Source organism: Bacteroides helcogenes P 36-108 (genome assembly GCF_000186225.1).
Classification (GTDB): Bacteria; Bacteroidota; Bacteroidia; order Bacteroidales; family Bacteroidaceae; genus Bacteroides; species Bacteroides helcogenes.
In genome coordinates this window covers 3,171,927-3,633,299 of sequence record NC_014933.1, presented here as the reverse complement: position 1 = coordinate 3,633,299, position 461,373 = coordinate 3,171,927, and the positions used below count along the sequence as shown (strand labels likewise).

403 protein-coding genes, 7 tRNA genes, 16 pseudogenes and 1 riboswitch (2 of these 427 running past the window's edge) are annotated in these 461,373 nt (G+C 42.7%); of the genes and pseudogenes, 257 read left to right on the top strand and 169 right to left on the bottom strand.

Annotated features, from left to right (window positions below; genetic code table 11):
• Positions 1-1,618, top strand: the 3' portion of a protein-coding gene (locus tag BACHE_RS15110) for an alpha-amylase family glycosyl hydrolase (RefSeq protein ID WP_013548582.1). 962 nt of this gene lie to the left of the window's left edge; the window shows 1,618 of its 2,580 coding nt (coding positions 963-2,580); the start codon falls outside the window, past its left edge; the stop codon is at positions 1,616-1,618.
• Here BACHE_RS15110 and BACHE_RS15105 read toward each other — a convergent pair.
• Positions 1,615-2,604, bottom strand: coding sequence for a GNAT family N-acetyltransferase (locus BACHE_RS15105; protein WP_013548581.1), 990 nt, complete (start codon positions 2,602-2,604; stop codon positions 1,615-1,617). The two genes, BACHE_RS15110 and BACHE_RS15105, sit on opposite strands and share 4 nt — an antisense overlap.
• Before the next feature lie 144 nt (positions 2,605-2,748).
• On the opposite strand from BACHE_RS15105, the gene BACHE_RS15100 reads away from it, so the two are divergent.
• Genes BACHE_RS15100 through BACHE_RS15080 form a run of 5 tightly spaced genes read left to right on the top strand, consistent with a single transcriptional unit; the run spans position 2,749 to position 5,585 of the window.
• Positions 2,749-3,285, top strand: coding sequence for a nitroreductase family protein (locus BACHE_RS15100; RefSeq protein WP_013548580.1), 537 nt, complete (start codon positions 2,749-2,751; stop codon positions 3,283-3,285).
• Between the two features lie 2 nt (positions 3,286-3,287).
• Positions 3,288-3,623: a hypothetical protein gene (locus tag BACHE_RS15095; RefSeq protein ID WP_013548579.1), complete on the top strand. Its 336-nt coding sequence runs from the start codon at positions 3,288-3,290 to the stop codon at positions 3,621-3,623.
• Position 3,624: 1 nt separating this feature from the next.
• Positions 3,625-4,425 carry a Rossmann-like and DUF2520 domain-containing protein gene (locus tag BACHE_RS15090; protein WP_013548578.1) on the top strand — a complete coding sequence of 267 codons (801 nt, stop codon included), beginning with the start codon at positions 3,625-3,627 and terminating at the stop codon, positions 4,423-4,425.
• 29 nt (positions 4,426-4,454) lie between these two features.
• Positions 4,455-4,985 (top strand): KdsC family phosphatase, encoded by a 531-nt coding sequence (locus BACHE_RS15085; RefSeq protein ID WP_013548577.1) that lies wholly within the window; start codon positions 4,455-4,457, stop codon positions 4,983-4,985.
• A gap of 12 nt (positions 4,986-4,997) precedes the next feature.
• On the top strand, positions 4,998-5,585 hold the full coding sequence (locus BACHE_RS15080; RefSeq protein ID WP_013548576.1) for a Maf-like protein: 588 nt from the start codon (positions 4,998-5,000) through the stop codon (positions 5,583-5,585).
• A gap of 43 nt (positions 5,586-5,628) precedes the next feature.
• Here BACHE_RS15080 and BACHE_RS15075 read toward each other — a convergent pair whose 3' ends face one another.
• Positions 5,629-7,827, bottom strand: coding sequence for a tetratricopeptide repeat protein (locus BACHE_RS15075; RefSeq protein ID WP_013548575.1), 2,199 nt, complete (start codon positions 7,825-7,827; stop codon positions 5,629-5,631).
• A gap of 109 nt (positions 7,828-7,936) precedes the next feature.
• Between BACHE_RS15075 and BACHE_RS17940 the strand changes: the two genes are divergently transcribed.
• Positions 7,937-8,068: a hypothetical protein gene (locus BACHE_RS17940; protein WP_280956404.1), complete on the top strand. Its 132-nt coding sequence runs from the start codon at positions 7,937-7,939 to the stop codon at positions 8,066-8,068.
• A 216-nt stretch (positions 8,069-8,284) separates the two neighbouring features.
• Here the strand turns inward: BACHE_RS17940 and BACHE_RS15070 are convergent, their stop codons facing one another.
• The 7 genes from BACHE_RS15070 to pheS all read right to left on the bottom strand — a co-directional run bounded on the left by BACHE_RS15070 (position 8,285) and on the right by pheS (position 16,929).
• Positions 8,285-9,799, bottom strand: a complete 1,515-nt coding sequence (locus tag BACHE_RS15070; RefSeq protein WP_013548574.1) for an SLC13 family permease — start codon at positions 9,797-9,799, stop codon at positions 8,285-8,287.
• Positions 9,800-9,868: 69 nt separating this feature from the next.
• Positions 9,869-11,317 (bottom strand): anaerobic C4-dicarboxylate transporter, encoded by a 1,449-nt coding sequence (locus tag BACHE_RS15065; protein ID WP_013548573.1) that lies wholly within the window; start codon positions 11,315-11,317, stop codon positions 9,869-9,871.
• Positions 11,318-11,370: 53 nt separating this feature from the next.
• A complete protein-coding gene (locus tag BACHE_RS15060; protein ID WP_013548572.1) occupies positions 11,371-12,471 on the bottom strand; it encodes a porin in 1,101 nt (366 codons plus the stop codon).
• Between the two features lie 100 nt (positions 12,472-12,571).
• Complete coding sequence (locus BACHE_RS15055) at positions 12,572-13,831, bottom strand: phosphoglycerate kinase (RefSeq protein ID WP_148229865.1); 1,260 nt, start codon at positions 13,829-13,831, stop codon at positions 12,572-12,574.
• 87 nt (positions 13,832-13,918) lie between these two features.
• Positions 13,919-14,593, bottom strand: coding sequence for an endonuclease III (gene nth / locus BACHE_RS15050; protein WP_013548570.1), 675 nt, complete (start codon positions 14,591-14,593; stop codon positions 13,919-13,921).
• A complete protein-coding gene (locus BACHE_RS15045; RefSeq protein WP_013548569.1) occupies positions 14,590-15,786 on the bottom strand; it encodes an MFS transporter in 1,197 nt (398 codons plus the stop codon). Before BACHE_RS15045 ends, nth begins: the two co-directional genes overlap by 4 nt.
• 108 nt (positions 15,787-15,894) lie before the next feature.
• Positions 15,895-16,929 carry a phenylalanine--tRNA ligase subunit alpha gene (gene pheS, locus BACHE_RS15040; RefSeq protein WP_013548568.1) on the bottom strand — a complete coding sequence of 345 codons (1,035 nt, stop codon included), beginning with the start codon at positions 16,927-16,929 and terminating at the stop codon, positions 15,895-15,897.
• Between the two features lie 297 nt (positions 16,930-17,226).
• Here pheS and BACHE_RS15035 point away from each other — a divergent pair, with 297 nt between their 5' ends.
• The 3 genes from BACHE_RS15035 (at position 17,227) to BACHE_RS15025 (ending at position 24,596) form a co-directional block, all read left to right on the top strand.
• A complete protein-coding gene (locus tag BACHE_RS15035) occupies positions 17,227-19,866 on the top strand; it encodes a zinc-dependent metalloprotease (RefSeq protein ID WP_013548566.1) in 2,640 nt (879 codons plus the stop codon).
• 81 nt (positions 19,867-19,947) lie between these two features.
• Positions 19,948-23,241 (top strand): SusC/RagA family TonB-linked outer membrane protein, encoded by a 3,294-nt coding sequence (locus BACHE_RS15030; RefSeq protein WP_041579480.1) that lies wholly within the window; start codon positions 19,948-19,950, stop codon positions 23,239-23,241.
• Between the two features lie 20 nt (positions 23,242-23,261).
• Entirely contained in the window at positions 23,262-24,596 is a 1,335-nt protein-coding gene (locus BACHE_RS15025; protein WP_013548564.1) for a RagB/SusD family nutrient uptake outer membrane protein, read from the top strand.
• Positions 24,597-24,764: 168 nt separating this feature from the next.
• On the opposite strand, the gene BACHE_RS15020 is transcribed toward BACHE_RS15025, so the two are convergent.
• Positions 24,765-24,838, bottom strand: a tRNA-Ala gene (locus BACHE_RS15020).
• 101 nt (positions 24,839-24,939) lie between these two features.
• Between BACHE_RS15020 and BACHE_RS15015 the strand changes: the two genes are divergently transcribed.
• Genes BACHE_RS15015 through pulA form a run of 3 tightly spaced genes read left to right on the top strand, consistent with a single transcriptional unit; the run spans position 24,940 to position 27,868 of the window.
• Positions 24,940-25,245, top strand: a complete 306-nt coding sequence (locus BACHE_RS15015) for a DUF4286 family protein (protein WP_013548563.1) — start codon at positions 24,940-24,942, stop codon at positions 25,243-25,245.
• Entirely contained in the window at positions 25,242-25,811 is a 570-nt protein-coding gene (gene ruvC, locus BACHE_RS15010; RefSeq protein WP_013548562.1) for a crossover junction endodeoxyribonuclease RuvC, read from the top strand. Before BACHE_RS15015 ends, ruvC begins: the two co-directional genes overlap by 4 nt.
• 59 nt (positions 25,812-25,870) lie before the next feature.
• A complete protein-coding gene (gene pulA, locus BACHE_RS15005) occupies positions 25,871-27,868 on the top strand; it encodes a type I pullulanase (protein ID WP_013548561.1) in 1,998 nt (665 codons plus the stop codon).
• 267 nt (positions 27,869-28,135) lie between these two features.
• Here the strand turns inward: pulA and BACHE_RS15000 are convergent, their stop codons facing one another.
• The gene (locus BACHE_RS15000; protein WP_013548560.1) at positions 28,136-28,588 is read right to left on the bottom strand and encodes a hypothetical protein; all 453 of its coding nucleotides are present in this window, start codon (positions 28,586-28,588) and stop codon (positions 28,136-28,138) included.
• Positions 28,589-28,751: 163 nt separating this feature from the next.
• Here BACHE_RS15000 and BACHE_RS14995 point away from each other — a divergent pair, with 163 nt between their 5' ends.
• The 8 genes and pseudogenes from BACHE_RS14995 to BACHE_RS17890 all read left to right on the top strand — a co-directional run.
• Positions 28,752-30,260: an ATP-binding cassette domain-containing protein gene (locus BACHE_RS14995; RefSeq protein WP_013548559.1), complete on the top strand. Its 1,509-nt coding sequence runs from the start codon at positions 28,752-28,754 to the stop codon at positions 30,258-30,260.
• Between the two features lie 12 nt (positions 30,261-30,272).
• Positions 30,273-31,577, top strand: a complete 1,305-nt coding sequence (locus BACHE_RS14990) for a RodZ family helix-turn-helix domain-containing protein (RefSeq protein WP_013548558.1) — start codon at positions 30,273-30,275, stop codon at positions 31,575-31,577.
• A gap of 165 nt (positions 31,578-31,742) precedes the next feature.
• The gene (locus BACHE_RS14985) at positions 31,743-32,714 is read left to right on the top strand and encodes a 6-bladed beta-propeller (protein WP_245530902.1); all 972 of its coding nucleotides are present in this window, start codon (positions 31,743-31,745) and stop codon (positions 32,712-32,714) included.
• Between the two features lie 70 nt (positions 32,715-32,784).
• Positions 32,785-32,943: a hypothetical protein gene (locus BACHE_RS17895; protein WP_245530901.1), complete on the top strand. Its 159-nt coding sequence runs from the start codon at positions 32,785-32,787 to the stop codon at positions 32,941-32,943.
• 74 nt (positions 32,944-33,017) lie between these two features.
• A complete protein-coding gene (gene fsa / locus BACHE_RS14980; protein WP_013548557.1) occupies positions 33,018-33,674 on the top strand; it encodes a fructose-6-phosphate aldolase in 657 nt (218 codons plus the stop codon).
• Between the two features lie 111 nt (positions 33,675-33,785).
• Positions 33,786-35,678: an LTA synthase family protein gene (locus BACHE_RS14975; protein WP_013548556.1), complete on the top strand. Its 1,893-nt coding sequence runs from the start codon at positions 33,786-33,788 to the stop codon at positions 35,676-35,678.
• Positions 35,679-35,680: 2 nt separating this feature from the next.
• Positions 35,681-36,349, top strand: a complete 669-nt coding sequence (locus tag BACHE_RS14970) for a phosphatase PAP2 family protein (protein WP_013548555.1) — start codon at positions 35,681-35,683, stop codon at positions 36,347-36,349.
• Between the two features lie 61 nt (positions 36,350-36,410).
• Positions 36,411-36,648, top strand: a pseudogene (locus BACHE_RS17890) (mechanosensitive ion channel family protein); the annotation flags it as partial.
• Here BACHE_RS17890 and BACHE_RS14965 read toward each other — a convergent pair.
• Positions 36,637-37,695 (bottom strand): endonuclease/exonuclease/phosphatase family protein, encoded by a 1,059-nt coding sequence (locus BACHE_RS14965; RefSeq protein WP_041579478.1) that lies wholly within the window; start codon positions 37,693-37,695, stop codon positions 36,637-36,639. The pseudogene BACHE_RS17890 and the gene BACHE_RS14965 overlap by 12 nt on opposite strands.
• On the bottom strand, positions 37,679-39,136 hold the full coding sequence (locus tag BACHE_RS14960) for an aminoacyl-histidine dipeptidase (protein WP_013548553.1): 1,458 nt from the start codon (positions 39,134-39,136) through the stop codon (positions 37,679-37,681). The genes BACHE_RS14965 and BACHE_RS14960 overlap by 17 nt, the downstream gene beginning before the upstream one ends.
• 266 nt (positions 39,137-39,402) lie before the next feature.
• On the opposite strand from BACHE_RS14960, the gene BACHE_RS14955 reads away from it, so the two are divergent.
• Positions 39,403-39,636 carry a hypothetical protein gene (locus tag BACHE_RS14955; RefSeq protein WP_013548552.1) on the top strand — a complete coding sequence of 78 codons (234 nt, stop codon included), beginning with the start codon at positions 39,403-39,405 and terminating at the stop codon, positions 39,634-39,636.
• A gap of 30 nt (positions 39,637-39,666) precedes the next feature.
• Complete coding sequence (locus BACHE_RS14950) at positions 39,667-40,269, top strand: OmpH/Skp family outer membrane protein (protein WP_013548551.1); 603 nt, start codon at positions 39,667-39,669, stop codon at positions 40,267-40,269.
• Between the two features lie 57 nt (positions 40,270-40,326).
• Here BACHE_RS14950 and BACHE_RS14945 read toward each other — a convergent pair whose 3' ends face one another.
• Positions 40,327-40,809: a copper resistance protein NlpE N-terminal domain-containing protein gene (locus BACHE_RS14945; protein WP_013548550.1), complete on the bottom strand. Its 483-nt coding sequence runs from the start codon at positions 40,807-40,809 to the stop codon at positions 40,327-40,329.
• A 46-nt stretch (positions 40,810-40,855) separates the two neighbouring features.
• On the bottom strand, positions 40,856-42,151 hold the full coding sequence (locus BACHE_RS14940) for a hemolysin family protein (protein ID WP_013548549.1): 1,296 nt from the start codon (positions 42,149-42,151) through the stop codon (positions 40,856-40,858).
• Positions 42,152-42,248: 97 nt separating this feature from the next.
• Here BACHE_RS14940 and BACHE_RS14935 point away from each other — a divergent pair, with 97 nt between their 5' ends.
• A complete protein-coding gene (locus BACHE_RS14935) occupies positions 42,249-43,061 on the top strand; it encodes an alpha/beta hydrolase (protein ID WP_041579475.1) in 813 nt (270 codons plus the stop codon).
• 12 nt (positions 43,062-43,073) lie between these two features.
• Here BACHE_RS14935 and BACHE_RS14930 read toward each other — a convergent pair whose 3' ends face one another.
• Together BACHE_RS14930 and BACHE_RS14925 are read right to left on the bottom strand one after the other, a co-directional pair.
• A complete protein-coding gene (locus BACHE_RS14930; protein WP_013548547.1) occupies positions 43,074-43,940 on the bottom strand; it encodes a DUF4595 domain-containing protein in 867 nt (288 codons plus the stop codon).
• A complete protein-coding gene (locus tag BACHE_RS14925) occupies positions 43,937-45,313 on the bottom strand; it encodes a S41 family peptidase (protein WP_013548546.1) in 1,377 nt (458 codons plus the stop codon). Before BACHE_RS14925 ends, BACHE_RS14930 begins: the two co-directional genes overlap by 4 nt.
• Positions 45,314-45,459: 146 nt before the next feature.
• On the opposite strand from BACHE_RS14925, the gene BACHE_RS14915 reads away from it, so the two are divergent.
• Positions 45,460-46,749, top strand: a complete 1,290-nt coding sequence (locus tag BACHE_RS14915; protein ID WP_013548545.1) for an O-acetylhomoserine aminocarboxypropyltransferase/cysteine synthase family protein — start codon at positions 45,460-45,462, stop codon at positions 46,747-46,749.
• A 10-nt stretch (positions 46,750-46,759) separates the two neighbouring features.
• Positions 46,760-47,824, top strand: coding sequence for a tRNA 2-thiouridine(34) synthase MnmA (gene mnmA, locus BACHE_RS14910; RefSeq protein ID WP_013548544.1), 1,065 nt, complete (start codon positions 46,760-46,762; stop codon positions 47,822-47,824).
• A gap of 20 nt (positions 47,825-47,844) precedes the next feature.
• On the opposite strand, the gene BACHE_RS14905 is transcribed toward mnmA, so the two are convergent.
• From BACHE_RS14905 to BACHE_RS14850, 12 genes are all read right to left on the bottom strand, one after another.
• The gene (locus tag BACHE_RS14905; protein WP_013548543.1) at positions 47,845-48,507 is read right to left on the bottom strand and encodes a response regulator transcription factor; all 663 of its coding nucleotides are present in this window, start codon (positions 48,505-48,507) and stop codon (positions 47,845-47,847) included.
• 320 nt (positions 48,508-48,827) lie between these two features.
• Positions 48,828-49,439 (bottom strand): CotH kinase family protein, encoded by a 612-nt coding sequence (locus tag BACHE_RS14900; protein WP_187289276.1) that lies wholly within the window; start codon positions 49,437-49,439, stop codon positions 48,828-48,830.
• A gap of 45 nt (positions 49,440-49,484) precedes the next feature.
• Positions 49,485-51,368, bottom strand: coding sequence for a TonB-dependent receptor (locus BACHE_RS14895; RefSeq protein ID WP_013548542.1), 1,884 nt, complete (start codon positions 51,366-51,368; stop codon positions 49,485-49,487).
• Between the two features lie 61 nt (positions 51,369-51,429).
• The gene (locus tag BACHE_RS14890; RefSeq protein WP_013548541.1) at positions 51,430-52,407 is read right to left on the bottom strand and encodes a DUF362 domain-containing protein; all 978 of its coding nucleotides are present in this window, start codon (positions 52,405-52,407) and stop codon (positions 51,430-51,432) included.
• A gap of 18 nt (positions 52,408-52,425) precedes the next feature.
• On the bottom strand, positions 52,426-52,992 hold the full coding sequence (locus BACHE_RS14885; protein ID WP_041579903.1) for a DapH/DapD/GlmU-related protein: 567 nt from the start codon (positions 52,990-52,992) through the stop codon (positions 52,426-52,428).
• A complete protein-coding gene (locus BACHE_RS14880) occupies positions 52,992-53,543 on the bottom strand; it encodes a cyclophilin-like fold protein (RefSeq protein WP_013548539.1) in 552 nt (183 codons plus the stop codon). The genes BACHE_RS14885 and BACHE_RS14880 overlap by 1 nt, the downstream gene beginning before the upstream one ends.
• Complete coding sequence (locus BACHE_RS14875) at positions 53,518-54,057, bottom strand: flavodoxin family protein (RefSeq protein WP_013548538.1); 540 nt, start codon at positions 54,055-54,057, stop codon at positions 53,518-53,520. The genes BACHE_RS14880 and BACHE_RS14875 overlap by 26 nt, the downstream gene beginning before the upstream one ends.
• Before the next feature lie 13 nt (positions 54,058-54,070).
• Positions 54,071-54,904 carry a helix-turn-helix domain-containing protein gene (locus BACHE_RS14870; protein ID WP_013548537.1) on the bottom strand — a complete coding sequence of 278 codons (834 nt, stop codon included), beginning with the start codon at positions 54,902-54,904 and terminating at the stop codon, positions 54,071-54,073.
• A 154-nt stretch (positions 54,905-55,058) separates the two neighbouring features.
• Positions 55,059-56,222, bottom strand: coding sequence for an iron-containing alcohol dehydrogenase (locus BACHE_RS14865; RefSeq protein WP_013548536.1), 1,164 nt, complete (start codon positions 56,220-56,222; stop codon positions 55,059-55,061).
• A 159-nt stretch (positions 56,223-56,381) separates the two neighbouring features.
• On the bottom strand, positions 56,382-57,209 hold the full coding sequence (locus BACHE_RS14860; RefSeq protein WP_013548535.1) for a helix-turn-helix domain-containing protein: 828 nt from the start codon (positions 57,207-57,209) through the stop codon (positions 56,382-56,384).
• Positions 57,210-57,524: 315 nt separating this feature from the next.
• Positions 57,525-58,535 carry a GGGtGRT protein gene (locus tag BACHE_RS14855; protein ID WP_013548534.1) on the bottom strand — a complete coding sequence of 337 codons (1,011 nt, stop codon included), beginning with the start codon at positions 58,533-58,535 and terminating at the stop codon, positions 57,525-57,527.
• 16 nt (positions 58,536-58,551) lie between these two features.
• Positions 58,552-59,253, bottom strand: a complete 702-nt coding sequence (locus BACHE_RS14850; protein WP_013548533.1) for an iron-sulfur cluster assembly scaffold protein — start codon at positions 59,251-59,253, stop codon at positions 58,552-58,554.
• A 503-nt stretch (positions 59,254-59,756) separates the two neighbouring features.
• Here BACHE_RS14850 and BACHE_RS14840 point away from each other — a divergent pair.
• The 5 genes from BACHE_RS14840 to metH all read left to right on the top strand — a co-directional run bounded on the left by BACHE_RS14840 (position 59,757) and on the right by metH (position 65,206).
• On the top strand, positions 59,757-60,254 hold the full coding sequence (locus BACHE_RS14840; protein WP_013548532.1) for a DMP19 family protein: 498 nt from the start codon (positions 59,757-59,759) through the stop codon (positions 60,252-60,254).
• 326 nt (positions 60,255-60,580) lie between these two features.
• Entirely contained in the window at positions 60,581-61,396 is an 816-nt protein-coding gene (locus tag BACHE_RS14835; protein WP_013548531.1) for a hypothetical protein, read from the top strand.
• 2 nt (positions 61,397-61,398) lie between these two features.
• Entirely contained in the window at positions 61,399-61,971 is a 573-nt protein-coding gene (locus tag BACHE_RS14830) for a Yip1 family protein (protein ID WP_041579901.1), read from the top strand.
• Between the two features lie 11 nt (positions 61,972-61,982).
• A complete protein-coding gene (gene smpB / locus BACHE_RS14825; protein ID WP_013548529.1) occupies positions 61,983-62,435 on the top strand; it encodes an SsrA-binding protein in 453 nt (150 codons plus the stop codon).
• Positions 62,436-62,440: 5 nt separating this feature from the next.
• Positions 62,441-65,206, top strand: coding sequence for a methionine synthase (gene metH, locus BACHE_RS14820; protein WP_013548528.1), 2,766 nt, complete (start codon positions 62,441-62,443; stop codon positions 65,204-65,206).
• Here the strand turns inward: metH and BACHE_RS17885 are convergent.
• The 5 genes and pseudogenes from BACHE_RS17885 to udk form a co-directional block, all read right to left on the bottom strand.
• Positions 65,157-65,900, bottom strand: coding sequence for a hypothetical protein (locus BACHE_RS17885; RefSeq protein WP_245530900.1), 744 nt, complete (start codon positions 65,898-65,900; stop codon positions 65,157-65,159). The genes metH and BACHE_RS17885 overlap by 50 nt on opposite strands.
• 57 nt (positions 65,901-65,957) lie before the next feature.
• Positions 65,958-66,707: pseudogene (locus BACHE_RS18100) on the bottom strand (M56 family metallopeptidase); the annotation flags it as partial.
• Positions 66,708-66,739: 32 nt separating this feature from the next.
• Positions 66,740-67,111 carry a BlaI/MecI/CopY family transcriptional regulator gene (locus BACHE_RS14810; RefSeq protein ID WP_013548526.1) on the bottom strand — a complete coding sequence of 124 codons (372 nt, stop codon included), beginning with the start codon at positions 67,109-67,111 and terminating at the stop codon, positions 66,740-66,742.
• A gap of 164 nt (positions 67,112-67,275) precedes the next feature.
• A complete protein-coding gene (locus BACHE_RS14805; RefSeq protein ID WP_013548525.1) occupies positions 67,276-68,667 on the bottom strand; it encodes an MltF family protein in 1,392 nt (463 codons plus the stop codon).
• A 16-nt stretch (positions 68,668-68,683) separates the two neighbouring features.
• The gene (udk, locus tag BACHE_RS14800; protein ID WP_013548524.1) at positions 68,684-69,292 is read right to left on the bottom strand and encodes a uridine kinase; all 609 of its coding nucleotides are present in this window, start codon (positions 69,290-69,292) and stop codon (positions 68,684-68,686) included.
• 101 nt (positions 69,293-69,393) lie between these two features.
• On the opposite strand from udk, the gene BACHE_RS14795 reads away from it, so the two are divergent.
• The 4 genes and pseudogenes from BACHE_RS14795 to BACHE_RS18020 form a co-directional block, all read left to right on the top strand.
• Entirely contained in the window at positions 69,394-69,693 is a 300-nt protein-coding gene (locus BACHE_RS14795; RefSeq protein WP_013548523.1) for a Dabb family protein, read from the top strand.
• 40 nt (positions 69,694-69,733) lie between these two features.
• Entirely contained in the window at positions 69,734-71,752 is a 2,019-nt protein-coding gene (locus tag BACHE_RS14790; RefSeq protein ID WP_013548522.1) for a protein-disulfide reductase DsbD family protein, read from the top strand.
• A gap of 74 nt (positions 71,753-71,826) precedes the next feature.
• Positions 71,827-72,486 carry a CatA-like O-acetyltransferase gene (locus BACHE_RS14785; RefSeq protein ID WP_013548521.1) on the top strand — a complete coding sequence of 220 codons (660 nt, stop codon included), beginning with the start codon at positions 71,827-71,829 and terminating at the stop codon, positions 72,484-72,486.
• A gap of 59 nt (positions 72,487-72,545) precedes the next feature.
• Positions 72,546-72,897 (top strand): annotated as a pseudogene (locus BACHE_RS18020) (sigma factor-like helix-turn-helix DNA-binding protein); the annotation flags it as partial.
• 34 nt (positions 72,898-72,931) lie between these two features.
• On the opposite strand, the gene BACHE_RS16715 reads toward BACHE_RS18020, so the two are convergent.
• Positions 72,932-73,990, bottom strand: a complete 1,059-nt coding sequence (locus BACHE_RS16715) for a TlpA disulfide reductase family protein (RefSeq protein ID WP_013548519.1) — start codon at positions 73,988-73,990, stop codon at positions 72,932-72,934.
• 273 nt (positions 73,991-74,263) lie between these two features.
• Between BACHE_RS16715 and BACHE_RS14775 the strand changes: the two are divergent.
• From BACHE_RS14775 to BACHE_RS14555, 47 genes and pseudogenes are all read left to right on the top strand, one after another.
• Positions 74,264-74,761, top strand: a pseudogene (locus tag BACHE_RS14775) (RNA polymerase sigma-70 factor); the annotation flags it as partial.
• Positions 74,762-74,921: 160 nt separating this feature from the next.
• Positions 74,922-75,470: a sensor histidine kinase gene (locus BACHE_RS14770; protein WP_187289275.1), complete on the top strand. Its 549-nt coding sequence runs from the start codon at positions 74,922-74,924 to the stop codon at positions 75,468-75,470.
• A gap of 35 nt (positions 75,471-75,505) precedes the next feature.
• On the top strand, positions 75,506-75,679 hold the full coding sequence (locus BACHE_RS17645) for a HAMP domain-containing histidine kinase (RefSeq protein WP_187289274.1): 174 nt from the start codon (positions 75,506-75,508) through the stop codon (positions 75,677-75,679).
• Between the two features lie 150 nt (positions 75,680-75,829).
• Positions 75,830-76,810 carry a GntR family transcriptional regulator gene (locus BACHE_RS14765; protein WP_013548517.1) on the top strand — a complete coding sequence of 327 codons (981 nt, stop codon included), beginning with the start codon at positions 75,830-75,832 and terminating at the stop codon, positions 76,808-76,810.
• A gap of 67 nt (positions 76,811-76,877) precedes the next feature.
• Complete coding sequence (gene fucI, locus BACHE_RS14760; protein ID WP_013548516.1) at positions 76,878-78,653, top strand: L-fucose isomerase; 1,776 nt, start codon at positions 76,878-76,880, stop codon at positions 78,651-78,653.
• Positions 78,654-78,678: 25 nt separating this feature from the next.
• Positions 78,679-79,833: a lactaldehyde reductase gene (gene fucO, locus BACHE_RS14755; RefSeq protein WP_013548515.1), complete on the top strand. Its 1,155-nt coding sequence runs from the start codon at positions 78,679-78,681 to the stop codon at positions 79,831-79,833.
• Positions 79,830-80,468: a class II aldolase/adducin family protein gene (locus tag BACHE_RS14750; protein ID WP_041579470.1), complete on the top strand. Its 639-nt coding sequence runs from the start codon at positions 79,830-79,832 to the stop codon at positions 80,466-80,468. The genes fucO and BACHE_RS14750 overlap by 4 nt, the downstream gene beginning before the upstream one ends.
• Entirely contained in the window at positions 80,468-81,859 is a 1,392-nt protein-coding gene (locus BACHE_RS14745) for a rhamnulokinase (RefSeq protein ID WP_013548513.1), read from the top strand. Before BACHE_RS14750 ends, BACHE_RS14745 begins: the two co-directional genes overlap by 1 nt.
• Before the next feature lie 6 nt (positions 81,860-81,865).
• The gene (locus BACHE_RS14740; RefSeq protein ID WP_013548512.1) at positions 81,866-82,258 is read left to right on the top strand and encodes an L-rhamnose mutarotase; all 393 of its coding nucleotides are present in this window, start codon (positions 81,866-81,868) and stop codon (positions 82,256-82,258) included.
• Positions 82,259-82,278: 20 nt separating this feature from the next.
• Positions 82,279-83,601: an L-fucose:H+ symporter permease gene (fucP, locus tag BACHE_RS14735; RefSeq protein ID WP_013548511.1), complete on the top strand. Its 1,323-nt coding sequence runs from the start codon at positions 82,279-82,281 to the stop codon at positions 83,599-83,601.
• 8 nt (positions 83,602-83,609) lie between these two features.
• Positions 83,610-84,101: a PaaI family thioesterase gene (locus BACHE_RS14730; protein ID WP_013548510.1), complete on the top strand. Its 492-nt coding sequence runs from the start codon at positions 83,610-83,612 to the stop codon at positions 84,099-84,101.
• A gap of 321 nt (positions 84,102-84,422) precedes the next feature.
• Positions 84,423-85,274, top strand: coding sequence for an ATP phosphoribosyltransferase (gene hisG, locus BACHE_RS14725; RefSeq protein ID WP_041579891.1), 852 nt, complete (start codon positions 84,423-84,425; stop codon positions 85,272-85,274).
• A 13-nt stretch (positions 85,275-85,287) separates the two neighbouring features.
• Positions 85,288-86,568 carry a histidinol dehydrogenase gene (gene hisD, locus BACHE_RS14720; RefSeq protein ID WP_013548508.1) on the top strand — a complete coding sequence of 427 codons (1,281 nt, stop codon included), beginning with the start codon at positions 85,288-85,290 and terminating at the stop codon, positions 86,566-86,568.
• Positions 86,569-86,590: 22 nt separating this feature from the next.
• Positions 86,591-87,628 carry a histidinol-phosphate transaminase gene (gene hisC / locus BACHE_RS14715; protein WP_013548507.1) on the top strand — a complete coding sequence of 346 codons (1,038 nt, stop codon included), beginning with the start codon at positions 86,591-86,593 and terminating at the stop codon, positions 87,626-87,628.
• Complete coding sequence (hisB, locus tag BACHE_RS14710; protein ID WP_013548506.1) at positions 87,625-88,725, top strand: bifunctional histidinol-phosphatase/imidazoleglycerol-phosphate dehydratase HisB; 1,101 nt, start codon at positions 87,625-87,627, stop codon at positions 88,723-88,725. The genes hisC and hisB overlap by 4 nt, the downstream gene beginning before the upstream one ends.
• Positions 88,726-88,853: 128 nt before the next feature.
• Positions 88,854-90,341: a TolC family protein gene (locus BACHE_RS14705; protein ID WP_013548505.1), complete on the top strand. Its 1,488-nt coding sequence runs from the start codon at positions 88,854-88,856 to the stop codon at positions 90,339-90,341.
• 46 nt (positions 90,342-90,387) lie between these two features.
• Positions 90,388-91,743: a sigma-54-dependent transcriptional regulator gene (locus BACHE_RS14700; RefSeq protein WP_013548504.1), complete on the top strand. Its 1,356-nt coding sequence runs from the start codon at positions 90,388-90,390 to the stop codon at positions 91,741-91,743.
• Between the two features lie 5 nt (positions 91,744-91,748).
• Positions 91,749-93,065, top strand: a complete 1,317-nt coding sequence (locus BACHE_RS14695) for a sensor histidine kinase (RefSeq protein WP_013548503.1) — start codon at positions 91,749-91,751, stop codon at positions 93,063-93,065.
• A 126-nt stretch (positions 93,066-93,191) separates the two neighbouring features.
• Positions 93,192-95,753, top strand: a complete 2,562-nt coding sequence (locus tag BACHE_RS14690) for a DUF5686 and carboxypeptidase-like regulatory domain-containing protein (protein ID WP_013548502.1) — start codon at positions 93,192-93,194, stop codon at positions 95,751-95,753.
• A 107-nt stretch (positions 95,754-95,860) separates the two neighbouring features.
• Positions 95,861-97,150: an inositol-3-phosphate synthase gene (locus tag BACHE_RS14685; protein WP_013548501.1), complete on the top strand. Its 1,290-nt coding sequence runs from the start codon at positions 95,861-95,863 to the stop codon at positions 97,148-97,150.
• A gap of 112 nt (positions 97,151-97,262) precedes the next feature.
• Positions 97,263-97,736 (top strand): phosphatidylglycerophosphatase A family protein, encoded by a 474-nt coding sequence (locus BACHE_RS14680; RefSeq protein WP_013548500.1) that lies wholly within the window; start codon positions 97,263-97,265, stop codon positions 97,734-97,736.
• On the top strand, positions 97,721-98,248 hold the full coding sequence (locus tag BACHE_RS14675) for a GtrA family protein (RefSeq protein ID WP_041579469.1): 528 nt from the start codon (positions 97,721-97,723) through the stop codon (positions 98,246-98,248). Before BACHE_RS14680 ends, BACHE_RS14675 begins: the two co-directional genes overlap by 16 nt.
• On the top strand, positions 98,238-98,888 hold the full coding sequence (locus BACHE_RS14670; protein ID WP_013548498.1) for a CDP-alcohol phosphatidyltransferase family protein: 651 nt from the start codon (positions 98,238-98,240) through the stop codon (positions 98,886-98,888). Before BACHE_RS14675 ends, BACHE_RS14670 begins: the two co-directional genes overlap by 11 nt.
• Positions 98,888-99,820 (top strand): phosphoinositol dihydroceramide synthase, encoded by a 933-nt coding sequence (locus tag BACHE_RS14665; protein ID WP_013548497.1) that lies wholly within the window; start codon positions 98,888-98,890, stop codon positions 99,818-99,820. Before BACHE_RS14670 ends, BACHE_RS14665 begins: the two co-directional genes overlap by 1 nt.
• Before the next feature lie 31 nt (positions 99,821-99,851).
• Complete coding sequence (locus BACHE_RS14660) at positions 99,852-101,024, top strand: iron-containing alcohol dehydrogenase (protein WP_013548496.1); 1,173 nt, start codon at positions 99,852-99,854, stop codon at positions 101,022-101,024.
• A 257-nt stretch (positions 101,025-101,281) separates the two neighbouring features.
• Positions 101,282-102,484: a tyrosine-type recombinase/integrase gene (locus tag BACHE_RS14655; RefSeq protein WP_013548495.1), complete on the top strand. Its 1,203-nt coding sequence runs from the start codon at positions 101,282-101,284 to the stop codon at positions 102,482-102,484.
• 273 nt (positions 102,485-102,757) lie between these two features.
• A complete protein-coding gene (locus tag BACHE_RS14650; RefSeq protein WP_013548494.1) occupies positions 102,758-103,411 on the top strand; it encodes a transcription termination/antitermination NusG family protein in 654 nt (217 codons plus the stop codon).
• Positions 103,412-103,426: 15 nt separating this feature from the next.
• The gene (locus BACHE_RS14645; protein ID WP_013548493.1) at positions 103,427-103,645 is read left to right on the top strand and encodes a hypothetical protein; all 219 of its coding nucleotides are present in this window, start codon (positions 103,427-103,429) and stop codon (positions 103,643-103,645) included.
• 187 nt (positions 103,646-103,832) lie between these two features.
• A complete protein-coding gene (locus BACHE_RS14640; RefSeq protein ID WP_013548492.1) occupies positions 103,833-104,237 on the top strand; it encodes a sugar 3,4-ketoisomerase in 405 nt (134 codons plus the stop codon).
• Positions 104,234-104,653: a sugar 3,4-ketoisomerase gene (locus tag BACHE_RS14635; RefSeq protein WP_013548491.1), complete on the top strand. Its 420-nt coding sequence runs from the start codon at positions 104,234-104,236 to the stop codon at positions 104,651-104,653. Before BACHE_RS14640 ends, BACHE_RS14635 begins: the two co-directional genes overlap by 4 nt.
• Entirely contained in the window at positions 104,646-105,203 is a 558-nt protein-coding gene (locus tag BACHE_RS14630) for a GNAT family N-acetyltransferase (RefSeq protein WP_041579465.1), read from the top strand. The genes BACHE_RS14635 and BACHE_RS14630 overlap by 8 nt, the downstream gene beginning before the upstream one ends.
• Before the next feature lie 7 nt (positions 105,204-105,210).
• Positions 105,211-106,206: a 3-oxoacyl-ACP synthase III family protein gene (locus tag BACHE_RS14625; protein ID WP_013548489.1), complete on the top strand. Its 996-nt coding sequence runs from the start codon at positions 105,211-105,213 to the stop codon at positions 106,204-106,206.
• Positions 106,203-106,934 carry a 3-oxoacyl-ACP reductase FabG gene (gene fabG / locus BACHE_RS14620; protein WP_013548488.1) on the top strand — a complete coding sequence of 244 codons (732 nt, stop codon included), beginning with the start codon at positions 106,203-106,205 and terminating at the stop codon, positions 106,932-106,934. The genes BACHE_RS14625 and fabG overlap by 4 nt, the downstream gene beginning before the upstream one ends.
• Positions 106,931-107,611, top strand: a complete 681-nt coding sequence (locus BACHE_RS14615) for an enoyl-CoA hydratase/isomerase family protein (RefSeq protein WP_013548487.1) — start codon at positions 106,931-106,933, stop codon at positions 107,609-107,611. Before fabG ends, BACHE_RS14615 begins: the two co-directional genes overlap by 4 nt.
• A 51-nt stretch (positions 107,612-107,662) precedes the next feature.
• Positions 107,663-108,769 (top strand): DegT/DnrJ/EryC1/StrS family aminotransferase, encoded by a 1,107-nt coding sequence (locus BACHE_RS14610; protein WP_013548486.1) that lies wholly within the window; start codon positions 107,663-107,665, stop codon positions 108,767-108,769.
• Between the two features lie 83 nt (positions 108,770-108,852).
• Positions 108,853-109,017, top strand: coding sequence for a hypothetical protein (locus BACHE_RS17640; RefSeq protein WP_013548485.1), 165 nt, complete (start codon positions 108,853-108,855; stop codon positions 109,015-109,017).
• Between the two features lie 7 nt (positions 109,018-109,024).
• Positions 109,025-109,621, top strand: coding sequence for a GNAT family N-acetyltransferase (locus BACHE_RS14605; RefSeq protein WP_041579463.1), 597 nt, complete (start codon positions 109,025-109,027; stop codon positions 109,619-109,621).
• 39 nt (positions 109,622-109,660) lie between these two features.
• A complete protein-coding gene (locus BACHE_RS14600; protein WP_013548483.1) occupies positions 109,661-110,959 on the top strand; it encodes an O-antigen translocase in 1,299 nt (432 codons plus the stop codon).
• An 11-nt stretch (positions 110,960-110,970) separates the two neighbouring features.
• Complete coding sequence (locus BACHE_RS14595; protein WP_013548482.1) at positions 110,971-111,960, top strand: glycosyltransferase family 2 protein; 990 nt, start codon at positions 110,971-110,973, stop codon at positions 111,958-111,960.
• Positions 111,961-112,006: 46 nt separating this feature from the next.
• Positions 112,007-112,765 carry a glycosyltransferase family 32 protein gene (locus tag BACHE_RS14590; protein WP_013548481.1) on the top strand — a complete coding sequence of 253 codons (759 nt, stop codon included), beginning with the start codon at positions 112,007-112,009 and terminating at the stop codon, positions 112,763-112,765.
• Positions 112,746-113,936: a hypothetical protein gene (locus BACHE_RS14585; protein WP_013548480.1), complete on the top strand. Its 1,191-nt coding sequence runs from the start codon at positions 112,746-112,748 to the stop codon at positions 113,934-113,936. Before BACHE_RS14590 ends, BACHE_RS14585 begins: the two co-directional genes overlap by 20 nt.
• 28 nt (positions 113,937-113,964) lie before the next feature.
• Entirely contained in the window at positions 113,965-114,999 is a 1,035-nt protein-coding gene (locus BACHE_RS14580) for a glycosyltransferase family 4 protein (RefSeq protein ID WP_013548479.1), read from the top strand.
• A 90-nt stretch (positions 115,000-115,089) separates the two neighbouring features.
• Entirely contained in the window at positions 115,090-116,040 is a 951-nt protein-coding gene (locus BACHE_RS14575; protein WP_013548478.1) for an NAD-dependent epimerase/dehydratase family protein, read from the top strand.
• Between the two features lie 15 nt (positions 116,041-116,055).
• The gene (locus BACHE_RS14570; protein WP_041579886.1) at positions 116,056-116,811 is read left to right on the top strand and encodes a glycosyltransferase family 2 protein; all 756 of its coding nucleotides are present in this window, start codon (positions 116,056-116,058) and stop codon (positions 116,809-116,811) included.
• Positions 116,812-116,816: 5 nt separating this feature from the next.
• Entirely contained in the window at positions 116,817-117,899 is a 1,083-nt protein-coding gene (gmd, locus tag BACHE_RS14565) for a GDP-mannose 4,6-dehydratase (protein WP_013548476.1), read from the top strand.
• A 1,071-nt stretch (positions 117,900-118,970) separates the two neighbouring features.
• Complete coding sequence (locus BACHE_RS14560; RefSeq protein WP_013548474.1) at positions 118,971-120,062, top strand: MraY family glycosyltransferase; 1,092 nt, start codon at positions 118,971-118,973, stop codon at positions 120,060-120,062.
• A 26-nt stretch (positions 120,063-120,088) separates the two neighbouring features.
• Complete coding sequence (locus BACHE_RS14555) at positions 120,089-122,371, top strand: DEAD/DEAH box helicase (protein ID WP_013548473.1); 2,283 nt, start codon at positions 120,089-120,091, stop codon at positions 122,369-122,371.
• Positions 122,372-122,452: 81 nt separating this feature from the next.
• Here BACHE_RS14555 and BACHE_RS14550 read toward each other — a convergent pair whose 3' ends face one another.
• Complete coding sequence (locus BACHE_RS14550; protein ID WP_013548472.1) at positions 122,453-124,027, bottom strand: Rne/Rng family ribonuclease; 1,575 nt, start codon at positions 124,025-124,027, stop codon at positions 122,453-122,455.
• A gap of 234 nt (positions 124,028-124,261) precedes the next feature.
• A complete protein-coding gene (locus BACHE_RS14545; protein ID WP_013548471.1) occupies positions 124,262-124,537 on the bottom strand; it encodes an HU family DNA-binding protein in 276 nt (91 codons plus the stop codon).
• 241 nt (positions 124,538-124,778) lie between these two features.
• On the opposite strand from BACHE_RS14545, the gene mutY reads away from it, so the two are divergent.
• From mutY to BACHE_RS14525, 4 genes are all read left to right on the top strand, one after another.
• The gene (gene mutY / locus BACHE_RS14540; RefSeq protein ID WP_013548470.1) at positions 124,779-125,819 is read left to right on the top strand and encodes an A/G-specific adenine glycosylase; all 1,041 of its coding nucleotides are present in this window, start codon (positions 124,779-124,781) and stop codon (positions 125,817-125,819) included.
• A 71-nt stretch (positions 125,820-125,890) separates the two neighbouring features.
• Entirely contained in the window at positions 125,891-126,340 is a 450-nt protein-coding gene (locus BACHE_RS14535) for a single-stranded DNA-binding protein (RefSeq protein ID WP_013548469.1), read from the top strand.
• 23 nt (positions 126,341-126,363) lie between these two features.
• Positions 126,364-127,701 carry a gliding motility-associated protein GldE gene (gene gldE / locus BACHE_RS14530; protein WP_013548468.1) on the top strand — a complete coding sequence of 446 codons (1,338 nt, stop codon included), beginning with the start codon at positions 126,364-126,366 and terminating at the stop codon, positions 127,699-127,701.
• Positions 127,679-128,305 (top strand): 4'-phosphopantetheinyl transferase family protein, encoded by a 627-nt coding sequence (locus tag BACHE_RS14525; protein WP_041579460.1) that lies wholly within the window; start codon positions 127,679-127,681, stop codon positions 128,303-128,305. Before gldE ends, BACHE_RS14525 begins: the two co-directional genes overlap by 23 nt.
• Before the next feature lie 243 nt (positions 128,306-128,548).
• Positions 128,549-128,750: riboswitch (cobalamin riboswitch) on the bottom strand.
• Between the two features lie 42 nt (positions 128,751-128,792).
• Here BACHE_RS14525 and phoR read toward each other — a convergent pair.
• Positions 128,793-130,586 (bottom strand): two-component system sensor histidine kinase PhoR, encoded by a 1,794-nt coding sequence (gene phoR / locus BACHE_RS14520; RefSeq protein ID WP_013548466.1) that lies wholly within the window; start codon positions 130,584-130,586, stop codon positions 128,793-128,795.
• Positions 130,561-131,250: a two-component system response regulator PhoB gene (gene phoB, locus BACHE_RS14515; protein ID WP_013548465.1), complete on the bottom strand. Its 690-nt coding sequence runs from the start codon at positions 131,248-131,250 to the stop codon at positions 130,561-130,563. The genes phoR and phoB overlap by 26 nt, the downstream gene beginning before the upstream one ends.
• A 276-nt stretch (positions 131,251-131,526) precedes the next feature.
• On the opposite strand from phoB, the gene BACHE_RS14510 reads away from it, so the two are divergent.
• The 4 genes from BACHE_RS14510 to BACHE_RS14495 all read left to right on the top strand — a co-directional run bounded on the left by BACHE_RS14510 (position 131,527) and on the right by BACHE_RS14495 (position 136,576).
• Positions 131,527-132,678: a hypothetical protein gene (locus BACHE_RS14510; protein WP_245530947.1), complete on the top strand. Its 1,152-nt coding sequence runs from the start codon at positions 131,527-131,529 to the stop codon at positions 132,676-132,678.
• Positions 132,679-132,980: 302 nt separating this feature from the next.
• Positions 132,981-133,787: a DUF3805 domain-containing protein gene (locus BACHE_RS14505; RefSeq protein ID WP_013548463.1), complete on the top strand. Its 807-nt coding sequence runs from the start codon at positions 132,981-132,983 to the stop codon at positions 133,785-133,787.
• Between the two features lie 27 nt (positions 133,788-133,814).
• Complete coding sequence (locus BACHE_RS14500) at positions 133,815-135,692, top strand: ABC-F family ATP-binding cassette domain-containing protein (RefSeq protein ID WP_013548462.1); 1,878 nt, start codon at positions 133,815-133,817, stop codon at positions 135,690-135,692.
• Positions 135,693-135,724: 32 nt separating this feature from the next.
• Positions 135,725-136,576: a histidinol-phosphatase gene (locus BACHE_RS14495; RefSeq protein WP_013548461.1), complete on the top strand. Its 852-nt coding sequence runs from the start codon at positions 135,725-135,727 to the stop codon at positions 136,574-136,576.
• Between the two features lie 79 nt (positions 136,577-136,655).
• Here BACHE_RS14495 and BACHE_RS14490 read toward each other — a convergent pair whose 3' ends face one another.
• The 5 genes from BACHE_RS14490 to BACHE_RS14470 all read right to left on the bottom strand — a co-directional run bounded on the left by BACHE_RS14490 (position 136,656) and on the right by BACHE_RS14470 (position 143,303).
• Positions 136,656-137,132, bottom strand: a complete 477-nt coding sequence (locus BACHE_RS14490; RefSeq protein WP_013548460.1) for a thioredoxin family protein — start codon at positions 137,130-137,132, stop codon at positions 136,656-136,658.
• A gap of 9 nt (positions 137,133-137,141) precedes the next feature.
• Positions 137,142-137,438 carry a thioredoxin gene (trxA, locus tag BACHE_RS14485; RefSeq protein ID WP_013548459.1) on the bottom strand — a complete coding sequence of 99 codons (297 nt, stop codon included), beginning with the start codon at positions 137,436-137,438 and terminating at the stop codon, positions 137,142-137,144.
• A gap of 117 nt (positions 137,439-137,555) precedes the next feature.
• Entirely contained in the window at positions 137,556-139,715 is a 2,160-nt protein-coding gene (locus BACHE_RS14480) for a S46 family peptidase (protein ID WP_013548458.1), read from the bottom strand.
• Positions 139,716-139,854: 139 nt separating this feature from the next.
• The gene (locus tag BACHE_RS14475; RefSeq protein WP_013548457.1) at positions 139,855-142,020 is read right to left on the bottom strand and encodes a S46 family peptidase; all 2,166 of its coding nucleotides are present in this window, start codon (positions 142,018-142,020) and stop codon (positions 139,855-139,857) included.
• A gap of 38 nt (positions 142,021-142,058) precedes the next feature.
• Positions 142,059-143,303 (bottom strand): anaerobic sulfatase-maturation protein, encoded by a 1,245-nt coding sequence (locus tag BACHE_RS14470; protein ID WP_013548456.1) that lies wholly within the window; start codon positions 143,301-143,303, stop codon positions 142,059-142,061.
• Between the two features lie 133 nt (positions 143,304-143,436).
• On the opposite strand from BACHE_RS14470, the gene BACHE_RS14465 reads away from it, so the two are divergent.
• The gene (locus BACHE_RS14465) at positions 143,437-144,168 is read left to right on the top strand and encodes a DUF4369 domain-containing protein (protein ID WP_013548455.1); all 732 of its coding nucleotides are present in this window, start codon (positions 143,437-143,439) and stop codon (positions 144,166-144,168) included.
• Here BACHE_RS14465 and BACHE_RS14460 read toward each other — a convergent pair.
• Positions 144,165-144,923: a lysophospholipid acyltransferase family protein gene (locus BACHE_RS14460; RefSeq protein WP_013548454.1), complete on the bottom strand. Its 759-nt coding sequence runs from the start codon at positions 144,921-144,923 to the stop codon at positions 144,165-144,167. The genes BACHE_RS14465 and BACHE_RS14460 overlap by 4 nt on opposite strands.
• A gap of 271 nt (positions 144,924-145,194) precedes the next feature.
• On the opposite strand from BACHE_RS14460, the gene BACHE_RS14455 reads away from it, so the two are divergent.
• From BACHE_RS14455 to BACHE_RS14410, 10 genes are all read left to right on the top strand, one after another.
• Positions 145,195-145,758, top strand: a complete 564-nt coding sequence (locus tag BACHE_RS14455; RefSeq protein ID WP_041579885.1) for an RNA polymerase sigma-70 factor — start codon at positions 145,195-145,197, stop codon at positions 145,756-145,758.
• Between the two features lie 102 nt (positions 145,759-145,860).
• Positions 145,861-146,790, top strand: a complete 930-nt coding sequence (locus BACHE_RS14450) for a FecR family protein (RefSeq protein ID WP_013548452.1) — start codon at positions 145,861-145,863, stop codon at positions 146,788-146,790.
• A 396-nt stretch (positions 146,791-147,186) separates the two neighbouring features.
• Positions 147,187-150,378, top strand: a complete 3,192-nt coding sequence (locus BACHE_RS14445; RefSeq protein WP_245530898.1) for a SusC/RagA family TonB-linked outer membrane protein — start codon at positions 147,187-147,189, stop codon at positions 150,376-150,378.
• 13 nt (positions 150,379-150,391) lie between these two features.
• Positions 150,392-152,365, top strand: a complete 1,974-nt coding sequence (locus BACHE_RS14440; RefSeq protein ID WP_013548450.1) for a RagB/SusD family nutrient uptake outer membrane protein — start codon at positions 150,392-150,394, stop codon at positions 152,363-152,365.
• Positions 152,366-152,410: 45 nt separating this feature from the next.
• Positions 152,411-152,872: a DUF5018-related domain-containing protein gene (locus BACHE_RS14435; RefSeq protein WP_013548449.1), complete on the top strand. Its 462-nt coding sequence runs from the start codon at positions 152,411-152,413 to the stop codon at positions 152,870-152,872.
• Between the two features lie 221 nt (positions 152,873-153,093).
• Positions 153,094-154,203 carry a 6-bladed beta-propeller gene (locus tag BACHE_RS14430; RefSeq protein WP_013548448.1) on the top strand — a complete coding sequence of 370 codons (1,110 nt, stop codon included), beginning with the start codon at positions 153,094-153,096 and terminating at the stop codon, positions 154,201-154,203.
• Between the two features lie 182 nt (positions 154,204-154,385).
• Positions 154,386-155,528, top strand: coding sequence for an acyltransferase family protein (locus BACHE_RS14425; protein WP_013548447.1), 1,143 nt, complete (start codon positions 154,386-154,388; stop codon positions 155,526-155,528).
• 35 nt (positions 155,529-155,563) lie between these two features.
• Positions 155,564-158,617 (top strand): glycoside hydrolase domain-containing protein, encoded by a 3,054-nt coding sequence (locus BACHE_RS14420; protein WP_013548446.1) that lies wholly within the window; start codon positions 155,564-155,566, stop codon positions 158,615-158,617.
• Positions 158,618-158,624: 7 nt separating this feature from the next.
• Complete coding sequence (locus BACHE_RS14415) at positions 158,625-161,123, top strand: glycoside hydrolase family 95 protein (RefSeq protein ID WP_013548445.1); 2,499 nt, start codon at positions 158,625-158,627, stop codon at positions 161,121-161,123.
• Between the two features lie 88 nt (positions 161,124-161,211).
• On the top strand, positions 161,212-162,996 hold the full coding sequence (locus tag BACHE_RS14410) for an alpha-1,3-galactosidase-related protein (protein WP_013548444.1): 1,785 nt from the start codon (positions 161,212-161,214) through the stop codon (positions 162,994-162,996).
• A gap of 63 nt (positions 162,997-163,059) precedes the next feature.
• Here the strand turns inward: BACHE_RS14410 and BACHE_RS14405 are convergent, their stop codons facing one another.
• The 6 genes from BACHE_RS14405 to BACHE_RS14380 form a co-directional block, all read right to left on the bottom strand.
• Positions 163,060-164,226 carry a metallophosphoesterase gene (locus BACHE_RS14405; RefSeq protein WP_013548443.1) on the bottom strand — a complete coding sequence of 389 codons (1,167 nt, stop codon included), beginning with the start codon at positions 164,224-164,226 and terminating at the stop codon, positions 163,060-163,062.
• Entirely contained in the window at positions 164,214-164,840 is a 627-nt protein-coding gene (locus BACHE_RS14400; protein ID WP_013548442.1) for a hypothetical protein, read from the bottom strand. The genes BACHE_RS14405 and BACHE_RS14400 overlap by 13 nt, the downstream gene beginning before the upstream one ends.
• Before the next feature lie 3 nt (positions 164,841-164,843).
• Positions 164,844-165,329: an RNA polymerase sigma factor gene (locus BACHE_RS14395; protein WP_013548441.1), complete on the bottom strand. Its 486-nt coding sequence runs from the start codon at positions 165,327-165,329 to the stop codon at positions 164,844-164,846.
• A 77-nt stretch (positions 165,330-165,406) separates the two neighbouring features.
• Entirely contained in the window at positions 165,407-166,318 is a 912-nt protein-coding gene (locus BACHE_RS14390) for a vitamin B12 dependent-methionine synthase activation domain-containing protein (protein WP_013548440.1), read from the bottom strand.
• Entirely contained in the window at positions 166,311-167,663 is a 1,353-nt protein-coding gene (locus BACHE_RS14385; protein WP_013548439.1) for a dihydroorotase, read from the bottom strand. Before BACHE_RS14385 ends, BACHE_RS14390 begins: the two co-directional genes overlap by 8 nt.
• Before the next feature lie 2 nt (positions 167,664-167,665).
• On the bottom strand, positions 167,666-168,406 hold the full coding sequence (locus tag BACHE_RS14380) for a polyprenol monophosphomannose synthase (RefSeq protein WP_013548438.1): 741 nt from the start codon (positions 168,404-168,406) through the stop codon (positions 167,666-167,668).
• Positions 168,407-168,523: 117 nt separating this feature from the next.
• Here BACHE_RS14380 and mfd point away from each other — a divergent pair, with 117 nt between their 5' ends.
• Positions 168,524-171,913, top strand: a complete 3,390-nt coding sequence (gene mfd, locus BACHE_RS14375; RefSeq protein WP_013548437.1) for a transcription-repair coupling factor — start codon at positions 168,524-168,526, stop codon at positions 171,911-171,913.
• A gap of 81 nt (positions 171,914-171,994) precedes the next feature.
• Here mfd and BACHE_RS14370 read toward each other — a convergent pair whose 3' ends face one another.
• A complete protein-coding gene (locus tag BACHE_RS14370; RefSeq protein WP_013548436.1) occupies positions 171,995-172,639 on the bottom strand; it encodes an HU family DNA-binding protein in 645 nt (214 codons plus the stop codon).
• A 462-nt stretch (positions 172,640-173,101) separates the two neighbouring features.
• Here BACHE_RS14370 and BACHE_RS14360 point away from each other — a divergent pair, with 462 nt between their 5' ends.
• Positions 173,102-173,638 carry a porin family protein gene (locus BACHE_RS14360; protein WP_013548435.1) on the top strand — a complete coding sequence of 179 codons (537 nt, stop codon included), beginning with the start codon at positions 173,102-173,104 and terminating at the stop codon, positions 173,636-173,638.
• 31 nt (positions 173,639-173,669) lie between these two features.
• Here the strand turns inward: BACHE_RS14360 and BACHE_RS14355 are convergent, their stop codons facing one another.
• Positions 173,670-174,323 (bottom strand): hypothetical protein, encoded by a 654-nt coding sequence (locus tag BACHE_RS14355; protein ID WP_013548434.1) that lies wholly within the window; start codon positions 174,321-174,323, stop codon positions 173,670-173,672.
• A 139-nt stretch (positions 174,324-174,462) separates the two neighbouring features.
• Positions 174,463-175,476, bottom strand: a complete 1,014-nt coding sequence (locus tag BACHE_RS14350; protein ID WP_013548433.1) for an aldo/keto reductase — start codon at positions 175,474-175,476, stop codon at positions 174,463-174,465.
• A gap of 124 nt (positions 175,477-175,600) precedes the next feature.
• Between BACHE_RS14350 and BACHE_RS14345 the strand changes: the two genes are divergently transcribed.
• From BACHE_RS14345 to BACHE_RS14335, 3 genes are all read left to right on the top strand, one after another.
• Positions 175,601-176,431, top strand: coding sequence for a helix-turn-helix domain-containing protein (locus tag BACHE_RS14345; protein WP_013548432.1), 831 nt, complete (start codon positions 175,601-175,603; stop codon positions 176,429-176,431).
• 261 nt (positions 176,432-176,692) lie between these two features.
• The gene (locus tag BACHE_RS14340; protein ID WP_187289273.1) at positions 176,693-176,896 is read left to right on the top strand and encodes an SHOCT domain-containing protein; all 204 of its coding nucleotides are present in this window, start codon (positions 176,693-176,695) and stop codon (positions 176,894-176,896) included.
• A 108-nt stretch (positions 176,897-177,004) separates the two neighbouring features.
• On the top strand, positions 177,005-177,334 hold the full coding sequence (locus tag BACHE_RS14335) for a hypothetical protein (RefSeq protein WP_013548430.1): 330 nt from the start codon (positions 177,005-177,007) through the stop codon (positions 177,332-177,334).
• A 454-nt stretch (positions 177,335-177,788) separates the two neighbouring features.
• Here the strand turns inward: BACHE_RS14335 and BACHE_RS14330 are convergent, their stop codons facing one another.
• The 7 genes from BACHE_RS14330 to nagA (BACHE_RS14300) form a co-directional block, all read right to left on the bottom strand.
• The gene (locus tag BACHE_RS14330) at positions 177,789-179,990 is read right to left on the bottom strand and encodes a beta-N-acetylglucosaminidase (RefSeq protein WP_013548428.1); all 2,202 of its coding nucleotides are present in this window, start codon (positions 179,988-179,990) and stop codon (positions 177,789-177,791) included.
• Positions 179,991-180,006: 16 nt separating this feature from the next.
• Positions 180,007-181,860 carry a YgiQ family radical SAM protein gene (locus BACHE_RS14325; RefSeq protein WP_013548427.1) on the bottom strand — a complete coding sequence of 618 codons (1,854 nt, stop codon included), beginning with the start codon at positions 181,858-181,860 and terminating at the stop codon, positions 180,007-180,009.
• 253 nt (positions 181,861-182,113) lie between these two features.
• Positions 182,114-182,326 carry a sulfurtransferase TusA family protein gene (locus BACHE_RS14320; protein ID WP_013548426.1) on the bottom strand — a complete coding sequence of 71 codons (213 nt, stop codon included), beginning with the start codon at positions 182,324-182,326 and terminating at the stop codon, positions 182,114-182,116.
• A complete protein-coding gene (locus tag BACHE_RS14315; protein ID WP_013548425.1) occupies positions 182,313-182,639 on the bottom strand; it encodes a hypothetical protein in 327 nt (108 codons plus the stop codon). The genes BACHE_RS14320 and BACHE_RS14315 overlap by 14 nt, the downstream gene beginning before the upstream one ends.
• A gap of 74 nt (positions 182,640-182,713) precedes the next feature.
• Positions 182,714-185,647 (bottom strand): golvesin C-terminal-like domain-containing protein, encoded by a 2,934-nt coding sequence (locus BACHE_RS14310; RefSeq protein ID WP_013548424.1) that lies wholly within the window; start codon positions 185,645-185,647, stop codon positions 182,714-182,716.
• Positions 185,648-185,716: 69 nt separating this feature from the next.
• The gene (locus BACHE_RS14305) at positions 185,717-187,708 is read right to left on the bottom strand and encodes a glucosamine-6-phosphate deaminase (protein WP_013548423.1); all 1,992 of its coding nucleotides are present in this window, start codon (positions 187,706-187,708) and stop codon (positions 185,717-185,719) included.
• A 99-nt stretch (positions 187,709-187,807) separates the two neighbouring features.
• Positions 187,808-188,974 (bottom strand): N-acetylglucosamine-6-phosphate deacetylase, encoded by a 1,167-nt coding sequence (gene nagA, locus BACHE_RS14300; RefSeq protein WP_013548422.1) that lies wholly within the window; start codon positions 188,972-188,974, stop codon positions 187,808-187,810.
• A 275-nt stretch (positions 188,975-189,249) separates the two neighbouring features.
• Between nagA (BACHE_RS14300) and BACHE_RS17430 the strand changes: the two genes are divergently transcribed.
• The 4 genes from BACHE_RS17430 (at position 189,250) to BACHE_RS14285 (ending at position 192,810) form a co-directional block, all read left to right on the top strand.
• Positions 189,250-189,453, top strand: coding sequence for a hypothetical protein (locus BACHE_RS17430; RefSeq protein ID WP_013548421.1), 204 nt, complete (start codon positions 189,250-189,252; stop codon positions 189,451-189,453).
• A 476-nt stretch (positions 189,454-189,929) separates the two neighbouring features.
• Positions 189,930-191,102 (top strand): OmpA family protein, encoded by a 1,173-nt coding sequence (locus tag BACHE_RS14295; protein ID WP_013548420.1) that lies wholly within the window; start codon positions 189,930-189,932, stop codon positions 191,100-191,102.
• A gap of 5 nt (positions 191,103-191,107) precedes the next feature.
• Positions 191,108-192,034, top strand: a complete 927-nt coding sequence (locus BACHE_RS14290) for a WYL domain-containing protein (protein WP_013548419.1) — start codon at positions 191,108-191,110, stop codon at positions 192,032-192,034.
• 74 nt (positions 192,035-192,108) lie between these two features.
• On the top strand, positions 192,109-192,810 hold the full coding sequence (locus tag BACHE_RS14285) for an SIMPL domain-containing protein (protein WP_013548418.1): 702 nt from the start codon (positions 192,109-192,111) through the stop codon (positions 192,808-192,810).
• On the opposite strand, the gene BACHE_RS14280 is transcribed toward BACHE_RS14285, so the two are convergent.
• The 4 genes from BACHE_RS14280 to BACHE_RS14265 all read right to left on the bottom strand — a co-directional run bounded on the left by BACHE_RS14280 (position 192,782) and on the right by BACHE_RS14265 (position 194,972).
• A complete protein-coding gene (locus tag BACHE_RS14280) occupies positions 192,782-193,600 on the bottom strand; it encodes an amidohydrolase (RefSeq protein WP_013548417.1) in 819 nt (272 codons plus the stop codon). The two genes, BACHE_RS14285 and BACHE_RS14280, sit on opposite strands and share 29 nt — an antisense overlap.
• Before the next feature lie 45 nt (positions 193,601-193,645).
• A complete protein-coding gene (locus tag BACHE_RS14275; protein WP_013548416.1) occupies positions 193,646-194,200 on the bottom strand; it encodes a 1-acyl-sn-glycerol-3-phosphate acyltransferase in 555 nt (184 codons plus the stop codon).
• Between the two features lie 3 nt (positions 194,201-194,203).
• Positions 194,204-194,473 (bottom strand): hypothetical protein, encoded by a 270-nt coding sequence (locus BACHE_RS14270; RefSeq protein WP_013548415.1) that lies wholly within the window; start codon positions 194,471-194,473, stop codon positions 194,204-194,206.
• A gap of 190 nt (positions 194,474-194,663) precedes the next feature.
• A complete protein-coding gene (locus tag BACHE_RS14265) occupies positions 194,664-194,972 on the bottom strand; it encodes an RNA recognition motif domain-containing protein (RefSeq protein ID WP_013548414.1) in 309 nt (102 codons plus the stop codon).
• 333 nt (positions 194,973-195,305) lie between these two features.
• On the opposite strand from BACHE_RS14265, the gene BACHE_RS14260 reads away from it, so the two are divergent.
• The 4 genes from BACHE_RS14260 to BACHE_RS14245 all read left to right on the top strand — a co-directional run bounded on the left by BACHE_RS14260 (position 195,306) and on the right by BACHE_RS14245 (position 200,796).
• Entirely contained in the window at positions 195,306-196,952 is a 1,647-nt protein-coding gene (locus BACHE_RS14260) for a diphosphate--fructose-6-phosphate 1-phosphotransferase (protein ID WP_013548412.1), read from the top strand.
• A 103-nt stretch (positions 196,953-197,055) separates the two neighbouring features.
• On the top strand, positions 197,056-197,943 hold the full coding sequence (locus BACHE_RS14255; RefSeq protein WP_013548411.1) for a glycoside hydrolase family 25 protein: 888 nt from the start codon (positions 197,056-197,058) through the stop codon (positions 197,941-197,943).
• A gap of 270 nt (positions 197,944-198,213) precedes the next feature.
• Entirely contained in the window at positions 198,214-199,518 is a 1,305-nt protein-coding gene (locus BACHE_RS14250) for an ABC transporter permease (protein WP_013548410.1), read from the top strand.
• 6 nt (positions 199,519-199,524) lie between these two features.
• Positions 199,525-200,796 carry an ABC transporter permease gene (locus BACHE_RS14245; RefSeq protein WP_013548409.1) on the top strand — a complete coding sequence of 424 codons (1,272 nt, stop codon included), beginning with the start codon at positions 199,525-199,527 and terminating at the stop codon, positions 200,794-200,796.
• A 4-nt stretch (positions 200,797-200,800) separates the two neighbouring features.
• On the opposite strand, the gene prmA is transcribed toward BACHE_RS14245, so the two are convergent.
• Positions 200,801-201,643, bottom strand: coding sequence for a 50S ribosomal protein L11 methyltransferase (prmA, locus tag BACHE_RS14240; protein ID WP_013548408.1), 843 nt, complete (start codon positions 201,641-201,643; stop codon positions 200,801-200,803).
• Between the two features lie 203 nt (positions 201,644-201,846).
• On the opposite strand from prmA, the gene BACHE_RS14235 reads away from it, so the two are divergent.
• Together BACHE_RS14235 and BACHE_RS14230 are read left to right on the top strand one after the other, a co-directional pair.
• Entirely contained in the window at positions 201,847-203,154 is a 1,308-nt protein-coding gene (locus tag BACHE_RS14235; RefSeq protein ID WP_041579877.1) for a hypothetical protein, read from the top strand.
• Between the two features lie 32 nt (positions 203,155-203,186).
• Positions 203,187-204,839 (top strand): OmpP1/FadL family transporter, encoded by a 1,653-nt coding sequence (locus BACHE_RS14230; RefSeq protein WP_013548406.1) that lies wholly within the window; start codon positions 203,187-203,189, stop codon positions 204,837-204,839.
• A 97-nt stretch (positions 204,840-204,936) separates the two neighbouring features.
• Here BACHE_RS14230 and BACHE_RS14225 read toward each other — a convergent pair whose 3' ends face one another.
• The 6 genes from BACHE_RS14225 to BACHE_RS14200 all read right to left on the bottom strand — a co-directional run bounded on the left by BACHE_RS14225 (position 204,937) and on the right by BACHE_RS14200 (position 208,437).
• Positions 204,937-205,845, bottom strand: coding sequence for an outer membrane beta-barrel protein (locus BACHE_RS14225; RefSeq protein ID WP_013548405.1), 909 nt, complete (start codon positions 205,843-205,845; stop codon positions 204,937-204,939).
• A gap of 19 nt (positions 205,846-205,864) precedes the next feature.
• The gene (locus BACHE_RS14220; RefSeq protein ID WP_013548404.1) at positions 205,865-206,335 is read right to left on the bottom strand and encodes a DUF6108 family protein; all 471 of its coding nucleotides are present in this window, start codon (positions 206,333-206,335) and stop codon (positions 205,865-205,867) included.
• 16 nt (positions 206,336-206,351) lie between these two features.
• Positions 206,352-206,771, bottom strand: coding sequence for a hypothetical protein (locus BACHE_RS14215; protein WP_013548403.1), 420 nt, complete (start codon positions 206,769-206,771; stop codon positions 206,352-206,354).
• Complete coding sequence (locus tag BACHE_RS14210) at positions 206,768-207,286, bottom strand: RNA polymerase sigma factor (protein WP_013548402.1); 519 nt, start codon at positions 207,284-207,286, stop codon at positions 206,768-206,770. The genes BACHE_RS14215 and BACHE_RS14210 overlap by 4 nt, the downstream gene beginning before the upstream one ends.
• 134 nt (positions 207,287-207,420) lie before the next feature.
• A complete protein-coding gene (locus BACHE_RS14205; protein ID WP_013548401.1) occupies positions 207,421-207,975 on the bottom strand; it encodes an NADH peroxidase in 555 nt (184 codons plus the stop codon).
• A gap of 27 nt (positions 207,976-208,002) precedes the next feature.
• Positions 208,003-208,437 carry a Fur family transcriptional regulator gene (locus tag BACHE_RS14200; RefSeq protein WP_013548400.1) on the bottom strand — a complete coding sequence of 145 codons (435 nt, stop codon included), beginning with the start codon at positions 208,435-208,437 and terminating at the stop codon, positions 208,003-208,005.
• 289 nt (positions 208,438-208,726) lie between these two features.
• Between BACHE_RS14200 and BACHE_RS14195 the strand changes: the two genes are divergently transcribed.
• Positions 208,727-210,652, top strand: a complete 1,926-nt coding sequence (locus BACHE_RS14195) for an NAD(+) synthase (RefSeq protein WP_013548399.1) — start codon at positions 208,727-208,729, stop codon at positions 210,650-210,652.
• A gap of 10 nt (positions 210,653-210,662) precedes the next feature.
• On the opposite strand, the gene BACHE_RS14190 is transcribed toward BACHE_RS14195, so the two are convergent.
• The 14 genes and pseudogenes from BACHE_RS14190 to BACHE_RS14130 form a co-directional block, all read right to left on the bottom strand.
• Positions 210,663-211,502, bottom strand: coding sequence for a transporter substrate-binding domain-containing protein (locus tag BACHE_RS14190; protein ID WP_013548398.1), 840 nt, complete (start codon positions 211,500-211,502; stop codon positions 210,663-210,665).
• A 14-nt stretch (positions 211,503-211,516) separates the two neighbouring features.
• Positions 211,517-213,598: a putative porin gene (locus tag BACHE_RS14185; protein ID WP_013548397.1), complete on the bottom strand. Its 2,082-nt coding sequence runs from the start codon at positions 213,596-213,598 to the stop codon at positions 211,517-211,519.
• 227 nt (positions 213,599-213,825) lie between these two features.
• Positions 213,826-214,371, bottom strand: a complete 546-nt coding sequence (locus BACHE_RS14180; protein WP_013548396.1) for a 2-oxoacid:ferredoxin oxidoreductase subunit gamma family protein — start codon at positions 214,369-214,371, stop codon at positions 213,826-213,828.
• Positions 214,372-214,393: 22 nt separating this feature from the next.
• On the bottom strand, positions 214,394-215,155 hold the full coding sequence (locus BACHE_RS14175) for a thiamine pyrophosphate-dependent enzyme (RefSeq protein ID WP_013548395.1): 762 nt from the start codon (positions 215,153-215,155) through the stop codon (positions 214,394-214,396).
• A 12-nt stretch (positions 215,156-215,167) separates the two neighbouring features.
• Entirely contained in the window at positions 215,168-215,341 is a 174-nt protein-coding gene (locus tag BACHE_RS14170) for a hypothetical protein (RefSeq protein ID WP_013548394.1), read from the bottom strand.
• A gap of 34 nt (positions 215,342-215,375) precedes the next feature.
• Positions 215,376-216,455: a 3-methyl-2-oxobutanoate dehydrogenase subunit VorB gene (locus tag BACHE_RS14165; protein WP_013548393.1), complete on the bottom strand. Its 1,080-nt coding sequence runs from the start codon at positions 216,453-216,455 to the stop codon at positions 215,376-215,378.
• 12 nt (positions 216,456-216,467) lie between these two features.
• Entirely contained in the window at positions 216,468-216,695 is a 228-nt protein-coding gene (locus BACHE_RS14160; protein WP_013548392.1) for a 4Fe-4S dicluster domain-containing protein, read from the bottom strand.
• A gap of 16 nt (positions 216,696-216,711) precedes the next feature.
• The gene (locus BACHE_RS14155; protein ID WP_013548391.1) at positions 216,712-216,987 is read right to left on the bottom strand and encodes a tetratricopeptide repeat protein; all 276 of its coding nucleotides are present in this window, start codon (positions 216,985-216,987) and stop codon (positions 216,712-216,714) included.
• A 531-nt stretch (positions 216,988-217,518) separates the two neighbouring features.
• Positions 217,519-217,683: pseudogene (locus BACHE_RS17870) on the bottom strand (GNAT family N-acetyltransferase); the annotation flags it as partial.
• 119 nt (positions 217,684-217,802) lie between these two features.
• On the bottom strand, positions 217,803-218,234 hold the full coding sequence (gene rpiB / locus BACHE_RS14150) for a ribose 5-phosphate isomerase B (protein ID WP_013548390.1): 432 nt from the start codon (positions 218,232-218,234) through the stop codon (positions 217,803-217,805).
• A complete protein-coding gene (locus BACHE_RS14145; RefSeq protein WP_013548389.1) occupies positions 218,231-220,243 on the bottom strand; it encodes a transketolase family protein in 2,013 nt (670 codons plus the stop codon). The genes rpiB and BACHE_RS14145 overlap by 4 nt, the downstream gene beginning before the upstream one ends.
• Positions 220,244-220,421: 178 nt before the next feature.
• Positions 220,422-221,576 carry a galactokinase gene (gene galK / locus BACHE_RS14140; RefSeq protein WP_013548388.1) on the bottom strand — a complete coding sequence of 385 codons (1,155 nt, stop codon included), beginning with the start codon at positions 221,574-221,576 and terminating at the stop codon, positions 220,422-220,424.
• 46 nt (positions 221,577-221,622) lie between these two features.
• Positions 221,623-222,903 (bottom strand): MFS transporter, encoded by a 1,281-nt coding sequence (locus tag BACHE_RS14135; RefSeq protein ID WP_013548387.1) that lies wholly within the window; start codon positions 222,901-222,903, stop codon positions 221,623-221,625.
• A 41-nt stretch (positions 222,904-222,944) separates the two neighbouring features.
• Entirely contained in the window at positions 222,945-224,042 is a 1,098-nt protein-coding gene (locus BACHE_RS14130) for an aldose epimerase family protein (RefSeq protein ID WP_013548386.1), read from the bottom strand.
• 201 nt (positions 224,043-224,243) lie between these two features.
• On the opposite strand from BACHE_RS14130, the gene BACHE_RS14125 reads away from it, so the two are divergent.
• Positions 224,244-225,215, top strand: coding sequence for a type I phosphomannose isomerase catalytic subunit (locus tag BACHE_RS14125; RefSeq protein ID WP_013548385.1), 972 nt, complete (start codon positions 224,244-224,246; stop codon positions 225,213-225,215).
• An 83-nt stretch (positions 225,216-225,298) separates the two neighbouring features.
• On the opposite strand, the gene BACHE_RS14120 is transcribed toward BACHE_RS14125, so the two are convergent.
• From BACHE_RS14120 to BACHE_RS14105, 4 genes are all read right to left on the bottom strand, one after another.
• On the bottom strand, positions 225,299-225,562 hold the full coding sequence (locus BACHE_RS14120; protein ID WP_013548384.1) for a hypothetical protein: 264 nt from the start codon (positions 225,560-225,562) through the stop codon (positions 225,299-225,301).
• An 11-nt stretch (positions 225,563-225,573) separates the two neighbouring features.
• Positions 225,574-225,936, bottom strand: a complete 363-nt coding sequence (locus BACHE_RS14115) for a phage holin family protein (protein WP_013548383.1) — start codon at positions 225,934-225,936, stop codon at positions 225,574-225,576.
• Positions 225,937-225,958: 22 nt separating this feature from the next.
• Positions 225,959-226,168, bottom strand: a complete 210-nt coding sequence (locus BACHE_RS14110) for a YtxH domain-containing protein (protein WP_013548382.1) — start codon at positions 226,166-226,168, stop codon at positions 225,959-225,961.
• A 109-nt stretch (positions 226,169-226,277) separates the two neighbouring features.
• Positions 226,278-227,546 (bottom strand): DEAD/DEAH box helicase, encoded by a 1,269-nt coding sequence (locus BACHE_RS14105; protein WP_013548380.1) that lies wholly within the window; start codon positions 227,544-227,546, stop codon positions 226,278-226,280.
• Between the two features lie 356 nt (positions 227,547-227,902).
• Here BACHE_RS14105 and BACHE_RS14100 point away from each other — a divergent pair, with 356 nt between their 5' ends.
• From BACHE_RS14100 to BACHE_RS14065, 8 genes are all read left to right on the top strand, one after another.
• Entirely contained in the window at positions 227,903-228,403 is a 501-nt protein-coding gene (locus BACHE_RS14100; RefSeq protein WP_013548379.1) for an SPOR domain-containing protein, read from the top strand.
• A gap of 240 nt (positions 228,404-228,643) precedes the next feature.
• Positions 228,644-229,456: a 3'(2'),5'-bisphosphate nucleotidase CysQ gene (cysQ, locus tag BACHE_RS14095; protein WP_013548378.1), complete on the top strand. Its 813-nt coding sequence runs from the start codon at positions 228,644-228,646 to the stop codon at positions 229,454-229,456.
• Positions 229,457-229,468: 12 nt separating this feature from the next.
• On the top strand, positions 229,469-231,022 hold the full coding sequence (locus BACHE_RS14090; protein ID WP_013548377.1) for an SLC13 family permease: 1,554 nt from the start codon (positions 229,469-229,471) through the stop codon (positions 231,020-231,022).
• Between the two features lie 7 nt (positions 231,023-231,029).
• A complete protein-coding gene (cysC, locus tag BACHE_RS14085; protein ID WP_013548376.1) occupies positions 231,030-231,629 on the top strand; it encodes an adenylyl-sulfate kinase in 600 nt (199 codons plus the stop codon).
• 6 nt (positions 231,630-231,635) lie between these two features.
• A complete protein-coding gene (gene cysD, locus BACHE_RS14080) occupies positions 231,636-232,547 on the top strand; it encodes a sulfate adenylyltransferase subunit CysD (protein ID WP_013548375.1) in 912 nt (303 codons plus the stop codon).
• A gap of 30 nt (positions 232,548-232,577) precedes the next feature.
• Positions 232,578-234,035 (top strand): sulfate adenylyltransferase subunit CysN, encoded by a 1,458-nt coding sequence (gene cysN / locus BACHE_RS14075; protein ID WP_013548374.1) that lies wholly within the window; start codon positions 232,578-232,580, stop codon positions 234,033-234,035.
• A 9-nt stretch (positions 234,036-234,044) separates the two neighbouring features.
• Positions 234,045-235,151, top strand: coding sequence for a cholesterol-responsive sulfotransferase (locus BACHE_RS14070; RefSeq protein ID WP_013548373.1), 1,107 nt, complete (start codon positions 234,045-234,047; stop codon positions 235,149-235,151).
• Between the two features lie 26 nt (positions 235,152-235,177).
• On the top strand, positions 235,178-236,140 hold the full coding sequence (locus tag BACHE_RS14065; RefSeq protein ID WP_013548372.1) for a PCMD domain-containing protein: 963 nt from the start codon (positions 235,178-235,180) through the stop codon (positions 236,138-236,140).
• Positions 236,141-236,184: 44 nt separating this feature from the next.
• Here the strand turns inward: BACHE_RS14065 and BACHE_RS14060 are convergent, their stop codons facing one another.
• From BACHE_RS14060 to BACHE_RS14040, 5 genes are all read right to left on the bottom strand, one after another.
• A complete protein-coding gene (locus BACHE_RS14060; protein WP_041579451.1) occupies positions 236,185-236,934 on the bottom strand; it encodes a YjbH domain-containing protein in 750 nt (249 codons plus the stop codon).
• A 113-nt stretch (positions 236,935-237,047) separates the two neighbouring features.
• Complete coding sequence (locus tag BACHE_RS14055; RefSeq protein WP_013548370.1) at positions 237,048-238,208, bottom strand: OmpA family protein; 1,161 nt, start codon at positions 238,206-238,208, stop codon at positions 237,048-237,050.
• A 49-nt stretch (positions 238,209-238,257) separates the two neighbouring features.
• Positions 238,258-239,100 carry a DUF3869 domain-containing protein gene (locus BACHE_RS14050; RefSeq protein ID WP_013548369.1) on the bottom strand — a complete coding sequence of 281 codons (843 nt, stop codon included), beginning with the start codon at positions 239,098-239,100 and terminating at the stop codon, positions 238,258-238,260.
• 12 nt (positions 239,101-239,112) lie between these two features.
• The gene (locus tag BACHE_RS14045) at positions 239,113-240,360 is read right to left on the bottom strand and encodes a hypothetical protein (RefSeq protein ID WP_013548368.1); all 1,248 of its coding nucleotides are present in this window, start codon (positions 240,358-240,360) and stop codon (positions 239,113-239,115) included.
• A gap of 258 nt (positions 240,361-240,618) precedes the next feature.
• Positions 240,619-241,758, bottom strand: a complete 1,140-nt coding sequence (locus tag BACHE_RS14040) for a site-specific integrase (RefSeq protein ID WP_013548367.1) — start codon at positions 241,756-241,758, stop codon at positions 240,619-240,621.
• A gap of 328 nt (positions 241,759-242,086) precedes the next feature.
• On the opposite strand from BACHE_RS14040, the gene BACHE_RS14035 reads away from it, so the two are divergent.
• From BACHE_RS14035 to rplT, 11 genes are all read left to right on the top strand, one after another.
• Entirely contained in the window at positions 242,087-243,100 is a 1,014-nt protein-coding gene (locus BACHE_RS14035) for a hypothetical protein (protein ID WP_013548366.1), read from the top strand.
• 24 nt (positions 243,101-243,124) lie between these two features.
• Positions 243,125-244,078 (top strand): DUF3869 domain-containing protein, encoded by a 954-nt coding sequence (locus BACHE_RS14030; RefSeq protein ID WP_013548365.1) that lies wholly within the window; start codon positions 243,125-243,127, stop codon positions 244,076-244,078.
• Between the two features lie 71 nt (positions 244,079-244,149).
• A complete protein-coding gene (locus BACHE_RS14025) occupies positions 244,150-245,310 on the top strand; it encodes an OmpA family protein (RefSeq protein WP_013548364.1) in 1,161 nt (386 codons plus the stop codon).
• A 113-nt stretch (positions 245,311-245,423) separates the two neighbouring features.
• Positions 245,424-246,173 (top strand): YjbH domain-containing protein, encoded by a 750-nt coding sequence (locus BACHE_RS14020; protein ID WP_041579449.1) that lies wholly within the window; start codon positions 245,424-245,426, stop codon positions 246,171-246,173.
• A gap of 126 nt (positions 246,174-246,299) precedes the next feature.
• Positions 246,300-246,725 (top strand): Holliday junction resolvase RuvX, encoded by a 426-nt coding sequence (gene ruvX / locus BACHE_RS14015; RefSeq protein WP_013548362.1) that lies wholly within the window; start codon positions 246,300-246,302, stop codon positions 246,723-246,725.
• A gap of 11 nt (positions 246,726-246,736) precedes the next feature.
• Entirely contained in the window at positions 246,737-247,294 is a 558-nt protein-coding gene (gene def / locus BACHE_RS14010) for a peptide deformylase (RefSeq protein ID WP_013548361.1), read from the top strand.
• Between the two features lie 115 nt (positions 247,295-247,409).
• Positions 247,410-249,461: a tetratricopeptide repeat protein gene (locus BACHE_RS14005; RefSeq protein WP_041579448.1), complete on the top strand. Its 2,052-nt coding sequence runs from the start codon at positions 247,410-247,412 to the stop codon at positions 249,459-249,461.
• Between the two features lie 79 nt (positions 249,462-249,540).
• Positions 249,541-251,481, top strand: a complete 1,941-nt coding sequence (gene thrS, locus BACHE_RS14000; protein WP_013548359.1) for a threonine--tRNA ligase — start codon at positions 249,541-249,543, stop codon at positions 251,479-251,481.
• A 118-nt stretch (positions 251,482-251,599) separates the two neighbouring features.
• Positions 251,600-252,214 carry a translation initiation factor IF-3 gene (gene infC, locus BACHE_RS13995; RefSeq protein WP_013548358.1) on the top strand — a complete coding sequence of 205 codons (615 nt, stop codon included), beginning with the start codon at positions 251,600-251,602 and terminating at the stop codon, positions 252,212-252,214.
• Between the two features lie 55 nt (positions 252,215-252,269).
• Complete coding sequence (rpmI, locus tag BACHE_RS13990; RefSeq protein WP_013548357.1) at positions 252,270-252,467, top strand: 50S ribosomal protein L35; 198 nt, start codon at positions 252,270-252,272, stop codon at positions 252,465-252,467.
• A 99-nt stretch (positions 252,468-252,566) separates the two neighbouring features.
• Positions 252,567-252,917 carry a 50S ribosomal protein L20 gene (gene rplT / locus BACHE_RS13985; RefSeq protein WP_013548356.1) on the top strand — a complete coding sequence of 117 codons (351 nt, stop codon included), beginning with the start codon at positions 252,567-252,569 and terminating at the stop codon, positions 252,915-252,917.
• 451 nt (positions 252,918-253,368) lie between these two features.
• On the opposite strand, the gene BACHE_RS13980 is transcribed toward rplT, so the two are convergent.
• The 5 genes from BACHE_RS13980 to BACHE_RS13960 form a co-directional block, all read right to left on the bottom strand.
• Positions 253,369-254,676, bottom strand: a complete 1,308-nt coding sequence (locus BACHE_RS13980) for a phenylacetate--CoA ligase family protein (protein ID WP_013548355.1) — start codon at positions 254,674-254,676, stop codon at positions 253,369-253,371.
• Between the two features lie 22 nt (positions 254,677-254,698).
• On the bottom strand, positions 254,699-255,280 hold the full coding sequence (locus BACHE_RS13975) for an indolepyruvate oxidoreductase subunit beta (RefSeq protein WP_013548354.1): 582 nt from the start codon (positions 255,278-255,280) through the stop codon (positions 254,699-254,701).
• Between the two features lie 4 nt (positions 255,281-255,284).
• Entirely contained in the window at positions 255,285-256,877 is a 1,593-nt protein-coding gene (locus BACHE_RS13970) for a thiamine pyrophosphate-dependent enzyme (protein ID WP_013548353.1), read from the bottom strand.
• A gap of 78 nt (positions 256,878-256,955) precedes the next feature.
• Positions 256,956-257,987 carry an endolytic transglycosylase MltG gene (gene mltG, locus BACHE_RS13965; protein WP_013548352.1) on the bottom strand — a complete coding sequence of 344 codons (1,032 nt, stop codon included), beginning with the start codon at positions 257,985-257,987 and terminating at the stop codon, positions 256,956-256,958.
• A 293-nt stretch (positions 257,988-258,280) separates the two neighbouring features.
• Positions 258,281-258,478, bottom strand: a complete 198-nt coding sequence (locus BACHE_RS13960) for a hypothetical protein (RefSeq protein WP_041579447.1) — start codon at positions 258,476-258,478, stop codon at positions 258,281-258,283.
• A 510-nt stretch (positions 258,479-258,988) separates the two neighbouring features.
• On the opposite strand from BACHE_RS13960, the pseudogene BACHE_RS18015 reads away from it, so the two are divergent.
• The 3 genes and pseudogenes from BACHE_RS18015 to BACHE_RS13940 form a co-directional block, all read left to right on the top strand.
• Positions 258,989-260,285, top strand: a pseudogene (locus BACHE_RS18015) (DNA methyltransferase); the annotation flags it as partial.
• A gap of 175 nt (positions 260,286-260,460) precedes the next feature.
• Positions 260,461-260,667 (top strand): hypothetical protein, encoded by a 207-nt coding sequence (locus BACHE_RS13945; RefSeq protein ID WP_013548351.1) that lies wholly within the window; start codon positions 260,461-260,463, stop codon positions 260,665-260,667.
• A gap of 108 nt (positions 260,668-260,775) precedes the next feature.
• Entirely contained in the window at positions 260,776-261,192 is a 417-nt protein-coding gene (locus tag BACHE_RS13940; RefSeq protein ID WP_013548350.1) for a hypothetical protein, read from the top strand.
• 10 nt (positions 261,193-261,202) lie between these two features.
• On the opposite strand, the gene BACHE_RS13935 is transcribed toward BACHE_RS13940, so the two are convergent.
• From BACHE_RS13935 to BACHE_RS17170, 4 genes are read right to left on the bottom strand one after another with little or no spacing between them, the layout of a single operon-like run.
• A complete protein-coding gene (locus tag BACHE_RS13935) occupies positions 261,203-261,472 on the bottom strand; it encodes a hypothetical protein (protein ID WP_013548349.1) in 270 nt (89 codons plus the stop codon).
• 9 nt (positions 261,473-261,481) lie between these two features.
• A complete protein-coding gene (locus tag BACHE_RS13930) occupies positions 261,482-261,799 on the bottom strand; it encodes a helix-turn-helix domain-containing protein (protein ID WP_013548348.1) in 318 nt (105 codons plus the stop codon).
• A 2-nt stretch (positions 261,800-261,801) separates the two neighbouring features.
• Complete coding sequence (locus BACHE_RS13925; protein ID WP_013548347.1) at positions 261,802-262,146, bottom strand: type II toxin-antitoxin system RelE/ParE family toxin; 345 nt, start codon at positions 262,144-262,146, stop codon at positions 261,802-261,804.
• Positions 262,147-262,199: 53 nt separating this feature from the next.
• On the bottom strand, positions 262,200-262,583 hold the full coding sequence (locus tag BACHE_RS17170) for a helix-turn-helix domain-containing protein (RefSeq protein WP_013548346.1): 384 nt from the start codon (positions 262,581-262,583) through the stop codon (positions 262,200-262,202).
• A 160-nt stretch (positions 262,584-262,743) separates the two neighbouring features.
• On the opposite strand from BACHE_RS17170, the gene BACHE_RS13915 reads away from it, so the two are divergent.
• From BACHE_RS13915 to BACHE_RS13835, 19 genes and pseudogenes are all read left to right on the top strand, one after another.
• Positions 262,744-262,932, top strand: a complete 189-nt coding sequence (locus tag BACHE_RS13915) for a hypothetical protein (RefSeq protein WP_013548345.1) — start codon at positions 262,744-262,746, stop codon at positions 262,930-262,932.
• A 364-nt stretch (positions 262,933-263,296) separates the two neighbouring features.
• Positions 263,297-263,494 carry a hypothetical protein gene (locus tag BACHE_RS13910; RefSeq protein ID WP_041579446.1) on the top strand — a complete coding sequence of 66 codons (198 nt, stop codon included), beginning with the start codon at positions 263,297-263,299 and terminating at the stop codon, positions 263,492-263,494.
• 11 nt (positions 263,495-263,505) lie between these two features.
• Positions 263,506-263,687: pseudogene (locus tag BACHE_RS17165) on the top strand (DUF3873 family protein).
• A gap of 77 nt (positions 263,688-263,764) precedes the next feature.
• Positions 263,765-263,837: transfer RNA gene (locus BACHE_RS13905), tRNA-Val, on the top strand.
• Between the two features lie 32 nt (positions 263,838-263,869).
• Positions 263,870-263,956, top strand: a pseudogene (locus tag BACHE_RS18010) (ASCH domain-containing protein); the annotation flags it as partial.
• Positions 263,932-264,216: pseudogene (locus BACHE_RS13900) on the top strand (terminase large subunit); the annotation flags it as partial. The pseudogenes BACHE_RS18010 and BACHE_RS13900, both read left to right, overlap by 25 nt.
• An 11-nt stretch (positions 264,217-264,227) precedes the next feature.
• Positions 264,228-265,715, top strand: coding sequence for a phage portal protein (locus BACHE_RS13895; protein ID WP_013548343.1), 1,488 nt, complete (start codon positions 264,228-264,230; stop codon positions 265,713-265,715).
• A 148-nt stretch (positions 265,716-265,863) separates the two neighbouring features.
• A pseudogene (locus tag BACHE_RS13890) lies at positions 265,864-266,163 on the top strand (type II toxin-antitoxin system HigB family toxin).
• A gap of 10 nt (positions 266,164-266,173) precedes the next feature.
• Entirely contained in the window at positions 266,174-266,536 is a 363-nt protein-coding gene (locus tag BACHE_RS13885; protein ID WP_013548342.1) for a helix-turn-helix domain-containing protein, read from the top strand.
• Between the two features lie 161 nt (positions 266,537-266,697).
• On the top strand, positions 266,698-267,393 hold the full coding sequence (locus BACHE_RS13880) for a hypothetical protein (RefSeq protein ID WP_013548341.1): 696 nt from the start codon (positions 266,698-266,700) through the stop codon (positions 267,391-267,393).
• On the top strand, positions 267,390-267,689 hold the full coding sequence (locus BACHE_RS17415) for a hypothetical protein (protein ID WP_148229860.1): 300 nt from the start codon (positions 267,390-267,392) through the stop codon (positions 267,687-267,689). The genes BACHE_RS13880 and BACHE_RS17415 overlap by 4 nt, the downstream gene beginning before the upstream one ends.
• Before the next feature lie 26 nt (positions 267,690-267,715).
• On the top strand, positions 267,716-267,997 hold the full coding sequence (locus tag BACHE_RS13875; protein WP_013548340.1) for a hypothetical protein: 282 nt from the start codon (positions 267,716-267,718) through the stop codon (positions 267,995-267,997).
• Between the two features lie 7 nt (positions 267,998-268,004).
• The gene (locus tag BACHE_RS13870) at positions 268,005-268,223 is read left to right on the top strand and encodes a hypothetical protein (protein ID WP_013548339.1); all 219 of its coding nucleotides are present in this window, start codon (positions 268,005-268,007) and stop codon (positions 268,221-268,223) included.
• A gap of 27 nt (positions 268,224-268,250) precedes the next feature.
• Positions 268,251-268,682 carry a hypothetical protein gene (locus BACHE_RS13865; RefSeq protein WP_148229859.1) on the top strand — a complete coding sequence of 144 codons (432 nt, stop codon included), beginning with the start codon at positions 268,251-268,253 and terminating at the stop codon, positions 268,680-268,682.
• Complete coding sequence (locus BACHE_RS13860; RefSeq protein ID WP_013548337.1) at positions 268,679-269,080, top strand: hypothetical protein; 402 nt, start codon at positions 268,679-268,681, stop codon at positions 269,078-269,080. Before BACHE_RS13865 ends, BACHE_RS13860 begins: the two co-directional genes overlap by 4 nt.
• A 117-nt stretch (positions 269,081-269,197) precedes the next feature.
• Entirely contained in the window at positions 269,198-269,749 is a 552-nt protein-coding gene (locus tag BACHE_RS13855; protein WP_013548336.1) for a DUF6549 family protein, read from the top strand.
• Between the two features lie 220 nt (positions 269,750-269,969).
• Entirely contained in the window at positions 269,970-270,293 is a 324-nt protein-coding gene (locus tag BACHE_RS13850) for a hypothetical protein (protein WP_013548335.1), read from the top strand.
• Between the two features lie 807 nt (positions 270,294-271,100).
• On the top strand, positions 271,101-272,318 hold the full coding sequence (locus BACHE_RS17410) for a hypothetical protein (protein ID WP_013548333.1): 1,218 nt from the start codon (positions 271,101-271,103) through the stop codon (positions 272,316-272,318).
• A 4-nt stretch (positions 272,319-272,322) separates the two neighbouring features.
• Positions 272,323-272,739 (top strand): hypothetical protein, encoded by a 417-nt coding sequence (locus BACHE_RS13835; protein ID WP_013548332.1) that lies wholly within the window; start codon positions 272,323-272,325, stop codon positions 272,737-272,739.
• A 302-nt stretch (positions 272,740-273,041) separates the two neighbouring features.
• Here the strand turns inward: BACHE_RS13835 and BACHE_RS13830 are convergent, their stop codons facing one another.
• Entirely contained in the window at positions 273,042-274,100 is a 1,059-nt protein-coding gene (locus BACHE_RS13830) for a tyrosine-type recombinase/integrase (RefSeq protein WP_245530894.1), read from the bottom strand.
• 138 nt (positions 274,101-274,238) lie between these two features.
• Positions 274,239-274,311, bottom strand: a tRNA-Thr gene (locus tag BACHE_RS13825).
• A 203-nt stretch (positions 274,312-274,514) separates the two neighbouring features.
• On the opposite strand from BACHE_RS13825, the gene BACHE_RS13820 reads away from it, so the two are divergent.
• From BACHE_RS13820 to BACHE_RS13800, 6 genes and pseudogenes are all read left to right on the top strand, one after another.
• On the top strand, positions 274,515-276,209 hold the full coding sequence (locus BACHE_RS13820; RefSeq protein ID WP_013548331.1) for a polysaccharide biosynthesis protein: 1,695 nt from the start codon (positions 274,515-274,517) through the stop codon (positions 276,207-276,209).
• Between the two features lie 129 nt (positions 276,210-276,338).
• Positions 276,339-276,618: pseudogene (locus BACHE_RS18095) on the top strand (capsule biosynthesis protein); the annotation flags it as partial.
• Between the two features lie 101 nt (positions 276,619-276,719).
• A pseudogene (locus tag BACHE_RS13815) lies at positions 276,720-278,795 on the top strand (polysaccharide biosynthesis/export family protein); the annotation flags it as partial.
• 10 nt (positions 278,796-278,805) lie between these two features.
• Entirely contained in the window at positions 278,806-279,915 is a 1,110-nt protein-coding gene (locus tag BACHE_RS13810; RefSeq protein ID WP_013548329.1) for a Wzz/FepE/Etk N-terminal domain-containing protein, read from the top strand.
• On the top strand, positions 279,894-280,238 hold the full coding sequence (locus tag BACHE_RS13805; protein WP_041579442.1) for a UpxY family transcription antiterminator: 345 nt from the start codon (positions 279,894-279,896) through the stop codon (positions 280,236-280,238). Before BACHE_RS13810 ends, BACHE_RS13805 begins: the two co-directional genes overlap by 22 nt.
• A 2-nt stretch (positions 280,239-280,240) precedes the next feature.
• Complete coding sequence (locus BACHE_RS13800) at positions 280,241-280,699, top strand: WbuC family cupin fold metalloprotein (protein WP_187289306.1); 459 nt, start codon at positions 280,241-280,243, stop codon at positions 280,697-280,699.
• Here BACHE_RS13800 and BACHE_RS13795 read toward each other — a convergent pair.
• The 5 genes from BACHE_RS13795 to BACHE_RS13775 all read right to left on the bottom strand — a co-directional run bounded on the left by BACHE_RS13795 (position 280,696) and on the right by BACHE_RS13775 (position 291,704).
• Positions 280,696-281,904 carry an ROK family transcriptional regulator gene (locus BACHE_RS13795; RefSeq protein WP_013548326.1) on the bottom strand — a complete coding sequence of 403 codons (1,209 nt, stop codon included), beginning with the start codon at positions 281,902-281,904 and terminating at the stop codon, positions 280,696-280,698. The two genes, BACHE_RS13800 and BACHE_RS13795, sit on opposite strands and share 4 nt — an antisense overlap.
• A gap of 96 nt (positions 281,905-282,000) precedes the next feature.
• Positions 282,001-284,502: a glycoside hydrolase family 2 TIM barrel-domain containing protein gene (locus BACHE_RS13790; RefSeq protein ID WP_013548325.1), complete on the bottom strand. Its 2,502-nt coding sequence runs from the start codon at positions 284,500-284,502 to the stop codon at positions 282,001-282,003.
• 36 nt (positions 284,503-284,538) lie between these two features.
• Positions 284,539-286,575 (bottom strand): beta-N-acetylhexosaminidase, encoded by a 2,037-nt coding sequence (locus BACHE_RS13785; protein WP_245530893.1) that lies wholly within the window; start codon positions 286,573-286,575, stop codon positions 284,539-284,541.
• A 208-nt stretch (positions 286,576-286,783) separates the two neighbouring features.
• Positions 286,784-289,108 (bottom strand): glycoside hydrolase family 20 protein, encoded by a 2,325-nt coding sequence (locus BACHE_RS13780; RefSeq protein WP_013548323.1) that lies wholly within the window; start codon positions 289,106-289,108, stop codon positions 286,784-286,786.
• A gap of 31 nt (positions 289,109-289,139) precedes the next feature.
• The gene (locus tag BACHE_RS13775; RefSeq protein ID WP_013548322.1) at positions 289,140-291,704 is read right to left on the bottom strand and encodes a beta-mannosidase; all 2,565 of its coding nucleotides are present in this window, start codon (positions 291,702-291,704) and stop codon (positions 289,140-289,142) included.
• Between the two features lie 425 nt (positions 291,705-292,129).
• On the opposite strand from BACHE_RS13775, the gene BACHE_RS13770 reads away from it, so the two are divergent.
• The 14 genes from BACHE_RS13770 (at position 292,130) to BACHE_RS13705 (ending at position 312,431) form a co-directional block, all read left to right on the top strand.
• On the top strand, positions 292,130-292,576 hold the full coding sequence (locus BACHE_RS13770; RefSeq protein ID WP_013548321.1) for a NanQ anomerase/TabA/YiaL family protein: 447 nt from the start codon (positions 292,130-292,132) through the stop codon (positions 292,574-292,576).
• A gap of 195 nt (positions 292,577-292,771) precedes the next feature.
• Positions 292,772-294,013: an MFS transporter gene (locus BACHE_RS13765; protein ID WP_013548320.1), complete on the top strand. Its 1,242-nt coding sequence runs from the start codon at positions 292,772-292,774 to the stop codon at positions 294,011-294,013.
• A gap of 33 nt (positions 294,014-294,046) precedes the next feature.
• Complete coding sequence (locus BACHE_RS13760) at positions 294,047-294,964, top strand: dihydrodipicolinate synthase family protein (protein ID WP_013548319.1); 918 nt, start codon at positions 294,047-294,049, stop codon at positions 294,962-294,964.
• Between the two features lie 10 nt (positions 294,965-294,974).
• The gene (locus BACHE_RS13755; RefSeq protein ID WP_013548318.1) at positions 294,975-296,162 is read left to right on the top strand and encodes an AGE family epimerase/isomerase; all 1,188 of its coding nucleotides are present in this window, start codon (positions 294,975-294,977) and stop codon (positions 296,160-296,162) included.
• A gap of 247 nt (positions 296,163-296,409) precedes the next feature.
• Positions 296,410-299,724: a SusC/RagA family TonB-linked outer membrane protein gene (locus tag BACHE_RS13750; protein WP_013548317.1), complete on the top strand. Its 3,315-nt coding sequence runs from the start codon at positions 296,410-296,412 to the stop codon at positions 299,722-299,724.
• A 19-nt stretch (positions 299,725-299,743) separates the two neighbouring features.
• Positions 299,744-301,321, top strand: coding sequence for a RagB/SusD family nutrient uptake outer membrane protein (locus BACHE_RS13745; RefSeq protein WP_013548316.1), 1,578 nt, complete (start codon positions 299,744-299,746; stop codon positions 301,319-301,321).
• A 118-nt stretch (positions 301,322-301,439) separates the two neighbouring features.
• Entirely contained in the window at positions 301,440-302,657 is a 1,218-nt protein-coding gene (locus BACHE_RS13740) for an alpha/beta hydrolase family protein (protein WP_013548315.1), read from the top strand.
• 135 nt (positions 302,658-302,792) lie between these two features.
• Positions 302,793-304,364: a sialidase family protein gene (locus BACHE_RS13735; protein ID WP_245530946.1), complete on the top strand. Its 1,572-nt coding sequence runs from the start codon at positions 302,793-302,795 to the stop codon at positions 304,362-304,364.
• A 97-nt stretch (positions 304,365-304,461) separates the two neighbouring features.
• A complete protein-coding gene (locus BACHE_RS13730; RefSeq protein WP_041579440.1) occupies positions 304,462-304,926 on the top strand; it encodes a hypothetical protein in 465 nt (154 codons plus the stop codon).
• A 92-nt stretch (positions 304,927-305,018) separates the two neighbouring features.
• A complete protein-coding gene (locus BACHE_RS13725; RefSeq protein WP_407707866.1) occupies positions 305,019-306,998 on the top strand; it encodes a family 20 glycosylhydrolase in 1,980 nt (659 codons plus the stop codon).
• 35 nt (positions 306,999-307,033) lie between these two features.
• A complete protein-coding gene (locus tag BACHE_RS13720; protein ID WP_013548311.1) occupies positions 307,034-308,137 on the top strand; it encodes an SGNH/GDSL hydrolase family protein in 1,104 nt (367 codons plus the stop codon).
• Between the two features lie 45 nt (positions 308,138-308,182).
• Positions 308,183-311,314, top strand: a complete 3,132-nt coding sequence (locus BACHE_RS13715) for a cyclically-permuted mutarotase family protein (protein ID WP_013548310.1) — start codon at positions 308,183-308,185, stop codon at positions 311,312-311,314.
• Between the two features lie 97 nt (positions 311,315-311,411).
• A complete protein-coding gene (locus tag BACHE_RS13710; RefSeq protein WP_013548309.1) occupies positions 311,412-311,816 on the top strand; it encodes a DUF4377 domain-containing protein in 405 nt (134 codons plus the stop codon).
• Between the two features lie 12 nt (positions 311,817-311,828).
• Positions 311,829-312,431 (top strand): outer membrane beta-barrel protein, encoded by a 603-nt coding sequence (locus BACHE_RS13705; protein WP_013548308.1) that lies wholly within the window; start codon positions 311,829-311,831, stop codon positions 312,429-312,431.
• A 217-nt stretch (positions 312,432-312,648) separates the two neighbouring features.
• On the opposite strand, the gene BACHE_RS13700 is transcribed toward BACHE_RS13705, so the two are convergent.
• From BACHE_RS13700 to BACHE_RS13655, 10 genes are all read right to left on the bottom strand, one after another.
• Entirely contained in the window at positions 312,649-313,680 is a 1,032-nt protein-coding gene (locus BACHE_RS13700) for a hypothetical protein (RefSeq protein WP_013548307.1), read from the bottom strand.
• A gap of 12 nt (positions 313,681-313,692) precedes the next feature.
• The gene (locus BACHE_RS13695; protein WP_013548306.1) at positions 313,693-314,019 is read right to left on the bottom strand and encodes an NVEALA domain-containing protein; all 327 of its coding nucleotides are present in this window, start codon (positions 314,017-314,019) and stop codon (positions 313,693-313,695) included.
• A gap of 31 nt (positions 314,020-314,050) precedes the next feature.
• A complete protein-coding gene (locus BACHE_RS13690; RefSeq protein ID WP_148229858.1) occupies positions 314,051-315,502 on the bottom strand; it encodes a hypothetical protein in 1,452 nt (483 codons plus the stop codon).
• A 167-nt stretch (positions 315,503-315,669) separates the two neighbouring features.
• The gene (dnaJ, locus tag BACHE_RS13685) at positions 315,670-316,851 is read right to left on the bottom strand and encodes a molecular chaperone DnaJ (protein ID WP_013548304.1); all 1,182 of its coding nucleotides are present in this window, start codon (positions 316,849-316,851) and stop codon (positions 315,670-315,672) included.
• Positions 316,852-316,862: 11 nt separating this feature from the next.
• Positions 316,863-317,492 carry a nucleotide exchange factor GrpE gene (locus BACHE_RS13680; RefSeq protein ID WP_041579435.1) on the bottom strand — a complete coding sequence of 210 codons (630 nt, stop codon included), beginning with the start codon at positions 317,490-317,492 and terminating at the stop codon, positions 316,863-316,865.
• A gap of 123 nt (positions 317,493-317,615) precedes the next feature.
• Positions 317,616-318,434, bottom strand: coding sequence for a uroporphyrinogen-III synthase (locus tag BACHE_RS13675; RefSeq protein ID WP_013548302.1), 819 nt, complete (start codon positions 318,432-318,434; stop codon positions 317,616-317,618).
• Between the two features lie 10 nt (positions 318,435-318,444).
• The gene (gene hemG, locus BACHE_RS13670) at positions 318,445-319,842 is read right to left on the bottom strand and encodes a protoporphyrinogen oxidase (protein WP_013548301.1); all 1,398 of its coding nucleotides are present in this window, start codon (positions 319,840-319,842) and stop codon (positions 318,445-318,447) included.
• Between the two features lie 13 nt (positions 319,843-319,855).
• On the bottom strand, positions 319,856-321,223 hold the full coding sequence (gene hemN, locus BACHE_RS13665; protein WP_013548300.1) for an oxygen-independent coproporphyrinogen III oxidase: 1,368 nt from the start codon (positions 321,221-321,223) through the stop codon (positions 319,856-319,858).
• Entirely contained in the window at positions 321,213-322,463 is a 1,251-nt protein-coding gene (locus tag BACHE_RS13660) for an MFS transporter (protein WP_013548299.1), read from the bottom strand. The genes hemN and BACHE_RS13660 overlap by 11 nt, the downstream gene beginning before the upstream one ends.
• A gap of 6 nt (positions 322,464-322,469) precedes the next feature.
• On the bottom strand, positions 322,470-324,521 hold the full coding sequence (locus BACHE_RS13655) for a TonB-dependent receptor (protein WP_041579864.1): 2,052 nt from the start codon (positions 324,519-324,521) through the stop codon (positions 322,470-322,472).
• A gap of 181 nt (positions 324,522-324,702) precedes the next feature.
• Here BACHE_RS13655 and BACHE_RS13650 point away from each other — a divergent pair, with 181 nt between their 5' ends.
• Positions 324,703-326,313, top strand: coding sequence for an ABC-F family ATP-binding cassette domain-containing protein (locus tag BACHE_RS13650; protein ID WP_013548297.1), 1,611 nt, complete (start codon positions 324,703-324,705; stop codon positions 326,311-326,313).
• A 209-nt stretch (positions 326,314-326,522) separates the two neighbouring features.
• Here BACHE_RS13650 and BACHE_RS13645 read toward each other — a convergent pair whose 3' ends face one another.
• Complete coding sequence (locus BACHE_RS13645; protein WP_041579434.1) at positions 326,523-327,569, bottom strand: leucine-rich repeat domain-containing protein; 1,047 nt, start codon at positions 327,567-327,569, stop codon at positions 326,523-326,525.
• A gap of 115 nt (positions 327,570-327,684) precedes the next feature.
• Here BACHE_RS13645 and BACHE_RS13640 point away from each other — a divergent pair, with 115 nt between their 5' ends.
• Complete coding sequence (locus BACHE_RS13640) at positions 327,685-328,575, top strand: CPBP family intramembrane glutamic endopeptidase (protein ID WP_013548295.1); 891 nt, start codon at positions 327,685-327,687, stop codon at positions 328,573-328,575.
• Here BACHE_RS13640 and BACHE_RS13635 read toward each other — a convergent pair.
• The gene (locus BACHE_RS13635) at positions 328,572-330,713 is read right to left on the bottom strand and encodes a Tex family protein (RefSeq protein ID WP_013548294.1); all 2,142 of its coding nucleotides are present in this window, start codon (positions 330,711-330,713) and stop codon (positions 328,572-328,574) included. The two genes, BACHE_RS13640 and BACHE_RS13635, sit on opposite strands and share 4 nt — an antisense overlap.
• 185 nt (positions 330,714-330,898) lie before the next feature.
• On the opposite strand from BACHE_RS13635, the gene BACHE_RS13630 reads away from it, so the two are divergent.
• The 5 genes from BACHE_RS13630 (at position 330,899) to BACHE_RS13610 (ending at position 338,449) form a co-directional block, all read left to right on the top strand.
• A complete protein-coding gene (locus BACHE_RS13630; protein ID WP_083808287.1) occupies positions 330,899-332,737 on the top strand; it encodes a sensor histidine kinase in 1,839 nt (612 codons plus the stop codon).
• Positions 332,738-332,787: 50 nt separating this feature from the next.
• Positions 332,788-334,533 carry a bifunctional metallophosphatase/5'-nucleotidase gene (locus BACHE_RS13625; RefSeq protein ID WP_013548292.1) on the top strand — a complete coding sequence of 582 codons (1,746 nt, stop codon included), beginning with the start codon at positions 332,788-332,790 and terminating at the stop codon, positions 334,531-334,533.
• 30 nt (positions 334,534-334,563) lie between these two features.
• Positions 334,564-334,920, top strand: a complete 357-nt coding sequence (locus BACHE_RS17150; RefSeq protein ID WP_013548291.1) for a hypothetical protein — start codon at positions 334,564-334,566, stop codon at positions 334,918-334,920.
• Between the two features lie 253 nt (positions 334,921-335,173).
• The gene (locus tag BACHE_RS13615; RefSeq protein WP_013548290.1) at positions 335,174-337,498 is read left to right on the top strand and encodes a TonB-dependent receptor; all 2,325 of its coding nucleotides are present in this window, start codon (positions 335,174-335,176) and stop codon (positions 337,496-337,498) included.
• Positions 337,499-337,570: 72 nt separating this feature from the next.
• Complete coding sequence (locus BACHE_RS13610) at positions 337,571-338,449, top strand: helix-turn-helix domain-containing protein (protein WP_013548289.1); 879 nt, start codon at positions 337,571-337,573, stop codon at positions 338,447-338,449.
• Between the two features lie 185 nt (positions 338,450-338,634).
• On the opposite strand, the gene BACHE_RS13605 is transcribed toward BACHE_RS13610, so the two are convergent.
• Entirely contained in the window at positions 338,635-339,219 is a 585-nt protein-coding gene (locus BACHE_RS13605; protein WP_013548288.1) for a Crp/Fnr family transcriptional regulator, read from the bottom strand.
• Positions 339,220-339,368: 149 nt separating this feature from the next.
• On the opposite strand from BACHE_RS13605, the pseudogene BACHE_RS17855 reads away from it, so the two are divergent.
• From BACHE_RS17855 to BACHE_RS13565, 9 genes and pseudogenes are all read left to right on the top strand, one after another.
• Positions 339,369-339,485 (top strand): annotated as a pseudogene (locus BACHE_RS17855) (Arm DNA-binding domain-containing protein); the annotation flags it as partial.
• Between the two features lie 308 nt (positions 339,486-339,793).
• Positions 339,794-340,534, top strand: a complete 741-nt coding sequence (locus BACHE_RS13600; protein ID WP_013548287.1) for a TetR/AcrR family transcriptional regulator — start codon at positions 339,794-339,796, stop codon at positions 340,532-340,534.
• 373 nt (positions 340,535-340,907) lie between these two features.
• Entirely contained in the window at positions 340,908-341,972 is a 1,065-nt protein-coding gene (locus BACHE_RS13595; RefSeq protein ID WP_041579429.1) for a toxin-antitoxin system YwqK family antitoxin, read from the top strand.
• Positions 341,973-342,080: 108 nt separating this feature from the next.
• Positions 342,081-343,001, top strand: coding sequence for a hypothetical protein (locus BACHE_RS13590; RefSeq protein ID WP_245530892.1), 921 nt, complete (start codon positions 342,081-342,083; stop codon positions 342,999-343,001).
• 19 nt (positions 343,002-343,020) lie between these two features.
• Complete coding sequence (locus BACHE_RS13585; protein WP_013548284.1) at positions 343,021-343,989, top strand: toxin-antitoxin system YwqK family antitoxin; 969 nt, start codon at positions 343,021-343,023, stop codon at positions 343,987-343,989.
• A 36-nt stretch (positions 343,990-344,025) separates the two neighbouring features.
• Complete coding sequence (locus BACHE_RS13580) at positions 344,026-344,373, top strand: hypothetical protein (protein WP_013548283.1); 348 nt, start codon at positions 344,026-344,028, stop codon at positions 344,371-344,373.
• A gap of 106 nt (positions 344,374-344,479) precedes the next feature.
• Positions 344,480-345,337, top strand: coding sequence for a hypothetical protein (locus BACHE_RS13575; RefSeq protein WP_148229857.1), 858 nt, complete (start codon positions 344,480-344,482; stop codon positions 345,335-345,337).
• 119 nt (positions 345,338-345,456) lie between these two features.
• Complete coding sequence (gene bfi1, locus BACHE_RS13570) at positions 345,457-345,858, top strand: Bfi1 family immunity protein (protein ID WP_013548280.1); 402 nt, start codon at positions 345,457-345,459, stop codon at positions 345,856-345,858.
• 327 nt (positions 345,859-346,185) lie between these two features.
• Positions 346,186-347,238: a hypothetical protein gene (locus tag BACHE_RS13565; protein ID WP_013548279.1), complete on the top strand. Its 1,053-nt coding sequence runs from the start codon at positions 346,186-346,188 to the stop codon at positions 347,236-347,238.
• Between the two features lie 335 nt (positions 347,239-347,573).
• Here BACHE_RS13565 and BACHE_RS17405 read toward each other — a convergent pair whose 3' ends face one another.
• A complete protein-coding gene (locus BACHE_RS17405; protein WP_013548277.1) occupies positions 347,574-348,122 on the bottom strand; it encodes a BRO family protein in 549 nt (182 codons plus the stop codon).
• Between the two features lie 131 nt (positions 348,123-348,253).
• Here BACHE_RS17405 and BACHE_RS13555 point away from each other — a divergent pair, with 131 nt between their 5' ends.
• From BACHE_RS13555 to BACHE_RS13535, 5 genes are read left to right on the top strand one after another with little or no spacing between them, the layout of a single operon-like run.
• Positions 348,254-349,381 (top strand): isochorismate synthase, encoded by a 1,128-nt coding sequence (locus BACHE_RS13555; RefSeq protein ID WP_013548276.1) that lies wholly within the window; start codon positions 348,254-348,256, stop codon positions 349,379-349,381.
• A 16-nt stretch (positions 349,382-349,397) separates the two neighbouring features.
• On the top strand, positions 349,398-351,068 hold the full coding sequence (gene menD / locus BACHE_RS13550) for a 2-succinyl-5-enolpyruvyl-6-hydroxy-3-cyclohexene-1-carboxylic-acid synthase (protein WP_013548275.1): 1,671 nt from the start codon (positions 349,398-349,400) through the stop codon (positions 351,066-351,068).
• Positions 351,069-351,070: 2 nt separating this feature from the next.
• Complete coding sequence (gene menB / locus BACHE_RS13545) at positions 351,071-351,892, top strand: 1,4-dihydroxy-2-naphthoyl-CoA synthase (RefSeq protein WP_013548274.1); 822 nt, start codon at positions 351,071-351,073, stop codon at positions 351,890-351,892.
• A gap of 21 nt (positions 351,893-351,913) precedes the next feature.
• Complete coding sequence (locus BACHE_RS13540; RefSeq protein ID WP_013548273.1) at positions 351,914-352,966, top strand: o-succinylbenzoate synthase; 1,053 nt, start codon at positions 351,914-351,916, stop codon at positions 352,964-352,966.
• Positions 352,963-354,090, top strand: a complete 1,128-nt coding sequence (locus BACHE_RS13535) for an AMP-binding protein (protein ID WP_013548272.1) — start codon at positions 352,963-352,965, stop codon at positions 354,088-354,090. The genes BACHE_RS13540 and BACHE_RS13535 overlap by 4 nt, the downstream gene beginning before the upstream one ends.
• Here the strand turns inward: BACHE_RS13535 and BACHE_RS13530 are convergent.
• A complete protein-coding gene (locus BACHE_RS13530) occupies positions 354,026-355,372 on the bottom strand; it encodes an MATE family efflux transporter (protein WP_013548271.1) in 1,347 nt (448 codons plus the stop codon). The genes BACHE_RS13535 and BACHE_RS13530 overlap by 65 nt on opposite strands.
• Positions 355,373-355,610: 238 nt before the next feature.
• Here BACHE_RS13530 and BACHE_RS13525 point away from each other — a divergent pair.
• The 3 genes from BACHE_RS13525 to BACHE_RS13515 all read left to right on the top strand — a co-directional run bounded on the left by BACHE_RS13525 (position 355,611) and on the right by BACHE_RS13515 (position 355,864).
• Positions 355,611-355,697, top strand: a tRNA-Ser gene (locus BACHE_RS13525).
• 6 nt (positions 355,698-355,703) lie between these two features.
• A tRNA-Lys gene (locus tag BACHE_RS13520) sits at positions 355,704-355,776 on the top strand.
• Between the two features lie 13 nt (positions 355,777-355,789).
• A tRNA-Glu gene (locus BACHE_RS13515) sits at positions 355,790-355,864 on the top strand.
• Between the two features lie 302 nt (positions 355,865-356,166).
• Here the strand turns inward: BACHE_RS13515 and BACHE_RS13510 are convergent.
• On the bottom strand, positions 356,167-357,894 hold the full coding sequence (locus BACHE_RS13510) for a DUF4906 domain-containing protein (RefSeq protein WP_013548270.1): 1,728 nt from the start codon (positions 357,892-357,894) through the stop codon (positions 356,167-356,169).
• Positions 357,895-357,950: 56 nt separating this feature from the next.
• Positions 357,951-358,898 (bottom strand): FimB/Mfa2 family fimbrial subunit, encoded by a 948-nt coding sequence (locus tag BACHE_RS13505; RefSeq protein ID WP_013548269.1) that lies wholly within the window; start codon positions 358,896-358,898, stop codon positions 357,951-357,953.
• Positions 358,899-358,911: 13 nt separating this feature from the next.
• On the opposite strand from BACHE_RS13505, the pseudogene BACHE_RS17145 reads away from it, so the two are divergent.
• From BACHE_RS17145 to BACHE_RS13475, 7 genes and pseudogenes are all read left to right on the top strand, one after another.
• A pseudogene (locus tag BACHE_RS17145) lies at positions 358,912-359,324 on the top strand (N-acetylmuramoyl-L-alanine amidase).
• 76 nt (positions 359,325-359,400) lie between these two features.
• Positions 359,401-359,808: a hypothetical protein gene (locus tag BACHE_RS13500; protein WP_013548268.1), complete on the top strand. Its 408-nt coding sequence runs from the start codon at positions 359,401-359,403 to the stop codon at positions 359,806-359,808.
• Positions 359,809-359,895: 87 nt separating this feature from the next.
• Positions 359,896-360,540 (top strand): DedA family protein, encoded by a 645-nt coding sequence (locus BACHE_RS13495; RefSeq protein ID WP_013548267.1) that lies wholly within the window; start codon positions 359,896-359,898, stop codon positions 360,538-360,540.
• Positions 360,541-360,583: 43 nt separating this feature from the next.
• Entirely contained in the window at positions 360,584-361,231 is a 648-nt protein-coding gene (locus tag BACHE_RS13490) for a DUF47 domain-containing protein (RefSeq protein ID WP_013548266.1), read from the top strand.
• 14 nt (positions 361,232-361,245) lie between these two features.
• Positions 361,246-362,262 (top strand): inorganic phosphate transporter, encoded by a 1,017-nt coding sequence (locus BACHE_RS13485; protein WP_013548265.1) that lies wholly within the window; start codon positions 361,246-361,248, stop codon positions 362,260-362,262.
• Between the two features lie 53 nt (positions 362,263-362,315).
• Positions 362,316-363,980, top strand: a complete 1,665-nt coding sequence (locus BACHE_RS13480; protein ID WP_013548264.1) for a putative transporter — start codon at positions 362,316-362,318, stop codon at positions 363,978-363,980.
• Positions 363,981-364,034: 54 nt separating this feature from the next.
• Complete coding sequence (locus BACHE_RS13475) at positions 364,035-366,023, top strand: fructose-1,6-bisphosphatase (RefSeq protein ID WP_013548263.1); 1,989 nt, start codon at positions 364,035-364,037, stop codon at positions 366,021-366,023.
• Positions 366,024-366,092: 69 nt separating this feature from the next.
• On the opposite strand, the gene BACHE_RS13470 is transcribed toward BACHE_RS13475, so the two are convergent.
• The 8 genes from BACHE_RS13470 to BACHE_RS13435 form a co-directional block, all read right to left on the bottom strand.
• A complete protein-coding gene (locus tag BACHE_RS13470) occupies positions 366,093-367,331 on the bottom strand; it encodes an LA_2272 family surface repeat-containing protein (protein WP_013548262.1) in 1,239 nt (412 codons plus the stop codon).
• 16 nt (positions 367,332-367,347) lie between these two features.
• The gene (locus tag BACHE_RS13465; protein ID WP_013548261.1) at positions 367,348-369,006 is read right to left on the bottom strand and encodes a long-chain fatty acid--CoA ligase; all 1,659 of its coding nucleotides are present in this window, start codon (positions 369,004-369,006) and stop codon (positions 367,348-367,350) included.
• Positions 369,007-369,075: 69 nt separating this feature from the next.
• Positions 369,076-370,146, bottom strand: a complete 1,071-nt coding sequence (locus BACHE_RS13460; protein WP_013548260.1) for a GDP-L-fucose synthase family protein — start codon at positions 370,144-370,146, stop codon at positions 369,076-369,078.
• A 376-nt stretch (positions 370,147-370,522) separates the two neighbouring features.
• Complete coding sequence (gene gmd / locus BACHE_RS13455; protein ID WP_013548259.1) at positions 370,523-371,620, bottom strand: GDP-mannose 4,6-dehydratase; 1,098 nt, start codon at positions 371,618-371,620, stop codon at positions 370,523-370,525.
• Positions 371,621-372,265: 645 nt separating this feature from the next.
• Positions 372,266-372,784 carry an HU family DNA-binding protein gene (locus BACHE_RS13450; RefSeq protein ID WP_013548258.1) on the bottom strand — a complete coding sequence of 173 codons (519 nt, stop codon included), beginning with the start codon at positions 372,782-372,784 and terminating at the stop codon, positions 372,266-372,268.
• A gap of 480 nt (positions 372,785-373,264) precedes the next feature.
• Positions 373,265-375,259, bottom strand: coding sequence for a hypothetical protein (locus BACHE_RS13445; protein ID WP_041579427.1), 1,995 nt, complete (start codon positions 375,257-375,259; stop codon positions 373,265-373,267).
• Positions 375,256-375,453: a hypothetical protein gene (locus tag BACHE_RS13440; protein ID WP_013548255.1), complete on the bottom strand. Its 198-nt coding sequence runs from the start codon at positions 375,451-375,453 to the stop codon at positions 375,256-375,258. Before BACHE_RS13440 ends, BACHE_RS13445 begins: the two co-directional genes overlap by 4 nt.
• A gap of 498 nt (positions 375,454-375,951) precedes the next feature.
• Positions 375,952-377,136 carry a dicarboxylate/amino acid:cation symporter gene (locus BACHE_RS13435; protein ID WP_013548253.1) on the bottom strand — a complete coding sequence of 395 codons (1,185 nt, stop codon included), beginning with the start codon at positions 377,134-377,136 and terminating at the stop codon, positions 375,952-375,954.
• Between the two features lie 148 nt (positions 377,137-377,284).
• Between BACHE_RS13435 and gnd the strand changes: the two genes are divergently transcribed.
• The 5 genes from gnd to BACHE_RS13410 all read left to right on the top strand — a co-directional run bounded on the left by gnd (position 377,285) and on the right by BACHE_RS13410 (position 384,107).
• On the top strand, positions 377,285-378,769 hold the full coding sequence (gene gnd / locus BACHE_RS13430; RefSeq protein ID WP_013548252.1) for a decarboxylating NADP(+)-dependent phosphogluconate dehydrogenase: 1,485 nt from the start codon (positions 377,285-377,287) through the stop codon (positions 378,767-378,769).
• Between the two features lie 103 nt (positions 378,770-378,872).
• Positions 378,873-380,366 (top strand): glucose-6-phosphate dehydrogenase, encoded by a 1,494-nt coding sequence (gene zwf / locus BACHE_RS13425; RefSeq protein WP_013548251.1) that lies wholly within the window; start codon positions 378,873-378,875, stop codon positions 380,364-380,366.
• A complete protein-coding gene (pgl, locus tag BACHE_RS13420; protein WP_013548250.1) occupies positions 380,363-381,079 on the top strand; it encodes a 6-phosphogluconolactonase in 717 nt (238 codons plus the stop codon). Before zwf ends, pgl begins: the two co-directional genes overlap by 4 nt.
• Before the next feature lie 217 nt (positions 381,080-381,296).
• A complete protein-coding gene (locus BACHE_RS13415) occupies positions 381,297-382,247 on the top strand; it encodes a protein-glutamine glutaminase (protein ID WP_013548249.1) in 951 nt (316 codons plus the stop codon).
• Between the two features lie 285 nt (positions 382,248-382,532).
• Positions 382,533-384,107: a thiol-activated cytolysin family protein gene (locus tag BACHE_RS13410; RefSeq protein WP_013548248.1), complete on the top strand. Its 1,575-nt coding sequence runs from the start codon at positions 382,533-382,535 to the stop codon at positions 384,105-384,107.
• A gap of 310 nt (positions 384,108-384,417) precedes the next feature.
• Here BACHE_RS13410 and BACHE_RS13405 read toward each other — a convergent pair whose 3' ends face one another.
• From BACHE_RS13405 to BACHE_RS13380, 6 genes are read right to left on the bottom strand one after another with little or no spacing between them, the layout of a single operon-like run.
• A complete protein-coding gene (locus BACHE_RS13405) occupies positions 384,418-385,119 on the bottom strand; it encodes a LytR/AlgR family response regulator transcription factor (RefSeq protein ID WP_013548247.1) in 702 nt (233 codons plus the stop codon).
• Positions 385,116-386,177, bottom strand: a complete 1,062-nt coding sequence (locus tag BACHE_RS13400; RefSeq protein ID WP_013548246.1) for a sensor histidine kinase — start codon at positions 386,175-386,177, stop codon at positions 385,116-385,118. Before BACHE_RS13400 ends, BACHE_RS13405 begins: the two co-directional genes overlap by 4 nt.
• Before the next feature lie 30 nt (positions 386,178-386,207).
• Positions 386,208-387,428 carry an ABC transporter permease gene (locus BACHE_RS13395; RefSeq protein WP_013548245.1) on the bottom strand — a complete coding sequence of 407 codons (1,221 nt, stop codon included), beginning with the start codon at positions 387,426-387,428 and terminating at the stop codon, positions 386,208-386,210.
• Positions 387,429-387,457: 29 nt separating this feature from the next.
• Positions 387,458-388,204, bottom strand: a complete 747-nt coding sequence (locus BACHE_RS13390; RefSeq protein WP_013548244.1) for an ABC transporter ATP-binding protein — start codon at positions 388,202-388,204, stop codon at positions 387,458-387,460.
• Between the two features lie 19 nt (positions 388,205-388,223).
• Positions 388,224-389,456, bottom strand: coding sequence for an efflux RND transporter periplasmic adaptor subunit (locus BACHE_RS13385; RefSeq protein ID WP_013548243.1), 1,233 nt, complete (start codon positions 389,454-389,456; stop codon positions 388,224-388,226).
• Between the two features lie 18 nt (positions 389,457-389,474).
• Positions 389,475-390,878: a TolC family protein gene (locus BACHE_RS13380; RefSeq protein ID WP_013548242.1), complete on the bottom strand. Its 1,404-nt coding sequence runs from the start codon at positions 390,876-390,878 to the stop codon at positions 389,475-389,477.
• 190 nt (positions 390,879-391,068) lie between these two features.
• Between BACHE_RS13380 and BACHE_RS13375 the strand changes: the two genes are divergently transcribed.
• Genes BACHE_RS13375 through BACHE_RS13365 form a run of 3 tightly spaced genes read left to right on the top strand, consistent with a single transcriptional unit; the run spans position 391,069 to position 394,066 of the window.
• The gene (locus BACHE_RS13375; RefSeq protein WP_013548240.1) at positions 391,069-391,299 is read left to right on the top strand and encodes a DUF4492 domain-containing protein; all 231 of its coding nucleotides are present in this window, start codon (positions 391,069-391,071) and stop codon (positions 391,297-391,299) included.
• Positions 391,300-391,346: 47 nt separating this feature from the next.
• A complete protein-coding gene (locus BACHE_RS13370) occupies positions 391,347-392,894 on the top strand; it encodes a cytochrome ubiquinol oxidase subunit I (RefSeq protein WP_013548239.1) in 1,548 nt (515 codons plus the stop codon).
• Between the two features lie 23 nt (positions 392,895-392,917).
• Entirely contained in the window at positions 392,918-394,066 is a 1,149-nt protein-coding gene (locus BACHE_RS13365; protein WP_013548238.1) for a cytochrome d ubiquinol oxidase subunit II, read from the top strand.
• A 129-nt stretch (positions 394,067-394,195) separates the two neighbouring features.
• Here the strand turns inward: BACHE_RS13365 and mtgA are convergent, their stop codons facing one another.
• The 7 genes from mtgA to BACHE_RS13330 form a co-directional block, all read right to left on the bottom strand.
• Positions 394,196-394,921 (bottom strand): monofunctional biosynthetic peptidoglycan transglycosylase, encoded by a 726-nt coding sequence (mtgA, locus tag BACHE_RS13360; RefSeq protein ID WP_013548237.1) that lies wholly within the window; start codon positions 394,919-394,921, stop codon positions 394,196-394,198.
• Between the two features lie 126 nt (positions 394,922-395,047).
• Positions 395,048-395,719, bottom strand: coding sequence for an OmpA family protein (locus BACHE_RS13355; protein ID WP_013548236.1), 672 nt, complete (start codon positions 395,717-395,719; stop codon positions 395,048-395,050).
• An 81-nt stretch (positions 395,720-395,800) separates the two neighbouring features.
• Positions 395,801-396,967 carry an N-acetylglucosamine-6-phosphate deacetylase gene (gene nagA, locus BACHE_RS13350; RefSeq protein WP_013548235.1) on the bottom strand — a complete coding sequence of 389 codons (1,167 nt, stop codon included), beginning with the start codon at positions 396,965-396,967 and terminating at the stop codon, positions 395,801-395,803.
• A gap of 42 nt (positions 396,968-397,009) precedes the next feature.
• Positions 397,010-398,344, bottom strand: coding sequence for an ABC transporter substrate-binding protein (locus BACHE_RS13345; RefSeq protein WP_041579858.1), 1,335 nt, complete (start codon positions 398,342-398,344; stop codon positions 397,010-397,012).
• 9 nt (positions 398,345-398,353) lie between these two features.
• Entirely contained in the window at positions 398,354-399,148 is a 795-nt protein-coding gene (locus BACHE_RS13340; RefSeq protein WP_013548233.1) for an ABC transporter permease, read from the bottom strand.
• Positions 399,145-399,918 (bottom strand): ABC transporter permease, encoded by a 774-nt coding sequence (locus tag BACHE_RS13335; RefSeq protein ID WP_013548232.1) that lies wholly within the window; start codon positions 399,916-399,918, stop codon positions 399,145-399,147. The genes BACHE_RS13340 and BACHE_RS13335 overlap by 4 nt, the downstream gene beginning before the upstream one ends.
• Before the next feature lie 8 nt (positions 399,919-399,926).
• A complete protein-coding gene (locus tag BACHE_RS13330; protein WP_013548231.1) occupies positions 399,927-401,309 on the bottom strand; it encodes an ABC transporter ATP-binding protein in 1,383 nt (460 codons plus the stop codon).
• A 443-nt stretch (positions 401,310-401,752) separates the two neighbouring features.
• Here BACHE_RS13330 and BACHE_RS13325 point away from each other — a divergent pair, with 443 nt between their 5' ends.
• Complete coding sequence (locus BACHE_RS13325) at positions 401,753-403,978, top strand: alpha-galactosidase (RefSeq protein ID WP_013548230.1); 2,226 nt, start codon at positions 401,753-401,755, stop codon at positions 403,976-403,978.
• A 250-nt stretch (positions 403,979-404,228) separates the two neighbouring features.
• Here BACHE_RS13325 and BACHE_RS13320 read toward each other — a convergent pair whose 3' ends face one another.
• Genes BACHE_RS13320 through BACHE_RS13305 form a run of 4 tightly spaced genes read right to left on the bottom strand, consistent with a single transcriptional unit; the run spans position 404,229 to position 411,997 of the window.
• Positions 404,229-407,483: a DEAD/DEAH box helicase family protein gene (locus BACHE_RS13320; RefSeq protein ID WP_013548228.1), complete on the bottom strand. Its 3,255-nt coding sequence runs from the start codon at positions 407,481-407,483 to the stop codon at positions 404,229-404,231.
• Positions 407,484-407,489: 6 nt separating this feature from the next.
• Positions 407,490-410,606 (bottom strand): DNA methyltransferase, encoded by a 3,117-nt coding sequence (locus BACHE_RS13315; RefSeq protein ID WP_013548227.1) that lies wholly within the window; start codon positions 410,604-410,606, stop codon positions 407,490-407,492.
• A 15-nt stretch (positions 410,607-410,621) separates the two neighbouring features.
• The gene (locus tag BACHE_RS13310; RefSeq protein WP_041579424.1) at positions 410,622-410,966 is read right to left on the bottom strand and encodes a hypothetical protein; all 345 of its coding nucleotides are present in this window, start codon (positions 410,964-410,966) and stop codon (positions 410,622-410,624) included.
• A 14-nt stretch (positions 410,967-410,980) separates the two neighbouring features.
• Positions 410,981-411,997: an SNF2-related protein gene (locus tag BACHE_RS13305; RefSeq protein ID WP_049778937.1), complete on the bottom strand. Its 1,017-nt coding sequence runs from the start codon at positions 411,995-411,997 to the stop codon at positions 410,981-410,983.
• 636 nt (positions 411,998-412,633) lie between these two features.
• Between BACHE_RS13305 and BACHE_RS13300 the strand changes: the two genes are divergently transcribed.
• Positions 412,634-413,254, top strand: coding sequence for a TetR/AcrR family transcriptional regulator (locus BACHE_RS13300; protein WP_013548226.1), 621 nt, complete (start codon positions 412,634-412,636; stop codon positions 413,252-413,254).
• A 279-nt stretch (positions 413,255-413,533) separates the two neighbouring features.
• Here the strand turns inward: BACHE_RS13300 and BACHE_RS13295 are convergent, their stop codons facing one another.
• Both BACHE_RS13295 and BACHE_RS13290 read right to left on the bottom strand, forming a co-directional pair.
• The gene (locus BACHE_RS13295) at positions 413,534-414,331 is read right to left on the bottom strand and encodes a nucleotidyl transferase AbiEii/AbiGii toxin family protein (protein ID WP_013548225.1); all 798 of its coding nucleotides are present in this window, start codon (positions 414,329-414,331) and stop codon (positions 413,534-413,536) included.
• Entirely contained in the window at positions 414,328-415,131 is an 804-nt protein-coding gene (locus tag BACHE_RS13290) for a type IV toxin-antitoxin system AbiEi family antitoxin domain-containing protein (protein ID WP_013548224.1), read from the bottom strand. Before BACHE_RS13290 ends, BACHE_RS13295 begins: the two co-directional genes overlap by 4 nt.
• A 479-nt stretch (positions 415,132-415,610) precedes the next feature.
• On the opposite strand from BACHE_RS13290, the pseudogene BACHE_RS13285 reads away from it, so the two are divergent.
• The 8 genes and pseudogenes from BACHE_RS13285 to BACHE_RS13255 form a co-directional block, all read left to right on the top strand.
• Positions 415,611-415,799, top strand: a pseudogene (locus tag BACHE_RS13285) (tyrosine-type recombinase/integrase); the annotation flags it as partial.
• A 76-nt stretch (positions 415,800-415,875) separates the two neighbouring features.
• The gene (locus BACHE_RS17850; RefSeq protein ID WP_245530889.1) at positions 415,876-416,037 is read left to right on the top strand and encodes a hypothetical protein; all 162 of its coding nucleotides are present in this window, start codon (positions 415,876-415,878) and stop codon (positions 416,035-416,037) included.
• Positions 416,038-416,177: 140 nt separating this feature from the next.
• Positions 416,178-416,480: a hypothetical protein gene (locus BACHE_RS17845; protein ID WP_245530888.1), complete on the top strand. Its 303-nt coding sequence runs from the start codon at positions 416,178-416,180 to the stop codon at positions 416,478-416,480.
• Positions 416,481-416,549: 69 nt separating this feature from the next.
• Positions 416,550-417,029: a hypothetical protein gene (locus BACHE_RS13275; protein WP_013548223.1), complete on the top strand. Its 480-nt coding sequence runs from the start codon at positions 416,550-416,552 to the stop codon at positions 417,027-417,029.
• 44 nt (positions 417,030-417,073) lie between these two features.
• Positions 417,074-417,595 (top strand): hypothetical protein, encoded by a 522-nt coding sequence (locus BACHE_RS13270; RefSeq protein ID WP_013548222.1) that lies wholly within the window; start codon positions 417,074-417,076, stop codon positions 417,593-417,595.
• A gap of 55 nt (positions 417,596-417,650) precedes the next feature.
• Entirely contained in the window at positions 417,651-418,046 is a 396-nt protein-coding gene (locus tag BACHE_RS13265) for a DUF5071 domain-containing protein (RefSeq protein WP_013548221.1), read from the top strand.
• Positions 418,047-418,118: 72 nt separating this feature from the next.
• The gene (locus BACHE_RS17840) at positions 418,119-418,394 is read left to right on the top strand and encodes a hypothetical protein (RefSeq protein WP_245530887.1); all 276 of its coding nucleotides are present in this window, start codon (positions 418,119-418,121) and stop codon (positions 418,392-418,394) included.
• A gap of 255 nt (positions 418,395-418,649) precedes the next feature.
• A complete protein-coding gene (locus BACHE_RS13255) occupies positions 418,650-419,177 on the top strand; it encodes a DUF4948 family protein (protein ID WP_187289305.1) in 528 nt (175 codons plus the stop codon).
• A 29-nt stretch (positions 419,178-419,206) separates the two neighbouring features.
• On the opposite strand, the gene BACHE_RS13250 is transcribed toward BACHE_RS13255, so the two are convergent.
• The 3 genes from BACHE_RS13250 to BACHE_RS13240 are packed head-to-tail and all read right to left on the bottom strand — an operon-like array spanning position 419,207 to position 420,274.
• A complete protein-coding gene (locus BACHE_RS13250) occupies positions 419,207-419,593 on the bottom strand; it encodes a hypothetical protein (protein WP_013548219.1) in 387 nt (128 codons plus the stop codon).
• Positions 419,590-419,985 carry a hypothetical protein gene (locus BACHE_RS13245; protein WP_013548218.1) on the bottom strand — a complete coding sequence of 132 codons (396 nt, stop codon included), beginning with the start codon at positions 419,983-419,985 and terminating at the stop codon, positions 419,590-419,592. Before BACHE_RS13245 ends, BACHE_RS13250 begins: the two co-directional genes overlap by 4 nt.
• A gap of 4 nt (positions 419,986-419,989) precedes the next feature.
• A complete protein-coding gene (locus BACHE_RS13240) occupies positions 419,990-420,274 on the bottom strand; it encodes an immunity 17 family protein (RefSeq protein WP_013548217.1) in 285 nt (94 codons plus the stop codon).
• A 140-nt stretch (positions 420,275-420,414) separates the two neighbouring features.
• Here BACHE_RS13240 and BACHE_RS13235 point away from each other — a divergent pair, with 140 nt between their 5' ends.
• The 9 genes from BACHE_RS13235 to BACHE_RS13195 all read left to right on the top strand — a co-directional run bounded on the left by BACHE_RS13235 (position 420,415) and on the right by BACHE_RS13195 (position 425,566).
• Positions 420,415-420,807 carry a hypothetical protein gene (locus BACHE_RS13235; RefSeq protein WP_013548216.1) on the top strand — a complete coding sequence of 131 codons (393 nt, stop codon included), beginning with the start codon at positions 420,415-420,417 and terminating at the stop codon, positions 420,805-420,807.
• A gap of 49 nt (positions 420,808-420,856) precedes the next feature.
• Entirely contained in the window at positions 420,857-421,231 is a 375-nt protein-coding gene (locus BACHE_RS13230; RefSeq protein ID WP_245530885.1) for a WG repeat-containing protein, read from the top strand.
• Between the two features lie 107 nt (positions 421,232-421,338).
• The gene (locus BACHE_RS13225) at positions 421,339-421,806 is read left to right on the top strand and encodes a hypothetical protein (protein ID WP_013548214.1); all 468 of its coding nucleotides are present in this window, start codon (positions 421,339-421,341) and stop codon (positions 421,804-421,806) included.
• Between the two features lie 32 nt (positions 421,807-421,838).
• Entirely contained in the window at positions 421,839-422,258 is a 420-nt protein-coding gene (locus BACHE_RS13220) for a DUF3997 domain-containing protein (protein ID WP_041579417.1), read from the top strand.
• A gap of 163 nt (positions 422,259-422,421) precedes the next feature.
• Positions 422,422-422,880, top strand: coding sequence for a hypothetical protein (locus tag BACHE_RS13215; RefSeq protein ID WP_013548212.1), 459 nt, complete (start codon positions 422,422-422,424; stop codon positions 422,878-422,880).
• A gap of 84 nt (positions 422,881-422,964) precedes the next feature.
• The gene (locus BACHE_RS13210) at positions 422,965-423,753 is read left to right on the top strand and encodes a DUF1266 domain-containing protein (protein WP_013548211.1); all 789 of its coding nucleotides are present in this window, start codon (positions 422,965-422,967) and stop codon (positions 423,751-423,753) included.
• Positions 423,754-423,816: 63 nt separating this feature from the next.
• On the top strand, positions 423,817-424,305 hold the full coding sequence (locus BACHE_RS17630; protein WP_013548210.1) for a hypothetical protein: 489 nt from the start codon (positions 423,817-423,819) through the stop codon (positions 424,303-424,305).
• A 16-nt stretch (positions 424,306-424,321) separates the two neighbouring features.
• The gene (locus BACHE_RS13200; RefSeq protein WP_013548209.1) at positions 424,322-424,882 is read left to right on the top strand and encodes a hypothetical protein; all 561 of its coding nucleotides are present in this window, start codon (positions 424,322-424,324) and stop codon (positions 424,880-424,882) included.
• A gap of 240 nt (positions 424,883-425,122) precedes the next feature.
• Complete coding sequence (locus BACHE_RS13195) at positions 425,123-425,566, top strand: PH domain-containing protein (RefSeq protein WP_013548208.1); 444 nt, start codon at positions 425,123-425,125, stop codon at positions 425,564-425,566.
• Positions 425,567-425,598: 32 nt separating this feature from the next.
• Here BACHE_RS13195 and BACHE_RS13190 read toward each other — a convergent pair.
• Positions 425,599-425,966: pseudogene (locus BACHE_RS13190) on the bottom strand (JAB domain-containing protein).
• A gap of 813 nt (positions 425,967-426,779) precedes the next feature.
• On the opposite strand from BACHE_RS13190, the gene BACHE_RS13185 reads away from it, so the two are divergent.
• The 5 genes from BACHE_RS13185 to BACHE_RS17935 all read left to right on the top strand — a co-directional run bounded on the left by BACHE_RS13185 (position 426,780) and on the right by BACHE_RS17935 (position 430,108).
• A complete protein-coding gene (locus BACHE_RS13185; protein ID WP_013548206.1) occupies positions 426,780-427,016 on the top strand; it encodes a helix-turn-helix domain-containing protein in 237 nt (78 codons plus the stop codon).
• Positions 427,017-427,019: 3 nt separating this feature from the next.
• Positions 427,020-427,700, top strand: coding sequence for a DUF7833 domain-containing protein (locus BACHE_RS13180; protein WP_013548205.1), 681 nt, complete (start codon positions 427,020-427,022; stop codon positions 427,698-427,700).
• A gap of 74 nt (positions 427,701-427,774) precedes the next feature.
• On the top strand, positions 427,775-427,921 hold the full coding sequence (locus BACHE_RS17625) for a hypothetical protein (RefSeq protein ID WP_187289272.1): 147 nt from the start codon (positions 427,775-427,777) through the stop codon (positions 427,919-427,921).
• A 315-nt stretch (positions 427,922-428,236) separates the two neighbouring features.
• Positions 428,237-429,277, top strand: coding sequence for a virulence RhuM family protein (locus BACHE_RS13170; protein WP_013548203.1), 1,041 nt, complete (start codon positions 428,237-428,239; stop codon positions 429,275-429,277).
• A gap of 54 nt (positions 429,278-429,331) precedes the next feature.
• Entirely contained in the window at positions 429,332-430,108 is a 777-nt protein-coding gene (locus BACHE_RS17935) for a response regulator transcription factor (protein ID WP_013548202.1), read from the top strand.
• Between the two features lie 115 nt (positions 430,109-430,223).
• Here the strand turns inward: BACHE_RS17935 and BACHE_RS13160 are convergent, their stop codons facing one another.
• From BACHE_RS13160 to BACHE_RS17830, 4 genes are all read right to left on the bottom strand, one after another.
• Positions 430,224-430,586, bottom strand: a complete 363-nt coding sequence (locus BACHE_RS13160) for a hypothetical protein (RefSeq protein ID WP_041579851.1) — start codon at positions 430,584-430,586, stop codon at positions 430,224-430,226.
• A gap of 10 nt (positions 430,587-430,596) precedes the next feature.
• The gene (locus tag BACHE_RS13155; protein ID WP_013548200.1) at positions 430,597-432,909 is read right to left on the bottom strand and encodes an outer membrane beta-barrel family protein; all 2,313 of its coding nucleotides are present in this window, start codon (positions 432,907-432,909) and stop codon (positions 430,597-430,599) included.
• A 307-nt stretch (positions 432,910-433,216) separates the two neighbouring features.
• The gene (locus BACHE_RS13150) at positions 433,217-435,565 is read right to left on the bottom strand and encodes a TonB-dependent receptor domain-containing protein (protein WP_013548198.1); all 2,349 of its coding nucleotides are present in this window, start codon (positions 435,563-435,565) and stop codon (positions 433,217-433,219) included.
• Between the two features lie 178 nt (positions 435,566-435,743).
• Positions 435,744-435,944 carry a tyrosine-type recombinase/integrase gene (locus BACHE_RS17830; protein WP_245530945.1) on the bottom strand — a complete coding sequence of 67 codons (201 nt, stop codon included), beginning with the start codon at positions 435,942-435,944 and terminating at the stop codon, positions 435,744-435,746.
• A gap of 263 nt (positions 435,945-436,207) precedes the next feature.
• Here BACHE_RS17830 and BACHE_RS13145 point away from each other — a divergent pair, with 263 nt between their 5' ends.
• From BACHE_RS13145 to BACHE_RS17395, 4 genes are read left to right on the top strand one after another with little or no spacing between them, the layout of a single operon-like run.
• Positions 436,208-437,440 carry a site-specific integrase gene (locus BACHE_RS13145; protein ID WP_013548197.1) on the top strand — a complete coding sequence of 411 codons (1,233 nt, stop codon included), beginning with the start codon at positions 436,208-436,210 and terminating at the stop codon, positions 437,438-437,440.
• Positions 437,441-437,453: 13 nt separating this feature from the next.
• On the top strand, positions 437,454-438,710 hold the full coding sequence (locus BACHE_RS13140) for a site-specific integrase (protein ID WP_013548196.1): 1,257 nt from the start codon (positions 437,454-437,456) through the stop codon (positions 438,708-438,710).
• A gap of 7 nt (positions 438,711-438,717) precedes the next feature.
• The gene (locus tag BACHE_RS13135; RefSeq protein ID WP_013548195.1) at positions 438,718-439,092 is read left to right on the top strand and encodes a virulence RhuM family protein; all 375 of its coding nucleotides are present in this window, start codon (positions 438,718-438,720) and stop codon (positions 439,090-439,092) included.
• On the top strand, positions 439,080-439,295 hold the full coding sequence (locus BACHE_RS17395; RefSeq protein WP_148229853.1) for a hypothetical protein: 216 nt from the start codon (positions 439,080-439,082) through the stop codon (positions 439,293-439,295). The genes BACHE_RS13135 and BACHE_RS17395 overlap by 13 nt, the downstream gene beginning before the upstream one ends.
• A 139-nt stretch (positions 439,296-439,434) precedes the next feature.
• Here BACHE_RS17395 and BACHE_RS13130 read toward each other — a convergent pair whose 3' ends face one another.
• Positions 439,435-439,740 (bottom strand): helix-turn-helix domain-containing protein, encoded by a 306-nt coding sequence (locus BACHE_RS13130; RefSeq protein WP_013548194.1) that lies wholly within the window; start codon positions 439,738-439,740, stop codon positions 439,435-439,437.
• Positions 439,741-439,767: 27 nt separating this feature from the next.
• Positions 439,768-440,079 carry a helix-turn-helix domain-containing protein gene (locus BACHE_RS13125; protein ID WP_013548193.1) on the bottom strand — a complete coding sequence of 104 codons (312 nt, stop codon included), beginning with the start codon at positions 440,077-440,079 and terminating at the stop codon, positions 439,768-439,770.
• A gap of 1,186 nt (positions 440,080-441,265) precedes the next feature.
• Between BACHE_RS13125 and BACHE_RS13120 the strand changes: the two genes are divergently transcribed.
• The 6 genes from BACHE_RS13120 (at position 441,266) to BACHE_RS13095 (ending at position 449,874) form a co-directional block, all read left to right on the top strand.
• Entirely contained in the window at positions 441,266-441,583 is a 318-nt protein-coding gene (locus BACHE_RS13120; protein WP_013548192.1) for a helix-turn-helix domain-containing protein, read from the top strand.
• 290 nt (positions 441,584-441,873) lie between these two features.
• Complete coding sequence (locus BACHE_RS13115) at positions 441,874-444,588, top strand: Eco57I restriction-modification methylase domain-containing protein (protein WP_245530884.1); 2,715 nt, start codon at positions 441,874-441,876, stop codon at positions 444,586-444,588.
• Positions 444,581-446,413 (top strand): Eco57I restriction-modification methylase domain-containing protein, encoded by a 1,833-nt coding sequence (locus BACHE_RS13110; RefSeq protein WP_013548190.1) that lies wholly within the window; start codon positions 444,581-444,583, stop codon positions 446,411-446,413. Before BACHE_RS13115 ends, BACHE_RS13110 begins: the two co-directional genes overlap by 8 nt.
• Before the next feature lie 137 nt (positions 446,414-446,550).
• On the top strand, positions 446,551-446,748 hold the full coding sequence (locus BACHE_RS13105; protein WP_013548189.1) for a PHP domain-containing protein: 198 nt from the start codon (positions 446,551-446,553) through the stop codon (positions 446,746-446,748).
• An 18-nt stretch (positions 446,749-446,766) separates the two neighbouring features.
• Positions 446,767-447,948, top strand: coding sequence for an SIR2 family protein (locus BACHE_RS13100; protein WP_013548188.1), 1,182 nt, complete (start codon positions 446,767-446,769; stop codon positions 447,946-447,948).
• A 12-nt stretch (positions 447,949-447,960) separates the two neighbouring features.
• Positions 447,961-449,874, top strand: a complete 1,914-nt coding sequence (locus tag BACHE_RS13095; RefSeq protein ID WP_013548187.1) for an ATP-binding protein — start codon at positions 447,961-447,963, stop codon at positions 449,872-449,874.
• Positions 449,875-449,889: 15 nt separating this feature from the next.
• Here BACHE_RS13095 and BACHE_RS13090 read toward each other — a convergent pair whose 3' ends face one another.
• The 4 genes from BACHE_RS13090 to BACHE_RS13075 all read right to left on the bottom strand — a co-directional run bounded on the left by BACHE_RS13090 (position 449,890) and on the right by BACHE_RS13075 (position 452,554).
• A complete protein-coding gene (locus BACHE_RS13090; RefSeq protein ID WP_148229852.1) occupies positions 449,890-450,627 on the bottom strand; it encodes a hypothetical protein in 738 nt (245 codons plus the stop codon).
• Positions 450,578-451,021: a hypothetical protein gene (locus tag BACHE_RS16695; protein WP_013548185.1), complete on the bottom strand. Its 444-nt coding sequence runs from the start codon at positions 451,019-451,021 to the stop codon at positions 450,578-450,580. The genes BACHE_RS13090 and BACHE_RS16695 overlap by 50 nt, the downstream gene beginning before the upstream one ends.
• Before the next feature lie 293 nt (positions 451,022-451,314).
• Positions 451,315-452,121, bottom strand: a complete 807-nt coding sequence (locus BACHE_RS13080) for a site-specific integrase (protein WP_245530883.1) — start codon at positions 452,119-452,121, stop codon at positions 451,315-451,317.
• 360 nt (positions 452,122-452,481) lie between these two features.
• Positions 452,482-452,554: transfer RNA gene (locus tag BACHE_RS13075), tRNA-Lys, on the bottom strand.
• A gap of 127 nt (positions 452,555-452,681) precedes the next feature.
• On the opposite strand from BACHE_RS13075, the gene ettA reads away from it, so the two are divergent.
• The 5 genes from ettA to BACHE_RS13050 all read left to right on the top strand — a co-directional run.
• Positions 452,682-454,379: an energy-dependent translational throttle protein EttA gene (ettA, locus tag BACHE_RS13070; protein ID WP_013548184.1), complete on the top strand. Its 1,698-nt coding sequence runs from the start codon at positions 452,682-452,684 to the stop codon at positions 454,377-454,379.
• 247 nt (positions 454,380-454,626) lie between these two features.
• Positions 454,627-457,338: a TonB-dependent receptor gene (locus BACHE_RS13065; protein ID WP_013548183.1), complete on the top strand. Its 2,712-nt coding sequence runs from the start codon at positions 454,627-454,629 to the stop codon at positions 457,336-457,338.
• A 22-nt stretch (positions 457,339-457,360) separates the two neighbouring features.
• Positions 457,361-458,686 carry a hypothetical protein gene (locus BACHE_RS13060; protein WP_013548182.1) on the top strand — a complete coding sequence of 442 codons (1,326 nt, stop codon included), beginning with the start codon at positions 457,361-457,363 and terminating at the stop codon, positions 458,684-458,686.
• Between the two features lie 76 nt (positions 458,687-458,762).
• Entirely contained in the window at positions 458,763-459,758 is a 996-nt protein-coding gene (locus BACHE_RS13055) for a DNA/RNA non-specific endonuclease (protein ID WP_013548181.1), read from the top strand.
• A 126-nt stretch (positions 459,759-459,884) separates the two neighbouring features.
• On the top strand, positions 459,885-461,373 hold the start of the coding sequence (locus tag BACHE_RS13050) for a TonB-dependent receptor (RefSeq protein ID WP_013548180.1). It continues 1,718 nt past the right edge of the window; the window shows 1,489 of its 3,207 coding nt (coding positions 1-1,489); the start codon lies at positions 459,885-459,887; its stop codon lies beyond the right edge, outside the window.

Below are 461,373 nucleotides of genomic sequence, written 5' to 3'. Positions count from 1 at the left end.
TCGTGATAATATTTCCGGCTGTTGGTGGATTACGCTGAATGGACTGGATGCAAGCAGAGAATATGCTTTTCAATACTATGTGGGTACGAGGGGAGGGAAAACGATCCGTCTGGCTGATGCCTATACGGAGAAAATTCTGGATCCGGACAATGACTCCTATATTCCGGTTTCTACTTACAGCGAAAGCAAAACTTATCCCGAAGGTGGAAAGGGCATTGTCTCTACCTTTAAGATTCAGAAAGACAACTATAATTGGAAGGTGAGTAATTTCAAGATAGATCGGCCGGAACAGTTGGTAATATACGAGTTGCATTTGCGCGACTTTACCTCTTCCGGTGACTTGAACGGTGCGAGGGCCAAACTCTCTTATCTGAAAGAAATGGGGGTGAATGCCATTGAGTTGATGCCTGTGCAGGAGTTTGACGGAAATGATAGTTGGGGCTATAATCCCTGTTTCTTTTTCGCAATGGACAAGGCCTATGGCACAAAGATTATGTATAAGCAGTTTATTGACGCTTGTCACGAAGCAGGTATGGCAGTTATTCTTGATGTAGTTTATAACCATGCTACGGGAAATCATCCTTTTGCCAAGCTTTATTGGGATAGTGAAAAGAACCTGACAGCAAGTAATAATCCTTATTTCAATGCTACTGCTCCTCATCCTTACAGCGTTTTCCATGACTTCAATCATGAGAGTGAGCTGGTACGTAGGTTTGTAAAACGCAATCTTCGGTTTCTGCTCAGTGAATACAGGTTGGATGGTTTTCGTTTTGACTTGACGAAAGGCTTCACTCAGAAGAATTCTACGGAAAGTACGGCATCTAATTATGATGAGAGCCGTGTGGCTATTCTGAAAGATTATTATGCCGCCATCAAGCAGGCAAAAAGTGATGCTTACGTTATTCTGGAGCACTTCTGCGATTCAAAGGAAGAAAAAGAGCTGGCGACCGAAGGAATGCACTTGTGGCGTAACTTGAACAATGCCTATTGTCAGGCTGCTATGGGGTATAGTTCTGAAAGTTCGTTTGGTGGACTTTATGAGAAAACTCCTGCATGGGTAGGTTTCATGGAGAGTCACGATGAAGAAAGAATGGGATATAAGCAGACACAGTGGGGAGATGGCGTGTTGAAGACAAGCCTTGCCTCCCGTATAGATCAGTTGGAACTGAATACGACTTTCTTCCTTACAGTACCGGGGCCGAAGATGATTTGGCAGTTTGGTGAAATGGGTTATGATGTCTCCATTGAGTATAATGGTCGTACCGGAAAGAAACCTCTCCATTGGGAATATCTTGACAATGCCGACCGCAAGGGATTGCACGCTGTTTATGTGAGTCTGATGAAATTGCGTAATGCACATCCTGAACTCTTTGATGGCAGTGCTATCTTTGAATGGAAAGTAAGTGTCTCTGATTGGGCTGACGGACGTTCACTTTCGGTGGAGAGCATTACGGGGAAGAAGCTGGTGGTAGTAGGGAATTTTACTCAGACAACTACCGATGTCACTTTTCCTGCAACTGTCGGAAATTGGACCAATTACTTTAGTGGAAAGAATGAGACTGTGGGTGTAAAGGTAAATGTGCCTGCCCACGGATATAAGGTATATACAAACTTTTAATACACTTTTATCAGCATCCGATTCAGCCAGTCCCAGCGAAAGCGGAACCAGCGTCGGGTGCTGATTTGCTTACCACCGAAGCGCAGAACAAATTCCCGGTAACCATGCTGGCGAAAGGGTAAGCCGACATCCATGAATTCCAGATGACGGTAGCCGCGCTCTTTGGCATCGCACAATGCTTTCCATACGGCAAGAATGCCGGGGTATTGCAATGCATAAGTCTTTCGCATGCCACCGGAGAACCATAAATAAGCAGTATCATCGGAATAGATACAGGCACTACCTCCTATAATCTTGCTTTTGTAGGTGACAATGAAGATTTTGCTTTGCTGCCCATTCATCAAATGTGATTCAAGTTGTTGAAAGAAGTCAATGCTGGGAAAATGCCGGCGAATTTTGAAAGAATACACATGATGTAGCATATGGGCAAAATTCCTGATTTCTTTTGACGTATGCCCTTCTTGTATTTGGGCTCCGTTTTTCAAGCCTTTTTTTATTTGTCGGATTCGGGAAGGGCTGAAGCGCTCCTCAACATAGTTAAGGCTATGAAGTGAATTACGCACCCGTAACCAATTAATTGCAAAATATTGATTTTCACGGAAAGCCTTATATCCGAACATGGCATTTTCCAGATTACGGAATTCGATAAGGAAGCAGTTTCTGAGAGCTTCATCAGTAAGACGTTGTAGCATATCATTGAATATGGATTCCTTATCTGCATTATCTTTATGGCTGTCAAAATATTCACCTGTACCATATACTTCACATCGCTTGATGATGCCGGGCGGAAATAGGCGAACACTTTTGCGTATGGCTGCAAGCAGTTTGGCTACAGGTTTGTCGGCTATGGAAGCGACGATGAGTACGGGAGAATAACCCGGAGTTGCTTCATAAATATGGAACAATTCCGTAGAGTGGAACGTGTTGGTTCCCGGTAATTGGGGAACCTTGCTACCTTTGTAATATGTAGTCAGTTTTAGGGGCATTGCCTGCAAAATTAGAAAATAATCCCGTATTTTTGCACAAACTTTGAATAAGATAGGATGCCGCTTTAATAAAACTTTTCAAGCAGGCTTGAAGTTTTATATTCAGTTTGCACTATCTTTGCTTTCATTAAACGTGAATACACAATGGAAAGTTTCAATGAATTAATAAAAATTCGCCGTAGTATACGAAAATTTACGGAAGAAGAATTGACGCAGGAACAGGTTGTCAGCCTGATGAGAGCCGCTTTGATGGCTCCTGCCTTCAAACGCAGCAATGCCTGGCAATTTATTGTGATCGATGACAAAGAAACACTGAAAAAGCTTTCTTTTTGCAAAGAGCAAGCTTCGCAGTTCATTGCTGATGCAGCATTGGCAGTAGTGGTAGTGGCCGATCCTTTGGCAAGCGATGTCTGGATAGAGGATGCTTCCATCGCTTCCATCTATCTGCAGCTTCAGGCAGAAGACATGGGCTTGGGCAGTTGTTGGGTACAGATACGCGAACGCTTTACAGCTTCCGGTATGTCTTCGAACGAGTACGTGCATGATATACTCGACATTCCTTTGCAATTGCAGGTGCTCAGTATTGTTGCTGTCGGGCATAAGGGAATGGAACGGAAACCTTTCAATGAAGATAACCTGCAGTGGGAGAAGATTCATATCAATAAATACGGGGGGAAATAACAGTGAGTGCGGCAAAAGCAAACAATAACAAAGATACCTATAAGGCCACTGCCATTACGCTGATTGTGTTCGGCGTGCTCTATCTGCTCGATAAGTTGGTGGGCTTTGCCTCCAAAGGGCTTCCGTGGGTTATGAGCAAAGATAATTTTCTACTATATACGGCGGTCATTTTTTTGATGTTCAAATATGATAAGTCGGTGGGATTGGTCTTGATTGGCTTGTGGCTTGTGTTGAACTTTGGCTTGATAACTGCATTGCTTGGTACGATGTCTGCTTATTTGTTGCCGGTGGCATTATTAGTCATCGGAGCTATCTTGTATTTGGTTTCAACGAGATGAGATGAAAAGGAGTATTGAAGATACATCTGTCGTTTTTATCGGCGCCGGAAATTTGGCTACTAATCTGGCGAAGGCTCTCTATCATAGGGGATTCCGTATCGTACAGATTTATAGCCGTACGAAAGAATCGGCTCAGAATTTGGCACAAATGGTGGAGGCTGAATATACCGATGAATTACCTGCTATAACAGAAGATGCGCAGCTTTATATCGTTTCATTGAAAGATACGGCCCTTGTACAGTTGTTGCCTGAGTTTACATCCGGAAAGAGTGACGCTTTATGGGTACACACTTCGGGCAGTATTCCGATGAATGTCTGGAAAGGGCGGGTAGAGAGGTATGGTGTATTTTATCCCATGCAGACATTCAGCAAACTGCGTGAAGTGGATTTTAAAGAGATACCGATTTTTATTGAAAGTCATTCGGAGGAAGATACACTGTTTTTGAGAGATATTGCTTTGGTTCTCTCGGAGCGTGTGTATGAGGTGAATTCAGAACAACGGAAGAATTTGCATCTGGCCGCTGTCTTTGTCTGTAACTTTACGAATCACATGTATGTACTGGCTGCTGAATTGCTTAGGAAGTATCGGCTTCCCTTCGAAGTGATGTTGCCTTTGATAGATGAAACTGCACGTAAAGTGCATAAACTGGAACCGTGTGATGCGCAAACCGGACCTGCAGTTAGATATGACGAAAATATCATTGACAGTCATTTACAGATGCTTGCAGATGAACCTGAGATGCAAGAATTGTATCGTTTGATAAGCAAAAGCATCCATCGGCAGGTAGAGGCCGGCATATAATTATAGATAATTTATTAAATAAAATAGTAATGAGTACCATAAACCATGATTTACAAAAAATAAAAGCTCTCGTTTTTGATGTGGATGGTGTGTTGAGTGCAAATGTTGTTCCCATGAGTCCTGAAGGTGAACCATTGCGTACAGTGAACATTAAAGACGGCTATTCTTTGCATATAGCTGCCAAACAAGGTCTTTTATTGGGTATTATAACAGGTGGAAAGACTGAAGCTGTTCGCAGACGTTTCATGGCTTTGGGATTTGCTGAAGAAAACATTTATATGGCTTCTTCTGTGAAAATTCATGATTATCGTGATTTTCGTGATCGTCATGGATTGAAAGATGAAGAAATCCTTTATGTTGGCGACGATATTCCTGATATAGAGGTGATGCTTGCTTGCGGTCTGCCGTGTTGTCCGAAAGATGCGGCGCCGGAAGTAAAAGCCATAGCGCATTATATTTCACATGCGGACGGCGGCTATGGCTGTGGGCGTGATATAGTGGAGCAGGTATTGAAAGTGAAAGGATTATGGATGACCGATGAAAAAGCATTTGGATGGTAATATATAAACGCTATGTTTGATAATCTGAAAAAATACAGGGTGATTCTTGCTTCCAATTCTCCCCGCAGAAAGGAATTGCTGACAGGATTGGGGATAGAGTATGAGGTCAGGGCTTTGCCTGATGTGGACGAATCTTATCCTGAAACTTTGCAAGGGGCGGATATCCCTTTGTATATAGCCAAGGAAAAGGCAGATGCTTATCGCTCGGTCATGGAGTCGGGAGAGCTGATGATTACTGCCGACACAATTGTTTGGTTGGATAAAAAGGTTTTGGGAAAACCGGAAAACAGAGAAGACGCTTTGCGGATGTTGCGGGATATGTCCGGCCGTACGCATGAGGTTTTTACCGGTGTCTGCATTACTACGACAGAATGGCAGCGTAGTTTTACTGCTCAAACGGAAGTCCGCTTCTCTGAATTGAGCGAGGAAGAGATCGTTTACTACGTAGATAAGTTCCGGCCGATGGATAAAGCCGGGGCGTATGGTGTACAAGAGTGGATAGGCTTTATCGGTGTGGAGAATATATCTGGCAGCTATTACAATATAATGGGGCTTCCTGTGCAGAGACTCTATAAAGAACTCATAAAAATAGATAACTGAGTATTTTAAAATGGCTGCGTCATAATGTATGCGCAGCCATCCCTTAATTTGTAAGATCCAGCATTAGCGGAATGTCTTTCTCATCAATTCCCTGCTTGATCAATATCTCTTTGTCCTTATTAAACATTTCCAGAAATGCTTCCCTGCTATCGCTTTCCGAGGCAGCTTTCCCATAAAATTCCGCAGCTTTTTCAATATTCCCCAGACACCAGGCTACGTGTCCTGCATTGAGATGGTCTGTGGCAAGCGGCCCGGATGCAAGGAGCTTTTCATAATACTTCATTGCTTGCTTTTCTTTTCCGCAGAGGAATGAACACCATCCTATGGCTCTCCATGCCTTGGTGCAATTATCTTCCATGAAGTCCAGTTTGAAAAAATACTGTAAGGCCTCATCATATTTTTCTTGTTCTGCAAGACAGCTTCCTGCATAAAACAAAACATTATGGTTTTCCGGTTGAATGGATTCTGCTTTCCGGTAATATTCCAGGGCAGATGTGAAATCTTTCATTTGCCGGTAGCAGGTGGCAAGGTGACGGATGGTCCATACATGATCCGGCTTCAGGATGTCGGCCTTACGGTATGTTTCAACTGCTTCTTTGTAACGTTTCTCTTTTTGCAGGCAATATCCGGCTTTTTGGAATATGTCTGCATCCGCATGATTTTGGTTTATCAGGTCTTGATATATATCCAACGCTTCGGCATAGTGTTGTTTGCGGAAATGGAAATCGGCGACGGAAATAAGTATTTCGGGCTTGCATAAGATTTCTTTTAAAGCCGGAATCCTGTGCAGTGCTATTTCATCTTTGAAGATATCATGAAATTCGAATCTGCGCTGGCTTAACTTGAAGAAGCGATAAATATCATGGATATACTGGTTGCTGTTGACTTCCGGACGTTGGGCATACTGACGTAAGCCGGAAGATTTACTCTCATCCATCAATTCGTTTAAATCTTGTGAGGTCATCTGGCTGAGCATCATATCACGTTGGGCTTGCGGAATGTGCGCCATAGTGAAGCAAAGCGAATATTTGTCGCTGTTGCAGAAGAAACCCGATTGCAGAACCAGTGAAAGGACGGCATTGTCTCCTGTCGGATCGAAACCGAAGTCTTTGATAAGGCTGGAATGCTGCATGTCAAAGGGGTAGAACCAATTATGCGGCTCTTTAAAAAACGGATAACTTTTGAGTTGGGCAAATGTACTCATATAAACATCTGCACCTTCTAACTGCAGTTCATTCATTTCTCGTATTTTGTCGCCCAATCCGGATTGCTCGAAAGCTTTTCCCCAATCGGGATTCAGATCGTTTTCATCAGCCGTATTATCTTCAAAGCCGAATTTCATGTTGCGCATGATATTTACATTCTTCATCATCTCCGGGATGATTTCCTCGCGCATCTTTTTATCTATCTTTTCTGTTTCCTGACTGCGGAGTATTTGGATATATATGCGGCCCAACTGTTTGCCTAAATTGCCGTCCTCATTGGATAGAGACAGGCGGGCTGTCAGCTCGGGGTAATATGTCAGACGGGCAGAATGGACGTGCAATACAATGGCAATCTCTACCAAAGCGCGTTGGCTGACGCGGTTATCGGCATGTGTGGATGCATCCAACAGCCATGCGAACTTGCGTGCGTCAAAACACTCCATTAAACTCAGCATGATGGCACTCGTGAACAGGCATAAATCGTTGATGGGCAGTAAATCAGACTCCAGCATAACTTTAGCTTGTTGTTCGTCTTCAGCAGTCCAACTGCTATTGCTCCATGTAGTGAGAAAGAGGATCTGGACGGTTTCTTCGTGGCGTTTCAGTACAGCATCCAATCCTTGATTGTTCGGCATTAATTGGCAGACTGCCATATCATCCGGAAAAGATTCCAGTACTTTTCTGAGAGTGGAGATATCATATTTTTGGGGGAGTTTTTCTCGGTTGGCACGCAATGAATGATAGTAATGGCCGGATATTCCATCGAGTAAACTGAGACGAGCCTGATCGGCAATCTCCCAGGTTGCTGCAAGCATCCGGTCGTATAACTTCTGGCGTTCCGGGTCATTTACTCCTTGCCGCATGTATTGCAACATATATTGATAAGAAGTCTGGATTTGCTCCAATCGGTTGCGCAAAGACCAGTCGTTGCTATTCCACAAAAAGGCTTCCAACTGGGATTGGGCTTCTTTCAGCCGTTTTTGTTCCAATAAGGCGATGATATGTCGATGCTGTTCTTGTATGGCTTGTTCATTCATATAGTTGTATATTTAAAAATATGCGCATACAAAGCTACAAAAAGAATACCAAAATATAGATTTCCATCTTGATAATCCTTAATTTTGCAGCATAATTCCTTTAAATAGAATGGCAAAACTACAAATTCTTCGTTTTATCAAAGATTGGACTTTTCTTACTCAGGAGGCTGCCATCGCTCCGGGAACATACTTGATGTGGCAAAATATCATTAACAGTTGGCAAATCTGGAGGCATAAATAGGGAAGGATGTATTAATTCAATCAGCTTGTAATCAGTGTTATACTGCTTTATTTTTCTTTATTGATAATAAAGTGCTGCTTTATCGGTGCTAAAGCATTGTTTTATTAATAGCATGAATTCGTTTTATTGGTAGCATGGTGCTGTTTCATCCAAAGAAGAAGGGCATGCCAAAATAATGGCATGCCCTTCTTCTTTATATTCTTTGCTGATACTGTTTTACAGCAATCCGCTTGATCCCAGGAATATCAGCATGACATATCCTAACACCAGTCCTATGGCTCCCATGATGATGCCCACTTTTTCCATGTCCTTTTGTTGAATCATGCCGGTGGCATGAGCCAGCGCATTGGGCGGGGTGCTGATGGGCAATATCATCGCCAAAGACGAACCGAGGGCTACACCTACCAGCAAGGTCAGTACACCACCCATCGGAAGCAATGTATCGCGCATGCTGATGCCTGCAATGGCCAGTATCGGAACCAGCAGGGCGGCTGTGGCTGTGTGAGAGATAAAGTTTGCCATGGCGTAGCAGATAAGTCCGGAACCTACAATCATTACTATCGGTGACCAGGTGCTGAAGGGGATGGCTTCGATCATGTGCTGTGCCAGTCCGGTTTCGCTCAGCGCTACTCCCAATGCAAAGCCTCCCGCTACCATCCAAAGCACACTCCAACTGATTTCTTCAAGGTCGCGCTTGGTGATTACTCCTGTCACGCAGAACACGGCTACTGGAATCATGGCTACCACATTGGAATTGACACCTGTAAATTTGTCGGTCATCCACAGCAATACGGTGACGGCGAAGGTGATATATACCACGATGGAACGCCAGTCTTTTTTTGCTTCGCCTTCTATTTCCAGATTGATGGTCTTTTGTTTGAAAGGGAAAAGCCTCAGAAGGATGAACCAGGCAATGAACAGAATGACGATGGTATAAGGTGTCATGAAACTCATCCATTCACCGAAACCGATGTTCATGTTCAGCCCTTCGGGATCGTTCAGATATTTCAGTGCGATGGCATTTGGGGGAGTGCCGATGGGTGTTCCCATACCGCCAACGTTTGCTGCGACGGGGATGGCCATTGCTAAGCCTATTTTTCCCTTTCCGTCAGCCGGGAGTGCTTTCAATACCGGAGTAAGGAAGGTAAGCATCATGGCGGCGGTGGCTGTATTACTGAGGAACATGGAGAAGAATGCGGTCACCAGGATGAAGCCCAGCAATACATAGCGCGACTGTGTGCCGAAGGGTTTCAGCATGACGCGTGCCAGCAGTACGTCCAGCCCGCTTTTTGTGGCTGCAATAGCCAGGATGAATCCGCCGATGAACAGCATGATGATGGGGTCGGCAAAGCAGTGCATGATGGACTTGTACTTCACGGTTTGTCCCAATGTTTCGGGCGAATAGCCTTCTGTGAAGAACCATAGGCTGCTGTCCGAAATGGTAAGCATCAGCAATACGGTTATCAATACGGAGGTGGTCCATGCCGGGATGGCTTCGAGCACCCACATCAGTGTGGCGAAGATGAATATGGAAATCAAACGTTGCTCTACAACAGTCAGCCCTTCTACGCCGAAGGAATCAATGGGGAGAAACCACAGCACAATAGAAACAGCGATGGCACAGGTTAGTTTGATGACTCTGCTTACTGTCCGGTCTTCCGCCAGGCGATTGTTTTTTTTAAGCTCTTGGTATGCTTCCACCAAGGGGAAGCCTTTAAATATTTTATACATAGTATCAGATAAAAAATGTTGTGTTAATAAATGTCGGCAAAGGTAGCCTTTCTTTTTGAAACCTCTATATTAAAAGAAGATGGAAGTGATGGCGTATGCCACAATTGTAGATACGGTGACACATACCAGACCCGGCATCATGAAACTGTGGTTTAGCAAATACTTGCCAATTATGGTAGTACCCGAACGGTCGAAGTTCACAGTAGCGATGTCCGATGGATAGTTGGGGATGAAGAAGTAGCCGTACACACTGGGGAATACTCCCAACAATACCGAACCGGGAATACCCAGCGAGTAGGCAAGCGGAAGCATGGCTACCACAACTGCTCCTTGTGAGTTGATGAGCACGGAGACCAGAAAGAATACAAAAGCGATGGACCACTTGTATTGTGAGACAATGTCCCCCAGGCCAATCTTCATCTCGTCTATATAGTTGGAGAAATAAGTATCTGCCAGCCAAGCGATGCCATAAATGGCCACTACTGCTACCATGCCGCTTTGCCATACAGCCCCGCTTACTGCCTTTTTGGGTGATGCCTTGCAAAAAATAATCATCAGTGCGGCGGCAGAAATCATCACAATCTGAATGACGAGGTTCATGGCGAGAGGTTTCTGTATAATTTCCGTCATACCGGGTACTACCGCCTTGGCTTTTACCAACATATCTGCCGTCACTTGCAGGGCTACGCCAGTACCTATCTCCAGACTTTCGGCGTCTTTTACGGCTTTAATCTGGTCGTGGGTCGGCAGCAGGTTCTGAAAGGCAGCAAAGGTCACAATCACGGCCAATGCGCCGAGAAAAATATAGACGGCCCGTTTCGCAGTGGCCGGAATCTCTTTGTCAAGTGTCGTGGCATCGTTGCCGTAAACGTATTTATAGGTTTCCGGATCGGATATCCTTTTTTGGAAGGCAGGGTCTTTGTCGAGGTCCAGCCCACGTTTGTAAGAGCAGGCGGCAGCACAAATCAGGCCGATCAGACAGGCGGGAATGGATACACATAATACTTGAGGGATAGTGATTTCAAATCCGTTGGCACTGGATATGGACACAAAGGCCACCACGGCGGCTGCAATGGGTGAGCAAGTGATGCCTACTTGAGAGGCAATGGATGCCACACCACAAGGGCGTTCGGGGCGTATGCCTTTCTTCAGAGCGATGTCGCAGATGATAGGCATCAGAGTATAGACCACATGCCCTGTACCTACCAGCACGGTGAGGAAGAAGGTGCATAGTGGAGCAAAGAAGGTGATGTTGTCCGGATGTTTGCGCAGCAGTTTTTCCGCTAACTGTATCAACCAGTCCATGCCACCGGAGGCCTGCATGATGCCGGCGCAGGTGACGGCGGCAACGATGATGTAAATCACATCGGTGGGGGGAGTACCGGGTTTCAGTCCGAATCCGAAGACGAGGATGGCCAATCCGATGCCGGAAATGGCTCCTAATGCAAGGCTTCCGTAGCGTGATCCTACGTAGAGTGCCAGTAGTACAACCAGCAGCTCAATAATCATGGTAATCATAGATTTCTGTTTAAATAGTTATAAAAAGACTTTTAAATGCGGATAGCGAAGCATTAGAAACGCCAATAAAGCTGTAGGTCAAAGGTATTGTAATGTCCGTCACCTGTGGTACTTTTGTCGCGTGTGTAGGTATAGTTGGCTTGCAGTTTCAGATTCTTGTAAAAGTAATAGTTGGCTGCGAGGCAATAGAGTGCCTTTTGAGAGCTCCATTCCTTTTTGTCCCGATAGACATCCCATTTGGCATAGACCTTGCATTTGGGCGAAAGTGGAGCGCCTACCATCATATACCAAGCATCGGCCTTGTCCGAAGTACCCGCTTTCAGTGAGCCGTCGCTGTTGTAGTCGGTTATTTTGTGTCCTTCACTGGTGGCGTATTCTGCGCGTACAGTCCATGCCGATTCATACTTCAGGCCGAATGCTATGCGGTTGCGATCCACGGTGATTCCGTTCTTGGTGTAGTCTCCTGCCCATCCGAAGACGCCTACGGCAAGTTCTTTGACGGGATAGACATACACGCCGCCGATGATATCCTTGGAACGATTCTCATCGCTGTGGTTGATGCCCTGGCCATTGTAAACTCCCACTTGGTAATGTACGAAATTGTGTTTGTCACTTCCTGCGGGCAGGAAATCGCCTTGTACCTGAAGTCCCAGGTCACGTCCGTTGCTGGAGTGCTCACCTACACGGTCGTTCATGCCGGCCAGTCTGGTGATGAGTTGCGAATAGGCCCCGAAACCTATGTCCCACGGATTCATGGGATTTTCAAAGGTAAAAGCACGTTTGAATTGTCCGAAGCGTACATAGCAAAATTTGTATTTCTGCCATTCAGCCCATGCGTCCACCACGCGTACGCCTTTTTCGTTGGTGTAGTCACTGGGCTTGCCGTTCAGTTCCAGTTGCAGTTTATATTTGAAGTCCAGCACTTTTCCGTCCACATAAGCACGGATCAGCCGTAAATCGAAATTGGTATGGCTTTTGATGGAGGTATTGAGGTTCTGGTCGGTGGCTGATACCTTTCCTATGGCATATCCGCCGAAGGTAGTCTTCTGTAAAAGGTCTGCTTTCGCTTTTTCTCCGATGGAGGTTTGGGCATGAGTGAATGTGGTAGCCAGCATCAGGACTGATAGCAGTGTGATGTTTCGAGTGTTTCTCATATTTTTGTGATATAATGTATGAAATAAAGAAGCTGCACTCAAATTTCCAAAAACAAGATGGATATTTGAGTGCAGCCTTTATATGGCTGTTCCTGTGGGCTTATTCGTTGATGGCAGCAATACCCGGAAGAACTTTTCCTTCGATGGCTTCGAGCAGTGCTCCGCCGCCGGTAGAAACATAAGATACGCCGCTTGCCAATCCGAACTTGTTGACGCAAGCTACAGAGTCACCACCACCTACAAGTGAGAATGCACCGTTCTTGGTAGCTTCCACAATAGCCTCACCTACAGAGCGTGAACCGTGGGTGAAGTTTTCAAACTCGAATACACCCGTAGGACCGTTCCATAGGATAGTCTTGGAATTTTTGATGACTTCGGCAAAGATTTTTTCAGTGTCAGGACCGATGTCCAGACCTTCCCAACCGTCGGGTATTTCGTTTACTTTGCAGAACTTGGTGTTGGCATCGTTAGAGAAAGAATCGGCAATCTTGGCATCTACAGCCAATACAAGGTTGACATTTTTTTCTTTAGCCTTTTTTATTAAATCAAGAGCAAGTTCCAATTTGTCGTCTTCGCAAATGGAGATACCTATACTGCCACCTTGTGCCTTTGTGAAGGTATAAGTCATGCCGCCTGTGATTATCAGGTTATCAACCTTGTTCAGCAGGTTTTCGATGATCTCGATTTTAGAAGATACTTTGGAGCCGCCCATGATGGCAGTGAAAGGGCGGTGTATATCGTTCAATACTTTGTCAACTGCTTTGACTTCTTTTTCCATCAGGTAGCCGAACATCTTGCTGTTTTTGTCGAAATATTTGGCGATCAGTGCTGTGGAAGCGTGTGCGCGATGAGCTGTACCGAAAGCATCGTTTACGTAGCAATCTGCATAAGAAGCCAGTTTTTTGGTAAATTCTTTCTGGCTTTCTTTTACGGTTGCTTTGGCTGCTTTCTTTTCATCGTCCGTGGCATCTTCGGCCAGGCCACGAGGCTTGCCTTCTTCTTCGGCATAGAAACGGAGATTTTCGAGCAACAGCACTTCACCCGGTTGCAGAGCGGCGGCTTTGACAGCGGCTTCTTCACCCATGCAGTCGTTTGCAAATTGTACTTCAACGCCCAATAACTCTTCAAGATGCTTCAGGATGTGTTTCAAAGAGAACTTATCAGCCGGGCCTTTCGGACGACCGAGGTGAGAACCGATAATTACACTACCACCGTCGGCCAAAATCTTCTTCAATGTAGGAAGAGCGGCACGCATACGGGTATCGTCTGTAATGTTGAAGTTTTCGTCCAAGGGCACATTGAAGTCCACACGAACGAATGCCTTTTTTCCGGCAAAGTTAAATTGATCAATTGTCATAATACTCTATATATTTTAAAAGTGTTACTAATTCTTTTTTATGAGCGCAAAGTTAGCATTTATTTCTTTTTTCAGCTATTAAACCGTCATTTATTCTTCATTCTGGCCACTCTCTTTGCTTACTTTATATTTCTGGCAATAATATTTGCACAACAATTGTAAACCGCACTCGTCGCATTGCGGAGTGCGTGCCTGACATGTGTAGCGGCCGTGCAAGATAAGCCAATGGTGGGCAATGGAAATGTCGGCTTCCGGAATATATTTTACAAGTTCCTTTTCTACACTGAACGGAGTGGTACATTTATCCGATACCAAGCCCAAACGATGGCTTACGCGGAATACGTGGGTGTCCACAGCCATGGCAGCTTTATTGAAGGCGACGGATTGGATGACATTGGCTGTTTTGCGTCCTACGCCGGGTAGTTTGATAAGTTCTTCCAAAGTGTCGGGTACTTGACTGTTGAAATCTTTCACTAACATTCTCGCCATTCCCACAAGGTGCTTGGCTTTGTTGTTGGGATAAGAAACGCTGCGGATGTACTCATAGATTACCTCAGACTCTGTAGCGGCGAGCGCTTCGGGAGTAGGAAAATCACGGTAGATGGCAGGAGTAATCATATTTACCCGTTTGTCCGTACATTGTGCAGAGAGAATTACCGCTATTAGCAGTTCGAACGGATTGTCATAATGCAATTCAGTTTCGGCTACGGGACGGTTTTCTCTGAACCAGGCAATTATTCTTTCATAACGTTCTTTCTTTCTCATCTTAATTTGTTTTTATGATAATGAGGGGATACTTTCAGGTTGAAATAAAGAGTGGAAACAATCGTGAGACAGGCTCCGAACAGATAGGCTTTGTCAAAGGTGCTGATTTCTGCAATGTAACCTCCTGCCAGCATGCCGATTCCTATACCTACATCCCAAGATGTGAGGTAGGTGGAAGTGGCTGTACCACGTTGTTTGTTGGGAGCAAGGTTAACAAACAACGTGTTGTACGCCGGAAACATGATACCGAATCCTACGCCCAGCATCAAAGCTATAAAGAAGAACAGATATGTGCAGACATTGCTGTTCCACTGGATTACATAAACGCAGGCCGCAAGGAGAAAAAAACTGCCGATAACAATGTATAGTCCGGCGGAGATGACTTGTGTAATTTTTCCTCTATCCACCAACCGTCCCGAAAAAAGGCGTGACACTGCCATACCCAATGCCATGAAAGTGAAAAAAAAACCTGTGGATGCCTGAATGTCTATTTGGCGGGCATACATAGCCACATAATTGGTGGTCATGCCATAGGGAATGGAAAGTAACAGCAGGCTGATACCGGCAGGCAATCCTTTGAGTAAGATGAAGCGGTCGAGTGAAATCGGCTCTCTCTTTACGGAAGGCTTATAAGGTGTTCTCACTAATGCTGCACACACAAATCCTGCCAGACAAGAGCATAATGAACAACAAAATATAAGTGTATAAGAAACTTCCGCATCATGCAGGAATAATCCTGTCATCGGGCCTATGGACATGGCTATGTTATTGGCGAGTCCGTAATATCCAAGCCCTTCTCCACGACGTGAAGAGGGCATGATGTCGATTACAATGGTATTTCCGCCTACTGTAACCATGCCGAACGATATGCCGTGGATGATACGGAAGAGAATGAATAGTGTTAGCGTACCGGCTATGAGGTATCCGCCAAAGATGGCGGTGAATATAAAGTAGGCTGTAAGGTAGAGTGGCTTGCGGGCAAATGTATCAAGCAGATATCCCGAAAAAGGACGGATGCACAGTGCTGCGATGGTATAGCAGGAAAGTACGATGCCGATAGTTGCCTTGTTTGCTCCAAATACTTCTGATAAGTAGAAAGGCAATACAGGCATTAGCAGCCAGAAACCGAAAAACAACAGAAAATTGGCCGCAAGGATGAAACAATACCCTGATGTGACAAGTCTATCTTTCATTTTGTTTGAAACTTTTTAGGCACGGATTGCGCGGATTTTCACGATCAAATTTTGAAATCCGTGCCTCCCGTATGATCCGTGCCTAATTATGCTATAGCCGGGATTGCTTTAGTATGCTGCCCCGAATTCTTTCAAGAAGCGCGTGTCATTCTCTGAAAAGAGACGTAGGTCGTTGACACGATATTTTAGATTGGCAATACGTTCTATACCCATTCCTAAGGCATACCCACTGTATATCTTGCTGTCTATGCCGTTTAATTCCAATACATTGGGGTCTATCATTCCACATCCTAATATTTCTACCCACCCCGTTCCTTTACAGAAGGGACACCCTTTTCCACCGCAGATATTGCAACTGATATCCATTTCTGCACTGGGTTCGGTGAAAGGAAAATAGGATGGACGTAAGCGGATTTTAGTATCATTGCCAAACATTTCTTGCGCAAAGAGTAGTAAGGCTTGTTTCAGATCGGTGAAAGATACATCCTTGTCCACATACAATGCTTCGACTTGATGAAAGAAAGCGTGTGCACGGTAGCTTATGGCTTCATTGCGGTAAACACGTCCCGGACAAAGAACACGGATAGGTGGCTGCGAAATTTCCATTACACGGCTTTGTACACTTGAAGTATGAGTACGCAGGATTATGTTGTGGGATACGTTTTCGCTACTGGTTTCGATGAAGAATGTATCTTGCATATCACGTGCCGGATGGTCTTCTGCAAAGTTCATGGAAGAGAAGACGTGCCAGTCATCTTCAATTTCCGGCCCCTCGGCAATGCTGAAACCAAGCCGGGCGAATATGTCGATAATTTCATTCTTTACGATTGTAAGTGGATGACGTGTACCAAGTTCTATCGGGTAAGCGGAGCGCGTCAAATCAATGTCGTCACATTTGTTATCCTGATTCTCGAACTGTTCTTTTAATGCGGTGATTTTTTCTTGTGCTTTATTTTTTAGTTCATTCAGCCGCATTCCCACCTCTTTCTTCTGTTCGGCGGCTACGTTGCGGAAGTCAGCCATGAGATCGTTGATGGCGCCCTTTTTACTGAGGTACTTGATGCGGAGTGCTTCTAACTCTTCGGTATTGGCGGCTTTCAGCGCTTCCACTTCTTGCAGGAGTTGATTGATTTTAGCTATCATATCATTTTATCTTAATTTATTTTCTAAGTTAAAAACGGTGCAAAGATACAATTTTCTTAAGATATTCGCTTCTTTGAAGGGAGTATAAATTTTTATCCTTACATTTTATGATCTGTTTTGGATTTTTTTCATATCTTATTAAGAACATGTTGTCGTTTTTAATGCATGGTTTTATTATCTTTGTCCCCCACTATTTAGAGATAGTATGGGGCTCTGTTTAAACCTTGTTGATGGAGCCAATATAAAGAAAGACTTAACATGCAGGAATTTTAGTATTTAAAAAGATAGTTTTTGTTAATGAGATTGAAAGCGTTTCTGCCTATTATGGTAATTACGGGTGTCCTGATGTGTGGACCCACCGTACTGTTGTATGCCGGACAATCCGATTTTGTTTCACCCGAGACGATGGGATGGTTCCGAAAGAAAAAGAAAAGTGAAGTTAGGGATAGTGTTCGGTCTAAGGACAGCTATGAGAAGTTGACAGGTGATGGGGCTATTGTTTGTAATGGCATGTTTAATGTTTACCGAAAAAAAAGCGACTTTTATTTTGAGGTTCCTACTCAATTGCTGGGGCGCGATATGCTTGTGGTAAATAAGTTGCAGCGCGTCCCTTCCGAATTGAATGAAGCAGGCGTAAACCGAGGCACGAATTATGAAAACCAAATGATTCGCTTTGAGCTGGATAAAGGGACTGGTAAATTGCTGGTACGTCAAAGTCGTCCCTTACCGTTGACACCGGATAAAGATGCTATACGTCAATCGGTACTTGATAATTATATTTCTCCATTGATTGCCGGTTTCAAGATAGAAGCATTTAATAAAGATTCCACTGCGGTGGTAGTTAAAGTTAATGATATTTATGATGGTACGGAGACAAGTATAAACAATGTATTTACGAATATCAATCTGGGGACTTCTGCTATTAAGAATCTGTCCCGTATTCTTTCCATAAAATCTTTCGAGAATAATGTTGTGGCAACCTCTGAGTTGACCACTAAAGTGACAGAAGGAACAACGACTGTATATGTAACGGTTGAAGTTACTTCTTCGTTGCTGTTGCTTCCTGAAAAACCCATGATGGGACGCTTGGATAGTCCGCGTGTAGGCTATTTTACCAATCCGTTGCTGAGTTTCAGTGACGGGCAGCAACGTGTGGATAAGAAGTCGTTTATCACCCGTTGGCGTCTTGAACCGAAAATAGAAGACAGAGAACGTTACCTTCGTGGAGAGTTGGTGGAGCCTGCCAAGCCGATTGTGTTTTATATTGAGAACTCCACTCCTCGCCGTTGGCGGAAATATATAATGCAGGGTATTGAAGACTGGCAAGTCGCTTTTGAGCGTGCGGGATTTAAGAATGCCATTATTGCAAAGGAATTGACGGATAGCATGAATGTGGATAAAGACGATGTGAATTATTCTGTATTGACTTATGCTGCTTCTACCAAAGCAAATGCGATGGGGCCTTCCATTCTTGACCCGCGTTCTGGTGAAATTCTGGAAGCAGACATTATGTGGTGGCATAATGTGCTGGGTATGCTTCAGGAGTGGATAACAGTGCAGACGGGGGTTGTACGTCCTGAGGCACGCAGTATAAAACTTTCGGATGAACTGATGGGTGATGCCATGCGTTTTGTGGCTTGTCATGAGGTGGGACATTCATTGGGATTACGTCATAACATGATTGCATCTTGGGCTTTTCCGACAGATTCTTTACGTTCCAGGACTTTTACGGACCGTATGAACAGTACTTCTTCTTCCATCATGGACTACGCCCGTTTCAACTATGTGGCACAACCGGGTGATGGGGTTACGGCTCTTTCTCCACATATCGGGCCATATGATTTGTTCGCCATAGAGTATGGTTACCGTTGGTATGGTAAAGAAACACCGGAAGCGGAGAAAGACTTGCTTGCCGATTTTCTGAATTGTCATACCGATCGTTTATATAAATACAGTGAAGCGCAGGATGTTCGTGATGCTGTTGACCCCCGTGCACAAATTGAAGATTTGGGTGATGACGCTATCCATTCTTCTTTATTGGGTATTGAGAACCTGAAACGTGTTGTTCCTCAAATTATCCGGTGGACGACAACCGGAGAAAAAGGGCAGACTTACGAGGAAGCTTCTCGCTTATATTATGCAGTGATCAATCAGTGGAATAATTACCTTTATCATGTACTCGCTAATATCGGTGGCATTTATTTAGAAAATACTACGGTAGGTGATGGACAAAAGACCTATATATTTGTAGAGAAAGAAAAGCAGCAGGCTGCGATGAAGTTTTTGCTCGATCAGGTGTTGACTTATCCAAAGTGGCTGTTTGATGCGGAAGTAGGGGAATATACTTATTTACTGCGCAACACTCCATTGGGTGTAGTAGAGAATGCACCGACACAAGTATTGAAGAATGCTCAGTCATATATTCTTTGGGATCTGTTATCCAATAATCGTCTGATGCGTATGTTGGAGAACGAATCGGTGAATGGCAAAAAAGCTTTTACGGTGGTTGAATTGATGGATGGTTTGCATCGCAGCATTTTTGCCACTACAGAGCATGGAATATTGCCCGATGTTATGACACGTGCTTTGCAAAAGAACTTTGTAGATGCACTTATTACTGCTGCTGCCGAGAGCGAAGGGGTGAAGATAAACAGGAAACTGATGAATTGTCATTTTTTATTGGATAATCAGATGCCTCTTTGCAGTTGTGATGAGCAGCATATGCACCGAATTTCTGACCGGATGGGAGCTCCCCGTGAGTTAAACTTCTATGGTTCGCAAATTAATCGTGTTTCTGATGCCATTTCTGTGAAGCGTGGCGAATTACTGCGTATCAAAGATTTGCTGCAGAGTCGTTTGGGAATATCGGATATAGCAACAAAGTATCATTATAAAGATTTGATTTTACGTATAAATACAGCTTTGGGGATTAAATGATAATTTAGTATAAAATCATCAAATTATCATTTGTCAGTATTCATTTCTATAAAGTATTAATTTAATTTTTTACTGTAACGCATGGAAAAACGTTTATTAATTATGTTTCTATGCCTTGTAGGCACTGTGTCTTCAGCCTTTGCTGTAAACAGGCAGATACAGGGTGTGGTAATATCTTCAGAGGATAATCTTCCGCTTATCGGTGCTTCCGTTTATATAAAGGCAGAGGACTTGACAAAAGCCGGAAGCACTCAGACAGCGATTGGAGTTATCACTAATGTAGATGGTCAGTTTTCTATCAACATTCCTCCGGGCGTGACTCGCTTTTTTTGTAGTTACGTAGGTTATGATGAACAAGAAATCAAGCTTGTTCCGGGAAAGGACCGATATGAGATAATCCTTCACACTTCTTCCCAAATGCTTGATGCAGTAGTTGTAACAGGTTATCAGACTGTGGAGCGTCGAAAATTGACGGCAGCCGTATCAAAGCTGAATATATCGGATGAAACCATTGGTGCGGTAAAAAGCATCGATCAGGCACTCGCCGGACAGATTGCCGGACTTTCTGTTACTTCGACCTCCGGTGCACCCGGCGCTCCGGCAAAGATACGTATCCGTGGCACGGCTTCATTGAATGGTACGCAAGATCCTTTGTGGGTATTGGACGGTATTCCATTGGATGGTACAGATATTCCTAAATTGGATGAGTTGAATGATGTGACTAATATGAAGCAGTCTTCGATAGCTGGATTGAATCCTGCCGACATCGAGAATATCACAATATTGAAAGATGCTGCCGCTACTGCTATCTATGGTGCTCGTGCTGCGAATGGTGTGATTGTGATCACTACAAAGAGAGGGAAGGTTGGTAAACCGGTTGTGAACTTTTCATCGAAATTTACTTATACCCCTACATTGAGCCTTGATAAATTGAATTTGCTGAATGCCACCGAAAAGGTTGGATTGGAGCTTGACATGATTCGTAATGACTATTCACCGAACAATCAAAAAGGGGGAGTTTGTAATATTCTTGCCAAGTATAATGAACTTTCTGCTTTCCAAGCGGGTGGTTGGGACGCTTTGAGCGTTGAAGCGCAGGCGGGTATCAACCGTTTGAAGGAAATCAATACAAATTGGGGTGATCTGCTGTTTCGTGATGCCTTCAGTCAGGAATATAACCTGAGCCTTTCCGGCGGTACGGAGAGGGTTACTTATTATACCTCTTTCGGTTATTTTAAAGAAGATGGAAATATAGACGGAGTCGGTATGAACCGTTTTAATGTTGTTGGCAAAACTTCTTATAAAGTGAACGGAATGCTGAAACTGGGTGCTTCTTTGTTTGCCAATCGGCGCAAAAATACCAATTATCTGACGGATAAGTATGGTATGTCTAATCCTGTATTCTATTCGCGTAAGGCTAATCCGTATTTTGAACTCTATGACAAGAATGGTAATTATAACTACGACTATGATATTCAGAATAATACAAGTACAGATCTGGGATTCAATATTTTTGAAGAACGTCAAAATACATCCAATGAAGGGCTTGTGAATTCTTTTTCATCTATATTTGATGCGGAACTGCGTTTCAACGACAAACTGAAACTCACTTCTCAATTTGGGTATCAGTTGGAGAAGACTTCCAGAAAGGAAATTGCTGATTGGGAAAGTTATGCAATGCGTTATTATTATAAAATGAGTGAATATGGCACAGGAGGTGAAACAAAACACTTTTTGCCTGAAGGAGGAATGCAGAAATCTTATGAAAACTCTAATTCGCAAATTACATGGAAGGCTATGGGGGAATATCGTGACAGTTTTAATGATATTCATGAATTGGAAGTAATGGTAGGTACAGAACTACGTAAGACTTGGTATGAAACATTGTTTTCTGCAGGATATGGGTTTGACCGTAAGACATTGACTACTAAGCCTGTTATTTTTCCGAATGAAAGTTATGCTGCTACTTTCCCACTTCATACTACGACTTATAAAGAAAATGCATACGTGTCTTTTTATTCTACGGCCTCTTATTCGCTGCTGAATCGATATACGATAGGAGGAAGTATCCGTTTTGATGGTTCTGATCTTTTCGGTGTGGATAAGAAGTATCGCTATCTTCCTTTATATTCTGTCAGTGGGTTATGGCGTTTGTCACAAGAGCCCTTTATGAAAGGGGTAAGATGGATAGATAATCTGGTATTTCGCGCTTCTTACGGTTTGCAAGGTAATATTGACAAGAATACCTCTCCATTCCTGTTGGGCACGTATAGAGTTGAAAGTATTTTGCCCGGTGTATCGGAAGATATGATTATAATCAATTCTGCGCCTAATAAAAAATTGCGTTGGGAAAAAACACAGTCTGTGAATACCGGTTTTGATTTTTCTGTATTGAATCAGGCTATCAATCTGAGTATGGATTATTATTACCGTAAAGGTAGTGATCTGATAGCTTTGCGTATGCTTCCGCTTGAAACAGGTTTTACATCTATGAATATAAATTGGGCAAGTATGGAAAATAAGGGCGTTGAGATTAGTTTGTCCACACGTAATGTGACGACAAAGAATTTCTCTTGGTACACTAATTTTAATTTTGCATATAATAATAATAAAGTATTGCAGGAGAATATTCCGGAGCAGCAGACTATTCCGGGACGCGAAGGCTACCCGGTAGGAGCTATTTTTGCCTTGAAAACTGCGGGGGTGGATGAGAAGACTGGAAATATGATGTTTTACAATCCGAAAGGAGAGAGAGTTACATTGAAGGAGCTATATCGCTTGAAGGATGAATGGGGGATAGGTATTGCTTCTTCTGACGTTACACCAGCCGAAGAAAGGACATTTTATTCTTATATCGGTAGTACAGATGCCCCTTATACAGGTGGTTTTATCAATACTTTTGGCTATAAGAATTGGGAATTGAGTGCTAATTTCTCTTTGACATTTGGTGGATATGTGCGTACTCAGCCTTCCTACGATATAATTAATCCAGATTATGGCAAGAACTATAACCGTGATGTCTTGCATCGTTGGACGCCGGAAAATCCGAAGGCCGAATTCCCAGCATTTATGACAAGTTCCGCTAATCCGGAAGAATACTCTTGGTATGATGCTAAGCCTATTTGGAAAATGCTGGATATTTGGGTAAAGAAGCTCAACTATGTTCGTTTACAGAATTTACGTATCGGTTACCGTATTCCGGAATTGCTGACCAAGCGTTTAGGCATGAATTCGGCTACGGTATCTGTTGAGGGGCGCAATCTGTTGGTGTTCGGTTCGGGATATAATAACTATATGGATCCGGAGTCAATGTATAATCCTTATGCAACTCCTGTGCCCAAGTCTGTTACATTTAGTTTGAGTTTGAATTTCTAATTTAAAAGGATAGAAATATAATGAAGAAGATAATAACTCTGATGATAGGCTGTGTGTGTTTGTTTGCGGCCTGTGACAATTACCTGGATATACAGCCTATTGGTAGTGTCATTCCGAATTCATTGGCTGAGTATAGGGCATTGCTTGTTCGCTCTTATAAGGATGTAAGTAATTTTGGTGACCGAGGTCTGGCTTGTTTTCGCTCTGACGAAATGCAGATCAGGGATGATGAATATGATCAGAACTATTATATGGATATAGAGTGTTGGAATGATCTTTCACCTAATTCATATACTGTGTCATTTGAGTGGGCAAAGTATTACAATGTTCTTTTTATAGCTAACCATGTTATAGAGAACAGGAATGATATTGGTGAGGGGACTGAAAAAGAAATCAGTCAGTTAGTGGGAGAAGCATATATGCTTCGTGCATATATGCATTTTTTGCTGGTGAATCTTTATGGGCAGCCTTATACAAAGCCGGGTGCTTTGAATACTAAATCCGTACCCTTGAAGTTGGATACAGACTTGGAAAAAGTGTTGAAATGTAATACGGTGAAAGAGGTTTATACTTCCATTCAGTCTGATATTGACGAAGCCCGTAAACTTATTACAGAGACTGAATGGGAACAAAAGTTCGTTTATCGTTTTAATATGGCCTCAGTAGAAGCGCTTCAATCTCGAGTGTCCCTTTATAAGGGAGAGTGGGAAGCTGCATGGGAGGCGGCAGAGATTGTGCTTGCCAAGAAAGCGGCTTTGGAAGATTTGAATGATGCCTCTGCCAATTTGCCCAACAGCTATAAATCCATTGAGAATATTACTGCACTGGAAATGCCTTTGAATAATTCGGTGAGTAAAGCTTCTTTGGCTGCTCCTTCTTTTCTTGCGCTTTACTCTGAAAGCGATCTTCGTATAGATAAATATTTTACATCTGCAGATGAAAATGGTTTCCGGAAGAATAGGAAGGCGGGTAATAACAATTATCTGTGTTCTTTCCGAGTTGGTGAAATGTATCTGACATCCGCTGAGGCTGCTGCCCGGATAGATAAATTGCCTCAGGCACGTGCCCGTTTGTTGGAATTAATGCAGAAACGCTATACTCCGGGAGCTTATTCGGTTAAAGTTGCCATTGTCAGTGGAATGAGTAAGGATGCTTTGTTGCAGGAAATATTGAATGAACGTGCTCGTGAACTGGCATTTGAGGGACATCGCTGGTTTGATTTAAGACGTACTACTCGTCCTCGGTTGGAGAAGGTACTTAGAGGCAAGACTTATATACTCGAAGCAAATGATGCTCGCTATACTCTTCCCATTCCGAAAGAGGCAATTGAGGCCAATCCTGGATTGCTGAATTAGCAATGACTATTAATCCTTTTTCCTTCTGAACCTCTGGATTTCTATAAAAAGATGGAGGGAGGAAGGATATTTATTATTTAAAACAAGAGAAGCTCTTTTAGTCTAATTTGAATTTTATATATAGCACAAGTTCCTGATTGGAATACCAATCAGGAACTTGTATTTCAGTGGAGCGTATCGGACTCGAACCGATCACCTTAACACTGCCAGTGTTACGCTCTAGCCAGATGAGCTAACGCCCCTTTTACAACGTTTGCGGGCCACTTTGTTTTTGATGGCGCAAATATAATGCATTATTCTGAAATAATTGCTATGTTTGCGAAACAAATTGAAAAAATGCGTTATGCTGATATATAATACAACTTATCATGTAGAAGAAGGACAGGAAAAATACTTCCTGGTGTGGATGCAGGAATATTATCTTCCTGAAGTAGCGAAGAACGGAACATTGACTGCTCCGCGTATCACCCGTATCTTGAGCCACATAGAAGAAGGTAGTATCTGTTTTTCCGTGCAGTTTGAAGTAGAAGACTCTGCCAAACTGCATCGCTGGCATCAGGAACAAGGTGTGAAACTGAACGAGGAACTGCTGAAAACTTTTAAAGACAAAGCTATTGGCTTTCCTACATTGATGGAGGTAATAGAGTGATACATCCGGTAAAGGAAAAAATCATTTTGGGCATTGATCCCGGTACTACCATTATGGGCTATGGAATTCTCCGCATAGTGGGAACAAAGCCTGAAATGATAGCAATGGGCATTATTGACCTCCGTAAGTTTGGCAACCATTATCTGAAGTTACGCCATATTCACGAACGGGTGTTGAGCATTATTGAAAGCTACTTGCCGGACGAACTTGCTATTGAAGCTCCATTTTTCGGGAAGAACGTACAATCCATGCTGAAGTTGGGGCGTGCACAAGGAGTAGCTATGGCAGTTGCTTTAAGCAGAGACATTCCTATTACCGAATATGCTCCCCTGAAAATAAAGATGGCGATTACCGGAAATGGTCAGGCGTCCAAAGAACAGGTGGCCGACATGCTACAGCGCATGCTTCGCTTTCCTAAAGAAGATATGCCGACCTTTATGGATGCCACCGATGGGCTTGCCGCCGCTTATTGCCATTATCTGCAAATGGGACGCCCTGCTGTAGAAAAAGGCTATCACGGCTGGAAGGACTTCATTGCTAAAAATCCGGATAAGGTGAAGAAATGATAAGATAAGAAGATAATAACATTAAATCTGAATTATATTTAATACTTAAAAATAGTATCATGAAATTGAATGAACTTGCCATTATTGGAGTTGCTGCGACAACAGTCGTAAGTTGTGCTCCTGCGAAGAAAGAATACACTTCGTATGAACTTTATCCCGTTCGTTCGGGCAGCTTGACGGAAATGGAATATACTCCTGCTGTTACACAATTTTCCTTGTGGTCACCTACAGCCGATGAAGTTCGTTTGATGTTGTTCGACGCAGGAGACGGCGGGCATGCATACGAAACTGTAAGTATGGAGCCGTCGGAAGATGGAACCTGGAAAGCTAAAGTCGAGAAAGACTTGAAAGGTAAATTCTACACATTCAATGTGAAGATCAATGATAAGTGGTTGGGAGATACTCCGGGTATCAATGCTAAAGCCGTAGGCGTGAATGGTAAGCGGGCAGCAATTCTTGATATGAAGTCCACCGATCCTGAAGGTTGGGCAAATGACAAGCGCCCCGCATTGGCTTCTCCGGCAGATGTTATCATCTACGAGATGCATCATCGTGATTTCTCTATCGACCCCTCATCGGGTATTAAGAATAAAGGTAAATTCCTGGCACTTACCGAGCAAGGTACAGTGAGCCTTGATAATTTATCTACGGGCATCGATCACCTGAAAGAGCTGGGCGTAACTCATGTTCATATTCTTCCTTCGTACGATTACGCTTCGGTGGATGAAACGAAACTCGATGAGAATAAATATAACTGGGGATATGATCCGCAGAATTATAATGTGCCCGATGGCTCGTACTCTACCGATCCTTATAAACCGGAAGTTCGTATCCGTGAGTTCAAGCAGATGGTGCAGGCTTTGCATAAGGCAGGTATCCGTGTCGTATTGGATGTAGTGTACAATCATACTTTCAACACAGCAGATAGCAACTTCGAACGTACCGTTCCCGGTTACTTCTATCGTCAGAAACCGGATGGCACTTATGCCGATGGTTCGGCTTGCGGTAATGAAACAGCCAGCAACCGTGCTATGATGCGCAAATACATGGTAGAGTCCGTACAGCATTGGATTAACGAATATCATATCGACGGCTTTCGTTTCGACTTGATGGGTATTCATGATATAGAAACGATGAACGAAATTCGCAAGGCTGCAACGGCTATCGATCCTACTATCTTTATATATGGTGAAGGTTGGGCGGCTCAGGCTCCGCAGATGTCACAAGACTCTTTGGCAATGAAAGCCAATACATATAAAATGCCGGGTATCGCTGCTTTCTCCGATGAAATGCGTGATGCTTTGCGTGGTCCGTTTAATGACAATCATCAGGGTGCTTTCCTTGCAGGACTTCCCGGTGGAGAGGCAAGCATCAAGTTTGGTATTGTAGGAGCTATCAAGCATCCGCAAGTAGACAATGATTCGGTAAATTATAGCAAGGCTCCATGGGCTGAACAACCCACGCAGATGATCAGTTACGTATCTTGCCATGACGATATGTGCTTGGTAGACAGATTGAAATCAAGTATTCCGGGCATTACTCCTGAAGAATTGTCTAAACTGGACAAACTGGCACAAACGGCTGTCTTTACTTCACAAGGTATACCGTTTATCTATGCCGGCGAAGAAGTGATGCGTGATAAGAAGGGCGTACACAACAGCTTCGAGAGCCCCGATTCTATCAATGCCATAAACTGGAAAGGCAAGATGGAACATGCCGATGTCTTTGCCTATTATAAAGGTTTGATACAGCTTCGTAAGAATCATCCCGCTTTCCGTATGGGGAATGCCGACTTAGTACGTAAACATCTTGAATTCCTGCCCGTTGATGGTAGCAATGTGGTGGCCTACCGACTGAAAAACCATGCAGGTGGCGATGTGTGGGAAGACATTGTAGTGATTCTCAACGCCCGCAAGGAGTATGCCAAGGTATCTCTGCCTGAAGGCAAATATACGGTGGTGTGCAAGGATGGTTTCATTAACCAGCAAGGTTTGGGCACACTTTATGGTGGCGAGGTAGGTGTTCCGGCACAGTCGGCGCTGATTGTGGTGAGGTGAAGCAATGCTTTGTCCCCTGTCTTCCGAAAACTCTGAGACACTCAGTGTGATAGGGAGATTACAATATAGCGGGAGGGAATATAGTGAGACCCTTTAAAAGCCTATTAATACACTGTTAAAAGCCTTTTAATGGTGTATTAATAGGCTTTTAATGTGACCCCACTTGCAGACCCATCCCTACTACGTTTATAGGTATCCCGTTTCGCTGTCATATCCAACGTCCCTTCCCTTGCTTTTTGTAGATTCCTCCTAAATGCAAGAACCCTGTCAAGGTTTGCCGACCATTATCCGGAATGTGCATTTGTCGGCTCCGCCCAAAACCGTACCGACCATTTCGACGGAAATGTTCCTCATCGGAAACAATTCGTGTAGGATGTACAAGATGCTCTGCCTTGAACATTCACAATGTGCTTGGGAGGTTGCGAAGCCCATGTCGTGCATAAAGCACAAGCATCTTGGATAGCCCATTTCGTAAATGTGTCCCTTTTCTACAACCTTCTGAAAGGAGTATTCCGAATTCTCCTTCTCGGAGAAGAACAAGTCCATGTCTCCCCCGCAGTTTTCGTATCTGTTTCTGAGAAAGGGTAATACGGTATTGCTGACGCAATGGATGGCGCATTTCCTGAACACATGACCCTGTTGCTCTGCGGGCAACGTGGCAATCTGTTGCTCAAGGTTGCTATAAAAGCTTCTTGCCTGATTAAGATTTTCTTCGTTCATGGTGGTATGATTTGAATGATTGTTGATTGTATCATATTTCTTGCTTAGGAGACACAAAGATAGTCATTTGTACAACCGATGAACAGAAAAGGAGTGAAAATGTATCTGCCCTATGGAATAATTCCGTAGCTTTGTCTCGCAATTCAAACTGTATTATTACAAGATGTACGAACAACAATATACAATTTGCCTTTGTGGAGGCATAGCACGCAATTCCCAAATACAACTGGCAACTCCTGCCAACCTTGATATTCTGAATGGCGAACACCTCGCCATCGTAGGTCCTAACGGATCTGGAAAAAGTCTTTTCATCGACTTGCTGACCGGTAAATACCCTCTGCGTGAAGGAACGATTAGTTATGATTTCACTCCTTCACTCACCACTACCGCCTACGACAATATCAAGTATATTGCTTTCCGTGATACCTACGGCTCTGCCGATGGCAGCTATTATTACCAACAACGCTGGAACCAGACGGAGCAGGATGATGTGCCCTTGGTGCGTGACCTGTTGGGTAAATCCGAAAATAGGACCGGAGGCGGAACCGATGCCGGGTGTGAAGCCTTGAAGCGTCGGCTATTCGACCTTTTTCGCATAGAGCCGATGCTTGACAAGAAAATCATTTTGCTTTCCAGTGGTGAACTCCGCAAGTTTCAACTGGTCAAGACGCTGCTCACCTCTCCCCGCATCCTGATTATGGACAACCCTTTCATCGGACTGGATGCCGTCACACGTAAACTGCTGTTCGGTCTGCTTGATGAACTTTCACGCATGGAGTCCCTGCAAATCATTCTTGTTCTCTCCATGATGGATGATATTCCCTCGTTCATTACCCATGTAGTGCCTGTTGCAGACATGAGGGTAGGAGAGAAGATGGAGCGTGAAACCTATTTGACTGCCTTTCGCATCCGCAACGAATCTCTTATCCGTGAAGAATTTGCCTCAATGGAGGCATTGCGGCAACGTATCCTTGACCTGCCGTATGATAACATCAATTATACCTCCGCTGAGGTGGTGAAACTGAACAAAGTCAGCATCTGCTATGACGACCGCATCATCCTGAAAGAATTGGACTGGACCGTGATGCGTGGCGAGAAGTGGGCATTGAGTGGCGAGAACGGTGCGGGAAAGTCCACCCTTCTTAGTCTGGTCTGTGCCGACAACCCTCAGGCTTATGCCTGCGACATCAGCCTCTTCGGGCGTAAGAGGGGGTCGGGTGAGAGCATCTGGGAGATAAAAAAACACATCGGCTACGTCAGCCCTGAGATGCACCGTGCCTATCTGAAGAACCTGCCTGCCATAGAAATAGTAGCTTCAGGCCTGCACGATAGCGTTGGGCTGTATAAGCGTCCTCGTGAGGAACAGATGGCTGTTTGCGAGTGGTGGATGGACATCTTCGGCATTGCAGAGTTGAGGGACAAGCCTTTCCTCCAACTCTCCAGCGGAGAACAGCGATTGGCGTTGCTGGCACGCGCTTTTGTCAAAGACCCCGAACTGCTAATTCTCGATGAGCCGCTTCATGGACTGGATACTTACAACCGCCGCCGGGTGAAGAAGATTATAGAAGCCTTCTGTCATAGGAAGGACAAGACGATGATTATGGTGACCCACTACGAGAACGAACTGCCTGATACCATCAGCAACCGCCTGCACCTGATACGTAACCGATAATCCGTAGAAACCATGAAGCCAGGAGTATGTCATATCTTGTTTATCTTTCTCTTGCTGACTTCTTGCAATGATCGGCATGAGCAAGCTGTAATGCCTGTGGCTGATTCTGCCCGTGTCTTCAGATTTTTTTACCAAAAAGCATGGGTGGCACATTCATCGGACAGCATATTGCGTTATGCTGATTTGGCAGGCTGTTACCTCTCGTCAGAGGAGCAGCGTGCACACCTATATTATAATGTGGCTTCCCGTTGCATGGAAGTTGGTGATACGGTACAGGCTTTGTCCTGTTACAGAAAAGCAGGATTCGGGGCTGATACTTGGATACAAGAACGGATTTGCTTGAGTGTGGCAGCGATATATGCCCGTGCGGGAAATTATCTTCGGGCGGTTCGTTGCCTGGATTCTATCCGTAGCAGTCGAATATCCCGTTCGGTTGTTCCTTACTATTGTCTGGCGAAGGGAAACGTGTTTGTGGCAATGGGTGCTTCTGACTCGGCGCTGCATTATTACGAAATAGCGGCCCGTTCTCTTAACCGTTTTGTGGCGGGAGAAGCTTTGCATCGTTTGGGTCTCTTGTACGCTTTGCGTGGTGAAGATAGTTTGGCTTACGGTGTGGCACTGGATGCAGATAAACTGTTACAGGCTGAGATACAGAAAGTGGAATCTGATGAGAGTCGCGAAAACTATGAAAAAGAAAAGATGAAGAATGAACTGAACTCCTTGAAGATAGCCAAGCAACAGCAGGAAATCATGCTTCTGTCGTTGGGGATGTCTTTCATTGTCATTGGCTTTATCTTTTATTTTTGGTGGCAGAGACGCAAAAGGCGGACGAACAATTTGCTACTGTGTGAACAGGCACTCCGGCTGGAACAGGCGCAGCAGTTACTGGAGCAGGCAGAGGAGTTGACCTCCCTGCGCGAAAAAGAATCGCAATTGCGTGAGTCTTTATTTCGTCGCATGAAATCATTTCATAAGATACCCTCTTTGGAGGAGCAGGCAGAGGAAGACTCTGACGAGGCGGTGAAGGATGGTAAACGCATTGCTCTGTCATCCGAAGAATGGGCAGATATACGCCAGACAGTGGACAAGAGTTATGATGATTTTACCGGGCGTTTGCGCAAGGAATTCCCTTTGTTGACGGACAAGGATATCAACTTCTGCTGCTTGGTGAAAATTGGCGTCAGCATTAAAGATCTTTCGGATATATATTGTATCAGCCGTCCGTCTGTAAGTCGCAAGAAGCAACGGGTAAAGCGGGAGAAGTTTGGATTGACCGCTGAGGATGAGACACTGGATGCTTTTCTGCGGAGATTTTAGAATTGTCTATTGCACTTGTCTATATGTATGCTCTTGTTTATATACTTTTATAATTGATTAATAGGTGGATAACTATTTTATGATACTTTCGTATTGTCTATGGAAAAGTTTGTGATAATGCCTGTATCGCATTACTTTTGCCATATATTTTTAAACTAAAAGAGTATGAAAAACAAGAAATTGACGGCAGTTTATTCCTTATTATTAGTAGGAATGGCTTTATGTGGTTGTAATAATGCAAGCAAGCGGGCGAGTGACGGTCTGGCGGAACAACCGGTGGTAGGTTCGGTAAAAGTGGTGGATGGCGATTCCCTATGGGTATGCGATTTTTCCGCTTTGAAAGATACGGTAATGCTACCGTTGAGTATGTTTACCGAAGATTTGCAGATTGTGAAACTGGATGGCAGAGATGAGGCTTTAACCCCAACGGGAAATGCAGTGGTTTCGGAACATCATATTTTGGTCTATGGTAAGCAGCAAACTCCTTTTAAACTCTTTGACAAGACAGGCAAATTTCTTTGCAACGTCGGTTCTTTCGGGCAGGGACCGGGAGAATATCAGTTGATATATGATGCACAAATAGATGAGGAGTCAGATCGCATCTATCTGTTACCTTGGAATGCCAGGGCATTGCTTGCCTATGATATGCGGGGGCAATTCGTGCAGGGTATTCCCTTGCCTACTTTAGTGCCGAAAGGAGTGTTTAAGGCTGATACAAAAGATTCACTTTTATCCGTATTTCTTCTGCCCTTCAATACATTGCCTTATGTGGCATGGACACAGAACTTCATTGGCGAAGTGAAAGACACGATTTCTGCACGTCATCTTGCACTCCAGCCAGATTTCAGCAACGAAGTGGTGAGCAATAAGAACAGTAATGCTTTTGACGTCTCTCTGTTCGTTTTCTTTGAAAGGCGTCCTGATACGCTCTATCATTTCAGTAATGGGCGACTTGCTGCACATTTCACAATGGATTTTGCGGGTAAGGAGATTCCTATTCATGATTTCCAGGAGTTGCCAAATCACTTTTTGGGTAACATGAGCATAGCAAAAACAGCTTTCGGAGAACTCGTATGGAACGGAAGAACCAGCGGACTATGTAATGGACAAACATACGCTGAAGGGGGCTTTTTATAAGATTCATAATGACTTTTTGGGAAACATGCCGATTTCTTGGTTCCCTTCCTACTGTAAAAACGGGTATTATGTGAATAACCTTGATCCCTCTGCTTTAAAAGAAAACTTGGGAAAATATCTGTCGGAAAACAAGGAAATGCCGGTCAAAGAGCGTGAACGGTTGCAGAAATTGGCAGATGGCATTCAAGAGAATGACAACAACTATATATTATACGCCAAACTGAAATAAAAGGGATTATAAGAGACCATGGTGTAGTATAAATCGTTATATTTGTGCGTTAACCCATTAAAAATATTTATACCATGAAGTTTTTTATTGATACAGCCAATTTGGATCAGATTCGGGAAGCCTATGACATGGGCGTGCTTGATGGAGTGACTACCAATCCTTCATTGATGGCAAAGGAGGGAATTAAAGGCGTAGGAAACCAGTACAGACATTATGTGGATATCTGCAACATCGTGCAGGGAGATGTTAGCGCCGAGGTCATTGCTACCGACTACGAGGGTATGATTGAGGAAGGTGAAAAACTGGCAGCCTTGAATCCGCATATCGTGGTGAAAATACCTTGTATTGCCGATGGCATTAAGTCTATCAGATACTTTTCGGAAAAGGGTATCCGTACCAACTGTACGTTGGTGTTCTCGGTAGGGCAGGCATTGCTTGCCGCCAAGGCCGGTGCAACGTATGTTTCCCCATTTGTAGGTCGGCTTGATGACATCAGTGAAGACGGCATTGCGTTGTTGGGTAAAATCGTAGAAATGTACCGTTATTATGAGTATGCCACTCAGGTGCTTGCCGCTTCTATCCGCCATACGGCGCACATCATCCAGTGCATAGAGGTGGGTGCGGATGTGGCTACTTGTCCGCTTTCAGCCATTAAAGGTTTACTCAATCATCCGTTGACAGAAAGTGGGCTGAAGAAGTTCCTTGAAGACTATAAGCGTGTGAACGGCTGATCCTGAATATCCTATAAGTCTATCTTTCACTGTATTTCTTACCTGATAATGGTGGAAATTAGAATAAAAAGATTTATTTTTGTACCTCATATTATTAAGACTAAGATACTGATGAGAGAGAGGCTTATAGGATTTATCAAAACATACTGTTTGTTCATCTGCATTTTTATATTGCAGAAACCTTTGTTCATGTTGTATTATTATTCGTTTTATGGGAATTGTTCGTATGCAGACTGGTTCAGTGTAATATGGCATGGATTGCCGTTGGATTTGTCTTTGGCCGGTTATCTGACCGTCATTCCCGGTTTTCTTTTCGTAACTTCGGTATGGACACTTTCCACAGTCCTTCATCGCATCTGGTGCGGCTACTATCTTGTCATTTCTATTTTGCTTTCCATAGTCTTTATTGTTGATTTAGGACTGTATGCATATTGGGGTTTCCGGTTGGATACCACACCGCTGTTCTATTTCTTTTCTTCTCCTAAAGATGCGGTTGCCAGTGTTAGTTTTTGGACGGTTTTGGGAGGTATTGCTGCGATGGCTGTTTATGCAGTGCTTCTTTACAGTATCTTTTATAATGTTCTGTTGCGGAAGAAATGCTTGTTACGGATGAAACTTCCCTATCGGCGTCTTACAGTGTCCGGGCTACTGTTGTTATTTACAGGCTTGCTGTTTATCCCTATCCGTGGTGGTTTTACGGTATCTACCATGAATGTAGGCAAAGTATATTTCAGTCCTGACCAACGGTTGAACCATGCTGCCATCAATCCGGTATTCAGTCTGATGGAGTCTCTTTCCAAGCAGAAGGATTTCAGCAAGCAATACCGTTTTATGGAGGCGGCTGAGGCCGATCGTATCTTTAAGACGTTGCTTGATCCGGAAGTCTTAGGAGCACAGACTGGAACTCCGGATTCCTTGCGGCAGGCAGCAGACTCACTGCATTCTTTGTTCACTACCCGGCGTCCGGATATACTTTTTATCATTATGGAGAGCTTTTCTTCCAAGTTGATGGCTACCTTAGGTGGAGAGCCGAATGTTGCTGTTCATCTGGACAGTCTGAGCTGTGAAGGCGTGCTATTTACGAACTTCTATGCCAACAGTTTCCGTACAGACCGTGGATTGGTGGCTATTTTGAGTGGCTATCCTGCACAGCCCACTACCAGTATCATGAAATATCCGCGAAAGACACAGTCCATTCCTGCCATTGCCTCCAGTTTGAGAAAAGTTGGTTATGAGACCAAATACTATTATGGCGGTGACGCCGACTTTACCAATATGCGTTCTTATCTGATGTCATCGGGATTTGAAGACATAGTGGCTGACCGGGATTTTCCTGCTGCCGAACGTTTGAGTAAATGGGGAGTGCATGACCATCTTGTTTTTAAGCGTCTGTTGGGGGATTTGAAGAATGAGGCTGCCGGAAAGGATGTACATCATCCCTCTTTTCGTGTATTGCAGACCAGTAGCAGCCATGAACCTTTTGAAGTTCCATTCCATCGTTTGGAGAATAAAAGTTTGAATGCCTTTGCTTATACGGACAGTTGCATCGGTGATTTTGTGAAGCAGTTCCGTAAGTTGCCACAGTGGAAAAATACCGTTGTCGTTCTTGTGCCCGACCATTTGGGAGCTTATCCTGAAGATATCAGTAATTTGACGGTAGAACGCTATCAGATACCTTTACTCTTGTTGGGTGGGGCTATCTGTAAGCCCGGCCGTGTGAAAGTGTATGGATCTCAACATGATATGGCCGCTACATTGTTGGCACAATTGGAGTTGCCTCATGGAGAGTTCACTTTTAGTAAGGATATGCTTAATCCCAATTCACCTCATTTCGCTTTCTTTACCGTGCCTGACGCTTTCGGTATGGTGACGAAAGATAACCGTGTGATATTCGATTGCCAGGCAGGTAGTGTTGTAATGGATGAAGGAATGGTGAAAGGAAAGAATCTTCCGTCAGGAAAAGCCTATCTGCAAAAATTATATGATGATATAGATAAACGATAAATATGATACTATTAACGGATGCCCTCCAAGGGCTTGTCAATGCGGACACTGATGTATTCTTTTTCTTCAACGGGGTGCACAATGAGTTTTTTGATTACTTTATGAGCGCATTTAGTGGTAAGTGGGAATGGATTCCATTGTATGTGGCTCTTGCCTATGTGATGTTCGCTAATTTCTCATGGAAGAAGGCTTTGTTGTGTCTTGTCGGTGTGGCACTCACCATTACTTTTGCCGACCAAGTTTGCGCCACACTGATACGTCCGTACGTTGCGCGTCTTCGTCCGGCCAATTTGGACAATCCCATTTCGGATATGGTGCATATAGTGAACAATTATCGGGGAGGGCGTTATAGTTTCCCTTCATGTCATTCGGCCAATACGTTCGGTCTGGCGTTTTATATCTTTTTCGTATTCCGCAATCGGTGGCTTACATCTTTTATGATGATATGGGCATTGATTACTTGTTACTCGCGTATATATCTTGGTGTTCATTATCCGGGAGATCTTTTGGCGGGAGCTATCATTGGCTTGGCAGGTGCATATCTGATGTATCGTCTGTTTGTTAAGGCAAGTGGTTATAAGCGTCCTGAACATACCATCCGTGCCGATATACCCATTTGGATGGGAGTGCTGACAATAGTGGGAATGCTGGTCTATGCAACTGTGCAATAAAAGATTGCCATTTGGGAGCCGTGAAATCATAGAATAGAAAAGCTTGAAAACATCTGCATAGCTTTACTGTATTTATATCGAACGTTATTTGTGAACTCTCCCGGCAGTGAATCAGAGCATGGATTTGATTGTTAACCAGCTTGAGCCTACTGCCTATACCCGTTCAGATTTATTTCTTTTCCTGCAATAATGAATGGAAAGAGTATGAACGCATCCAATCCGATATTCTTGACCATTTATTGGTAATGGTGCAGAAGTTTGATTTGAAATTATATCAATATCCCGGTTTAATAGATTAGCCGAAACTCTGTCCATACGGGCAGATGATCGCTATATCCTGCTTGGTATTTCATTCCATAATAAGTGCGGAAAGGTTGCTTGCCTCCATATTTCTTGTCTTCTGTCAACAGAAAAGGACGTTGGAATACATCTGCTTTTGCTTCACTGGTATAAAGAGGGTAATTGGGGTCCAGTAGATTACCCGAAACGATGATATGGTCCAGCAATCCCCATTCTCCCCGGTATTTGTAACTTCCGAAATCTTTTTGGCAAATGGCCTTGTTTGCCAATAAATGATAGAGCTTTCGGGGATGTAAAGTGCCGGAGGCGGGTGGCGGAACTTCCGCTTGCAGTATTTGCCGTATAGACTTGTCGGTGGGATAATCATTGAAGTCTCCTAAAATTAGGATTTGTGCATGTTGTCGTATCCGGTAAAGGCTGTCTGCTGCAGCTTTTAATCTTTTTGCAGCAGTTATCCGATAAATTTCGGATTCTTTTGCTCCACCTGATCTGGATGGAAAATGGACTGCAAATACATCTAAAGTATCTTTATTCAATAATAATCCGCAGACATGAAGAATATCTCTTGTAGGGCGACTATCGTTTTGAGGTTTGGCTACCAAAAGGCTTTGAGAAGAAAGTAATTTGAAACAATTGCGTTGATACAGTAACGCTACATCTATTCCTCGCTCATCGGAAGATTGTGTCATCACATAGCGATAGCCGGATTCTCTTAAAACGGAGTATTGTGTCAGGTCACGCATCACACTGTCATTTTCTATTTCGCACATAGCAACGAGTGCCGGTGGAGTCCATTCTCCTGCAGCAACAATAACACGGGCTATGTTATCCAGTTTCTTCCTGTATTTTGCGTAATTCCAGTGTCGTACGGCATCAGGTAGAAATTCATAATCGTTTTTCAAGCTGTCGTGTTTACAGTCAAAAAGATTTTCCACGTTATAGGACATAACACGGAAAGTAAGTGTATCCTTTTTCTCTTGCCCGTACAGATAGATGTACGGGCAGAAGAAAAGGAATGTGAGCAATATCCTATTTAGTCGGGACATGTTTCAGTATATCCAGCAAGTGATTCCAGAATTTCTCAACGGTGGGAATCAGCATCCGTTCATCGGGAGAGTGCACACCGTGCAGGGTGGGACCGAAGGAAATCATATCCAATGAGGGATATTTGTCGAGAAATAAACCACATTCCAAACCTGCATGAATGGCTTTTACTTTGGCTTCTACTCCAAAAAGCCGTTTGTAAGATTCGGTGGCAATTTCCAGAATTTCCGAATGCGGGTTGGGTTTCCAGCCGGGATATCCGTCACCGAATGAAACTTCGGCTCCAGCCATTTCAAATACTGTACGCACCATATTGGCAATGTCTTGTTTGGAAGAGGTCGTAGAACTGCGTTGACTGGTTTCAATTCGGATTACATGGTTTGGCTTCATTTTGATGGAAGCCAGGTTTGTAGAAGTTTCCACCAGTCCCGGAATGTCCTGGCTCATGGCAAACACCCCATGAGGAACTGCGTAGATAGCTTGTAGTAAACGTTTGGTAGTATCTTTATCGATTGCTTTCTGATGGGATGTTTCTGATTCCAGAATAAATTTTAAATCAGGCTCAACCACTGCATTCTCGGCTTCTGCTTCTGCGGCAAAGACATTGAGGTCGGTACGCAAAGCATGCTTGTCAGCTTCCGGAACAGCGATGATTGCATGTGCTTCACGGGCTATGGCATTGCGCAGATTGCCACCATCTATTTCACAAAGATACATGTCATATTTTTTGAGAGTCTGACTCAGGAAGCGGTTCAATAGTTTATTGGCATTGCCGCGTCCCAAATGGATGTCTCCACCGGAATGACCACCCTTCAGCCCTTTTACCTGTACTTTGCAGAAGAAGTAACCTGCAGGTATTTCTACCTCTTTATAAGTAAATTCTGCCACAGAGTCTATGCCACCTGCACAGCCGATGAACAGTTCTCCTTCGTCTTCTGAGTCGAGGTTCAGTAAGATGTCTCCATTCATGAAACCTTCTTTCAGTGCAAAAGCTCCGGTCAGTCCGGTTTCTTCGTCTATGGTAAACAGACATTCTATCGGTCCGTGCTCAATGCTGTCATCGGCAAGAATAGCCAGTTCAGTTGCTACACCGATACCATTATCAGCACCGAGGGTAGTACCTTTTGCTTTCAACCATTCACCGTCTATTTCCGTTTCTATGGGATCGGTGAGGAAGTCATGTTTCACATCATTGTTTTTTTCGCATACCATATCCACATGCGATTGAAGTATAACGGTTTTACGGTTCTCCATGCCTGGAGTAGCAGGTTTCTTTATTAAGACATTACCTACTTCATCAGTCAAGGTTTTCAACTTATGCTTTTCTCCGAACGCTTTTAGATAAGCGATAATCTTTTCTTCCTTTTTGGAAGGACGTGGCACTTGGCAAATTTCTTCAAAGAAATGAAATACGCCGGCTGGTTTTAAATTTTTCTTTTCCATAATTTATAATTTCTGATACTGTACCCAATTTGTACAAGTTTATTTTGTTTTCAAATCACAGTTTATTAACCTCTTATCATTAAAGATAGTTAAATGAGTTGACTATTTTATTCCCCTTTCTTTTTTTTAGAGTAAAAAAGATGAGTTAGTCCGATCAAAGCCCTATATTTGCACCCACAAAAATAGTGTAAGCTAAGAGTAAAAGCAAAATTAATCATTACTTTTGCGGGGATGCAATCTATTTTCGTGTAACAAAATTAATGGAAATGCTCGATACTGTATTGATAACTTTGTTAATAGTTGCTATTTGCATAGTTTTATTAGGTGTGAAAGTCTTTTTTGTGAAAGGCGGCAAGTTTCCCAATGGTCATGTCAGTGGTAATAAGGCAATGCGTGATAGGGGTATCGGGTGCGTGCAGTCACAAGATCGGGAAGCTCAACGTAAGTCTCGTTTTTCTATTGATGAACAGGACAGAACCTTAAACGATAGTATGAACTAATTATATTAAAAAACAATATTTTATCAAATTATGAAGAGATTAAACTACCTCATGAACGGTTTGGCAGTTCTTGCTATTATCGTTTTATTTTCTCAATGTGCCGGTAATGCAGATAAACAGGCAACGAATGCTCCCGTACAGGCTGGCGGATTATCTGAGATGAAGATTGCTTATGTTGAGATAGATACACTTTTGGCAAAATACAATTTCTGTGTTGATTTGAATGAAGCTATGGTGAAAAAAAGCGAAAATGTTCGTTTGACATTGAACCAGAAAGCTCAAGAATTAGATAAGCAGAAACAGGAATTCCAGACGAAGTATCAGAACAATGCTTATCTTTCTCCGGAAAGGGCACAACAAGAGTATAACCGCATTGCAAAGTTGGAACAAGACCTGCAAACCTTGAGCAATAAGTTGCAGTCCGAATTGATGAGCGAGAATGAAAAAAACAGTTTGCAACTGCGCGACTCCATTAACGCTTTTCTTAAAGAATATAATAAAACGAAAGGTTATAGTATGATCATCAGTAATACCGGTTTTGATAATCTGTTGTATGCCGATAGTATTTATAACATTACCCGTGAAATTCTGTCGGGGCTGAATGCCAGATATTCTTCTCCGACAAAGAAATAAAGTGAAACAAAAAACTCTCCGGATATCCGGAGAGTTTTTTGTTTCACACGGAGATTCTTATTTTACTTGAATAATATCATAATTCAGGTCGCTTTCTGCTTCCTGCAAGCTGTCATTTACTAATCTTAAAGTCGTATCGTTGACCATAACAAAGTAAACAGGTTCTTCGCCATTATCCGGAATCAGTTTGATAGCTGTCTTTTTCTTACTGTTGGCATCTTTGCTGATAACTTGTTTCTTTCCTTTGGTGGTAAAAGTCTTATTCTTTCCTTTACCTTCTGCATCCAAGTAAGTAGTTACTAATGTATAACTGCTTTCTCCATCAGGATTTTCATTCTCCATACTTAACACATACCTGATACCTGGACCATCGGCAGCAGGAAGGATTCCTTCATATACAGTTACGGTAGAAGAATCATTGCCTGCAACAGTCATTACCCCTTTATCCATAGCGGTGCTGGTGCTGTTGTTTTGATTTCCTTTTGAATGGCATGACACCAATGCGGCAGCGATAGCCACAATCATCATTACTTTTTTCATTTCTTTAATTGTTTAAGTTTATTAAAAAGACACCGATAACGGTGCGTCAGTAATCTTCATGTTCTCTTTTGATCACAAGTAGTTTGTCCACTCTGCCACGGTCCATGTCCATTATCTCAAAATTCAGATTTTTATAAGTGAATAAATCACCGGCTTTGGGTATCCTCCCTATAAGAAACATGGCAAGACCGCTGAGGGTAGTGAAGTCTCCTTCTTTCAGGTCATCGTAATTCAGAATACCCATCGCATCCATAAAGTCATCTAAATTCATGGAGGCTTCTACTAACATGGAACCATCCTGCCTTATGATGATTTCTTCTTCTTCCGTTTCGTTCTCTTCGAGGATGTCCCCGAATATGCTTTCTGTCAAATCATGCAGAGTGATGATACCTTTCGTATTTCCATACTCATCTACAACAATTCCGAACTTATTTTTGTTCTTCTTGAATAGCTCTAAAACTTTTTTTGCGTATAGATTTTCTGGTATAAAGAGTGCTGGACATGCTATTTTGCGTAAATTAAAAGGCTGTTCGTTTCCCATCATGAGTATAATGTCCTTTACGGAAACCACTCCGATAATTTCATCATTACCTTTTTCTGTCAGCAGATATTTGCTGAAATGCTGTTCGCGGATGATGCGCAATACTTCTTCAAAAGTGTCGGTTGGGTGTAGCATGACGATATCGCGCCGATAGGTCATCAAGTCATTGGCTCTTTTACCGGAAAAACGGAATACATCGCGCAACATTTCCGTTTCATCTTTGTCGATGATACCTTGTGCAGAACTTTGACGTAGGATCATTTTTAGTTCCTCCTGTGTCATTTGCCGTTCTTTGTCTTTGTTCAATCCGATAATCTTATTCATTAACTTTGTGGATGCGCTGAGAAGCCATACGAAAGGATAAGAAATTCTGGTCAGCACAATCATGAAAGGACTGAGCATGATTGCCCATTTTTCCGGGTTGGCCAATGCAATGGATTTAGGTACTAACTCTCCGATTATAAGTGACAGATAAGTGATGACAGCTACTACGGTAATTATAGAAAGAGTGTCGGCGTATGCGGTTGTTTCCGGAATTATAAGAAATAAAGGTCGTATATCATCGGCAATGGTAGCACCTCCGTAGGCGCCGGATATGATGCCGATCAACGTAATGCCTATCTGGATGGTAGAAAGGAATTTTTCTGGTTCTTCCAGTTGTTTTAATACTCCTTTGGCCCTTTTGTTCCCTTTGCCAACAAAGGTTTCAAGGCGCGCTTTGCCAGATGACACTAATGCAATTTCATACATGGCAAAGATGCCGTTTAAAATAAGTAAAGACAGGATGATAATAAATTCCATAATAGGATTTCGGATAGTTAATGGAGCAAAGATAATGTTTTTTGAGTATTTATTATTAATATTGCCTCCTGTTAGAATAATAAAAACAATGTAGAGCATGGAAAGAAAGGTTATATTTTGTATGTTGCTATGTCTGTATATGGTCACAATACAGGCTGCACGTGTGGATACGGTAATGGTGAAAAGTCCTTCGATGAATAAGGAAGTGAAAGTAGTGTATATATTGCCGGATAAGGCAGTTGATAAAGAAGCATGTCCGGTAGTTTATTTATTGCATGGTTATGGTGGAAATGCACGTAGTTGGATTTTGCTTAAACCTGAGCTGTCGCAGATTGCTGATGAAAAAGGTATCATTTTTGTCTGTCCCGACGGGAAGAACAGTTGGTATTGGGACAGTCCTAAAAATCATTCATATCGGTATGAGACTTTTATTTCTTCAGAACTTGTGAAATATACGGATAGTCATTATTCTACTATTTCGGACAGGCAAGCACGTGCCATCAGTGGTTTGAGTATGGGGGGGCATGGAGCTTTGTGGAATGCCATCCGTCATAAAGAAGTATTTGGTGCGGTTGGAAGCATGAGTGGCGGTGTAGATATCCGTCCATTTCCAAAGAATTGGGAAATGAGCAAACAATTAGGTGAATATGACACCGAAAGATCTGTTTGGAACGCACACACGGTAGTCAATCAGTTGGACAAGATTGAGAACGGGGATTTGGCGATTATCGTGGATTGTGGTGAAGTTGATTTTTTTCTTGAAGTGAACAGGGATTTGCACAAGCGCTTACTTGAAAGGAAGATAGATCATGACTTTATTACTCGTCCCGGTGGACATACGGGAGAGTATTGGAACAATTCAATAGATTATCATATCCTCTTTTTTGATAAGTTTTTCGATAAAAAGTAGGTTTCGTGAGTCTTATTCTATTGTATAATTTATAGTACGGACATAGTTTTTACCGTAGCTGTTTGTAACTTCTTTGCATGAAGTCACAATACCACGTTCATCGGTGGTATATGAATAACTGACGATTTCTTTGCTCTCAGCATTCCCGTCTGGAATGATTTGGGCAGTTAATGCCGGAAGCGGTTCTCCCAATATTTTGCCGTATAGGGCTGCCGGGTGCAATGATAGAGGATAAAGCTCAGACAAGAACAGGATGGGAATTTCAGATAAATTTGCAGTTTCATTGCCTGATGAAATTGTAGTTGCCGTGTAAGCCTGTTCGTAAGAGGCATCCACTTTCCAAGTGATGCGCAGGGAGTGAAGATCATTACAGTCTATGTCAATGGAAGCATAGGTTGTTCCATCTTCTTGTATTTCGGTAATATTTGTCAGGTAAGATTTATTGTTTTTGGTGTCTGTAAGATAAGAGAAGGTATATGTGCGAGTTCTTCCACCGGCTTCCTGTCTTGTACAGACTGTGGCATACCCTTTATCATTCAGAATATAGGTAGATATGTTGCCGAAATCATCGGTTATCGTTGCTCGATGGTCAGTATAGACGATGTCGGTGATATTTTCCTGCTTTATATCTTCTTCAATTGCCATATAGCTTTGTATGGTGCTGTGGCTTTGCAGCCAGCCTGAGGGAAAGAAAACGTAGGATTGTGTAATGGTGACGGCTTGGGCGTCATCGTGTCTGGTTTCAGACAATTGTATTTTGGACAGTGAGGTCTTTGCAATGCCTTCTATGCCTGTTGTCCGCATTGTGTCTTCTTTGTCATTGCAGGCTGCTATAAGGAGACAGAATATAATGCCTGTCAGATAGTGTTTTATTCTCATTTTTTCTTGTTTAATTTCACGGAATGGTTGGCACGGCGCTCAATGGAGTTGTTGATGACAGCCGTTTTCGGAGAAGTATTAGTTGTGGATTTTGTGACAGTACCTTTGGAAATCAGTTCCAGTGCAGTAGCTAACATTATCTCATTGGTATTTCCGAAAGGCAGAAAACGGGCCATGTCATTGTTCTCGCTGACTGAATACTGCGGAGTGAATCCTGACTCATAATCAGACTTTCCTTCAGAATTATAAATTTTGCAGACAATCGGACTCATGGTTATTTTAAGGTCCGGATTGGAGAAGGTGAGAGAACCCACATTCTTTCCCACCGTAGTGGAGCCTATAATAATTACGTTATTCATCAAAGGTTTGAGACAATTGATTACCATTTCCGAAGCAGAGGCTGTCTGGTTACTGGTGAGTACATATAAGGTACTCAGGTTGAGGTTTGCACCATTTTGTATCAGTTCTTTATTCAAAGTGAAAGGTACGTTGCGCGGATTGGTGCGGTTATTGAATTCTAAATATCCGAGTTCTTGTCCAAATGCCGATGCAGGGGCAAGCATGGCACACAGCAGTTCGGCACAGCTCAGCAGGCCTCCGTTGTTGTAACGTAAGTCCAGGATGAATTCGCTGACTCCATGAGATGAAAATTCACGGAATGCTTTGCGCAAGTTGTTGTTGTATTCCTGGCTGCTTTCCGTGACGCCCGAACTGAAATGATTGTAAACCAGATAGCCGATTTTCTTGCTGCCACTGGTATATACATTTGTATAATGCACGGGATTATCATTGATGCTGCGTGCTGATACAATCTGCCTCGGTTCGTTATAGGCCACAATCGTGTCATTGTCTGCGTCGTAATAACCCACTGTAAGTTGCATGGCAGCGCTGCCATAGAGTTTGGCATAATTCTTTGAGGTGATGGGTTCACCGTTCATGTCCATAATCCAATCACCGCGTTTCAGATTGATGGCAGATGCGGGACTTTCATCGGCAACATAGAGCACATGGGCATATAGGGCGGTGTCATTGCCTTCCACCCGGTTTGTTGTGAACTGAAATCCGTAGCTGTAGTCTGTATAGGGGATGCTGCGGGTGGAAACAGCACTTGTCAAGCTATCTATGCTGGAGAACTTGTCGCTTGAAGACAACAGCGAAGTGAAAAAAGTAGATGGGGCGGAGAAATAGTTCAGATACTTGCTGGCAGGCATATTTTCATTCCAATAGTACCACACCCGCATTGTGTCGTCAATCCATAGGTCTGTTTTGGTTTGTTCGGCATAGGCTGCCCATCGGTCTTCTCCGCAGGAAGCCAGATAAGCGGGAAAAATCAAGGCTCCCAATATGAATATCAGTATATTTCTTGCTTTCATAGCCGCAAAATTAGAAAATAGTTTGTTTATCTACCACAAATATGGTATAAAATTCCCTATCATGTGCCATAGGTTGCATCAATACTTCCCATTATCTTTGCAACATCAGAATGGAAAGAAATTATTCACCTATAATACAAAAGACAATGGAAGCAAAGAAATTGCACTTTGAGACTTTACAAATTCATGTAGGACAAGAGCAGCCAGATCCGGCAACAGATGCTCGTGCCGTACCCATTTATCAGACTACCTCGTATGTGTTCCGTAATTCGCAACACGCCGCTGACCGTTTCGGACTTCGTGATGCAGGAAATATCTACGGGCGTCTGACAAACTCCACACAAGAAGTTTTCGAACAGCGCGTGGCCATTCTTGAAGGTGGAGTGGCCGGACTTGCTGTGGCTTCGGGAGCAGCGGCTGTGGCATACGCTTTACAGAATATTCTTGGTGTAGGTGACCATATTGTGGCTGCCGACAACCTGTATGGCGGTTCTTTCAATTTGATCACACATACATTGGTTTCGCAAGGTATTGAAAATAGCATAGTCAATGTCAACGACCTTCAGGCGCTCGAAACTGCCATCCGCCCCAATACAAAAGTGGTTTATGTGGAGACTTTTGGAAATCCCAACTCTGATGTAACCAACCTTGATGCAGTGGCTGCTGTAGCTCATCGTCACAATATACCTTTGATTGTGGATAATACTTTCGGTACTCCTTATTTGATCCGTCCCATTGAGCATGGCGCGGATATTGTAATCCACTCGGCTACGAAATTCATCGGCGGACACGGAACCAGCTTGGGGGGTGTCATTGTGGATGGGGGAACGTTTGACTGGAAGGCAAATGCAGACAAGTTTCCTACGCTTGCCAAGCCCGATCCCAGTTATCATGGCGCTGTTTTTGCCGATGTTGCAGGAGTTGCTGCGTTCGTCACCCGCATACGTGCTGTCGTGCTACGTGATACCGGCGCCACTATTTCGCCTTTCAATGCTTTCATTTTATTGCAAGGTTTGGAAACATTGTCATTGAGGGTGGAACGTCATGTGGCGAATGCGTTGAAGGTGGTAGATTTCCTGAGAAAGCATCCGAAGGTGGCAAAGGTGAATCATCCTTCATTGCCCGACCATCCTGATCATGTACTCTACCAAAAATACTTTCCAAATGGAGCCGGCAGTATCTTTACCTTTGAGATAAGAGGAGGAGAGCAGGAGGCATGGAAATTCATAGACTCTCTGCAAATCTTTTCGTTACTGGCCAATGTGGCAGATGTGAAGAGCCTTGTAATTCATCCCTACACCACTACTCATTCACAAATGACACCGGAAGAATTGGCGCAGCAGCACATTACACCTTCCACCGTGCGCTTGTCGGTAGGAACTGAGCACATTGATGATATTTTGGAGGATCTGTCCCAGGCATTTGATAGAATTTAGAGATTATAGAATGAATATTGCAGTATTATTATCAGGAGGTGTCGATAGTTCAGTGGTCGTGCATCTTCTTTGTGAACAAGGTTACCGTCCTTCCCTATTTTATATAAAAATAGGGAAGGACGATGCTGATTATATGGATTGCGCTGCGGAGGAAGATTTGGAAATAGCTTCTGCAATCGCCCGTCGTTACGGATTGCCATTGGAAGTGGTAGATTTGCATCGGGAGTATTGGGATAATGTGGCTGCTTATGCTATTGATAAAATCAGCCGGGGGCTGACTCCGAATCCGGATGTAATGTGCAATAAACTCATAAAGTTCGGTTGTTTTGAACGTCGGGCGGGGAAAGATTTTGATTTTACCGCTACCGGCCATTATGCCACTACGGTTCTTCAGACCGGCAAGATATGGCTGGGAACTGCTGTGGATCCGGTAAAGGATCAGACCGATTTTCTTGCGCAGATAGATTATCTGCAAGTTTCCAAACTGATGTTTCCTTTGGGTGGACTGATGAAACATGAGGTTCGTGACATAGCACTGCGTGCCAAGCTGCCCAGTGCCAGACGCCGTGACAGCCAAGGAATCTGTTTCTTGGGAAAGATTAATTATAATGACTTCGTACGCCGTTTTCTCGGAGAGCGTGAAGGTGATATTGTGGAACTGGAGACAGGCAAAAAAATAGGCAAACACCGTGGATATTGGTTTCATACCATTGGCCAGCGAAAAGGATTGGGATTGAGTGGTGGTCCTTGGTTTGTCGTTCGCAAAGATGTGGACGGTAATGTGGTTTACGTCTCTCGTGGATACAATACGGAGCAGCAATTTGGTAATGAATTCTGCATACGCGATTTTCATTTTATCACGGATAATCCGTGGGGGGATGTGGAAAATGACATAAAGGTCACTTTCAAAATACGTCATACTCCGGAATTCATAAAAGGACGGTTGTTGCGGGAGGAAGGAGGCTATCACATTGTTTCGGATGAAAAATTGCAGGGTATTGCTCCCGGACAGTTTGGAGTGGTCTATGATGTTGCTTCACGGCTCTGTATCGGTAGCGGTGAAATTTGTTTGTGAGAATATCCGTAGGGATAGTGCTATATGTAATATTCTACCAGATCCACTATGCCTGCTTTCATCGCATATTTGGTGGCTTCATGTGCGTTGTTGACGCTCAGCTTCCGGAAAATGTTTTTCCTGTGACTGTTTACTGTATGGAAGCTCAAATTCTTTTCGGCTGCTATTTCTTTGGTAGTTTTTCCTAAGGCAATTTCTTTCAATATACTTCGTTCGGCGGCTGTCAGCAAGTCATTCTTAACGGGTGGATGGATAGGGGAGGAATTGCCGTTGCCCGAAAGCAGCAAGTTACTGACATGATTGCAGATGAAGCGTTCTTTTCTTGACGCGCATTGCAGTGCCGTCAGGATTTCCTCTTTGGAGCTGTCTTTCAATACAATTCCGAATGCCATACTGCTGAATAATATTTGTCGCAGGAAAGATATGCTCAATTCATCGGAAAACAGCAGCCAATCCGATTCTTTGAAGCGTTCATGCAAAACTATCAACTCCTCTGCTCCGGAAAAATCAAACAAAGTATAATCCAAAACAACGACTGCGGCAGGATGTATACGCAATTGTTGTATTAACTCCGCCTTGTTGTCTGCTTCCAGCAACAGAGATGTGTCTTTCTGATTGCCCAGCAGAAACAGCATACCTGCTTTGGTGATATCTTGATTGTCTGCTATTATGAATTCTCTCATGAAAGTTGGTGCTTAATAAAAAAACGTTGCAAATGTACACTTTTTAAGCGATTTGCAACGGAATGAGGCTATATAATTTGTAAGGGACCTACCAGAAACGTCCTTTGAATATGTTGGATCGGCCTAACGGAATCAGTCTGCCGCTTAATGTCATGTTATTGTGCTTATGCATCTATGCGAAGCGTAGATCATCCCCTGAAATGGCGCACATTTGCGTCATTTATTCTCTTATCATTCGCCCCCGATTCTCACGTGCTTCAAATTGGCGGTTTTCAGATTGAGAGAATAAGAGCTAAAAGTTCAATTGGGGATTCTACTTATTAATTCTTCTCCAAACATTGCTTCTGGTGCAATAACTTGTTCAAACTCTCTATCCTATATAAATAGACTTGTTTCAAATTGGATACAGATGAATGAAAGGAGGTGAAAGTATCAAAGCGTGCAGGGTCTTGTCCTTTCCATAGTTGTTCATCGGCAATGGCTGACTTTTCAATCAGTGCCTGCCAACGGTCTATGTCGTTTGTCAAGGCTCTGAATCGAGGCTCCAATTTGTGCCATCTTTCCTTTACCCGTGTCAAGAACTGTTTGTCTTGCAGAAGACAGTCATACCAGAGGGCACGACGGTTATAAATGCTGTCACCCGTCAGCAGTACAACATCTGTTCTATTCAATCGTGAGGGACGAATGTCTCCGCCTTTATCCAAGCCAACAGAGATGAAAGCCAAGTCGAAGTCCCATACCGGACCGGCTTTCAGTAATCCCTCCTTATCCTTGTACATATAGCAACTTCTCGGTCCATTAGGTTCTGCATTCTGTGCCAGTTCGTGCACCAGCCACCAATCGGCAAAAGTATCCATGTCAATGTAATCTCTGTAAAGCAATGTCAAGTCTGAAGTAGTGTCACTATATAGTATATGCTCAATTTCATTCATATACTTCTCTATAGATGCCATTTGCCTTTAATAATCTCATATTCCTTAAAAATCAATTTTCAAACCCGCCATTACGGTTGCACGTGGCATCGGGTATCCTGCATTAATTTCATATCGCTGTGCAAGCAGGTTCTCTCCACGTAACCATAAGGCAACTCCTTTGGCTGCCTGATAGGAGCCTCTGACATTCCACAATGTAAAGTCTTCTTTTGTTTCGGGTGAGGTGGATGTATAAAGCCCTGCCACATATTGTACCCCGGAAGAGACAGACCAACGCCCTTGTGTATAGTTTGCTCCTGCATATAATTTATGCTCGGGTGCAGCCACTACCGGATTTTCCATGTGCAGGAAACTGTAATTGGCATCTACCGACCAGGCCTTGCTGATGCGATAGCCCGTCTGCAACTCAAATCCCGAATGATAAATCTTGCCTGAGTTCTGATTCAATCGTCCGCTACCATTGGGATTGGGCAATGTCAGAATCAGATTCTCGCCATCTATATAGAAGATATTGACACCATAGGAAAGTCTTCCGTCGAGCAATCGCTGAGAGAAAGCCAACTCGTAGTTCCACATACGTTCGGGCTGCAAGTCCGGGTTCTGTGGCGGGAACATATACATCTCACGGATAGTGGGATAGCGGAATCCCTTGCTTGCAGAAACCTTTACCTCAATGGAACTTGGCAGGTGGAATGAAACACCTGCTTGCGGAATCCACTCTGTGCCGATGCGTGAATGGTGGTCGATACGCACTCCGGCATCCAGTGTCAGCCAAGTCTTTATGTCCTGACGGAAATCCAGATACCCCGCGACTTCATTTTCGGCTTTATCCACAATATTCGTGCGCTTTCCATCCAGAAATTTGTTCCACGCTTCACCTCCGAAACGGAAGTAATCTGCACCTGCTGTCACCCGATTGCCTTTAAAGAAAGCGGCACTTTGATAAAGAGATACACCCATCATGTTGTCAAGTGAGTTGAAACGGTAGTCCAACGGTTCTTCTCCCTTGTCGGAATTGTAACCGTCGTTTATCCAATGTTTGCCCCAGTTATAGAAGAAGCTCAACGCACCCGATGTGCGGTCTGACTTGTTCTCAAGTGCAAAAGAAGTCATGCCACGTGTCACACGCTGGTCGGCATCAGTCAATGGAGCAGTAGTTGCACCCGGCTGCGAAGCGTTGAAATGAGTAATGTTCACATCGGCGCGCATATTCCAGACATTTGAAAGTTCATAGCCCAATTTGGCATAGCCACCAACTTGTTCAAAGTTCATGTCGGTACGGTGTCCGTCAGTACGGTTGTATGAACCGCTGACCACACTCGAAAAGCGTCCCTTGCGAATACGGTTTGTTACCTCTGTCTCCAACGTATTGTAAGAGCCATAGCCGATATTGACACCCGTCTTGATGCCGTCTTCCAGCATCCGGCGTGTAACAATATTGATAACGCCACCCATGGCATTTGAACCATAGAGCATGGAAGCAGGGCCACGCAGCACCTCCACCCGTTCAGCCATAAGCGACTGATAAGCATCCGAGATAGGATGCCCGAACATTCCCATATATTGCGGATGTCCGTCAATGAGAGCCATGAGCCGTCCTTGTCCACCACCAAGACCACGAAGTGAGATTCCTCCTGCCGCACCTCCTGAGACTCCGTACCCCAATACACCACGTGCAGTGGTAAAAAGGCCGGGTATCTGTTCGGTAAGGATAGGCAACAGGGCAGATTGGTGCGCCTGTTCAATACTTTTCCTATTTATGACCGAAACGGTTTGCGAGAGGTGACGCACATCCGTTTCAGTGCGTGTGCCCGTCACTACCACCTCGTCCAATGAATAACTCTTCTGTGACAGAAGCGCATCTTGTGCTTGGGTTATTGTCGGGATAAGAATAGCCGCTATTGCCGTAGTAATAATTTGCTTTTTCATCCTTATTTTATTTGTTTATTCTATTCTTCATTATCGATATATCTGATTACTCGTCTGATTTCTATTTTACATGAATCAGTTCATAGTCTCGTGAACCCACATTGAGTTTCTGTGCCCAATAAAGGATACGTGTGCCATGTCGAGATACAATGCGTTCCACCAAGTCACGATTTCCTTCATCGTTGCTGTTGAACACCATATCCACACATGCTTGGTCGATGGCAACAGGGTCGAGACTTGCAACAATACCCACGTTTTTCATCTTTGGTTCGGCAGGATGAGAATCGCAATCGCAATCCACACTCAGGTTGTTGATGATATTGATGTACAAAATCTTATCACCGAAATGATTGATAATGGCACCTGCCGATTCAGCCATGGCGTCTTTGAACTCATCCACCCCACAAAGGTTTTTGCTCCAAGTGGCACTGTTCAGCACTTCATCTTTGCCACCGGTATGGATGTAAGCCTTGCCGTTGGTGCTGGCACAACCGATAGAAATATTTTTCAATGCACCGCCAAAACCGCCCATGGCATGACCTTTGAAATGGGACAGCACCACCATGAAATCATAATTCAGCATTCCCTTGCCCACGATGTCTTTTTTCAACAGATGAGAACCTGCCGGCACGTCAATGACCACTTCGCCAAACTCGTCCATAATATCCACTTTGGCAATCTTGTCAAAACCATGATTGGCGATGGTCTGTCGATGCTTGGCAGTCTCTTGACGTGACCCCCCATAGGCCGTGTTGCACTCCACAATCGTACCGTTCATTTTCTTCACCAGGTCTTTGATGAGTTCGGGCTTCAGATAGTTGTTGCCCCCTTGCTCGCCGGTGGAAATCTTCACCGCCACACGTCCGTTTGCCTCTCGCCCCAAGGCTTCGTACACTTTGATAAGGCTTTCGGGCGTGATGTCTTCTACAAAATAAACCTTGCTTTTATCCACACGCTTGGCGGTGGCATTTTGTGCCATGCAATCAACCATTGAAAGTTGAAGGATGACGATACTCACAAAAAATAAAATTCTTCTCATTGTCGTATGTTTTTTAAGTTACTCTTTTATGCTTTTAATAACCTTTGCCGGCACACCGCCAACAATCATATTATCAGGTACGTCCTTATTGACAACTGATCCGGCTGCAACGATGGCATTTTCACCAATGGTTACACCGCCAAGGATAGTACAGTTGGCTCCAATCCATACTCCTTTTTTAATCACGATGGGTTTATGTGTGAGATTCTGGCGTTGTTCGGGAAGGAAACCATGGTTCAAAGTGGCCATCACGCAATTGTGCCCTATTAAGCATCCATCGCCAATCCATATACCGCCTTGGTCTTGGAAATGGCAGCCGGCATTGACAAACACATTCTTGCCAAAGTGAATGTTCTTGCCAAAGTCGGTATAGATGGGTGGAAACAAGCCAAAGTTATCATCTATTTCTCTACCCGTGACTTCACTCATTAATACTCTGATTTCTTCAGGCGTATGATACTTGCTGTTTATCTCGAAAATAATTCTTCGAGACAGGTCGCTCTGTTTGCGCATGAAGGCAATCATCTCTGATCCTTCAAGCGGAGCTCCATCGGCTATCTTTTGCTGAAATTCTTCTATGGTCATCATTTCAAGTTACTTTTGAAGAACTGTTCTATCTTATCAAATGTAATAGTAACATCTCCCGAACCTACAGCAGTTGCTAATCTTTGCGGATTATCTATCTTTCCTATTCGGGTATAGCTATATGAGGAAACGAAAGTCTGGTAGAACAGCACAATACAAGATGTGCCATAGAGCATGAGATCACCTTCTTGGATGGTTCCCGGAGAATAGGTTGCCGTAGGAAGGCTGTTTGAAAGATAATGATACTTTTCATTTCCTCCCAATTCTTTCATTTGTATCGTCAACGGAAGAAGAGCCAAAAATGCTTTTCCTGTTGCATTATCGTCTATTGTAGCTGTAAAAGCATCCGTTCCTATCGATATAGATATTTGCCTATTTTTCATATTATCTTCTTCAGAAGGATTATCCGTTGGATTGTCTTCTGTTGTTTCTTCTGGAGGTACTATTTCTTCAAAAGAATCTTCTTTGTTACAGGAAGAAATAGCAAAAGAAAGAATGCAAGTCAGAGATAATGCCAAAAACTGCTTATTGAATTCTCTTGCCCAGTTCATAAGCCTCTTTCAATGACGGATGCCCTTCAATATCACCTTTATCGTTTACGCCTCCTGCAAAGACAACCTTTTGCAAAGTTGCTTTGGCAAAACAATCCACCCATCCCTGAGTAGCTTTCACACTACCTTCCACTGTGGTGGGCTCATCTTCGGCAGCGGTAGCCAGCAGGTAGATGTCTCGGAATTTGTAGTCCATGCCGTAAAGCGGATTGGCACGGTCAATCATTGTTTTCATCTGACCACTGATGCAATAGTAATAAACGGGTGTTGCCCATACGATTACATCGGCATTCAACATCTTCTCGCAGATTGCCACGGCATCATCTTTGATTACGCAACGCTGTGTTTTCTGACAAGTGAGGCAGCCACGGCAGAACTGAATGTTCTTTCCCACAAGGCTTACTTCTTCTACATGATTTCCTGCCTCCGTTGCACCTTTGATAAACTCATCTGCCAAGCGGTCGGAATTGCCACCTTTACGTGGACTGGTTTTGATAACAAGTACGTTCTTCATCTTTATTTCGTATTTATTTGAATTGTAGTTGATAAGCAGCCGGCGATATGCCGTAGCGTTGTTTGAATAGTCCGCTGAAATGGGTGCGATTTTTGAATCCCACCTCATAATAGACGGCAGATGGTTTTACTTTTGTATCCCGAAGCAGACGACAGGATAGTTCCAGTCGTTGCTCGTTGAGCCATTTTTGTGGTGATCGGTCGCTGAATTTGGCAAAGTCGCGCTTGAAAGTGGCTAAACTTCTGCCTGCATAAGAGGCAAATTCCTCCATGGTCAAATCTTCCATGTAATGCTTTTCCATGAACTCAGGTAAGTCAATTTTCCAGTCTTCGTAGAAATCGAACAGCGTAGGGTACATCCTTTCATCAATATCAAGAAGACAATTGATGGCTTCCGTCTGTTTCTGACGGATTGTTTCTTCATCAGGATCTACACCCTGGTCGGCATAAGGTTGCAACGACATAAACAGACTATCTACCTTTATATGATGTGGAAGTAGAACCGCTGGAGAATAAACTGGATTTAAATTCATAGGCATTCTTTTCCCAGATAACTTCTCACTGAAATAGTCGTGTAACGTCTTATTGTCAAGTGATATGGCAATAGAACGAAATGGAATGTCTCCATCCGACATCTTCTTCATCCCTGCCAAACAGTTGCGATGCCAGAAAATATAGTCTCCGGCTCTGGCTTCGACATGTTCATTCTTGGTTTCAATGGTTAAGACACCCGAACACACCATCATCAAACCATGTTTTGGCAACCTATTATCACAAAACATATCATGCGTTATTTTACTAAAGAATATCGCATTTCCACAGTTGCGTATGTTGATAGAATCAGTCATATACCTACTATAATAGAATTATTTATGCTGCAAAAATACAGCTTTTCTTTTCTGTAAATGTCGCTCATGGGCTCAAATACTGTCTCTGCGTAGAAAACCTCCATTCTTGTTGTAAGAACAGAGGTCTTCAATTTATGTGTAACGATATCAAGGTTTATTTGAATGAACGCTCGTAAATGCCGAAATAATCTTCATCGCTCAATGGCAACGGGTCGGCTGTGGTGTCACCACCCAGCACTTCATGAATATGTTTAGGCCAGGTTGCGATTTCCTCTTTCGTGATACCATAATCGCTCATCTTCAAATCCTTGCAACCTATCGCTTCAATCAGCGCATCGAGAGCTGTGATAAAGTCTTTGCCACTTGTGGGATTTTCCACCCCCATTGCACGAGCCATCTTTATCATCGGTTCTTCGCTTGCCTGACGTTCCGCAAAGAAGTTGAAGTATTCATGACTGATCATAATCAGACCTGCACCGTGAGGAAGGCTGTCGTGATAAGACCCCATGACGTGTTCCATTGTATGCTGAGAAGTACAAAGCATGTAGTAACCTGCCAACGAGTTTGCCAATGCCATATTCGCACGCGCTTCTGCATTTGAGCCTTCCTTGTAGGCAACAGGCAGATTCTTCGCTATCAACTCGATTGCTTTCAAGGCAAACATTTCGCCCATTGGATGTTCTTTCGTATTGATAACACTCTCTGCTGCATGGAAGAACGCATCCATACCTTGATAGGCCGTGAACGTTGGCGGCACGCTCATCATCAAATCCGAATCCACTACCGAGATGGTCGGGAACATGGAGATGTCGAATACTCCTGTCTTCTCTTCCAATTCATCATTTGAGATAACCGAGAACATATCCACTTCCGAACCCGTTCCCGCACTGGTCGTAATGGCTATCAATGGAACGCTTGGTGTCTGGAATGGCTTGTGCCCGCCTTTCTGCGAGAAAGCGTAATCCCAAAGGTCGCCCTCATTCACCATCATCAAGGCAATGCACTTGCTGGCATCCATTACAGAGCCGCCACCCAAGGCTACCACAAAATCGCAACCGTTGTCCTTGGCTCTTTTGGCCCCATCCATCACGTTGTCCTTGGTAGGATTGGGACGGATCTCATCGAATACGACATACGCCACATGAGCCTGTTCCAACTCTTGCTGAACGGCATCCAGATAGCCATATTTCTTGGTACTCTGTCCGTTGGATGTTACTATCAAGGCTTTCTTGCCCGGCATTGTCTCCAAATGTAAGTTCTTTAATTGTCCTGCGCCGAAGAGAACTTTAGTCGGCATGAAAAATTGAAAATTGTACATAATTCTACTTGTTTATAGTTTTTCCACCTCTGTCATACGCTTACCTTCTTTGAGGTTTGCGCTGCAAAGATACGGTGATTATAAACAAGGCGTTTTTCTAAAACGTCAAAAGAGATTTTTCTAAAACGTCAATTTCGGCAATGGAAAAACAGGCGGGAGTTATGACGCGTAGTAAAAAGAAGGAGCGGCTCCATACTCTTTCTTAAACGCCGTAGAGAAATGGCTGAAATTCTTGAAGCCCACTTTAGGATAAACATCAGAAGGCTTTGCCTTTTTGGATTCTATCAGGTATTTAGCTTCCTCCAGACGCTTTTTGTTTATCCAACGGCTTGGAGTCATCCGGAACAATTTAAAGAAATCGGTCTTGAATGTAGAGAGACTTCTCCCTGTGAAATGAGCGAACTCTTCAAGAGATAAGTCGCATTTATAATTCTTCATCATGAATCCTTCCAAATCAATTTTCCAGGGGTCGGTAAAGTCAAACAATACACACGCTATTTCAGGCTTGACTTGCAGCAAAGCAAATACGGCTTCCTTCAATTTTATATTCATCAGTTCCTCAGATGGATACTGCTGTATGCTGAAATATTGTTCAAGAGAGGCAAAAAGTCCTTGAAGAAATGGATGCTTAGGCAAAATGGTATAAGACGCAGATGCTTGAGCCTGTCCGTTCATGGGGATAGCTATCTGAACTTCGGACATCAATGATTTCAGGAAAGGCCGTTTCAGTTGGAGAAACAAGCCCTTGAAAGGCTCTCCATCTTTTGACGGATGCTTAATCTTTCTCATCATGTGGTCTTTCTTTATAAAGAGATAATCGCCTTTCTTGAGCTTATAGGTTTTCTCCGGAGCAATCAGATCCATCTCACCGGAACATATATAGACAAGCATGTGGTCAGTAACCATCTCTTCGCAAAGACGGTCTTTATCTACATGGCAACAATAGAAAGTATCCATGCAATTATAGATGATTATATCCGAATTCATAGTTTTTCTTCTGAATTTTTCTGCAAAGATAGATGCTTTTCTTAAAAGTCAATATGACTTTTGTTTTTTCTACTTTCGTTTTTTGTTATAAATACACTCTTTGCCCCAAAATCCACAAGCATAATGCACTCGTTTAAATCCCCTTGAAAAATGGGAAGTACATTGTTGGATTTGAGAGGTAATTGGCTACTTTTTACATGGGTTGTACTGACTTAAATAAGGCAGAATTTAGCTTGTCAAGCCAAGTTGCCATAAATAAAAAAACTCCTGTAACCAAAAGCATTACAGGAGTTTATCTATATAGAGTAACTTAAATTACTTGCTCAAAGCCTGAGCCACGTCAACTGCACAAGCTACTGTACATCCTACCATCGGGTTGTTACCGATACCGAGGAATCCCATCATTTCCACGTGAGCAGGAACTGATGAAGAACCAGCGAACTGAGCGTCAGAGTGCATACGGCCCATAGTGTCAGTCATGCCGTAAGAAGCAGGGCCGGCGGCCATGTTGTCCGGGTGAAGCGTGCGACCTGTACCACCACCTGATGCTACTGAAAAATAAGGTTTACCGGCCAATGTGCGCTCTTTCTTGTAAGTACCTGCAACCGGGTGCTGGAAACGAGTCGGATTGGTAGAGTTACCTGTGATAGAAACATCTACGCCTTCTTTCCACATGATAGCTACACCTTCGCGAACGTCATCGGCTCCATAGCATTTTACTTTGGCGCGAGGACCGTCACTGTAAGCGATTTCCTGAACAACTTTCAATTCGCCTGTGTAATAGTCGAATTGAGTCTGAACATATGTGAAACCGTTGATACGGGAGATAATCTGTGCAGCGTCTTTGCCCAAACCGTTCAAGATACAACGCAAAGGTTCTTTACGTACCTTGTCTGCTTTGGCAGCAATCTTGATTGCACCTTCGGCAGCAGCGAATGACTCGTGACCGGCAAGGAAGGCGAAACATTTGGTCTCTTCGCGCAACAGACGTGCAGCCAGATTGCCATGGCCTAAACCTACTTTGCGGTCATCGGCTACTGAACCCGGAATGCAGAATGCTTGCAAACCCAGACCGATAGCTTCGGCGGCATCGGCAGCAACCTTGCAGCCTTTCTTCAAAGCGATGGCACAGCCTACTACGTAAGCCCATTTGGCATTCTCAAAACAGATCATCTGCGTTTCTTCGCAGGTCTTGTAGGGATCCAAACCTGCCTTTTCGCAGATTTCGTTGGCTTCTTCGATAGAAGCGATGCCGTTCTCATTCAAAGCAGCGATAATCTGCTTCATGCGGCGGTCTTGACTTTCAAATTTTACTTCTCTAATCATATTCTGGATCCTCCTTTTATTCTTTACGTGGGTCAATAGATTTAACAATTCCCTGTTCCGGCTTCGTACGTCCGTAAGTACCGGTAACACTCTTCAGAGCTTCGTCGGCAGGAACACCTTTCTTGATGGCATCCATGAATTTGCCCATGTGGACGAATTCGTATCCGCAAACTTCGTCATTCTTGTCGAGGAACATCTTGGTGATGTAACCTTCGGTCAGTTGCAGGTAGCGAGTACCTTTCACTTTTGTTCCATACAGAGTACCTGTCTGGCTGATAAGCCCTTTACCTAAGTCTTCCAGACCTGCGCCGATAATCAGACCGCCTTCTGAGAAAGCCGACTGAGTACGTCCGTAAACGATTTGCAGGAAAAGCTCGCGCATTGCTGTATTGATAGCGTCGCAAACAAGGTCGGTGTTCAGTGCTTCGAGAATGGTCTTTCCCGGAAGGATTTCTGATGCCATGGCAGCAGAGTGAGTCATGCCGGAGCAACCGATAGTCTCAACCAGACATTCTTCGATAACGCCGTTCTTCACGTTGAGGGTTAATTTACATGCACCTTGCTGGGGGGCACACCAGCCGATGCCGTGTGTCAAACCAGAGATGTCAACAATTTCTTTAGCTTTTACCCATTTACCTTCTTCGGGAATAGGAGCCGGTCCGTGGTTAGGACCTTTCTTCACAACACACATGTGTTCCACTTCGTGTGAATAAGTCATAATTAGCTCTTTTTTTAAGTGATATAATTTAAAAAACGTAATTCCACTTTTATTAGTCGGTTGCAAAGTTAGTGGTTTTATTGCTTTCTGCCAACCGTCTGATTTGACTTTTTTATTAAAAATGAGTAATAGCTTGTGCCATTTTGGTGGAATGTAAAGTAGAGTTTGCAGTTATTCGGATTCCTTTGTGTTCTATGTCGCGGTGGTGGGGGAGATCACAGTGCTTCTCTCTTCTTCAGAGCATCGGTCGGTTCGGAGGCGGTGCAGACTGTGATGGACTTGCAGTTTTCACTGTTTTGTAGTGCTTTCGTATTATCGGAAGAACAACTGCATAACAGTAAAAGCAATATCCGGATGAAGAATTTGTTTTATGGTTCTGATGTTTTGGTTGGTACAGCAAAAATACTTGCTTTTCGATATATTTTTGTAGATATTCTGTCTTTCTATGTATAATTATTAACCCAAAGCTTTAACTTTGTGGCATAATCAATAGAAGTAAGTTTATGATAGAAGTAACAGATACAGACTTGCGCCGATCGGCAAGCGAGGGGATGGATGCATTTATTAAAGTCTTTACCGACAGATATCAAGAGGTGACAGGCGGAAAATTGACAGCCGATACCATGCCTCTGCTTACAGGTGAGCAGCATTCGCTGCTCGCTTATCAGATATTCCGGGATGAGGTCATGGAAGGTGGCTTTTGTCAATTGATACAGAATGGCTATGGAAGCTATATTTTTGCCAATCCTTTCGCCAAAGTGATGCGTCTTTGGGGAGTTGGAGATTTGAGCAAACTGGTATATGCGGCAAAAAAGATTTATGACGAGCATTGCGAGGACTTGGAACGTGAGCGCACTGACGAAGAATTCATGGCTATGTACGAACAGTATGAGGTATTTGACGGATTGGAGGAGGAATTTTTAGAAAAAGAAGAAGAATATACGGCATTGGTAGCCGGATATGTAGATGAGCATTTGGACCTGTTTGCGCGAATTGTGTAATGCAGAATCCGAAAAACAGAACATTTGCATCTGCTTCATGATTTCTCCCTACCTTCTCCCTACCTTCTCCGTATCTGCTCCTTGTATCTTTGCTCTCTATAGACACGGAGCAGATAGGGAGCAGATGCGGAAGAAAAGAGAATCAGAACAAAAGAAAGATGAAGTATCTAAACTGTTTTCTATTAAATAGATGTTAAAATAGTGTTGGCTGTGCAGTATTTAGCTTAATCTTTCATTTAGTCTTAAAAACAATGAAAAAACGAAGCGGGTGCTTTATTACTCAATTCTTTTATCTAAATTTGCGAACTCTAATATTTATAAGGAAAATGAAACAATTAAAATTCTTGATGGTTGCCTTGACTTTGCTGATGGGCGTTACTCTAACTTCTTGTCTGAATTCATCAGATAACACACCTTCTTATAATGCGGTTATAGGAAGATGTATTTCCTCATATCCTCCTACGTTCATGACTGTTGATGGAAAACAGTTGAAATTATCCGGTTCCTCGACTACTTTTACAGAAGGTGGAATTTATAGCTTTTATTATACTGTTCCCGAGGGACAATCTACCGAAGGCACATCTTATACAGTAGCTTTATATAACGGTAATGAGCCAACACAACTCAACGCCAAAGCTACTGAGGGGCCGTTTAATGCTGCTTATATGCCGACTACTGCCAATGCTCCATTGTATGTATTGTCTGGAAATATATCTCTTAATGGTTATTCTTCGTCTGTCGATCCGGCTGTCTATACATTTGGATCTTATAGTTATCTGTTTGTTACACCATTTTTCTGGTATAAATCAGAAAGCACACAAGATGCAATGACCAAAGAAATTGCTAAGCATGCTATTGTGGTTACATATAACTTAGCTGATTTGAAGTCGGGAGATACGGAATTGGTATTGACGGTCAATCATGTTGTAAGTGACAGTGATACGGAAACTGTAACGCGTAATGTTTGGGGATATATTACAGGCAAGGCATATAGCTTGAGTGAAGCAATGTCTGCTTTTGAAAGTAAAACAGGCAATAAGCCGACCAAGATAAGAGTTGAAGCACAGACGAACTCTCAATCAAACTCTTTGATAGCGACTGAGGGCGCTACAACTCAAAGTTGGACATATACATTTAAATGATATTGAATTACAAAGACTTATTTCATATAGCCCTTTTACTGATTTCCTCTCCGGCTCACGCTTGGGAGGAAATTAGTTTAGAGGATAGGCGAAAGGTGTTTACGGCTTTTGTCTATCCAATGATTGGTTTATGCGGCTTGTCCGTCTTCATTGGCTCTTTGGTGGCTATGGGGTGGGGAGAACCACAAAGTTTTCAGTATGCCATGACGCGATGCTGCGCAGTGGCGGTATCTTTGTTTGGAGGATATTTCTTGGCTGCCTATTTTATCAACGGGTTGCGTGTCCGTATGTTCAGAATGGGTAGTGACATACCGTTGACACAACAATTTGCGGGTTATTCATTGGTAGTGGTGTTTTTGCTGAAGATTATTATCGGCATATTGCCTGATTTCAGCATTATAGCATTATTACTTCAATTTTATGTTGTCTATGTGGTGTGGGAAGGAAGCGTGAAAATGATGCAAATGTCAGAAAAAGATCGCTTGCGATTTACTGTTCTTTCTTCTATTTTGTTAATAGTATGTCCGTTGGTCATTGAGTGGATATTCAATAAACTGACGATTGTGCTGAACTGATGAATTAATTTATGAAACAAGCTCCTGTAAATATTAAAAACAAGCGTGCCACGTTTGATTACGAACTGATAGATACCTATACGGCGGGTATCGTACTCACAGGCACGGAGATTAAATCGATCCGTTTGGGAAAAGCAAGTCTTGTCGATACGTTCTGTTATTTTGCCAACGGTGAACTGTGGGTGAAAAATATGCATATTGCCGAATACTTCTATGGCTCGTACAATAACCACAATGCACGCAGGGAGCGTAAATTACTGTTGAATAAAAAAGAACTGGATAAATTGGCACGTGAAACGAAGAGCCCAGGTTTTACAATAGTTCCTGTACGTATGTTTATCAATGAAAAAGGATTGGCAAAGGTTGTGGTAGCCCTTGCCAAAGGTAAAAAGGAATATGACAAGCGGCAGTCTTTAAAGGAAAAAGAGGACAAACGTGACATGGCACGGATGTTCAAAAAATGATAAGTATGGCTTCTATAGAAAAAATAGTGCATGAGCGCATCCTCATTCTGGACGGTGCTATGGGTACTATGATACAACAGTATAACTTAGAGGAAAAAGACTTCCGGGGTGAGCGCTTTTCGGATATTCAGGGACAGTTGAAGGGTAATAATGACTTACTTTGTCTGACTCGTCCGGATGTGATACAGGATATTCACCGTAAGTATCTGGCAGCAGGTGCGGATATTATTGAGACTAACACCTTTAACTCCACTCGTGTCAGTATGGCCGATTATCATGTACAGGAGTATGTACGTGAAATAAATTTTGCTGCTGTAAGACTGGCACGTGAAATTGCCGATGAGTTTACTTCTCTTACTCCCGATAAACCTCGTTTTGTAGCAGGCTCTGTAGGGCCTACGAACAAAACCTGTTCCATGAGCCCTGATGTGAATAATCCGGCGTTTCGTGCTTTGACCTATGATGAGCTTGCAGCCGATTATTGCGAGCAAATGGAAGCATTATTACAAGGTGGAGTGGATGCGCTGTTGATAGAAACCATCTTTGATACATTGAATGCGAAAGCAGCTATTTGGGCTGCGGAACAAGCGATGAAAGCAACGGGAAAGCATGTGCCTTTAATGCTCTCTGTTACCGTATCCGATACTGCCGGACGTACTCTTTCCGGGCAAACTTTGGAAGCATTTCTTGCCTCTGTACAGCATGCCGATATTTTCTCCGTCGGATTGAACTGTTCATTTGGGGCTCGTCAGCTAAAACCTTTCTTGGAACAATTTGCATGTCGTGCTCCTTATTATATCAGCGCTTATCCTAATGCGGGATTGCCGAATAGCTTGGGAAAGTATGATCAGACTCCTGCTGATATGGCGCATGAAATAAGAGAATACATTCGTGAGGGGCTGGTAAATATCATTGGAGGCTGCTGCGGAACTACTGATGCTTATATTGCTGAATATTCTGCCTTGGTTGCAGGTGTGGTTCCCCATGTGCCGGCTTCGGCCCCAGATAATCTTTGGCTTTCCGGACTTGAACTTCTGGAGGTGAAACCGGAAAACAATTTTGTGAATGTTGGTGAACGCTGTAACGTTGCCGGTTCGCGCAAATTTCTGCGTCTGATCAATGAAAAGAAGTATGATGAGGCTCTTAGTATAGCCCGTCAGCAGGTGGAAGATGGTGCGCAAGTCATAGATATCAATATGGACGACGGTTTGTTGGATGCACGGGCTGAGATGACCACTTTTCTTAATCTTGTAGCGTCAGAACCTGAGATAGCCAGGGTTCCGGTCATGATTGACTCTTCTAAATGGGAGGTTATTGTTGCCGGCCTGAAATGCTTGCAGGGCAAGTCGATTGTCAACTCTATTTCTTTGAAAGAAGGTGAGGAGAATTTTCTGGAACATGCCCGTACTGTCAGAGAGTATGGCGCTGCTGCCGTGGTGATGGCTTTCGATGAGAAAGGTCAGGCGGATACATACGAACGTAAGATTGAAGTCTGTGAACGGGCTTATCGCCTTTTGGTGGATAAGGTCAAATTCAATCCTCACGATATAATCTTTGACCCGAATATACTTGCCGTAGCTACCGGTATGGATGAGCACAATAACTATGCGGTCGATTTTATCAATGCTGTCGGTTGGATAAGGAAAAACTTGCCCGGTGCGCATGTAAGTGGTGGTGTCAGCAATCTTTCATTTTCATTCCGTGGCAACAATTACATCCGTGAAGCCATGCATGCCGTATTCCTATATTACGCCATTCGCGAAGGAATGGATATGGGAATAGTCAATCCTGCTACTTCCGTACTTTATACGGATATTCCGGCCGATATATTGGAACGTCTTGAGGATGTGGTATTGAATCGTCGTCCGGATGCCGCCGAACGTCTGATAGAAACCGCCGAGCGTTTAAAAGCGGAGGCGGATGCTGCCAAGGCATCGGGTACGGGCAATGTACAGCCTGTAAATTCCCAACTTTCATGGCGTGAGAACTCAACGGTAGAAGATCGGTTGAAGTATGCTTTGACCAAAGGCATTATTGATTATCTGGATGAGGATCTTGCACAGGCTTTGGAGCAATATCCTAAGGCTGTGGACATTATTGAAGGACCGTTAATGGCTGGTATGAATCATGTCGGCGATCTTTTCGGCGCCGGGAAGATGTTTTTGCCGCAGGTGGTGAAAACAGCCCGGACTATGAAAAAGGCGGTTGCTATTCTTCAGCCTGTTATTGAATCCGAGAGAAAGGAAGACTCGACTTCCGCCGGAAGGGTGCTGCTTGCTACGGTGAAAGGAGATGTTCATGATATCGGCAAGAATATTGTTTCTGTTGTAATGGCATGTAATGGTTATGAGATAATAGATCTTGGTGTGATGGTTCCGGCAGAAACCATCGTGCAACATGCGATTGAAGAAAAAGTGGATATGATCGGACTTAGTGGTTTGATAACTCCTTCATTGGATGAAATGGTACATGTGGCCATCGAATTGGAAAAAGCCGGTTTGGATATACCTTTATTGATAGGTGGAGCTACCACCTCGCAACTTCACACGGCGTTAAAGATTGCTTCGGTCTATCATGCTCCGGTAATTCATCTGAAGGATGCCTCTCAGAATGCGACTGTGGCGGCACGCTTGATGAACCCGAAGCAGAAAGAAGAGTTGGTGGAAGATTTATCCACAAAATATCGGCAACTACGTGAGAAGAATGGAGAGAGACAAGTCTCTACGGTTTCTTTGGAAGAAGCAAAGAAAAATAAGTTGAATCTGTTTTAGCTTCTTTTCTTGTCGTCATGCGAAACCAGGTCTGCGGATGAACACTGAATAGTTGGGAAAGTGATATCTGTTTGCCATATTTTCGGATATATTCATCATATCCTTCTTTGGTCCACAGATAAGATGTCCTTTCGCTCTCATCATTGATGAGAGACTCCTTTGCTACGAAAAAGCATACAATACTTCTGCGACTGTAGTTTTTAATCTTTTCCCTGTCTATTTCTTTACCGTCGAGGAATATCCGTTTGTTTTTGTCGTTCGTACAGCCTTTCCATTCGTCCACATTCGGGCTTCGTAATTTCCACGGATTTAGAGGGGATATGATGTGAATATAATGCAGTTTCCGTTGTTCTTTAGTCATACGGATATAAAGAGGAAATAGTGTTTTGAGATCATCCTTAGATATTTCCTTTGATTTCCATATAAATTTTCCGTCTTCTGCAATTTTATCAAAGTATTTGGATACAATGTTTGAGTATTGCTCCATCTCTGCTTGGGAAACTCCGCTTTCGGGTATAATGATGGTATCCATGTTTGGAGAAGGTTGCTCGTTCGTGACGAAAGCAGATATAGGTTCAATGGCATCCTCGGTAACAGTTTCTGTAGAGAATACGTTACCGGCAATCAGAAAAGTTGGGATTAAAGCTGCTATCTTGATAAGATAACGACTTCTGGAAGTTGTCTTTGTCATCATAATTAATCGTTTTTTAGTAATTGAGTAAGTTAAACTACTTGTTAATGAGAAGTTGCAACGATTGGATGCTTTGCCTATCAATATCATTTGATAGGCAGAGATGTCCTTCGTATTATCAATTACTCCTTTGTCAGCCAGAAACTCATGATTGAGTTTTATTGTCCTTCTGTACAGATAAAGAACGGGGTTGAACCAGAAGAAAGTAATTAATAATTCCGTAAACAACACATCGGCCGAATGTTTTTGCTTAACGTGAATCAACTCATGAATCAATATTTTGCTTTTAAGACTATTGTCTTGGTAATCGCTCTTTGAAATGAATATATAATTGAAAAAACTGAAGGAACTCTTTAGCGTCTCTATGATAATAAGATTGCTTTGCTCGTATTTTATGGCAATGCCTTTTTGTGTTAACTTTAGCAGGCAAGACAGATTGTAGATGAAACGTATTAGTAGCAGGGATGTCACAAGGATATATATTCCGATAATTATTCTTCCCCACATGTTTCCCGGTTCTGATGAGGTATCATTGATACTTTGCAGACGGTTTTCTTTCAGATTTATTTCATTTGAGAAATCTTCTGCTTCAGAAATAGGTGCGTTGGGGAGCGATTGCCGCATTGATGGTTTGCTGATATACCTCTCTGCTATTCCGTCTATTGAAGGAGTAAACTTTAAAGTATGGGGAGTGCTGATAAAAGGTATAAGTATGGAGAATACTAAGACTGCCAAGAGAAAATATCTTTTGAACTTGAGCATACTTTCTTTTTCTATCAGGAAATGATAGATTATCCAAAAGAACAGCATACAGCATATTGATTTTACAATGAAGGAAATTATCATTTCTTTTTCTTGTTTAATTCTTGTTCTACAATATTCTTTAAATCTTCAAGTTCGTCGGCTGTCATATTACTGTTTTGAGTAAAGAATGATGCAAATTGCAATGACGAATTATTGAAATAGTTTTGAATGATTTCTTTCAATCCTTTTGAGAAATACTCCTCTTTCTTTATCAGCGGATAGTATTGGCGGGAATTGCCGAATAACTTATAGCCAATGACATTTTTGTCTTGCATTCTCTTCAAGAGAGTGGCTACAGTGGTTGATGCGGGTTTGGGTTCAGGATAATTATCGATAATCTCTTTGAAAAAAATCTTTTTATTTTTCCAGATAATATCCATTAGCTGCTCTTCTGCTTTTGATAGTTTCATATAGTTTATATAATATGTTCTACATTTAAGTTTCTTTGCTCTACGTATTGTTTTTATTATTCTACAAATATAGAACACGAATACGTAGATATATATTCTAACGGTGTTTTTTTAGATAAGTTTAACAAAAAATACGGATAGTATTCTCTTGAGGATTTGTGACTTTATCCCTTAATTTTCTTTTTATATTGTTCAAATCGTGATGTTATATCCCTCACGAAATTATAAGTTTCTATTCCACGGAAATAACCGTTTTTACAGACTGGATCGGTAAAATACTCTTCATTGCTTTTCAGCAGGATGAAATTTTCTACATTATCGCGCCATACGTATTTGTTCTTTCCATATTTTTCAGCCAAAGCCATGGCATCCAGAATGTGTCCGATTCCTGAATTATAAGATGCCAGTATAAAATTGATACGTTCTTCTGTGGGCACTTGTGCGAAACTTTTGGCAGTAGCAGCTATATATTTTATGGCGGCTTTGATGCTTTCTTCCGGATCTTGCTCTTTTCCTGCTGGTACTCCCATGGCTTTTGCCGTGGCAGGCATCAGTTGCATCAATCCTTTGGCTCCTGCCCACGATATGGCATTGGTATCAAAGTTTGATTCCGTATAGGCAAGAGAGGCAAGCAAACGCCAGTCCCAGCCAATCTCCGGAGCATATTTCTTGAATAGTTTGTCATAGTGAGAAATTTTCCCTTCACGCAAAGAAAGGATAGGTGAGTGGGGAATAGCTTTGCTGATTTCGAAATATCGCTTCATGCTGGCCGTGTAGGCCGGTGAAGTCATATTTTCTTTATGCCACTTGTCGGCAGCGGCAGCCAGTAGCGGGCAGTCTTTACGGACAGCCCATGATGCGCGTTGGTCAAAGCTGATGGACAAACCGGTATTCAGGTTGGAATAATAAGTGGTATTGAGTTGTGCTACATCATTGTCTGCTACGGTATAGGGAATTTTGCCTTGCGATACCTGCATTATCAAATCTTCTACGCTGATGCTGTCGTCCGTGACTTTATGGATGTGGATGCCACCTCCTAATTCTTCATCCAGATTTGTCAGCCGGTCATAATATTTTCCGGGCTTTACATATATGTCTTTTCCTATAAGTTCAGTCACATCTTTCAAGGGTTTGGAGCGTCCGTCAATGCGCTGAACGATTACTTGGTGGGTGATGACCTCTTCTCCGCAATAAATCAGGCTGTCTTTCCATTCTTTCGTAATGGGCAGGTTATAAGCAATCAGATCTCCTTTACCAGCCGATAGCTTTTCTATCAGTTCATGTACCGTTTTTGCAACTTCCACGCGCAATTTCACGCCCATGTTTTTGGCAAACTGTTCGCTCAGTTCGTACTGAAATCCCATGTCTTGTCCTCGGTAAATGAAATAAGAAGTGGAACTGTATAATGTTAATACAACCAATTCTCCACTATCTTTTATCTGTTGCAAGTCATCATTGGTTTTTTCATCTTCCGCACGATGACCTCCACGGCATCCCCAAATGCAGCAAAGCAGCAAAATTATTGCGATAAAAAAATGACGCTTGACAATTGGCATATATCTTGATAATCGGTTATCGTAAATGTTTCTTGATATACATGGTTAATATATCAATTGCCACTTGGTTGTTTCCACCTTCTGGAATTATAAGGTCGGCATAACGCTTGCAAGGTTCTATGAATTGCTGATGCATGGGTTTCAAAACGCGGGTGTAACGCTCCATCACTGCTTCGGCAGTGCGTCCGCGTTCTATTATGTCACGTTGTATTACGCGGATCAGCCGTTCGTCCGGGTCTGCATCGACGAATATTTTGAGATCCATCATGCTGCGCAGTTTTTTGTCGCATAAGGCAAGAATCCCTTCAATGATGATAACTTCTCTTGGTTCGATATGAATGGTTTCGGGCTGGCGGGTGCAAGTCAGATAAGAATAGGTGGGTTGTTCGATGCTTTTCCCTTCACGCAATATGGCGACATGCTTGGAGAGGAGGCTCCACTCAAATGCATCCGGGTGGTCGAAATTAATGTTCTGTCGCTCTTCTACGGGAACGTGGCTACTATCTTTATAATAAGAGTCTTGCGGCAACAATACCACTTCGCCGTTCGGGAGGCTTTCAATGATTTTACGTACAACGGTGGTCTTTCCCGATCCAGTTCCACCTGCAATTCCTATTATTAACATCCGTTTATGTGTATATTTAAAACAAAACAAGTATTTTTGCAACTGTTAGACAGCCTGTTCGGCTGACAAATATAGACATAAATCATTTAAATAACAAAGTTATGATAAAGCACATTGTATTATTTAAGCTTAAAGACAATGCTTCTGCTGACGAAAAGTTAGTGGCAATGAATAATTTTAAGGAGGCTATTGAAGCACTTCCTTCTAAAATCTCCGTTATTCGCAAGATTGAAGTAGGACTCAACATCAATCCGGGTGAAACTTGGAGCATTGCACTTTATAGCGAGTTCGATACTTTGGATGATATAAAATTCTATGCTACTCATCCGGATCATGTAGCGGCAGGCAGGTTGATTGCCAATGTGAAGGAAAATCGTGCTTGTGTGGATTATGAAGTGTAATAGCCAGCTTTTATTTTATTAATTAATATATTAAAACGACATGAAGAAAAGCATTTTTTCTGTTTTACTGTTGCTTCTTACCATGGTGGCACAGGCACAAATACATGAGCCGGTTAAATTTAAGTCTGAACTGAAGACTTTATCGGCTGGTGAAGCGGAAGTGGTTTTTTCCGCAACCATTGAAAAAGGTTGGCATGTCTATTCCACGGATTTGGGTGATGGCGGTCCTATTTCAGCAACTTTTAATGTCGATAAACTTTCTGGAGCTGAACTGCTTGGTAAATTGAAACCGATGGGAAAGGAAATCGCTTCTTTTGATAAATTGTTCGAGATGAAAGTGCGCTATTTTGAGAATACTGCTAAATTTGTACAAAAAATAAAGCTGATAGGTGGTACGTATCAGATAGAGGGTTATCTGGAATATGGTGCTTGTAATGATGAAAATTGCCTACCGCCTACTCAGGTTCCGTTTAAATTATCCGGCAAGGGTGAAGGTACGGCAAGAGCAGGCGGGGCGGAAATTGAGACAGACTATCAGCCTGCCCAACAGGAAGTTGTTGTTGATACGGCATCTGTTGGCAGTGGTACAGATGTTTCCGGCAAGATTGATTCAGGAAAAGAGACGGATCTTTGGAAGCCGGTCATTAATGAGCTGAAAACTTTGGGGGAGACAACTTCTCAGGAAGATATGTCGTGGGTTTACATCTTTATTACCGGATTTGTCGGAGGATTGTTGGCGTTGTTCACTCCTTGCGTATGGCCTATCATTCCGATGACTGTCAGTTTCTTCTTGAAACGCAGTAAGGATAAGAAGAAGGGAATTCGTGACGCATGGACATACGGTGCATCCATTGTGGTAATCTATGTGACATTAGGCTTGGCAATTACTCTTATTTTCGGGGCCAGTGCATTGAATGCACTTTCCACGAACGCTGTATTCAATATCTTGTTTTGCCTGATGCTGATTGTATTTGCGGCTTCTTTCTTCGGGGCATTTGAGATTACATTGCCTTCCAAATGGAGTACGGCAGTAGATAGCAAAGCTGAAGCCACGGGGGGATTACTGAGTATATTCTTGATGGCATTTACTTTGTCGTTGGTTTCATTCTCGTGTACAGGTCCCATTATCGGTTTCCTTTTGGTGCAAGTTTCTACAACAGGAAGTGTAGTGGCTCCGGCCATCGGTATGTTGGGCTTTGCCATTGCTTTGGCATTGCCGTTCACTTTATTTGCATTGTTCCCTTCTTGGTTGAAGTCAATGCCCAAATCGGGGGGCTGGATGAATGTTATCAAGGTCACACTTGGTTTTCTGGAATTGGCGTTTGCTTTGAAGTTCCTTTCTGTTGCTGATTTGGCTTATGGCTGGCGCATACTCGATCGTGAAACATTCCTTGCTCTGTGGATTGTACTGTTTGCATTGCTCGGTTTCTATTTGTTGGGTAAAATCAAATTTCCTCACGATGATGATAATACAAAGGTCAGTGTGCCCCGTTTCTTCATGGCAATGGCTTCACTGGCATTTGCCGTTTATATGGTTCCCGGTCTGTGGGGAGCACCATTGAAGGCTGTCAGTGCTTTTGCTCCTCCTATGCAGACTCAAGATTTCAATCTATATAACAATGAGGTACACGCCAAATTCGATGATTATGATCTCGGAATGGAATATGCCCGTCAGCATGGTAAGCCCGTAATGCTGGACTTCACTGGTTACGGTTGCGTAAATTGCCGTAAAATGGAGCTTGCTGTATGGACGGACTCGAAAGTAAGTGACATTATTAATAATGATTATGTACTTATCACTCTCTATGTTGATAATAAGACTCCACTTCCCTCTCCGGTGAAAATCATGGAAAATGGTACGGAACGCACCTTGCGTACGGTAGGTGATAAGTGGAGCTATTTGCAGCGTGTTAAATTCGGGGCCAACGCACAACCTTTCTATGTGCTGATAGATAATGAAGGAAAGCCGCTTAACAAGTCTTACTCTTACGATGAAGATATTCCGAAGTATATAGACTTCCTGCAAACAGGATTGAAAAATTATAAAAAAGAGAAATAATAGATAACAGGCTCTTTTCTGTTCTTCCTAATGAGAAAGGGAACGAAAAGAGCCTGTTGAATTTTTATTTATATATGAAACACATCATTGATATTGAAAATTGGGAGCGCCGTGACAATTATGAATTTTTCCGCGGTTTTGCAAATTCGTGGTACTCTGTCACTACGGAGATTGATTGTACAGAAGCAAGTGCCGCTGCCAGAGCTGTGGGATGTTCTTTTTTCCTTTATTACCTTTATGCTGTGGTGCGTTCGGCCAATGAGGTAGATGAACTGCGTTATCGCATGGATAAGAACGGGCAAATAATCTTTCATGATCAGGTAGATATAATTTCTCCGATTGCTGTCCCTGGAAAAACTTTCTATACAGTACGTATTCCTTATCATGAAGACTTCAGGCATTTTTATGCTGAAGCCCATGCTTTGATAACCAATATTCCGGTGGATGGTGATCCTTATGGTGCTGAGAAAGAACTGATAGCCCAAGGGGACTATGATGTGGTACATTTGAGTGCTGTCCCCAAGATGTATTTCACGGCTACTACATATACATTGGCTGAAGTTGGTAATGCTTGCAGTTGGCCTTTAATGACATCAGGAAAAGTAGTCAACCGTGAAGGACGGTTGGTCTTTCCTCTCTCCATCTATGTGAATCACGCCTTTGTGGACGGTTCGCATCTGGCCTCTTTTTTTCAGAGGATAGAAGAACATTTAAGGGTAATTGCACAAAAGTGAAATCTGAAATCACTATATGTATGCAACAGAAGTTCTTAGAGATGAGCATGTACTTGTTCTTGAAAGAACAAATTCTGCCACATGCTGCGGATTATAGCAATGATACGAGGAAAAAATATTGGCGAACGATTTGAGGTCGCTTATCTCCGGAGCTATGCAACGGCTGACATCTCGTCAGCGTGAAATATTTGCTATGAGCCGTGAGCAACAAATATCTCATAAAGAGAAATAGTCGAAACGTTGGGCATCTCAGTCAATACGGTGCAAGAGTCTATATCCGCTTCGTTGAGGTCACTTCGCTCTTATTTGGAGAAGCATTCACTTGGTTATTGTTTGTTTAAACTTGTAATTTTATATCCCTTTCGTACTCCTTTCATTCTCTTTGCCACTTGTTGTCCCATATCTCTGTAAGTTACACAGTATTGCATACCATTGCTTTCTGCTTTTATTTTTTTGGTTGTTTTTCAAGAATGTCCATTAATGTCTGTGAAATTTCTTCGCCCCGAATATCACGGGCAGCAACTGTACCGTCAGGAGCGAAAAGTATAATTGTCGGAATTCCCTCTATTCCATATATTTCAGTCGGTATATCTCCACCGTCGATTATCTGGTTCCATTGCAGCTTTTCTTCTTTGATTGCTTTTAATGTGGCATTGCGTTCGTCCCAAACGGCTACACTTAACACATCGAAATTCTTGCCTTTGTACTTTTCGTAAGCCTTCTTGATGTTAGGTATCTCTGCGCGGCAGGGACCGCACCATGAAGCCCAAAAGTCAACAAGTATATACTTGCCTTTGCCTACATAATTACTAAGTGAAACCTTCTTACCATCTAATGTACCGTTCTCAATTGTAAAATCAGCAAACATCTTACCGATAGCTGTATTCTGCTGCTCTATCTTTCTTTTACGGCTTTCTTTTATTGTTGTTGGGTAGTCAACGGAGTTCTCCTTTCCATATATAGCTTTTATCATATCTTCTATGATAGAATTTTTATTTTCGTTGATGGCTTTTTCAAATGCCGCATTATATTCATCTGTGAGTGGTTGCATAATTGCCAATATTGTTTTTTCATCGACATTGGATTTGTTTTCTATCAGTTTTTGTGATGCTTCACGAATTTTCATCTTCAGTGGGTTCAGCTTGTCGGTAATGGCATAAAGTTTATCATTATTTTCCGTACCGGATACTCGGCTGCCTTTTTGCCTCATCTGTACTGTAATATTGCCTTTTTCCACTAATACTATTGCACTCATTTCCAACTCATCTTCGGAAGATCCGAGCATCAGATAACCGTAAGTGATGGAATCGACAACACCTTTAAATTTAAATTTTCCATCAGTAATAGTTGTCGTATCAATACGCGTTCTTGTCGGGATGGCTAAATAAATTGTATCTCCGTCATTACTACCTTCTGCTGTTCCTGCAATCACATAATTATTCTGTACTGTCTTATTGCATGCAGCGAATGCCACTACCATTGTTAATAATAAAATTTTCTTCATGAGCACATTCCTTTATCTTTAGTTTGTTTCCTTCGTTATTTCTATTAAAGACAGTGCATTCTTAATTTCTCTTTACTGCTTACTGGCTAAAAAAAGTTAATAATATCTTCGCTTTTCTTTTTATAGGATTCTGCACATACCGATACTCTTGACGAACTTGATTTTGGCGTAAGTTGTACGGCAAACTTACTCGTATCTTGAGCATGAACAATATAATAAGGGAGGTACGTTGGTTGTTGAAGTGTATAGGGCATAGAAAATGCACTTGGTTTCATCGTGTTGCCGAACGATATTTCTCTTTTAGAAGCGATAAGGAAAGGTGATGAGCAGGCCTTTGAGCGCCCTTTTAAAAGTTATTATCCCCGGTTGACAGGCTATGCGACACGTTTTGTCGAAGATAGGGAAACTGCGCATGACATTGTTCAGGAATGCTTCCTGAAATTTTGGGAGAAGCGTAATTTACTTTCTTCGCTTTCTATTACTTCTCTACTTTTTGCAATGGTTCGTAATGCTTGTTTGAATCATCTGAAGCATTTTTGTATCGTAGAAAAGCATAAACTTGAATATTTGGCAAAATTTGATGGAGAAGAACGCCTTTATCATGCGGATTTCAAATATCAGACTGATGAAAGGCTGCTTTATGACGAACTTCAAGAACAAATAAAAGTTGTCATGGAAAAATTGCTAAAACGTTGCCGTGAGGTATTCTTAATGAGCCGTTTTGAAGGCCTGAAGAATATGGAAATTGCTGAAAAACTGAGAATCTCTACTTGACATGGTTGATAGGTTATTGTTACATCTAAATGAGAAGTTCAATTTTTTGCTTCTGTTTTTTTGTAAAAGGAAATATCAGTATAATGATTCTATCCGTACAATTTTTGGGCTGGATGTGTTTGCTGATATGGTAGCGTGTTATAACAATGCGTATCTGATGGCTGAAAACACGAAATTGGAAACACATGCTAAAGAATTCAGGATGATTTTTGCACTTATTCTGTTGGCAATCCTGTCTTTATTTTCGGTGATTTATGCCATTGTGCGTCGCCGGACTATCAGGCGGTTACGTGTCGAACAAGATGCTGCGGAGGAAGCGCGAAAGAAGGCTGAACAGGCCGATCGTCTAAAATCAGCGTTTCTTCAAAATATGAGTCATGAAATTCGGACACCTCTTAATGCAATAGTGAGATTCACGGATATATTCAGCAGTGATAGTGTGAATATGTTTTCAGAGGTAGAGAGAAGTAATTTTCAGAGAATTACCCGTGAAAATGCTTCTTATTTGCTTGCTTTAATCAATGATGTCTTGGATTTGGCTAAGTTGGAAAGTGGAAACTATACACTGAAGAATGAATATGTAGAGATAAATGGATTATGTCATACGGTTGTTTCTTCTGTACAGTCTTGCGTTGCATTTGGTGTGTCGCTGACTTTTGAACCTTCACCTGTTTATGGACAGTTGGTAATTCGTACCGATGAGTAAAGAGTGGGGCAGGTCTTAACACATTTCAACCGGAGATGCGTGAGGCGATTTTTCAACGTTTTGAGAAATTAGACAGTTTTAAGTCGGGAATGGGATTGGGATTGAATATCTATAAGCAAATAGCTCTCTTGATGTACGGAAGCGTATCGCTTGATACAGAGTATGTGGGCGAGGTTCGTTTTTTGTTTAAATTTCCGGTGAAGATATAATGGTAATATGCTGATACTATGATAATATGTTGTAAAACATGATATGATTTCTTCTTGATAATAAATAAATTATCTTTCTTTGCACCGGGATGGCTCAGCATAGTTAGAGAGCCTTTTATACTTATAGTAATCAGTTGAACTATTTTTAGCATGAAAGTGATTTTTGGACAACAGATGACAAAGGTTAAGCAATTGGCCGACCTGATAAGCAGTGATATCTCAATGGGTAAATATAAGATGGAAAGCGCTTTGCCTTCCATAAATCAGTTAAGTCATGAGTACAAAGTGTCCAGAGATACAGTATTTAAAGCTTTTATTGATTTGAAAGAACGTGGAATAATTGATTCTACTCCCGGCAAAGGTTATTTTGTGGCTAATAGGCAGAAAAATATTTTATTACTACTTGATGAATATTCTCCTTTCAAAGATAGGCTTTATAATAGTTTTGTAAAGCGTCTTTCAACTAAGTATAAAGTTGATCTTTGGTTTCATCAGTACAATGAGGCATTATTTAACACTATACTTCGTGAATCTATAGGTAAATATAACAAGTATGTGGTGATGAACTTTGATAATGAAAAGTTTTCTCCTTATTTGTATAAAATAGATTCATCTCGTCTGTTGCTGCTTGATTTTGGAAGATTTGACAAGAAGGAATTTTCTTATATCTGTCAAGATTTTGGCGAATCTTTTTATCAGGCAATGGTCCAATTGTCTGAGAGATTGCAGCGTTATCATAAGATTGTACTGTATTTTACAAAAGAGAGTAAGCATCCCAAAGATACTTGCAGGTATTTTGAACAATATTGCACAGACTATCATCTGAATTATGACATTGTAGAAAATATGGATGAATTGGATGTACATTACAGTGTAGTTTACATTGCCATTCGCCAAGTGGATGTAGTAGAAATCATTAAGAAAAGCCGTAATGCCGGACTTGTTTGTGGTATGGATTTTGGATTGATAGCCTACAATGATACACCGGCTTATGAGGTGATTGACAAGGGTATAACAGTTATGAGCATTGATTGGAATAAAATGGGTACAATGACTGCCGATTTTATTCTTACGGGTAAATCTGTACAAATTTACTTGCCGACAGAAGTTCATTTAAGAGGTTCTCTATAACTTTTTATGAGCAGAATTCAGCATAGTTCAGCATGATATATTACTTTTATTAACTAAATAGGAAAATATGAAAAAGTATCCGAAAATTGGGATTCGTCCTACTATTGATGGTCGTCAGGGCGGTGTCCGCGAAAGTCTTGAAGAAAAAACAATGGGATTGGCTAAAGCTGTAGCCGATTTAATATCTTCTAATTTAAAGAATGGTGATGGCTCGCCAGTGGAGTGTGTTATTGCTGATTCTACTATTGGACGTGTGGCGGAAAGTGCTGCTTGTGCTGAGAAGTTTGAACGTGAAGGTGTGGGAGCTACCATTTCTGTAACTTCTTGTTGGTGTTACGGTTCAGAAACAATGGATATGAATCCGTATTGGCCGAAAGCTGTATGGGGATTTAATGGGACAGAACGTCCAGGAGCTGTTTATTTGGCCGCAGTGTTGGCTGCCCATGCTCAGAAAGGCCTTCCTGCTTATGGTATTTATGGACATGATGTCCAAGATCTTTCAGACAATACCATTCCGGTGGATGTGGCCGAAAAAATTCTGCGTTTTGCGCGTGCTGCCATGGCAATGGCTACGATGAGAGGGAAAAGCTATCTAAGCTTCGGTAGTGTGGCTATGGGCATAGCCGGTTCAATCGTTAACCCGGATTTCTTTCAGGAATATCTCGGCATGAGGAATGAAAGTGTAGATGAAACTGAAATCTTGCGCCGTATGGATGAAGGTATTTATGATCATGAAGAATTTGAAAAGGCCATGGCTTGGACTGAAAAATATTGTAAGTCCAACGAAGGAGAAGATTTTAATTCGGTTGCCAAAGTAAAGGACAGAGCCGGCAAAGATAAAGATTGGGAGTTTGTAGTGAAGATGACTATCATTATGCGTGACTTGATGATTGGAAATCCGAAACTACGCGAGATGGGATTTAAGGAAGAAGCTTTGGGACATAATGCCATTGCTGCCGGATTCCAGGGACAGCGCCAATGGACGGATTGGAAGCCGAACGGAGATTTCTCTGAAGCTTTACTTAATACATCATTTGACTGGAATGGCATTCGTGAGGCTTTTGTCGTAGCTACGGAGAATGATGCTTTGAACGGAGTTTCCATGTTGTTTGCTCATTTGCTGACCCATCGTGCTCAAATATTCAGTGATGTTCGTACATATTGGAGTCCGGAGGCAGTGAAGCGTGTCACCGGTATGGAGTTGACCGGCGATGCTAAAAATGGTATCATTCATCTTATCAATTCAGGAGCTACTACTCTCGATGGTTCCGGACAAAGTCTTGACGCAGAAGGAAAACCTGTGATGAAGCAAGCTTGGGAGATGACTGAAAAAGATGTGGAAGCTTGTCTGAAAGCTACTACATGGTATCCTGCCAATCGTGATTATTTCCGTGGAGGAGGATACTCCAGTAATTTCCTGTCTAAAGGTGGAATGCCTGTTACGATGATTCGTACTAATTTAGTGAAAGGACTTGGCCCGGTGCTTCAGATAGCTGAAGGATGGACGGTTGATATTGATCCGACAATTCATAAAGTGTTGAATGAACGTACAGACCGTACTTGGCCCACTACATGGTTTACTCCACGCCTGGATCCGAAAAAAGATGCTTTCAAAGATGTATATAGCGTGATGAATAACTGGGGAGCCAATCATGGAGCTATCAGTTATGGACACATTGGCGCTGATTTGATAACATTGGCTTCCATGCTTCGTATTCCTGTTTGCATGCATAATGTAGAGGATAAGGATATTTTCCGTCCGGCTGCTTGGAATGCGTTTGGTATGAATAAAGAAGGTGCTGATTATAGGGCTTGTGCCACTTATGGACCTGTTTATAAATGATTTGAATACTCTAAAATCAATATTCATGGTCAATAGATTTATTTTAAACGAAGTATCCTATTTCGGGCCAGGAGCGCGTGAAGTTCTTCCAAAGGAAATTGCTCGTTTGGGGTTACATAAGGCTTTTGTTGCCACTGATAAAGACCTCATTAAGTTTGGAGTGGCTGACAAAGTGCTGACTGTGTTGAGGGACGCCGATATTCCCTATGAGGTATTCAGTGAAATAAAACCTAATCCTACGGTAGGAAATGTTAATGCGGGAGTTAAAGCTTTTGCTGCATCTGGGGCGGACTTCATCATTGCTATTGGTGGAGGTTCTTCAATGGATACGGCAAAAGCTGTCGGAATCATCACTAATAATCCGGAATTCAGCGATGTAGTTTCATTGGAGGGTGTGGCCGATACAAAGAGGAAATCAGTGCCTATCATTGCTCTTCCTACGACGGCAGGAACAGCGGCTGAGGTTACGATCAATTATGTGATTACCGATGAAGCGAACGAGAAGAAAATGGTTTGTGTTGATCCTAATGATATTCCGGTAGTAGCTATTGTTGATGCTGAATTGATGTACACTTTGCCCAAAAGCTTGACGGCATCTACCGGTCTTGATGCTTTGACTCATGCTATCGAAGGTTTGATAACCAAAGGTGCTTGGGAAATGAGTGATATGTTTGAGATTAAGGCTATTGAAATGATCAGCCGCTATTTGGAAACTGCCGTCAACGAACCGTCAAATGCAGAAGCTCGAAATGGTATGGCTGTGGCTCAATATATTGCAGGAATGGCTTTTTCTAATGTTGGTTTAGGGTTGGTGCATGGTATGGCTCATCCTTTAGGGGCCATTTTCGATGTTCCTCATGGTGTGGCTAATGCTTTGTTACTGCCTATTGTGATGGAATTCAATGCGCCTATGGTACTTGACAAATATGTGGATATTGCAAAAGCGATGAATGTTTATAGACCAGGCATGAGTAAGGAAGAAGCGGCAAAGGCTGCTGTTGATACCGTTAAAGCATTGGCTGTCCGTGTGGGCATACCACAACACTTATCAGAACTTGGTATTAAGCCTGAAGACCTTGAACGCTTGACCACCGCCGCTTTTGCCGATGTGTGTACACCTGGTAATCCGCGCGAAGTGAATAAAGAATTGATTCTTGAACTTTATAAGAAAGCATTATGATAATGGATTTACATATTGAAGAGTTTTTGAGGCAGGCTCACAGAGTGGGGGATGCTGACCTTACTGTCTGTAGTAGCGGTAATATTTCTTGGCGTGTTGGCGAGGATGTATTGCTATCAGGTACAGGATCATGGGTCCCTTCCTTGCCGAAAGAGAAAGTCGCTGTTTGTAAGTTGGCTACTGGAGAGGTGTTGAATGGTGTGAAGCCTTCCATGGAGAGTGGTTTTCATATGGGTGTGATGAGAGAGCGTCCTGACGTGAATGTAGTGCTACACTTTCAGTCTCGCTACGCTACAGCCGTGGCTTGTATGAAAGAAACACCCATAAACTTCAATGTTACCGCTGAAATTCCATGCCATGTGGGGCGTGAAATTCCGGTGATTCCTTACTATCGTCCTGGATCACCCGAATTGGCTGCTGCCGTAATCGAAGCCATGAAAGGGCATAACTCGGTTTTACTGTTGAAACATGGACAAGTGGTATGTGGAAAAGATTTTGACCAAGCCTTTGAGCGCGCTATGTTTTTTGAGATGGCTTGTCGTATCATTGTGCTTTCCGGAGGTGACTATACTGTACTTACTTCGGAAGAAATCGATGACTTGGATACATATATATTAGGTAAAAAAACACATTGATGGGTACTTATTTAGCTATAGACCTTGGTGGTGGAAGCGGTCGGGTGATGGCCGGTTCCATCTATCAAGGAGTTCTGACACTGGAAGAAGTCTATCGTTTCCCTAACAGGCAGGTGCACATGGGAAATCATGTCTATTGGGATTTTTTATTTCTGTTTGAGGAAATGAAGAATGGACTTCGGCAAGCGGTCCTGAAAGGGTATTCTATTAAAAGTATCGGCATTGATACCTGGGGAGTAGATTTTGGCTTGATTGACAAGGATGGAAATTTGTTGGGAAACCCTGTTTGTTATCGTGATGTACGTACCGATGGGTTACCTGAGGAGCTTTTTGACGCTTCTGCTTTGTCCGAGCATTATGCCGAAGCAGGTATTCAAGTTATGGCCATTAATACACTTTTTCAACTTTACAGTATGAAGAAAAGTGGTGATGTGCAATTGAAGGTTGCTGACAGACTGTTATTTATACCTGATCTTTTGAGTTATTATCTTACTGGAGTTGCCAATAATGAGTATAGCATTGCTTCTACCTCAGAGTTGCTGAATGCTCGTACATGTGACTGGAACTATAATTTGATTGATAAATTGGATTTGCCTCGGCATCTTTTTGGTGAGATCGTGATGCCGGGAACTATACGTGGAGAATTGAAGCCGGGAATTCGGGAAGAATTGGGATTGTCGGAGGAAGTGGATGTGATTGCAGTAGGGTCGCATGATACAGCAAGCGCTATCTTTGCAGTTCCTGCAACGGACAGTAAACATAAAGCCTTTTTAAGTTCAGGTACATGGTCGTTGTTGGGCGTTGAAGTGCAGCAACCCATTCTTTCTGAAAAAGCACGAAGAGCAGGTTTTACAAATGAAGGTGGCGTAGGAGGTAAAATTTGTTTCTTACAGAATATTACTGGATTATGGATGTTACAGAGACTTATTGCTCAATGGAAGGAACGGGGAGAGGAAACCGATTATGAGTTTTTGGTTACTGCTGCCGAGCAAACGGACATAACTTCAGTGATAGATGTTGATGATAAAGTCTTCCAGAATCCGGCGGATATGGAAAACGCTATTGCAACTTATTGTTGTAAGCATGGTTGTCAGATACCTGTTTCGCAAGGAGAGTATGTGCGGTGTGTGTTGCAGTCGTTGGCACAGCGATATAAACGTAGTATTGAACAAATGAACAATTTACTTCCTACCCCGGTAGAGCAATTGCATATTGTAGGAGGAGGATGTCGTAATCGGTTGCTTAACCGCCTTACCTCTGAAACACTGGGTATTCCGGTATATGCCGGACCGGCAGAAGCTACCGCAATAGGTAACATTCTTGTGCAGGCATTGGCCAAAGGTGAGATAAAAGACAGGAGTGAAATAAAAGAAATCATTCAAAAAGAATAGAAAATAATGGAATCAACTTTCAAAAGTTATCGTGTTAAGGAATATAATCAACCGGTAGAACGTTATTGCCGGACATTGGACTTGCGAGATAATCCTGCGCTGATAGCGGAATATCGTCGTCGCCATGACCAAACGAACATTTGGCCTGAGATATTGGCTGGTATCCGTGAAGTTGGAATTCTTGAAATGGAGATTTATATTTCGGGCTCCCGGCTATTTATGATAGTTGAGACTCCTTTGGATTTCAATTGGAATGAAGCAATGGAGCGCCTTGCTGCTTTGCCCCGTCAGCAGGAATGGGAAGATTATATGGCTGTTTTTCAATCAACAGAGCCTGGCAGCACGTCGGCAGAAAAATGGCAGCCTATGGAGCGTATGTTCCATTTGTATGATAAATAACTAAAAGAGTCTTTTGATCCATGAATAACACAAAAAAAACTTCTATTTTAAGTAAGGATGGCATAAGCTATCTGATACCTTTTATATTGATAACAAGCTGTTTTTCCCTTTGGGGATTTGCTAATGACATAACTAATCCGATGGTGAAAGCTTTTTCTAAAATTTTTCGTATGAGTGTCACAGACGGCGCTCTGGTGCAAGTTGCTTTCTATGGCGGTTATTTTGCAATGGCTTTTCCGGCAGCTATGTTTATTCGTAAGTTTTCATATAAAGCAGGGGTACTCTTGGGATTAGGCATGTATGCGCTTGGTGCTTTTCTGTTTTTTCCTGCTATGCTGATAGGTAGTTATTATCCATTTTTGATTGCTTATTTCATCTTGACGTGTGGATTGTCTTTTCTCGAAACGAGTTGTAATCCTTATATCCTGTCAATGGGGACAGAGGAAACTGCTACTCGTCGGTTGAATTTGGCTCAGTCTTTCAATCCGATGGGATCTCTACTTGGAATGTACGTGGCAATGAATTTTATTCAGAATAGATTGGATCCGATGGATACGGCTGAACGTAGTGGATTGTCAACTGCTGAGTTTGAATTGGTACGTGATTCTGATTTGGGTGTATTGATTGCACCGTATCTCATCATTGGCATTGTTGTTTTGGTAATGCTCCTACTGATCAGAATGATGAAGATGCCTAAAAATGCAGATCAGTCTCATAACATAAACTTTATTCCTACCTTGAAACGAATTTTTTGTATCAAGCATTATCGGGAAGGAGTCATAGCCCAATTCTTTTATGTCGGAGCCCAGATCATGTGCTGGACTTTTATCATACAATACGGTACACGTTTGTTTATGGATGGAGGAATGGAAGAAAAAGCTGCGGAGGTATTGTCACAGGAATACAACATTATTGCAATGATAATTTTCTGTATCAGTCGTTTTGTCTGTACTTTTATTCTACGCTATCTCAGTCCGGGATTATTGTTGAAAATATTGGCCGTTGCAGCACTGATGTTTACAATCGGGGTTATTTGCCTGCAAAATATATGGGGCATGTATTGTCTCGTTGGGATTTCTGCTTGTATGTCGCTGATGTTTCCTACTATTTACGGAATTGCTCTGCAAGGATTGGGGGACGATGCTAAATTTGGAGCTGCAGGATTGATTATGGCTATTTTAGGCGGATCGATTTTGCCACCACTTCAAGCGAGTATTATTGACCGGCATATATTATTGGGAATGCCTGCTGTAAATCTTTCGTTTATATTGCCTTTAATTTGTTTTATTGTGATTATCATATACGGACATCGTTCATATATGCGTGAAAAAAGAACTAATTAAAAACTGTCATGAAGAAGATTATCAATCCATGGAAAAATATGGAAGGTTACAATTGCTTCGGTTGTTCTCCTGACAATGAAGCTGGTGTGAGAATGGAATTTTATGAGGATGGTAATGAGATAGTAAGCATCTGGAAACCACGCCCGGAATACCAAGGGTGGTTGAATACTTTGCATGGTGGTATTCAGTCTGTGTTACTGGATGAAATCTGTGGTTGGGTAGTGTTTCGCAAATTACAGACTGGTGGGGTGACTTCCAGGATGGAGACTCGCTTTCGCAAATCTATATCCATAAACGACACTCACGTTGTATTGCGTGCTTTCCTTAGCGAGCAAAAGCGCAATATTGCTGTTATAGAAGCGCGTTTATACAATAGTCAGGGGGAACTCTGTACAGAAGCTACCTGCATTTATTTTACTTTTCCGAAAGAGAAGGCTGAAAAAGAGATGTATTTCCACCATTGTGATGTAGAACCGGAAGAAATATTACCGTTACTATAGAAGGAGCGATATGGAAGTTGCTGAAATGAGAGCTTGTATTTCAATAAAATGAGAAAATGAAAGAAAAAATAAACTTTTCATGATAAATATTTGGATGCTTTAAATGAATAGTTTACTTTTGTCGCATCAAAACGGAAAATATGAAGAATATCGTAGCACATCATCACCATCATTATCCTGACGAATAATCCGGTGGGCGTATGAGTGTATATGTGGATGTAGAACATAGAATAACGAGGCTTGCCGATATTGGTAAGCCTCGTTTTTGTTTTCTGGAAATTTGGAGATATAAAGAATAAATCATAAATTGAGAATCTTATGTTGCTAAGAATTGCAGTGCAAGCCAAAGGTCGTCTATATGATGAGACAATGGCATTTTTGGGAGAATCAGATATTAAATTGAGCGCCATGAAACGTTCGTTGCTGGTGCAATCCTCGAACTTTCCTTTGGAAGTGTTATTTTTGAGAGACGATGATATTCCACAATCTGTGGCTACCGGGGTTGCAGATATTGGTATCGTAGGTGAGAATGAGTTCATTGAGAAAAAAGAGGATGCGGAAATAGTTAAACGATTGGGATTTAGTAAATGTCGTTTGTCATTAGCCATGCCAAAGGATATTGATTATCCGGGAGTACAGTGGTTTCACGGAAAGAAAATTGCGACATCCTATCCGGGTATTCTTTCTCGATTCTTAAAAGAAAACGAGGTTAATGCCGAGATACACGTCATTACGGGCTCAGTAGAAGTGGCGCCAGGCATAGGATTGGCAGATGCTATTTTTGATATCGTCAGTTCAGGTTCTACTTTGGTGAGCAATCGTCTGAAAGAAGTGGAAGTGGTAATGAAATCGGAAGCCTTGCTGATCGGAAATAAGAATCTGGGAGAAGAAAAACAGGAAATATTGCGAGAGCTTCTGTTTCGCATGGATGCTGTGAAAACAGCGGAGGATAAGAAATATGTACTGATGAATGCCCCGAAGGATAAGCTGGATGAGATTGTAGCTGTACTTCCGGGAATGAAAAGTCCGACGGTGATGCCATTGGCGCAGGAAGATTGGTGTTCAGTACATACGGTATTGGACGAAAAGTGCTTTTGGGAGATTATCGGTAAGCTGAAAGTATTGGGAGCAGAAGGAATATTGGTGCTTCCGATTGAGAAAATGATAATTTAAAAAAAGTCTAATTATGATACAGATAACCAATCCTGACAGATCACAATGGGAGGAAATACTGAAACGCCCGGTAATGAATACAGAAAATTTGTTCGATACAGTACGGAGCATTATTGAACATGTGCAAGCCGAAGGTGACCATGCCATTTTGGAATATGAAGAAAAGTTTGATAGGGTGACTCTTGCTTCACTTGCCGTATCGGATGAAGAATTGGCAGAAGCGGAAATTTTGGTGAGCGAAGACTTGAAAGCTGCCATTCGTTTGGCAAAACGGAATATTGAAGCCTTTCATGTTTCACAACGTTTTGAAGGTAAAAAGGTAGAAACACAATCGGGTATTTTCTGTTGGCAGAAAGCTGTTGCCATAGAGAAAGTGGGGCTATACATTCCGGGAGGGACAGCCCCTCTGTTCTCCACCGTATTGATGCTTGCCGTTCCTGCCGGAATTGCGGGATGCCGGGAAATAGTGCTTTGCACGCCTCCGGGTAAAGATGGGAAAGTGCATCCTGCCATACTGTTTGCAGCTAAGGTTGCTGGTATAAACCATATTGTCAAGGCAGGTGGTGTGCAGGCCATTGCTGCTATGGCTTACGGTACTGAAAGTGTGCCCAAAGTATATAAAATATTCGGTCCTGGCAACCAGTATGTTATGGCGGCCAAACAATTGGTAAGCCTGCGCGATGTTGCTATCGACATGCCTGCAGGACCTTCCGAAGTTGAAGTTCTGGCGGATGAAACAGCCAATCCTGTATTTGTTGCAGCCGATTTGCTAAGTCAGGCCGAACACGGAGTGGATAGCCAGGCCTTGTTGATCACTACCTCGGCCCGCTTGCGGCAGATGGTAAAAGAAGAAGTGGAGCGTCAGTTAGCCGTGTTGCCGCGTAAGGAAATCGCTGAAAAATCATTGGCAGGAAGCAAGTTGATTGTAGTGCGGGATATGGCTGAAGCCATTGAACTGACAAATACCTATGCCCCCGAACATCTTATCATCGAAGCTGCGGATTATATGTCTGTTGCAGAGAAAATAGTGAATGCTGGTTCTGTCTTTTTAGGCTCCCTGTCACCAGAAAGTGCCGGTGATTATGCTTCGGGGACTAATCATACCTTGCCGACAAATGGTTATGCCAAAGCATATAGCGGTGTTAGTCTGGATAGTTTCGTCCGCAAGATTACCTTTCAGGAAATCTGTCCGGAAGGAATGCGGAATATCGGACCTTCCATTGAGGTGATGGCTGCCAGCGAGCATCTGGATGCGCATAAAAATGCCGTTACCGTTCGGTTGAAATCATTATAAAATATAATCTTGAATATTGAGTATGAAAACATTGCAAGAATTGACCCGGCCGAATATATGGCGTTTGAAGCCTTATTCTTCGGCACGCGACGAGTATAATGGTGTGGCTGCATCTGTGTTTCTCGATGCTAATGAGAATCCGTATAACATGCCCCATAACCGATATCCGGATCCCATGCAGAGGGAACTGAAAAAGGAATTGTCCAAGATAAAGAAAATCAGTCCCGAACATATCTTTTTGGGAAATGGCAGCGATGAGGCCATCGACTTGGTATATCGTGCCTTTTGTGAGCCGCAGATAGATAATGTGGTGGCCATCGATCCTACCTATGGTATGTACCAGATTTGTGCAGAAGTGAATGATGTGGAATACCGTAAGGTACTACTTGATGAGAATTTTTGTTTTTCGGCAGATAAATTGCTTGAAACGGCAGATGAGCATACAAAGCTTATCTTCCTTTGCTCTCCGAATAATCCAACGGGAAATGATCTCCTCCGCAGTGAAATAGAGAAGCTGATTTGCGGTTTCAATGGTCTGGTTGTGTTAGACGAGGCTTATAACGACTTTTCAGAAGCTCCTTCATTTTTGGAGAATTTGGGAAAGTATCCTAACCTCATCCTTCTTCAAACCTTTTCCAAAGCGTGGGGATGTGCCGCTATTCGTTTGGGTATGGCTTTTGCTTCGCCACAAGTCATCGGTATTCTCAGCAAGATAAAGTATCCTTATAACGTGAACGAACTGACACAGAAACAAGCAATGGAGATGCTTCACCGCTATTATGAAATAGAACGCTGGGTAAAGACCTTGAAGGAAGCACGTGAGGATTTGGAAACAGAATTTGCAGCCTTGCCCTGTACCGTAAAATTATTCCCTTCGGATGCAAACTTCTTCTTGGTGCGTGTGACAGATGCCGTGAACATCTATAATTATTTGGTAGGAGAGGGTATTATTGTTCGTAACCGCAATTCTGTTTCACTTTGCGGAAACTGCTTGCGTGTGACGGTGGGGACAAGGATGGAAAATGAAATACTGATAGAAGCATTAAAGAAATACCGATGAAGAAAAAAGTATTATTTATAGATCGTGACGGTACTTTGGTTATTGAGCCGCCCATAAGCTATCAATTGGACTCATTGGAGAAGTTGGAGTTTTATCCGAAAGTAATGCGTAATCTTGGTTTTATCCGTAGCAGATTGGATTTTGAATTTGTGATGGTGACAAACCAAGATGGACTGGGCACTGCTTCATTTCCGGAAGAAACATTTTGGCCGGCACATAATCTCATGCTGAAGACGCTGGAGGGTGAGGGCGTTATATTTGATGACATTTGTATTGACCGAAGTATGCCTGAAGAGTTTGCTCCAACTCGGAAACCCCGTACGGGTATGCTTACAAAATATCTGAATAATCCAGAGTATGATCTGGAGAACAGTTATGTGATAGGTGACCGTCCTACGGATGTGGAACTGGCATTAAACTTAGGATGTCGTGCTATATTGCTGCAAGACGATACGGATCTTCCATGTGCACTTGTTACGAAGGATTGGGATAAAGTTGCTGAATTCCTTTTTGCAGGTGAACGGAAGGCGGAAATACATCGTATAACGAAAGAAACGGATATTTATGTATCCTTGAACTTGGATGGTGATGGAAATTGTGACATTCATTCTGGAATCGGCTTTTTTGACCACATGCTGGAGCAGATAGGAAAACATGGAAGTATGGATCTGATCGTTTATGTTAAAGGTGATTTGGAAGTGGATGAACACCATACGATAGAAGATGTTGCACTTACCTTGGGTGAATGTCTCTATCAGGCATTAGGTAGCAAGCGTGGGATTGAACGATATGGCTATGCTTTGCCTATGGATGATTGCTTGTGCCAAGTATGCCTTGATTTCGGTGGCCGTCCCTGGCTTGTATGGGATGCTGAGTTCAAACGTGAGAAGATTGGGGAAATGCCTACTGAAATGTTTCTGCATTTTTTCAAATCATTGAGTGATGCAGCTAAAATGAATCTTAATGTCAAGGCGGAAGGCCAGAATGAACATCATAAGATAGAAGGTATCTTCAAGGCACTGGCACGTGCATTGAAAATGGCAGTAAAACGGGATATTTATCACTTTGGGCTGCCAAGTTCGAAGGGAGTGCTGTAAAGCACTCCCTATCGTTCGCAATCGAACATTCTCACTGTCCGAAAATGAACACAACTCCCCTTTGAACTCTTTCTTGCCACTTGGCACGGTCTTTGTCTTTCTGTTGGTGATAATTTTAAAGACTGAACATGAAAAATTTTTTTTTACTCACAGCTTGTTTTTTACTGTCCTTGGCTGTTTCGGCAAAAAACGACACGGCGGAACGTGAACGCAGTATCACCTTGTCAGAGGCCATCGCTCTGGCACGTAGTCAGTCCGTGGATGCAGCCGTTGCTTTGAATGAGTTGAGAACCGTTTATTGGGAATATCGTACTTTTCGTGCAGATTTGTTACCGGAAGTGAATTTTACCGGAACATTGCCAAATTATAATAAGTCGTACAGCACTTATCAAAATTCAGATGGTTCTTATAGCTTCGTCCGTAATAATACATTAGGCTTGTCTGGTCAGCTTTCTATTGATCAGAATATTTGGTTTACAGGTGGTAAGTTATCTTTGGCTTCTTCTCTGAATTATCTCAAACAGTTGGGGACGGGAGGAGACAGGCAGTTTATGTCTGTTCCTATAAGTCTCGAATTGACACAGCCCATTTTCGGTGTGAATAGTTTAAGGTGGAATCGTCGTATCGAACCTGTACGTTATGCCGAGGTAAAAGCAGCTTTTATTTCGGCTACGGAAGAAGTAACTATGAAAACTATCACATACTTTTTTCAGTTATTGTTGGCTAAAGAAGCACTTGCTACGGCACAGCAGAATAAAAAGAATGCTGATCGGCTTTATGAGGTGGCCATCGCAAAACGCAAAATGGGACAAATTTCGGAGAATGATTTATTGCAACTTAAACTGAATTCCCTGCAAGGTAAGGCTGACGTTACGGAAGCGGAAAGTAATTTGAATGCTAAGATGTTTCAGCTTCGTTCTTTTTTGAGTGTATCCGAACAAGAAAGCCTGAATCCGGTATTGCCTGCTTCTGTTCCTAATATCAAAATGGAGTATGACTATGTCTTAAATAAGGCGCTGGAACGTAACTCTTTTGCACAAAATATTCGGCGGCGTCAATTGGAAGCGGATTATGAAGTAGCTACGGCACGAGGGAACTTAAGAAGCATTGATCTTTTTGCCAGTGTGGGTTATACTGGACAAAATCGCGAATTTTCCTCTGCTTATCAGGATTTGCTTGATAACCAAATTGTAAAGGTGGGAGTTAAGATACCTATCCTCGATTGGGGTAAAAGGCGTGGAAAGGTACGGGTTGCAAGGAGCAATCGTGAAGTGGTCTTGTCAAAACTTCGTCAAGAGCAGATGAATTTTAATCAGGATATATTTTTGTTAGTGGCGAATTTCAATAATCAGGCACAACAGTTGGGTATTGCTGAAGAAGCGGATATTATTGCTGAAAAACGTTATCAGACCAGTGTCGAAACGTTTATGATCGGTAAGATAAGCACATTGGATCTGAATGATGCACAGAATTCTAAGGATAAAGCGCGTCAGAAACATATTTCTGAACTCTATTATTTTTGGTATTATTTTTACCAGCTTCGCAGTCTCACTCTTTGGGACTTTCAACATAATACGGAATTGGAAGCGGATTTTGATGATATCATAAGAGGATGAATTTATTTTTCTTTATTTTTGCAGGAAACAAACGGTAAAACTAATTATGATATTGATAATAGACGATGATAGTGCTGTACGCTCTTCACTTAGTTTTATGTTGAAACGTGCCGGTTATGAAGTAAAAACTGCTCCGGGACCACGTGAGGCCATAGATATTGTTCGTGCTGAGATACCCTCTTTGATATTGATGGACATGAACTTCACCCTTTCAACGACCGGTGAGGAAGGTCTTACTTTACTAAAGCAAGTCAAAATTTTCCGTCCTGATGTACCTGTCATTTTGATGACAGCATGGGGAAGTATTCAGCTTGCTGTGCAAGGTATGCAGACGGGAGCTTTCGACTTTATTACCAAGCCGTGGAATAATGCCGCTTTGTTACAGCGCATAGAGACGGCTTTAGAACTGACTACTGCTCCGGAGAAGGTTGAAGGAAAAGAAAGCAACAACTTGAACCGCGGTCATATTATCGGTAAGTCAAAAGGTTTGATGGATGTATTAAATACGGTTGCCCGTATTGCCCGTACTAATGCTTCTGTACTTATTACGGGTGAGAGTGGAACAGGTAAGGAACTGATTGCCGAAGCTATTCATGACAATAGTCAGCGTTTGAAACAACCTTTTGTAAAAGTTAATCTCGGAGGTATCTCGCAGAGTCTGTTTGAGAGTGAAATGTTCGGTCATAAGAAAGGAGCGTTTACAGATGCGATTGCCGATCGTACAGGGCGTTTTGAAATGGCTGATAAGGGAACTATTTTTTTAGATGAAATCGGTGATCTTGATCCATCTTGTCAAGTGAAGCTGTTGCGGGTATTGCAGGATCAGACATTTGAAGTGTTAGGCGATAGTCGCCCCCGTAAAGTAGATGTACGGGTGGTATCTGCTACCAACGCTGATTTGCGCAAAATGGTTTCTGAACATACCTTCCGTGAGGATCTTTTCTACCGGATCAACCTGATAACCGTCAAACTTCCTGCTTTGCGCGAACGTCGTGAAGATATTCCTTTGCTGGTTCGTCATTTTGCCGACTGCCAAGCCGAAGTGAATGGTTTGCCACATACGGATTTTTCGGCGGATGCTCTGAACTTCCTTTCACGCCTGCCTTATCCGGGCAATATCCGTGAATTGAAGAATCTGGTGGAACGTACTATTTTGGTCAGTGGAAAGACGGTGTTGGATGCTGTTGATTTTGATGTCCAGTATTTACGTCACGACGAATCGTCCAAGGTTGCCGATGGTAGTTCTTTCTCTGGTATGACGTTAGATGAAATAGAACGGCAGACTATTTTGCAAGCTTTGGAGCAGCATAAGGGAAATCTTAGTCAGGTAGCTGTGACATTGGGCATAAGTCGTGCGGCACTTTATCGCCGTTTGGAAAAATACAACATTAATTATGAATAACTTCTGTGCGCATTAAATTCTTCTTTTTCATACTTGTCCTCTTTCTGCTTGGTTTGGGCGGATTGCTGTTTCATTTTGTCGATAAAATACATTTCATGCATTTGTATATTATCGAGGGGCTTATTGCATTTATTCTGCTTTATTTGATAGTATTCTACCGTAAGATCGTAAAACCGATGAATACGATTGGTTGCGGTATGGAGTTGTTGCGTGAGCAGGATTTCAGCAGTCGCCTGAGCCAAGTGGGGCAATATGAGGCAGATCGTATTGTGAATATATTCAACCGTATGATGGAGCAACTCAAGAATGAACGATTGAGGTTGCGTGAGCAAAATCACTTTCTGGATCTGCTGATTCAGGCATCTCCGATGGGAGTTGTCATTACGACTTTAGACGGCGAGGTATCTCAGGTGAATCCGATGGCTGTAAAGATGTTGGGTGTCCGTTTGGAAGAAGTGATAGACAAGCCTTTGGATCAGGTGGATTCTCCGCTGGCAACTGAATTGGCCGTAATTCCAAAAGACGAGACGGCTGTGGTCCGCCTGAATGATGCAAATATCTATAAGTGCACTCATTCGACTTTCATTGATCGTGGATTTAAACATCCTTTCTTTCTGATAGAACGTATGACCGAGGAAGTGATGCGTGCAGAAAAGCGTGCGTATGAGAAGGTAATCCGTATGATTGCCCATGAAGTAAACAATACTACTGCGGGTATCACTTCTACATTAGATACTGTGGAGCAAGCTCTTTCCGCCGAAGAAGGTATGGATGATATTTGTGACGTAATGCGTGTTTGCACGGAACGTTGTTTTTCCATGAGCCGTTTTATTACCCGTTTTGCTGATGTGGTGAAGATTCCTGAACCGACATTGGCATCTGTGCGGTTGAATGATTTGGTAGCTATGTGCAAACGCTTTATGGAAGGCATGTGTAATGACCGCAAAATTAGTTTGAGGCTTGAATGTGATCCGGAAATTGGTTCAGTTCGTTTGGATGCTTCCCTTTTTGAACAGGTATTGGTGAATATCATTAAAAATGCTGCCGAGAGTATAGACTCTTTTGTCGGAGAATCGGGCAGACGGGGGGAGATTATAATCAGAACAGTAGCTCCCGCTTATATAGAAGTGATTGATAATGGTTCCGGAATCAGCAAGGAGGTAGAGGCTAAGCTTTTCAGTCCTTTTTTTTCTACTAAACCGAATGGGCAGGGTATTGGTCTGGTGTTTATCCGAGAAGTCTTGATTCGCCATAACTGTACATTTTCTCTTCGTACCTATAATGATGGCCTGACCCGTTTCCGCATCATGTTTAATGCTTAGTTTTATGCTTTGCAGAGTTTTTTGCCGGATGTTTAAGCACTTTAGGACATTTATTCTGCAAAACCGATCTTTCTGAAAAAGTTTTCTTCCGTACCTTTGCATCCTGAATTTAGGAGAAAAATAGGTATGAGATTGTTTTTTGGGGTAGCTTTGTTCATACAATTGGTTGCCCTGCCGTTGAAGGCACAATATATGGTGCAAGGCGTTGTTACTGACTCGTTGACGAAAGAACCGTTGCCTTATACATCTGTTTATTTGAAAGGGACTACGGAAGGAGGAATGACTGATGATAATGGTTGTTTTTCCTTCAAGACCTACAGACTGGAAGCTACACTGGTTATCTCAACTGTGGGGTATAATGAATATATTCAGTTGGTGCATCCCGCCCAAAGCGTACGTCTGCATATAGCGCTTTCATCGGCCACGTATGCGTTGGCTGAAATTGTGGTAACCCCCAAACATGAACGTTACAGAAAAAAAAATAATCCGGCAGTAGAGTTTGTGCGGAATATGATAGAGCATCGGGATGATTATTCACCGGATGAGCATGATTTCTGGCAGCGTGACCGCTATGAGAAGATGACATTTGCCATCAATAACTTTGATAGCATAAAACAGCAGAAGTGGATATATCGTAAATTCAAATTTTTGATAGATTATGTAGATACGTCGGCTGTGACAGGTAGGCCGGTACTGGCTATTTCTAATCGTGAGTTGCTCGCAACGGACTATTATCGTAAGTCACCATATAGTGAGAAACAGTGGGTACAGGCTCGCAGGCGGGCAGGAGTAGATGAGATTCTGTCTCAGCAGGGCATGGAGCAAGCTATCAGTGTCACGATGACTGATGTGAATATTTATGAGAACAACATTTCTTTATTTACGAATAAGTTTGTCAGTCCGCTTTCTTCTCTGGGACCTTCTTTCTACAAATATTATTTAATGGATACCCTTTCCGTTGCCGGGAAGCCTTGCGTGGATTTGACGTTTGTACCGTTTAATTCTGAGTCATTTGGTTTTACGGGGCATTTATATGTCGTGCTTGACAGTACATATTTCGTTTGTCGTGCAGTCTTGAACTTTCCTCAGAAAATAAATCTGAATTTTGTAGATTATATGAAGATAGAACAAAACTTTGACCGTGCAAAGGATGGAACAAGGCAACTAACCGATGAGAGCATAACTACTGAATTCAAGTTGGTGGATAGCAGTGATGGTATTTATGCTAAAAGAGATGTGTATTACCGAAATTATAAATACGAAGCTGATGATAAAGCTCTGCAAGCATTCCGTAAACCGGAAAGAGTCATTGAAGCTCTGGAAGCTTCTATGCGACCGGAAGCGTATTGGGATGCAAATCGTCATGTGAAAGTCAGCAAGAAGGAAACTTCTGTGGATAAGATGATGGTGCAGTTACGGGCTTATCCTGTATATTATTGGACAGAGAGAGTGCTAAAAGTGCTGTTTACGGGATATATTCCTGTCCCCCAAGAGAAAGCACCTCTATTATACATTGGCATGATGAATACTACTATCAGTGGGAATACGCTGGAAGGTGTACGGCTGAGGGCGGGTGGCATGACTACAGCCTGGCTTAATCCGCATTTGTTTGGTAAAGGGTACATTGCATATGGTTTTCGCGACCAACGGGTGAAAGGGCTTGCAGAACTGGAATACTCTTTCAATAAGAAAAAGGAGTATGCCAATGAGTTCCCCATTCATTCGTTGAAAGTTGGTTACTTGTCAGATGTGAACCAGTATGGACAACACTATTTATATACCAGTCAGGATAATGTTTTTCTTGCCTTGAAGCGTCAGAAAGATGATCGTATCGGCTATCAGCAAAAGATAGAGTTGACTTATACCAGTGAGTTTCATTCCGGCTTCTCCTATCAGTTGGTTACCCGTTCGAGACGTGACGAGTCTTCTCCTCTTATTCCTTTTATTAAACAGGAAGTCACAGTTGATCCTGGCCTTGCTACTATGGACAATCATATCGGGAGTATTCATACCAATGAGTTGGAGTTAAAATTACGTTATGCTCCGAATGAAAAATTTTTCCAGACTCAATGGAATCGCTTTCCGGTTTCATTGGACGCTCCTGTTTTTTCACTTTCACATATAATGGCTGCAAAGGGCGTTTTAGGAAGTGATTATACCTATCATTATACGGAAGTCGGATTTCAGAAACGCTTTTGGTTTTCGGCCTTCGGTTATACTGATATTATCCTGAAAGCCGGAAAGGTTTGGAACAAAGTTCCTTTTCCGTTATTGATTATTCCGAATGCAAACTTGTCTTACACCATTCAGCCGGAATCGTATTCATTAATGAATGCAATGGAGTTTATGAATGATGAATATGCTTCTTGGGATGTGACTTATTATTTGAATGGTTTTATATTCAACAGGATTCCATTATTTAAAAAGTTGAAATGGCGTGAAGTGCTTTCCTGCCGCGGTCTGTATGGTAATCTGAGTGATAAGAATAATCCCGATTTGAGTGACGGACTGTTCCGTTTCCCGCTTTCAAGCACCGTAATGAGGCATATGCCATACGTGGAGGCGGGTGTAGGAATCGAAAACATTTTTAAGATATTACGTGTTGATTATGTGTGGCGTTTGACTTATCGTGATTTGCCGGATATTGATAAATCCGGATTAAGGATAAGCTTGCACATGACTTTTTAACCTAATTCTGACTAATAGGACATTAAATCTGATAAAAAGACTAATTCCAATTGAGTAAAATACTCTAAATTTGAGCAATTTTTTAAACTCTAAATATTACAATGGCAATGAAAGAAAACATTAAACCGGCAACCGGACGTCTTGGCGTGTTGGTAGTTGGAGTAGGTGGTGCGGTTGCAACCACTATGATTACCGGCACACTGGCTGCCCGCAAAGGGTTGGCAAAAGCTATAGGCTCAATCACACAAATGGCTACCATGCGGATGCAGGATGGTAAGGAGAAGCTCATCAAGGATGTAGTGCCTTTGGTAGATTTAAATGATATCGTTTTCGGTGGCTGGGATATTTTTCCGGACAATGCATATGAAGCGGCTATGTATGCCGAGGTCTTGAAAGAAAAAGACTTGAATCTTGTAAAAGACGAGTTGCAAACCATCAAGCCTATGCCTGCCGCTTTCGATCACAACTTTGCAAAACGCCTGAATGGTACGCATATCAAGAATGCCGCTACCCGTTGGGACATGGTGGAACAGTTGCGTGAAGATATTCGTAATTTTAAGGTTGCCAACAACTGCGAGCGTATCGTTGTATTGTGGGCTGCAAGTACGGAAATTTACGTTCCTCTGTCAAAAGAACATGAGTCTCTTGCTGCTTTGGAAAAAGCTATGAAAGAAAACAATACCGAAGTTATTTCTCCGAGTATGTGTTATGCTTACGCTGCCATTGCAGAAGGTGCTCCGTTCATTATGGGGGCTCCTAATTTGTGTGTAGATACCCCGGCTATGTGGGAATTCTCCAAGAAAATGAATGTACCCATTTCCGGTAAGGACTTTAAGAGTGGCCAGACTTTGATGAAGACCGTTCTTGCTCCCATGTTCAAAACTCGTATGCTGGGTGTAAGCGGTTGGTTCTCTACCAATATTCTGGGTAACCGCGACGGAGAAGTGCTCGATCAACCGGAAAACTTTAAGACGAAAGAAGTAAGCAAGTTATCTGTTATCGACAATATCTTCGAACCTGAAAAATTCCCTGATCTGTATGGTGATGTTTATCACAAAGTGCGTATCAACTATTATCCTCCTCGTAAGGACAATAAGGAAGCATGGGATAACATCGACATCTTTGGTTGGATGGGCTATCCGATGGAAATCAAGGTTAATTTCTTATGTCGCGATTCTATTCTTGCCGCCCCTATTGCACTTGACTTGGTTATTTTCAGTGATTTGGCAATGCGTGCGGGTATGTGTGGCATTCAGACATGGCTGTCATTCTTCTGTAAGAGTCCGATGCATGATTTTGAACATCAGCCGGTACACGACTTGTTCCAGCAATGGCGTATGGTGAAGCAAACTATCCGTAATATGGTGGGTGAAACTGCACCGAGTTATTTGGATTGATAATTAATGATTAATATGATAGGATGGTAAGATGATAAGGCAGTAAAGACTGTCTTACCATTCTGCCATCTTGTTGTTTTTGTTTATCTTACCTATTTTTCTCCCGGATTGTATGAAGAAACCTTCCCTTCTATCCGTTATTATCGGCACGGGCTTTGGCTCAGGCTTTTCTCCTTTTGCTCCGGGCACGGCGGGAGCTTTATTGGCTACGCTTGTTTGGCTTGGTTTGTCTTGTCTTGTTTCGAGTGTCATTTTGTTGTGGCTGACGGTGGCAATGATTTTGGCTTTCACGGTTGCAGGTATATGGGCGTCCGATTGTCTGGAGGCATTTTGGGGTGAAGACCCTTCTCGTGTGGTTGTTGATGAAATGGTCGGAGTCTGGATTGTTTTGCTTGCAGTGCCTGCCGGACATATATGGTATGCATCGGGGGCGTTTGCTCTATTCCGATTGTTCGATATTTTTAAACCGTTGGGCATTCGCAAGATGGAAAACCTGCCTGGTGGAGTAGGGGTAATGATGGATGATATCTTATCCGGTGTTTATGGCTTTATTGTTTTGATTGCGGCAAGATGGATAATAGGATGAAAGAAAAAAACAGAGAAACCAAATGCCGTCATTCTGTATGGGTCTTTCTAAAGGCCCAACTGTCTGCGCAATTTGCGAGTTTTGTTGATTTCCTGATAACCATCCTTTTGGTAAAAGCTTTCGGTATTTTTTATCTTTATGCTACGTTTACGGGTTCTGTGGTGGGAGGCATAGTGAATTGTGCCATTAATTACAGATGGGTTTTTCATGCTGCAAATGTGAAGAAAACACATGTTGCCGTGAAATACCTTTTTGTTTGGGGAGCCAGTATTGTGCTCAATACTTGGGGAACATTTGCCTTGACAGAATGGCTCACCGGCATGATATGGGTAAACGGATTGTTGGGCTATTATGTTGATAATGTGTTTATCCTGTCAAAGATAATAGTTGCAGTATTGGTTGCTTTCTTCTGGAACTATCATCTGCAGCGGGTTTTTGTTTACCGGAATTATAACTTCAGGAGGTTTCTGAAACACGATTTGGAGAATAAAAAAGACGAGTATGAATTATAGAGATTATTTACAACAGGTGATTTACAGAATTATCAATCCTGTGGTGCGTGGCATGATTAAGATTGGTATTACACCTAATTTCATTACTACCACCGGATTGGTGCTGAATATCATGGCTGCTGCTTTGTTTGTTTATGCAGGCATGTATAAGAGTGGGGAACTGACTTATGTGGGCTGGGGAGGCGGTATAGTGCTTTTTGCCGGACTGTTTGACATGATGGACGGGCGTGTGGCACGTGTAGGCAATATGAGTTCAACGTTTGGTGCTTTGTTTGATTCGGTGCTCGACCGTTATAGTGAACTCGTGACGTTGTTCGGTATATTTTATTATTTGATGTTGCAAGGATATCTGTGGGGCTCCATGATTACGTTCATTGCTTTAATAGGTTCACTGATGGTGAGTTACGTGCGTGCCCGTGCCGAAGGATTGGGACTGGAATGCAAAGTTGGTTTTATGCAACGTCCCGAGCGTGTTGTGTTGACTGCTATCGGTGCTATTTTTTGTGGAGTTTTTAGTGACTGTACGGCATTCGATCCGATGCTGATATTGATTGTGCCTTTGGCGCTTATTGCCGTTCTGGCAAATTTGACAGCGTTCGCCCGTTTGTCGCATTGCTATAAACTTCTGAAAAATAAGTGATGAGAAATTATTTGTTTCCCTCTGTGAAAGAGGCGGTCTGGGTTATTATCATTACGGCGCTTTTTTTGATTCTGACAACGGTCTGCATCGGACTCCGTCCGGAACATATCTTGATGGCAGGGATATTTTTGGTATTGTTCTTTGCGGGAAAGACAACCCGTAAGTTGGCTCTGGCATTATTGCCTTTTTTCGTATTCGGCATTTCGTATGACTGGATGCGCGTGTATCCCAATTATCAAGTAAATCCTATCGACATAAAGGGGCTGTATGAGGCTGAAAAATCTCTTTTTGGCTTATCTGTCAATGGTACTACTCTTATTCCTTGCGAATATTTTGCACTATATCATTGTTCGTTGGCAGATTTCTTTGCCGGGATATTCTATCTTTGTTGGGTTCCGGTTCCCATTATATTCGGACTATGGCTCTATTTGAAGGGCGACCGCAAGATTTACCTGCGTTTTGCAATGGTATTTTTGCTGGTCAATCTTATAGGTTTTGCCGGGTATTACATTCATCCTGCCGCCCCACCTTGGTATGCCATGAATTATGGTTTCGAGCCTATACTCGATACTCCGGGCAATGTGGCAGGTTTGGGACGTTTTGATGAATTGCTGGGCTGTTCTGTCTTTAATTCTATCTATGGGCGCAATGCCAATGTTTTTGCGGCAGTGCCTTCACTCCATGCTGCCTACATGGTAGTGGCTTTGGCCTATGCCGTCATGGGATATTGCAGGAAATGGTTGGTAGCTCTTTTTGCTGTTATAATGGTCGGTATCTGGTGGACAGCCGTTTATTCGGGACATCACTACCTGATAGATGTGCTGTTGGGCGTTTCGTGTGCCCTGTTGGGAATTCTGGTCTTTGAAAAAGGGTTGATGAAATGGGGAGCGTTTAAACGTTTCTTTGGAAGATATGGTGAATACATTGAATGATATTTGATTCGATAGTAAAATAAATACGAATATGAACAATTTCGTCTTTTATAGCCCTACGGAGTTTGTCTTCGGAAGGGATACAGAAATGCAGGTGGGCGCATTGGCGCGCAAGCAGGATGCCCGCAAGGTGATGATAGTATATGGCGGTGGTTCCGTTGTCCGTAGCGGTCTGTTGCAGCGGGTGAAGACCTCCTTGCAGGAAGCCGGTGTTCTGTATTGCGAAATGGGAGGCGTGCAGCCTAATCCCATAGACACGAAGGTTTATGAAGGTATCGAATTTTGCCGTCGCGAGCAGGCAGACCTGATGCTTGCCATAGGCGGCGGTTCTGTCATTGATACGGCAAAGGCCATTGCCGCCGGTGTACCTTATGAGGGTGACTTCTGGGATTTCTATGTCGGCAAGGCCAAGGTAAAGAAAGCTTTGAATGTGGCAGTGATACTTACAATTCCCGCTGCGGGCAGTGAAGGTTCGGGCAACTCCGTGATTACTAAAGTGGACACTCTCCAGAAATTGAGTCTCCGTGTGCCTGAATTGCTGCGTCCGGTTTTCTCTATCATGAATCCGGAACTGACCTATACACTGCCGCCTTTTCAGACGGCTTGCGGCATTGCCGACATGATGGTACATATCATGGAACGCTATTTCACCAATACGCAGCAGGTGGAAATAAGCGACCGCCTTTGCGAAGCTACATTGATGGCTGTTATCAAGGAGGCATACCGCGTCAAGCAGAACCCGGATGACTACGATGCGCGCGCTAATATCATGTGGTGTGGTACTATCGCCCACAATGGAACTTGCGGAGTTGGTTGTGAGGAAGATTGGGCTTCGCACTTTCTTGAACATGAGGTAAGTGCCCTCTACAATGTGACGCATGGTGCAGGATTGGCAGTGATTGTTCCTGCTTGGATGACTTTTATGGCTGAACATCATCCCAAGAAGATAGCCCAGTTTGCCATCCGAGTCTTTAATGTGCCCCAATCGGAGGATTTGGAAGAAACGGCTTTGGCCGGTGTTTCCCGCTTGAAGCACTTCTTCCGTTATATGGGACTTCCGGTAAACTTCAAGGAACTGGGTATTGTAAATCCCGATATAGACCGCTTGACAGATAGTCTGCATCGCAATAAGGGAGAATTTGTGGGCAATTATATGAAGCTGACAAAGAAAGACAGTAAGGAGATATACCGTCTGGCACTATAAAGAAACTCCGTCATTGTTTTAACCGCTTAATTCTGCTGCCCTCTTCTCATTATCTATCGAAAAAAGAACACTGTATACTAACAAAACTCCGTCATTGCTTAGGCATTGGCGGAGTTTTTTATTATTTCAAGGGAAGTTCTTCTTGTATAAAAAAGCAAGGCTGGCATTGTATGCAAAAATGATATAAAACAAAAGCCTGTAAGATTCCGTCATTATATTGAACCAATAGAAATAGTATTTAATAAAAGATGGCATCAATGAAAATGAAATTTAGAGTGTCTTCTGTTCCGGGAAGAATGGGTACTTTGTATTTTCAGATTATCCACAAGAGGGTTGTGAAGCAAATTAAGACAGAATATAAAATTTATACAAACGAATGGAGAGAAAGAACAGGCGACATAGTCAAAAGATCCCCCGTTTCTGATAAGCGCACTGTGGAACTGAAAATTATCCGGGATAAGATACAGTGGGAAATGCACTGTCTGGAAAGTGTCATTCATGAATATGAAAACAGCGGGGCCTCCTATCAGGTAGAAGACGTAATCAAACGTTACAAAGAAAACTCTCTTGCCAAAACATCCGTCTTCGAATTTATGCGGAGCCAGATAGAGCGTCTTAAAAGGTTGGGCAAAGTCCGAACCGGCGAAAACTACCAGGTGGCATTGAATAACCTGATGAAATTCAGAGGAGGTGTCGACCTTTATTTTGAGACATTGGATGCGGATATGATAGAGCAATATGAAGGATGGATGAAAGCCAAGCCTTTGAGCCGCAATACCAGTTCTTTCAACATGCGTATTCTGCACAGTGTTTTTAACAAGGCGGTGACGGCCAGGCTCGTTCCGGAATCCAATCCTTTCAAAAATGTATATACAGGCATCGACAGAACCTCCAAGCGTGCCATCACGCTTTCTGACATCAAACGTATCAAAGGACTGGATTTGTCTGATGCCCCCACCCTGGATTTTGCCCGTGACATTTTCTTGTTTTCTTTCTATATGCGTGGAATGTCCTTTATCGATATCGCCTATCTTCGTAAGAAAGACTTGTGCAATGGTTACGTTGTTTACAACAGGAAGAAAACCGGACAGCAGCTTGTGGTGTGCTGGGAGAAGCAGATGCAGAATATTGTAGATAAATATGGGGAAACAGGCACGCAATATCTGTTGCCCATCATTCAGAGGGAGGATGGCACGGAGAACAGACAATATAAAAACAAGATGCTTCTGCTGAACCGGAAACTGAAAAAAGTGGCGGTCAGGGCTAAACTACAGACACCGCTCACACTGTATGTGGCACGCCATTCGTGGGCAAGCATCGCTAAGGCTAAGAATATATCCATTGGCATTATCAGTGAAGCAATGGGACATGATTCGGAAACTACCACACAGATTTACCTCGCGTCTATACAAACGAACCGGATAGATGATGCAAACCGTAATATTTTAAAAGGTTTGTAATGTCTGAAGAATAAAAAAATGTTTGGTAAATTGGAGATACTCTTATATAGAGTACGTCTATCGCTGCAAATATAGGGACTTATTTTGAAATACAACAACTTAATTGTTGAAAAAGCAGGAAATGACTGTGATTAATTTCTGCATTTAATAATCAATGTTTTACAAAAATCATTCAGGCTATATTTAATTAGTTGAAAGTCAGCTATTCTATAAATCAGACGTACTCTATATAAGAGTGCGTCTGATTTTGGGGTAAAATTTTGCACCAAAAGAATGAATGATAATATGCAGAAAAATGCTACAAGGTTGGATATGGCTAAGACGGTTCAAAAGACCGACGACGCCGTAGGCATACACAAAAGTGGCCGCCAACCTAAACATTGGTATGTTGCTATTGTAAACAATCATTCAGAAAAGTTGATAGCCGATGAACTGGTCAAGCGTATCAAGAACCAGAAAGAAGACGAAAAAGACTATGAGGTTTATGTTGCTGTCCAAAAGGAGATGCGGGTTTTGTGCAACGGCAAACGCAAGCAAGTGGAACGCATCATTTTCCCGGCTCTTATTTTTATCTATTGCACCGATTTGGTGAGAAGAAAGGAGATTGCCTATCTTCCTTACATAAAACGCTTCATGGTAAACATCGCAGGGGCGCAGCAGAATGGACATCGTCCCGTTGCCGTTATCCCGGAGCGTCAAATGATTCAATTAAAACGGATGGTTAATGATGCCGAAAACCCGGTCGTGTTTGATTCACGTCCTTTGCATCTGGGCAAAAGAGTCCGCGTCAACGGTGGAAAGTTGATGGGGCTGGAAGGGCATATTCTGCAATGTTCAGATGGAAGCATCAATTTGGTGATAATGATTGATATCTTGGGTTGTGCAAAAGTGAACATCACACGGGATATGTTGGACTTGATAGAGTAGATTTTTACATAAGATATGGATATAAATTATAAAATGATTGATACTCAGCGTATCATGGATTACATTTCTTCTTTTCCGGAAGCCGTTTCTGTAGAAAGCATTATCCTACATTCCGGGGCAGATAAGTTGCGTGTGTATCCTGCCCTGTTTGAACTGGAACAAAACGGATGGTTAGCGGTGGTTGAAAGGGAAGACTTGGGGGCGCCAACAACCGTTCGTAAAAGAGAAAGTTGAAAAACGCCTTATATCGTAGCAATTCATGTCACTATGATGAAACAGAACTAACCATTCTTTCTATAAATACTAAAAATCAGTTCAACTTTTGACTTGATTGATAGGAAAACTGCCTTTAGGCGGCTTTCCCTAAGTAGTATGTCATTTTTGGACGCAAATAAACTCTCACTTTATTCTTTCTTTTACAATGAACTTAACAAATGTAGAAGTAATTGACTTGCCTAAATTCTTAGACAAGCGTGGCAATCTGTCTTTTGCTGAAGAATTCAAGCAGATACCTTTTAAGATAGCAAGAAGTTATTGGATTTATGATGTACCGGGTGGTGAACCCCGTGGTGGTCATGCTTATAAGGAAAACCAAGAGTTTATCATCGCTCTTTCCGGAAGTTTTGACGTAGTACTGGACGATGGTAAAGAAAAGAAAACATTTACTTTGAACCGTTCTTACTATGGTCTCTACGTTCCCAAAGGAATATGGCGGGAAATGATAAATTTTTCTACCAATTCATTAGCATTGGTGTTGGCTTCTACCTCATACAATGAAGCCGACTATATTTATAATTACGAACTATTTAAAAGTCATAAGCAATGAAAGGAAGTAAAGTTTATGATTGTACAATGATTGAGCTCGACAAGCACCATAGCGAGCGGAAAGGAAATATTTCAGTCGTTGAGAATGCAGATACAGTTCCATTTGATGTAAAACGTACTTATTATCTGTATGACGTTCCCGGTGGTGAAAGTCGTGGCGGACATGCGCACAAAGAATTAAGCCAACTGATTGTCGCAGCCAGTGGCAGTTTCACGGTCACGCTTGACGATGGCAACGTGAAGCGTACTTTTCTGCTGAACCGCCCCTATCAGGGTCTTTACGTAGTGCCCGGCATTTGGAGAACGTTGGATGATTTTTCTTCGGGGGCTGTGTGTTTGGTATTGGCTTCACATGGGTATGATGAGAGTGATTATATAAGAGATTATGATGAATTTATAGAATATAAAAATGAATAAATTGAACTGTATTCCTGTTCGAGAGGCATGGCAAGTGGAGCTGATGCGGTGTATATATAATGAGAATCTTGAGATGCTTAGTACACACCCTTTGCCTCATAGAACTTATGAAGCACAACAATCTTGGTGGCATGAAAATTCAAATCATGTCCACGCCTATCTTTATGAGCCTTATGCCAAGCCCGGCAAATTTGTAGCTTTTCTATTGCTTCGCATTAGAGACGGTTTCTGTACACCGACAATTGCCATTCAGAGAGAAGAGTGGGGCAGTGGATATGGACAAGAAATAGTACATGATTATATAGAAAAAGCGAATGGCCCAATAGCAGGAACCCAATTACAATGTAATAAGGCAATTTGTCATATCAATCAGAAAGTTGGGTGGCAAATTCTTGGTGAGTCTGATGAGGGTGATGGGAAAATAGATTTATTGTTTCATCCCGGCATTAATCCGGATAATCGCTGTACCAAAGAGGTCGTGTTGAATATCCTTCAGTATTTGGGCATAGACCCTACATCTTTCGACTTTTCTATTATTAACCAGTTATAATTCTATTATGAGACAAGTAATACGCAATGTGAAAATTCTTGGGACGGGTTCATATGTTCCTCCTAAAGTATATACAAATAAATATTTGGAGACAATCGTGCCGACAAACGATGAATGGATTCAGGCTAATTTAGGAATAAAGGAACGGCACATTGCGGCAGATAATGAGACGACGAGCGATTTGGCGGCTCAAGCAGGTCTTAATGCGATTAGTAATGCCGGTTTAAACGTTGGTGACATTGACCTGATTATAGTGGCTACGGCGACTCCTGACCGAAAGGCGCCTTCTACGGCAGCTATTGTCCAATACAAGATGAAAGCGTTTAATGCGGCTGCTTTTGATATAGCGGCAGTGTGCAGTGGTTTCCTGTTCGCTATGTCTATTGGAACTCAGTATATTGCCAGTGGTGTATATAATAATGTCCTTGTGATAGGGGCGGATACCTTTAGTAGAATTGTTGATTGGACAAGACGTGATGCCGTATTTTTTGGAGACGGATCTGGTGCGGCTGTTTTAACCTCAGCCAATGTGGTTGAAGGTTTTCTGGCATATCGCCTCTATACGGATAGCAGCCATGAGCATTTGGGATTTACAGTTCCGGCTGGTGGCTCAGAAATGCCCATCACTCCGGAAATATTGGAGAAGGGACTTCAATATTTTCAAATGGATGGTAAGGCTGTCTTTAATTCAGCTACACAAGCTCTGCCCCGTGCCATTTATCAGGTGCTTGAAGATACCGGACTTTCCATTAGTGATATAGACTTGATGATACCTCACCAACCCAGTATAAAAATTCTTAGAAAAACATCTGAGATAATAGGACTTCCTTTTGAGAAAGTCATGACAAATATGGATAAGTATGCCAATACATCAAGTGGTACTATCCCGATTCTTCTTGATGAGGTGAATAGGACTGGTCGCATTCATAAAGGTGACAATGTCTTGTTTGCAGCAGTAGGTAGCGGGTGGACTTATGGAGCTTCGATAATAAAATGGGGATGATGACAGAGAAAACCGTTTTTATAACAGGAGGAGATAAAGGCATCGGAAAAGGTATAGCAGCATGTTTGGCGGCTATTTACAAAAATGTAATCATCACTTACAATCGCAACGAAGCTGGTGCAAAAGAATTGGCAGACTTATATCCCAATGTTAGTTACTATCAATGCGACTTGGAGGATTATAGTTCAATAGAGACTGTCGCTCATCAGGTGTTACAAGTCTTTGGAGGGGTTGATGTGCTAATAAATAATGCGGGTGTTGAGAATGATGCCACTTTCCTAAAAATGGAACCTTATCAATGGAATCAGGTTTTGAATATAAATCTCGGTTCAATTTATTTTTTTTCCCATGCCTTTATTCCTTCCATGATACAAAGAGGTTGGGGGAGAATTGTAAATTTTACAAGTATTGCCGGTTATACAGGGGCTTTTGGCAAGTCCAATTATGCTGCATCAAAAGCCGGTATAGTAGGATTTACAAAATCTCTTTCTTTGGAGTTTGCTGCTAAAGGGATTTGTGTGAATGCGGTAGCACCTGGGGCTATTGAAACGGATATGCTGATGCGTATACCAGAAAAATACAGATTTAAGATATTGGAAAATATACCGTCCCACAAATTTGGTAAGGTGGAAGATGTGGCGAATCTGGTAGAATTTTTGATATCAGAAAAGGCGTCTTATATCAATGGTCAGACTATTCATATTAACGGAGGCTCTTTTAGTATATGATTCACTGGAAAATAGATGATGGCATTGGAGTGGTGACATTTGATAGTCCGAATGGAAATATGCTGACATTGAATGATCTGCAATCATTTAACAAAATATTGTCAGAGTTGCCACTGAATGTGGAAGCGCTTCTTATTGAAGGAAGTGATCATGCATTTTGCACGGGAGTTAAGGTTGACTCTTCTGAAGTGGTAAAGACTTTTGAACAACTGGATTGTCTTCTGTTGCAATTATATGCTATGAAAATTCCTGTATCCATTGCTTTGCAAGGTCATGCTATTGGAGCAGGTTTCTTGTTGTTGTGCTGTGCAGATTATGTTTATTCCGTTGGGAGTGAACGGATGAAGTTCGGATTGCCGGAAGTGAAATTGGCATTAGGTGTTGATGAATTGATGATTAATTTGCTTCATTCCACTCTTCCACTATCAGTAATGGAGCCTCTTATATCTATGGGAGAGTATGTGAATTATAGGAAAATGATAGAATGGAAATTGATAGATGAGATTACAGTGGACTCTCCTCAAGAAAAATGCATCATTTGGATGAAAGAAAGAACTGGATGCAAGCAAAGTTTTTGTTTCTGTAAACAGATTATGAGGAAAGATGTATGTATGAAAATGGCTGAAGCATACCGCCAATCTTGTTATTTAGAGTTGGCCGGTTTATTTCATAGATGATTTTGTGACTAATGTAGTATGATTAAGTAATAGCGGAACTTATATAATGATATGATAAAGTTTTTAGACTTACAGAAAATCACGGGCAAATATGCCAGGGAGATTCATGAAGTAGTAAACCGTGTGGTAGACTCCGGTTGGTATCTTCAGGGAAAAGAGAATGAACGGTTTGAAGCGGATTATGCCCGGTATATAGGAACAAAACAGGCCATTGGCTGCGCCAACGGTTTGGACGCCTTGATATGGATATTCCGTGCGTATGTGGAAATGGGTGTGATGCAGCCGGGTGACGAGGTGATTGTACCTGCCAATACCTACATTGCTTCCATCTTTGCCATATCAGAAAATGGGCTGAAGCCTGTATTGGTGGAGCCAAGCATTGAAACCTACCAGATAGATGATGCTAAGATAGAAGCTGCCATTACGGAGCGCACCAAAGCCATCTTGATAGTCCATCTGTACGGGCAGTGCGCCTATACGGATAAGATTGGTGAGCTTTGCCGGAAGTATAATCTGAAGCTTGTGGAAGACAATGCGCAGGCTCATGGATGTAAGTTCAACGGACGGAAGACGGGCTCTTTGGGAGATGCGGCGGGTCACAGTTTCTATCCGGGCAAGAACCTGGGCGCCTTCGGCGATGCGGGTGCGGTGACTACCGATGATGAAGCGCTGGCTAAGGTGGTGCGTGCGGTAGCCAACTACGGTTCCACTCAAAAATATGTCTTCAAATACATCGGTCGCAACAGCCGTTTGGACGAAATACAGGCGGCGGTGCTTGCTGTGAAGCTGAAACATCTGGATGAAGATGTGGCGCTCCGCAAAGAGGTGGCTAAATATTACATCGACCACATAACCAACCCTCACATTGTCACTCCGATTATCAAGGATTGGGATGCACATGTATTCCATATTTTCACCATTCGTACCAAGAAGCGTGACGAATTGCAGAAGTATCTGGCGGAAAACGGTGTGCAGACTATTATCCACTATCCTATCCCCCCGCATAAACAGGAATGTTATAAGGAATGGAACAATCTTTCATTTCCGGTCACGGAACAGATTCATGCGGAAGAATTGAGCCTACCGATGAGTCCGGTAATGACCGAGGAAGAAGTGAAAGAAGTGGTGAGGTTGCTGAACGTCTGGGAAAGCTGCTGATATGAAAACTTCCGTAGTTATTTGCTTGTTACCGAAAAATATCGTTTCTTTGTATCAGGATATAAAGTAGAGGAAATAGAATTATGGCAGTAGATTATCCATCCATTCCTGTATTGACGGGAAAAGCAGCAACGGATTTTGTAATTCGTGCAGAGAAGAACGCGCGTCGTCGTACTCCCAAGTTGACGAAGCGTGAAAAGGAGATTTTGAGAATTGTCCGTGAGAAATCAGAGAAATTCTCTTTTTGATAGTTGAATGGAATATCCTCTTTACCAACAATGCACGATGCTTTCTTATGATGAGGAAGTCCGGAACTTGTGCTATCCTTTCTCTTGTGGAAATGTGGAACTTGATGATTTCTTTGAGAATGGGGCAGACAACTATGCAGAAGAATTGTTGGGAAAAACTTATTGTTGGGTGACAGACAGTTCTCCCAAGCAGATAGTGGCAATATTCACAATCTCCAATGATAGTATAAAGACAAAAGACTTATTGTCAACGGCAAAAAATAAATTGCAGCGGCATATCAACAATATGAAAAGGGGACGCAGCTATCCCGCAACATTGATTGGTCGTTTTGCTGTAAATCAGCAATTTCAAGGTTGTGGTTATAAGATAGGTTCTCAAATGATGGAATTTATTAAAAGCTGGTATCGTGAAGAAGATAATAAAGCCGGTTGCCGCTTTCTTGTGGTAGATGCCTATAATAAAGAGGAAATATTGAAGTTTTATTATTCCAATGGCTTTTTGCCGTTGCACAAAACGGAAGAAGATGAAAGAGATTTTTATGGCATTACTTCAGCCGAAATTCTTCGTACCCGTTTGCTTTATTTCGATTTGAAGACTAAATAATTTCAACTATATTTATTCACATTCATTTTAGTTTAGCTCATGCGAGAGTTAATCCAGCGTTCTATTTCCTTATTCCGCCGTGCCGCTAAGGCAGATATTGTGAAAGTTTTTTCTTTCACTGCCGTGTCTACTTTGGTGAAAATGTTGACAGGATTGATCAGCGTAAAGGTCGTTGCATCTATAATTGGGCCTGCTGGAGTTGCTTTGGTAGGGCAACTGAATAACTTTGCCTCCATTGCAATGACTGTGAGCAGTGGAGGTATCAATAGTGGTATAACCAAATATATTGCTGAGTATAAAGAAAATAAAGACATTGTGTGTAGTTATCTTTCTACCGCATTACGTATTACTGTTATCTGCTCTATTAATGCTGGCATATTGATGATATTATTTCACAGCTATCTAAGTGAATATATCATGTTATCACCAGAATACGGCTATGTATTTATTGTTTTTGGTTTCACAGTGCTACTTTATGCAGTCAATATGATGCTTATTTCTATTGTCAATGGTTTCAAAGAATTTAAACGATACGTATATATTAATATTGCCAATAGTATTTTAGGCTTATTTTTTACACTTGCTTTTGTTTTAACTTTAGGATTGAAGGGTGCATTAATAAGCGCAGTAACCTATCAGAGTGTAATGTTGATTGTAACAATATGGATGCTCCGTAAGTTAGCGTGGTTTAAATGGAGGTATTTCAAAGAAAAGTTGAATTGTACAATTTCAAAGAAGTATTTACAATATACCATAATGGCAATAGCAACCACCTCCACTTTGCCGATAGCCCAAATGTTACTTCGTGGATATGTAATATCAGAGATATCTCCCATTGAAGCCGGTTGGTGGGAAGGAATGAATCGCATATCTAATATGTATCTGATGATTATTACCTCCTCGTTTAGTGTATATTATCTTCCTAAGCTTAGTGAATTAACTGATTTAAGAGAGTTACGCCATGAGATATTCAATAGTTATAAAATAATTATCCCTATGCTTCTGGTTGGTTTTATATGTGTTTATCTACTTAGGCATTTTGTTATTAGATTATTGTTTACTCCAGAATTTCTTCCGATGGAAAGTCTCTTTGTTTGGCAGTTGATAGGGGACTTCTTTAAAATATGTAGTTGGGTATTGTCCTTCTTGATGGTTGCCAAATCAATGACGAAAGCTTTTGTTGCTACTGAAATATTCTTTTGTTTATCTTTTGTTGGCTTAGGATTTCTTTTTATGAATTGGAATGGAGTGATTGGAATTACGCAAGGATATCTAATAAATTATGTATTCTATATGCTTGCGATGTTGTTTATCTTTCGTAAACTAATATTTATTTAATATGTACATACATGAATACTATGAATAAAAAGCAAATGAGAATTACGTGTATTGTAATTTCTTATAATCAAGAAAACTATATATTGGAAACACTTAATGGAATATTAAGTCAAACAGTATTGCCAGATGAGGTTATTATTGCAGATGATGGTTCTACAGATAAAACTCCTCTTTTGATTAAAAGTTTCGTGAATGAAAATCTACTTCAAGAAAAATGGAAACTTATTCTCAGTCATAAAAATGAAGGTATTACATGTAATTTAAAGAAAGCCATAAAAGCCTCTACTGGAGATATTTTGTTATTAAATGCAGGAGATGATATTTCCCTACCCAATCGTTGTCAACATGCTATTAAGTTATTCGAACAACATCCCAATTTGTATATTATAACGGGTGGTATAACTAAAATAAATGCTCAAGGCAAAATCATTGGAAATATTACCTATGATGATATACTGTATAATGATGTTGTTACAACAATAAAGAATGGTATGCCAAAAGTCTTTCCTGTTGGGCAGGCTATACGCAAAACTCTTTTTGACAGATTCGGTGATTTACCTACTTCTGTACCGAATGAGGATGATCAAATAACTTTTTGGGGATTAATTAGTGGAGGAATTTTCTGTAGTAGCGAAATGATAATGAAATATCGTGTGCATTCTAAATCTGCGAGTTCTTGGTTAAGGAATAAACAATCTGGAAAAGAATTTTTGCAGCGCTTTATTGAAGATATACCAGTACGAAAGAAACATATGGAACTTTGGTTAGACGCTATGGACAGGGGAGATTGTAAATATATTAATTTAAAAAGTTTGATTCAGTCAAAGATAGAGCTCTATGATTTTTTCTCTAAAATTGAAAGTAGATTTATAGAGGATAGATTGAGTTGTTTTATACGTCAATTTTCCACAACGTACCTGCGAGAAAAAGTTTATATATTAGGAGGAACGTCTGGTATTTTGTTTTGGCGTCAATTAAGAATCATATTAGGAAAACAATGAAACTGTTCAAAGTTACAATTATATTGATAATATAAACGTTATTTATATGATACAAAAAGTTATTCATTTTTGCTGGTTGAGCGACGAACCATTTCCACCGCTTATAAAAAAATGCATTGATACATGGGAAAAAATTTTGCCTGATTACGAAATTATACATTGGGATACAAAGCGATTTGATATAGATAAAGTGACATGGGTTAAAGAGGCCTTTAGTGCCAAAAAATATGCTTTTGCTGCTGACTATATTCGTTTTTATGCCTTGTATCATTATGGCGGTATATACCTTGATTCAGACGTTGAAATGCTAAAATCATTTAATTCGCTTCTAAATAATAAAACTTTTATTGGATATGAAAATGTTTCAGGTTTACTAGAACCTGCTATTATAGGAGCTGAAAAAGGGGCATCTTGGTGTAAAAAGATGATGAATTATTATGAATCTCGGCATTTTAATGCAATGGGCATGAAAGTTGCACCATTGATAATAAGTGAGCTATTTGCGGAAGAGATTACAGATTACCCATCTACACCTGTTAGAAAACCTACATTGATAGCTGGTGGTGATATACTTTTATGTCCACCTGAATATTTTTCACCGATAAAAATAGATGCCGACAAAAACTATAAAAAGACGAGTAAAGATACTATAAGCAATTTGCGTTTAAATCCAAATACTTATTGTATTCATAGGTTCAATGGATCTTGGGTCACTCCGTGGAGAAAGTGGGTATATGATTTAGTAGATAAAACGATTGGAGCTCAAACCATTCGAAAAATGATTGATGTACTACATATCAGATGATGTGATTTATATTTATTTAATAGCAAATATTGTCTTCTTCTTCACTTTACGGAAGCAACAAATCTCTATAAAAAACATTTTTGTTTATGTGTATTGGGGACTAATGCTCTTATATCCTATGGCTGTGTATTCTGTATATGCGCTGGATATAACAGATTATGTTTCTTCCCAAATGTTTAATCATTTGAGTGATGAGCATATTGTAAATGAGGTACTCAAGACGGCATCTATTGCTTTGTTTACGTTTGCAATTTGCATGATATTGAAGCCTATATCAAAAGAAGATAACAATAGGCTTGTGGCTTATTCTATAAAAGGGTATAAATTATTATATTTTTTAATGTTGCCTTTTGCTTTGTATCTTAGTACAACAACGAATTGGACAAGTGATAGGGAAGGGGTATTGCCTTCTTTAGCGGCTTATTCAAGAAATATAATGACGGTACTTACCATTGTTATGATTGTGCCGAATAATGTAAAAACAAGAGAAAAGTTTATCTATCTTTTCTTATTTATGTTGCTTACATTTTTTAGTACGCAACGAACTAACGCACTTATAGTTATTGTTGCACTAATTTACACTTTAAAGTCGGGAAAGACGGCACTAAAATTTGCAGTGGGTGGGGTATTGGCAATAGTGGTTTTGGGGTCTGTCAGAAATGGAGTCAGTGCATCAAATATTCTTTATCCGATAATGGGTGAAGGGCTGTTCGGCTCATGGGGCTTTTTGCAGGCAATAGATGTTACCCAATATGAGGGCTATTCTTGGGGGCAATTCTTCATGCTCTTCAATGCAACTTTAAATTGGATTTTTTCATTTCTTCATCTCCCTTTAGAACTGTCTACTTATGGAACAATTATTGAAGAAGCAGGAGAAGTGTATTATCCGATGGGCGGTTTTTTCTACTTATCTGATGCATATTTAATGCATCCTATTCTTGGGCCTATTCTGTACACTATTCTAATATACTGGATATACAAAAAGTCAATCGACGCTTATTATAAGTACCATACACCATTATCTTTAATATGTGTCTCTCTCCTATTTGATGCAGTAAAGGGTAGTTTGTATGTATTCTTTGTTATACTTTTATTTCACGCGTTGTTCTATTTTATAGCTAAAACAATTGCCGGAAGATGTAACAAGAAAATAGCAAAAGTGGAATTCTGAATATTAATTAAAAGTCCAAATATTATAAATGAAAATAGGAATTGATGGTCGTTTAATAAATCGACATCAAAATACGGGTATTTCTCGATATACAGATTTTCTAATCGAATATTATGCGAAAAAATATGGAGAAGAAAATTTGTCTATTATAACTAACGATTACTCTTTGCAGGTAGGACGTTGTAAGATGATATATACTAAGTTACGACCATTTAATATAGTTCATTTCTTACTATACCGAAAGACGTTATCAAAATTAAGTTTTGATTTATTGCATATACCTTTTTATTCCGGCATTGCAACTCAACTACCGAAAACAAAAGTTATTGTAACGGTACATGATTTAATGTACAAACTGGTAAGTGATTTCTTTGGAAAGAATGAATTATTGAATTTTGCAAAAAGAAAATATTTCGACTTTATAGTAGGAAGAACAGTCAAGACTGCTGATGCCGTAGTGACTATTTCTGAAACGACAAAAAGAGATTTATACAAACAATTTCAAATCAATTCTATTCATATCCCTGAGTTTTCTGATATAGACACAAACTCTAATGATTCAATATTGGAAAGATTTGAATTGAGTGACAAAAAGTATTTTTTTTATTGTGGAAATAATCGACCGCATAAAAACCTACAATTTGTTATTGATACTTTCAATGCTCTACCGAATTTGCCACCGCTTGTATTAGCTGGAAAAGGGCATGAAACCGATATAAATGTGAAAGCTGTAGGAGTAGTGTCTGAAGAAGAATTGAAAGCCTTGTACAAATCTTCAATAGCTTTTATCTTTCCTTCTAAATATGAGGGATTTGGGCTTCCTGTATTGGAGGCTTTACATTCAAATACATTAGTCATTGCATCAAAAATTCCTGCTTTCTTGGAATTTGAAAGTAAGAATATCTTATTCTTTGATTTAACTAATCGGAAACAATTAGTTGAAGCAATTCAAATAGCGCAGAAGAAAGCTTTTATTGAGGAAAACGATTTTTTCCAAAAATATAGTATTAGTAATATATACGGATTATTAGATAATTTGTTGGCATCCAATTTTTGTATATAGGTTAGTCAGTTAGCGTCCCCAAAAGATGTATCGTAAAATCGTTTTTAAATTCCAATGAATGTTAATATTAATGTAAAATAATATAGGATAATGAAAGTCTTGATAACCGGTAGTTCCGGTTTTATAGGTACAAATGTTGTATTAGCATTTAAAGACCGATTTGACATTTTGTGTATTGATATGCAGCCTCCTAAGATTAAATCATTGGAGGATGTTTGGATAAAAGTTGATATAACAGATTTGAAAGCATTCAGACAAGCTGTAGTTGAATTTAATCCTGATTATATATTGCATCTGGCAGCCCGAACGGATTTGGACGGGAGAGGATTAGGGGATTATGCGGCTAATAGTGTGGGAGTGTGTAACCTAATGAAAATAGCAAGTGAACTGTTTTCACTAAAGAAAATAGTGATAACTTCTTCTATGCTTGTGTGCCATGCCGGTTACTATCCCCAAAACCAATTTGATTATGCTCCTACAACTATATATGGAGAGAGTAAGGTTGAGACTGAAAAGGCAGTATGGGCTAATAAACCAATGTGCGATTGGGCTATTATTAGACCTACTTCGATTTGGGGACCTTGGTTTGGTGTACCCTATAGAAACTTCTTTGATATGGTACTTAAGCATCGTTATATTCATATCGGACATAGAAGTTGTACCAAAACTTATGGTTACGTAGGCAACTCAGTATATCAGATAGAACAAATCTTATTTAATGATACGCGAGATGAAAACAGGAAAGTTTATTATATAGGTGACAATCCTGCTACAAACATTGAAGAATGGGGAAATGAAATCGCAACAGAATTAGGATTTAAGATAAAACGGATACCTTATTGCCTGTTGAAGATTGTTGCATATGTAGGTGATTGTTTGAAATTATTGAGTATCAGGTTACCTATGACTTCTTTCCGACTGAAAAATATGACAACGGACAATATTATAGATTTGTCTGATACTTATGAATTGGCTCCGAATCCGCCATACTCTCGTATAGAAGGAGTTCGTAAAACATTGGATTGGTTGCGTTTTGCTTAAGTTATTTAAGTGATGATGAAAATATCTCTTATTACCGCTACTTTTAATAGTAGTTCTACCCTTTGTGATACTATCAAATCTGTTCTGGCGCAGTCTTATCAGGAGATTGAATATATTGTAGTGGATGGATTATCAAAAGATAGTACAGTGGATATCATAAAAGGATATGAACCCTACTTTAAAGGGAGAATGAAATGGATAAGTGAAGAGGATAATGGACTATATGATGCTATCAATAAGGGAATCAGAATTGCGACCGGTGATGTTGTGGGAATATTGAATTCTGATGATTTCTTTACTTCTACTACAATCGTTGAAAAGGTAGCCAATAGTTTTACTACGGAAGTGGATGCGGTTTATGGAGATGTTCATTTTGTCAGGACGAATAATTTGAATCGTTCCATTCGATATTATTCATCTAAAATTTTTAGACCTGCATTGATGAAGCTGGGATTTATGCCGGCACATCCTACTTTTTATTGCAGGAAAAGTTGTTTTGATGAGTATGGACTATATAAAGTAGATTTTAAGATTGCGGCAGATTTTGATTTGTTGCTACGTTTTATCTATGTGTATCGTATCTCTTTGAAGTATTTACCTTTGGATATGGTGACAATGAGAATAGGAGGCATTAGCACAAATGGTTTGCAAAGTCATTGCTGTATAATGAGAGAGCATCTTCGTGCTTTTAGAGAAAATGGTGTGAGGAGTAATATATTACTTTTGTCTTTGAGGTATTTTTATAAGTTGATAGAATTTGTTAGAAAATAGAATATATGAAAAAGGTAGCATTACTAACAGGTATTACGGGTCAGGATGGCTCGTTCTTGGCTGAGTTTTTAATTGAAAAAGGATATGAAGTTCATGGTGTTCTTCGCCGTTCTTCCTCTTTTAATACAGGACGTATCGAGCATCTTTATTTAGATGAGTGGGTACGGGATATGAAGAAAGACCGTTTAATAAATCTCCATTATGGAGATATGACGGATAGTAGTTCGCTAATCCGAATTATTCAATTGGTGCAACCGGATGAAATTTATAATCTCGCTGCTCAGAGTCATGTGAAGGTAAGTTTTGATGTACCTGAATATACCGCGGAATCAGATGCAATAGGTACTCTTCGTATGCTTGAAGCGGTACGTATTCTTGGTTTGGAGAGAAAAACAAAGATATATCAGGCTTCCACTTCGGAACTGTTTGGGAAGGTGCAGGAAGTTCCTCAAAAAGAAACGACGCCTTTTTATCCTCGTAGTCCTTATGGAGTGGCAAAACAATATGGCTTCTGGATTACTAAAAATTATCGGGAGAGTTATGGAATGTTTGCTGTAAATGGAATCTTGTTTAATCATGAGAGTGAACGTAGAGGTGAAACATTCGTGACGAGAAAGATAACGCTTGCTGCTGCCCGTATAGCTCAGGGCTTTCAAGATAAGTTATATTTGGGTAACCTGAATTCGCTCCGTGACTGGGGGTATGCAAAGGATTATGTGGAATGTATGTGGTTGATTCTACAGCATGACATTCCAGAGGATTTTGTGATAGCTACTGGTGAGATGCATACGGTTCGTGAGTTCGCAACTTTGGCTTTTAAAGAGGTTGGCATTGAACTACGTTGGGAAGGTGAAGGTGTGAATGAAAAAGGAATTGATGTAAAGACTGGCAAATCATTGGTTGAGGTTGATCCTAAGTATTTCCGTCCTTGTGAAGTTGAACAATTGTTGGGTAATCCGACAAAAGCGAAAACGTTACTTGGTTGGAATCCGATAAAAACGAGTTTTTCCGAATTAGTAAAGATTATGGTGACACATGATATGCGGTTTGTAAAAAAGCTATATATCAAGAGCCAAATGGCAGAATAATAATGGGCTAAATTGTTAGCATCCAAAAAAGAATAGTTGCATCACGGTAGCCACTGCCACAATGGTTTTGAGGACAAAGCCCCCCTTTGATTTTGATTTCTGTTCCATGATAATTTAGTTGATAAATGATAGTTGATAGATGACCGCGTGGTATCTATCAACTATCAGCTATTTTGTGACCACGTTGCGCAGGTAAGGTTCATCTTCGAGGCTTTGGGCGAACCCTAATTTCAGTTGAAAGTTGAAAATGCAGAGTTGACCTTTACGCTGCCAGAGTTGACCTTTGGCAGCGTAGTGTTGACCTTTAGCGACGCGGTGTTGACCTCTCGGAAAAATGCACTAAATGCACAAAATGCAGTACCCCCACCGCTTCACACACGCGGGCGCGTACCTTATTATATAAGCGAAGCTCCCTCAGGTACACCCGCACAGGTCAAGCCTCTCATCCCTTCGGCGGAGAACGGGCTCTTCTCCCGCCAAATCCGCCATCCACCAATGGCAAGACCAGTTTCGCAACCGCGACACGGACATGGAGCAGATTTTCAGCGCAATGGGCATGGAATACGGCAGCGAGATGAGCAGTTCAAATCAATATTTTCATATATAAGGTACGCGCCCGCGTGTGTGAAGCGGTGGGGGTACTGCATTTTGTGCATTTAGTGCATTTTTTGCCTTTCCGTTCCTGTTTTCCTCTCGGTGTACCTTTGCGGGGCAATGGGGTTTGGAACAGTGACATTTTACATTCGTTCATGATTTCTACTTTTAAAAACAGAGTTTATCTATCCCCTTCATTGGGGAAGACAAATCGAAGCTGCGCGTAGTTATCTGGGCATCAAGCAGAATGGCTTCTGCGAGGAGGCGGGGGTGAGTCCCTGCACCTACCAAAAAATAAAAAGGGACGAGGAGCGAGGCACGACAGCCTGCTGCGCCTCTTGGAGTGCCTGCGCCGATTGATGACGGAAGAAGAGTTCCACGAGTTTTGGATGAAACTGGTGGGAGGATTTGACAGAAACTTATACTAAACTGAAAATCAGTCCAACTTTCGACTTAACGTATACTAATTTTTTTACCATGAACATTTTCTTTATCATTCTGACCTTTCTGATGTCAGCTTTTATTGCCCGCGTCCTAATCCCGCGCATCCTGCTAATCTCCATGCGCAAGAAGCTGTTCGACATTCCCGATGAACGCAAGGTTCACACGAAGGCCATTCCCCGCCTGGGCGGTGTATCTTTCTTCCCAACAACCTTGTTCTCATTCTGCCTGGTCTATGCTTTCCGTTTGTTAGACGGAGACAATATTTCTTCCGTTTATGCGGGTTATCTGCTTCCCGAGTTGTTGCTTTTTGCCTGTGGCATGACGCTGCTCTACCTGACGGGCATAGCGGACGACCTTGTGGGCGTGCGCTACCGTCAGAAGTTTGTCATTCAGATATTCTGCGCCTGCCTGTTCCCCCTTTCGGGACTTTGGCTCAACGATTTATACGGGCTGTTCGGCATCCACGAACTTCCCGCTTGTGTGGGTATGCCTTTCACGGTGCTTACGGTGGTTTTCATCACCAACGCCATCAACCTGATAGACGGCATCGACGGTCTTGCGTCCGGCCTTAGCAGCGTGGCTCTGCTCATTTTCACTTTCCTCTTCATGGAGAAAGGGCTTTGGAGCTATGCGATGCTTGCTGCGGGCACTTTCGGGGTGCTTGTCCCGTTCTTCTATTACAATGTTTTTGGCAGCGTGGAACGTGCCCGCAAGATTTTCATGGGCGATACCGGCAGCCTGACGTTGGGTTATACGCTCAGTTTCCTTGCCATCAAGTACAGCCAGGTCAATCCCGATGTGATGGATTATACGGAGGGGGCTTTCGTCATTGCTTTCAGTACGCTGATAATCCCCACGTTCGACGTGGTTCGCGTGGTCATGCTGCGCATCCGCAAGGGCAAAAGTCCCTTTGAACCGGACAAGAACCATATTCACCACAAGCTTCTTGCTATTGGGTTGACTCCCCGTAAGGCGATGCTCAGCCTGCTGTTGATGTCTTGCGCTTTCAGTGCCGCCAACATCCTGCTGATGCCGTATGTCAATAACACGGTGATGCTGATAGCGGATATTGCCATTTGGACGGGGCTGAACCTGTATTGGGATTATCTGCGGGATAAGAAATAAAACAGTTGCTTTTTCAGCAAAAGACAATGGATTCTAAAAATTACGTTCTCCGGGATTATCAGGTGGAAATGAAGTCCAGGCTTTTTGAAGAGTGGACCCGTCACCGGAGCGTAATGGTTCAGATGCCCACCGGCACGGGAAAGACACATCTGCTGACGGCGGTGGTTCGCGAAGCCTTGCACCGCCCCGATAGCCGGATATGGATTGTGGCCCACCGCAGGGAATTGGTGGAACAGATAGAGGCAACCATAGCCCGGTATGGCATCGACAGGGAGAACGGCGCGGTAAAGGTGATGTCCATCCAGTGGCTTTCGCGGCACTGGAAGGAGATGGAGGGGAAGCCGGACTTGATTGTCATAGACGAGGCGCACCACTCTTTGGCGGACACATACATGGAGCTTTGGCGGAAATGCCCGGATGCCCGGATGTTAGGCATGACCGCCACTCCTTGCCGGTTGAACCGCAAGGGGTTCACCGGATTGTTTGACACACTGATTACATCGTGGAGCATAGCGGAGTTCATAGGCAAGGGATGGCTGTCCGTATTCGATTATGTGTCTATCCGTGCAAACAGTAGGGAGCAACGGCTGATTGACACGTTGAAGAAACGTGGCGCGGACGGAGACTATCAGGTGAAGGAAATGAATGAGCTGCTGAACCGGCAGCCAAGCATCGAGCGGCTGTATGCGAGCATTGAACGATATGCCCGTGGAAAGAAGGGGATTGTATATGCCATCAGCATAGCCCATGCCCGCAGGATTGCCGCCTATTACAGCACACGCGGGGTGGAAGCGGTGGCCATTGACAGCAAGACTCCCGCCATTGAGCGCAAGAGGCTTGTGGACGACTTCCGGCAGGGGAGAATAAAGGTATTGGTGAATGTGGACATATTCTCCGAGGGATTCGATTGTCCCGATGTGGAGTTCATACAGTTGGCACGCCCAACCCTGTCGCTTGCCAAGTATCTGCAACAAGTGGGAAGGGGGCTGCGCAAATCGGGAGACAAGGAGTCGTGCATATTGATAGATAACGTGGGACTGTACCGGATATTCGGATTGCCAACCAGGGAATGGGATTGGGAGGCGATGTTTGAGGGGCGGATGATTGGCAATGCTCTGTCCCAGGCGCGGATAAACAGTTGCCGGGTGTCAGCGGATTTGCCGGAGCGGGTGGAGGCTACGGACAATGAAATGGAGATTGTGATGACACACAACCGGCTGATGGATGATATTGAAAACCGGAAAACAGCCTCCGGTGAAGAAGCGCAATCTGCCTTGAAAGCCTACTATGACCGGCAAAACGGGCTTTGGGGATTGAAGCGCGGAGAAAAGAGGGTGGCAGAGTCTCGCTACTTGGAAGTGTTTGACACCAAAGGAAACCGGGCGGCTGTCCGATTTGAAGACGGGCGGACCGGAGTGGTGGACGAGGCGGGCAAGCAACTGATAAAAATCGATTGTTACCGTAAGATTAAGTTTGCCAAAGACGATATTATGGTGGTGACGGATAAGGCCGGCAAGGTGTTCTACATAGATTTGAAGGTAAACCGGATTTACAGAGAAAGGCCTGCCGTATTGCGGTTCGGAAGCGTGGAGATGCTGAAGGTAGGAGATGTCTTCTTCAGCCGCACCAAGAAGGCCTATGTGACTTCGCCCCTGCTGGACAAAAGGGAGCTGATTTTTATAGGTTTCTATCTCAGGATACCGGATTATAACATCCCGAAGAATTGCAAACTGGTCAACCCCGCAGAGGGCGGCTTTTTCCGCGCCTTTGTCTGCCTGCTGGAAGGTGACAATGAGGAGGCTTACTGGTGTTGCGGGCATCTGGAAGACAAAAGCATTGTGGTGATGGACCGGAAAGGGAACTATTATCATGCAGAACGAGGGAAGAAGAAACAATACATTGCTTGTAATGCCCCTAAATCGCCTCAAGAGGATTTTGACTACGTCATAGGCAAGCTAAAGGAAAAGACCGGCCTGCGCGCCGAGAAAAATCAGGAAAGAGAGATGCTTGAAGAGGAACAGAAAAGGCAGCAAAGGTTGATAAAAATAAAAGATGCCCTGCCCTTCCAAATGGGAATGAAATGGGGATTGAAGTCCGGGGAACGCATAGTGGTTCCTCCGCAGTACAGGAAGATTATGCCTCCGGTGGGCAACTTCTGTGCTTATGAGGAAAATGCTTACCAATGGGGGGTGATGGCACTGGACGGGAAGGTGATGGTGGAAGCCAAATATCAGGAGGTGGATATTGAACGTAACGGTACGGTGCATCTGACTGTGTTTCCCGGTAAGGTGAAGACAATAAAACTATGAAATCTGCGCATCCTTTGGCGGTACGGCATCGGGCGTAAGAAAAAAAACGGCGGAGAACTTAACCTCTCCGCCGTTTTTCTTTTATTTGATTTCGATTTCTTCCTTCATGTCTATCTCCTCCCCATGCGGGTCGTAGAATACATACTCCAGAAACGCGAGCTTCTGGCTTGGAATAATCTTGATTCCGAATCCGTACTTCATTTGCCATTTTCGTTTCAGGGATACAATTCCCTGATTGATATAGGCCGCAATGTACGGGTGGATGTGTAACGAGAATTTCTTAATCTTCAATTTGTTGACCAGATAGTCAATTTTACTCTCTAAAGTGTCCGTAAAGAGGATGGACGATTTGATAGTACCTTTACCGAAGCAGGTAGGGCAGGTTTCCGTGGTGTTGACATCCATAGCCGGTCGCACACGCTGACGTGTGATCTGCATCAGCCCGAATTTGCTGAGTGGAAGGATGTTGTGGCGTGCCCTGTCCTTTTGCATGTTTTGGCACATACGTTCGTAAAGTTTCTGACGATTTTCGGCTTCGTTCATGTCTATGAAGTCCACCACAATGATACCACCCATATCTCTCAGTCGTAGCTGGCGTGCCAGTTCATCGGCTGCTCCTAAGTTCACTTCCAGTGCGTTGCCTTCCTGTCCGTTGGCATTCTTGGTGCGGTTACCGCTGTTCACGTCAACTACGTGAAGCGCTTCAGTATGCTCAATAATCAGGTAAGCGCCACTTTTGTATGAAATGGTTTTGCCAAATGATGATTTAATCTGTTTGGTGATACCGAAATTGTCGTAAATGGGAAGTTGGCCCTTGTACAGCTTCACGATATCTGCCCGTTCGGGAGCGATAAGCGTTACGTAGTCCTTGATTTCGTGATACACCGCTTCGTCGTTGACGTGGATGCTTTCAAACGAAGGATTGAACAGGTCGCGTAGCAATCCTACGGCGCGGCTGGTCTCTTCGTAAATCAGTGTCGGAAACTTAGTGGCTTTCTGTACTTTGGTAATGGCATCTTCCCAATGCTTCAGTAATACTTTAAGCTCTCCATCAAGTTCGGCTACGCGTTTGCCTTCGGCCACTGTGCGTACAATCACTCCGAAATTTTTCGGCTTGATGCTCATCAGCAGTTGCTTGAGGCGGGCACGTTCTTCGCTTGACTTAATTTTTTGTGATACGGAAACCTTGTCGTTAAAGGGGATAAGCACAAGATATCTTCCGGCAAAAGAGAGTTCGGAAGTCAGTCGTGGCCCTTTGGTAGAGATAGGTTCCTTAACAATTTGCACCACTACTTCTTGTCCTACCTTGAGAGTGTTGGAAACAGTTCCGTCTTTTTCAAGATCGGGAAGTATGGTTGCTTTTGTAATAGGATTTAGCTTTTTTTTATCGCTTAAAGTTTGCTTTACGTACTTCTCTAAAGAGTTGAATTGAGGACCTAAGTCCAGATAATGAAGAAAAGCATCTTTCTCGTAACCCACGTCCACGAAGCAGGCATTCAGGCCCGGCATCAACTTCTTGATGCGTCCCAAATACATGTTGCCCACAGAAAAGTACAGGCTTCTGCCTTCACTTTGCAGTTCCACAAGCTGCTTGTCCTCAAGCAGTGCGATGGAAACCTCTTTGGGCTGTACGTCAACAACGAGTTCGCTTGTCACAATAATTTGCTTTTTAATTATTCAATTGGGTACTTAAACAAAGAACAAACCCGCGAGACATTTGGCTTCACAAGTTTGTTCTTTGTTTTGTCCTTCAGACTAAAAATTACTTTTTGCTTTTATGTCTGTTCTTTCTTAGTCTTTTTTTACGCTTGTGCGTTGACATTTTATGTCTTTTTTTCTTCTTTCCGCTTGGCATAGCTTCAAAATTTTATGGGTTAATACTAATGTTTATTATTTTTTCACTGAAAGAGTGAATGTTTTAGCAGGCTTAAATGCCGGAATGTTATGCTCCGGAATGATGATTGTAGTGTTTTTGGAGATGTTACGAGCTGTTTTCTGAGCTCTTTTTTTCACTACAAAACTTCCAAACCCGCGAAGGTAAACATTTTCATCTTTTGATAAAGATGCCTTCACTGCTTCCATGAATGCTTCAACGGTTGTAAGTACTGTGACTTTGTCAATTCCGGTGTTTTTTGTAATTTCGTTTACAATATCAGCTTTAGTCATTTTTCTTTAAAAAAAATATTATTACTATAGTTTTCCTAATTTTTTGGACTGCAAATATATAGCTTTTTGGCGGCTCTAAAAAATATATTCCAGACAATTTTCTAAAAAAGTCTCGGAGTTAAGCTTTGTTAGACCGAAAATCTGTATTTTTGTTCTTCGGGAAAAGAACAGCAGCTTTTATATTGAATGGTATAGCCATACCACATAAGCGGTACGCTTATTTTAAAATGCTTTAAATGAAATGAATATATTGTCTGAGAGATTGTTGGAATGGTACAAGGAGAATAAGCGTGAGTTGCCATGGCGAGATACTACAGATCCTTATTTGATATGGATTTCTGAGATTATCTTACAGCAGACCAGGGTAGCGCAAGGATATGAATACTTCCTTCGATTCGTGCGTCGTTTTCCTGATGTGGCTTCCTTGGCTGCGGCTTCGGAAGATGAAGTGATGAAGTATTGGCAAGGGCTGGGATATTATTCCCGTGCCCGCAATCTGCATGCTGCTGCGAAAAGTATGAATGGGAAGTTTCCGGTGACCTATGAAGATGTACGTGGATTGAAAGGAGTCGGTGACTATACGGCTGCCGCCATTTGTGCTTTTGCCTATAACATGCCTTATGCGGTGGTGGACGGTAATGTATATAGGGTATTATCCCGTTATTTAGGCATTGATACTCCTATTGATTCGACGGAAGGGAAGAAGGTTTTTGCAGTTTTGGCTCAAGAAATGCTGGATGAAAGACGGCCAACGGACTATAATCAGGCGATTATGGATTTTGGGGCAATCCAGTGTACTCCGCAGTCTCCTAATTGCATGTTCTGCCCTTTGGCTGATAGGTGTTTTGCCTTGTCGAAAGGTTTAATTGCGCATTTGCCGGTCAAGCAACATAAGACGAAAACTGTAAATCGTTATTTTAATTATATATATGTACGCATGGGCGCGGAAACTTTGATACATAAGAGGACAGAAAATGATATCTGGAAAAATCTGTTTGAATTACCGTTGGTTGAAGCGGAACGGGATTTATCAGAAGAAGAGTTTTTAGTATATCCGCCATTTCGCATGCTTTTTGCGGAAGGGGAAGTGCCGGTAATACGTTCGGTATGCAGGAATGTGAAACATATTTTGTCTCATAGAGTGATATATACTAACTTTTATGAAGTGATTTTGCCTGAGAACTCCGGGTCATTTTCAGGCTTTCAGAAGGTTTTGGCAAAAGATCTGGGACTATATGCAGTACCTCGACTGATACATGCTTTTCTGGAGAAATATGTATAAAAGTTGTTTGTATTCTTGCATTGTGTGAATATTCTCGTTAATTTTGGCAGCAAATTAAAAGATTGCAGTTTATGTCAGTAAATAAAGTGATATTGTTAGGAAATGTAGGCAGAGATCCGGAAGTGAGATATCTTGATAGCGGTGTTGCCGTAGCGACTTTTCCTTTGGCTACTTCGGATCGTGCCTATACATTGGCAAACGGAACTCAAGTTCCTGAACGTACGGAATGGCATAACCTCGTCCTTTGGCGTGGATTGGCGGAAACTGCTGAAAAATACGTACATAAAGGAGATAAACTTTATGTGGAAGGCAAGATTCGTACTCGTTCGTATGATGACCAGACGGGAGCCAAACGTTACGTGACGGAAATATTTGTGGATGTAATGGAAATGCTATCCCCTAAAGTTGCCTCCACGCCGGGAAGTGCTCCATTTGCTCAACAAGCTGCTTCCACAGCGACTGTACAGCAACCGCAGAGTAATCCTGTGCAAGATAATCCGGCAGACGACTTGCCGTTCTAATTGTTTAACTAAAACCAAAATCTTTGGACCCAGACGCTTATTTATGCCAGTTGGCAGATATTTTTAACGGTATATCCGTACATGCTCCTTCAATTTCAGCTCTCGTTGCCATTGTATTGGCGGGTTTGCTCTTGCTGGTTTCCGGCTTCGCATCAGCTTCCGAAATAGCTTTCTTTTCGCTTTCTCCATCTGACTTGAATACAATTTCGGAGAGAAGACATCCATCGGATGAGAAGATCAGTAATCTGTTGGAAGATACAGAACGCTTGCTGGCTACAATTTTGATTACGAATAATTTCGTAAATGTCACCATTATCATGCTTTGCAACTTTTTTTTCATGAATGTTTTCCAGTTTCATTCTCAAATTGCGGAGTTTGTTATATTGACTGTCGTTTTGACCTTTTTGTTATTGCTTTTTGGTGAAATAATGCCGAAGATTTACTCAGCTCAGAAGACTTTGGTGTTTTGTCGTTTTGCTGCACCGGGCATCACGATGTTTCGTTCCGTTTTCTACCCATTGGCATCTATGCTGGTTCATTCCACTTCTTTTCTAAATAAGCATGTAGTCCGCAAGAATCATAATATTTCGGTAGATGAGCTTTCACACGCTTTGGAGTTGACTGATAAAGCCGAACTTTCTGAGGAAAATAATATATTGGAAGGAATCATACGTTTTGGAGGAGAAACCGCTAAAGAGGTTATGACTTCTCGTTTGGATGTGGTTGATCTGGACATCCGTACTTCATATAAAGAGGTATTGAAGTGTATTGTGGAAAATGCATATTCACGTATTCCGGTTTATGCAGATACACGTGACAATATTAAGGGGGTGCTTTATATCAAAGACTTGTTGCCGCATTTGAATAAGGGTGATAATTTCCGCTGGCAATCTCTGATCCGTCCGGCATATTTTGTACCCGAAACAAAGATGATTGATGACCTGCTTCGTGATTTTCAGGCAAATAAAATCCATATAGCTATTGTGGTGGATGAATTTGGAGGTACATCGGGCATTGTGACTATGGAAGATATTATTGAAGAAATAGTAGGTGAGATTCATGATGAATATGATGACGAAGAGCGCACTTATGCTACACTCAATGATCATACGTGGGTATTCGAGGCTAAGACTCAGTTGACTGACTTTTATAAGATTACTAAGATAAATGAAGAAACTTTCGATGAAGTGGCCGGGGATGCCGATACGTTGGCGGGACTTCTGCTGGAACTGAAGGGTGAATTCCCTGTTCTCCACGAAAAGGTATCATATGATTGTTACGAATTTGAAGTTCTTGAAATGGATAACCGCCGTATTCTGAAGGTGAAATTTACTATAAATGGCTCTTTTTCTATGTCATAAGGATGACTCCTGTTTGTTAGGAGTATGGAAGATGGAAGAGGCGCTTCCGGATTTATGCGAGCTGTTATCCGACTCATCTCTTGGAGAACAGGCAGTGAAGCGCTTTACCTCTCCACACCGGCAATTGGAATGGTTGTCGGTACGCGTACTGTTGTATCATTTGCTAAAAGAGAAAAAAGAAATCTGTTATTACTCCTCCGGAAAACCTTATCTGAATGATGGGGCTTATTATATCAGCATTTCGCATACAAAAGGATATGTAGCAGTTATTCTCGGTAAACGTCCTGTTGGAGTAGATATTGAACAGTATGGACAGCGCGTGCATAAGGTTGCGCATAAATATATGCGTGAAGATGAAGCCCCAGTCCCTTATCATGGAGATGACACTTGGAGCTTGCTGTTGCATTGGTCTGCGAAAGAAGTGATGTTTAAATGTATGGATACGGCCGAGGTAGATTTTCGGAGGCATCTGTATATTGAGCCATTTACTGTGCAACGGCAAGGAATGTTTCGGGCTCAAGAATACAAGACGGAGCAGCAACGCCATTTTATCATTCATTATCTGATCCGTCCTGATTTTGTTTTGACTTGGCAGGTTGATTGAGCATTAGACCAATAGGAAGTGTTTCCTCATAGATTTTTCAATCACGCCCATTCTGCCTCATAGGTGAGATGGTCTTCAGACTGTACACAGAATGTCCGGACGAAATCACTTCGGCCGGACATCATTCAAATAAACTTGGCAGAGTTTATTTACCTTTTACTTTCTCTGAATCAGTTTTGATGAATGAAATGACGTGGACGGTTTGTCCGGCTTCATTAGACTCAACGCTTTTTCCTCGAAAGCAATGATAGTGTGTGCATGGCAGGTCTTCTGACTCGTTTCCGTTGCAGACGCCTTCCCGGAAGAAATTATCCAGTGGCATTGAGATAATGCCTGCAACGATGAATGAAACTTACAGCAGCGGGACTGTTCAGGATTTACACCTGATTCCCTTTTAATTGCCGATTTTGAACAAGAACGGCAAACCAATGCATCGCAAAGGTAAGAAAGTTTTTTGAGAAAACAATTTTGTAGATGGGAATTTTGGCTATCTCTCTTTTGCCAATGTAAACACAAACTCCAGTCCTCCGCCTTGATTGTTTTTTGCCGATATGGTTCCACCATGTATAATGACGGAATTCTTTACGATGGCCAGTCCCAGTCCGGTTCCTCCCAATTTGCGTGATCTTCCTTTATCTACCCGGTAGAAACGTTCGAATAAACGGTTAAGATGTTCAGGTGAAACTCCTACTCCTGTATCTGCAAAGCTGAAATAGTAGAAGTTCTCATCCTCGCGGAAGCAACTGATATTGATATGTATATCTGTTCCTGCATATGCAATGGCATTGTCCATCAGGTTGCGGAAAATGGAGTAGAGAAGGGAATAGTTGCCCCGTAACTGTATCTTAGGTTGCAGAGAATTGATCACGGTTATCTGCTTTTCTTCCAGTTCCAAAGAAACTTCATTTATAATGTTGGCTACCAGCATACTGATATCTACTTTTTCCATATCAATCATATTGGCCGCTTCATCCATGCGGGTCAATACGGAAATGTCACGCAACAGTCGGCTCAGGCGATTGCTTTGAGCATAGCAGCGTTCAAGAAAAACCATCATTTTATCATGCGGGATATTCTCATTGCTGACGATAGTTTCCAAATAGCCTTGAATACTGCTCACGGGAGTTTTCAGTTCATGGGCGATGTTCTGTGTCAGTTGTCGTTTCAGGCGTATCTGCTCTTCCTCTTGTGTGATGTCGTTGATGGAGATTTCAAAACTCAGGTCTTGGAAAATGATGCATTCCACGATGAAGATGCGTCCATTTTTGTTGATACTGATAGACATCCTTTTTTCTTCTTTGCCGGCAGGGCGCTGCTGGGCTTTGCTGATGAAATCTGTAATTTTCTGGAATTCGCAGATTGAGAATATCTCTTCGGTGGTTTGCAGATTGGAGTCTGAGATCAGATTGCTGTATTGAGTGAACAGATTGTTCACTAATATCTCCTTTTTGTCTTTGGTGAAGACTCCTAATCCCTCGTGGGAGGTCTGTAAGTGAGTGATCAGTTTCTCACGCTCTATGTACAGCGCCTCTTTGGTTTCACGCAGACGTTTGTATATTTGTATGATATGCTGGGAAATCTCTCCCAGTTCATTGTGAGGAAAAGCGGATTGCATGTCCATTTCTATCGGCTCATTTCTGTCCGCCCGTTTAGCAAACTCGCGCAATTGGTTAATGGCAGTGCCAAGCTTGGATGTGAACTTATAGAAGATGAATATCAACAATAAGGAGACAATGGCTGTGAACCAGATATAGTGTGGGTCGGCAGCCAGATTCTTCATTAAATTTACATCATATGGCAAAGCGGAACGGATGATGTAACCGTCGTAAACAGTGGCAGAATAGAAATAGGGAATACCTGTGGTTTCTGAAGTGCGGCGTACGTCATATCCTTTGCCTTCTTTCAGTGCTGCCTGTACTTCCGGCCGTTTGAGGTGGTTGTCCAATTCCTGATTGTCTTTCCGGTAACTGTCGAACAATACATTTCCCTGTAAATCTACTACGGTGATGCGGAGGTCTTTATTTACATACTTGGCAATGTACTTGTCAAGTATGGTATTCCACAGGCTGTCCGGCATCTCTTGTAGTTTCTGATTCAAACGGTTATTGTAGTCTTGAAGCTGTATGTCCAGCAGTTCCACCTTGTATTCCTTTTCACGCTGATATTGATAAGCTATGAAGCACGCGGCGAATACAAGGAACAGGGAGATGACTGAAAGAAACAACTTCCGGCTGAATGATAAAAAATGCCTTTCTCTATTCGGCTTCAAAGCAGTATCCATATCCTAAGCGAGTTACAATGCATTTTCCGTAAATTCCAATTTTCTTGCGCAACCGGGTGATGTTTACATCTATGGTCCTATCCAATACATATACTTCGTCACTCCAAATGCGGCTTAGTATATCCTCGCGGGAAAAAACCCGTCCTTTATTCTGCAAAAGCAGTAGCAGGATTTCAAATTCCTTTTTAGTTAGCGGGGCTTCCTCGCCGTCAATGCTTACTTTTTTCTTTATGATATCCAGTACCAGTGACTGATATATGATTTGTTCCGGTATTTGTTCCGCCTCTGCTTGTTGAGTGCGGCGTAGCACGGCTTTGACACGTGCAGCTACTTCCCTTAGGGAAAAAGGTTTGGATATATAGTCGTCTGCTCCCAAATTGAAACCTGTTACGGTATCGTTTTCTGTGTCTTTGGCAGTGATGAAGATAATGGGTACTTTAGCTGTTTTTTTGTCTTTTTTCAGCATGCTTGCCATCTTGAATCCTGATATTTCTCCCATCATGATATCCAGCAACAATAAATCATAGTTACCGATATCCATTTTCAAGGCTTCTTCTGCAGAATTGGCCGTTTCCACTTCATAGCCTTCATTCTCAAGGTTAAACTTTAGAATCTCGCATAAGTCCTCTTCATCGTCCACTACTAAAATCCGGTAATCGTTCATTGCATTATTATATTATATGTGACAGGGATAATTGGATCTTTCGTCACAAAGTTAAACTTTATTTCTTTTCCGCGACAAAGATGCGCCGAATTTGTTACGACACAATGAAACAAGTGTTACATTTAGGTTACAAATCATGTCGGTGAACAATAAATTAATGTTTTGTAGTTTTGACAGCGTCTGTATAAAGTATTATCTTTGCAATGCTAAAAATGAAATGAGATGAAAGAACTTGTGCATATAAATAAAAGCTCTCTTAGGAAATGGCGTTTACCGATGGTGGTAGCTGCGTTACTTTTGGTCGTGGCGGGTTCCTTATGGCTGAACACGGCTTCTTTTCGTTCCAGCTTTGAGATCACGGACGAGTTGGGAGGAAATATATTCCCATCCAGCATTCTTTCGGTGGCTACTACAGATGCACAGGTCATTATTCCTGCGGATTCTATGTATGTGGGCAATCCTAAATCATGTATCTCCATCCGTATCCGTTCGGGAAAAGCTTACAGCCGTATTCGGATAGAAGTGGCGGGAACTCCGTTTTTTTCCCGTTCTGTATCAGAGTTTGTACTGGCTAAACCAAGAACGGAATATACCATCTATCCTGATATAATCTGGAATTACGAGGCTTTGAAAAATAATAATCAGGCTGAACCTGTCAGTGTGGCGATAGCGGTTGATATGAATGGAAAGAACCTGGGACAAGCCGTCCGTACTTTCTCGGTCCGCAGTCTGAATGAATGTTTATTGGGATATGTAACGAACGGAACAAAGTTTCACGATACCGGTATTTTCTTTGCCGCTTATGTCAATGAAGAGAATCCCATGATAGATCAGTTGCTGCGTGAGGCGCTGAATACCCGTATCGTCAACCGTTTTTTAGGTTATCAGGCCGGCAAGCCCGAAGCTGTGGACAAGCAGGTCTATGCGTTATGGAATGTGTTGCAGAAGCGTAATTTCCGTTATAGTTCAGTGTCCAATACCAGCCTTTCCAGCAACGTAGTCTTTTCGCAGCGTGTCCGTACGTTTGATGACGCGCTCGAGTCTTCGCAAATCAATTGTGTGGATGGCAGCGTGCTGTTCGCCTCTCTGCTTCGTGCCATCAATATCGAGCCCATTTTAGTGCGTATTCCCGGGCATATGTTTGTGGGATATTATACGGATTCGAACCATAAAAGTAAAAATTTCCTTGAGACTACCATGATAGGGGATGTGGATCTGGATGATTTTTTTCCCGACGAGCAGTTGGATTCTACCATAGTGGGAAAATCACAAAACCAAATCTCGCGTATAGCCTTTGATAAATCCAAGGAATATGCCAATAAGAAATATAATCAGCATGAAGAAGGCATTCATTCCGGAAAGTTGAATTATATGTTTCTTGAAATATCCAAGGAAGTGAGGCGGAAAATACAGCCGATAGGGAAATAATTGCAGCAGTGGGTGATCATTGCTTTTTGTTTGTACAGTCTTTTTGTTTATGGAATGTTGATTTAAATATCTTAAAAACTTAGGATTGTGTTTATTTCATTGACTATCTTTGCATACGGAATGAGGAATTTAATATATTTCATTCTTATTTTAAGGATAAAACAAGAAATTGAAGACTTTAACGGTCTTCATTCATAGATGATGATTGGAACAGCCGGTTCGTGAGAATCGGCTGTTTTTGTTTCGTTTGTTTGCATATCAGCAACGGTAATGTTACTTTTGCGAGGAATAGTTTATTGAATATGAAACAAGGCAAGAAATTTATTTCTCCGGGAGCATGGTTTTCCATGATTTATCCGGCAGATTGGAGCGAATTTGAAGATGGAGAGGGATCTTTCCTCTTTTATAATCCTGCGAAGTGGACGGGTAATTTCCGTATTTCGGCTTACAAAGGAAGCCCTGCATACGGCAGGGACTCCATACAACAGGAGTTGAAAGAGAATCCCTCGGCCGTGCGTGTCAAAATAGGGGAGCTGGAGTGTGCGTACAGTAAAGAGATGTTCGAGGAGGAAGGTACATATTATACTTCTCATCTTTGGATAACGGGTCTTGATGAGATCGCTTTTGAATGCTCGTTTACTGTCAGCCGGGGAGAACCGGTTACAGAAGCGGAGGAAATAATAGCCTCATTGGAGATACGCAGGGAGGGAGTGAAATATCCGGCGGAAATCATTCCGGTTCGCTTGTCCGAAATCTGTCAGATAAACGAGGCGTATGAATGGGTGGATTCCATTGTGAAAGAATCTTTGAAGAAAGACTTTCAAGGCTCCGAAGAAGATGTGGTCAAGATGCAGCAGATTGTGGATAAGGGAGAAATAGGACCTAAAAAAAAGGATGCATGGCTGGCTTTAGGCATTACGCTTTGCGTGATTCTGACCAATGAGGTGGATGGCATGGAGTGGAGAACTCTGGTTGATGGAAATCGGGAAGTTCCAATATTGCTGAATACATCTACGGGTGAAAGGATAGATCCTATGAAATTGGTTTGGAGCAAAGTGAAGGCAGGCGGGAAAGTGAATCTGGTAGAGACCTATAATGCCTTATTCTAAATTATCAACCATCAATTATCAATTACATTGGCAGCAGTAAATTCGATTCTTCAGGTAGAAAACCTGACCAAGTCATTCGGTGATCTGGTTTTGTTTGCGAACATATCTTTTGGCTTGTCTGAGGGGCAGCGTATAGGTCTGATAGCAAAGAACGGTAGTGGCAAGACCACTTTGCTTAATATTCTTTCTGGTAAGGAGAGCTATGAGAGTGGCACTATCTCATTCCGCCGTGATCTACGTGTGGGGTATCTGGAGCAAGATCCCCGTTATCCCGAAGATTTGACAGTGCTTGAGGCTTGTTTCCATCATGGTAATAGCACCGTGGAACTAATCAAGGAATATGAGCGTTGTATGGAAACCGAAGGGCATCCGGGATTGGATGAAATTCTGGTTCGCATGGATCATGAAAGAGCTTGGGAATATGAGCAGAAAGCCAAGCAGATTCTCTCTCAGCTTAAAATCCGAGATTTTGATCAGCAGGTGAAACTACTTTCGGGCGGGCAATTGAAACGTGTGGCTCTGGCCAACACACTTATTACGGAGCCTGATCTGCTGATATTGGACGAACCTACCAATCATCTCGATCTTGACATGACTGAATGGCTGGAGGAATACCTGCGCCGGAACAATCTGAGTCTTCTCATGGTGACGCATGACCGTTATTTTCTGGATCGTGTCTGCTCTGAAATAATAGAAATTGATAACCGGCAGATTTATCAGTATAAAGGTAACTATAGCTATTATCTGGAGAAACGTCAGGAACGTGTCGAGGCTAAGACTGTGGAAATAGAGCGTGCCAACAACCTCTATCGTACAGAACTGGAGTGGATGCGTCGTATGCCGCAGGCCCGTGGACATAAAGCGCGGTATAGGGAAGATGCTTTCTATGAATTGGAAAAGGTTGCCAAGCAGTATTTCAATAATGATAATGTAAAACTGGATGTCAAAGCGTCCTATATCGGCAGTAAGATATTCGAGGCAGACCACTTGTACAAATCTTTTGGTGATTTGAAGATATTGGATGACTTTTCCTATATCTTTGCCCGATATGAAAAGATGGGTATCGTAGGGAATAATGGTACTGGCAAATCCACCTTCATTAAAATTCTGATGGGGCAGGAGCAGGCAGACAGTGGCACACTGGAGATTGGTGAAACGGTTCGTTTCGGTTACTATTCGCAAGACGGCTTGCTGTTTGATGAGCAGATGAAAGTGATTGATGTCGTGCAGGACATCGCCGAGGTCATTGAGCTTGGCAATGGCAAAAGGCTGACTGCCTCTCAATTCCTTCAGCATTTCCTTTTTACTCCTGAGACGCAGCATAGCTATGTATATAAGTTGAGTGGCGGTGAGCGTCGCCGTCTGTACTTGTGCACTGTTTTGATGCGTAATCCTAATTTTCTTGTTCTGGATGAGCCTACCAATGATTTGGATATTGTAACTTTGAATGTTCTGGAGGAGTATTTGCAGAATTTCAAGGGCTGTGTGATTGTAGTAAGCCACGACCGATATTTTATGGACAAGGTGGTAGATCATTTGCTGGTATTCAACGGACAGGGCGATATTCGCGATTTCCCCGGCAACTATACACAGTACCGTGGCTGGAAAGAGATGAAAGCACATCAGGAGAAGGAGAAGGAAGCGGCCAAGCTTCAGGAGGACAAGACGGTTAAAGTACGACTGAATGAAAAACGCCGGATGTCTTTTAAGGAGAAAAGAGAATTCGAGCTATTGGAGCAGGAGATTGCCGATTTGGAAACAGAAAAGAAAGCTATTGAAGATGCTTTGTGCAGTGCTGCTCTGTCTGTGGACGAGTTGACTGAAAAATCGAAAAGATTGCCGGAACTGACAGACTTGATAGACGAAAAAACAATGCGCTGGCTTGAACTGAGTGAGATAGAGTAGGACTGATGTTTGAAGTAAACAACTATATAGAGATGCCGAGAACGGGAAATTTAACGAATTACCATAGCCATAGCCTCTTTTGTGACGGCCGTGCATGTATGGAAGACTTCATTCGTTTTGCATTGAGTGAAGGATTTACTTCCTATGGCTTTTCATCGCATGCCCCTTTGCCTTTTTCTACGGCATGGACCATGGAATGGGATTGCATGGATGACTATTTATCAGAGTTTCAACGGTTGAAAGCGAAGTATGCCGGCCGTATAGAATTGTACATCGGTCTGGAAATAGACTATCTGGGTGAGGATAGCAATCCTTCCATAAACCGGTTCAGAGAATTACCATTGGACTATCGTATCGGGTCCGTCCACTTGTTGTATGATGATTGCGGGCAAGTTGTGGATGTGGATGTCGCTGCTGATGTTTTCAGGAAGATCGTGGATGAGCATTTTGGAGGAGACTTAGAGCGTGTCGTACGTCTTTATTACGGCAGATTGATGCGGATGTTGGAGTTGGGAGGTTTTGACGTGGTCGGCCATGCGGATAAGATACATTATAATGCTGCATGTTATCGCCCCGGATTGCTTGATGAACGTTGGTATGATGAACTGGTGTGCGAGTATTTTGCGGATATAGCCCGCCGTGGTTATCAGGTAGAGATTAATACTAAGGCTTATCATGATTTGGGAACTTTCTATCCCAATGAGCGATATTTCTCCTTCCTGCACGATTTGGGTATCCGTGTGCAGGTGAACAGTGATTCACACTATCCGGAACGGATAAGTAACGGGCGTTCCGAAGCCTTGCGTGCCTTGAGGAAGGCTGGATATGAATCGGTGATGGAATTGTACGGAGGAGAATGGAAAGAGATGCCTATTGTGCTTTGAGTGAATAGGACACAAAAAAAAACTCCTGACTCACCTTTCAATGGGGTAGTCAGGAGTTTTTTCTTTCTATTATGAACAACTATTCTGATTTCAGTAAAAACTCGTCAATCATTTTCTTGTAAGTTGCCTTGTCGGCAGCTCCACGAAAAAGCTGAGGCTCTCCTTTCATCGGCACGAATACAAAAAGAGGGATGCTCGTTGCATTGAACAAGGCGGCCAACTCTTTTTCTTTATCGACATTGACTTTGTATATAGTGATTTTATCGGCATATTCCTTAGCCAAGTCTTTCATTATGGGAGCAGTCATACGGCAGGGACCACACCAATCGGCGTATAAATCAATGATGGCGGGTTTGTCTCCTTTGTATTTCCACTCCTGGGATTTCTCATAATCGAATATATCTTTGATGAATATGTCTTTATTCATAACGATTACTTTCCCTTCATTTTGAGTTTTTTCTCCTTTCATCTGCTCCTTTTGCTGTGCTCCGTCTGTGCAGGCATAGGTCAGTACACTTGCAAAAATAAGGATGAATGTGGTTATTATTTTCTTCATTTCTTTCAATTAAGAGTTTTGCTCAATAACGGATTTTAATTCTTTTCTGCTGATTACACCCGAATGTCTCCATATGGCTTCACCTTTTTTAAACAGGATGAAAGTGGGTACGGTTTGTATGCGATAGCTTGCGGCCAGTTCTTCATGCTGGTCAACATCTATTTTTGCAATACGTGCGCTATCGCCTATTTCGCTTTTAAGTTCTTCCAATACAGGGTGCATGGCTTTACAGGGACCACACCAAGTAGCAAAGAAATCGACTAATACGGGCTTTTCTGATTGTATCAATTCTTCAAACTTTTCCATAATTTTCTTCTTTATAGTTTATACGATATAACAACACGGGGAAGCTTTTTGTTCGGTAAATGAGAATTTAGCGATGTGCCTGAAAGGGATCATAGTGCGGCCTCATATACAAATTCTTCATTTAATCGTAAGCTCTTTAATGATATGTGAAGCCCCTGCATACTTGTCGATGATAAACAAAGTATAGCGAATGTCCACGCAGGCGGCACGTTGCGAAGACGGGCGGAAGGCGATGTCACCTGTCAGACCTTCGTAGTTGCGGTCAAAGCCGGTTCCTATCAGCTCTCCTTTGGCATTGAATACGGGGCTTCCGGAATTACCGCCGGTGTTGTCTGTATTAACGATAAAGCAGACCGGCATTTCTCCGTCAGGCATGGCATAAGGTCCGAAGTCTTTGGCTTTATATAGTTCTTTCAGTTTGGCAGGGACAACGAATTCCCAGTTATCCGGGGCTTCTTTCTCCATTACACCTTTCAAAGTGGTGTAATAACCGTATTCCACGCCATCGGCAGGCGAGTAGGGGAGTACCTTTCCATAGGTCAGGCGCAGAGTGGAGTTGGCATCCGGGTAAATGGGCTGTCCGTCGGATAGCTTCATGTCCATCATTCCTTTCACCCATACTTTATGGGCAGTGTCATACTCTTTGTTGGCATCCATCATGGAGATGGCTGTCTGCAGCAGTCCGTCGGTAATGGAATATTTGAACAGCACCATCCAGTCACTGCTGATTTTGTATAGATTGGGTTTGCGTATGAATTTGGAGAAGTTTTCCTTGCTTCCGAATATGGAATACTTGAAACAGGCATCGATAAAGGCATCGCTGTCTCCTTTGAATCGCTGGTCGATGATCCGGAAGATGCCGATGCGCTGTTCTGCGGGAATATACTGCATGTATGTTTGCAGCATTTTTTTGCCCACCATGCATTCTACTTCAGGAAAAGGAACAGAGGAGAAATAATTGTCGGCGGCACTTCGGAGGCTGTCTGTTGCCGCCTTGATGCGTGCCTTGTCTTTGCTCTTCAAGGCTGAAACCAGTTCGGTGGTATTGGGGATTCGCATGAAGTCGAGCCCTGTTACCAAGGCCTCCTGAATGGCTTGCTGATGGTAGAGTGCCGGACGACGATGTTGTACGATATTTCGTATCCGGTCGAATGCCTTCTGGTAACAGTCATCACCGGTTGCGCGTCCGCGGGCAAGAAGTTGTTCTTGCTGTGTGCGCTTGGTGTCTAATACTTTCAGGCGTACCAATCCCTCGTTCATGCCGATGGCATTTTTCCAGTAGTTGGCCGAAGATGCATATTTGCTTGCATAGTGGATGCGTATGGCATCGTTTTTCAGCATTTGTTCCATCAAGGCCTTCTGACGGACATCACGCACATGGTGGCGCATGAAGTTGGTAGTCTGCATCCGTTCTTCCACCTCGTCAGAGGTCATATACCGCCAATTACGTCCGGGAAAGCCCATGATAAATGTGAAGTCGCCTTCCTTGTATCCGCTGAGGCTGATGGTGAGATGTTTCTTTACTTTCAGGGGAACGTTGTCCTCGCTGTATTCTGCAGGGTTCCCATTTTTATCCGCATAGATGCGGAACAGAGAGAAGTCACCCGTGTGGCGGGGCCACATCCAGTTGTCCGTGTCTGCTCCGAATTTGCCGATGGAGGAAGGAGGAGCGCCTACCATACGGATATCACTGTAAGTGGTTTTTATAAACAGATAATACCGGTTTCCCCCATAGAAGGCCTTCAGTTCCAGCTTGCGGCCCGGTGTCAGGGTAATTCCTTCGGCTTCGGCAAAACGATTGGCTACTGTGCCGAGATATTTGGGAGACAGATAATTGGTTCCGTTCGGGTCTTTATCCGTTTTGAGCTGCTCGTTCACATAGTCTGTTACGTCCAGTATCTTATCTATATAAGTGACGGTCAATCCCCGGCAGGGCAATTCTTCTTTGCGTGCCATTGCCCAAAATCCATTTGTCAGATAGTCGTGGTCCACACTGCTGTGTTGCTGAATGGCGCCATAGCCGCAGTGATGGTTGGTCAAAACCAGACCTTCTGCCGAGATGACTTCGCCGGTGCAGCCGCCACCGAAGTGTACAACGGCGTCTTTCAGGGCGATGCCGTCGGGACTATAAATCTGGTTGATGGGAATGAGCAGCCCCAATTCTGTCATGGCCACTTCATTTTGCTTTTGCAGGTCGGTGAGCATCCACATACCTTCATCGGCATGGGCCGTTACGATAGCAGATGTAAAAAATAGTGATAGTATAATCTTCTTCATGATAATATGCGTTAGAAGGTGTTCTGAAGGGGGTAGGAATGAGTCAGTGACTGAAAGGCATTCAGTTCCTGACTCAATGCCTTTCAGTCACTGACTCAATGTCGTTCACTCTTGGTCTCATTCCCGGGAAGTTGCGGAACTACTCAATTATGTTCATTTCTTTTATCAGGTGCTCGCAGCCGCCCAATTTTTCGAGGATAAAGAGTACGTAGCGGATATCAAGGTTGATGCAACGCTGAAGGTTGTTGTCGAAGTTGATGTCTCCACTCAGAGATTCCCAGTTGCCGTCGAATGCGCAGCCGATGAGTTGACCCTCACCATTGATGACGGGACTTCCGGAATTTCCCCCCGTAATGTCGTTGGTAGTCAGGAAGCATACCGGCATTGTGCCGTCTTTCATGGCATAGCGTCCGAAGTCCTTCTTCTGAATCAGTTCTTTCAGTTTGGCGGGAACCGTGAATTCTCGGTCTTCGGGGTTCTCTTTCTCAAGAATTCCGTCGGTAGTGGTATAGTATTTATAATGTACGGCATCGCGGGGATTGTAGGCTTTCACGTTGCCATAAGTCAGGCGGATGGTGAAGTTGGCGTCCGGATAAGAAGGTATAGGTTGCTTCATTTCACCCAAACCACGGATATATGCTTTGTGAAGCAGTTCGAGTCCGTTTCCCAATTCCTGATACTGCTTGCCGAGTTCCTGCATCTTCTCGTTCTTGGAGCGCGAGTAGGCCGTGGCGGGGTCTTTCTCGATGGCTTTCACGGTGGGCTTTGCCAGGAATTTGTCCAGGTTTTCGCGGCTGGAGAGTATGGAGTTGTCATACAGATTGTCCACGTATGCGTCGAAGTTCCCTTTGAAGTCGTTCTGGATGGTCTGGTAGAAGCTGGGCAGTTCGTCTGCCTTCAGGACTTTGGCCAGGGCTGGCAGGATGGCTTTGGCCACGGCGCGGTCCACTTCATGGTCGTAGTCCTTGTTGTGCATTCCGCTGTAGGCTTTATCCAATCGTCCTTTCCACACCTGCAGCAGCGAGTCGTTCTTCTCTTGCAGCGCCTGCTTTATGTTGTCCATTATGAGGTAGAAACTGCCGAATTCGATGGCTCCGCGCAGGGCTTCGTTGATATAATAGAGCTGGCGCAGGGTGGGAGTGCTCTTCTCGATAATGGCATCAATCTTTTCTACCACGCCTTCGTATTCGGGCTTTCCCTTGGCAAACTCGGCATATCTTTTCTCTATTTCGGCCTTGGCGCCCAGCACGTCGTTGTCCACGATAGCCTTGTTCATTCCGATGGAATTTTTCCAATAGTTGCTGCTTCCGGCAAACTTGTTGGCATATTGGATGCGCGTCTTGTCACTGGCATCCATGTACTTGCGCAGTACTTCGAGGCGCACGCCGCGCATGTCAATCACCGGCTGGTTCATGGCATTCATGCGCTGCTTCACTTCACTCTGTGTCAAGCAGCGTTCGGTGCTGCCGGGAAATCCCATAATCATGGCATAGTCGCCTTCGTTCAATCCTTTGATGGAGATGGGCAGGAACTTCGGGGTTTTCAGGGGCACGTTGCTTGCGCTGTATTCTGCCGGTTCTCCATTGGCATCGGCATAGATGCGGAACATGGAGAAGTCGCCCGTGTGGCGGGGCCACATCCAGTTGTCCGTCTCGCCGCCAAACTTGCCTACCGAGGAGGGGGGAGCGGCTACCATGCGCACGTCGCTGTACACCTTATAATATACCAGATAATACTTGTTTCCGGCATAGTAAGGCAAAATCTCTTCTTCGATGCCCGGCTTGCCTTTCAGGTCGCTCTTTTCCAACTGTTCTTTGGCGAGCTTGCGGAGGAAGGGGCGCGTCATGGCATGTATTTCGTCCACTTCGCCTGCCTTGATTTTCTGGTTCACCAGGTCGGTGGCATCCTCTATGCGGTGTACGAAACGGAATTTCAGTCCCGGTGTAGGCAGTTCTTCGTTGCGGTTCATGGCCCAGAATCCATCGGTCAGATAGTCGTGTTCCACGCTGCTGTGTTGCTGTATGGAGGCATATCCACAGTGGTGGTTGGTCAGTATCAGACCTTCCGGTGAGATGATTTCACCGGTGCAGCCGCCACCGAATATACCTACGGCATCTTTCAAGGAGACTCCACCGGGGTTATAGAGGTCGTCGGCCTCCAACTTCAATCCTTGTTTCTTCATCATGTCGATGGAGTTCTGCTGCTTCATCAGTTGCAGCAACCACATTCCCTCGTCTGCACGGACAGAGCAGACGGTTAACGCGGCGGTTGCCGCAAGTAAACACTTCTTGAATGTAATTTTCATATTGTTTTTGTTTAATGATTTATTGTTGAATACTGTTCTTATTTTATTGATTCATACTCTCCACCCTGTTTCATGGCTTCCATGACATTGGCAGGCGGACGTTGGTTCATCAGTTCATTTTTCATGAAGTCCATGTAAGGGGCTGCGTGTCTGAAGAACTTGCGGTATCCGGCACACAGGTAGTTTAGTCCCGGTTCGCCATTGGCGGTGTGTGCAAAGCGATTCTTGGGACACTCTCCGTTGCAGGCAAACAGCCATTCGCATTCCCGGCATTGAGTGGGGAGCGACTGTTGTTTCATTTGTCCGAAAGCCTGTTGTCTTTCACTGTACATCATTTCCACCAGTGTCTTCTGATAGATATTACCTAATTTATATTCAGGAAAAACAAAATGGTCACAAGAATATACGTCTCCGTTGAACTCCATGACTCCCGCATGCCCGCAGGTCTTTGCCATGGAACATACACCCGGTTGCTCGCCTACCCAGTTGGCAAGGGTGGAGTCGAACAACTGTATGTAATAATTGCCCACATCCTGCTTTACCCATTCATCGAACAGGGTGCAGAGGAAATTCCCCCACTGTTCGGGGCTGACAGAAAAATCGGCTAATCCGGTACTGTTTTCCTTGTCTTGCAGAGAGGCGAGATGCCGCCCGTCTTGATGTGGGGCGATGCGTTCCACAATAGGGGCAAACTGAATGTAATGACATCCTATTTCTTTAAAGAAATTATAAAAATCCAGCGGATAGTCCGCATTGTAATCATTCACGACGGCCATGCCGTTCCACTCTACATTATGCTTCTTTAGGAGATTGATGCCTTGCATTACTTTGATGAATGATGGCTTCCCTTGCTTGTTTTTCCGGTATTCATCATGAAACTCCTGAGGACCGTCTATGGAGACACCCACCAGCCAGTTGTTCTCTTTGAAAAATCGACACCATTCGTCGGTCAGCAGTGTGCCGTTGGTTTGTATGCAGTTGTCTATGGTTCGCCCGTTGGCGTATTTCTTTTGAAGTTCCATGGCCCGCTTGTAGAAAGACAACGGGCGCATCAGTGTCTCCCCGCCATGCCATGTAAACAAAACCTGCGGCATGGTTTGTGAATTTATATATTCTTCGATGAACTTTTCTAAAAGTTCTTCACTCATTACATGCTTGGGATTCTCTCTGTACAGTTTGGCTTTTTCCAGATAATAGCAGTAGTCGCATGCCAGATTGCATATCGCCCCTACGGGTTTCAGCATTACATAGAGAGGTTTGGCAAAAGGAGCATAGGTTGACATGTATATTTTTCCTATTTTTATGATTTACAATTGTGCAAAAATACGTAAACCAAATGAAAAATCCTTTCTTTATACGCGGTTTATAAGGAATATTAATACCTTTGCCAAATATAATTCAAAAATCGTTTCCTGCATGATTAGAATGAGTGTAAGCCGTGTTTTGCCGTTTTTGTTCTTAGCTGTGCTTATAACATCTTGTAGCCGCAAGTATAAAATTGAAGGCAGTTCTTCGGTAACCAGCCTTGACGGAAAGATGTTGTTCCTTAAAACATTTCAGAACGGAGAGTGGGTATCCATTGATTCGGCAGAGGTCATTCATGGGCTTTTCAAGATGAATGGGCCGGTTGATTCTGTGATGATGGTGACACTCTACATGGATAATGAAGGCATCATGCCGTTAGTCCTTGAGAGTGGGACGGTGGAAGTTTCCATAGCTGATGCCCAATTGATAGCCAAGGGTACTTCCTTGAATAATAAGCTCTATGAATTCATAGAGAAGCGCAATGACATGGAAGTGAAGATTGAAGAACTGGAACGGAAGGAAGCCCGTATGGTGCTGGATGGCGCAAATCTGGAAGACGTGCATGCACAATTGGCAAAAGAAGGCGAAGCTTTGACAAAAGAGATGAATGACTACGTCAAACAATTCATCACCGAAAATTTTGAGAATGTGCTGGGACCGAGTGTCTTTATGATGATGTGCAGCACGCTACCCTATCCTGTTATGACTCCTCTGATAGAAGATATCATGAAGACTGCCCCTAAAGCATTCAAGGAAAATCCGTTGGTGGAGGATTTTCTCTCCAAGGCTAAAGAAAACATGAAGCTGATTGAAGAACACCGCCGTTTGGGAGGAAACCGTTAGTCCTGGTCTTCATTCCTTACCATCCCCTTATATTGTTCGGGCAGCGAACTTTCAACTGCTGTGTAAGCCTCTCTCATGGTTGCTTTGATATTTTCAGCACCTTGCCCTTTGGGTGGAATGGGGTGATGGATGGTCAATATCATGCGATGGCGGTGTATCCACTTCCCTGTGCGTGGAAGAATCTCGAATGAGCCGTCAATGGTTACGGGAACCACTTCCAGCCGCAATTCGTCGGCCAATTGAAAGGCTCCTCTTTTAAAATACCCCATATGCCCGGTAAAAGTCCTTGCCCCTTCGGGAAATACTACAAGAGATACCCCATTTTTCAGTGAAGATTCTGCCTGTCTCATGGTTGCCATTACTTTTTTGGGGCTGGAACGGTCAACAAAGATATGCCCGGCACTTTCACAGGCTTTTCCCACGAAAGGCAACTTTCGCAAGCTCTTTTTCATCATCCATTTGAAGTTGCGTCCAAGAAAGCCATAAATCAGGAAAATATCAAAAGAGCCTTGATGGTTGGGGACGAAGACATAAGAGGTTTGTTGATGCAGTCTTTCCTTTCCGTGCACTTCTATCGGGATGAGTAATATATAACAAATCAACTGCGACCAGATTTTGCCGGGATAGTATCCCCATATATGCGCGCCGCCGATCAGTGAGCCGATAATAGTGATCAATGCTGTAAGGATAGTCAATATTAATAAAATGGGCAGTGCAAAGCAGACTTGATAAATGTTATAGAGTATCTTCTTCATGTATATTGTATTTTTATTTTGTTACTTCCCACAATTTTATTGAATTAATGCAAATGTAGTTTTTTTTGTATATAAGGCAAAGTAAACGAAGAAAAAAATCTCCTTTGTTCTTTAATTGAGGTATTTAAGTAAACTTGAATATTTATAATTGAAAATATTTTAAAGAAATTATTTTTTAATATTTGGGATATTTAAATGTTTGTTCTATCTTTGCTCGTGGTGAAATATAATAATGTATGATAAATGAATGGCGGCTACTGATTTGAATAATATGGATTCAGACCTGCATATATTCAATAATTTGTTTACTGAGTATCAAGGGCGGTTTGTACGTTTTGCCTCTACTTACGTTGCCGACCGCATGGCTGCCGAAGATATAGTAATGGAGGCAATGGTGTACTATTGGGAGAACCGAAAAAGGTTGGCTGCCGATATTGTCCCTTCTGTTTATATTCTGACATCGGTTAAAAATAAATGTTTGAATTATTTGCGTGATGCCCAATGTCGGAAAGATTTGTCCCGTCAAATGCAGGAGCATGAGGAATGGAAACTCAATTTGAAAATATCTACACTGGAGGCATGCTCTCCGGAAGAACTTCTATCCAAGGAAATGCAAGAGCTTGTGGCTAAAGCATTGAATAAATTGCCGGAAAAAACAAGGCAGGTTTTTATTATGCGACGCTTCAAGGAAATGAGTTTCAAAGAGATTGCTGTACAGACGGGTATGTCTGTAAGAGGAGTCGAATATCATTTGGATATAGCGACAGCTTCTTTGAAGAAATCATTAAAAGACTACCTGCCACTTCTTGTCTATTTACTTTCCTTTAATAATTAACATTCTTTAGCTGTGGATTTTCTACTCTCACGTGCTTTTATATAATGAGGGCTTTATTAAGCATATATAATATTAAGGCTCTTTTATTTTAAATTAGCACAAATGGGTATAGATAGAGACTTATTGTTCCGTTTTTTCCGTCAAGAAACCACGCTTAACGAGGAAGTTAAGTTACGGGCTTGGCTGGACGAATCAGGCGAGCATCACCGGGAGTTTCTGCGAGAACGTAAGCTGTTTGATGCTTTTCTGCTTTCGGGAGAATTGCCGGTCAGAAGAAAAGGCTTTCATTTTTCTTTAAAAAGACTTGCTGTACAGGTGGCGTCTGTTGCGGCTGTTCTTTTGCTTACCGTCATGCTGACCATCCATCAAGTGGAGCAGGCTATATGTGCAGATTCCGTGAATAAGGTTATAGTGCCTCAAGGTCAGAGGGTCAATATGGTTTTGGCTGATGGAACCAATGTGTGGCTCAATGCCAAGACAAAGATGGAATATCCTCAAACTTTCCGAGCTTCAGACAAGAGAGTGGTAAAAATAGATGGTGAGGCTTATTTTGAAGTGAGCCGTGATGAGAAGAAACCGTTTGTGGTGCAAACAGCTCAAGGAGAAGTGGAAGTGTTGGGGACTAAGTTCTATATCAGTGCTTATGAAAGTACAGACAAGTTTGAGACTTTTCTAAAGGAGGGAAAGGTGAAAGTCACTACTTCTAATGATGCTATGATACTTCGACCTAACGACAAGGCAGTGCTTCGCAATGGAAGATTACTTAGAGAGCACATTGATGATATGGAGGCTTATCGCTGGCTTGAAGGGCTCTATTGTTTCAAAGAATTGCCGTTGGAGGAAGTGCTGAAGCAGTTTGAGGTTTATTATGATATCCGTTTCGTAAAAGAAAATCCCGATATGCCCAATCCTAAGCTGACAGGTAAGTTCAGACTGGTAGATGGAGTGGACTATGCATTAAGGATATTGCAAGAAGATGTTGATTTCTCCTATCGTCGAGATGAAGAAGAGAACATTATATATTTGAGATAATAACTATGTGTAAATTTGAAAAACAGGATTGCCTATGTAGAAAGTGCTTATGAAAAACAAAAAACGGCAAGTATTAGCGGTACTTGCCGTAAGTGGAAAAAAGATTTTCACAATTCTGAAAAAAAACCTTTAATCAAACTAATTTGTAAATGTATGAAAAAAGACTTGAATGATGATGGAACTCGAGAGAAGATCCATCAAATTAACTTATTTTATAGAACTATGCGAATAACGACCTTTATCTTATTCTTCTGTACGTTCTGTTCTTTTGCAGGGAATGTAAATTCCCAAACGGCAAAAGTTACTATAAACAAGAACAATGCAGTTCTGTCGGACGTATTGAATGAAATTGAAAAACAAACGAATTATTTGTTTATCTATCAAAACAATATTGATATGAAGCGTCCGGTTTCTATCAATGTGAACAAGAAAACCGTAGAAAGTATATTACCTAAACTTTTTCCGGGCGGCGATGTAGCCTATAAGCTGGAAGGTTCGCATATCATTCTGACTAAGAATGAGGTGAAGAATGTGCAGATTGTGCAGCAGTCTGTACAAGGACGTAAGGTGACCGGTGTTGTGGTTGATGAAATGGGCGAACCTGTTATTGGTGCTGCTGTCAGAGTGAAAAATGGTAGTACCGGTGCTGTGACAGATCTTGATGGCAAGTTTACTTTGGATGTTCCGGTAAAAGGACAGATTGAAATATCTTTTATCGGTTACAAAACTCAGGTTTTGACTCCTCAGGATGGTAAACTCATTAATGTTCAGTTGGAAGCGGACTCTCAGGCATTGGACGAAGTGGTAGTTGTAGGTTATGGAACCAGCACTAAACGTTCATTGATAGCTTCAGTATCTAAGGTTGAAACCAAAGGCATGGAAGCTGCTCCTACGACAAACATAACAGAGGCTTTGGCCGGTCGTGCCCCTGGATTGGTTATTCAAGGTAATGGTGGTGGTATCAATAAGTCATCTACTATTACGATTCGTGGTGGTGACACTCCGTTGGTGGTTATTGATGGTATCATCCGTGAATATCAGGACTTCAAGACTTTGGCTCCGGGCGATGTGGAATCAGTATCTATCTTGAAAGATGCTTCTTCTACCGCTGTTTATGGTTCTCGTGCAGCTAATGGTATTATTCAGGTTGTTACCAAAAAGGGTAAGGAAGGCAAGATGAGCATTGATTACAATTATAACTTGTCTTTGGCCCAGCCCAGTGTTTGGCGTGACCGTTTAAGTTCTGCTGAGATAGCAGAGCAGACCAATATTGCTTATGCAAATGATGGTCGTGACGGTGGTGTACGTTATACGGCAGAAGAAATTCAGAAATATCGTGACGGTTCTGATCCATTCAACTATCCGAATACAGATTGGCGCTCGCTTGTTTTGCGCGATTGGGCGCCGACACAGAAGCATAATATCACTATGGCCGGTGGTACAGAAACCAATAATTATGTTGCTTCTTTGGGATATATAGACCAACAATCTTTGTATCGCAAGAATACGCACAATATGCAGCGTTACAATGTTCGTCTCACTCAGTCTGCCTATATCAAGGCTATCGGTTTGAGAGAGACTGCTTCCGTAGATGGATATGCACAAGAGACGACACATCCTTACAGCTCAACTGCAAGTGGCTACTATCAAGTGTTCTCACATATTCAGAATAAGTCTCCAATGTCCATAGCTGTCAATAAATTTGGCAATCCTTATGTGGGTAGCGATAATCCGGTAGCTGAAACTTCTGACGAAGCAGGTTATTTGCGTGATAATCGCAAGATGCTGAATGCCAAATTGCAGTTGGAGTGGGATGTTCCATACGTGCAAGGTTTGAATTTGCGTGGTGCTGTCAACTATAACTATTATATCCGCAGAGAGAAAGACTGGCGTAAAGATGCGGCACAATATGAATGGGAATCTACGGATCCTCAATATGCCGGTTCTTCTCGTTTGAGTCGTTATACAGCATCCAATTATTACTATACATGGCAATGGTTTGCTAACTATAATCGCAAGTTCGGTAAGCATGATATCAGTGCATTAGCCGGTTATGAAGCTACATACGGATTGAATGAAAGTGAGTCAATGGGACGTACGGGCTATGTCTTCAATATTGACCAGTTTAGTGCCGGTCCTGAATCTACTACATCCATTGGTGCGGGTGAGGAGGAATATGGACGCGCTGGCTGGGTAGGGCAGGCTAAGTATAACTATGACCAGAAGTATTTTGCGGAATTCTCTCTTCGTTATGATGGCTCTGATATGTTCCCGAAGAACAAGCGTTGGGGTACATTCTGGGCAGGTTCATTGGGCTGGTCCGTAGATCAGGAGAAGTTCATGGAATCTTTGAGAGACAATCATGTTCTTGATATGTTGAAGCTTCGTGCTTCTTATGGTGAGGTAGGAGCCGACAACTGGGGAAAAGACGGAGATACTTATCATATCAGCCGTTACTCGTATTTGTCTGATTACGGCTACAGTGCGAAAGGTTATGTCATAAACGGTCAATACTACGGCACATTCTATGAAAAAGATCCGGCATCCACAGCCATCACTTGGTTTACTTCTTCACAGGCCAACGTCGGTTTTGACTTCGCATCTCTGAACAATCGCCTTTACGGTTCTTTTGATTACTTCTATTATAAGACCAAGGGCTTTATTTATGCTCCGGCTGCTACGGATGCTGGTTATTATGCTCCGTTGGGTACTTCTCTCCCAAAAATTTCTACCGATGCCGAGTATCGTCGTGGCGGTTATGAGTTCCAATTGGGCTGGAGAAGCAATATCGGAGATTTTAAGTATGACGTGTCTGCCAACTGGACTTACTATAACACATTGTGGGCTAATGATCCCAGTGAATCAATCACTTCACAGATGAATCCCCGTACACGCCGTGTACAGAATACAGATTATTATACTACAGCTTTACATTGCTTAGGTTTCTTCACTTCGGATGAAGAAATACGTAACAGTGCTTTGCCTTCAGATTCATATAATCTTCAACCGGGTGACCTGAAGTATGAAGATGTCAATGGTGATGGTGTGATTACCGGTGCTGATGCGGTTCGTATCGGTAGTGGTAATTTCCCTCACAGTAACTTCGGTATATCTTTGGGAGGCTCATATAAGGGATGGAGCTTGAATGTTCTGTTCCAAGGCGCCAGCAGCTTCAATATGTATTTAGGAGGCGCTTTGCAGGGTAACAACGCGCAGAGCAATTATATTCCGGTATATTCATTCCAGACTGACTATTGGACTCCGGAAAATACAAACGCCAAATATCCGCGTCTTACTTCTTATGGAGGCGGCAAGAATGGAAACAATAACTACTTGGGCAGTGACTTCTGGTTGATTAACGGTAGCTATATCCGTCTGAAAGATTTCTCTTTGGCTTATGACTTCAAGTATAAATTATTGAAGAACTGCAAATGGATTACGAAGTTGCAGGCAAGTATCAGCGGACAAAACATCTTTACCATTTCAGAAGCTACTAAGTATGGTATGGATCCGGAAAATGCCAGCAATGAAAACTATGGTTATCCTAACGAACGTGTGATAGCTTTTGGTATTAATGTCGGTTTTTAACTAAAGAAAGAATATGAAAAAGAACAAACTAATAAAATATGCCTGCCTTGGAATATTGGGTACTTTCATGGCAAGTTCGTGTAGTGACATCATGGACACTGAACCGTTCACATCTTATAGCGAAGATTTGGTATGGAGTTCTAAATCTACGGCTGATGCCTTTGTAGTGGGAACGTATAGCAGTGTATTGGGGCTGGCAGATTATACAAGTGCTGCCGGTAGATCTATTTGGACTCCTTATGGCAATTATGATGATTTGGGCAATGCTGACGGTAGTCCGCGTGAAAGCTATGATGTGAGCACGAATATGGGTATCAACCAGTTCAGTACACTGCGAAACTGTAACCTTATTATTGAAAAAGCGGCTGCATCTACCGGTATGTCCGAAAATGAAAAGGCGCAGTTGGTAGCCGAAGGCCATTGTTTGCGTGGTATGGTTTTCTTGTCTCAGGCACAATGGATGGGACGTTTTATTCCGGCAACAGAAGTATATTCTTATCCGGAAGATACGGTGAAATTCTATAAGATGGATTTGACGGCCAATCCTACTGAATCCTACAAGTATGTGATGGCTGATTTTGATGCCGCTATCCAAGGATTACCCGAAACATCAAGTTCAGGCCGTATAAATTTATATGCTGCCCATATCTTGCGTTCACGTGCTGCTTTGCAAGCTTATGCTTATACGAAAGATGAAAGTTATCTGACCAAGGCTTTGGAGTCGTGCAATGCTGTAATTAATAGCGGTAAGTATTCTTTAGTAAATTCGGAAGCGGCCTATAAGAATATGTTTTTGGCCGGTGGAGCTTATAGCTCTCCCGAAATAATTTTAGCCTATTACCGTTTGGCGAATAATACGACTTGTGGAAGTATTACTGAAATTCAGAATACAGTTCCCAATATCAGTAACGATGACTTGGCTCAGACGGGAGCAACAGATAGATTGGCCAATCCTGGTGGTGTACGTGTTTTGGAAAGTTGGGCACGATACTTCCCTACACAGGATCTGGTGGATCAGTTCCTTGTGAATGATGAAACGACAGGCGCTGCAGTGGCTTGGTGGGAAAGCTCACAATACAAGAACAATGTTACGGAAATGGATCCAAGTACCTGTAAGCAAGGATCGGTTGGTAGCAATACAGACACTAAACGATACATGCCTACGGAAACGGAGGCTGCTGAGTCACTCAGTTGGAGTAACGGACAGAAATCAAGATGTATTGTCCGTTATGGTGAATTGAAAGCTGGTGCTGAGAAAAATATTTCTCAGTTGATGTATGAGAATCGTGATGCACGTTTCTATGGCACAGTGGTTTACGACCAAAGCACTTGGCAGGGTGAAACTATCACTACTAATTTCGGTGGTAACGCGTGGAGTGGTTGTCGTGAAGGATCCCCTTCTTCTTGGTACACCACCAACTCCAATTATTATTGGCGTAAAGGCGTTTATGAAGTTTCCCCGCGTCCTTATGTAAGTAACCAGACTGATTATCACTATGTAATATGTCGTTTGGCAGAAGCTTATCTGAATGCGGCTGAGGTCTATTTGTATAAGAAAGAAGTAGCCAATGCGGTAAAGATGTTGAATGTAACCCGTACCACTCATGGACAGATTCATGAATCTACAGCCACAACTTTGGCTGAGGCATGGAGTGACTATAAGCGCGAACGTATTTGTGAATTTGTATTTGAAGGTGGAAGCAATCTTTATCATAGCATGTTGAGATGGGGACTTGCCAATAGTGCAAAAGCTACTTTCAGTGATGGATATGCAGATGCGGATGTTATTCCTGAATTGGATATGCCGGTCAGCAAGATTTATATCTCCAATGACCGTAAGAAGATGGCTGTCGGCTATATCACTTTCGCGGATCAGTATAAGCGTAAGTTCACGCCTGAACGCCGCTATCTGATGCCGATTCCACAAGGCTTCATCGATGATCGTAATGCGTATGGTATCACTACAACGCAAAATCCGGGTTGGTAACGATTGACGATTGTCTTAAATTTAAATCCTTAATATGACTACAATATGAAAAGAATATATTTAACGATATTATTGATGCTTCCGCTTATGTTAACCTCTTGCATCAAAAGCGGTTTAGAAGACATCGAGGTATTCCATGATGCGGATATCACCAGTATCCGTGGATTGTATTATTATTACGATACGGAGGTTTCTCCTACGGGCAGCCAACTTTTTGATTGGGGTAATATTTCTCGTGCAGATGTAACCATCGACAAAGATGCTGCTACAATCGTTGTAGGGAAGGCAACACCTGCCGCTGCTAACGTCAACCAGTTTGATGCCAAGAAAGTGGTAATGATGCTTAATATTTCGACTGCTGCGACCATCGAACCGGTTGAAGGTTCTTCCGCTTTAGGTGTTGAGTCTGACTGGACCGCCGGAAAGGCCAATAAATACAAGGTGACTGCAGCCGATGGCACTGTAAAGATATGGACTGTAACGATACAGAGCTACGTATTGAATTAACTTAGCACAAAGATAGAAAGAGGAGGATAATAAATTCTTCTCTTTCTAACCGGAATTTCGGTTTTTTAAAGCCGTTAGTTCAGCTTTGTTGCTGTAACTAACGGCTTTTGATTCTTTTTTCAAAGAAAAAACTTTCATTATGTACTCAGTATAAGTTTACTACCCTTCAAGGTGGCAGCGCTTATGGATGTTCTTGTATTTAACTTAAGAAGTATTGTGCAATGAAAAACATTAAGATTCTAAGTATATTATTGTCTCTTTTTATTTTGTCTTGCTCAGAACAAGGTAAGGTAGATTATGATGTCATCCATGTGGACTTTTCAAAATCTCAGCCGTTGAATTTAGCTGAGATGGTGAAATCGATTTCTGTCATCCCTTTGGAAACGAACGATTCTTGCCTGATAAAGCGAATTGCATCAATGCAAGTGCAAGATGGGATGATGTATATAAACAATGACCGGAATGAAGTGATGCTATTTGATAAACACGGAAAGTTCGTTCGTAGCACTCATAGCCTTTTGGGACAGGGGCCGGAGGATTATACGGGTGCTCCCAGCATGTATATTGATGAAAAAGGGACAATCGGTATTTATGAGAACTTTATTCCGCGGATAAGAGAATATGACAAGAATTTACATTTAACCCGTTCATACAATGTAAATGTGCCGGACTCTACACGTTCTGCAATGGAATGGCGGTGTCATGCCAAGCTGACAGATGATGTGTATATCATCAATGACCCCAAAGATTTCTATTTCTACTCGGTGAAACAGGAAAAAGTTCTTGAGACAATACACTTCGACTATCCTGATTTGATAGGGATAACTTCGCTTTTCAGGTTGGCAAGATATAACGGTTCGTTATACTATTCGCATTCTTATCCCTGTGACACGCTCTACCGCGTCGATTCGAGCAGTTTGTCCTTACAGCCGGCCGTGGTTTATGATTTTGGTGGTGAAAGCGTGGATGTAAGCAAGATAGACCGCGGAATGTCGGCTGATTACTATATGAATTATCTGATGCAAACTAAAAACATAGTTGTCATGGATAAATTCCGTTTACAAGACATTGACATCTGCTATTTCTTGAAGGACGGTTTCTACATTGCTTGTCAGAAGAAAGGTGGAAAAGTGAATGTCTATAAGCAAGGGGAGAATTGTACGCTTCCTGTCCCGACTGCAGTAGAAGGCAACAAATTCTATTATGCCGCAACACCGGGGAAAATAGATAAGTATATTGATACCAAGTTGATGGATATGCAGGACATACAACGGCTGAAGCTGGTGAACGAAGATGATAACCAAGTTATTATTTGCTATGAACTGAGATGATTAGAAAAATCTGAATAACATATTAGCTACACCTTTTTGAAAACAATTAACTTTTTATACCTTTTGTATGATGAAATAATAGGTTGCTGGAATTAATGAATATTAATCTTCTTCCATAGTGTCTTCTTAAATGGATATTATTTTGTATCATTGTACTCCATTAATCTAAATTAATCTGTATTATGAAGAATGCCTTACAACAAGACTCTTTGAAAATATCTTCCTCCCGTTTAGCATCTTTGGATGTTTTGCGTGGTTTTGACCTCTTTTTGCTCGTATTCTTTCAACCGGTTTTAATGTCTCTGGGGCAACAATTGAATTTGCCTTTTATGGATGTTGTTCTCTATCAATTTGACCATGAAGTATGGGAAGGGTTCCGCTTTTGGGACTTGATAATGCCGCTTTTTCTTTTTATGACGGGTGTTTCCATGCCTTTCTCTTTTGCAAAATACCAGTCTTCTCCTGACAAATGCATTATTTATAGGAAAATATTCCGTAGAGTATTGTTGCTGTTTCTTTTAGGAATGGTGGTGCAAGGCAACCTGTTGGGGCTGAATCCTAAGCATATCTATTTCTATACAAATACATTGCAGGCTATTGCTGTGGGATATCTGATAGCTGGTATGATACTGCTGCATTGTCGCATTAAAGTACAACTGATTGTGACGGTTTTGTTGTTAGTGGTATATTGGATACCGATGACTTTCATGGGAGATTTTACTCCTGAAGGAAACTTCGCCGAACAAGTGGATCGTTGGATATTGGGACGTTTCCGTGACGGGGTCTATTGGAACGATGATGGTACATGGAGCTTTGCTCCGTGGTACAATTACACATGGGTATGGAGCAGTTTGACATTTGGCGTTACAGTGATGTCGGGCTCTTTTGCCGGGCAAATGATGAAAAGGGCAGGGAAGGATCGCGGGAAGGTAGCTCTGCACTTGCTGCTGATAGGTATTGCTTTGGTTATTGTGGCTTGGCTGTGGAGTTTGCAAATGCCGATTATCAAAAGGATATGGACAGGAAGTATGGTGTTGCTTTCCAGTGGTTATTGTTTCTTGCTGATGGCCTTGTTCTATTATTGGATTGATGTTCGTGGACATTCCAAAGGATTGGAATGGCTGAAGATTTATGGCATGAATTCCATAACGGCCTATGTATTGGGTGAGGTGGTGAATTTCCGCTGTGTAGCGGCTTCGGTGAGCTATGGGCTGGAACAGTACTTAGGGGGATATTATGCCGTATGGCTTTCGTTTGCCAACTATCTGATTCTATTCTTTATATTGCGCATTATGTATAAACATTGTGTGTTCTTGAAAATTTGAAACTTATATGAAAACTTAAATTTATAAACTCATAAATGAAAAAACAATTTTTATTATTGGCAATTTTATTGCTTTCAGCAGGGGCGGCAAGTATTGCACAGAACAAGCAGGAATATGCTTACGGTGTGCCTCAAACTTCTTGGCAGGAGTCTTTGGGCAATCATAGAGCAGTGTTGCAAGTGCAGGAAGCTGCCGATGTGGTGTTACTGGAATATGCGTGGAGAAGGGCGGACAAGGATGTGGACAAACGCAGATTCCTCATTGTGAATGCCGCTACCGGCGATACAGTGGCTAATATTCGGCGGATGGTGGTGAACGGTGAAGTGTGTAAATTGCAGTTTGGCCCGGTAAGACAGGCAGGTACTTACTATTTTTACTATTTGCCATATCAGGTACAATTGGGTGGCGGTTTTTATAGCGGTGGCTATCTGAAACCGGAACCTCCTGCTGATGCGCAATGGGTGGCAAAGGCGGAGAAGACAAAGAAAGTACCTGTTGCCAAAGTGTTGAAAATGGAAGCACGCACTCAGTTTGACAGCTTCTATCCGATGGAGATGGCAGCTACCAAGAAGGAGGCGGATATTTATCTGAAGAATAATGGGCGGACTGCATTCTATATTTTCCCGGAAGACCGTAAGAATCCGATACGTATGCGCCGTAATATTCCTGCAAAGTGGCTGAATGTGAAACAGGGGACTGCGTTTATAGGAACGGTTGCACCAAATGAATATTATGCTTTTCAGGTAGGTGTGTGGGCTGCTATGCAAGAGGTTAAGCAGATTGCATACGAAGTGACTGATTTGAGGTGCGGAACAGAAGTGATTCCTGCATCTGCCATTACTTGCTTCAATGTGGAAGGGGTGAATCCTTATGGAAAAGCTTTCAAAAAGGAGGTGAATATAGCAGCAGGGATGGTACAATCCCTTTGGTTTGGCATTGATATTCCTATTCAGGCAAAAGTGGGTGATTATATCGGTAGTCTGACCATCAAGGATGGCAATGGCAACAAGCGGACAGTATCATTGCAGATAACTGTCCATGGCAGTGCAATAGCCGACCGTGGTGACAGTGAACCCTGGAAGCACAGCCGTTTGAGATGGCTTAACTCCACTTTGGGTATTTCGGATATTCCAACGGAACCGTATCTTTCTGCAGGTGGCATCGGCTTGGACGGCAATGTGATAGAATGTTTGGGGCGTAGAGTGACCGTGAGCGAGACGACCGGTCTTCCTGCACAGATTACAGCCGGAGAAAATGATTTGCTGAATTCACCGATTCGTTTTGTGATAGAGACGGCGCAAGGTGAAAAGCAACTTTCGGCCATGCCTTTGGTGGATGAAAGTACAAAGGGACATGTCCGTGGCCGATGGAAGGCTGAAGATTCAGACTTGCAGGTAGAGGCCGCTGCGGTGATGGAATTTGACGGATGGTTGAATTACGTTTATAAGATTACACCGAAGAAGGATGTTGAGGTGAAGGATATACGCCTGGTAATACCGATGAGAAATGAAATGGGCAGATATTTCTTGGGAGCCGGACTGCTGGGACAAGATACACCGCAAACTTATGAAGGAAAATGGGATGCACCGGAGAAGACTGTCAATAACTTCGGTGTATCCATCGCCACAAATAAAAAGTCGAATTGGCTGTGGCCGTTCGATAGCTTCTGGATTGGTGATGCTCATGGAGGCATTCATTGTGAGCTACGGGGAAGCAATTACACCGGTCCGTTGTTGAATTCCTATCGCCCGGCTTATCCGGAGAGCTGGAACAATGGTGGAAAGGGGGGATTTTCTATCAGGAAAGGTGGAGAAGCGACTGAAGTGGTGACTTATAGCGGCGAACGCACTTTGAAAGCCGGGCAGCCGATTACATTTGATTTTGCCTTGCTTGTAACTCCTGTGAAGCCTCTTGATCTGAAAGCGCAATTTACGGACAGATATTATCATAACGGCAGCAAGCCTGTGCCCACGGAGGCAGATGTGAAAGCAGGTGTACGGATTATTAACGTGCATCATGCCAATGAATACAATCCGTTCATCAACTATCCTTTCCTGACTGTGGATAAAGTGAAAGATTTCACGAAAGAGTGGCATCAGAGAGGATGCAAAGTGAAACTCTATTATACATTGCGAGAGTTGACAAGTGCGACTACCGAACTGTGGGCTATCCGCAGTCTTGGAACAGAAATCCTGAGAGATGGAAACGGAGGCGGCTTTCCATGGTGCAGAGAGCACATGGTGGACGGATATGTGCCGCAGTGGTATCAGCACTTTGAGCATAGTGACGACACCGGAATTGTGGCGGATGCAGCCTTACTGACTTCCGAGTCTGATTCCCGTTGGTATAATTATTATGTAGAAGGTCTGCGCTGGATGGTGCAGAACATGGATATTGATGGAATTTACTTGGACGATGTTTCCTTCGGCCGTGACATTCTGAAAAGAATGCGCCGTGCCATGAATAGTGTAAAGCCGGGGTGCATCATTGATTTGCATTCCAACACAGGCTTCTCCAAGGGACCGGCCAATCAGTACGCTGAATTTTTCCCGTATGTGGACAAGCTTTGGTTTGGTGAAAGCTTTCTATACGATAAAATGACGCCTGCCAACTATTTGGTAGAGGCTTCGGGCATTCCTTTCGGGTTGACTGCCGACATGCTGCATCGTGGCGGAAACAGATGGTTGGGCATGCAATACGGAATGACAGTGCGCCATCCTTGGTTGACGGAAGGAATTATCTGCGATCCGCGCGTTGTATGGAAAATATGGGATGAATTCGGTATTCAGGATTCAGAAATGATTGGCTTTTGGGAACAGGACGTGCCGGTGACTGCCTCCGATGAAAAAGTGAAAATCACTGTGTATAAGAAGAAAGGATGTACGTTGCTGTCTGTCGGAAACTATTCTGATGAGACAAAGAGTGTGCTTTTGAATATCGATTGGGAGAAGTTGGGCATTCATGTGGAAAAGGCCTCATTGTCAGCTCCCGAAATACCTACTTTCCAGAAAGCGAAGACATGGGGAGCAAAAGACGAAATTACGATAGAACCTCGCAAAGGATGGTTGATTTATATTAATGAGAACTAATACATCAATGAAGAAAATTAATTTATTATTTGTAACATCCCTGTTCATCCTGCCGATGGTGCATGCAGCGGATGTGGATTATACCAAGGGACTTTCGATTTGGTTTGACACACCGTGCTCTCTGAATGGGCATGCCGTGTGGTACGGTGGAAAGCCGGATATGTGGAAAGGTGAAAACAAGCCTGAGACTGCCGGAGACACAGCCCGCAATCCGGATGTAGAATGGGAGTCGCAGTCGTTGCCTATAGGAAACGGAAGCATTGGCGCCAGTATCATGGGGTCTGTGGAGGCAGAACGCATCACTTTCAACGAGAAGACCCTCTGGCGGGGAGGTCCCAATACAAGTAAGGGGGCTGATTATTATTGGAACGTGAATAAGCAGTCGGCTCATGTGCTGGAGCAGATTCGCAAAGCTTTTGTGGAAGGAGATCAGGCCAAAGCGGAAAAACTGACTCGCGAAAACTTTAACAGTGATGTGCCGTATGAGGCAGCGAGGGAAAATCCGTTTCGTTTCGGTAATTTCACCACAATGGGAGAGTTCTATGTAGAAACGGGACTGAACATCATCGGGATGAGTGGTTATAAGCGTGCTTTGTCTTTGGACTCTGCAATGGCTGTTGTGCAGTTCACCAAAGATAAGGTGGACTATCAGCGCACCTATTTTATCTCTTATCCGGCCAACGTGATGGTGATGCGTTATACGGCCAGCCGGGCAGGAATGCAGAATCTGGTGTTCAGTTATGCTCCCAATCCTGTATCTACGGGTAGTATTTCTGCCGACGGCATGGACGGGTTGGTTTATTCTGCCGTTCTGGATAATAACGGAATGAAATATGTAGTGCGCATACATGCTGTGGTCAATGGGGGGAAACTGAGCAATGCCGATGGAAAACTTACAGTAAAAGGGGCAGATGAAGTTGTGTTCTACGTTACGGCAGATACGGATTATCAGATAAACTTTGACCCTGACTTTGCCAATCCCGCGACATACGTAGGAGTGAACCCGGCTGAAACTACCAGGAAGTGGATGGACAGTGCAGTTGCGAAGGGATATGATCTTTTGCGGAAAGAGCATTATGAGGATTATGCCACGTTGTTCAATCGGGTGAAACTGGTTCTGAATCCTGATGCGAAAGCCACGGATCTGCCCACTTCGCAACGTCTGAAAAATTATAGAAGTGGAAAGCCGGACTATTACTTGGAAGAGTTGTATTATCAGTTCGGGCGCTATCTGCTGATAGCCAGCTCGCGTCCCGGCAATATGCCTGCCAACCTGCAAGGTATCTGGCACAATAATGTGGACGGACCTTGGCGGGTGGATTACCACAATAACATCAATGTTCAGATGAATTATTGGCCGGCCTGCTCCACGAATTTGGATGAATGCATGGAGCCGTTGATTGATTTTATCCGCACGTTGGTGAAGCCCGGAAAGAGGACTGCACAGGCATACTTCGGTGCAAGAGGCTGGACTGCATCCATCTCCGGAAATATCTTCGGTTTTACTGCTCCTTTGGAAAGTCAGGACATGTCGTGGAACTTTAACCCGATGGCGGGTCCTTGGCTGGCTACTCATATATGGGAGTATTATGACTATACTCGCGACAAGAAGTTCCTGAAAGAAACCGGATATGACTTGATTAAGAGTAGCGCGGATTTTGCCGTAGATTATCTGTGGCATAAACCGGACGGTACTTTTACCGCTGCCCCTTCTACTTCACCCGAACACGGACCGGTGGATCAAGGAACTACATTTGTGCATGCTGTAATTCGTGAAATATTGCTTGATGCCATTGAGGCAAGCCGGGTACTGGGTGTGGATAAGGCCGAACGCAGACAATGGGAGCAAGTGCTTGCCCGCCTTCTGCCTTACCGGATAGGGCGCTATGGGCAGTTGATGGAATGGTCGGTGGATATTGACGATCCGAAGGATGAGCATCGGCATGTGAATCATTTGTTTGGTTTACATCCGGGACATACGCTTTCTCCTGTCACTACTCCCGAACTGGCACAAGCTGCAAGAGTGGTGTTGGAACATAGAGGTGACGGTGCTACCGGTTGGAGCATGGGATGGAAACTGAACCAATGGGCGCGTTTGCAGGACGGGAATCATGCCTATAAGTTGTTTGGCAATCTGCTGAAGAACGGAACTATGGATAACTTGTGGGATACTCATCCGCCTTTCCAGATAGATGGAAACTTCGGTGGTACGGCAGGTGTCACGGAAATGTTGCTACAGAGCCATATGGGATTTATCCAGTTGCTGCCGGCATTGCCCGATGCCTGGCATACGGGATCTGTTAGCGGTATTTGTGCAAAGGGAAATTTTGAGGTGGAGCTTGTATGGAAGACCGGTGTGTTGCAAAAAGCTGTTATCTTGTCCAAGTCAGGAGGAGAGTGCATTGTGAAATATGCCGGAAAAACACTTTCTTTCAACACTGTAAAAGGACGTAGCTATCAACTGAAATATTCAGTGGAGAAAGGTCTTTCAGTCAATAGAGAATAAGTGTCAGTTTCAGACATCTTTTAAACGACCTTCAAACATTGTTTAAATATCGGATATGAATTTCTTAAAACGAATAAAGAAAATTACTATGAGAATGTACCTGTTTGCGCTTCTCTTTCTGTTGGCTCTGACTACATTCCGTGCAGAGGCGAAAGTTCGAGTTTATGACATGGCTCAGTATGGGCTGAAAGCGGATAGCAAAAAGAATGCAAGTCCGGTGGTACGCAAGGTTATTGATCGTATCAAAGCTGAATGTGCACCGGAAGACAGTATTGTGCTGCGCTTTTCTGCCGGACGTTATCTGTTTCATGAGGCGGGCAGTACTCTTCGTGAGTATTATATTTCTAATCATGATCAGATTAATCCGAAAAAGGTGGGATTGGCATTGGAGGGATTGGCTCATTTTACTTTGGACGGGCAAGGGGCAGAATTCATCTTTTATGGCCGGATGCTTCCCTTGTCCCTGTTGAATTCAGAGAATTGTACTTTGCAAAACTTCAGCATTGATTTTGCACAGCCTCATATTGCCCAGATAAAGGTTGTGGAGAACAGCCCTGAGAATGGTCTGACTTTTGAAGTGGCTCCCTGGGTTAATTATCGGATAACCAAGGATTCTCTTTTTGAAACTTATGGTGAAGGATGGGCAGCCCGCCAAAATATAGGTATTGCTTTTGAAGAAGATACAAAGCGATTGGTGTACAACACAAGTGATTTGTATTATTCTACCAAAGGAGTGACACAAAAGGAGGGAAGGTTGCTGAATGCTCCTTTGTGGAAGGACAAACGTCTCATTCCAGGTACAGTGATTGCCATGCGTACTTGGCTTCGTCCGGCGCCGGGCATCTTCCTTTCACAGAACGTAAATTCCTCTTTGAAGAATGTGAAAGTGCACTATGCTGAAGGAATGGGGCTGTTGGCCCAACTATGCGAGAACATTACTTTGGACGGCTTCGGCGTATGCCTGAAAGGAGAGAATGATCCTCGTTACTTCACCACTCAAGCGGATGCCACTCACTTTTCCGGATGTAAAGGGAAGATTATCTCTAAGAACGGGCTTTATGAAGGTATGATGGATGATGCCATCAATGTTCATGGAACCTATCTGAAAGTGGTCAGAAGGGTAGATGATCACACCTTGATAGGGCGCTATATGCATGACCAGTCATGGGGCTTTGCTTGGGGCAATGTCGGTGATCGGGTGCAGTTTGTCCGTTCGGCAACTATGGACTTGGTAGGTGCGGAAAACAGCATTGCTTCTATTTCTCCGCATGGCACTGCGGACAATCATGGCGCCAGAGAGTTCCTTATTACATTCAGGGATGCGGTAGATGAGGCTGTCGGCGAACAAATGGGCTTCGGCATTGAGAATCTGACTTGGACACCGGAAGTGGAATTCTCGCATAATATTGTTCGCAACAATCGTGCACGGGGTTCTTTGTTCAGTACGCCACAGGATGTATTGGTGGAAGATAATGTTTTCGACCACACATCGGGTACGGCTATTCTATTGTGCGGTGACTGCAACGGTTGGTATGAAACGGGGGCTTGCAGGAATGTTGTTATACGCAAGAATCACTTCATCAATGCGTTGACAAACATGTTCCAGTTTACTAATGCCGTGATTTCCATCTATCCAGAGATTCCTGATTTGAAAGGGCAACAAAAGTATTTTCATGGTGGAGCCGAAGCGGGCATCGTGATAGAAGACAATGTTTTTGATACTTTTGACGCACCCATTCTGTATGCCAAATCAGTTGACGGCTTAGTGTTCCGCCGGAATGTCATCCGTAAGAATACCGACTATAAACCTTTTCATTGGAACCAAAATCGTTTCCTGTTTGAACGGGTGAATAATGTGAAGATAGAAGAATAGCTGTTTCTATATTGTTAGATAATATCCCTTGAGACTGTATTCTCGACAGGCTCAAGGGATATTTTATTGCCTCAAAGTCAGCACTGTAATTTCCGGCCATGCCCCGAAACGAAATGGCAGACCGACATAGCCGATACCGATATTTACATATAATGCACGTTTTCCTTCGTAGTACATTCCTCGCCATTCGGGATAGATAAGTTCGGCAAGCGAATGTCCGAACAGAATACCCTGCATGGCATGGGTATGGCCTGCAAGCATCAGTTGGATGCTCGATTGCGGCAACACTTCGCGTCGCCAGTGGGTAGGGTTGTGGCTGAGAAGAATTTGAAACATACCGGTTGTCCCCTGTATGGCTTGTGACAGATTGGCGTGTTGGGAAAATGGAGGTTCACCGTCGTTCTCCACTCCGATAAGAGCTATACTGTCTCCTTCATGATGAAGGATGTCATGCTCATTGTTCAATAGTCTCCATCCCATTGCTTTCTGTTGTTCCTTTAGGTAAGTCAGGTCTTGGGCTTTTGCTTCGGGCGAAGGCCAGTGGTAATAGTCACCGTAATCATGATTGCCGAGAATGGAGTAGATCCCGTCGGGAGCATGTAGCTGTGACAATATTTTCTGGAAGCCGTCTATCTCATGACTTTGTTGGTTTACAAGGTCACCGGTGAAGACGATAAGGTCGGCCTTCTGTGCATTGACAGAATCTACTAACTCTCTGATGGCTTCGGGATTACTTTGCCAACTGCCAAGGTGTATATCCGAAATCTGTACGATGCGATAGCCGTCAAATCCTTTGGGTAATACGGCAGAGTGGAATTCTACTTCTTTTGTTTCGAATCTGGTGATTCCGATCATTGTACCATAAAGGATGTTGAAGAAACTGATAACGGCAAATATCAGGCCGATTGCCGTAAACGGGCTACGGGGACAACGGCGCAGAACAAGGTGTGTCACTACTCCGGTCGAAGAGCAAAGCATGAATACTGTTTTGGGGAGGACAAGCAGCATGATTGCAATAGCCAGCCTGCCGATGCTTGTCGTATGGTCTGCCAGAGCATTATCACCTGTCAGAAGCATATAATAAACATATCCCGATGCTAATAGCAGGGTAGGGAGCCAATATAGGCTGCGTAGAAATATATTCTTGGTTTTCCGTACAATATGTACAAGATATATGTATATGTCGGGGATAACAAGGAATAGGATAAAGATGAGAGTTATTCGGTGCATATATCTTTCAATTCTTCAATGTTCTTTTTAATGTTATCAAGATGTTTGTACATTATCTTTTTGTATAATATGTATATTATCAGTGCGTCGAACAATGCAAAGAAGGTGATAAAGGCAGCCTGAACTCCGACAGAGGCCAGGTAATATTCCATTACCCAATAGTTCAGGGCATTGAAAAGTATTATCCACACACAGGCCGCTATCACTTCGTTTTTGGCCCATTGGCGGAGAACAATCATGCGGCGGCTGACTTCGGCCACGTTCATTTCATCGATATGGGTATTCTTGCTCCAACGGTACGTCTTCCAGTCCCACCATATACCTGTTATGACACTTACTGCAATGAAACCCAAGAATGCGGCCGTCTTATTTTGTACATGCCCATTGAATCCTAAAGTGGGTAGCAAGAGCCAGATAATAAGAAGAACAGTCAGCGCCACTGCACCGATTCCTATGGAAAAACGTTGCAGTACAACGAGGTTGCCAAGACTTTTTCGCATATTCGTCTTATATCCGGCAATTAACTCTGTTATTTGCTTTTCGTTGGCGATCGGTTCTTTTTGTAGCTGTTCATTCAGTGCATTCCATGATTTCTTCAGTTCATCCAGTTCCATATATTATTCCTCCTTATTCATTTTTTTTAGTTTGTCCTTGATGCGGCTGAGTTTTGTGGCTACATTAGTTATTGTCAGTCCCGTAATCTCAGAAATTTCTTCGTAGCTTTTTTCTTCTAAATAGAGCAGGATGATGGATTTTTCCAATTGCCCCAGCCGGTTAATCATCTTATAGAGTTGCCGTAGCATGGCTTGTGTCTCATCTGCTTCTTCTGTCCGGTCTGCCTCTTGGGTAAGAGTGACTATTTCGGGAATGTTCTTTTCCTTTCGGATAAAGCTGATACACGTATTCAGTGCGATGCGGTAAATCCACGTTGATATTTTGCACTCTCGCCGGAACTTGGGGAATGCTTTCCATAGGTTGAGTACAACTTCCTGATATAGATCGCTGAGGGTGGCATTAGGCGTAGTGTACAGATAGCACACTTTGTATATCACGCGCTCATACTCTCGTATCACGGACACGAACTCTTGTTCTGCATTCTCCATTTCTGTTTGGTTCTGATTGCTTTTGTTCTGTTAGTCGTTATCAGAGGTGATAAGTCACATTACCGAAAGAATAAAATTTATTTGGGAAGGTTTGCGGCCAGGAATTTTCTCATTTTGTTGACGCTCATTCCACGGCGGCGGGCATAGTCTTCCACTTGGTCTTCTCCAATCCTTCCCACTGCAAAGTAGCGGGATGCGGGGTGTGCTAACATCAACCCGCATACAGAAGCATGAGGATGCATGGCTCCGTTTTCTGTCAAAGTGATTCCGATTTGCCGCATATCCAGCAGTTCGTCCAGTAGGAAATTGACGGATTGGTCGGGCAGAGACGGATAACCGACGGCCGGGCGGATGCCCTGATATTTTTCTACCAATAAATCAGGTATGGATAATGATTCTTCAGGAGCATATCCCCAGGCTTCCTTGCGGACATATTCATGCATTTTCTCCGTTGCGGCTTCGGCAAGACGGTCATTCAGTGTTTGCACAAGCAGGTGTTTGTAAGGATCGTCGCGGTAATATTCTTCGGCTTCTGCACCGATAGAGGAAGCAAACAGTCCTACAACATCAGAGATTCCCGAAGACAGTGGCCGTACAAAGTCACTCAGGCAGAGGAAAGGGCTTCCATCGGGATTAGGGGTCTGCTGGCGAAGCAATGGAAAAGTGGTTCCCTCTATGATGAGGTTGTCTCCATCTCCATTTGCATTGCAGAGCTTGAATACGCAGCGGATATTGGTGTCCTTGTCCAGTTGGTCGAGCATTCTGTTCGCTTCTTTGAACAGTTGCATGGCTTCTGCCGCTTTGGCACGTTCTTCTTCAGGAAAGGAATACAGCCACATGGCACGGCAGGCGTCGCAACCATGAATATCGGCTATTGCCGCGAAACGTGGCTGGAATCCCCATGCGTGGAAAAAATAAATCCAGTTGATATATGAGGCTACTTCATGAACGGAATAGCGGAGAACCGATGATTGGGAATGATTAATCATTGACATTGAATCTTAATTCTGCGCCGCGATAGGTCTCATCCACGGTATTGTCACTATAAATAAGATGTCCGTTGGCAAATGTTTTTTCTACTTTCCAGTTGAAAGTGCGTCCTTCCAAGGGACTCCATCCGCATTTGCTCAGTATCTTGTCTGCTGTCACTTTCCACGGAGAGCCGGGACGTACCAGAACGAGGTCTGCATGATAGCCTTCACGGATATATCCGCGTTGGTGAATACCGTAGATCTGTGCGGGTGCATGACACATCTTTTCTACAATTGTTTTTAAATTGAATATGCCTTGATCTACCAAATCCAGCATACTTACTAATGAAAATTGTATCATAGGCATGCCGGACATAGCTTTCAGGGAACCTCCTTCTTTTTCACTGAGCAAGTGTGGGGCATGGTCGGTGGCTATGACATCTATCACACCCGCATTGACGGCTTTTCTCAGAGCGTCGCGGTTGCTGATGCTTTTTATGGCAGGGTTACATTTGATGCGGGCTCCTAATGTCTTATAGTCTGCGGACGTATAGAGCAGATGACTCACGCACGCTTCTGCGGTTATTCTCTTTGCGTTGAGGGGGTTGTCGCTGAACAGTTGCAGTTCCCTTGCCGTAGAAATATGCAATACATGCAATCTGGCTCCGGCCACCTTAGCCATCCGGACAGCGAGTTCGGAAGAAGTATAGCAGGCCTCCGTAGAACGGATGAAGGGATGTTTGATGATAGGTACATCATCGTCACCCGCAAACATCGCTTTGTATTTGGCCGTATTTCTTTTGATAGTCTCCTGATCCTCGCAGTGGGTGGCAATCAATATTTCCGCTTCATTGAAAATATTCAGAAGACTGTTCATTTTGTCCACTAACATGTTTCCTGTGCTTGACCCCATAAAAAGCTTGATTCCGCAAACACGTTGTTTATCCAGTTTGCCGAACTCTTTATAGTTATTGTTGGTCGCACCGAAATAGCAGGAATGGTTGACAATACATTTTTCGTTCAACAAGTCGAATTTGGCGTTCAGTGCGTCTAAGGTTGTTGTCAGAGGATTGGTATTGGGCATGTCCATGATAGATGTGACACCTCCTGCGGCGGCTGCACGGCTTTCGGTAAAGATATCCGCTTTATGAGTCAGTCCCGGATCACGAAAATGTACATGGTCATCTATGATGCCGGGCAGCAGATGGCATCCGGTGGCGTCTATTATCTCATCGCAAGGGGCAGAGAGAGGTTTACCCTTTGTCAGCACTTCAGTGATACGTCCGTTCTCTATAACAACAGAACCTGTGAGGGATTGCCCTTCGTTGACAATCGTGGCATTATGTATCAGTGTTCTTTTCATAATTATGTTTTTGGATATTTATGGAACAGGCTATCCCACTTCAATCGGATTACTCCGAATACGGCTTCACCGAAAATGCTGCTGTTCATCTTGGAAGTTCCCAGTTCCCGGTTGATGAAGATGACGGGTACTTCCTTGACATTGAATCCGCATTTATAGGCGGTAAACTTCATTTCTATCTGGAAAGCATATCCTTTGAAGCGGATGCTGTCGAGGCTGATGGTATTCAATACCCGGCGGCGGTAGCATACGAATCCGGCTGTGGTGTCGTGAATGGGAAGACCGGTGATGAAGCGTACATATTTGGAAGCAAAATAGGACATCAGCACACGTCCCATCGGCCAGTTCACGACATTGACGCCACTGACATACCTTGAGCCGATCGCCACATCGGCTTTTTCTTCGGCACAAGCTTGATAGAGGCGGGGCAGGTCATTAGGATTATGACTGAAGTCGGCGTCCATCTCGAAGATATACTCGTAATCATGTTGCAATGCCCACTTGAACCCGGCAATATAGGCTGTTCCCAATCCAAGCTTTCCTTTGCGTTCCACCATGAACAGGCGTTCGGGGAATTCCTGCTGCAAGGTCTTGACGATACCGGCTGTCCCGTCCGGCGAGCCGTCTTCGATGACGAGGATATGGAAACCATGTTCCAAGGTGAAAACGGCACGAATAATGTTTTCTATATTTTCCCGTTCATTGTAGGTGGGAATGATGACAATGCTATCTGATGTTTGCATACTTATTATACACGTGGGGGTTGTAATTGGGAACAAATGTAGCCATTTTCTGCCATTTACAGATAAAACTAAGGATTATTTAGTACTTTTGCGGCGGATTTATTACCACAGATTACAATGACTATCACTGAACTGCAACAACTCTATGCCGCCCACCCCAATGTGGAGGGGATAAGCCGGGTGCTTAAAGATACTTCAATCCATCACTTGTATTGCGGGGGCTTATGCGCTTCCGCCGCTTCGTTGTTTTCGTCCGTATTGGTGCAAAGAGGAGAGTACCCGTTTGTCTTTATTCTTGGCGACTTGGAGGAGGCGGGATATTTCTACCACGACTTGACGCAGATATTGGGAGTAGAAAAAGTGCTGTTTTTTCCGTCTTCTTTCCGTCGTGCCATCAAGTATGGGCAGAAGGATGCCGCAAACGAGATACTTCGCACCGAAGTGTTGAGCCGATTGCAGAAAGGAGAAGAAGGGCTTTGCGTAGTCACTTATCCGGATGCGCTGGCCGAGAAGGTGGTTTCGCGAAAGGAATTAGGAGACAAGACACTGAAGCTGCATGCCGGTGAGAAGGTGGATATGACGTTCATCACCGAGGTATTGCGCAGTTACGGCTTTGAGTATGTGGATTATGTCTATGAGCCCGGACAATATGCGGTGCGTGGCAGTATTATCGATGTATTCTCTTTTTCGTCCGAATTTCCTTTCCGTATAGACTTCTTTGGGGATGAAGTGGATAGCATACGCACGTTCGAGGTGGAAACGCAGCTTTCCAAAGAGAAGAAAGACAGCGTTGTGATTGTGCCTGACTTGAGCCGTAGCTTGGAGCAGGGGGGCAATGGCGGAATGGTATCTTTTCTGGATTTTCTGCATCCGGAAACAGTGCTGTCCATGCGCGACTTCCTATGGCTGCGCGAGCGCATTCAGACCGTACATGATGAGGCCCTCACCCCGCAGGCCATCGCCGCGCGCGAGGCGGAGGAGAACGGGGCGATAACGCTGGACGGCAAGCTGATAGACGGCGGCGAGTTTACGCTGCGTGCGCTCCACTTCCGGCGGATGGAGTTTGGAAACAGGCCTACCGGAACGCCGGATGCAACCGTCTCGTTCGATACCTCCGCCCAGCCCATCTTTCATAAGAATTTCGACTTGGTGGCCGATTCCTTTAAAGAGTATTTAAATGACGGTTATACCATATATATATGCAGCGACAGTGTGAAGCAGACCGACCGTATCCGCGCCATTTTTGAGGACAGGCGGGATAATGTATCGTTTACGGCGGTGGAGCGCACGCTTCACGAGGGATTTGCCGACAATGCATTGCGTCTGTGCGTCTTTACCGACCACCAATTGTTTGACCGCTTTCACAAATACAGTCTGAAAAGCGAAAAGGCCCGCAGCGGTAAAGTGGCTCTTTCACTGAAAGAACTGAACCAGTTTACTCCGGGCGATTATGTGGTGCATACCGATCACGGTGTGGGACGCTTTGCCGGACTGGTGCGTATTCCCAACGGGAATACTACCCAAGAAGTGATAAAACTGGTCTTTCAGAATGAAGACGTTGTCTTTGTTTCCATCCATTCCCTGCATAAAGTATCCAAATATAAAGGAAAAGAGGGAGAGGCCCCCCGACTGAACAAATTGGGGACGGGAGCTTGGGAAAAGCTGAAGGACCGCACCAAATCCAAAATCAAGGATATCGCCCGTGATTTGATCAAGCTGTATTCGCAGCGCCGTGAAGAAAAGGGCTTTCAGTATAGCCCCGACAGCTTCTTGCAACGGGAGTTGGAAGCTTCTTTCATCTACGAAGACACTCCCGACCAAAGTAAGGCTACCGCCGATGTGAAAGCAGATATGGAGAGTACCCGGCCTATGGACCGTCTGGTATGTGGTGATGTGGGTTTCGGCAAGACGGAAGTTGCCGTGCGTGCCGCCTTCAAGGCGGTGGCGGACAATAAGCAGGTGGCCGTCCTCGTGCCCACTACGGTACTTGCCTATCAGCATTTCCAGACTTTCAAGGAACGTCTCAAGGGGCTGCCTTGCCGGGTGGACTATCTGAGCCGCGCCCGTACCGCCGCCCAGGCCAAAGGTGTTATCAAAGCGCTGGCCGATGGCGACGTGAACATACTTATCGGAACTCATCGCATCTTGGGCAAGGATGTGAAGTTCAAAGACCTCGGCTTGCTGATTATCGATGAAGAACAGAAATTCGGCGTTTCCGTCAAGGAAAAGCTGCGCCAGCTCAAGGTGAATGTAGATACCCTTACAATGACCGCCACTCCCATTCCCCGCACTTTGCAGTTCTCGCTGCTTGGTGCTCGCGATTTGAGCGTCATCTCCACACCGCCTCCCAACCGCTATCCCATACAGACGGAAGTGCACACCTTCAATGAGGAAGTCATTGCCGATGCCATCAATTTTGAGATGAGCCGCAACGGACAAGTATTCTTCGTGAACAACCGCATATCCAACCTGTATGAACTGAAGGCGATGATAGAGCGCCGCATTCCCGATTGCCGCGTCTGCATCGGCCACGGGCAGATGGAGCCTGCCGAACTGGAAAAGATTATTCTGGATTTTGTCAACTACGATTATGACGTGTTGCTTGCCACTACTATCATTGAGAGTGGCATCGACATACCCAACGCCAACACTATCATCATCAACGCCGCACAGAACTTCGGCCTCAGCGACCTGCACCAGATGCGCGGGCGCGTGGGGCGGAGCAACAAAAAGGCTTTCTGCTACCTGTTGGCTCCGCCTTTGTCCTCTCTTACCCCTGAGGCCAAACGCCGTTTGCAGGCCATCGAGAACTTCTCTGACTTGGGAAGCGGCATCCACATCGCCATGCAAGACCTTGACATCCGTGGCGCGGGCAATATGCTTGGGGCGGAACAAAGCGGTTTCATAGCCGATCTGGGCTACGAGACCTATCAAAAGATACTTTCCGAAGCCGTGCAGGAGTTGAAGACCGATGAGTTTGCCGACCTCTATGCCGATGAGCTGAAAGCCGAAGGAGGGGTCATCAGTGGTGAGCAGTTTGTGGACGAATGCCAGGTGGAGAGCGACCTGGAACTCTTATTGCCTGCCACCTATGTCACCGGCAGCAGTGAACGGATGCTGCTCTATCGCGAGTTGGACGGCCTGACCCTTGATAAAGACGTAGCAGCCTTCCGTCTCCGCCTCGAAGACCGCTTCGGCCCTATCCCGCCCGAAACGGAGGAACTGCTGCGCATTGTTCCTTTGCGTCGCATTGCCGCCCGTCTCGGTGTAGAAAAGGTGTTCTTGAAGGGCGGGCGTATGTCCTTGTTCTTCGTTTCCAATCCGGACAGCCCTTATTACCAGAGCCAGGCATTCGGCAAGATCATTGCCTACATGATGAAATATACCCGCCGTTGCGACCTGCGCGAGCAGAATAACAAGCGGAGCATGCTGATAAAAGATGTGACGACGGTGGAAGAGGCCATCAGCGTGTTGCAAGAGGTTGTGGTGATGCCGACGGAGGAATGATTCTCTGCAAGATGCTATGTGTCTGCGTGAGACTCTGATGTCGTATGGGGGTAAAAGAGCCGCTTTCTTTGAAAGCACTTTTTAACCTTCCTGTGTTTTGGCCACTCTCTTGATATACACTCGGTGTGAACCTTGTCCTGTATGGTCGATCCCGCTTTCGGGCGTTTCGCTCCACAGCTTCAGTTCGCGGGCGGCGGCATTGCGCAGCAGCCCCGTCAGTTGGCAATAGTCACGTACCCTCAGAAGCGGATGCCGTTCCAAATACTCCTGCGCTAACTTCAGCCGCTGTTCGGCGGTGTATCGGCCGGAGGAACGCTGGAACTTCCATTTGGAACGGTCCAGACGGCAGTGCGCGCCCGTCTCCTGTATGAATTCCTTGTCCGCACGGAAGTTGATGTTCTGCACGCAGATGCTCATGGCATTGCGCTTCTGTCCGCCCGGTTCGCCGCTTTCGCGTTCCACTCCCTCGCGCAGCCCCAATGAAGGAGTGAACACGCCCAGTCCGTCCACCTTCACCGAGTGCCCTTCGCCCATCTCGCGGGCTATGGCTTGGGTGAGCGCTTTCACCAGCCCTATGATGTCCCCCCGTGTGAAGGTGCTTGCATAGTTGATGTGCGCCGCCAAGTAATCCAAATCCACTTGTCCCCAAATCTTCATTCGGGGGTAGAGCACTTTTTTGCCGTCCTCGTTGGGGAGGGTCAGCTCTTGCATTTGATATTCTGCCATAATGTCTGCTGTATATTAGTCGTTAGTGATATTATCTATTGCCGTTAGTGAGACTGACGTACCTGCAAGGGCGGCATAAGGTAGCTTGCAAGGCAGTCTCTGTTTCTTGTCAAAGATGCTTGAAGTACGGAAAGAACTTCATCTCACGCTTCAAGATATATATCTTAGCCTTTAAGATATGTATCTTGAGTACCGGGATTTGCATCTTGGCTGCTAAGATACGTCTTTTTCCATACTTTGGCAAATCTTTCTCGTAAGATGTACGTGTCTTTCTTTCTGTTGCTAATGTGCTTTGTATAAGAGGGAATATGGCATGTGCTTTGGATCGTGTGCTTTTTGGCAAGATTGGGAAAGGAAAGCTTTGCTTATTGAATAATCTTGATTATCTTTGTACGACAGAGAGACAATCAACTTAGCTAAGAAGCTGTTTTAATTTTATCTTTAACTACAAAAACTTATGCCATGAAACTAAAATTATTTTTATTGCTTTGGGTAACAACATTCTCTCTTGCAGTTCAAGCGCAATGCAAAAACGATAAAGGATTCCTATTGGAATTAACCGCAGGTTATGCCCATGCCTCCACTTATATTCCATCGGAAACGTATATCAATATCTCACCGAGCTTAGGATACCAATTTAACATTCACTGGATGGCAGGTTTTAGAATGACCTTTGAAACGCGTAAATACGACTTCAAGATTTATAGTCCCTATGTACGTTTCAATTACTTGAGCCGTCCTAAATGGGGACTTTTTGCCGAAGCGCAGTGGAACATTGCCCGTCGTTCAGTAGATGGTGGACAATGTAATTATGATGAGGTAGGCATCAGCTTTGGTGGTAACTATGCATTAACTCCACACATCAAACTAATAGGGCGTTACCTATTTATCGGATACAGCACCCGTAGGGAACGTGAAAAAGCGTATGCAGGAAAACATGATTTCTTGTTAGATGGCAATATTGCACGCTTACAGGCTGGATTACAATTGATATTCTAAAGTTTGGTAAAGAGGAGGATATATATTCTTCTTATCGCCCGAATTGCAGCGCGAATCCTATGTTGATGAACGTGATGTGGCTCTTGAACCAACTGTGGTTCACTCCGTCATCATAATTATCTCCATAGGGATTGTACAGTCGTGCATCGGGATTGGCAAACCAGTCTGCCGTAAGCATGTCGGCACGTAGCATGCCCGACACTTTCCGGCTGATATGGAATTCCCATCCTGCGGCGAATGAGATGCCACAATATCCTTTTTGGAAAGAGTTTCCACGACGGTCTCTACGGGTGTAGGTGCGTTCCTGATAGTTCATGTAGCCGATGCCGAGCGAGAAGAAAGCCCCTTGGTTTCCGTCGCTCCACAAACCACGCAGCAGCACTTCGGGACGGATGAAGTGTACGTGCATCTTGTCCGGCCGGCTGGCAGAGCGCAGGTAGTCATATTGCCCTCCCACGGCAAAGTTGGGTGTGAGGTAGTAGCGTCCTTCCGTCATCAGGTCGTAGCCCACACGGTTCCCGTTCTTGTTGAAAAAGTCGTTGTCGTTTCCGTCCACGGCGGGCAGCATCAGCCCACCGCCCACAATGAAACTGTACTGTTGAGGCAGGCATTCAGACTGTGCTCTCAATTGGTTCGTCCCGCCTGTTGCAAGGAAGAGGAGGAATAGGGTAATCCACTTTTTCATCGTAGTTTGTTTATTCTGGGTGCAAAGATATTCTTTTATCTGTATCTTTCAATCTTATCCTTAGTGTATGTTTTGTGATAAAGTACGAATGACTATCTTTGTCTTTTGAAGCGTGTCCGCAGTGGCGGAGCAATTCATTTTATTTTTTCTTCCAATTATTGCCAAAAGAATTTTGCAATGATTCAACGTGCCCACGATGTCCATGAACGGTGCATTTACCCAATGCTTCTTCAAGAGCTTCAAATTCATCATCTGTTAGTTCTACATTCGCAGCCCCAAGATTTTCAAGAATGCGTTCTTGGTTTTTTGAACCGGGGATAGGCACTACATTGGGATACTTATGTAGCATCCATGCCAACGATATTTGTGCATTGGTTGCATTCTTCTTAGCGGCATATTCACGAAGAATATCCAATATCGGTTGATTGGCTTGAATATTATCTTTGCTTAATTGTGGGACATACTTGCGTGCGTCATCGACATCGGCAAACTTTGTTTCTGTTGTCACTTTGCCTGATAGGAAGCCACTGGCTATGGGTGAAAATGGAACAACGCCAATATTATGCGCCAAGCAATATGGAAATATGTCTTTTTCCATATCCCGTTCTACCATCGAATATATATTTTGAACGGCTGATACAGGTGTAACGTCATTTGCCCGTTGCAAAGTATCAACAGCCACTTGTGACAGTCCCCAGTCTCGAATCAGCCCATCGTTAATCAATCGTCCCATTGCATCTGCCATATCTTCAATGGCTATCCCATCGTGTGTACGATGCATATAGTATAAATCAACATAATCTGTACGCAGGTTGCGCATGGATTCCTCCAAATGTTTCCTTGTCGCATCGTAAAGAGTAAGACATTTACCCACATATTCTTCGGGAGTGATAAGAAGTTTTGTAGCCAAAACCACATCCTTCCTAAATGCTTCTACTGCCTTTCCCAAAATTCGCTCGTTGTGTCCGGGTGAAAACAAGTCCGAGCCATAAGTTTCGGCAGTATCAAAGAAAGTACAGCCTGCATCGTGCGCTTTTCGTATAGCCTCTATGCTATAAGCCTCTTCGGGTACTTGACCATATCCATGCGAAAACCCCATGCAGCCCATACCAATCTCTGATACTTCCAATTTGCCTAATTTTCTTTTGTTCATAAATCAATTTAATTAATCAGTTATTATTATTCTGCTGCAAAGGTAATGCCATTTTAGCTATTGATTATTGTATCAATTCCGCTAATATTTGCATTAATTCCGCAAAATCATCTATCTTTGCGGCATGAAACGGTCAACAGGTACACATGTGGTTTATTCAGAGGACTTTTATAGCATAAATTCTCCTGAATTAGAAGGTTGGTGCATCCACCTTGTCTGCTTGCATGGAAACGGGCAATTCCTATATAATGGAAATTCTTTCTCTTTTAAGGAAAATGATATAGCAATTATTCTGCAACCTGATAAAGTTGGTGAAATTAAAGCAAGCGATGATTGTCTGGTAGAATTTGTTGCAGTTTCAAATAAATTCTTGCATAGTTTACTTCCCAATGGGCACTACGGCATAGCCGCAAGTGTAATGATAGGAAAGAACCCCATTATGCACACAGACCATGAGGAAGCACTGCAACTGAGCAAAGATTTTCATCTGATTAATGAAAGGTTGAATGATATTCAATATGCTTTCCATAAAGAGTTGGTTGGCTGCCTTATATTGGTTATGGTTTATGACCTTTATGAATTTCACTCCAAACTTTTCAATAGTGAGCCATCAAGTCAACGTAAAATAGATTTAGTTGGTATGCTATTGGATATGTTGGGCAAAGGTTATATAAAACGACATAGAAATGTAGCGTTCTATGCTTCTAAGCTAAATGTATCTCCTAAATATTTGTCAGATACCGTCAGACGAAATACAGGGCAGAGTGTTGTATCTCTTATAGACAGACATACTTTACCGATGGTTATAGACTACCTTAATAATACTTCCCTTTCTGTTTCTCAAATTGCAGATGAAATGGGATTTACATCCGTGTCTTATTTTTCTCATTATGTACAGAAGCATCTCGGAGTGTCACCAACGGTTTTCCGCGCGACAAAAATGCCGAAACCTTAAAGATAAATTCTTAATTCAAATGAAATCGTATTTTTGCAGCCAATAAGAGTTATTTGATTACTCAATTTTCAAGGCAGATTTATAAGTCGCATATTCCTAAATAATTTATTCTAAAGGTAGAATTTTCATTCAAAAGTGAACCCTTGATACAACAAGAGATTATAGCCCGTGCACCCTTTGACAAGATTGAGAAAGAAAAGCTTTGATCGTTGAACTATCTTTTTTATATTTGTACGATTATTGATGATGAAACAGATAGCAGTGAAAAAGTATATACAACAACAAGAAAATGAACCTTTGCAAGCATGCGAGCCTGTCGCTGCTTATCAAAAGCAAGAAGCTCATGTTTACCAAATTCCGGAAAATGAGTTAGCATCCGTCATGCGGGCAAAGGAGCAATATGCCCGTGGAGAATATATCACGCATGAAGAACTGGAAAAGCGGGTAGAGGAATGGCTAAGCTAAAGGTTATTTGGTCTGAGGAGGCAACACATAAAGGATTTATATCAATTATAAAACAGCAACGAAGATGAAAGCTAAGGAACCTGCTCCGTATATTACAGCCAGCCGTTGATGAACGCCATGCGACGCAACACCCGTACTCGGATTGAAGAAGAAACCAATCTCGAAATGCTTTCAAAGGTGTGCGCCTTGCTTGACAAAGAGGAGGATAAAGCCTCTTTTGAGGAACGGTTTGAGCAAGCCAAGGCTTTTGCCTATGCACACTTTGATAAGGATTTGGTTTGTGAAATGGAGAAACATAACTTTTATGTCAATCAGCTATTTCCTGCAGAACGTTATGACTCTGAAGAAGATTTTGACCGGATGGTTCGTGAGGCAGAAGACAGCGGCGTATGTACCGATGAGGAAGTCGATAAAATGTTTGCTGTATGGAAGGCTTAAAAATCGTGTGGCATCAGAAAGCAAGAGGGGCATTACATAAGGCAATGTGGTATTTGTTTAATTGTAGCCAATCGTATGCAGATACATTTATAGATAATGTGAAGAGCACGGTACTGACAGCTTCAAGAATGCCCACAATAGGACACTACAAAAAAGCAGCGGAAATAAAACATACCGTGAGTTGCTGACACATCCCAAAAGCAAGATTGTTTATTGGTATGACCATGCTGAAATCCATATTCTTAATATTGTATTTTCTAATATCAACCAGTAATTCTTCTTTCTCTTCCGAGTCAACCTGCGCCACATATATATACCTTTGCCGGCTTTGAATTGCTGGTAGGCCTGGGCGTATTCAACGAGAAGTTCTGGTATTTGTAAACGGGTGAGGCTTTCTTTTTTATAATCGGAGGAATGAAGAATAAAAAAGATTCTTCATTCCTCTGTGTAAGACTTACTTCTGCAATCCCTCTAACGTCAGCACAAACTGCCGCAGATAGATCTGCTGTTCATCATTGCTCACGTTCACGGCTCTTATCCATCGCAGCGGTTGCTGTTGCAGGTCGGCTGTCAGTCGGTCGTTTTGCCAATTCAGCTTTACGGTCTGCCAATCGTTGCCATCGGACGACACCTCTATGCACACCCAGTCGCAAGGTTCTTTCTTTCCGAAGTTCAATTGCAGTGATTTGCCCGGATAGCTCTTGTCAAGCTCTATCGTGACGCTTTTTCCTGCGGGCCATTTCACCACTTCGTTGGAGGGAGACACGAGTACGCGGTTGTTTTTTACTTGCAACGGCAGGTTCTTAATCTGCTCTACGTCACTGGTCAGCTTGTGGGGCATGTAGCCGGCTTCCGCCTCTAATAGTGTGCCGTGGGCATGGTTGTAGCGGTTTACAGCGCTCACAAACAGTTGGTCTATCAACGGCTTTATCACCTTGGAGGCCGTCTTTACACCCGGTTGATAGGGATTCTGGTTGCTGGTCTGGTCTATGGCGAACATCTGTCTTTGCAGTGCCCTCACGTGGGCATATTTCCGCATGAAGTAGGCCTGTGCCTCCGGTTTCTGTTCACTTTCAAGCAGTCGCAGCACTTCCTCGCCATAGTTGGCTACTCGTTCAAACTGGCATATCCATGGCTTGATCTCTGCTATCAGTGGCTTGTTGGAGGTACTGGTCAGTAGGCGGTCTGCCGATTCTTCCATTTCCTCAAAGGTGTCTTTCAGAATATTCAGGTCATTCTTTTCTATTGTTCCGTTTTGCAGATAGCTTTGCAAGAAGCGTGCGGCGACGGGTTGCAATTCTGTTGATTCTTCGCGACGATACCCGTGTCCGTTGGGACCTAAATCGGAGTTGTGTGTGGCAAAGCATTCCAATGCTTCGGAGGCATCTGGAAGAATGGTGCGGATAGCATTTTTCCATACCGTTGGGGCATCATATCCGGTGGGATTCCACGCATAGTTTGCGACACAGTAAATGGCTATCTTGGAAGCTTCGGCGTGTTCCATCGGGTTCGTCACGAAGCCGGACATGCTGGAAGCGATCGTAGTGTCGTTGCCATACACTTGTCCTAAAAGCAGGTGGTCGCGCACGTAGTCAGATACCGGGAAGTTCCACCAGATGTAGGCCGGGCGCTTGATGCGCTGGTTTATCCAGTCGATTCCGTCACGGGTGATGTCGGAGATTACGCGGTCGCCCGTCCACATGATTTGAATGGAAGGGTTCAGTTTCTCGCCCAGAGTGGTCAGATAGTTGCCTTTGGGATTGGACCAGCTTTTGTTGTATTCCGTGGGGCACATGATGAGTGGGGTGACGTCCGGCTTGGCGCTGACGAACTTCTCGTCGATATAGTTCAGCAGTTCCGCCTGCTTTTGCGGATTGGTTCCCTCACCGGAGATGTCGTCAAAGAACACAGCGAAAGAGCGTATGCCGAGTTGGTACATCTTTTCGAACTTGGCAAGCAGGGCGTTGCGGTCTTCCTGATTCCATTTGATGTCTTGTCCGGGGTGGATGGCCCACACGAAGTCAACCTCATTCTCCTTAGCGGTTTCTACCAGTTCGTGCAATTGTCCCGCCTCTTTCTCCGGATAGGGCAGCCGCCAGTTGGGCGAACTGTGGTACGGATCGTTTTTGGGACCGTAGATGTAGGTGTTCATCTTGTTTTCGCCGTAAAACTTCAGTTGGCGCAAGCGTGCCTCATGGCTCCAAGGAGTTCCGTAGAAGCCTTCCACCACGCCTCGGTAGCGTATGGCGGGATAGTCCTTGATTTCAGTGGCGATTGTTTTGCCGTCTTTCAGCAACTGTGCCAAAGTCTGTACGGCGTAATAAGTTCCGCGTTCGTCATTTCCGGCCAGAACTATTTTATTGTCGTCCACAGCCAGATAGTAGCCTTCGGGCCGGTCGGGAATCAGGCGTTTGTACTTGTTTATGCTTTTGTCTCCTTTTTCACCGATATAAATGCGGAGTTCCCTTGCGGCACTTTGCCTGTCAGTGAAAATTCCCGGCCTTTCGATGAGGAGGTTGCGCAATGCTTTCAGGGCATGCGGGTTTGCTTCTTGCTCGCCTACGATGGGCAGCGCTTGCGGATGAACGTTCTGTGCGGTGGCGGTGAGGCTGCATGCCAGCAGAGCGCCAATCAGATAATGTCTTTTGTCTTTCATGGATAAAAAGGGTATTTTAGTGATATAGTTTGTCTATAAGGTCTTGCCTCCCTATACGCCGCAACTCATTGATGATGTTCCGGCGTTCTTCGGGCTTATACCAGAAGAAGAATTGGCGTTGTGCCAGCTTCTCCCGTTGTGTCTTGGCGCTGAACACCGGCTCCAGCGTATAGGGGTGGAAACCAGTGTACCACGCTTCGGTGGCAACGGTCATCGGAGTGGGGGTGAAGTCTTGTACTTGCTCTAAATGGAAATCCAGTTGTTTGGTGAGGACTGCCAGTTCTGCCATGTCTTCTTCCTTGCATCCGGGATGGCTGCTGATGAAATAGGGTATGAGCTGTTGCCGCATTCCTTCTTCGCGGTTGATGCGGTCGAATATCTTTTTGAATTCTCCGAATTGACTGAAAGGAGGCTTGCGCATGATGTCGAGCACCTTGTCCGAAGTATGTTCCGGAGCAACTTTCAGACGTCCGCTTACGTGACGTACAATCAGTTCGCGGGTATATTGGGCAGTGCTTCTGTTTACTTCGGGATCTTTGCTCTGATGAAGCAGCAGGTCATATCTCACTCCGCTGCCGATGAATGATTTCTTGATGCCGGGCAAAGCATCCACGGCGTGGTAGATATCAAGCAGTGGTCCGTGGTTCGTGTTCAGGTTGGGGCATACTTTGGGATAGATGCACGATGGCCGTTTGCATTTTTTGCAAAGTGATTCGTCCCTTCCCTTCATCCGGTACATATTGGCTGACGGGCCACCCAAGTCACTCAGGTAACCTTTAAAGTCGGGCAGTGCCATTACGGCTTTTACTTCTTTCAGAATGCTCTCTTTGCTGCGGCTGACGATGAATTTGCCCTGATGTGCCGAGATGGTGCAGAATGCACATCCTCCGAAACATCCACGGTGCAGGTTAACGGAGAATTTGATCATGTCGTATGCCGGAATGCGCTTCCCTTTATACTTGGGATGGGGAAGGCGGGTATAAGGCAAGTCGAAAGAACGGTCAAGCTCCGCTTCCGTCAAAGGCGGATAGGGCGGATTCACTACTACGGTCTGCTTGCCCACTGCCTGAAGAATGCGGGAGGCTGCGTACTTGTTACTCTCTTCCTCGATATGTCGGAAGTTGGCGGCTTCTTTTTTCCTGTCTTTCAGGCATTCTTCGTGAGAAAAGAGGGTGATGTCTCCTTCTTGCGGCATCACTCCTTTTTCGAGATAAACCATTTGTGGAATATCGGCGATGAGCTGTCTGAATTCTTCTTTTGTCAGGGTGGCTTGTCCTTCCTTCTCCGGTGACAACCGGCTTTTCAACCTTCCGGCCAGTTCTGCGATGGGCTTTTCTCCCATGCCGTATATGATACAGTCTCCACCGCTATCTACCAGGATGCTGGGGCGTACGCGGTCTTGCCAGTAGTCATAATGCGTGAGCCGGCGCATGCTTGCTTCGATGCCTCCCAATACAACGGGGACGTCGGGATATATCTTTTTGAGGATTTGGGTATATACGATGGAAGGATATTCGGGACGCATGTCCGGGCGTGCGTCCGGGGTATAAGCGTCATCACTGCGCAGGCGTTTGTTGGCGGTGTATTTGTTGACCATGCTGTCCATGCAGCCGGGACTGATTCCGAAGAATAGGCGGGGGCGTCCCAGCTTCTTGAAGTCGCGCAGGTCATCGCGCCAATTGGGCTGGGGGACGATTGCCACGCGCAGTCCCTCGGCTTCGAGGATGCGTCCGATGACGGCCGCCCCGAAAGACGGGTGATCTACATAAGCGTCACCGCTAAACAATATAACATCCAGTTCATCCCAGCCGCGAAGCTCCACTTCTTTCTTGGTGGTGGGTAGCCAATCAGTCAGTCGATATTCTTTCATGTCGCAAAGATAGTGCAAACTGAGGGCAGAATAAAATGAACTTGTTCATTTTTTATGTCGAAGTGCAGCCTGTATTTGCTTTTGTGGAAGCTGAAGCCATAAAAAGTGGAGGAAATGGTCTTTGCTCTCACAAAGCATAGGCGAAGCCGGTACAACCACCCTTAAAGTCGATGTTGACAATAGCAGAAAATAGTGCAATAATAAACCCCTCAGGCGCGTCTTTCAGACAGCATACTTGAGGGGCGTTCTTTTTTTATTTGGTAAATTGCAGTCTCATCTGCTCTCCATCGTATATTTCCCGAAAACCAACCTGCTGTTCGGACAGATATTCTTTCAAGTCATTGAAAGCGGCGGTATCGTCCATAATAATTTCCAGAGTCTCATCTTTGCCGACTTCACAAATGGCTTTTATGGCGGGAATGAGAGGACTATAACGCTTTTGTGTGCGCGTATCAATGGTTCTCATTTTCCTCTTCTGTGTTTTCTTGGTCGGAAAGCCATCCGAGATAGAGCTTGATAAGCTGCTGCAATCCAAAGGCCTTCATGTTGTTGTGGTATATCACATCAATGCAAAGGTCGAGCAGATCTTTACTGTCTTCCTCTTGCGAGGCGATGAGGGAACGGATATTCAGTTTCAGTTTTTCGAGGACGGATTCCTCTACTATGCCGTTACTGTCGATGAGGTGGCGAAAAAGTCCGTATTTCTCAATGGTTGCGAGGTTTTCTTCTGAAACTTCTAAACTACGGGTTCCGCTGGGATTGGCTTGTATGGTGTACATGGAATTGATGTTTTAATGATTAATGTTTAATGTTTATATTCTCTTTTGGAACAAAGATAAGATTAATTTTATGATTACTTCTTTCTTTTACCCAGAAATTGCAGGACAGATGCCATAATAGCATTTCTGTCTGTCTCATTTCCGATACTTTCAAATGGGAATCCCATTATAAAAGTGCGATAGTCATCACCTCGGTAGGCTACGGCAGCGGATGCTTTTCCTGTTGTATATGTCATAACAGGAAAAGCCGGAGCTGTCGGTAATATGCAATCCGGAGAAGTTACTGCATATATTCGCTCATTAGGCAGGCGGGCAATATTGAAGATGCGCCCCAGACCTTGAACGGTGATGCTGCTTCCGGTTGTTTGCAAAGAGTTCCCATAGCTGTATTTCAAAATTTGGCGGGTAAATTCTCGGTTGCCTTGTGAAGTGTCCATGTCACTGCCTATATATGCGCCGCTGACCAAAAGGCTTCCGCCGGACTGGCAATAAGCGGTAAGTGCACGTTGCATAGGCGATGAGAATGTCTTATAATGAATATTGCCCGAAGGATTGCCGGAATTGCCTTCTTTTTCCATGCCAAGGATGTAGTCCACTATCGGATAATCATTTAAGGATATCTTTCCGCTTTCTATTGCTTCGTCGCTGCATGACACGAAACTGTATCTTCCGGTTGCCTGTATGGCTTTGCCATGCACAAAAGGATAGTCGAAAATGTTTCCTGCAATTTTCATTCCTTCGTATTCACTTCCACTGTCTCCTAAATTTTTTCCGGCTTCTTTCCGGTTAAAGTTTTGCTGGACGCCGCAGAGGGAAATATCATATAAGTAGGGTACACCGGGATCTTTGGAAAGATCGAAACCGGCGGTTTCGGGCGTGTTGATGATGGCAGGTCCGCTGATACGGTCGAAACCGTTAACGATAAGTATGCGTTCTTGCTCCCGTCTGGCTTTATAGGCGGCAAGAATTTCTGACGGGAAACTTTCTCCACCACGGTTTACGGCGGTCACTTTGAAGGAATATACGATGCCGGGTTCTATTTTCAGGGTGTAGGAAGAGGTGTTGGTGCGTATTCCATTGTCAAAACCACCACGTCCTACGCGGGTATAGACGATGTATTCGCGTGGTGATGCTGTCGGCTCCAACGGGTCTTCTTCACCTTTCCAGGAGAGTTCCAGCGTATTTTTCTTCTTGCCGAAGCGAATGGCGAAGTGGCTGACAGGAAGTGGCTGTACCGCATAATCTTTGCCGTGTTGGTTGCAAAGGTATTGTAAAATAGCTTTATAAAGTGCCCGGCCTACGGTGAACTTGAAGTTTGGGTCATGTCCCAGGCACATGTCTGCGAAATTCTGGTGGGCAAGCAATTCAATGATCGTGGAGGGAACTGCCGGCAGGCGCGTCTCGCTATAATTGCGATTCCACATGCTGCGCCGGGTCCAGTCTGCTCCGAACTTGGAACGGATATCCCGTTGTAACTGTGTGAGCAGGATATCGGTGAGGTCACGTGATGCATAGCGGTCTGTACCTGCATTCAGCCTGCCGCCATTGAAGTCTGTGGTGTATATGCCGAGCGTACCTATTATTTCATCCTCTTTACTGAAGCCGGCATCACTGTGAAGCGCCATGCTCATTTCAATAGGGATTCCCAAACCTTCTTCTGTAGGATTGAAAATGGACTTTCCTGCCAGATAGTTTATTGTGCGTGAACGGGCGTTGATATCATCAGCCATATCGTTGCTGCCTTCGCGGCCTCCATATACGGGATAGGGCATGCCCGCCCACTGTGCGGAATAGCGTGCGCCTTCCAGATACCGGGGAAGGCCGCTTGTCTTTCCGCCACGAGCGATGTTGCCCATTCCTCCGCCAAAACGGACGGCATCGGCGCAGACGACACCTTTTTCCCGGCTTTCATTGCTTAATACTACCATGCCGTAATCATTCTTGCCCTTGTCGAAAGTGAACGTGCCGAGATATACCCATGTGCCGCCTCCGATTTGTTGGTTTACTTTGAATTCTGTAACGCCGCCATTATGAAAAACGAGATATCGGGCATCGCTTACACTGCTTGGTAAAGTTTGGTAAGAGACATATACAGCATATTCTCCAGTTTCAGGGATGTCGGGTATCCATTCGGCAAAAGCTTTTCCTTTTTTCTTTTCGGTTCTGGCAAAACGTGCTGTACCAGTAAGGAAAGGATTTTCATTATCTTGGTAAATTCGTTTTCTTTGGGCAAATCCGGGTCGGTTTGTCTGCTCCCAGTGTGCTTTCCGGCTTTTTACGTCCAGATAGATGGAAGCCGTACTTCCTTGTCCGCTTAATGTTCCGTCATTATCGACAATTACTTCTTGTTTCTGTGTATCCCTTTCACGTGGGGTGAATACATTGGCTCCTGCATTTTCGAGCATGGGTATCAGGTAAGGCAGTATGAATGATTGCGTAAACAGGTCCTCACTGGTGCAAAATAGACGTGGACGCTGCCATCCCCATTTGTCCTGGTTGTTGATGTAATACTTTCCATGACTTTGCCACAGAGCGATGTGCTTTCCTTCCAATCCTTTGCTGATTTCGTAGGGGCGTGAAGCCCGTGTTACCCAAGGAGCCCCTTTATAGTCCAGATCACTGAACAGCCGTGCCTTGTCTTTTCTCCCTTTCCGGTAGAGGTTGGGGATAAGGTCATCTATACTGCGTTCACCGGAGAAAAGGATTATGTCGAAGTAGTTTACCGGACCGGGCAGGATTTGCCCGATATACCGATATATACCATCTACGGTTTCCGGTCGCAGAGGCTGGTAGGCAAACCGTTCGTCGGCATAAATAAACAGCTTCTTTTTTCGGAAATCAAGATGGAAGCTGTCCATCTTGCAAGTTCCTATATTGATGGAGTTGGTAGTATATTCTTTGAAGAAGGTTTTCAAACGTTCTTCTACGGTTCGTTCTACTTCTTGAGATGCTGTGTGACCGCAAAATGCGGTCAGTAAAGTTACGATAAGGAATAAGTTTCTTTTCATGCCGCAAAAATACACAAAAAAAGAGTGGAAGGCTTGGCCTTCTCACTCTTCTTTTTATTTAGTAAATATTTATAGAGGAATATATTCTACAAATGCTTCCATAGCCTCGTAAGAAGCCAGACCAAGACTGTCATACAATGCAGCAGTACCTCGGTTGCGGTCTTCACTACGTTGCCAGAACAAGCGTTCGTCGTTACCCAGGAACGGTGCGCTCTCCATTTGCGATTGGTGCTTCAGTATGGAGTTTCGTTTGGCACGCAATTCTTCCGGGCTGATAGGTACTGCCATTTCGATATTTTCGATTTCCCATTCTGCCCATGCGCCACGATACATCCAGATGCGGCAATCCTTCAGCCATTTTGCGCCTTCTTCTTTTTCGAGGTCAATGGCTGCAAACACTGCATCTGTGCATACACGGTGTGTACCGTGCGGATCGGCCAGATCACCGGCTACGAAAATTTGGTGAGGTTTCACTTCGCGCAGCAGGTTACGCACGATTTCTACATCGGCTTCGCTGATCGGATTTTTCTGTATCTTGCCGGTTTCGTAGAATGGCAGGTCAAGGAAATGACAATGATCCAATGGGATATTGTTGTAGGTGCAGGCCGTGCGGGCTTCACCGCGACGAATCAGTCCTTTTATGGTCAGAATGTCGCGTGTATCCATGTCGCCATCTTTCTTTTCTTTCAGATATTTACGTATTTCGGCGTATTTGTCGCTGATGACCGTATCCTCGTTATTGTTGAAAATCTGGTTGAATCCGTTGATGAAATGAAGGAAACGGATTACCTCTTCATCACCTACTGCAATATTGCCGGAAGTTTCATAAGCTACATGTACATCATGCTTTTGTTCTACCAAACGGCGGATTGTGCCACCCATGGAAATAACGTCGTCATCCGGATGTGGAGAGAATACAACAACACGCTTCGGATATGGTTTTGCACGTTCGGGACGATAGGTGTCATCCGCATTGGGCTTACCTCCGGGCCATCCGGTGATGGTATGCTGAAGATCATTGAATATCTTGATATTTACATTGTAGGCAGAGCCGAATAATGCGAGGAGTTCACTCAAGCCGTTTTCGTTATAATCCTTATTGGTCAACTTCAGAATCGGCTTTCCGGTGAGTTGGCACAGCCATACAATGGCGCTGCGGATGAGTTTGTCATTCCATTCACAAGAAGTCACCAGCCACGGACGTTGGATGCGCGTAAGATTGGCGGCGGCAGACAAATCGATGACGATATGTGCATTGTTGTGAGTTTGCAGATAAGATGCAGGGATGGTATCGGTTACAGTACCTTCTACACATTCTTTTACCATTTTGGCTTTTTCTTCACCCCATGCCATCAAATAGACTTTCTTGGCGGCAAGTATGGTTGCCACACCCATTGTAATGGAACTGATCGGAGTGCTTTCTATACTTCCGAACATTTTGGAGGCTTCGTTGCGTGAATCATTATCCAACAGAATCAGTCGGGTGGTAGAGTTCAGTCGTGAGCCCGGTTCATTGAAACCGATGTTGCCCACACGACCTATACCTATGATGGCGGCATCCAGTCCGCCGAAACTTTCAATGTGCTGTTCGTACAGGCGGCAATATTCAAAGATGGTGTCTTTGGCAATTGTACTGTCGGGGCTGAAGATATTTTGTTTGTCAATATCAACGTGGTCCAGCAACATTTCCTTTAAGGCATTGAGGTTGCTGTTGATGGCATCCGATGCCAAAGGATAATATTCGTAAAGGTTGAACACGATTACATTGCGAAAACTCAGCCCTTCTTCCTGGTGCATTCGTACCAAGTCTGAATAAACATTGCGTGGAGAGTTGCCTCCCGCCAGTGCCAGCACACAGAAGCGTCCCGCTTTCTGTTTGTCACGGATTAGCTGTGCAATGTCACGGGCTATTTGGTTGGCGCCTTCTTCGGCGGATTCATAGATGTCTGTCGGAATTTTCTCAAGGCGGGTCAGGACTGACCGTTCAAATGCATTCTCAGGTCTGTAATACCTGGGGGAGACTCTGTTGAGAGTGATTTGAGAACTTAGATTGGTTTTCATAAGTTTTTATTGTTAATAAAATGATTAAAACATTCTTATAGTTCTTATATTCAACAAATATACGAAAACAATGTTCATTCGCATAATATTGAAGATAAATTATGATAATGTATTTGTTCCGGATACAATGTTGCCCATAGCCCATACTGCCCGCACATTCAAATCTTCATCCATGACAATGATGTCGGCGTCCTTTCCTTTTTGTAGAGAGCCTTTACGGTCATAGACACCCATGATTTTTGCCGGAGTTTCTGAAGCCATACGTACGGCATCGGCTAACGGGATTTCTGCTTTTTGCACCATTGTGCGTATCAGGCGGTCCATGGTTGCTATACTGCCGGCAAGGGCAGAGTGGTCAGCGAGTTTGCAAACACCGTCTTCGATGATGACACGCGGGTCGAAGGCTTCCTGACTGTCACTTGCCGCACATGCCAGAGCATCTGTGATAAGACAAGTGCGTTCTACACCTTTTATTTTATAGACTAAACGTAAGATGGTGGGTGGTACGTGAATACCATCGGCAACTACTTCAACCGTCATGTCGTCCAGCAGATAAATACTTTCTACCGTACCTTCGTATTTGTATTCGCGGCGTTTGTGGAAACCGGGCATGGCATTGTAAAAATGAGTGGCATGGGTATATCCGGCTTCATAAGCCGTACGGATATCTTCAAACTCTGCTTGTGTGTGGGCAACAGATGCCAGAATGCCTTTTGCGGTGATGTATTTACCGAATTGCATGGCTCCCGGTAGTTCGGGAGCTGCATCCCAGCGCTTGATGCAAGGCCAGTTTTCCACAATGGGAATATATTCGTTAGGGTCGGGATTCTTAATGTTTTCGGGAAGCTGGCCTCCTGCCATCGCCATATTTAGGTAATGGCCTTCCAAGTGCAGTCCAAGTATGGGGCTGTCTTTTTCGGCCATCAGTTTCGTGCAGGTTTCAGCCGCTTGTTCAATCATGGGAACAGTGGAAGACGAAAGGGTAGGAAAGATACTGGTGGTTCCGTGCTTCATGTGAGTGTGTGCGGCTGCCCTGAAAGCATCTTCAGTGCATTCCATAAAATCGCGACCGCCACCGCCATGTGCATGAATTTCCACACCTCCGGGCAGTACATACATACCTTTTACATCTATTAATTGTGCACCGATAACGGCAAGATCACAATTGGTTACTTCTAAAATTTTTCCGTCTCTGATAAGTACGGAACCGTCTTTAAGCCATCCTTGAGGGGTCAGGATGCGGGCGTTGATAAGTTGAGTCAACATAGGATTTAGGGGTTAGAGTTATTAAATTATTAATTGTTGTCGCTTCGACATCGTTTCTTGACTACAAAAGTAGATACTTTTTGGGTAATATGTACTCCTCTTTTTTAGGTATTTTATTAAATACTCTAAAAAAACAATGTCTTGAGGCATGCAATGCAGAAAAGTACATCGTCTGTCGGCATCACGCCATCTGTTTTCCAAAAAAGTTGTATTTTATCTGATAATAAATGAGTTACAAAGAAATGAAATTAAAATGTTACATGTAACTTGATGTCATGTTACAAAGTTACACACTCATTCGTGATGTAAAGACGGTGGGCAAGCATATCAACAATACGCTGAAAGAGTATCCTTCGTGCGCACCTTGCTGCCACTGCTTGAGGGTATCTTGGGATTTATACTTTGTATTGCGACATTTTATCAGTGCTTTATTGGTAGTACAGCGATACTTTATTGGTAATACAGTATGGAACCGTTGATAGTCAGCTTATTGTGCGGGATACCATATCCCTGTTGTATTTTTCTTTGTGCTATTTAGTTTTATCCACACACGGACCGTTTTTGGCGGTATCTCTCCTTATTTTTGCCTCCGGTTAGGATATCTCGAAAAGATAAAAAGCAAGCAGTATTCCGATATTTTGTTCGTTCCAGCACGCTTTTTAAGGAAAGTTTCTTAGTTTTGCATCAAGAACCAAAGAAACGGAGAAAAGCGGATCGAAGGTTCGAAAAATATTGTTGAACGTCATGGACGTATTGCTCTGAAAGTCGAAGTCTGGTAAACATCGTTTTCTTGTCAGGAGTAAATAAGTCCAAGCACTGTTCATACCCGCACGGGCGTGAATTTCTGCTTGCTTATTTCTTTGACAAAAGGTTTACCAGAGCCTGACTTACGAGAAATAAGAGGAAGTGGAGGTTCGCGCCTTTTTTATTTCGAAACTACTAAAAAAAGAAGATTATGAAAGAAGAAAAAATTGTGAAGTGTTTACGGAAACTATTTGTTTGCTTATCATTACTGATGTTCTGTGGCATGTCAGTATCTGCGGATGATATGTCTCATTTTAAACTCTATTTTAGATTTGGAGAGTCGGAGATAAAACCTTGGTTTAGAGAAAATGATGCTATCCTGTCTCAAATAGATTCTTTGTGTTCCTTAATTGATTTAAAACAAAAATTATACGTCAAAGTGGTGGGTGCTGCGTCTCCGGAAGGGGAAGTGTCTTTTAATAAGCGATTAAGTAGGGAGCGTGCAAATACATTAAAAAATTACATTACGCATAAATATAGCTTTCCGGATAGTGCTTTTATTATTGAGGTTGCAAATGTAAGTGAACCAATAGTGGTAAGTTTTCGTGACTTGCGCTACGCTTTGGTTAATATAGAAAAAGGCGGACAATATGCTGTGTGTGACACAATACAAACTTCTAATATGCAAAAGGTTGTGAATCCGGATATTCGGAATGGTGATGAAAGCGCATCATCTGATTGGTTGTATGTTTTGCTTGCAGGGGTTTGCTTACTAATATTGTGTGGACTAAACAGGATTTTGCAGATAATAAAGAGAGGGAAAGAAATTCCATTTGGAAATGATAGCATTAATCAAGAAAGACGTTTGTTGCGGAGTATATGCAGACGTCCTTTTCTTCCTTATATGTATAAGGCAATAGATACTTTAAAAATCTCTCCTGAATCAAAGATTAAAATTAAAGAATCGATGAGGAAAACCGGTACATATAAAATTCCTGAATGGGCTAAAAATGGTAGTGTGAATTTGAGCAGTGTAGCATGGAATGGAATAAGGATTAAACTTCCGAACGAGAAAGAATTAATAAAACTGATTCAAGAAAAGTATTCGGATATTAATACGAATGAGATAACCAAGAAGCATATACGGGAAATAACTTATGGTATAGGTCGGCAGGCCGTCGCTGAACGATTCAATATTTCAGTACCTGATGCGACATTTTTGATCGGGCTGTTAGATTTGGCACCTCATGAGGCCGAAGATGGGTATATGGAATTTGTTCCTAATAATATTCATCGGTATAAACAACGCTATGCGCATAAGGGATATGCTTCGGCTATGTTGAAACATATAAATGGAAGCGAGTCGGACGATGATGAAGATTAGTCACAATGATTCATGAGTATAAATTCTGTTTGTGGCTGATTGATACGCTTGGCAAGCAATCGCTGCTTTTGTCTGAGATTCAAGAACGTTGGATGAGATCGTCGGCCAATGATGAGGGCATACCGCTGACAGCGCGGAGTTTTCTTCGTTATTACAAGAAAGCCTGTTCTCTGATGTATGTGGATATAGAATGCAATAAGAGTACCAATCGTTACGAGCTGATTTGGCCTGAAGATTTCAAAGGCCGTGAGTTGCATAATTGGTTGCTCAGTGCTTTTCGTGTGTCTTGTCTGGCTCAGCGCGTTAATCAGCATGCAGATGTGATGATAGAACCTGCTCCGCCTGCTGCTTGCCTGCTACAAGATGTAATGGATGCCATAGACAGAAAACGCACGTTGCGCTTTACTTATAAGTCACATTATCAGATTCCGCACGACATTGTGTTCTATCCGGCTTTTGTCCGTCTTTTCAAGCAGCGTTGGTATGTGATAGGTGAGGTCAAAGGGCGGAATTATACCCGTACATTTGCGTTGGAAAGAATGACCGGTGTAGAAGTACTTGAAGGAGAGAAGGCTAAGTTCTCTTCCGGGTTGAAAAAGATTTTGAAGCCGGAAATCTATTTTGAACATTGTTTCGGCATTATTCGCCAGTTTGAGCCGATAACCATTCGTTACCGTGCTTTTTGGCCGCAAAATGCTTATCTGAAGGATGCACCGCTTCATTCGTCGCAGGTAGAAGTGGAGCATACGGACGACTATACGGATTTTGAGATATTTGTACGACCCACATACGATTTGAAGCAGGAATTGCTTTGGCATCGGGATAAGTTGGCTGTGCTTTCTCCCGAATCTTTCCGGCAAGACATGTTATCGATACTTCGTGCTACCTTCGATGGATATGAAACAGGAGTGAAACATGCTATAGATGAATAATCATTGTTAAATAGAATGTGTTTGCTGTCTTTTTTCGCTATATTTGGCAAATTAATAACTAAAACTATTCGTGTATGAAAAATTGGAGAGTAGAGGCCATAATCATTACCATAGGCATCATCATGCTGGGTGTAATGATAAAAAACGGCATTAATGATTTTAAAGATAAGGATCGTGTGGTCAGTATAAAGGGATTGGCCGAAATGGAAGTTCCTGCCAATAAAGTGGTATGGCCTTTGATGTATAGGGATATTGGCGATGATCCTGCCGTTCTTTACGCAAATATGGAAAAAAAGAATGGGGCTATCGTGAGATTTCTGGAAAGCAATGGTATTGCAAAGGATGAAATCAGCATTGCTCCTCCGGAAGTAATTGATATGCAGGCAGAACGTTATGGAGATCGTAATGTGCCTTATCGCTATAATGCCACTTCTGTCATTACAGTGACTTCCAAGGATGTAGATAAAGTGCGAAAGCTGATGTCCGGGCAAGCCGAACTGCTTAAACAAGGTATCGCTATCACCGGAGGAGATTATCGTTACAATGTGACTTATGAGTTTACAGGATTGAATAGTGTCAAGCCGCAGATGATAGAAGAAGCTACAAAAAATGCCCGTGCAGCAGCGGAGAAGTTCGCAAAAGATTCGGACAGCAGTCTGGGTAAAATACGGGATGCTTCACAAGGACAGTTTTCCATTGCCGACCGTGATGCAAATACTCCTTATATAAAAAGTATTCGTGTAGTGACTACTGTGAATTACTATTTGAGAAAATAGTGAAGCTATCCGCATCTTTCCATGTGGGAAATTTTTTTCTGAATTCTTTCAGTACAGATAGGTCAAGGGTTGCGGTAGCAGCCCTTGCTTCGTTATCGGGCACACTTGCCAGAATTTCTCCTTTGGGAGAATAGACAATGCTGCCCCCACTATATGGCAGTTGGTTATGATCTGTGCCTATACGATTGACTCCGCAGACATAGCTCATGTTCTCCAGAGCACGCGCTTGTAGCAGGATGTCCCATACCTTGCGGCGAGAGTGAGGCCAGTTGGCAACATAAATCAGAAGATCGTATTCATTATTTACATTGCGGCTCCACACCGGAAAGCGGAGGTCATAACAGATAAGCAAAAGAATGTTCCAACCTCTATATGGGATAATAATGCGATGGTTGCCGGCGGAGAAATGTTCTGTCTCATTTCCCATGCGGAATAAGTGTCGTTTATCATAGAAATGTTTTTCTCCTTCGGGTGAGAGGAAAAAGGCACGGTTGTAATAACTTGGATGGGCATTGGTTGCGGCAGGACGGTCACAGGCAATGTAGCTTCCGGCAATTGCCAGTTGATATTCAACAGCCCATTGGCATAAAGTGGTGATTGTGTTTCCTGTGACGGGCTCGGCCAAATGACCGGTGCTCATGCTAAAGCCGGTAGAAAACGTTTCGGGTAAAACAACAATCTCCGTCTCGCCACAAAGCTTTTTTAACTTTTCGTGGAGATGATGGAGATTGTCTTGCTTATTTTCCCAAATAATGTCCGTCTGCAGGATGGTGACACGTAATTGGTCCATAAATAAATTCCTGATGAAGTATATCAATCACTAATTGTCAACTGTTTAAATGTTCCCGATAGAGAAGTTTTCCGGATTTTTCCCTTTGAAGTTTTTAAAATATAACTTTATCTCATGCAAGTCTTTGTCTAAATCTCCGGTAGGCATGATAGCCTTGGTAGATGTGATAGTTTTTGAGGGATAGTCGATCCCGATAAGCATGATGGGAACTTGGGCTTTGAGTGCAATGTAATAAAATCCTTTTTTCCAATTAGGATTGGCTTTACGGGTTCCTTCCGGAGTAATGGCAAGATGAAAATGCTTGCTTGAAGCGAATTTTGCAGCCATTTGATCTACCAAAGATGTTTTGCGCCCCCGATCTACGGGAATACCGCCTACAGCTTTGAATATCAGTCCCAGCGGAAAGAAGAACCATTCTTTTTTCATCATGAAACTGGTCTTGCGGCCGATAGCTCCATAAAACAGTTTGCCTATAAATAAATCCCAGTTGGAGGTATGAGGCGCTGCGCAAATTATACATTTGTCATAATCGGGAACCGTTACATTAGTTTTCCAACCCAATAGACGATAGTAGATAAAACCATAGAAAGTTTTCTTCATCCCTTACTTTAATTTGCCCATTGCATCAATAATTTCGTCAATCCGGGTGTTGAAATCCGATCGGAATTTCTTGTAGTAACCTTTTACATTTCCCGGTTCGGTATGGCTGATACGGCTTATAAATTCATTTTGCATTTTCAGGATTTCTCCCATCAGCACATCTGCTTTCTGCTTATCGACTCCAGGTACATATAGACTGTTTACGAGACATTCCATGAACAGTTCGCCTGCAATATAATTGACGTTTTTCTTCAAAATCTTTCTACTTGCCATAATCTTTACGTTTTAAGTGAATACTCAAAGTTATTTTCGGTAAAGATAATGTTTTTATTTGTGACTGTAAATGAAAATTGGGATTTTATGTGTTTTTAATGAGTAATGAAGAAGATGGCAGCCGGTGGAATACAAAAAGAGGGTGTACTCTCGAAAAAAAGTACACCCTCTCTTGCTTATCGCAAAAATCTTAATATCTTCTTGAGTTGTAACCGCCTCTTCTATCACGATTACCGCCACCGTTACGCGGTCTTTCTTCTCTGGGACGTGCTACGTTTACGGAAATAGTCTTGTTGTCATATTCAGCACCGTTCAACTCATCAATGGCTTTTTGGGCTGCTTCATCATCAGGCATTTCTACGAAAGCGAATCCTCTGGATCTTCCTGTTTCTCTGTCTGTGATAACTCTTGCCGAAGAAACTTCTCCATACTCTGAAAATAAATCGTTCAAATCAGCGTCAGTAGTGCTGAAATTCAAACCTGCAATGTAAATGTTCATTAGAATTTTATTTAATTAAATAATAAATTTGGGAGTGAGGAGGAAGATTAAAGAAGAGGACTGCTTACTAATACTATCTATTATGAAGAAGAACTATGCGATAATGATTCATCAAAACTCAAACCTTGGGCGCAAAGGTAGTATAATAAATCTGTATAACAATGATTTGTTTTTCTTTTTTCAGTAAAAAAGCAATAAATTAGCATACAAATACAGCATATTGTCATTTTAAATATAATTTCTTCCTCTCGTTTGCATATCTTCTGAAAAAAAGCGAAATTTGCGTCGCTTTTAAACGAGATTTTATTAACACCTTTAATATAATTAAGAGAAATGACTAAAAGTGCATTGCAAATTGCAAGGGCTGTTTACCAGCCCAAACTTCCGAAAGCGCTGAAGGGTATTGTTAAGGCTGCCGAAGGTACAGCTACTCAGTCCGTTGCCAATCAGGAAGATATCAAAAAACTGTTTCCTAATACGTACGGAATGCCTTTGATCAAATTTGAGCCTACGGATGAGGCAACTAATTTTCCTGCTATGAATGTAGGCGTTATCCTTTCCGGTGGGCAGGCTCCCGGTGGGCACAATGTGATTTCCGGTATTTTTGACGGCATCAAGAAGCTGAATAAAGACAGTAAGTTGTATGGTTTCATTCTTGGCCCCGGCGGACTGGTTGATCATAATTACATGGAGTTGACTGCTGAAATCATTGATGAATACCGTAATACCGGAGGTTTTGATATTATAGGTTCAGGACGTACTAAACTGGAAAAGGAAGAACAGTTTGAGAAAGGTTATGAAATTCTGAAAGAACTTGGTATTAAAGCATTGGTAATCATTGGTGGTGATGACTCTAATACAAATGCTTGTGTATTGGCTGAATACTATGCGGCAAAGAATTATGGTGTACAGGTAATCGGTTGCCCGAAAACTATTGACGGTGACTTGAAGAATGACATGATTGAAACTTCTTTTGGCTTTGATACAGCTTGTAAAACCTATTCTGAAGTTATCGGTAATATTCAACGTGACTGTAACTCCGCCCGCAAATACTGGCATTTTATCAAATTGATGGGACGTTCTGCTTCTCATATTGCTTTGGAATGTGCTTTGCAGGTACAACCTAATGTATGTATTATCTCTGAAGAAGTGGAAACAAAGGATATGTCGTTGGATGATATCGTTACCAGCATAGCCAAAGTGGTAGCTGACCGTGCTGCTCAGGGTAATAATTTTGGTACGGTTTTGATTCCTGAAGGTTTGGTTGAGTTCATTCCTGCCATGAAGCGCCTGATTGCCGAGTTGAATGATTTCCTTGCTTCCAATGCAGAAGAATTTTCTCAAATCAAGAAGTCTCATCAACGCGACTATATTATTCGTAAACTTTCTCCGGAAAACGCCGCTATCTATGCGAGCCTTCCCGAAGGTGTGGCTCGCCAATTGTCATTGGATCGTGATCCTCATGGAAATGTACAGGTATCTTTGATTGAAACGGAGAAACTGTTATCGGAGATGGTTGGCACTAAGTTGGCTCAATGGAAAGAAGAAGGTAAATATGTGGGCAAGTTTGCTGCCCAACATCACTTCTTCGGTTACGAAGGACGTTGTGCTGCTCCCTCTAATTTTGATGCCGATTATTGCTATTCTTTGGGCTATGCGGCCTCTGCCTTGATAGCCAATGGAAAGACTGGGTATATGTCTTCTGTTCGTAATACTACTGCTCCTGCCGATGAATGGATTGCAGGTGGTGTACCTATTACAATGATGATGAATATGGAACGCCGGCACGGTGAAATGAAACCGGTTATCCAGAAGGCTTTGGTTAAGTTGGATGGCGCTCCTTTCAAGGCATTTGCTGCTCAGCGTGAACGTTGGGCTATGGAGACAGACTATGTATATCCGGGCCCTATTCAATATTTCGGTCCTACAGAAGTTTGCGATCAGCCTACCAAGACTTTGCAACTGGAACAAGCTAAATAAATCTTGTAACAGAGCATAAATATAGAACACAAATTGCACGAATTACGCAAATCAGACTTTGTGTAATTTGCGTGGTTTGTGTTCTTCTTTTTAATCAGCCACTATGCCATCCGGAACCCATACCGCTTCACACCGCAAATCGCCTGCCCGCCGCCCTTCTGCCCGCCGTTCGTCTGTCCGTGGCAAGAAGAAGCCGCAAGCCCGTACCATGCCTGTATGGTTACGCAACCTTTTGGCGGCATGCATCATCCTTGTCTTCGCTGCCGGATTTTATTGGTTCTTTGTCCGCCCATACGCTTACCGTTGGAAGCCCTGCTACGGACAGAAAGGATATGGTGTCTGCATGCCTTGCAATTATGAAGTGCATGGCATTGACATTTCTCATTATCAGGGAAATATTGATTGGGAAAGGCTGGTGCATAACAAGGAGACCCGGTTCCCCATTCATTTTATATTCTTGAAGGCCACCGAGGGCGGTGACCATGGTGACGATACGTTTACGCAGAACTTCGGGCAAGCACGTAAGCACGGCTTTATCCGGGGGGCCTATCATTATTTCCTTCCGCAAACGGATGCGAATAAGCAGGCCGATTTCTTTATCCGTACCGTGCAGCTTACCGAGGGAGACTTGCCTCCCGTACTCGATGTGGAGACTACCGGAAGGAAATCTCCACAAGAACTGAAAGTCTTTGTCAAGACATGGTTGGATAGGGTAGAGGCGCATTATGGCGTGAAGCCCATTCTTTATACTTCCTATAAATTCAAGGAACGTTACCTCAACGATTCCATATTCAATACATATCCCTATTGGATAGCGCACTACTATGTGGACTCCGTGCGCTATGAGGGCCAATGGCACTTCTGGCAGCATACCGATGTGGGTACTGTACCCGGCATTGAAAAAGAGGTGGATTTGAATGTGTTCAACGGTACGATGGAGGAACTTCTGGGACTTACGCTGAAGACTCCTCGCATTGCTGAAGGGGAATAACATCCGATTCTTTATTCATATCAAGTTCTGTTGTACATAGTATAGACCTTTAGCTTCCTAAAGGTCAACTTTAGCTTGCTAATATAGACCTTTATTGTCGTACACATGCACCTCTTTATTTTAGAAGAATGTGCGTGTATCTTTTTGTTGTCCGATATTGGACAAGTGTTCATTATCGGACATGTTTATACTATATTTATATTTGATTATCTGTTAGTTACGGTTTTGGTATGTCTTTTGCATCTTATAGGGAAACGAATAAATATCTATATGATAGGAAGATACTTGCAACAATCCTTTATGATGCTTCGACAACAACCTTTGTTCAGTAGCTTCTATATTGTCGCTACCGGGCTTGCCATCTCTATGGTGATGGTTTTGGCGGTTTTGTACTATATAAAGGTAGGGGATATCTATCCCGAGACCAATCGTAGTCGTATGCTCGTAGCGTCGTCGGCACACATGCAGTACACCAAAGATACGAGTGGGAACAGCACGTGGAAGTTTTCTGCCCCTTTTGTGAAGGATTGTTTCTACTCGTTGAAGGGAGTAGAGGCTGTGACCGCTGTAAGTGAAGCTGATAGTTGGTTTGTAAAGGTGCAGAATGTGAAGCGGCCTCTTTCGGCCCTTGTCAAACTTACCGATACCGGATTTTGGGAGGTTTTTGACTTCTCCTTTCTGTATGGACAACCCTTTACTGATGCTGATTTTCAGAGTGGCATGCGTACAGCGGTTATTTCGGAAGATATAGCCCGTCGTGTTTTTGGAAAAGGGGATGCTGTGGGAGAGTATATCAAACTGAACTATACGGATTACCGCGTATGTGGTGTAGTGAAGTCGCCGAGCTATGCCATGAAGCTGAGTTACTCGCAAGTCTGGCTGCCTTATACCTGCCAACCTGCCTATGTGCGAGATAATAACCAGTGGGGTGTCCTTGGCCCTTTCCAAGTGGCGGTTCTTCTGCCCTCGGCAACAGATGCCGACCGGGTGAAATCGCAGGTAGATGAATATGTACGCAAATTCAATACTCTGCCGCACGATGATCATCATCTGGTAATGCACGGCCAGCCCTATCTTTATTGGAAGACATTGTTCTATGTCACTGACATGGATGATCTGGATTTCTTGGTGGTAGTCCGGCAAATGGGATTGTGGCTGTTGATGTTATTGTTGGTACCTGCACTCAACTTGTCAGGAATGATTTCCTCGCGCATGGAGCGTAGGCTTCCTGAGATGGGAATACGAAAGGCATTCGGTGCTACCGGAAAACGTCTTTTCTCTCAGATTATATGGGAGAATCTTTTGCTGACGTGCTTGGGCGGCATCATGGGACTGATGCTTTCCTTCAGCATGGTGTACTTTGCTAAAAGCTGGCTGCTGACTATGCTTGACGGAGGAACGAAGCCGTTGCCGGACAGTGTGCAGATGAGCATTACGACAGATATGCTATTCAATCCTACCTTATTTACAGTTACGTTTGTGGTTTGTGTGGTACTGAATTTGTTTTCGGCATTGATACCTACTTGCGTGGCTTTAAAGAAAGATATTGTTTATTCGCTCAACCGACAAAAATAACGAATTATGTTACGACAAATTATAAACTTGCTGTGGAACAGCCGTCGGCACAATCTGTGGGTTATGCTGGAACTGGTGGTGATAGCGATAGTCAGTTGGGCTGTTCTCGACCCTCTGTTTGTCTTGAAGTACAACCAGTCTATCCCGAACGGATACGATTCAGACGGACTCTACCGTCTGGAAGTGACGCGTAATAAGGCGGATACGCATTCTGCTCCTGCCCGGGACTTTGAGCGGATTATGCAGGGATTGCGCCATCATAAGGACATCGAATCAGCCACATGCGTACTGTCCGGAGCCTATCCCAGTTCGCCGGGCAATAATATGAATGAAGTCTTTAAAGATTCGGTACGGGCGCGCATGACGTATATTCCTTTTTTTACGAACTCCGGCTTTTTCCAGACCTGGCGTTTCCGTTCGGCTAAGGATGGTACTTGGGAAACACTCGAGAAGTTGGAAGTTCCCAAGGGTAGTGTGATTATGTCGGAAGATGCCGCTGTGTTACTTTCCGGAGGTAAGGACTTGACCGGGCAAACAGTGTACAGCACGTACGATTCTACGGAAATTAATGTTGTAGGAGTCATGAAGCCGATTAAGATGCGGAACAGTATGCAGCCCTATCTGGTACGCTTGATTTCTTATGGTGATGAAGGGCAGATTCCCTCGTGGGCTTTTGACTGGGGATTGCGTATTTTTTTCCGGACAAAGGCGAGTGTTTCCGAAGGGCGTTTTATAGAGGAGTTCATGTCTTGGACAGATGATAATCTCTCGTCCGGTTCGCTGATATTCATGAAGTTGACTCCCTTTCATGAAGTGCAGCGAGAAAGCGATTTGCGGGAAGGTGCTACGAACGAGATACGGATGAAGTATGCGTTGGCCTATTTCTTCATGATAAATTTGTTGTTGGCTGTAAGCGGTACTTTCTGGCTGCATACGCGGACCCGCCGCGAGGAAATAGGTATCCGCCTATCCTATGGGGCCTCTCCCGAAGGTATCTGCCGGATGTTGGTGGGAGAGGCTTTTATCATGACAACCGTAGCTGTCCTTGCAGGTTGTTTCTTGTATTTCCAGTGGGCCTATTATGAAGGATTTTATACCTTGGATGACGGTGTGCCGGGATACGGCGACCTTTACCTGACCAACCATTTCTTTGCACATTTCTGCATAGTATCACTGTTGGTGTATGTGGTGATGATGGCAGTGACATGGATTGGGGTATATATCCCTGCATACAGCATCAGCCGTATATCGCCGGTAGAAGCGTTACGGGATGAATAAATGCTCATTTTCTGAACTTCACTGCCGCCCACCGATTCTTTTCACGATGATGGATAAAGTGCAGCCCGTTACGTTCGGCTTCTTTACGGATTACGGGAATGTCATCTATGTAGAAACCACTCATCAGCAGTTCTGAACCGGGATTCATGCGGGACACGTAGTACTTCATGTCCGCTAAAAGGATATTCCGGTTGATATTGGCAATGACTACGTCAAATGGCCCCTTGTCTGCCAACGAAGAAGCATCTCCCTGAAAGACGGTAATGTCATCGACATGGTTTAACTCTATATTTTCGAGGGAATTGCGTACGCACCATTCATCTATATCAATGGCTGTACAGAGAGATGCTCCGCGCATGCGTGCCAATATAGCGAGAATGGATGTTCCGCACCCCATGTCAAGAAGAACTTTTCCTTGCAGGTTGCTGTCCAGCAGTTCACAAATAATGAGACTGGTGGTTTCGTGATGTCCTGTGCCGAATGCCATTTGCGGATTGATGACAATATCGTATTCTGCTTGGGGGACATCGTAGTGGAAAGTGCTGTGGATAACGCATCGGTCGCCTATGATGATGGGTTGGAAGAAGTTCTTCTCCCATTCTTCATTCCAGTCTTTATCTTCTGCTTCCTGATAGCTGTATTCGACTTGTGTGTCGGGCATGGGAAATTCTGCAAGGACTGTTTTGAGGCTGTCTTCACTGAAAAGCTGTTTTTGGATATAAGCGGAAATGCCGTCGATTTGTTCTACAAAGCTTTCAAAGCCCACTTCTCCTAATACTGCGGAAAGTATGTCATTGACAGTCTCTGTGCAGGGAATGGTGCGGAATGTAAATTCTAAATATTTCATCGGAATATAATTGTTTGTTAAATGCAGGGGGGGATATAGGCAACAGACCCGATTCTGCGTATATTTGTTTATTGATTGCAAAGGTAATGTAAATAGGGGATTCCCTACCAATCTTTCGGGAAAATCTGCTGAATAAGGTAAATTCCGGCATTATCTTTGTTATATGATAAATATATAGTTGTAAATCTATAAACCAAATGAATATGAAAAAGATTGTTTTTTTATCACTTTTTGCCATGTGTCTTCCGTGGACGCTCTCGGCACAGAGCGTGGATGACGACCTCTACTATATTCCTTCCAAAAAGAAGGAAGAAGTGAAGAAAGAGAAAAAGACTCCTGCCACTAAAACAGTGGTGGTGAAGAGTAATGCTCCGACTACTGTATATTCTACCACCGGAAATACAACGGTTGTAGTAAAAGACCGTAAAGGAAATACGCGTGATATAGATGAGTATAACCGTCGTTATGATTCTAAAGGTTATGATTTCTCACAGACGAATGATACTCTTTATATTGACGAGAAAGAAGATGACGGTTTGGACGGAGAATGGGTGAATGGAGAGTTTGAAGGTTCACGAGATGATTATGAATATGCTACCCGCATCATCCGATTCCGTAATCCCCGTTATGCCATTAGCATCAGTAGCCCGATGTATTGGGATGTAGTCTATGGTCTGAACTCTTGGGAGTGGAACGTATATACCGATGGTCTGTATGCTTATGCTTTTCCTACTTTCAGTAATCGCTTGTGGTGGAATTGGCGTTATAACTCCTATGGTTGGGGAGGTTATCCCTATTATGGTTATAATTACGGCTGGTATGGTTCGAACTGGGGATTCAGTTGGGGTGGCTGGTACGGTGGAGGCTGGTATGGGCCTCACCATCATTACTATCCTGGTGGAGGTTACTGGGGAGGTAATTGGGGAGGAGGACGCCGTGATGTATATACTAATCGGCGTTATTCCGGCATTAGAAACAATACGACAGTACGCAGAGGTTATGACGACCGGGTGACAAGATCGGACAATTGGCAGACCAGACGTGGTGAATCAAACACTACACGGCGGGTGGTAGGAACACGTTCTTATGATCGTCCGGGTGTGTCAAACAGGATGGATGCATCTTCTTCAAGACGTTCTACTTATACGCGTCCCAGCAGTACTCGTACCAATGTGGGAACATCATCGGCTGTTGAAAACACGCGTACTACTACCAGTCGTGGATATTCAGTGGAATCTTCCGGATTTAACAGTTCAGTACGTGGTACTTCTACGCGCAGTAATAGCAATTCGAGCTACAATCGTGGCAGCTCTACTGAAAGGACGCGCAGTTATTCCAATGACAATAATACTCGTTCCTACAATAGTAGCCGGACTTACAATAACAGCAGCAGTACTCGTTCTTCTTTTTCTTCTGGAAGCAGCACGCGCTCTGGTAGCGGAGGTTACTCTACGGGAGGCGGTTCCACGCGTTCCAGCAGTGGAGGGGGCAGTTCCAGTAGAAGGAGATAATGTGAATGTATTATGTAATTTATAGATTGATTATGAAAAAAAGAATGATATTGGCTACGTTTGCTACATGTATGTGTGTAGGAGCAATGGCACAAACGGTATATGATGGGATGAATATCTCTTCCAAAGATTTGAATGGTACTGCTCGCTTTGTTGGTATGGGTGGGGCATTAGGTGCTTTGGGAGGTGATATTTCTACTATCGGTACTAATCCTGCCGGTATCGGTATCTATCGAAGCAATGACTTGATGCTGTCTGCCAGCTATTCTTTGACAGGAACGGAAAGTACTCTGGGAAGTAATAAATACAGTATGAGCAAAGCCCGTTGGAACTTTGATAATATGGGCTTTGTATATTCCACCAAAATTGGGGACCGCACTTCTTTGCGGTATGTGAACTTTGCTTTTAATTATCAGAAGGTGAAATCTTTTGACCGTAATATGGGTACAGAGGGCAATTTGGGACGTTACTCACAGACATTTTTGATGGCGAGTATGTCCGATGGAATAGGTGAAGATATGTGGAAGGATAATCCTTTTAATCACAATGAAATAGGATGGCTTTCAGCTTTGGGACACGAAGGTGGACTGATAGCTCCGGACATAACTACGAAGAAGACAGATTACCCATATAAGGAGAACGGTGTGCAATTGACTGATAAGGATGGAAACCCACTCTATCTGGATTATGGCCATTATGTCAGTGTACTTGGCAGCGAAAATACTGCTTATATGCGTGAATTCAAATCCAGAGAAACCGGTGGCATTAACGATTATAATTTTAATGTGGCTTTCAATTTTAATGATCGTTTTTATCTGGGTTTTACTCTTGGAATAAGTGATGTAGATTATAACAAATACACTTTGTATGATGAAGATTTCCGTACAAACTCCGGTGAAAGCACAGGTTCGGGATATATTCTTGAAAGTTTCAATAAGTTGACCGGAGTAGGTTTTGACTTTAAAGTAGGTGCTATTCTTCGTCCGTTTGAGGATTCTCCTTTCAGGCTTGGACTTGCATTGCATACGCCTACATTTTATCAGATGACGTGGGCTACTTCTGCACGTCTGGTTTCTGATTTATTTAGATATGACAAACCTATTACAACTACAGTAGATAGCTATGACTATCTGAACAATGGAGACTTGAAATTTGAATATCAGATGAATACTCCGTGGACATACAACGTTAGTCTGGGTTATACCGTGGGTAGCCAATTGGCTTTGGGTGCAGAATACGAATACAAGGATTATGCTACCACAAAATTCAAATATTCTGACGGGAGTAATATGAAATGGCAGACTAACGAGTCTAAGATGTGTTTAAAAGGTGTTCATGCACTCCGTTTGGGAGCTGAATATAAAGTTATACCGCAATTTGCCTTGCGTGCCGGATATAATTACATATCATCTGCATTCAAAAGTGATGCGGTCAAGGTTTTTCCGGTAGAATCTGTCAACAGCGATACGGATTTTACAAATCTACAATCCATGAACAACTATACATTGGGTATCGGTTATAGGGGAAAACTGCTTTATGCTGATTTAGCCTACAAGTATTCTGTTCAGAAAGGAGATTTCTATCCTTTTACCTATAAGGATGGAAATACTTATGTCATTCCTGAGGTTACTAAGGTTACCAATACGCGCAGCCAAGTGCTGTTTACGTTGGGTATGCGCTTTTGATGAGATTGTATTAGTTGTAGAGAATATAATAAAGTATAAAGAAATCCTCGGAATGGTATCAATCTCATTCCGAGGATTTCTTTATTTAAGGGGTGAGTTACAAATACCATGCAATGCCAAAAGAGTAGGGAGACACTTCGATTCCCTTGTCTTTCTGGAATAGTCCGTAGGTTGAATAGCGTAAATATAAACCAAGGTTATCATAACCTACTTGTGTCAGAAGGTTGATTCCTACCGGATTTACATACATACCTTTGCCTATTGTCTGTTTCTTTCCACCGTTGATCTGTGAAAAAGATTTCACCCCGTGGCGTATTTCGAATTCAGGACCAGCATTGAAGAATATGCGTTTGCAGTTGCCTAACTTTTGCTGCCACTCCAGAGTTACTGGCAAACGGAAAAAGAAGTGGCGCAGGCGGCTTTTACTGTAATTTGTTTCCTCGTCACCTTTCACCAAGATACTTGCTCCGTCTGTCTTCAGAAGTGCACGATTGCCGTCTATGCTGAATGAACGGTATCCCCAATTCACACCCAAGTTCAATCCCCAATGTGGGTTCTTTTTAAAATTGTGATATACGGAGAGGAAATTAAATCCAAATTCCCAAGATTTGGACAAGTCCAGATTAGCTTGTTGGTTGGCATCAAACGAAAGAAAATCGTTAGCCATTCTACTGAATCCTATATATAGACCGGAATTGTGCGGTTCGTAGGAATTGTATCTTTTCTTTTTGGGAATGAAAGGTAGGGCATCAAGGAAAGTACGTTTATCGGCATCCACTTTTTCAAGATAGATTCCCTCATAAATTTGTACTTCCTTCATGTCATCTTCTTCCAGTTGGCTTTCATAGACCTTGATATGCATATCTCCCTTTCCTTTCAAGATAATGATAGAGTCTCCCTGAGTTGTTACAGTGGCTTTTTGCTTAGGCTCAATTGGCTGTTGGGCTGCAAGATAACTTACTGGCATTGCCAGTAGGCAAATTAAGATTGATGTTTTGGTTTTCATTTCATATATATTTTTAATGTTATTGCGGTCTATAAAGCATATCCATCATTTCCTTTTCGCTGAGGAAACCTTCAATGTAAATCAGAGTTGCCATTAGCCCTTTACCTGTTTTGAAAAGAATGTATCGGTTCAGTCTTTTTCCGTTACGGTCTATCTCTTTCAACTGGTAATAGGCACTGCGTAAAATACCACTTTCCATAACTTCCTGAGCTTTCTTGATATCGGTTTTCTTATCATGTGCTATACATTGCTGTATCTCTTGCTGACACGGGGTGACATCTTTGAATACAAGGCTTTTGTATGTGGTCATACGGTATGATTTCAAGATACTGCCGTTCAACTCTACTCTGGTTACATTTTTTTGCTCTCCATACTTATTGAACAGGTCCGCAATTCGTAATCCTTCTTGTGCTCCGACGGAGGTGGACAGGCATAGTAAAAAGGACAAAAGGCAGAAATTACGCAGGTAAGTAAATATAGCTATTTTCATAACTCAGTTTTATTTATTAATGTTGAAATAGTAGGTTACTTAGGTCCTCATCTGTAAAACCGGCATTTTGCAAAGCTTCCAGTGCTTTAGCTTCCACCAGCTTTTCGTCAGTATAGCGTTTTCCATCGATGATGACATAGTTGTCAGGCAAAGGAAACAACGCCTTGGCTATGCCGACTAATAGGAGGATTCCGGCAGCTATGCCGCTAAGGGTACAGAGAATGTGGTGTCGGCGGATAATATTCCTTTGGAGGATAATTTTGGAGGATGTCCCCTCTGCGATTTTTATTTCCTGGTTCAGATAAGTGAATAAAGGACGATACATCTCCAGATATACCGGTACTTCTTCTTGAGAAAAGAAATTGCGCAATTTGCGTTCTTCATCACAGGATGTTTCTCCCTCGAAATATTTGTTTAATAATTCATCTATTTTCATGGTTCGTTTCTCCTTTTTCTTTCTTGTACGGTTCGAAGGTAAATTTCCCTCACTTTTTTTCTTGCTCTTGACAAGTTGCTGCGAATGGCTTCAGCACCACATCCGGTTATCTGCGCTATTTCTTCCGTTTCATATTGTTCGATATCCTTCATCCGCATGATGGAACGTTGAAGCGGAGGTAGTGAATCTATGATCTTCTGCATCAGACGGATTTCATCTTTTATCTCTAATAATCGTTCCGGAGTTCCAGGAGTTGTTGCTTGCACTGTATCCAGAGGTAGGATATCGGCACGTTTGCTTCGCCACATGTCTATGCAGATGTTATGTGTCAAAGTCATGGCAAATGCTTCGATACTGTGAAACTGCTCCAGTTCGAGCCTTCGACTCCACAATTTGAGCAATACCTCTTGTACGGCATCTTCTGCATCTTCCGTTTCGTAGGTAAGTCTTCGTGCGTAGTTCAGAAGTTTGGCACGGAGTGGAAGAACGGTTATTTTAAATTCTTTAAGTTCCATTTCTGCAAGTAAGACGGATGGGATTGATAAACGTGACATCAAAAGTAAGGAAAAAAATATCTTTCTTCAGGAGGAGGTATAAAAAAAGCGTTTTCCCTTTCAGGGAAAACGCTTTTGTATAAATATGGTAAGGATTATTTCTTAAAGTAGCGGTTGTACAGACCTTCGAAGCCTTTGCCGTGACGAGCCTCATCTTTTGCCATTTCATGAACGGTGTCGTGGATAGCGTCCAAATTCAATGCTTTGGCGCGCGTAGCAATGCGCTTTTTGTCTTCGCATGCTCCAGATTCGGCATTCATCCTTTTTTCAAGATTTGTCTTTGTATCCCACACACAGTCACCCAGCAATTCCGCAAATTTGGAAGCGTGTTCTGCTTCTTCCCAAGCATAACGTTTGAAAGCTTCTGCAACTTCAGGATAACCTTCACGGTCAGCTTGGCGGCTCATTGCCAAATACATACCTACTTCTGTGCATTCACCCATGAAGTGATTATTCAGGTCTTTGATCATTTCATCATCGCAGCCTTTGGCTACGCCAATAACATGTTCGTCGGCGAAAGAAAGGGAACCGCCTTCTTCCTCTACAACTTCTACGAACTTGCTGGCAGGAGCTTTGCATAAAGGACATTTTTCGGGAGCTGCGTCTCCTTCATATACGTAACCGCAGACAGTACATCTAAATTTCTTCATCTTAATCAAATTTTTAAATCAGTTGAATTAGTTATTCTTTATTGTAATCAAATGTTCTTCTTCAAGGCAGTGTTTACAGATACCTTTATAGTAATAATGAATTTCTTGTACCTCATAACCGTCTATATCAATGTCTTCTACTTGCTTGGAAAGGGATGTACCTGGCAGGTCATATACCTTTCCGCAATGTTTGCACAAAAAATGTGCATGAGGTGTGGTGTCTGCATCGTAGCATGTATTCCGTTCATCGATAGTCAAAGTTTGTGCAGCTCCCTGTTCGCTCATCAGCTTTAAGGTGTTGTACACTGTGGTTTTCGATAGAGTTGGAATACTTGGAGCCAATGCTGTGTATATTTCATCCACCGTAGGATGCGTACGATGTTCTATTAGATAGCTCATGATAGCTATCCTTTGTAATGAAGGCTTTATACTGTGGCTCTGTAATCGTTTGATGGCGTCCATCTTACCGGTTAGACTAAGATCTGTAATCATTCCATTTTTATTTCTTTTGCAAAGATACTTGCTTCTTTTTGTTCTCCAAAGAATTTACGTTCTTTTTTTATTTAATGTCTTAAAAATCGTTACTAAACTTGTAATGGGCTACTTCTTTTCTTTGATTTCAAAATGCCTTGTGGTGAGGTTATGATACTTTGTGGCTCGATGCATAATGAGGGAAATGCCTGTTTGTTTTGGCTTTGTAGATAAATTGGAGTATTTTTGCAGCAGAATATATAAATTTAGAAACATCCTTATGAATTACGGATATGTGAAAGTGGCGGCGGCTGTACCCCGTGTTAAGGTGGCAGATTGCAAATATAATGTTTCGGAGATAGAAAAAGAGATTATTATCGCCGATGGAAAAGGTGTGCAAATTATGGTTTTTCCAGAATTGTGTATTACCGGATATACATGTGGTGATCTTTTTGCCCAACAACTTCTGTTGGAAGAAGCGGAGATGGGGTTGATACAAGTTTTGAATAATACACGGCAGATGGATATAATCTCCATACTTGGTATGCCTGTTGCCCTGAACGGTGTGTTGCTCAATGCGGCGGTCGTTATTCAAAGAGGAAAGGTGCTGGGAGTTGTTCCCAAAACCTATTTGCCTAATTATAAGGAATTCTACGAGAAGCGCTGGTTCACTTCCGCTTGCGAAGTACCGGATAATAGTGTGCGTCTCTGCGGACAAATTGTTCCGATGGGAAGAAACCTGCTGTTTGAAACAGCAGACACAACTTTCGGTATTGAGATATGCGAAGATCTGTGGGCCACCATTCCACCAAGTTCGTCTTTGGCATTGCAGGGTGCTGAGATTTTGTTCAATATGTCAGCAGATAACGAAGGTATCGGAAAACATAATTATCTGCGGTCGCTCATCAGTCAGCAATCGGCTCGTTGCATTGCGGGGTATGTTTTCAGTTCATGTGGTTTCGGCGAATCTACAACGGATGTGGTGTTTGCCGGAAATGGACTGATTTACGAAAATGGCATGTTGATAGCAGCAAGTGAACGATTCTCCTTCGAGGAACAAGTTGTGATAAGTGAGATAGATGTAGAGCATTTGCGTATGGAGCGCCGAGTAAATACTACGTTTGCCGCCTGTCGCGCCAATTGTGCTTCCGAGTTTCCGGTACGTATCTCTACGGAATACGTTAATAGTAAGGATTTGAATCTGACACGTACTTTGGATCCCCATCCATTCGTTCCCTCTGGGGCAGCTTTGAACGAACGCTGTGAGGAAATATTCTCTATCCAGGTATCAGGCTTGGCGCAGCGTCTGGTGCATACCAAGGCTAAAAGTGCAGTGGTGGGTATTTCCGGTGGGCTGGATTCTACGTTGGCGTTGTTAGTATGTGCGAGAACCTTTGACAAACTTGGGTGGTTCCGTAAGGATATTATAGGTGTGACCATGCCGGGCTTTGGTACAACGGGGCGTACCCACGCCAATGCCGTGAATCTGATGAATTCTCTTGGAGTGACGGTGCGTGAAATCAGTATCAAAGAGGCCTGCGTTCAGCATTTCAAGGATATAAATCATGACATCAATGTACACGATGTGGTTTATGAGAATTCTCAGGCACGGGAGCGCACGCAGGTTTTGATGGATATTGCCAATCAGACATGGGGGATGGTTGTCGGCACAGGCGATCTTTCTGAGTTGGCGTTGGGGTGGGCCACTTACAATGGTGACCACATGTCCATGTACGGTGTGAATGGAAGCATTCCTAAGACTTTGGTTAAACATTTGGTGAAGTGGGTGGCAGAAAATGGTGTGGATGAATCTTCACGCATCACGTTACTTGATATTGTAGATACTCCCATCAGTCCGGAATTGATTCCGGCAGATGATAACGGAAATATTCAGCAGATTACAGAAGATTTGGTGGGCCCTTATGAACTTCATGATTTCTTTCTCTATTACTTTTTGCGTTGTGGCTTCCGTCCTTCCAAAATCTTTTTCCTGGCAGCACGCACCTTTAAGGGCGTCTATGAGGAAGATGTGATTAAAAAGTGGTTGCGGATCTTCTTCCATCGTTTCTTCAATCAGCAGTTCAAGCGCTCTTGTCTCCCGGATGGCCCTAAAGTGGGAAGCATCTCCATCAGTCCGCGGGGTGATTGGCGTATGCCGAGCGATGCTTCTGCGGAGATGTGGCTGAAAGAGATTGAGGCACTCTGATTGTGCTGTGCTACCTGCTGCTGTCGTGCTTTGCACGATAGTAGCGTTTGTAGATTTCTTTATACTCTTTCCCTTTTTTGAATGATTTTAGCCAGGTGTTGAGGCTATCCAGTAGGGCGGGGGATTTTTTGCTTACTGCCCATGAGTAGAATTGCGTGAAACTGATGGCAGTGCTGATATCTATCTGTGGTATACTGTCTGCCGCCGCACGTGCGATACTTTCATCACATACGGTATAATCAATGTCACCGTGGGCCACTAATGAAATTAATTGTTCAGGACCATATTGATCAATTTCTTTTATAAATATGGTGTCACCGATTTCATTTCCAAGATTGTGGATGCGGAGTATGGCAGGCGAACCTTTGATTACATGCAATGTTTTACCGGCCAAATCCAATTGATTTCTGATAAATAGCGAATCTGAAGCAGAGCGTGCTTTGCGTTGCACTAAGACTTGTTTGTTCAATATGATGGGAATGGTAAGTGACAAGGAGTCTTTCAACTCACTTGTGGCGAGAATTCCGTGTGCTATTACATCATATTTCCCTTCACTCAGCCCTTCCAGGCGTTTGCCGAAACTCATTTCCGGTGATAGGGCCGCTTTCAGGCCGTGATCACGGGCGAAAGCTTCAATGAGTTCATAGTGAAAGCCGGAAACAGTATCGCCATCTACATAAAAACTGATGGAATTATATTCTGTTGCAGCGTGAATAATGCCTTCGGTGGCTATTCCTTCATAATCTCTGGGATGCCCCTGTCGTTTTTCTTCCTTTTTCAATAAGAAAGTTGCTATGAGTGTGGTGATAATCCCTAATATGACATATTTCAGTAGCTTGGCTCTTTTCATAGTCAGGAGAGAATTTAATCATAAAAATTCCACGAAATACCAATCTTGAATAAGCGTGGGTTGATAGGATAGTGGGGGGTCAGAAAATATTTGTTGTTACCCATACCTGCATTTACATGATACATCATGGCGAAGATGCGTGTCCGTTTCAGGTGCAGGTTGGCATAAACGTTTACGATAGGGTAACCGCCTATTTCTACCTGATCGTCTGTGGATTGCAAGTGAAACTGCTGGATGCCGGGTGCATAGGCCGGAGCATAGTATTTTGTGAAATATCTGACATCAGCTCCCAATTGTACCGTCAATACCTTCTTTGCCAGTTTGGCTAATATATAGAAGTTGTGGTATAGTGAGATTTCTGGTAATGGAAGTATTGTTGTGTTACTTGCCTTCTGCCAAGTCACTTCATTATCCAAATGGAAAGCACCTAAGTGGAAATTTTGTTTCAGTGTGGCCGACAGCACTTGTATATTGCCACCACTTTGTTCAGGCGTGGCATTTTGGTTAAAGTAGGTATAGTTCTTTATATTCTCAAGTCCGGCACGCAGGTTTGTTCCCCAACGGGCAATGTTCAGTTCGCCTTCTATGCGCGTGCGGAATTCCTTATCTATATTGTCATTATCCCAAGTGTAATGATTGGAATGATAATGGCGCATATAGAATGAGGGAAGTGTGTTGCTGACCGAGCCTCGTGCGAAAAAATTTACTGTGTCTTTTCCAAGGCGAAAATTTAGGTCTAAATCAGCATTCACCCGGAATTGTCCGATCGCCTTATCGAGCAGTCCTATTTCCCCGTTTACATTATAATGCAGCAGTTTGCCTTGTCGCTTGGCAAGTTCTCCACCGAGGAATACTTCTTGTTCCGTATAGCGGATACGCCGCATGTCTGAGAGTGTATCCACATTCATCAGGTCATATCTGCTGAATTTATGGGAAAGGTAAGCTGTCAGTCCAGCCTTTGCATATTTATTGAAACCCTCCAGAAGGGCTACGCCCAAAACATTCTTAACACTGAAAGCTGTGGTAGAGTCATTGCTCTGGTTCTTGTGTAGATAGTACTTTTCCGGAAAAAAATCCTGAGAGGTTTCATTGGAACTGAATTGATGGCGTGACCGTTCTATTTTGATTGTATGGATAAAGCTGGTGACAGGTACAAATTCTTCTGTTGTGACAGTATCTTTGCTGTTGATAGGAATACTGTCGTTTAACGGTTTTCTGCCGGGGGCTTTTTTATTTTCAATCTTATTGCTTTCCCGCTTGAAGCCTAATCGGTAACGTTGTGTCAAATAGATATAGAAATTCTTATTGCGATTAGCGCTCCGTTCCAAATGAACAGGGATATACTGACTACCATTTGTACTTTCCATTTCTTCAGGTCGGGTTATATATCGATCGTCCGTGATGCCACCGTTTTCATTCATTTTTAAGAAAAAATGATTGTAAACAGCCTGCATCTGGTATTTTTCACCTATATAACTGGTAAACAATCCTGCATTGAAATGGGAAGTTGATTGATTTGCATAGTAACCGCGTCCATACAAATAGTCAAAGTTGAAACCGAATGCCAACCTTTTATTAGCATTGACTGAAAAATAAGACTTGAATCTTTCTTCGCCATTTACTTTATTTCCGGCTTTGTAGTAGGTCAGATTGGTATAGGGAATATTGCTGTTTGTAAATTTTACCTGATCAGGGCGGAAATAAAAACAAGAGAACGGTTCCATAAAAATGGTCGGTTCTTGCATTTTTCGTTCAAAGAATAGGCGTGAAAGGCGTGGTGAACCTAAGTTTCCTAAATAGTTGTAATGTCCGAATTCCCCTTCTACTAAATTACTGTTCTGAAAATTTAGATTGGCTGTATCGGCGGGCATGATGGTACGGTTTCCCAAGGTTTCACTTAGTTGCCACATATAGAGTTTAGGTGGAAGACTTTGAACTTCTGTGCTGTCTTGTAGATTGTCCGGTTGTGTATTGGGGTCAACCTGATTGCCAAACTGATCCCGGTTATTCGCAGTTGAATTAAGGGTGCGTTGTGCTCTTGCACCCAGTATCCCTATAACAGATAAGAGTATATATGTCAGTACGATTCGTCTCATAATTAGGCGCAAAGATACAATAAAATATTATTTGTGAACTCAAATCAGCCTTTTTTGCTTCTTTTAAAAGAAGTCTTGCGCTTTTTTCTACGATGCATTCACTACAATTATAATAATTGGTATATAGGGTAGTAAAATAAAGAGCTGTCTGAAAAAAGTTTGTATTTAATTTTTCAGACAGCTTCTTGAATAATCAAGAATGTGTGGGTACTCTTGATGTCAAAGGTTTATTTCATTTCCCGGATCAGTTCCATACCTTTTTTAATTGCTTCCTCGTTCATAGGTATCAGGTGATGGTGGCGTTCGGGAAGTGTTTTCTTTAGGCCTCTGAGTACACTGTCCAATGTGACCATTGGTTTGAGTTTCAGTAAGCCTCCCAACACAATCATATTGAATGCCTTGGCATTGTTCATTTCATTGGCGGCATCCATGGCGTCAATGCGATATACATGTATGTCCTTGCGGGTAGGCGGATTTATGATGCCATAACCGTCATAAATCAGCACACCGCCTGATTTGACTTTGCTTTCAAACTTTTCCAATGAGGGTTGGTTCAGGATGATGGCAGCGTCATATTTGCTGAGGATGGGCGAGGAAATTTTATCATCGCTCACAATAACGGTTACATTGGCTGTGCCACCGCGTTGTTCCGGTCCGTAGGCCGGCATCCAAGTAACTTCCTTACCTTCCATTAGCCCGGAGTATGCCAAAATCTTTCCCATGGACAATACACCTTGTCCACCAAAGCCTGCTATTATGATCTCTTCTTTCATTGTTTTTCTGTCTTTAGCATAATTATTTATCTTTCAGGTCACCCAATGGATAAAATGGGAACATGTGTTCTTCCATCCATGTGTTTGACTTTTCGGGAGACATCTTCCAACCGGAATTACATGTAGAAACTATTTCTACAAGGTTGGAGCCTTTTCCTGCCATAGAATTCTCGAATGCTTTGCGGATCGCCTTTTTGGCTTTTCGGATGGCCGGGACGGTCTGTACACTTTGGCGGGTAACGTAAGCTGTTCCTTCCAGTTGGGCTGCAATGTCAGCCATTTTTAACGGGTATCCATGCAGATGTACATCGCGTCCATAAGGGCTTGTGGAGGTTTTCATGCCGACAAGGGTAGTGGGGGCCATCTGTCCGCCGGTCATGCCGTAAATGGCATTGTTGATGAAAATAATGGTGATGTTCTCTCCACGGTTCAATGCATGAATGGTTTCGGCAGTGCCGATGCAGGCCAAGTCACCATCCCCCTGATAGGTAAATACCAATCGGTCAGGCCAAAGGCGTTTTATGGCGGTGGCCAGTGCGGGCGCACGCCCATGCGCAGCCTCTTGCCAGTCAATATCTATATAATTGTAGATAAACACGGCGCATCCCACGGGGGAGATACCTATTGCTTTGTCTTCCAGTCCCATTTCTTCAATTACCTCGGCAATCAGTTTATGAACTACGCCGTGGCTACATCCCGGACAATAATGCATGGGATTATCGTTCATAAGAGTCGGTTTTTTTGCAACCAGATTCTCAGGTTTGATAATATCTTCTTTTGTCATAATCACTTCTCCTTATCTATTAGTGAATCGTATGAAGAACTCCATCAGTTTGATGAATATCGCCGCACCGCAGACGTAGATGAATAGTTTGAAGTCATCTTTCGCCACAAAGTATATAATGATGGCAGCAAGGGCAAGTATCATAAATAGGATGTTCAGTACGCTTCTTATTTTATCAGGATTCATAATAATAAATTTAATAAGCACATTGGCACATTAATTATGCCAACATATTTTTTAATGCAGCTACTATTTCGTCAGGGTCAGGCACGATACCACCGAGGCGGCCGAAATGCTCTACTTTCACTTTGCCGTTTACGGCAAGACGGACATCTTCAATCATTTGCCCCGCATTCAACTCGGTTACAAGCATGCCTTTCACTTTGTTGGCATAGGCGGAAATGGCTTTGGTAGGGAATGGCCACAATGTGATGGGGCGGAGTATGCCTACTTTGATTCCTTCTTCGCGTGCCATCTCCATCGCTTTCTGGCCGATACGTGCCATAGAGCCGAAGGCTACAATCAGATATTCGGCATCATCACAATTGATTTCTTCAAAACGTACTTCATTTTCTTCAATCTCTTTATATTTGGCTTGGAAGCGGATATTATTCTTTTCCATTTCTTCGGGCTTCAACTCAAGAGAAGTAATGATATTGGGCTTGCGGTCATTGGTTTTTCCGGTTGTGGCCCACGGGCATTGTGCGATAACTTCCGCATCGGTGCGTCGTGGCTTTTGTGTGGGAAGAACTACTTTTTCCATCATTTGACCGATAACGCCATCGGCAAGTATGATTGCAGGATTACGATACTTGAAGGCGAGGTCGAATGCCAATCCTACGAAGTCTGCCATCTCTTGTACCGAAGCAGGAGCAAGTGCAATCAGGCGATAGTCACCATGACCTCCACCTTTTACCGTTTGAAAATAATCTGCCTGACTTGGCTGGATAGTTCCTAAACCCGGTCCCCCGCGCATTACATTTACAATCAAACAAGGTAACTCGGCGCCTGCCAAGTAAGAAATGCCTTCTTGTTTCAAACTAACTCCGGGGCTGGAGGAGGAGGTCATTACCATTTTTCCACTTCCGGCGCCGCCATATACCATATTAATAGCTGCCACTTCACTTTCTGCCTGTAATACCACCATACCGGTTGTTTCCCACGGCTTCAGTTCAGCGAGAGTTTCCAATACCTCTGATTGGGGTGTAATAGGATAACCGAAGTAACCGTCCACTCCATAACGGATAGCTGCCTGGGCAATGGCTTCGTTTCCTTTCATTAATACAACTTCTTCTGCCATATTCTTTTGATTTTATTCAACTTTTACCTTATATACGGAGATACATCCGTCAGGACATACGGTTGCACAGGATGAACATCCGTTGCATGTATCTTCTATTATTTGCTGGGCATAATTATACCCTTTCATATTTACCTCTTTGGCGAGGGCTATTACCTTAAGCGGACAAGCTACCACGCACAGGTTGCAGCCCTTGCAACGCTCAGTGTCCACAACGATTGCTCCTTTGACTTTTGCCATAATTCACGTATTTATTTTATTGATTGTACATATCCTTATTGAAGAAGTTCAGAATGTTCATTGCCATTTTATGGGCGTGTCGGGCAGGGCTTTCCGGATTAAGGTCGATAGCATATTGGTAATTGTTCAATGCTTGTTGCCAATTGCCCTGCTTGCGGTATGCATTCCCTCGCAGATAATAGGCTTTATCCTTCTCAGGAAGATCTGTTTGTAATATTTGGTCAAGCTGTTGGATGGCTTGCTCTACATTTCCCTGATTGATAAGCTCTTTTATGGTATTAAGTTGCTCCATATCATTCTGAGTTCTGGATTATTGAACTACAAAGATAGTTTTTATTTAAAGACGATATGCATCTTCTGTGTGAAAAATAAGAAAAGGGACGCGATAAAAAGGCAAAAGAAAAGGGATATTCATTGTGAACTAAAATTTTCTTCCCAGGCATTACTTCTTGTATTACTATAATTTATATCTCTGTCCGTTGAAAACTCTACGTCCCATATCTGTTGCATTATCGTCCGACAATTGTCGGACGATAATGCAACAGATATGGGACGATATTCGACAATTGTCGGACGATTATTTCTTAGTGAAGAAAATATTAGTTCGCTTAGCGGCAAGAATTGTTCTTCGGGGCAATGGAAACTGTTTATGGCAGTAAAAGATAATCTGACTTGGCATGAATTAGGCCATTGCAAATATTCATGGTAGTGAAGAAGCCGTAGATGTCGTCGGTAATTGAGAATGCGATAAGTTTAAAATGGTAGCAGGGGTAGGTGCATCCATTGTTTCTAACTTTATTACTCTTAATGGAATGTTATTTTCTTGTCCTGATACACAAAAACAGTTTATCATCAGATAATTTGGAGCATCAACCGGAATCCATGCTTTCTCGGCAGTAACATATTCTATAAAAACCTTTGCTCGTGCATCCAATCGCCTAAAAATATATCTATTGTCAAGCCATGTCTTTTTTAGCTTGTAGCCTTCGATTTTACATGTATCTCAGTTATATTTGGAGAAGTATTGTTGAAACATAAGAGGCTTATTAGGGAGAATAGAGCCTCTTATGTTTTTATGAACAGCTTTTTGTTCGCTTTGCTTGTTCTTTATACAGGAATTTTCTCGATTCTCCGTTGATGGCGTCCGCCTTCAAACGGGGTAGAGAAGAATCTTTCCATGATGCTGTCCGCCTCTTGGTTGGTGATGAAGCGTCCTGGCATTACGAGCACATTGGCATCATTGTGCTGACGTGCCAGACCTGAAATTTCAGGTGTCCAGCATAAAGCGGCACGAATACCCTGATGCTTGTTCAGCGTCATGCTGATGCCATTTCCACTGCCACAGATTGCGATTCCCGAATAGCATTCTCCCGCCTCAACGGCCAAAGCTAACGGATGGGCAAAGTCTGGATAGTCCACACTTTCCGGCGAATAAGTGCCGAAATCCTTGTATTCCCAGTCTTTGGCTTCCAGCCATGTCTTTACGTATTGTTTCAGTTCATATCCAGCGTGGTCAGAACAAATTCCTATTGTTTTCATTGCAACATCTCCTTTACTTGTTTATACACGTTTTCGGCCGTGAAGCCAAGCTTTTCGTCCAGCACTTTATAAGGTGCGGAGAAACCGAAAGATTCTAATCCCCATACTTTGCCATTGTTGCCTACCAGTCCTGACATATTTACAGGCAGGCCGGCTGTCAAGCCGAATACCTTAATGTTGCCGGGGATAATGCTCTCCTGATAGCCTAAAACCTGACTGCGGAACAAGCCTTCGGACGGAACGGAAACAATGCGTAGCTTGATGCCGTCTTTGCGCAACAGCTCGGCGCCGGCTACCAATGTCGCTACCTCCGAGCCGGAAGCTACAAGGATAATATCCGGATTTGCGTCTGAACCCGCTACGATATAAGCTCCTTTGGCAGTTTGTGTATAATCATTTCCGGCCGGCAGATTTGCAATATTCTGACGGGAGAAAATCAATCCTGTCGGAGTAGCCATGTTTTCCATAGCAAGTTTCCATGCCATAGTGGTTTCTTCCGCATCGGCGGGGCGGAGTACAAGCATGGAATTATGCCCTTTGTGGTTTTTCATTTTTTCCATCAGGCGTATTTGTGCCTCCTGTTCTACCGGCTCATGAGTAGGTCCGTCTTCACCTACACGGAAGGCATCATGTGTCCAGATAAACTTCACAGGCACTTCCATAAGGGCTGCCATGCGTATGGCCGGTTTCATATAGTCAGAGAATACAAAGAAGGTTCCACATGCGGGAATGACACCGCCGTGCAACGCCATACCGATACAGCAGCATGCCATAGTCAGCTCGGCAACGCCTGCCTGAAAGAAGGCTCCACTGAAATCGCCTTTTTTAAAAGCATGGGTTTTCTTCAGGAAACCATCAGTCTTGTCTGAGTTGGACAAGTCGGCGGATGCAACAATCATATTTTCTACCTGAGTGGCAAGAGCTCCCAATACAGTAGCGGAAGCAGCGCGTGTTGCGACGTTAGCTTTTTGTTCGATAGCCGCCCAATTTACTTCAGGGGCTTTGCCGGAAAAGAAGAGCTCCAACTTAGCGGCCTTTTCCGGATTGGCTTTTGCCCATGCGGCTTTGGCCGCATATTTCCCTGCCATGATTTTCTTTAGTTCGGCAGTGCGCTTTGCATATAGTTCAGCCACTTCGGGGAAGAAAATAAATGGGTTGGTGGGATCTCCGCCAAGGTTTTTGATTGTATTGACATAGGCATCTCCGCCGAGGGGAGCACCATGAGTGGCACAGTTGGCTTCATAGCTGCTTCCGTCTGCTTTGCGTGCGCCTTTTCCCATGACAGTATGGCCGATAATTAAAGTCGGCCGTTCTTTTTCTGCTTTAGCTTCATTTAAAGCGTTGCGGATTGCATCAGGATCATTACCGTTGATTGTGATGATTTTCCATCCCCATGCTTCATATTTCTTGCCGGTATCTTCAATAGTCACATCTTTGGTTTCAGTAGAAAGCTGGATGTCATTGGCATCGTAGAACATGATGAGATTGTTCAATCCAAGTGCTCCGGCGATACGTCCGGCTCCCTGGGAAATTTCTTCCTGAACGCCGCCATCAGAGATATATGCATAGATGGTTTCATCCATCACTTCTTCAAAACGGGCTTTCATGAATTTGGCGGCTATGGCTGCACCTACTGCATAGGCATGTCCCTGTCCTAATGGCCCGGAAGTATTTTCGATGCCGCGCATGATGTCACGTTCAGGATGTCCCGGAGTGGGACTTCCCCATTGACGGAACTCTTTCAACTCATCTATCGTGAATTTGCCCGCCAGTGCCAAAGTGGAATAAAGCATCGGTGACATGTGTCCCGGATCGAGGAAGAAACGGTCGCGGCCTTCCCATGCCGGATTTTCAGGGTCATATACAAGGAACTCGGAAAAGAGCACGTTTATAAAATCAGCTCCCCCCATGGCGCCACCGGGGTGTCCGGAATTGGCCTTTTCAACCATGGATGCAGCGAGAATACGGATATTATCCGCTGCACGGTTCATAAGTCTGTTGTCATTCATATTATTGTTTATTATTAGTTTTGATACTACTATATAAGCGGATTTGCTTTGAGTTTGTTGATTTTAACAGTACAAAGATAACTCTTTATGTGCAATTAGCAATACAATCATATAAAAACACATAGGACATTTTCCCATAAGGGAAAATGTCCTATATTAATTATTGCGGGAAATAAATTTATTCCAATCTGCGTGCGCCGTCACTAATGACTACATCATAGATTTTAGGACTTCTGCCAAATTTATTTTTGAATTCATCTTTGGCTTTTTCTATGAATGTGCTATACAGTTCATCTTTTACCAGATTGATAGTACATCCGCCAAAGCCGCCACCCATCACACGAGAGCCGGTAACTCCGCAGTCAAAAGCAAGGTCGTTCAAGAAATCGAGTTCTTCACAACTTACTTCATACAGTTTACTCATGCCATGGTGAGTCTCATACATCTTTTGACCTACGGTTTCGTAGTCACCTTTCTCCAACGCATCGCAAACATCAAGTACACGTTGAATCTCTTCGATGACATATTCGGCACGCATGTAATCTTCTGCGCTGATGTCCGCTTTGGCTTCTTCCAACATTTCCATTGTACAGTCGCGTAAGAATTCTACATGCTGATGCTTTTTCTGAATGGCTGCAACTGCTGCTTCGCAACTTTGTCGGCGTTTATTATATGCTGAAGATGCCAGTTCATGTTTAACAACTGAGTCAACAAGAACCAAACGATAACCTTTAGGATTGAATGGGAAATATTGATATTCCAGTGAACGGCAATCCAGCCGGATGAGGCTGCCTTGTTTGCCGAATACAGAAGCAAATTGATCCATAATACCGCAATTCACGCCACAATAGTTGTGCTCTGTAGCCTGTCCCACTTTTGCCAATTCAAACTTATCTATTTTGTTGTCACCGAATAAGTCGTTTAAAGCATAAGCATAGGTGCTTTCCAATGCAGCCGAGGATGACATTCCCGCGCCAAGAGGCACATCACCGGCAAAAGCTGTATTGAAACCTTTTACGTTTACTCCACGTTTCATCATTTCCCGACATACTCCGAAAATATATCTTGCCCAACTGGCTTTAGGAGCATCTTCTTCTTTCAAGCCGAATTCCACGTAATCTTTCAAGTCAATGGAATAAGCTTTTACGGTATCTGTTCCGTTTGGCTTTATCTCTGCGATCATCCCTTTGTCAATAGCCCCCGGAAACACGAAGCCACCATTATAATCTGTATGCTCACCAATAAGGTTGATACGTCCCGGAGAAGCATAAACTGCTCCTGTTGTTCCGTCAAAATGTTTGATGAAACGGCTTCTTACGTTCTCTATATCCATGATATTTATATTTTATAAGGTAAATAATTAGAATCCTTTTGTCGGGTTATTTTTCCGAGTTGACGTTCTTTGAACCTATTAAAGCGTAGAACAGAATATAAGCGGCGCAGAAGAGCACTACCCAATAACTGGTCATGTAGTCGGTAAGATCAGCCAACCAACCTTGGATGGCTACCATAACCGCACAGCCGAATACCATTGTCATAAAGATTCCACTGGCGATTGCAGTGTATTTGCCAAGCCCTTCGACTGCCATATTGAATATACCGCCCCACATTACACTGGTGCACAGTCCAACAAGAAGAAATGCGAATATTCCCACTGGCACTTCCGCCCAAATAAGCTCTAACTTAGCCCAATCTATGCCCGGAACATTTACTGTGACATCTACAGGAGCAAACATTCCGAAAGCTACGAGTACGAGGCTGGTGATGGAAACCACCGTAATCATCTTTCTGCTTGAAATCTTTCCTCCAATAGTGCCACCGACAAAACGGCCTACAAGCATCATCAGCCAATAAACGGCAACTATAAGTCCAACGATGCCGGCATCCATGCCTAAACCCGGAGTGCTTGCATCAGGTGCTGAAGACAGATATTGAAGTATGTAAGTCGGAGTTCCTACTTCAATTCCCATATACAGGAAAATGGCGAGAATACCGAGAACGAAGTGGCGGTATTTCATAGCACCTTTGATAAGGCTGGTATCTACCGGAGCTTGTTCAGGTTCTTCGATTTTGGTAAATAGGATGACGATGAAACCGATAATGAAAATTGCCAGTGCAATCATCAATGCTGGTGTAGCGTCGGCAATATGAGCTTTAGAAGCATCTCCGATTAAAGCCCCCATGATAATATATACAGCTACGGCAGCACTACTGTTAAAGACGCCACCGATTTGGATAAGCTGGTTTCCTTTATTTCCACCACCACCAAGGAGGTTCAGCATTGGGTTAACTACGCAGTTAAGGATACACATGGTGAAACCGCTGATGAAAGCACCGATAAGATAAACCACGAAAGCGCTTTCTTTGCCTACGTGGCCGCTGAACCATTGGACAAGAATGCCGATAATTCCTACGAGTAAGCCGATAAGAGCCGTTTTCTTATAACCGAACTTGGCAATGAGCATACCGGCTGGAATACCCATAACAAGGTAAGCGATAAAGTTTCCGTAGTTGCCGATTTGAGAAAGCACATTACTGGCGCCGAAATCGTTCTTTACGATGACTGCCATCGGCGAGCAGAGGTTGGTAACGAAAGCAATCATTGCGAAGAGCGCAATCATAATAATGATAGCTCCCCATTGTTTTTTTTGTTGACTCATGATAAATTTAGATATTTGAATTTGGATTAATAATCTTGTCTTTATTCTTGTACACCGAATTTATAAATGGTTATCTGTTGATATTCATCACCCGGTAATAATACTGCTGACGGGAAATGGGGATTGTTTGGAGTATCAGGGAAGCATTGGGCTTCAAAACATATTGCGCTCCTTGCAGGAAAAGTCGCTCCATGGGCGCCAGCGAAACCTCCTAACCAATTTCCCGTATAAAGCTGTACACCATTTTCCGTAGTATATACTTCCATAGTACGTCCGCTGACAGGCTCAATGCAAGTTGCGGCAAGACTCAACTCTCCGGTTTCGGTCTTGTTCAATGCGTAACAATGGTCATATCCCGTTCCGTTTATTAATTGCTGAAATTTATCATCAATCCTTTCACCGACAGTATGGGGGGTACGAAAATCCATAGGAGTGCCTTCTACTTTTAAAATTTCTCCAGTAGGAATGGAAACTTCATTTATGGGAATATAATGATCTGCGTTAATGGTAACTATATTATTTAAAATAGTGGGGGAGGGGGTGGCAATACCTGCCAGATTGAAGAATCCGTGATTGGTCAGGTTAACTATCGTTGATTTATCTGTGGTGGCCCGGTACTCTATTACTAAGGCATTTGTTTCATTCTCCAGACGATAAGTCATTTCTATTTCCAAATTTCCGGGAAATCCTTCTTCTCCATCGGCTGACGTATAATTGAAAATGATAGTGCTGGAGTCAGGCTGAACGGCATCCCAGACCTTGGTGTGAAAGCCAGTAGGACCACCATGCAAAGAGTTGGGGCCATTATTTATTGTTAGCTGATGTTCCTCACCGTAAAGGGTGAATTTTCCTTTGGCTATGCGATTGCCATATCGGCCGATGGTTGTATTGAGAAAAGGCTCAGGGCTGTTGATCACATGGTCTATACTGTCATGCCCTAATATGACATTTGCATATTTTCCATTCTTATCGGGAACCATTATGGAGAGGATGGCGCATCCGTAGTTGGTGACTGCCACTTCCATTCCCTGAGAATTTTTAAGGATAAATAAATCTGTCTTTTTATCGTTTATATCCTTTTGAAAATCTTTTTTATCCAGACCGGATAAATTACTTTCTGTTGGAGTAGTGTTTATCATATTTCAATGGTATTAATTAAATTTCTTGCAAATAAAAAGAAATTCTTTTGTTCCCCCAAGCAATTGGATAGAAATGTGGAGAACATTTTAGGAAAGTTTAGCGTTTAACAATTAGAATACAAATTGATATTTTTCGTATGTTTGTCCCCATAATCAAATAAATCACATCATTAATTGAAAGTTTTAATTAAAAAACAACGAATGTATCCTCTAAAATTTGAGCCTATCCTGAAGCAGATTCTTTGGGGAGGCGACAAGATTATTCCATTCAAACATTTGAATGAAACCCTCTCCAATGTGGGGGAGAGCTGGGAAGTCTCGGCTGTGGAAGGTAGCGAATCCGTAGTTGCCAATGGGGCCGATAAAGGACTGACACTACCAGACATGGTCAGAAAGTATAAAGAAGACTTGGTGGGCGAAGCTAACTATGCACGTTTTGGAAATAAGTTCCCTCTGTTGATAAAGTTTATTGATGCTAAATTGGACTTGTCTATTCAGGTACATCCTGATGATGAGTTGGCGAAAAAACGTCATAATAGTTTTGGTAAAAATGAAATGTGGTATGTTATAGCTGCTGATAAGGACGCCAAACTTATTTCCGGTTTTTCCGAACAAATTACACCGAAAGAATATAAGGAAAGAATTTATAACGGAACATTTGCCGAAGTATTGCAAACCTGTGCAATAAAACCGGGAGATGTTTTTTATGTACCTGCGGGGCGTGTTCATGGCATTGGTGCGGGAGCATTTGTGGCAGAAATTCAGCAAACGTCAGATATAACTTATCGTATTTTCGATTATAACCGGAAAGATAAGGATGGCAAATCACGTGAACTGCATACCAGCCAGGCTATTGATGCTATAAACTTTTCGGATGTACAGGATGATTTCCGTACGGAATATGATCAAGTACAGAATGAACCGGTAGAAATAGTAGCAAGTCCCTATTTCACAACTTCTATTTATGATATGACAGAAGAGATAACCTGCGATTATTCGGAATTGGATTCTTTTGTTATTTTTATTTGTGTAGAAGGCTCTTGCAACATCATTGATAATGAGAAAAATGAGATTTCGATGGAAGCTGGAGAAACAATTTTACTTCCTGCCGCCATTCAGGAAGTGACTATCATTCCGCAAGGGAGTGTAAAGTTGCTTGAAACCTATGTCTGATTTATGATGTTTAAGTAATAAATAAAGGGTGCAAATTTAAAGATAAACTTTATTTGCACCCTTTTTGTAGTTTCTTCTGATAATTATCTGTGGCCTTTTTCAAAGAATCTTCTGATTCTCTTCATAAGCTTTAATCCTAACATCATACCGTCAAAGACTGCCATACCCGTATTGAATGCTCTTATCATTGCACCGGCTTTATTGGTCGCAGGAGCAACGGGCGCAAATATATCCCTTGTAATGTCAGTCATAATTTCCTTCTGTACACGTATTTGCTGCAATAAAACAGCTTTCTGTTGCGCTATGCTCTCCAAGGTAACAGGAATGGTATCTGACGTATTATTCATGAGATATTTTATCAATTGGATTTATTATCTAAAAAGAGTCCTGCAAGAAATTTTACAGTCGGATTGATGATAATCGTTTTTCGGAATAAGACAAGCAGGATGATGAGCAATAAATGAAAACATGCAATGAGGGCATAACTTGCTATCAACCCGCCTACCAATGGGGCTAAAACGTAAACCAGAGTGAACGACAAATGAAACAGAACCACTACGCCGAGTATGCCGACCAACAGCACTAAAATAAGCGTTGACAATAAAACTGAAAGCTTTTCGGTTACTTCCAGCTTTGTATATTCCTTTTGGAGCTCCAGATATTTTTTGAACTCAATGAATAATTGCTGGATATTTTCAATGCTTTTGTCGTCTGCGAACATGGTGGTCCTGTTTTGAATGGTTCTACTCCGTTACCTCACCCTTCATTTCCGATGCAATTTCATCTACCAGGTTTTCCATCTCATTTCGACTCAGACGGATACCTTTTTTACGAAGAATTTCTGCTATTTTGTGACGGGTATCCTCTCCTTTTTCGGGAGCGAATAAGATACCTACGGCCGCACCTACGGCTGCACCACCCAAGAAAGCTGCTAAAACGTTCAATCCTTTCATAATGTGTTCCTTTCTTTTTAAAAGTTCATGATGACAAAAATAACAATATTTTTTGAAAGATTGTTCGGAATGAGTGTTTTTTTTTGCAGATTTTCTTTGCTTACAGCCATTATTTCTTGTTAGTATTATTCTGTGCAGTGCGTTTTTGTCTTCTCCAGAAATCTCCGTTCGAGCGTTTTCCCCGGTATGTTTTGTTTTCTTTAGCTTTAGCTTTTATTTCTTCTGTTTTTACCTCTTGGGCATTTATTCCTTCAGTAGTGATAAACGGATGGTGCTCAATCACCGGAATGGTTTTTCCTATCAGCTTTTGAATGTCTTTCAGGTATGGCAGTTCTTCTGATTCGCAGAACGAAAGCGCAGTGCCTTCATGTCCGGCACGCCCGGTACGTCCGATTCTGTGTACATAGGTTTCCGGCACGTTGGGTAACTCATAGTTGATGACATGAGACAGTTGCTCCACGTCAATGCCTCTTGCAGCAATGTCGGTTGCGATGAGCACACGTATGGTGTGACTTTTAAAACCGGTAAGTGCGCGTTGGCGTGCATTTTGTGACTTGTTGCCATGTATGGCTTCTGCCGATATTCCTGATTTACTGAGAATTCGGGCAAGCTTGTCTGCGCCGTATTTTGTTCTGGTGAAAACAAGCACTGATTCAATAGCCGTATTTTTCAGCAGATGAATTAACAAGTCTTTCTTCTCTTTCTTTTCTACGAAATAAACCGATTGAGAAATCGTGTCAACGGTAGAAGAAACCGGTGTTACTTCAACTTTCGCCGGATTGGATAGCATTGAGTTTGCCAGAGTTTCTATTTCGGAGGGCATTGTTGCGGAAAAGAACAGAGTCTGTCTTTGTGTGGGCAACATTTTCAATATACGGCGTATGTCATGTATGAAGCCCATGTCGAGCATGCGATCTGCTTCATCCAAGACAAAGAAATCAAGTGTCTTGAGATTGATAAATCCTTGATTTACCAAATCTTGTAAACGTCCGGGTGTGGCAATCAGTATTTGTGTCCCCCGCTTCAAATCATCTGTTTGCGGCTTTTGTCCTACACCTCCGAAGATAACTGTATGCTTTAGTCCGGTATATTTGCCATATGCCTCAAAGCTTTCGCCTATCTGTATCGCCAATTCGCGGGTAGGGGTTAAGATAAGTGCTTTTATGCCTTTGCGGTTGTCCGTCTTGTATAACTTTTGTAGGATAGGGATAGAAAACGCTGCTGTCTTACCGGTTCCGGTTTGGGCACATCCTAATAAATCTTTTCCTTGAAGCAATATGGGGATAGATTTTTCCTGTATTGGAGTGGGGGTGGAATATCCCTCTTCTTGAAGAGCTTTTAATATTGGCTCTATCAGTTTTAAATTTTCAAATGTCATGTAGTTAATTAAATGGGCCTCATGCCCTGTTTTTTCGTGACAAAGATACGGTAACTCTTTCGGTAGAATTCTGTTTTCTGATAGGGTTTAATTTTATTTAACTAAGAAGGTGGGGGAATAATAGCAGGTTATGGTGTACTTTTGTTCCATATCCGAAATTGTGTGTAGATGGAAAAAGGCTTTAAAGTTCGGGTGAATATCTGTGGATAGTGTATTTTATGGTAGCTATGAGATGTTTTTGGGGATTATTCTTTGAAAGATGGCGAAATTTCTATTAATTTGCTGTCTGAAAATATCGATGAGGAAATGAAAGACTAAGAATAGACATAGAATTTATTAACAAAAAAATAAGAAAAATGAGAAAATTAGCAGTGCTGGGAATGGGAGTGTGCATCGCTCTGGCATTCTCTTCATGTAAATCAAGTGAAAGTGCTTATAAAAAAGCGTATGAAAAAGCTAAGCAACAGGAATTGGCTGAACCACAAAATACTGTTCCTGCAGAAGAAGTGACTTCAGTTACAAGCGCTCCTGTGGTTGCCAAAGTTGTAGAAAGTTCTCCTTCCGGCATACGTCAAGAGAAGGTAACGGTTGTATCCGGTACTAACGGCTTACAAGATTATAGCGTTGTATGTGGTAGTTTTGGAGTGAAGGCAAATGCAGAAAACTTAAAAGACTTTTTAGATAAGGAAGGTTATAATGCACTTGTTGTTTTCAATGCAGATGCTGCTATGTACCGTGTGATAGCAAATACTTTTGCAGACAGAGCTTCAGCTACTGCTGCTCGTGATGCGTTTAAAGCAAAATATCCTAATCGTAAAGATTTTCAGGGTGCTTGGCTGTTATATCGCATTAATTGATTGAATTCTTTTTGGTAATTTATAGAAAAGGAGAATCTCTCTCCTTTCAGGATAAGGCGGTAACTGGGAAGTTACCGCCTTTTTTGTACTATGTTTGGAAATGGAGGAGGGGATTTCAAGATTGTAAAAAGTACCTATGAATTTCTTTTTTCGTTTAAAAGAAGTTATAAAATGAGATGCGAAAACTTTTTCCACCAAAAAAGTTTTTAGCTTTGCACTTCATATTCGGAAAAATATCGTATGGAACGACAATATATATTAAATGCAATTGACGCAGCTCTGCGGGCAGGTGAGGAAATACTTTCTGTTTATAACGATTCGGAGTCTGATTTCCAGATAGAGCGAAAAGCGGATAATTCACCACTGACAATTGCAGATCGTAAAGCTCATGAAGTAATAACTGAATTTTTAAGTAGTACCCCGTTTCCTTTGCTGAGTGAGGAAGGAGAACATTTGCCTTATTCGGAACGAAAGAATTGGGAAACGTTGTGGATTATAGATCCACTGGATGGGACGAAAGAATTTATCAAGAGGAATGGAGAGTTTACTGTAAATATAGCTTTGGTTTGCAATACTATTCCTGTGATGGGAGTCATTTATCTGCCGGTAAAGAAAGAGCTTTATTTTGCAGAAGAAAACTTAGGGGCATATAAGCTTTCCAATATAGTTGATCGGGAGGCTCTCTCTCTGGAAGATCTGGTGGCATCCGCTACCCGTTTGCCGGAGAAAAATGCACATGACCGTTTTGTGATTGTGGCTTCTCGTTCACATCTGACACCTGAGACGGAAGCTTATGTTGAGGAGATGAAATGTCATCATTCGGAAGTGGAATTAATTTCAAGTGGCAGTTCCATTAAAATTTGCCTGGTTGCAGAAGGAAAAGCAGATGTATATCCTCGTTTTGCTCCTACGATGGAATGGGATACGGCTGCGGGACATACCATAGCCCGTGCTGCGGGAATGGAGATATATCAGGTAGGGAAAAAAGAGAAACCCTTGTCATATAATAAGCAAGAACTTTTGAATCCCTGGTTTATAGTAAAAACTAAATAAAAGACAACTGATATGACTTTTGAAATCCTGTTTATGCTTTTAACGCTCTCAGGCATGGTGCTTGCTTTGGTATTGGATAAAATGCGTCCGGGAATGGTGCTCTTTTCAGTTGTTGTATTACTTCTTTGTGCAGGCATTCTAAGTCCGAAAGAGATGTTGGAGGGATTTAGCAATAAAGGAATGATAACCGTTGCAATGTTGTTTTTGGTCAGTGAAGGAATCCGCCAGTCGGGAGCTTTGGGACAGATTATAAAGAAGCTGTTGCCACGGAAGAAAACTACTGTATTTAAGGCACAGCTTCGTATGTTGCCTATGATTTCTTTTATTTCTGCTTTTTTGAATAACACTCCGGTGGTCGTTATTTTTGCTCCGATCATTAAGAGATGGGCGGAATCGGTGCAACTACCTGCTACTAAATTTCTTATTCCTCTTTCGTATGTAACCATTCTTGGTGGAATATGCACTCTGATAGGCACTTCAACCAATCTGGTGGTACATGGAATGATATTGGAAGCTGGTTATGAGGGCTTCACTATGTTCGAATTGGGTAAAGTAGGAATTTTCATCGCTGTTGCGGGCATTATTTATCTGTTTGCATTTTCTTCCAAACTCTTGCCGGATGCGCGTGCCGATAGTGCCGGTTTGGGGGAAGAACAGGAAGAATATGGAAATTTGCATCGTGTAGAGGCAGTTTTGGGCGCCCGGTTTCCCGGCATCAACAAGAAACTTGAAACCTTCAATTTTCGGCGACATTATGGGGCAGAGGTGAAAGAAATAAAACGTGGTGGACAGAGTATTGTCCGGAACCTGGAAAATGAATATTTTCGGGAGGGCGATACATTGGTTCTGATGGCAGATGATTCTTTTGTGCAGACGTGGGGGGAATCTTCTGTATTTGTGTTATTGGCAAATGGTCATGATACAGAACCTGTTCCCGGTAAAGGCAAACGTTGGTTTGCTCTTCTTTTATTGATTCTGATGATAACAGGAGCCACAGTAGGAGAGCTTCCGGTGATGAAAGAGGTTTTCTCCGGCATTAAGCTGGACATGTTCTTTTTTGTCTCCGTTACTACTGTCGTAATGGCATGGGCAAAGATTTTTCCTGCCCGTAAATATACAAAATACATATCTTGGGACATTTTGATAACGATTGCCTGTGCTTTTGCTATCAGCAAGGCGATGGTCAATTCTGGTGTGGCAGATGTAGTCGCACATTATATAATTGAAATGAGTGAGCATTATGGGCCTCATGTATTATTGGCTGTTGTATTTATTATAACAAATCTGTTTACGGAGCTTATAACAAACAATGCGGCGGCGGCTCTTGCTTTTCCGTTGGCACTATCTATATCAGCACAGATGGGAGTTAGTCCGATACCTTTTTTTGTGGTAATCTGCATGGCTGCATCCGCCAGTTTTTCAACGCCTATCGGTTATCAGACGAATTTGATTGTGCAAGGTATCGGTAATTACAAATTTACTGACTTTGTTCGCATTGGTTTGCCGTTGAATATAATTACATTTTTGATATCCATTATTTTAATCCCATTAATATGGCCGTTTTAATTGAATTATGACAGATAATATATATCCTATCTTTGATAAAATGTTGGCGCGGCAAGATAAAGAGAAACTTCTTGGTCAACATAGTGCGATGATTTGGTTCACCGGTTTAAGTGGCTCGGGTAAGAGTACAATTGCTATAGCCTTGGAGCGCGAGTTGCATAAGCGTGGATTACTTTGCCGAATTTTGGACGGTGATAATATCCGTAGTGGTATCAATAATAATTTGGGCTTTACAGAAGCCGACCGTGTTGAGAATATACGTCGAATTGCGGAAGTTTCCAAGCTTTTTATTGATGCTGGAGTTATCACAATCGCAGCCTTTATCAGTCCCAATAATGATATTCGTGAGATGGCTGCCAATATTATCGGACAGGATGATTTTCTGGAAGTCTATGTTAGTACACCCATTGAGGAGTGCGAACGGCGTGATGTTAAAGGACTTTATGCCAAAGCACGCAGAGGTGAAATCAAAAACTTTACGGGGATTTCAGCTCCATTTGAAGCACCTGCTCATCCGGCACTGACGCTTGATACCTCTGTGCTTAGTTTGGAAGAATCTGTAAATAAGCTTTTAGAACTCATTTTACCAAGAATTCAGAAGAAATAATTTATAATGAAAGAAGAATATAAGTTAAGCCATTTGAAAGAACTCGAAGCTGAGTCTATTCATATTATCCGTGAAGTGGCGGCGGAGTTTGAGAATCCGGTAATGTTATATAGCATAGGTAAGGATTCTTCGGTGATGGTACGTTTGGCAGAAAAGGCATTCTATCCGGGTAAAGTGCCGTTTCCTTTGATGCATATCGATTCTAAGTGGAAGTTCAAAGAGATGATACAATTCCGTGATGAATATGCTAAGAAATACGGTTGGAACTTGATAGTAGAGAGCAATATGGAAGCTTTCCATGCAGGTGTAGGTCCCTTTACTCATGGTAGCAAGGTGCATACGGACTTGATGAAAACGCAGGCTTTGCTTCGCGGACTGGATAAATATAAATTTGATGCTGCTTTTGGCGGTGCGCGTCGTGATGAAGAGAAATCGCGTGCGAAGGAGCGTATCTTCTCATTCCGTGATAAATTTCATCAATGGGACCCTAAAAACCAACGTCCTGAGTTGTGGGATAATTATAATGCTCGTGTTCACAAAGGAGAAAGCATTCGGGTATTTCCTATAAGCAACTGGACGGAACTTGACATTTGGCAATATATCCGTTTGGAGAATATACCTATTGTACCGTTGTATTATGCCAAAGAGCGTCCTTGTGTCGAGATTGATGGTAATTTGATTATGGCCGATGATGATCGTCTGCCGGAACAATATAGGGATAAAATAGAAATGCGCATGGTGCGTTTTCGTACATTAGGTTGCTGGCCGCTGACCGGTGCAGTAGAGAGCAATGCCGATACAATTGAAAAAATAGTGGAGGAGATGATGACTACAACTAAGAGCGAACGTACTACTCGTGTGATTGACTTCGACCAAGATGCAAGCATGGAGCAGAAGAAACGTGAAGGCTACTTCTAAGTAATTAAAAATTAAGAATTAAATTTGAGGATGGATAATAAGTTAGATATAAAGGCTTTCTTGGATAAAGACGAGCAAAAAGATTTGCTGAGATTGCTTACTGCCGGTTCGGTAGATGACGGAAAGTCAACTTTGATAGGACGTCTGTTATTTGATAGCAAGAAGTTGTATGAAGACCAGTTGGATGCATTGGAACGTGATAGTAAGCGTATAGGGAATGCAGGCGACCATATTGACTATGCATTGTTGCTGGACGGATTGAAAGCCGAACGTGAGCAAGGCATCACTATTGACGTGGCTTACCGTTATTTTTCAACGAACAATCGTAAATTTATTATAGCAGATACTCCGGGACATGAACAGTACACACGTAATATGATTACCGGAGGTTCTACTGCTAATCTGGCAATCATTTTAGTTGATGCTCGCATGGGTGTTATCACACAGACTCGCCGGCATACTTTCTTGGTTTCATTATTGGGAATCAAACATGTAGTGCTTGCCGTTAACAAAATGGACTTGGTAGATTTCTCAGAAGAACGTTTTAACGAGATTGTAGACGAATATAAGAAATTTATAGCTCCTTTGGGACTTCCTGATGTCAATTGCATTCCTTTATCGGCATTAGATGGCGATAATGTTGTAGAGAAGTCTGACCGTACACCTTGGTATAACGGTATGTCTCTTCTTGATTTCCTGGAAACAGTACAAATAGGCAACGATCATAATTTCTCTGATTTTCGTTTTCCGGTGCAATATGTATTGCGTCCTAATCTTGACTTTCGCGGCTTCTGTGGCAAAGTGGCTTCAGGAATTGTGCGTAAAGGAGACGAAGTTATGGCATTGCCGTCGGGTAAGAAGTCGCGCGTCAAAAGTATTGTCACCTACGATGGAGAACTGGATTATGCTTTCCCTCCCCAATCTGTTACGTTGACTTTGGAAGATGAGATCGACGTTTCACGAGGTGAAATGTTGGTACATCCCGATAATCTTCCAATTATGGACCGTAATTTTGAAGCCATGTTAGTATGGATGGATGAGGAGGTTATGGATATCAATAAATCCTTCTTTATTAAGCAGACTACTAATTTGAGCCGTACACGCATTGACCATATCAAATATAAGGTAGATGTTAACACAATGGAACATCTTTCCATTGAAAATGGAAAGATGACTAAAGAAACGCTTCCGATGCAACTAAATCAGATAGCGTGTGTTATTCTGACTACTGCCAAAGAATTATTCTTTGACCCGTATAAGAAAAACAAGCCTTGCGGTTCGTTTATCTTGATTGATCCGATTACCAATAATACCAGTGCGGTGGGAATGATTATCAATAGGGTAGAAGATAAAGAAATGCATTTGTCAGAAGAGATTCCTGTGTTGAATTTGCCGAAGTTAGGTATTGCTTCTGAACATTATGCTGCCATAGAGCAGGCTGTGAAAGACTTGAGTCGTCAGGGCTTTGAAGTAAAAATTGAAAAATAATAGAAAAGGATGGGCTTATTAGAATTCAGCAAGCTGCCGATAAATACATTGGTCGGTGCTGATTGGAAAACATTTAAGGATATAACAGGAGGGCGTGAGATTGATGTTGCTTATAAAAGCAAATACCGTTTAACCAAGGCTGTTTGCCGCATGCTCTCTGCTTTGACTCCTTTGCAAGACAGACGTTATAAAAGGCTGTTGGCTGATAGACCATTGGAGCACGATCCTGTATTTATTTTAGGACACTGGCGCAGTGGAACGACGTTTGTGCACAATGTTTTTTCTTGCGACAAACATTTTGGCTATAACACCACTTATCAGACTGTATTCCCGCATCTGATGATGTGGGGGCAACCGTTTTTTAAGAAAAGCATGAGTTGGCTGATGCCTGACAAGCGTCCTACGGATAATATGGAGTTGGCTGTTGATCTTCCGCAGGAAGAAGAATTTGCTTTGGCCAATATGATGCCTTACACTTATTACAACTTTTGGTTTTTACCTAAGTATCAGCAAGAATATGCGGATAAGTATTTGCTGTTTGATGGCATTGCAGAGGCAGAGTTGAAAGTGTTTGAAGAAACTTTTATGAAATTGATAAAGATTTCGCTTTGGAATACGCATGGAACCCAGTTCTTGAGTAAAAATCCTCCTCATACGGGACGAGTGAAGGAACTGGTGAAAATGTTTCCGAATGCCAAGTTTATTTATTTGATGCGTAATCCTTATACGGTGTTTGAAAGTACCCGCAGTTTCTTTACTAATACAATTCAACCATTGAAGTTGCAAGATATCGGTAACGAGGAATTGGAAAAGAATATTTTGTCTGTATATACCAAGCTTTATCATAAATATGAAGCAGATAAGGCGAGTGTTCCTGCCGGTAATCTTATTGAAGTGAAATTTGAAGATTTTGAAGCCGATGTAATGGGAATGACCGAATATATTTATAATACTTTGTCAATTCCGGGATATGCCGAGGCACATGCCGATATCGAAAAGTATGTGGGTGGCAAGAAAGGCTATAAGAAGAATAAGTATAAATACGACGATCGCACGGTACAATTGGTTCAAGACAATTGGAGTTTTGCATTGAATCAGTGGAGGTATGAACTGTAATAATTAATATCTTTTAATATAGTAAGATGATTCAAAAGAAAGTTTGTATGTTGGGCGTGTTGTCTGCTATGTTCTGTTGTGGAACAGCGTTGGCACAGCACAAAGTAGAAATGATTCCTTTTGGAAATATGGATCAATGGATTGATCGTCAAATAAAGGAATCGGGTATTATTGGCGGGGCCACTAAAAATGTATATGCCATTGGTCCGGCTGCCACAATTCGTGAAAACAAGGCATATAAGAATATGGGTGGCTCTCCATGGGCTACATCCAATGTCATGGCCAAAGTGGCAGGTATTACAAAGACGAATACTTCTGTTTTTCCGGAGCAGAGAGGCGATGGTTTTTGTGCGAGGATGGATACCCGAATGGAAAGTGTAAAGGTATTGGGTATCGTAGATATTACAGTATTGGCCGCCGGTTCCATGTTTTTGGGTGAAGTACACGAACCTATAAAGGGAACTAAGAATCCCCAGAAAATATTGAATTCCGGCATTCCTTTCACAAAGAAACCGGTTGCCGTTCAGTTTGATTATAAGGTGAAGATGTCTGATCGTGAGAAGCGTATTCGGGCAACAGGGTTCAGCCGTATTACAGATGTGGAAGGGAAAGATTTTCCTGAAGTGAACCTTTTCTTACAGAAGCGTTGGGAAGATGAAAAAGGTAATATTTATGCCAAGCGCGTTGGGACGATGGTCATACGCTATTATGCTACCTCCGATTGGCATAATAACGCCACCTATTCCATCATGTATGGAGATATCACGGGTGATCCTGCGTATAAAGCTCACATGATGCGTCTTCAGGTAGAAGAACGGTATGCCGTTAATAGTAGGGGAGAAAGTGTTCCCGTAAGAGAGGTGGCTTGGGGCACGGACGACGATGAACCCACGCATCTACTGCTACAGTTTACCTCAAGTCATGGTGGAGCATATATCGGTTCTCCGGGAAATTCACTGTGGATTGATAATGTGAAGTTAGTATATTGATTTTGTATAAAATGAAGGAGATACCTTAAAGAAAGGTATCTCCTTCATTTTAAGTAAATCTTATAAGTGAGTCCTCCTGTGAAATACCGCATCTTCTGCATCTCCATCTGTATGTGCAGATGGTTGAACAATAAATAGGTAGCTCCCAAAGCAAAATCCTTGGAGTCATATTCGGCTATCAGCCTCAATTGCGGATGAAAGGTGGGATTATAGGTGACGCCCAGCGCAAGCCCGTTCAGCTTGTATTCATTCCGTTTGTTATAAAGATAAGAAAGGTGCACGCCTATTTCTTCCCTGCCCAGAGGGATATGCTTGGTGGCGGCCACATAAAAACGGCAGAAATAGCCGTTCCCGTCTGTCGATGAAATTTGCCCGTCTCCCGATTCCGTGTAAGGATCGGAAGTTCCGAATACCACAGCCGGCATGTGCTTCCAGAATTGTCCCTCCTTCAAGGCTCTCAGGCGGAGGGAGAAATACCTGTCCTGATTCGTGAATCCCGTGTATCCGTAGGGCGCCAGTCCCAGTGCCTCGGCTTTGAACAGGGTGCAAGTGTATGCCACTTCCATCCAGGGGAATATGGTGACATTCAGGAAGTAATTGTAAGTATGGTAATACCAGGTGGGAGGAGTCAGTTCCTTGTTCATGAAATTACCGCCAATCATGACGGTCTTGTCACGTTGCATCTCGGCGGAGGGAGCATGCAGGAGTCCTGTGGTTCCATACGTCAACTGGGCGGATGCCTCCAACGACAAGCAGGAAAACAGTATGAAAAAAAGTCGTTTAAACTTCATCATTACATAATAGTTTGAATCAGAAAATGCCTTGCAGCATCAAGTCTCTCATTGAAAAAAGGCGTCTGAAAAATCCAGACGCCTTCTTTTTAGAGTCTATTGCATCTTGACATGCATTATTCCAGGATAACCACGCGGTTCAGGAAGTTCTTTCCGAACATGTTCTCAGTACCGCCGAATCCTACGAGTTCGAGTTGGTCTTTGTCAACGCCCTGAGCAATCAGAGCATCGTAAACGGCCTGGGCACGTTTTTCAGACAACTTCTGGTTCCAAGAAGCACTACCCGTAGCTTTGTCAGCATAACCGGCAATCTTGTATTTCTTATCAGAGTTAGCTTTCAGCACCTTAGCGGCCAATTCAATGTTAACCTTGCCATAGTCATCAATCTTGGCACTACCGATCTTGAAGAAGATGGCGCGAGGACCGGCAACCTGAACTTCCTTAACGACTTCCTTAGTTTCAGGCTTCACATTAGCCAATGCATTCTTAGCGTTAGCCAAGTCAGCCTGTGCCTGTGCAAGTTCGCTTCTGTATTTATTGATCTCTGCATTGAGCGCATCTTCATCAACATTGGAAACACGGGCAAATTTCTTGCCGCCGAAAGTATAGGCAACACCTAAGTTTAGGCGGGCAGTAGCTTCAGCCTTACGGCAGTCACTTGCATCACCGAAAATAGAAGGAGTGACTCCTACGCGTCCTTCAAGGTTGATGGCCCATTTGGCATTGATGTCGTATGATAATCCTAAACCGGCTGTTGCACCGAAACGGATTTTCTTGTCACCGTTGGTTTCAAGAAGATATTCGTCTGTTGCTGTCGTAGCGTTAGTAAAGGAAGTACCCTTGGAAGAGTAGTTTGCAGTAGGACCGCCGAACAAATATAAATTGAATGCACGGTCAGGATTGTAGCCGCCGAACAAATTGATCAAGTTCAACATTGCATCCAAATTTACTTCACCAAACTTTTTGCAGTATTTGTGATATTGAGAAGCACCACTGACAAAGTAGCTGTTATTTTGGTTGTCAAGGCTCTGTGAGATGCCGCTAACGACACCGCGCACGCCCCATACCGGAGTAATATACTTACCGAACTGAATGTTAAAATTCAATGTCGGAGTGTTAAAACCATCGTTGAGTACGGACATACCGCCAACGCCAAAGCCAACGAACAAGTTGTCGCTTGCTTTCTTCGTATAATAATTCTTCTTAGCTTCCTGTGCATTACCAGCTACAGTCAAGCTTGCCAATAAAATTGACGCGAGCAAGAATTTTGCTTTCATTTTCTTATATCGTTTTTAAGTTATCGTTATTAATTATCAAACACACACATTATTCAGCTTCAATGAGACCGCCACCTGCGTTTTGAGTTCCATGACCGTGTCCGTGAGAGTAGTGTGCATTGAATGCTGCTTCTTCAGGCTCTATGCTATAGTTGTTCTTGGAAACAACAGTGAATGTACCAACTGTATCAGTTCCACCCTTACGTACTATGTTGTAAGTGGTCGTAGTAACAGTGCCTTTGTAGATTACTCTGTAATAAGACCATGCAGAGAAAGTATATGTTACCTCCTTCTTTTGGCTCTTGTCATAGGTCATGCTGGTGGCTAAACTGCTCAATGTCGCATAGTCTGTCGTTGCTTTTTGCTCATTGTAAGCATAATATTCAAAAGTGCGCGTCAGCATATACTCTTTGTCGTTCAAACACCAGTCACTGCCATTATGAGAGTGAGTCTGATCACTTAACGGTTTTGTAACCATAGCAGCTTCCTCTTGAGATTTCATAACAAAGTTATACTCTGAAGAAAGAATGATGTTAGCGCTATAAGTAATCTTGCCACCAACCTTCTTTGCATCTGTATTTACGGTAGCCGTTCCTGTCATGCCATCGTAAGTGGCAGTGATGTTAACAGCACCGCCTGCAAAGCCATTGGCGAAAGTTGTTGTACCGGTAGCGGTCAAAGCGCCGGTAACTGTAATCGTAGCCTTGGCAGTGACGTCATTACCGGTCAATGCATCCATTACAGATACGTTTAATGTAACTTCTGCAGGACTGGTCTGGAAAGTTGCATTCAAATCCTCTTTCTCACAAGATGTAAGTAGAGAACCTGTCATAAATACTACGGCAAATGCGAATATCGCACCCATGCCATTTAAGAATTTACTTTTCTTCATCTCAATTTAAAATTAAAAATTTAACAATTCTGATTTAATAAAATATGGGTTAAAACTGTTTTCTTCCATTATATTGTCACTCGTTTCTGCTCTATATTGTTTGTAATAATATCGCTCATTACCGGCGTTATAAGCTATTCCGAAATTGGGAGAAGTGTTTATTCTCGGCCAATTTTTGTGCCTTTTATACTTGTAAGGTGGCAGAGCGACTTGGAAACGGAATCCGCCATTTGTTTTTGCACCTTCAGCTTTCATCATATAAAAGCCTATTGAGCAATATCGGAAATGGCGTATCATCTCTGCTTTTATACCTTTTTCTTTCATCAGATACTTCTCTGCTTTCAGATTGAACCGAACATTGTATTGGGGCCAATAAAAACTTCCCCCCAATGTCCATGTAAAAAACTTCTCACTGTTGTCATAGTGATATTTAAAGCCATCCCAATATCCTATACCAGTGTATCCTATCCGTGCCAACAGGCTGAAACGTTCATCTTTAAAGGGACGGGTGAAACTCAGGTCTATGCCATATCTGCTTGAATTAAAAGTTCCGATAGTCAATCTGCCGAATATATTATATGGCAATCGTACACTTTGTGAGATAGTGACATGTCCCGGATGAACTTTGTCTTCAATGTTTCCATATCCATCGTTATAAACGGGTATTTTAACTTGGGCTGTCAGTTTCATCCCTTTCCAAAAAGATACTTCCACTGCTGGGCTCAAATCAAACAATACTTGATAGATTTGTGTTATTATCAAGTTTTTGAGCGAAAGCTGAGGATATACCAATACATCAACCTTAAACAAAGAGCGATTTTTCGTCTTTACCTTTTGCGCCAACTTCCATGAATCGCCCAAATCGTAACTGACGTTCCAATCCCGGCGTTCGGCTTTCGACACTGTATCACCTTTCACGGGGTGATAGTAAAGAGAGATTTGAGGCACATTGTTGTTCAAAACAATTATCCGGCATGGCTTTTCCTCCGGTAAACCCAACTTTTGAATGACATCAACCGCTTTTCCAATGCCAACACCTTGCAGACGATATGCCGAATTTTGCAATACATATACACGCTCGTTGTCATCTTCAGTCCACCCCACATTCTCAAATCCCATATCCACTAAAGCACTAACCGCACTTTCTCCCGTTTGGCTAAATCCCCTTAAAGGAAGCAAACAGTATAAAAAGAACGCTACGAACCAGGCTATTGTTTTAGTAGTTAGGCACTTTTTTATGTTAGAGTTTTTATACCTCATCTTTTTTTTCTTTTTTGTATCTGCTACGACACAAAATACGGTGCAAAAATAGACACATTTTTAATAATACCAAAGCTTTTTATCTGAAATAATGAAATAATGTGGTTTTTTCTTTAAACTGCCCTCTGAATGTACAGAATGTTCACAAGTAACCGATTATGGCTTTCGCAACGAAAGTATGGGAAATAGTTCCGAACATGCATAATGTTGTTTTTTGTGCAAAAAAATGACGTGCATCACCTTTTCCTTATACAGACATTAACTGATGTCAGGTATTAATGCTATGGCTTTTACTTTGCTTTCATCGACAATTTTTGCATAAATCTGGGTTGTCTGTATATTTGTGTGTCCCAACAGCTTGGATACAGTGTATAAATCGGCTCCCAATGTCAGTAGCATAGTGGCATGTGTATGGCGGGCCACGTGGAAGGTGATATGCTTCTGTATATCAGCTTGCTTGGCCCATTTATCCAATATTATATTGCTGCGGCTCAAGGATATCAAACCGGCAAACACCGTATCATCATCTTGTGCCATGTCCCTTTCCGGTAAATACTTTACTGCCTCATGGCTTAAAGGCAGTGATATGGCTTCTTGTGTCTTCTGCTGAACAATGCTTAGGGAAGCATTGTGGGCATCATCATAGTGAATATTTTTCCATTTGAGTGCCGCAATGTCACAGTGTCTCAATCCACAGAAGCAACTGAACAAGAATGCCTGTTTCAATAGCTTGTTATAAAAGGGGGTACGGACCAAACGTTTTAGTTCGCTGATGGTGAGGTATTCCCTTTCCCTTTTGTGATTCTTGGGCTTTTCTTCATTTTTTATTTTGTTTATGGGATTCTCAGATATATATTCTTCGGAAACAGCGTGGTTTAGGCAGTAGCGGAGCATTTTGAAATAGTAGAGTTGGGTGTTGGTGTGTAATCCCTTTTCTGCTTTATGGTGCTGTTGTTTGGCTTTTTTCAGATATTCTATAAACCCTAAAATATAGCTTTTGTCTATCTTTTCGAGCAATATCCCTTGTGGGTCGTAGCGCTTCAAATGATGAATAATAGCTTGTAAAATGTCTTTCTTGGCTCTGTTTGTGCTGCCGGATTGTACTATCTTCTCTATATAATTGATTAGTTTTATATGAGGGAATCCGGTGCGATTAAAGTTGTATGTTTCATTCTGGAGTTCTACGATTTTCTGCGATTTGATGGCATTGGCCAGTTTTAAAGTTTCATCATTTCTGAGTTTGTCTTCTTTTTCCGTTTCGGGTATCAGGTATAGTTTTAAGAATTCATATTTCCGTTTTCCATTTGTATATATATCAAGATATATAGATTGATAACCGTTAGATAATTTTTTCATTCGTACTTTAATGGGGTCTTTCGTTTTTAATTGTCTTTTCATCTTTTCTAAATAAATTTATAGTTGATTGTTAAAAATAACAAGATAGCAACAATATGCCGACTGCACATGTGAAGCAAACCTTGCATTAATTGTGCCATCCATTTGCTCTCGTCTTAGAAACATGAAGATTGTGAAGGATAACAAATGGGTAACAATTGCGACTTTATCATACAAATATGCATGAACTGCAATACATCAGAGGCATGATTTCTCCATAGTTCCTCCGTAGTTTCTCCATGTAAAGTACCATAAACACGGGGAAACTACGGAGAAACTACGGAGGTATCATGGGTTTGGTATGATGCAGAGCTGCTCAAAACACCTTTTCGTGGACAAGATTCTACATTCGTATGCCAAGTTGGGTTTACCGGAGGAAAAGCCATGCCGGATCATTGTCCTGGATAACAATGTGCCTCAAATCTCTCTTTACTATCACCCCGTGAAAGGTGATACCGTGTCGAACGCCGAACGCCGGGATTGGAACGTCAGTTACGATTTGGGCGGTACGTGGAAGCAGGCTCGGAAAATAAAGACGGGAAATCGCTCTTTGTTTAAGGTTGACGTTTTGATATATCCGCAACTCTATTTTAAAAATCTGATAATCACCCAGATTTATCAGATATGCTTGGAATTCAGCCCTACTGTCGAGGTCTCTTTGTGGAAAGGTTCCAAACTGACAGCGCAAGTTGTGCTTCCGGTATATAATGACGGATATAATGGTGCGATGGAGAACGTGCGTTGGGGGTATCTGACTTTGGAACAAAATGTACGCTTGCCGCACAATATATGGATGAAGGCTGTTGCCGGGGTATTTGATGTCAATAGCTATGGGGTTGAGCTGAGTGCGTTCCATCCGCTAAAAGATGAACGCTTTTCTCTGGCAGGAAAGTTTGGTCTGGTAGGGATTGGCTATTTTGAGAACTTTGCCTCTTTCCATTATAATGGAGAAACAAGATGGTATTGGTCTGTGGGAGGCAATTTTTATTGGCCTAAATACAATACGGAATTCAGACTTCGGGCAGAACAATATCTGCTGAAAGACGTAGGCGTGCGGGCGGAAATGATGAGATATTTTAAATACGCTGCAATAGGTTTCTATTTGGCGGAGTCGAATAAGGCAAGATATAACGGGGGATTTAAAATATCCATTGCACTTCCTCCTTATAGACAAAAGAGGAACGGGCATTTGCCAAGGGTATCTACCGGTTTTGGTACGGGGATTACTTACAATGCCGGGAATGAATCGGAGTATTATTTGATGCCGCATTCTACTGCTGATGACAATGAATTGAAAAAGAACCAATACAATCCATATTTTATAGAATCAGAATTAGTAAACTAAGTTTAATTTTTAATTAATTAAAAAATGAGAAAAGTTAATTTTTTGAGCAGTCTGAATACTAAATTGGTATTAGCTGTGTCTGTGGTAGCCGGTTTTGCATTAACTGGCTGTACAAAGGAAGATTTCAATGTAAATGTTCCTAATATTAATGTTACTGTACCCGAAGTGACAATTCCGGAGGCTGAGGCCGGTGTAGCTTATGTGAACCTGTCCGCAACTTCTGCTAATGGCAATACGTTGGATGGTGTAGTATTTACAGATGAAACCGGTGCTGCGTTGGAAGCTTCTGTTGCATACAAAGCTGCTGCAACTTTTAAGGTATATGCTTCTAAAGACGGATATACTACGGTTGTCAAGACTGTAAATGTACCTGCACTTCAGAAGGGTGCATACGTTGTTATTCCTGTAAACTTTGTACTGGAAGCAGTAGCGGAAGATGTTGCTGTTGAAAACGGAGAAAAACTGAGTGAAGAACCTATCATTAGCGACCCTGTTGAACAAGTATTTACAGGAGAATTTGCCGCTGGTACAGTTATTGTAAAGGAAGTACCCGTTCCCGTAGGTGGATATGTAACACCCGAACAAAAAGCAGCTCTTTTGAGTGAGGTTGACGCTTTGACAGGTCCTGACACCCGTGCCACTTTGTCTGATGAAGAAAAAGCTAACTTGATGACAGCTCAAGGACTTCTTCGTGACAAAATCAATGCTCTTCCTACAACTGCCAAGACAGGACTGCAATCCATTGCTTTCACTTTGACTGAAGCTGCGAGCAGTGTAACCTTTAATGTTACCACTCAACTGGAAATTTATGCTGCAAAATTGACTGCAATTGTTGCTGACAAGAGTTATAGTGTAACTGGTGAACAGACAATCCCCGCAGCCAGCTCTATCGAAGCTACTGCTGAAGGTGTGGCAATCGATCATAGTCATGGTCACGGCGATAGCACAAATGCCGGTGGAGGTATTGGCGGTAAATAAATTAAATGAATAGACATTGTTATATTGTCTGTCTTTAAGAACGAATTATTTACCCTAAAAAAGAAGAAAAAATGAAATATAAATTTTTAGTATTGTCTCTTCTCTTAGCTGGTGTAGGTGTCTCTGCCGATGCTCAGGAGAAAAAAGAAGCCGGCGATAATATATTCGTCGGTGCTGGAGTAGGTGCTATGACCGTCTTGAATGATGGAATAAATTCACCGACTCTCAACATCAATGTGCAGATAGGTAAGTATCTGACTCCAACATGGGGCGTGCGTGGCGTTGTCAGCGGCGCATGGCAGAGTCTGGAAACACAGTCCACCGGTTACAGTGCATACTGCAAGAAATTTGGTGAGATCAATCTGGACGCTATGTTGAATCTGAACAGCTTGTTTGGTAACAAAAATGTGAACCGTGCTGTGGATGTGTATTTGTTCGGTGGTCCTACAATGAACATTGGCCGTGCTGTCAGTGGTTCTATCAACTACACCGGTTCTGACGTTACTTTGACTCCGGGTACTACCACCACCATTCCTATGGATAAGAATATCTCTTTTGCAGCCGGTGATGCTAAAGTACGCATTGGCGCAACTGTAGGTTTGGGATTGGCTTATAACCTCAACGAGAAATGGGCTATCAACCTCGAAGGCCGTTTGGGTGTAACCCCTTCTCTCTTCGGTACTGGAAGCGATTGCCGTAAGGCTGAAGCTACCGCCCGTCTGAATTTGGGCTTTGCCTATACTTTCGGTGGCAAGAACTTTGCAAAACCATGTGATGTTGATGTTGATGCTCTTAATGATGAAATCAACAGATACAGAAGCGAACTTGCACAGTCACAGGCTGACTTGGCTAACGCTAAGAATGCATTGGCTAACGCAAAACCTGCTGAAACTAAGGAAGTTGTTAAGGAAGTTCAGGTTGCCGGTCCTCGCGCCATCTTCTTCAAGATCGGTAGTGCCAAGATTGATGACTATGGCAAGGTTAACATCCAGTTGGCTGCTAAAACTCTGAAAGGCAATTCTGATAGAAAGTACAAGATTGCAGGTTACTGTGACAAGGCTACCGGTAGTTCTTCTTGGAATCAGAAGTTGTCTGAAAAACGTGCCCAGGCCGTTTACGATGCTCTGATTGCAGAAGGTGTTGACAAAGACCAACTCGAACTCGTAGGATTCGGCGGTACTGAGAACATGTTCGGAAAGAACTTCCTGAACCGCGTGGTTATCCTGGAATAATGCATGTCAAGATGCAATAGACTCTAAAAAGAAGGCGTCTGGATTTTTCAGACGCCTTTTTTCAATGAGAGACTTGATGCTGCAAGGCATTTTCTGATTCAAACTATTATGTAATGATGAAGTTTAAACGACTTTTTTTCATACTGTTTTCCTGCTTGTCGTTGGAGGCATCCGCCCAGTTGACGTATGGAACCACAGGACTCCTGCATGCTCCCTCCGCCGAGATGCAACGTGACAAGACCGTCATGATTGGCGGTAATTTCATGAACAGGGAACTGACTCCTCCCACCTGGTATTACCATACTTACAATTACTTCCTGAATGTCACCATATTCCCCTGGATGGAAGTGGCATACACTTGCACCCTGTTCAAAGCCGAGGCACTGGGACTGGCGCCCTACGGATACACGGGATTCACGAATCAGGACAGGTATTTCTCCCTCCGCCTGAGAGCCTTGAAGGAGGGGCAATTCTGGAAGCACATGCCGGCTGTGGTATTCGGAACTTCCGATCCTTACACGGAATCGGGAGACGGGCAAATTTCATCGACAGACGGGAACGGCTATTTCTGCCGTTTTTATGTGGCCGCCACCAAGCATATCCCTCTGGGCAGGGAAGAAATAGGCGTGCACCTTTCTTATCTTTATAACAAACGGAATGAATACAAGCTGAACGGGCTTGCGCTGGGCGTCACCTATAATCCCACCTTTCATCCGCAATTGAGGCTGATAGCCGAATATGACTCCAAGGATTTTGCTTTGGGAGCTACCTATTTATTGTTCAACCATCTGCACATACAGATGGAGATGCAGAAGATGCGGTATTTCACAGGAGGACTCACTTATAAGATTTACTTAAAATAGAGGAGTAACTGGATATAGAGAATGATGGGAAAATGTGGGTGTCTGATTTATCAGGCATCCTTTTTCTGTATTATAGTTAGGGATTGACGGAGAATTCAAATATTAATCGTAATTTTGCAGTCCATTATGAGTAGAATAATAGCTATCGACTACGGACGGAAACGTACGGGAATAGCCGTCAGTGATACATTACAGATGATTGCTAACGGTTTGACAACTGTGCCTACGCATCAGTTGCTGGCTTTCATTATTGATTATGTGGCTAAAGAGCCGGTGGAACGTATCTTGGTGGGACTTCCCAAACAGATGAATAATGAAGTTTCGGAAAATATGAGGAATATTGAACCATTTGTTCGTTCATTGAGGAATAAATTACCTGATATGCCGATAGAATATGTGGATGAGCGCTTTACGTCCGTCTTGGCACATCGTACAATGTTGGAGGCCGGGCTGAAGAAGAAAGACCGGCAAAACAAAGCATTGGTCGATGAGATTAGCGCTACTATTATCCTACAAACTTATTTGGAGAATAAACGTTTTAGTAATCTGTAATAAACTTAAAAATGATTTTACCCATTTATGTGTACGGCCAGCCCGTATTGAGAAAAGTGGCGGAGGATATCACTCCGGATTATCCGAATTTGAAAGAGTTGATTGACAATATGTTCGAAACCATGGATAATGCCGAAGGCGTAGGACTTGCCGCACCACAAATCGGTTTGCCTATCCGTGTTGTGGTCGTCAACCTTGATGTCTTATCGGATGATATGCCGGAATACAAGGACTTCCGTAAGGTGTATATCAATGCCCACATTTTGGATGTAGCGGGAGAGGAGGTGTCTATGGAAGAAGGATGCTTGAGCTTGCCGGGAATTCATGAGTCGGTGAGACGTGGCGATAAAATTCGTGTAAAGTATTTGGACGAGAATATGGTAGCCCATGATGAAGTTGTTGAAGGTTATTTGGCACGGGTGATGCAGCATGAATTTGATCATTTGGATGGGAAGATGTTTATCGATCATATATCTCCGCTTCGCAAGCAGATGATTAAGGGGAAGTTGGGTAGTTTGTTGAAGGGAAAGGCGCATTGTTCCTATAAAGTGAAAGTAGTAAAGAAATAGTAACCGTATAAGTAAGGTATAAAAGGCTCAAAAAATATAAAAAGTATTCTGTTAATCCTGTGAAGTAAATGAAAAACGTTATTTTTGCTTCGTTTACAAGCATTTATAAGACAAGATGATGAAAAAAATACTGACAGCTCTTTTGCTGTTGCCTACACTGCTGTATGCACAAATAAATACGGAACGGGTAATGACTATCGCCCGAAATGCATTGTATTTTGAAGATTACGTACTTTCCATTCAATATTTCAATCAGGTAATTAATGCGAAGCCTTATTTATATGAACCTTATTTCTTTCGTGGTTTGGCGAAGGTTAATCTGGATGACTATCAAGGAGCAGAAGCCGATTGCAGTGCGGCTATCCAAAGAAATCCATTTGTGGTTGGAGCCTATCAGATCAGAGGTTTGGCGCGTGTCAGGCAAAATAAGTTTGACGGTGCGATAGAAGATTATAAGACTGCTATCAAATATGATCCTGAAAACGTGGTGCTTTGGCATAATCTTACTCTGTGCCATATACAGAAAAAGGATTATGGCGAGGCAAAAGAGGATTTAGGCAAACTCCTGACAATTGCTCCTAAATATACACGTGCATACTTGATGCGTGGAGAAGTGTCTCTGCAGCAGAAGGATACGCTACGGGCCTTGCAGGATTTTGAGAAGGCCATCGAAATGGATCGTTATGATCCGGATGGATGGGGAGCAAGAGCCATTGTGTATCTTCAGCAGGGGAAATATAAAGAAGCAGAGGCGGATTTAGACCAGTCCATTCATCTGAGTGCTAAGAATGCCGGTAATTATATTAACCGTGCGTTGGCTCGTTTTCATCAAAATAATTTGAAGGGAGCTATGAATGATTACGATTTGGCATTGGATATAGACCCTGATAACTTTCTTGGACATTATAACCGTGGTTTGTTACGTGCACAGGTAGGGGATGACAATCGGGCAATTGAAGATTTTGACTTTGTTTTGAAAACTGAACCGGATAATATGATGGCCACTTTCAATCGTGGTATATTACGATCGCAGACCGGTGACTATCGTGGTGCTATCAATGACTATTCCAAGGTAATCAATGAATATCCTAATTTCTTGGCGGGGTATTATCACCGTGCTGAAGCCCGGAAAAAGATAGGTGACCGAAAAGGAGCAGAACAGGATGAGTTCAAGATCATGAAAATGCAAATTGATAAACGCAATGGAGCTTCGGTTGTCCGGAATAAAAACATGGCAGATAATGATAATACTTCTGATAATTCGGGGGAGGAAAGGGGGAAAACTCGTAAAAAGTCAGATAAAAATATGGACAACTACCGGAAGATCGTGATTGCAGATGATTCGGGGGCAGAACAACGCTACAAGAGTGACTATCGCGGACGCGTGCAAGACCGGAATGTAGCCATTAAATTTGAACCGATGTATGCTTTGACTTATTATGAGAAGCCAAGTGACGTGAAGCGCATAGTGCATTATTACAAATTTATTGATGAACTGAACTATATGAAGCTTTTCCCGAAGCCATTGCGTATTACCAACATGGAGGCTCCGTTGACCGAAGAGCAGGTACGTTTTCATTTTGCTTTGATTGACGCCCATACTTCGGATATCGTGGCTGATGACAGAAATGCCCAAAAACGTTTTATGCGCGGGTTGGATTTCTATTTAGTTCAGGATTTTGCCAGTTCCATTGATGATTTTACACAAAGCATCCTTTTGGACGATACTTTCTTCCCGGCTTATTTTATGCGTGCTTTGGTGCGTTATAAGCAGCTTGAATATCAAAAAGCCGAAGCTGCGATGAATGATGGCGCAACATCCGGTACGGTTGCTGAACCTAAAAGGGCGGAAGTAAAGGCGATAGATTACGAAATTGTGAAAAAAGATTTGGATCATGTAGTCCGATTGGCTCCCGATTTTGTTTATGGCTATTATAATCGCGGTAATGTACTTTCCTTACTGAAAGATTATCGTGCCGCTTTATCGGATTATGACAAGGCGATAGAATTGAATCCTGATTTGGCGGAAGCTTATTTCAATCGGGGATTGACGCATGTCTTTTTAGGGAATAATAAGCAGGGGATTGCAGATTTGAGTAAAGCCGGTGAACTTGGTATTGTATCGGCATACAATATTATAAAGAGATTTACAGCAGTGCAGGAATAACATTTTTTTGCTAAAAAATAGAATATCAATAAAGAATTAGTTATTTTTGCGTTCTGAAATTTGAAATATACATAACATTATGATAAAGATAACTTTTCCAGACAGCTCTGTTCGTGAATATAACGAAGGAGTGACAGGACTGCAAATTGCAGAAAGCATCAGTTCACGGTTGGCACAAGATGTGTTGGCTTGTGGTGTGAACGGAGAGATTTATGATTTGGGGCGTCCTATCATGCAAGACGCTGAAGTTGTTCTCTATAAATGGGAAGACGAGCAGGGTAAACATGCCTTTTGGCATACCAGTGCCCATTTGTTGGCCGAAGCCTTGCAGGAACTCTATCCGGGTATTCAGTTCGGTATCGGTCCTGCCATTGAGAACGGATTCTATTATGATGTAGATCCGGGAGAAGCAACCATTAAGGAAGCGGATCTGCCTGTCATTGAGAAAAAAATGGCTGAATTGGTTGCAAGGAAAGAAGCTGTTGTCAGAAAAGATATTGCAAAGGCAGACGCATTGAAGATGTTCGGTGGTCGTGGAGAAACCTACAAATGTGAGTTGATTTCTGAACTGGAAGACGGCCATATCACTACTTATACTCAAGGTGCATTCACCGATTTGTGTCGCGGCCCTCATCTGATGACAACCGCACCTATCAAGGCTATTAAACTGACTTCCGTTGCCGGTGCTTATTGGCGTGGGCAGGAGGATCGTAAAATGATGACGCGTATTTACGGCATTACGTTCCCGAAGAAGAAAATGCTGGATGAATATCTTGTGTTGCTGGAAGAAGCCAAAAAACGTGACCACCGCAAGATTGGTAAAGAAATGGATTTGTTCATGTTCTCTGATACTGTGGGCAAAGGACTTCCGATGTGGTTGCCGAAGGGTACTGCCTTGCGTATCCGTTTGCAGGACTTTCTGCGTCGTATTCAGGCCCGTTATGATTATCAGGAAGTAATGTGTCCGCCTATCGGAAATAAATTGCTTTATATCACTTCCGGACATTATGCCAAATACGGTAAAGATTCATTTCAACCCATTCATACACCGGAGGAAGGAGAGGAATACTTTTTGAAGCCGATGAATTGTCCTCATCACTGCATGATTTACAAAAACTCTCCTCGCTCTTACAAGGATTTGCCTTTGCGTTTGGCTGAGTTCGGTACGGTTTGTCGTTACGAACAAAGTGGTGAATTGCACGGATTAACCCGTGTGCGTAGCTTTACTCAGGATGATGCACATATTTTCTGTCGTCCTGATCAAGTGAAGGATGAATTCCTCCGTGTAATGGATATTATCTCTATTGTGTTTCAGTCGATGGATTTTGAAAACTTTGAGGCGCAGATTTCTTTGCGTGACAAAGTAAACCGTGACAAGTACATCGGCAGTGATGAAAATTGGGAGAAAGCGGAGCAGGCAATTATTGAAGCGTGTGAAGAAAAAGGATTAAAAGCCAGAATAGAGTATGGCGAGGCTGCTTTCTATGGCCCTAAACTTGACTTTATGGTGAAAGATGCTATTGGCCGTCGTTGGCAGTTGGGAACTATTCAGGTGGACTATAATTTGCCGGAACGCTTCCAGTTGGAATATACAGGTGCTGATAACCAGAAGCACCGACCGGTAATGGTTCATCGGGCGCCATTCGGTTCTATGGAGCGTTTTGTAGCCGTTCTTATTGAACATACCGCCGGCAAGTTCCCCTTATGGCTGACGCCGGATCAGGTAGCTATCTTGCCAATCAGTGAGAAATTTAATGATTACGCTCAGGAAGTGAAGCTATTCTTAAAAAAATATGATATTCGTGCAATTGTGGACGAACGCAATGAGAAGATTGGACGTAAAATTCGCGACAATGAGATGAAGCGTATTCCTTACATGTTGGTTGTAGGCGAAAAAGAAGCTGAAAATAAAGAAATAGCAGTTCGTAAGCAGGGAGAAGGTGACAAGGGAACGATGAAAATAGAAGAATTTGCTAAAAAAATAAGCGAAGAAGTTCAGAATATGATAAATAAATGGTAACTTTGCGCCCAATTGTAAAAGCATAGCATACAATAGATGTTCTAAAGACCGCTTTTACTGAATAAAAAATAATTTGGGAGTAATAAAAAAGAAACAAACCGGAAGTAAACGTTATTTAATGAAAAATGACAGCTTAAAAGGGCAACATCGGATTAATGAACAGATCCGTGCCAAAGAAGTCCGTATAGTGGGCGATGAAGTGGAAGCAAAAGTGTATCCGATAGCACAGGCATTAAGACTTGCCGAGGAGCATGAAGCAGACCTCGTAGAGATTTCTCCAAATGCAGACCCCCCTGTTTGTCGTATTATTGATTACTCTAAATTTCTTTATCAGTTAAAGAAACGCCAGAAGGAGCAGAAGGCAAAGCAGGTGAAGGTGAATGTGAAGGAAATTCGTTTTGGCCCTCAAACTGACGATCATGACTATAACTTCAAACTGAAACATGCCAAAGGCTTTTTGGAGGATGGTGACAAGGTAAAGGCTTATGTGTTCTTTAAAGGTCGTTCCATTTTGTTTAAAGAACAAGGCGAGGTATTGCTGCTTCGTTTTGCCAATGATTTGGAAGACTATGCGAAAGTAGATCAGATGCCGATTTTGGAAGGTAAGAGAATGACTATTCAACTTTCTCCTAAGAAGGGTGCTGCTCCTAAGAAGCCCGTTGCTATAAAACCTGCAGAGAATGCATCTAAGGTGGTTTCTACGGAGAATGAAGATGAAAAAGAAAATGAGTAACGCCATAGGTATAGTGCGTTGCCATATAATTTAAATAATTTAAAAATAAAAAAAGATGCCAAAGATGAAAACTAACTCCGGTTCTAAAAAGAGATTTACTCTTACCGGAACAGGTAAAATCAAAAGAAAGCACGCTTTTCATAGTCATATTTTGACTAAGAAAACTAAGAAGCAAAAAAGAAACTTGTGTTACTCTACACTTGTTAGTGCAACAGATGTAAACCAAGTGAAAGAACTCTTAGCAATGAAGTAAACAAAAAGCGTACAAAGTATTAAAGTTATTAACCGAATGCATTAGCTTTAAGTCCGCTACATGAAGTAATGGCGCTAACATTCAAAAACAAGTAAAACTATGCCAAGATCAGTAAATCATGTTGCTTCTAGAGCAAGAAGAAAGAAAATTTTGAAATTGACCAGAGGTTACTTTGGTGCAAGAAAAAACGTTTGGACCGTAGCCAAGAATACTTGGGAAAAAGGTTTGACCTATGCGTTCCGTGATCGTAAAAATAAGAAGAGAAATTTCCGTGCTTTATGGATTCAGCGTATTAATGCTGCCGCACGTTTGGAAGGACTTTCTTATTCTAAACTGATGGGTGCTTTGCACAAAGCAGGTATTGAAATCAATCGCAAAGTGTTGGCTGATTTAGCGATGAATCATCCGGAAGCTTTTAAGGCTATCGTTGCTAAAGCAAAGGCTGCATAAGCAGTCATTGATAAAGTAATAAGATGCTGACTATTTTCAAATAGTCGGCATCTTTTCTTTATAAAGAGTGGGAAAAAGTATTGAGCTTGGAATAAGATAAAAATATAATATTGTTTTTTCTTGCTTCTTTCATATAAACTTCTTACCTTTGTTATAGAAAAGTATAGCCGCATTGATTGGATTGGGAAACTCATCAATTTTTATGAAATACCGAGACAAGTTTCGCTTCTCAATGGCGGGCCACGCCCTTCGGGGTAACTCTTGAGTCAGTGGATTACAAAGAGGACGAGCTCTCAAATCATGTCATACGGAGTTTCATCACATCATCGGTGCGGCTTTTCATAAGAAAGGGACGGTAATCTTGGTTGGTTACCGTCCCTTTTTCTTTTTACGTATGTCCTCTATCTGTTTTAAGAGTTTAACAAGCTTATTTTGAGAGTAACTTGAGAATTTATTTGTTAGCCCTTAAATCTTTTACTCTGATAGCTTTTCCTTCACTCTGAGGTAATGAACCTTTCTTTACTAAGCGTAATTGGGGAGTTACCAGAATTTCATCTCTTAACTGCCGGGTTATTTCCTTACGTATCTTTTCCAGCTCGATGTAGTTGTCGGTAGAAAGATCACTAAGCTCGGCTTCCACAATCATCTCATCTTGATTATTGGCTGTCTCAAGTGTAATTAGATAATTACTCCCCAAGATGGGAAATTGTACCAATACTTTTTCGATCTGCATAGGAAAGATGTTAACCCCTTTGATGATAAACATGTCATCACTGCGTCCTTTGATGCGATCAATGCGAAGATGAGTACGTCCACATGGACATTTTCCAGGCAAAATGCGGGTCAGATCCCGTGTGCGATAGCGTAATAGGGGCATCATTTCACGATCAAGAGTTGTGAGTACCAATTCTCCAATTTCACCTTCAGCGACAGGTTCTCCGGTTTCCGGATTAATGATTTCAACAAGGTAACAATCTTCCCAAAAATGCATACCGTTTTGTTCTGTACATTCAAAGGCTACACCGGGACCATTCATTTCGGTCATGCCAAAGCTGTTATACGCTTTTACACCAAGCATGTGTTCAATTTTTCTGCGTTGTTCATCTGTATGCGGTTCTGCTCCGATTAAGAGTGTTTTCAGGCTTGTTGAGGTAGGATTTATACCTTCTTCCTGAAATACTTCTGCCAATCGGATGGCATAGCTTGGTATTGCGTGCAAGGCAGTTGTCTTGAAATCCATGATAAACTTTATTTGTCGTTTGCTGTTTCCGGCTGCCGCAGGGACTGTCAATGCTCCCAAACGTTCAGCACCATATTGAAAGCCCAGGCCTCCGGTAAACATGCCGTATCCGGAGCTGTTTTGGAAAACATCTGTTTTGCGTACGCCTGCCATATAGAGACAGCGGGCGACTAAATTAGCCCAGGAGTCTAAGTCGTGCTGTGAATGAACGATGACGGTTGGAGTGCCTGTCGTACCGCTGGAGGAATGAATGCGTACTCCATCTTCACTCATATTGCCCGATACCATTCCGAACGGGTAATTGGCACGCATGTCTGCTTTTGTGGTGAAAGGAATTTTGCGTATATCTTCTACGGTCTGGATATCATCAACTGTAATGTTATGTTCTTGAAATACTTTATTATAGTAGGGGGAATGAGCAGCGATGCCGATAGTCTTTTTTAATCTCTGGAGTTGCAGTTCGCGTAATTTCTCCCTCGGCATGGTTTCGATATCTTCTTCCCAGTATTTGTCGTTCATGGTATTTGATTGGGTTTTGAATTTATATCAGTTTTTCTGCTATTTCTTTACCGGCAGCCAATGCTTTGAGATTCATTTCTACAATAGCTTCTCCTTTGCGTAGGAAAATTTCGTGGATACTGTTTTGTATTTTTATATAATCGATTCCAAGGAAAGGGATTGTGGCCCCTAATAGCACTATATTGGCTACACGTGTGGAGCCAACTTCTTTGGCTACTTCATTCACATTCAGCACAATTTTGTGCGGCAGTTTATTGATTTCTCTCTTTATATCTTCTTCATTCGGGTAATTGGGAATGTTGATAAAAGGAACTTCATTGGTTACCAACCAGCCTTCATGGTTCAGATATGGAAGGTAGCGCAGGGCTTCCATGGGCTCCAGGGAAATAATCAGATCGCATTTTCCTGTTGGAATAAGATCGGATGCTATGGGTTGGTCGCTGATACGTAGATTGGATTGTACATCGCCACCACGTTGGCTCATGCCGTGTACTTCCGCTTGCTTCATGTATAATCCGTCTTTCAAGGCTGCTTTACCGATTACTGTGGCAATAGAAAGAATCCCTTGTCCTCCTACACCCGAAAGTATAATATCTTTTTTCATGGCTTTACTTGTTTCTTTTTTTACGTGCTAAGGTTTGAATACATTCTCTACGTGGAATAATGACAGATACTCCACGATATTCAATTTCTTCGCGGATTACTTGTTTCATTTCATTGTAGTTCTTTTTTAGAGGAATTAATGTGCGGATGTGTTCTGGCGTTACGCCAATACCTGCACAAATGGCTTCGATGCGTCCTGTGCCGGCTGAATCTTGCCCTCCTGTCATAGCAGTCGTTTCATTATCGGAAATGACAATGGTTACATTGGCATTTTCATTGACACAGTCCAGCAAACCGGTCATTCCAGAATGAGTGAATGTAGAGTCTCCGATAACGGCGACTGCCGGATGCACTCCTGCATCTGAAGCTCCTTTTGCCATTGTAATGGAAGCACCCATATCCACACAGGAATCGATCGCATTGAACGGGGCGTTGGCTCCCAATGTATAACATCCTATGTCGCTGAAAACTTTATGGGTAGGATATTCTTCTCTTAAAACTTGGGTAAGTACGGTGTACATATCGCGGTGGCCGCAACCTTCGCATAATGCGGGTGGGCGCATTTCTACTAAAGAAGGAACGCTGAATGCTGCTTTGTTTTCTTTACCGACTGCACGTGCTACATTGTCCGGATTCAATTCTCCATCTTGTGATAATGTGCCGTCCAAACGTCCTTTTACCGTTATACCGATACCTAAGTAGCCTTTCAATTGTTTTTCAACAAATGGTTGGCCATCTTCCAATACCAATATTTCATCACAGTCATCTGTCAATTGCATTAGTTGCTTTTTGGGGAGAGGGTATTGGCCGATTTTCAGTACTGGATATTCGCAGCCGTCAGGATAGTTTTCCATCAGATAGTTGTAACCGATGCCGCATGCTATGATCCCCAGCTTTTTATTGGGGCCATCAATGTATTTATTATATGGAGAATTTTCGGATGCTTTAATGAATTCATTCTGACGTTGTAAAAGGGCTTTGTAGCGTTTGCGTGCATTTCCTGGCAGCAGGATGAATTGGCGTGGGTCCTCGCTGAATGAAAGGGTGTTTTGCGGTTGCTGTGGCTTGCGCTCCACGCCGGAACGTGAATGTGCAAGACGCGTAACCATACGGATTAACAATGGTTCGCCTGTTTGTTCTGAAAATGCGAATCCGTTATATGTCATATCGTATGCCTCTTGCTGGTTGCTGGGTTCATACATGGGAATTAGCGAAAAATCCCCATAGAAGCGGCTATCCTGCTCGTTTTGAGAAGAATGCATACTTGGATCATCGGCTGCAATTACAATCATACCGCCTTTTACACCTGTTATGGCAGAGTTAATAAAACAATCGGCGGCTACATTCATGCCCACATGCTTCATGCATACTAATGTGCGTTTACCCGCAAATGCCATACCTAAGGCAGCCTCCATAGCTGTTTTTTCATTGGAGCACCAACGGTTATGGATGTTCTGTCTATCTGTAATAGACGCCATCTGGATATATTCTGTGATCTCTGTTGAAGGAGTGCCGGGATAGGCATATACACCTGAGAGTCCGGCGTCTAATGCAGCTTGTGCAATGGCTTCATCGCCAAGTAAGAGTTGCTTGCTCATTTTGGAATATTTAAGTGTTAGTCATGGATTAAATTAATAAACGCAAATATAGGATTTTGCTTTTGTTTTATACAAAAGTTACTTGAAAATCTTTCTTTCGTTTAATGCATTCCAATATTTTCTTGCATTTTTCATGTGATCGGTGTAATTGGAAGCGAAATTGTGCGTGCCGGAGAAGTCTTCTTTTGCACACATGTAGATGTAGTTGTGTTTAGTGTAGTTTAATACTGCATCCAATCCTATGGGGGAAGGAATTCGTATAGGGCCAGGAGGAAGACCGGTATTTTGATAGGTATTGTAGGGGGAATCAATGGTCAATTGGGCATTGGTGATTCTCCGTAGTCCAAAATCTTGTAATGCGAATTTGATAGTGGGGTCTGCTTGCAAAGGCATATCTGCATGCAGACGATTAATATAGAGTCCTGCAACCATTGGCTTTTCCTGATTATTATTGGTTTCTTCTTCGACGATGGAAGCAAGAGTACAAACCTCTGCTGGTGTCATGCCTATGGTGGTAGCTTTTTGTAGCCGTTCTTGGTTCCAGAATTTCCGGTGCTCTTTTTGCATACGATTGAAAAAATCCTCAACACTCATGTCCCAATAGACTTGATATGTTTCCGGAATAAAAAGACAGGCCATAGTTTCCTTGTTGTAGCCTAATTGCTTCTGGTAAACAGAATCGTTCATAACTTTGGCAATTTCTGCTGAGTCAATCATTAGTTGCCTGCCCACATTGCGAGCTAATTTATCCAATGTACGTACACTGCCGATAGTTAGATTCATAGCCTCTTGATATCCTCTGTATAAACGGTTGAATACATGATATACATTCTCTCCTGGATGAATAGCGTAACGTCCTGTATGTATATTTTGGGAATATTTTTTATGTTTTACTATCCAGAGAAATCCTGTGAAATTTTGGGGATTTCCTTGAATTTTCACCTTTTTACAGATGGAGTCGGCTGTATCGTTATGATCAATATAGATAAATACTGTTTTTTGAGGATGAAATTGGGGAGCAAATAGGTAGTAATATATTATTCCTGCAGAAATTAATCCTATTAATAGGAATATAGCCAGTCCTCCGAGAAATATTTTTTTCTTTTTCATGTATGTTATGATTATTAGATTGTGGCAAAGGTAGAAAGAATAAGTGAAATTTGTTGCGTTCGAGTGAAAAATCAGTTTTAAGAAGTAAATAAAAAAAGAGATGTTTTAAACATCTCTTTTTGAGCCGCTAACCAGACTTGAACTGGCGACCTACGCGTTATGAAGTCTGTAATGAGCAACCTCCTATTGTGCTGATAATCTTTTTAATGCGCTCTTTATTCCAGGTGTAGGAAAACACAATCTACTATACATTTGCCACTTTGTCAGTGGAATTGAAATGTTAATAATACGGTTTATATTGTCGGTTTAGACCCATTGCTGATTTTAGGAGTTGGGTCATATTCCGCTTCTTTTATTCTTTTTGCATCCTCATCTTTGAGGTACTTGTTTCTTATCTCTTTGATGTCATTTGTCATTCCCCATACTTTGAAGAAGAGGATGATTTGCAGGACTCCGAATACGAGGAGTACGATGGTTAGAAAGTCAATCATAATCTTAAATATTTAGTTTGTTATTTAATTCGTTGAATACATCAGGATTCTCAAATTCTCCCCAATGGAATTTTCTATATACGTCCCGGTCGAAGCTGTCTTTCTTCTCATACACAATCAAACCTTCCTTATCGCATAAGACGGAAACACTCGATGCCCTCTTCCTGCTTGAATTGTTAGCTGCCGAATGAAGTCTTTATTTTCATACCATCTCATAGAGTTTAATAACGGTTCTAATAATTGGAGTTCCACATCATGCTCGCACTCTATAACTATTCCTTTAGGCAATGTCGGGGCGTATAGCTTTGACAAGGTTTCTGTATTGAATCCTTTTGCTCGTATCATACGCAGAAGTTCTGAATAATCCTCGTTGCTCATAGACCATCCGTTTACCCCTTGAAAGTTCTTTCTAATAAGTGGATGGCTGGAGAAGTATTTATCTTCTCGGAGGTCTTTCAGTGTGATGTGAGGGATTTCTATCCTATTACTTATATATGTATTGCTGTAATAGTGAAAGAATGTGTGTCTCGTCCTGAAAACAAGGACGACTATTTCCTTTTGTGGCACGACTTGGAAAATGAACGGAAGGCTCTATGCGATGCAATAGCCGGCTGTAAGGCTGTATATGGCTCACAGGATGATGATGAAGCCGACAAGGTGATAGCGGACTTCAAGGACGGCCGTCTGAAATATCTGGCCGCCAAACCTGAGATGTTGGGTGAAGGCCTTAACTTCCAGTACCACTGCCATAAGGCAATCAGGTTTATTGATTATCGCTTTAATGACAAGTTTCAGGCAATAGCCCGTATTTACCGCTTCATGCAGCAGCATCCGGTTGACCTCTATCTCGTCTATGCTGAAAGTGAAGGTGAGATATACAAGAGCTTTATGCATAAATGGGCGCAACACCGTGAGATGGTAGCCAAGATGACCGGTATAGTCCGTGAAAACGGTCTGTTCGGTTTACAGGCCGAGGAAAAGATGATGCGGTGGATGTTCGCCAGCCGTGAAGAGAAGCCCGGTAAACTTTGGAGAGCTATCAACAATGACAATGTATTAGAATGTCAGAAAATGGATAATAATTCCGTTGACTTGATAGTAACAAGTATTGTTTGGGCTATACAGAAATGTGCAAGGACGGCTCGAAGATGGGTATCGGTTGTCCGGAATATGTGCTTCTTTTCCGTAAGTTGCCTTCCGATACCTCACGAGCTTATGCAGATTTGCCTGTGACTAAGGATAAGAGCGAATACTCGCTTGCCCGTTGGCAGATAGATGCCCATGCAAGCTGGAAGTCGTCCGGTAACTCACTGTTGAGCTATGAGGACATGAAAGGTGCGGGTATCGACAAGATACGCCACCTGTTCAGAAACTACGAGCATGAACATATCTACAACTATGAAGAACATGTTGCCTTTGCGGAAGAATTGGAAGCTTATGGGAAGTTACCTAAGACATTCATGGCCGTTGACCCGGTAAGCAAAAAACCGTGGATATGGGACGATGTTACCCGGATGCGAACGCTTAATACTAAGCAGTCGCAGAAGAAACGCCAGAATCACATCTGCCCGCTTCAACTCGATATTGTGGAAAGATTGATTGAACGGTATTCCAATAAAGGAGATTGGTATTTGACCCGTTCGGAGGTATCGGCACTGTACCTTATTGTGCCATTAGACTGGGACGTAAAGGGCTTTCTACCGAACTCAATTACGATTATTGGAAGGACAGCCTTTCATACCTCTATGAAGCTGAAATGGAAGTGAGTGCCCCGACATTGTTTGATTTGTTGGATGATGCCGTATGAAATACTTGATTTTAAAGCAAGAGATAATCACGGGTGATTCAAAGCTTGTTATCTGTGAGGAACTTGAGACTTCCGATTTAGAGAAGTTCAGGGACGAGATAAGGAATGCGATGCATTGTGACAGGGTGCTGTTGACGTATTGCGAAGTTTAATAATGTCATCATAAAAAAATAATATGGAAATAAAGAAAGTCATTGATTTGGCAATGGAGCAATTTGAAGCCGAATTCGGTCAGGATGCAAAGTTGGAAGATGGAGAAGAGTTTGCTACAGTATTTAGTGATGCAGTTGTGATTATCGGCTTGAATAATCGCAAATTAAGTGTAAGAATATTAGCTGGTAAGCCTTATTTCGTAAATCAAAGTTTGAATTTAACGGAATAACCAATCATAATATGAGAAAAGGTGTAATTGTTAAATACGTTGACAGAAGAGGAGTAACGGTAAAAGCTGTTGCTCTCGATGACGAGCAACATTCTAAATTCAGGGATTATGGAAAAGTATTCCTCCGGGTATTGGACGATGATTGTAATTTCAGGGGAAGAAAGCGCTTTGACATCACCGCTATTGAAAGACAAAAGCCTTATCCGTGAAATCTATGGAATATTCATTGAGTTACTGAATGAGAAGGGATGCCCGCCAAATGTTGACAGTGTGACACAGCGGAAGAAGTTTATATTCATCATCTTGTATCTGTTTTCTCCAAGCTCTCTTGCCGGCGGGAAAATGACTGCCGGACTACGACCTGAAATCGCAAAGGTTCTTGGCATCCAGTCTGAATGTACAATTTCCGACAACTGTGCTGATGTCGTGTTTCTCTATCAGAATTATGGGGATTTTAGTAGAGATATAGAGTATCTTTACACCGAAATCGTAAATCGGTTAAGATTCAAAGGGCTAATCAATTGAAAGCCGGGGTTTAGTGCTCCGGCTTTTCTATTCTCAAATGGTCAACTACGCTTTGCAGCCTTTCCACATCTTCAGGATTGAATATAAATTCGTCAAAATCTCCGTATATGCTCCGATGTCCGAATAAGTACTTTACTGCATGGATAATGCGTTTGAATACATTTCTTTCAGGCTTTAGGTGCACGCTACAATATACTTCTTTCTCATCATCGAAATAAGACATAATCATCTGATGTTCGATGCTGTTGCATTCGCAAATAAATAGTTCTTTTTTATCCATAGTTGGTTATTACCATAATGCTACTTTTCCCAAAGAACCTAATTCAAGGTTAGCGGATTTTACTCCCATAGCTTTAAAAGCTCTTACTATTGTAGAGAAAGTAACGCTTTTTCCGCTTTCTATCTTGGAAATTTGAGCCTTTTGAACTCCCATGAGTTCTCCGAGTTGCTCTTGTGTAAGATTCTTCGATTCTCTTGCCTGTTTGATAGCTTCTCCAATGAGGAAGTTATTTATATCTGTTTCGTATTTGTTCCGTCTTGGAGTACCTTTAGCACCTACTACGGCATCTAACATTTCTTCGTGGGTATATAACTTCATTTTAGCCATGACTATTTATTTTTAGAGTTAAAGTATTTTTTTCTTATTTCTTGTGCTTTCGCTATTTCTTTCGGTGGTGTCTTTTGGCTTTTCTTTGTAAATCCGTGAGTAGCCACTACCAAAGTATCGGTATCTGTGTCCCAAAATGCAAGCAACCTGTATGCCATCCCGTTATATATGGTTCTGAACTCCCATATATCCGTATTGTCTAATTTCTTAAAAAGTTCCTTATCTAAAACAAGCATACTCTTTCCGATATTATAGGCTATTTTGTCTCTAACTTTCTCGTTCAGAGATTGAAGAAACTCTATTGCTTCTTGCATATAGACTACTTGAAATTTCGGTTTTTGTTCCATTCTATTGCTGTTTAATGTTGCAAATATAATTAAAGTTTCCGTTATTGGAAACTTTAATAGGCTTTTTCTTCTATCTCAGCCACAATTTTCTTTAACTCCTCTATTGTATTGGCTTTGTAGAAGTCTCCTTTGTGTTGGATTAGGGCGGTGAGTTCATCTTTATCTATATTTATTTCATCAGCAAAAAAATCTCCAACCTTACATCCTATAACATCTGCTATTTTCTGTAATGTTCCTACTGTTGGATTTCTACTAAGGTTCTGGGCGAGCGTAACTCTTGTTATTCCCATTTTTTTTGCAACGGCTTCCATTGTGAAACCCCTTTGCTTGATTATTGTCTTTACTTCCATGTGCGTATGATTTAAATCAGTTGCAAATATAGCTGTAAAAATTGAATAAGCAAATGAAAATTGGCTGTTTTGATTGAATATAGTCATTCTTATTAAAATATATTTAGATTATAATCATACTTATATGTTTTCTGTTAATATATGATAATAATCATGCGATTATAACATATATTTGTTTATTGTATGATTTTAATCATTGCATTTGCATCATCAGAAACGAAGTAATAACAATTAAAACATATAAGATATGAAGGCAACAAGTTACATGAAGCAGCATAAAGCTAATGAGTTTTACGTAAAGAAGTCAAGAGATTATTATATGGTAATAGATGGTTATGATAAGAACATGGCATCTTTAGAAGTGAAAGAAGAAGCAGCTAATAAGGTGGCAGCAGAACTCAACGAAATGAGAGTTAAGAGATTAAATATAGCATAAGTTTAATCCAGCAGGGCGAAAGCCCTGCGCAATAAGAAGATTATGATTAAGTCAATTAAAGTAAACGGTGAAAGTACAAGAGTAGAATACAATGTTTTGCACAGTTCGTTATTAGAAGACAACTCAATGCCTTCACAAAAATATAAAGGCATAATGGCTATTTGCAAGATATTTTAAAATTATGATTAGCATTGATGGTAAAGAATACAACTCGATGAAGAGATTTATCCAAGACGGTGGCGGTTACTCTGAGAAATGGCTTGGTAAAGGTGGTATTTGGGTAAGTAGCGAAAAGAAACTGATAGAATCATTTTTGAATTAAGTTTAATCCGGTAGCCTTCGGGCTACCACAATACACACGATTATGAAAGCGGATTTAGTTTTAGTTATCAGCCCTGAAGCCCCATTGATGAAGCAACTGGGCAAAGTATTGGGTAAGTTATGTTCTATGTACGACTTTACCACTATAGAGAGGGGTGAAAAATATGTCACGATACAGCATGATGAAACTGGGCTTATAGTGGCTTATACGAGTGAAGAAAGATTGAATGCGAAACTTTAAATATAGTGATTATGAACTCTATTAACGACGAAAGAGGTTGCAGCGTATGCCAACCCGGTAAAGAGAATTACACTACCTACACTACCAAGTTGACCAGTACGACTATCGCACTGAAAGTGGTGAACTTTTTGCCTGTTGTGCGCCTACCTTAGAGGCGTGCAGAGAAAGGCGTGATAAATGGCTTAGTTCATGACAATAAACCGATTGTCGTGTATAACGATTGAAGACATTTCGTTATCTTTGGCTGTGGTTGTACCTTTGAGGTACAATCGCGGGGTAGAGCCGTGGTCAGCTCGCTACTTTGACTTGGTAGAGGTCGGTGATTCGAATTCATCCCCCGCAACTATGAATATTAATTTAAAAAACGACACGATTATGAACATTCTCACATTAAGTATCAAACAGAAGTATTTTGATGAAATCTTGGCAGGTACTAAAACTCACGAATACGAATTTATCCGGTAGAAAAAGGTGCAGGCTCTATCGTGGCAGGGATAGAGAAAGCCAAAGAGTTCAATATTTTCGTTACTGAACGTTCTTACAATCTCCAAAACGAATTGAGAAAGTATGTTTGGGATAAGGACAAAGACGGAAGATATATAAATCAACCTGCGGACGGTCAAGCTGACCACCTATGCGATGCCTTTAGGTATTATGTATATGGGGTTATTCTTGGCAAAATTCAGAAGCCGAAAGATTTAACAGGAATATTCACACACTAAAAATATAAACTATGCCATTGAGTTTAGAAGAAATATTAGCATTGCCTGATATTGGGCAGAAAATAAGCTATTTGAAGAAAGGTAGGAAAACTGAACTTCCCGACAGTTGTAAGCTTTGGGATGATTGGAATCCGGAACGCCATGAAATCATGGTTGACAAAGAGAAGTACCCGGACAGAAAGGTTCTTGAAAAGGAAGCAGAGAAGCACTTCGATGAAAAAACTGGTAAGACTTATGAAATCGAAGCAAAGTATAAGACCGAACCGGTGAACCGTATCTCTATTCCTTTGGAGCAGGACATCGTGAACATCCAAACAGCTTTCACGGTCGGCACAGAACCGTCTATGGATTGCACTCCGACTGATGATGATGAAAAGAAACTGCTGGATGCGGTCAAAACTGTATTCAAGTCCAATAAAATCAAGTATCAGAACAAGAAGATAGTCCGTTCCTGGCTATCCGAGCAGGAAGTAGCGGAATATTGGTATGTGACCGATGATGATTCGTTCTGGGCAAAGTTTTGGAAGAAAGTAAAGACCACCTTTGGAGGCAAGGTAAAGCCTATCAAGAAACTGAAAAGCGTGTTGTGGTCTCCATTCAGAGGTGATAAGCTATATCCGTTCTTCAACGATGAAGGGGATTTTATAGCTTTCTCACGTGAGTACAAAAAGAAGCTCATGGATGATTCGGAAGTCACCTGCTTTATGACTATCACAGACAAGTCAGTTTATCAATGGGATTTGTCTAAGGGGTATGAGGAAAGAACTTCTTTTGCTCATGGGTTCCCAAAGCTACCGGTTATCTATGCTTACCGTCCTGAGCAATATTGCAAGAAGATTAAGACCTTCCGCGTACGGTTAGAGAAGCTTCTTTTCAATTATGTCGACTGCATAGATTATCATTTCTTCCCTCTTTTGAAGTTGATTGGCGATGTAGAGGGATTCATGGGCAAAGTTAAGGATAGAATGGTCAAACTCACAGGAGAAGGTGCGGATGCCCAATATCTGACGTGGAACCAAGTTCCGGATACGGTAAAATTTGAAGCGGAAACTCTGACTAATATGGCATACGATATGTCGAACACTCCACGTATTTCTTTTGAAACCTTGAAAGGTGTTGGTAAGGCATCTGGCACGGCTTTCCGCTTTATGTTCATGGGCGCACATATGAGTGTTGAGAATCACGGTGAAGTTATCGGAGAGTTTCTGCAAAGGCGTGTGAATTTCATTGTCTCCGCTTTAGGGGCTATTAATCCAACCAAGTTCAGCAAGGCTGCACAGACGATTGATATAGAAACAGAAGTCGTTCCGTATATGATTGACGACTTGAATGACAAGGTTACTAATGCTGTCTCCGCTGTGCGTGGTGGTATTTGGTCTACACGTGAAGGTATCATGTTTGCCGGGAACGCGGACAGAGTAGAGGACGAGCTTGCAGAGATAAAAGAGGAACAGGCTACCAAGAATGATAATGCGACTTCTCCTAATCTAAAGGGATAATTCATTACTTCATGTTTTTATCGTACTATTGAGCGGAGCTTATTTTGTTCCGCTTTTTTATTGACAAATCCTATTTTATAATATATATATGCTGGAAAAGTTTTACAATTCAAAATTAATTCGTATTTTTGCATCAAATAAATGAGATATGAGAATTGTATCACATAAGAAATTGAAAGAGTTTTACCAAACGAAAGGTTATGAAGATTCACGCATAGCTTTAGAACGTTGGTATGATATAGCAGAAAAAGCAGAATGGAAAAACCTATCTGATATTAAAGTAGATTTTCCTGCCGCTGATTATGTAGGCAATCAGCACTATGTATTCAACATTAGAGGTAACAATTATTGACTGATAGTAGTTGTAAAGTTTACAATGGGCTATATTTTTATTCGGAAAGTGTGCACTCATAAAGAATATGATAAAATAGATTGTTTAACCATTTAAGATACAGGATATGAATAAAGTTAGTAAAGAACAATATGAATTTGCTTTGGCAAGAGTAGAAGAACTTCTGCCATTGGTTGATGATAATACTCCTGCAAATGATAAGAATGCAGTGGAACTCTCCGTTATGTCTGATATTGTGATAGCTTACGAAAAAGAACATTATCCGATAGAAAAACCAACTGTTGCAGAATTGATAGAGTTATCTCTTGAAGAAAAAGGAATGAGTCAGAAGCAACTTGCTGGTGAGATTGGAATAAGTCCCTCACGGGTGAATGATTATATTTCTGGTCGTTCAGAGCCTACTCTCAAAATTGCGAGGTTGCTGTGTAGAGTGCTGAATATTCCTCCATCTGCGATACTGGGTTTCTGATAAGATAATAATATTTGTTTGGGCGTGGCTTCGGTCACGCTTTTTTTATGCCATTTTACGACAATCGTTTCATTGTTGTGTATCGCCTATCCAATTATTTTTCACTCACTTCATTAATGGCGAAATTTACCGTATGAAATTATAATTCAAATTCATACGGTATGACAATCTTAGAACAAATCTTAGCAGGACTACAAACGAAGTTTCCGGGTATAGATACTGCTTTTCTCACCCGAATTGCCACTAAAAAGGCAGAGGGCGTAACGGACGAGACAAAGGTAAACTCCATTGTTGAGGGTATCAGCTTTTCGGACGTGCTTAATTCCTATGGTGATTTCCGTGCCGGGGATGCTTCCAAAACCGCAGTGGCTAACTACGAGAAGAAGCATAACTTTAAAGACGGTAAGCCAGCCGAGACTACCATTACTACCACAACGGAAGAAAAGAAAGACGATGTGCCTGCATGGGCGCAATCCTTGATTGATTCCAACAAGAGCCTTTTGACGGAAGTTTCCACGTTGAAGCAGGAAAAGGCGCAAGTCACCCGTCAGGAGCAGATTTTGGCAAAGGCTAAGGAGTATGGTATTCCCGAAAACTACGCCAAGAGGTGTGCCATCAAGGACGATGAGGACTTGGACGCTTATTTCAAGGACTTGAAACAGGAGTTCGCAAATGACGGCTTCAAAGGCGTGCCCCCTCCCGAATCAGCGGAGCAAAAGATTGAGAAGGAAAATGAATCAATCGCCGGCATGATTTCGGAAGTGGAAAAGCCATCGAAAGCTACGGTAACTGCACATTTACCGCCCGTACCGGTGAGCTTATTGATTTCATCGGCTCTACCCGTATCGGCGGCTTGAGCGTAAAGGCAGTACGGACAAGCAGTTTTTATACGTGTACCAATGATGACACCTGGATTACGTGTACCAATAGCTCGCATATCAACATTACCCTGCCTGCCTCGCCCACACCCGGAAAAATTGTGTACATAAAGAAAGACAGCGGTGGGGGTGTGGGCATCAGAGGTAATGGCAAGTCGATCCGTTGTAACCAGGATTACCGCACAGAGATTTATATTCCCGGCTTCAACATTGCAAGACTTGTCTATGACGGTGCATATTGGCAGGCCATGTGCTCCTGGTGGACGGATTCTTAAAATAATAACTGATAAATAATGTAATAATGAAGAAAATTGATTTTAGAACAGTGACGGTCAAGAAGATTGACGGTAGTATGGAAAAGGTTGACATGGACTATCAAGGTCTTGCCAACTATATCTATAATAAGACAAAAGATCTTGGTGAGCTGGAAATGGCCCGGAGGCTGTACAAAACCGGGAGCCTGGAGCTGGATTCAAAAAGTGCTTCCGCCTTGAGAGTTTATGTCGAACAAGCCTTCGGTGCAGTTGTGCATGAGGTTCTGTTTCCTGTCTTGGATGATATTATTAATAACTTAAAAAAATAAGAATATTATGGAATTAGTAAAAGTAAACGAAACAGTCACCCGCAATTATGAAGGTGGCAAGAAAACGGAAGAAGTGACAAGTATCAGCTATAACATTGTTGACAATGACAATGTAGTCGGCAGTGCGAGTATCAGGGACGGACATTTCAGCATGAGTGTTCAAATGCCTGGAAACATGGCTGAAATCAAAGAGAAAGTGGAGACTTTGCTTGTCATGGAAAGTTAATTAATATATGTAGATAAAATGGATGAAATGATGAAACAATTCGGAACCTGGCTTCTTGCTTTGCTTCTTGCGGCTTTCCAGCCTCTATCTGTAGCGATTCTCGTTCTTATGTCTGTCTGGACCTTTAACATCATTATGGGTATAGCCGCTGACAAGAATGCCGGGAATGACTTCAGGTTTAAAAAGGCGTTTACCGCCGCCAAACAATTAGGATTTATCTTTGCTGTCCTTTTTGTAATCTCTTTGGCTACAACCGGCTATGATGAGCGTGAATTGGTGTTCACCATAGCCAAATGGGGTACATGGGTCGTCAGCCTTTTCTATGTGACGAACATATTTCGCAATGCGCATTCCCTTTGGCCTCGCAACAAGGCGATAGCTTTCATTTATTCTTTCCTGACTACCGAGGCCTTCGGTTATCTGAAGGATCTGTTTAAAATGAGAGGAGGTTTGAAATGACAGTTTTACCCCGTGGTCTTAGAAACAATAATCCTGGCAACATCCGCCTATCGCGCACTTTGTGGCAGGGGGAGGTCCGTCCCTCGAAGGACAAGGCTTTCTGCCAGTTCCGCAGTATGTCCTACGGCTACCGAGCCCTGATGAAGCTGCTGCAGAACTACCACCGCCTGAATGGCTGTCGCACGGTGGCCGACTTCATCCGCCGCTGGGCGCCACCTTCGGAGAACGACACCGCCGCCTACATCCGGCGGGTGTGCCTGGAGATGCAAGTGCCCGAAAGCTACGTGCCCTGTGTGGACGACCGCGCCACTATGTGCGCTTTCGCGGCTGCAATCTCACAAGTTGAGAATGGAGTTCCCGCCGTAATGCCGGATGTGGAGGCGGGATGGGGGCTGTAGAAGGAAGGACGGCTATGTGCTTCACAGCGGAAAGCCGTCCTGGTATGAATATTTACAGATTAGTTCTTCATAGTAACGTCTTATTTCGGAGAAAGTTCATAATAGAAAAATAGAAGAATGAAAACATTACCTTGGATATTAGTTGTATTGCTAACCGTGATTTTTGTTCTCTTTCAGCAGAATCATATACTCCGGGCAGAACGTGACCGGCAGACAGGCAATATTGAAGCTCTCATGGGCGAAGTGAAGCGTTATAAGATGAAAGACAGTTTGAATGTTGCCTCGATGTCTTCCTTAAACCTCACCGTTAAAGAATTAAAGAAGTATCGGGCAGAGGATGCCAAACTCATCAAGGAATTAAAATTACGACCTAAAGATGTGGAATATATTACTAAGGTAGAAATTAAGACTAAAGATAGTCTTGTCTATAAGATTGATACGGTCGGGTGTTTTCATTATCATGATAAATGGTTGCGAGTGGATGCTTGTATGGCTGACAGTTCAATGACTATTGAATCAAGGGACAGTATTGCACAGATTGTACATGCTATTTATAAGCATCGGTTTCTTTGGTGGAGGTGGGGAGTAAAGGGCTTCCGACAGGAGGTTGTGAACTTCAATCCGAAGTCTGAAATTGAGTATAGCGAGATCGTAAAGATCAGTAAATAGTGATTGTCCCAGATATATGGACAGGACTATTACCATTTGTGTAATTATTCCCCATTTATGGTGCTCAATTCCACACTTTTCCACGAATTATGATTTTTCCTGTAATGGATAAATTGTTTTCCCACAGCAAATTATGCTATTCCCCTTACTTTGGCATTCATTTTGTTTTATAATTAATACGAGAAACAATTAAATTAAATATCCATTAAAAATTATGATTATGAAAAAGGTATTGGTAGCATTGGCAATGATTATGGGATTAGGTAGTTCAGTAGTGTTTGCACAGGAAGTCAACAACGCAACAGGTGTAGAAACGGCACAGTCTCCCCAGGACGAGTTTACGAAGATCGATGTGAAGGATTTGCCTCAAGCTGTTTTGGAATCTTTGGGTAAAAATTATGAAGGAGCTGTAATAAAGGAGGCTTTCGTCTCTGAGAAAGAGACTGGCAAGGTTTATAAGGTTGTGCTCACAATCACTAAGGAAGACCAGTCCACTGAAGATGTGACAGTTCTTCTGAACGAAAAGGGTGAATCTGTTGAATGATAGTTCTGCTTTGTCTCTCTATTTAGTTTGTTATCCCGGTTCGTAGCAATGAGCCGGGATATTTTTTTGTTGCAGCGGTTGTCATTGGAGGTATATTTGCTCTACTCCCTTTTTGAGTTAAGCTCTCTGATATAAAAACATCCCCCTCCTTACACTTAGGGAGAGGGATGTCATAGCAAACAAAAAACTCTGCTTAGATCTTCCCAGACTGCACAGAGTTCAGTATTCATAAAGTACTTAGCATTAGCAAAAATATCATATATATGTTTTTCTTCCATGCCATGAGTGTGAACATATCCTAAATATATTCTCATTGTATGTTTTATGCATGTTTTTTTATTCAATTTGGATAATTTGTACAAATTGTAATTTGGGTATTTCATATTTTTATGGCCTCTGGAAGCATCTATAGGCCGTGACGAATGATATTTATCATACCGTTGTGCCTAAGAAGAAGCATTGGGGGCTTGACTTGCAGGCTGGATATTTTAGGGAAAGATAATTTCTATTTGTACGTTTTCTGGTACTTGGCCGGCTAATAATATTTATCCGGACCTTTTCTCCGTTTAAGAGAGTATGCTATCATTTACTGTTTAGATAATATTGCTTTCGTCCAATAAGGAACTGATGTAATATGTCTGTCTTTATAATAAATCTATGTTAACGCTATTTTCTGCCTATTGAAAGAATCATAAGGTTTTAACTTCTTTTTGCGCTTTGCTTTGAGTATGGTTTTAACATGAATTGTATTATTAATATCAAGCGCTTGTATTAAGATTTGTAGTATTAATTAATAATTTGTTTTATATGAGAATAAAAAGGTTATTGTATGCTATTGCTACAATACTTCCCTTTCTGTTTCTCTGTTCATGTTATGAAGAACAGGAACCTCAACAGGATAAGGAAAAATGGACAATGCAGGTTGCCGGTAATCAATTAAATGAATTTTTAAATATTAATCCGGATTTACGGAACCTTTACGCTTATCCGGACTGGGATGTCGCGCGGATTATAAGGGAGCGGAGCGATACAGTTTCATATTACGTTCCTGTAGTAGATATAACGGCTGATACATGCTCTTATTTAATAATAGCCCGCGCTTCGAACGATGTCTACTTGTATATGGTAAGGCTTCCAGAGGAATATTCTGGGTTTGACTCTTTTCTGAAAGAACGCTTAAAAATATTACGTATTATTGATGGCGCTCGGAGGGACCTCGTTGGGTATTTACATAATTTCCCAGAAGATGTATTGGCCAATACTCGTTCAGGCTTTCTATTCAATTGTGACAGTGAAATAGATATGTCAACTCTTGAAACTAAAAACATTTTTAAGAACAGTCCATTAGGTTCTAGTTATTTATTACCTGAGGTAACCATTATCGGTAAGCGGCCGACGCCTTCTGAGGATCCTTTTAAACATCCCCAGAAAAATATTCCCTTTGCACTTCCGAAGGAACTGCCTGGACTTGATGACATTTTTTCTCCTCAAAGGAGTGGTTCATCTTCTGTGTCTTCTCCACAGCAATCAGCTTCTTTACCGAACCTTGAAGAAGTAATAAGAGATGCAACTGTAAAAAAGGCTTTGGAGGAAGCTTGGAGTGACATGCTGAAGCATTCTACTAAAACTCAAAGGCAAGAAGTTGGCTTTTGGATTTATTATGATCCTGTGAAGAAGCAATATTATATAGGTAAAAAAAGATATGGTGCGGCAGTGAAGAATAACGGAAAAGCAAGAGGTAATATGAACCTTGGAGACAAATCTCCTTCTGTGAACGGAGTGCCTATTACAGCAAAGCCGGTCGCCTCTTTCCATACACATACCCCAATGTCTGAAATGAAAGGCATGAAAAGAAAAGCTGGCCCTTCTAAAGAAGATATAGCAAATGCCGATAGGAATAAGATACTTATTATTGTTTATGATTATGTCGGAGAAAAGAGTAATCAAAATGGTGTTTTTTATGTAACAGGAGGACATGCTTCTGATGCAGATAGAAAGATATATACATACATCCCTAAAAAATAAAAATATGAAAACAGTAATTATTAAGAGCTTATTGTCAGTAATAGCAGTGCTATTATTAACACCTCTTTGTGGACAGTCATTGAGACCTCTTTCTAAAGATAAAAGAGATAGTCTATTAATTAGTATTTCTAAGAAAGTATTAGAAAAAAAAGCTCCTGAATATCTATTAGAGTATGGAAAACCTATGATTTCAAAACAGGTGATTCATTTTAAATCGAAAAAAGAAGAATTGGAAGAACCTAAAGATAGTCCTTTTTATGGCACTAAGAATGGTCAAGTTTATTATATTGTTGAATTTCCTCAAGATGAATCTATAGAGTCTTTTGAGGAAGGTTTTGTAGCTCAAGTTTATATTTGGGAAGATAATTCTAAACCTTGGCTTCTGTATTTGGGAAATGGTATGATTGAGAATCTGCAATAGGAAACTGAATGATTTTACTATTATATGGGTTTATCTTTCGATTCCGTTTTACACCCCAACAATTGTCCGGTTGTATTGGCTGGAAGAATTGATAGGAGGGGCAGCCGGGTAAGCTGCCCTTTCTTCTTATCCTTTCATCATCATAATGTCCGCCCTCATTTCTATGAAGTCCTGATATTTCTCCGGATTGTTCACGTAGTCTATCACCCTATTGATTGCTATTTCCGCCTGTTTCTACTTGACCTTGGTGTAGTACCTTATGATTCCCTTACTTTTGTCTGAGTGCCCAAGACAGTAGTCTATCACACCGTCTGGTATACACCAAGTTCGGAAGCAAACTGGGCGAAGGTCTTACGGGCGGAGTAGAAACACAGTGTTTGTCTGATGCCCAAGTGTTTTTTGAGTTCCTTCATGCAGAGATTGATGTACTTTTGTAGATTAGAGTAAGTATAGGAATAGCCTAAATCTAATACGCCTTTCTTGTTTATATATTTATCTATAATATATTTTGCACAATCATGTATCGGTATGGTGATGTTTCCTTTTCCTGTTTTTGAGTGCATCGTTTTAGTTCTTTCGTAAGTAATGGCATCGCCACTGAGGTTTATAGAAAGCAAGTCTTTTAGGTTGATTCCGCAGAGATAAAAAGATAGCAGAATCATGTCCTTTGCCAAGTTCATTCGTTTTCCCTCAACTTCTGTATTCTGTATCTTTCTAAATTCGTCTATCGTCAAATCACATTCTTTTGGTTCTGCCGTTGGGATTTTGGTATAGGCGAACGGGTGTATTTCTGTTTTTATCGCTCCATTTTTTATTAGCTCGTTAATCCTGGCTTTTAGATGGGTTAGCCTAAGTCCAATGTTCCCATTGGCATATCCTTTTCTGCCCATCCACTTCTTAAAGTGCTCGATAAGCAATGTATTGATGGCTGATATGGGCACGTCGCCCTCAGCTTTAACGAAGATGCGTATCGTTTCCTCATTCATCTTTGCATAACTATCCCTGCCTTCTTCCCTGAACTCTGAAATTCTGCCTTTCCAAAACTCTATAAAAGATGTGTGTGTCGGTCTTTGCCTTGAGGTTACGACTTGTTTGATTTGCAGGGCGGTGAGCCATTCCTTGTCTTCAATACCGTCATATTTTTCCTTGAATTGAGAAAATACAAACTCTATTCGTTTGTTCATCATATTGGCGTCTTTCCGATAGACAACTTTCCCATTATCAAACTCCGCAATATCGTCAATGAGAAATTCGGTCTTGATGTAGGCTCTTTTGCCTTTTTGTGATATGCAGACCAATATAGGGAGTCTGCCATCGTTTTCCTTAATGGAATTTAAAACTGTTAATCTGATTGTTGCCATAGCTGAATAATCAAAACACAATTCCACTATACACTTTTGGATAAATATATTCGTAGAAATGCAGTTTTTTTATTCGTATGACCGAATTGGGAAGAAAAAACGCTGATTAATCTATTGATAATCAGCGTTCTAATGGAGAGCCGCTAGCCAGACTTGAACTGGCGACCTACGCGTTACGAATGCGTTGCTCTACCAACTGAGCTATAGCGGCGAAAAAACTTTTTCTTTCGGGGTGCAAAGGTATATTTTAATTTGAAAATACAAAAATAATCTATTGAATTTTTAAAAATAATTTTGGATATCTGTTTTTCATATATGGTAATGTATTATTTCCTTTTTAAAAAATTGGATAATCAAATGAAATGAAGCATCTTTGCAAACTAACTTTGTGAATAAACAAGTCTGATACTGTTTATGAATCTAAGAGTATATTATGAATACTTTTCATCTCATATTGCGTCTAAATGGATAGTTTTGCTGATAGATGTGATAGTCGTAGCGACAGCTATGTTGTCTGCATATGTACTTCAATTTCAGATATCCTACATTCTTTATAAGACTTCTTTATATGTCTGGATGCTTGTTTTCTCCTTATTGAGTAATATTTTTTTCTTTCATATTCTTCAAACTTATGTGGGGGTAATTCGTTTTTCATCTTTTGTCGATATTTATCGTGTGTTCCTGTCTTTGACTTTGAGTTATGGGATATTGGGGATTGGTAATTTTTGCTGGTCTATTTTGAGTAGTGTGGAAACTTTGCCAAGCAGTATTCTTTTTATTGCTTATGTTTTTACGTTTTTTTTCATGGTATGTCTGCGAATAGGAGCAAAAATGCTATATGAAATTATTGCTTTTGATGTGCGGCATTCTGTGAATGTGTTTATTTATGGATCTCATGGAGCCGGGGTGAATGTGGCGAAGTCTTTGCGGGTCAGTCAGAATAATCGTTTTCGTTTGCGAGGATTTATTTCAGATGAACCGGATATGATAGGAAAGCATACTATGGGATGTAGAGTATATGCAAATGATAATGAATTGCTTGATTGTATAAAAGAGAAAAATGTACATGCTGTCATTGTATCTCCTGAGAAAATTGTTGATTTAGAGACTTCCGGTATCTTAAATAGATTGTTTTCTAATGGTATTAAAGTTATGATGGTTCCTCCGTTGAGCGATTGTATGGATGGTGAATTGATTAAAGATATTCAGATAGAAGATTGGCTTCGGAAAGAACCGATACAAATTAATAATCGGGAAATTGCATCTCATGTAGAAGGGGGTAGAATTATGATTATAGGTGCTGCTGGTGTTATAGGGCGAGGAATCGTACGTCAACTGGCTTCGCTAAATCCATATTTGCTGATTTTGGTTGATCAAGCGGAGTCTCCTTTATATGATGTGCAATTGGAACTTTCCGATTATTGGAAAAATTTGAATGTACGTGTATTAGTGGCTGATATCACAAACCGGACACGTATGGAGGCTATATTTAAAGAAACTCAACCACAATTGGTGTTTCATGTAGCTGCCTATAAACAACCGCAATTAATGGAAGATTATGTGTCAGAGTCTCTGCAAGTTAATGTGCTGGGAACTATGAATATTGCTGATTTGGTAGTACAATACAACGTTTGTCGTATGGTACTAATTTCTACAGATAAAGCGATTCATCCTGTTTGGGCTGTGGAATACACCAAACGCCTCTCGGAAATATATGTGCAGGCATTGGGGCAGAAATTACAATATACAGATGAGTTGATGGGAAGTCAGTTGGTGATTGTACGTTTTGGAGATATTGATCCAAATGGACTGCATGGCTTAATAACTTTATCTGAGGTCTCTATGCTTGTTTTAGAGGCAGGAGTGATGGGAGGTAATGGGGAAATATATGTTCTTGAAGAAAAAGATAAGGCACTTTCGATGTCAGCTCATTATAAAAAAATAAAACAAGAAATATCTTCTCTTTGTGATTATGGGCGAATTCGTGAATCGCTTTCTGTATTGATTAAGTATAGTTATACTGAAAAGACGGCAATCTTATTAAATGAAATGAAAAAGATAATATCAGATTTGGACATTTCTTCCATAACATTGAAAGATATGACATAGAAAACCTTTTAATGCTTTTTCGGAAACTTAGAGGAAGAATAAATGCATATTATGAAAATATTATGTTACCTTTGTGCCCGATTTATATTTATTGATTGCAAAAATTCAAAAGATTAATCAGAATATCTTATGCATAGATTAATAACACTATTCTTCTTGATATGTACTTTGTCAGGAGTGGCTGTCGCTCAGCAAATGTCGGATGATCAAGTCATTCAATATGTAAAAAGTGCCCAGCAAATGGGTAAAAATCAAAAGCAGATTACTACAGAATTGATGCGGAGAGGTGTAACCAAAGAACAGGTTGGGAGAATACAGCAAAAGTACGAAAACTCTAAGACTGGAAACTTGCAGGATTCTAATTCAGATGGTAATCGTTCCCGTCAACGCGGACAACAATCATCAGGCAGAACTTCAAACTTACGTGCTTCTTTCAAACAGAAGGTTGGTTCCCAGATGGAAATGCGCGAAGATTCACTGGACGTAGATAGGGTAGGCTTGGTGAAAAAGGATCGCACACAGCAAATATATGGTCATGATATTTTTACAAATGAGAACCTGACTTTTGAACCAAATGTAAACGTTGCTACTCCGGTGAACTATCGTTTAGGCCCCGGAGATGAGGTGATAATAGATGTCTGGGGCGCTTCTGAAGCAACTATCCGTCAAATGATATCTCCTGAAGGAAGTATATTGGTTAATAATTTAGGACCAGTTTATTTGAGTGGTAAAACTGTTAAAGAGGCAAATAGTTATCTGAAACAGGAGTTTGCCAGAATTTATTCAGGTGTAACAGGTAATGTGCCTTCTACGCAGGTAAAACTTACATTGGGTGAGATACGGTCTATTCAGGTTAATGTAATGGGAGAAGTTGCGATTCCCGGAACTTATACTCTTTCTTCTTTTGCTTCGGTATTCCATGCATTATATAGTGCCGGTGGTGTGAATAAAATAGGTAGTTTGCGTAGTATAAAAGTTGTACGTAACGGTAATGTAATTGCAGATCTGGATATTTATGACTTGCTGATGAAAGGGAAGATGAAAGATGATGTTCGTTTGCAGGATGGTGATGTTATTCTTGTAAATCCCTATCAGTCATTGGTACAAATATTGGGAAAAATAAAGCGCCCTATGTACTATGAAATGAAACCAACAGAAACCGTTGCTACATTATTGAAGTACGCTGGTAATTTTACAGGTGATGCTTATAAGAAAGCGGTGCGCATTGTGCGTAAGAGTGGTCGCGAACATCAAATTTATAATGTGGATGAAATGGATTATTCTGTATTCCGCATAGAAGATGGTGATATCGTTACAGTAGATTCAGTATTACAGCGTTTTGAAAACCGTGTTGAGATTCGTGGAGCTGTGTATCGCGAAGGATTATATCAGTTGAATGGAACTGTCAATACAGTGAAACAGCTTATAAAGAAGGCTGAAGGTGTACGTGGGGATGCTTTTTTGAATCGTGCTATTATTGATCGTGAGCTTGAAGATTTGACCCATGAAATTATTCCGGTTGACATGAAAGGATTGTTGAATGGAACTGTAGCAGACATTCCTTTGCAGAAAAATGATATTTTGTATATACCAAGTATTCATGATTTAAAAGAAGAGGCAACATTAACTATTCATGGTGAAGTTGCTAATCCGGGTACATATCTCTATTCGGATAAAATGACAGTGGAAGATTTGATTATACAAGCCGGTGGTTTATTGGAAGCTGCCGCTACTACCAAGATTGAAGTAGCCCGTCGTGTAAAAGAGCCTAAAAGTACTATTTTTAGTACAACAGTAGGTGAGAATTTTTCTTTTGATTTAAGAGAGGGCTTATTGGTAGGCGAGGGAAGTGAGGACTTTCATCTTGAACCGTTTGATGAAGTGTATATTCGTAAAAGTCCGGCTTATCACCAGCAACAGAATGTGATGGTAGGTGGAGAGGTTCTTTTCAGCGGGAGCTATGCTTTATCTAAAAAGAATGAGCGTTTGAGTGACTTAATCACTAAAGCTGGTGGTATAACTCCCGATGCTTATGTAAAGGGAGCTCGTTTGATACGCAAGATGACTGAAGAAGAACTTCGTCGCAAGGAAGATGCATTGCGTATGGCTCAAATGGGAGGAGGTGATTCCATTTCAATAAAGAAAATGGATTTATCTGATACTTATTCTGTCGGTATTAGTTTGGAGAAAGCATTGCAGAATCCCGGTTCAGATTATGATATGGTATTACGTGAAGGTGATATGCTGTTTGTTCCGGAATATGTGAGTACGGTTAAAATTAATGGTGCGGTAATGTATCCCAATACAGTGCTATATAGAAAAGGTGAGAATTTGCGTTATTATATCAATCAAGCCGGTGGTTTCGGCAATGATGCGAAGAAGCGGAAAGCTTATGTTGTTTACATGAATGGTACAGTATCTCGTTTAAAGTCAGGGAATGCAAAAGCTATTGAGCCGGGATGTGAAATTATTGTTCCAAGTAAAGATCCGAAGAAGAAAATGAGCGTTGCCGAAATTATGGGAATGGGTACTACTACAGCATCCTTGGCGACAATGATTGCAACAATGGTAAATCTTTTTAAGTAAATTAGGTGTTATGAGTGAAGAAAAGATACAAAATACGTCTCCTCAACAACCGGAGGAACAAGAAATTGATTTGATTGAGCTTGCTCGGAAAGTTTGGGTTGATCGCAAGTTGGTTTTTAAGACATGTGGTATCGCTGCCTTTATCGGATTAATTGTTTCATTCAGTATTCCTAAAGAATATTCTACCAGCGTGACTTTAGCTCCTGAAAGCGGAGGAAAGTCCGGTGGTGGAAGCATGGGGGCGCTTGCTGCTATGGCAGGTATTAATTTAGGCAGTTCTTCCGGTGAAGATGCTTTATCTCCCGACCTGTATCCTGACATCGTTAGTTCTACTCCGTTTCTCATCGAATTATTTGATGTGAGAGTTAAAGATCAGAAAGGCAAGGTAGATACGACTTTATATGCTTATCTTAAAGATTATCAACGAGGACCTTGGTGGGGAGCTATAATGTCTGCCCCTTTTAAAGCTTTAGGCTGGACAATATCCTTATTTAGAGATAAACCGGAGGAAGGTGATGGCACGGAATTTAATCCTTTTCATCTGACACTGGATGAAGCAAAGATTGCAGATGCTTTGAGCAAGCGTATTTCTATTTCTGCAGATAAGAAGACCGGTGTGACTACATTGGCTGTAACAATGCAGGATCCGATGATTTCTGCTTCACTGACTGACACTGTTATGCATTGTTTGCAAAATTATATCACTGATTATAGGACCAATAAGGCTCGGCATGATTTAGCTTTTACAGCGAAATTATATGAAGAAGCTAAGGTGAGTTATACTGAGGCTCAGAAAAAATATGCCAATTTCGTAGATGCGAACCAAAATATAATTTTGTTGAGTTACCGTGCGGAACAGGAACGTTTACAAAATGAAATGAATTTAGCATATCAAGTATATACACAAGTATCCCAACAATTACAGATGGCTAAAGCCAAAGTTCAGGAAATAACTCCGGTATATACGGTAGTACAACCCGCTACAGTGCCTTTGCGCCCTGCAAAGCCTAATAAAGTAATGATTTTGATAGGTTTTGTGTTTTTGGCAGGCGTAGGTAGTGTAGGCTGGATTTTATTTGTGAAAGATTTATTAAAAGGATGGAAAAAGCAAACGGTATGATAATGGATAATAATATGATGTGTTGGCATGCATTATATACGCCGCCAAAGTCAGAACATAAATTGATGCAGTATCTGAATGCTGCCGGATATGCAACATACTGCCCGATGCAGGTCGTATTTGTGAAATGGAACGGAAAAAAGAAAGAGATAGTTACACCTCTCTTTTCCGGCTGCTTGTTTGTGGCCGGTGATACTGAAAAAGTAATGCCTTTGGTAGCTTCTCAAAAAGCAACATTTATAGTAGATAAAAAAGGTAATAGTTTGTCTATTGAAGCTGACAAAGCTGAACTTCCTGCAATATTTATTCGATTATTGAAGTAATGATGAAGTTGATAACAGAAGAATTGTTGGATTCTGTTACAAGACAGGCTAAGGAGAGTCCCCGTTTACGTATGAATTATAATTTTCATACAACAATGGATGCACCTATACATCGTTTGTTGAATGCCTTGGAACCAGGTACATATCTACCTCCGCACCGCCATACCGATAAAGAGGAAACTTATCTGGTTTTGCGTGGAAGTTTATTGGTTTTCTTTTATGACGAAGAGGGTAATGCGATAGAGAAAGCACATCTCAATCCGGTAGAAGGTAAATATGGTTTAGAAATTCCTCCTTATACATGGCATAGTATCATAGCCTTAGAGTCGGGGACTGCTATCTTTGAGATAAAGAAAGGTCCCTACCAGCCCCTTTCTCCCCAAGATCTTGCTTCGTGGGCTCCTGTAGCCTCTGATAAAGAAGGTGTGGAAGCTTTTATGAAGCGGATGTTGGAACTTTAGCTCTCGAACATCCTGCTTCGTGCAAGCATACAAGCTCCTATAATACCTGCTTTATCTTTCAGTTTGGATGTGGAAATAACAGAGTCTTTATTTACTAAATTTAAAGAGTATTTTCTGACTGCTGTCTTTATAGGTTGAGTGATATAGTCACCGGTCAGAGATAATGTTCCACCTATGATTACCAGTTCCGGATTAAATATATTGATGAGTCCGGCTATTTGTTTTCCTAATTTTTGACCAATTTCTTCCACTATTTCAATGCAGAGCAAATCTTCTTTGTTTACGGCCGCTATAATCTCATCTAATGTTAGCGGATCTTCTTTCATGGTTGCACGACCGGATAGGATAGAACTTTCTCCATTATTAATCCGTTCTAATAGTATGCGGTGTAGTGCCGAACCTGACGCTTCTGTTTCTAAACAGCCTTTCTTTCCGCAATGACAAAGAATTTCATTGTCGAAAGCATTGACATGTCCGAATTCTCCTGAAAATCCAGACTTTCCAATATAAATTTCTCCATTTATGATAATACCGATAGCAAGTCCCCAGCTTACATTGACAAAGATGATGTTTTTTTCTCCTTTAACTCTTCCTTGCAAGTATTCTCCATAGGTCATGGCACGGGTATCATTGTCTATGCAGACTGGATATCCTATTTTGTCTGTCAGTATCTCTGCCAATGGTTGTTCTGAAAAGTTAAACAGGCTAAAGCTATATCCTGATTCTGGATTGACACGGCCGGATATGTTGATGTTTATATTGAGTATTTTTTCTGTATTGACATTGGCTTTCTTTATAAAAGTTCGGATGAGCCTGCATAATTCTTCCAGTGCTTCCGGAGTATTTTCAAACTTGTATGGAATATTCATTTTTAGTTCCATCATATCACCTTTGAAATTAATCAGGCCTATATTGACAGCAAATCTTTTGATATCCACCCCGATGAAATACCCGGATTCTGGATTCAGCCCATACAAATTGGGGTGTCTTCCTCCACTGGTTTCTAATTTTCCATAGTCATTGATGTATCCTTCCTCATACATTTCACTAATGAATTTAGTAACAGTAGGTACACTTAAATCTAATTCCTTAGACAAATCTGTGATAGTAGAACTGCCGTTATATATATAATGTGTAATGATTCGTTTTTTTAGAAGTGCATTTTTACTTCCATGTTCTATTTCTTTTAAAAGATGTTGTTTCATGTTCGTTTTCTTTTGTTATATAACTTATACTAACATGCTGTCACACATGTTAGTATAAGTATGTGAATATCAATAAGATTTTTGCTTATCCTCTATTTACTTACTTTCAAGGTTTACTACACCTTTAACCAAGCCTTTGCCGGTGGCTTCCAGTGTAATCTTTCCTGCTTTATCCATAGAAGAAACGATTGCAGTCATCATGCCGTTGAATACTTTCATCCTGGGCATTTGGAATGATTCAAGCGAGGCCGGATTCCCATTGGCTCCGGCACGGTATGTGCCAGCACCTTTTACTTTGAAAGCGATTTCATTTTCAGCAAGCGGGCATAGATTGCCATCTTTGTCCACCACTCTGACAGTGATGAATGATAAATCTTTTCCATCTGCCTTGATTTGTGTACGGTCTGGAATTAATTCAATATGATGAGGTTTACCTGCGGTATGCATTTCTTTCTCGGCAATAGCCTTTCCATTTTTATCATAAGCTATTATTTTTACTGTGCCTGGCTCATATTTGGTATCCATCCACATGAGGCGATAGCGCTGCTGGCGCTTGAAGTTTGCGGTCGAAACAGAATCGGCACTGTTTTCAATCGTTACGGAGAGATCTTTTGTACGCATTCCTTGACTTTTTCCGTTGATGAACAGTTCGGCCGAAGGATAATTGGTATAAACGAATATGGGAGTTACTTCCCCTTCACGCCCTTGCCAGTTCCAGTGTGGCAAAATATGCAGAGTCTCTTCATTCTTGTTCCAATGGCTGCGGTAAAGATAGTAGCGATCTTTAGGCAATCCGGCAAGATCAATAATACCAAATAGAGAAGAATGGCTGGGCCAGTCGGTATAGTAAGGAGTGGGTTCACCTAAATAGTCGAAGCCGGTCCAGACAAATTCTCCGATACAGTATGGCTTGTCTTCGTGCCATATAAAATCATCTTCGGGTAGATTAGACCAACCACAATGCTCAACATCGTATGAAGAGGATTGATGATCAGGATATTTCTGCATTGAACGGCGCACTACGGGGAACTTATACACACCGCGTGAGCTGACTGTTGAGGCAGTTTCACTACCCAAGATAATCTGTTGTGGAAGTTTCTGATAGTTGGTTTGATACTTATGCGGACGGTAGTTGAATCCTGCCACATCCATGACGGCAGCCATATTGTTGTTTACTACGGCGTCTGGAGCATCCATGCCTTGAGTAACAGGACGTGTAGGATCTTCACGGTGGCAGATATCTTGCAGGAAGCGTGATAGCTTGGGACCACGATCTCCATTCCACTGATCGGGTACTTCGTTGCCTATGCACCACATCACTATACTGGGGTTATTGCGGAATTGGTGTAGTAGGTTTACTAAGTCTTTTTCAGCCCATTCATCAAATACCTTATGATAGCCATTCTGTACTTTGGCACTTTTCCATTCGTCGAATGATTCTGCCATCACCATCATTCCCATTTCATCGCAAGCACGAATCAGCTCTGGAGCAGGCATGTTGTGAGAGGTACGGATAGCATTGCAGCCCATGTCCTTCAAGATACGGATTTGCCGACGGATGCCCGCTTCATTTGCAATGCCACCCAAAGGACCGAGATCATGATGATTGCATACTCCTTTGAATACAGTAGGTTTTCCGTTAAGGTAGAATCCTTTGTCGGGAATGATTTTAATAGAACGGATGCCGAAAGAGGTGGTGTATTCATCTTTCAAAGTTTCACCGTCATACACTTTAGATACGGCAGTATATAAAGTTGGGCTTTCGGGTGACCACAAAGCCGGATGGTAAATTATGAAGTCTTGACTGAAAAAATTGTCTTCCAGCTTGTTTCCGGGTCTGTCATCCGAGGATATCATTTTGTTATCCGGCCCCAGAATTTCTGTTTTAATACGATAGTCGGTTATTCTTTTCCCTTCAGGCATGATGAATTGGGTTTTCACATGAACTTTGGCAAAATCATCTTTTATTATCGGAGTCGTAATTTGAGTTCCCCATGTTGGGATGTAGGCATCTTGATTGATTACTAAATGGACGTTACGATAAAGTCCGGCTCCGGGATACCAACGTGAAGACTCTGTCTCGTTTTCAAGACGAACAGCTAATGTGTTTTTTTCACCTGCCTTCAGATAAGGAGTGGCATCCACACAAAAGGAATTGTAGCCATAAGGCCAAAATCCGGCTTCTTTCCCGTTGATATAAACACGTGCGTGGCTCATGGCTCCGTCAAAAATGAAAGTAGCCTTTTTTCCTATGGTGAAAGTGGGAGCGTCAAAATTCAGCCGATACCATCCTGTGCCCACAAAAGGAAGCCCTCCTGTACGTCCGGCATGTTCCATTGCCTCTTTTTGTCCATCTTGGCTGATAGCAACATTTTGTTTATCATTGTTAATGCTGAAAGGACCGGAAATAGCCCAGTCGTGAGGTATGGTGACAGGCTGCCATTTGCTGTCATCAAATACTTTTTGGCTGAAATCGCTGCTGTCTTCACGAGTAAACTTCCAGCCTTTCTCAAGAGTCTGTGTTGTACGCACTTGTGCATAGGCAAACAAGGGTAGGACAGACATGACAGCTAAGATCATTTTATACTTCTTGTTCATAAATTATAAGGGTATTAAGTTTATCAGGTTTTAATATTATTTTACCACAATCTCGTCTGTGAAAATCCAACCGCCGAATTCTTGGCCTGCCAATGCTTGATAGCGTATGTATCGGGCGCGGGCTTCTCCTTGCCATCCGTATCTTTTAATGGCCACAATATCTGATTTTACAACCGGATATGTGGTTCGTGATAGTTCTGTGAACTCGGTTCCGTTCGAAGATACAGATATGATTATCTGACCGGGAAGGAACACTTCGGGACCCACTACTTGCAGAAAGTCGGCACTGATGGAGTGAAGCTCTGTCTCTGTTTCCATGTCAATGACTACATCCAACCGGTTGCTTGAGATAAATCCTTGCCATATGCCATCGGAATAAGTCCAACCGCCACATACACCATCTGTGAGGCTCTTGTCTCCATGGGCTGCATACGAAGCATTGTAAGGAGCGTTGTATTTTACTGATTTTCCTAATGCCAAGTGCTTGACGGGCTGTGACGCTTCAGGGCGGTTACCTATCTCGTTCTTTAAGTCGAACGGGTGGTATCCTTGTGCTTTCAGCCATTCCACGGCTTTTAAGGCCCGGGGGTGAAAATCTGTATATGATTTACGTGCAGGAGCACTCCAGGCTACTTCGGCTAATGCAAGAATTCGGGGATAGATCATGTATTCACAATGCTCGGCGGTGGGTATGTATTCACACCATAGGTTAGCTTGCACGCCATAAATGAGTTTGCTCTCTTCTGTAGTCAGTGCTGCCGGGATGGGATTATAATCGTAAACTTTGGATAAGGGCAGATATCCTCCGATGGCTTCGGGTTGTGAATAAGGAGCATCCTGATAGCCATCTATATAACAGTGCGATCCGGGGGACATAATGGCCCGATGTCCTGCCTTGACCGCATTGATTCCACCTTCTTCACCACGCCATGACATTACTGTGGCATTTGGCGCCAGTCCGCCTTCCATGATCTCATCCCAGCCCAGAAGTTTGCGGCCATGAGCATTCAGAAATGTCTCTATGCGATGAATCAAGTAACTTTGCAATTCATTCACATCTTTAAGATCTTCGTTTTGCATGCGTTGCTTACATTTCGGACAAGTTTTCCATGCAGCTTTGCCGGCTTCGTCACCACCGATATGTATATATTCGGATGGGAAAAGCTTCATGACTTCGGTCAATACATTTTCGAGAAAAGTGAATGTTTTTTCGTTGCCCACACAGAAGTCGGCACTTTTGTAAGGTTCTTCCGGACACGAAAGTTCAGGATAGGCTGCCAATACTTCTTCAGAGTGTGCTGGCATTTCTATTTCCGGGATAATTGTGATGTGACGTTCAGCAGCGTAGTTCACTAATTCCCGGATATCATCTTGTGTATAGAATCCTCCCTGTGCACGAGGGTCACTTTGTTCGCAATATTTGCGGGCATTTTCACCGAACCACCATTTCTTCCAATTCGCTTCAGGTCTCCAAGCGGCAAATTCTGTGAGGCGGGGATATTTTTTGATTTCTATTCGCCAGCCGGCTCCATCTGTGAGATGCAGATGCAGGCGATTTAACTTGAAATATGCCAATGCGTCAATCTGCTTCTTTACAAACTCTTTGGAACGGAAGTGGCGGGAAACATCTAACATAAAGCCCCGGTAGGAGAAACGAGGACTGTCTTCCACTCGTATGTTTTTCACCGCCCACGTGCCGTTTCCGTCTTCTTCGGCCAATTGTAGCAGTGTTTGCAAGCCATAAAAAAGACCGGCATCCGAATAGGCACAGATAGTAGCCTTTCGGTCGGTTATTTCCAGCACATAGTCTTCGGGGCCGCTGATAGCCCGTTCTGTTCCTTGTTTAGCTTTGTGCAAGATGATGGTATTCTCGTTCTTGCCATTCTTGGTGCTGATGCCGACGTTGAAAGGTGCAGGCAAGGTGGTGAGATAGTCATTGAAGTTTTTCTTTTCTTTCCCTTTGAGGTTAGCGTATATTTTTGTTTCTTTTGATATTCGGAATATACCGTTTCCTTGTTCCATCTTTAATGGAACCGGAATGACGGATTGTGCGTTTACTTCATTTCTGCTCATCCCAAAGAAGGCAGTTATGAGTAGGACATGGATGATAAAGTGGTGTTTGGGCATTTGTCTATTTATTGTGTTTCTTAATATAGAAACGGGTTTCTATGGTGTTCATACCATTCTGGGAATGTACTTATGCCGCAGCCTGCAATCCGGTGGGGAAGGCCATCTTTTTGCAGGCTTTGGCATTAGTTCAATTGGGCCGTATGCGAGTTTGTTAATCTATCATTATTTCGTCCACGAACAAGAATGAAGGCAGGCCCTTGCCACCGTGCCATGCCGGGATTTCCTTCTCGGAAGAGGCTACTATATGGACGAAGCGTGTTTTTATTGGAGTGAACGTCAGTTTGTGTTCGTACAGTCCGTTGCGGTCATCCTGTTTCATGGCCGGATAGTCTTCGGAAGCTACTTTTGTGAACTTTTCTCCATTTTCGGACACTTCTACGGTGCAGCCGCGTGCGTCAAACACCCAGTCACCTTTCTCCACGCAAGTGGTGAAAGCTACACTTGAAATTTCTGTGGATTGTTGTAGGTCTATAGTCACATCCATGTCGTTGCGATAGAAGGCAATCCATCTTCCGGTCTTGTAGTTACCGTTTCCTTTCAATCCGTCGGTCAGTGTGGTGATGCCGTTGAATTCATATTGCTTGTTTACGGGTTGGTTGGCATTGGTAGGTTTTGCGGTAGATTTGCTAAAGGATATTTTCTCCGTCAGGATGCGGCTGTTCTGTGTGGGGCGTATGGCTATGGCTTTGAACGTACAGTTTTCCTTGATGGAAAGAACGCTGTCGGCCACGGGCGATGCAGCAGTCGGTTCGGTTCCGTCCAGAGTGTAGTGGATGGGGGCATGGTCGATGGTCTTCATCCGCACGTCCACACTTCCGCTGGCTGCGTTGGTGGAGAAGTCGGCTGTCACGTCAAACACATGTGTTGCGTAGTTATAGCCTTCGGCTGTATAGATGTTGATAAGCTGCGGCAGGCGAGTAAGGAAGTTCTCGTAGTTTTTCTTCGTAGGATTGCTCCACTGAATCTCAGCGAGAGCTGCCCAACGAGGCAGAGCCATGTATTGCAGTTGAGCCAGAGTAGGGATGTATTCCGACCAGTGGTTGGCTTGCACGCCTACAATGTATTTTTGTTCTTCGGGCGTCAGAGATGTCGGCATAGGTTCGTAGCTGTACACACGCTCGATAGGCAGGTAGCCGCCGATAGCCAGAGGTTCGTTTTCGGTATCTTTGGTCTGGTAGTAGTCAAAGTACAGATAGGTGTTTGGGGTCATGATGACATTGTGCTTTTGCTTGGCAGCTTCAATGCCACCGCTTTCACCACGCCATGACATAACTGTGGCGTTTGGCGCCAGTCCGCCTTCGAGGATCTCATCCCAACCGATGATTTGGCGACCGTGCTCATTTAGGAATTTCTCGGCATGGTTGATGATGAAACTTTGCAGGTATTCTTCCTTGCTGTGTTTAGCATCGTTTTTGATACCCAGTGCCTTGATGCGTGCTTGGCATTTGGGACAGGTTTCCCATTTGGTCTTTGGGCATTCGTCACCGCCAATGTGTATGTATTCGGAGGGAAAGATTTCCATCACTTCGCTCAGCACGTCATCGATGAAAGTCAGCACACTGTCGTTTCCGGCACAGAGTACGTTGTCCGATACGCCCCATTGAGTCCACACTTCGTACGGGCCTCCGGTGCACCCTAAGTGCGGATAGGCTGCAAGTGCGGCCTGCATGTGTCCGGGCAGGTCTATTTCAGGGATGACGGTGATATAGCGCTCGGCTGCGTACTTCACAATTTCCTTGGCTTGTTCTTGGGTGTAGAAGCCTTCGTATGGTTTGCCGTCGTATTCGCCGGAATTGCGCCCGATGACGGTTTCCTTACGCTTGGAACCGATTTCGGTGAGCAGGGGATATTTCTTTATTTCCAGTCTCCATCCTTGGTCTTCGGTCAGATGCCAATGCAGGCGGTTCATGTTGTGCAGTGCCATCATGTCGATGAAGCTTTTGGCTTCCTCCACATTGAAAAAGTGACGTCCGATGTCAAAATGCGCACCTCGGTAGTCGAAACGCGGAAAATCATTGATTTCTACGGAAGCCAGTGTAGGCGTGCTGTTTGCCATTACAGGAATGGATTTGCGCAATGTCTGGATACCATAGAACACACCTGCTTCGCTGGCTCCGGTGATAGTTACTCCGTCAGCAGTAACTTTCAGTTGGTAAGCTTCGGATTTTTCGGCTGTCAGTCCTAACTGCAGGCTGATATTTCCCTTGCCTGTGATGTTCGCTTCGATGGCATAATCGACTCCGGTTGCCCTTTTCAAATAGTCTGCGAGATATTGAGCATTGCGCTGCATCTTTTCATTCTCGCCCGCATAGGTGATTTTCACTTTGCTGTTTATCACAAATTCTCCTCCGGTAGAAGAAGTTATTTCTTGTGGCAGGGGAATAACCTGATAGTTAGCCACTGTCTTTTCATTGCCGCAGGATGTCATGATGCCTGTCATAGCTAACAGTCCCGCCAATTTAGAAAGTTTTCTCATAAGAAATGACGTTTTAAATGTTAAGTTAATATTAATAGGTTTCTCGAATATGTTTCATTGTAATTTCAGGTTTTTCTCCTTTATGAATTTCAGGTGAAGTAATGATAATTTTTCGGCTTTCATTTGGCAACAAGTCAAAGAAGTTGTCGCTGAAATGTGCTCCTTGAATGGGAATTTGAATGAAAACGTCTTTTGCCAATCGCGAGGAAGTCAGTATCACTTCACATCTCCCTTCCAGAGTTTTCACCTTGCAGTCTATATCGGTTTGGGGGAGGGTGAGATCTTTGGTAGGGACAAAGAAATGGATGTTCTGCGCAAGTTGATGCTCCGACTTATCTTTTAAAATAAATTGTAGAAAACACTCTTTACGTAGAGTTTCGTTTGCCCATTCGGACAAGGAACGGCTGAATACTTTTAATGAAGTATTGGCAGGTATTTCTACCGGTATAGATTTCCGGGCAAGTTTTTTCCCTTTGAAATCAATGAGCTGCATTTCAAGAGTCAGTCCGGTGAGTTTTTCCAGCCTGTCTGAAAGCAGGTAAACATTCAGATTGCCATTTTCGTGTATAGGATTAATAAGCAGTGGGGCAAATGCACGTTTTGCCTGATAATGCAGTGCTTTCCAATTGCCGTAATAGTCTATTCCCGACCATGACACTACCGGCCAACTGTCGTTTAGCTGCCAATAGAGAGTTCCCATGCAATAAGGACGGTTACGTCGATGGGCTTCAAAACAGTGACGCATGCCTTGTCCTTGCAATACAAGGCCTACATATACAAAGTCCTCAAATTTTTTGGGAACAATGAAGTTACGTTCCATGTAAGTGCGTATCAGTGCATTTCCGATGCTGCTCTTTTGATGGGCATTCATTACATCGGATTCGATCTGGTAGTCTTCGGGGGCGGCAAATGTGGCGATGGTCTTCATTTCAGGGAAAGATTGAAATCCGAATTCGCTGATAAACCGTCCCAATTCGGTATCTGATGTCTCAAACGATTTTTTACCGTACCAGATTCCCCAATTATGAATGTCTCCCGTATTCCATGAGTCAGGGCGTCCCCAGTGGGCAAAATATGGAGAAGTGTGAATGTAGAAGCGATCGTCATCCAGTTCTTTTATTTTGGCAGGTAGCAGTTCGCGGAACAATTTGTCATAATTACGGTAGAACTGTTCGTAAACTTCAGGGGCAAAACGCGGTTTCCACCCCCAGAACTTCAGCCCTTCCAGGATCTCATTGTTACCGCACCACATAGCAAGGCACGCATGGTTGCGTAGGCGCTTGATGTTGTAATCGGCTTCTTGTTCTACACGTTTTAGGAAAGTTGGATCGGCAGGATAAACGGTACAGGCGAACATGAAGTCCTGCCATATCAAAATGCCGTTCTCGTCGGCCAAGTCATAAAAACGATTGTCTTCGTATGTGCCGCCCCCCCAAACGCGCACCATATTCATGTTAGCTTCTTTTATGTTACGAAATAGAGCTTGGTAACGTTCGGTAGTCATGTTGGGCAACAACGCATCATTGGGGATGTAATTGGCTCCTTTGGCAAACATTGGAATGCCGTTTACCTCAAAATAGTAAGATTCGCCGTCCTTGTCTTTTTCGTTTATCAGCCGTACGGTTCGCAGGCCGATTCGGTGATGCTTTTCGGCAAAGACTTTGTTTTGTAAAAGCATTTGGATAGAAAAATCATATAAGGTAGGGTCACCCCATCCATTGGGCATCCAACGTGTCGGTTTTTGTATTTCTACAGGAATTTGAATCTTATTTTTTCCAGGGGTGAGAGTGATGCCCTGCCGGACGGTTGCGACCGTATTTCCTTTCAGGGAGCAGCTAACAATGATTTCAACGGCTTCCTCTTTGGTGGATATACAGTTTATCTCTATGTCGTTAGAAAGTTTTGCCGCCTGGTCAGTGAGTGAGAGTTGTTTTACATGATAGTCATTAATGGTAGCGATATTATAAAAGTTCAGGGTGATAGGACGCCATATACCGCAGGTCACCATACGTATTCCCCAATCCCAGCCATAATTGTAGGGAGCTTTCCGGGTAAAGATGCTTAAGTGTTTGTTGTGATGGTCATTGTCTGCCGGATAGTTGAAACCATTCGACTCCCATTGTGGAAGTGTCTGCTTGATAGGAGAATGGAAAACTATATGTAGCTTGTTTTCTCCCTGTCGTAAAACCTCTTTTACCGGGACAGAGTAGCCTACGAACATATTGTCTGTTTTGATCAATAAAGAACCATTCAGAAAGATATCGGCATAAGTGTCTATTCCTTCGAATGTCATCAAGGCTCCATCGCATGCCAATTGTTCGGCTGTGACGACGAAGGTGCTCTTATATTCCCAATCTTCATTCTCTACCCATTGGATTTTTTTTTCATTTGTGCCATAAAAAGGATTCGGCAGCAGTTGGTGGCGCAGTAGGTCTTGATGTACTGTTCCGGGTACTGTGGCCGCAAGCCATTTGTCGGTATTGGCTTGGGCAAATGTCCAGCCGTCATTTAAGGTTATCATTTTTGAAGAATCAGTTCCTTGTCCATATATTAAACTTGAACAACAAATTAGCCAGCACAAAATTTCCCTTCTCATGAATTAAATATAAAGGTTTTGTACAAAAATAGAGGAAAAAATCTTTCCTGCCAAATATTCATGGGAATAGGTGCTAATATAGTTTCGTTTTTCAATTAATTAAGCAAATGGAGGAATTTATGCGGAAATCAAGGTGTAGCTGCGCGACACACCTTCTCCGGATTTTTACTAAATCTTCTTAGGATTTTTACTATAACTTCCTCGGATTTTTACTAAAAATCCGGGAAAGTTTTACTGAAAATCTTTCACCCGGCCAGAAAGTGTCTGCATTGGAATATGCATTACTGCGGACGTGAGTTGTATGCTCTTCACCTCTTAGTTATTGTTTTTTTTGCAGGTAATCATAAAATAATTTATTATATATATGGGATAAATGAAAGATTGGCTATATTTGTAGGATAATAACAAATAAAAAAGATAATACTATGATTGTATCTGATTTGCAAAACAGTTCTCGTATAGAGGGTCTTCATCCGTTGTTTAAGGCATTGTTCGAGTATGTGAAGGCGAATGATTTGCTTCATGCGGAATTAGGACGTATTGAATTAAAGGGTGATGATCTTTATATTAATAATGTGAATCCGGAGTGCGTTGCTTCTGACAAGCAGGTGTTGGAAGTGCATCGTGACTATATTGACGTCCATATACTTCTTGAGGGTACGGAAACTATCGGCTGGACAGCTATCGGAGATGTATCATGTGAAATAAAGCCTTATGAGAAAGAAGGTGATTGCGCGCTATATTCCGATACGCCTGCTGTTTTTGTCACTTTGCGGCCGGAGCAGTTTATGATTGTCTATCCTGAAGACCCTCATGCGCCGGTTATAGGTGAAGGGAAGATACGCAAACTGATTGCTAAGGTGAGGATTTAGCCTTGTTGGTCATTGTTGAATGGATGAGCCGTGCATGTCTTTACATGGTTCATCCATTTTTTTTGTTTGGTTGTATAATAATTAATATTTCATTCTTTTTTCATTGATATAATAAAATAATTAATTAAATGTTTCTTTTATAACAAAAATGAATTTATATTTGCAGCCGTTAATCATTGATAATATATATGAAGTATGAAGAATAAGAATGTATATCCTTGGGTAGTTGTAGCTTTGCTATGGGTAGTTGCTTTGCTCAATTACATGGATCGTCAGATGCTTTCTACTATGCAGGAAGCGATGAAAGTCGATATAGCAGAATTGAATAAAGCTGAAGCTTTTGGAGCTTTAATGGCTATTTTTCTGTGGATTTATGGCTTTATGAGCCCGATAGCAGGTATGGTGGCCGATCGTGTCAGTCGCAAGTGGCTGGTGGTGGGCAGTCTTTTCGTGTGGTCAGGTGTCACTTATCTGATGGGGTATGCAGATGATTTTCAGGAATTATATTGGCTACGGGCGATAATGGGAGTCAGTGAGGCGCTTTATATACCTTCTGCTTTGTCTCTTATAGCTGATTGGCATCAGGGTAAATCACGCTCTCTGGCCATTGGCATACACATGACAGGACTCTATGTCGGGCAGGCTATCGGAGGATTTGGGGCTACGGTTGCTGCCATGTTCTCTTGGCACACCACTTTTCACTGGTCCGGTATAATAGGTGTTGCCTATTCATTGGTTTTAATGTTTCTTCTTCGCGAAAATCCATCTCATGCAACTTCTGCCGAAAAGACGACAGAGAAGGCAGTAGGGGCAAAGCAAACGTCCTTGTTTGGCGGCCTTGGCATTCTTTTTTCTACATGGGCCTTCTGGATCATTCTTTTCTATTTCGCGGCTCCCAGTCTTCCGGGATGGGCCACAAAGAATTGGTTGCCGACTTTGTTCGCAGATAGTCTCGGCATACCGATGTCCGAGGCGGGACCCCTTTCTACTATAACCATTGCTTTTTCTTCCTTTATCGGTGTCATAGCGGGCGGAATCTTGTCCGACCGTTGGGTACAGAAGAATATCCGCGGACGGGTTTATACCGGGGCTATCGGCTTGGGAATGACCATCCCTGCCTTAATGCTGTTGGGCTTCGGACATAGTGTTGTGGCGCTTGTCGGTGCAGGAATGCTTTTCGGTATAGGCTTTGGAATTTTTGATGCCAACAATATGCCTATTCTTTGTCAGTTTGTATCGGCCAAACACCGTGGAACTGCTTATGGCATTATGAATATGACCGGTGTTTTTGCCGGTGCTGCAGTGACAAAACTGCTTGGCAAGTGGACTGACGGAGGCAGCTTGGGTGAAGGATTTGCGATGCTGAGTGTAATTGTAGCCATTGCATTGGCACTTCAAATTTACTTTTTGCGTCCAAAGACGGACAATATGGAATAACTTATATAAAAACAAATTAGAAACACTAACAGTATGGAAAAGATTATTGGACTTATTGATGCTCCCTTTACTCCTTTTTATGAGAACGGAGAAGTGAATTATGAACCTATTGAGGCTTATGCCCGGATGCTTCAAAAGAATGGTTTACAAGGGGTATTCATTAACGGTTCGTCCGGTGAAGGGTATATGCTGACGGAAGAAGAACGCATGAAGCTGGCCGAGCGTTGGGTTGCAGTTGCGCCTGAAGGCTTTAAGGTGATAGTACATGTAGGCAGTTGTTGTGTCAAGTCCAGCCGTATGCTGGCCGAGCATGCGCAGAAGATAGGCGCGTGGGGCATTGGTGCAATGGCTCCTCCTTTCCCGAAAATTGGCCGTATAGAAGAACTTGTGAAGTATATTGAAGAAATAGCTTGCGGCGCACCTCAGTTGCCGTTCTATTATTATCATATTCCGGCTTTCAACGGCGCCTTTTTGCCTATGGTGAAACTGTTAGAAGCGGTAGATGGGCGTGTACCTAATTTTGCCGGCATCAAATATACCTTTGAGAGCATGTATGAATACAATCAATGTCGTCTTTATAAAAACGGTAAGTTTGACATGCTTCACGGACAAGATGAGACAATTCTTCCATGCCTTGCCATGGGTGGTGCTCAGGGAGGAATTGGCGGTACTACCAATTATAACGGTAAAGAACTTGTCGGTATCATTGATGCATGGAAATCAGGTGATATTGAACTGGCTCGCGAACGCCAGAACTTCTCACAAGAAGTCATCAACGTTATCTGCCATTACCGTGGAAACATTGTAGGTGGTAAGCGTATCATGAAGCTGATAGGACTTGATTTGGGCAGAAACCGTACTCCTTTCCAGAATATGACAGATGAAGAAGAGGCTGCTATGAAGGCCGAACTTGAAGCTATTAATTTTTTCAGCCGTTGCAATGAATTTTAAATCCGTGACTATGGATAATGTAACAGATTATTTAAGAACATGGGCCGAATCTTATCAACAGGATCTCACGGACAATATTATGCCTTTTTGGTTACGTCATGGACTTGACGGAAAGCATGGGGGTGTATATACCTGTGTCAATCGCAATGGCAGTTTGATGGATACCACCAAATCGGTGTGGTTTCAAGGTCGCTTTGGATTTATTGCTGCATTCGCCTACAATCAGGTGGCAAAAAATCCGGAATGGCTGGCTGCTTCCAAGAGTTGTATAGATTTTATTGAAGCGCATTGCTTTGATGAAGACGGTCACATGTTTTTTGAAGTAACGGAAGATGGCCGCCCGTTACGTAAGCGCCGTTATGTATTCTCAGAGTGTTTTGCCGCTATTGCGATGTCCGAATACTCTATTGCCTCCGGTGACAAAACCTATGCTTTCAAGGCATTGGAGCTATTTAAGCAGACACAGAAGTTCCTTTCTACCCCCGGTTTTCTGGAGCCTAAATATTTGCCTGTCTTGCAGGCTCGTGGTCATTCCATAACTATGATTCTCATCAACACAGCTTCCCGTATCCGGGCAGCCATTTCCGACCCTGTACTTAACACACAGATTGATGAATCTCTTGATGCGATCCGCCGTTATTTCATTCATCCGGAATTTAAGGCCTTGCTCGAAATGGTGGGACCGGAAGGCGAGTTTATAGATACTTGCAACGGCCGTCTTATTAATCCCGGTCACTGCATTGAAACTTCCTGGTTTATCTTGGAAGAAGCCAAGTGTAGAAATTGGGATAAAGAGCTTGTCCGGATGGCACTTCAAATTCTCGACTGGTCTTGGGAGTGGGGTTGGGACAAAGAATATGGCGGCATCATAAATTTTCGTGATTGTCGAAATCTGCCGGTGCAGGACTATTCGCAAGATATGAAATTCTGGTGGCCGCAGACAGAAACAATTATTGCTGCCTTGTATGCTTATCAGGCAACCGGTGATGAAAAATATCTGAAAATGCATAAGCAGATCAGTGATTGGACCTATGCCCACTTCCCCGACAAGGAATGTGGTGAATGGTATGGCTATCTGCATCGTGACGGTACGGTGGCACAACCGGCTAAGGGAAATATCTTTAAGGGGCCGTTTCATGTGCCTCGAATGATGATATGTGGTTATATGCTTTGTAAAGAACTAAAAGAAAATAAGTAAAGAATTCAAGAGCTTCACAAGTTCATTTTTCCCTTTCCCGTGTGTGGCGATGTTGGGCTTGTGGAGCTATTGTTTCTTTTTTTTAGCTCAAAATATATAATAATATTCTTTAGTGAATGACATTATTATACTTAAAAATTTAAAAACGACAGAAACTCTATTTTCCTTTGATAAGCATCAATGCATATGGAAGGATGTACTGTATAAATCCAAATCAAATTTTTATTAAACTCTAATTAACAATGGTATGAAAAGACTATTTTTCATGTTGTGTTTGTTGACTTCAGTAAGTCTATGGGCGCAAAAAACGGTGAAGGGTATCGTTGTTGACAATGCAAAGGAACCGATTATCGGTGCGAGTGTTGTTGAAAATGGTACTACGAATGGCGTAGTTACTGATATCGATGGTAAATTTACCTTGAAAATCGGTGAAAATGCGCAGGTAAAGATATCCTTTGTTGGCTATAAGACCAAAATGATATCTGCAAAGCAGTTTAACGGTGGAGAGATGGTAATCAGAATGGATGATGATTCCGAACTTCTGCAAGAAGTTGTTGTTACCGGATATGGTGGCAAGCAGTTGCGCACTAAGGTGACAAACTCTATCTCCAAAGTTGAGGAAAAAACTTTGTCACAGGGATTGTTCAGCAATCCGGCGCAGGCATTGTCAGGTGCAGTGGCCGGTTTGCAAGTACAGCAGACTTCCGGTAATCCGGGAGCTACCCCGACTATCACTCTTCGTGGTGGTACGAATTTCGATGGTTCCGGTTCTCCATTGGTTATCATTGACGGACAGGTGCGTGATGCTCTTAGCGACATCAATCCTGAGGACATTGAATCTATGGAGGTGCTGAAAGACGCAGGTGCAACTGCCATTTATGGTGCACGTGCCAACAATGGTGTTATCTTGGTTACGACCAAGCGTGGTAAAGAAGGAAAAACAGAGGTGAATTTGAAAGCAAAGTTTGGTTGGAATCACTTCAACAACTCTTATGACTTTATGAATGCCGGTGACTATCTTTATTGGATGCGTACTTCTTATAAGAATGCTTATATGGGAGACACCACTCATCCTGACGGATCGGCTGTAAAGGCATGGTCTTCTTTGGGCTCACTTACTGCGGCCACTCCTTACGGAACCGGTAACAAATACTTCGATACGGATGGAGTTACTCCGCTTGACGGCAACAAGACAAGTTCTGCCATTTGGAGTCCTATGGTGTATAGCGACAACTTGTCATTTTTGCTGAATCAAGGATGGGAAACGATGACCGATCCCGTTTATGGTGGAAAAATCATCTATAAGAACTTTGATATAGCAGATTTTAATATTCAGACTCCGTCTTTCTCTCAGGACTATAACTTGAACGTAAGCGGTGGTAACGACAAAGGTCACTATTATGCCGGTATGGGGTACAACAAGAGCGAAGGTACTGCCATCAATAACTGGTATCAACGCATTACGTTTACTTTCAATGCAGATTACAAATTGAAGAGCTGGTTGACTTCCAGCAGCAATTTCAGTTTTGCGGATGCCAAATGGTATGGACTTCCTGCATCACAGACGGCAGAGAACAACTATTTCTCTCGCTGCTTGTCTTTGCCTTCTACTTTCCGTGGTTACAATGCGGCAGGTGAGCAGTTGCTTGGCAACAATTACAGTGATGGTAACCAACAGTATAATATCAATTCCTTAACTCAAGACAACAATACGGACAAGTTTATCATGGGACAGTCGTTCACTGCCAATTTATATGACGGGCTTAACTTGAAAGTAGGAGCTACATGGCAGTATAGCGATGAAAAGTATGAAGCCTTTTATAAAGATTATATGAGGTCACCCGGTACTTATGTTACCAGCAGAAATACTTCCGCCCAACAGCAAAGAACCTTTGACCAAACTTATAATGCCGTTTTGACTTATGACAAGCAGTTGACCAAAGACCACTATGTTTCGGCAATGGCAGGTTTTGAGTATTATTCTACTTTTACCAAGGGTTTCAGCGCTTCCGGTAGCGGTGCGCCTACTGACGAGTTTGGTGACTTGTCTTTGACTGCAACCACTGCAGGTTCACGCAGTATTGATTCTTGGCATTACGGCAACCGTCTGATGTCTTTCTTCGGACGTGCCAACTATGACTACAAGAGCAAGTACTTATTCTCTTTCGTTATCCGTAAGGATGGTTACTCTAAATTGGCAAAAGACAATCGTTGGGGTGTATTCCCGGGTGTATCTGCCGGATGGGTGTTCGGCAAAGAAGCTTTCATGGAACAGTTCCAGGATATCATTTCATTTGCTAAGTTACGCGCCAGTTACGGTGTGAATGGTAATGTGAACAAAGACTTTGTAGGTAACTATACCGTGCAAGGCTCCTATGGAACAAATAAATACAATGGAAATGTAGGCTATCTGCTTGGTGCGCTTCCTAATCCATATCTGACTTGGGAAACTTCGAAAACAGTAGAGGTTGGTTTGGACTTGAGTTTCTTGCAAAACCGTATCTCCGCTAATTTGACTTACTACACCCGTAACACGTATGATAAGTTTGCCAACATCACAGTGCCTTCTACTTCTGGTGTAACGTCTGTGGTTTCAAACAACGGTAAGATTCGTAACTCTGGTTTCGAATTTGAAACGAGCTTTAAGATTCTGGACAAGAAGGACTGGAAATGGAATTTAGGTCTGAATGGCTCTTACAATATCAATAAGGTTATCGAACTGCCCAATAACGGTGCTGTAAGAAACGGTCAGAATATGTATGAAGTATATACCGGAAACGGGAACGAGAAAGAGTGGGTAGGTGGATATCAAGAAGGTCGTCGTCCCGGAGATTTCTATGCTTTCGTAGCTGAAGGACTTTATCGGACACAGGCCGAACTGGACGCTGATGCCGGACGAATTGATACTTACAACACCCGTCCTCTCTATGTAGGAGCTGAGGGATACAATAAACTGAATGCCAATCAAAAGGCCAGTGCACTTCCTGTACAATTGGGTGATGTGAAGTGGAAAGATGTGAATGGTGACGGCGTAATCGACCAATATGATATGGTGAAGGTGGGAAACACCACTCCTAAGTGGATGGGCGGTTTCAATACTCAGTTTTCATGGAAAGACTTGACTCTGTCCGCACGTTTCGATTACCGTTTAGGCTTTACTGTTTACGACTGGAGAACCGCTTGGATTATGGGTAACATGCAAGGTACTTATAACACCATCGAAGATACGAAAGATACTTGGACTCCTGATAATGTAAATGCCAAATATCCTACTTATGTATGGGCCGACCAGCTTGGTAAGGGCAACTATAACAGAACTACTTCTATGTTTGCTTACAGTGGAAGCTACCTTGCTCTGCGTGAACTGATGATTAGCTACAGACTGCCGTCATTGTATGCCAATAAGATTGGCTGCAGCAATATCGAAGTGTCTGTTACAGGACAAAACTTGGGATATTGGACAAAGGCTAAACACATCTTCTCGCCGGAAGCAGCCGGAACCAACTACGGTGGCTATCCGTTGCCCAAGACCTTGATTCTGGGAGTAAACGTTTCGTTCTAAATAATAATAATATATCGTTATGAAAAAGATTAAACAACTTATATTGATGTTTATGGCTGTGGCATTGTATTCTTCATGCGACGCTTTAGACATGTCTCCGGAAGACTACAACGGTAGCGGTAACTTCTGGACAAGTGAGGCCCAGGTTAGCGGCTTCATGACGGGAATACATTCACAACTCAGAAGCAATTATTTTACATTCTTCCAAATGGGAGAGTTGCGTGGTGGTACGTTGCGTGAAGGAACTTCAAGTATCAACACAAGTTTGGACTATGATGTTGTAAAGGGTAATAGAATTACTGCCAGCACCACCGGAATTACCAACTGGAATGGGCTTTATTCACCCATCATGCAGATTAACCATTTCATTCAACGGGTCACTGAAGAGTGTTCTTTCCTTTCCAGTTCAGACAGAAGCTATTATTTAGGACAGGCATACGGCATGAGAGCCTTGTATTATTTTCTGCTTTATAAGACTTATGGCGGTGTGCCTCTGGTTACAACGGTAGAATTGCTGAATGGACAAGTCACCGCAGAAAAATTCTATCAGGAACGTGCTACAGCTACTGCGACTATGGATCTTATAAAGGAAGATATTGGTAAGTCCGAGACCTATTTCGGCTCTACTACCACTCTTGACCGCAATTCATGGGGTATATATGCCACATTGATGCTGAAGGCCGAAATCTATATGTGGGCTGCTAAGGTAGATCTTCCAAAGAGTGGCTATACTGCGACAGGAACCACCGATTTGCAGGTTGCAAAGACAGCTTTGGGAAAAGTCATTGCCGCGTCGGATAAATTTGAGTTGCTGGATGATTATTCTGAAGTATTCAATACTAAAAAGAATAAAGAGGTGATTTTCTCTATCCATTATGATTACAATGAAGCTACCAATGGTTATGCGTCTCAATTCTTCCCCAACTATGACTTGTTTGTGGGATCCATGTCTGACAGAAATGGTAAGTTGATTGAATCGGATACTTTGGATATGAAAGGCGCCGGTGGTGTATTCCGTTATGAGTATAAAGAATCTTTGTGGAAGAGTTACGATGCTACAGATACTCGTAGAGATGCTACATTCTTCGACTTTTATTCAAAAACCGGTGCTATGGGATGCTGTATGCTGAAAGCTATTGGATCTATCAGCAGCACCAATAACCGTGTATTCGATAGCGATTACATTATCTATCGTTATTCTGACGCTATCTTGATGATGGCTGAGTGTGAAAATGGCATAGGTAATCCGTGCGCAAGCTACATCAATCAGATTCGTCAACGCGCCTATGGTGATAACTATAGCACTTCTGTGGCTTATACCGAAGGCTCTTATGCCGAGAATGAGTTGGCTATTCTGCACGAACGTGATAAAGAATTCCCTTATGAGGGCAAGCGTTGGTTTGATGTTGTCAGACTGCGTGATGCAAGTAAGAATTCTTTGGCATTTTCTGCCGTAGCTGGTTATGCAGATGTTGCTGGTGAAGAACCAACTGCAATAATCAAGCCGGGTTTCGAGTACATGCTTCTTTGGCCGGTTGACGTGACTGTAATAAACAATAGCAATAAGTTTGTGAAACAGACTCCGGGTTATGAATAAAAATAAGCGGAGAGTATTCTCTGTATGATTTCTTACTAAAGAGGGCTGTACTTTGCTTTGCCTATGAAGGTGAATTTAGGGTACAGCCCTTCTCTTTTATCTCAAAAAACAATCTCTTATGAACCGCTTTTATAATACAATACTTTTGTTGCTGCTGGGGTATGTCACTGCTTTCGCGCAGAATGATTTCCAACCGGACAGATATCGAGTGGTGACAACTGACCGTTCCGATGGACGTTTTATCAGTACTTATGGTATTGTTCATCAAATGTTGAAGGACATGAAACCTAAGTATGCTTTCAATCCGGCATTCACTCAAAATGATTTTTTGGGATGGCAGAAAGATGTTTCTCTGGCTATGGCGGAGATCATGTGTCACCCTCAGTCAGAAAAGCCTTGTACCTTTATTTGTGTCGGTCACGAGCAGAAGGATGGTTATAAAGAGGAAAAATGGGAATTTTATCCTTTGCCCTCTTGTGTTTCTACATTCTATGTTCTGATACCTGACAATGTCCGTCAATCATCACCTGCCGTGCTCTGCATTCCAGGCTCCGGTATGACCAAGGAGCATCTGATTGGGCGTATATCTTCCCAAAATATGCGCGCAGCTATGGCGCTCAATGTAGCGAAGCAGGGATATATTGCTGTGGCTGTAGATAATGCTGCTGCCGGAGAAGCTGCTGATTTGGAACATCTGTCACAGGTTGGTTATGATTATGACACTCCTTCGCGTATCCTTTTGGAATTGGGATGGAGTTATCTGGGCTATACCTCGTATCTTGATAAGCAAGTGCTCGATTGGATGAAGCGGCAAAGTATGATTCGCAAAGACCGGATAGTGGTCAGTGGTTTCTCATTGGGTACTGAGCCTTTGATGGTATTGGGCGCTCTGGATCCGGATATTTACGGATTTGTGTACAATGATTTTCTGTGCCAGACTCAGGAACGGGCAATAGTGATGACAGCGCCTGATGAGAACGGACGCCGTCCTTTCCCAAATTCCATTCGCCACCTGATACCGAATTTTTGGCGGTACTTTAATTTTCCTGACATAGTTGCTTCTCTTGCCCCGCGTCCGCTGATACTTACAGAAGGTGGACTGGATCGTGACCTTGATCTTGTGAGGCGGGCTTATGAGATCAGTGAACATCCGGAAAATGTGGAAATTCATCATTATGCCAAGTTTCAGATGGAGGAGGCCCGGAATAAGATGGATAAACTTCCGGAGGGAATGGATAGAAACAGTTATTATATTTCGGTCAATGTGGATGGTGTCAATCATTATTTCAAGAATGAATATGTGCTTCCTTGGCTGGAAAGGCTTTTCAATAAATAAAAAAATAATCCTATCTTTGCCCTAATTATTAATAATTTCTTTAACTAACCTTTTAAATACAACAACATCATGAAATCATTCATTTGTTTTTTAGCTTTGTTTTTTCAGGTATGCACTTTGTCAGCTAATGACAAGATGCAGGACAGCATATATATTAAAGAGATGTATGTGCCCATATTGATAGAAAGAATAGACAATGAACTGTTTGAGATACGCATTGATGCCAAGGAAAGCAAAATGCTTGACGAGCTTCAACTCACTTTTGACGAAGGTGTGAAGATATCTGAAATAGAAGCAGTGAAGCTATATTACAGCGGTACGGAAGCATCTAACCGAAAGAATGCGAATATTTTTGCTCCGGTGGATTACATTTCCAGCCATAAGGAGGGGCGGACTTTTGCTGCTAATTCTTCTTATTCCATTTTGAAATCGGAAGTAAAGTCACCCAAACACAATGTGACACTGAAAGCTGCTCAAAAGCTTTATCCCGGTATTAATTATTTCTGGGTAAGTTTGCAGATGAATCCTAAAACGTCTGTTCTCTCTAAAATATCAGTTGAAATCAAAGCAATCAAGGTAGATGGAAATACAGCTCCCTCCCGTCAAGTAAATGCCAAGAGAGAGCACTACATGGGTGTAGGTGTGCGGCATGCAGGCGATGATGGAGTTTCTGCTTTCCGTATTCCCGGATTGGTAACAACCAACAAGGGGACATTGCTTGGTGTGTATGACATTCGCTATAACAATAGCAAGGATTTGCAAGAGTATATTGAGATTGGTGTCAGTCGCAGTACGGACGGTGGGCAGACTTGGGAGAAAATGAGAACAGCCATCGGATTCGGTGAATATGACGGTATGCCGAAATCGCAGAATGGCATTGGTGATCCGGCTATTTTGGTGGATAAGCAGACCGGCACTATTTGGATTGTTGCTGCATGGACACACGGTATGGGAGTAGGTGCTGCCTGGTGGAATTCTTTGCAAGGTATGACATTGAATCAGACCGCCCAACTGATTATGGCTAAAAGTGACGATGACGGAAAGACATGGTCAGCTCCTATCAACATTACGGAGCAGGTAAAAGATCCCTCCTGGTACTTTCTGTTGCAAGGTCCGGGGCGAGGCATCAGTATGGAAGACGGCACTTTGGTGTTTGCGAGCCAGTTCATCGGAAGTGATAGAATACCTAACTCGTCCATCATTTATAGTAAGGATCATGGAAAAAACTGGCATATGGGTTCTCTTGCCCGCCCTAATACTACTGAAGCCCAAGTGGCAGAAGTTACACCGGGTGTGCTGATGCTGAACATGCGAGACAATCGTGGAGGTAGCCGTGCTGTTTCCACTACCGATGATTTGGGTAAGACGTGGAAAGAACATGTTTCTTCGCGCACTTCCCTGCGTGAGCCGGTATGTATGGCAAGCCTTATCAGTGTGAAGGCTAAAGACAATGTATTAGGCAAGGATATTTTGCTATTCTCTAATCCGGATGATACGAAAGCAAGGAGGAACATTACGATAAAAGCAAGTTTGGATGGTGGTGTGACATGGCTTCCTGCCAATCAGGTGCTGTTAGATGCCAATGATGGATGGGGATATTCATGTCTCACTATGATAGATAAGGAAACTGTTGGTATTCTATATGAAAGCAGTGTGGCGCACATGACTTTTCAAGCTGTAAAGCTGAAGGATATTGTACGGGAATAGTGGTTGTATAAGTATGGTTTAATACTGTATTAAAAACTTATTAATTCTATGGCGTATGAAAAATTCAATTGTATTATTGGTCATTCTATTAGGAACAATGTTTGTATTGCAGGCATGCAGTAGTGAGGATGTCTTTCCTGAAATTTCAGGAAAGACATTGAATAAGGAAGTCGAAATAAGTGAATTTCAAGTAGAATCAGTTTCAGATGTGTTTTCTTCCTCTGGATATACTTCTTGGAAGGATGATTTATTTAGGACAACGTATGTATGCGTAAATAGTTCTAAAGAGTTTGAAAGTAGTGTGTACCATATTTATGCGGATAAACTGCCGTCAGTGAACTGGGATGCTCAAACATTAGTGATTGTAATGATACATAGTCGCTATGGTATGGAGTATAACTCTTGCAATGTTTACAGTAACTCTTCCAAGTTTATAGTCGATGTGAAAGTCAATACCTTTCTGACGGACAATCTCTGCAATCTATTAGTTGCCATTGCTCTTGACAAGCATGAGGTGGTAGATAATGACGTGAGGCTTCAGTTAGAAACTATAGGCTTGTAATATAATTTATGTTTCACTACAGAGGATACTCTGTGATACTCTTATAAAAAATGCGAAAAATGAGAACTTATATTGTATATCTTCTTGTCTGTATGTTTCTACATGTTGCTGCGGTAGAGGCTTCGGGTGTTCAGAGTAACCTGTTGCCTCGCCCGCAGCAAATCTCTTTTATCGGGCAGCAATTTTCTATGAATAAGATACAACTTATTACTCCGGTTTTACGGGATGCATGGGTCGATTTTATTCAAAGTTCGGGTGGAGAAGTCAGGGAAAAGGCTTCTCGTTCGATAGAGGTCAGGCTGGTGGATGTGCTTGAAGGTGTAACTCTCAATGCCGGTGAGGCTTATAAATTGAAAGTTACCGGTAATAAGATAAGTGTTGAAGCCACCACTGAGCAGGGAGTATATTGGGCATTGCAGACACTTAGGCAGTTACAGGTGCAGAAGGGAAAGACGACTTGCGTACAGGGGTGTGAAGTGACCGACTGGCCGGCTTTCCGTGTGCGTGGCTTTATGCAGGATGTTGGCCGTAGCTATATATCTGTTGAAGAGCTGAAGCGTGAGATTGAGGTTTTGTCTCGCTTCAAAATAAATGTGTTTCATTTCCATCTGACAGAAAATCAGGCATGGAGATTGGAAAGCAAAATCTTTCCGATGCTCAATGACAGTGTGAACATTGCCCGCATGCCCGGCAAATACTATACGCTTGAAGAAGCGCGTGAACTGGTGGCTTTCTGCAAGAAGCATCAGGTGATGCTGATTCCCGAGATAGACATGCCGGGGCATAGTGAGGCCTTTGTCCGTACTTTTCGCCATGATATGCAAAGTGCTGAGGGGATGAAGATTCTGAAACTATTGGTGGAAGAAGTGTGTGAGACATTTGATGTTCCTTATCTGCATATCGGAACGGATGAGGTGAGATTCACCAACAAGAACTTTGTGCCCGAAATGGTGGCTTTTGTACGTTCTAAGGGCAAAAAGGTGATTTCCTGGAATCCCGGATGGAAGTACAAGCCCGGAGAAATAGATATGACTCAATTGTGGAGTTATCGGGGAAAGGCGCAACCGGGCATTCCTGCCATTGATTCCAAATTTCATTATCTGAATCACTTCGATACTTTTGCGGACATTATAGCGTTGTATAACAGCAGGATATATAACGTCAAACAGGGGAGTGACGATATTGCCGGAACCATTCTTGCCATTTGGAACGACCGTTTGGTGCAGCCAGAACAGAACATTATTCTGGAGAATCATTTCTATCCTAATATGCTGGCTATGGCAGAGCGTGCATGGATAGGAGGCGGAACGGAATATTTTGACAAGAACGGAACCATCTTGCCGGGAGAAGATTCGGAGGAATTTAAGGCTTTCGCTGATTTTGAAAAGCGGATGCTTTGGCATAAGGCACATACATTCAAAGGTTATCCTTTTGCTTATGTGAAGCAGACTGATGTAAAGTGGAGCATAACAGATGCTTTTCCCAACGGGGGAGATCTGTCGAAAGTGTTTCCACCGGAAGAGGCATTGAAGGAAACTTATACATACGATGGAAAGGAATACCGCACCCGTGAGGCCATCGGGGCAAGTATTTATCTTCGTCATGTATGGGGAACGATGCTGCCTTGTTTCTATGAGAATCCGCAGGAGAACCATACGGCCTATGCTTATACTTGGGTGTATTCTCCCAAAGACCAGGAAGTGGGTTTGTGGGCTGAGTTCCAGAATTACGGGCGATCGGAGAAGGATCTGGCTCCTTTGCCGGGTAAATGGGATTATAAAGGAAGCCGCATCTGGATCAATGACAAGGAGGTGATGCCTCCCTTATGGACAGCCACCCACCGGACACTCTCCAATGAGGTGGCCTTGGGCAATGAGAACTGTGTGGCACGTCCTCCTCTTATGGTTCATCTGAACAAGGGATGGAATAAAGTTTTTCTGAAGTTGCCGGTCGGTAAGTTCTCAATACCCGAGGTACGCTTGGTGAAATGGATGTTTACCGCTGTCTTTGTCACTCCTGACGGAGAGAAAGCAGCAGAGGGATTGATTTATTCGCCTCACAAATTGAGGTAGTTGATAAGGAATTATACTGTTTAAACAATATGAAAATGAAAAAATACTTCTTATTTTTGATTATTTTCTTGGGGCATGCATTGCTGTCACAGGCTCAATTTAAATGGAAAAATCCCCAAAACCAGTCTTTCCCTGTAATTCGGGGCAGGGCATGGCAAACTGATTTGCAAGGTACTTATGCCCGTCTCCCTTCCAAGGCTCAAAACAAAGTGCGTAAGCCACTCTGGGATCTGTCTTGTAATAGTGCCGGACTATCTGTGGCTTTCTATTCTGACTCGCCGGAAATCAAGATAAAGTATGTGGTGAAAGGAGCCAGAAGCATGGCTCACATGCCTGCTACGGGCGTTTCGGGAGTCGATTTGTATGCCACAGATCGCAATGGGCGCAGCCGGTGGTGTGCTGCAAGGTATTCTTTCGGAGATACGATAATCTATTCTTATGGCGGGCTTACTTATGAAGACAGCTCCGACAGAGGTTATGGGTATGAGTTGTTTCTGCCTCTCTATAACACAGTCTCTTTTCTGGAAATAGGCGTGAAGGAGAATGCCTCTATAAGTTTCATCCCGGTTTCTGAAGAGAAACCTGTGGTTGTGTATGGCACTTCCATTGCTCAGGGGGCTTGTGCTTCACGTCCGGGAATGGCCTGGACGAATATTGTCAGGCGAAAATCGGGTCACCCTGTCATCAATCTGGGGTTTTCCGGAAACGGAAAGTTAGAAAAGGAACTCTTTGATCTGCTGTCCGAGGTAGATGCCAAGTTGTATGTAATAGATTGTATGCCCAATATGACTGCCGATACTGCTGTCATTGCCGACCGCATTCTAAAGGGGGTAGAGATACTTCGTGCCCGGAGTAATGCCCCCATCTTGCTGGTAGAGCATAGTGGGTACACGAATGAATACACATCGGACGGCGTGAAAGCATCCTATCGGGCTACCAATCTTCAGTTACGCAAAGCTTATAATGCCTTGATGAATGCGGAGGTGGCCGATATCTATTACTTGACTAAAGAAGAAATAGGCTTGTCGATGGATTCCATGGTCGAGGGAGTTCATCCAAGTGATCTGGGCATGCAGCAGTATGCTGATGCTTATCTCAGGAAAATCTGCGAGATATTGGAACGAGGAAAAAGCAGATAATTGAGAGGAAGGAAAATAGAGTAACCTTAATATGACGACAGAGAAATGAAATACTATTTGTTCTTGATTTTATTTTTGCTGGTATGTGAAGCCTCTTTGGCTCAGAAACGGACAAAGGTGGCATGCGTGGGAAACAGTATCACATTTGGTTATACACTGGCCGATCCCAAGATGGATTCTTATCCCTCCCAATTACAACGGATGTTGGGAAATGCTTATGAAGTGGGAAACTTTGGAAAATCAGGCGCCACTCTGCTGAATAAGGGACATCGCCCCTATATGCAGCAGCAGGAATATCGGAAAGCGATGGAATTTGCTGGGGATATAGCCGTAATCCATTTAGGTATCAATGATACGGATCCGAGAGATTGGCCCTATTTCCGTGATTTTTTTGTAAGAGATTATCTGGCTCTGATTGATTCGTTCAAAACTGCCAATCCCCGATGTAGAGTCATTATAGCTCGGATGACTCCGATTGCTGACAGACATCTGCGTTTCGAAAGCGGAACACGCGATTGGCATGGTGAAATCCAATCGGCTATCGAAACAGTCGCCCGGTATGCGGGGGTACAGTTGGTCGATTTTCATGAGCCACTTTATCCTTATCCGTTCATGCTTCCCGATGCCCTGCATCCTACCAAAGAAGGAGCAGGCATATTGGCAAAGACCGTATATTCAGCGATAACCGGTGACTTTGGAGGCTTGCAGCTTCCTGCCGTTTATGGTAGCAATATGGTGCTGCAGCGCGATTGCCCTCTGAAGATTCATGGCATGGCTAATGCCGGTGATGAAGTAACGGTAACTATAGGCAAGCAAAAACATATTGCAAGAACCGGTCTTGATGGCAAATGGTCAGTTGTCCTTCGTCCTCTGAAGGTTGGTTCACCCTATATGATGACTATATCCACGGTTGGACGAAAGTTGGTTTACAATAATATTCTGGCAGGTGAGGTATGGTTATGCTCCGGACAGTCCAATATGGAATTCCGCTTGAATAATGCTTTAACGGCAAAGGCGGATATTCCGGAGGCCGTTAATGAGAATATCCGTTTGTTCGATATGAAAGGCCGTTGGGCGACCAATGCGGTGGAATGGGATGCATCCGTACTCGATTCTTTGAATCATCTTCAGTATTACAAACCTGCGGAATGGAAAAAATGTTCTCCTGCAGTAGCCGGAAACTTTTCTGCGGTTGCTTATTATTTCGGCAAGATGTTGCAGGACAGCTTGAAGGTTCCCGTAGGGCTGATATGCAATGCTGTGGGAGGTTCGCCCACAGAGGCGTGGATAGATCGCAGCAGTCTGGAACATGAATTTCCGGCTATTTTGCGCGACTGGACCCGGAATGATTTTATCCAGGATTGGGTTCGTGGGCGTGCTGCTTTGAACATAAAGAAATCAACGGACAAGCAACAACGCCATCCGTATGAGCCTTGTTATTTGTATGAAGCCGGCATTCGTCCTTTGGAACAATTTCCGTTGAAAGGGGTAATATGGTATCAGGGTGAGTCGAATGCACATAATAAAGACGCACACGGGAGGTTGTTCCGGCTGTTGGTGGATAGCTGGCGCAGGAACTGGGATAACGCCGATATGCCATTCTATTTTGTGCAGCTTTCAAGTATCGACAGACCTTCGTGGCCATGGTTTCGATACAGTCAGTTACGGCTTATGAAAGAGATATCCGGGATAGGTATGGCTGTTTCCAGTGATTATGGAGATTCTTTGGATGTTCATCCCAAAGCAAAGAAACCGATAGGAGAACGGTTGGCTCGTTGGGCATTGAACAAGACGTATGGAAAGAGTGGGATAGTACCTTCGGGACCCTTGTTCCGCAGTGCAGAGTGTCGTGGTGGCGCTGTATATATCGAGTTTGACTATGGAGAGGGATTGCGCAGTGCAGATGGCAAGCTCTTGCGGACATTTGAAGTGGCGGAGTCAGAAGGACTCTATGAGCCGGCAGTTGCCGAAGTGGAAGGAAATTACTTGAAGGTGTATAACGAGAAAATCAGGAATCCTCGTTATGTGCGTTACGGATGGCAACCATTTACTCGTGCCAATCTGGTAAATGCTGCCGGGCTGCCGGCTTCTACTTTCCGTGCCGAGCTATCTGTTCCTCGTGTCTGTTTCACCGATTTTCGGCAGATGCGAGGTTTTCCCTCTTGGAATAAAGACTTTTCTCAAGGTGTTTCCGCTTGTTTTGCGGGTATTGCCGGTGGAAAGCTGTTGATGGCAGGTGGTTGCAACTTCCCCGGGATACCGGCAAAAGATGGTGGAGAGAAAAAGTTCTATCAAGATATTTATGTGGCGGATATAACAGCCGATTCTGCATTTCATTGGAAAAAGGCCGGGCGATTGCCGTGCCCGATGGCGTATGGTGTATCGGTTTCTACCCCGGAGGGCATTATTTGTGCGGGTGGCATGAACAAGAACGGCGCTCTGAACAAAGTATTCCGTCTTCGCTTGAAAGGAAACAGCACGGAGATGGAACCGCTACCCGATCTGCCTTGTCTGCTGGATAATATGACCGGCGCTCTATGGGGTAATCTGCTGTATATTGCCGGTGGAAATAAAAACGGCACTCCTTGCAATGATTTATATTGTCTGGATTTGGACAGCCTTTCGGCAGGTTGGAAGCGGCTTCCCGATTTTCCAGGTACTCCTCGCATACAGCCGGTCAGCGCCGTTATGCTTGATATGTCCGGTAAACCCTCTTTCTGTTTATGGGGAGGCTTTGCCGCTTCCAAAGGCAATCGTCCGGCTTCATTGTCAGTCGATGGCTATGCCTATTCGCCTGCTTCGGGGCAATGGAAAGTGTTACCGGCTCCCATAAATGCCGATGGCGATACGGTATCTTTGGGTGGGGGTGCGGCTGTTGCCCTGTCGGATAGTCTGTTGCTTTGTATAGGAGGTGTGCATAAAGATATCTTTTTGCAGGCACTTCAGGAAACCATTCCCGGTTATATGACTCATCCGGCAGAATGGTATCGCTTCAATCAATGTCTGCTGGTGTATAACATGCGTCATGGGCAATGGACGGAGATTATGCGTACACCGGATACGGCCCGTGCCGGTGCGGCATTGGTGTTTGATGGACAGAATTGCTTCTGCATCAATGGAGAATTGAAACCGGGAATTCGTACACCGATGATAACAAGGATGAAAACAATCCTATAATCGTTTATGTTAAACCGGAACAGCCCTTTGTCAAAATAAAATGTATATTTACCAAATAGTTTAAGCATTGTTTTAGAAACTTTAAAAGATAATATTTATGAAAAAGCTATTCTTTTTCTTCTTGAGTACCATCTTCTGTATGTATATGGTAGCTTTAACCTCTTGTTCAGAAAATAATGATTCTGATTCAAAAACAGTATTGGGGCAGCCTTATACTATTATTGTTGCTTCTGAGTTGAGGCAAGTGGAAATTCCGATATCGGATACTGAAAATTCAGTTTATGACTGTATGGTGGTGAAAGTTCCCGAAAAGTATGGTAATAAGGAATTGTGCTGGACGCCGACATCCATCAGCGGCTTTACCTATGAAGTGGGGTATGAATACGAACTGTCTGTTGCTGATATCCATGTTCTGACTCTTGGAGAAACTTATTATGACGATAATGAAAATGTTCCGAGAGCAAGATTGATAAAGGTTATATCTAAAGTAAAAAAGAACTAAAAGAGGATAATTATGAAACGAATAATGATGGTGGCACTTTTGTTGGTTGCTGTAGGCATTGCCAATGCGCAAAAGAAAAGCGAATTTTCTGTAAGCTACGGTGTTGCTACAAGTAGAAGCGTAAACTCTTCATTGGGAGATGCTTTTGATTTCCATTGGCTGAAGACGGATAATGCTTCTTATACTGGAGCTGTTAATATGGAATATATGTACAGGTTGAATTCTCATTGGGCTGTCGGTGTGGATTTTGGTTACGAACATGCTCAATGTGATGCAATGGATGAAACTGACGCAGACAACATCGCTAAATATAAGGATGATTATTTTACTGTAATGCTTGGGGGAAAATATTATTGGATCAATGGCGCAAAGTTTCGTATCTATTCTAAGGCTGCTGTCGGGGTTTCCTTTGTAAGAGAGAAAATGACGGGAATTGTAGATTATACTTCATCTGTGATGCCCGATGAGCAAGAACTCTTTTCGGATAATGCAACTGGCTTTGCTTATCAGGTTTCTCCTGTGGCATTGGAGATAGGAAAGGATTTCTGTGGCTTTCTGGAACTGGGATATGGCAATCAAGGGGTTGTGCAGGCAGGGATAAGAGTGCGTTTTTAAGAATTCTATGATATCTGGCCTTTAATTTGACTGATTTTTTTAGAAGGGTGTCAAAATACGCTTGATGATTTCTTTTAGGCACGGAATAACGCGGATTTCACAGATTTTTTTTATTCTTTTTCCGTGAAATTCGCGTAATCTTAAAAAGGACAAATAGTAAGTGAGTCTTTGTTTTGACCCCCTCTTTTGTGGCGCTTTTAAAAGTGTTTTCTCCTTTTTATTTCAGTGCTGACAGGTCATATCTGATAATGGCATCATCGCTGTTTACGGCATAGAGAAATTTCTGGTTATTGTCAACAGAGAACATTCGGATCTTGTCACCGAGGTCGGCCTTATAAACATACCTTCCGTCCCAGTTATAGATATCTATTTGAGAGTTGGAGGATAACGCAAATATATATTGGTCGGTGCATTCTCCTTCGTCGAGGCAAGAACTGCGATTATCTCTTTTCAATTCATCTTGTATGTCGAACTTCCTTCCTTCGGGATATATCTGCTTGATTTGGGCTTTTTCAATATCGACAATGCTTATAAGATTGACCATGGAATACAGTAACGCTACTTTTTTACGGTCCGGTTTCAAGAGCCTGTTCGATGACTTGGAGAAAGGATCTATCAGACCGGTGAAGTTTTCGTAAACAATCTTACGATTGACTTTGTCCTTGCCATAATCATAAAATTCCCAAAAGTCGTTACTGTTGTCTTTGATGCCTGACCTGATAGGATCCTTGGTCATCATCAACTCCGATTGATTGTATTCATAGACACTGTTGGAGGCTATGAACAAATGTTTCCCTTGCTCTGTCTCGAATGTGTATTTGCGGTCATAAACCGTTTCTTTGGCTTCAAGAGACTTTTGTATATTCAATACAGCCAAATAGTTAGGGTAGGACTGAATAACGATTTTAGGCTCACCGTCTTCCATGAACCACTGGCTGATTCGCCCGAAGGTGACCACTTCATTCGGTCCTCCTCCTTTTCGCAGGAATTCTCCCAAGAACTTGCATGTATTGGTACTGAATACTTTGATGATCTTCTCTTCATGATGTTGCATGAGGAGTAAGAAGGTGTCAATTGCAACCATATCGGTCGGAAGCATCCGGTCAATGGGAAGAGTGTCATGCGGCAGATTTATGACAGACGGGGTATCGGTTGCCAACACGGTTATAAAGTCTGAAGACTTTGACGCATGGCGGCATGATGCCAAAGACACCATGCCGAGTAGTAGAATTAGTATTTTCTTGTTCATGATTGCAAGTGCTTAATGTTCTCTAATGCATTGAAGGCAAGAGTTTACCTTTGACATCCCGGCAGGTTTGTGAGCTTCTATAGCACCACATTCAGCTATACCTCCCATTGTTGTGGGGGCACATGAAGCATAATAATTATCTCCATATTCAAGGCTGAATACCTCATAACAATTTTTAATTGCCCATTCTGCGCAATCGCTGCTATTTTCATATTGAGCTAATGCTTCAATATTTTGAAGGACAATATCACTTAGAACTGCTTTTTTTTCCAGCTTCTGGTAAGCAACTAATGCTGTTATGACAGCAAGAGTAATACAGATCGTAATTTTCTTTTTCATAATCATTAAATTTAAAGGATTAATATTTGGTTTAATAGCACTCTTGCAGATATTCATTAATGATAAACGGGCGTTGCATCTTTTCCATTCGGTTGTTACCGCATACCAAAAACAGACCGTAATTGGGGATAAAACCGAAATCTATAGAAGTAGAGTCACAAGGATTCTTTTCTGAGATTTCTTTCCATCCTTGATCCCATCCCAATAGTACATAGGGTTCATTCCTAAGTGGAAGGATCCTCTTTGCGTCATACAACTTTATGATGGGAGAAGATATAATTTCTTCAGGGGATGATGTTATATACAAGATTTTCCCTTCTTTATTCACAATAAAGGGAGGTGTGCTTGATGCTATTAAAGAGTCGTTTCTTTCTCTCATGGGAAAATAAAGAAGTTCACATGCTACATTCTTGAATACACTTGTACCGGCATCAGTTTCGGCATTCATTACTTTCTTGAATTTTCCTCTGTTGAATGTAGCCAAGCATAAATTTTTCTCCGGTAAATCAATACAGGTGGTTTTGTAATAATATTGCGTGACGTTCTCTCTAACAGGCTCCTTAAACCGAATTCTATAGACTATTGGTGCAATCCATAGTTTGCGTTCCGGCTCACGCTCATAAGGAGAAAAATAGATGAATTTTTTTTCTTCATTTGTGAAACTGTTATAGGCATGTCCTCCATTAACTTTTCCATGATAAGGTATGACATCCAAGTTTAGTGGAATTCCTATTGCACGAAATAGCAATGCTGCATTCAAAGCCAGATGGTCACAAGTTCCACCTCCCATGTTTTCCACTATTTGATAGGTCTGTTCACCAAGAAGATAGTCTGCATTGCTGATATATTTCTTTCCATGATATTTGTTAAAATAGAAAACGATATCTTCCATTTTAGCATGATTGCGTTCTAAAGAATCTGCAATATCTTTGAACTTATAATAATAGAACCTTCTCCAATTACTTAAAGGTTCATTTTTTACTCTGTATGGGAGTATTGTAGAATAAAATTCCTTCTTAGTAAGATGTTTGCACCAAGAATATTTCTTTCTGACTTCAAAGGCAAGTTCTATATTCTCTATAAGGAAATCAGCCGTTATATGTTCCAGATCGCTTTTGATACTACGATTGATAAAATTTCCTTTGCCGATGATTGTTTTTATAGCTTGGGGATTCTTCAGTGCAGAGCAAGTATCAAGTAACATTATATTCCCTGTACTGTCAAGAAAAGAATATTCCACACTTACTTTTCCGTACATGTTTTGAATGAGAAAATATGCGCAATCTAATTTCTCTTGTTCTTGATTTGATTTATAGTAGTCTATCACCTTTTGCAATTCTATACTATTTTTTCCAGCTATCTCTAAATTGATAGTTGTTAAATCCTCCTTTTTGTATAGTACATAGAAAAGTAAGATTATGCAAATTCCTATAATCAAGTTGAAAAGGATTTTTAGCATAGAATGTAGATTTAATTTTTCCAAAGATATTGTATTTCTTTTAGATATACAAATCTTATGTAGTGAACATAATTGAATCACTATGTAAAATATTCGGCAGTGTAAGTAGATGGAGTTTCTCCACAACTTACACTGCCGAAAAGAATTTATTTTTTATTTATTAAAAATGAATGCTGGTAGTATGTCAGCAGTTATTCAAAAAGACTCTTGAACTTCTTGAATATTTTTTCTTTGATTGATGTGTTTGGTTGGAAGTTGTCTGATGCTTCCATTTCTTCCAGAGTTTTCTTTTCGTCCTTATTTAGAGTTTCGGGCACATATACACTGACATTTACCAGTAAATCTCCAGTTCCGTAACCATTCACACTGGGCAGACCTTTGCCGCGCAGGCGGAGGACTTTACCAGGTTGCGTGCCCGATTCTATTTTCACTTTTACCTTGCCGTCGATGGTAGGTATTTCTACCGCACCGCCCAATGCGGCTGTGGGGAAACTTAGGAGTAGGTTATAAATCAGGTCATTTTCATCGCGTATCAGGTTCGGATTCTGTTCTTCCTCCACAAGAATCAACAAGTCTCCCGGCACGCCGTTGTGTTTTCCGGCATTACCTTTCCCTCCCATGGAGAGTTGCATACCTTCGGCGACACCTTTGGGTATTTTTACAGTTACGACTTCTTCTCCATATACAATACCTTCGCCGGCACATTCCTTGCACTTATTTTTGATGATTTTACCTTCACCGTTGCAAGTAGGGCAAGTGGTACGTGTCTGCATGGTTCCGAGAATGGTCTGTTGGTTACGGATCACCGTACCGTTGCCTTTGCAGGTTGGACACGTTTCTGAACCTCCGTCTCCTTCGGCTCCGGTTCCATGACAGTGGGTGCAGGGGACATACTTTTTCAGTTTGAATTTCTTTTCTACACCGGTAGAAATCTCTTTCAAGCTAAGTTTTACTTTGACACGTAAATCCGAGCCACGATAGCGTCGCTGCTGTTGTGCGCCACCGCCAAATCCACTAAAACCGCTAAAGCCTCCGCCGAATCCGCCACCGCTATGTCCGCCAAATATATCACCAAACATAGAGAATATATCATCCATGGACATACCGCCGCTAAAGCCACCGAACGGGCCTCCGTTGCCAGCAGCACCACCAAGTCCGGCATGGCCGAATTGGTCGTATCGGGCACGCTTGTCCGGATTGCTTAGCACATCATATGCTTCTGCCGCTTCCTTGAATTTTTCTTCAGCCGTTTTGTCGCCCGGATTTTTGTCCGGATGGTATTGGATGGCTTTTTTGCGATAAGCTTTCTTTATTTCTTCTACCGTTGCAGTCTTTTCGACTTCCAATACTTCGTAGTAATCTCTTTTTTCCATACTGTTTTATGTTATTCTCCGACTACCACTTTGGCATGGCGGATTACTTTATCGTTTAGCATGTAACCGGTTTGCACGCAGTCCAGTATTTTGCCTTTCAATTCTTCAGTTGGTGCTGGAATTACGGCAATGGCATCGTGATAGTCCGTGTCAAGCGGTTTTTCTTTTGTTTCAATTACTTTTACGCCGTTTTGTCCCAATACAGACATGAATTTGTTGTAGATGAGCTCTACTCCCTCCTTGACAGCAACCACATCAGTCGCTGTTTCCATATTCTTGATAGCACGTTCGAAATCGTCTACGATGGGAAGGATGCTACTGATACTTTTTTCACCACCATTCAGGATTAGTTCAGCCTTTTCCTTCATGGTGCGTTTACGGTAATTATCAAATTCGGCGGACAGACGCAAGTATTTGTCTTTCTGTTCTTCGATCTGTTCGTTGGCTTTTTCTAACTCCTGCGTGAGTTTTTCTTCTTCCGTCAGAGGAGTTTCATTTTCTTGTGCAGTCTCTTTTTCGGTTGTTTCTTCATCACACTCATTTTGAGCAGCCTGAACTTCCAATTCTTCTTCGTTGATTTCTTTTTCTTTCGGATTCATATCGTTATGCTTATTTTTCTTGTAAAATGATTTCTTTTTCACTGCTATAAGGATTTAAGTTAATATGAATGCCCTAACAAAAACTTTGCCAAAATGGATGCTCTTGCTAAAAACGGTGCAAAGGTAGCACTTTTATGTCAGATTGACAGAGGTTCTCCAATCTATTTATAAAGAAGTGTAGAAATCTTCCAATATAAGTGCGAATCCGTGGAAAGAACTGAAATCTTTTGCTGTCAGACAAACAGGAAGTCCCTGTTTGCGGGCATAGTCCGCTGTATAAGGTCCGAAACAGGCAATGTCGATTCCGAAAAAGAAATCGGTTATCGATTCTTCCGGAGAAAGACTTTCGAGCAATGCTTTGATTTCTGCTCCACTGCTGAAGGCGATACACCGGAAGTGCCTTGACAAGATAAGTTGATGGATTTGTTTCTGCTTCGAATGGATTGTTGCACGGGTGATGTATGCCGGTATCCGATCTGCAACCATCCCAATGTCGTGTAATGCCTTCATAAATAGAGGTACAGTGTCCGGTTCCTCCATACCTGTCACTAAAGGAGCGAGTACGGCAACCCGCTTCCCTTCTATGCCGGCTATCTTCGAAAATTTACGTACAATACCTGCCGGACTTGGTTCGTCCGGAATAAAAGAAGGATGTATTCCTAAGCATTCTTCCAAAAATTCATTGTCTTTACCTATAGCACAGCATTTCATCTTCTCCGGTAATTTTCTATTTGCAACAGTATGGTATGCAGCTACGGCCTCAATGGCTTTGCGGCTGGAAAAGACAATGTAGTCAAAGGAGCCAATTATTTCCATAAATGCCTTGAAGGTGGGAGATTCATATGCGACCACCGTTTCAATCATGGGGATGCAAGTTGGCTTGAAAAGCTTTCCCGAAGAGTTCGATACGGATAGCAAGGCTTCTCTGAAGCGCTGTGCATATCCTTCGGGGGCGGTTATTAAAATTGGAATTTGATTTTGCATTATTTTGATCTTAAACAAGTTGTAAATCGGATGCCAGGGCTACTGCTTGGCGAATGCGGTCAGCTATTCCGATTCCGTCTCTTATATTACCTCCCAGAACCAGCCCGGGATATTGCTTTTGCAAATATTCGATTGTGGCCAGGCGTTCGCCACAGCCGGCATCATATTGTGGAATTGCTTTTTTGTGCCTGAAAATGCGGATCATATCGGGATTGCTTTTCAAGGGGTAATGAAGCATGGAATGTAATGCATCTGTGACTAATGCTATGATTTCATCATCACTTTTCATCAGGTATTCAGGGTGGCGCACTCCTCCGATAAAGCAGGAGAACAAAGCTCCTTCTTCCGGAGCTCGGTTTTTGAAACATGCAGAAGGAAAGAGGATTCCCAGCAAAGGTTTGTTTTCGCATGAGGGTATCAGACCACCGAAAGCTGCATGGTGTATTCCTCCTGTATGATGTAATCCAACACTGACTTGTATTACTGGAGCATAATGCAGATTACAAATCTTATGCATTTGTTCTTGGGCAATGAAGGGTAGAAGATCGGGCAACGCGTATGCTCCTACCGTAGTGATCACTTGGGTACAATGTATTTCTTGCATCCTGCCCGTACTGTTTGTAAAACGGACTTTCCAATGATTGTGATGTGGCAGGATAGTGATGTCTTCAACTCCAAGTGTGATCCGTCTTGAACCTATTTGCCGTTCTAATGCCTCGATCAGCCGGCTGAATCCGTTTCGAGGTGAAAACACTTGTTTGGTAGCCAGTTTGTCGCGGTTGTTTTTATGTTCTCTTATCTTTGCAATTGCTCCTTTGACAAAACTCCCGTAACGTTGCTCCAAATGGTAGAGCTTGGGTAATGCGAAGCGAGTGACCAGCCTCATCGGGTCACCAGCATAGACTCCAGATAGGAAAGGGTCAACAGCATAATCAAGAAATGATTTTCCTAAACGACGTTTTGCCAACATACCTATCGTTTCATCGGGATCATCTCCTTTGGGGCGGAAAGGTTCTCCCAATATACGCAATTTGTCTTTCAGGCTAAATAGAGGAGTGAAAATTGCACTTGTAATTCCTGAAGGAAGTGGATGAAAGCATTCTCCTTTCCAAATAAGCCTCCGTTTGGATGCTTCAAAAGCTGTTTCAGGCTCACAGTCACCAGAAAGATCCGAAAAAAGTTCAGCTACTTCCGGACAAGATATCACTCCTGTGTTCGGACCGCTTTCAAAGACAAATCCATCTTCGTGAAAAGTTTGAATTTGTCCGCCGATTCGGTTCTGCCGTTCAAGCACTTCTACATTTTTTTGCCTGCGGGTAAGATAAAATGCTGTTGTCAGTCCGGTGATTCCGGCTCCGATAACGATAACATCACATTGGCGTGTTTCGATAGTCGTTGCTTTTGCCATAACTCTTTTAGTATTAAACAGGTTTGGAAAAGGAATGTACAGGATGTAGCATTAACGGATCTAATGATGCAGCCACATTACGTACAAAAGGCGAACCTGTAGAAGTCACTGCCAAATAATCCGTAGAAAAATCAATCAGTCCGTCTTGAGAGAAGACTTTTAATTTGTTTTCGTCATAGGCCGTGGCCGATTTTACTTCTTCGATGGAAAGAGATAGATACTCCGACAGTTGTCTCCAATCGATATAATAGTTACACATCAGGTTTTCAATGACTTCTCGGACTATTTGTTCCTGCCGATTCAGTGAATACCCTTTGCAGATGTACCACATGCCATGTTCCATTGCATCTATGTATGCGCGAATATCTTTACCATTCTGTGCATAAGCTGTGTCCAACTGACTGATACCGGTTACTCCAACCGCATAGACTTGTCCTGTGGTTCGGCGGGTACAATAACCCTGGAAGTTGCGGTGCAGTTGACGGGTTTCGAGAGCAATGTTCAGTTCATCTTCTGGCAATACAAAATGATCAAGCCCTACTGAGCGATATCCTGCCCTGTGTAATGCTACGGCTGCTTCACTAAACATCCTGCTTTTTTCTTCACTTTCCGGTAATCCGGTCTTTTCGAGAATTAGTTGGCGTTTATGAATCCAGGGGACGTGGGCGTAACTAAAGGTTACCAGTCTATCGGGAGCTAAATCAATGGCACTTTCTATGGTATGCAGAAAACTTGCTGCTGTCTGTTCCGGAAGACCATATAAAAAATCAAGGTTGATGCTTGCGCCTTCATTGCGCAATAAGAAAAATATTTCATTCAAAGGAATTAAAGGTGGACGGCGGTTGACTGTTTCAAGCACCCTTTTATTCAAATCTTGTACTCCGATACTGAATCTATTAAATCCGCATGCTGCCAATTCCTGCCAATCCTGATGAGACAGATAGCCGGGATGGCATTCAATTGCTATTTCCGGCGATTCTATCGTGCGAAAAGCAGAAAGCAGATGCTCGTTCAGTTCCTTGATGAAATGCGGTGGTATTGCAGTTGGGCTTCCTCCGCCGTAATGAATTTGTGAAATCAGCCGTTGGGGATTTAATAATGGTATAAGCAAGTCTATTTCTTGATGCATGGCACTGACATATTTTTCTATCATGCCGGCATTCATCATCGGATAAGAGTTGCAGCCACAATAGTAGCACAGATGATGGCAAAACGGGATGTGCAGGTAAAAAGAAATGTGGCTGTTGCCTGAAACTTGATTGGATTTTTCTATGGCTTCCTGATAGTAAGTGCCGGAAAACGGTTCAAAATAATTGGCAGGCGGATAACTGGTGTATCGGGGCACTGGTACGTTGTACTTCTTGATGGTTTCAGAGTTCATATATTTGTTTTTTGTTTTCTTCACTACGGCGGAAAGCGAATAAGATATAAATCAATGATATTGATGCCAGTACTGTTTCAGATAGAAACAGTCCATGGTATCCCGCCTTGTCGGCTATTATTCCGCTGAGAAGTGCGATAAGCAATCCACTTAAATGTGTTAATACGGTCTGGATGGTAAAATCTGTTCCTTCACGGCCAGGGCGCACGCAGTCCATAGCAGTGGTATATACTATGATAGTAGCCATGCCATAACTGCTCCATAACAGTACGATGCCGATGTAGAGAGCTAATGTAGAAGGATGTCCCCATGATATTCCCATAAAATAAAGGGTAGTCAGAAGAATGAATACGGCAAATGTGATGCGTGCCTTGTAGCGCCCTATATGTCTTACGATGAATCCGGCGATGAAAGAAGTGAAAAATGCAGCGGTTGTGCCGATTATTCCACTCATCATACCAATCTCTTTCATGGAATAACCCAAATCAACCAGATAAGGACGCAAAACAGACAGGATACCGATGATACTGGAGTAATACAATGTCAGAAAACCGATCTGGCGCCAAATGCTGCGTCGGGTAAAGAACCAAACGAAGTCAGTGAGACGTGCACGTTGGGCTCTTTCTTTCGGAACTATCTTTATCTTCGTGTTAAAAATCAGAGGTATAATAGCCAACAGTACGAAAATACATAAACACGGAATTACTATATGCCAACCGTAATGTTGGAGGACGAGCAGCAATAGTCCGGCTCCTATTAATGTCCCTCCGAAACTTCCCATTGACTGCATACTGTTCACCAGACTTTTATCATGTTCTCTAAAAGATAGTACTGCCAATGCGTCCGTTGCAATGTCTTGTGTGGCAGAAGCAACTAATGAAAAGAATATCAGTGCCAGTATCAGATGAAAATCTGATTCGAGACTCAATAACCCCACTAATAGGATCATTAAAGCATAAACTATTTCCGAGATGATGATGCAGCGTTTATAGTCTTTCACAGCGATGCACTGCCGATCGACCAGGGGTGACCAAAGGCACTTTAGTATCCAGGGAATCTTGACTGCCTGTAGGAGAGCAATAGTAGAAAGGGAATAGTCTGCCTGTCTCATCAGTACCTGCAGGGAGGTTGAGAAAAAACTCATTGGTATGGCTTGTGCTATGTAAAGACAAAAGAATGTTCCGAGATTCCATATCTTTCCTTGTGTGTGGAATTGGAGATGTTGTTTTGCTTTTATCATGGTGCATTATAAATTTATGATGAAGGAAGCTCCGAAGGTGATAGGTTTCCCTCGTTGGGCAAAAGCTCCGGAAGAGACAAAATAATAACTTAGGTAATTTGTGTCTGACAAGTTTTTGCCCCAGACTTCCCATGTGAACCATCCTTTGGAGGCACTGACTTTGGCATTCAGCAGTGTGTAGAAATCCTGTCTGACCTTATTGTCTTCATTCCAATAGATAGGACCGATTCCTGTCAGCCCGGCACTGAACGTGAAGCGGTCAACAAGTTGTGATTGTATGTGGAATGTATAACCTCCATTCAGTGAGAGTGTGTGCCGGGGAACCATAGGCAGGAAATTCCCGGAATAATTTTGCTTTTCGCTTTTTATGTAATTTAGGAAACGAGCATACGCATATCCATAATTCAATTGCAAGGATAAGGAAGGCAGTGGATGCACCCGGCAAGAAAATTCAAATCCTTTGCTGTCAGAATGTCCGGCATTTCGCAAGATATTCCCTACTCCGGGTATGGTCTGAGTGATCTGTTGATTACGCCAATCGATGTAAAAAAGGGAAAGTTCGGCTGTCAGCATATGGTTGAAAAAAGTAAGTTTTGTTCCCAATTCATAATTCCAATTATATTCAGGACGGTATGTGCGTTCGGCTTCCGATTCGAAAGAGGTATTAAACCCTCCTGTTTTGTACCCTTTTGTTAAAGAGGCATAGAACAATTGTTCATGAGGAGAACGGTACTGCAATGTCAGCTTTGGGGTAAACTGGTTAAAACTTAGCCTGCTGTCGAAGCGGTTAGTCAGCTCAGGTTCTTTGCCTGATATTTGTTTGAACTGTGAATAATGATCACGGGCATATTCGTAATCATATCGTAATCCCGCCAATAAAGATATTCCTTTATAAATATGAAAAGAAGATTGGTGATAAAAGGCGATTCCCCACACCGGAATATCGTAGAATTTCGGTGTGCTGTATCCTTGGGCATAAAGTGTGTTTTCTACCCGGTTATGAACATCCTGAACAAAGGTGAAAATTCCTGTGATCCATTGGTAACGTCCTTTCCTCATGGACTTCAATGTGGTTTCCTGGCTGTACATCTTTTGACGGAGTTGTTGCGTTACATAGTATTTGTCTGCTGGCGTAAAGTCCTGATCGATTCCTTGACGGTCACTGATATTCTGGTATGAAGTTTGACTATTGAAACCGAAATTTTTGCCTTCATAACGTATGTTCAATCCGGTAGTGAATATCTCTCTGTGATACGAACTATAACGATTGTAGTTGACTGCTCCTACTGTGCCGTTTTCTGCATTATAAGGTCCGTAAGGATACCCTCCCTGCTCGGAATAATCAAATGAAGCATTCAGCCTCAATGTCCAATTGTTTGCGGGCTTCCAGACAATCCCGGTTCGTACCGCACCATTATTTATATTATCGGACTTTTTGCCGGTGTATAGGTTGGTGAAGAAACCATCATTCTGATGATAATTACCGGATACCGAAAAACCGAATGTCTTGCTGAGCTTTGTATAATTGGAAATCAATAAATTTAAATCATTGTGGTTGCCATATCCTGCTTTTATGCGTGTATTTTGATAATCAAGGGGAGAGTGGGTATATACGTTTATAATTCCTCCGATGGCATTTCGCCCGTACAATGTGCCTTGGGGGCCCCTGAGAACTTCAATATTACTGATATCCGACAAGTCGATATCAAAGGCCGATTTCTCAAAATGCGGCACTCCGTCCACATAGAATCCTACTGAGGGAGCATTTGTTTTCGATCCTATTCCCCGAATGTAAACCGGAGCATTTTGCTTTGAACCGTAGTCGGGCATATAGAAATTGGGTAGCAGCGAGCTAAGTTCCTTTATGCTGGCTATCTCGTTGTTCTTCAGGAAACGATTGTTCAATGAAGATATTGATAATGGTTCGCGTTCTTTCTGTTCTCGCTTAAAACCTACAATGGTGACTTCCTGTAGCTCAATCCGCCTGACATGGGTCGTGTCCGGTTCGTTGGCGGAAAGCCCTAATGGGAAAAATATTAAAAGGAGAATTCTTATCATATCTGTTTTCTGTTTGCCGCAAAGGTAAAGCATACTTTCAGCCTGTACAATCCTCATTTTTGAGGATGTTTTCGTTTCTTTTCATGCCGGGATGGGAGTTTTACGCTCAATTTGCACTATCTTTGCACTCGCAATTTGCAGACTAATAGGTATTAAATAATAATAAATCGCATATATAAAGATGATTACAGTCTCTAATGTCTCGGTACAGTTTGGTAAAAGAGTGTTATTTAATGATGTAAACTTGAAGTTTACAAGTGGTAACTGTTATGGTATTATCGGTGCTAATGGTGCTGGAAAATCCACTTTCTTGAAAACAATTTCCGGTGAACTGGACCCTACTACTGGATCTATCGTTTTAGGACCGGGAGAGCGCCTTTCCGTATTGAGTCAGGATCACTTCAAGTGGGATGCTTTTACGGTGATGGATACTGTTATGATGGGGCATACCATATTGTGGGACATCATGAAGCAACGCGAAGAATTGTATGCCAAAGAGGACTTTACAGATGAGGATGGATTGAAAGTTTCCGAACTTGAAGAAAGGTTTGCTGAGTTGGACGGCTGGAATGCCGAAAGTGATGCTGCTACATTATTGAGTGGGTTAGGCGTCAGGGAAGACAAGCATTATTTGTTGATGGGTGAACTGAACAATAAAGAAAAGGTGCGTGTCATGCTGGCGCAGGCATTGTATGGAAATCCTGATAACCTGTTGTTGGATGAGCCTACCAATGACTTGGATATGGACACCGTTACCTGGCTGGAAGAATATCTTTCTAATTTCGAACATACAGTATTGGTTGTAAGTCATGACCGTCACTTTTTGGACTCTGTATGTACACATACGGTAGATATCGACTACGGTAAAATTAACCAGTTTGCCGGTAATTATAGCTTCTGGTATGAGTCCAGCCAGTTGGCTCTTCGCCAGCAGCAGAACCAGAAGGCCAAGGCTGAAGAGAAGAAGAAAGAATTGGAAGAATTTATTCGTCGTTTTAGTGCAAATGTGGCAAAGAGCAAGCAGACCACCAGCCGCAAAAAGATGTTGGAAAAGTTGAATATAGAGGAAATCAAGCCGTCTTCACGCAAATATCCGGGTATTATCTTTACTCCGGAACGTGAACCGGGCAATCAGATTTTGGAGGTTTCCGGACTGACCAAAGTATTGGAAGATGGGACTGTATTGTTTCGTGATGTCAATTTCAATGTGGAAAAAGGCGATAAGATCGTATTCCTTTCTCACGATCCCCGTGCAATGACAGCGCTTTTTGAGATTATCAACGGCAATATGAAGCCGGATGCCGGTACATTCAATTGGGGAGTTACTATAACCACCGCTTACTTGCCTGTGGATAATACTGATTTTTTCAATACCGATTTGAATCTGGTAGATTGGTTAAGCCAGTTCGGAGAAGGTAATGAAGTATATATGAAAGGCTTTTTGGGACGTATGCTTTTCTCCGGTGAAGAAGTGCTGAAGAAAGCAAGCGTGTTGTCCGGAGGAGAGAAGATGCGTTGTATGATTGCCCGTATGCAACTGCGCAATGCCAACTGTCTGATTCTGGATACACCGACCAATCATCTTGATCTGGAGTCTATTCAGGCATTCAATAATAACCTGAAGCAATATAAAGGCAATATTCTTTTTTCATCCCATGACCACGAGTTCATTGAAACCGTTGCCAACCGTATCATTGAACTGACGCCGAACGGTATTATCGATAAGATGATGGAATATGATGAGTACATCACTTCAGACCATATCAAGGAACTAAGAGCACGTATGTATTGATTGTAAAATAATGCAACAAGTATCTGGTACTTATAAAACCTGCTCTGTAAATTTACTAAATTGCCACCGGATTTTTACTAAAAATCTTTTGAAGTTTTACTAAAAATCCGGTCTAATTTTACTAAAAAAAAATAAGCCCACTCAGAATACTTCCTGAGTGGGCTTATTTTCTTATCATCTTTTAATTGAGAAAAATATACAAGTGCTCTTTATTCCTTATAAATTAGTCTGTCTTTTCCCCCTCCAAAGAGGTTGTCTCCCAATGTTGTAATCTTGTTTCCTGTAACTTGTACATAGCGCAGGTTATCGCATCCGATAAAGGCTCCATATTCAATAGCGGTAACGCTTGAGGGAAGTGTTAAAGTTCCGCAAAGACGGCTACATCCACTGAACACACGTTGTCCGATGGTTCTCAAGCCATGGGGTAGAAGTATGTTTAATAGATATTTCTTCTGTGTAAAAGTATAATCAGGTATTGCGGTAGCATTACTTTTAGAAAGATCGATTGACACCAAATTAGGCATGTAGTCGCGTATCAACGTGAAATCTGCTTCGTCCAACTTGCCCTCTATGGTTAGGAAATTCACATCTTTGGGTTGCATGCCCCCTCTTAGCAATTCGCTGGCGAGGCTTCCCATTTTTCCTATTTGCACGGTAACTCCTAATGGCTCTCCTTCGATAAAAGCGAATGTTTCCCATTTCTTTTTACTTCGATATGCATCGCTGCTACCCAATGGGACAAATATGGCAGTAATACTGTCTGCCAGTGCTTCGGACATTAAATTAGGAGCGCTCTTCTTTCTTATTTGACATATTTTTAAGTTATTACATCCTTTGAATGCGGCATCTTCGATATTCTTCGTCTTGTCGGATAGAATTACCCGGGTCAATGACTCCTTTCCTATATACGTACTATCGTTCAGACGTCTGCAAAAAGCATAGGCGGGAATGCAATTTGCCGGATAAATATAAAAATGTCCGGAGTATGTGCCGTTTTTGCCGGCATACAAGCTGATGGATGCATTTGATATATCCAGTGATTCCAGCTTTTTGAATTCATCCCGCAGGTGGCGGAAGTCAACCGCATTCAGCCTGCCTTGCAATGTCAGATGGGTGATGTTATTGGCTTCGTTTTCAGTCATAAGTTCAACTAAAGTACCGGGTTTGGCTACATAATATGTTTTTATCTTTTGTGCATAAGCATTTAACAGTACGCCTAAACCCGCAGCCATCAAGAGTATTTTTTTTAGTCTCATGCTTTGAATACAGATTAATATATTTTTCAAATATAAGAAGAATATATTAAGGATGAATAAGTTTTTTCTTTTTATTGTTATTTTTGTCGGATATTAATCAAAATGAAAATAGAAGATGGAAATGGAAGAAAAAGAGGATGGGACGTTTGCTGCGGTGACAAGGGGGAAGTGTTTATGGCACACAGTTGTCGATATCGTTTTCTTTATGCTGCTGTTCGGTATCCTTATGATATTTGTAATTGGCCCTTTCGGAATATTTTTTGAGGGAGTAGAGAAAAAGGCATCTATGGATAGTGTTTCTGTGCTTATGATGCAGGAAGCATTGATGCTGGTTTGTGCTTTGGGGGCTTCATGGATTGTGCTGAAGATGCGCAAATTGCCTTTTGGCAGATTGGGATTATCCTTGAAGGGGCATTGGAAAGATTTGTGGGTCGGTATGCTTTTTGCCGTTTCATTGTACGTGGCAGGCTTTGGCCTTTCCCTGTTGCTGGGTGTGGTTGAGGTTGCGGAAGTCACATTCCATTTCTTTTCTTTATTGACAAGCCTGGGGCTTTATCTTCTGGTAGGCATTATGGAAGAATCGATGATGCGTGGTTTCGTATTGGGACGTATGCTGGATGGAGGAGTAAATAAGTTTTGGGCATTGTTCTTTTCTTCGGTACTGTTTTCGCTGATGCATATCCAGAATCCGAATTTTGAATTCGTACCCTTTCTTAATATTCTATTGTCAGGATTTCTTTTGGGAGCTTCCTACATATATACGCGTAACCTTTGTTTTCCTATTGCTTTGCACTGGTTTTGGAATTGGTTGCAAGGTCCGGTGTTAGGTTATGAAGTGAGTGGAACTCGATTTGGAGACAGTATTCTTACCCTTCATCTTCCTGAGGAAAACCTGATAAACGGAGGAGCCTTCGGGTTTGAAGGCTCCGTTCTCTGTACCGTTTTGGTGGTGGTAGGCACGGTGCTTATTATCAAATATTACAAAGATTTGGGGGCTAAGAATTAGTACCTTTCTTGTTCCACTCCTATTAATGTCAACTGTATGCGTTTGCGGGCTATGTCTATACTGAGTACTTTGACACGCAGATGTTGGTGAATGGAAACTACTTTATTAGGATCTGATATAAATCTTTCGGCAAGCTGAGAGAGATGTATCAGACCGTTTTCCTTGATACCTATATCGACAAATGCACCAAAGTTTGTGATGTTTCCCACAATTCCCGGTAGTTCCATGCCTTCACGAAGGTCGTTGATGGTGCGTACATTCCGGTCGAACTCAAACATTTTGATGGGACCGCGAGGGTCACGTCCGGGCTTGTCTAATTCTTGAAGAATGTCTTTCAGAGTCGGCATGCCCACGGTAGGAGAGAGATAGCGTTCCGGATTTATTTTCAGACGCAGTTCCTTGTTGCTTATCAGTTCTGCCACGCTGCATTCCAAATCCTTTGCCATTTGTTCTACAATGCAGTAGCTTTCAGGGTGAACAGCCGTATTATCCAACGGATTCTTTGCATCGGGAATGCGTAAGAAGCCCGCACACTGTTCAAAGGCTTTAGCTCCCATGCGTGGAACTTTCATTAATTCTTTGCGGGAGGTGAATGCACCGTTTTCAGCCCGGTAATTCACTATGTTTTGTGCCAATTGTGGCCCTAAGCCGGAAATATAGGTTAACAGATGACTGCTTGCTGTATTCAGATTTACTCCTACCAGGTTGACGCAATTCTCCACAGTCTGATCCAGAGATTTCTTCAGTTTTGTCTGGTCCACATCATGTTGGTATTGGCCTACACCAATGGACTTAGGATCAATCTTAACCAATTCGGCAAGCGGGTCCATCAGCCGTCTTCCTATGGACACCGCACCGCGCACTGTGACATCGTATTCAGGAAACTCATCCCGTGCTATTTTAGAAGCAGAATAAATGGACGCTCCCTGCTCACTGACAATGAATACTTGCACTTCCCGGTTGAAAGACTGCCGTTTCAGAAAGTCTTCCGTTTCCCGGCTTGCCGTTCCATTGCCGATGGCAATAGCATCTATTTTATAAGCTTCCATCATTTTCTGCAGTTTGGAGAATGCCTCTTTACCCTTGTTTACCGGAGGATGCGGATAGATGTTTTCGTTGTGCAGCAGATTGCCTTGCGCATCCAGACATACTACTTTACAGCCGGTTCTGAATCCCGGATCTATGCCCATTACACGTTTTTGTCCCAACGGAGGGGCAAGCAACAATTGGCGGAGATTTTCAGCAAACACACGGATAGCTTCTTCGTCGGCTCGCTCCTTACTTTGATTGGCAAACTCTGTTTCGATGGCAGGTCGCACCAATCGTTTGTAGGCATCTTCCACAGCCAGACCTATGTGTTGGCTGCAAGCGTTTCTGTGGCGTTGGAAACGTCGTTGCAAACGTTCCAGCGTATTTTCATCGTCCGAAGTAATAGACACCCGCAGCAATCCCTCGGTTTCGCCCCGTCGGATGGCCAGCAATCGGTGTGAGGAGCACTTCTTTAGCGGCTCGTGACAGTCAAAATAGTCGCGATACTTAGCCGCTTCCTCCTCTTTGCCATTAATCACTTTTGCATTCAGCGTTCCCCAATGGTCAAAGGAATAACGGGCGCATTTCCTCACTTCACTATCTTCGCTGATGCGTTCGGCCATGATGTCGCGTGCGCCTTGCAGGGCTTCTTCCACGCTTTTTACATCTCCCTTTACGAAGGCGGATGCGCATGCTTCCGGGTTGTCTTCCTGTTGCAGTCTTAGCAAGTCGGCCAGTGGCTCCAGCCCTTTCTGGCGGGCTGCTTCGGCGCGTGTCTTGCGCTTGGGCTTATAAGGCAGATAAATGTCTTCCAATGTCGTATTTTCCCAAGTCTCATCTATACGCTTCCGGAGCTCATCGGTCAACTTTCCCTGCTCCTGAATAGTGCTGAGTATGGTTTCCTTACGTTTGGCTGTTTCGTTCAGTTTTTCGTATTGTGTTTGGATGGCTTCGATTTGTACTTCGTCCAGTCCTCCTGTAACTTCTTTACGGTAACGGCTGATAAAAGGTATGGTAGCCCCGTTGTTCAGCAGTTCGAGGGTTTGATTAACCTGTCTTTCAGATATACCGAGTGTATCGGAAATCATACGGTGAAATAATTGTATCATTTGAATTCATTTTAATTGGGTGTCAAATATACGAAAAATAGTTGTTTTTGGGGATACTTCCAACTTTATACTGTATATTTGCCACAATAACGAATGAATTGGAAGGCCGTGCTTAAAAATAGATTATATAAAATATTATCATTACTGTCTGTGTTTTGTTTTTTTTCTTGCCTGTTTATTCTATAATGGGTGGCGGTCGGCCGGTGCTGATAATCAGCTCTTATAATCCGGATGCTCGTCAAGCATCGGGAAACATCTCTGATTTTATGGAGGAATTTCAACAGTTAGGCGGCACTAATACTATTGCGTTGGAAAACATGAACTGCAAGAGTTTTTCAGAGTCTCCTTGGTGGACGGAAAGGATGAGAGCACTTTTGACAAAATATAAGGGGATAGAAAGACCTTCATTAATTGTCTTAATCGGGCAGGAGGCATGGGCCGCATACCTTTCTTTAGAAGATTCAATGCGAAGTGATATTCCGGTATTGAGTGCATTGTCAAGTAGAAATGCCATCTTGTTGCCTGACAAAACAGAAAATCTGAAAACATGGATGCCCGAGTCCGTCGATTTCTTCAGTGACTTTCCCGAATCACCCATCAAAGCCGGTTTTTTGTATGAATATGATGTGATTGCCAACATCAATATGATAAAAAAGCTCTATCCTAAAACGAAGAATATCGCTTTCATATCGGATAATAGTTATGGAGGTGTATCTTTGCAGGCATACGTCGTAAAAGAAATGAAAAAATTTCCGGAATTGAAACTCATTCTTTTGGATGGACGTGTAAATACCATTTATACAATAACCGAGAGGCTGCACGAACTACCTGAAAATACGGCAGTGCTGGTGGGAACATGGAGGGTGGATATGAACGATGGCTACTTTATGCGTAATGCAACGTATGCCATGATGGAAGCGGTTCCCGGTTTGCCGGCCTTTTCATTGACATCGGTTGCTTTTGGCTATTGGGCCATTGGCGGTGTGGTTCCGGCCTACCGTCAGTTAGGAAAAGAAATGGCAAGGCAAGCAGTTCGTTTATTGTCGATTTCGCCGGATAACAAAAGTAGGATGGAGATAATACCCAATGAAACGGTGTTGGATAATAAACTTGTAAAAGAGAAGAAACTTGATGTCTCCACTATTCCGGGACCGATAAGATACTTGAACGTAACTCCCTCTTTTTATACGCAATATAAATATCAGATATGGACTGTTGTGGCTGTTCTGATTGTTTTGTTAGTGGCATTGTTTATATCTCTGTATTTTTATTATCATACGAAGAAATTAAAGGATGATCTGCAAGAGTCCGAAGGAGCTTTGCTGGAGGCAAAGGAACGTGCGGAAGAATCGAGCCGTCTGAAAAGTGCTTTCCTTGCCAATATGAGCCATGAGATTCGGACACCGTTGAATGCCATTGTCGGATTTTCGGATGTTTTGTCTGCCGGAGGAAGCTCAGAAGAGGAGCAACGCAGCTATTTTGAGATTATTAAAACCAATTCAGACTTATTGCTCCGTCTGATTAATGATATACTCGACGTGTCCCGGTTGGAAGCAGATCGTGTCAAGTTTAAATCGGAAGACTGCAATGTGGCACTTGTTTGTCGGCAGATAGTAGCCTCGGTAGCTCAGGCGCGTAAGTCTGATAACCGTTTTCTGTTTGAATGTGGCAGTGATTCTGTAAAGATACGAACAGATGTACAACGCTTGCAGCAGGTGGTGATTAACTTACTTTCCAATGCCGATAAGTTTACCAAGAATGGCACTATTACTTTGAAGCTTGAGATAAACCGGGATGGGAATATGGCTGTGTTTTCTGTGACTGATACTGGTTGCGGAATTCCTTTGGATAAGCAGGGATTGGTATTCGAACGTTTTGAAAAATTGAATGAATACATGCAAGGAACTGGATTGGGCTTGTCTATCTGCAAGTTGACAACAGAAAAATGGGGCGGAAAGATATGGATCGACCCGACTTATACCAATGGGGCAAGATTCATCTTTACTCATCCCATGAACTTGTAAGCTATGCATCTCAATAGAAAAAAAGAGGATAGAGAATAGATATACGAGATATGAAAAGATTTAGTTGTTTTTTAGCGGGAATTTTACTTTTGATAGGCTTGCTGCCTGCTCAGGAAAGGGTGGTGAAACTTAAGATTGTACAAACCAGTGATGTGCACGGTAATTATTATCCTTATGACTTTATTCATAAGAGAGATGCCGCAGGAAGTTTGGCACGTGTACACGCTTTTGTACAGAAGAAGCGTGAAATATATAAAGATAATCTGATTTTACTGGATAACGGTGACCTTTTGCAAGGACAGCCTGCGGCCTATTATTACAATTATATTGATACTGTCGCCCCACATGTAGCAGCAGAAATGATGAATTTTATGGGATATAATGCGGGAAACATGGGTAATCATGACATAGAGACGGGGTGTACGGTTTTTGGCCGTTGGTCGGGAGATTGTAAATTTCCGATATTAGGCGCTAATATTATAAATACCGATACAGAGAAACCTCATTTTAAGCCTTATGAAGTATTTGAAAGGGATGGAGTGAAGATCGTTGTTTTAGGAATGATTACTCCTGCTATCCCGGTATGGTTGTCTGAAAATCTGTGGAAAGGACTACGTTTTGATGACATGGAGGAGACTGCCCGTAAATGGATGAAAATCATCCGTGAAAAGGAGAATCCGGATTTAATAATCGGTATGTTTCACGCCGGTCAGGATGCCCAATTAATGGCAGGTCGGTATCGCGAGAACGCGTCTGTTGATGTTGCCCGTAACGTTCCCGGTTTTGATATTGTACTGATGGGGCATGACCATGCGCGCGAATGTAAGAAAATAGATAATATTACCGGTGATTCCGTTCTGATTATGGATCCGGCAAGTAATGCTGTTGTAGTGAGCGATGTGGATGTAACATTAAGGCTACGTGATGGTAAGGTTATAGATAAGAAGATTAATGGAGTATTGTCTGATACCAAGGATTATGGCGTTAGTGAAGAATTCGTCGACCATTTTTCTCCACAATATCATGCGATTCAAAATTTCGTGTCCAAGAAGATCGGTCATTTCACGGAGACAATCTCTACACGTCCTGCTTATTTTGGACCTTCGGCTTTTATTGATCTGATTCATACATTGCAAATGGATATTAGCGGAGCCGATATTTCGTTTGCGGCTCCCTTGTCATTTGACTCTGAAATAAAGGAAGGTGACGTGTTTGTAAACGATATGTTTAATTTGTATAAGTATGAGAATATGCTTTACACAATGAGACTTTCCGGAAAAGAGATACGTGATGCCTTGGAAATGTCGTATGATTTGTGGACAAACCGAATGAAATCTCCGGAAGATCATCTGTTGCTGTTTCGTGAACAGCGTCGTGAAGGTTCTGAAGACAGAGCTTCGTTCAAGAATTTCAGCTTTAATTTTGACTCGGCGGCAGGCATTGTCTATACTGTGGATGTGACGAAACCGGATGGTGAGAAAGTGAATATTGTCAGCATGGCAGACGGCAGTCCGTTCGACATGGATAAGGTTTATAAAGTGGCGTTGAATTCATATCGCGGCAATGGCGGAGGTGAGTTGCTGACAAAGGGCGCAGGTATTTCTCAGGATGAATTGAAAAAACGTATTATCTGTTCTACCGATAAAGATTTGCGTTATTATCTGATGCAATATATTGAACGTAAGAAGGTGATTTCGCCACATACTCTGAACCTGTGGAAATTTATTCCGGAGGAATGGGCAGTACCGGCCTTAAAGCGTGATTATGATACCTTGTTTGGCAAAATAAAAAAATAAATCGCTATCTTTGCGCCTCAAATTCGTAATATGAGCTTTTTGAACGTGAGGCAAGAAAAGAAAATCATAGGGGCTTTATGCTTGCTGGCATTATTTATAATGTATCAGGCAAGCATAACGGCTTTTACCCACGTTCACTACATTAACGGAGTGCTGGTAGCTCATTCGCATCCGTTTCATGGTACTCACTCGCATTCCAAGACCTCATTAGTCGTTATCGGGTATTTGTCAAATTTCTGTTCTTCGGGAGTTGACGTATATGAAGACCGGCATCCCATGCGTGCCTTGCAAGCAGTGCTTAAATCAGCTCCGGCAACCCCTACGGTAAAAGGGGAGGTCATACGGACACTTTCTCTTCGCGCTCCTCCCTCCTTTTTGCTTTCATAAAGACAGATTCGAGATGTCCGATATTCTATGGATATTCGGAAAATATAAGTATCTCATTGTCAGCGATAAGAAACTTTATTTCTCTTTATCGTAAATAAAGTGCTGCTTTATTAGCATTAAAGCGTTACTTTATTAGTGTTAAAGCATTGCTTTATCGGCATTAAAGCAACGCTTTGGTAGTAGTAAATCGCCGCTTTATAGTTGGTGAAGATGAGACAAGCAATTATTTTATAATCAAAAAAACATTGGTTTGATGAAACATTATATATTGGCGTTGGTATTTGTTATACTGGGCGCAGGCGTAGTGTATGCCGTAAATCCTATTAAGGAAGGCAATATGATTTCCGGTCATGTGATTGGGAAAGGAACAGAAGAAAATATACCCTATGCCACAGTTTTGATTGTAGGAACCGGGCAGGGAACAGTGTCCAATGAAGAGGGACAATTTGAATTCCGCAAGCTTCCGGCAGGGAAATACAAGCTCCGGGTGTCTGCTGTGGGATATAAGACACAAGAGAAAGAGGTGGAAGTGAATAGGGATTTCACTGCGGTTGTACATTTTCAGATGGTAGAAGAAAGTTTTATTACCGATGAAGTGGTGGTATCTGCCAATCGCAATGAAGTGAGCCGTAAGGATGCTCCGGTAGTTGTCAATGTGATGAGTACGAAGCTTTTCGAGATGGTTAATTCCACTGATTTGGCCAAGACATTGAATTATCAGTCCGGACTGCGTGTGGAAAACAATTGTCAGAACTGTGGTTTTCCTCAAGTACGTATTAATGGTCTGGAGGGACCTTACTCTCAGATATTGATAAACAGCCGTCCTATAATCAGTGCACTGAGTGGTGTATATGGTTTGGAACAAATTCCGGTGAATATGATTGAACGTGTGGAAGTGGTGCGCGGTGGTGGCTCTGCTTTGTTTGGCGCCAATGCTGTGGGGGGAACAATTAATATCATCACTAAAGATCCGGTCAATAACTCTTTTCAGGTATCAAGCATGTTTTCTAATATGGATGGAAAGTCCTGGGAGCAATATATGGGAGGCAACGTGTCAATGGTTTCCAAAGATAACTCCTATGGCATAGCTCTTTATGAAAGTTACCGTAACCGTAATCCTTACGACCGTGATGGTGACGGCTTTTCTGAATTGGGCAAACTGAATATGAACACTTTTGGCTTTCGCGCCTATTACCGGCCTACCCATTTCAGCCGTATTAATCTGGAATACCATACTACTAACGAGTTTCGTCGCGGGGGTAACAAATTTGATTTACAACCTCATGAAACAGATATTACAGAGCAGACCAAACATGTCATTAACAGTGGAGGAATGAGTTATGATTTGTTTTGGAAAGAATATAAACATAAGATTTCAATTTACGGATCTATTCAGCATACAGACCGTAACAGTTATTATGGCGCCCGGCAGGATATGAATGCATACGGCAAGACTAAAGATTTGACCTGGGTGGTCGGTGGCATGTATGTAGGCAATATGGATAATTGTTTCTTTGCACCTGCCACATTTACCGGCGGACTGGAATATCAGGATAACTCTTTGCATGACATCATGACAGGCTATCACCGTGATATGCAGCAGGATGTACGCATTGCCAGCGCTTTTGTTCAGAATGAATGGAAGATGAACTATTTCACTATGCTGGTTGGCGCCCGCCTGGATAAGCACAATCTGATTGACAATCTCATCTTCAGTCCTCGTGTCAATCTGCTCTATAAGCCTGCGGACAATTTTCAGGCGCGCTTGACGTATTCTACCGGTTTCCGTGCCCCTCAGGCATACGATGAAGACTTGCATGTTACTGCTGTGGGAGGTGAAGGTGTACAGATTAAGCTGGCGGACAACTTGCATGAGGAACGTTCCAACAGTTATAGCGGCTCTGTGGATTGGATTGTTTATATGGGGCATTGGCAGGCGAATATTCTTGTAGAAGGTTTCTATACGGACTTGCAGCACGTTTTTGTTTTGGAGGAAATCGGTAAGAATCAGCAGGGTGATGTTATCAAAGAACGTCGTAACGGAAATGGGGCCCGTGTATATGGAGTTAATCTGGATGCAAAGTTTGCTCATGGGAAAAAAGCCCAATTCCAGTTGGGATTTACGGCGCAGCGTAGTCGTTATACTCAAGAAGAAGCTTGGACGAAAGTAAATGGGGTGAATTTGACAACCAAACGCATGCCGCGTACCCCGGATTATTATGGTTATTTCACGTTTTCGTCTGCGCCGGTGAAGAATTTTGACTTTTCATTGTCGGGCACTTATACCGGCAAGATGATTGTTCCCCACTATGCTCCTAAAGATGCTCCTGAAGGTGCATTCTGGAATATAGAGAAAGACCGTATGGAGAATACTCCTCAATTTCTGGATCTGAACCTGAAATTGAACTATACCTTCGTACTTCGTGATCACATTAAGTTACAACTGAATACCGGTATGCAGAATATTTTCAATAGCTTCCAAAAGGACTTGGATAAAGGGACGTTACGTGATTCCGGTTATTTCTATGGACCGACACAGCCCCGAACCTTCTTCATCGGGTTCAAAATCATGAGTTAGCCTTTTCTTTAAGGATTTTTAGAACAATATTCCGAGAGATAGTCTTATTTTTGTCTGCAAAGTATGGAAGCAATGGAAACTAAAAGCATACGGAATGTAGATATCTCTTTGATACAACATTTGCCGATGATTGACTTCATCGGCAATGATTTTGCCATTTTCGATGATATAAAAGACATGCCTTTGTCTCCTTATCCCACTCGTTTGAATGCTGCCTGTTTCAGTATCTGTCTGAAAGGGTGGTGCAAGATGCACATTAATTTGCAGGAATACGTGTTGTCCGAAGGCATGATGGGTATTATACTTCCTGACCAGATTGTTCAGCAAGGAGAGCGTTCGGAGGATTTCTCGGGTATCTTCATTGCTGTTTCCAAAGATTTTATAGATGGGGTGCAGCCTGCTATGCAGCAATTGCTGCCTTTGTTCTTTCTCATTAGAGAGCGTCCCTGCGTTTACATTACTCCGGAAGAATTGCAATCGTTTAAGGATTATCATTCTTTTCTTTGGAGCAGGGTGAAATTAAAGGATAATCCTTTTCGTATGGAGATTACACAGGGCTTGCTGCTGTCCTTGTTTTATGAAATTTATTATATTTATCAAGGGCATGCCACAAAGGAGCGCATTCCAAAGAGCCGGAAAGAAGAATTGTTTGAACGTTTTCTCCGTCTTATTTCCGAATCCTATAAAGAAGAACGTAGTGTATCCCACTATGCCGGCAAGATGTTTCTTACCGCCAAGCATCTTTCCACCGTAGTAAGAGAGGTCAGTGGAAAAACGGCAGGAGAGTGGATTGATCGTCTGGTAATCTTGGAGGCCAAGGCTTTGTTGAAGTCTTCGGAGTTAAGTGTTCAGGAGATTGCGGATGAATTGCACTTTGCCAATCAGTCATTCTTCGGTAAATACTTCAAGCATCACACGGGGGTGTCTCCTAAAGAATATCGTAAGCAATAAAAAAAGGCAATATCCGGTCATAGATATTACCTTTTCTTTTAGTGTCTCCTAAAAAACAATCTTTATTCTTATAAAAACCAAATCTTGCTCTTATTCTTTATATTGATGGTGCAAAGTTAGGGTGTTCCTGTGAGTTAGAATTTGATATAAATCAAAAACAGCATGAAGGTTGAAAAAAGTGTGGATTACAGTATGCCCGAGCGTACTCGACTCAACGTTTCCGGTGTCATCAGCAAGTAAGATGCAATGTGTGAAAGAGGAGCCCTTTTGATGACTTCCGGCTGATGCTCCATAAGCTGGTTGTAACGTTCGCGTGCCGTTTCAAACCTCCATGAGTCTGCTTTGACTTGTGAGACGATGAGTGAATACTCCAGTATCTTGCGGTAGAACATGTTTATTTCCCATGATATTTCAGTGAGTCGTAGCAACTTGTTGTATGGCAACAGATAAACGACACTGGATTCCAATGCTTCAATCATGAGACGGGTGGGTTCTTGCTTCAGGGTACTTTCTATGCAGATGATGATGCAACCTTCATAAGAAAAATGTTCGGTCACATCTTTTCCGCTTTTATAATAGAATTGGCGTAGCATGCCTTTGCCTACAAGCACTATGTTATGGCTGATTTGCCCTTCATTAAGGAGCAGTTCACCCTTTTCAACTTCTTTGCGAATGAGTATTTCTTCTATCATCTTTCTGCTTTCGAGTGTCATGCTCGGATAGCGAGAGTTGACAGTTGCATCTACGGTTTCTTTCAATAATGCTTCCATAATGCTAAAATTGTTCGTTTTATAGCTTATCTTCGCTATTTTGGGCAAAGATAAGAATTAAAATTGAGACTAAGCGCAGAACGCAGTAATAAGGCTGATGAATAGTTGTTTAGGTGATCCATCACTTTCTTCTGGCTGGCAGATGATTTTTGAATGGTTTTCAAAGGGCTGATTTCTTATTTTATCTCAAGCGCAATGCCCCAAAGAAGAACGGGCTTGTGCCGGTCATGTGCTGTGTGACCGTGAACGGCAAAGTATCTCAATTTAAGCCGTAAAACTTGCCTGTTCCCTCTTCTTGCACAGAGAAAAGCCCCTGCAACGAAAACGACCGCCCCGACAATGACGCATAATTCCAAAAGCCAAAGAAGCACATTCCCAAACGGATGTGCTTCTTTGGTACAAGTATGATTGAAAGGATAAATAAGCAAATTAATTAGTCTATTATCTAAATATCAGGCCACCATTGGCGTTATCTTTATCGCCAATATATTGCTTATAAAGCGTAAAACGCCTATATTTGCACCAAAAGCATTGATAGAAAGCGGATATAGCCGGTATAAATACAGTATAAGGAATGAAGCAGGAAGAGAAAAGAACTCGAAACAGACGAACCAATGAACAATTGGACACGGATGTCATGTCCGAACTCGAAAGACTTGTGGCGGAACAGGGCTTCGGCAACGTCAATCTGAGCACCTTGACGAAAGCCGCAGGGATAGAGGCCAACGTATTCTATAGAAGATACGGGTCGATGGACAATCTCTATGACAAACTGGCCAAGCAATATGACTTCTGGATGAACAACGCCATCGACATTTCCAACATACATGTATTGGGCCCTAAAAAGTTCTTTGCCGAAACCTTCAAGACGCTTTTCAGGAACTTGTCCGAAAATCCCGTCATGCAAAAGCTGTTGCTTTACGAAATGTCAGTCGTCAATGACACCACTAAGAGAACGGCGGAGACGCGAGACATCATGAACCTTAATTTGATAACGTATTACGAAACGCTGTTTAAACCGGCGAAAGTCAATATAAAGAGCATTGCCGCCATCCTAATCGGAGGAATTTACTATTTGATACTTCATAAGGAGTGTGCCAAAATCTGCACGATAGACTTCGATACCCCGGAAGGAGAAAAGGCCTTTTCAGAGGGAGTGGACTTTCTTACGGATGCTGTTTTCAATAGACTGGAAGCGTATGAAAGAGACCGAAACGCAGTCCGGCAAATGCTGGCCGACGGCATAAGCGAACAGAAGGTCTGCAAATACATGGGCATCAGTAAGAACGATTTGAAAATATTGCTCTCAAAGTAACTGCTCTTCTTTATTTAGCTATATGGGGTATGGTTATATATCTTCCTTGTACAATGGGAGTGTGTCAAAACAAGAGCTTGCTTACTGTTTGTTCATTTTTAGGCGCGGATTACACGGATTACACGGATTTTTATCTTCTTTTTCCGTGAAATCCGTGTAATCCGTGCCTAAAAGAAATCTTTAAGTGCATTTTGACACACCCCCATTTTCTTTTTTAGAATGGTTTAGGCGAGGTGTGGACGCCTTTTTCTATGCTCAAATCCTGTAATAATTAAAGTGAATATCATATTTTTAAGCAAAATAGATTTCTTATAATATATTTGTACTACTTTTGTCGGTCAAGGAAAGAAACTCAAGTAATACAATAAAAAAGATGAAGAAGATTATGTTACTGCTCCTTTTCGGAGCAATGGTACTCACGGGTACGGCACAGGAGAAAGTTTACCAGATAGAAGAAATCACCGTCATCAACTATGGGGATGGCCGGATGCTCTTTCGCCTGAAAAATGAAGAAAAGGCCCCGCTCAACGGCCCGTACCGCCTGATTGACGGCTACCACTCGGAGTACATTCTTGCCGACTTTAAGGAGGGTATGTATCACGGCGATTACCGACATTTCAAGGAGAACAAACTGCTTGAAGAGTGCCGCTACAAAGAGGGAAGCAAGGAGGGGCTATACAAACGCTATTATGGTGATGGACAGACCGTGCAGAGTGAGCGAACGTTTATAGACGGCAAGGTGGATGGCGTGAGCCGGACATACCACTCGAACGGCAAAGTGGAAACCGAAAAAGTATATAAGTTGGGGGTTGAAGACGGCTATGACCGCCGATACGACAGCGACGGCACTTTGACGCTCGACGAATGTTATAAAGACGGCAAGCGAGATGGCAAATGGACTGAACATTTGTCGGGCAACGTAGGAGATGTGACCCGCATCAGTTTCTATAAGAACGGCTTGCCCGACGGTCAGTGGAGCGAAACGTGGAAAGACGGCAAGCCCCGTAGCAAAAGCAGCTATAAAGACGGCAAAAAAGAGGGTGTCTGGATGGAATATGGTAAAGGCGGCAAGCCCGAAAAGTCCATCACTTACAAAAATGATGAAAAGAACGGAGAAGAGATTACTTATTTCACCGACGGCACTCCTGAAAAGTCATCAAACTACCTCAATGGCAAATTGAACGGAGTAGCAAAGGAATTCTATTTTGGTTCAGGCCAATGCAAATCGGAATATACTTTCAAGAACGGTGAGCGTGAAGGAGCCTATAAACGCTACTTTGATACCGGAAAGTTGCGGGAAGAGGGCCGTTGCGAAGCCGATAGCGAGGTCTATCGCAAGGAGTATTACGCCAACGGCAAGCTCAAATCGGTTGCCGAGCGCAAGGGCGGAGGTTGGAATACCATTGAAAGATATGATTCGGAGGGTAACAAAGAGTGAAAAAAAGGAAATTGATAAGGGAACCGTATAAACCGGGAGAATGATGGTGATTTTACCCGAAAAAATAACTGGAAAATAATGAAAGCCTTATTCTTAATCGTATTATTCATGGCATTTGGAAATAACAGCAATGCCCAAGTGAAAACAGAAAGAGAGACGGAAGTGGAAAAAACAAAGCTTAAAGAACTGATTCAACAAGAATTGGTAATGGTAACCCGGTATTCTCACCATCCGGCTTACTATGTACAAGTCAATAAAAACGGTTGTCGGATTGTAGTAAAAGTGAACGATATTCCACTCGGGTATAATTTTGCTGAAGATGAAGGGCAGAGCATGCTCTATCCTATCAATGACCATTTGTTTGGAAGTGGTGAACATATTCTGAGTGTGGAAGTATATCCACTGACTACCCAGCAGACAATCAGTGCAGATACGTGGGTCAATCTGAAAGTGATTCTATTTCCCGAAAAGCATGGAAACGAACGGGATATGATAGCAGAATTGAATGTACCGAGGGATATAGGAGAGCAAAAGCTGCCTATCTATTGTGATTCCATCAATTTCAAGTCCACTCTTCCGTTCAACCATAAGCAGGTACTGAATACCGCTAAAGACTTACGTAAAGTACCCGATTTGGAAGCAAAAGTGCTGGCACACTACAATAAAGTTCGGGGCATGATGATTGCCGGAAAGTATTACGAATATAATAAAATGCGGTTAACCAGTACATGGGTGCTGACAGATATGTACTATTTGACTGAAGATTATCTTGAATCGACTTATTTACAACCAGAAGAACTTTTCCGTTTTAGTTGTCAAGTTACAGATTGGAAGGCTGTACCCATTGAGAATTACGAGATGGTAATCTGCAGTAATGGTAAATTGGTTTATCTGCAGCGTAAAGGTACAATGGACCAAGTGTTACGGGCAACATACAGTGATATGGATGAGGAGTATGAATATCTTTCTACTAAATTTATTGCTCTTTATATGCCGCAAGGCAGTGATGAACTGTTGGAATTGTATTAAAAACAAATAAAGGAACAGCATGAGAATTATAATTATAGCAGTACTGCTGATACTTAGCACTTACAGCAATGCCCAAGAAACATCTGCCCAGACAGTGCTTGATACGCTTTGTGCAGGTCCGTACTCAGAAGAGTATAACCAATATTGGAACCGACACCGAACTCGGTCAAGAATCTTTGAAGGGAGATGTGTTCCTGAATTGCACTCAGGAGGAGGAGGTGGAGACATGCTTATTTTACCAGAATGGTTGTATGTATTTGATTCAACAATCACAACACCCCCCAATATAAAGTTCTTTAAAAAAGAAGAGGTGGGCAACGATGACTCGCTTGATGGATGGTATATTATCACAGAAAACTTTCGTGGTGAAAGAAGAGAAGTTGGCTTATATCCTCTTGAATCTGATGCAATGGACGCTGTTCGTGCATTTTCCTATACGACAAGGGAGATTTTGGCCTGTTTCTATAAATGTGTGCCATGCTGCACATGGCACTACATTTATAGAAAGTATGGTAATCTCAAAGGAAAAGAGTTGGTAGCCAGAGGAAGAGGCTGGGAACAGGACAGAGATTTAATCGACTCCCTCTTTAAGAGTGTAAACTTTGATAATGGTCTGTTGCATGGAGATTACACTGTTTATAAAGGTGCGGATACTATTTACCATACTACATTCCATCATGGTACAGGACGCTATAAAGATTTCTACGTCGACGGTACACTGATGATGGAAGGAGATGTCGTAAATGGATATCGGGATGGAGTTTGGGTCTATTATTTTTATGAAGAGGATAAGAAGTCGTACAGGGAGGTTATACTCGAGCATTTTGACCGGAGTAATCTCTCTACTTTGAAAAATCCCTTTTATATTAAGAGGCACCGTTTTATAACAGACAGTTTAGTTCGTAAAGCATTAAGATGGGAAAATGAAACGCCGAAGCGAATAAAGAGAAAAGAGAGAAATCCCTATAGACCGGGAGGATTATGGTGATTTACCCGAAAAATAGAAATTTAAAGTTTACGATATATGGAAATGATATTCATTATTATTGGAATAATAGTTGCATTGGGTTTGGTCTTGAAATCCAATCAAACGAGTACGAAAAAAAATCAAATTATTACCGCATTGGCTTTGTCTGTCACGCTGACACTAATGTGTCCCCTTATAGGCATAATCCCCCTTTATTACAGTATAAAAGCCTGGATAAAGCAAAGAAAGGATAATCCCTTATGGGAAAAGGAACTGAAAAATGCATATAAATGGGCAAAAAGATGTGCTGTAATTTATGCAGTGTTTATGTTTGTCTCTGTCATATTATATATTATACTTATGTACTGCGCTTACTATAATGTAGATTTATCTTGGCTTTTCTGATTAAAAATAAATAATGATGAACAGAAGGGTTATTATAACTATTGTGTTGACCATCTGCCTGTTTATTAATACAGTGGGTTGCAATGGACAAATTAAAAAGAATAATATGGGAACAACATTAAAGGAACAAATGGCAAGTTATACGAGCAAACCGGTCTACTATGTAGAGTATAGCAGCAGCGGGTGTCTAGTAGATATAAGAATAAATGACTGTAGCGTCCAAAAGGATTACAACCCAGGGGCAGTTGGCGGAGCCGTAATTACAGCAAACACTGCTATTCTAAAGAGTGGAAAACAGAGAGTTACCGTAAGACTTATTCCACACAGAAATGAGACCCTGATCACAGAAAAGGAGCCATTTACTATGCGTATAGGCTACAAAGATTTCATGGAGCCATCGGGAGATGAAGGTCGCCGCTGGCACTGGGTTATGGAGATGCCGCCAATTGTTATGCCCGAAGAGGGACTGCCATACTATGAGTGGAGCGGAGAGTTCGAGGCAAAAGTTCCTTATCAAGTCGTAGGTTGGAGCGACTGTATAGATTTAAGGGAGATTCCCGACATAGAGCAACGCGTTGTAGCTAAATTTAACGAGTTGCGCCAATTGTACATTGATGGCAAATATGATGAATTAAAACGTCTGCAACACCCTAAGTATTATGAGTTAGCTGTTATGCTGTATGAAGATGAGAATGATATAGAAAAAAAGCATATGAGTGATGTTGCAGATGGTGAATCTCAGGATAAATCAGGTTATCAGCCTATAGAGGATTATAACTTGGTGTTCTATGCCGATGGCAGATTAGTAACACTTGAAAAGTATGATAAAGAGTTTGAATATTACCATGACAGCGCCCTATTGTGGTACTCTAAAAAAAATGAGGATGGAACTGCAGATTATCACTCATATCTGTTGCAATTTGGTATTCGTAAAGGCACAAACGAGTTGGTATTAATACGATAATAATAACAAATGAAACAGTATCCTAATATGCGAGTTTTCTCTGCATCTAAGTTCATCGCTCTTTATATGCCTAAAGACAGTACCGAGTTATTTGAGTTATATTAATTCTGTATCTATGAATGATTAGCGTTATGATTCTGTATGATTATTTATTTTACTGTTCCTACAAAATGGGTATGAGGTCACATAACTTTGACGGATTGCCTGTGTTGGCAGGCATGATGATGGTTATACCCAATATGGCTATACATATACTCATTATTCAGTGGATATTAAGGTGCTTGGGCTTTTATTGGCATGACGCTTTGTTGCTTCATGAGGTTTGGGGGCGTGTTTTTTACTTAGCGTTTTTCTCGGTCATTTATTACTACTATTGGCATAAAGGCAGATATAAACGAATCATTGAAGAATATAATTTAAGAAAGGATTCTAATTGGAAGAAGCATCCATTTGTAACCATTGTTGCATATACAACTGTGGATATGATATTATTTGGCTTGGTGTGTATTATCGCGAAGTAGAGACTATGAATTACAGAATACACTTTCCCTTTATTTTAACTATATTTGATATGTCTATATCTGTTTCTTATACAATGCGATTGGATAGTCGCATTTTCTCTTTCGAAAAGATTTAGATAAAAAGTTATTTAACTGTAAATCAGTAAATAATGTGCTATGTGGTTGCGAAATTATTAAAAGCGCAGGCGTGAATACTTAACTCAACTCCTATAATAATCAAAACATATATCATATTTTTAAGCAAAATATATTTATTATAATATATTTGTGCTACTTTTGTCGGTCAAGGAAATGAAAGTACGAATAAACAGCTAAAAAGGATATGCAATGAAAGTGAAATTGTTGTTTTTGGTCTTTGTCCTGTACGCGTGCGGAACTAAAACAGTTTCGGAAGAGGAATCTTATGACCGAATCACCATAACGACTTATGAAAACAAGTACGATGAAAACAATCGTTTGTCGGAGGTACAAATGACCCGAATATCCCACAGTTATGAAAAAGGTGCTGAAACAATTGATTTGATTGAAGATAAAAGTACGGATTATTATACGTACATCAATAATGAAGAGTTTACGGTAAAAAGTAGGTCAAAGATGTCGGGAAATACCCAGTTCATGAGATGTACTCCCCAAACGGAGGAGTTGTTAACATTGAATGTCAAAGGAGATACCGTTTATTATTCATTGTGGAAATATTGCGACAAAAGCAAACGCGAATTGTTCTATGCCAGAAACATAGATAATGGCTATATAGTGCATGAGGACGACGATTATGAGGAAAAGAATGAATACGACGGAGGCGGGATTCTAATAAAAAGTGTGAGATGCTATTTTGACACGGGGAAGAAAAGAACCACTTACTTCTTTCGGGGGCTATCTTATGAAGAAGCTGAAAAAAGGATTCCCCATACAGACGGGGACTATGACATCGTGTGCAATATAGAGAAAATATCAGGAGACACTCTTATCAATGAATGTATAAAGAATGGTATTGTCAGTCTTATCGAAAAGACGATTGTCGAAGAAAGTGGAAAGAAGAAATTTATGTTCGATGCTGACATGAAGCTCACAAGCAGTTTCACAGAGCTTAAGTCGGATGGTTTTGATATTCACGTTGAGCGTTTCGTACAGGGAGATTACACGAGTATTGATAGCACTTATTATAAGAACGGGAAAGAGGTAAGAAGCGTTAGTCTTTGGGACACGTCTAAACATATTGTACTTTTTAAATATGATAAACGGGGAAATATGGTAGAAAGGGTGGAAAAGACAAAGTATTTTGATACACGCAATGGAGTGGAATTAATAAATGAAATGCTGCAAGTAGTCAAAGAGAATGAAGAAAAGAAAAAAAGTAGAAAGCGATTGAAAATAAAATAGGTTATGGGAAGTAAATATTTAATCGGGACATGAATGGATTTGACAAGTCCTTAGAAAGAATGACCATTATTGTTACGATAATCTTCACGATATTCGTAATCATCAGAATCGGCGACTTGTGGATCGGGCTCCATATCCTCGTCATCTCACCCATGACTGGACTTTTTGTGCTTGCCACCTATGAGTACTGTGCCGCCGAATACAGGAGGTCGATGGAACAATACAGGAAGGTGCTGGAATCCGACAGGGGGATACTGGAACGAGCGAGAAGACGGAATTTGAAAAAAACATATCACGATTTTAAAAAAAGAGTTGAGAAAATTCGTTCAAAAGAGTTAAGAGAAATCCGTTGGAAATATATATTTTGTGTCATCATTGTAATAATGTGGAATATAACCGAATTCATAATAATGGCACTTTTCCTGATGGATAAACATAAGTATTGTGTAATAGTCAAGACTTAATCTGACAGTTGGTTTACGATCGGACAAAAAAACTGTCGGCAAATTTTCGGGCATAGTTCCTCCAAGCTCTTTTATTGTCTGTCGCACTTTTGCGCCTACTTCATAGTGTACACGGTTCAATTGCTCATACTCTTGCATTTGTTTGACTTCTGCAATTCTTGTTTGTATTGCGAAGTAAGTTTGAGCTTGTGCGACAATTGTTTTTGATGGGGCTGAATTTTGTACTGCTAAATAACAAGCATACGGTGTCATAAATATCGTATGCGCCTGTTTTTCAATATTATATCCTATAAAAACCTTTTCGGTGACATCAACGAAATGGTCTTGTACTGTTTGATTACTATTTTCACACGCAATTTTAGCCTTTGAAATTACGGAAAGAAAATTTCTATAATCAGTATATTCCAGTGCTTTCACCAAATCGTTACCGACAACTTATTACTTCTCAATTACAATTTATCAGTCAGATAGATACAAGAAAGTTTCTTATCCTTTGCAAGGATAAGAAAAAAAAGTGATTAATTTGTAGCCTCATAGTAAGGAATACCAGAATGAATCTACCTGATAGATATATACAAGATTTAGTAGATTGCCTGACTCGCAGCGGTTTCGGTTTTGCCTTGTACCGCTTGCCGTGGACTGATGAATGTTATTTTATAGCGCAGCTATCGGGTGAAGTGGAGCAGATGGCGGATATTCATAATTTAAATGGAAAGAAAGGATTTGTCATGGCTCCTTTCCAACGGTCAGAGAAGCATCCTTTGGTGGTGATTCGCCCGGACATCACTGCTTGTGGGTGGAGTGAAATCAGGGAAGCGCTTTTCTTGATGGATTGTAAGGCTGCTGTACAGACTTGCTGCGATGTACGCGACGGAACATGTCCTTCGGAAGTGAAAACTGTTGAAAAAAAGCAATATACAAAGGCTTTTGAACATTTTATCACTCCTTTGAGGGAAAAATGTTTTCAGAAGCTTGTTCTGTCACGTTCGGCAATGAAACATATTAGTGCTGATTTCTCACCATTGGGCACATTTGTCCATGCCTGCAACAGCTATCCGCGCATGATGATTTATTTGTGCCATACTCCCAAGTCGGGTACTTGGATGGGAAGTACACCTGAAATTCTGTTAAGCGGGTATGGAAAGAGATGGCATACAGTGGCCTTGGCGGGCACTATGCCGGTGAAGGATGAGGTGATGCCGATGGAATGGAACAGGAAAAATCGGGAAGAACAAAGCTATGTGGCCGATTATGTTCGTCAGATAGTTTTGAAGTTTGGAGATGAAGTGACTGAAGAAGGACCATATACGGCACGTGCCGGACAATTGGTACATCTTAAAACGGATTTCCATTTTCTACTGAATGATATTCATCAATTGGGAGACTTGTTGCAGGAGTTGCATCCTACTCCTGCTGTGTGTGGCTTGCCAAAGGAGGATGCTTTCCGGTTTATTTTGAAGAATGAGGGCTACGACCGTAGTTATTATTCCGGTTTTATCGGTTGGTTGGATCCGGAGGGGCATACTGATTTATATGTAAACTTGCGCTGTATGGAAATCATTTCTAATGCGGCGGTACTTTATGCAGGAGGTGGAATTCTGCCCTTGTCGGAAGTTGAGTCGGAATGGGAAGAAACAGGGGAGAAAATGAAAACTATGAGTAATATTTTAAGCATTTGATAATAGAACAAGGATTATGTATTCAAACAAGAAGAATATACTCCAATTGGCGGCTTTGCTTAGAGCGCACGGGGTACGGAAAATAGTGCTTTGTCCCGGTAGCCGTAACGCAGCTATTGTGCATACACTGGTCAACATGGAGGATTTTAACTGTTATCCGGTGACCGATGAACGGAGTGCTGGCTTTTTCGCTATCGGATTGTCGTTGCAAGGCGGAGTGCCGGTTGCGATCTGTTGCACTTCCGGATCGGCGTTGCTGAACCTGCATCCTGCCGTGGCGGAAGCGTTCTATCAGCAAGTTCCGTTGATCGTGATTTCTGCCGATCGTCCGGCAGCATGGATCGGGCAGATGGACGGACAGACTTTACCGCAACCCGGTGTATTTGGTTCGCTGGTTAGGGCATCGGTCAATTTGCCCGAAATACAGACAGAAGAGGATGAGTGGTTCTGCAACCGGCTTATAAATGAAGCGATATTGGAAGCGACGCATCATGGCAGAGGGCCGGTACATATCAATGTGCCTGTTTCCGAACCCATCTACCGGTTTACGGCAAAAGTGTTGCCGGAGGTACGTGTCATTACCCGTTATCAGGGCTTGAGTGTTTATGACCGCGATTATAAGGAGTTGATAGAACGTCTGAACAAATACAACAAGCGTATGGTTGTGGTAGGACAGATGAACCTGATTTATCTGTTTGAAAAGAAATATGTGAAGCCGCTTTACAAACATTTCGCCTGGCTGGCAGAACATTTGGGCAATCAGACTGTGCCCGGTATTCCGATCAAGAATTTTGATGCTGCTATCTATTCTATGACGTCTGAACGGCAGAATGAACTGTCGCCCGAAATTTTGATTACTTATGGAGGGCACGTTGTATCCAAGCAGTTGAAGAAATACTTGCGCAACCATCCACCCCGTGAGCACTGGCACATTGCCGCCGATGGAAAAATAGCAGATTTATATGGTTGCCTGACCACTGTCATTGAGATGGATCCTTTTGAGTTTTTAGAAAAGATTGCTTTTCTGTTGGAAAACAGGCCGATCAGTTATCCATTGATGTGGGAAAATTATTGTAAGACTATTCCGGAGCCGGAACTTCCCTATTCGGAGATCTCTGTAATCGGAGAGCTCATCCGGTCGTTGCCGTCTCCGTCAGCCTTGCATTTGGCAAACAGTTCGACGGTACGCTACGCACAGTTGTTTGCCATCTCGCCGGATGTGGAAATTTGCTGCAATCGTGGAGTGAATGGTATAGAAGGATCGCTTTCTACGGCTATTGGTTATGCTACCGCTTCGGAAAGATTGAACTTTATTGTCATTGGTGATTTGAGTTTCTTTTATGATATGAATGCCCTTTGGAATAAAAATTACGGTGCTAATGTTCGCATTTTGCTGCTGAATAACGAAGGTGGAGAGATCTTTCATACATTACCGGGTATGGATGAGTCGGCACGCTCTCGCGAATTTATTATTGCAGAGCATCATACCACTGCCAAGGGATGGGCTGAGGAACGTGGGTTTATCTATATGAAAGTGACGGGAGAAGACAAATTAGAGGAGGCGATGACACAGTTTGCTGCTTCCGAGGCATTGCCGAAGCCCATACTTATGGAAGTATTTACGGACAAAGAGAAAGATACGGTACTGCTGAAAGAATATTATCACGGATTGAAAAACAAAGAATAAATATGAAGACAAGAGAATGGACAACGATTAAAGTGTACCAGGATATACTTTTTGATTTTTATAATGGAATAGCGAAAATCACAATCAACCGTCCGCGTTACCGCAATGCTTTTACGCCAACCACTACTTCGGAAATCAGTGATGCACTGTATTATTGCCGTGAGTGTCCGGATGTTAATGTTGTGGTGCTGACCGGAGCCGGAGACAAGGCATTCTGCAGTGGCGGGGATATGCATGTGAAAGGGCATGGAGGCTATATCGGTACGGATGGTGTGCCGCGTCTGAATGTATTGGATGTGCAGAAACAGATTCGTTCATTGCCGAAACCTGTTATCGCTATGGTGAATGGCTATGCCATCGGTGGAGGACATGTGCTGCATGTGGTCTGTGATCTGACGATTGCTTCCGAAAACGCTATTTTCGGACAGACAGGTCCCAAAGTGGGAAGTTTTGATGCCGGATTCGGATCTTCTTATCTGGCACGCATTGTGGGTCAGAAAAAGGCACGTGAAATTTGGTTCCTTTGCCGGCAGTATTCTGCACAGGAGGCGTTGGATATGGGGCTGATAAATACGGTTGTTCCTTTTGACAGTTTGGAAGATGAAACAGTGGAATGGGCAGAGAAAATGATGGAACACAGCCCTCTTGCCCTTCGTATGATTAAGGCTGGATTAAATGCAGAATTGGACGGGCAAGCGGGAATACAGGAACTTGCCGGAGATGCGACGATGCTCTATTATATGACGGACGAGGCACAGGAAGGTGGAAAAGCTTTTCTGGAAAAACGTAAGCCGAGATTTAAGGATTATCCCAAATTTCCGTAATTCATTTTCTTATATCATAGTATGTATCATATAGAGACGATAAGAAGACAATTGCACTTCAGGCAACCGGCCGGCACATCACGCGGAGTATATATCACACGTAATGTATGGTACATACTTCTTACTGATACAGAGAATAATGCTTATGGCGTGGGCGAGTGTGCCCCATTGCCTGCTTTAAGCTGTGATGATGTGCCCGAATATGAGGCTGTTCTGAAGAATGCCTGCAAGCGTCTGGAGGAAAGAGGGATGATAGACCGGAAAGCACTTCTGTCTTATCCTTCCATCTTATTTGGACTGGAAACTGCGCTACAACATCTTTATGCCCGCAGCCTGCAACTATGGCATACCCCTTTCAGTGAGGGGAAAGAAGGCATTCCTATCAATGGCCTTATTTGGATGGGAAATTTTGAAGACATGTATCTCCGCATCGAAGAGAAGATACAACAAGGATTCCGTTGTATCAAACTCAAGATCGGAGCTATCGACTTTGAAAAAGAATTGGAATTGTTGGCGTATATACGCAGACATTTTACTCCCCGGCAGATAGTCTTGCGTGTGGATGCCAACGGGGCTTTTTCTCCGGTGGAGGCTCTTGAAAAGTTGCACCGTCTTTCTGAATTCGACCTTCATTCTATCGAACAGCCCATTCGTGCCGGTCAGTGGCAGGAGATGGCGAAACTTTGTGCTTCTTCATCTCTTCCCATAGCTTTGGATGAAGAACTGATAGGAGTCAACAAACGGGAACGGAAGATAGAACTTCTGGAGACAATCTGTCCTCAGTATATCGTTCTGAAGCCTTCTTTGCATGGAGGCATCAGCGGCTCGGAAGAATGGATGGAACTGGCTACCGAAAGAGGTATTGGTTTCTGGGTAACATCGGCACTGGAGTCAAATATCGGACTGAATGCCATTGCACAATGGTGCGCTACCATGCATCCCTCTGTGCCCCAAGGATTGGGAACTGGATTGCTGTTTACAGATAATATATACTGTCCACTTCATGTCAATGGTGATTGTCTCTGGTATCATCCCGAAGAGAAAGAACCTGATATCTTGAATTGGTTGCGATGATGAACTTTCATACAGATATAGAACAGCAGTCCATTCTGATAGAGGGCATTCGTTACTCCGGGAGGGAAATCCGGGAGAAAGGGTCGGATATTTTTACGGGGGGAACGGACTTCAAACGAGAGCTTTTTACTTTTTTGTCCGAATGGTTTGATGCCGGGGATACAATGCTTGTCCATACTTCGGGATCTACCGGCCAGCCCAAGGAGTTGCGGGTAAAAAAAGAGCATATGATGGCAAGTGCTTGCCTCACCTGTTCTTTTTTGGAATTGCAAGAGGGAGATACGGCCCTTCTCTGTATGCCTTTGAAATACATTGCGGGGAAGATGGTAGTGGTGCGCGCTTTGGTAGCAGGATTGGACCTGCTGCCTGTCACCCCTTCAGGACATCCGTTGGGAGCGACGGGTGCAGTTCCTGTCTTTGCAGCTATGATTCCGATGCAGGTTTATAATTCTCTGCAAGTGCCCGGAGAGAAAAAAAAGTTGTGCCGGATAAAGCATCTTATTATCGGTGGAGGTGCTATTGATGTCCGGTTTGCCGGAGAATTGAAAGAACTGCCTAATGCTGTTTGGTCCACTTACGGCATGACGGAGACTTTGTCGCATATTGCTCTGCGCAGGCTGAACGGACCTATGGCTTCCGATTGGTACACTCCGCTTAAAGAGGTGGACATCCGGTTAAGCAGAGAAGGTACGCTCGTTATACATGCCCCTCGTGTGTGCAGTGACGAACTGACTACAAATGATATTGCCGAAATTGATGTTTGTAATCGGTTTCGTATTCTGGGCAGAAGGGACAATACCATCAACAGTGGTGGAGTTAAAATACAGGCAGAACAAGTGGAGAACGCTTTATTGCAGCACATACTTCCGCCATTTCTGGTTACTTCTGTTCCAGACGAGAAGTTCGGGGAAATGGTGGTGCTGCTGGTAGAAGGACAGATTCCTACTGATATCGAGATTGTTTATGAACGGGTATTGCCGGCCTACTGGCGTCCTAAGCGTACGATTTCCGTGCCACGAATACCGCTTACCGGAACAGGCAAACCGGACAGGGCAACCGCTAAGATTGTGGCACGAAACTCTTGTTTGCCCATTTCATGCTGTTCCAACGACGGACAAAAATGAATCCACGTATGTTTTCGTCCAGTAGGAAGGCTATCCACATGCCGCAAATGCCCCAGCCGAAGGGAATGCCGAAAAGATAGCCCAAGCCCACAGCAATGCTCCACATCACTATCAGACCTACATAGAAGGGATAATTGACATCGCCTGCTGCACGAAGGGCATTTGTCGCGAAAATATTGATGGGACGGCCGATTTCCAGAAGCACATCTATTATCAGTATAGTGGTTCCCATGCGGATGATTTCGGGATTGGAAGTAAGCCAGCCGAAAAGACTGTTCCCGAAAGCGGCAATAATGCAAGAGAGCAGGAGGGTGATCATTACTGACTTCTTCATGACATACTTACCCATCAGAAAAGCGGCGTGAGGTTTTTTCTCGCCGATGAGATGGCCGATGCAAATGGCGCCTCCCTGTGCCATAGAGATGCTAAACAGATAGGCAAACATAATAATATTGACGCAATAGGTACGTGTGGCAAGTGCTTCTACTCCTAACATATTGATGAAAAAAGTGATGACTACTTGTGAAGAGCTATATGACAATTGTTCTCCGGCAGAAGGAAGTCCTACTTTCATCAGGTTTTTCAGTTCCATCCACGGGAATGGGCGAAAATATGCCAAAGGAAAACGGTGAATGTGCTTGCGAAATAAAATAATGAATAATATGATCATAGATATGCCACGGCTGAATGCGGTAGAGATGGCAGCGCCTTCAACCCCCAGTTCAGGGAAACCGAAACGTCCGAAAATCAATGAGTAGTTGCCAATGATATTGAGTATATTGACTACTACTGTCACCAGCATAGGATAGATAGCTTTGTTGGCACTGCGCAATGAGGCAGAAAGCGTGAGCGACAATGCTTGAAAGAATGCAAAAGCTCCTACAATGCGCATATAGTCCATTCCGTCCTTCATTAGTTCGGGAGTCAATCCCATAAGATGAAGAATGGGGCGGGCACAAGAAAACAGGAAAAGACTTACGATAGCACCTATCACCATATTTACGATTATGGATACACCTACCACCTGTACCACTTTTTTGTGTAGTCTGGCGCCGAGGTATTGAGAACAAAGAACGGATGTTCCAAGATTGATGACTTCGAAAACAAGAAATGTCAGCATGACAATCTGGTTGACTACCCCTACAGCAGCAACACTGTTGTCTGAGTGACGGCTGAGCATGATGGTATCTACAGCACCGAGCATCATGATGAGCAGAGTTTCAATAAAAATAGGAGCAGCGAGCTTGGTAAGCTGTTTTTTTAAGCTTTCTTGTTGTATCATTTTCTGTATGAGCATACTATATAAAAGTCGTGCAAAGTTACGGAAAAGGATGGGGAAGAATGGTTGATATAAGTCAAATAAATAACTTGTATTTTTTTTCTCTATTATGTTTTGAGTGTTAATGTGTTATCTTCATTTGACGAAAAACACTGAAAAAAATATTATAGAAAGATTTGCACAGTCCAAAAGTTTGCCATACATTTGCACCGCATTTGAGAAGAAATGCTGGTTACAAAAAGGAAGTTTGGGTGAGTGGCTGAAACCACCAGTTTGCTAAACTGACGTACGGGTAACCGTACCGGGGGTTCGAATCCCCCAGCTTCCGCAAGTTGCACTCTTAGCTCAGTTGGTAGAGCAACTGACTCTTAATCAGTGGGTCCAGGGTTCGAATCCCTGAGGGTGTACAAAGAATGCGATGGTGGGTTCATCTAATGGTTAGGATACATGCCTCTCACGCATGACATACGGGTTCGATTCCCGTACCCACTACCAATGAGAAAAACAAGAAGCGGTTATCTGTTAAAAAGATAATCGCTTTTTTGTTTTTCTCATTTTCTGCTTTGTTACACTTTTCAGCAAAGTATTCTTATTGTAGAGCGTCTAATAAAAAGCAGACAGTTTACATTCGGACACACCGCACTGTGAATGCATGTTTTCGCAGGGTTGGTGATCTGGTTACGGTAGAATGTGTAAAAGCCATATAGTACGCTTTTTGTATATCAGTACTCGCACTACTGCTCCAGTAGAGACTGCTTGTACCAACTGGCTTAATGTACCGACACCTTTACTCTGATCTAATAATCCCATACACACCGCACCACGAATGCGTCATGCCGATAATAGCAGCGAGCGAACACACCGCCGATTGACGGTTGAAGAAAGTCCATGCGCCATGCGTTAATAATCCCCGTGCTACTGCTCCAATAGAAGCCTTCTGGGCCGGGGAGCTTCAAATTTCCACTATAAATACCCCGATAGCCAGACGCGGGAAAGCGTACAATACTGCCATCGGAAATGTAAGTCCAATAACTACTTGTTATCAAGGCGGTTCCTTCGTTGTTTGTAGGAGGAGCGTTATTGAAATTTCCACTGTGGGTATATTGGTTACCCTCTCCGAATTCTTTCGAGGTGGGCATGCGCCAATTGCCCGCCACAGCACCGGTCTTGCTCAGATACTTACAAATGTCTCCCTTGTAGGCCTGATAAAAGGCATCGGTGTTGCGGGCATTGTCGTTAAGATAGGTATTTCCTCGGTCATTAGTGCTGGCCAAATTTTCGTCCTTAAAGCAATAGATGTTATCGTAGTTGTATGTCTTTAGGGTCCATGTACTGCTTGTGGGAGAAGTGGCGTTGTAGGTGGGGATAAAGCATGAAATATCGCCTGTCGTTATTATGCCAATCAGTGATCCCCATTTGAAGAATACCCCTTGCTTCAGGTCCGAGTTCCCGGACACTGTTTCGTCGAACGTCAGCTTGCTGCCATCCCAATAGATATTACTGCCTGCCCATACCGTACCGCTTTTTTCGTATATTACTCGCGTGTCGGTGGTGGTGGGCTTCAGTACTATATTGTAAGTGTAGGCACAGTTGCGCTTGATGTTGAAGTTGGCGGTGTTGGTGGCGCCGAGGTATATTTTCCAAGACAATTTTTTGTAACCGAGTGCTTTGCCGTTGATCACCACGTAGGCGGCGGAATCGGCTGGGATTCCGGGAACCTTTGCCTTTCCCTTGTCTTTCTGGTCGGTAATGGAAGAATTTATCCCCGGCCGGTTCTCGAACATGTGGAATGTGATTCTTGTGTTTGTGGCGGAAGATGGGGTAAGAACCCCACTATTTGTCCAGTCCACAGGGATGGCAGGCCTTACGGCATCACCCGCACGGCTGGTTTGTGTATCCGAAGTGCTTGTTTCAGTGTCCAGAGGACGCAGAACGTAGTACGCTTTCCGGGGAATCCCGTAAATGCGGTAATTGTCGATGGTGATTCCGAAGCCGGGTGCAACAGTCACATTCAGTGTCACTTTTGCCGTCATGCGGGTCACCGTCAGTCCACCGGACAGAGTGCTTGTTCCTGCGGCAATCGTCACGTTTGTCTTGCTTCCCGTCATGGGCAGAGTGTTTCCCTCCGTCAGCTCATTCCACGAAGATATTGAACGGGTCAGTTTTTTCAGGTAGTTCTCCGAATGGATGTCATAGTGGTTGAATAGGTCGGAGTTTCCCGTATTGGCTATGGCATATATGGTGCAGCCAGTGGTGCTGCGGGTATTCACCGTAGCAGTGCTTCCCGTGGTATATTTTTGTCCGATCAGTTCGCCGTTGCTGTTGTATATAAGAATATGCAGGTCATTAATGACATTCTCATTCATGGTGCGTGTTGCGGCATCCGTCTGATTTCTGTTTTCTACATGCAAACGTAAGATGGCTGGTTTCTCCTCATAGGGCTCTTCAGGCACATCATACTCTTGCATACAGGAAATTAAAGAAGCGGATGCTGATAACAGCATAATTTTTAAAAAAGTTGGCATAATTCCCTTATTTGCTTATTATTTTCTATTCTTCATTTTCCAAACTTCTTTTTCTCCTACATTTCGATGTCTTGCCGAACATCTCCCCACGGTAACACTGTTATTTTTACCGAGGGATGGATATTGCGGAAGTCAATGTCTATGTTCGTCTGCCTGCCCGGAGGGGCATATAGTGGCTTGAAGTTGTTGTCCTCGGTCACGGTGCACAGCTTCCGCCCGTTGGCTGCATAAATGTCTATCTCGATGTGTCCATTGCCTGGAATGATGCGAAAGGACTGGGTATGCAGGTTTCCGGCCTTGTCAGTAATGACGGAAGGCGAATATTGGGCTTCCTCCCGCACTTCTCCGGCAAAGTTTATCTCGCTTCCGGAACCGCGCAGCATAAGACACCGCCTCCCACCTCCCTCCAGTTCATTTTTTCCGTACGGATAGCATTCGGCCAGATTGTGTGTGTGTATGCTTACGCCAGCCGCCACGCGTTCCATGGTTAGAGTAATACTTTCCTCCCGCATGCTGCGTGTCTGGACAGCAGAGGCGTCATCCACTTTATGGGTGGTTCCGTCCAGCTCTTTGTGGTCATAGAAGAGGTCGGTCATGGGCAGGTGCGTTCTGTCGGCATATTGTTTCACAGTCAGCTTTGCCTCCTTTAGTGAAGTGCCTACGGCTATTTCCGGTGTTATCAGAGTGTCGGCCTTGGCATTACCCCACGCCACGAGCGTGAGCTTTTCGCTTTTCCCGTGCCCGAATAGATAGTCCGTAGATATCCCGACGGGGATCATGCGTATGAAGCCTCTTTTACCGAACAGATAGACGTCCGTTTTTTGCAACACTTCACTTGTAACAAGGTTGTTCCCTTCAACGTCCACTACCTTTACCTTGATGGCGTACTGCACGCAGTCTTCTGTGTTCTCACGCACGCAAGAGACATGCAGAAGGATAAGCGCGAACAGCAGGCAAAGCCGTGCGGGAATGGCGGACGATGTTTTTTGGAAAAATATAGTCATTACTTTTATTTGTATGAGTCTTCTTAATGTTGTCCATTGTTCCGCAATCCGTTGTGATCGTTGCTATACGGAACACGACCTGACAACAGACCACCTGCGCCGGGTCCTCCGGTGCAGGTTACCACTTCTATATCCGCAAGAATGGGGATATAAAGTCTTTGAGATCAGTAGAAAAGCTCGATGCGCATGCCCGTGGTTACAATGCAAACAGCATCGGTATCTGTTATGAAGGAGGCTTGGACAAATATGGGCGCGCTGCCGATACGTGTACTGCTTTCCGAAAACATTCTCTGCGGGTACTTGTGATGTTGTTGCTGAGAGACTATCCCCATTCCTGTTTTTGTAGTTATTATGACCTCAGCCGGACTTAATCATAAAAGAGAGATAGAACCGAAACCAATACCGTCGAATCCGGTTTATCTGTAAGTTGGGGAGATGATCATTAAAATAAATCTTTAATGCATTCTTCTCTTAAAAAATACTTTCTATCTTTGTCGCTGCTATGGTGAAGTATATCTTTTATATATTGTTAGGTATATTCCTTATATCGGTAGTATCAACTTCCGATGACATGAAGGAATATAAGATGCCACATGCCATAGGTGCACAATATAGCTTCGAGCATTTGCACTCTTTGTCAAAAACAGACTTCAAGCACCGGGATGGAGTGCATAGCGGATATTATAGCTGTAAAGCGGAGAATGCCAATATTGGGAATTTATTTTCGTTTCATTGTATCGCCCCTACGAAAATATTGAGAAATAATGCGGCTTTCAATGCTATCAGATTTGTGAAATGTTTGAAGATTCTGCTTCCCGAAGACAAAACACCCTCTTTTCCTTTTACTATAAATTCTTTCAAGTTTTCTTGCCGATATTACGTCTATACACTGAGGCGTATTCTTATCTAATTTCATATTTTCCTTTTTTCTCGGAAAGACTCCTGTCTTTTCGCGAATGCTTTTATCTCTATTTAAATCACTGATAAATAATATATAATGGATTTTCTGTTGGATTTTATTCTCCATATCGATCAGTATATGATCGGTATTGTGCAAGAATATAATACTTGGACTTATGTCATTCTGTTTTTGATTATATTCTGTGAAACCGGGTTGGTAATCACACCTTTCCTTCCGGGAGATTCTTTGCTTTTTGTGGCAGGAACTATTGCGGCATTACCAAATATGCCTCTCGAAATCAATGTCTTGGTTGTTATTCTGTTTGCAGCGGCCGTATTGGGAGATTCCTGTAATTACATGGCGGGACATTTTCTGGGAAATAGCTTGTTCAGCAATCCCAGTTCTAAAGTATTCAAGCAAAGTCATCTTGAGAAGACACATGAGTTTTATAAAAAATATGGTGGCAAAACAATTGTTATCGCACGTTTTGTGCCTGTCGTCCGCACATTTGCTCCGTTTGTGGCTGGAATGGGCAAGATGCACTATTCTAATTTCATGTTGTACAATCTGATAGGTGGAGGGCTTTGGATTGCTTTTTTCTGCTATGCTGGATATTTCTTTGGTGATCTTCCATTTGTTCAGGACAATTTGAAGTTGCTGGTAGTTGCTATCATAGTGGTGTCTGCACTGCCTGCTTTAATAGAAGTGATTCGTGCTCTATTGCATACTGTAAACAAATAACAATAACTTAAAATGCATACATTAACTTAAAATGCATACATTTATGAAGAATTCTTTTTTTAGTCGGTTTACTCCCAAAGAACCTAAGTTTTTTCCTTTATTGAAACAGTTGTCTGAAATATTGCTTGCCTCATCGGTTGTTTTGGTAGAAAGTCTGGAACATGACCTGCCAGAAGAAAGAGCCGATTATTACAGGCGTATCAAGGATATGGAACGTGAAGGAGATAAGCTTGCCCACTTGATTCTGGATGAACTTGGTACTACTTTTATTACCCCTTTTGACCGTGAGGATATTCATGCTCTTGCTTCGAGCATAGATGATGTGATTGATGGAATAAACAGTTGTGCAAAGCGCATTACGATTTATAATCCACATTCTGTCTCCGGAAGTGGAAAAGAGCTGAGCCGTATGATTCAGCAGGAGGCAGAGTATATTGTCAGGGCTATGGATGAGCTTGAAACTTTCCGGAAGACGCCAGGGGCTTTACGCGGATATTGTTTGAAAATGCATGATATAGAGAACCGGGCGGATGATATCTATGAATTCTTTATCACTAAACTTTTTGAAGAAGAAAAAGATTGCATAGAGCTTATTAAAGCCAAGGAGATTGTGCATGAACTTGAAAAAACGACTGATGCTGCGGAGCATGTGGGCAAGATATTGAGAAGTTTGATTGTAAAATATGCATAAATCGGGTAGGACACATGGAATTATTAGTGATAATCATTATATTGGCTTTGATATTTGATTATATCAATGGCTTTCATGATGCTGCGAATTCGATAGCAACCATTGTATCTACCAAGGTACTGACCCCCTTTCAAGCAGTGATATGGGCTGCATTCTTTAATTTTGTAGCATTTTTCATAGCTAAATGCATCATCGGAGGCTTTGGCATAGCTAATACTGTTTCGAAAACGGTAGTGGAGCAATACATCACATTGCCTATTATTCTTTCGGGTGTGATTGCTGCCATTACCTGGAATCTGTTTACATGGTGGAAGGGTATCCCTTCTTCTTCTTCGCATACACTTATCGGAGGTTTTGCCGGGGCAGCAATTATGGTTCATGGCTTTGAAGCCATTCAGCTTAATATCATTCTGAAGATTGCCGTTTTCATTTTTCTTGCTCCATTGATAGGTATGGTCATTGCCTTCGGATTTACCTTGCTGGTGCTTTACATCTGTAAGCGTACACATCCTCATACTGCTGATGTATGGTTCAAGAGGTTGCAGCTTGTTTCTTCGGCTTTGTTTAGCATTGGGCATGGCCTGAATGATTCCCAAAAAGTGATGGGAATCATTGCCGCTGCTATGATAGCGGGGCATTCTCAAGGTTTGGGTATGGGAATAAACAGTATCAATGATTTGCCTGACTGGGTGGCATTCTCTTGTTTCACAGCCATTTCATTAGGCACGATGTCCGGAGGGTGGAAGATTGTGAAGACGATGGGAACTAAAATAACCAAAGTGACCCCGTTGGAAGGAGTGATAGCGGAGACAGCCGGCGCATTTACTTTATATATCACGGAATATCTGAAGATTCCGGTGAGTACGACACACACCATTACAGGAGCTATTATCGGAGTAGGAGCTACCAAACGGCTTTCGGCTGTGCGCTGGGGAGTGACGAAAAGTTTGATGACAGCTTGGATACTGACTATTCCGGTCAGTGGATTGTTGGCGGCGGGAGTTTATTTCATTGTCTCCTTTTTCTTGTGATATCCGCAGATACTTTCTATCTTTGCAGCCTGAAACTATAAATTGGATACGCTTTGGATTGGCTGTATAGTTTGTTTGTTGAGCATTCCGCTTTGCAGGCGGTGGTAGTGCTTTCGTTGATTTCCGCCATCGGATTGGGGCTGGGAAAAGTTCATATTTGCGGTATTTCTTTGGGAGTGACGTTCGTGTTTTTTGCCGGTATTATTGCCGGTCATTTCGGATTATCCATTGATCCGCAAATGCTGAACTATGCGGAAAGCTTTGGGTTGATTATTTTTGTATATGCATTGGGCCTGCAGGTGGGACCGGGCTTTTTCAGTTCTTTCCGCAGTGGCGGGGTGAGGCTGAATATGCTGGCTCTGGGTGTTGTGCTGACAGGTACGTTGATGACAGTATTTGGAAGTTATGCATTAGGTATTTCCCTGCCGGATATGGTGGGAATTCTTTGTGGAGCCACAACCAATACGCCGGCCCTTGGTGCAGCGCAGCAAACATTGAAACAAATGGGCTTGGAATCCAGTACTCCGGCATTGGGGTGCGCAGTGGCTTATCCGTTAGGAGTGGTCGGAGTGATTTTGGCGGTGCTGATTATCCGCAAGGTATTGGCACGAAAGGAAGATTTGGAGAAGAAAGAGAAGGATGATGCGAACAAGACATATATTGCCGCATTTCAGGTGCACAATCCTGCGGTTTTTAATAAGAGCATTAAGGAGATAGGCGGATTGAACTATCCTAAGTTTGTGATTTCCCGTTTATGGCGGGATGGAAATGTCAGCATACCTACTTCCGAGAAAGTGATAAAGGAAGGTGACCGCCTTTTGGTAGTAACTTCAGAAAAGTATGCTCCGGCCTTGACCGTGCTTTTCGGTGAACAGGAACATACGGACTGGAATAAAGAAGATATAGATTGGAATGCCATAGACAGCCAGTTGATTTCACAACGTATCGTGGTGACCCGTCCCGAACTGAACGGTAAGAAACTGGGGGCTCTCCATTTGCGTAATCACTATGGCATCAATATCAGTAGGGTATATCGCAGTGGTGTGCAACTGCTGGCTACGGCAGAGCTCACTTTACAATTGGGAGACCGGTTGACGGTGGTAGGTGAAGCGGCTGCTATACAGAATGTGGAGAAAGTGCTGGGCAACGCTGTCAAGAGTCTGAAAGAGCCGAATTTAGTGGCAGTGTTTGTAGGTATTATCTTGGGATTGGCTTTGGGAGCTATACCTATTTCCATTCCGGGCATCAGTGCTCCTGTGAAGTTGGGATTGGCAGGCGGACCGATTATTGTGGGAATTCTTATCGGTACGTTCGGCCCGAGGATGCACATGGTTACTTATACCACACGTAGCGCAAACCTGATGCTTCGAGCGTTGGGGCTGTCTCTTTATCTGGCATGCCTCGGACTGGATGCCGGGGCTCATTTCTTTGCCACTGTATTTCGTCCGGAAGGGTTGCTGTGGATCGGTGCGGGTTTCGTGTTGACAGTGGTTCCTGTTTTGATTATAGGAATTATTGCCTTTAAATGGATGAAGGTGGACTTCGGTACAATGGCAGGCATGTTATGCGGAAGTATGGCAAATCCTATGGCGTTGAATTATGCCAACGATACCATTCCGGGAGATAATCCATCAGTGGCTTATGCTACAGTTTATCCGTTGTGTATGTTTCTGCGTGTAATTATAGCACAAGTGTTGCTGATGTTTTTATTGGGTTGAGGACTGAGGGTGGAAAAACAGATGAATCATAAATTATAAATCAATAATCATATCATGGGAAATACAACTCCGGAAACTATTGCAAATGACCTACGTTATTTACAATTATTGTCACGCAGCTTTCCTACTATAGCAGATGCCAGTACGGAAATTATCAATCTGGAAGCGATCTTGAACCTGCCGAAAGGTACGGAGCATTTTTTGACCGATATTCATGGTGAATACGAAGCTTTTCAGCATGTCCTGAAAAACGCGTCAGGTGCGGTGAAGCGTAAAGTGAATGAAATTTTCGGCCATACGCTGCGTGAAAGCGAAAAGAAGGAACTCTGTACGTTGATTTACTATCCGGAAGAAAAGTTGCAACTGATAAAGGAACAGGAAACAGATTTGGATGATTGGTATCTGATAACTTTGAACCAGTTGGTAAAAGTCTGCCAGAATGTTTCTTCCAAATATACCCGTTCCAAAGTGCGCAAGGCACTTCCGGCGGAATTCTCGTATATCATCCAGGAATTGTTGCACGAATCGACCATCGAACCAAATAAGCATGCATATATTAATGTCATTATCAGCACTATCATAACAACGAAACGTGCGGATGATTTCATTGTGGCGATGTGCAACCTTATCCAACGCCTGACAATTGATTCTTTGCATATCGTGGGTGATATTTACGACCGTGGACCGGGAGCACATATTATTATGGATACGCTTTGTGATTATCATAATTTCGATATCCAGTGGGGCAACCATGATATCCTGTGGATGGGCGCGGCTTCGGGCAATGACGCTTGCATTGCCAATGTAATCCGTATGTCTCTGCGCTATGCCAATCTGGCCACTCTGGAAGATGGATACGGCATTAATCTGCTGCCACTCGCTACATTTGCGATGGATACTTATGCCGATGATCCCTGTACCATTTTTGCACCGAAAATGAATTTTGCCGATGCAGAATATAATGACAAGACCCTGCGCCTGATTACACAGATGCACAAGGCCATTACGGTCATTCAACTTAAATTAGAAGCGGAAATCATCAGCCGACGTCCGGATTTCAACATGGAGGATCGTAAACTGCTGCATAATATCAATTTTGAGCGTGGTGTGTATGTATGTGATGGGAAGGAATACGCACTGCTCGACACCAATTTCCCGACCGTTGATCCTGCCGATCCATATCGCTTGACAGATGAGGAGCGTGAATTGGTGAACAGAATCCACACCTCATTCATGAACAGTGAGAAACTGAAGAAACACATGCGTTGCCTGTTCACGTATGGGGGCATGTATCTGGTTTGCAACAGTAACCTGCTATATCATGCATCCGTTCCTCTGAATGTGGATGGCAGTTTCAAGCATGTTCGTATTGGGAAGAAGGACTATTGGGGACATAAGTTGCTGCAGAAGACGGATCAGTTGATACGTACCGCTTATTTTGAAGAGGACGGTTCTGCCGAGAAGTTGTTTGCGCTGGATTATGTATGGTATATGTGGTGCGGATCTGATGCTCCTTCCTTTGATAAGGATAAGATGGCGACATTCGAACGTTATTTTGTGGCGGACAAAAGCCTGCATAAAGAGACAAAGGGCTGTTATTACTCTTTGCGCAATGAGGCGGAAGTCTGCGACCGTATTCTTAGCGAGTTCGGTGTGGAGCCAGGGTCTCATTCACACATCATCAACGGTCATGTACCTGTAAAGACCATCAAGGGGGAGAAGCCCATCAAGGCCAATGGCAAATTGCTTGTGATTGACGGCGGCTTTTCAAAAGCCTATCAGCCTGAAACGGGGATTGCCGGCTATACTTTGGTATATCATTCACACGGTCTGCAATTAGTGCAGCATGAGCCGTTTCAAAGCCGTCAGAAAGCCATTGAGGAGGGACAGGATATCAAATCCACTACTTTTGTTGTAGAATTCAACTCCCAGCGTATGATGGTGAAAGATACTGATAAAGGTGCTGAACTCATCACCCAGATAGAAGACTTGAAGAAGTTGCTTGTGGCTTATAGAACCGGGTTTATTAAAGAGAAACAATAAGGGAAACAGTGATATAAAGGTTGAATCTGCGTATATTGCAGATTCAACCTTTATATATGCACACTCTCATCAGTATTTAAACAGCACTACTCCGCCTTCTACAATTATTCCTTTGTTGTAAGTGACTCCCTTGGTATAGTACCGGCTTCCACCATAGCCTCCGGTGAGAAAAACACCGAGGCAGTCCGTCAGTCTGTATTCCAGATTGACACGGGCTTGAAGGGCATAGAGACGGGCAGGGATGCCATAGTTCTTGTTTTTGAAGGTTTCGATGTGCTGATAGCCTAAGTCGCCGCCGATGGACAACCGTCTGTAAAGAGGCAGTTCCAAACCGGCGCGGTAAAAGATGGAGGCGGAAAACTTGTCACCGAATTCAAGGTAGTGTGTACCGCCGCCGAGAATGGTATAGAACAGATTGTTCTTGAAACGGACACCTATGTTCAGCTTGGTGGCATTGCCGCCAAAAAGCATCATTTGTACCTTGGTGTTGGGATTGGCATTCACTAATCCTAACTGAAAGCCATCCAGGCTTTCTTTGTAGTAATTGAACAGCCCGATTTGAAGTCCTTTGGCACGGACAGCCATGTTGGCAGGTGAAAGTTGCACGCCCCGTGCCGTACCGCCTGTTACATTGCCCAGTCCGGAGAGCTGAATGCCGGTCATATTCTCGGCTGTAATGTTGGCAAGTCCGGCAAGCTGCACTCCGTTGAGGTTCTTGCCCGCTACACTCAGCAGTCCCGAAGAGGACAATCCTTTGAAGTTACCGCCGGCGATGTTGGCAAGTCCTGCAAAGTGTACACCCGAAGAACCTTCTCCACTGATGTTCAGCAGTCCACCCAAGATGACGCCTTGCACATTGTTGCCGTTGATGTTTGCCAAACCGGAGATGATCGCCCCACGGGCGTTGTTCCCGGTAATCCCTACCAAGCCTGATGCAGACAGACCCATGAGATTATTACCGTTGATGTTGCTGATGCCTGCCATCTGAATGCCATGCATGCTTCCGCCTGTCATATTAGAGATTCCCGCTATTTGCAGGCCATTTACGTCCCGTCTTGTCGCTGCCCCCAGGATGTTTACTCCCAAACCATTCAGTCGATTCATGGAAGAAAATACGCCGAGGTTGAGGCAGGTGCTTCCCAGCGTATCGGTGTGCTGTGTGGCGATGTCTTTCCATAAAGACAGGTTGATACTTGCCATGCCGTGACTTGTCCGTGGCGTACGATGTCGGTTCTGTCCGGCCTCTTGGGCAAAAGTCGTCCCTGCGATGAGCAGGGACAGGAAGGCGAGTGAAAGGGTATGTTTCATATCGGAGAATGTTATGTCATCCTTTGGCTTCTTGATAGAGGAAGCGTTTAATGGATTTCTTGGGTGTCTTTTCAAATTCTTCGGGGTAGATTTTCATCTTGGAGATCTGGCTGTATGCAGGCAGTTCAACATTAAGCGCTATGCGGTTTTCCTCCATGACACGTTCTATATCGTCGTTGTTCAGTCCGTGTGCAAAGGCGTCGTCGAAGTCGGGATAGACCAGACCCACTAATTTCTCGTTTTGCTGTACGATGATGCTTTCGGCCACGTATGGCATATTGTTCAGCTTGTCTTCTATTTCTTCGGGATAGATGTTCTGTCCGCTGGGGCCGAGGAGCATGTTCTTGCTGCGTCCTTTGATGGTGACGTTGCCATCGGCGTCCATCAGGGCAAGGTCACCGGTATGCAGCCAGCCGTCCGCGTCGAGCACCTGGTCGGTGGCTTCGTCGTTCTTGTAGTAGCCTAACATCACGTTGGGACCTCGGCAGATGATTTCTCCGGGTATGTTTTCGGGGTCGGGCGAGAGGATTTTCACTTCCATGCGCGGGGCTGATTTTCCGCATGATCCGGGCTTGAAGCGGCTCCAGTCTTCGTAGCAGATGATGGGACCACACTCGGTCATGCCGTAGCCCACGGTATAGGGGAAGTCTATCATTTTGAGGAATTGCTCCACTTCCTGATTGAAGCCTGCCCCACCGATGATGACTTCTACAAAGTTGCCTCCGAAGGCGCTGACTACCTGTTCGCGGACGGTGGCTTTTATCTTGTCGTTGATGATGGGCACTTTCAGGAGCAACTTCATGGTAGGTGTTTCCAGTCTGGGCAGTACGTTTTTCTTGATGATCTTTTCGATGATGAGAGGAACGGCTACCACGAGGTTGGGTTTTACCTCGGCAAATGCCTGGAAGATGATCTTCGGGCTGGGCATGCGTGTGAGGTAGTAGATGTGGCAGCCTGCGGAGAATTCATACAGGAACTCGAATGCCAGTCCGTACATGTGTGCCATGGGCAGCATGGAGATGGTTTTGTCGCCGGCTTTCAGAGTCAGTACCTCGAAGGCGAAGGCGGTGTTGGACCATAGGCTGCGGTAGGGCAGCATCACGCCTTTGGAGTAGCTGGTGGTTCCGGACGTATAGTTGATGGCAGCCAGTTCTTCGGGGCGGTCCTGATGATAGGCGATGTGTTCCTGCCGGAAGTTCTTGGGATATTTCTTGCCGAACATTTCGTTGAGGTGCTCGCGTGCATAGTCCAATTTTTCACTTCGTGAGACGAGGATGGAGAAATCCGTCATCAGCATGATGCCTTCCAGCAGGGGCATGGCACTTTCGTTGAGGTTTTCCCATGACTGGTCGCCTACGAAAAGGAGCTTGGCTTCGGAGTGGTTCACGATATTGTGCACGTTGTCGGCCTTGAATTCGTGCAGGATGGGGACGGCAACAGCTCCGTAGGTGAGCGTGGCGAGGAATGTGACGCCCCAATGGGAGCTGTTGCGGCCGCAGAGCGCGATTTTGTCGCCCGGCTCTATTCCACTTTCTTCAAAGATGATGTGGAGCTTTTCTATTTTGCGGGCCACATCTTTGTATTGCAGGGTGGCTCCTTTGTAGTCGGTAAGGGCGTCCAGATCCCAGTTGGTCTTAATGCTGTTTTCTATATAAGCAATAAAGCTTTGTTCCATAATATTGCACATTTGGTTGAAAATTGCGCAAATATAAGGGTTTCTGTATAGAAAGCCAACTTTTCACCGCTATTTCAGATACCAGTCATACATCCGCTGTACTCCTTCTTCGATTTCCACTTTGTGATGCCAGCCCAGAGAGTGGAGTTTGGAGGGGTCGGTGAGTTTGCGCATGGTTCCGTCCGGTTTGCCGGAGTCGAAGGTGAGGCGGCCTTGATAGCCTACGGTGCTGACGATGAGTTCGGCCAGGCGGCGGATGGTGATTTCCTTGCCCGTGCCGATGTTGATGTGGCAGTTGCGTATGTCTTTGTCACCGGGGCTGAAGGTGTCTTTGAAGTCCACTTGCTCCATGACGAAGACACTGGCGTCGGCCATTTCTTCGCTCCACAGGAATTCGCGCAGGGGAGTGCCCGTACCCCACAGGCGTACTTCTTCGGGGCTGATGCCGTATTTGGCGAGGATGTTCAGAATGTCTTCCTCGCTGTTCGCACCGCCGATGCCCTCTACCGGGCGTTGGTTCAGGTCGTGGCGCACGGCTTGCCAGTCGCCTTGCTTCAGGCAGTGGGCAAGGTGTATCTTGCGTATCATGGCAGGGAGGACATGGCTGCGTTCCAGGTCGAAGTTGTCGTTGGGGCCGTAGAGGTTGGTGGGCATCACGGCGATGTAGTTTGTGCCGTATTGCAGGTTGAAGCTCTCGCACATCTTCAGCCCGGCTATCTTGGAGATGGCGTAGGGCTCGTTGGTGTATTCCAATGCGGAGGTGAGCAGGGCGTCTTCCTTCATGGGCTGTTCCGCGTCGCGCGGATAGATGCAGGTGCTGCCCAGGAAGAGGAGTTTCTTGACGTGATGGCGGAAGCTTTCGCCGATGACGTTCTGCTGTATCTGCAGATTGCGGTAGATGAAGTCGGCGCGGTAGATGCTGTTGGCCATGATGCCGCCCACGAAGGCGGCGGCGAGGAAGACGTATTCCGGTTGCTCGTTGTCGAAGAATTGGCGCACGGCCACTGCGTCGAGCAGGTCGAGTTCCTTATGCGTTTTGCCTACGAGGTTGGTATAACCTTTCTCTTGCAGGTTTTTCCAGATGGCGGAGCCTACCAGTCCGTGGTGTCCGGCCACGTATATTTTTGCGTTTCTATCCATTGTATGTTAATGTTTAAGCGGGGTGTTTCAACACATCCCCGGGTTGTTATTATTACTATTTATTCAAGTTTCGCAGTTTTCGGGAGTTAAGGCGATTTTAGGAGTTAAGGCGATTTTAGGAGTGAAGATGATTTTAGGAGTTAAGGAGTTAAGGAGTTAAGGAGTTAAGGAGTTAAGGAGTTAAGCCGATAGTCTTGTGATCTATCAACTATCATCTATCAACTAAAGAAGACTATCGGCCTTTAACTCCTCAGCCCGCTTGCGGGCGATAACTCCCTTTAACTCCCTCTAACTCCTAACTCCCTCTTCCTCTAACTCCTAATTTCTTCTCCCTCTAACTCCTAACTTCCTCCTAACTTCCTATCCCTTCTAAAAGTTACTTGCGAGCAGAAGCGGAGTCGTCGTCGAGACTTCTCAGGTGCAGTTTCTTCACGAATTTCATGTCGTGTGCCGCCATGATGCGCACCAATTCCTCAAAGGTAGTCTGCCTCGGATTCCAGCCTAACAGAGTCTTCGCCTTGGTGGGGTCGCCCAAGAGCTGCTCCACTTCGGCGGGGCGGAAGTACTTAGGATCGACTTCCACAATCACTTTTCCGGTTTTCACATCAATGCCCCGTTCGTCAGCTCCCGTGCCTTCCCAGCGCAGGTCGATGCCCACTTCGCGGAAGGCGAGGGTGGCAAACTCGCGCACGGTGTGCATCTCGCCCGTGGCGATGACGAAGTCCTCCGGCCGGTCGTGTTGCAGGATGAGCCACATGCACTCCACGTAGTCGCGGGCATAGCCCCAGTCGCGGCGTGCGTCGAGGTTGCCCAGATAGAGCTTGTCCTGAAAGCCTTGGGCGATGCGGGCGGCGGCAAGGGTTATCTTGCGGGTGACGAAAGTCTCGCCGCGGCGTTCGCTTTCGTGGTTGAAGAGGATGCCGTTCACGGCAAACATGCCGTAGCTCTCGCGGTAGTTCTTCGTAATCCAGAAGCCGTATTGCTTGGCCACTCCGTAGGGGCTGCGGGGGTAGAAGGGGGTCGTCTCCCGCTGGGGCACTTCCTGCACCTTGCCGAAGAGTTCGGAGGTGGAGGCTTGATAAATCTTTGTCTTCTTCTCCATGCCGAGGATGCGCACGGCTTCGAGCATGCGCAGGGTTCCCACGGCGTCGGTTTCGGCGGTGTATTCGGGCACGTCGAAGGACACTTTGACGTGGCTCTGCGCGGCGAGGTTGTATATCTCGTCGGGCTGCACTTGCTGGATGATGCGGATGAGGGAAGAGGAGTCCGTCATGTCGCCGTAGTGCAGGTTGATGGTGCGGCTGCGCTTCATGTCGCGCACCCACTCGTCAAAGTAGAGGTGCTCTATGCGGGCTGTATTGAAGGAGGAGGAACGGCGCAGGATGCCGTGCACTTCGTAACCTTTCTGCAAGAGGAATTCGGCGAGGAACGAACCGTCTTGTCCGGTGATGCCGGAGATAAGGGCTGTTTTCATGTTGCTTTTGTTTTTTGGGGTCATTACATTTTTCGTTGTCACGCTGCAAAAGTAGTGATTTCTTTCGGGTATTTGTATTTTCAATTATCATTTATGCGCCGGGTGCTTCTGTCGTTTATCGGTCTGTCACGATGTTATTGGGATAGAGAAGGCTCCGGGAAATGGAAAAGCTCCGGGGTATCCAAAAGATTGGTACTCCGGAGCTTCTTCCTGATTTTTGTTCTTTGCTTTTACCTTGCGTGATTTCCGCTTTCACTCTGCGTGATTTTTGCTTTCAATCTGCGTGATTTTCGCTTTCATCCTGCGTTTTTTTTGCTCTCAATCTGCATGGTTTTTGCTTTCATCCTGCGTCTTTTTTGCTCTCAATCTGCGTGATCTCTGCTTTCATCCTGCGTCTTTTTTGCTCTCACTCTGCGTGATTTCCGCTTTCAATCTGCGTGATTTTTGCTTTTACCTTGCATGATTTTTGCTTTCAATCTGCGTGATTTCCGCTTTCATCCTGCGTCTTTTTCGCTCTCAATCTGCGTGATTTCCGCTTTCAATCTGCATGATTTTTGCTTTCAATCTGCATGATTTTTGCTTTCAATCTGCATGATTTCTGATTTCAATCTGCGTGATTTTTGCTTTCATCAGCATGGTTTCCGCTTATCCCAAGGGATTTTCGTTTTCGTCTCCTGAGCCGGAACCGCCGGAACCGCTGCCGCCCGTGCCCGAGCCGCCCTGCGCCTGCGCATCCTTGTAGGCGCGGGTGGTGGCGTAGGTGAAGCCCGCGTCCACCACGCCGGCATTCTCAAAGGAGAGCCCGTCCTTCACGGCGGACATCAGCTCCTTGCTTGGGGTGAAGATGACTTTGACGTTCTTTATCATCGAGGCGGTGTTGAAGTGCTCGATGTCGTCCACGCCCGCGCTGCCGAAGGAGAGGCGGAGTGTGCCGAGTTTGCCCAGTTGCACGCTGTTGCCCTGCTGGAGCTGCGGGGGGATGCCGTCGCACACGAGGTTGAAGGCGGACTCCAGTTCGGTGGGCGCCACGGTGGTGTTTCGCGTCACGGCGCGGCACACGGTGTTCGTGTTCAGTCGGTTGGTCACTACGGGCGAGGCGTACCATTTGCCCGGTTCATTCTTCGCGTTTGGTTTGCTTTTCTTTACAAATCTGAATTTAGCCATACGGTCTTAAATTTAGGGTTAATACTGTTGTTTGGTTCTCTGTACCCCCGTCAGAAGTGCTTCTGGAGGGGGTGAAAAATACGACACGTCGGAGTTAAAAATGCGACGTGTCGCAGTTGAAAATGGAACGTGACGCATTTTTAACTCCGTCACGTCGTATTTTTAGCTCCGTCGGCATCCCGTTTTCGGGGCTGCCCGAGGTGGCGAAAATTATTTACTTCCGCCGCGGGCGGGGCTGCTGTATTTCTTTTCATCGGGTTTTCCGCATTGCATTGCTTCTGCTTTCTGCCTTTCTTTTCATCGGGTTTTCCGCATTGCATTGCTTCTGCTTTCTGTCTTTCTTTTCATCGGGCTTGCTGCGTTGCTTCGCTTCTGCTTTCTGCCTTTCTGTTCATCCAGGCTTGCGGGCGGGGCTGCTGCTTTTCTGTCTTTCTTTTCATCGGGCTTGCGGGCGGGGCAGGCATCTGCCGGGGCTTCGCTTTATTCTGAGACGGAGCACACCCCAAAGCCGAAGGAACGATAGTCGCTGAGCCGGCTGGCGCTGCCCGTGTAGAAGTACAAGTAGTACGCGTTGACCGCACCGCCGGCCGTACCACTCCAGTAGTAGCCGTACCTGCCACGGTTGCTCGCAGCAGCCCCGTAGCGAAAGCCCGCAGCGGGAAACGAGAGCGTGTTGAGGATAGCATTGCCCGTACTGCCGGCATTGCTGATGGTGTAGGTGTAGCGGCGGCCTGTGTACGTTTTGCCTGTCTTCCAGTCGATACCGTCAGGAGACAGAGAAGGAAAATCGTTATCGCATAATGCTGCTATTTCAGTAGCTTGAGTGTTACCGCCCGTGGGAAGCCGCCAACTGCCGCCAAGCTGCTTGCGGGTGATGTCGTAAGCGTCATTGCCGCAGATACTTGCCTCGGCGGTAGCGATGGCGGAAGCGTAATCACTATTGGTTTTGCTTGTCTGCAATCCCGTGGCATCACCCCATCCGAACATGTTCCATTGCGCGCCCTCGGCGCAGGCTTGGTAGCTGTCGGTAGCGCTTACGCTGATACCGGCAGGCGCGGGGTAGGTGCTTGTGGTGGGTGCTTGCGCCAGGGTCTCCTCCGGCGTGGCGATGTGGAAAGCGGTGGTGGTGGCGGCACTGCCTGCTGCATTGGTCTTGGTGGCGATGAGGTTGCCCGTGGCCCAATAGATGGGGGTGGCATTGGTGGCTGTGCTGCCGTCCTTATTGACGCCCATGTAGAGGGCTACTATCCAGTCGTTCTCATACGGCTTGCCGCCTGCGGTGGGCGTGGCTTTCAGCGTGCTGCCCGCGTCCTTGTCCGGCAAGGTCAGGGTGTGGCTGCCGGCTTCCTCTGCCGTCAGGGTGTGGAAGAACTTCACCACGCCGGGGATGCACACCCAGATGGGTTTGCCTGCGTATGCAGTGAGGTCGGCATCAAGGGCGGCACTGCCTGCGGAGATGGTGGCGCTGCCGATGGTCACCTGTTCGGCGGAGTTCGCTTCGTTGAAAGCGCCGAGTTGCAAGGGCAGGCCGTTGTAGTTGTAACCGGCGGCTGTGCCGAGGGTGGTGTGGATGGTTGTCAATTGTTGCCATGTGGCGGTGGAGGCGGTTCCGTCTATCGCGGCGGTGTAGCGCAGGCCTGCGTCGTAGGCCTTCCCGTCGGTGGCGGTCATTTCTGCCTTATAGCTCATGTCGCCCATCAGTGTCACGGTGAACTTGCCGCCCGCTTTCAGCGTCATGTCGCCGGGGAGGAAGGCGAGGTAGGCGGTGAGGTCACTCTTTGTGGCATCGAAGGTCACGAGGTGGTCGCCCGTCCGGGGGAAGGCGAGTTCGAGGCTCTCCGTACCGTTAGCGGTCTCCACGCTCCAAGTCAGCGTCTTCAGCGTGCCCACTGCGGCGGGGATGCCGCTGAGGGAGAACTTCATGATGCTGCTCTGCATCTGTAGCTCGATGTTGCCGAGGTCGGTGACGTTGAGGGCTTGCAGCAGGATGTTGCCGCGCAGGTGGGCGGTGCTGTTGTCGCCGTCCTGCGTCTGTGCGCCGAGGGCGAGGGTGGCTGCGCCGGTGGTGGCATCTATGCCCACCGTAGCGGGATAATAGACGTTGAAGGTGGTGGCATCCGTTATCTCCGTGCCCGTGAAGGGGGCTTTGACCTTGCCCGCATCCTCGGCGGCTATGGTGTAGTCCTCGCTGCCTTTGTAGGCATCGGCTTCGCCAAAGCCTGCTACTTTCAGTTGGTCGTCGGCCTGCCAGGTCAGTGCGTCGTTGTCGGCGGAGCCTGCTTTGTCGTCATCGTATGCCACGCGGGTGCTTGTGCCTGCGGCAGTGCCCACGGTGATAGTCACCTGCTTGCCGGTTCCGGCGTTGCTTCCGTTGGCGGTTCCGTCCGTCAGTGCGTCGTCGGCGGCACAGCCTGCGGCGAGTGCCACCAATGCGCTCGCGAGGAGCGCGTTCATCAGTTTCGGTGTTTTCATCATTGCTCAATGGTTAGGATGTCGTTAATCAGGTCTTCAATCTCACTGCTGCCGGCGCTGTTGCTGCGGACATTGCTCTGGATGGCACTTCCGCCGTTGCCTACTCCGGGCAGGTTGCCACTTGCCACCATTACGGCGCCTTCGTTCTCTACTTGTATCACTTCAATCAGAGGTGATACGTACTTTTCTTTCTTCATACTTCAATTGATTAATGAGTAAATATTATAGTAGTTTTTTGTACACTTGTACATACCCCTGTTCAGAAGTGTATGTAGCCAAATCTTTTTTTGGAATTGTAGCATTTGGTAATTTTTATGAAGTCTCAATATCAGATAATTAAAGTGTCCTTTAAACGTTCGTTTAATGGACAAGTAGAAACGGGCATTTACCGTCTTTTCATTATTTTTGATATAACAGAAGCCTTATGTGTTGATAAGAAAATGATTAACTGATAGAAAAAAAGAGAACTAACTGTACAAATGAAAGGAAGAAAATACTTACCTTTACCCCGCCCATTAAACGAACGTTTAATGAACGTTTTTCCTTTGTAACTGCTTGATATTCGATATGTTTTTCGTTCCTGATACATACGGATAAGAAAATGGCGAAACTGCATGCAGTTTCGCCATTTATTATATAGTGACGCTTGAAAAACAATGCGACAAACCGAAGTTCTATTCTTATCTGTTCGTAAATTACTGATGTTTGCGTTTGCGGGAGACTCCATCCCCCATTATCTTGTCGATAATCAGTGCGATGGCTCCGTCACCCGTCACGTTGCATGCCGTTCCGAAGCTATCCATTGCAATGTAGAGCGCTATCATCAACGCTTGTGCCGATTCGTCGAAGCCCAGCATGGACTGCAGGATGCCCAGCGCCGCCATGATGGCCCCGCCCGGAACGCCGGGAGCCGCTACCATCGTGATGCCCAGCATGAAGATGAATCCGGCAAACAGAGGAAAGTCATAGGGAATCCCCTGCATAATCATCAGCGCCAGTGCACACGCCACAATCTTCAGCGTGCTGCCACTCAGGTGGATGGTGGCACAAAGGGGAATGACAAAGCCTGCGATTTGGGCCGACACACCGTTCCTCTTGGTCTGCTCCAGAGTTACCGGGATGGTGGCGGCACTGCTCTGCGTGCCCAGCGCCGTGAAATAGGCGGGCATCATCCGTCCGAGCAGTTTGAAGGGGTTGCGGCGGACAAGCAGCCCTGCAATGCAGTATTGCAGCACCAGCAGAAAGACATGAAGCAGGAAGATGACACCGATAATCTTGACAAAGACCGCCAGTACGCCGAACACTTGTCCGCTGTGTGTCATGTTGAGGAAGATCCCGAATATATAGACGGGCAGCAACGGAAGTATCACCACACCGATTGCGGCCACGATGATTTCCTGAAAGTCGCGGGCGGCGTTCTTCAGCGTGTCGCCCCGCAGATGCGCCAATCCCAGTCCCAGGGTGAACGCCAGCACCAATGCCGTCATCACGTTCATCAGAGGAGGGATGGCTACCGAGAAATAAGGTTGCACGCCTTGCGCCTCGCTCACTTCCTCAAGCGGAATGCCTGTTTCGATGAGTGAAGGAAACACCGACACCCCGGTGAAATAAGAGAGGAATCCTGAAAACAAAGTGGCGCCATAGGCTATGAGGGCCGTGATAAGGAGCATCTTTCCCGCCCCCTTTCCGATGTCGGCTATGGCAACGGTGACCAGGCCCACGATGATAAGCGGAATGGAGAAACCGAGGAATTCACTGAAGATGCCATTGAAGGTGACAAACAGCCGTACCATGGGGACGGGGAGGAAATGGCCGGAGAGGATGCCGATGACGATGGCAATGATGATTTGCGGCAGAAGGCCGATGTGGAGTGTCTTCATAAGAGCATGGTTTTTCTGGTTGATTCGTTTTTCTGAGCCCGGCAGGATAAGCCTGCCGGATGCAAAAGTAATGTTTTATTTTCAAACTTCATACGAACAAATTCCATAACCATTTTGTTCTCAATCTAAAAACAACATCAGCAGGTATATGGAAAATCAGAATAAATCGGACATAGGCCTTATCGGGCTTGCCGTTATGGGCGAGAATCTTGCTCTCAACATGGCGGATAAAGGATGGAATGTTTCGGTCTATAACCGTACTGTCCCCGGAGTGGAAGAAGGAGTGGTGCAGCGCTTCACGGGTGGGCGCGCCCGTGGAAAGAGCATTGAAGGTTTCACGGACATAGCCGGCTTTGTGGCTTCTGTTGCCGTTCCCCGCAAGATAATGATGATGGTTCGTGCCGGCAGTGCCGTTGACGAACTGATGGAACAGCTTTTCCCCCTTTTGTCGGAAGGCGATATCCTGATAGATGGCGGCAATTCTAATTATGAAGATACCGACCGCAGGGTGATGTTGGCCGAGAAGAAAGGATTCCGCTTCATCGGCGCGGGCGTTTCGGGAGGTGAGGAAGGAGCTCTGAACGGGGCTTCCATCATGCCGGGCGGCTCGGCAAGCGCCTGGCCGGAAGTGAAATCCGTCTTGCAGAGCATTGCGGCGAAAGCCTCGGACGGAACTCCTTGCTGCGACTGGATAGGTCCGGCAAGCTCCGGGCATTTCGTCAAGATGATACACAACGGTATCGAGTATGGCGACATGCAACTCATCGCGGAGGCTTATTGGGTGATGAAAAAGCTGCTTGGACTCGACAATGAGCAGATGGCCGACATCTTTGCCCGTTGGAATGAGGGTAAGCTTCGCAGCTATCTGACAGAAATCACAGCCGGTATCCTCCGCCATAAAGATAAGGCGGGAGGCTATCTGATAGACAAGATTCTTGATGCTGCCGGACAGAAGGGAACAGGCAAATGGTCCGTCATCAATGCAATGGAGCTTGGCATGCCGTTGGGGCTGATTGCCACGGCTGTCTTTGAGCGCAGCCTGTCCGCGCAGAAAAGTCTGCGCGATGCTGCTTCCAGACAATTTGCCGGTCAACGCTTACAGGCGGTATATAACAAGCCGGAGATGATACAAGATATTCATTCGGCCCTGTACGCCTCCAAACTCGTGTCCTATGCCCAGGGCTTCGCTGTGCTTCAGCGGGCTTCCGACGCTTTCGGGTGGCAGCTCGATCTTGCCTCCATTGCCCGCATGTGGCGTGGCGGTTGTATCATTCGCAGCGCATTCCTTAATGATATTGCCGCTGCATTTCAGGCACAGGACAAGGCAGGCATTCCCCGACATCTCCTGTTGGCCCCTTATTTTAAGAATGAGATACAGCAGCAGCTTCCCGGTTGGAAACATCTGGTGATGCAGTCCATGAAGGAAGAGCTTCCCGTGCCTGCCTTCTCATCTGCCCTGAATTATTTCTATTCGCTGGTTTCTGCCAAACTGCCCGCCAACATGATTCAGGCGCAGCGTGACTATTTCGGCGCCCATACCTTTGAACGGACGGACGAATTGCGTGGCCTCTTCTTCCACGAGAACTGGACGGGACGGGGAGGAGAAACGAAATCAGGTACGTATAATGTGTAAGATATATGCCCTTGCAATATAAATAAGATAAGAGCTGATATAATTATTGTAAAGTGTGAAGGCTTGATATTCGTATGAGCCAATCAAAGAAAAAGAATATTCTATGGATAAATTTGTAATGATCATATTCGGCGCTTCGGGCGACCTGACAAAACGCAAACTGATGCCGGCACTTTATACCTTATATAATGCCGGCCGTCTGCCGGATGATTTTTTCATCGTGGGCATAGGACGTACCGATTATACGGACAGCCGTTATCGGGAATATATCCTGAACGAACTTCACAAAAATGCATCCGTCGGGCAGCCGGAACGGAAGCCTGAGGATTTTTGCAGCCATCTGCACTACCTTTCTTTAGATCCAGCCGAAGCCGGAAGCTATGGCCTGCTGGATGCATGCCTGCGGAAACTCACAGGAGAGGAGAAGCCCGAAAATCTGTTGTATTATCTGGCCACTCCTCCCTCCCTCTATGGCATCATTCCCCTTCACCTGAAGGCAGCGCGGCTGAACCGTCCCCATACACGGATTATTGTGGAAAAGCCCTTTGGCTATGATCTGGAATCGGCGCAGGAGTTGAATCATATCTATGCCTCTGTATTCGAGGAAAGCCAGATTTATCGTATAGATCATTTTTTAGGTAAAGAAACGGCGCAGAATATTTTGGCTTTCCGTTTTGCTAACGGTATCTTCGAGCCGCTTTGGAACCGCAACTATATCGATTATGTGGAAATCACGGCAGTGGAGAATTTGGGCATCGAACAGCGTGGAGGTTTTTATGACGGTACGGGTGCGTTGCGCGATATGGTACAGAATCATCTTATTCAGTTGGTTGCACTTACTGCCATGGAACCGCCAGCCATCTTCAATGCAGACAATTTCCGCAATGAGGTAGTCAAAGTGTATGACTCGCTTGCACCTCTGACGCGGGAAGACCTGAACGAGCATATTGTCCGTGGGCAATATACGGCTTCGGCCGTAAAGCCGGGGTATAGGGAAGAAAAGAACGTCGCTCCCGATTCACGTACGGAAACTTATATAGCCATGAAAATAGGTATCAATAACTGGCGTTGGAAGGATGTACCTTTCTATATACGTACAGGCAAGCAAATGCCTACCAAGGTTACTGAGATCGTAGTTCATTTCCGGGAAACTCCACATCAGATGTTCCGTTGTGAAGGTGGGCATTGCCCGCGTGCCAACAAACTCATACTCCGTTTGCAACCCAATGAAGGCATTGTCCTCAAGTTTGGAATGAAAGTGCCTGGGCCTGGATTTGATGTACAACAGGTTATGATGGACTTCAGCTATGATAAATTGGGCATCCTTTCTGTGGGTGATGCCTATGCCCGCCTCATTGAAGACTGCATACTGGGAGATTCCACACTCTTTACCCGCAGTGATGCCGTGGAAGCCTCGTGGAGATTCTTTGATCCTGTATTACGTTATTGGAAAGAGAATCAGAATGCACCGTTATACGGATATCCCGCAGGTACTTGGGGACCGTTGGAGAGTGAAACAATGATGCGTGAACATGGTGCTGAATGGACCAATCCATGCAAAAATTTAACGAATACGGATGAATATTGTGAGTTATGAAAAGTTATATATACAGTACGGCTACAGAGACGGCGCATGCACTCGTCAAACATCTTATCGGCATGATGGGGCGTGAGCCTGAAAAGATTTTCTATTTTGCATTCAGCGGGGGAAGCACTCCCTCGCTTATGTTTGATATTTGGGCGAATGAATACAAGCATGTCACTCCTTGGGAAAGGATGCGCGTTTATTGGGTGGACGAACGGTGCGTGCCAATGGAAGACTCCGAAAGCAATTACGGCACTATGCGTCGCCTGCTGCTGGATGAAGTGGGTATGCCGGATGAGTTTGTGTTTCCTATTTTCGGCAACCATCCTCCCGAAGCCGAGGCAAAGCGCTATTCAGCGCAAGTATGCCGTACGGTTCCCCTTAAGAATGGTTTCCCCACTTTTGATGCTGTGATGCTTGGTGCGGGAGATGACGGACATACATCTTCTATTTTTCCCGGTCAGGAATACTTGCTTTCTTCCTTTCACCCCTATGAAGTGAGTGTCAATCCCTATAATGGTCAGCAGCGTATTGCCATGACAGGGTGTCTTCTGTTTGCCGCCCGAAAGCTTATTTTCTTTATTACCGGTAAGAACAAGGCTGGGGTTGTCCGTGATATTCTTGCTTCGGGTGATACGGGGCCGGCTGCTTATGTGGCCCATCATGCCGTAGACGTCGAGATTTTTATAGATGTTCAGGCAGAGAAAGCGGATACGGATATTTAGAGGATTTATAACCGAAGCGTTCTGTATATGTCTAAAGCAAAAGCATTGCCAACGTTCGTTTACGGAGGAAGTGCTTCACACAAAAGCTAAACAGCATTTTATAGTATTGAAAAATATCGCCATGATTTGTACATTACTTCTTTTGCAAGTTGGTTGATTCTTTTAGTTGACAATTTATATCTTTGCCTCCATAACACTTAAAAACAAACTATAATTTATGAAACGATTTCTATTTGTATTGCATGTCATTGGCATGCTTTCATTTGTGGGTGCATGCACACACGATGATAATAATGAAGCATTATCTTTCACTCCCCCTGTTGTAGAACTCAAAGTACCTACGGGTATTTATTCGAACGGAGATCAGTTAAGAATTTCCGTCATGCTATCTCACCAATTTTATACGATAGAATCAAAAGCGGAAAATAAAGGCTTTATTGAGCTAATAAAGAAAGCTATAAATTATGAATCCTTGCTTGCTTTTTATATTAAAGAAGGCACAAAGGAAATCCAATTAGTCCGAGAGGCTTCTGCTGAAGATACATCCAGGTTCAAAGCAGTATTCAGTCTTGTAAAAGGTGAGACTGCTTTTTCAAAACTTGAACCAATCATTCCAAATCCTCAAACTTTGAATGGTCTCTTTGCGAAAATACAGAATGCTTCCTGCTCTTTCCCCGTGAAGAAACCTTGTATTTCTTTTGATTATCCCGTGGATGGTTGCTATGCCCGTGCACATAAAATGCGTCAGTTGATAAATGAAAACGGCTATGAATGTAAGAAAGAATTTGTATATGGAGATTTAAGAGCAAGGTATGGTGTCAAAATGTCTAACCAAGATGGTTGCTGTGTCAGTTGGAGCTATCATGTAGCCGTGCTGTTAACTTATAAAGATGAAAAAGGTGTGCTTCAGGAATGTATTATAGATCCTTCTTTGTTTGATACTCCCATTTCTGATTCTGACTGGCGGAAAGCATGTGCTAATTCTTCCTGTGGCCCTGTATCAATATCCTCTTTTACTACCACGCCAGGTAATGTATATTATAGAAGTCCCAAAGGTACGCTTCTATACGATGATGGATATGTTAATACAGATTGCGTACTTGATATTTTCGCTGATTACTCAGGTTGTTATCTGCCTGCTCCATCTACAGTTTCATGTGGATTTTAATAGAGGTTGATTGTATTTTTAGTCTGCTCTAATAAGTTTTCTAATTCTCAGTATTTCATTGGGAAGTGGAATGTCTTAAATAGTCATTATTGTTTAATTATAACTATTCAATGTTTTGTTTTCATTTACATTATATGAGCATGTACCGACTTATTGGAGACAGGAGCATTAGGAATAAAATGATTGTTTTGAAAAAAACTGTATTTATAATGCAGTTTTTACCTTACTTTATTCATTTTAATAATGAACAAGAAAAATTATTTATCAACTAAAACTCTAACAGCTATGAACAAATTAATTATCTCTGGTTTTTACGTAATCCTATGCAGTGTCTTTATTTTCTCATCTTGCAGTAATGACGATAGCTTGCCGGGTAACGGTCTTTTGGGAGAGACAGCAAAATCTCTGGATGGGTATATTTCTTCCTTGCCATCCATCGAGCAGATAAAGCCCTTTAAGGAAAGGGTGGTGCAACAACCGGAGAGCCGCAGCAGTGTGTTCGGCGGAGCTTATCTGTACACCCGTGCTTCAGGAAATTCTTCCGGTCAGGAGTTTGAGCAGGCAAATGAGGTGGAGGAACAGTTACTTTTCAGCGAGGATCAGGAAATATTCTATCCGGGTGCGCTGATCAAGGCAAAGAATATAGTGAACGGGAGTTATACTCCTATCATTGTGCCTAGGAATCCTATAACCATCTCAACGAGCCTTGTGGGTGATAAGAAATCATCTGTCACCGTGGAGGACCCTAAGCTCTCTACCGTAAGGGACGCATTGAACGACTTGCTAACCCGTACCTATGACACCCCTTCTGCCAATATCACTTATTCGTCGGAGGAGGTGTATGACGAGACTTACCTGAAACTTGCCCTTGGGGCTAACTATACGGGCACTGTCGGTTCTGTGAAAGCGAGTGGGCTGTTTAGTTTCAAAAAAGAGAAAAATCATTTTTTGGTGAAGATACAGCAGGTGTTCTATACCATTGACATTGATTTGCCCTCCAAACCGTCTGACTTCTTCTCTCAAGCTGACTTTGACTATAAGTCCTTGTTGGGTGATGAAAAGCCTGTTTACATATCCTCTATCAAGATGGGTCGGGTATTCCTTTTGGGTATCGAAACGACGATGAGTAAGGTGGAGGCCGAAGCGAAGATTCAGGCCTCATTTCTGAGGGGTGCGTTTGATGCGAATGCTGAGACTGCTTTTAACGACCTGAGCAAGAAGTCTGTGATCAAGGCCCGTGTGCTCGGTGGTAACGCAAGCCTGAGCGCAAAGGCAATTTCAGATATCAAACAGCTCAAGACGCTTCTGGAGGATGGTGCGAAGTTCAGTCGTGATAATCCCGGAATTGCCATATCCTATAAGATGCGGGAATTGGGTACTAACAACACTTTCCGGACGGTTATCTACTCCAAATACCGTAAAAATGACTCTCGTTTCAATGACAAGCGGCTTGACTTCCATTTGTATTTTGAAAAGTCTTATCTGAAGACTGTGGCGGGGAAGGATGTTCCTTTTACGGGTCAAATTTATCTGGAAGTGCAGAAGGCAGATGCGCCTAATAGCCGGAAGGAGGCCATTTGGTTTTATCATGGTACTTTTGAACGTGAAATCATAGCCTTCGAGAAGGGTGACAAGATCATCCTTACATTCGACCGACGAGATAAGGACGATGAGTATCGAGATGAGTATGTGTTTGAGCTTCCTTCGTTTGAAAAGCTTATGGAAAGGGCAGAGGCCATAGACGGCAAATATCCCCATCTCTATGATATGCAGACAAATGGTGCTTTGGTTATCATGGATTCCACTAAGCAGCTCCTGTTGAAACTGGAACTGGAGAAGCATAGGATTTACGAGAAATAAACCACTGATGGAAAGATGTGGGAGGATATTGAGGAATATAAATTTTTATATATGAAAGCATATAAGAATAGCATTTATTTATTTTTTGAAAATATCTAAAACACGTGAAATAAAAGCACTTCCAACGTTCGCTTACGAAGGAAGTGCTTCACACAAAAACTAAACTAGACTTAACTAAACTATTCTATTGGCGGAGTTTCACAACTCCTATCTGTTCGTTGCAAAGGTAAAGAAACATCTTTTAATATGCAATAATCTTGCGCTATAAATCGACAAAATAATTAATTTCATCGACAAATCGGATAGACATTCAGCTTCTCTGATCCAAAAACTCCTGAAATGCTTGTTTGTAACTGTCACTGACAGGAATATAATTTTTGCCGAAAACGATTCTTCCCCGGTCTATAATGCGTATTTTGTCCTTTTGAACTATATAGGAACGGTGTACACGCATGAATCGGGAAGAAGGTAGCAGATCTTCCATCGCTTTCATGCTCATCAATGACAGGATGGGTTTTGAAATATCTTCCTCGTATATTTTGATATAATCTTTCAGTCCCTCTATGTATAGGATTTTCTTTAATTCGATTTGGATTAATTTGTAGTCGCTCTTTACGAAAATGCTTTGGATATCCTCTTTAGGTTGCTGCAATAGTTCAAACCACTGAACGGCCTTGTTAGCAGCCTGGAGGAAATCTACATAAGAAATGGGTTTCAACAGATAGTCCAATGCGTTGACTTTATAGCCATCTATTGCATATTGTCCGAAGGCAGTGGTGAAAACGATGCGAGTGTTGGGGTCCACCATTTTCGAGAATTCCAGTCCGTTCAGTTCCGGCATTTGAATGTCAAGGAAAAGCAGGTCTGCCTTTTTGTCGGACAGTTCCCTCATGGCTTGCACGGCACTGGAATATTTTCCTATTAATTCAAGGAAAGGAGTCTTGTTGACATAGCTTTCTAAAAGGTTCAATGCCAAGGGCTCGTCATCTACGATTGCACATTTCAGATTCATACAGATAGTTGTAAGATTGATTTATATTCTTTTCCGTCCTTACTTACTCCTTGCTGCCAGGTGTAGCGGCCGGGATAGGTTAGTTCGAGGCGTTTTCTCACTTGCTCCAGTCCGATGCCACTTCCACTTTTGTCAGTTTGGCTCTTGGGATGGTAGCTGTTGGTGATTTCACAGCACACCTTTCCGGGACTTTCGCTGAAACGGATGCGGATGAAGCTGGGTTCGGTAGGTGATATACCATGCTTGAAGGCATTCTCTATAAGAGAAATGAAGATAAGCGGTGCTATTTCTGTACGGCTGTCCGGCCGGACGTCAAACTGTGTATTTACGCTTACGTTATCGGCCAGACGGATGCGCATCAGTTCAATGTAGCTGCGGATGAAGTCCATCTCTTTGTCGAGGGTGACAAAATTCTGCTGGTTGTCATAAAGCACATGGCGAAGCAGTCGGCTCAACTCTTGTACGGCAGCTTGTGCCTTATCGGAATTGAAGGCTATGAGTGCATATATATTGTTCAGTGTATTGAGTAGAAAGTGCGGATTGAGCTGGCTGCGTAGGTTTTTCAGCTCGGCTTCTGTCCGGCTCTTTTCGGCTTCACGCCGTGCGGCATCCATTTGTATCCAGCGTCCACTCATCTTGATGGCAACGCTTAGACCTACGGTCAATACCATGGAGAATAGGTCGCGTGTGAAGAATATCCATTTGGGAGGTCCCTGATGTCTTCCTCCTTTGCCGAATGTGTGTCCTGCCTGGAACATATACTCTTGCCACAAGTGCGCTCCAGCGGCTATGCAGACTATCAGCAGTACGTTGAACAAGAGGTATTGCCGGATGTGTCCTTCGAAGAGGTAACAAGGGATGAGAATGAAATAGTTCACGTAGAATACGACGAGAAAAGAGAGAGGAACGACACTGCCGTGACGCACGTAGTCCATCCATGTGATACTGAATCCGCTACGGCTCATCATCAGGAAGGGGAATCCGAATACGATTCCCCATCCGATGACGTGTATCAGTGCCTCAATGATGCGAGGCTTGTTGTCGGGTATTTGCTTCATAGTGTTGCAAAGATAAGGTTAAAATATGAATTATTCATATCGTATGGCCTCTATCGGGTCGAGTCCGGCCGCTTTTTTGGCAGGATACCAACCGAAGAATACTCCTGTGGCAGTACAAACGGCGAAAGAGAGGAATACGCTCCAGGGTTGGATGAAGATAGGCCAGTGGGCTGCACTTTTCACAATCCAACTGGCTCCGCAACCTAATATCACACCGATGATGCCACCAGTGATGCTGATAAGTATGGCTTCTATAAGAAATTGGCTTAGGATGTCGATACCACGAGCGCCTACGGACATACGTAGTCCGATTTCGCGGGTTCGTTCCGTTACGCTGACGTACATGATGTTCATGATGCCGATACCACCCACTACGAGCGAAATGCCGGCGATGCAGGCTAACAGTGTGGTCATCAGGTCGGTCGTGGAGTTCAGCATAGTGCTGAGTTCCTGTTGGCTTCGGATGGTGAAATCATCGTTATCTCCGTCTTTCAGTTTATGGTTTTGACGCAGGATTTCTGTCACTTCTTCGGTAGCGTTGTCTGTCATGTCTTCACTGAGGGCGGAGGCGAAGATACCACTGAGGTAGGTCTGTGCCAACAGGCGTTTCATCACGGTGGTATAGGGGGCCAGTACTACGTCGTCCTGATCCATGCCCATGGAATTATAACCTTTGGCTTTGAGTATGCCCACTATGCGAAAGGGTATTTGGTTAAATCGGATAATGCGTCCTACGGGGTCTTCTCCGCCTGGAAAGAGATTGTCCTGAATGGTCTTTCCGATGACACACACTTTGGCTGAGGTTTGTATGTCCGATTCGGTGAACATTTCGCCGTTGGCCACACTGAGTTGGCGGATTTTAAGATAGTCGATACTGACACCACTCACCGAGGAAGGATAGTTGTTGTTGCCCGCAATGAGTTGCCCGCTGGAGGATACGTTGGGGCTGATGGCGGCAAGGAAGCTCGTTTTGTTGCATAAATCCTCATAGTCGGCCAGTTTCAGTGTCTGCATGGCACTGGCGTCTTGCCGAACGCCACCTCTCATGTCGGCTCCCGGATGTATCATGATCATGTTTGATCCCATCTCGGCAATCTGCGCCTGTATGCTTTTCTTGGAGCCTTGTCCGATGGCAAGCATGGTAATGACGGATGCCACACCAATGATGATGCCCAGCATGGTGAGGAAGGCGCGCAGCTTGTTGTTGGACAGGGCGCGGAGCGCTATTTTGAAAAGATTTGTCCCGTTCATATTGATAATGTTATAAGTAGGTTTTATGATTAGTCTTCCTCCTGCTGGGGCAGTGCGGCCAAGGCTGTGGCTGCATCCAGCACGTGGGGATTGAGGCTGTCGTCTTTTATTTGGCCGTCGCGCAGCACAATGTTGCGGCTGCTATACTGGGCTATTTCAGGATTGTGGGTCACGAAGATGATTGTACGCCCCTCGGCATACAGTTTCTGAAAGAGAACCAGAATCTCGAAGGATGTACGTGTATCGAGGTTTCCGGTGGCTTCGTCTGCCAGAATGACGGCAGGATTGTTGACCAGTGCGCGAGCGATGGCCACACGTTGCATCTGTCCGCCTGACATCTGGTTGGACTTGTGTCCTAACCTGTCTCCCAAGCCCACAGCTTGCAGCGCTTCTACGGCACGCTTGCGTCTTTCGGCTGCCGAAACAGAGGAGTTGTACATCAGTGGCAGTTCCACATTCTCCACAGCGGTGGTTTTGGCCAGCAGATTGTAGCTTTGGAATACGAAGCCTATCTTGCGGTTGCGCAGCACGGCTCGTTGAGGCTTGCTCATGGTGCGCACGGAGATTCCGTCCAATAGATATTCGCCGCTGGTTGGGGTGTCGAGGCAGCCGAGGGTATTGAGCAGCGTGGACTTACCGGAGCCGGATGTGCCCATGATGGTGACGAACTCGCCTTCGGTGATGGTGAACGATACGCCACGCAGGGCGTGGACGGTTTCGTCACCTACTTGGAAGTTTCGTTTGATGTTCTGAAGTTCAATGACTGTTTTGTTCATAAGCCCTTGTTCTTGATTGTTATTTCTTTTTGTTTCCTCCCGGACGTCCCGGCATGAAGGGGCTTTGCTCGCCGCTTTCGGATTTTGCTTCTGCGGTCGGAGTTCCTCCTTCACCAGGCATCATGCCCACAGTAGCTTCGGTCACTATAACAGTGCCTTCGCTGATGCCGCTTGTGATTTCCGTGTTCACTCCGTTGGAGATACCTATTTCTACGGCATGTGCGGTGAATGTGTTGCCTTCGCGGGTCCATACCTTGTGCTCGGCTTCACAGTCCTTCACTATGTCTTTTTCGCCGATAAGTGACCTTTCGGGCGTGAAGCGAAGGGCTCGGCTGGGGATGCAGAGTATGTCTTTGCGGTCGAGGGTATAAATGGTGACATTGGCTGTGAGACGGGGTTTCAGCTTCAGGTCGGGGTTGTGGGCGGAGATGACTACCTCATAGGTCACCACCGTGGTGGATGAGCTGCTACTACTGCTGGACGAACTGCTGCTGGCTTGACCCAAGCGGATCTGTGTCACTATGCCTTCGAAAGTGTCGTTGGGATAAGCGTCCACGGTGAATGAGGTGCGTTGTCCTTCTTTGATGTCTGCAATGTCAGCTTCGTCCACATCGGTCACTACCTGCATCTGCGTCAGGTCGGCAGCGATGGTGAAGAGGGTAGGGGTAGAGTAGCCCGAAGCCACCGTCTGGCCGGCTTCTACACTGCGACTGGTCACTACGCCGTCGATGGGTGAGGTGATGGTGGCGTATGACAGGTTGCGTTCGGCCTTGGCCAGAGCTGCTTGCGTGCTTTCAAAGGTGCTCTTGGCTTTCTGGTAGCTATAGAGTGACTGTTCGTAGTCGGTGGTGGCTATGAGTTGCTTGGCATGCAGGATTTTATTGCGTTCGTACAGCTTCTGCTGATATTCGTACTCTGCTTTGGCGCCATTGTAGGAAGCGCGTTGCGAGGCAAGCTCGCTTTGCAGGGTCACACGGTCCATCTCGGCTATGAGCTGGCCCTTAGTCACTACGGAGTTGTAGTCCACATAGATCTTGTCGATGATGCCACTGACCTGTGTACCCACTGTAACTTCCGTCACAGGTTCGATGGTTCCTGTAGCTGTTACTGACTCTGATATCTCACCCTTGCTGACGGTTGTTGTGGCGTAGGTCACTTTATGTTTGGCGGCCGGGCTGCCGAAAATCCATATACCTCCACCGATGACAGCTATGGCCACTGCGGCGATGAGGATAATCTTCTTCTTGTTCATACTATATATAATGTGTGTTTATAATTCAATATTCTCTCCCTGATAGAATTTTAGCAATTGCATGTTCAGTATCGCCATATATTTGGCTTGCAGCATGGCTTGTTGTGCATTGAGGAGGTTGCTCTTTTCAGTGAGCAGTTCCACGGTGTTTTTCATCCCCAGGTTGAATTGCTCTTGAATGAGGTCGTAGCTGGTTTGTGTGCTTTTCAGTTTCTCCTTGGCAGCGGCATAGCTTTGCTGGGCACTGTTGGCGTCAAGCCATAGGCTTTCGATGGTCTTGTACAGAGTCTTTTGTTCGTCTAACAGGTTCAGTTCGCTGGTTTGTTTTTGAATCTTGGCTTTCTCTACGGCGCTCTTGGTCTGGCGGTTGCTGAAGATGGGCACGCTGACGGTGAATCCCAATGAATTGTTCCAGTTCTGCTTGATCTGTTCACTGAAGGTATAGTCGCTGCCGTTGGAGTGGCTGGTCCCGATGCCGGCGCTCAGACTGAGTGTGGGCATATAACCTGCGCGGGCTATCTTGATGTTGAGTTCCGAGGCCTGCACGTTAAGTTTGCCCTCCTCTATTTCGGGGCGTAGGGTGAGCGCCGACTGATAGACATCCATTTTGCTGGGTAGTGGAGACAGCACATTCTCTGTGCCCAGGGCAGGGATATATAGGTTCATTTCTTCCTCACCGTCCAGTTCCAACAGTTGCTTGAGTTGCAGTTTGTAGTCCTGCAGGGTGGCTTGTGCCGTCACAAATTGATATTTGTCACTACTCACCTGTGCTTCTAATTGTGCGAGGTCGCTCCGGGCGATGCTTCCCTCTTTGAGCAATTGGCGTGATCGCTCGCATTCGGCCTGGCTCACTTTCAGTGTCGATTCATTGATCTTCACGGCTTCAGCGGCATAGAGTATCTGCACATAGGTCTGAGCGATACTCTGCTCAATGTTGTTTTCGCTTTGCGACACACTGAGTTGGGCGATGCGATTGTTCAGCTCCTGCTGCTTGATGGTGTTGAGGCGCTTTCCTCCGTTGTAGAGAGTCCAGTTGGCGTCTATGCCGTAGCTGCCATTGTAGCTGGTCTTGCTTTGGCTGCTGGTGATGTTGTCACCGTTGATGATGGTATTCGTCTCGCTTTGGGGGCGGTTTACGATGCGTTGGCTCACGCTGGCCGAGAGGCTAGGGAAGAGGGCGGCCTTGGCGGTCTTCACATCTACTTCGGCGCTCTGGGCGCTGAGGCGGTTTTTGCGGATGCTGATGTTTTGCTTGATGGCATAATCGATGCAGGCCTGCAAGTTCCATTGTGCAGGCAGGCTGTCTGTGTGCAGAATTGTTTCTGCGGTGGCTTGTTGCACATCGGTCCTTGTCTGTGCCGGGAGCCATGCGCAACTTGCCATGCAGAGTGTTATCACTGTCAATCTTCTTACGTTATCCATATCAATGTTATTCTATTGTTTTACAGATGCAAATGTAGGAGCTTCGGGCGTAGTGGGCAAATGAGATAGACGTTGGCAGAGTTTTTATCGCCCAAATACTTTTTTGTACCGACAATTAACTTTCTTGTCATTTGTTTGCTCATTATATAAAAGTATTCTATATTTGTAATCATTATAAATCCTATTTATTATGAAGCGGACTGTAACAAACATCTGGCGATTCTATCTGGAAGGTTTCCGAAGCATGACATTGGGCCGTACTTTGTGGCTCATTATTCTAATAAAGCTTTTTATTATGTTCTTCATTCTCCGCCTCTTTTTCTTTCCCAATTATCTGAATACTTCCGCCGTAGGCGATGAAAAGGACGATTATGTCAGTCGGGAGCTTATTCAGCGTGGTGTTGGGACGGTGGACGATTAATGTGGTTTTGCGATTCATATTTTAATAATAACTTAACTTTTATTCTTATGCTTGAAAACATTGACACTTCTCTGATTGACTGGTCGAGAGCTCAATTTGCTTTGACAGCCATCTATCATTGGATTTTCGTGCCGCTTACCCTGGGACTTGCGGTCATTATGGGTATCATGGAAACGGTGTACTACCGTACTGGTGACGAGTTTTGGAAACGTACCGCTAAATTCTGGATGAAACTGTTCGGCATTAATTTCGCTGTGGGTGTGGCTACGGGACTGATTCTGGAGTTTGAGTTTGGTACGAATTGGAGTAATTACAGTTGGTTTGTAGGCGATATCTTCGGTGCGCCACTTGCCATTGAAGGCATTCTCGCCTTCTTCATGGAAGCCACCTTCATAGCAGTCATGTTTTTCGGTTGGGAGAAGGTGAGCAAGCGTTTCCACCTCGCCGCCACCTGGCTCACGGGGTTGGGAGCTACCATTTCTGCCTGGTGGATTCTGGTTGCTAATGCTTGGATGCAGAATCCCGTAGGTATGGAGTTCAATCCCGATACGGCCCGCAATGAGATGGTGGATTTTTGGGCGGTGGCTACACAGCCAATGGCCGTCAATAAATTCTTCCATAGCATTTTATCTGGCTGGGTGCTGGCGGCGGTATTTGTGGTAGGAATCAGTTGTTGGTACTTGTTGAAGAAGCGTGACAAGACATTTGCTTTGGCCAGTATAAAGGTTGCGGCATGGGTAGGCTTGTGCGCCGCAGTCCTTTCTGCTTGGACAGGTGACGGCTCTGGCTATCAAGTGGCGCAGGCGCAGCCTATGAAACTGGCTGCCATGGAAGGATATTACGAAGGACGCACTGGAGCCGGCCTGGTGGCGTTCGGTATTCTGAATCCTGATAAGAAAAGGGCGGATGATGGTCGTGATCCTTTCCTGATGCGCGTAGAGGTTCCAAAACTGTTGTCGCTGCTTGCCGAGCGCAGTACGGACGCCTTCGTACCAGGCATTAATGATCTGCTGCGAGGTGGCTATACATTGAAAGATGGTACGGAAGCGCTGTCGGCGGAAGAGAAGATAGAAAGAGGAAAAACGGCTATCAGTGCTTTTTCTGCTTACCGCAAAGCTAAGGCGGCGGGTAATAGTACAGAGGCTGAGGTGGCTGCCAAGACGTTGAAAGAGAATGTAGCTTATTTTGGATATGGTTATATCAAGGACGTGAATGATTTGGTTCCCAACGTGGCCTTGACCTTCTACATGTTTCGTGTCATGGTGATTTTGGGTGCTTATTTCATTCTTTTCTTTATCGTGTTGTTGTTTCTGGTTTACAAGAAAGATTTGTCAAAGATGCATTGGTTGCATTGGGTGGCTTTGTGCACCATTCCTTTGGGATACCTTGCGGGACAAGCTGGCTGGGTGGTTGCCGAGTGCGGACGTCAGCCGTGGGCGATACAGGATATGTTGCCTACGGGAGCTGCCATTTCCAAACTGGATGTCGGCTCCGTGCAGACTACCTTTTTTATCTTTCTTATTCTTTTCACCATTATGCTGGTTGCAGAGGTGGGAATTATGCTGAAGGCAATACGTAAGGGACCGGAAAAATGATAATCAAATAAAATCTTTTCGATATGAATACATATATCTTTCTCCAACAATATTGGTGGTTTATAGTTTCTCTGTTAGGGGCCATCTTAGTGTTTCTGCTGTTTGTGCAGGGAGGTAATTCGCTCTTGTTCTGCTTGGGCAAGACAGAGGAACAACGCAAAATGATAATGAACTCCACAGGGCGTAAGTGGGAATTTACATTTACAACGCTTGTTACATTTGGCGGAGCATTCTTTGCTTCATTCCCCTTGTTTTATAGTACCAGCTTTGGTGGGGCATACTGGCTGTGGATGATTATTCTGTTCAGCTTTGTGTTGCAGGCCGTCAGCTATGAGTTTCAGTCCAAAGCGGGAAACTTGCTGGGCAAGACTACTTATCGCACGTTTCTGGTGATAAACGGAGTAGTGGGCCCCTTGTTGCTGGGTGGGGCAGTGGCCACATTCTTTACCGGTTCTGCCTTTTATGTCGAAAAAGGGAATATCGCGGAGTTTTCCATGCCTGTCATTAGTAGATGGGCAAATGCCGGACACGGTCTCGATGCTTTGCTCAATCCATGGAATGTGGTGTTGGGATTGGCTGTATTCTTCCTTTCGCGTATTCTCGGTGCACTGTATTTCATCAATAATATCAGTGATGATAATTTACTGAAGCGCTCCCGTCGATCCTTGTGGGCCAATACAGGACTGTTTCTGCTGTTTTTCCTTGCATTTGTCATTCGCACGTTGCTGGCCGACGGTTATGCGGTGAATCCTGAAACCGGAGAGATTTTTATGGAACCTTACAAGTATCTGATGAATTTCATCGAAATGCCATTGGTGTTGCTGATATTTCTTGTAGGCGTGGTGGCTGTGCTGTGGGGAATTGTTCGCACACTGTGGAAGGCGACGTTCGACAAGGGAATATGGTTTGCCGGTATCGGCACTGTCCTGACGGTACTTGCATTGTTGCTCATTGCAGGCTACAACAACACTGCCTATTATCCTTCTTCTGCCGATTTGCAAAGTTCATTGACACTGGCAAACAGTTGCTCCAGTCTTTTCACTCTGCGTGTGATGGCTTATGTTTCTGTTTTGGTTCCTTTTGTTCTGGCTTACATATTTTATGCATGGCGTAGCATCGACAAAAAGAAGATTGATGCAGCAGAAATGAAAGGAGGAGTACATACTTATTGATTATATACAAACCGTCACTCCGTTCCCTGCGAACCGTCACTTTGCATCCGTTGAAGTGGCGGTTTGTATTTTGATAAGTATCTCTTTGAACATTGCTCAAATACTGTTTGAATGGGGGGATTGGAACATCTATTTTTTATTCTTCTTCACCGCTTTCTTCACCGGTTTGTCCATCGGTGGAAACTTCGGAACTTGTCTCATCAGTTTTAATATCCGTTCCTGCCGTTTCAGTATGTAGGGCGAGGGGTGGGCGGAGTCGAAACGTATGGGATTGGGCAGTGTAGCTGCAATCAGGGCGCATTGTCCGGCACTCAGTCTGGCAGCGGTAGTGCTGAATTTGTGTTTTGCAGCTGCCTCTGCTCCATAGACGGATTTTCCCATTTCGATAGAATTGAGATAAACCTCCATAATTCGTTCTTTTGACCATACCAATTCTATCATCCAAGTGAAGTAAACTTCAAATCCTTTCCGTATCCACGAAGATTGTGGCCATAGGAATACGTTTTTTGCCGTCTGCTGACTGATGGTGCTTGCTCCCCGTCTTCTTTTCCCTTTTTCGGCTTCTTTCATGGCTTTCTTTATTTCGGTGAAGTCAAATCCGTTGTGTGTGGCAAAACGGTTGTCTTCTGAAGCGATGACCGCCATTGGCAAATGGGGGGAAATCTTATCAAAAGACACCCAAGTGTGATGCCATACGGGATTTTCTCCTTTGAAGATTTGTTGTACGCTCCGGATGAGCATCAGCGGAGTGACATAAACCGGCAGAAAGCAATAAGCCACTACCATCATGATAGTGGAGATAAAAAAGAAAAGTATCAGATTGCGTAAGTATCGTAAGGACTTGGGAAGTTTCATTGTCAGTGATATGTGTATATGAAAGAAACAGATGGTCTGTTTGGAGGAAACGCATGATCCGTTGCACTCGAACAGACCATGCGTTTACCCGAAAAGGAGCATCTGCTTCGTTAAGCTTTAATGGGATTATTTGCCAGCTTCTGCATTCTTTATCATCTGCTCGCTGGCGTACATATAGACTTCTACCCGACGGTTTTGGTCTGCTGTCTTGCTTTCATCATATTGGGCATATCCTACACCTTCCACTTTCTTAAATTGTGCAGGAGAAACACCGCAATCCTGCAAATAATTCTCTACGGAATAAGCGCGATTCTTTGAAACCTTCATATTGGCTTCATAGGTTCCCACCTTATCAGTATGACCGATGATGGCAATGTCTGTTGTAGAATCATCTTTCAAAATCTGTGCAAGGTCACGCAGAGAAGCCTTGGCATCATTGCTGAGTGCTGCGGAATTGAAGCCAAAGAGGATACCTGCCGCAAAAGAGACTTTCACTGCGGGCAATCCGTTGCTGTCAGTGATTTGCTCTACCTGTGCGCCTTCAATCTTGGCAGCTTCGGCAGCTTTTTTGTCCATTTTATGACCAATGGCTGCACCTGCACCTGTGCCTACGGCTGCACCGATGGCCGCACCGATGGCCGCACCTTTGCCTTTGCCTATCAATCCTCCAATTATGGCTCCGGCCGCTGCGCCCGAACCACCACCAATCACTCCACCTTTCGTGGTATTGTTCATTGTACTACAACTGCCCAGCAGTATAGTACCGCATAACAATAATGCTGTAATTTTCATTTTCATACTTTTACTTGTTAATTTGTTTCACTTAATACGTCACAAAATTATGTATTATAATAACATTATCATCCTGCATAATGTTTTTTATTGTGCTTTTTTTAGAGAATCCTCTATCAGTGTTCCCTGTTGCCATACGGCACGAATGTTCAGTTCCTTGTCCATGACAAGGATGTCGGCATCCTTGTCTTTCTGGAGTGACCCTTTGCGCTCGAATACTCCCATGATGCGGGCAGGGGTTTCGGAGGCCATACGCAACGCATCTCCCAAAGGGATTCCGGCTTTTACCATAGTTCGGACAAGTACATCGCTGGTGGCGATACTACCTGCCAGTGCAGAACGGTCGGCAAGTTTGCATACACCGTTTTCGATGATATAGCGCGGGTCACTGAAGTTTTTTCCATCGGTTGCAGTACTGGAGAGTGCATCGGTTACGAGACAAGTATGATCAGTGCCTTTCAACTTATAAGCAAGCCGCAGGATGGTAGAGGGCAGATGGATGCCGTCGGCAATGAGTTCAATGGTCATGCCGTCGGTTAGATAAACACTCTCTACTGTACCTTCATATTTGTATTCGCGGCGCTTGTGGAATCCCGGCATAGCGTTGTAGAAGTGTGCGGCATGAGTGAATCCGGCTTCATATGCCTTTTTGATACCGTCATATTCGGCTTCGGTATGCGATATGGCAACCAGTATCCCCCGGTCGCGAAGGTAACGGGCAAAGTCCAGCGCTCCCGGAAGTTCGGGTGATGCATCCCAACGGCGGATGCAATGAGTGCTTTCAGCGAGTTCCTTGTATTCTTTTTCATCAATTTCTTTCACTTGACCTGCAAATTGTTCACCTGCCATTTTGGGATTGAGATACGGACCTTCGAGATGCAGTCCGAGAATGGGGCTTGCAGGTTCTTCCATTAGCCTCTCGCACACTTCGGCGGCTTGATGCAGCTTGCTGAAAGGAGAAGAAGACAGAGTAGGGAAGATGCTCGTGGCTCCATGTCGCAAATGGGCGTTTGCAGCCGTGCGGAAAGCGTTTTCGGTACATTCCGTGAAATCGCGTCCTCCTCCGCCATGCGCATGCATGCAGACAAAGCCCGGAACGATGTACATTCCTTTGGCATCAATCATTTGTGCTCCTATCAATGCAAGATCACAGTTGGTTACTTCGAGAATCTTTCCGTTACGCATCAGGACGGAACCTTCATTCAACCAGCCTTCAGGGGTGAATATGCGTCCGTTTATAATTTGAGTCAGCATTGTTGTATATTGATTTATAAATTATATGTTAAGCGATAAGTATTATTTTTCTCTTTTCCTGCGAAGATGATGACGCTGCTTCTGCTTGTGTCTGCGTATCTTTCCGTACACCAGCCATACGAACAAAATGCCGAATACTGCAAATATCAGCAGAACGATGCCGTTGTTGAGATTGTCGCCCTTCACACGGCTCCACATTTCGAGTACCAGTTCCGTGCGGTTTCCGAAGTCACGTATCATTGCACAGCGTTCCACTATTTTCCTGTCGGGATATTGCACTGGATTGATTTGCAGACTGTCTGCTCCGGCAATGTTGCCAAAGAAATAACTCAGGTCTGAAAATCCTTTTATTGTGGTATCTCGTTTCGCCTCCATGATTTCGGAGGTTGCCACGGCACTGACATAGCCGATAGCATCCATGTTGCGCAGGGCTACTTCGGGCTGACAAAGGTAGTTGATGAAATAACTTGCAGCCTTCACATTGCGGGCATACCGTGGAATTACCCATCCGTCGTACCAAATGTTGCTTCCTTCGCGGGGAACGGCATAATCCAGTTCCACTCCTACGGCATCGGCTTCTTCTATGGCCCATACCGCATCACCACTCCATGTGAAATTGATCCATGCTTTTCCTTTGGTCATCATTTCCTTTCCGAAGTCTGCTTCCCAACCGGCAATATTTGGTTTCATCATTTTGAGATATTTTTCGGCGAGGTATATGGCTTCTGGAGAGTTGTCATTCATTAACTGTTCTACGGTGATGGCGCTGTCTGTCAATTGCTTGGCATGGGCGTAGATGATGGCGGTTCCATAAGCATCACGGTAGCTGTCTTTCATCAGAATTTTTCCTTTGTTCTTGGGATTCCAGAGACTGTGCCAACTGCTGGCTTCTTCTGTCGTAATGAACTTCTTGTTGAATAGAATTCCGGCCGTTCCCCACATATAAGGTACGGCGTAGTCTGTTGTTGTTCGTTCTGGTAAACTTATTTTATTTAACTCTTGCCGGATATAGGGAGATACATTTGGGGTGTAGTCTGGGGCTTTTCCGAAATTTCGGTCGATAGGCAGAAGCAGGTTTTTCCGAAGCATCCGTTCGATGATGTATTCCGAAGGGCACACGACATCGAAATCTTCGTGTCCGCGCTCAATTTTGGTCAGCATGATTTCGTTGATGTCAAATACTTGGTAGATGATGCGAATATCCTCACCTGTCTGCTGTTTGTACCAGATGGGGAATTCGGCGAGCACTTCTTCGTCAATGTAGTCTGCCCAGTTATATATTTTCAATATGTGGCTACGTTCTCTGACCAAGTTTCCACAAGAGGTCAAAAGTACGATGCTGCACAGTGAAATCAGTATGTTTATCAATCTTTTCATCATACAATTTTATTTCTCTTTCTTTGATTTTTCCGCTCGCTTGTTGATTACGACCAATAATACCAGCACTGTCACAAAAATGATGGTGGACAATGGGCGAAGTTCCGGTGTCAGTCCTCCTTTGCGTGCATCGGCATAGATATAGGTGGAAAGCGTTTCCAATCCTTCGTTGCCAATGGTGAAGATTGTTACGGCAAAGTCATCGATGGAGAGCGTGAAGGCGAGGATAAAACCGCTTATCATGCCTGGTAATATTTCCGGGAGAATCACTTTCCGTAATGCCTGAAACGGTGTAGCCCCTAAATCCAGTGCTGCTTCATAAACATTCTGGTTCATTTTCTTGAGTCGGGGCGTTACACTGAGTACTACATAGGGTGTACAGAATGTGATGTGTGCCAGTATCACTGTTGTGAAGCCTTGTGAAATGCCAAAGCTGACGAATAGCAGGAACAGTGAAACACCGGTGATAATGTCTGCGTTCATCATGGGGATGGCATTGGCGAAATTCATCACTTGCCGTGTGCGTGAGCGCAAGTTGAAGATGCCGATGGCTGCAATACAGCCAAGTGCCGTGGAGGCAGTAGCTGCTATCATTGCGATGGCAAATGTGTTTCCTATCGCACTTGCCAGTGAGTGGTGCATGCCGCCCGTAAAAAGCGAACTGTATAGCTTGGTGGAGAATCCTGTCCAGTTACCCAATACTTTAGCTTCTGTGAACGAGAAGATCATGATAATCAGGATAGGCGAATAAAGTAGTGCCAACAGCATCCAAAGATAACCTTTTGCCAAAATACGTGTCATCATATCACTCCTCCGCTTTCATTCGATGCTCCGTCTTCGTCACTGGTGAAGAGGATGGTTACGCCTATCAGCAATAACATGATGAGCGAGAGGGCGGCGCCGTAGTTCCACATTCCGTTGTAAATGTTCTCCTGCACTGTAGTTCCGAAAAGTTTGATGTTGTTCATTGTCAGTAACTCGGCAATGGCAAAGGTGCTGACCGTGGGCATGAATACCATCACAATGCCACTCATGATGCCTGGCATGGAAAGGGGAAGAATTACTTTGCCGAATACTTTGGCGGGTGGTGCTCCCAGATCCTGGGCTGCTTCTATCAGGTTGTGGTCCATCTTTTGAAGTGTGTTATAAATGGGGTAAATCATGAACGGCAGAAAGTTGTACACCATGCCGAAAACCAATGCACCTTGCCCTAATGGTAAGTTCAGGAAGTCGAACAGCGCTACCGTGGCAAGAGTACGTATCAGGATGTTTACCCACATGGGCAGGATGAACAGCACTACCATGGTTTGTGAAGTATTGAACTGTTTTTGGCTGAGAATATACGCTGCTGGGTAGCCGAGAATGAGGCAAGTAAGTGTTGTTATTACAGCGATTCCGATGGAATAGATAAATGTGTTCAGTGCTTCGGGATGCATCATAAACTTGCGAAAGTTGGCAAATGTCAACGCTCCTTCAGCATCGGTAAAGGCATAAAGTACGATGAGCAGCAACGGTACTATGGCAAATATGAGCAAAAACAGCGCGTATGGTACTGTCCAGTTGCGCCGGAGCATGAAGAAATTTAGCATAATCGGATATTGATATTTTCTGGAGCGATTGTAATGCCTACATGGTCGCTGTCATCCCAGACGTCATTGGTATCGACAAAGATATTTTCGTTCCAATCGGTCAGCACTGTCAGATGATAATGATTCCCTTTGTAGAGGATGAATTTTACTTCTCCTGTCAGATGTCCGTCTTCTTCATTATCTTCGAGAACGACGTGCTGGAAATCTATTTCCACCTGGACGGGTGTACCGGGAACTATATCATGAGTGGGAGAACATTCAAAATTGCACCCCAAAAACTCTACGTGAGTTTCATCTGTCAGTTTTCCTTTGAAAGTGTTACAGGTGCGTTCCTTTCTCATCACATGAATATCGAACGGTTTTACCAGCAGTCCTACTTCGCGTCCGGCTTCAAAACTATGGTAATCTTGCACCATGAGTTCATAACCTTCGCGAGTCTGCACCAACATTTCGTAGTGCACACCTTTGAATATACAACTGGTTACAGTACCTGTCAGTTGTGCAGCATCGGACGGCTCGAATATATAGATGTCTTCGGGACGAATCACCACATCTACCTGTGCCTGCTCGCCGAAACCTTCGTCCACGCATTCAAAATCTTTTCCACAGAAACTGACAAGTTTGTCCTTTGTCATTATGCCATTCAGGATATTGCTTTCACCTATGAAGTCGGCAACAAAAGAATTAATAGGTTCATTGTAGATGTCTATCGGAGTGCCGATTTGTTGAATCTTGCCTTCACTCATAACAACGATCGTGTCGCTCAGTGTGAGAGCTTCTTCTTGGTCGTGGGTTACGTAAACAAAGGTGATGCCCAGCTTCTGATGCATTTCTTTCAGTTCCATCTGCATGTCTTTGCGCATTTTCAAATCCAGTGCGGCAAGAGGCTCATCGAGTAGCAGCACTTCCGGTTCGTTGACGATGGCACGGGCGATGGCTACACGCTGCTGTTGCCCACCGGACAGGGAATCGACATCCCGATCTTCATAGTCTGTCATACCCACCATGCGTAGTGCTTGTTTTACTTTCTTTCCGATGGCAATATCGGGAATTTTCTTCAACTTCAAGCCGAAAGCGATGTTATTGAACACATTGAGATGGGGAAAGAGTGCATACTTTTGAAATACTGTGTTCACCGGGCGTTTGTGCGGTGGCGTTTGTGTTATGTCCTTTCCGGCGATGGTTATTATTCCTTTTGAAGCGACTTGGAAACCGGCTATGAGGCGTAATAATGTAGTTTTGCCGCAACCGGAAGGTCCCAGTATCGTTACAAACTCGCCCTTGCGGACAAACAAATTCACATCATCCAATACGGCTTTCTCTCCGAAAAATTTCGATACGTGTTCCACACCGATGATGCAATCGGATTTTTGCATAAGCGTTTCTTATCTTTTATCCAAACGAATTAAATAGATTTCTGCTTTTAAAAAGCGCTGCAAAGTTATATAATTTCTTGATATTTTCTGCTACACTCCGAAATTCATTGTCCTCATGTAATTAAAATGTAATTCCGTTCTGTTCGCACCCCTGCCACAATATGTTCCTACCTGTGTTATTATTAATAGGCTTTTAATTTATTGATAAAAGGCTTTTAATGATAGCAAGGATTGCGACTCTGCTATGCATCGTTCAAGGATGAATAGGAGTAAAGCGGCAATATGGCGTGGGACGATTGCCGATGAGTCTTAAGAAACTATTGCATCATGAGAAATGAGGCAACAAGTGTCAGGATATGATAAAATGGTATAGATTTATTAGTAAAAAATGACCTATATTTGCCGATATATAGTTGTATCATTGAATCTAAACAAAGAAAGACATGGATTTCAAGAAACGAATGAAGCTTTTATTTGGAGCATTGTTGTTGCTCGGCAACTTGTTTGCACAGAATGTGCATGTATCTACTCCTCATACATCGTTGGTATTATCGGCTCCTCAAGGGGGAGAACTGAGATATATGTATTACGGGCATAAACTATCTGAATCAGACTTCAGTAATTTTGAGATTGTCGGCGGAAAACAGCGAGTAGTGAAAACCATCGCGGCCGCTTATCCGGCATATGGAATGAATTGTCCTACGGAATCGGCTCTTGCCGTGAAACATACCGATGGCAATATGACTCTGCAACTGGAAGTGGTCAAGACTTTGGAGAAACAAGATGGTAATGCCACCGTCAACGTTATTGAACTGAAAGACAAGCTATATCCGTTTTTTGTGAATGTCTGTTACAAAGCCTATCAGGATGTTGACATCATAGAGGTATGGACGGAAGTCTTTCATCAGGAAAAGGAAACGGTTGTACTCAATCAGTTTGCTTCAGCCTACTTGCCTATTCGTCGCGGTGATGTATGGTTGTCTCATCTGTATGGCTCATGGGCCAACGAAGGACAACTCTCACAAGAGGCTCTGGCTCCTGGAATGAAGATTATCAAGAATAAGGATGGTGTGCGCAATTCTCATACATCTCATGCCGAAGTAATGTTTTCACTGGATGGCAAACCGCAGGAGAATACGGGTCGTGTGATTGGTGCTGCACTTTGTTACAGTGGAAATTACGAGCTTCGCATTGATACTCGCGATGATGAATACCACCATTTCTTTGCCGGAATCAATGAGGAAAATTCAAACTATTCTTTGAAAAAGGATGAACTTTTTTGTACTCCCCACTTGGCACTGACATACAGTGATGAAGGTCTGAGTGGCAGCAGCCGTAATTTTCACCGTTGGGCACGGCTGCATAAACTGGCACATGGCAGTACACTTCGCAAAATTTTATTGAATAGCTGGGAGGGTGTTTATTTTGATATCCATCAGGTCGGCATGGACCAGATGATGGCTGATATATCTTCTATGGGAGGCGAGCTTTTTGTAATGGATGACGGTTGGTTTGGCGACAAATATCCTCGCAATAGTGACAATTCTTCTTTGGGTGATTGGGCGGTTGATAAGAAGAAACTTCCTGATGGTATTGGAAGTCTGCTTGCGAATGCAGAAAAGCATGGTATTAAGTTTGGTATTTGGATTGAGCCTGAGATGACAAATATTGCCAGTGAACTCTACGAACAGCATCCTGATTGGATAATTAAAGCATCTGATCGCGAACCTGTATTGGGGCGTGGTGGCACGCAGGTGGTACTTGATCTTGCCAATCCTGCTGTACAAAACTTTATCTTTAAGATTGTGGATGATCTTATGACTGCTTATCCTGCCATAGATTACATCAAATGGGATGCCAATATGTCCATTATGAATCATGGCTCCCAGTATTTGACAAAAGATAATCAGAGTCACATGTATATAGAATTCCACCGTGGTTTTGAAAAAGTTTGTCAACGTATCCGTACCAAATATCCGGATTTGACAATTCAAGCATGCGCCAGCGGTGGCGGTCGTGCCAATTATGGTATTTTACCTTACTTTGATGAGTTTTGGGTAAGCGACAACACAGATGCACTCCAGCGAATTTACATGCAATGGGGGACTTCTTATTTCTTCCCTGCCATTGCTATGGAATCGCATATCAGTGCCACCCCCAATCATCAGACTTTCCGCGCCATCCCTCTGAAATATCGTGTTGATGTGGCGATGAGTGGTCGTTTGGGTATGGAAATTCAACCTAAAAATATGACGGAAGAAGAAAAAACTCTTTGCAAAAATGCTATTACCGAGTATAAGGTTATCCGTCCTATTGTGCAGTTGGGCGATATCTATCGTCTGATGTCTCCATACGATAAGCTGGGTGTAGCTTCATTGATGTACGTTGCGCCGGAAAAAGACAAAGCTGTGTTTTATTGGTGGAAAACAGAACATTTTGTGAACCAGCACCTGCCTCGTGTAAGGATGGCGGGTTTATGTCCTGATAAACAATACAAGGTACATGAACTAAACCGTATAGATAATACTCCTCTGAGCTTTGAAGGGAGATTTTTCAGTGGTGTTTATCTCATGGCGAATGGATTGGAAATTCCTTATAACCATCGGGTGGACTATCAGAAGCAGAACGATTATTCAAGCCGTGTGCTTTATTTGGAAGAAGTGGAATAATAGCCTTTTCCTCTTACGGTAATCAACTTGTATTCGGGAAAATCTTTTGCAGTATTAAGTCAAACTTCTGTATATTACATAATAGCATCGTTGATGTGGAGTTCTTTCCTGAGATTATAAAGTTGAGGATGTACCTAACTGAGAGGGGACTTTCAAATACAGTTCTGTGAGAGTGAAATGCCTGGGGCACTCCATAACATTGTGTAAATGGAAGACTATGAGATTTCTCTCATAGTCTTCCATTTGTATATTAACTTTGTAAAAAGCATATTTTATTTATCATGCTGATAACGCATTGGTCATCATCAAGAGTATAGACATTATGTGCCTCTCTTGTGGTTTTATCCCAATGCCACCATTCATACAAATCTGCTGATTTTGTTGCAGACATAATGAATGAATTGAGAACAATCTGCTTATCACCTGCTGTCGGTGCTAACTGCTTTTCCAAATCCTTGATTGTTTTGTGGAATTCAATCTTAGGGTCATCAGGCATAATACGAAGCAATCCTTTCGGATCGACAAATGTGATATATTGCTTTTCATGTGTGTCTATCCATAAGATATAATCAGGATAGAAATTACCTGCAACAAAGAATCCCATACCCACCTTACTTTTATTTCTTAGAAGATAAAGAGATTTGTTTTCAAGCATATCACCATTATTCTCTGTAAATTCCTTTAGATAATCAACAAACAGCTTTTCATCTTCATTCAAACTGACAGGAGTAATCTGTATATTGGTATTTCCCTTTTTCAAGCATACCAATGGCGCATACAAGTGAGAACGGAAATCAAACAGACACAGATTTTTGTTGAAGTCAAACTTCTTTTCGTATTCGTTCAATCCATTATTATCTGTAAGAATAGACTTTATATCTCCAATGAATTTATCCAATTCTTCACCAGTGGTATCTAAGCTATTTTGTGGTGTAACGGTGAAGGTATATTCATCTACAAAATTATTGTCGGTAGCCGATATTTCTTGGAATTCAAGTAATGGTGCTTCCCATCTTTCTTGCTCGAATTTGCAGAATTTGTCCATATAAGACTTTAATGCCATAATCGCATAGTCTGTGACATACTCTATTTTGCGAATTGAATCTATTTCAAGTTGCTTTTCTGGAATAATTAGTTCATACCAACCATCTGTTTCAAGAATAGGTTTCAGCTTGTTTCTATCAATGCTGATATTGAAATAAGACTTCTCATTCTTGTATTGCTGAATCTCATCAAAAATGCGATAGTAATCAAGCAAAGCAAGTGTTGACGCTGGAATCGTGAATCTTGTATCAATCACCTGAATATTCATTTTTAATGAGCCTGATGATTCAATGGATTGAATCTTGCTTCGGCAATCAAGTACCGACTTACTACGAACAAGGTATCGCATGAAGTCTTCTTTGGGTACATCGAGCACCATACGTCGTGCTTGCTTCTTGAAATTCTTTCCGTCCTTTACTTTTATGACACGGAGTTTCTTTGTCTTTACTTCATCATAACGATTGACCACTGGCAGAGTCACTTCAATAATATCATCATTAATAGGAGCGCCTTCCTGTTCAATGAATTTCTTGAAATCCTCCATATATTGCGCCTTCACACCGAAAATGGTAAGTGTTTCCACGCAATTTATATATCGCAAAGGTTTTACTGATGTATCGTCAAGGCATGTGGACCTTTTCAGCATTCCTTTATATCCTTTCAAACGAACACCACGACCAAACAACTGAATTGCCTGAGAACCTTCACCTTTGGCAAAATTTATCAATCCCATTGTAGACACACGCCAACTGTTCCATCCTTCGGTAAATTTTCGTGAACCGATAAGTATTCTAACCTTTGATTCTTTATCGTTGATGCTACTGAATAATGAAGTAGAAACGAATTCTTCGCTTCTGCTTACTATTCCCTTTGCTTCACAAGCCTTAATAAGATTAGCTGTATCGCCAATGTTTATCACCCCAAAGTAATCACCATATTCGCCAATCTTCATTGCTATTTCACCTTGTACCTGCTTTATGGCTTCAATGTGCAATCGTGGAGCATCGGCAACTGTATCGGTATTGAATATCAGGTGAAGCATATCTTCATATAGCACTTGCGCTGATGGTAATTGGCCATACACATCTATTAGCGCGTTGAAATTGTGCGAAAATAAATCACGCCCATATTTATCGGTAAGACCTGTTTCTTCTGACTTCACTTGTTCTATGCAACGGATGCTTTCTTGTTTGTTACGAACAAATCTGTCGATAAAACATAGCACTTCCTGAACATCACTCAACTCATCTTTTGATGTTGATGCCGTTACCCGATTTCCAACAAACACTAATAATGGATTCTTTATATTGAAAGGAATCAGTTCGGTTCGTTTTTCAATAGAGTACTTCACTTGTTGGAAGAAGGAAAGCAAACAACCTATCAAATACAAATGACGGTGATTATCATCAATACCTGCTCTGAGGTTATAGATACGATAATCCTTTCCATAGCCATCGCCATAGAAATATTTATAAGAGTAGTCCATTATTATAGACTTGCCATATTCCGCTACCATCTGCCTATCTTCCTTTTTTGAAGATGTGGCATTCAGTGCTTGTTTGAATGTAGCTGAGTACTCAAAGGCAAAACCTTCTTCGCTTAATCGTGTACGATAGTCGTACCAAACACCATCTGTTGAAGACATGCCACGATGGGCTTCATCCACAAGAACAAGGTTATTGCGTTCAAAGCTGTCTACCGATACAGTTTTCACTTTACCTTCTTCTTTGAGCTTGTTCATATCAATGATAGTAACACCTTCATTTTGTCCGCTAAACATACCGCCACCATCTTTGTTAAAGATATTGGCTTTAATTCCAGAGAGAGTAAGCTCACCTAAATGTTGTTTACTCATTCCTTCATTTGGCGAAAGCACTATAATTTTATTGATAGCGATACTGCCGTTTATTCGTTTTGCACGCTTCAAATAGAATATAAATTGCTTTATGTTGATGTGCATTAAAAGTGTCTTACCACTACCTGTGGCACACATATACGCTAATTTGTTCATGGAGTTAATGGTATATGGTTCCATCGTAAGAGCGCCAAGTGTTCTTGCGTTTTCGCTGTCAATGAATTCGTTAAGCGACTTACAGAAGGCTGATCTATCTGCAAAGTAGTTGTCGAGATACATCTCAGTGAATAACAGGGAGATGTATTGAAAATACTTCAGACTGATCCCACCACGGTTCTCTCCAATTTCTTTTGTATATCGACAGATTCTCTCATCGTATTCTCGCAACTTATCGGTTGTGATACTACAATGTTTCATCTTGGTTATCTGAGCTATGTAGTGATGAAAATGGGTATTGCCATTCTCATCCAGTCCTTCATATTCAACGCTGTTAAGCTTGTTACCCAAACTTTTCAGTTCGGTAGTGCCTATCTCACCAAGAAAGTAGCGGAATAAAACCAAATAGGTTTCAAAGTTGACTGGTGGTGAACTTTTCTTCTTTGCCATACTTCGTTATTCCTCCCACATTCGTTTATTAAACTCTGTTTCAGTGAGCATCACTTTCCATTGCTCATCGTCAAGACGCAGATTCTCAAGATTATTATCTCCATTGATATATATCACATCAAACTCACGGTCGGCAGGATTGATACGATATTTCGAGAAATAGGCATCCAGTGCAGCATTGCTTGCAAGAATATTATCTTTATTGATATTGCGCCATATAACCAATGCTCTGCGACCATCAGGTAATGTTCCTTCTACCTGACGAAATCCATATACACCATTTTGGTCTTTCTGCAAGTCAACAGCACCTTCATAAGAAGGATTGACAGCTTCTTTAGTTGAGAAGTAGGAGATTGCAGACAGGCTATGTACTGACAAACCGATAAGATAGTTGAAAGTCTCAACTACATCTACTTGTCTTTCTTTACATTCATTTTTCTCTGTAATCTTCATGTTGTACTCGAATGGAGTGATAAAAGCCTCAAGGTTAAACAAGCTGCCTTTTGATTCCATATCAAGCATATAGCCTATTAGATATTCATCTCCCAAGTTGGATCCGAAGAATGAGCCTTTCTCATCAAGAGAGATATTTGATAATGCATCCTCATAGCTTTCAAGACGCATATATTTCATTATTTGAGAAATGCCTTTGTTTCGAATGGTGGGTTTACCGTCTTTCCAATCTGGAGAATAAATAACTTTCGTCATACGGGGTTTCGTAACAGAATCAAAATATTCACCCATTTCTATGAGTATGTACTTTCGATTACCTTTATCTTTACGATTTAGATTGATTACGGCGTGGCCTGTAGTTCCTGAACCAGCAAAATAATCCATAATTATGCTATGACCTTTTTGTACTTCGTTAACAGCAAGAATGCAATCAGAGATGGTATATAATGATTTGGGAAAATCGAATTTTTTCGTACCCATAATATTATTAAGAAGTTTTGACCCATAAACATTCGCATAATATTTTTTATCATCCCAAACCGTCTTGTAACTACCTTTAGATTTATCTCTCATTATTTGAATAACACCATTATTGTTAACTGGATATAGTTCATCAATAATTGAGTCAACAGAATCTCTTGCAAATACCCATTTTTTTTCAATACCATCATCTCCAACAGGATATATTAAAATATTATCTCCTATTACAACATTTTGTTCTGTTGTATGAAAATCTGGAGCACAAGCGTCACCAATAGAAACTATTTTATCACTTTTACAGTTTACAATAATAGGATAGAACGTATTTCCTTGAGGGTTTCTTAATCCGGTTGGTCCCCAATCTCTGAATGGCTCGGTAGATTTCTCCTCTTTCTCTTTTTTGCCAATTACATGTTTGAAGTTTTCAAATAGAAATATTGCATACTCATGGCTATATGAAAAATTATCACCTTGTACACCTGCTGGATTATGAAGAACGGAAACAGCTGTTTTACTCCAATACGGGAATAATGTATCTAATAATTTCATTAAGTTAAAGCCTTCATTTTCATCTATTGCAGTAACGATAGCACCTCTTTCTGTTTTCAGAGGCGATACTAATTCTAAACGACTATTCATCATTGCAATCCATGATGAATGCTTAAAATTATTCTTGTAAAGAATTTCGGATGATTTTGCATTGTATGGAGGATCCCCATATATACAGCTTATTCTTTTTTTACACTTTTCTTGTAGTAAATTAATAGCATGATAATTATCTCCATTTATCATCAAACCATTAGTGTTCTCATCTATATTATCTATAGATGCAATTAAACGGTCACGGAATGTGGTCGGAAAATTCTTTGTATCAACAATTAAGTTCTGATTCTCCTTCAAAAATTCTATGCTCGGAGGATTTGTGAATGCTGTTGTATTTAGATCTCCTTTGATTTCATCAATAGCATACATATCAATCCACTCCTGAATCTGTGTCTTATTAGCAATAATCTCCGGATAGAAAGATTTATCAATATGGTCAAGTGTAATGCACCAATTCGTTTCCACCACAAACTTTTTCTTCAGCCAAAGTTTGCGCTGGAAATTCTCTATCTGCGCCAAGAATGTGATTATCTCTTTTCCTATTCGTTTCACGGCACGAACCTTTGCAAGATAACTTTCGGCACGAACTTCGTCGTCTGTGTCAAGGTCATCGAGATGCATCACTTCGTTCTTGATAAAGAAATCAAGTTCACGTGTGAGGAATCCACCTAAATCCTTATGGATGAAATAATCGAATGTGTTCTTTGCTACATATCCATTAAGATGTTTCTGAATCAAAGTTACAGGTTTCTTTGGATCTGTTGATGTTTGGTACATCAATGGCATCATCAATTCAGGTACACCAATAATGTATTCACGAATCTTTGTATAGTTATCATCAGCATAGTTCTTCTTTTTGTCAGCAGGTATGTCAAAGATAAAGCGAATGATTAGTTCCTTTGATTCAGCATTCCATTCGAATGTCTTCAATTCAGGCCGCTCATCATTTTCTGTGTACAGCATGAACACACGTTTAGAATCGTTGGTTTCCTTATTATTGTTCTGCTCGATTGTAGCATCAACCAAACGGAAATGAACATTTATCCCTTCCTTTGTAACAAACGAATAATCCTTGAAGTTTTCGGCAGTCTTGATGTAATACTGGTCTTGGTTAGCCCAATACAGTTTTACTTCTTCACCTTCATACGGAATGGCATAAACACCTTCTTTATAACGACGTTTAGAGATAAAATCTCCTTCCTCGTAGTAACGGTTAAAGAATGAATATAGTGCAGAATAGACGTCGCTTTCGAGTGCTGACATATCAGAGCCTTGAGATAACTGCTTCTGCAAAGCGATATATTCTTGCTTCTTTGGAGTATTGTCTTGGAGAGTATCAATAGTCATACCCATTGATTCAACATCAGACTCTATCTTAGCCAACTTTTGCTTGATTTCATCAGTCTTTTCATTTGCAAATGGTGCGAGAATCTCTTGTATTTTCTTGGGTAGACGATTCTCGAAGTAATCAACAATCTCGCGTTGACGAATATTGATGATTCTGTAAATACCGAAATCAAGGTCAGACTTATCTAACTCAAATATGGTTTTCAATAATGCGACGAAGCGCTTCTGATATTCATTCATTATGCTGCTTATTAATTAGTTATTACTCCAACGGACAATAAATAGATTGTCTGATGAAGTTGTTTGAATCATTTTTCTCTCAAGTTCAGCAACGAGCTCTTTTCTACGAACAGATATTTCATCTTCCCTGTTTTCAAGTTCATTGCGCTTTCTACGCTTCTGGCGGCGCAGATCCTCTGCTTTAGCTTCAAGACTGATACGTTCTTCTATATTTTCAGCTTGACGAGCAAGTCTTTCTGTCTCACGTATATTACGCTTTACCATATCAAGTTCTTGCTCAATACCATCAATCACATCGCGTTCCCAACGATAGATTCTGTCTTCTTCTTCTTTGAAGAATGAAAGGTTTCTACTATTCACATTCTTTATTGTTGTTATGATGTGTTGTTTAGATGTTCTTGCACATCAATATCAAAGTTTTCCAAAATTTGATGGCGAGTATCTTTCATGAGTTCATCTATCAAATCCTCTGCTGTAAATAAGAGCATAGATACCGTTTCGAGCATCTTTTCGAGACGTGATTTTGTATTGGTCAATGTACTTATAAGAGCAAAAGTAGAAGAAGCCAATATCTTACGGATTATCATTGTAGTCAACTTCTTCTGCTGTGCAGGGACTGAGTATATATCGTTTCTTCTGAGAAAATCAGAAATAGTTTGATACAGCTCATACTCTGCATCAGTTGAGTCGAACTTCTGTGTCAGTGGTAATCTATTTGTATAATTGATATATTCTTTTACATCACGTCTCAATGTACGTTTATATATCGCAGACAATCGTGCACGAAGGTCAGCATTATTTTCTCCAGAACCGTATTCACTTCTAAATGATTTCTCACTACCAAAAATATGATCATCAATTATGCTTGTCAAGCCATAAAGCTCCAGTAATGAGTTTTGGAAGGGTGTAGCTGTAAGCAAGAACTTCTTTGTTGATGTGAGAGCATCACGAACTGCATGAGATGTTTTGCTTGATTGGCGATAAACATTTCTTAGTTTGTGAGCTTCATCAATGATTGATATATCGAAACCATGCATCAATATTTCATCCTTTTTACGAGCCACAAAATTATAAGAACAAATAATTGCCTTATTCTTTGAATATGGAGATCTGCCGTTCTTGATGGCTTCATTGTAGTTCGTGGTGTCAAGGATAATATTGTCAATACCAGATTTATCTACTTCAATAGTCTTTCCTAAACCGATTTCATCAGCTAAAACGACACCTTTAGATAGTGGTGATTTGAATGCAAAGAGCGCTGCATCAATCTGATGTGGATTGATGTCAACTGATGCACTCATTAGAGACTGCGAGATTGATGATAGTTCACCGCCCACAATTTTTTGTGTAAGCAAGTTTGCGTAATACTTCGCGTGATATTTAGTTATCATACTAATAAAAAGACTCTGTCACAAAATGCTTTTACTACTTTATTCATAAGTAGATGTAAGAGAGTTTTCCTTTTGATTCATTGCCTTCAATAGAACTATGTTATGGTTGAATGATAAATATTTTAGCTTTTTGTCAACCTATATTGTAGGTGAATACACTTGCAAAAATACATATTTCGAACTTTAAAATACTATTTTTATTCCGTTTTCTTTAAAAGTGTGCAAAATAGTTGGTAAAGTGGAAACTTCACTCTCAGTTCTCCCTTCATTCACTGTAAAGTGATCCCTTAAAAATTACACATCGTTCTTTAAAGTACCCTTTTTGCTATTTGATTGTTTTTTATTTTCCGTGATCCGCTTGGGCCTTTACCCCATCCGGTTCACTGTCCTAAATATCAATATTTTATCTATCCTTACCCTTTTGAGGGGGTACGATTTGGACACTGACTTTTTTATGCGTTTCTGTCTGCTTTTGGCAGATGTCTGTCTCCATTTATTGGCTTGTTCTAAAACCGACTGTTCCGACCAGCTAAGGCATCCGCAAATTTATTTTTGTTAATCTATTGCCTGTAATAGGGTCTGTATGGGAATAAAATAGTAATTTCGGAACTGGAAAATATAAAAGACTGCCATAATATGAAAATTACCCGTGATGAATTACTGATAGCTGCGTTCAAGTTGTTTACGTCCGTGAACTATGAGAAAGCCAGTTTTGCGGAACTTGGAAAGATGCTCGGAATGTCGAAAGCCGGGATATTCAAATACTATGAGAACAAACAGGAATTGTTCACCGCCGTAGTGGATAAATTCTTGTTCAGTACGCAGAATCCACAGAACAAATTCACTGAAACGAACGGCACGTTTGCCGAGTTCATAGACGAATATGTGCGTGGCGTAGAACGGACAATGGATATATTAGGCAATCTGATGGATGCCGATAAAGACAAACCTGTGCCAGGAACACTCACATACCACGCAAAATATTTTCATTTCCTGTTTCAGGTACTCCAATATGTCCCCGACGCACAAGAAAAACTCCATAACCTTGTGAACAATGATTATGCCCATTGGCGTGCCGCCATACAACGTGCCATAGCTACCGGAGAGCTGCGGGGCGATGTGGATGTGGAGGATGCGGTAGTCATGTTCCGGCAAGTTTACATGGGGCTTTCGTTTGAAATGGCATTGGGAGACGGGCTCGACACCCGGCAGCTCGCCAAACACCTGCATGCCATTTACTCCCTGCTGAAGCGTTAGACACACCACAGTCCAACGCTGTTTTCCCGCCATCGGGAACATGTACACATGCTCCGTCATTCTTTCGCAAAGAATTATGTATCAAAAAACTAAAAAGGCAAGTCGAATATCATTTTCCATAAAGGACGAGTGGTTTTGGATATGCAGGCTGCAAATATCCAAACAAAGAAAGCAAAAGAATTAGAAGACAATGAAACCTAATTTCTTTGTCTCTTGTGAAGGGGAAACAGAAGTCGCTTATGTAAACGTATTTGGTTTGACATCGTGATTCAGGCTTAATTACTTGATCAATAGCTTGTCAATCAGCTTTTCACGCACCAATTCGTATGCTTCAACTGGATCAAAAGACATTTCCGGACGAATAAGCAATTGTGTATCGCCAAGAAAGCCTGGATCTTGCATTTTTTCTTCCATATTGAGGGTATATTGCTTATGTGTTGGAGGCTGGTTGACAACAAAACTCATATACTTACGATAGCAGCGAATGACATCATCCAAATTTACATCAGTTTTCGTCAATGCTTCATACAAGTCGAATAAGTCACGGCCTTTTTTGCGTTGATACAATGCACGAAGTTTAGTGCCGAGTAATTCTGCAAAATGGTAAGTTGTGATTTCACAAGAGCCTTTGAACCACTGGCTATCAACTGTAAATGGGTGTTTTACAAGTCCCATCTCATTGAAGTGCTCAAAGCAATTGATTTCAAGTTTCAATCGAATTGGCATGATTGGCGGTATTTCTGACTCCATGCGAAATAGCATAGTGTTATTGTACCTTTTCTGCTTGGTTACACGGTCTGGCATAAAGTCCAGAACCTCACCAAGACGAAACATAATGGGTTTGATTGGCCCTGATGTTATCTGAACAAGGTCAATGTCTTCACTGTATCTTGGCTGTGGAGACATATAGAGTTTGTGGAGGGCTGTACCTCCACGAAACGCCAATTGGCTTGCCAAAAACTCATCGCTGAAAATTGCGACCAACGCACGTGATATGAGCAAATCCTGCTCAACCTGCACATTCTCTTTCCATGGAACCTGAATGCTCCATTCCTGTATTGATGCTCTGTCTATCATAAGTCGTCTGGTTCTATTGCTTGATTTATTATAACATTCCATCGGTTGTCTATCGGACACCCATCTGTAGAATGGTCTGAATCCAATGGAATTTTCTTCATTCGTTTATTGTTTGATTTAAGAAGGTTGAACAGTGTATTTGCCTGCTCTGTCTCTTCCAGTATAACTTCTGCAATATATCCTAACCGTTGTAATGTGGGAATATTGGTTACAGAGAGTAGGGATTCGGACTGTTTGTTGAAATCTGTATATTCCAAAAGTTCTTCTAAAACAGTGGTAGCCATAGAAAGCCCACCTATCAGTTGATTATATTGAACTAAATCGACAGCCGTTAGTTCCGGGGAAGAGAATTTCACTCTACCTGTCTCAGAATTCCTTTGCATGAGTAGGCCCTCAGGTATCTCACGACGATAGTTCCATATTAACTGATTGTTATACTGGCTGGAAGTGGTAGCCTTAGGGAATATGGTGGTTACTGAAAACTTTTGCGGTCGTTGATGTGCTGCACCATGTAATTCGGCTGCACTTAGCAGACTTATATAATAAGGTTTGCCCAAATATGCCATCAATTGGTCTATATAATATAAAGGTGGAACGACCCCCCGAGCGGAATATTGCACAGGTATTACAGTATAAAAGCACTTATAAACAGGTACAATTATCGATTGCTTTGACAAACGATATAATTCAGAGGTAATAACCCTAACAGATGTGTTTGGAAATTCCTCCTTTACATCTGCTATGGAAAATGTAGGTCTTCCTGCTATTTCACGTTGTTTTATCCAACTTCTTATAGTCATATTCGTCTATTTTGGTGCAAAGATAAGCAATATTTGCTGATTTACGCACTAAAAAAGACGACATTTGCCGCTTTGAGGCAAAATAATGTATGAATAATACGAATATAGCTGCCGGAGAGCTGAGGGGGGATGTGGATGTAGAGGATGCGGTAGTCATGTTCCGGTAACTTGCCAAACACCTGCATGCCATTTACTCCCTGTTGAAGCGTTAGACACACTCCAGCCCTACGCTGTTTCCCCACCAACGGGGTTGTCTATGACAAAAAAGGATAAAAGGGAGAACACTCGTTTACTTTATTCGGAATAGTTTTATAACTTTGGCAGCATTATTCGTTGAATGATAGTTGTAACGTTATAAAACAAGCCCTACATGGATGCAAGCCAACAACGGGGGAAGTATCGTACTGACAAAACAGAACATAGATGCTCTGGATTATATACGGATAGAATATGCCGGTTACAGCCGGGTATATGTCCGCCATCGGGAACATGCACACATGCTCCGCCACTCTTCCGCTACCCATTTACTGGAACAAGGTACTGACCTAAGAACCATACAGGAACTACCGGAACACTATGACATTAAGACAACAAGTATATATCTTCATGTGACGAATGCCCACAAATCAAGCATCCCCAATCCGCTTGATACACTGGATGATTCGTGAGGTGTGGATATTAGAGATTAGGAAACGCACCATAAGGTGTGGTTATTGAATACATTAGCCACCTAAATAAATGGAAATGATTGAAGAAACTTTAAGAACTGAATTTGAAGCATTGAAAAATGACTTTGAAATCATAAGACAACAAATAGAAAGCGATGTTATCAGGACTGAATTGTATAAGGGCAGCTTACCCCATATTCCTATCAGCGTAATGGTTTCAGACAAGGAAAACCTGTAAAGCGTCCTGATACAGTATAAAGCACCCAAAATCTTTGTATCTACGGGTTTAATAATCAAAATCAAATAGTCGAAGTTAAGGTTGGTTGTTCAATTGAAAATCAGTTTTATCACACTTTTCTATATTATACAGACAATCTTGTGAAAAGTATTCTATATAATAATGGTAAACGTTTGATAAATGTACGCCATTACTTTTTCGAGGGCGGAAAGTTGAAACGGTTACAGTCATGTGGTAGTCGTGGTAGCCGTGAAGAGAATTACATCTATAATGAAAATGCCTTGACACATATTGAAATTAAACAATATGATATTGATGGTAAAAGTGGTAGTGATTTAGTTCACATATTCCAATATCAAGACGATGGGACTTTAGAAACTATTACCCAATCATTTCCAAATGGATATTCTGAAATAATCTATAAAACGAAAAGAGGTTGCTAACAAGCGAATAAACTGCCCTAACGGTCAACTATTCGCATCCCATTATCAACCTATAAAAATAAAAACAAAATGATTATCAAAATAAAGGACATAAATAATAATATAACTTTTGAGTTGTTGGTTGAATCTGATATATTAATCAATGACTTACACAAACGTATAAGAAAAGTTCATAATCAATATTTAGGCAATAACGGTATTGATGTCATTAGAATAAATGGTTCGCTACATATCTTGTTATACTTCGTATCACTTGATAAATATGTAGAAATGAATTATGGAAATAAGCCGCTGAATTTCATTATTGATGAATACAATCATAATCAGTGGCGAGAAGAAACGTTTAGTTTTCTTTCTTTAGAACATTTCAATTCAACTGAAGATTATGCAAAGGAACTCTATACGGGTTATGATTGCAGTTTCGTTGAAATGGGTAAAGATGGATGGCATGAAATATATGAATTATGCAATGTGCCTGACGAAAAGGAAAGAGAATGGAAAATTGAATATTTAGAAAAGAAGGTCGATAACAAACAGCAAACCGACTGACTGAATAAGCGGAACGCTGCCGAACATTATCAATATATGTACTTATGAACACAAGACAAATACCGTTTTATTGTAGTGATAATGATTATCCTACGATTAATAGTTACCTTGACAAGTGTGGAATACATATTTCTGCATTGCCACTAACAGGAAACTGTTTGCATCCTATTCCTATGATAAAAGAGGATGAAAATACAGATGAATGGAAACGGGTCATTCTGTTTCAAAAAGAGGAAGATGTCATTATTGATAAAATAGATTGTAGTCCATATAGTGATGGGTTCAAATACTTTCCTAATGCAACTTTTAGCAATTTGATTGAGTTTGATAAATGTTATATTAACCATAAATCAAAGGAAATTATTGGAGGGAAAATTTGTTATACAGCCCGTTATTATAACGATAACAAGCTTGTTCAAAAGTCAGACAGTTTTCTTTCTTGGGCAAATGATTTCTTTAATTGGATAAAGAAAATATATATCCCTATGAAACAAGACGGCAGAAATTTATATATTACAACTGAGATTGAAAATCTGCTGAAAAACGGATATAGCATAAAGCAGTAATAAATATAATAAGCGGCTGAATAAGGCGGAACACTGCCGAACATTATTGATAAATATGAATGAACAAAGATTGATACCTAAAGATAAATTTGATTTAGACGCAGCTAAGCGTCTGTCATTGGCAACTCCTGAACAAGTATCGGTTGTGGCAACCTCTATTCTGGAATGGATTGCTGACATGAATTACCCTGTTGCATTAGAGATTATTCATGTCTTACCAAAATTTCACAAAGAACTTTTGCCAAGCATCAAACAGATATTGGTGAATCAGGAAAATGATACCATTTGGAAATATTGGATTATCAGTCAGCTTTTAATTCAATTTCCCCAAGAAAGCCTACTAACATTACTTCCCATTAAGAAGCTAAAGCATTTAGCTATCTTACCAAGATTCCTGAAAAAAGGAAATGAAGAAAAACTTAAGGAAATGTTGTCGTTGCTAAATTGGTAAAGTAGCCAACAAACAGCAAACCGACTGAATAAACGAGGCACTATCAAACATTACCCACGCAATATATTTAGAATGAAGAAACGGGAAAATAAAGAGCAAGAACGACAACGGCATTATTATTTCTTCGACTACCTGTTCTGGTTGGGAGAAATAACATGGGAAAACTATCACAAGGTCAATATCAGACAACCCAAAGGAAATGACATGCTGATGGCTTGCATCGTGTCTTTTATCTTTATGCCCATTCTGACCATAGCCGATCATTTCCTTTATGACCGCTTCGTGTTCGAAGTGTTTGCAGCCATTCTTCTAATCGTAATGGCTATTGCCATTATTGTGAGTGGCTGACTACTTGGCAAAATATACCCGTCTTCCCGACGAAAAGCGGTCATGCAGCATTATGCGGGACGTAAGTTCAGTCCCACCCGGCGTAACTTTTTCTTTTTCTCCATTGTTTTGTCCCTTATCCCTGCGATGGTTTTATTATCAACCGCACTGGAAGGAATAACCGGCAAGAAGATGAAGGCGGTGGAGAATGTTCAGGCAACATACCCAATAAATAGAATAAAGAAATTAATCTCCGTTGTGAGTTGCGAGCCGCCCATGCCACCGTCGGACGAGGAAATGATACGGCACTTCAATACGCACGAGGCGGCGTTTAACAAGGTGTACGAAATCATGGCGGATTGTACGGAAGGGAGTTTTCATTATCCGCCGCTTTCCCCCGAAGGCATTATTATACTCGATTCGGCAACGCAGGAGATCGAACTATCCGATGAAACGAATGATGAACAAGACATCCTGGTGTATGGGCTGTTGAAGCTGGAGCGAATACTGCTCGATTCCTTATTGGCAGAGATAGGATGCGGTCTCGTCCTTGTTGACCGTCAGGAGCGGGAAATGGCAGATTCGCTAAAGTTGAGCCTCATAATGCCGTACTACTCCCACGGTATCGCGGTTGCCGGAACGTCCAAGAGTTTCGTTTACGATCCTGAATTGAGAAGCCGCCGGAATATCAGCATCACCGAACAAGGCGACCTGAACGAAATCTACCGCAGGACATATAACAACACCACGCTGTACAAGCCCATCAAGGGGAATTGGTACATCGAGTTAGATCACGAAAGATAACGGCCCGGAGTTCGTATCGAAGTTATATATCACTTTTGCGAAAGAAAATACATCATACAACAGATAATGGCTATCGCAAGAAACCATAACAGAACTGCAAGGACTTCGTTAAACCCGCATTTGGCATAGTGGAACATCACGGCTTTGCCTCGTTGTCTGTAAATCCTGCCGACGAGCGACATAACGGCAAATGTAATCGCGATAAAAACGATACATGACAACCATAACGGCACACCCGGAAGCAGCCGGATCGTTACAATCATCATAGGGAATATCGAAAGAGCGAAGATATAAATCGAGAGCATCATTTCGCCATCGACCCTGCTTGTCCGTCTTGCTCGTTTCCATTTCTCTCCCATCCACCAGAGGTAGTCCCAGAAATAAAAGCACCGTTTATGTTCTTGTGGTTTCATCATGCCCAATGTATAAATCCAAAGTGAAACATCAGTGCTACGTTCGCCACGGTCAGGGCGATGGCGATAAGGACTATCCCGGCGAGTTTCCTGCCGGGATGTTTCATCTTTCCGTAATGTTCACGGAGCGCTTCACGCCGCCCGGCTGTGTAGCGGAGCTGGCAGAACAAATCGGGAAGAAAGCAGAGAGGAATCACTATGGCCAAACCAATCATCCAGCCGAAAAGGCGCAATACCAGCGGAAAACCAAGCGGTATGAGTAGGACGAAGAGCCAGCACCAAAACAGTAGCATACGTCCGTTGAGATTGGTACGCTCCCTTTCGTGCCATATCTCGGCTACATACCACATATAGTCGATGAAGCAGAAACGGTATTTTCGATTGTCCTTTTCCATGCTGTCACCTCCATACGAAGAACATCGTCAGGCAGGCGACTAACGCTGCGCTGACCAATACAATCTGAATCCGGCGGCGTGTTTCGGGCTTGCAGCCGTCGAAAAGCCATAGCTTTCCGTTGAACTGCCAGTGACACGCCCATTTCCAGCGGAGCAAAAGCCCCGTGAGCCAGAATGCAAGCAGCCCGGTCGCAAACAGCAACCCGTATTTCGGGTTGCTTGTTTGCGCCCACTCGAAAAATGATTCAGCCTTGCTGTTCATTGCTTCGTATATATCGGTAGCTGTCATAGGCTTATAATTAAAAGGATTCCGAATACAAAAATAATATTTTCCGTTCACTTAATCACCACTTTATGCCCGAAAACACCGCGAAAAATCCTCCCTGTCTGCTATAAAAACAGTATTTTTGTAAAAATGAAAACCGGGCAATGAGTTTCAACCGTAAATATAAGTTCAGCATCATCGACTTACTGTATTATGCAGGTCGCACACGGTATATCTACAAGTGGTATATGCCGTTGGAAGCCATCTTTCTTATTGTTTTCGGTGTTATTCCTCCGTTTCTTATAATGAGGTTCCTATATCGGGTAATGCCGTCGTGGCTGCTGTTGGTTTTGTTTCTCGGCTGGACCTGGGCAACAACAGAGGTATATTCAAAGATTGAGAAGAAGTACTTTACCAAAGCAAGGGAGCGTGCCTATTACCGCCGATACCCTGAAAGGAAAGACAAGAACTATTTCTGGCTTCAGTTGCTGTTGCCACTCTGCCTGTTTGCGATTGATTTCAGCATAATCTTTTGGCTTTTCTTTGTGTATCAATGAATAGGAAACAGAACAACGGTTGATGGCTCTGCTATTTAAGATTTATATAATGGGTAAAATTATAACAATCATTATGGCAATGTTGCTATGCGGTTGCAGCTCCGTGAAACACTACGGCGTGTTTCAATATGACAACGGCAACGACCCCATACGTGATGGTATGTACCGTATTGTGGATAAGCGAGGTTGCATCAGGCATGCGGACGGGAACGGCAAAACGGTCATAAAACCGCGCTTTGCTTTCGGATTCCCTTTCGAGGAGGGCAAGGCAAAGGTGACGAATAAAGGCGAGATGAAGGAAGTGCCCGGTTCGGGCGGAGAATACCACTCTTGGGAAAGCGACGAATCTATAAGGCATTGGGGCGCAGTGAGGATGAAACCGCATTGTTCAATGCTCTTGGCGTGTTGGCTTATTTTCACCTGAGAGGAAGAATGAAAGAAGAATTGAAAGGAATAAGATGAGTTTATAACAATCACCTAAACAGCTAAACGATGTTAGCAGAATTCCATTAACAATAATTTGTAGCAAAGATGAAAGATTCAAGTGAAACAGAAAATCGTATTGAGCAAAACAGCTCGATACGGAATAAGAAGAAATACAGGTATTGTTTCTTAGATTATCTGTATTACCGATTGTATGTGGCTTATCTAAAGCATAATGATCCGGCACGTTTCAGTGCTTTCTGTGTGTTTGCCGCCATATTCATGATGGCTCTGTTCTTTTTTAGTATTTTCTTCAACTGTGTGCTGACGGACAGTTGGTTTTCCCTGAAGAACTTCACGGAACCACAAGGCGTGCTTATCTTTTTTACCTTGACAACCGTGTTTTGCGTCATCCCCTTCTATCTGCGATACACCCGGAAACGGACTGCCGCCATACTGCTGAAATATAAAGGCAATCCGTGGAACAGGATTATCCCGGCTTGGGTGATAGTGACTTTCCCTATATGGGGGCTCTTGACAGGGATAGGGATATGTATGTTGATATTCAATAAGTAATAAACGATAGAAATGAAAAAAATTATCTATAAATGAAGAAAGGTATGAAAATAAAGATTTTTTTGATAATGCTTCTTTCACAGTTTTGTAGCTGTGATGGTATATACAATAAACATATACTTGGAAATTTTTATCTGACGGCTTGTGATACCATACATGAATTGTGCTTATCCTACTATGATTCCGTATCAAAATGTTATCCGATTATTGTGGATTGTGGAGTTTATGATGTTCGGTACAACAAGGAGTACATCATCGTGAAAAGACATCCGTTCTTAAAACCGGATTCAAGATTGGAATACAACGAGGATGTTACAGAATTTTATATAGTAAAGGTTGTTCACACGACATATTTTGGGGACGAAAACTGTTTAGGGCCTTTTACGGAAGAAGAATTTGTAACAAAAGAAAAAGAATTGAATGTAGGAAAATTGTTGGAGTTTCCGTTTTAACAAGCCCTGCACACCTGTACTGTTAGTGCAAGAAAAGTTAAAAAGAAAACGAGCGTTTACTCTATAAGAAATGTTTCATATCTTTGCCGTGTCATCTGATTAATGATGCAATGTCTTGGCAAATTAATGCCTAAAAACAAACTACTAATTTTTTATATTTTGAATGATTATGAAGAAGTTCTTATTTATTTTAACGGTAATTGCCTGTTTCCTGGCAAGCAGTGCCGAAGCACGACGTGTGAGGATTAAAATCCCTGTGGACAACAGCATCCCGAAAGTAGCCACTCTTCCGGACAGTTCCTATTATAAAACAGACGAGGGCAGGCATTTAGACTTAGGCTATATCGAAGAAGATGGCAAACGTACCCTTGTGCTATTCTCCGAGCTCAATCCTGATACTTATTACGATATTTCGGAAGAATATGCAGAGGCTATCCGCAGAGACTTGAATGTAGAGGAGTTGGGCACTCTCATCCCCAAGCCTACATTTTGGGATCAATGGGGTGGCAGAATCCTTTTCTATGGTATTGCCGCATTAGTGGTTATCGGCGTGGTGAGTTCTCTGAAAAATTTTATATTCAATCTTTTGGGGCTATCGAAGAAGAAAGAAGAGGAGGAATGAAAAACCGTCCTATGGCTTAATAGGTATGTGTATTAAACAACATCCGCAAGAATTTCTTACGGTAAACCATCAATAAAAATATTTATGACTGACTTTGACTGGATGCTTTGGGTAGTAATCCCAATTATCATCGTCTGCTATCTTTATCGTCACGTATGGCCTACCGTACGCAAGTTTATTCGCTTTTTTCAGGGCATACGCCTCAATCCCCATTCCCACTTGATGGAAGCTGAGTATAAGAAGCTGTCCGTAGGTTCTCTTTATGCCTTGCAGCAGGGGGCCTATCTTAACTCGCTGACACTGGACATCAAAGATAAGCTCCCCACCATTCTTTCCGATTGGTGGGGCATCTATAATGCCCAAGATGCCAAGCAGACATTGGAATACCTCGGCGAGAAAGGATTTACCTATTACTTTCCCTACGTTTATCAAGCTTTTCTGTTGGATGACGAGGAGGCGAGAGACCGGATTTTCCAACAACTCATGGATAGTCAGGAGGATTATGACAAAGCCGTGGACCAGTTGCAAAATCTCGAAGATTGCTATGATGAATTACTGGAGTGTGTCACTATCACTTGTCGGGAAGACCTGCTGCGCTACGGTGTAACGGGTTGGGATGCCGGACGTCTTAACTTCATGGCACGTGCTTGCTATGACATGAAGTATATCTCCGAAGCCGAAGCGTGGCATTACATAGATCGCGCCTACGAAATGGTACACAGCCGTTTTTCTTCATGGCATGACTTTGCTATGAGCTATGTCATCGGGCGTGCATTATGGGGAGGTAAAAACGCATCCAACTCTGGTATGATGTATATGGCAGAGGATTTACTGAAAAGCGAGAAAAGCCCGTGGACAAAAATCGAATGGTAACTAATGCGGCCTGCAAGTAGTGGATATTGTATTCCTCATCAAAGTATCAGGAGCTTTGTATAAATGAAGAAAGGTATAAGAAAAACAGATAATTATTTTGAGCGTAACCGGATAATCCGGCAAGCACGAAATTACAGGTACAACTTTATAGACTACCTCTACTATCAGGGAGAGCGATACAGTAAGAAATATATAAGAATTTCGGGCAGTACATTAATAATGCAGTATTGGTTATTTGGTGTTTTCTTTCCGCTTCTGCCTTTTCTTGCTCCTCGTTATTACGATATAATGGGGAATATATTCGTCAAAATAAATTTAACGGAAAATCATCCGATAGTGGGGGCAGTGATTTTTCTTCTTCCAATATTTGTTGCAATGGTACTTCTACCCGAATTGTGGTGCTTGTTGAGATACAGAAAAGACAGGGTGGCGGCTATCAAGCACCACTATCGTCAAAGTATATGGAAGGATGCGATTCCCATGTGGCTGTTGTCGGCAATTCCCCTGTTATTATTCCTGTTATGGGTAGCAATCCTTGTAATAACAAGATAATGAACTAAAGAAAATAATGAAAGCGGAATTGAAATACCCGATACTGGTTTTTGACCCCGAAGACGATATGGTTTGGGGGTTCGGGCAGGAAAAGGATTTCCAGTACACGACTACACGGATACTGGAACGCAGCAACCACCGGGCAGGCGTAGTAGTGGTTGATAACACCGGAATGAAATACACCATCCGCCGGGCTTACAAGACTGGTTGGCGGGGAATACATGGCTGGACGGGAATAGGAACCGGAGTAATCAACTTGGAAAACGAATACGAAGACAATCCGACACAACTATCTCCGGATGAACTTCGGGACATGATGATTGAAAGGTTCCTGAAGCACAAGGATGAGGAATGGTTTGAGGAAGGCTGGGGGAATGTAAGGGCTTTTCGGAGAACATTTGCCAAGTGCCGGACGGTACAGGAACTTATCGGATTGTATGTCTGTGTCCCAAAATTTTCTCTCTGGGAACGTATTCAGGATTATTTCCTTCGTGGACTTTTCTCAGTGCTCGGTGTAATGCTCCTTTATATAATATGGCTGGTCATTAAAAAGGCATGGCTGTGGATTGTAGGATGAGTGATTTTAGTTTCACCCTCTCTCCATGAGCCATTTAGGTACATAATAAGTCCCTTTGCCCACTTTGCCTTGCATTTCCAGCCAGTCATTTACAATAAGAGAAACTGGAAAAATGGTTTTATTTTAAATTTAAGTTTTGGCCTGAAAGAAAAATCTAAGATTTATTTTATACTGTTCTGATTAATATGTATTTTTGTCCTCTGATAATAAAACTGTGCAATCAATTAATTTACAAAGACTATGAGTTATATTCAAAATAACCTACAAGCAGGTGAAGAAATAAAATATAAGGCAGATATTCACTGGTATATATTCGTATATCCGGCAATATTATTATTAGTGGGTGCTTTCTTTTTATCTGCACAGACAGGCTTCATTTATTATATAGGCTTACTTTTGTTATTGTTAGGGCTGTTCCAGTTAATAAAAAGAGTTCTCCTAAAGATAGGGGCTGAATATGTTGTTACAAATAAAAAGGTCATTCTAAAATCAGGTATTCTAAGTCGGGACGCTCTTGAATTGATTTTAAGTAAATGTGAGGGACTACGGATTAATCAAAGTATTATGGGACGTATTTTAGGTTTTGGCTCTATTGTCGTAACTACGGGTGGGGCAACAAATAGATTTAACTTTATTGCCAATCCTATGAAATTCAGAAACGAAATCAATGCGCAAATTCAATAATTAGAGAAAGTATTTAAAGAACAAAAAAGGGCTTATAAAAGCCCCTCGTCCGCAAAACTGTAATAACTTTCTTCTGTTAGGATAATATGGTCTAACGTGAGAGGATAATCCCCGAAGCATGAGCTTTCAAAGCTGTTTGCAGGATGATTTTTACGTCCATTACCGTTTCAGCCATGCCGCCTTTAGAGATAAGGGAAACGCCTAAAGCCTTGTTAGCCCGATTAAGGAACATTACATAGCTTTCTTCATGGTGTTCCATACATTCTACATAGAACGGTTTCAGATGGAAAAGTGTATCATTATAAGAAGTTTCAGAAGAGAGGATTTTTATTCTTTCGGATGCTTTTACATTGTTTAGGATAAACTTTATACCTTGTTGATATGCATACCTATTTCTTATTTATATATACAACAAAGTAAACTCTTGTCGGCTTGTTACCTTTTGGTTCTCTTAAATTGTAGTGCGGAACTATTTCTTTATAGAAATATTGGGCGTTTGCTTGATTATTAGACACTTGGCTATTTTCGTGCGTAAAAGTGGTGATTACTTTTGGTGCGTAATTTTAGTGATTACTTTTACTGCTTAGTGATGTTGTGCAAACATTTAATGATGGAGTGTTGATAATGTTTAAAGTGGGGTCGTAAGCCATAATCCCTTTGTTTATAGGTATTTAGGGACAAAGAAGAGGAACAAAGTATTAACCTTATTCCTCTTCTTATGTGATCCGCTTGGTATCTGAAATTAGCCCAACTTTTTTGAGCTTCAGAAGCGTTATCTCTTTAATTTTTAAAGGATTATCATTATTGTTGAACGGCTCAATATCAAAGTGTAACACACCACCGTAACACAGATATCAATTCTCTATAGCAATTGCTTTAATAACAATTCTACATTGCAAATGTACGATAATTATTTCAAAATGGGTTCAGAATTTGGGGTTAAAATACGATACAATCGCTTATATCCTAAATTTGCTGCCTTTCATTTATGCAAGTCTCTATATTCGGTATTCTTATCTTTGATTTACCTATCCCTTTCCTCTTTTCTCTCTGGTATGAGTATGATTGATGGTATGATTTATTCGCATTTGCTGAAATCGTGTTAAGATTAGACTGTTTTACATTCGAGTTGTCTTTTTAGTCCTGTCCTGCTCTGTAATTTTGCGTCATGTTCCGATAACAAACATCGGAAATGCCAATTTAAATATTAGATATGAAACAGGAAACATACATAAAAGTCGTGAACGAGGTCGTTCAAAGAATAGGAAAACATGTAGATGTGGTGATGGATGTAAAACAAGTCTCTGAATACTTGGGCTTGTCTGTTGGAGCAGTCCGTAAGCGCTGCCAGCGAAACCAACTTCCCTTTCATCGAAATGCGAAACATCTTTATTTCAGCAAGATGGAAGTAGATGCCGTTTTACTTGGTCGTAACAATTCAATCGGATGAAGTATGACCTATATAGATTATATGAACCGATTTTGGAAAGTGAATGAAGAAGCTCCTTTCAGCGCAAGGGAAACACAACTCTATTTCTTTTTGTTGGAGGTGTGCAACCGCCATCATTGGAAGATGCCTTTCAATTGCCCCACTTGCCGTGTTGTGAATACGATTGCATTTACTCGCCAAACACTTGTATTGGTTCGTCAACGTTTAAAAGAGTGTGAAATGATAGACTTTGTAGAGGGCGAAGGTAATAGAGCCGCTCCATCGTACACTTTACTGGCTATGTCAACTGACAAGACTAACAACTTGACTATTATAAAGAATAATAAGAATAAAGACAATACTAATCTTATTATTGGGAAAGATGAACTTCTTGAGTTGGAAGAATTGAAAGGTTTGCTACTTGCTGATAACATATGGCTTGAAAATGTGAAAACTTATCTTTTTCAAGGGGAATTTCAATCGAATATTGACTTGTCGAAATGGTTGTCATCATTCTTTGCCTATCTCAAGGCTAATGGAACTATCCATAAAGGATTGGAGGATAGTAAACGTCACTTCGTGAACTGGCTCATGAAGCAAACGGATAAACCCATCCATAAGTCTGTAGTGAAAAAGCCGAGTAATGTCTGTGTAGTCTTAACCGATGACAACAAGAATAAATTCAAAGATATAAAAGGATGGTAGCTATAAATACAAATAGTAACCCTATACAATTCGATTCAATTATAGAAGACTTCAAGAAAAGAGGAATTAATCTTATGCCAAATTCACTCAAAATACAAATACCCAACGCAAAAAAGTATTTGCAGGATGGTCTTGCTTATTTCGTGGGTAAAGACTATGAATGGCTTTCTGAATATGATGCCATAGTGGATTGGATGACCGACAACAAAGGCAAAGACTAATCAATACATGTAAGTGATAGCTATACATACTTTATGCCCGTATATCAGGAAAAAAACAAACGTCCTACAACCTCTATTCAAATACCTGTTCCGCATTTATTGAGCTGATTCTACAATGGCCATTTTTAGGGAACAACTGTATGTCTTGAAAAAGAATAAAAGATTGAACTAATAAGTTTATGCAATAATGCATCATACGAAATAATTATCAACTATACAAATCATCACATGCTTAAATGCAATATCATCCGATAAAAGCCTTCAATGGCTGAAATATTTCGTACCTTTGCAACGCATTTACAATGATTTAGATTTATGGCAAAGAAATATATTAGGAATAGTACTGCTGAGTTTCTCATCTTCAATTTAGAAGCAAAGGAACAAGGTGTAGAAGTAATGTATCGTGATGAGTCCATTTGGGCTACTCAGAAAGCCATTGCAACCTTATTTGATGTAGGTGTGCCTGCGGTAAGCAAGCATCTTTCAAATATCTACAATGAAGGAGAGCTTAGTCAAGAGGCAACTATTTCCAAAATGGAAATAGTTCAAACTGAGGGTATGCGTGAAGTTACCAGAAGTGTTGATTACTATAATCTTGATGCCATCATATCAGTAGGCTATCGCGTAAATTCAAAAAGGGCTACACAATTCAGACAATGGTGTACGGGGGTTATTCGGCAATTTTCTATCAGAGGATATATCATTGATAAAAAGCGAATGGAAAACGGAGCATTTCTTAATGAAGACTACTTCGAACATTTACTTGCTGAAATACGCGAGATACGTCTTAGTGAACGCCGCTTCTATCAAAAAGTAACCGACTTGTATGCCACATCTATTGATTACAATCGTGACGCTCCAACTACACGTTTGTTCTTTAAACAAATGCAGAATATGATGCACTATGCTGTTCATCAACACACCGCTGCTGAAATGATTGTGGCAAGAGCTAACGCAGAAAAAGAGCATATGGGATTGACAACCTGGGAAAATGCGCCAACTGGAAAAATTGTCAAAACAGATGTGTCCATAGCTAAAAATTATCTTAAGCAAAATGAATTAGAATCTATGGGGAGGCTTGTTAATGCTTTTCTTGACATTGCAGAGGAAAGAGCAAAAAGACACATTCCTATGACCATGGAGGATTGGTCAAAAAATATAATTCAATACTTCACATTTACTGGACATCCCATACTAAAAGGTAATGGTGTGGTTAGCCATGATGATGCCAAATTGTTTGCTGAAACAGAATTTGAGAAATATAGAGTTGTACAAGATTATCTCTATAATTCGGATTTCGACAAGCTTAGTAATGGAAATTTGCCTTTTATAGACATACCGGATGATAAATTATGAAGAAGTGATTGTGTAAAATGAAATAGAGTAAACGCTTAAATAAGTTAATCTTCCATGGATAAGATAAAGGATACTCAAGCCATCAATCGTTTCTTCAAACCGATTGAATGCAAGTTGAATATATCGGCTGAAGAATATCATAATCTCCAGGCGTGTATTGCTATGGTTGATGCTGCTTCACGAACAACAAATCAAAGTTTGTACATAATAGACTATAACAAAAAGAATTTCCTTTTTGTTTCAAACAACCCACTGTTTCTATGTGGTTATTCCCCCGATGAAGTAAAGGAAATGGGATATGGATTCTATCTAAAAGTAGTACCTGAAGAAGAGATTGGTATGCTTATGGAAATAAATGAAGCAGGTTTCGATTGGTTATATCATCACCCCAAAGAAATTCGTTTAGATCTGACGATAGAATACGATTTCCATTTGAAGAATGAAAGCTCTATGCCATTAATGATTCATCATCAACTTACTCCGATTTTACTGAATGAAGAGGGTGATATTTGGCTTGCCTTATGCAATGTGTCTCTTTCTTCTGCTACAGGACATGGCAACGTCACAATGAATCAAAGGAATAGCTCTGCTCATTACGAATATTCATTTGTGACCAGACGATGGAAAGAGGTCAACAATATCGCGTTAACAGAACGAGAGTCGGATATTCTTCGCTATTCCATTAAAGGATTATCCAACACCGAAATAGGAGAAAAATTATTTATTGATGCAAGTACCGTAAAGTTTCATAAACGAAAGATATTTGACAAACTTCATACTGACAATATTACAGAAGCTATAAATGTCGCAGTCTGCAAGAAATTAATTTAGGAATTTATGCCCATCAAGTATATTTGAGATAGTAAAGATGTCCTTCAATCACATATACTGAAAAGCAACTTTTTAAAGAGAGAATTCTATATCAATCAAAAGCTTCTTCGTTTCCTTACATAAGGAAGACCGGACTTAATCCATCTGCATCACTATCATTCTGAAGATTGTTCGTGAATACCAAATAGAATTTTGGGAGATGGGCTACCGCCTGATGCTCTTCTATGTATATTTCCATTTTCCGGCATGCATTTTTATACACACTATCACTACAAGGCTTTAACCCTTCAGCCTGCCTTAAATCAATCTTCCCTGCATTCCAGAATCTGATATACCCAACAACATATCTCTCTACAGCTTTCTCAAGAGTATCTCCACTTTTCATTAACGACTCAACAGTCATTGTTGTTGAAGATGTCTGATGAATGCCAACTACAGCCCACGACAAGTTGATGTATTTAATTTGCTTTTCTTTCATGATGCTGTCATTATAATCCAATACGTGAAGTATCAACCACACGCATCTTTTTCTGTTTGAATGAATTGAACACATAGCGGACATTTAGCGATACCTGACGAAAGTCTTTATCTGTCTCCATTTTTATATTCTGTGGCTGATAGTGATAGGCTACACGGAATTTATTTGTATTGAAAAGGTCGGTCGCTTTCAGGATTACACTCCAACCGCTATTTTTAGGTTTCCATGAAAGACCTCCTGTCGCATACCCAAATCCTTCTATTCTATTAATGTAGAATGACTGTGGCAGTCTATAAACCCCACCCAACTGCAATGCCAACGTTTTAGATTTATTGAGTGTAAAATTATTATTCAACGAAATAACTCCTGTTATCTTCTTTGCATTAAATGATATTTCTTTCATTTGCCCTTTTTGATTTGAATAGAAGAAATCCATATTTAACTGAGTATTGAATGCACCGCTCCATGAATAGGGAATTACGCCTATGATACCATATCTGTTTGTGTAATCGACATTAAACCTCAATGTGCTCATTTGTAATTTATCAGGTTCCATATAACAACAATCAAGAATATCGTCTGGACTGAACGAAGCATATACCCCTGCAATGTATCGGCTCTTCCATACATGGTTCAGATGAATTTCGTAAGAGGAGGTAGGTTTCAGGTCAGGGTTTCCGACTGCCACCTTATAGCTGTTCTCGTACCTTTTCGCTTCACTGGTATAATAATAACGAGGATAAGTCCGTTCTGTCGATAACGTGAACAGCAGGCTGCGGCTCTTGGTTATATTATAACGAAAGTTTATCGTCGGAAAGATATTGAATTGGTTCCACATGGTATATGAGCCACTCTTGTTCTTCATACGAGCATAAAAGTACTGGACAGTAACACCTGCCGATAAGGAGACTTTTTTGCCTGATTTTTGTGACCAATTTATAAACGCATTGGCAGATTCTTCGGTCTGCTCCGAATGGTTGTCATAATTATCCAAATTACCGGATGCCCACTCATTGCTGAACGTACTGTTGGAAACAGAATAGCTGACATCCATCCCATAAGAAATTGTTCCGATTCCTACTTTATTGCTATTATTCAGGTAGATACTGCTTTTTTTTACCTTCTGAACATTATCAGACAAGAGATGATTGTCAGTACTTGTCCCTTTCTCCATTAAATCCTGCTTGGTGTCATAATCAAAGAACACAAAATCTCCACCAATACTAAAGTTGCGATGACGGTACTCTATATTGGCAATATGCATATATTCATCGCCCTTTATGGTACTATTGTTCTTACTGACTTCTGTACCGTCAAAAAACAGTGGGGCTTCCGTCATTATCTTTCTGTCCGTATGCTTGATGTCATAGAAAAGAGACAAAGCGTCCTTGTTCTTGAAATCATAGCAGAATCTACCTGTAACTCTTTGTCCTGACAAATCTGTAAGATATGAAAGAGGCTCGGTTATATGATATACTTTATCACTTATATTGTGATAAGTATCGGTAAAGCCCTTGTTGAGTTTGTCGGTAGTGGCAATGCCACAGGACAAATCAAACGACCAACGCTTCTGTATAAGGTCAATATGCCCCCCTAATGCCTGATAATACTTTCGTCCGAGATACCCTGTCGTATAAACATCACCGCTGGTTTTTAGTTTGTCACTGCGCTTCTTCTCCATTACTACGTTAATGGACGCGCCACGCACTCCATATTGTTCCGGAGTATTGTAATTCACCTCCACGCTCTTAATCTGATAAGCAGAAGTTGTGGCTAACAGACTTTTCAATTCATCAACACTCATACTGCTTCTTCGACCATTGATGATAATGCTCGTGTTGTTGGCTCCCGCTACGGAGTAACTGTCGTTCTCCTTGATAATGCCGGGTACTTCGTCAAGTATATCCAACGCATTGGTTACCGGACGGTCTTGGATAATCTGCTTGGCATTATAGACCAAACCTCCGCTACCATTGACTCTCACGATAGGGCGGGATGCCTTTACCACCACTTCTTTTAAATTTTCGCTTTTTTCTTCAAGTACAATGGGTGAAGGTAATAATCCATCCGTAACAGAAAGCAGCCTTGTTTGGTAGGATATATGCTGAATAATCAGCCGATAGTTATCCATTTCTTTTTTGAATGAGAAATGCCCTTCCGCATCGGTGATGCAAGCATCCACAAAAATAGAATCTGGAGTTTGAAGAACTATTGATGTCCCGACTATCACATTCTTTTGAGAATCGACAACAGTTCCCTTAATTTCTCTTGCTTGTGAATAAGATACAAGCAATAGGGAGATACAAGCAATCAAATATTTCATGAGTATTCGTGTTTAAAATTTACAGACAACTCCAAGTCCATCTATGTATATTTCAATTTTTCGACATGCTTTTTTACATATATCATCACAGCAAGGTTTTAATCCTTCAGTTAGCCTTAAATCAATCTTCCCTGCATTCCAAAATCTGATATCCTAAACAACATATCTCTCTACTGCTTTCTCAGAAGTATCTCCTTTTTTCATTAACGACCCAACAGTCATTGTCGTTGAAGATGTCTGATAGATGCCTATTACAGCCCACGATAAGATGATATATTTGAGTAGCTTTTCTTTCATGACGCTGTTCTTATAATCGGTTCTTCTCATCAAATTTTATATTTTTCTTCTGTACTTTCAATTTACGATTTCCCCATTTATAGACAATACTCATACGAACATAACGGCTATCGTAATAATTGTCATATATCTGTTTGTTATTTGCAGAAACTTTCTCTCGTTTTACGAGATCCTGCCTAAACAAGTCGTTTCCATACAGATTCAGTACTAGGTTATTATCCATAAATGAGCATTTCAAACCTGCACTAAAATTAGCATAGCTTTTATCATAAGTTACACCTACTCGATAAGGCATATTCTGTGTGTAGCTTATATATAGTTGGAAGCGTTGCTCTTTATCGAATGAAATGGTATTATTTATCTTATAATCAAAAGAATGTCCGTTTTGAGCTGTATAATTACCCGATTTAATGTTGGACTTATTATATATATAATTACCAGCAACATACATATTCCACCAACTAAACACGTTCAGCGAATAATTCAAATTTATGCCAAATTGTTTGTTGTTGTAGATATTTTCATAGGTGCTATATGTCGAATTATCTTCGTTTACGTATAACATCTGACCATAGGCATTATCTTCTTTCTGATAATAGGCAGTAAAGGATAAATTGTTTTTGAATATATAGCCAAATTCAAAATTGTCTGCAAAAGAAGGACGCAATGACGGATTACCTTCATCTATATTGTTAGGGTTTGTGTACCATTTGAAAGGATTAACTGCCCTGAAATATGGTCTGTTTATTCTTTTGGCATAGTTTAGATGAATATTATGAGAAGAATTTGGCTTGTAAGTGATATACACGGTTGGGAATAATTTGCCATAATCTGTCTTTACATCTTCAATGTTACTATGCGGTGTTACTCCCTTTACAAACGTATGTTCATAACGTATACCGGCTTGGGCTGAGAAATGCTTATTTAGTTGTTTCCTTGCACTGAAATATCCGGCAATTGTCTGTTCATCATAATTAAACTCATTGCATCGACCAGAGTATGCCACATATTCATTATCTATATAATTGAAATATTTCATGTCCGAACGATTGGCTATATCACTGTATTTTACTCCCGTTTCGATTTTGAATGATTGGAAAGGAAGTTCAAGATTAGCCTCTCCAGTAAATATAGTATAATTGACATTGCTTGGTTCTTTTACCTTGTAGCTATAATTTGAGCTTTCATTAAAAGTGGTAAAGTTCACTTCCTTATCAGGTGAATGATGCGTATAATTTGCAACCAGTCCTAGTTTTTTCCCTATGCTATCAAGCTTCAGATCATAATATACGTTTAGGGTATGGGCAAGAGTATTACCATCCTGCAATGACCTAGTTGTCAGAGTTGAGTCTAATTGGTTATAATTGTAGTATGAATAACAGTTATCAATATCAATAATTGTCTTACCATAACTAAAATCATAGACTGCACCAATAGTTGATGATGGTGAGAAATTGTAGTCATACTGAATGTTTGCGCCAATGTTGTTGTAATCATCAATTCTGGAAGTAACGCTATTTTGTACATAATTCTTGCCTAAAATTTGATAGGCTTCATCCACCCGACCTTTGCTTTTACTCTGACGTACTTTTAATGAGAAAAAAGAATTGTCGGAACGTTTATTCACCATAGCATTAGTACCATCACCAGCATACGAACGTTGTGTGTATGTCAGACCAACCGTGCCGTTCCAACCAAGATTTGGATTTTTTTTCGTTACAATATTTATTAGGCCACCATTACCACCAGCTTCGTATCTGCTTGGTGGCGTTGTTATCACTTCAATGCTTGATACATCATCAGATTGTAACGTCTTGAGGTATTGAACAAGGTCATTGGCACTCAGATAAGAAACCTTACCGTTTAACATTATCTTTACATTTGATTTTCCTATTATTCCAATTGAACTGTCTGTTACTTTAACCAATGGTGTCTGTCTTAACAGATCCATAATATTATTACCTTGTGAAACCGGACTGTTTGCGACGTTGAAGACCATCCTATCGATTTCTCTTTTTATAATCGGTTTATTTCCTTTAACCACAACTTCCTGTAACATTTGGTCATTAGCTCTCATCTGTATTGTACCTAAATTATCTTTTTCTATTCTCTGTGAAATAGATTGAAAACCTATATATGATATATTTATAAGTTTTGCACTGCTATCTTTGGGAATAGAGAATAACCCATTCTCATTAGTTATTGTACCTGCTAAATAACTCGAATCAGCTCTTTGAAGTACAATATTTGCATAAACCACTGGATTATTGTTCTCATCTACAACATTTCCAATAATGTTTTGTGCCCATGTATCTGTGATGTTAATAGCGATGAGCAATAAAAAAATTATCTGCTTCATATACTTGTTTTATTTAATTTCAAGCTGCAAAGATCTGAGATTATGAGCATAAATAAACTAACCTATAGGTTAGTTTTAAAGCATAGAAGTGATTCCCTTACTTTTTTTGATGGATTTATGTAGATTTTTGTTGGTGTGTGTGTTAGAAGCTTGGCGGTAACATCTGTTGCACTTATTCTTATTGCCACATACTAAACAAATGCTTGTCGATGTTCTTTGACACAAATTCAATCGGCATCTTGGCGTAGTGTTCTGTTGTTTTTATGGAGGTGTGTCCCATAAAGACCTGCAACACTTCTTTTGGAACACCTTGCCCAAGCGTGATTGTACAGGCGAAGGTATGCCTTGCAAGATGGAAAGTGCCCCATAAAGCAGGCAAAAGAGAGATAGTAAGGATAAAACGTAAGTTGTTAGAAATGAACTGAATTGCATTATTTTGCAGAGTTATGAAAACGCAAAAGGATACGGAATATTGAGATTGTTCAGTTACCAAACCGTTAGCCGTCTGTTACCGAAAGGACTTTAGGTAACGGTGGGCAAGGAAAAGAAGCCCTCACCGTTTATTTTGCACTTATACACAATGTTTTGCGTATCAAGGAACGCTTATAACAGTAGTAATTTTGCCAACTAAAAATAAGCGTTATGAAAGTAGAAAAATTCAAGGTGCTGCTCTACCTTAAAAAGAGCGGACTGGACAAGTCGGGCAAGGCTCCCATCATGGGACGCATCACCGTGAACCGTACCATGTCGCAGTTCAGCAGCAAACTGTCCTGCACTCCCGAACTATGGAATCCGAGGGAAAGCCGACTGAACGGCAAAAGCAAGGAAGCTGTGGAAACGAATGCAAAGATTGACAAATTACTCTTGGCAGTAAACAGTGCATTCGATACCCTTGTTGAGAGAAACACGGACTTTGAGGCGGCAGATGTCAAGGAGAAGTTTCAGGGCAGCATGGAAACACAGATGACCTTGCTGAGAATGACAGATGTAATCTGTGACGACATTAAATCACGCATCGGCATAGACCGTGCCAAATCCAGCTATTCTACATACCATTACATGAGATGTACACTTGCGGAGTTCATCGGGAGCAGGTACAAGACAAAAGACCTTGCTTTCGGACAGGTTGATGAGACGTTCATCCATGACTATCAGAGTTTCGTCACCGGGGAGAAGGGATATGCCATTGATACGGTCAGGCATTATCTCGCCATCCTGAAAAAAGTATGCAGGAAAGCATTCAAGGATGGTTATGCCGACAAGTTCCACTTCCAACATTTTACTCTGCCTAAGCAAACAGATAAGACTCCGAGAGCGTTGAGCCGTGAATCGTTTGAGAAAGTCCGCGATGTGGAAATACCGGAATACCGTAAATCGCACCGTCTGGCAAGAGACCTCTTCCTCTTTGCCTGTTATACCGGAGTATCCTACATTGACATTGTAACCATCACCGCAAAAGACAACCTGTTTACGGATGAGGACGGTGCTCTGTGGCTTAAATACAGAAGAAAGAAGAATGAACTCCGTGCCAGTGTCAAACTTCTGCCCGAAGCCATCGCACTGATTGAGAAGTACAGGGATGAGAACCGTGATACACTGTTTCCGATGATGCACCATCCAAACCTTAAACGCCACATGAAAGCGTTGGCGGCTTTGGCTGAAATCAAGGATGATTTGTGCTATCATCAAGCCCGGCACAGTTTCGCCTCGCTTATCACGCTTGAGGCAGGTGTACCCATTGAAACCATCAGCAGGATGTTGGGACACTCCAATATTACCACCACACAAGTTTATGCCCGTGTAAGCCCTAAGAAACTTTTTGAGGACATGGACAGGTTCATAGAAGCCACCCAAGATTTCCAACTAACCCTTTAAAACAAGAAATGAAATGAGAAGTACATTCACACTCTTACCCTATATCAACCGCAGCAAGGTAAAGGCTGACGGAACAACTGCCATACTCTGCCGAATTACCATTGACGGAAAACAGACCGCCATCAGTACAGGCATCAGCTGCAAACCCGAGGAATGGAACAGCAAGACGGGTGAGATAAGGAACAACCGAGAGAACAACCGCCTTCAGGAGTTTTGCAGACAGACGGAAAAGGCATACGATGAAATCCTCAAATCAAACAGTGCGGTCAGTGCCGAGACTTTGAAGAACCATATATGCAAGCAAAATATCCTGCCGACCACACTGCTTGAAATGGGAGAAGTGGAACGTGAACGTCTGAGAGTGCGTTCCAAAGAGATAGATTCCATATCAAGCTACCGTGCATCCCGATACTACCAACAATATGTTTCGGAGTTTCTGCTCTCAAACGGCAAGAAGGACATCCTTCTTGAAGATGTTACGGAAGAGTTCGGCAAGTCGCTCAAGGCTTATCTGAAAAATGCCAAGAACTTAGGCTACGGACAAATTAACCACAGTTTGCGTTGGCTGAACAGGCTCATGTATCTTGCCGTGGACAAGGAAATCATACGTGTGAACCCCATTGAGGATGTGGAATATGAGAAGAAGCCTGCCCCCAAGCACCGGTATATCAGCCGTGACGAGTTCAAGAAAATACTTGCAACCCCGATGCACGACAGACGCATGGAGCTTGCCCGACACGCATTCATATTCTCATCCCTTACAGGGCTTGCCTATGCCGACATCGAGCTGCTCTATCCCCACCATATCGGGGCAAATGCAGAAGGACGAAGATATATCCGCATCAACAGACGGAAGACGAAAATTGAAGCTTTCATTCCGCTGCATCCTATTGCGGAAAAGATACTGACACTGTATAATACGACCAATGACGAACAGCCCGTATTCCCTCTTCCGAGCCGTGACGCACTCTGGTTTGAGATACACGAGTTGGGTGTTGCTATCGGTAAGGAGGAAAACTTGAGCTATCATGCCGCAAGGCATAGTTTCGGAACCTTCCTTATTTCGGCAGGACTGCCCATTGAGAGCATTGCCAAGATGATGGGGCACTCCAATATCTCCACCACACAGGGATATGCACGTATCACAGATGATAAAATATCCAAGGATATGGACATACTGATGGAACGCCGAAAAAAGAATTCGGCTGGCGAAAAAAGCAAAGAAGAACCGACCGATAAGACTGATAAGAAAGTAACGACTAAAAAATAAAGACACTATGGAAAGAGGTATCATAACAATGAATGAGGCAGGTACGGTAACTATACCGAAGACAGCGGTATGGATGACCAAATTCGAGATGGCAGATATGTTCGGAGTGTTCTCAGGTGATATACGCAAGGCTATCCATGCCATTTACAGGAACAAGGAACTGGACGAGAGCGAGACAATGCTGTATGTAAGACAGCCTGATGGTGTAAGCCTTGACACATACGGCATTGAGATGGTCATTGCTATCGCTTTCAGGATACGGAGCAGTGGAAGTATCCGCTTTCGGAAGTTCATAACCGATAAGATGTGTTCAAGAAACGGTAATTCATCCGTTTCCCTGTTCATTCCATGCGGAAACAAGTCTAACCCGTGGTACAACTGAATTTCCATTCCGTCAGCCATCCATTTCCGAAGCACGGATGCAAAGGTATTATATGGCAGGATTGCCAGAGGCAAGGTCGGGCGGCAGAGCCGTTTCAGCCACAATCTTCCTTGCCGACAGGCGGCAAGCGTATTCTGCCCGAAAACCCTGCATCAGTCAGCCACACACTCATCGGGCATCCGGCAGCGGAAACGAACGACTGACGGAAAATCAGAGAATGCCAGAGGCGGCATACAGACAGGCTTATATTTCAGCCCGACTGTATGCCGCCTCTGTTTTGTTTCTGCCCATTGCTTGCGCAAAGACGGATGGCAGACGGCAAACTTCACTCTTTCAAGAAAATCACGTGCCCGTCATTCGGAAAGCCTTGCGGTAGCCGTCCTGCAATATCCGCTCTATATCACTCTCTCGGTAGAGTATCTTTCCGCCGAGCTGGATATACGGCATATATCCCCCGTTACGGTAATCTTGGAGAGTTCTTCGGCTTACCTTCAACCGTTCTGAAACCTCCTTGTCGGTAAAGAAGCGTTCACCGCCTAGTGTCGGACGGTAATCCTTGGTCATACGCTCCACACTGCCGTGTATTCGTTCAAGGCTTTTGAAAAATCGGATTATCCTCTCGTTGTCATTTGTTATAAGTTCGTTCATCATTCTTTGGATTTTAGTGGTTATTGTTTAGATGCTCTTTCCCTTGTATCTTGCCTCCTTGCGTCTGTCCTCCACGACTGGGACAATACGTTTCACGTCTTCGGGCAGATAATAGGTCTTGTGGCTTATCTGCGAGTATGCCAGCGTTCCGTTGTCACGGAGCGTCTGCAAGGTTCTCGGACTGATGTTCAGCATACGGCACACGTCCTGATTGTCGAGCCATCCGCTCATCCCTCTCTCATTGTGACGTTCACAAAGATGCTCCATGCGATGGACGAAGCCCTCAAACCTCGCCATCATCTCCTCAAATGTTCCTTTCTCAATTGATACAATTTCCATATAGGTCTGTTTTTACTGTTATTATTCGTTTTACGCTGCAAAGAAATGGCTTTTCCAACCGATAACAATGCAAAATACGGAAGTGGCTGCTTGCTGCGTCGGTATGGCAGTGTTTGTCCGGTTCAGCAACCGAAAGGATGTATATTTATTTGCAGATTCATTTTATACAGCCCCCCATTCATGCGCATTGGTGGTTGTATGTCGTATTAGCGTCCATTCATGCATACGTCCATGCACTTGTTGGTGCTGTTAGTCGGTTTGTAAACAGACTGACCAGTCAGTGGACATACTGACATTGTGGTCAGCGCACTTACCAACAAGCAAGTATTCCTTACTATCAGTCTGATGACGGACAATGAGGCAGGACATTTATGTAAGTATAGAACATGGGGTAATTCTGGTTACAATCTGCAATCCGATTTCAGGAGGATTCTTGTGTTCTCCAGAACACAGCAAGATGTCTTTTCAGCAACTCAAAATGTTTTGAGTTGCTCGAAAAGGTAGTGCCACCTGGCACTGGCAAGGTATGTTTTCAGCCGCTCAAAAGGTTTTGAGCAGTCATGAAAACGCCTTGCCCTTACAGGGAGCAGGGTTACCTCTCCGAAGTCGGGCAACATTTTCAAACATTCATGATACGCTTTGCACCGCTATCCTAATTCTCCTGATATTTCATACGATAAAGAACTTTTGCTACTTTCAAATTGTGTGGTAGTGGTTCATGAGACTCCTTTATGTTTTTAGAAGTTATCTGCGGTGAAAACATACAAGAACTTGCTATTTCCAAGCAATCGTCATAAATGGCAAAACTAATAGTCGGATTATATCTCTTCAAATAACAGTGACAAAGAATATTGATAAGGTATTTTCAAGTTGTTCCTCGCATACAAAACTATAGTTTGTAATTCTGCCACTGAGAGAAAGATATTTGAAACACAATGTAGCTATAGTTTCCAACAATTCAAAAAGTTGTTTTGGGGTAACGGGAATTCGTGAGACATACAAAGCTACCCACTTGTTGGATTAGACTATAAAATTGTATCGACAAAAACATACTTAGAAAATTGCTCTTAAGGGATAGAAATAATAAAGGACGAAAGAATAGGCTTTTGATTGTCTTGACAAATTTTGTCAATAATCTATTGTTGAATGAAAAATTCTTCGTATCTTTGCCCTCAAATTATTTATTATGCTTTTCCAAGATAAACTTAGAGAACTACGGGAATCACACAATCTGTTGCAGCGACAAGTTGCAGCGGGAATTGATATGGATACTGCTGTATATTGCAAAATAGAGAAAGGCGATAGACAAGCACGCGATGAGCAAGTACGTCAATTGGCTCTTTTCTATGGTATTCCTTACGAAGAGCTGCGTCGCTACTGGATGGCTGGTAGGATTTACAGCCTTGTTGAAGATGAGGAAGATGCAAACGTAATTCTCTACATGGTAGCGGAAGAAATGGAAGAATACAATAAATATAAGGGCAAAAATTATAATCAAGATTAAATATGGCAAGGATTGACGATTTCAAGATATTTGTGGCAAGCTATCAGGAAGCTTGCAGACGTGGGGAGCTAGAGATGGCTTCAGAAGAAACAACGCGCACTTGGATAAACCAAATGCTTGCTGTGTTTGATTGGGATGTAAGAAATACTAATCATGTGTTGCAGGAAGTTCCACTCGAGACTGCGGAGCGAACTGCATTGAACGAAATTGGTTCGACAAATACACGCCCAGACTATACATTGATGAATGGGCGAGTTCGCCTGTTTTTCCTTGATGCGAAGAAGCGAACAGTGAATATTAAAGACGACAAGAACATTGCTTTCCAAATTCGTTCATACGGCTGGTCAATTGGAGCAAAATACTCTGTGGTAACAAACATGGACGAACTAGCTATTTACGATTGCACAGCCATGCCTCGCCATTCTGACAATGGCGACTTTGCCCGCGTGCTTTATTTGAAATCGGAATGCTATGAGGATAATTTCGACCGTCTAAACAGTTTCTTGGGACGCAAGGAGGCAATCAATAATAACCAAAACGTGAGATTTGTCGGCAAGGATTCTATCGACAAAAATTTTTCAAAAGCATTGAGTAACGTGCGGCTCAATCTTGCACAAGCAATCATCGATGGGAACCACAGTGCAATCAGCATTGCCGACCTCAATCTTTGGACGCAAATAATTCTCAACCGCATATTATTCATCCGTGTTTGCGAAGCTCGTGGATTAGAGAGAGACGGACTGTTGAAAGACTTTTCTAGAACAGATTTCTGGGCACAGTTCAAGCGGTCGTCTTACTTCGCTTTTTATGAGCATTATGATGGTCCGATGTTTGTCCGTATCAATCATATTCAGAGTCTGAATATCGACAATGCCGTTTTTGAAGAACTACTATCTTACCTCTACTATCCATCACCTTATTGTTTCGATGTAATTCCACTGAAAAGCATCAGTGACATTTACGATTTATTCCTCGGTTACCATCTTGAATATGATGAATGCGGAATACTTGGCAACGTTCTTAAGTCGGAGTTCCGCAAAAGTAATGGGGCGGTAACAACACCCGAACACATTGTGCAAAATACAATTGATTGCACAATAGCACCCCAATATTTGCAATCGCTCACGAATGAACAGATTCTTGACTTAAAGATTCTTGACCCTGCTTGTGGCAGCGGTGTTTTTCTTGTGAGCATCTACGACCATCTATCAACACAGATAGAACGTAATATCGAGGGAAAACAAGACTCTTTGCCCGACCAATATCTCTACGAAAAGGTTGGAAAGAAATGCTTAAATTTGAGAGGGCGTAAGCTAATAGTGAACCAGTGCTTACACGGAGTTGATATTAACCAGGAGTGCGTAGAGGTTGCAAAACTTTCGTTGTCGTTGAAGATAATCGACGGCTACGAACCAAGCGATTTCAATAACGCAGGTCTTTACGGTTCGCAAATTTTGCATGGGGTGGGCGTAAATATCAAATGTGGCAACTCACTTGTTGAACCAGACATAATGGAACGTGTTTCAAGTATAACTGAAAATCTTGAAGAACTTGCAGCGACTAACATTTTCGACTATAGGACTGCCTTCAGCGATGTTTTCGATAGCGGTGGTTTTGACTTCGTTATCGGTAATCCTCCATATGTTGAAGTGAAAAACTATAACGTGGCTTTGCCTTGTATGTCAGTTTATATTAAACAGCGTTACGGTTCGAGTAGAAATGGCAAAATTGACCTTGCCATTCCATTTATCGAACGAGGAATAGAATTACTGAACGAATATGGCAGTCTTGGCTATATTGTGCAAAAACGATTCTTCAAAACTGAATACGGCAAAGGCATCCGCAAACTGTTGAGTGACGGACGTTTACTACGTACTGTCTATGACTATACAGAAACAGATATGTTTGAAGACCGAATCACATACGTTGCCATTGTTGTGTGCGATAAGTCAGCGATGAATGAAGAAACAATCAAGTACACAAGCAGTATCAACGGCGAATGTATTAATATTGCAAAAGATACAATCACTGAAACGCCGTGGACGTTTGAGAATTACCAAACCAATGCGCTGCGTGTACGACTAGCTAACGAACTTGGAACGTTAGGAGAAGTTTGTAACATTAAGGTTGGTGTGCAAGTACTGTGGGATGATGCTTTCCACATTGTTGTTGACCATATCGACGAGGATTATATCTACGGAAGTACTTCTCTTTGCGAAAATCTGCGAGTAGAACGGGGTGCTTGCCGTGTGCTACTCTGTAACGATCAGTTTGTGCCGCTGTCGGTCCGTCAAGATACGACCTACATTCTGTTCCCTTACGATGTGGTAAACGGTTGTGTTCAACCAATCCTGTTTTCCGACTACGAACGTCGCTATCCTTTTGCAGGCAGGTATTTGCGAGAGAACCGTGCCATAATTGAAAATAATGTACAAACCGTTCCCGATCGTTTCCCGACGTTAGACCGCAATGAAAACTGGCATTTATTTACCCGCGCCAACAACCATAACGCTGTTTATAAGAAACTCTGCATACCGATGACCACACAGAATCCGCAAGCGGCAGTCGTGATGCAAGAGGATGCCTATTGTGACAACGCCAACATGTTCTTTGTGCAGATTCCAAATGTGACTGACGATAAACTCTATGCAATGGCAGCGGTAATCAACTCCACTCCATTTGCCTATTTTGCTAAGTCGATAGCCAATCCGCAGCAGGGTGGTTTCTATAAGTTCAACAAACAGTTCCTCGTACCTGTGCCATTTCCGTGCGATGATTTTCGCACATTTAGCGACCATATGCAGAGACTTGCAATTGTAGCACGACGCATTGAAGAAGCGAATACAGCAATCACAACCAACATTTCTTCTGCATCTCGCTTCTATACTCTGTTAAACAACTTTTGGAACGAGGTTGATCAGTTGTGCTACGAACTATATGGACTGACCGAAGCAGAAAAAGGAGCCATTATGTCAAACCCTCGCACCGACCATCGCTATGAATAAAGAACTGCAAAACATTATCTCTCGCTATGCCGAGCAGCAACTTTGCTTGGATAGCATTGTTGTTTCATCTTTCGTCAAGAGTAATGCTCTGACTATACAGAGCGGTTTGCTTGTCGATTACTACAGTGACGATGTGCCGATGGTTGATATTAAGTCTATTGAAGATGTTATCAACGTGTTCGAGTTGGCGATTCCGAAGGCTGAGAAGACAAAAAATGGCGCAGTTTATACCCCGAAATACATTCGCGACTATATTCTGGAGAGAGTTGTTGCCACACAAAAAAAAACACTGCAAGACAGCCTTGCCATCGACATATCTTGCGGTTGCGGTGCATTTCTGCTCTCACTTGCCAATTATCTGCACATTCATTGCGGACAGTCGTATCACGAAGCTTTGCAACATCTTTACGGTGTAGATGTGAGCGAGTTAAGTGTAAAGCGTTGCAAGATTCTCCTTTCGTTGGCTGCATTACAGAATGGCGAAACTCTGGCAGATGAGGATTTCCACGTCAGTCAAGGTAATTCGCTTGATTTTGATTTCAAAGCAATGCCTGGAGTGGCTGAGAATGGCGGCTTTGACATTGTTGTAGGTAATCCGCCGTACGTCCGTGCAAAACATATTGATGAAGAATCAAAAGCATTACTCTCTAGATGGCAGGTGGCTCGTTGCGGAAATGCCGACCTCTATCTACCATTTTTAGAGATTGCTTACAGCATTCTTTGTGAGGACGGAGTACTGGGTTACATTACACTCAATTCATTCTTCAAGAGCATGAATGCCAGATTGTTGCGCAGTTATTTCCGCAATTCAAACACAGCTATCGAAATTATTGACTTCGGGCACCAGCTTGTTTTTGGAAAAACACTTGCTTATACCTGTATTGTTTTGATAGACAAGCATGGTACGGTGGGTATAAACTATTCGAAAGGACAAATAAATGCTAATGGTTTCACTGAAAAACCGATACATTTTAACCTAATACCATACAGTGACCTTGACGACCACAAAGGTTGGAATCTCAACAATGCCGAAATTTTGCACAACATCCGCAAAATAGAGAATGCAGGCAAACCGCTAGGTGAAATGTTCCAGATAAAGAACGGCATTGCTACTCTTGCTAACGACATTTACATCTTCCGTCCAGTGCGAGAGGACGAGACATATTTCTATCTACAAGTGGGAAACATGGAATTTCCGATTGAGAGAGGTATTTGCCGTGACATCATAAAGCCGAATATATTACACACCGAAGAAGAAATTCCCAACATCATCGAAAAGGTGATTTTTCCATACGATGAGAGCAACAAGGTGCTGGTAGAGGCTGTATTTATGAGCAGATATCCGAAAGCGTACAAGTATCTATCGCTTAATAAGATAAAACTGTCTCAGCGCGACAAAGGAGAAAAAAATTACAAGACATGGTATGCCTTCGGTCGTTCGCAAGCCACTGGCGATCGTGGTCGCAAATTATTGTTTCCTTACATGACCGACCGTCCACATTTTGTCTATACAGACAACGAAAACATGCTTATCTACTGTGGTTACGCCATCTTTAGTGGAAACGAAGAAGACCTCCTTGTGCTGAAACGCATCCTCGAGTCCTCAGTCTTTGACTACTACATGCAACATACCGCAAAACCCTACGCCACTGGCTATTACTCCTACGCAAAGAACTATGTAAAAGGATTTGGAATACCTGTTCTGAGCAACAAGCAGCGTGTAGGTTTGCTCTCACTACAAGAGCCAAAAGCCATAAACGGCTATGTAGAACGGCTATATAATATAAAATGCACTAATAATAATCAACCCAATCAAAAAGTATAATCTAATGGACATAACAAATATGGAACAAAACATGATTGGGTGGATGGTAATACTTCTGTATATAGTTTTTCCAGCTTTCATTAGAGTATTCTCAGGAATTGTCTTATTGAATTGTCTATTAAAATCAAATTAAGAATATGATGTATGAAGTTGGTTCTTTATGGAATAAATGGGACTTGCATATCCATACTGACGCATCAGATGGAAAGATTTTTTGTCAGGAGGTGTTAAACGAGGCTTCTGCAAATGATTTAAAATGTATTTCGAATACAGATTATCATAATGTTGCTAATATCGGTATTTTGGGAAAAGAGAATAAGAAATATAATGTTTAATATAAAAACAATATTAGAATGAGATTAGACCTATTAAAAAATATTATTCAATCGTCCCACATAAATTTCTTATTTGGGTCAGGACTATCGAACCCATATTTATCTACTTTAGGAAACATAGAAACGTGGTTAACCGAAGCAGAACAAATAGAAGAAGTAGATACCAAGAATATAATAAAGACATCGTTGGAGGCGTACTATTTTAGTACGGTAATGAATCCATGCTTGTATTCTGAAATATCATTATTAAATGAAGACAGAAAGAAACATTATGACTCTGTTATTAATAATTACAAATCATTTCTAAGTAGATGGAATGAAATAATGGCTAAGCGTAATGTTAGTTTGTTGGATAAGCAAGTAAATATTTTTACTACCAACATTGATAATTTAGTTGAAACCGCAGCCGAAGAGGTAAAGGTGGAGTTTAACGATGGATTCAAAGGACGTATTACGCCTATATTTAGTGAAGATACTTTCTCGAATATTACATCAAAAGTTAGTCCCTTATATCAAAATCAATCGATGATTCCTGTATTTAACTACATGAAAATACATGGATCGGTCAATTGGAAAGCTATTGAAAGTAATGATATTTCAATTGATACAGAGTTAAAAATACTACAAGAGATTGCTGATTTGTATAAGTGCCTTACACCTTCCGATGTTATTTTTGATTTTGGAGATTGTACAAACATTGAAGACATTAAGAAAAAAGCAGAAGATATAATTGAATGTGAAGATTACGAATCAGACAAAAGGGGACAATTCAGTGATTTGTTCTCAAAACTTGTAATGGTCAGACCAAGAAAGAACAAATTTAGTGAAACAGTTTTGGAACTTCATTTTTATGAGTTAATGAGATTGTATTCAAATGCATTAGAATGTAGTAATTCATTACTAATAGTTGCAGGTTTCTCTTTTGCTGATGAACATATAGCAAAGATTACCGTTAGAGCTGCTAATTCTAATCCTACTCTTCAAATTTTGGTATTTGCTTATGATGATTTTTCAAAAAAACTTATTGAGACCAATATTAATAAAGCTGGAGCAAGAAATAATAATAATATCCTCTATATTACACCAGAATCTTTTAAGCACTCACAAGATGCTGATTTTGCTAATAAATCTTTGAAAGACCTAACTAAATTCGATTTAGAATCTATCAATAAGTACGTGTTCGGATATATTGGAATCTAATACTCCTATCAAATGAATATAGACGTAAATTCACAGTTGCAAAAGCATTCAATCTTTAGAGTTGGCGAAGTGTATTCCGTTAATGGTCGAGAGGTATGTATAAAAGTGGATAAGAATAAGAATCTATCACATCTATTATATAAAGGTAATGTTATCAAGAATGTTTCTGTTGGAAGCTACTTGAAAATTCTAAAAGGTTTTATTTGTCTTGTTGCTAAGGTTGAGAGTGAAACCATTAAAGAGAATTATTCTGTAAATGTTGACTATCATAATAAAAATGAAGAAATCAGTCGATTACTGATAATTAAATTAATTGGATATTTTGAAAATAAAGAATACCATAAAGGGGTAAAAGAGTTGCCATTGATTGGTAATGAATGCCTGCTTATGGACAACGAGGAATTTTCTCTTATCCACAAGTTTGCTAAAGATGGAGAGTTGACTTTGCAATTAGGTCATCTTATGACTGACAACAATGTACCTATTGAGATTGGCATAAACAAACTTTTTTCAAGTCATATTGGAATCTTTGGAAATACAGGAAGTGGGAAGAGTTATACGCTTGCAAATATCTACAAGAAGTTATTTGAAAAGATAGGTAATAACAATAAATTCAAAGATAACGCTAAATTCTTGTTGTTTGATTTTAATGGTGAGTATTCTGGGAAAAATGTAATTACCAATAATAAAAAGGTCTATAAATTGACAACAAGAACAGATAATGGAGACAAGATACCATTAAAGAAGGAAGATTTATTGACTCCACAAATATTATATATTTTGTCAAGTGCTACAGAAAAAACGCAACAGCCATTCATACAAAGGACATTAAATCTTTATTCCCATATTCATAAAGACAAAAAAGATGAGCAGGAAGTTCTTAATCATTTCAAGAATTTTTTCACTATACAATTAAAATCAATTTTCTCTCTACATGATGCTCAAAAAACACGTCAACTATTAAATTATGCATCAAATATTCTGTATGAAGATACACACAATGATATTGAAAAGGGGCTTGTAGCTGACTTAGAATTGTATTCTAATGGAAACTTTAAAATAAAAGGTAGTGAAAATGATTTCATAACTGATAAAAATATTGATTCAAAATTTGAGTCTTTACATATTAAAGAAGTCTTGGATAACTATAATTTCTCTCCTGATTTCATTAAAAATTTAATCTCTTTTTTGTATCTAGAAATTATAACAGATGTTCTTCAAAATACAGCGTCTAACGAGCATATAATTCCTGCAATAAATAAATTAAAAGGGGTAATGTTGTATTTCTCCAAAGTATTTGAAATAAGTGAATCTGATGATTTTTGGGATGGAAACAATTTGGTTGTCATAGATCTAAATATGGTTCGTACAGATATAAAAAAACTAATTCCACTACTACTATCGTCAAAGCTATATAATGAACAAAAAGAAAAAAAGGAATCAGAACTGTCAAAATCTTTAAACATAATAATCGATGAAGCACACAATGTACTCTCTTATGAATCCATGAGAGAAAGTGAATCGTGGAAAGATTTTCGATTAGAAACCTTTGAGGAAATTATAAAGGAAGGAAGAAAATTTGGTGTATTTCTTACTATTGCTAGCCAGCGTCCATCAGATATATCTGCTACAATTATATCTCAATTGCACAATTATTTTATTCATAGACTTATCAATAATAAAGATTTGGAAATGATTGAAAAGGCTGTTTCATATCTTGATCGACTTTCAGTAGAATCTCTTCCTATTCTACCTGTCGGAGCATGTGTCTTGTCTGGTGTTATTGCAGATCTTCCAATAATCATTCAAGTTGATAAATTAGATAATATGCATCGTCCTCAGAGTGACAATATCAATTTGCTTGAAAGCTGGATAGATGATGATAATACGGAGCTTAATGACAAAGAATACTATGGCGAGAAATGAAGTTTTGCATCAGTTTTAAATTTGTAGAGGATCCCGCTTGCTGTTTCCTTTGAGTTCTACAATATTGAACATCGCACTAAGCCTGTCGCCCGTCATTCTGCCGTAATGGGTATCGCTGCTCAGCGTATCAAGCGTAAAGTTGCTTGTTGCCATAGTCCATGCACCACGGTCGTATCGGTCGCATAGAAGTTCTATCAACGGGCTTTTCTCATTGCCGAAGTCCATCACCTGTTTAGGCTCACGTCCAAGTTCGTCAATGAGAAGCGGACGTTTGGCGTAGCATTCTATCCCTTTGGCAAGCAATATCCTCTGCAGATGGGTGGATTTCTGAAACTCAAAAATCGGTTTCCGTACATTCATCGTCCGTATGACGGTGTTATATACATGCATGAGCGATTGCAGGATAAGCGTTTTGCCACAGCCATATTTCCCCACAAGCATAATGCCTTTGTTCAAATCCCCATGAAAGCTGTTATCCAACCGAAGGTATTTATACAGTTCCTCAATGACAGGCGTGTTATGGTCGTCAAAGATGAACTGACCATAAACATTGCGTTCCGCCATGATGCCTGCCGCACAACCAGCCAGCATCGCCTTGAACTGTTCCAAGGAGAAAGGAAGGGCGAAACGGCTTTCTTCTTTTAGTCGTCTTGTTTCAGTGTAGCCGTTTCGGAACGCCTCCATGCAGAGTTTGAAACTCTGTTCAATCGAAGTCACTCCCTGATGAGACATAGGCACGTTTTGAAAATCCATTTTTACCTCCATTTATATTATTCTTTGTCTTAGTCTTTATCTTTATATTATATGGGTCAAGGTTAGGGTGTTGATTTGGGTGCAGACTTGGGTACTGGTTAGGATTGTCGTTAGGTGTCAGAATCTGATACCTTGTCTTTACCCTAAAGCCCTTTCCGCCCACCTCAAACTTGATAAGGTTAGCATCCTGCAATCTGTTTCTTGCATTTCGGATCACAGATACAGAAACGCCAATATTTGCAGTCAGTTTGGCATCGCTGTATTCCATCCATTCCTTCCAATAGCTTCTGTTGGCAAGGTTGAGCAGGAAGAAATATAGGCGTGTTTCCACAGCCGAGAATGATTGATATTCATCCTCAGCCCAGAAACGGTTTATTAAATTCAGATATTCCATTCGTATATTGCTGTTTGTTGATACTTCATTTTAGCTGCAAATATACGGTGAGTTCCTGAGAAACAGCTGCTCAGAGGCTTGTTGGGAGGCTTATGTAACGCTTTGCCTGTTTTTGCGTTAAAGGATATGGAAAAGGAGGGACGAGAAATTGTAAAATGGTTAAGAGGGTATGAAGGACGGTCTGAAACTTTGGTAAAATCGGTTATTTTTTATACCTTTGCAGCCGTTAAAGCGTTCTTTAAATGATAGAGCAGAACAAAGCAAAGTAATAAAGTTCGCTCGTTTCTAAATCGTTACCTATCAAGCAATATTTTTTGCAATATATTGAAATTCAATTGATAAGAAAATTCAATATGACTTGCTACATGCGAGCTCAAGGGAAAATTGCATTTCAGAGCTAAGCCGATTCCTTTGAGAAACTGGTTGTACTTCTGATTGGAGGTAATGGTCAGCTTATTGTTGTTGCGATCCAATATCTTTTGAGTGATTGGCAGGATGGGGGTAACAAACTCGCCACCTGTTTTAATGCGATGCCCATCAATGTAATTTTTTCCATCCATTTTTATAACATGCTTCTCGTAATCAAACTGCTTGGCATCCTCATAGGCTAAGCCTGTGAATGTCTGGAATAGGAAGAAGTCAATGTATTTATTCATTAACGGGTCCTGGCTTGCATCTCTAATTCCAATCAACTTTTTTACCTGCTCCTTGGTTAAATGAGGACGGGAACCATTTTCGCCTCGTTTATCTTTGAATCTCTCATAAGGATTCTCTTTAATCAATCCCAATCTGAATGCCTCGGTAACATAAGATTTAAGCCGTTTGTGATAGTTGTGTATGGCTGCTTGACTTCGGTGAATGGGTTTGCCTAATGTAGTAAATGTTTGTTCTTCCTTTAGAAAAATGTCGAACTCATGAATCTTTTGTAAGGTCAAATCATCGAAAGTCTTAATCTTGCCAAAGCGTTCCATGGACTTATATGTGGTGTAATGTCCTTTGCGTGTACCTTCTCGTAACAATCTGTTCTCGATACGCTCACGCATCCATGCCATAAAGTTTCTGCGGGATGATGGCTCTGGGGTGGTTGATGACTTTCCCATTGTCCCATTGATTGGATGTGATGAATTGCCCTGTTGAATAATAAAATCTCTCACGTTGCAAACAAACAACGATTTCAATGACCGCAGAAACTGTTTCTGAGGCCTGTTTTCTTCTGTCGAAGACTAATCTAACTTTTGCACTCATAAGTGTAACACATTTGTGAGAGGTGTAACACAAAGCCTGTAACACAAAAATGGTCTTTTGGGGGATTTACATGTCCTCGTGTGTCACTTTCTCTCGTTTTTTTTAATAGTGCCACGAGGCGTTTTCTTGATTTGAAAACCTTTCAACTTGCTGATTCTCAGTATGGATTCTTCTTTAAACAGAAAAGGACTTCGTAATGAAGTCCTTTTCTTAAGTGATCCGCTTGGGGCTCGAACCCAAGACCCCAACATTAAAAGTGTTGTGCTCTACCTGCTGAGCTAGCGAATCAATCCTTTTTTGCTGTTAAGCGGGTGCAAAGATATAGAGTTTTTTGTGAATAGCAAAAGAATTTCGCTTTTTTTCCTATCTTTGTCCTCATTAATCATTAATTACTAATTATAAATCATTGGAATGCATGGCAACAGTAGATGATAAGAAGATTATTTTTTCTATGGTAGGGCTGAATAAGACTATTCAGCAGAACAACAAGCAAGTATTGAAGAATATCTACCTCTCATTCTTTTATGGAGCGAAAATCGGCATTATCGGTTTGAATGGTTCGGGTAAATCAACCTTGTTGAAGATTATTGCCGGATTGGATAAATCCTACCAAGGTGAAGTCGTGTTTTCGCCGGGATATTCTATCGGATATCTGGCTCAGGAGCCGTATCTTGATCCTGCTAAAACCGTGAAAGAAGTTGTAATGGAAGGTGTGCAGCCTATTGTGGATGCACTTGCAGAATATGAAGAGATAAATCAGAAATTCGGTCTGCCCGAATATTACGAGGATCAGGACAAGATGGATAAACTTTTTGCCCGTCAGGCGGAATTGCAGGATGTCATTGATGCTACCGATGCTTGGAATCTTGACAGCAAGTTGGAGCGTGCCATGGATGCATTACGTTGTCCGCCCGAAGACCAGTCTGTGGAGCATCTCTCTGGTGGTGAACGTCGTCGTGTGGCACTCTGTCGCCTGTTGTTGCAGAAACCTGATATATTGCTTCTTGATGAACCTACCAACCACCTTGATGCAGAGTCTATTGACTGGTTGGAACAACACTTGCAGCAATATGAAGGTACAGTCATTGCTGTAACTCATGACCGTTATTTTCTTGATCATGTAGCAGGATGGATTCTTGAACTGGATCGTGGTGAAGGTATTCCTTGGAAGGGCAATTACTCCAGTTGGCTGGAGCAGAAAACCAAGCGTATGGAGATGGAAGAAAAAACAGCCAGTAAGCGTCGCAAGACTTTGGAACGCGAGTTAGACTGGGTACGTATGGCGCCTAAAGCCCGTCAGGCAAAAGGAAAGGCTCGTTTAAATTCATATGACAGACTGCTGAACGAAGATGTTAAAGAGAAAGAAGAAAAGCTGGAAATTTTTATTCCGAACGGTCCGCGTCTGGGTAACAAAGTTATCGAAGCAAAACACGTGGCAAAAGCTTTTGGAGACAAATTGCTCTTTGATGACCTTAACTTTATGCTTCCTCCAAATGGTATAGTTGGTATCATCGGCCCTAACGGAGCTGGAAAAACGACACTTTTCCGACTGATAATGGGACTGGAAAAAGCGGATAAAGGTGAGTTTGAAGTGGGAGAGACAGTGAAGGTGGCATACGTTGATCAGCAGCATAAAGATATTGATCCCAATAAGAGTGTCTATCAAGTAATTTCCGGGGGAGCCGATCTGATTCGTATGGGAGGGCGCGACATTAACGCACGTGCCTATCTGTCACGTTTCAATTTTTCCGGAGCCGATCAGGAAAAACTTTGCGGTGTGCTTTCCGGTGGTGAGCGTAACCGCCTTCATCTTGCGCTTTGCTTGAAAGAGGAAGGCAATGTGCTGCTTCTTGACGAGCCGACGAATGATATTGATGTGAACACCCTTCGTGCTCTTGAAGAAGGCCTTGAGGATTTTGCCGGATGTGCCGTTGTTATCAGTCATGATCGCTGGTTTCTTGACCGTATCTGTACGCATATTCTGGCTTTTGAAGGCAATTCTAATGTATTCTTCTTTGAAGGTTCATATTCGGAATATGAGGAAAACAAGCAGAAGCGTCTGGGAAAGGAAGAACCGACTCGTGTGCGTTATAGAAAACTCATTAATGATTGATTTGCAGCTATTATTAAAGAAATAGACTATCTGTTTCTTGGAAAGAGTGAGGAAGCTCCGCTATGAAGGCGGAGCTTCCTTTGTGTATAATATAATTATCGCTTTGTCTAAAAAACTTTCAGAATTGACTTTTGTTTGTGAAAAAATGTAGTATAAATGCAACATTTATTTAAGTTTAAATTTCTATATTTGCAACTTAAAATACTATTTAATGTTTAATTAACACTATTATTAACAAAACAGAATTATGAGAAGACATCTAATTCATTTCCTGTTGGCGGCTGTACTGTCGGCATTCAGTGCCGTAGCTTTTGCCCAGACTGCAGTGAAAGGTCAGCTTGTTGATGCAGAAACAGGCGAGCCGTTGGTGGGTGCTGCCGTAATGGTAGAAGGTACTGCTCAGGGAGTAGTGACCGACATTGACGGCTATTTCAAACAAAGCGTTGCTCAAAATGCTACGTTGTTGTTCAAGTATGTAGGCTACAAGGACCTCAAGAAGAAAATTGCCCCCAAAGGCACTTCTGTAGATTTGGGAGTCATCAAGATGGAGCCTGATGCAGTGATGCTTAATGACGTGGTGATAACGTCATCTATTGCTGTGGCACGCAAGACACCGGTGGCTTTGTCAACCATCGACCCTGTATTTATTGAAGAAAAACTGGGCACGCAGGAATTTCCTGAAATCTTAAAGTCCACACCGGGTGTCTATGCCACCAAGAATGGTGGCGGTTATGGTGATTCTAAAATCAACATGCGTGGCTTCCAATCTGCCAATGTCGCTGTAATGGTGAATGGTGTTCCTATGAATGATATGGAATGGGGTGGCCTTTATTGGAGCAACTGGGCCGGTCTGGGCGATGTCACCCGCAGCATGCAGACTCAGCGCGGATTGGGCGCTTCCAAGGTGTCTTCACCTTCTGTTGGTGGTACTATCAACATCGTGACCCGTACTACCGACCAAAAGAAGGGTGGTTCTGTCTCTTACGGTATCGGCAATGACGGTTATAATCAGTTGTCATTCTCTGTTTCCACCGGTTTGTCAAAGAGTGGTTGGAACATGACTTTGCTTGGTGGAAAGAAGTGGGGTGATGGATATATCCAAGGTACGGAGTTTGAAGGTTATAACTATTTTCTTAGTATTTCAAAGCAATTCGGAGATTCTCACACATTGTCGTTGACGGCATTCGGCGCTCCGCAGTGGCATAATCAACGTAGTAATTACGATGGCTTGACTGTCGAGGGATGGCAACAAGTAAAGAAATATATGGGTGACAATAGTGTATATCGCTACAATCCTACTTATGGCTTTGGCAAGAATGGCGAGCGCAAGACTTCTGCCCGCAATGTATATCACAAACCTCAGATTTCTCTTAACCATCAATGGCAGATTAACAATAAGTCTTCTTTGAGCACTGCCGCTTATGTCTCTATCGGTCGCGGTTATGGCAATAGCGGTCAGGGTACAAGCGCTTATTCAAGTAAATGGTATGGCTCAAGCAATGGTGTGCTGAATATGGATTTCCGTAATGCGGACGGTACTTTTGCTTATGACCAGATTCAAGATTTAAATGAACAGAGCACTCAAGGTTCCTTGATGGTGATGAGTAAGTCAAAGAACTTCCATAACTGGTATGGTTTGCTTTCTACTTATACTACTAAGATTAATGAGAACATTGATTTTTATGGTGGCATTGACTTCCGTTATTATAAAGGTGTACATACCAATGAAATCACCGACTTGTATAATGGTGAATACTATATTGACCGCTATCGTGCCAATGTGAAAGCCGCGAACTATTCCGGAGCCGGAACCGATGCGTTCAAGAACAAAAAACTGAACGTAGGTGATGTGGTTTATCGTGATTATGATGGATATGTGATGCAAGAGGGAGTTTTCTTCCAAGCGGAATATAACAAAGATAAATTGGCTGCATTTGTTGCAGGTTCTTTATCCAACACCGGATATTGGAGGTACGACCGTTTCTATTATGATGCCGATCATGCAAAATCAGAGACTGTGAATTTCATGGGCTTCACCGCCAAGGGAGGCGTGAACTATAACTTGACGGAAAATCACAATGTATTTGCCAATGTAGGATTCATTAGCCGTGCTCCCTTCTTCTCCGGCGGAGCTTTCTTGAACAGTACGGTAAGCAATGAAACCAATCCCGATGCCATTAACGAAAAGATTTTCTCCGCTGAAATTGGCTATGGCTTCCGCAGCCGCTATTTCACAGCCAACGTGAATGCTTATTTCACCAAATGGATGGATAAGACTACAGCCAAGACCGGTGACTATACAAACAGCAACGGAGCTGCTGATCGTTATATGCTGAATATGTCAGGAGTAGATGCCAAGCACATGGGTGTGGAGTTGGATTTCGTGGCCAAGCCTGCAAAGTGGTTGGACATTAACGGTATGCTTTCTGTTGGCGACTGGAAATGGGATAGCGATGCTACCGGATATTTCTATAATTCAGGCGGTCAGCCATTGGCCGACTTGAAAGGTACTATTGCTTCGGGCATACAGGCAGATGATCATACAAAGTTTACCTTGCAGCAGAAAGGTGTCAAAGTGGGTGGATCAGCTCAGCTTACAGCCGCTTTGGGTGCTAAGTTCAAAATTTCCAAAGACTTGGGCATGGGACTTGACTATACTTATTATGGCAATAACTATGCTGACTATTCTTTACAGCAGAAAGATATTACTGCCAGTTCACTCTATGCCACTCCCAATCCATGGAAAATTCCGGGGGCAGGGCAGCTCGACCTTAGCGCAAACTATCGCTTCAACATAGGCAATTGCAAGGCTACACTCTTTGGAAATGTGGAGAATCTGCTGAATTATGAGTATATCATGGATGCTTATGAAGGTGGTACAAGCAATTGGGACTCTGCATATCGTGTGTTCTATTCATTTGGTAGAACATATTCTATCAGACTGAAAGTTAATTTCTAAATTTTAGCGAGGCAAGAAAATTATGAAGAAACAAATATTAGCATCTCTGCTTGTAGCAACAGCATTGTTTGCAGGATGCGATGACTATAATGACAGATTGGACGGTTTTGTGGTGGATAATGCCATAACCGATGTTGCTCAGTTTGAAGGTGAATTTACCGGAAACTATCCCAGTGAGGGGTATTTTAAGGACAAAGCTTCTCTTCAGACAGCTTTGAACACTATGTTGAAGGCAAAATTCCCTTATTGTGACAAGGGCTCTTCGGCTAAGGTAAGTGTCAATTACGGGGACATTGCCAAGGATTATGAAGATGTGAAGGCTGACGTGGAATATGAACTGACTAATGAAGATTACGATGCCATGGGAACCGAAGCGGGGCAGCCGGGCAAGTACAACAACTTTGATGCCAATATGGATGTAGATGCTTATCTCAAGGCATTCTGCGCGACAAAGTATGGAGACCTTGCCGTAGGAAAGATTGTGAATATCACTTATAAATTCTATGCAAGTGGTGCTACATCTGCTTTGGTAAAGACTTACCAGAAGGTATCGGGTGGCTGGAATGAGTATAGCAGTTTTACTCCGGACAAGAAATATACTTTAACCGATGACGATTACGATGCTATGGGTACTGCAAGCGGTACTCCGGGCAAGTACAACAATTTTGACTCTAATATGGATGTCGATTTCTATTTGACAACCTTCTTGAAGCAGACTTTCCCCTATACAAAGACAGGATCTACTTGCGAGGTTACCTATAAGTATTATGCGAATAAGGTAACCACAGACAAGACGGCCTTGTATAAGTATGACGGTAATGCTTGGGCTGCTTACGATCCGTTTGCGGAAATTCTGACTGTATCAACCAAGATTGCCGAAATGACTTATGACGGTGCTGCTTGGACTATTGTCAGACTGTTGGGGGGTACGAAGGTGATAAAGTTTGCCGAAGCTGACTATCAGGCATTGGTCGATTGGGTAACTGCTAACAAGCCTGCATTTTTGAGCACTACGAATGCTGCACAAGAGGAATATTACTTTGGCGCCTCAAGTAAATATAGCAACATCAATAATAATTATAGCACTTGGCAGAAGTATTATAATGTTGATGGGTATTTGACAGGGAAAACCGATGCTGAGATTCAGACAATCATGGATGAACATATAGAGTATGGCATTGCAGAAATTTTGCTTCCTTCATGGATTAGCAAAACAGATTCAGGCATTAGTTATGTGGTAGTTTATAATGTTTATGCCGGTCGTGGCAAAGGTGACTATGCTATGTCTTTCATGTATAATGAAGAAACCGGTAAGTATGAGAAGACTGCCGGTCCTGTAGCACGTTAAAGCAAGGATATATGATAAGCGGAAGGGAGTGGCATTACGCTACTCCCTTTTTTACCTTTATTAATAAACCGAACTTATGAAAACAAAATACTTCCTTTTCAGAATGCAGAAATTCCTTTTTCTCTTGTCGTGCCTCCTCATTGCCGCCTGTACCTCCTCTGGCGATGATGGAATCATCACTCCTCCCGTAGATGAACATGCCAATGTCAACGCCAATGATCCCGGAGCAGCCACCGAAGGTAAGGCTTATGTCACTGACTATGCCATTCCCCACCTTGATGCGGCAAACCTGTATGTGGAGCATACCGTGAGCTATAATAATGAAACAGTATTCAACTATGCCTTGGAGTGGAATGCAGGGAAGAAGCATGCAGCTTGGGTGGCCTTCACCTTCGATGATGTGACGAGACAAAACACAGTGAAACGTACTGATGCCTGGAATGTGGATCCTTTGCTTCCGGCAACGATGCAGACCACCGAGGCCATGCACAAGAGTGACGGCTTCGACAAAGGCCACCTTGTAGCTTCCTATGACCGTGTTTTTTCCAAGGAAGCCAATGCGCAGACATTTTATTACAGCAACATGAGCCCGCAGTTCAATAGTTTCAACGGTGGCTTTTGGGCATCGTTCGAAGGATTGGTGCAGAAGTGGGCACGTTCCGGCAAATATAAGAAACTCTATGTTGCCAAAGGCGGTACACTGAACCGATTGCTTACGGATTTTACGGGAACAAGGAAGGGAGCAGACGGCATTCTTCCCCAAACGGACGCACAAGGCCTTACCAAGCATGGGCTGGCTTGTCCTAAATATTACTTTATGGCAATTCTTGCTTACAAGGGTGGGGATATTGCTGCAAAAAGCTCTTGGCAAGCCATCGGCTTTTGGATGGAGCACCGTGATGATTATGGCTATGAGTATGATAACTTTGCCCCCTCGGACGTGATGAAGAATTACGTGGCAAGCATCGACGAATTGGAGAAGAACACGGGAATCGACTTCTTCTGCAATCTGCCGGATGTGATAGAGGATGAGGTGGAGAAGGCTTCTGCCGAAAGTGACTGGAACTGGTAATTGCTTCTCTGCCTGAATAAATATTAAAGAACGTAACCGCATTGTAACATAATAACTTGTAATTTTACGTACCTTTGCACTGTTTTCAATATAAATAACGTTTAACTGACTAATTTAAAAGGTATTATGTTAAAAAGAACAAGTTTCTTGCTTACAGTTGTACTGCTATTGGCGGTGGCTGTGGGTGTAAATGCACAAGTTACTACTTCGTCTATGGCGGGTAAAGTGACTGACTCGGCCAATGAGCCAATTATAGGTGCTACGGTTCAGGCCGTGCACGAGCCTTCGGGGTCGCGCTACGGAGCTATCACTAATGTGGACGGGCGTTATACTATACAAGGTATGCGTGCGGGCGGTCCTTATAAGGTAACTGTTTCTTATGTAGGATATCAAACGAGTGAGGCTAAAGGTATTACATTGCAATTAGGTGAGACTTTCCGCCATAATGTAGAAATGTCGGAGTCTTCCGAATTATTGGGTGAGGTTGTAATTACCGGTAAGTCCGGTGTTGATGCCACCAAGACCGGCGCTGCAATGCACGTGAGTGCTTCGGAAATAAATCGAATGCCTTCCATCAATCATGGTATTGCCGATGTGACTCGCCTGAACCCTCAGGTGCGTGTGACAAATGGTGGTGCTATGTATTTTGCAGGTACAAACAATCGTTACAACAGTTTCCAGATTGACGGTGCTATGAATAATGATGTGTTCGGTCTTACAGCTAATGGTTCTAATGGTGGCCAGGCAGGAACACAGCCCGTTTCCATGGAGACAATTGAACAGATTCAAGTCAATGTGGCTCCGTTTGATGTCCGCCAGTCCGGATTCACCGGAGGGTCTATAAATGCCATTACAAAATCCGGTACGAATGATTTTCATGGTACGATTTACGGTTTCGGTAATAACCAGCATCTTATAGGTAGCAAATACAGGATGATGAACGGCAAGACCAGTGACAAGTACATGGATCAGGATGAGTACAATGCCGGTATTACTTTTGGCGGTCCTATTATCAAGAATAAGTTGTTCTTCTTCGCTAACTACGAGAAGGCTAACCAGACATACCAAAGTCCTTATTCGATGGGAGCCACAGCTTCTAAAGTCGATGCCGCCGAAGCAACTGCTATCCTGAAAAAATTGCAGGAAATGGCTGCGGCTCAAGGTGTGGCTTACAACGGAAATTTGGATGGTTCCGATGTTTATACCAAATCAGACAAGGGTGGCTTAAAATTGGATTGGAATATTAACGATAAGCACAAAGCATCTTTCCGCTGGAGTCTTGTTTCTGCTAAGCAACTGAATAGTGCCAGCGGTGCTTCTGCTCTGAATGCTTCGGATTACAGTTATGATTTTGTTTCTAAGACCAATTCATTTGTTGCTGAACTGCAAAGCCGTTTCAATGAAACCATAAGCAATGAATTCCGCGCATCCTATGTGCGTGTACGCGATGAGCGCCAGCCCGGTGCTGCCTTTCCTATGATTTCCATCAGTAATGTGGGCAGTGGTACGCTGAATCTCGGCAACGAGCGTTCTTCTATGGCAAATGCTTTGAATCAGGACATTTATACCATAACGGACAACTTGAACTGGTACACAGGTAACCATACGTTTACTT

Bases quoted from the DNA above. Each gene is read 5' to 3' on its own strand.
- BACHE_RS15105 (WP_013548581.1), bottom strand. From the start codon at position 2,604: ATGCCCCTAAAACTGACTACATATTACAAAGGTAGCAAGGTTCCCCAA.
- BACHE_RS15100 (WP_013548580.1), top strand. From the start codon at position 2,749: ATGGAAAGTTTCAATGAATTAATAAAAATTCGCCGTAGTATACGAAAA.
- BACHE_RS15090 (WP_013548578.1), top strand. From the start codon at position 3,625: ATGAAAAGGAGTATTGAAGATACATCTGTCGTTTTTATCGGCGCCGGA.
- BACHE_RS15085 (WP_013548577.1), top strand. From the start codon at position 4,455: ATGAGTACCATAAACCATGATTTACAAAAAATAAAAGCTCTCGTTTTT.
- BACHE_RS15080 (WP_013548576.1), top strand. From the start codon at position 4,998: ATGTTTGATAATCTGAAAAAATACAGGGTGATTCTTGCTTCCAATTCT.
- BACHE_RS15075 (WP_013548575.1), bottom strand. From the start codon at position 7,827: ATGAATGAACAAGCCATACAAGAACAGCATCGACATATCATCGCCTTA.
- BACHE_RS17940 (WP_280956404.1), top strand. From the start codon at position 7,937: ATGGCAAAACTACAAATTCTTCGTTTTATCAAAGATTGGACTTTTCTT.
- BACHE_RS15070 (WP_013548574.1), bottom strand. From the start codon at position 9,799: ATGTATAAAATATTTAAAGGCTTCCCCTTGGTGGAAGCATACCAAGAG.
- BACHE_RS15065 (WP_013548573.1), bottom strand. From the start codon at position 11,317: ATGATTACCATGATTATTGAGCTGCTGGTTGTACTACTGGCACTCTAC.
- BACHE_RS15060 (WP_013548572.1), bottom strand. From the start codon at position 12,471: ATGAGAAACACTCGAAACATCACACTGCTATCAGTCCTGATGCTGGCT.
- nth (WP_013548570.1), bottom strand. From the start codon at position 14,593: ATGAGAAAGAAAGAACGTTATGAAAGAATAATTGCCTGGTTCAGAGAA.
- BACHE_RS15045 (WP_013548569.1), bottom strand. From the start codon at position 15,786: ATGAAAGATAGACTTGTCACATCAGGGTATTGTTTCATCCTTGCGGCC.
- pheS (WP_013548568.1), bottom strand. From the start codon at position 16,929: ATGATAGCTAAAATCAATCAACTCCTGCAAGAAGTGGAAGCGCTGAAA.
- BACHE_RS15035 (WP_013548566.1), top strand. From the start codon at position 17,227: ATGAGATTGAAAGCGTTTCTGCCTATTATGGTAATTACGGGTGTCCTG.
- BACHE_RS15030 (WP_041579480.1), top strand. From the start codon at position 19,948: ATGGAAAAACGTTTATTAATTATGTTTCTATGCCTTGTAGGCACTGTG.
- BACHE_RS15025 (WP_013548564.1), top strand. From the start codon at position 23,262: ATGAAGAAGATAATAACTCTGATGATAGGCTGTGTGTGTTTGTTTGCG.
- BACHE_RS15015 (WP_013548563.1), top strand. From the start codon at position 24,940: ATGCTGATATATAATACAACTTATCATGTAGAAGAAGGACAGGAAAAA.
- pulA (WP_013548561.1), top strand. From the start codon at position 25,871: ATGAAATTGAATGAACTTGCCATTATTGGAGTTGCTGCGACAACAGTC.
- BACHE_RS15000 (WP_013548560.1), bottom strand. From the start codon at position 28,588: ATGAACGAAGAAAATCTTAATCAGGCAAGAAGCTTTTATAGCAACCTT.
- BACHE_RS14995 (WP_013548559.1), top strand. From the start codon at position 28,752: ATGTACGAACAACAATATACAATTTGCCTTTGTGGAGGCATAGCACGC.
- BACHE_RS14990 (WP_013548558.1), top strand. From the start codon at position 30,273: ATGAAGCCAGGAGTATGTCATATCTTGTTTATCTTTCTCTTGCTGACT.
- BACHE_RS14985 (WP_245530902.1), top strand. From the start codon at position 31,743: ATGAAAAACAAGAAATTGACGGCAGTTTATTCCTTATTATTAGTAGGA.
- fsa (WP_013548557.1), top strand. From the start codon at position 33,018: ATGAAGTTTTTTATTGATACAGCCAATTTGGATCAGATTCGGGAAGCC.
- BACHE_RS14975 (WP_013548556.1), top strand. From the start codon at position 33,786: ATGAGAGAGAGGCTTATAGGATTTATCAAAACATACTGTTTGTTCATC.
- BACHE_RS14970 (WP_013548555.1), top strand. From the start codon at position 35,681: ATGATACTATTAACGGATGCCCTCCAAGGGCTTGTCAATGCGGACACT.
- BACHE_RS14965 (WP_041579478.1), bottom strand. From the start codon at position 37,695: ATGTCCCGACTAAATAGGATATTGCTCACATTCCTTTTCTTCTGCCCG.
- BACHE_RS14960 (WP_013548553.1), bottom strand. From the start codon at position 39,136: ATGGAAAAGAAAAATTTAAAACCAGCCGGCGTATTTCATTTCTTTGAA.
- BACHE_RS14955 (WP_013548552.1), top strand. From the start codon at position 39,403: ATGCTCGATACTGTATTGATAACTTTGTTAATAGTTGCTATTTGCATA.
- BACHE_RS14950 (WP_013548551.1), top strand. From the start codon at position 39,667: ATGAAGAGATTAAACTACCTCATGAACGGTTTGGCAGTTCTTGCTATT.
- BACHE_RS14945 (WP_013548550.1), bottom strand. From the start codon at position 40,809: ATGAAAAAAGTAATGATGATTGTGGCTATCGCTGCCGCATTGGTGTCA.
- BACHE_RS14940 (WP_013548549.1), bottom strand. From the start codon at position 42,151: ATGGAATTTATTATCATCCTGTCTTTACTTATTTTAAACGGCATCTTT.
- BACHE_RS14935 (WP_041579475.1), top strand. From the start codon at position 42,249: ATGGAAAGAAAGGTTATATTTTGTATGTTGCTATGTCTGTATATGGTC.
- BACHE_RS14930 (WP_013548547.1), bottom strand. From the start codon at position 43,940: ATGAGAATAAAACACTATCTGACAGGCATTATATTCTGTCTCCTTATA.
- BACHE_RS14925 (WP_013548546.1), bottom strand. From the start codon at position 45,313: ATGAAAGCAAGAAATATACTGATATTCATATTGGGAGCCTTGATTTTT.
- BACHE_RS14915 (WP_013548545.1), top strand. From the start codon at position 45,460: ATGGAAGCAAAGAAATTGCACTTTGAGACTTTACAAATTCATGTAGGA.
- mnmA (WP_013548544.1), top strand. From the start codon at position 46,760: ATGAATATTGCAGTATTATTATCAGGAGGTGTCGATAGTTCAGTGGTC.
- BACHE_RS14905 (WP_013548543.1), bottom strand. From the start codon at position 48,507: ATGAGAGAATTCATAATAGCAGACAATCAAGATATCACCAAAGCAGGT.
- BACHE_RS14900 (WP_187289276.1), bottom strand. From the start codon at position 49,439: ATGAATGAAATTGAGCATATACTATATAGTGACACTACTTCAGACTTG.
- BACHE_RS14895 (WP_013548542.1), bottom strand. From the start codon at position 51,368: ATGAAAAAGCAAATTATTACTACGGCAATAGCGGCTATTCTTATCCCG.
- BACHE_RS14890 (WP_013548541.1), bottom strand. From the start codon at position 52,407: ATGAGAAGAATTTTATTTTTTGTGAGTATCGTCATCCTTCAACTTTCA.
- BACHE_RS14885 (WP_041579903.1), bottom strand. From the start codon at position 52,992: ATGACCATAGAAGAATTTCAGCAAAAGATAGCCGATGGAGCTCCGCTT.
- BACHE_RS14880 (WP_013548539.1), bottom strand. From the start codon at position 53,543: ATGAACTGGGCAAGAGAATTCAATAAGCAGTTTTTGGCATTATCTCTG.
- BACHE_RS14875 (WP_013548538.1), bottom strand. From the start codon at position 54,057: ATGAAGAACGTACTTGTTATCAAAACCAGTCCACGTAAAGGTGGCAAT.
- BACHE_RS14870 (WP_013548537.1), bottom strand. From the start codon at position 54,904: ATGACTGATTCTATCAACATACGCAACTGTGGAAATGCGATATTCTTT.
- BACHE_RS14865 (WP_013548536.1), bottom strand. From the start codon at position 56,222: ATGTACAATTTTCAATTTTTCATGCCGACTAAAGTTCTCTTCGGCGCA.
- BACHE_RS14860 (WP_013548535.1), bottom strand. From the start codon at position 57,209: ATGAATTCGGATATAATCATCTATAATTGCATGGATACTTTCTATTGT.
- BACHE_RS14855 (WP_013548534.1), bottom strand. From the start codon at position 58,535: ATGATTAGAGAAGTAAAATTTGAAAGTCAAGACCGCCGCATGAAGCAG.
- BACHE_RS14850 (WP_013548533.1), bottom strand. From the start codon at position 59,253: ATGACTTATTCACACGAAGTGGAACACATGTGTGTTGTGAAGAAAGGT.
- BACHE_RS14840 (WP_013548532.1), top strand. From the start codon at position 59,757: ATGATAGAAGTAACAGATACAGACTTGCGCCGATCGGCAAGCGAGGGG.
- BACHE_RS14835 (WP_013548531.1), top strand. From the start codon at position 60,581: ATGAAACAATTAAAATTCTTGATGGTTGCCTTGACTTTGCTGATGGGC.
- smpB (WP_013548529.1), top strand. From the start codon at position 61,983: ATGAAACAAGCTCCTGTAAATATTAAAAACAAGCGTGCCACGTTTGAT.
- metH (WP_013548528.1), top strand. From the start codon at position 62,441: ATGGCTTCTATAGAAAAAATAGTGCATGAGCGCATCCTCATTCTGGAC.
- BACHE_RS17885 (WP_245530900.1), bottom strand. From the start codon at position 65,900: ATGATGACAAAGACAACTTCCAGAAGTCGTTATCTTATCAAGATAGCA.
- BACHE_RS14810 (WP_013548526.1), bottom strand. From the start codon at position 67,111: ATGAAACTATCAAAAGCAGAAGAGCAGCTAATGGATATTATCTGGAAA.
- BACHE_RS14805 (WP_013548525.1), bottom strand. From the start codon at position 68,667: ATGCCAATTGTCAAGCGTCATTTTTTTATCGCAATAATTTTGCTGCTT.
- udk (WP_013548524.1), bottom strand. From the start codon at position 69,292: ATGTTAATAATAGGAATTGCAGGTGGAACTGGATCGGGAAAGACCACC.
- BACHE_RS14795 (WP_013548523.1), top strand. From the start codon at position 69,394: ATGATAAAGCACATTGTATTATTTAAGCTTAAAGACAATGCTTCTGCT.
- BACHE_RS14790 (WP_013548522.1), top strand. From the start codon at position 69,734: ATGAAGAAAAGCATTTTTTCTGTTTTACTGTTGCTTCTTACCATGGTG.
- BACHE_RS14785 (WP_013548521.1), top strand. From the start codon at position 71,827: ATGAAACACATCATTGATATTGAAAATTGGGAGCGCCGTGACAATTAT.
- BACHE_RS16715 (WP_013548519.1), bottom strand. From the start codon at position 73,990: ATGAAGAAAATTTTATTATTAACAATGGTAGTGGCATTCGCTGCATGC.
- BACHE_RS14770 (WP_187289275.1), top strand. From the start codon at position 74,922: ATGGCTGAAAACACGAAATTGGAAACACATGCTAAAGAATTCAGGATG.
- BACHE_RS17645 (WP_187289274.1), top strand. From the start codon at position 75,506: ATGCGTGAGGCGATTTTTCAACGTTTTGAGAAATTAGACAGTTTTAAG.
- BACHE_RS14765 (WP_013548517.1), top strand. From the start codon at position 75,830: ATGAAAGTGATTTTTGGACAACAGATGACAAAGGTTAAGCAATTGGCC.
- fucI (WP_013548516.1), top strand. From the start codon at position 76,878: ATGAAAAAGTATCCGAAAATTGGGATTCGTCCTACTATTGATGGTCGT.
- fucO (WP_013548515.1), top strand. From the start codon at position 78,679: ATGGTCAATAGATTTATTTTAAACGAAGTATCCTATTTCGGGCCAGGA.
- BACHE_RS14750 (WP_041579470.1), top strand. From the start codon at position 79,830: ATGATAATGGATTTACATATTGAAGAGTTTTTGAGGCAGGCTCACAGA.
- BACHE_RS14745 (WP_013548513.1), top strand. From the start codon at position 80,468: ATGGGTACTTATTTAGCTATAGACCTTGGTGGTGGAAGCGGTCGGGTG.
- BACHE_RS14740 (WP_013548512.1), top strand. From the start codon at position 81,866: ATGGAATCAACTTTCAAAAGTTATCGTGTTAAGGAATATAATCAACCG.
- fucP (WP_013548511.1), top strand. From the start codon at position 82,279: ATGAATAACACAAAAAAAACTTCTATTTTAAGTAAGGATGGCATAAGC.
- BACHE_RS14730 (WP_013548510.1), top strand. From the start codon at position 83,610: ATGAAGAAGATTATCAATCCATGGAAAAATATGGAAGGTTACAATTGC.
- hisD (WP_013548508.1), top strand. From the start codon at position 85,288: ATGATACAGATAACCAATCCTGACAGATCACAATGGGAGGAAATACTG.
- hisC (WP_013548507.1), top strand. From the start codon at position 86,591: ATGAAAACATTGCAAGAATTGACCCGGCCGAATATATGGCGTTTGAAG.
- hisB (WP_013548506.1), top strand. From the start codon at position 87,625: ATGAAGAAAAAAGTATTATTTATAGATCGTGACGGTACTTTGGTTATT.
- BACHE_RS14705 (WP_013548505.1), top strand. From the start codon at position 88,854: ATGAAAAATTTTTTTTTACTCACAGCTTGTTTTTTACTGTCCTTGGCT.
- BACHE_RS14700 (WP_013548504.1), top strand. From the start codon at position 90,388: ATGATATTGATAATAGACGATGATAGTGCTGTACGCTCTTCACTTAGT.
- BACHE_RS14690 (WP_013548502.1), top strand. From the start codon at position 93,192: ATGAGATTGTTTTTTGGGGTAGCTTTGTTCATACAATTGGTTGCCCTG.
- BACHE_RS14685 (WP_013548501.1), top strand. From the start codon at position 95,861: ATGAAAGAAAACATTAAACCGGCAACCGGACGTCTTGGCGTGTTGGTA.
- BACHE_RS14680 (WP_013548500.1), top strand. From the start codon at position 97,263: ATGAAGAAACCTTCCCTTCTATCCGTTATTATCGGCACGGGCTTTGGC.
- BACHE_RS14675 (WP_041579469.1), top strand. From the start codon at position 97,721: ATGGATAATAGGATGAAAGAAAAAAACAGAGAAACCAAATGCCGTCAT.
- BACHE_RS14670 (WP_013548498.1), top strand. From the start codon at position 98,238: ATGAATTATAGAGATTATTTACAACAGGTGATTTACAGAATTATCAAT.
- BACHE_RS14665 (WP_013548497.1), top strand. From the start codon at position 98,888: ATGAGAAATTATTTGTTTCCCTCTGTGAAAGAGGCGGTCTGGGTTATT.
- BACHE_RS14660 (WP_013548496.1), top strand. From the start codon at position 99,852: ATGAACAATTTCGTCTTTTATAGCCCTACGGAGTTTGTCTTCGGAAGG.
- BACHE_RS14655 (WP_013548495.1), top strand. From the start codon at position 101,282: ATGAAAATGAAATTTAGAGTGTCTTCTGTTCCGGGAAGAATGGGTACT.
- BACHE_RS14650 (WP_013548494.1), top strand. From the start codon at position 102,758: ATGAATGATAATATGCAGAAAAATGCTACAAGGTTGGATATGGCTAAG.
- BACHE_RS14645 (WP_013548493.1), top strand. From the start codon at position 103,427: ATGGATATAAATTATAAAATGATTGATACTCAGCGTATCATGGATTAC.
- BACHE_RS14640 (WP_013548492.1), top strand. From the start codon at position 103,833: ATGAACTTAACAAATGTAGAAGTAATTGACTTGCCTAAATTCTTAGAC.
- BACHE_RS14635 (WP_013548491.1), top strand. From the start codon at position 104,234: ATGAAAGGAAGTAAAGTTTATGATTGTACAATGATTGAGCTCGACAAG.
- BACHE_RS14630 (WP_041579465.1), top strand. From the start codon at position 104,646: ATGAATAAATTGAACTGTATTCCTGTTCGAGAGGCATGGCAAGTGGAG.
- BACHE_RS14625 (WP_013548489.1), top strand. From the start codon at position 105,211: ATGAGACAAGTAATACGCAATGTGAAAATTCTTGGGACGGGTTCATAT.
- fabG (WP_013548488.1), top strand. From the start codon at position 106,203: ATGATGACAGAGAAAACCGTTTTTATAACAGGAGGAGATAAAGGCATC.
- BACHE_RS14615 (WP_013548487.1), top strand. From the start codon at position 106,931: ATGATTCACTGGAAAATAGATGATGGCATTGGAGTGGTGACATTTGAT.
- BACHE_RS14610 (WP_013548486.1), top strand. From the start codon at position 107,663: ATGATAAAGTTTTTAGACTTACAGAAAATCACGGGCAAATATGCCAGG.
- BACHE_RS17640 (WP_013548485.1), top strand. From the start codon at position 108,853: ATGGCAGTAGATTATCCATCCATTCCTGTATTGACGGGAAAAGCAGCA.
- BACHE_RS14605 (WP_041579463.1), top strand. From the start codon at position 109,025: ATGGAATATCCTCTTTACCAACAATGCACGATGCTTTCTTATGATGAG.
- BACHE_RS14600 (WP_013548483.1), top strand. From the start codon at position 109,661: ATGCGAGAGTTAATCCAGCGTTCTATTTCCTTATTCCGCCGTGCCGCT.
- BACHE_RS14595 (WP_013548482.1), top strand. From the start codon at position 110,971: ATGAATACTATGAATAAAAAGCAAATGAGAATTACGTGTATTGTAATT.
- BACHE_RS14590 (WP_013548481.1), top strand. From the start codon at position 112,007: ATGATACAAAAAGTTATTCATTTTTGCTGGTTGAGCGACGAACCATTT.
- BACHE_RS14585 (WP_013548480.1), top strand. From the start codon at position 112,746: ATGTACTACATATCAGATGATGTGATTTATATTTATTTAATAGCAAAT.
- BACHE_RS14580 (WP_013548479.1), top strand. From the start codon at position 113,965: ATGAAAATAGGAATTGATGGTCGTTTAATAAATCGACATCAAAATACG.
- BACHE_RS14575 (WP_013548478.1), top strand. From the start codon at position 115,090: ATGAAAGTCTTGATAACCGGTAGTTCCGGTTTTATAGGTACAAATGTT.
- BACHE_RS14570 (WP_041579886.1), top strand. From the start codon at position 116,056: ATGAAAATATCTCTTATTACCGCTACTTTTAATAGTAGTTCTACCCTT.
- gmd (WP_013548476.1), top strand. From the start codon at position 116,817: ATGAAAAAGGTAGCATTACTAACAGGTATTACGGGTCAGGATGGCTCG.
- BACHE_RS14560 (WP_013548474.1), top strand. From the start codon at position 118,971: ATGAACATTTTCTTTATCATTCTGACCTTTCTGATGTCAGCTTTTATT.
- BACHE_RS14555 (WP_013548473.1), top strand. From the start codon at position 120,089: ATGGATTCTAAAAATTACGTTCTCCGGGATTATCAGGTGGAAATGAAG.
- BACHE_RS14545 (WP_013548471.1), bottom strand. From the start codon at position 124,537: ATGACTAAAGCTGATATTGTAAACGAAATTACAAAAAACACCGGAATT.
- mutY (WP_013548470.1), top strand. From the start codon at position 124,779: ATGAATATATTGTCTGAGAGATTGTTGGAATGGTACAAGGAGAATAAG.
- BACHE_RS14535 (WP_013548469.1), top strand. From the start codon at position 125,891: ATGTCAGTAAATAAAGTGATATTGTTAGGAAATGTAGGCAGAGATCCG.
- BACHE_RS14525 (WP_041579460.1), top strand. From the start codon at position 127,679: ATGGCTCTTTTTCTATGTCATAAGGATGACTCCTGTTTGTTAGGAGTA.
- phoR (WP_013548466.1), bottom strand. From the start codon at position 130,586: ATGGATACTGCTTTGAAGCCGAATAGAGAAAGGCATTTTTTATCATTC.
- phoB (WP_013548465.1), bottom strand. From the start codon at position 131,250: ATGAACGATTACCGGATTTTAGTAGTGGACGATGAAGAGGACTTATGC.
- BACHE_RS14510 (WP_245530947.1), top strand. From the start codon at position 131,527: ATGGTGGTAGCTGCGTTACTTTTGGTCGTGGCGGGTTCCTTATGGCTG.
- BACHE_RS14505 (WP_013548463.1), top strand. From the start codon at position 132,981: ATGAAACAAGGCAAGAAATTTATTTCTCCGGGAGCATGGTTTTCCATG.
- BACHE_RS14495 (WP_013548461.1), top strand. From the start codon at position 135,725: ATGCCGAGAACGGGAAATTTAACGAATTACCATAGCCATAGCCTCTTT.
- BACHE_RS14490 (WP_013548460.1), bottom strand. From the start codon at position 137,132: ATGAAGAAAATAATAACCACATTCATCCTTATTTTTGCAAGTGTACTG.
- trxA (WP_013548459.1), bottom strand. From the start codon at position 137,438: ATGGAAAAGTTTGAAGAATTGATACAATCAGAAAAGCCCGTATTAGTC.
- BACHE_RS14480 (WP_013548458.1), bottom strand. From the start codon at position 139,715: ATGAAGAAGATTATACTATCACTATTTTTTACATCTGCTATCGTAACG.
- BACHE_RS14475 (WP_013548457.1), bottom strand. From the start codon at position 142,020: ATGAAAATTACATTCAAGAAGTGTTTACTTGCGGCAACCGCCGCGTTA.
- BACHE_RS14470 (WP_013548456.1), bottom strand. From the start codon at position 143,303: ATGTCAACCTATGCTCCTTTTGCCAAACCTCTCTATGTAATGCTGAAA.
- BACHE_RS14465 (WP_013548455.1), top strand. From the start codon at position 143,437: ATGATTAGAATGAGTGTAAGCCGTGTTTTGCCGTTTTTGTTCTTAGCT.
- BACHE_RS14460 (WP_013548454.1), bottom strand. From the start codon at position 144,923: ATGAAGAAGATACTCTATAACATTTATCAAGTCTGCTTTGCACTGCCC.
- BACHE_RS14455 (WP_041579885.1), top strand. From the start codon at position 145,195: ATGGATTCAGACCTGCATATATTCAATAATTTGTTTACTGAGTATCAA.
- BACHE_RS14450 (WP_013548452.1), top strand. From the start codon at position 145,861: ATGGGTATAGATAGAGACTTATTGTTCCGTTTTTTCCGTCAAGAAACC.
- BACHE_RS14445 (WP_245530898.1), top strand. From the start codon at position 147,187: ATGAAGCGTCCGGTTTCTATCAATGTGAACAAGAAAACCGTAGAAAGT.
- BACHE_RS14440 (WP_013548450.1), top strand. From the start codon at position 150,392: ATGAAAAAGAACAAACTAATAAAATATGCCTGCCTTGGAATATTGGGT.
- BACHE_RS14435 (WP_013548449.1), top strand. From the start codon at position 152,411: ATGAAAAGAATATATTTAACGATATTATTGATGCTTCCGCTTATGTTA.
- BACHE_RS14430 (WP_013548448.1), top strand. From the start codon at position 153,094: ATGAAAAACATTAAGATTCTAAGTATATTATTGTCTCTTTTTATTTTG.
- BACHE_RS14425 (WP_013548447.1), top strand. From the start codon at position 154,386: ATGAAGAATGCCTTACAACAAGACTCTTTGAAAATATCTTCCTCCCGT.
- BACHE_RS14420 (WP_013548446.1), top strand. From the start codon at position 155,564: ATGAAAAAACAATTTTTATTATTGGCAATTTTATTGCTTTCAGCAGGG.
- BACHE_RS14415 (WP_013548445.1), top strand. From the start codon at position 158,625: ATGAAGAAAATTAATTTATTATTTGTAACATCCCTGTTCATCCTGCCG.
- BACHE_RS14410 (WP_013548444.1), top strand. From the start codon at position 161,212: ATGAGAATGTACCTGTTTGCGCTTCTCTTTCTGTTGGCTCTGACTACA.
- BACHE_RS14405 (WP_013548443.1), bottom strand. From the start codon at position 164,226: ATGCACCGAATAACTCTCATCTTTATCCTATTCCTTGTTATCCCCGAC.
- BACHE_RS14400 (WP_013548442.1), bottom strand. From the start codon at position 164,840: ATGGAACTGGATGAACTGAAGAAATCATGGAATGCACTGAATGAACAG.
- BACHE_RS14395 (WP_013548441.1), bottom strand. From the start codon at position 165,329: ATGGAGAATGCAGAACAAGAGTTCGTGTCCGTGATACGAGAGTATGAG.
- BACHE_RS14390 (WP_013548440.1), bottom strand. From the start codon at position 166,318: ATGATTAATCATTCCCAATCATCGGTTCTCCGCTATTCCGTTCATGAA.
- BACHE_RS14385 (WP_013548439.1), bottom strand. From the start codon at position 167,663: ATGAAAAGAACACTGATACATAATGCCACGATTGTCAACGAAGGGCAA.
- BACHE_RS14380 (WP_013548438.1), bottom strand. From the start codon at position 168,406: ATGCAAACATCAGATAGCATTGTCATCATTCCCACCTACAATGAACGG.
- mfd (WP_013548437.1), top strand. From the start codon at position 168,524: ATGACTATCACTGAACTGCAACAACTCTATGCCGCCCACCCCAATGTG.
- BACHE_RS14370 (WP_013548436.1), bottom strand. From the start codon at position 172,639: ATGGCAGAATATCAAATGCAAGAGCTGACCCTCCCCAACGAGGACGGC.
- BACHE_RS14360 (WP_013548435.1), top strand. From the start codon at position 173,102: ATGAAACTAAAATTATTTTTATTGCTTTGGGTAACAACATTCTCTCTT.
- BACHE_RS14355 (WP_013548434.1), bottom strand. From the start codon at position 174,323: ATGAAAAAGTGGATTACCCTATTCCTCCTCTTCCTTGCAACAGGCGGG.
- BACHE_RS14350 (WP_013548433.1), bottom strand. From the start codon at position 175,476: ATGAACAAAAGAAAATTAGGCAAATTGGAAGTATCAGAGATTGGTATG.
- BACHE_RS14345 (WP_013548432.1), top strand. From the start codon at position 175,601: ATGAAACGGTCAACAGGTACACATGTGGTTTATTCAGAGGACTTTTAT.
- BACHE_RS14335 (WP_013548430.1), top strand. From the start codon at position 177,005: ATGAACGCCATGCGACGCAACACCCGTACTCGGATTGAAGAAGAAACC.
- BACHE_RS14330 (WP_013548428.1), bottom strand. From the start codon at position 179,990: ATGAAAGACAAAAGACATTATCTGATTGGCGCTCTGCTGGCATGCAGC.
- BACHE_RS14325 (WP_013548427.1), bottom strand. From the start codon at position 181,860: ATGAAAGAATATCGACTGACTGATTGGCTACCCACCACCAAGAAAGAA.
- BACHE_RS14320 (WP_013548426.1), bottom strand. From the start codon at position 182,326: ATGAGAACCATTGATACGCGCACACAAAAGCGTTATAGTCCTCTCATT.
- BACHE_RS14315 (WP_013548425.1), bottom strand. From the start codon at position 182,639: ATGTACACCATACAAGCCAATCCCAGCGGAACCCGTAGTTTAGAAGTT.
- BACHE_RS14310 (WP_013548424.1), bottom strand. From the start codon at position 185,647: ATGAAAAGAAACTTATTCCTTATCGTAACTTTACTGACCGCATTTTGC.
- BACHE_RS14305 (WP_013548423.1), bottom strand. From the start codon at position 187,708: ATGAAAACCAATCTAAGTTCTCAAATCACTCTCAACAGAGTCTCCCCC.
- nagA (WP_013548422.1), bottom strand. From the start codon at position 188,974: ATGTTGACTCAACTTATCAACGCCCGCATCCTGACCCCTCAAGGATGG.
- BACHE_RS17430 (WP_013548421.1), top strand. From the start codon at position 189,250: ATGTTACAAAGTTACACACTCATTCGTGATGTAAAGACGGTGGGCAAG.
- BACHE_RS14295 (WP_013548420.1), top strand. From the start codon at position 189,930: ATGAAAGAAGAAAAAATTGTGAAGTGTTTACGGAAACTATTTGTTTGC.
- BACHE_RS14290 (WP_013548419.1), top strand. From the start codon at position 191,108: ATGATTCATGAGTATAAATTCTGTTTGTGGCTGATTGATACGCTTGGC.
- BACHE_RS14285 (WP_013548418.1), top strand. From the start codon at position 192,109: ATGAAAAATTGGAGAGTAGAGGCCATAATCATTACCATAGGCATCATC.
- BACHE_RS14280 (WP_013548417.1), bottom strand. From the start codon at position 193,600: ATGGACCAATTACGTGTCACCATCCTGCAGACGGACATTATTTGGGAA.
- BACHE_RS14275 (WP_013548416.1), bottom strand. From the start codon at position 194,200: ATGAAGAAAACTTTCTATGGTTTTATCTACTATCGTCTATTGGGTTGG.
- BACHE_RS14270 (WP_013548415.1), bottom strand. From the start codon at position 194,473: ATGGCAAGTAGAAAGATTTTGAAGAAAAACGTCAATTATATTGCAGGC.
- BACHE_RS14265 (WP_013548414.1), bottom strand. From the start codon at position 194,972: ATGAACATTTACATTGCAGGTTTGAATTTCAGCACTACTGACGCTGAT.
- BACHE_RS14260 (WP_013548412.1), top strand. From the start codon at position 195,306: ATGACTAAAAGTGCATTGCAAATTGCAAGGGCTGTTTACCAGCCCAAA.
- BACHE_RS14255 (WP_013548411.1), top strand. From the start codon at position 197,056: ATGCCATCCGGAACCCATACCGCTTCACACCGCAAATCGCCTGCCCGC.
- BACHE_RS14250 (WP_013548410.1), top strand. From the start codon at position 198,214: ATGATAGGAAGATACTTGCAACAATCCTTTATGATGCTTCGACAACAA.
- BACHE_RS14245 (WP_013548409.1), top strand. From the start codon at position 199,525: ATGTTACGACAAATTATAAACTTGCTGTGGAACAGCCGTCGGCACAAT.
- prmA (WP_013548408.1), bottom strand. From the start codon at position 201,643: ATGAAATATTTAGAATTTACATTCCGCACCATTCCCTGCACAGAGACT.
- BACHE_RS14235 (WP_041579877.1), top strand. From the start codon at position 201,847: ATGAAAAAGATTGTTTTTTTATCACTTTTTGCCATGTGTCTTCCGTGG.
- BACHE_RS14230 (WP_013548406.1), top strand. From the start codon at position 203,187: ATGAAAAAAAGAATGATATTGGCTACGTTTGCTACATGTATGTGTGTA.
- BACHE_RS14225 (WP_013548405.1), bottom strand. From the start codon at position 205,845: ATGAAAACCAAAACATCAATCTTAATTTGCCTACTGGCAATGCCAGTA.
- BACHE_RS14220 (WP_013548404.1), bottom strand. From the start codon at position 206,335: ATGAAAATAGCTATATTTACTTACCTGCGTAATTTCTGCCTTTTGTCC.
- BACHE_RS14215 (WP_013548403.1), bottom strand. From the start codon at position 206,771: ATGAAAATAGATGAATTATTAAACAAATATTTCGAGGGAGAAACATCC.
- BACHE_RS14210 (WP_013548402.1), bottom strand. From the start codon at position 207,286: ATGGAACTTAAAGAATTTAAAATAACCGTTCTTCCACTCCGTGCCAAA.
- BACHE_RS14205 (WP_013548401.1), bottom strand. From the start codon at position 207,975: ATGAAGAAATTTAGATGTACTGTCTGCGGTTACGTATATGAAGGAGAC.
- BACHE_RS14200 (WP_013548400.1), bottom strand. From the start codon at position 208,437: ATGGACGCCATCAAACGATTACAGAGCCACAGTATAAAGCCTTCATTA.
- BACHE_RS14195 (WP_013548399.1), top strand. From the start codon at position 208,727: ATGAATTACGGATATGTGAAAGTGGCGGCGGCTGTACCCCGTGTTAAG.
- BACHE_RS14190 (WP_013548398.1), bottom strand. From the start codon at position 211,502: ATGAAAAGAGCCAAGCTACTGAAATATGTCATATTAGGGATTATCACC.
- BACHE_RS14185 (WP_013548397.1), bottom strand. From the start codon at position 213,598: ATGAGACGAATCGTACTGACATATATACTCTTATCTGTTATAGGGATA.
- BACHE_RS14180 (WP_013548396.1), bottom strand. From the start codon at position 214,371: ATGAAAGAAGAGATCATAATAGCAGGCTTTGGTGGACAAGGTGTATTG.
- BACHE_RS14175 (WP_013548395.1), bottom strand. From the start codon at position 215,155: ATGACAAAAGAAGATATTATCAAACCTGAGAATCTGGTTGCAAAAAAA.
- BACHE_RS14170 (WP_013548394.1), bottom strand. From the start codon at position 215,341: ATGAATCCTGATAAAATAAGAAGCGTACTGAACATCCTATTTATGATA.
- BACHE_RS14165 (WP_013548393.1), bottom strand. From the start codon at position 216,455: ATGGCAGAAGAAGTTGTATTAATGAAAGGAAACGAAGCCATTGCCCAG.
- BACHE_RS14160 (WP_013548392.1), bottom strand. From the start codon at position 216,695: ATGGCAAAAGTCAAAGGAGCAATCGTTGTGGACACTGAGCGTTGCAAG.
- BACHE_RS14155 (WP_013548391.1), bottom strand. From the start codon at position 216,987: ATGGAGCAACTTAATACCATAAAAGAGCTTATCAATCAGGGAAATGTA.
- rpiB (WP_013548390.1), bottom strand. From the start codon at position 218,234: ATGAAAACAATAGGAATTTGTTCTGACCACGCTGGATATGAACTGAAA.
- BACHE_RS14145 (WP_013548389.1), bottom strand. From the start codon at position 220,243: ATGAATGACAACAGACTTATGAACCGTGCAGCGGATAATATCCGTATT.
- galK (WP_013548388.1), bottom strand. From the start codon at position 221,576: ATGGATATAGAGAACGTAAGAAGCCGTTTCATCAAACATTTTGACGGA.
- BACHE_RS14135 (WP_013548387.1), bottom strand. From the start codon at position 222,903: ATGAGTCAACAAAAAAAACAATGGGGAGCTATCATTATTATGATTGCG.
- BACHE_RS14130 (WP_013548386.1), bottom strand. From the start codon at position 224,042: ATGATAAACACTACTCCAACAGAAAGTAATTTATCCGGTCTGGATAAA.
- BACHE_RS14125 (WP_013548385.1), top strand. From the start codon at position 224,244: ATGTATCCTCTAAAATTTGAGCCTATCCTGAAGCAGATTCTTTGGGGA.
- BACHE_RS14120 (WP_013548384.1), bottom strand. From the start codon at position 225,562: ATGAATAATACGTCAGATACCATTCCTGTTACCTTGGAGAGCATAGCG.
- BACHE_RS14115 (WP_013548383.1), bottom strand. From the start codon at position 225,936: ATGTTCGCAGACGACAAAAGCATTGAAAATATCCAGCAATTATTCATT.
- BACHE_RS14110 (WP_013548382.1), bottom strand. From the start codon at position 226,168: ATGAAAGGATTGAACGTTTTAGCAGCTTTCTTGGGTGGTGCAGCCGTA.
- BACHE_RS14105 (WP_013548380.1), bottom strand. From the start codon at position 227,546: ATGACATTTGAAAATTTAAAACTGATAGAGCCAATATTAAAAGCTCTT.
- BACHE_RS14100 (WP_013548379.1), top strand. From the start codon at position 227,903: ATGAGAAAATTAGCAGTGCTGGGAATGGGAGTGTGCATCGCTCTGGCA.
- cysQ (WP_013548378.1), top strand. From the start codon at position 228,644: ATGGAACGACAATATATATTAAATGCAATTGACGCAGCTCTGCGGGCA.
- BACHE_RS14090 (WP_013548377.1), top strand. From the start codon at position 229,469: ATGACTTTTGAAATCCTGTTTATGCTTTTAACGCTCTCAGGCATGGTG.
- cysC (WP_013548376.1), top strand. From the start codon at position 231,030: ATGACAGATAATATATATCCTATCTTTGATAAAATGTTGGCGCGGCAA.
- cysD (WP_013548375.1), top strand. From the start codon at position 231,636: ATGAAAGAAGAATATAAGTTAAGCCATTTGAAAGAACTCGAAGCTGAG.
- cysN (WP_013548374.1), top strand. From the start codon at position 232,578: ATGGATAATAAGTTAGATATAAAGGCTTTCTTGGATAAAGACGAGCAA.
- BACHE_RS14070 (WP_013548373.1), top strand. From the start codon at position 234,045: ATGGGCTTATTAGAATTCAGCAAGCTGCCGATAAATACATTGGTCGGT.
- BACHE_RS14065 (WP_013548372.1), top strand. From the start codon at position 235,178: ATGATTCAAAAGAAAGTTTGTATGTTGGGCGTGTTGTCTGCTATGTTC.
- BACHE_RS14060 (WP_041579451.1), bottom strand. From the start codon at position 236,934: ATGATGAAGTTTAAACGACTTTTTTTCATACTGTTTTCCTGCTTGTCG.
- BACHE_RS14055 (WP_013548370.1), bottom strand. From the start codon at position 238,208: ATGAAAGCAAAATTCTTGCTCGCGTCAATTTTATTGGCAAGCTTGACT.
- BACHE_RS14050 (WP_013548369.1), bottom strand. From the start codon at position 239,100: ATGAAGAAAAGTAAATTCTTAAATGGCATGGGTGCGATATTCGCATTT.
- BACHE_RS14045 (WP_013548368.1), bottom strand. From the start codon at position 240,360: ATGAGGTATAAAAACTCTAACATAAAAAAGTGCCTAACTACTAAAACA.
- BACHE_RS14040 (WP_013548367.1), bottom strand. From the start codon at position 241,758: ATGAAAAGACAATTAAAAACGAAAGACCCCATTAAAGTACGAATGAAA.
- BACHE_RS14030 (WP_013548365.1), top strand. From the start codon at position 243,125: ATGAGAAAAGTTAATTTTTTGAGCAGTCTGAATACTAAATTGGTATTA.
- BACHE_RS14025 (WP_013548364.1), top strand. From the start codon at position 244,150: ATGAAATATAAATTTTTAGTATTGTCTCTTCTCTTAGCTGGTGTAGGT.
- BACHE_RS14020 (WP_041579449.1), top strand. From the start codon at position 245,424: ATGATGAAGTTTAAACGACTTTTTTTCATACTGTTTTCCTGCTTGTCG.
- ruvX (WP_013548362.1), top strand. From the start codon at position 246,300: ATGAGTAGAATAATAGCTATCGACTACGGACGGAAACGTACGGGAATA.
- def (WP_013548361.1), top strand. From the start codon at position 246,737: ATGATTTTACCCATTTATGTGTACGGCCAGCCCGTATTGAGAAAAGTG.
- BACHE_RS14005 (WP_041579448.1), top strand. From the start codon at position 247,410: ATGATGAAAAAAATACTGACAGCTCTTTTGCTGTTGCCTACACTGCTG.
- thrS (WP_013548359.1), top strand. From the start codon at position 249,541: ATGATAAAGATAACTTTTCCAGACAGCTCTGTTCGTGAATATAACGAA.
- infC (WP_013548358.1), top strand. From the start codon at position 251,600: ATGAAAAATGACAGCTTAAAAGGGCAACATCGGATTAATGAACAGATC.
- rpmI (WP_013548357.1), top strand. From the start codon at position 252,270: ATGCCAAAGATGAAAACTAACTCCGGTTCTAAAAAGAGATTTACTCTT.
- rplT (WP_013548356.1), top strand. From the start codon at position 252,567: ATGCCAAGATCAGTAAATCATGTTGCTTCTAGAGCAAGAAGAAAGAAA.
- BACHE_RS13980 (WP_013548355.1), bottom strand. From the start codon at position 254,676: ATGAACGACAAATACTGGGAAGAAGATATCGAAACCATGCCGAGGGAG.
- BACHE_RS13975 (WP_013548354.1), bottom strand. From the start codon at position 255,280: ATGAAAAAAGATATTATACTTTCGGGTGTAGGAGGACAAGGGATTCTT.
- BACHE_RS13970 (WP_013548353.1), bottom strand. From the start codon at position 256,877: ATGAGCAAGCAACTCTTACTTGGCGATGAAGCCATTGCACAAGCTGCA.
- mltG (WP_013548352.1), bottom strand. From the start codon at position 257,987: ATGAAAAAGAAAAAAATATTTCTCGGAGGACTGGCTATATTCCTATTA.
- BACHE_RS13960 (WP_041579447.1), bottom strand. From the start codon at position 258,478: ATGATTGACTTTCTAACCATCGTACTCCTCGTATTCGGAGTCCTGCAA.
- BACHE_RS13945 (WP_013548351.1), top strand. From the start codon at position 260,461: ATGGAAATAAAGAAAGTCATTGATTTGGCAATGGAGCAATTTGAAGCC.
- BACHE_RS13940 (WP_013548350.1), top strand. From the start codon at position 260,776: ATGGAAAAGTATTCCTCCGGGTATTGGACGATGATTGTAATTTCAGGG.
- BACHE_RS13935 (WP_013548349.1), bottom strand. From the start codon at position 261,472: ATGGATAAAAAAGAACTATTTATTTGCGAATGCAACAGCATCGAACAT.
- BACHE_RS13930 (WP_013548348.1), bottom strand. From the start codon at position 261,799: ATGGCTAAAATGAAGTTATATACCCACGAAGAAATGTTAGATGCCGTA.
- BACHE_RS13925 (WP_013548347.1), bottom strand. From the start codon at position 262,146: ATGGAACAAAAACCGAAATTTCAAGTAGTCTATATGCAAGAAGCAATA.
- BACHE_RS17170 (WP_013548346.1), bottom strand. From the start codon at position 262,583: ATGACTATATTCAATCAAAACAGCCAATTTTCATTTGCTTATTCAATT.
- BACHE_RS13915 (WP_013548345.1), top strand. From the start codon at position 262,744: ATGAAGGCAACAAGTTACATGAAGCAGCATAAAGCTAATGAGTTTTAC.
- BACHE_RS13910 (WP_041579446.1), top strand. From the start codon at position 263,297: ATGAAAGCGGATTTAGTTTTAGTTATCAGCCCTGAAGCCCCATTGATG.
- BACHE_RS13895 (WP_013548343.1), top strand. From the start codon at position 264,228: ATGCCATTGAGTTTAGAAGAAATATTAGCATTGCCTGATATTGGGCAG.
- BACHE_RS13885 (WP_013548342.1), top strand. From the start codon at position 266,174: ATGAATAAAGTTAGTAAAGAACAATATGAATTTGCTTTGGCAAGAGTA.
- BACHE_RS13880 (WP_013548341.1), top strand. From the start codon at position 266,698: ATGACAATCTTAGAACAAATCTTAGCAGGACTACAAACGAAGTTTCCG.
- BACHE_RS13875 (WP_013548340.1), top strand. From the start codon at position 267,716: ATGAAGAAAATTGATTTTAGAACAGTGACGGTCAAGAAGATTGACGGT.
- BACHE_RS13870 (WP_013548339.1), top strand. From the start codon at position 268,005: ATGGAATTAGTAAAAGTAAACGAAACAGTCACCCGCAATTATGAAGGT.
- BACHE_RS13865 (WP_148229859.1), top strand. From the start codon at position 268,251: ATGATGAAACAATTCGGAACCTGGCTTCTTGCTTTGCTTCTTGCGGCT.
- BACHE_RS13860 (WP_013548337.1), top strand. From the start codon at position 268,679: ATGACAGTTTTACCCCGTGGTCTTAGAAACAATAATCCTGGCAACATC.
- BACHE_RS13855 (WP_013548336.1), top strand. From the start codon at position 269,198: ATGAAAACATTACCTTGGATATTAGTTGTATTGCTAACCGTGATTTTT.
- BACHE_RS13850 (WP_013548335.1), top strand. From the start codon at position 269,970: ATGAAAAAGGTATTGGTAGCATTGGCAATGATTATGGGATTAGGTAGT.
- BACHE_RS17410 (WP_013548333.1), top strand. From the start codon at position 271,101: ATGAGAATAAAAAGGTTATTGTATGCTATTGCTACAATACTTCCCTTT.
- BACHE_RS13835 (WP_013548332.1), top strand. From the start codon at position 272,323: ATGAAAACAGTAATTATTAAGAGCTTATTGTCAGTAATAGCAGTGCTA.
- BACHE_RS13830 (WP_245530894.1), bottom strand. From the start codon at position 274,100: ATGGCAACAATCAGATTAACAGTTTTAAATTCCATTAAGGAAAACGAT.
- BACHE_RS13820 (WP_013548331.1), top strand. From the start codon at position 274,515: ATGAATCTAAGAGTATATTATGAATACTTTTCATCTCATATTGCGTCT.
- BACHE_RS13810 (WP_013548329.1), top strand. From the start codon at position 278,806: ATGAGTGAAGAAAAGATACAAAATACGTCTCCTCAACAACCGGAGGAA.
- BACHE_RS13805 (WP_041579442.1), top strand. From the start codon at position 279,894: ATGGAAAAAGCAAACGGTATGATAATGGATAATAATATGATGTGTTGG.
- BACHE_RS13800 (WP_187289306.1), top strand. From the start codon at position 280,241: ATGAAGTTGATAACAGAAGAATTGTTGGATTCTGTTACAAGACAGGCT.
- BACHE_RS13795 (WP_013548326.1), bottom strand. From the start codon at position 281,904: ATGAAACAACATCTTTTAAAAGAAATAGAACATGGAAGTAAAAATGCA.
- BACHE_RS13790 (WP_013548325.1), bottom strand. From the start codon at position 284,502: ATGAACAAGAAGTATAAAATGATCTTAGCTGTCATGTCTGTCCTACCC.
- BACHE_RS13785 (WP_245530893.1), bottom strand. From the start codon at position 286,575: ATGAGCAGAAATGAAGTAAACGCACAATCCGTCATTCCGGTTCCATTA.
- BACHE_RS13780 (WP_013548323.1), bottom strand. From the start codon at position 289,108: ATGAGAAAACTTTCTAAATTGGCGGGACTGTTAGCTATGACAGGCATC.
- BACHE_RS13775 (WP_013548322.1), bottom strand. From the start codon at position 291,704: ATGAGAAGGGAAATTTTGTGCTGGCTAATTTGTTGTTCAAGTTTAATA.
- BACHE_RS13770 (WP_013548321.1), top strand. From the start codon at position 292,130: ATGATTGTATCTGATTTGCAAAACAGTTCTCGTATAGAGGGTCTTCAT.
- BACHE_RS13765 (WP_013548320.1), top strand. From the start codon at position 292,772: ATGAAGAATAAGAATGTATATCCTTGGGTAGTTGTAGCTTTGCTATGG.
- BACHE_RS13760 (WP_013548319.1), top strand. From the start codon at position 294,047: ATGGAAAAGATTATTGGACTTATTGATGCTCCCTTTACTCCTTTTTAT.
- BACHE_RS13755 (WP_013548318.1), top strand. From the start codon at position 294,975: ATGGATAATGTAACAGATTATTTAAGAACATGGGCCGAATCTTATCAA.
- BACHE_RS13750 (WP_013548317.1), top strand. From the start codon at position 296,410: ATGAAAAGACTATTTTTCATGTTGTGTTTGTTGACTTCAGTAAGTCTA.
- BACHE_RS13745 (WP_013548316.1), top strand. From the start codon at position 299,744: ATGAAAAAGATTAAACAACTTATATTGATGTTTATGGCTGTGGCATTG.
- BACHE_RS13740 (WP_013548315.1), top strand. From the start codon at position 301,440: ATGAACCGCTTTTATAATACAATACTTTTGTTGCTGCTGGGGTATGTC.
- BACHE_RS13735 (WP_245530946.1), top strand. From the start codon at position 302,793: ATGCAGGACAGCATATATATTAAAGAGATGTATGTGCCCATATTGATA.
- BACHE_RS13730 (WP_041579440.1), top strand. From the start codon at position 304,462: ATGTTTGTATTGCAGGCATGCAGTAGTGAGGATGTCTTTCCTGAAATT.
- BACHE_RS13725 (WP_407707866.1), top strand. From the start codon at position 305,019: ATGTTTCTACATGTTGCTGCGGTAGAGGCTTCGGGTGTTCAGAGTAAC.
- BACHE_RS13720 (WP_013548311.1), top strand. From the start codon at position 307,034: ATGAAAAAATACTTCTTATTTTTGATTATTTTCTTGGGGCATGCATTG.
- BACHE_RS13715 (WP_013548310.1), top strand. From the start codon at position 308,183: ATGAAATACTATTTGTTCTTGATTTTATTTTTGCTGGTATGTGAAGCC.
- BACHE_RS13710 (WP_013548309.1), top strand. From the start codon at position 311,412: ATGAAAAAGCTATTCTTTTTCTTCTTGAGTACCATCTTCTGTATGTAT.
- BACHE_RS13705 (WP_013548308.1), top strand. From the start codon at position 311,829: ATGAAACGAATAATGATGGTGGCACTTTTGTTGGTTGCTGTAGGCATT.
- BACHE_RS13700 (WP_013548307.1), bottom strand. From the start codon at position 313,680: ATGAACAAGAAAATACTAATTCTACTACTCGGCATGGTGTCTTTGGCA.
- BACHE_RS13695 (WP_013548306.1), bottom strand. From the start codon at position 314,019: ATGAAAAAGAAAATTACGATCTGTATTACTCTTGCTGTCATAACAGCA.
- dnaJ (WP_013548304.1), bottom strand. From the start codon at position 316,851: ATGGAAAAAAGAGATTACTACGAAGTATTGGAAGTCGAAAAGACTGCA.
- BACHE_RS13675 (WP_013548302.1), bottom strand. From the start codon at position 318,434: ATGCAAAATCAAATTCCAATTTTAATAACCGCCCCCGAAGGATATGCA.
- hemG (WP_013548301.1), bottom strand. From the start codon at position 319,842: ATGGCAAAAGCAACGACTATCGAAACACGCCAATGTGATGTTATCGTT.
- hemN (WP_013548300.1), bottom strand. From the start codon at position 321,223: ATGAACTCTGAAACCATCAAGAAGTACAACGTACCAGTGCCCCGATAC.
- BACHE_RS13660 (WP_013548299.1), bottom strand. From the start codon at position 322,463: ATGATAAAAGCAAAACAACATCTCCAATTCCACACACAAGGAAAGATA.
- BACHE_RS13655 (WP_041579864.1), bottom strand. From the start codon at position 324,521: ATGATAAGAATTCTCCTTTTAATATTTTTCCCATTAGGGCTTTCCGCC.
- BACHE_RS13650 (WP_013548297.1), top strand. From the start codon at position 324,703: ATGATTACAGTCTCTAATGTCTCGGTACAGTTTGGTAAAAGAGTGTTA.
- BACHE_RS13645 (WP_041579434.1), bottom strand. From the start codon at position 327,569: ATGAGACTAAAAAAAATACTCTTGATGGCTGCGGGTTTAGGCGTACTG.
- BACHE_RS13640 (WP_013548295.1), top strand. From the start codon at position 327,685: ATGGAAATGGAAGAAAAAGAGGATGGGACGTTTGCTGCGGTGACAAGG.
- BACHE_RS13635 (WP_013548294.1), bottom strand. From the start codon at position 330,713: ATGATACAATTATTTCACCGTATGATTTCCGATACACTCGGTATATCT.
- BACHE_RS13630 (WP_083808287.1), top strand. From the start codon at position 330,899: ATGGGTGGCGGTCGGCCGGTGCTGATAATCAGCTCTTATAATCCGGAT.
- BACHE_RS13625 (WP_013548292.1), top strand. From the start codon at position 332,788: ATGAAAAGATTTAGTTGTTTTTTAGCGGGAATTTTACTTTTGATAGGC.
- BACHE_RS17150 (WP_013548291.1), top strand. From the start codon at position 334,564: ATGAGCTTTTTGAACGTGAGGCAAGAAAAGAAAATCATAGGGGCTTTA.
- BACHE_RS13615 (WP_013548290.1), top strand. From the start codon at position 335,174: ATGAAACATTATATATTGGCGTTGGTATTTGTTATACTGGGCGCAGGC.
- BACHE_RS13610 (WP_013548289.1), top strand. From the start codon at position 337,571: ATGGAAACTAAAAGCATACGGAATGTAGATATCTCTTTGATACAACAT.
- BACHE_RS13605 (WP_013548288.1), bottom strand. From the start codon at position 339,219: ATGGAAGCATTATTGAAAGAAACCGTAGATGCAACTGTCAACTCTCGC.
- BACHE_RS13600 (WP_013548287.1), top strand. From the start codon at position 339,794: ATGAAGCAGGAAGAGAAAAGAACTCGAAACAGACGAACCAATGAACAA.
- BACHE_RS13595 (WP_041579429.1), top strand. From the start codon at position 340,908: ATGAAGAAGATTATGTTACTGCTCCTTTTCGGAGCAATGGTACTCACG.
- BACHE_RS13590 (WP_245530892.1), top strand. From the start codon at position 342,081: ATGGCATTTGGAAATAACAGCAATGCCCAAGTGAAAACAGAAAGAGAG.
- BACHE_RS13585 (WP_013548284.1), top strand. From the start codon at position 343,021: ATGAGAATTATAATTATAGCAGTACTGCTGATACTTAGCACTTACAGC.
- BACHE_RS13580 (WP_013548283.1), top strand. From the start codon at position 344,026: ATGGAAATGATATTCATTATTATTGGAATAATAGTTGCATTGGGTTTG.
- BACHE_RS13575 (WP_148229857.1), top strand. From the start codon at position 344,480: ATGGGAACAACATTAAAGGAACAAATGGCAAGTTATACGAGCAAACCG.
- bfi1 (WP_013548280.1), top strand. From the start codon at position 345,457: ATGATTAGCGTTATGATTCTGTATGATTATTTATTTTACTGTTCCTAC.
- BACHE_RS13565 (WP_013548279.1), top strand. From the start codon at position 346,186: ATGAAAGTGAAATTGTTGTTTTTGGTCTTTGTCCTGTACGCGTGCGGA.
- BACHE_RS13555 (WP_013548276.1), top strand. From the start codon at position 348,254: ATGAATCTACCTGATAGATATATACAAGATTTAGTAGATTGCCTGACT.
- menD (WP_013548275.1), top strand. From the start codon at position 349,398: ATGTATTCAAACAAGAAGAATATACTCCAATTGGCGGCTTTGCTTAGA.
- menB (WP_013548274.1), top strand. From the start codon at position 351,071: ATGAAGACAAGAGAATGGACAACGATTAAAGTGTACCAGGATATACTT.
- BACHE_RS13540 (WP_013548273.1), top strand. From the start codon at position 351,914: ATGTATCATATAGAGACGATAAGAAGACAATTGCACTTCAGGCAACCG.
- BACHE_RS13535 (WP_013548272.1), top strand. From the start codon at position 352,963: ATGATGAACTTTCATACAGATATAGAACAGCAGTCCATTCTGATAGAG.
- BACHE_RS13530 (WP_013548271.1), bottom strand. From the start codon at position 355,372: ATGATACAACAAGAAAGCTTAAAAAAACAGCTTACCAAGCTCGCTGCT.
- BACHE_RS13510 (WP_013548270.1), bottom strand. From the start codon at position 357,894: ATGCCAACTTTTTTAAAAATTATGCTGTTATCAGCATCCGCTTCTTTA.
- BACHE_RS13505 (WP_013548269.1), bottom strand. From the start codon at position 358,898: ATGACTATATTTTTCCAAAAAACATCGTCCGCCATTCCCGCACGGCTT.
- BACHE_RS13500 (WP_013548268.1), top strand. From the start codon at position 359,401: ATGGTGAAGTATATCTTTTATATATTGTTAGGTATATTCCTTATATCG.
- BACHE_RS13495 (WP_013548267.1), top strand. From the start codon at position 359,896: ATGGATTTTCTGTTGGATTTTATTCTCCATATCGATCAGTATATGATC.
- BACHE_RS13490 (WP_013548266.1), top strand. From the start codon at position 360,584: ATGAAGAATTCTTTTTTTAGTCGGTTTACTCCCAAAGAACCTAAGTTT.
- BACHE_RS13485 (WP_013548265.1), top strand. From the start codon at position 361,246: ATGGAATTATTAGTGATAATCATTATATTGGCTTTGATATTTGATTAT.
- BACHE_RS13475 (WP_013548263.1), top strand. From the start codon at position 364,035: ATGGGAAATACAACTCCGGAAACTATTGCAAATGACCTACGTTATTTA.
- BACHE_RS13470 (WP_013548262.1), bottom strand. From the start codon at position 367,331: ATGAAACATACCCTTTCACTCGCCTTCCTGTCCCTGCTCATCGCAGGG.
- BACHE_RS13465 (WP_013548261.1), bottom strand. From the start codon at position 369,006: ATGGAACAAAGCTTTATTGCTTATATAGAAAACAGCATTAAGACCAAC.
- BACHE_RS13460 (WP_013548260.1), bottom strand. From the start codon at position 370,146: ATGGATAGAAACGCAAAAATATACGTGGCCGGACACCACGGACTGGTA.
- gmd (WP_013548259.1), bottom strand. From the start codon at position 371,620: ATGAAAACAGCCCTTATCTCCGGCATCACCGGACAAGACGGTTCGTTC.
- BACHE_RS13450 (WP_013548258.1), bottom strand. From the start codon at position 372,784: ATGGCTAAATTCAGATTTGTAAAGAAAAGCAAACCAAACGCGAAGAAT.
- BACHE_RS13445 (WP_041579427.1), bottom strand. From the start codon at position 375,259: ATGATGAAAACACCGAAACTGATGAACGCGCTCCTCGCGAGCGCATTG.
- BACHE_RS13440 (WP_013548255.1), bottom strand. From the start codon at position 375,453: ATGAAGAAAGAAAAGTACGTATCACCTCTGATTGAAGTGATACAAGTA.
- BACHE_RS13435 (WP_013548253.1), bottom strand. From the start codon at position 377,136: ATGAAGACACTCCACATCGGCCTTCTGCCGCAAATCATCATTGCCATC.
- gnd (WP_013548252.1), top strand. From the start codon at position 377,285: ATGGAAAATCAGAATAAATCGGACATAGGCCTTATCGGGCTTGCCGTT.
- zwf (WP_013548251.1), top strand. From the start codon at position 378,873: ATGGATAAATTTGTAATGATCATATTCGGCGCTTCGGGCGACCTGACA.
- pgl (WP_013548250.1), top strand. From the start codon at position 380,363: ATGAAAAGTTATATATACAGTACGGCTACAGAGACGGCGCATGCACTC.
- BACHE_RS13415 (WP_013548249.1), top strand. From the start codon at position 381,297: ATGAAACGATTTCTATTTGTATTGCATGTCATTGGCATGCTTTCATTT.
- BACHE_RS13410 (WP_013548248.1), top strand. From the start codon at position 382,533: ATGAACAAATTAATTATCTCTGGTTTTTACGTAATCCTATGCAGTGTC.
- BACHE_RS13405 (WP_013548247.1), bottom strand. From the start codon at position 385,119: ATGAATCTGAAATGTGCAATCGTAGATGACGAGCCCTTGGCATTGAAC.
- BACHE_RS13400 (WP_013548246.1), bottom strand. From the start codon at position 386,177: ATGAAGCAAATACCCGACAACAAGCCTCGCATCATTGAGGCACTGATA.
- BACHE_RS13395 (WP_013548245.1), bottom strand. From the start codon at position 387,428: ATGAACGGGACAAATCTTTTCAAAATAGCGCTCCGCGCCCTGTCCAAC.
- BACHE_RS13390 (WP_013548244.1), bottom strand. From the start codon at position 388,204: ATGAACAAAACAGTCATTGAACTTCAGAACATCAAACGAAACTTCCAA.
- BACHE_RS13385 (WP_013548243.1), bottom strand. From the start codon at position 389,456: ATGAACAAGAAGAAGATTATCCTCATCGCCGCAGTGGCCATAGCTGTC.
- BACHE_RS13380 (WP_013548242.1), bottom strand. From the start codon at position 390,878: ATGGATAACGTAAGAAGATTGACAGTGATAACACTCTGCATGGCAAGT.
- BACHE_RS13375 (WP_013548240.1), top strand. From the start codon at position 391,069: ATGAAGCGGACTGTAACAAACATCTGGCGATTCTATCTGGAAGGTTTC.
- BACHE_RS13370 (WP_013548239.1), top strand. From the start codon at position 391,347: ATGCTTGAAAACATTGACACTTCTCTGATTGACTGGTCGAGAGCTCAA.
- BACHE_RS13365 (WP_013548238.1), top strand. From the start codon at position 392,918: ATGAATACATATATCTTTCTCCAACAATATTGGTGGTTTATAGTTTCT.
- mtgA (WP_013548237.1), bottom strand. From the start codon at position 394,921: ATGAAACTTCCCAAGTCCTTACGATACTTACGCAATCTGATACTTTTC.
- BACHE_RS13355 (WP_013548236.1), bottom strand. From the start codon at position 395,719: ATGAAAATGAAAATTACAGCATTATTGTTATGCGGTACTATACTGCTG.
- nagA (WP_013548235.1), bottom strand. From the start codon at position 396,967: ATGCTGACTCAAATTATAAACGGACGCATATTCACCCCTGAAGGCTGG.
- BACHE_RS13345 (WP_041579858.1), bottom strand. From the start codon at position 398,344: ATGAAAAGATTGATAAACATACTGATTTCACTGTGCAGCATCGTACTT.
- BACHE_RS13340 (WP_013548233.1), bottom strand. From the start codon at position 399,148: ATGATGACACGTATTTTGGCAAAAGGTTATCTTTGGATGCTGTTGGCA.
- BACHE_RS13335 (WP_013548232.1), bottom strand. From the start codon at position 399,918: ATGCTCCGGCGCAACTGGACAGTACCATACGCGCTGTTTTTGCTCATA.
- BACHE_RS13330 (WP_013548231.1), bottom strand. From the start codon at position 401,309: ATGCAAAAATCCGATTGCATCATCGGTGTGGAACACGTATCGAAATTT.
- BACHE_RS13325 (WP_013548230.1), top strand. From the start codon at position 401,753: ATGGATTTCAAGAAACGAATGAAGCTTTTATTTGGAGCATTGTTGTTG.
- BACHE_RS13320 (WP_013548228.1), bottom strand. From the start codon at position 407,483: ATGGCAAAGAAGAAAAGTTCACCACCAGTCAACTTTGAAACCTATTTG.
- BACHE_RS13315 (WP_013548227.1), bottom strand. From the start codon at position 410,606: ATGAATGAATATCAGAAGCGCTTCGTCGCATTATTGAAAACCATATTT.
- BACHE_RS13305 (WP_049778937.1), bottom strand. From the start codon at position 411,997: ATGATAACTAAATATCACGCGAAGTATTACGCAAACTTGCTTACACAA.
- BACHE_RS13300 (WP_013548226.1), top strand. From the start codon at position 412,634: ATGAAAATTACCCGTGATGAATTACTGATAGCTGCGTTCAAGTTGTTT.
- BACHE_RS13295 (WP_013548225.1), bottom strand. From the start codon at position 414,331: ATGATAGACAGAGCATCAATACAGGAATGGAGCATTCAGGTTCCATGG.
- BACHE_RS13290 (WP_013548224.1), bottom strand. From the start codon at position 415,131: ATGACTATAAGAAGTTGGATAAAACAACGTGAAATAGCAGGAAGACCT.
- BACHE_RS17850 (WP_245530889.1), top strand. From the start codon at position 415,876: ATGATTGAAGAAACTTTAAGAACTGAATTTGAAGCATTGAAAAATGAC.
- BACHE_RS13275 (WP_013548223.1), top strand. From the start codon at position 416,550: ATGATTATCAAAATAAAGGACATAAATAATAATATAACTTTTGAGTTG.
- BACHE_RS13270 (WP_013548222.1), top strand. From the start codon at position 417,074: ATGAACACAAGACAAATACCGTTTTATTGTAGTGATAATGATTATCCT.
- BACHE_RS13265 (WP_013548221.1), top strand. From the start codon at position 417,651: ATGAATGAACAAAGATTGATACCTAAAGATAAATTTGATTTAGACGCA.
- BACHE_RS17840 (WP_245530887.1), top strand. From the start codon at position 418,119: ATGAAGAAACGGGAAAATAAAGAGCAAGAACGACAACGGCATTATTAT.
- BACHE_RS13255 (WP_187289305.1), top strand. From the start codon at position 418,650: ATGCCACCGTCGGACGAGGAAATGATACGGCACTTCAATACGCACGAG.
- BACHE_RS13250 (WP_013548219.1), bottom strand. From the start codon at position 419,593: ATGATGAAACCACAAGAACATAAACGGTGCTTTTATTTCTGGGACTAC.
- BACHE_RS13245 (WP_013548218.1), bottom strand. From the start codon at position 419,985: ATGGAAAAGGACAATCGAAAATACCGTTTCTGCTTCATCGACTATATG.
- BACHE_RS13240 (WP_013548217.1), bottom strand. From the start codon at position 420,274: ATGACAGCTACCGATATATACGAAGCAATGAACAGCAAGGCTGAATCA.
- BACHE_RS13235 (WP_013548216.1), top strand. From the start codon at position 420,415: ATGAGTTTCAACCGTAAATATAAGTTCAGCATCATCGACTTACTGTAT.
- BACHE_RS13230 (WP_245530885.1), top strand. From the start codon at position 420,857: ATGGGTAAAATTATAACAATCATTATGGCAATGTTGCTATGCGGTTGC.
- BACHE_RS13225 (WP_013548214.1), top strand. From the start codon at position 421,339: ATGAAAGATTCAAGTGAAACAGAAAATCGTATTGAGCAAAACAGCTCG.
- BACHE_RS13220 (WP_041579417.1), top strand. From the start codon at position 421,839: ATGAAGAAAGGTATGAAAATAAAGATTTTTTTGATAATGCTTCTTTCA.
- BACHE_RS13215 (WP_013548212.1), top strand. From the start codon at position 422,422: ATGATTATGAAGAAGTTCTTATTTATTTTAACGGTAATTGCCTGTTTC.
- BACHE_RS13210 (WP_013548211.1), top strand. From the start codon at position 422,965: ATGACTGACTTTGACTGGATGCTTTGGGTAGTAATCCCAATTATCATC.
- BACHE_RS17630 (WP_013548210.1), top strand. From the start codon at position 423,817: ATGAAGAAAGGTATAAGAAAAACAGATAATTATTTTGAGCGTAACCGG.
- BACHE_RS13200 (WP_013548209.1), top strand. From the start codon at position 424,322: ATGAAAGCGGAATTGAAATACCCGATACTGGTTTTTGACCCCGAAGAC.
- BACHE_RS13195 (WP_013548208.1), top strand. From the start codon at position 425,123: ATGAGTTATATTCAAAATAACCTACAAGCAGGTGAAGAAATAAAATAT.
- BACHE_RS13185 (WP_013548206.1), top strand. From the start codon at position 426,780: ATGAAACAGGAAACATACATAAAAGTCGTGAACGAGGTCGTTCAAAGA.
- BACHE_RS13180 (WP_013548205.1), top strand. From the start codon at position 427,020: ATGACCTATATAGATTATATGAACCGATTTTGGAAAGTGAATGAAGAA.
- BACHE_RS17625 (WP_187289272.1), top strand. From the start codon at position 427,775: ATGCCAAATTCACTCAAAATACAAATACCCAACGCAAAAAAGTATTTG.
- BACHE_RS13170 (WP_013548203.1), top strand. From the start codon at position 428,237: ATGGCAAAGAAATATATTAGGAATAGTACTGCTGAGTTTCTCATCTTC.
- BACHE_RS17935 (WP_013548202.1), top strand. From the start codon at position 429,332: ATGGATAAGATAAAGGATACTCAAGCCATCAATCGTTTCTTCAAACCG.
- BACHE_RS13160 (WP_041579851.1), bottom strand. From the start codon at position 430,586: ATGAAAGAAAAGCAAATTAAATACATCAACTTGTCGTGGGCTGTAGTT.
- BACHE_RS13155 (WP_013548200.1), bottom strand. From the start codon at position 432,909: ATGAAATATTTGATTGCTTGTATCTCCCTATTGCTTGTATCTTATTCA.
- BACHE_RS13150 (WP_013548198.1), bottom strand. From the start codon at position 435,565: ATGAAGCAGATAATTTTTTTATTGCTCATCGCTATTAACATCACAGAT.
- BACHE_RS13145 (WP_013548197.1), top strand. From the start codon at position 436,208: ATGAAAGTAGAAAAATTCAAGGTGCTGCTCTACCTTAAAAAGAGCGGA.
- BACHE_RS13140 (WP_013548196.1), top strand. From the start codon at position 437,454: ATGAGAAGTACATTCACACTCTTACCCTATATCAACCGCAGCAAGGTA.
- BACHE_RS13135 (WP_013548195.1), top strand. From the start codon at position 438,718: ATGGAAAGAGGTATCATAACAATGAATGAGGCAGGTACGGTAACTATA.
- BACHE_RS13130 (WP_013548194.1), bottom strand. From the start codon at position 439,740: ATGAACGAACTTATAACAAATGACAACGAGAGGATAATCCGATTTTTC.
- BACHE_RS13125 (WP_013548193.1), bottom strand. From the start codon at position 440,079: ATGGAAATTGTATCAATTGAGAAAGGAACATTTGAGGAGATGATGGCG.
- BACHE_RS13120 (WP_013548192.1), top strand. From the start codon at position 441,266: ATGCTTTTCCAAGATAAACTTAGAGAACTACGGGAATCACACAATCTG.
- BACHE_RS13110 (WP_013548190.1), top strand. From the start codon at position 444,581: ATGAATAAAGAACTGCAAAACATTATCTCTCGCTATGCCGAGCAGCAA.
- BACHE_RS13105 (WP_013548189.1), top strand. From the start codon at position 446,551: ATGATGTATGAAGTTGGTTCTTTATGGAATAAATGGGACTTGCATATC.
- BACHE_RS13100 (WP_013548188.1), top strand. From the start codon at position 446,767: ATGAGATTAGACCTATTAAAAAATATTATTCAATCGTCCCACATAAAT.
- BACHE_RS13095 (WP_013548187.1), top strand. From the start codon at position 447,961: ATGAATATAGACGTAAATTCACAGTTGCAAAAGCATTCAATCTTTAGA.
- BACHE_RS13090 (WP_148229852.1), bottom strand. From the start codon at position 450,627: ATGGATTTTCAAAACGTGCCTATGTCTCATCAGGGAGTGACTTCGATT.
- BACHE_RS16695 (WP_013548185.1), bottom strand. From the start codon at position 451,021: ATGGAATATCTGAATTTAATAAACCGTTTCTGGGCTGAGGATGAATAT.
- BACHE_RS13080 (WP_245530883.1), bottom strand. From the start codon at position 452,121: ATGGGAAAGTCATCAACCACCCCAGAGCCATCATCCCGCAGAAACTTT.
- ettA (WP_013548184.1), top strand. From the start codon at position 452,682: ATGGCAACAGTAGATGATAAGAAGATTATTTTTTCTATGGTAGGGCTG.
- BACHE_RS13065 (WP_013548183.1), top strand. From the start codon at position 454,627: ATGAGAAGACATCTAATTCATTTCCTGTTGGCGGCTGTACTGTCGGCA.
- BACHE_RS13060 (WP_013548182.1), top strand. From the start codon at position 457,361: ATGAAGAAACAAATATTAGCATCTCTGCTTGTAGCAACAGCATTGTTT.
- BACHE_RS13055 (WP_013548181.1), top strand. From the start codon at position 458,763: ATGAAAACAAAATACTTCCTTTTCAGAATGCAGAAATTCCTTTTTCTC.